The sequence below is a fragment of the Pigmentibacter sp. JX0631 genome (genome assembly GCF_029873255.1).
GTDB lineage: Bacteria > Bdellovibrionota_B > Oligoflexia > Silvanigrellales > Silvanigrellaceae > Silvanigrella.
Genome location: NZ_CP123622.1, coordinates 1,567,844 through 2,029,216 on the forward strand (window position 1 = coordinate 1,567,844; position 461,373 = coordinate 2,029,216).

The following is a 461,373-nucleotide window of genomic DNA, read 5'->3' on the forward strand; positions in this document are numbered from 1 at the left end:
CAACTTCTTTATTTTTTTGAGCGAAATTTATAATTTGAGAGAAAGGGGTTTCTGTTGATTTAGGATTTGAAATTTTTCTTAACAATTCTGATTCCACTTCTTCTTCGATTTCAAAAGCTTTACATATACTTTGAATTTTACGGTACAGCACACTCTTCATAAAAACATAAGCATTTTCAATACTAGTAGGCTCAGGAGCAACAACTAAAATTCCACCATGAGAAAATATAAAAAAATCTAATGTATGGATATGTGTGCCTGCTCCTAAATCCAAAAAAACAAAATCTGCTTCAAGTTCTTGCAATTTTGAAATCAATTTTATTTTTTGGGAACTTTGTGGTTTAATTTGTTGCCAGAATTCTTGTCCACCACCATATAAAGTCAAATTGGGCAGGCAACAAGAAATTCCAGTTTCTTCTAAGGAAGACACATTCCCATGGATAAAATCTGAAATTCCTTTTTGTGGAGTAGGAACTCCTAAGCAAGTATGAAGATTTGCAGCTCCGAGATCTAAGTCCACAACAGAAACTTTGTAGCCAAGAGCAGCTAAACGGACACAAATATTTGCAGATAAAAAACTTTTCCCAATTCCACCTTTTCCACCACCAATCGAAATAATTTGTGGTGTAGGAGAATTTTTTTGTCCTTGTTTTGTTACTTTGTCAGATGAAATTGAAGAGTTTAAATTAACACTGCCGTCATTCATGTTTAAATATTTTTTATCGTTATTATTTTTACTAGAAAAATGCTCGTTAGGAATTTGTTCTGAATTTTCATTATCCGTCGTTTTTTGTGTATTATAATAAGCTTTAATAATACGTTCCGTGAAATCAGAAGAGTCTTTGCTATTTGGTTTAAAAATCCCTTTTGTCACCGTCTTAAGCATATGTCTTTTACCCTGCTTAGATATAAAATTTATTTTATTATCGGATATTTAAGAAAACTTGAGGCGAAAAAATTTGCAGGGCTGAAATTGCATAGTCAAATAAATAAGACGATTTGGAAGAATTATTTTTTCTCGTGTTTTTGTTCTAACTTTGGACCACCTGGAGCAAAGTTTCCATTTTGATCTACTTCTCGCATAATCTTTATACCTTCATTCTTATGGAAAAAATCTCTTCCACTCAATTCTGTTAAAGTAATAGCAAAGAACAGAATCATAAAAAGAACTGCAGAACCAAAAACAAATGAATAGAATTTATCTTCATGAATGAGTTCCATAAAAAATACTGCAACAAGTACTGACTGAATTAAGGCCACTGATAAGATAACAACTAATTTCCAGATACTTGGAATTGGAAGAAAAGATATCCCCACGTTAACAAAGATCATTATAAATAGAACGGTAAAGATTGCCAAATATAGTTTTACTGGCAACAATCCATGTCCGCCGTTATTACTTCCTGAATTATTTTCTGAATTACTTTTTGAAGTAAAATGATTTTGGTTTTTAAACATTATCAACTCCTAATTTCTTACTTCGCAAGATAAAGTAATGGAAATAAAAATATCCAGACAATATCAACAAGGTGCCAAAATAAACTCGTATTTTCTAAAGAAACATAGTTCTCTGAATTAAATTCACCTCTAGCAGCCCGAATAAGCATCCAAGTCATTAAGCCTAAACCTACAACAATATGTAATCCGTGCATACCCGTCATAACGTAGTATAAGCCAAAAAAGATATGCGCTAGAGGATTTTGTATTTCAGCTTCAGCAATTGGATGAAAATATTTACCTGGGTAATAGCCTTCATGAAAGTGCATACCCCATTCTGTCATTTTAATAATTAAAAACATCAATCCACAAATCATAGTGGCCACTAAAAATTTAATAGTACCACTTCTATTATTAGAACGTGCAGATCTTACACATAAACTCATGGTTAAAGAACTTACTAAAAGAATAACACTATTTATAGTCCCTAATTTCCAATCCATTGAGGTTTGCGCTTCTGCAACCATTTCAGGATACATGTATCTAACAAAACCAAAAGCACAAAATAATCCTGAAAAGAATAGAAGCTCTTGCGCCATAAAAACCCACATGCCCAACTTACCAGCTGCAGTTTGTTGATCCATCGTTTTAAAATGATGGGCATGATATTTCGGATGATTTGTATTATGGTCAGTCATAAATTAGTGTCCCCCTGCCTTAGTTGGCTTCACAAGTTCATCAAATTCATACGGACCATTCTTTGAGATGGGTTGGTGTTCAAAGTTATGCTCTATTGGAACAACTGCAGTTTCAGTCCATTCCATAGATTTTCCTTTCCAAGGATTTGTTTTAGTTTCATTTTCACCATAAAAGATTGAATGAATCCAGTTAAACAGAACAATAAATAAACCTATGGATAAAACATAAGAACCTATTGTTGATAATACATGAAAAGTATAATATTCAGGCAAATAATCGTAATAACGCCGAGGCATACCACGAGTTCCCATAATAAATTGCGGGAAAAATGTTAGATTAAATCCAATGAAAACTACAACCGCACTAATATTTCCCCAAGTTTGGCTGAATTTTTTACCAGTAATTTTAGGCCACCAGTGATAAACACCACCAATCCATGCGATTATTGTTCCACCCATCATAACATAGTGAAAGTGAGCAACCACAAAATAAGTATTGTGCAAATGTACATCAGTGGAAAGTGAACCTAAGAAAATTCCAGTTAATCCACCTATTAAAAACAGGAACAAAAATACAAATGCATAACACATTGGAGTAGTAAAAGAGATTGAGCCTTTATATAAAGTAGCTACCCAACTAAAAACTTTAATAGCAGTTGGTACGGCAACACCATAAGTTAAGATAGAGAAAAACACTGTTGCTAAAGCTGATTGGCCGCTAGTAAACATATGGTGTCCCCAAACAAAGAAACCAATGACAGCAATACCAATACTTGAAATAGCAACAGCTTTATAACCAAAAATACTTTTTCTAGAATGAATTGTAATAAGTTCACTCATAATTCCGAAAGCCGGTAGAATCATAATGTACACAGCAGGGTGTGAATAAAACCAGAAAAAGTTTTGAAAAAGAATTGGATCTCCACCTAAATTTGAGTCAAAAATACCAATTCCTAATAATCTTTCTATTGCAACCAATATTAAAGTAACACCAACGACAGGAGTTGCTAAAACTTGAATAACGCTTGTTGCATAAATCGCCCAAACAAATAATGGCATTCTTACCCACGTCATACCGGGGGCTCGCATTTTATGAACTGTAACAATAAAATTAACACCGGTTAAAATAGAGGCCATACCTAAAATAAATGCACCAAATACTGCAGCAATTACAGATGTAGAAGTCTGTGTACTATAAGGTGTATAGAAGGTCCAGCCTGTGTCTAATCCACCGAACGCAATTGTATAAACTAAAAATAAAGCTCCAACTATATATAAGTGGTAGCTAATTAAATTCAATTTAGGGAAAGCAACGTCTTTAGCACCAATCATAAGTGGTAATAAAAAGTTACCTAGTGTTGCTGGTACAGAAGGAATAATAACGAGAAACACCATAATAGCGCCATGAAAAGTAAACGCTTCATTGTAGTGATCTGCTGTAATCATATAAGAATTTGCAGTTGCATTTGGAATACGTACTTGCATAAGTTCTGTACGCAGTAATAATGCAAATAAACCTGCAACTAAAAAGAAAATTGAGATTGAAATAAAATACATTACTCCAATTCTTTTATGATCAACTGTGAAAAGCCAAGACAAAAATCCTTTTTTTGCATTTAAATAATTCAAACCAGGATCATGATGAGAAGACAGCATATCCGAAAATAATACCGGTTTGAGTGACTCTCGATTTTGCATAGAACGAACTCCTAAATATCCAAATAATCTTTTAATTTCTTAGTCTTTTAATGATTTAATATATTCAGCTATGGCATTTAGATCTTTATCATTTAATTGACCTTGATAAGATGGCATCACAGAAGGATAACCAGGCACAACACGATAATTTGGATTTACAATTGATTCACGTATATAATTATCATCAAAAGTAACAGTTTCTTTTTTGCCATTTGACAAAATAATTTCATGTTGAGTTTTTCCATACAGACCATACAATGGCGGACCAACTGATCTTACTTTTGCTTTAGAAACATCATGACAAGAAGCACAAGCTCCTTTTCCTTCAAATATTTTTTTACCAAGTTGGGCAGGTGTTAAACCAGCACCTTGTGCTGCAATCATTGCTTTTTCATATTCAGCTTCAGGGAGTACTCTTACATAACGGACCATTTGAGAATGTTTTGTCCCACAGTACTGCGTACATAAAATAGGGTAGCTTCCAATTTGTTCTGCTTTAAACCATAAAACTGTATATTGATTAGGTAATACATCTCTATTAATACGAAATTGAGGGACATAAAAACCATGTATAACATCTGCTGAAGACATTGTTAATTTAACTGGTTTATTTATTGGTACGATAAGATCAGATGTTTCTGCTCCAGTCTTAACATCCATAAAAGACCAATCCCATTTTCTTCCTGTTACTCTTACTTCTAGTGAATCTTGTGGTGGAACATTTAATTTAACCCAATCACGAAAACCCCATACGAATATAATTAAAAACAAAACTCCGGGTATAACACTCCAAATAATTTCTAATTTGGTGTTTCCATGAATATCTAAAGTTTTTTCACCTTCTTTTTTCTTCCGGTATTTCCATGCGAAATATACCATGAAGCCCACAACCACAATAAAAAAGAAGATGGAAAGTGCATAGATAAAATAAAATAAATCATCCTGACCACCAGTCATTGGTGAAACATTTTCTGGTAACCAGAATGATCCTTGCCAAGTAGTTGTTTCTGGCCCTGGTGTTGTTGACACGTTATGTACTCCCTAAATTGCCTTCTTGCGTTTTTCACGCCAAAAAAAGATTCCTAAAATGATAAATAAGAAAAAGACTGTTATTAATGCAGCAATACGCATCATACCCATAGCAAATGCATCATATTTACCAGTTGTTGGGTTATAATGAAAACAAGTTAACAAAATTTGATCAGTAGGCGATCCAATTTTATCAAGTGAAGCATCCATTAATGAAAATTTAATATCCCTTGATTTATAAGAAATACCATATAAATAACTAGATATTTTAGCACCTGGTGTAATAAAAAATATAGCCGCTGCATGCGCAAATTCTTTACTTACAGGATCATAATTATAATAAAAACCAATTTGTTCTGTTAATGCTTTTATATTTTCTTGACTACCAACGTAAAAATTCCAATTTCCATTTTGTTGACCAGCAAGATTTAAATACTCTTGTTGTTTTTTAAGAGCATCTTCAGGTTTATCTGTAGGATCAAAACTTATAGTAACAACTTTAAAATCTTTCCCAATTCTCCAACCTAATTCTTTTAAACTTTTTGCAAAATTTATTAGTTGTATTGAGCATAAGGTTGAACATCTATAATAATTTAGAGTTAATAGAACCGGTTTACCATCTGCCAACATTTCAGAAATAGTTGTAACTTTATTATTTTGATCGGTAAAAGATATTTGTAAATCTATAGGTTTGCCAAGATTTTCTTTTATCGCAACGCCTTGCATTACCTTCGGAACTTCATTCACAGGCATAGAATTAGGTTTTAATTCTCTCTTTTGACTTGGCATACGCATTCTTTCATCAAAAGCTAGGCTGTTCCTTGTAAGAAAGATTCCTATTAAAGCTAATAATAAAAGTGTTATACGTAGTTTCAAAATTTACCTCAACTAAAATTTAGTGTTGTTCTTTAATCACTAACTCCATAGCTTTTTCAATAGGAATTTGATAATTTCCATTTTCTAATTTTTCATATGATGAAAGAATTTTTTCTTGCGCTTTATCATAGTTTAATTTTGTTTCGTTACCCATACCATTATTAACTTTATCGAATTCTGATTCTGTCATCTTCCATAAAAAAGTATAAGAAAATATTGCAACTACAACTAAAGTGGCAAAAGAAATAAGAACTATTACTGCTGTTGTAAGAACAGGTGGTTTATCGGGTTCATCTTCAATCACACTTTTATTGGAGTGATCATTAGAAAATAAATAGTTTTGCTTTAAGTTTTTTAACATAATTATGCCACCCTATACATTTTCATAAGTTAAAGATTCAGATAATCTTGGATCTTTAACCGCAACTAATGCTTTTCTTTTTGTAATAGCTGCAAAAAAAGCTACAAATAAACCACCAATTCCTAAAAAGCAAAAGATGTCAATCAATCCAAATTGAGGACCTTCTTCATACTTTGTAGGCATAATTAACCAATAAAGATCTAAGAAATGCATAATTAGCATCCATACCGAAACACCAACCAACATTTTTTTAGAACGTTTCGCTTTTCTTGCCATTAAAAAGAAAAATGGAACGAAAAAATGTCCTATACATAAAGCCATTAAAATATAAAACCAGCCGTGACTTTGTCTGATGCTATACCAAATAGTTTCTTCAGGAATATTTCCATACCAAATGAGAAGATATTGAACAAAAGCAGCGTAGGCCCAAAAACAAGTATGACCAAAAATAAGTTTTCCTAAATCATGATAATGTTCAACTGTTATAACATCTTTTAAATTTTTTACATTTTGTAACATTCTTGTTGCTATTATTAAAGTTGCAAAAAATACCATATAACAACTAGCAAAAAAATAGAGACCAAAGATAGTTGAATACCAATGTGGATCAAGAGACATAATCCAATCAAAAGCAGCAAAAGTAACACAAAAACCTAAGACAATTAAAAAAGGATAACTTGCATTTTGTAATTTATAAGTAATTGCATGATTTCCTGTTTCATCTTGTTTGGCAGAATATTTTGCAAAAAAATGCGCTGCCCAAGTAAACATAACCATGTAAAAGACAGCTCTTATATAAAAAAATGGTACGTTAAGATACCAAGCTTTAGACTGTATTACTTTATCTTGTAGTGCTTCATGCCCATGCCAGTGATGGTATAGAGTATTTGTTCCTAAAACCATAACTATTAAAAAGACAAAGAATAGAGGCATTGTAACTGATATATTTTCAGCAATACGACGAACAACTACACTCCATCCAGCCTTAGTTGCAAATTGAATAAGAACAAAAAATACTGCACCAATTGCAATACTTAAAAAAAACAACCACGAAACATGAAAAGAAAAGAAAAAATATTCTATATCTCCTCTACCCAACATGCATGCAATTAATAATGAAATTAAACCGACAGCAGTTCCAGAAAGAGGTAACTTAGCAAAGATATGATTCTGAGGCAGAGAAGCGCTCTCTTTTGAAACTGTTACATTATGATGATGGCTACTCATTTTTTGCTCCAACCATTTTTAACTTGAATATCTTCTGGAATATTTTCAATTTTTGCAGTTTTAGAAAGCTGTAATGCTCTTACATATGCTACAACAGCCCACCGATCTTCCACATTCATTTGTGCAGCAAATCCCGGCATATTCCAGTTATTAACTCCATTTCTAACAGCATCATAAATTTTACCTATTGGTAAATTGATTTTATCTTGATCATGAATGTTTGTTGGGCGAATTGACCCACCAGCTCTCTGAGTTACTAATCCGTCAGAATTACCAGCAGCTCCATGACAAGGTGTACAATAGATGTTGAAAAGTGACTGACCTTTTTTCAAAGTCTTCATATCAAGTTTAATAGGAATATTTTTAACCCACATAGGATTTTGTTCAGTAGAAGATTGTTCTTGTCCAAAATAAAGTGGTTTATTCGTTTTCTCTTCTCCTTGAGCAACTGTCCCAGCCAAAGGCGGGCGCATTGCCATTTTATCTTTGTAAAAATCGTTTTTTGATTGAGGACCGTAAGAAGTTTGTTCCACCATATTTTGAATAGGAAGAATAGGTTCTTTCTCGGATTTTTGTCCTCTACATCCAGTTGCAATTATTGTAATTAAAATAGAACTTGTAACTGGTAACAATATATTTTTTAAGTTATTAAAATTTATCATAATGTTACTGCTCCACAAATTCTACATTTGATGCACCCAATTCCTTTAAAAAATCCATGGTTTTTTCTGGATCAAATTTTGGATCGGAGGCCTCAATTGCAATAAAAAATTTATCATCTGTTACTCTTTTAAAATTCTCTGAACGAAATAAAGAATGGTACCATTGAGGCAATTTATTTAGAGCTAACATACCAATCAAACATGCAATAGCAGCAGACAAAACTGCACATTCAAAGCCAGGTAAAAAGTAACCAGCAAAACCTAGAAAAGGTTTTCCGGCTATAACATATTTATAATCAACGCCGTTCATCCACACCCAAGTAAGAAAACCACCAATTCCACAAATCGTTGAAGTTGCTCCAACAATCCAAGAAAGCTTACTCTGTGGTAGACCCATAGCCTTATCTAGACCATGGACAGGGAAGGGTGAGTATGCATCCCACTTTAAAAAGCCCCTATCTCTCACTTTTTCACAAGCTTGATATACTTCAGAAGCAGATTCAAATTGAGCTAATATTCCATAAATTTGTTTTTTACTTAATGTAGACATAATTCCTCCACCAACACAACGCTGTTCATAACCCCTTAACCCAATTCTGTATTAGCGTTGCGAAGTTTCGCTAAATAAGTAGTTCTTGGTTTTGTGTTAAGTTCACCAAGTACAGCATAGTTTCTGCTTTGTGCTTTTAATTTTGAAACCATGGTTAGAGGATCTGCCACATCACCAAAAGTAATTGCATTTGTTGGACATACATTTTGACATGCCGTAACAACTGCTCCATCTGGAATAATTCCATCTGATGACTTTTTAAATTTAGAGCGTGCTTTATTTATCTTTTGGACACAATAAGAACATTTTTCCATAACACCACGGAATCGGACTGTTACGTTAGGGTTTTTTTGCATTGCATAAAGAGGATTTCTTTCATCATCTGCTTTGCTATAATTAAAAAAGTTATAACGACGAACTTTATATGGACAGTTATTTGCACAGTAGCGCGTACCAACACATCTATTATAAGCCATATCGTTCAAGCCATCGGGGCTATGAACTGTTGCAGCGACAGGACAAACTGCCTCACAAGGCGCATTTTCGCAATGCTGACAATTAACTGGTTGAAAGACTGTTCTTATTTCAGGATCATCAACACTACCAGTAAAGTAACGGTCAACTCTAATCCAGTTCATTTCACGATTTTTAAATACTTCTTCTTTACCAACAACGGAGATATTATTTTCAGCTTGACAAGCAACTGTACAGGCATTGCAACCAATACAAGTATTTAAATCAATCGCCATTCCCCATTGTTGTCTTGCCCATTTCTTCTGTGCTGGGTCTTCTGGAAATTTAAATAAATTACTTTTGTGTTTTTCAACTGGCAAAAGTTCATGTTCAGCAACAAATTCAGGTTTTGCTTTAAAATAATCAAGTGTTGCTTCCCTAACTACAGGAGGCCTATCTTCTTTGACACCTGGAGTTCCACTCATAGATGAGTGCTCTTGAGTTGAAACTAAAGAATATTTCTTACCTGTTTTTTGAATTTTAACATCAGCGCCAAACCAAGATTCAGAGGTTCTAATTAAGTTTGCGTTAAAACCACAGCCAGAAGCAACTTTTCCAAACTTTCTACCATGCCCTAAATGTAAAACACAGGAAAAATCAGCCACGCCTGGTAGCTCCCAGACAGCAACTTCAATAGATTTATTTTGATATGTTACTTTAACAACATCAACATCAGAAGTTCCTGGTTTTGGTTTGCCCTTTAAACCTAGTGCTGCTGCTGTTTTGGGACTGATATACAAAGCATTATCCCAAACTAACTTCGATATAGGATCTGGTAATTCTTGCATCCAAGCATTATTTGAATAAGTACCATCATATAAAGTTTTATCTAAAGCAAAATCAATTTCTAACGCATCTTTGTTTGGTTCTGAAAGTTTCACTGCTTTTGCATATGAAGATGCAAATGTTGAATAACTATAATTTGGAGATAGTTTTGTTTCTTTATTAAAATCTAACAAAACTCCTTTGCTTAAAGATTCTCTCCAAATATTCTCAAAAGAACTAGAATTACCTAACTTTGTCTGCCAATAATTCTTAATATATTTATAATTAGAATCTAACTCATTTAATTTATTTAAAAAATACACTAAAGAATATTCATCAACAGCATCATCAAAAAGCGGAGCTATTAAGGGTTGTGTTATTGCAAATACGCCATTTGCAGAACGAGTGTCTCCCCACGTTTCAAGAAAATGTGTTTTTGGAATATAATAAGAACAAGTTTCAGCTGTTTCATCAAAAGTAAATCCTAGATAAAAACTGTTTTTTACTTTCCTAAAAAGATTAGCAAAATCATAATCAATAGGAGCTGTATAAACAGGATTTCCGCCAATAATTACTAAATTTTTAATACTATCTTTTTGTAGTGATTGAATTAATGTTTGATTGCTATCAAGACCTTTAGGTTTAGTAGAATCAGAAATAAGTGTTACAGTTTTTCCAACATTACTTAAAGAAACATTAATAGCATGGGTTAAAATATGAACCCAAACTGGTTGTCTATCACCTGCAATAATTAAACTAGATCCCCTGTTATTATATAAATCTTTTGCACAAACTCTGATCCATTTTTGCAAAGATTCAGAAAATACTCTTTTGTTACGTATTGCATCAGAAACTTCTGAAGGAAAAGCTATTCCTAAACGATTTAATTCAGCGGCAATTCCTAAAAGAAAATCACCCATTTTTCCGCTTCTTAAAGAATAATGGTGATCAGCAATTGAACCAGTAGTACTTATATTTGATTCTATTGCATACAAGCGATTCATAGTAGAACCTTTGTCTACAACTCTTCTTTTTTCAGCGAATTCTCTCGCATTTTTAACGGAATCACCTTCAATTCCCATAAAATCAGAATCAACTGATAAAATAGTATTTGCATTTAATAGATCGTAAACTAGGTCAACAGAATAACTATTTGTAATTTGTGATAAAGCAATTTTTTGATTGGAAGAATATTTCAAATCATTTTCTACAACAATCGCTTTTGGATATTTTTGTTTAAATTCCTCAATTAAATTCCCAAATGATAAAGAAGAATTTGATGAATATATTAAAGCCAAATCACTGCCATCTGATTTAATAGAATTTTCTAGACAACTTTTCAATGCAGAATAAATATCTTTTTTTGCAATTTTTTTATTTTGGAATAAACAGTTTTGGCCTCTATCAGGATCGTACATGTTTAAAATTTCAGCTTGCACAAACCCGTTTGAAGATCCAATTTTACTTGAAGGAATAGGATTGCTCATTGGATGGTTTGAATTGCCATCAATTTTTGTTGGTCTTCCATCTGTGCTTGTTACAAGCATCCCCAAAACGCCACCTGCAACTTGTACAGATGTTGCAAATTGTTTTGGAACTCCCGGTAAGGAATCTTCAGCTCTATTATTTTCTGGATAAATATGTCCTTTTGGTCTTCGAATGCAACCAGAAGTAACAACTCCTGCAAGAGCCATTGAAGCGCCTATCATTCCCAAAAATTTTCTTCTGTGGACTCCTGGCCGCATTTCTAATTCACTTGCTCCGTGAGGAAACTCACGTTTCAATTTGCTTAAAAACTCTGGCGAGTTTTCTAAGTCATCTACGCTGCGCCAATGTGTTTGTTTCTTTTGTTCATCATTGGAATTGAACTGTGTCATGGTGCAAACTTTCCAATCAAAATTTGTTACTTTACAATCAAGGTAACCCTTAACTGCTTTCATTTTTAATAGTGGCAAGCACCACATGCTTGCGGTGGTTGAATTAACTTATCTTTATAATCAGGATCATTACTTGGAAGATAATTAAAAGCATGTGGATCATATAGCATATTAGTCAATTGATTTTGTGGCCTGATATTTGGAACAGGATTTCTGTGACATTCTAAACACCAACCCATGCTTAAAGGACTTGCTAAACTTATAACTTCCATTTTGTCGACTCGACTGTGGCAGGTTACACAACCAACTCCAGCAGTTAAATGCGCACTGTGATCGAAATGTGAATATCTAGGAAGTGAATAGACGTGCACCCATGGAATAGGTGTTTTATTTTTATAACTTTCGTGTAAAACCTTTAATCTAGGACTATCTTTTTTAACTTTATTATGACAACCCATACAGGTTTCTGTTGGAGGTAATGGAGCGAATGAAGTTTTTTCAACTCCACTATGACAGTATCGACAGTCTATCCCCATTTGTCCAGCATGTAACTGGTGACTGAAAGCTATCGGTTGTTCGGGTTCATAACCTACCGCCAAGAATTTTGGCGAAAAATAGTACCAAATTCCAACAATTATTGACACTAATAGCACTGGAATTCCAACGCCTAGGAATAAAGGAATTCGGTTCGTCCATTTTGGAAATATCGGTTCCACGGCACCACCTAAATTAAGCAAAAGCTGAAAAATAAATAAAAAATACTAACACACGCATCTTTAACGTAACAACAAACAATCCTGATGCTTCCAACCATGAAATCAAACTCAGTGCAATGTTATGTTGCGGGAGTGTTCTAACGGATCATGACTTGACGAGCAAGACCCTTAATCCAAGATCATCAAAAACATTTTTCAAACTCATAATCTCTCAGCAAATTAAAATTTTCTCGATCACTTGATCGCTTGTCAAGCTCATATCCAAAAGAGTGGCGAAAGACAAATGAGAATAATTCTCATTAAAAAGTTTTTTATCTAAAAATATTTTATAACAAAAATTTCAAAAAAACGATCAGCAACCAATCCAATGACTAAAAGCGGTAAGTAAACAAGAGATGCTAGAAAAAATTTTCTTGGCCAATTTGCCAACATTTCTTTTTTTAAACCAAGAATACTTAGTCTTATAAACCATATTCCTAAAATAATTGCAGTTGCTAAATAAAATTTTCCGCCAACTTCTAACAAGTATAAAGATAAAGTAAACAGAACTAAAACCACAGACCAAACAAAAGCTTGGATTTTGGCAATTTTTTCACCTCTGATCAAAGATACAACTTTTATACCAGCTTTTGCATAATCTTCTTTATGATAGATAGCGATTGCAATAAAATGTGGCATCTGCCAAGCAAATAAAACTCCGAACAATGCCAACCCTGCAGCATCAACTTTATCTGCTACTGCAGTCCAACCAAGCAGCGGAGGAATGGCTCCTGGAAAAGCACCAATAACAAGAGCGAGTGGAGTTTTATATTTTAAAGGAGTATATATTAAGCTATAAGCTAAAATTGCTAGTAAAGATAATATCCCAGTAAGTAAATTAACGTAATAAATTAACAAAAAAATACTAGTGCAACAAAGAATCATTGCAAATATGAAAGCTTGCGTTACACTTATTTTCCCCATTGGTAATGGACGAAATTTGGTTCGACGCATTAATTTATCTGTATTTCTTTCATAAATCATATTAAAAGTATTTGCAGATGCCACAGATAGCGCGGTTCCTAGTAAGGCAAAAATAAAATTTTTTATTAAAATATTTCCAGGCGCAAGGACAATACCTCCTGCTGTCATTAATATACAAAAGAAAGCAATTCGAGGTTTTGCTAATTCAATATAATGGCGATAAATCGTGTTTTTATTTAACATTTTTTTTCATATTTCCAATAAACAATTATTTAACTGCTGTTTGTTTCGCAGCTGATTTACAATATTCAGCAATTACTTGCCATACATCTCCACAGGCTTTTTTATGTCTTTTCATCTTACTACCATGCATATATGATGTACATTGCTTTGCACCAAAATTATATCCGTAGATTTCATCACCATATTTTTTACAACCTAATGACTTATCTGAATTTGCTAAACAAACTTTTATCATTCTAGGTACAGTTGAATCACATAATTGTGTCATGGCATCGCATTTATTGAACCATTCCATAGTTTTATCCGCGCATCCTTCTAAAGAAAGTTGCGTAGATTCATTTTGTATTTTTGTTAAAGAATGGGTAATTTCTTTTACAGAATGTTCGTAGTTTTGAAAAACAATCCAGCCAATGATTGTTGAAAGCGCAAATAAAGCAAAAACAAAGGGAATGCCTAAATCTCCCTTGCGTCTAAAGCTACCTACTTCTTCATTTTGCATTCTAAATCATCCTAAATAATGTTAATAAAGCAATTACTTCAAAATGAGAATTAAATTGAAAATTTTCTCATCTTCAATCGATTTAGCTTATTCAATGAACAATATCCAGTTTCAAGCAGTGTAATATTTATTTTTTAGTTTTATTAATTTAAATGAACGATAAAAGGTCTTTGGGTTGTTGAGCGGTCAAGTGCGGAATTTCTTTCCCAGAAGTTTGATTATAACCCCAACCACACCAGATTGTTGTAGCACCAAAATTTTTGCCACATTTTATATCACCCTCACTGTCACCAATCATGAAAGCTTTGTCAGATTTAAAATTAAAATGATATTTTTCTGCAATAACTTTTAAAGGCAAGGAGCTTGGTTTCATTTCAGAACAACTATCTCCGCCCATGAGATCAGTAAAAAACTTATCAACACCAAGTTTTCTAATTAATTCTCTTGAATGTTTTTCTGGTTTATTTGTGATAATAAATATTTTATTTTCTTTATTTAACGATAAATATTTTAAAACATCAGTAATTCCATCATACAAACGAGTATTAATACAAATATTTTCAAAATAATATTTTTCATATAACTCTTTTACTTGATTAAATTGAGATGAATTTATGTCTCGATTTTCAATGTAATCATCAAAGCAATTAAGATAGAGTTCAGTCATACCTTTATTCACAAAAAGTCTTACATCACTCGATAATTTTTTTGGAAGATTTAAAAAATTTCTAACCCCATGGACAGAGTTTATCATATCTTCTGATGAGTCTTCTAAGGTTCCATCTAAATCAAAAAAAAAGAATTGCATTAATTATTTCCTTTTTTTGCCAAAATATCTTCAACACTACCCTTAGCATCTCCAAATTCAGTTACCTTTCTTTCTCCAGATCGACTTCCTTTAAAAGCAGTAAAAGGTTTAGAATTATGAATTATAACATGATGAGGAATGCTAGGAGGTATAACTAAAATATCTCCAGCTTCTATAGTAATTGGAAGACCATCAAAATGAAAAGTAATACAACCTGAAACAGCGGCTCTAATTTCTTCATAGTCATGTCCGTGCCTACTTCTTTCAAACCATGGATCACAAGTCTGTAAATCATAAGCTTTAAATCCGAGTTTTTCTAATTCAGTTTTCATCGTTTGTTCAGTCGGATCTACTTTATGAGGCCACTTATAAAGAGTAACTCCATTCGGTAAAATAAATTGATACATGTAAAAACTCCAATAATTAAAAAGGTTTTACTATTTTTGGTGGATTATCTCTAAACTTCCTGACAAAACAAAAAGTATCAAATGAATTACTAGTGCTCGTAATATTTTGTAACTTTAAATCATCCCAACGTAAAAAACTACTAACTTTTTTTTCTTCTGAAAGTAAAAATGGAACTGTATGTAAGCCGCTTTTTAAAGTATGAATTACTTTTTGAAGCTTCTCTTTAATTTCTATATTTTGTGGTTCCAATTTTTCAAGAATTAAATAATTTTCTAAAGTATATTCATGAGCTGTCCAAATCAAAGTATTGTCTGGTAGATTATTACGAAGAAAAAGTAATGAATTAAACATTTGTTCAAGACTTCCCTCAAATAATTTACCACAGCCCCCACCAAAGATAGTATCACCAATAAATAAATGATGTTCACCGTTTTTTAAAGAAAAAAAGTAACAAATATGGCCGAGAGTGTGCCCTGGGACAAAAAATACTTCAGCACTTTCATCTGCAAAATATATTTTATCATTATGATTTAAAAAATGAGTTTGAAATGGTATCCGATTTTTATCTTGAACACTCCCATAAATTTCAACATTAGGAAATAATTGTTTAAGTTCCTTATTTCCACCTACATGATCAAAGTGATGATGTGTATTAAAGATTTTTGTTAAAGTTAAATTATTTTTCTTTAAATATGAAATAACAGAATTTGCTTCAGCTGGATCTACTACTGCAGCTTCTTTCTTTATTTCATCAATTAAAATAAAAATAAAATTATCTTCAAAAACAGGTAACATTTCAATTTTCATATTATACTCTATTAGAATTAAATTTATTCAATAGATCAGACAGGCTTGCTTGTTTATCCTGTTCCTTTCCATCGCTATTTTTGTTGCTTCTTCCTGATGATTTTTTTGCATAATGATTAGAAGAATCACTAGAATTATTTCTAGTTTGTGATGATTCTGTATTATTTCTTCTAAACTTATTTGCTTGAGCACTCACGGCTCCAGAACGACTCATTGCTCCTTGAGTAGGTTGCGTATTTTGTGAAGTATTAGTTACTTCTTCACAGGCCTTTTTTGAAAGGGATATTCTTTTTCTTTCTTTATCAAGTCCAATAACTTTTACTTTTACTTGTTGGCCAACGCTTATTGCTTGGGAAAGATCTTTAATGAACTGATTTGATAATTCTGAAATATGAATAAGTCCATCTTGATGAACACCTATATCAACAAAAGCACCAAAATTAGTTACATTTGTCACTGTACCAGTAATAACTTGTCCTTCTTTTAAATGATTAAAATCACGAACTTCTCTATTATAAGTTTGTTTTGAGCCGTCTTCACGAGGGTCTCTACCAGGTTTCAAGAGTTCTTTTACAATATCTTGAAGTGTTGGCAAACCTACTTCTTCAGTAACATAATTTTCTAATTTAACTTTATGAACATTTTCTTTATGACCAATAAGTTCAGTGATTGATATAGTTAAATCAGTAGCAATTTTCTCAACAATCCCGTATGATTCTGGGTGAACAGAAGTGTTATCTAAAGGATTTACACTTTCAGGTATTCTTAAAAATCCTGCTGATTGTTCAAATATTTTTGCCCCAAAACCCATTACATCAAATAAATTTCTTCTGTCTTTGAATTCTCCAAAAGATTCTCTATGACGAACGATACCCTTTGCCAAACTTGGTCCAATTCCTGCTACGTATGAAAGTAAACTTGGACTTGCTGTGTTTAAGTTAACACCTACGTAGTTCACACAACTTTCTACAATCTCGCCAAGTTGTTTCTTTAATCGACTTTGATTTACATCGTGTTGATATTGTCCAACACCAATACTTTTCGGGTCAATTTTTACAAGTTCAGCAAGCGGATCTTGAAGTCTACGCGCAATACTTATTGCACCTCTGTAAGTAATATCTAAATCTGGAAATTCTTCTCTAGCAAGATCACTTGCAGAATATACACTTGCACCAGCTTCATTAACTATTACGATTCTTGGTTTACGACCTAAAGAACACGCAGCAAGAACTTTTTCAAAAAATTCTTCAGTTTCACGTCCTGCTGTTCCATTACCGATAGAAATTAATTCAACATTAAGTTTATTTATGAAATTTAAAATAATTTCAGATGCTGACTTATTTTTATGATAAGACATATCCTCGTCATGATGTGGATAAATAGTAGCAAAATCTAGCAATTTTCCTGTCTGATCAACAATTACTAATTTACTTCCTGTTCTCAAACCAGGATCAACACCCATTACTACTCTTTTAGGTATAGGAGGTAACAATAATAAATTTCTTAAGTTCTTACCAAAAACGCTAATTGCTTCTTCTTCAGCAACAGTTTTTGTTTCTAATCTCAATTCTGTTTCTATACTTGTAGAAATTAGCCTATTATAACTTTCATTAACACACTCTGTTAAGAATACTTTTACGACATCACTAGCAGTATTTTTTATTACATAACTGGAAATAATGGAAAGAGGAATTTGCTCGTCATAGTCTAAAGTAACTTTTAATATTTCTTCTTTTTCACCTCTTCTTAGCGCCATTAATCGATGTGGTGCTATAGTTTTTACAGGTTCATTAAATTCATAGTAATTATTATATTTTGTTTTCTTCTCTTTGAATTCATCACGAACTTCTGATTTAAATTTAGCATTTTCAAACATCCATAAACGAATTTCTTTTCTAATTTCAGCAATTTCAGAAATATTCTCGGCAATATAATCTTTTACACCTTGAATAACAGTTTCTAAATTTTTCAAGTCATCATGTTTGCCAATGTAATCAGTAAAAGCAGGCGTTAAATCAACTAAACTGGAATCTTGTTCCAAAATTTGCATAGCTAAAGGAGCCAATCCACGCTCTGCAGCTATTTGGCCTCTTGTTCTTTTCTTTGGTTTGAATGGTAAATATAAATCCTCTAATTCAGTTTTAATTTTGCATGCTATAATTTTAGCTTGCAAAACAGGAGTCATTTTATTTTGTTCTGTAATTGAACGAATTATTGCTTCTTTTCTTTCATTTAGAGAATAAATATATTCATACTTATCCATAATATTTCTAATTTGTACTTCATCTAAGCCTCCAGTTACTTCTTTACGGTAACGCGCAATAAATGGAATGGTACAATCATCAAGGATAAGATTGAGAGTATTTTCCACCTGATTTTTAGGAATATTTAAATCATTAGAAATATCAGTGATCATTTCTTGAGAGATGTTCATTTCTTTTTTAGCCATAATAGTTACTCGCAATAATTAAAGTCAGGAGAACAAAGGGACTTCCCAAAAGGAAAGTATAACGCGCAGGGCATACTATACACTTTTTTTTAACAAAAAAAACCGCTTATGCGGTTTTTTAATCAACAATTTACTTAAATATTTTAATTACTTAGCAATATTTACAAGCTCAGTTCCAGAAAAGAAGTAAGAAATTTCAATATTTGCATTTTCTAGAGAATCAGATCCATGTACAGTATTTTCACCAATACTTACACCAAATTCTGAACGAATTGTTCCTTTAGCAGCTTTTGCAGGATCAGTTGCTCCCATTAGTTCTCTATATGCTACAACGGCATTTTTACCTTCTAATACAGAAACCACAACTGGACCTGAAGTCATATACTCACACAATTCGCCGAAAAAGGGGCGAGCTGAATGAACTGAATAAAATTGTTCAGCTTCACGTCTAGACATATGTATCATTTTAGTAGCAACAATTTTTAAGTCTGCACTTTCCATTTTAGCCAATATTTTACCAATTAAATTTCTTTTTACGCCATCTGGTTTGACTATTGAAAATGTTCTTTCCATTTTTTATTCCCTTATTTTAGGAGGTTATATCTTTTAAAGCGAAAACGCTCTCGGAAGTTATTTAATAATAGGGTTCATTGTCAATAGAAAAATTTTAAAAAAATTTTACTCTTATGGAAGAAGCAGAACTTTAAGTTGACTCTTTCATGATAAAATCTTGCAATATATGGAACCAAATTCTGGGTCTTGGATTTCCATCATTAGAATCACGAATAATTTCTTTTAAAATTCGCATTAAAAAACAAAAATTAAATAATGACTTAGTTGTTTCTATATTTCTAGGTCTTAAATGCGATGAACCTATATTTTCCTCTAAACTATGATTATAAAACTTAAAAAATAAAGACTCAATTTCAGTTAACGATGGTTTATATTTTTCCGGCTGAATTGTCTCAGAAATTTTTTTTGATTGAATAGGAATTACTTTAACTTCTAAATTATCATTACCATCTGTTAGAGAAGAGTAATATTTTCTTTCCGTAAAGTACCAAGCAAATCTTAGGCTAACCACCAAAGATGCAATATCTTTTAAACAAGGTTGTTTAAATCTACGATAACTTGGATCATCAAAATTGTCAGATTCGTAATCTAAAAGCACTATCCCATCTTTTCCAATTAAAAATTGTCCTAAGTGAATATTTCCATGATTTCTTATTCGTAACCCTAGATCATCTGCAGCCTTAATTTTTTCCAGCATTTTATCTACAAACCCTGGAAGTAAATAAAAAACACCTGAATAAATTTGAAAATTATCTTTTAATTCTAATACTTTTTTTAATCTTTCTTGAATTTTTTCAGAGATAACACTGATCCATTTCAACTTATTTTCAGCTGAAGTTTGATCTGGAGATAAATCTGAACCTCTCGGCGCTAAAGTCATTGCTTTATGAAAATCTCCCATGATTCTACCCAGAGATTCTATTATTTCTAGTATATTAAACCATGCCTCTTCTGAAGAAGATTCATTTAATTTTTTTGGAAATCGTGCCTTATGCAATAAGGAAACAAAATGTGGGAATAACGTACCATTATTTTGAATATACTTAATACCAATAGCTGTATGAGATTTTTTAATATTTTTTGAAGAAAACTCATATACGCTAATAAGTCTAGCAAAGTTTGAAAAAATATTTTGACTACTTAGATAAGTAAGAAGCTCAACTTCAATTGATTGCGGATGCTCTTTTTCAATAGTTCTAAAAATTTTATAAGCAACTTGGAAATCAAGCCTTACACAAGTATTTTTAGTATCACTCCAAATTCCGATAGCAATTAAACTGGCTTCACCGCCACATTTTTTATGATAAAAGGTGCCCTTCATTGCAGTAGGAAGTGGATTTCTTTGTTTTTGAGCTATTCTCCAGGATTCATAAAAATGACTATCACTTGATGCATCTCGAATACTCCATGGTGAGATAGTAATAAGATCTCCATCTTCACTGTATCTAGCCAAACGAAATGGAAAGACAAATAAATCTGTAACATTAAAAAACTCGACCCAAACAAAACCAAGTGCGCCTTGAGCTGATGTTTCAAACAAACAAACATCAAAAACTTTCCCAATAGGACTTTGTAAATGTTTAAACGGGAAGTTACTCTGTTCTAGCCATGATTGACCTGAGACAGATTCAATAAGTTTCTCAATGATTTCAAGAAAAGCATTCATTTATTTTGCAATTATTCTTAATCAGTTACAATTACGTCTTCAAGTTCAGGAAACTCTTCTAGTAAATAATTTGAAATTGATTCTGAAGTATAAGCTTGGACGGAGCAACTACCACAAGATCCAGATAATTCTAAGGTCAAAATATTATTTTCAAGACTTAAGACGTTTACTTCCCCCCCATGCGCCATCACACCAGGAGAAATTTTTTCATCTATAAAAAGCTTAATTGCATTGTATTGCTCAACATTTTGCATTATTTAGACCCTAAGATTAAATACGAATTTAAATGGTAAAAAAAAGTAGTATTTCTAGTCATATATCAAATACCCTTAATAATTGTAGCATAGTTTAGTTCATGACGGAAGCCTTGCAAAGATTATGTTAACATGCTGCAATATATGATAAAGTTGAGGTATTATTTTTTCAATTCAAACCCAACTAAAGGAAAACTCATGGTAAATGCTCAAATCCTGAGCAGATTCAAGATTAACATACTGATATTATTAATTAATTTATTTCTAACCCAAATAAGTTTTTCTATAGAATTTACAGAAACTTCAAACAGCTCTACATTTGAGACGCAATTAACTCTTCCAATTTCTCTCGCTCAAATCAATGGAATCCCTTTAACTATTTTTCATGTATTAGGTGATGTTCATAAAGCAAGAACTCAACGCCAAATTAACGAATTGTGTAATAAAGTAGATTTAACATACAAAAAACTAAATTGGGGGAAAAGTCCATGCATTCATATTCCCTGGAAATTTGATTATGTCAGCGAAAATGGGCAACCTTTGGTTTATTGGGAATTTATTAATGTTACAAGCGATGAAGATTTCAAAAAAAATGTCACTCTAGTTCTTGGAGGAGTACATCCTGATGAACTCACTCCTATTCATTTAGCTTTTCAATTTGCTGAGACATTACTAGAAAATCCGCAATTATATAGCAATGCACATGTAATTGTAGCTCCTTTAGTAAATCCAGATGGTTTTTTTGCAAACCCACCAAAAAGAACAAATGCTAATGGGGTAGATTTAAATAGAAATTTTCCTACTGCAGCATGGAAAAAATATGCCTATCAGGTTTGGAAAAACTCAAAAGAAAAAGATAAAAGAAAATTCCCAGGATTTTTTGCTAATTCAGAACAAGGCACAAAATTTCAAGCTGATTTAATTGAAAAATATAATCCAGATAAAGTTATTTCTATTCATGCTCCATTAGCTTTTTTGGATTTAGATTACGAAATACCTAAATTGCTAAGTATTAATAAATTAACAGAGCAACAAAAAAAAGCCAGAAATTTAGCAGAAATTTTATCTAGAAGTGCTGGAAATTATAAAATAAAAGATATTGGAATTTATCCAGGAAGTCTAGGAAATTATGCAGGTAATGAAAGAATAATACCAACTATCACCTTAGAAATGAGCAGTAGTAATCCTAAGTTTGTAAAAAAATTTTGGAAAGAATTTTCTCCTGGGTTATTTAAAGCAATAAAATTTGAATTCAAAAAATACCAATTTGCCGACATTGTTACTGGGCATGTAACAAACGAATGAATAGATTTCCAATTCTATATTAATTTAAAATCTTTTCAATAATGATCCTATGTATTTTTAAAACAATTGAAGGAATATAAATAACTGCTTCTAAAATTTCTAAAAAAAATTCTTTTAGTAATGCTAAATTTTTTGCAAAGAAATAAATAATTAAAATTATAGAAAATAAAGAAAAATTGAACACTGGCGTGTTATTCAGCACAATATATGTAAAAATTAAAATCAAATAGTATTTAATATTTTCAATTTTAATATTCAATTTATGATCTATCATAATCTAAATCCAATTATATATTATCTTACGATTTATTTTTACCACATCAATAATTAATTAAATTTTTTTAATTACAATTAAACAACATATCAAAATCAAACATTACTATTATAATAAAATTTTTAAATTATCAACATTTTAATATTAAAGTTATGAACTATAATGGTAAGCTTATCATTTAAAATATATACAAAATAAGATTTAAGAAAACATTTTTGTTTTATCATAATTTTAAAATGATAATATGATACAATAAATAGAAGTATGCTAAAAATTTAAGCTTTGCAATATAGGATGGCATAATATTTACTAGAAAATTTGTTTTGTAAGAGTTGTTTTAGATACTTGAAACATTTCATCCTTGACATACTAGAACAATTTTATATTTATAAAGATCTTTCTTAATTTAATTTTTTGAGGGAAAAATGTTACAAAAATTATTTTCAGTTTCAACATATGGAGCAAAAATGGATTTTATGCTCCTGTTAATTCGTTTGTTTTTTGGTTATGCATTTATTATGCATGGATATGGAAAAATTTTATCGCCGTTTTCATGGATGGGGGAAGATTCTTCTGTTCCTGGAGTTTTGCAAGCGCTTGCTGCTATTTCTGAGTTTGGAGGAGGAATAGCAATAATATTAGGTCTTTTTAGTCGCTTGAGCTCTATTGGTATTGCATGCACTATGGCTGTAGCGATCTACAGCAGTAAATTTATCTTTGGATTAGAACTCATTGGTAAAAAAGGGGGGCCTTCTTATGAATTAGCCGCTATTTATTTTTTACTTTCCCTTCTATTTTTAGTTGCTGGTCCTGGAAAATTATCTCTAGATAAATTGTTTTTTTCTAAGAAATAATTGAAACTCAAATTAATAGTTTGCTATTTTTAATGCTTTAGGTAAACAATTTTTAACCAAAATTATTTGGTTTGTATATTCTCATTTGTTTTAGGCTTAAAAATGGCTCTTCAATTTAATCTCATTAAAAAAGATACACATTCTGAAGCTCGCAGGGCACAGATTATAACCTCGCATGGAACCATAGAAACTCCTGTTTTTATGTCTGTCGGTACTTTTGGTTCAGTAAAGACTTTAGATCATACTGAATTAGAAGATATTGGTGTTCAAATTATCTTAGGAAATACATATCATCTTTATTTAAGACCCGGGCCTGAAATTTTAAAGAAGGTGGATGGGTATCACAATTTAATAAGCTGGAAGAAGCCTATTTTAACAGATAGTGGTGGATTTCAAATATTTTCTTTACCACATCAAAGAGTTATAAGTGAAAAAGGCGTTACTTTTAAAAGTTATATTGATCAGAGTTATAAAAAACTTACTCCTGAATCAGATATTGCATTTCAAGAAACCATTGGCTCCGATATTATGATGGCATTAGATGTCTGTGTTCCTTCGACAAGTCCTTATGATGTCTGTGTTCAAGCAATGCATAGAACACACAGATGGGCGAAAAGATGCAAATTAGCAAAATCAAATAACGAAAATTCTCTTTTTGGAATCGTTCAAGGCGCTATCTATGAAGATTTAAGAAAGGAAAGCGCTCAAGCCATCGTAGATCTTAATTTTGATGGATATGCAGTTGGAGGATTAGCAGTTGGTGAATCTGATGAAGAACGTGATCATTTCACTCAATTCACAGCAAAATTACTTCCTGATAATAAACCTAGATATTTAATGGGTGTTGGCACTCCCCATGATCTTATTAGAAGCATTTTAGCAGGAATAGACATGTTTGATTGCATTATTCCTACTAATCATGCAAGACAGGGAGTTGCTTACACTTTTTCAGGAAAAATAAAATTAAGAAGGACATATTATGCAACAGATCTATCTCCTATTGATGAAAACTGTGAATGTTATGTCTGTAAAAGATTCTCAAAGGCTTACTTACATCAATTGACGAAATGTGAAGAACCTACTGGTTGGAAATTAATTTCTTATCATAATACCTGGTTTTATGAGCGTTTGATGGAAAAATCCCGGACTCATATCGAAAATGGCACTTTTAAAGAATTTGCTGCTGACTTTTTAAGAAATGTTGAGGATTAAAAAAGCCCCAGCATAATTGCTGAGGCTTTTTTAAGAAAAACTTCAAATTAAATGGCAAATAATATATGATTTAATTCATGTTCAATAACGCTTTTCTCTTCGCCACGCGCCACAGAAATTTCTGAAACAAGCATGTTACGAGCTCTTTCAAGCATTTTCTTTTCACCAAAAGAAAGTTCTTTATCTGAGCTTAATGAAGATAAATCTCTTAGAACTTCAGCTATTTCTACTAGATTACCAGTATTTAATTTATCATTCAGAGCTCTGAAACGACGATTCCAAGTAGCTGTAGATTTCTTAGAAGGAGATTGTAGAATTTGATAAACTTTTTCTACATCTGGTAAAGAAATTACGGAGCGTAAACCTACGGTTTTAGCTGCTCTTGTTGGAACCATAACTTTTGCACCAGTTGAATGGATTTTTAACACATAAAAATCTTGTTGAGCACCACCAATACTACATTCTTCAATATTCTCAATTGTTCCTACACCATGACACGGATAAACAGCTTTTTGACCAACAGTGAAATCATAGAACTTTTCAGCACTCATGCTGCAAAACCTCCGAAAAAAAGAAACCCCGTTGCAAACTTGTTATAAAAATCAAGAAAAACAACGAGAAATACTTAAGTTTTTAGTAAAAAAATAAAATAGTTATAATATCTACTTGTCTTAATCTTGAAAAATTGAAAGAGTTATAAGACAAGAATAACAAAAAAACCTCCAACGCATCTTATTGCTTTAAAGATGCTTTTTTATAAAATCTGCTTAAAACTCTTTCTAAAATTACTATAACATAGATTATAGAATTTTGGGACTCAATTACTAAGATTGTTTATGCAATCTTTAAAATTCAATTCAATCAGGCTATTGACTGTAGTTTCTGGGTTTTTGTTGCGCTAGATCAAGACGAGACTTGAACTTAATTATTCGCAATTTGACATAACTCAAAAAAAATAATAGAGAATTGTCTCAGTAAAGTCTTTTACTCTGATATCTATTCTTTGAGTAAAAGCACAAATTACTTAGACAAATCTTTTATTTTCTTCAGAAAACCGAAACTTATTCTGTTTAAAAACCGACCATTTTTAGCCTGTTTTTGTAAGTCAAAGCATCATGTAATTTACATAGACAAATGTTTTTTGTCAATTTATTTTGCATAGTAATTGCGCACCTATTTAACATTAATAACTTTTTTGTTAAATGGTAATGAAAAGGAGATCTAATGGTTCCCAACATAACAAGAAAACCTACCTCAATAAGTGACATAACAACATTAAAACTGAAATATACTGGAAAAATAAGAGATTCTTTGCATGATACAATACCTTTCACAGAAGCTGAAAAATATATCATAAATAAAGAAGAATTTCAAAGACTTAGAAGAATCACGCAAACCGCTTTTACTTCATATGCATTTCCAGGAGCATCTCACACTAGATTTGAACATTCTCTTGGAGTAATGCATGTCGCAGATTTAATGATTCACTCTATTTTTCAAAATCAAAAACGCTTACTAGAAGCTCTACATGAGAATCTAGCGCAAACACCTAATAATATTATTGAATTTATAAAAGAAAGTGAAAATCGAAATGGTTCTATTCGAGAAACAACTTCTGCAATTGAAAGCCTAGAAAAAAAACCTTACTTACTTCAATGTCTTAGATTTGCTGCTCTTTTACATGATATTGGACACGCTCCATTTAGTCACTCATGTGAAAAATTTATGGTGACTTGGGCTCATTTGAAAGAGAATTATAGTACTTTAAATATTCCTAAATGGTTAAAAGATGGAATAAAAATAAAAGCTGAAAAACTTGAAGCTAAAAATTATGACCTGCAAAAAATAAAAATTCGACATGAGATTTATACGCTACTGATCATAGCTAAAATTTTTGATGGAGAAGATGAGTTTTTAAACCAAAAAATGGCTCAAGATGTTTGCTCCATTTTAGATGTATCTATATCTCCTTTTTCTAATGGAGTATTAGCTAAAAGTAATTTACAAAATCTTTTTCACGAAATTGTTAGTGGAGAAATAGATGCCGATAGAATGGATTATCTTTTGCGAGATTCCAGGGAATGTGGAATTATTTATGGTTACTTTGATTTAGGAAGAATTTTAGATTCCTTAGCATTTTACTTTAACTCGAATTCTAAAACTTTTCATTTATGTATTAGAAGAAGTGGAATATCTGCATATGAAGATTATTTAAGAGCTCGTTGGAGTATGTACCAACAAGTATACTTTCATAAAACAGTTACTGCATGCGAAGCAATGCTTGAATATGTAAAAAACAATTCGAATAATTTCCATCTCCCATTAGAAATAAATGAATATCTAAAAATAGATGAACATAGTTTTTATTCATTTATTAGCAATAAATTATCTTTAAATAATTACATAAATAATATTTTAAAAGATTTAATTTTTAAAAGAAAATTATGGAAAAGAGTTTTTGAAGAAATTATCCCAAAAAATTCTATTCAAAAAGAATCGACTATTTGCCAAAAAATAATGAATTACTTAAATACAATTAACTGTCCCGCAGAAATAATAGAATCAAGTACAAACTTAACAAATTTCTCTCCTAAGGGAAAATATTTAACATCTAAAAATAATCTTAAAGTAATAATTAAAGATGTTCACTTATTAAGATACTTGGAACCAATCGAAAATCATAGTTCATTAATTAATAGAGAAGATGAAGAATTTTTAATTCGACGTATTTATATCTCAACTTACGACTTAAATTTAAAAAATATCTCTGAAAAAGAAGTTCAAAAAAATATCTCTGAAAAGATATTCAATTACAGCAAATAAAAATTTATGATAAAATATAAAGGATATTTTAATGAATTCTGGAAAAACTAATAAACTCAAATTTGAAAATAGTCCTTACTTGTTGCAACATAGAGATAATCCAGTAAATTGGTATCCATGGGGAAATGAAGCATTTCAACTAGCAAAAAATGAAAATAAGCCAATTTTTTTATCGATTGGATATTCTACTTGTCATTGGTGCCATGTTATGGCTCATGAAAGTTTTGAAGATAATGAAACAGCGCAGTTAATGAATGAGTTATTTATAAACATTAAAGTTGATCGTGAAGAACGCCCTGATATAGATGAAATATATTTAGAGGCCGTCATGCTAATAAGTCAACATGGAGGATGGCCTTTAAGTGTTTTTCTTACTCCGGACTTAATGCCATTTTATGGAGGAACATATTTTCCTCCAGAATCTAAAGGAAATACTCCTGCTTTTAAAGATGTTTTAAAAGCAATAGCAAAATACTATTCAGAAGATAAAAATGATGCTGATAATAAATCTAACAAAATAGTTAGCTATCTAAAAGAAAGTACAGCTCAAACAAGTTTAGTAAAACTAGAAGAGTTTCTAAAAGATAATTCTTTATCTATTAATAAACTAGAAAACTTTTGCATTCCATTTTATGATAAATTACTCCAAAATTTACAAATTGATTTTGATCATTCTCACGGTGGCTTTGGTTATGCCCCTAAGTTTCCTCAGCCTTCTAAACTAGAAGCATTACTTTATTCCAAGGAAATGCATTTAAAATCATTTGCTTTCTTTACTTTAAATTCGATACGATGCGGTGGTATAATAGACCAAATTGGTGGAGGAATTTCCAGATATAGCGTTGACAATAAATGGATCGTTCCTCACTTTGAAAAAATGTTATACGACAATGCGCAAATGTTAAAAATATTTTCTTTAGCAGGATTTCTTTTAAGTAATAACAATCAAATTTTATCATTAGAATTTCATAAAACTTCTGAAAATATTTTAGAATATCTTGAACGAGATTTAAAATGCAAAATTTCCGGATTATTTTTTAGCGCCGAAGATGCTGACAGTGAAGGAGAAGAGGGTACATTTTATACCTTTTATTGGGATGAGTTTTTAGATATTTTTAAAGAAAATTCAAATTTAAAAAATTTTGCATTAAAATACTTTAATGTAACTGAAAAAGGGAATTTTGAAGGTAAAAATATACTAACTATTTCAAATAATCTTCAAAATTTATGTGATGAATTTTCTTTGACAAATGTTGAGTGTGAAAGTTTTATTAAAAAATCAAAAGATATAATATTTGATTACCGTAAATCACGTGAAAGACCTTCTTTAGATAACAAATGTATTTTATCATGGAATTCTTTACTATGTACTGGATTAATAAAAGCATCTATTACCTCGAATAATTTTTCTTTTCTAGAAAAAGGTTTAAATTTACTAACAAATATTACAAATAAATTTAAGAATTCTGAAGGTTATTTTCATATATATATTAATGGAAATTTAAAAATAGACCCTTTTCTTGATGATTTAAGTTTTTTACTAGAAGCTTGTTGTGAAGCTCTTTTTATTACAGGATCTCTTTCATTGTTAAATGAAATTTTAGATTTAATTAAAAAAATTCACGCGAACTATGTAGATCCTTCTGAGGGAATACTTTTTTATAGTAAAAATAATGAAAATACTATATGTAGACCGTCAAAACCCGAAGATAATGTTATATATAGTGCTAATTCTGCTATATTTGGTTGTTTAACTAAATTAAATTTATGGATTTCAACAAATGATGTAAAAGAAATATCTTTAAGTCAACAAAAGATGATAGATTCCCTTGCATTAATTGCTTTATCAAATACTGTTCAACTTACAGAAAAAGTTCCAACAGCATCTGCTCAAATGCTACAAAAAATAAAATTTAGTGAACATAAAAGAACTCTCATCATAAAAAACGTTAATAATTCAATTCCTTTGGAAAGTATTCATAAATCCTATGAATTTGTAACAAGTAAAACTGATGATTATTGCTTTATTGCAGTTGAAAAGAATAATAAATATAACTTGTCAGAATTAAATTTATATGTTTTAGAAAAAAATTCTAGATTACAGGACCTTGAATATGCCTTATGTGATCTTCAAGGTTGCAAAATACCACGAAAAAATATTTTCGATCTATTCAATTAAAGGTAAAATATGAATAAAGATATTCAAACACCTAATATTTTTACTGTTTCTGATGGTACCGGAGAGACGGCTTTAAGCATTGTAAGAGCTGTAAAAGTGCAATTTGAACATGAAGAAATGCATATTCAAAGATTTAATAAAGTAAGAACTCGGGATTTACTTGAAGAAATGCTTATTCAAGCAAAAGAAAAAAATGCTATTGTAGTTGCTACTTTAGTTGATCCTACATTAAGAATTTATTTAATTTCTCGATCTATGCAATTGGGAGTTAAAGTAGTTGATGTATTGTTTCCACTACTCGAGTCCGTTTCAGAACTTATTGGAAAAAGACCAAGTGCTATTCCAGGTCTACTACGTCAATTAGACGAAGATTATTTCAAAAGAATTAGCGCTATTGAGTATACAGTTAGACACGATGATGGCGTTATTTCTAATGATTTATTTGAAGCAGATATTATTTTGATAGGTGTATCAAGAACTTCAAAAACTCCTCTTTCAATGTACTTAGGTCACAAAGGTTATAAAGTTGCTAACATTCCTTTGGTACCAGGAATTGATCCTCCAGCTGAGTTATTCAAAGTAGATCAAAATAAAATAATTGGACTTATAATTGATCCATCCAGATTAGCTGAAATAAGAATTGCAAGGGTAGAAGTTTTAGGTTCAAATGATATTGGGGATTATGCTGATCTTGAAAAGATATTTGAAGAACTTGAATGGAGTAGAGAAATATTTAAAAGAAATAAAAAATGGCCAGTTTTAGACGTTACTGGGAAGGCTCTTGAAGAGAACTCTGTAGAGATTGAAAAAATTATCTTAAGTAGATTTCCTGAATTAGAAGGTGAGTAGATTCATTTTCATTTGTATTCCTTATTTGATTATTTTAATCTATTAAATGAACTCAAACAGAGGTGAGGAGAAGTTTCGCTAATATGAACCCATCAGAAATAACTTTTAGTGTAGTAATACCTGCTTATAATGAATCTGAGATGGTTCAATACTGCTATAATAAAATAACGCCAATACTCGAAGCTAAATTTAAAAATTCTTACGAAATTGTTTTTGTCGACGACGGCAGTAAAGATCAGACTTATTTGGAATTAAAAAAAATAGCAAATAATGACACAAAAGTTAAATGCATCATTCTATCTAGAAATTTTGGTAAAGAAGCCGCTATGAGCGCAGGACTTTTCCATACCAAAGGAAAATTTATTTCTGTTATAGATTGTGATTTACAAGACCCACCAGAAATCATGATAAATATGTATGACTATTTGTTAGAACAAAACTGCGATGTGGTTTATGGAGTAAGAACTGAACGATTAGGGGAAACTTTCTTAAAAAAATTAACTGCAAATTTATTTTATCGCTTTATAGGAAAGCTGTCGATAGTTGAAATCCCAAGAAACACAGGTGATTTTCGAGTTATGAAAAAAGAAGTTGTTGTTGCAATAAATGAACTTGTTGAAACACAACGTTTTATGAAAGGAATCTTTGCTTGGGTCGGTTTCAACCAAGTAAAATTTGAATACAGACGAGAAGCTAGAGTATCCGGAACTTCAAAATTCAATTTCGTCAAACTTTGGAACTTTGCCCTTGAAGGAATAACCTCCTTTACTGATATTCCTTTAAAAGTTGCAACTTACCTAGGATTTTTTCTATCTATTAGTTCAATATTTATTATGTTTAGCTATATTATTAAATATTTAATAGTTGGAGATAAAATTCAAGGTTTTCTTACTTTACTAATATCAATTCTTTTTATTGGTGGAGTTCAGTTAATGTTTTTAGGAATCATAGGGGAGTATTTAGGAAGAACCTTTTTTGAATCTAAACGCAGACCTGTTTATATTGCTAAAGAAAAGATGAACATAAAATAGCACATTATTTTTAATACATTGTGCGCCATTACAACCTTATATTTATTTTATTTTTTAATTTTACTATCCATGTATTTTTGTTGATATTTAGCCGATTCTGCTACCATTTTTTCAAACACTTCTCCAACAATAGCTACAACTTCTTCAGAAGCTCCATCTTTTCTAGCAATTTCTTTTGCTTTTTGAACTACTTCGTTAGCTCTTTTCTCGTCAAGTGCTTTTCCAACGTCTTTTCCTAATTTTATATCAGCTACTTCTTCTTGTAACTTTGTACGTTCAATTATTAATGCAACAAGTTTAGGAGTAATTTGATCAAATTTTTCTCTAACACATGTTAATTCAGTACATTTTTCTATTTTTTTTGTTTCATTTTTAGCATGATCATGGCCTTCACATGCTAAGACGTTTATAGAAAGTAATGTAACAATTGAGCTTACGGCATATTTAAGCATATTTAATTCTCCATCTTTACAAAAGAACAGTCCATTTTGTACCTGAGGGAGTATCCTGAATTTGAACACCTTGTGCAAGTAATTCATCTCGAATTGCATCAGATTTTTTCCAATCTTTATCAAGGCGAGCAAGCTTTCTTTCTTCTAGTTTTATATTTATATCTTTTGCTGAAATTTCAGAAGCTAAACTAAATTTCTTTAAATCATCAAAAAATTCTTGCGGTTCTTTTGTTAGCAATCCTAAAACATTCTTGATCCAAACTTTAAATTTTGGCCAATCATTTCTTAAAATATCAAGATCTTCTTTAGAAAGAATTTTTCCAGTTTTTTCTAAATTACTGATTTTTGAATTTACAGTTCTTATAAAATCAAAAAATATCGCTAATGCAGCGCTGCTATTTAAATCATCTGCTAAAGCTTCTTTCATTCTTAATGAAAGGCGAGGTAATTCAAGAAAAATTGAATCAGAATATTGTTTAGTTAAATCTGCTGAATTTTGAAAAGAATACTCGTTCACTAAAGAAACAAAGCGATATATTTTACCTAATTTTTTTAGATTTTCTGTAGTCATTTCAAAAGTAAAATCTAATGGTTGACCATAAGATACTGAAAGAAAAACGAGCCTTAATACTTCAGCTGGATATTTTCCTAAAAAATCTTTAATCGCCACATAGTGATTAGTACTTTTGCTCATTTTTTCGCCGTATAGAGTAACCATTCCTGCATGCAACCAGTTTGTTGCAAAAGGCTTACCAGTTGCACCTTCGGACTGTGCAATTTCTGCTTCATGATGAGGAAATATGAGATCTCTACCACCCATATGTATATCGATGGAATCTCCAAATTTTGAATGAATCATGGCAGAACACTCAACATGCCAGCCAGGACGACCATCTCCCCAAGGAGATGACCAAAATATTTCACCAGGTTTGACAAATTTCCAAAGAGCAAAATCTAAGGCATCTTCTTTTGCTTCATCAACCTCAATTCTTGCACCTTTTTTAAGATCATTAATTTTATTTTTACTTAATTTGCCATACTCACTAAATTTTCTGACTCGATAATAAACACCTGATTTAGAAACATAAGCAAATTCTTTTTCAATTAATGTTTGAATAAGGGAAATTATTTGCGGAATTGACTCTGTTACTTTAGGCTCATACTGCGGCCGAAGCAAATTGAATAATTCTAACATTTCATCTTGCTCACCAACATAACGAGAAACTATATCACTGCAAGAAACACCTTCAGAATTAGCTTTATTGATAATTTTATCATCAACATCTGTAATATTTCTAGCCCATTCTATCTCATAACCCTGATCAGCAAGAGTCCTATAAAGTAAATCATAAGAAAAAAAAGTTCGACTATGACCTATATGAGTATTTCCGTATGGCGTTACTCCACAACAATACATTTTAACCTTACCTGCACTTAAAGGATTAAAAAGTTCTTTTTTGCCTGTAAGAGTATTAAAAAAATGTATTTTCATATGAATTACCCAAATATTTTGTCAAAAAACCCGTTATTGTTTTTTACGTTTTGCCCAACTTTTTGCGCAAATGCACGCAAATGCTCTTCTGCCTCTTTATTTACTTTCGTAGGAATCTCAACACTAACTTCAATTACAAGATCCCCTTTACCTCTACCATATTTTTCTAATTTAGGAATACCTGCTCCCTGAACTATGAGTCTTTGTCCTGGTTGTATCCCAGCAGGTATTTCAATTTTACGTGGCTCTTCTTCAAAACAATCAATACTTACGTCTGTACCTAAAATGGCTTGAGCTACACCTATTTTCAATGAATATACGAGATCAAACTCTTCGCGCTTAAAAAATGGGTTAGATTCGACTTCGATGAAAACATATAAGTCTCCAGCTGGCCCTCCATTCGCACCACCTTCTCCTTCTCCAGAAACACGAAGACGCATGCCTGTATCTATTCCCGCAGGAATTTTTACATTAATATTTGAAGATTTTGTTTGAAATCCCGAACCTTTACAATCGCTACAAGGAGTTGAAATACTTTTTCCGCTTCCATTACAATCAGGACATGTTGAAGCATAAGTAAAAAAACCTTGTTGTACTGCAACTTGACCTTGCCCACGACAAGTTGAACAAGTCACAGGTTTCGTCCCTTTAGCAGCACCAGATCCTTCACAAGATGAGCATGCTGATTTACGAGGGATTTGAATTTTCTTTTCTGTCCCAAGTACAGATTCTTTAAACGTTATTTTTAAATCGTAACGAAGATCACTACCCTTCCTAGCTCTGTTACCGCCGCCTCTTTTTCGTCCGCCGCCCATTCCAAAAAGATCTTCAAATATTGAACCAAAATGTTCAAAAACATCATCGACGTTCCCAAATCCACCGCCGCCAAAACCAGCGCCATTCACTCCTGCATGCCCAAATTGATCAAATCGTTGACGCTTTGCAGAATCGCTGAGAACTTCATATGCTTCAGCTGCTTCCTTAAATTTTTCTTCTGCTACCTTGTCTCCAGGATTACGATCAGGATGATACTGAACAGCAAGTTTACGGTAAGCTTTTTTTATTTCGTCTGCAGAAGCATTCTTTGATACCTGTAAAATGTCATAATAGTTACGTTTTGTACTCATCTAATAATACTCCAGGAAACTGTCGGGGGTTTTTGTGTACATTGCGACAGAAAAAAATAGTTGCGGTCAAAACTTAACCCCGATTTTGTAAGAGTCAACAAGGTCTAATCTATTTTTATAATATTTATAATTCAATATGAAAGTCTACAACTCTTGAAATATAAGAATAAAAAAAGATTTAAAAACCGCATTAGTAACATGAACACTAACACTAGTATTCGAAAATTTCTATTATTTTTTTAAACTTTAGGAGACAGTTAGCCTGTGGCAAGACCTACTAAATTTGTTTTTAATTCGCTTAATGATTTTGGATAAGTTAGGAGAGCTTTTAAACGATTTGTATCTTTTGCATTAGGCACAAATACTCTAGTAGCAGAAGTATTTGTCAATATTGCTCTAGCAAGTTTATTATGCAAATCATGACCAGCCTTGTTAGCTATTACATGTCCCAGTACTGGCATACCTATTAAATGCAAGTCACCAATGCAATCTAGTGCTTTATGCATAACAAATTCCTGAGCATTGCGCAGTCCTTTAGCATTCATAACACCAGTTGTTCTTGACACAACGATAGCGTTATCTAAAGATCCTCCTTTTGCTAAACCTTTTGAATGTAGAAAATCAATTTCTTCTTTCAATCCAAAAGTACGTGCAAAGGAAAAAAGTTCACAAAATGATTTTGCCGTGTAATCGAGGGAGATAGCTTGTCTGCCGATAGCTTCCACATTACCAAAATCAATTGCATACGAGATAATAGGTTTTTTTGATGGTTCAATGCGAACAAAACGAGTTGGATTTTTTTCATCGACCACTTCTATTGTGTTTTCAACAATTATAACTTTTTTGGGTTCAGACAATTCCTGGATTCCAGCTTCATCTAGTAGCACCAAAAAAGGTGCGGAAGATCCATCTAAGATAGGCATTTCACTATTATTAATTTCAATAATTGCATTATCGATACCAAATCCATAAAGTGCGGCCATCAAATGTTCAATAGTAGAAACATAAACCTGCTGATTTCCAATTCTTGTTGCTAGGCTCGTATCAAAGACAGCAAAAGGATCTGCTTTAATATAAGGTTTTCCTGGAAGATCAGTACGTTGAAAAAGAACTCCAGTATTTGCTACAGCCGGTCTTATTTCTACAGATATTAAGTTTCCTGAATGAACTCCAATACCTGAGAATGATACGCTACGTCTGAGAGTTCTTTGAAAGTTCGTCATTCTTTCCCCACGAAAACAGCAAGTATAAAAATTATGAGTGATATATGATAAATAACTATCTACCACATAAAATGAGCACTAACAATTAGCACTATAACAAATTGCTAGCAAGCCTCTTCAAATGGTTAAAACGGTCATCTAGCATCCCTACACCTTCATCGGAAAGTATACTTAATTTTACAAGAGAATTTTACGTCAATGAAAAATTTCCTTTAAAACTTTTTGACGACTACAATCGTTTAGCTTGACCAGGATCTGTTCTAGGTTGCGTAAAAAACCGTCGGCTGTAAAAACGCAATTGACGCAAAAGTATCCTGACTATAAGCCTAGGAAGGGAGCATTTTTTATTCCCATAAATCATTTGTTTTTATAAGTAAGGAGAATTGCTTATGTCCGGAGTTAATAAAGTCATTCTTGTCGGAAGGTTGGGACAAGAACCTGATATGCGCAGCACAACCAGCGGACAACAAGTCTGTACTTTAAGTATTGCTACAAGCGAAACTTGGACGAAAGATGGAAATAAAGAAGAGAGAACAGAATGGCACAGAGTTGTATTATGGGGTCGTCAAGCCGAACTAGCTCATAAGTATTTGAAAAAGGGCCGACTTGTTTACATAGAAGGAAAACTTCAAACTCGCTCTTGGCAAGATCAGCAGGGACAAAAAAGATATACAACAGAAATTGTAGCAAATAACATGCAATTTTTAGAAAGTATGAATTCTAATCAAGGCCGTGATATGAATGATATCCCACCAGCTAATGATATAAATGACTACTATTCTGGTCCTAGTAATTATGACTCAACTTCTCCTACCAGAAATAGTTCTTCATCTTCATTCAGTAGCAACTCTAGACCTATGGATGATGACATCCCTTTTTAAAAGGCACTAGAAGATTTAGATATTATTTTTTCTGACCAAAATGCCAAATCAAATTATAAGGAAATGCTTCTATTGAAGAATAAAAAGGAAAATAATTTCCATTCTGTGTAAAGATGTTGATTTGTTTTTCTCCTTGATATTCAGGGTAAGGATTAACATAATTTCCATACATAACTGTTCCGTTATTTGGACTACTTGCATATACCTCTGCTCCAACACTAAACGCATTTGGTAAAACATTAGTTGAAGGATATACACGATCTGGATAATAACCCATTGCTAAAGTTGTCATCTGAGCAGAGGAGTCTCCTGTAACTAGGGTTAGGTAATATCCGGATTGCGCGTTATTTTTATCAAGATGATTCACTTGAAATATAAAATCGTTATTCTTGTTTTTGAGTGGTGTTCCAAAAGCAGGAGTGCCTGGCATTTGAATAAAATTAGCACAATACATATTATAACAAGATTTAGAACCATAATTATCAACACTAGCAAAAATAAAAATACTTGTTGAAGGAGACGACGTAAAATATGAACTTGCAATCAAACCAAACTCAACAGAATAAGTCCCTTCTGAACCCCTATTAATAAGCCAAAATTGAGCTATTGAGTGATCCGCATGACTTGCTGGAGTAACTGACTGCAATTGAGGACCTCGAAAAAAAGCTTCTGATTTTTTTGTTTTAATTTGAATAAGTTGATTATTTTCGTTTACACCTTGCTCCCATGTATAGCCAGAACCTGAGCTATTAAATAAAATATTTGGATCGGAATTCAAAGAAAAAAAATCTTTTTTATTGGTATATTTAGAAGTCAATAACATTTTTGTTGGACGAATAATTGCTACACTGCCATAAGGACATTCAAGTGATGAATTGACTTCAAAATTACTCCCCACTCTTACCAATTCAGAAAAATTTTGAGAAAAACTTTCTTTAACTTCATCTATTAAACTCTCTGCTAATTTTGGAAAATCTATTAGAGCAGGTTGTTCCGCAAATGGAATACAATCAACGACATAGTTATTTTTTTGAATTGAATTTAAGATATGTACTTTCTTGTAGTAATCAACAATTTTTTGCAAAAAAACGGCCTTTTCTGGAGTTTCTGGTTCATACTGAGAAATTGTAGTAACAAACTCTTGAAGATTATTTGAGGTATAAATACTAGGCTCTTCATTAACAGCAGAGAAAAAGTCTGCATACGAAGAAAATTGTAAAAAAAATACTAAAGAAACTACAATAAATTTTATTTTGTACATAACTTCTCCTAGAAAGAAAAAAGCAAAACCTTTTTTCGGAGAATTAAAAATTTACTGAGAAAAATATTCCTCATTATGTCAAAAAATTGAAATAATAGACTTTCTGTTGTTAACATAAAACTCTTTAAAATTATATTGTGACATTACAATCTAGGTTATTGTTTTAATGGTAAATTTACTTAACATGTAGTGACTTCAATATTTAGAAAAATAGAAAATATATTAATATTTATGAATATTATTCCCTACTAAATCAAGGTATTAGTTTAAATTATATTACTTAGAAATTCCAAGTTCTTTCAATTTTAGATCATGCTTGGCTTCAACTTCTGCAACTTTTTCTGATAACTCATTCATTTTATTTTTATATATAAAACTATCTAGTTGGCTTAACCTATTATAAATCTCAACATAATCACGTCTCTCAGCTTCTGTTAAATTATTATTATTCAGTCTCTCAATTGCATTATCTCTTTTAATTTTCTCCAATAAAAATGCTTTTTCTTCCTCTGCTTGTTCAATATTAATAGGTTCATTTTTATTACTTGAATTTACGCTGCTGGCAGATGAAAGATATTCTTCTTTATTTTTTATACTATCTGTATTTTTTGTTGTAGAATTAGGTAAAGAGGCGTTAGTAGGAAAATTATATTTCTTAGTATCTGTACTTTGCTCTTCAATTTCTTTTTTTAGTTCTTTCTTATAAAAAAGAAAAATACTAAAAAAACATATTGAAGTCATCAATAGTGAAATAATACCAACTTTTTTATTCATACCAATAACCTTTAAATCTTTGTATACTACGGTTTGTAATCAAATGTTACATTTCCTAAATATGTATACGGTTTATTGTCTTGCACTTCCATTTTTTTATACAACGTTTGGTTATCAATATTTAGAATTACTTTTCCTGATTCTTGAGATACTATTTGTTCATAAATACTCAAAAATATTTTTTTGTCAAGATCAAATTTATTAATTTTATCCAAAGATTCTTTTAAATACATTCCTGACAAAACCAAATTTTTGTTTTTAGAGTTATAAGCACTCAAATCATAGTAATCATTACTATGCAAAAGCATATTTTGATATACTGCTTCTATTTCGCTTCTTTCAAGTAAATATGTTGTTGTTGTTTGTTTTCCATACTTACCAGAAAAAATCATTTTAATTTTTGCTTTCCCTGAATATAAGTCACAAATTAAATCGCTTGCAGAAATTTCCGTGCTAGTATAGCCATTATTAAAAAATAATTGATTTAAAAATTTATCTGTTTGAGGTTTTATTTCATCTTTACTATCAATAATATTTGTTATGGAATTTTTGTCATAATCAATTGTATAAGTTACTTTATCTATTTGAAAACTATTATCTAAATCAAACTTTGAAATATCAGTATGCATAACTTCAGCTGCTTTATCTAATACTTTCCTTCGAAAATTACTTAATGCAAAAGATACTCCTGAATTCAAATTTATCAATACAGTTCCATTTTTTCGAACCATATTTTTTTGTTCAATTCGCATTGATTCAGGAAACATCTGATTCACTGCATTTCTAGCTCGAGATTCTACGGTAGCACAATTACTTACATTTACTCCTCCAGGATAAAAATTTCCTAAACTTACATTAGAGAAATTCAAATTCCCATTTAAATATTTTGGGAAGGAAATAAACGATATAGTATTGTAACTATCAATAGTAAAAGTAACTGGTTCTCTACTTTCTAGTATATTTATTTGATACACATTTTGTGCATTTGCACAGCAAAATACTAAACTTAATTTGAATAAGACAAATTTATTTAATAATTTCATTATTTTTCTCTTATAAAAAAGGGCTCTAATTTTTAGAGCCACAATTATTTACTAAATGTTAATGATCCAGAACGATCTATGATTTGAAATTCAGTTACTTTATCTTCAACCCAAATATTTGTTTTGCCTTTAAAGGCCGCAACTGCGTTTGAACTACCAAATATTGAACCAACAGTTCCTAAAACAAAAGATCCAATTTGGCAGTAGTAATGATAACATTTACCTAAACTATTAGCTGCATACATTACACCAGATGTTGGAGGAGATACTAATCCTGGAGGTGTACTGCCAGCATTCATCATAGCAAATTGTCTTAAAGCTCTATCAATTAAAAGCGCACGTTCTTCACGTTTTATATCGTCTTGTTCTTCTTTAGTGTAAATATAATCTCCATCAAACTTTAAATCAAACCAATCGCTTGAATTTTTATCTTCAACAACTGAATGGACGCTTGATGTAGAAAACCACCCGCCAGAAGTAGATTTCTTTTCAATTCTAGTGAACATATTATAAAAATTATATTTAGCCGTAAATGAACGAGTTTGTTTTGCTTGATAAGTATAATTAACATTCAAACTTATATTTGCAGATATATTTTGAATGTCTGCACCAGGAGCTGGTACGTTAACATTTGTATAGTAAACACAAGCTCCATTTAAATTTAATCTAACTTTTCCAGATAAACTTCCAAAAGGAAATTGAGCAGCAACTTCCTTATCATGAAGAGTTGGAAGTGGAGAATTAACATCTATATTATTTATAGTTTGTGACTTAATTCCAGGTATAGAAGAATCAATTACAGTTGAAACACTTGCGTCTGCAGCACCTGAATCATTTTTCAGTGAAGCAATAAAATAAGCATCTTTAATAGGAAGTTGTTGCCAACTTAAATTTAAATTACGATTCATGTTGCTAAAATCGCTTACTAGGCTCGCTGAGTTTATATTAAAGACCATAGTAGCAGTTAGGCCTTCTAAAGGAACATATTTTTTGTAACTATTTAGAGCAGCTTCTTCAATATCATCTACCATTTTTTGCAAGTCAGATAATGGTTTTACGCTTTCTACATATTTAGAATCATAGTAAGCATATTCATCATTGTAACGTTGATATTCTTTTTTAGTAAAATTATAATTATTCTCAGCGCTGGTTAAATCTCCTGCAACAAAAATCTTATAAGAAGCAAGCGTTGATTCATATTTATCTTTAGCAGCTTTGATATCTTCAGGACTAGCACCTAATAAAACAAGACGATCATAAGTCTTCTTAGTTTCTGTTACTTGATCAATAAAGTCTTTTTCTTTAGTAGCTGCTTTATTATATATAAGTGTTGCTGAATCAAAATCAGCTTTCTTTTCTACTAAAGTTGAGTAAAGTTTATCTCTTTGAATCTGAATTGGTTCATAATCTTTTATCATCTTATTTATTTTCTGAATAATCACTAACTTTGTTTTAGCACTCTGCTTTATTGCTTCTTGATCTAAACGTAACGCAGGACAAAAACCTAAATTCTGATTTTGCTGAACTGCACTGACTGAAACTTTTCCAACACTTGGTGGCAAAACATAAGCGTTTTTACATTCCTCATCCATTAAAAATCCTGCTGAATTAGTTGGAGTATTCACAGTTCCTAGTTTACATTTATTTGTAATTGTAGGACCACCTGCAAATACTTGCGCTGGTAACAGAATTACTGAAAATAGACCAAAAGACACAAGTCGTAGTGACATTTATCTCTCCCTATAACGACGAAATTAAAATATTAATAACCCTATTAATATTTTTTGGAATGTTTTGTGTAATTATAAATTACTGAATTTTATAATCAATAATAAATAATTTTTTTTACACTATGTAGATTATTAAATGAAAAATAGTTTTACTTTTTCATAATATTATTGGATTAAGGATATAAATTTTTGATATAGATAAATCTTCTTATTAATATTATGCATAACATATTAAAAAAAGAAAACTTTTACGACCTATGTATATTTACTTAATTTAATTTTTTAAAATTTGACTTTATTGAAAATTTAAGTATTTTATATTTGTTATTTTTTATTAATAAAATAACAAATGCAAAAAATATTCAAATCTTTGAAGTATTAAATTATTAATAATAAAAGTCATCTAATTAATATTTTTTTGATATTTCTTATCTGATAAAATTAGTTACTTTTTTCACTATAATCATTTTGAGGAAAAAATGATCGATCAATTTAAAGAAATACCTATAGAATCAAATTACAATTTACCGACAGAAGAAAATATTCATTGGTTACAAGAACATTCAAAAGTTACTAACATCGAGGATAACTTTAGAATAAAAGCTTTACATTCATATAAAGAAATAAAATTAGCAGGCACTTTAAATACAATGTACGCAAGACAATCTGTTGTTTTGAAACTCAATCAAGCACTTGAATATTTACCAAATAATTTTTCTTTTGCTATATTTGATGCTTTTAGAACTATTAAAACACAACTCGCTTTATTTGAATTTATCTATAACCAGCAAAAAGAATTGTACCCCAATTTAACGCATGAAGATTTATATAATAAAACAAGAGAGTTTATTGTTAATCCCAGTGAAATATCTCGCTATGCTATTCCACCCCATAATAGTGGAGGAGCTATAGATATTTCAATATTATGTAATGGACAGTTACTAGACATGGGAACGGAATTTGATGCAGTTACTCCAATGTCATACACAAACTTTTTTGAACAAAGTTACCAAATAAACCCAGAAATTTCTGAAAAAAGATGGAATGAGATTAGAATAAATAGAAGGATTTTATTTAATACTTTAAAGCATGTAGGATTTACAAATTATGATGTTGAATGGTGGCATTATGATTTAGGAGATTGTATGTGGGCAGATATCTTAAATGAAAATTGGTATTATCCATCAATGGAAAATGAAATAATGTTATGAGAACTTTTAAGATATAATTTCTGCTAACTTAATTTTCTGAAAATCCGGCTAAAAAACTTTCAACATTTCTTCCTAACTCACTAACTAAATAACCACCTTCTTGTAAAATTATTGTTTTCTTATTTAACGATCGAAATTCTTTACCTAATCTAAAAAAATCATTCGGACTTATATTAAAATGCCCAATTGGATCACCAGCTTCAATATCAAAGCCAGCTGAAAGAATTAAATAATCAGGATTAATAACTTTAAAAGCTTTTTCCAAACCTTTTAATAAAGCTTTAAAATACTCACTTGGCGAAGATAAAGGCATTAATGGTACATTTAGATTATAATTTACACCATCATCTATTCCTATTTCAGTTTCAAACCCCGTAAAATATGGATATTCAACTAAAGGATGTGCATGAATGCTTAAATAAAACACTTCAGAAGAATCATAAAATATACTTTGCGTACCATTCCCATGGTGATAATCAAAATCCACTATCATCACAGAACCCGATTGCAATAAATATTTTGCAATTACTGCCGCATTATTAAGATAACAATATCCTCCAAACATATTCTTTGAAGCATGATGCCCTGGAGGACGGCATAATGCATAACTAGGCTCACCAGTTGTTTTTGTGTAAATCGCTGCTCCATAAGCAGCACTTGCTGAAGCGACAGCAGCATTCCAAGTATTATTCATTAATGAAGTACCAGCATCAAAACAGTAATATCCCGCTCTTTTTGGAATAAAAGGTTCATGCCGAGGAATTCTGTAATCACAAGGAAAAACATATGGACAAATGACTTCATCATTTTTTAGGTTTTGTGATGACTCTAAAAAAGTTAGGTAATCTTCATCATGAACGGAAGTTAATGCTTCAAAAGGAAGAATTTCAGGCACAATAATTTCATAGCGGCCTGCTTGCTTGAAAGCTTTTAATATAGAATCTATTCTACTTACTTTGTCATTATATGAATGAGCTTTTCCATTATAAACTTCTTTTCTAATAACATGCTTCTTTTGTAACGAACTATAAAATATTTTCATGAAATTTCTTTCTAGAATAAATCTTTAATACAGTAACATTTTATTTAACGTCTATAACCATGAAATTCAACGTTCCAAAAGAAAATAGTTAAAGCCAATAATCTTGTAAATTCTAAAAATCATTTTACTATAGGCAAGATTATATTTTCATGTCAAAGATATTTAAAGGAGTAAAAATGCTAACAACTACAAAAATTCCTAGAGTGATTGGACATCGAGGAGCAAAAGGATTTGCTCCAGAAAACACGATAACTTCATTTCGCAAAGCAAAAGAAATTGGAGCGAATTGGGTTGAATTCGATGTCAAAGAAACTGAAGATGGTGTTTTAATAATAATGCACGATGATGACTTAGACAGAACTACGAATGGAAGTGGAAAATTAATTTCAAAAAAATGGGAAGCAATTAAAAATCTTGATGCTGGAAGTTGGTTTAGTAGTGAATTCAAAAATGAGAAAATTCCTACTTTTGATCAAACAATTTCTGTACTAGGTCAACTCAATTTAGGTGCCAATGTAGAAATAAAACCTTGTCCAAGCAGAGAGACTAGAACAGCAATTGCAATTGCAAATGAAATTAAAAACAAATGGCCGAAAAATCTACCAAAACCAATTGTCTCAAGTTTTAGCATGGAATCTTTATTAGCCGCAAAAAAAATAGAGCCAAATTTGATTATTGGAGCTTTATTTGAGAAGCTTCCTCCTGATTGGAAAAAAATAGCAAAAGAGGTAAAAGCACAAACTATTCATTTAGATCATGAGATTGTAACAAAAGAATTAATAATGGAAATTCAAGGAGAAGGATATCCAATATTAACCTATACCGTAAATGATCAAACTAGAGCAAATTATTTATTTGAGTTAGGTGTTTCTGCTGTTTTTACTGATTATCCATGGAAGGAATAACATGTATTTTAAAAGATATTTAAAAATTTCAATTTCTTTAATATCTATCACTAGTGTAACGGCTTACAGTAAAACAGAACTTCAATTATGGCATGGATTTTCTGGTGTTACCGCTGATGAACTTAATGAATTAATTAAAAACTTTAATAACAATGAAAAAGATTTTAAAGTAACAGCAACTCGTAAAGGAACATATCAAGAAACAATGATGGCTGGCATTGCAGCATTTAGAGCCAAAAAACAGCCTGAAATGATTCAAATTTATGAAGTTGGAACTGCAACTATGCTTGCAGCAAAAGAAGCAACAATTCCAATCAGCAAAATTCTAAATGAAAATAATTTACAAATAAATTATAATGACTTTATCCCAGTAATTAAAGGGTACTATAGCCTAAATGATGTTATGTTATCATTTCCGCTCAATAGCTCTTCCCCTGTTATGTATTACAACAAAAGTATTTTCAAAAAAGCAGGTTTAGACCCTGCAAAACCTCCAAAAACATGGGAAGATCTTTTTATTTATGCCAAAAAAATTAAATCTACTAATTCTGCTGTGTGTGGTTTCACCACAACATGGCCATCTTGGATATTTCTAGAAAATTTTAGTTCATGGCACAACATTGCTTATGCATCAGACAATAATGGTATGAACAATACTAAACCTAAATTGCTATTTAATGGGGATTTACAAGTAAAACATTGGGATAATATTCAAAAAGCTAATAAAGAAGGATATTTTACTTATTTTGGGAGAACAACTGAAGCTGAAATGGCATTTACTACACAAAAATGTGGTATTATATTAGATTCTACCGGTTCATATGGCGAAGTTAAAGAATCAAAGATAGATTTTGCTGTTTCGTTTTTACCTTACTATCAGTCAGCAATAGGAGCGCCGCAAAACACAATAATTGGTGGAGCAAGTCTATGGGTTTTTAATGGAATTTCTAAAGAAAAACAAAAAGGAGTAGCTAAATTTTTAAAGTACTTAGCATCTCCTGAAGTAATGGCTGCATGGCATCAAAAAAGCGGATACCTTCCAGTCACCTTATCTTCCTATAACTTAACAAAATCAAAAGGATTTTATCTTACAAACCCTGGTTATGACGTTGCTATATTAGAATTAAATAACAAAACACCTACAAATAATTCTAAAGGACTAAGAGTTATTGGTCTTCCAAATATTAGAAATATTGTTGAAGCAAATTTTGAATCAATGTTGGCAAATAAAATAACAGCCAAACAAGCTCTTGATGATGCTGTGACAAAAGGGAATGCTATTATTTCAAAATCTGGTGACTAAATGGAAAAAAAAGTAATTTTCAACTCAAAAATATATCCATACATTTTTCTATTACCACAAATTATTATTTCATTTTTATTTTTCTTTTGGCCTGCATTAATTGCTATATGGCAGTCATTTATTAAAGAAGATGCATTTGGAATTAACTATAAATTTATTTGGTTTGAAAACTATATAGATATTTTTAAAGATAGTAATTATATCAATTCTATTACTACAACAATTATTCTCAGCTTTAGCATCACAATAATATGCCTATCTTTTTCTCTGATACTGGCATCTTTAGTAAATAGAATAAAATTAGGAAAATTTATTTATCAGACTTTAATTATTTGCCCATATGCTGTTGCACCAGCAATTGCAGGTGTTTTATGGTATTTTATTTTCAGCCCATCAGTAGGTTTTCTTGCTAATCTTTTAAATAATTATGGTTTTGGTTGGGATCCAAGTCTAAATGATAGTCATGCTTTAATATTGATAATTATTGCTGCAACTTGGAAGCAAATTAGCTACAATTTTATTTTCTATTTAGCAAGTCTTCAAGCTATACCTAAATCGTTACTGGAGGCTGCAGCTATTGATGGAGCGAATCCTATTAGAAGATTTTTTGATATAATTATTCCCTTAATATCTCCAACTACTTTTTTTCTCTTTATAATGAATATTATTTATACTTTTTTTGATACATTTGGAATAATTTTTACAACTACTCAAGGTGGGCCAGGATATTCAACAACTAATTTAGTTTATAAAGTATATGTTGATGGAATAGTAAATTTAAATTTAGGAAGTTCAGCAGCACAATCAGTTATTCTTATGCTTTTTGTTACATTTATAACTATATTTCATTTTAAATTCATCGAAAAAAAGGTGCACTACTGAATGAATTATAAACTTAAGATAAATAATTTACTTTCCCATTTAATCTTAATATTAGGTACTTTGATTATAATTTTTCCTATTTATTTTTGCTTTGTAACTTCAACAGAAACATTACAAAATATAATTCATGGAAATGTGGGATTACTACCTAAAAATAATATATTAAATAATTACATCGACGTTCTAATAACTAGTACAGAAATTATTCAAGGTATTACAATTTGGAAATTATTACTTAATAGCTTGATTGTTACTCTTTTAATTACTTTTGGGAAAATATTTATATCAATAATTTCAGCATATGCTATTGTTTACTTTAAATTTAAATTTCAAAAATTAGCATTTTCTTTAATATTTTTAACACTTATGCTTCCTGTTGAAGTAAGAATAGTTCCAACTTTTCAAATGGCTTCTAATCTAAACCTTTTAGATACTTATCAAGGACTATCTATACCATTAATAGCTTCTGCAACTGCAACATTTTTATTTAGACAACTTTTTTTATCAATTCCAAATGAATTATGCGAAGCTGCTAAAATTGATGGAGCTGGTCCGGTCAGATTTTTTCTAGATATTTTGTTACCATTGTCAAAGACTAGTATAGCAGCGTTGTTTGTAATTCTATTTATCTATGGTTGGAATCAATATCTATGGCCTTTACTAATTACAACAAAACAAAATATGAATACGATAATTATAGCATTAACTCAAATGATAACACACGACGGAACAACTCAATGGAATAAAGTAATGGCTGTAGCTATTATCTCAATGGCACCGCCACTATTAGTTGTTATTTTAATGCAAAAATGGTTTGTTAAAGGATTAATTGATTCTGAAAAATAAATGAAAAGGCTATATATGGCAAGTGTAAAATTGATTAATATTGCGAAGTATTTTAACAATAATAGAATATTAAATAATATCTCTGTTGATATTACTGATGGCGAATTTATTGTTATTTTAGGCCCTAGTGGATGTGGAAAATCAACACTATTAAGAATAATTGCTGGTCTAGAAAATTTATCAGAAGGATCTGTAGTAATAGGGGATGAAAACGTATCAACATTGGAACCTAAAGATAGAAAAATAGCTATGGTATTTCAAAATTATGCCCTATATCCACATATGACTGTCTATAATAATATTGCATATGGATTAAAGCTTCACAAAGTTCAAAAATCTACTATTGAAAAAAAAGTTCAACAAGCAGCAGAATTACTACAATTAAAAGATTTGTTGAATAGAAAACCAAATCAATTAAGCGGGGGACAAAGACAAAGAGTTGCTATGGGTAGGGCGATAGTTAGAGAACCAAATGTTTTTTTATTCGATGAACCTCTTAGTAATTTAGATGCTAAATTAAGAACTCAAATGAGATTCGAAATAAAAAATATTCACTCCAATGTCAAAACTACAAGTATATATGTTACTCACGATCAAATTGAAGCAATGACTTTAGCTGATAGAATTATATTACTAAATAAAGGAAAAATTGAACAAATAGGAACTCCATTAGATCTATACAATTCTCCATCATCAATTTTCGTTGCCGGATTTATTGGTAACCCACCCATGAATTTCATTTCATCTGAATTTGCGAAAATATTTTTAAAAAATAGTGACTTACCTATTGACAATTGTATTGTTGGAATCAGACCAGAAAATCTTAAAATTGTTAAAGAAGATGAACCAATGTCAAAAAAAGTTGCAATCAAAATGACAGAATGCATAGGACATGAAACTTTAATTTATGCTTTAGATGAAAAAAGCAATCAAAATATTATTATTAAAACAAGTAATTATCAGATAAAAAATGAAAAATATATCAATATAAAACCAGTAAATGAAAATAACTTGCATTTTTTTTCACACGAAACAGAACAAAGAATTACATTTTGATATTTGAAAAAAAAATGACTGTATTTAAAAGCTTGATCACTATCCTTTGGAAGTAAAGACAGTTCAGTCTTAAAATATTCATGAGAAGAAGGTAATGTTATATAAAACTCAATCATACCATCAGGATATTTAATATTAGAGATTGATTTACAATCTATCTTTCCCCCATGAGCCTCAATTATTTTTTTAACTAAACTAAGGTTAGGAATATTTTTTTCAAAATCTATTAAATTTTCTTTTTTATTTTCTATTAAAAGCAAATTTAAATTACATTTATTCACATAAAATCCATTTGTACCAACCATAAATTTAATATAAACTTTACCTTTATAAAGAATTTCTTTTGTATGAAACCATATACAGCATTCATTAGAAGAATTATCTATTAAATAAAATAATATTTTATTAAAAACTTTTAGCATTTTTTTAACATCAACGTAAAGAAGATTATTATGATTAAATTCATATAAAAAATTAATTGATTTATCATTATAATGTTGTGATATTTCAATCACTGAAATTGCAATAATATTCCTTGCACTAATAGATTTATTTTCTAGTAAATTTTTAATTTTTTTTTAGAAAGAATATTTGTAATAAATTCATAAACTATTTTCAAATTAAAACCCTTTCTTATTAAAATATTTAAAAATCAAAATAAACATAAGTAAGTTATTTAAAATTTAGAATTATAAAACTATATTTATATTCATTTTTTGTTTTTACTAGTAAAATTCTTATTTTAATATTAAAAAATATAAATTTTTTTATTCTATCAATACATAAAATTTTATGTTTATTATATTTAGTTAACCTAGGGAATAAGACTGAATTATTTATGTTCGTAATAAGATATTTTCTTTTGTATATAAAAAATTTTGCCTTATAGTAAATATAAAAAGCATGAACAAAAGTTTCAAAAGAAACTATTAAGTGAATGAATTTAGAAAAAGGTATTATTAAAGATAATACTATTAAAAATAGCGGAAAAATAAATATAAAAAATGAAGATTTTGAAATTTTTACAGACATATACTCCTCATAAAATTCATTACTTTGTATAAATAATTTAAAAACAAAGTAAATTTAACTTTATAATCATAGAATTGAATTTTTTATTTTCTGAAAACTTACCAAATTCATAGGCAGTTAAGTTATAAAATGTTGTCCGTTATCAAAATTTAACTGCTATAAAGAAAAGTAAAAATCCCGAATTATCTATAAATTACTTACAAATAAGGACTCTATGTTTATTTTACAATTAAGAATATTCAACTAACCAATCCACAATTAATTTAGGGAGCTTGTATCTATCCCATTATAATTGTATCAGATACAAAACAAAAGATATATACAAAGAAACCAATTTTTTCAAATATATACGCTTTTTTTGTAAATTTTATTCCTGCTCCAGATAAGCAGGATAATAAAAAAATCATCCAAAACCGTATATTACATTTTACATGGAGATTTTTTTAAATCAACTTTAAATCAATTTTATTTTTTTTTAATAATATTAAATATTTAATATTAATTAAACTTCATAAATATTTCTTTTCTTCCAAAACTTAATATTAGCATTAAAAAATATCTCCCTATTTTTTATTGTCATAAAAGGATTTTATTTAATTATTTTTTTTATTACTTCAATTCTTATAACAATTTTTCTTCTCTAAAATTTTTCATATTTTTGATAATTTATTCCAAAAATTCCCAATTAAATAAGATATAAAATTTACTGAAAAGAAGAAATAATTTTTTTTATTACTACAAATTAAGATAATGAAATTTAAAAAAATGAATTGATGAATAGTTAAAAATGAGTAATCTATTTTTTTTGGGTACGGTTTAGATGGATATTACAAACTGAGGCAAAATAATGGATGATAGAATTTTAGAAACTTTTGGAGGTCGCTTATTTGCTTGCAGAACACAAACGGGAAGATCAAAATTGTATTTCCAAAAAAAATATGAAATTGATCGCCAAATTTTCTCTCGTTATGAACAAGCAAATTCAAAGCCAAGTCGTAAAGATAAAATCCAAATTATATTTAATGCACTAGTTTCTGAAGGCGTTAGGAATTTAAACCTAGATTGGCTCCTTACCGGTAGCGGAGAAAGGCCATTACTAGAAGATATTCTTAAAGTAGAAGAAAATACAAAAGAAAAAGATCCTATTAATGCCATCAAAGATATTAATTTTTTTGAAAAACGTTACAACAATGCGATAAAACATTTAGTAAGTGATAATTCTTTATCACCATTTTTAAACTTAGGAGATTGGGTTTGTGGTGTGGCACATTCAGCCGAATCTATTTCATTTATGAAAAATCAACTAGCAATAATTGTTGAGAAAAGTATTCCCGTTAAAAAAATTGGAATTGTAGATTTACTTTACGATGGTAATTTTAAAGTAAATAAATCTAATAATAAAAGACATGAAAAAATACTTAAAACAGATGTTCTTTATATTGCACCAATTTTAGTGATTAGAAAAAGCAAAGAATATAGAAATATTAATAATTTAGAATACAAATTAAGATATTAATTTTTCAAAAATTCTTTACTCAATTTTTGAAACTCTTTTGATTCTCTTACATCTTGTATATTATCCCAAATTTTGTTTGATAATATTGGTTCTTCTTCTTTAAATTTTTTTGAAATAATTAAAAAATAAGATTTTTTTTCAAGTGGAGGTGTTAATTTTATAATACTGTTTTTAAATTTAGGATTAGAATTTATTATGTAGTCAGCTCTATTATCTTGCAAAGCTATAGCATTAAATCTTTTATTTAGTAATTTTTCCAAAATGCTTATTGGCAGTCTTGTTCCATCATCAACACGAATATTTTTTTTTATAAAAAATTCATTTATTGAATAACCTGTTAATGACCCTACAGTACTTAACCCTAAAATATTTTTTCCATCCCACTTAACTATATTTTCTCCCTTTAATACATATAAAGAATATTGATTTGTATGTAATCTTTTGGACTCATCAACTTTACCGTCAAGTTTACCATTTAAAGTAGGATAATATCCAAACTCAATTCTCTCTGCTTTATAACTTCCTGCAAAAGCAGCATCAACATCCCCCTTTCTTAATTCTTCAAGACATCTATTCCAAGGCATAGGCATAAAATGTATATTAATTTGTAATTTCTTTCCAACAAGTTTTAAATGCTCTATATTAAGTCCAGTTCCATTTTTTAATACCCAAGGATAAGAGTCTTGATCTTCATAGCAAAAACTTATGTTTGATTTGGGTAGTGCTGATAAGTTATATATACTCAATGATAAAGTAAGAAATTTAAAAAGCATAAATATCTTTTTCCTTTTACAAACTCAGAACTAGTTTTGATAATAAACTAATTTCTGTGAAGAAGAAAAAGGCATATTATTGACTATTTATGAATTCATAAATTGTAGAAAACTCTTTTAATGAATATTTATTTGAACCAACATCATACGTTTTCTTTTTTAAATTTAGATAGTTTGTTGTATTTAAAAATATACTAGCTGATTTTTCTAGTAATTTAGTCAATTCAACTTCATTTCCTGCTTTAAAATTAAACTCAGGAAAATCTCTAAAGACTTCACCTAAGGCTCCTGCGCTTGAATAAATCGTTGGCACAGAGCTTTGTAAAAACTCAACACCAACTCGACAAATTACTTCACTTTCTAAACTAGGGATAACACCAAAACTTGTTACAGCTAGTAAGTGACTTAAATCATTTATTTTATTTTCAACAATAAAAACTTGTTTATTGCATTCTCTGTTCTCTAAGAAATATAAATTTTCTATAAATTTCCCTTGACCGAATTTTTCTAAGTAATGACTGTATATTTTATTTATGTTTAAATTCGCTTTGTATCCAAGTAATATTAATTGTGAGTCAATTTTTAAGTCTGCATTTAAAAATGAATTTAAAATATTTTTATGGCCTTTTACTTCATCAAATCTTCCTATTAATAAAAAAACTAATTTATTTTTTGAAATAACTGGAAAATTTTCATTGAAGGAATATTTTTTAATTTCATCATTTGAAAATAAAGTATCTTTACAGTAATGCTGTATTATAGTTTTTTTGTTATTAAGCTCAAAACCAAATCTATTTTTAACACATTTTGCAGCTAATATAATTTTATCTGTTAATTTATTATAAACAAATTTAGAAAAAATGTTATTACTTACACGTTGAGCTTGTCCTCTGACACGAACTATTTTTATGTTTCTAAAAATAAATGGTAATATAATTTTTAATATACAGCATAATGTATGCTCACGACCTTCAAAAACCCATATAAATTTCAAAGTATTTCTATTTTTAATTAAAATTGAAATTATACTGAAAAAACTAATAAAAAAATTATATCCACTTTGATTATGAATAGGAATATGAGTAAATGGTATGTTTAATTCAGCACACTTTTTATCCATATGTGTACTACCAACTTCAGCACAATATAGAATTTTTTCCTTCTTCTGAAGAAATAAACAAAGCTGTAAACTGTAATCGCTAACGGCTGAAAACCAAGGATTAGAATTTAAAAATAAATGGCAATATGATGAATCTTGCTGCAATGAATTACACCTTACAAAAAATCAAGATAGGATTAGATAATAAATCTTGTTTCGCATCTGCTTCAACAATTTTTTTCCAAACTTCATCAGGATTATCAAATCCTAATAAATACCCCTCACTTTCAAGCTTTCCTTCACAATAAATGAGTTTCAGCCCGAGTGACGAAGCCATATCATAAATATCACCCAAAGGTATACCAGGATCACTTGGATGTAAAAAAGCATCTGCAACACATGCAGAACCAAATCCTAAGTAACGAAATCTATAGAACGTTGAAGAAAAAAGTCCAAAAAAATTCAATGTTTGCCAAAATCTTAATTTAAAAAAATGGGTAAATAATTTTGCTTTAAATATACGTCTTTGCAAAAATAAATCCCATATCCCTGCATAGCGCTTTTGTATTCTTCTTTCTAATTTTCTTCCATGATAGCTATATACCATAAGTCTAAGTAAAGCATTTTTATTTAATCTATCAACCATTGATTTAAGCAAGTAATAAGGTTCGGGTTGATGATGCAATACTCCAAAACACTGGATATAATCAAAATCACCGAGGGCTTTTTCCTTTAACACCATTTCTGCATTGCCCACTAATAGCTCTACTTTTTTCAACTTTTGGAGCGAAAATATTCTATGAATGTAAGAATGAAAGGATAACTTCGCCTTAGCTTTCCGAATAGCTTTTTTACTAAGATCTATTCCAATAATCTCATTTTCAAGATGCAATTTTCTGAATAATAGTGGCTCATCTGTACCGCAACCAACTAATAATATTCTTTTCTCTTCCGAGAATTTTGTTTTTAAAAATCGCATGTAATATTTCAGCATTTGATTTCTTTTAAACCAAGTAACTTCGCTATAATTCTCATATATACACTTAATTTCTTTAGAAAGAGGTATATTTTCTTCTAAAATTGCTTGCCCAAAACCTCCGTGAGCTATCAATTGCATTAAAAGAACTGGACTTTGAAAAATAGGCCGATTAGGGTAAGGAAAAGTATCATAAAATTTCCGCATTTTTTCTATTTTTAACTGCTCCATTCCATACTTTCCTCTCATTAGTTGCTTACTTGAGAAAAATTGTTCTATAATAACATAATGTTCTACCTAACTGAAGAGTTTGCTACTCTTTGCTTGACACATATATTTTTGTAAAGTATTCCTTTTCCACTTCATATGGTGACTGTAGTCAAGCGGTTAAGACAATGGATTGTGATTCCATCATTCGGGGGTTCGAGTCCCCTCAGTCACCCCAGTTTTTACTCCCAATATTAAAAGATAAGACATTTCTTCTAGTTAAGTATAATTAATGTGATTAATTTATAAAATAAAGACCAAACACTGATAAATAAATGTTATTTATATTCACATTTTAAAAAATAAATTACAAATATTATATAGAATATAAAAAATAAAACCGATAAAATATTAGTATTTTTAGGAGTTTTTATGAAAAGTAAGAACTTGAAAAACTTAGAACAATTTTTGCGTAGAAGAAAATTTGGAAACGTAAATAAAATATCTAACTTCCTAATAAATAAATTTTCTGGTAATAACTCAGTATTAATTTTAATATCAGAATTAATGAATGAAAAAGTTATAAAAAAAGAAGAAGAATTTAATAATTTAATTGAAAAACTTATTCACTATGAATTGATTAAAAACATTGATAATGAGACTTTTTCTGCTTCTACAAATTTAATGAAATATTTAGAAAGTAATGTTTTCGAAAGTAAAAAAAATACTAGTAATGTTTATTTAGAGAATTTAAAAAATGAAATTGAAATATTAAAGAATGAAATTGAGAATTTAAAAATTGATGTTCTAGAAAATAAAAGACGCTTAAATAAACCAAATGAGTTATGGAAGCTAAGATCAAATTTTATTATAAAAAAAGACAAAAATTCAGCGTAAACTAATTTTTTAGTATCACATTTAATATTTTATTTTCATCGCTTAATCCTTCAGAAAACTCAACTAATGAATAAGAAATTTTTCTGTTTCCTAAGCAACTCCTACAATAAAGATTAAATTTTCCAAATCCTTCTAGTATTGAACCGTTTTCATGTGATATTAAGTAAATATTATTATGCCAATCATCAGGATCAAATGCTTGGAGATAAATATATTCAGATCCAAACAAATTTTTACAAACATCTTTTAAATTTTTTATATCTATACTATTTTTTATTTTAAATACTTTAGTATAAAGTAAATAGTTCTCAGTAATTTTTCTTGAAATGTACTTCCAGTTTCCATAATTTCTTTCTGTTTGATTTGAAATATGCAAATATTGATACTGATTTTTTTTATTTACACAGACAAAATTTACTTCTTCAGCATGAGAAAAAAATGTTATTAATAAAAAACACAGTGAATAAATAACCCTTCTCAAAATAAGCCCCTATTCTACAATTTTTTAGAAAAATTTGTTTAAAATTAAATCCTCTACAAAATTTCTGTCAAATTTATGATATTTCAAATCTCCTGTCAATTTCAAAAAGCTACTCAGCAAAAATTGAAAAAAAATAAGAATTAAATTTTTTTCTCAAAGGAAATTTTTAAAGTATGATATAATTACCTTACCCTAAAAAAAGGAAATATATGATAATTATCAATACTAATCGTTTCAATTTGAGAACTCTTTATGAAAAAGATAGTAGTGATATTTATAGCTTTACTAAAGATTCTGAAATATCAAAATATTTAAATTGGGAATCTCATGTAAATATAAATGACACAATTGATTATTTAGCAAGAATATTACTGCTTAGTAAAAAATTTCCAATAAGTAATTTAGGAATAGAGATCTCAACTATTGAATATAAAAAAATAATAGGCACAGTTGGACTACTACCTAAACATATTACATCTCCATACACTTACGAATTAGGTTTTGTGTTGAATAAAGAATGGTGGGGAAAAGGCATTGCATTAGATGCAGTACAATGCTTAATTAATTATGCCTTTGAAAATTATGAGATACAAAGAATCGAAGCTTTTTGTGTTACAGAAAATTTAAAAAGTTGGACTTTACTTGAAAAAATTGGAATGCTTCGAGAAGGTATAAGAAGGAATTTTTTTTATAAAAATAAAATTTTTTATGATATATACATGTACTCAATTTTAAAAAATGAGTGGAAAAAATCTCCATTCTCTACTGATTAATAATTAAAACATCACAGTATGTTTTATTTGCGACATAATTTGCAGTTGAACCTAACATCCCAATAAATGAATGATGGTGTCCAGCTATCACTATTAAATCAATATTAAGTTCTTTCGCAAATGCAACTATACCTTCTTTAGGATCTGAAAAAAAGATATGAATATTTTCTTTATTTATAGGTTTATTTTCTAGAAGAGTATTCATTTTTTCTTCTGCTTCAGTCATAGCTTCTTTTTCTAAATCAATATTCATTGGATAGTAATACCCATGAACTGGAATTGAAGCCACTGGTGTAACAACATGACAAATATGAATTTCAGCATTAAAAAGTTTTGCAATAGGGAATGCTTTTTCAAAAGATTTTATGCTGGCATCAGAAAAATCTGTACAAATTAAAACTTTATTATAGTTAGCCATAAGTCTTCCTTTATCAAACAGGAAAAAACCCCATTTATAATAGTAACACAACTAAAATATTCTTAATTTTCAATATAATCAAGTTTAAATTACAGACATTTTCCCAACAAATATAACAATAAAGAAACATTTTATATCGATTTTTTTATACTAAATTTTGATTGATATTATTTTTTGAATAATCAGTTATTTTTACAAAAGGACCTTTAAAGATTTTATTGACTTTTGCAGGTTCTATGGAATCAGTATTATTTCTTTGAATTACATCAGTTTCTTTAATCAACAAAATCCTGTGGGAATTTGTATCTGTGATAATTAAATTCCCCGCATGCCAACTTATTCCTGCCGGTTCATTTAGATCTTCTGATAAGGGAACAGTTCCTAAATAATCTTTTCCTAAAGAATAAATGCGCATAGCATTATTAAATGAATCAATTACATAAATATTTTGAGTTATTGGACTCCAAGCACAACTTAAAGGATGCTGCATTTTTGCTTCAGCACCTAGTCCATCAGAAAATCCAAATTCAGATAAACCACCACCAACTAAACTAACTATCATTGTTTTACCTGTTTCATTCCAGTTTTTTATAATTAGCCTAATTGAATTAGTTTCACTATCGGTAAATGCCAATACACTTTCTGAAATAGCAGTAATTCCTGAGGGGCCTGCTAAAGCTGCATGGGTTGCTGGACCATCTTGAAGATCCTCTTTCCCTGAACCAGCAATATGAATTATGGAATCATCTTTAAAAATGTATTGAACTATCTGATGACTTCCTGAACAAGCAATAACCAAATGCTCGCCCCAAGCACAAACATCTGATGGAAAATTTAAAGGAGCTGATTTGGCGTCATATTCAGACCGTGTTTCAAAAATACCTTTCTCTCCTTTTCCCGCTAATACTTTGTATTTTCTTTGTGGTTTTCCTTCTAAATCAAAAGCAATCACACGATGATGTCCAGAGTCACAAACAATTAAATAATCCTTCCAAATGCAACACCCAAGTGGCGAATATAATATTCCTTCTCCAAAAGATGTTACAAACTGACCTTCTTCAGTCAATTGAACAATTCTATTATTGAAAGTATCAGATATAAAATAATACAATTTTTCTTGAATTATTGCTGCAACTGCTTTAGTAGGATATCGAAAATTAAATTTATCATCAAAAGCTGACCAGTTATATAGATCGAATGTTGGAAGATTTTTACCTAATATAAGTGAAGAAATTTTTTCTTTTAAATATTCATATTTATTTTCACATGATGTTGAAAGTAAAATGTTCCCTTCAAGATCAATTAGAACATACGAAGGTAAACTTCTAATAGCAAATTTTTTATAAATTTGCATTTCTTCATCTAAAATAACTGGGTGATTAATATTTAACCTGTGGCAAGCTTCTTTCACATTTTCATAATTTTTTTCATGAAAATATTTGGGATTTTGAATTCCAATTACGACTAAACCTTTTCTACTAAATTCATCCTCTAATTTTTTTATATCTGATAATACTTGAAATGCATGAATACTTCCAAAGGTCCAAAAATGCAGTAAAATGGGATGTCCTCTAAATTTTTCTAGTGTTAGGGAAGATTCGGAGTTAACCCACTTGAGTTCAGGAGGAAATTCAGGAGCATGTAGTGGCATTGTCGCACCTATTAAAATAATATTATTTAATTCATTTTACCCTGAAGTGACTAAATAGCCCTCTTAAAAAATTATAGTCCATTTTAAGCCCAGAAATTCCTTTTCTTCTAAAAAATTTATAAATTTTAGGCAAAAAAATGACAAATGCTATTAAGCCAAACAATACAAAAAAACAAAAAGTAATTAAAATGAATGGCAGTAATAAAATTAACTTAAAAAATGAAAATTTTTGTAATTTCATTTTATCATTCTTTTGAAATGAATAGAAAAAAGAATTAAAATTATTTTGATTTTGAGTTTTAAACCTTTCATCATTATTTATATTAAAATTATATTTTTCAACATCGCTGTTAAATTGTCTATTCTCATGATTATTATTACTTTTATTGCTAACTTCTTCAGATAAATTTACAAATTCAGCATCTATAATATCATGCTTTTCTTTGTCTTGATTATTCATTATCTTCATATCCTTGCTCTTAATTAATACAATTCATATAATTTTTCTACAGTTCTTGAATTCCAAAAATTTTCAGCCTCTGAATTCCAAATCCACAACCCATTTTTTATAGCACATACTTTATTAGCTATAATCTTTGCAAAATTAAGATCATGGGTAATCATAAATATTATTGCTCTATTTTTCTTTGCATATTCCAAGCAAAATTCTTTAAGCAAATATTTGTTTTTTACATCAAGATCAGAATCGGGCTCATCCATAAAAATAATTCGTGAATTAGTTCGCCAAATTCTAGTAAGTTGAACTTTTTTCCATTCCCCACCACTTAATTTATTTAAATCTGTATATAGTAAATGTGAAATATCTAAATTTTTTAAAAATTCAATTTTAGATTCTTCAACATTACTTTTATTTAAAGAGTAATCTAATGTTAAAAATTCATTTACTCTAAAATTTTCAGGCCTAGTTAAATTTTGAGGTAACCATTTTACATACTTTATCTTTTCGATATTCGTTTGCAAAACATTATTATCCTCTTTTATAACATATTCACCAAAAGTAGGTTTTAGAATATTTGAGCATACTTTAAATAAAGTACTTTTACCAGCTCCATTGTTACCAAGTAAGCAAATAATATCACCTTCTTGATAGTTAAAACTAACATTTCGAAATATTATATTACTAGAATTTACTGCGTAAGCAAGATCTTTTGCAAAAATGCTAATTTTTTTCATATATTATATCTTTTTAGTAAAATCATAGTGAGAAATGGGGCTCCAATTAAAGCTGTAAAAATACCAACCGGAAGCTGAGCAGGACTCAACAAGATCCTCGACAAAGTATCAGCATTTAATAACACAATAGCACCTAAAAAAATACAAATAATTAGCTCACTTTTTGAGTTAACTCTATGAATTTTTTTTACTAAATGAGGAATAATTAAACCAATAAAGCTGATAATACCCGCAATAGAAACAGTTATTGAAATTAAAATACAGACAAAAAATATGCACTCTTTCCTAATTTTCTCAGGATCAATCGCCATAGATTTGGAAAAATCATCACCAAATTGAATTACATTAAAAAACCTGCTTAATTGAAATAATTTAATAAATGGATATATTGAAAAAATAATGATAAATAATATTTCATAAAAACTTAAGGGCTGAATGGAACCTATCAAAAAATTATGAATTTCAGAAAGTTTTTCAGGTTTAATTATGGAAAAAATAAATAATATAATTGAAGATAAAAAAGTATTTATGATTATTCCAATTACTGGATAGATGTATTCATCGTTCACTGATTTTATTTTTCTTCGCAATATAAAAATAATATTAAATGACATCATACAGCCGATAAACGCCGCAATAGTTTGAAAAGAAAATGTAATATTAAAAGCAAAAGGTAATAAAAAAAGCGGAAGAGGAAAAAGCATTAAAAAAGCTACCAAACAAGTCCCACCCGAAGAGATACCTAATATAAATGGGTCAGCTAAAGGATTTTTTAAAATATTTTGCAATATATTACCACAGTAAGCTAAAGTTGCGCCAACAAAAGAAACTGTTAGAAAATTATTTATTCTTAGCTCAAAAATTTTAATGAAAATAGCAAAATTTTTTTCTATATTATCAGTACTAAAAAGTTCAGTTGATCCAAAAAATATGCTTAATAAAGCAGAGATAATATAAAGAGTAAAGTAGAACAAAAAAATTTTAAGTGATAATTTACTTTTCAACTTTTAATACTTTCTAAAAATTTTATGCCCTCTATTATTCTTGGCCCTGGTCTGACCAAAATATCTTTTGGTACAATTACAATATTGAATTTTTCTTTTAAATCTCCATATATTTTTCCAAGTTTTGTCTTATATATTTCGATAGATTCTTCTTTACTTTTACCTTCTATATTTCCAAGAAAAAAAATATCCGGTTTGTTTTTTAATAAAAATTCATCAGTTATTTTAGGATATTTAACAGGAGAATTTCCAATTATATTTATAAAACCACCCAATTTAAAAATATCTCCAATCCATGTTTCTTCACTAAACGTGTAGATTGGATCAAATTGCAAAATGAAAACAAATTTTCTTTTCTTATTTACATTATTTCTTATTAAATTTTTAATACTAATATCAATTTTGGATGCTAATTTATTTCCTTTTTCAGCTGCACCAATTTCCTTAGAAATTATTTTAATCATATCTGAAATTTCATTTACTTTTTGCGGCTGAAACTTCAAAACTTTTATATTATTTTTTTCTAAGAATTTTAATTTATCATCTGGATTGCCATCCGTTGCAAGAACTATATTTGTACCTTTACTGATTATTCTTTCTATACTTGGATTATTAAAATTTCCAATTTTATAAACATTTTTTGCTTGTAATGGATAATCGCACAGAATAGTATTTCCTACCAATTTATCTTCTTCACCTAGTGCATATATTATTTCAGTTAGATTAGGCGCTAACGTAACTATCCTAAAGTTCTTGTTTTCTATTGAGTATGAATAGTTAAAAGTTACTATGAATAAAATGAAAAAAAAAAAACTTTAATTTCATTTTAAGATACCTGCGGCTATTATTCTGTCTTTTATTTTTTTTATTACCCTTGCTTCTAATTGTCTCGCTCTTTCTCTCGTAATGCCATATTTATCTCCAACATCTTGTAACGTTATTGGATCATCCGACATAATTCTATTATGGAAAATAAAAGCATCTCTTTCATTTAATTCTTTTTCTATAAAGGCAACTTCTTTCCTTAAAATTTTTAATAATTGCTCTCTCTCATAAGAAATGTCTGCTTCTTCTGAATCAGAAAATAATAGATCTACCTGTCTAGTATCACTATCATCACCAACGGGTGAATCTAAAGAAACATCATTTTTTGTAAGTCGCTGTTGCATTTCAACTACATCTTGAGGTTGTACCCCAATTTTTTCAGCTAATAAATTAGCATCAAATTTTTGTGTTAAAGCATATAGTTTTTCTGCTTCTCCGCGCAATCGAAAAAATAATTTTCGTTGTGCATCGGTCGTTCCCATTCTAACTAAACTTTTATTATCCATTAAAAATTTCAAAATATAGGCTCTAATCCACCATGCACTATAGGTAGAAAGCTTTACACCCCGATAGGGGTTAAAACGATTCACAGCTTGAACAAGTCCTGCATTTCCTTCTTGGATAAGATCTAATATTTGTGAATAAGCACGTCTATATTCCATAGCTATCTTAACAACTAATCTTAAATTTGAGGTGACTAATTTATTTCTCGATTCTATATCGTGTTCTTCATATGCTTTGATAGCAACTTCACGTTCTTCTTCCCTAGTCATAAGAGAATATTTACGAAGCTCTGCAAGATATTTTTGCAGCGCATTTGTTGTTATTAAACCACTTTCTTGATTGGATATATCCAGACTATCATCTAGGTCCTCGTCATCCTCATCTTCTTCCTCATCTTGCAGGGCAGGCAAAATATCTGTGTCATCTAAAATAACTTCACTTTCAGAGTCTTTATAATTACCAATATCTATTATATCTTGTCTTTCTTTTGATAAATTATCTTTATCATCATTTTCATCATCAATCACTTCAGCATCGAGAAGAATTGAGGTTTTGCTTTTGGAGTTGGAATTTGCTTTTACATTTGATTTTTTTATCTTTTGACTATCAGACCCAGAAACCCGAACAAAAGATCTTTTGTTCGCTTTATTTGAATCATTTGTTTGCTTTTCATCATCAGCTGGAACAATCTCTTTCTTACGAGCCATAGGGCCTACTCCCTGATAAGGAATTCACAATGCTCAGAGTCGGAATTATTTCCAACCCTTTTGCAAAGATTATAAAACAAAATCCAGAGTACAATACTCGTCTTTGGTACACGCTTGCTCACTATGGTCAAATGGAAGTTACTCACTCTGTTGAGCAATTACGCCAAGTGTGCCTAGAGTTTCATGCTAGAAAGATCAATCTTGTTGGGATTGTTGGCGGAGACGGGAGCATAAGTTTAGTTCTATCAGCACTTTACAGCGCATACGGCTCAGATCCTCTACCAAAAATTCTGCTTCTAAAAGGCGGAACCATTAATTTTCTTGCTAAAAACTTAGGTATTAAAACCGAAGCCCTTACTTGCCTAGAAGATACATTAAAAATCATCCATAAAAAACAAGCTCTGAATGAAGCTATTCTTAGTACATTACATGTCAATGGGCGACTTGGATTTATCTTTGCAAATGGGATTGCAACTTCATTTTTAGAAGAGTTTTATAAAGATAAAACAAATTCTTTTGGTGCTGCAATAAAAATAACTAGTTATATTGTCGATGGTTTGTTAAAAGGAAAAATAAACGGAGAATTCAAGAAGATAGTCAGGCAACAGAAAATGTCTATCGAAACTTTTCCGGAGAAAATTTGGCAGCAGAAAGCTATATCCGCAAAAAGTCCTGATGAATTTAGCCTCATTTTTGCTTCGACAGTTAAAAAACTTCCTCTAACAAATCAATTTTTCAAAAAAGTTAAATTAGGCGATGAATATGCTGAAATGATAGCCATTTCAGAAAAAGGCAAAAAACTTATCAAGGGCGCTCTAAAGTCTTTGATGGGAGGTGATATCTATAATTTACCTCATGTCTATTCTGTTAAATTTAAACAAGCACATATCACTTCTTACGAAAATAGCCTTTATTCATTAGATGGAGATCTGCTAGATTCAAAAGATGGAAAAATTGAGATTGAAATGGGACCAAATTTTGTGTTTTGCTCCCCTTATGAAATAGCTAAATAAGATTATTTAGTTAAAAAGGGTATTTATGACTGCAAAAGAAAAAAAGGAAAGAGAAGAGGCAAAAGAAGAAAAGAAAAATGTTGATTCAAAACGCAGTTTCTCTATTCGAGAGATGGAAATTCAAGATCTAGCCGAAGCATATAACCTTGGGGAAACGTGTTTTAGAGCTGATTTATGGCCTATGCTCTACAGAGGATGGGATGAATATGAAGTTACAAGCATGTTCAATACAGACGGTGATTATTGCTTAGTAGCAGAAAATGATGACTTTCAAAAAGGAATAGATGCTGAAGACGAAAGAATTGTAGGATTTGTTCTTGGCACAGTCATGTCAAAGCCAGGAACGGCTTGGAGCTACGGCTATATTGTCTGGCTTTGTGCACACCCAAACTGGCAAAGGGAAGGCGTTGCAAGCAAGCTAATAGATAAAGTTGTTGAAGCCTTTGTTGAAAATGAAGGTGTTCGAATTATTATGGCTGATACAGATCCAAGCAATAATAGAGCTGTCCAATTCTTCAAAAAGAAAGGTTTTGATCAAGAACATCAGCATGTCTTTTTAACTTCTAATATTGAAAATAACCCTTTATATTCTGATTTGTTACATAAATCTCGGGCAGCGGCTCTTGAAGAACAGTATTTGAAAAAAATTAGAAGACTAGCTATAGGTTCATCAGGGCTAGCAGCCGTGAAAAATCTTAAAAGGAAAAATATAAATAGTAAAAATGAACCTAACAAAAATAAAACTGCAAAACGTAAAAAGAAAAAATCTAAAAAAAAGAAATGATATTTTTCTGTCAATATATATAGGAAACTTCAATGCTTAAAGAATTAACCTCACTTGATCTATCATTATTAAATAAAGCTCAATACCAAGCTTGTATTCATAAAGATGGGCCGGCTGTTGTTTATGCTGGAGCAGGAAGTGGTAAAACTAGAGTTATTTGTTCAAGAATAGGTTGGCTAATAACAATAGAAAAAGTTCCAGCTTCATCTATTTTAGCAGTCACTTTTACCAACAAAGCCGCTAAAGAAATGAAAGAAAGAATCAATGAATATATTGGAGAACGTAATACAAAGAATTTAATTATTTCAACCTTTCATTCATTTTGTGCGCGTTTTCTAAGAATATATTCCTCCCAAGCCGGATTTCAGCCAGGTTTTACAATATTTGATGATAATGATCAAAAAAGTTTGTTAAAAGATTTATTAAAACAATTAAATATTCCAGATAAATTGTTATCAGTAAGTACAGTAAAATCTAAAATTGATAAAATTAAAAATTTAGGATTAACTCCTGAAGAATATTTAAGAGAAATAAAAAATAATGCTGATATTATCACTAAAGAAAATCAATACCAATTAAAACAATTTGGCGAATACTACGACCCAGAACTCATTCAAAAGGTATATGATTTATATCAAAGAAATTTAAAAAAACAAAACGCTATGGATTTTAATGATTTATTATTAGAAATGTATAAATTATTAGAAAATAATAATTCCGTTTTACAATCAATGCAAAATCGTTTTAAGTATTTTTTAATTGATGAATTTCAAGATACAAACCCTATACAATTTAAATTAATAAAAATTTTATGTTCTCATACCAATAACTTATTTATAGTTGGAGATGATGACCAAAGTATTTATTCTTGGCGTGGAGCTGAGCCTTCTTTTATTCTTAATTTCGATAAAGAATATAAAAATGTTAAAGTATTCAAATTAGAAGAAAATTATCGAAGCTCTGATAAAATAATTGGAGCTGCAACAAGCGTTATAAAAAACAATTACAAAAGAGCCGATAAAACTATTTTTACTAATAAAATAAATGGCACAAAAATTAAGTTCAAATCATGTGAAGACCCCTATTCTGAAGCAAGATATATTGCTAATGAAATATATTCTGCAGTCCAAAATAATGAAGTTTTCTCTAATTTTTGTATTTTATATCGAACAAATGCGCAGAGCCGTTCTTTAGAAGATGAACTAAGAAGAAGAATGTTACCTTATATTATTTATGGCTCAGTTCGGTTTTATGAACGTGCAGAAATTAAAATATTATTGGCTTATTTAAAATTAATAATAAACTCTACTGACGAAGCATCTCTTCTAAAAATAATAAATACACCGCGTCGAGGTTTTGGAGAAAAAGCTGTTCAAAAATTAAAAGAACTATCACTTCAGAAAAATGAAAGTATGTTAAAAACGCTTACAGAAGTAGTTTATGGAACTTTAGAAAATGATTTATCTCGATCTTTATCTGGTGTAAAAGATTTCATAATGAATTATCAAAAATGGAAAAATAACATTTTAGAACATAACAAACCTTCAGTTACTTTAGCTCAAATTGTTTCTGATATTAATTTTGAAATTTATCTTAAATCTACTCATCCTGAAGATTTTGATGAACGCTGGCTAAACGTTATAGAATTAAAAAATGCTCTTATAGAATTTGAAAACACTGAAAATGAAGAACTGCTTGAAGAAAAAAATGGGTTAGAAAAATTAAGTCTTTTTATTGAACAAGCTATGCTTACTATTGAGCCAACAGTTTATAATGTGCAACAAGGCAGTGCAAATGCAATTACTCTAATGACAATTCATTCCGCTAAAGGACTTGAATACCAAAATATATTTTTAGCGGGTTTGGAAGAAGGAGTATTGCCACATCAAAATTCCTTGGATTCACCTGAAGCAATTGAAGAAGAGCGTCGTTTAATGTATGTAGCAGTCACTAGGGCTAAAAACAATTTAGTGATAACAAATTGCAAAAAAAATAGGTATAAAGATTTTTTACCTGCTCAAGAAAGCCGTTTTATTAGCGAAATACCAGAAAAATATATCGATATCCTAGATCATACTGGAAATATCAAAAAAGAATTTGGTAAAATATCAAGCACAAATAAATTTATTGATAAACCGAGAATATTTAAAGGTGATGAACTTTTAAATGAACAAAAAATTGAATCTGGAAATGAAGAACATATTTGGAGAAAAGGACAACGAGTCACTCATAAAGTATTTGGTGAGGGTATAATTAGAGAGATAGAAAAAAGTTCACAGGGATATAGATTGAAAATCAAATTTGAAAAAAATAATGTTGGTGAAAAAACCTTAATTCACACCTATGTTAATCCCATTTAATATAAAAGGTATTTAAATGAAATCAGAAATAAAAGTTTCACCCTCAATTGCTGCTGGAAATTTAATGCGTTTAGAAGAAGAAGTTAAACGACTTGAAGAAAGTGGTGCTGATAGCATCCATTTTGATGTTATGGATGGCCACTTTGTACCATTATTAACTATAGGTATACCATTTATTGAACAAATGCGTAAAATTACTAATATGAAATTAGACGTACATATTATGGTAACAAATCCAGATAGTGTTTTTCAAGATTATTTAAATGCTGGGGCTGATATTTTAACTTTTCACCAAGAATCTGCTATTCATCCTCACCGAATTTGTATGAAAATTAAGGAAACAGGTAAAAAAGCAGGCATCGCCTTAAATCCAGGAACAAATTGGAATACTATAGAATATCTCTTGCCTGTCTTAGATCAAATAACAATCATGTCTGTAAATCCAGGTTTTTCTAGACAAATGCATCTTCCATTGGTTCACAAAAAAATTTCTGCACTTGCAAAATATAAAAAAGATAACGATTTAAAGTATGATATTATGGTTGATGGAGGAGTTAATTCTGAAAATGTCTACCTTTTGAGACAACTAGGAACAGATATTGTTGTTGCTGGTGGGGCAGTTTTTAATTACGAGAATTATACTGAAGCAATTCTTAAAATTAAAAAAGCCTCAATAACAAAACTTTAAAGCAATTTAAATAGAGATGGAATTAAATAAAAAACATGTTACCTAAATTTTATGCTACAATTAAAAATGATTTAGAAATACTAGAATCTAAACTGATAGAATATCTTCTCACACCTAATAAACCTACCAATCAAGTCTTATCACACATTTTTTCTTCTGGTGGTAAAAGAATAAGACCAGCCATATTTTTATTGTGTTCTCAATTAATAGATTATGAAGGGGAATTTAAATTTCCAATAGCTTCAGTATGTGAATATATCCATACTGCAAGCCTTTTGCACGATGATGTCATTGATAATTCTTCCTTAAGAAGAAATAAACCGACAGTAAATTCCATTTGGGGCGATGAAACGGCTGTATTATCCGGAGATTTAATCTATTCTGCTGCATGTAGACTGATGGTCAAAACTAGATCTTTAGAATTAATTGATGATTTTGCTGAATGCATTCGTTTTATGAGTGAAAGCGAATTATTTCAATTAGAATTACTTTGGAAAAAAGATACTTCTTTATCTGATTATGAGCGAGTTGTTGCAGGAAAAACAGCTATATTATTTCAAGCGAGTGCAAAAACTCCTTGCTACTTAAAAAATACTTCCCAAGAGTTGGCAACACATTTTGCAAATTTTGGTAAATTTTTAGGATTTGCATTTCAAATTTTTGATGATTGTCTTGACTATGAAGGAAACGAAGAACTACTAGGTAAACCTGTAGTAACTGATTTATTAGAAGGAAAAGTTACTTTACCTTTAATATATTCTCTTCAATCTGAAAATAAAAATCTTGATATTATTGTTTCATCAGTTTTAGAAAATGGGAAAATATCTTCAGAAGAAAAATCAAAGTTACTTCTTCATGTAAAAGAATGTGGTGGTTTAGAAAAGTCTTTTAATTTAGCTGAACTCTATTCTCAAAAAGCAAGAGACGCTCTAAATGAAATAGCAAAATTATTAATACTTTCTGAAAAACAAAAATTAGCTTTAGATGCTTTAAATCAAATTACTTATTTTGTTTTAAATAGAAAGAATTAAAATGCTTACATATAAAATAAACAAAAAAACATTAAAAAACGGTCTGCAATTTTTTTATTGCCATACTCCAGACACTGTTAATTTTGAAATTTCAATGCATATTAATACTGGTGCTCGTGATGAAATAGAAGAAACAAATGGAGTTTCTCATTTTCTAGAACACATGATGTTTCGTGGCTCTAAAAAATATCCTAATTCACTTGAATTAGCTAAAGCAATGGAGTCTTTTGGTAGTGAAACAAATGCAATGACAGGCGTTGAACACACTTCTTATTGGATAAAGGGAGACTCAGAAAAAACTTTAGAAGCGATTGAATGTTTTTCTGACTTTTTCTTACACCCCAATTATGCTGATTTAGAAATAGAAAGATCAGTTATTTTACAAGAAATGGCTTCTGATTTTAATGAAGCCGGTGATAGTATTGATACAGAATCCTTATCAATGTCTACATTATTTGCAAATCATCCTTTAGGTAACCCTATTATTGGTAGTGAGCATATTGTTAAAAAAATCTCAGAAAAAGAGCTCTCAGCTAAAAGACGGGATTTTTACACCCCTGAAAGATGTGTTCTAACAATTTGTACCTCTAAATCTGAACAAGAAGTTACAAATTATGTTGAAAAATATTTCGGTCATATTTGGGAACATAATAATAATTCTAATCCAAATAGAATATTTGCAGATAACTTCATCCCTCAATTATCGCAATTAAAAAAACCGCAAAATGCTTTATGCTTACAAAATAATCCTGATAATCAATTTGCTATAAAAATTATTTTTCCAACATCTGGTGGATTAACAGAAGAAATTGTATTAATTACTTTTCTCCAAAGATTACTTGATGATGGTATTTGTACCAGGCTACCAGCAAATATAAGAGAAAAATATGGATTAGTTTATGATATTAGTTGTGATACACAATTTTTTAAAGAAATTGGAACTTTCAGTATTGATGCTACTGTTTCAGAAGATAAAATAAATGAACTACTTGAAAAGCTATCTGTTGAATTAAAAAACATAGTAACAGAAAAACCTTTAGAATCAGAAGTTAATCATATAAAGTTTCGTTATAATTTTGATTTAAAACAAATTAAAGAAACTCCTTTCCGTTTACTAAATAGAGAAGCTACCGCATATTTTATGGATTCAAACTTATCAGTTGATGATGAAATTAAAATAGTTCAATCTATAACTCCCGATTTAGTTTTAAAAATTGCGAAAAAAGTTTTTGGCTCTGCTAGAAGAGGTTTTGTTTTAATAGGTCCCAAAGCTAGAAAAAAACGAGATCAGGTAGAAAAACTATTAAGCGTATTTGATAATATTAAGGAAATTTAAATGAAACAGGTTCCTATTACTAGCATTGAAGAATATATTAAAGGTTCAGATAGAGATAAAAATAATTTCATAATAAATTTTGGAAAAGCAATACAAGAATTTGGCTTTGTTATTGTTGAAGACCATGAAATAGAAAATACTTTAATTGATAATTGTTACGAACAAGCTAAACAATTATTTGATTTATCATTACAAATAAAAAAGAATTATTCAGCTGCTGATGGACTTGGCCAAAGAGGTTATGTTTCTTTTGGCATAGAGCATGCAAAAAATAGCGATAAAGGTGATTTAAAAGAATTTTGGCATATAGGTAGGGAACATTTTGCAGATAGATCTCTTGAAAAAATATCTGCAAAAAATATATGGCCAACAAATGAGTTACCTCATTTTAAAAATTTATTTTTGGAACTTTATTCAAAACTTGATAATATGGCAATTATTCTACTATCAGCTATGTCCGAGTATCTTGGTCTTGAAAAAGACTCTTTACCAAAAATGGCAAAAGATGGAAATACTATTTTAAGAGCGTTACATTATCCACCTTTAAAAAGTAACGATTTTTTCTCTGGTGCTGTTAGGGCTGGTGAACATGAAGATATTAACTTAATGACTATTCTGTGCGAAGCTACAGAAGGTGGACTTGAAATATTAACTAGAGACGGAAAATGGTTAGAAATTCAAACTAAAAAAGGTCAAATGGTTGTTGATTCCGGTGACATGTTATCCCGTATAACAAATCAAATCATCCCATCTACGACTCATCGGGTTGTAAATCCCAAGTCAGCAAAAAATGTGTCTAGATATTCTATGCCATTTTTTATTCATCCTTCTGAAAATTGCGAGCTGAATGTCTTTAAAAATTGTTTATCTCCATCAAGAGCTGCCAAATTTCCTCCTATCTTAGCCAATGAATTTTTGTTACAAAGGTTAAAGGAAATTGGGTTAGGAAACAAAATTTAAAAAATAAAAGAGAGGTTGAACGTGAAAGAAGAGAACGTTCTAACTGTAGAAAATCTAGTAACTAGCTTTAACGTTTCCGGTCGTGAGGTTAATGCCGTTGATGATTGTTCTTTTCATGTCAAAAAAGGAAAAACATTAGGGATAGTTGGTGAATCTGGATGTGGAAAAAGCGTAACAAGTTTATCTATTATGCGTCTAATTCCTACTCCTCCAGGGAAAATAAAATCTGGTAAAATTCTTTTTGGCAATAAAAATATATTAGATTTACAAGAAAAAGAAATGCGCTCGATTCGTGGAAATAAAATATCTATGATATTTCAAGAACCCATGACAAGTCTAAACCCAGTATATACAATTGGAAATCAAATTGCAGAAGTCTTTCAAACTCATAAAAAAGTGAGCCAAAAAGAAGCGCAAAATTTATCGATTGAAATGCTGAAACAAGTTAGAATACCTTCACCCGAAAAAAGAATTCACGATTATCCTCATCAGTTATCAGGTGGTATGCGACAAAGAGTTATGATTGCAATAGCATTAGCTTGTAAACCAGCTTTATTAATAGCTGATGAACCAACAACAGCGTTAGACGTAACAATTCAAGCTCAAATTCTAGCTTTAATGAATAATTTACAGGAAGACAACGGAATGTCTACTATTTTAATAACGCATGATTTAGGAGTTGTCGCTGAAACCTGTGATGATGTTGTTGTAATGTATGCTGGAAAAATAGTTGAAAAGGCTTCTACAAAAGAAATATTTACAAATCCAAAGCACCCCTATACAATTGGATTATTAAATTCAATACCAAGGCTTGGAGAAAAAAAAGATCGCCTCAATACTATACCAGGTATTGTACCTTCACTAACAAAATTGCCAAAGGGTTGCAGATTTCAAGATAGATGTTCAATAGCTACAGAGGAATGTAAAATTTCGGAACCTTTGTTAAATGAAGTTGAAAAAAACAAGTTTGTTGCTTGTATTAAAGCATAAATTAAATTTAGCATTTAATGCCTATATAAAAAGGAAAGATTTATGACTGCAGACAATATTTTGCAGATAAAAAATTTAATTAAATATTTTCCTATTCATGGTGGATTATTTGGCAAAGAAATTGCAAAAGTTCATGCTGTCGATGATGTTTCCTTTTCATTAGGTAAAGGAAAAACATTAGGTTTAGTGGGAGAATCGGGATGTGGAAAAAGTACTTTAGGAAGAGCTATTTTAAGATTAATTGAACCCACATCTGGAACAATAATTTTTAATGGCAAAGATATTACACAACTCTCTCAAAAAGAACTTAGACATTTAAGAAAAGAATTTCAAATAGTTTTTCAAGATCCATTTGCAAGTTTAAATCCTAGAATGTCAATTCGTGAAATACTATCTGAACCGTTTGAAATACATAAATTATATACAAATAAAAATGAAAGAGAATTAAAAATAATTTCTCTTTTAAAAGAAGTAGGATTAAATCCTGAATTTATTGATAGATATCCGCATGAGTTTTCTGGTGGACAAAGACAAAGAATAGGAATTGCAAGAGCAATATCTTTGAATCCTAAAATTATAATTTGTGATGAACCCGTAAGTGCGCTTGATGTATCCATTCAAAGTCAAATATTAAATTTAATGATGGATCTTCGAGATAAATACCATCTTTCTTATATATTTATTGCACACGATTTGTCCGTTATTGAACATATTTCAGATGATGTTGCAGTAATGTATTTAGGTAAAATAGTTGAATATACATCTTCAGATAATTTATATAGTAAACCATTGCACCCATATACAAAAGCTTTAATATCTAGTATTCCAAAGCATGATATTGTTGAAAAAAGAAAACGCCAAGTCATTCAAGGTGACATACCAAGTCCAATTAATCCACCTTCAGGATGTCGTTTCCACACACGATGCCCATTTGCTAAAGAAATTTGTTCACAAAAAATACCAGAATTAAAAAATATGGGAACAGAAAATAGTCCCCATTTTGTATCTTGTCACTTTACAAAAGAATTATCTGATAAAACTATTTAATTTTTACATTTTCACAATAATTTTAAATTCAGGTTTTATATTATATTTTTTTGCAAAATTACCTTGATTAATAGCTATAGCAAAATTGCCCAAGCTATTTAAATAAGATACTTCTGATCCGACTTTAACATCACCAAAAGTATTGCCATAATGAATTTTTTTGCGATAGATAACCTTATCTTTTTTATCTAAAATTTCAACTTGAATTTGTTTTCCTACTTCTGCTCCAATTTGTTTTAAATTTTCAGGACTAATATTTGTCCATAAATTTCCGTAATCACCATCTAAAATAATAACAGTACCATGAATAGCATTATTTTTTACTTGTGAAGTTTGAATCGGAAATTTTATATATTCTTTCAAAATATGTGGTCCAACTTCTGCAAATGTTATTTTATCTGCAGCGAGTTTTCCACCAGTATAAGCAAATACATCTCGGCCATAAAAAGTGTGAGATTTTTCTGAGTTTTCTAATCTATTTTTGGTTTCATCAATTTCTCTAATTTCTTTAATTCCATAAGCAGCAGCTATATTTGTCAACGTTCCGTTGTCCGGAGTTACAATAAAGTAACCATTATTAGTTTCAGCTACAATAGATTTTCTAGAAGTACCTACCCCCGGATCTACTACAGATACAAAAACAGTCCCTTTAGGATAGTATTGCATTACTTGGTATAATCTGTACGAAGCTTCCTGAACATTAAATGCTTCAACATTATGCGATAAATCTGAAATAGTTAAACTGGGATCAACAGTATAAATTACGCCTTTCATAGTGCTCACAGCACCATCGGTTAAACCAAAATCAGTCATAAGAACGACTGGCGCTTTTGCCATAGCTACATTTCCAAAAACAAAAATTAAACAAGCAGAAAGTAATTTACTTCCTTTTAAAACTTGTTGTTTTAAATTACTAAACATGTTTACACCCTCCCAAAAGAAAACGATATAATTATAAAATATTTAAGGAAATTTTATGAAAATTAAAGTGCGATTTATTATTAAAAAACAATATTAACAGAACATAAATTTCAGCTAAATATATTTTACATAAATCTCTTTACACTTTATTTTTTTTATTCGTCAAGGTTAAATTTTCAAAAAATAAAACTATATAAAATCTTAGCTTTACAAGAATAACTTTCTGATCCAATATCATTAAAAATTGATCGGGAGGTGATTCTGTATGAAACATGAAAATCGTTCCTTGGGTTTAGTTAATTATCATTCTATCCAATACTTCAGTCGTGACTTAAAAAGCTGTGTTGAGTGGCACAAAAAAACATTTGGTTTTGAAGAAATAGCTCAATCAAGTGAAAATTGGGAAAAACGACATGGAATGCGTTCAGTTGTGCTTAGAGGAGCTGGAAGTATCGGCTGGATAATTACAGAACCTATTGAAAAAAATTCTACTGCAGGGAGATATCTTTCCACACACCCAGATGGTGTTGCCTTTCTAAATTTCAAAGTAAAAAATTTAAAAAAAACAGTTGAATTTTTAGCTGATAAAAAAGCGGCTTTCTTATATGAAATTGAAAATCATAAATCTTTAAATGATGGTTATTGGTATGAAACTGCCATCGCTACTGCGTTAGATGATGTAGGTTTTAGATTCATTGAAGAATCACAATACGATCAATTTGCTCCTGGATTTAAATGGATTAATCAAGAAAAAAATAAACATAATTCTTTTGGATTAGATTTAGGAATAGATCATGTTACTTGTAATGGACGTTCAATGCATGCAATTACTGAGTTTTATCGCCATTGTTTAGGCTTTGAACAGTATTGGGGCATAGAATTTCATACTAACCACCACAAGCCAGATTTAGGTACAGGCTCTGGTTTAGAAAGTATTGTTATGTGGGATAAAGAAAGTGGTATTAAATTTGCCACAAACCAGCCATTAGCACCATATTTTAATAATTCTCAAATTCAAATATATGTTGAAGATAATAGAGGTTCTGGAGTTCAACATATTGCATTTGGCACAAAAAATATCATAGATACGGTGAGCAAAATAAGAAATAAAGGTGCCGTTTTCCTAGAAGCTTCTGATAAATATTACGAACAACTTCCTGCAAGAATGTCTGCCATGAAACTCGATAAAATCAAGGAACCATTTAATATTATTAAAGAAAATAACATTTTACTCGATGGATCTAACAGTAAATATTTACTCCAAATTTTCATGAAGGAACAATCTGTTCAATTACAGAAAAAAGAAGCAGGGCCCTTCTTCTATGAAATTATTCAACGAGAAGGTGATGAAAGTTTTGGTGAAGGAAACTTTAAAGCTTTGTTTGATAGCATTGAAAAACAACAAGTATCTGAAAATAGACAAGAAATGAGGGAAAGAGTAGATTCTCTCTGCTAGCAGCAATTTTTTTAAAAAGCACTTGCGTAGGTTCTACACAAATGTTACAGGTCACCTTCTGTATTAGAGAAGTTTCATTCTTCTCAAACTAAATGAGGAGTTTAAAATGGGTAAGAAAGATAACCGTCGTACGTTTAAAATGAAAAGAAAAAAAGCTCAAGCTGCTAAAAAAGCACGTGTAAGAGCTAAAATAGTAGCTGGTAAAGCAACTTCTAAAAAGACTGGTATAAAGAAGTAATTTCTTTATTAAAAAACGGAGAGATGGCCGAGTGGCTTAAGGCGGCGGTCTTGAAAACCGTTGTAGGTGCGAGCCTACCGGGGGTTCGAATCCCTCTCTCTCCGCCATTCTTCTTTCCTAACAAAAATTCCCTCTTATAAATAAAGTAAATATCATTTGTAATGTTAAAAACATTTGAAATAATTATTACTACATACATTCAACTCGTTTTGTATTAATATAGGAATATTATAGTTTTTTACAAAGAATATTTTAGCCAGCAACTGACTATCAAAAAAAATAAAGAGCAAATTAGAATTAAACTTAGGTATGTATAAATTTCGAAGCATAGAAGTAACTAAGTAAGAAATTATCATCGTTTTTTAATTCTTAATACACCTGTTCTAATCAAAATAATTAAAATCCTTTTCAATTTCTCTTCCGTTTTAAAAGATGAATTATTTATTAAGGATTTCCTTACATAACTATAGCAACCTATATAAAAAATCCATTTTTTTAAGCAAAAATAGAAGAATACTCATTACTAAATGAAGATCTTCTGTTTATTTATTTTAGTTATTTTAGTTATTTTATAGATTTGAGAAATTTACAAACGATACTCTTATAAAAAAATAAAATTACTTATTTTAATTTTTTTTATAATTATAAATTATGATAAATTAATTTTATTTTTTAATTTTGGTGTGCTATTAAAAATCTGAGCTTATTTCTAGGCTCAAAAAAACCTTATTTTTATCCAATTTTTTTTAATTCAATAGTCTCCATTTTATTTTTTATGGTTTTTTCGTTTATTTATTTCTTAATTTTTTATAAAAGGTTGATACTATGTCAATTTTGAAACAAATTTCTAAGCGTAAAATAATATACACTTCAATAGCATTATTTATTACATCTACAGCCTCAGCTGCAATCCCTATAATTCCAATTCTTTTTTGGGGAATTGTTGCAGGGGCTGCGACTTCTACTGGTCTTGGTATTTATTGCGTAGCATCAGATGCTTGCTCAAGCAGCTCTAAGAAAAAAGATAAATTAAATTCTACAACTACTTCAAAAACACCTGCTACAACTACTTCAAAAACACCTGCTACAACTACTTCAAAAACACCTGCTACAACTACGACTCCACAATTTATTCAGCCGCAAATTCCAATAACTGCCGTAGGGTGTACCGTTCTAGTCAGACCACACGCAATCAGCGTTCTTATTTCACAAGCTGCTAACGAACAAATTGAGGTTAACATTCAAAATATTGAGGCAATGGATACAGATCATAGAGAAGAGGCTATTGTGCGTACGCTTAAAGAACTACGAACAAATGCTTGTTATTTACATTCGTTAGTCGGTCGGACGGTTCCACTTGCGAGTTTGGAAAATAATGCTCCAAATATTCCTGAATATTCTGAAACTATCTTTCGATCTACAGGAATCTTAAATAGAATGCTCATTGCTCAAAGAAGGCTATCCCAACTTTTTGGGGAAAGACAATGGACAACTTCAATAAATTCAGAGATGACTTCAATTTCTAATTACTTAACGAGATCCTATTCAGAAGTTACAAATTACCTACATCAAAGGTTTCCGCGTACTTTAAATTTTGAAATTACTCAAAGAGCTACACCTGCTTTAATAAATTTTAGAAATGATCTTCTAGCAAATAGACTTGATGCTTTAACTGATTTTTTTGCTCATAATGCACTTAGAATCGCTAGAACACGTTATCAGCAAGGATTGGCAACCGGGGAAATCATCTCCGATGAAGTTCAAGGCGGATTTACAGTTCGTATAAACACTATGTTGGATAATACAGATGCGGGACTGATAAATATTTTACGTAGCCATGCAAGACCTTTATTAGAAAACCAAACGCGTGCAAGATTAGCTGATTGGCAGAGCGTTCAGAATACCTTGGAAGAAGTGGTAACAGATACTTATGATCAAGTTTTCTCTCGTATTACTTGCATAAATACCGTTGCAACTGCTGCTTTGCATCAAACATGCCGCGAAAATAATGTACATAGATATTCTTCTGAATTAAATAAATAACATATAAATAAAGTGATGATCTTGAATTTTTATCCAAATCAAAAATATTTTGTCTTTTAATACAAATCTCAGTATATAACTATGCAAAGACACCAAACGTAAATTTTTTAATTTTTATATTTAATTCTCTTATTATTATTTTTTAATTCCCAAAATTTCAAGTCTTTCTAATTACCTACATTGATTCTTCCGAATTCAATATATTACTTATAAATTCTTATATGTGTATGTATTTTGAAATGGAATTTTTTAAAAATCTAAATTTTAATATACATTTATATTATCTCAATCTAATAATTTTCTTTAATAATTCTAAACTTTTCTAACAAAATTAAATTTCTAATAATATTTTTATTTCCTACAGATGTTATTAATCTCAAACATTCTATTTTATTGTTGTAAAAAAATAATAGTTCAAATACTTCTCAACTATAAAAGAAATTTATTTATTCGCTTCATTTAATCTTATACTTAAAATATCTTATTTTTTAAATGTAAAATTCTAATTTTATTTAAAAAAGTATTTAACTTATATGATAAATTGAAATAGATTTTTCTTTCTAAATCTGAAAATAATGAGCTTTCAAAAATTAATATATTTTCATCAGGTTTAAGAGTCGAATTCACTTTTTCTTTATATTAAGATAAATCTTTATTTTTCTTCCATAAAAAATATTTTTTAAGCAATCATAAAGAATTTTTTCTGTTTTTGTGTAAATAAAATTCTGTAATAATTAAATAAATTTTTAATATGCAATAATTTTAACAAAATTTTTAATAAAAACTTGTGTTTTAAGTTTTATATGGTACTCTCTAACATCGTTAGACACGGTTAGAGTGTTTAACAAAACAACAATAATTACTAATTAATATTAAGGAGTTACATGAAAAAAACGTTTTATTCAATTGTTGGTAGTATGGTTTTATTAACCTCTTTTTCAGCATATTCACTTGATGATCTTGCTATTCATAAAAAAACAGTAGCAGCTACTAAAAATATGGGTGATGAAAGATTTGTTTCTGTCACCGGTGTAATTGTAGAAAGAATTATGGGTGAATATTATAGATTTAGAGATAAAACTGGAGACATGTGTCTTGAAATTGATTCGGATAAATTAGTTCACTTTGGTACTAGAAGTCTTCCATTTGGAGCAGTCTTTCATTTGATTAGAGGTAAACAAGTAACAATAACAGGTGAAACTGACAGAGAATATTTCAAAGATGGTTGTGAAAAATTCAACGTCGATGTTAGTGAAATTACAGTTATTGATAAATCTTTAAATTTAAATAAAATACCTTCGGATGATTTACTAAATCAAGCAGCAGTAGAGCCTACTCTCTAATATCAAATTCATGGAAAAATTTTCCATGAATTTAAACAAATTAAAAAATACAACTTAATGGTATATAAATGAAATATATAAATAAATTTTCCTTTTTTCTAATTTCAATTGTTTTTATTTCTTGTGGTAAAAGTGAAAATAATTCTAAAAAAGATTCAATCAAATTAAATTATTCACATACTAAATTCCTTGCAAAAAGTAATTATTCTGTAAATCTTGAAGGAACATTTACAGATCAATGCAATTCTAACTTGAAAAATATTTCATGGAATTTAAATGGTATTAATGACCAAAATAAAAACATTGAATTAAATTTATCTAAAAATGATGATTGTAAATTAATAATTCATAAAGTAAATATAATAGATAATAAAAATAACAGAGTGATTTCAAGATTATTAGAAAATGTTGATATTGAAATAGATGATTCTATTTCTAATGATAATTCAACAATAAAAGGGATTTCAAATTTTGATTTAGACTTTAATATAAGCTTGAATTTTACAAATAGTAGTTGCAATATTAAGATATATGAAATTCCATTATTAAATAACGGAAATATCCCCACTGACACAGTTAATGATAATGGAATAAATCCTAATAATAATGGATTTGTTCCTGATAATGTAGATGAACATGATTTTTTTGATGAAGTTTAATTAGAACATATTAATTAAAACTATCATAAGTATAACCTAGGCTAAATATAAACTCATTCATCCATAAAGATTGTTCTGCTGTTCCTTTATAAACAGGTATATTATATAATTTAGAATAAGCTTCTTTGTTACTAAATTCAAAATAAAATGGTTTATAAAAAACATATCGTAAAGCAATTTCTATTCCAACAGTCCATCCGTTTAATTGCCACCAACCTTTATTGGTTCCAAAATAATTTGTCATTTCTTTGGAACCAACTCGATTATATTGTCCTAAAATTGTATTTTCAGAATGCGGAAGCATAATACCTCCACCCACTTTGACTAATAAAGCTATACTATGAGTTTCATTAATCTCAAATAATACTGGAAATCTTTTAACCAAATTAATCATGACGTGATTTGCACCATTGTGCAGATGATAACGAAAGTAACTTGTAGTTAACAATTGGATTGAATCTATGTAAGTTCCATTTATCATTCCTGACACTCTAGCATATTGTTCATTATAAGAAGAATACTTAGTGTGGTCGTAATTAAATTCAACTCCCCAAGATCTATCTGAATCAAAAAAATGGCCTATTCTTAAACTATACTGAGGTTCAGAAATATCCTTATTCCATACACCATCAGTCCACTCAGGAAAATCTTCGGCTCTTACATTATGAACAACAAAGTCGTTACCTAAAGCTGGTTGTGAAACATGAATGTCACTTGGATACCAATAATCTCTGTTGTACCCCCAAGAAAAATACCATTCTCCATCCCAAAAACTGACTTCTTCTGGATTTTTTTTTTCATTATTATCATTAATACAAAAAGCAATAGAAGAAGTTAATGTAATTATAATTATTATAAATTTCAACATAAATCATCCATTGCTAAAAATAATATTTTATTTAGTTTAGATGATTAAGGAGGTAAGATGCAATTTTTTGGGAAGAATTTTATTTTGATTTTTAAAATTTATTTTACTATTGTTAGCAGTCACCTTTAAGGGAACACATCATATTTTTCTTCCCTTTACTGGAATATTTTTGAGTTTCTGTCGATCTAAAACCCTCATCTTTATTGCTACTAGAAGCATAAACATTTAAAGAAAACAAAGTCATAAGTGCTATTAAAACAATTTTATTTTTCATAATTTTTTCCTTTTGATTGTATGCCAATTCAAATAATTAAAAGAAAAGTATGTTGTTTTATTTAATTTGAAAAGGTTACACATTTATATTTAAGTTTATCTTATAAGTCAATAAAATTTATTATTAATTTTTCAAAACAAACGCCGTGGTTATGGTATTATTTTACAGTCTCATTATTTCTCATTTTATTTAAGTAATCCATTGTATCGCCAGGTTTTCTTAATATAGTAACGGCTGTAGATACACCTCCAGCTCCCATCAAAAGCCAAAATATTTCTGAGGATATTTTGGAATAGTAATCAGCTTTTTCTTTATTACCTTCTTTAGAATAGTTTCGAGCTACCTCTCCAAAACCTTTCCCTCCAGCCCATGCTAAATCACTAATATATCCTGAAACTTTTTTCACTCCTGTTAAAACAGAGCTATTTACTATTGGTTTGAAAACATTATACATTTCAGGGAGATAATTGCTTGGCAATTTTGCTTTTGCTGTTAAGCTCACAACTCCATCTGTTGCAGCAGTTGGTCCAGCCCTTAAAGCAGCAATATCTAAGCCAACCCCCGTAAAAGAAGCTGCCATACCTAAAGCAAATCCAGTCCAGCCTAATATATGTGATATATTGCCATAGTGATCTGCATCTGCTTTATTCCCAGCTTCTGCAGCATTAGCTGACTTTCTTCCATAAATTTGTCCAGTCATCCCAATAGCACTTGATGCCAATCCAGCAACTGAAGCTGCCGATACAGCGATATCAGTTGCTGTTAAAGCAGCTGTTCCAGCAATAGCAGGTGCTAAAGTTGTACCTAAGGTAACTATTGAAAAAATAATTCCAAGTATTGAAAAGCCAATTCCTAATCCAAATACAATATTAGATGAACTTTCTCCTGTTGGATCAAATTTCATGATGGGATTATTTTCAGCAAATATGTAACCATTAAAGCCACCTTTTCCATAAGGTGAATTTGAATCATATTGCATAAATCTTCCCAAAGATGGGTTATATGCTCTATAACCTTTTCCTAAAAACTGATATCCAGAATTTTGATCAGTTGTCTCTCCATTAAAGCCAATGGTTTCAAGTTTTTTCTCACTAGAATTTGAAAGGTTAGATCTTTCTCCATAGGGTGTGTAAACATAATTATCACTAAGAAGTTTACCGTTATCATATATTTTAACTATACTTCTAGCCTGATCTAATAGGTAAAATTGAAATTTTGAATCTATATTTTTCCCGACTACATACCCATTTATTTGCAAGTAACTAGTTACTTCAGCATTTTTACTTTCATTAATTAATCTATTCCCATTAAAGTAGTAAAAACTTTTATTTCCAGAAGGATCTATTTGAGAATATAGCTCACCTAATCCGTTATAATTATATGAAGTAGAATTTCCAATTTTATCTGTGAAAGAAATTAAACGTTGAAATGGTGAATACTTCATAATATTTCCATCAGCATCTTTAATCATATTTCCATCAGCATCGTAGTCAAAGTTTCCAATATAATTTTTACTTCCACTAACTTTTAAAGAATCCAATCTTATTCCATCTTGTTTATTATATTCATATGATAAAAAATTATTTTCATTATTTTTGTATTTTATATTTACAGTTTTAATATTATTTAAAGAATCGAAAGTATAATCTTCTGAACTAATTTGATTTCCAGTTTGATCTTTTGGACATAAAGAGCCATCACAATTATAATTCGATAGATTATTCATAAAATCGTAACTATATTGCTCATTAGCATCATATTTATCTGAACTGCTACTTTTTCTTATTCTTGAAGAAATATTAAGGTTTACAGTATACTGATAATCATAACTTAAAATAATCTCATTTGAATTTGAATATTTCATATTGCTTAATAATGACATTGAATTATAAGTATAATCAACTTGTATATTATTAGCCATAATTTTAGTTTTTAGTCTTCCAAAATTGTCGTATAAAAATTCTTCAGTTTCAGAATTCCCATTACTACTAATAAATTCTGCTTTATTTAACTTATTTGAAAATGTATCATAATAGTAATTTGAAATTAAATTATTTATATCTTTTATACTTAAAAGCAAGCCTGTTTGACTATATTTGTAAGAAATGCTTTTATTATTAATATAACTGATTTGTTTTATTTTTCCATCTAAATAATATATGTAGTTTGTTTCTCCATTTGAATCTAACATTTTTGTCAAATTCTGGGTTAAACTATCGTAAATAAATGATGAAGAATACTTAGAATCTTCTCCTACTACTTCAGTTTTAACTACTTTATTAAAACCATTATAAGAATATTTTATTATTTTTCCTGATTTATTTGTTTTAGAAATTAAGTTACCATAAATGTCATATGAATATTTTATTTCTTTATTAAAAGCATCTTTTTCAGAGATTAGCATTCCAATCGAATCGAATTCTCTATTACCTAAATTAAATATTTTACCATCATTAGATATTACAGACATATTTGATAATTTATCAGTAAATAGTGGATCATAATTATATACTATTGAACGACCATCTTTAAATATTTCTTTAATTTTTTGATTAAAAGAATTGTAAACATATTGAATTGAATTTCCATTAACATCTATACTCTGAATCATATTACCAAAATCATCATACTTATTTATACTTTTACTAAATAAATTTCTTGACCCATCTAATATTTCAGTTTTTACAGGTTTGTAATTTAAATCCAAATATTCAATTTTTATTGGTGAATATTCTCCATTTCTAGCTATGACATAAGTTTCTCTTGTATTTAATCCATCATCAACCATTGAAACTTGGGTTTCTCCAGAAGGAAGAACAATATTTTTTTCCCTACCAAAAAAATCGTAGTATATTTGTTTTTTTAATGCAGAAATATTTCCATTTAAATCACTTTCAAAGATAGTTTCACTATCTTTGAATCCTTCATTTGAGTAACTATTCGTTTTAATCAGTGAATAATTTCCAGAAGAACCGGTTGAATTATACAATTGAATTTCTTTTCCTAACGAGTCATAAACTGTATAACCACTATATCCATTTGGATTTTTAAACATTACAACCGATGAGCCATAACCTAGACCATATGTACTGTCATTTAGAAAATAAGAAAAATAAGTTATTAAGGAATTTCCAGTTATATTTGGCTTAATTTCTTCTTTTACCATTCTTCCTAAATCATCATACTGATATTTTACATTAATCCCATTTAAATCTGTTTTTTCAGTTTCTTTTTTACTGAATATATTAACTTTAGATGATTCTTTTGCCAACAATTGCAGTGAATTATTATAATAATAATTTTCAGTTAAAGTATAATTATTTTGCACACTATAATTTGTGTTTTTTATATTGATTTTACATTTCCCATTGTTTCCTGCAAATGTTTTAACATATAGAGGAAGAGAAAAAGGCTTTACTATACTATTTACATTACCTATATTTTTTGAATAACTCATTAATTCGGTTTTAATTACTTTACCACATTCCGAGTCATTTGATTTACAAACAAAATCACTAGTTCTAGTTATTTTAGCTTTTAATCTTTGTTTATTTAAACCAATATTATTAGAAAAATCCTCATAGGAGTATTCTGTAACAATAGATCTTTTGTCATTATTGGAAGAAGTCACTTCTCTTTCAAGTAAAAATACAAAATCACTATTCGTTTTTTCTTTTGCAAAATATTTATAATTTTTTATAATTCCTGTTGGCTCAATGATTTGCAAAATATTTCCATACTCATCATATTGATATTTATAATTTTCGACTCGTTTGCCTAATGAACTTTTGTAAGTAGTTTTTATTTCTACTGGAAGATTATAACTTGCGCTCAAACTATCAAAATTTTTATTTTCCCAATCTTGATAAGAAAACTCTTTTATTTTTACTATTTCATCATTTTGTTTAACTGTTTCTGTCAAAATTTGATGATAGTGATTATAGTTTCTTATCGTTCTTATTTTCTCGTGATTAGGAGCATTTTTTATTTCTATTGTTGAATAAGTATAAGAATTAGGTGTTTGAAATAAGGCGTCTTCACCTTCTTTATAACCATTGAAACCTTTTCCTAAATAGTTTGAAACATCTTGGTTATATTCATAAGAAATAGAATCATTGAGAGTAGATATTCCTTCAACATTTTTTGTAATTGATAAAAATGTAGTATTTATTTTGGAAACAGCAGGGAATGATATTCCTTTTTTAGAAGAATTTAATCCGCCTTTCAAATAATTTATTAAAACAGAGGTACCTGTAGGATAATTTATTTTTGTTACTAAATAATCAGTAGAAAAATCATCTTCTTTTTCAGAATTATATTGAAAAGACATAGATTGCTTTAATGGATTAGTTAATGAAGTTAATAAGTTTTTATTAGCAGATTTTTCTACTTTTGTTACTATAGAATTATTGCCATTATTAACTTTAATTTCTACTAATGCATTACCTATATATGAAACTTCAAGAGAATTTATCTCAGAATTTGTTAAGCTACTTTTATAGTATATTTTTTCTAAGTAATTTGAATTTGTGTAAGAAAAATTAACTACTAGTCCTTCTAAATTAGTTATTGATTGAAGATTACCATAAACTTTGTCAATTATTTCTGTTTTTCCATCTTTATATTTTAAAACAATACTATTTTGATTCACATTAACTACTAAATCTTTTAATTTATAGTATTTTAAAACTGATTTTCCTAAATCTAATTTGTATGAACTTCCATTTGATAAATATAGCATACTTGTTTTTGAATCGAAGTAAGTTAAGTTCCAAAACCAGCCTTTTCCTAAGCCGAATCTATCACTATTGTTTGCTAGTGATGAATATACTATTTTTAAATCAATAGATGGAGATTCATATCCTGGGCCTGATATATTACCAATATTATAACTAATATTTAATGCGCCAGTCCTAGGATCTACATTTTTTGTTAAATCTTTAAAATTATTTGCATCACTTAAGTTATTTGTATTTAATGCGTTACTTGAAGAACTTCCAGTATTTTGACTTTGTGCTAAAGCCTTTGATCTAGATATTTTTGTATCATTTCCATAAATTACTTCCGTAACTTTAGAAATATTAATTGCATAAACATAAGATTGAAACTGTAGGAAAGAAGTTAAAATAATACAAAATATGGCTAAAATACGTTTTAATTTAGTATTCTTCATTTAGCACCAAATGAATTTGTTATATGATATTATATAACAAAGAATTACCATTTATTTTAAGTAAAACTTGATTACATAGTAATTAAAAATGTATTAATTTAATCTAATACTTTTATTAAATATCTAATAATATTAATATTTAGTATTAAATTTAGAAGAATGAATCCTTTAATTATAATTAAAAAATTCAATATTATTATATACTTATATAATACCTACTTTACTGTGCTTTCATTTTGATATTTTGTATAAATTTGAAATTCAAATTATTAACCGCATACTCAATAATCTCATGACAACTACTAAAATTCTTTCTTAATTCATCAATTGCAATCTTTTCTAAACCCAGAAAATCTAGTGCTTGTATTAAATTAGTTTGGGGAGTTGAAAAATTCAATGATTTTGCTTTATTTTGTTTTGATAATTTTTGTCCAAATTCATTTGTCACTAATGGTATATGAACATATTCTTTTCCTTTAAAATTAAGAACATTTTGAAGAAAAATTTGTCTAGGTGTTTGGAAAAATAAGTCATAGCCTCTAACTATTTCAGTAACATTTTGAAGCTCATCGTCAATAACAACTGCTAGTTGATATGAAGCAAAATTCTCTTTACGCCAAATAATAAAATCACCTATTTCTTTTGCTATATTCTGTTCATAAGAACCTTGTAAATGATCATAAAAAGAAATATTGATACTGTTTGTTTTTATTCGATATGATTGATTATTTGAAAATGGATTCTTTTTATCCAAACAGGTTCCTTGATAAATAAACTCACCTGTTTCGTTATTTTTTCTGTTCTTTTGAAGATCTTTTCTAGAACAATTACAAACATATGCTTGTTTATTAGCAAGTAGTTCATGCAAATATTCTCTATAAATGTGAGATCTTTTAGATTGATAAATTACTTCAGAATCCCATTCAAATCCATGGAGTGATAAAGAATTTAAAATAGAATTGACTGAACCTTTTTGAGCGCGATAGATGTCAACATCTTCTATCCTAAGTAACCATTTCCCTTTATAAAATTTTGCACGAATATAACTTGCTAATGCCGTAACAAGAGATCCAAAATGAAGATCTCCAGTAGGAGAGGGGGCAAATCTGCCAATGTAATTAGTTTCAATAGTCATAATAAAATGGTGAAGGGTCAGGGACTCGAACCCTGGACCAAGAGATTAAGAGTCTCTTGCTCTACCAACTGAGCTAACCCTCCATATGTTTTTCTGTTGTTATCTAAGATATATCTTTAAGTCAAGATTTGGAATAGAAAAAAGCTCAAATACCTACACAGAATTTGAGCTTTTATAGTAAACATAGGTAATAGTTTTATTTACCCAAAATTAAGAAAGCAATGATTAAACCCAAAATTGCTTGGAATTCTATTAAGGCCATTGCTAACAAGAATGGTGTAAAGATTTTATTATAAGCTTGTGGATTGCGACCAATACTCTCTAATGCACCTTTAGCAGCATGACCTTGGCCTTGACCAGCACCAACAACCGCTAAACCAATAGCTAATCCAGCGCCAATTAATTTTAGTCCTGTACCAATAGACATTCCATCAGCAGCGGCTGCAGCAGCTTCGTTTGCTAAAGCAGGCATACTAACAATAAGAGCGGTTGCAGCAGAAGCTGAAATTAAAGCTAATTTTCTTTTCATATCTTTCTCCTAAAACAAAAAAATTTTTTTCCCACTATTCTTTTGTTTACATGCAGAATTCTAGTTCCCATGTAAAGATTCAAAATAATTTGAATCACTCTTTGCAGAGTAAGGAAGTTATCATTTTATACTTAATTCCGAACAGTTAAGAACAAATTAAAACAATAATCCTTTGAATTTTCAAAAACCTTCAGAACAAAATGTTAGTGATGTTCTTTGGATTCAAGAGCTAATTTAATATAGACCGCACTGAGGGTCATAAAAATAAATGCTTGAAGGCAAGCAACAAAAGTTCCAAAACCAAGGAAAATTGCAGGTATTGGCATGAATGGAATATAAAGATCTTTCATAAGTCCAGAAAAAATTGCAAAGACAAAGTGATCGCCTGAAATATTTCCAAAAATACGAAGAGATAGAGATACAGGTCTTGAAAGTAAACTGATAAATTCAATTAGAAACATTAAAGGAGCCATCCATAAGACAGGACCTGCTAAATGTTTTATATATGAAAATCCAGCTTCTTTTAGACCGTAATAATTAAAGTAGACAAAAATAGCGATTGCAGCTGCAAAAGTAAAAGACATACTTGCTGTTGCAGGAGAAAAACCAGGCATTACACCTGATAAGTTGGAAATGATAAGCACAAAAAAAGTACCACCCAGAACTCCAACAAAACGAATCCAATTTTTTTCGCCAATAGTCGATTCTAATGTTGACGAAACTACAGACCAACACAATTCCAGAAATGCTTTTAGACCAAACTTTTTCGGAGGTAATAACTCCTCATCAGACATTTCCTCAGGTTTCATACTAGAAAAACCAGAAAAGACTGCTATTGCTGCAACCAAAAGTACGGCAAAGGCAGAAGCAAAAACTGGGGACCATTGTTCAGCTTTTAAACTTGCTATTGTAGCTGGCATATCTGGATTAAAAAACACAAAGAACTTTTCTAAAATTTCATGATACCAATTCACAACATGCACTCCTGAAGACTCTGCATAGGCTGCTTGTGCAACAACTATTGGAAACAACGTTAATATGTTTATGATTTTACGTTTCATAATGTAGATAGAGGATCCCTTCGTAAAATATCAAAGCAAACAAAAGCCAATTACCTTAAGGAAGCTTTTCTTGCAAGTAGGTAGAGCAAAAAGCTGACAAAATATGTTGCAATAAAAAAACACAAGTAAAAAATTATATTTTGGGCAGGGCATATATAGACTAAGTATGCTAAAAGAGTAAATCCTGTAAATTTTGTAAGCATTGCCCAAAAACTATTAAAAATTTTACTTGTTTTTCCGTTGGTTAAAAGCGTTGACTTCGTTTTTATGAACACCCCAGTCATAATGAGGATAGCGGCTAGACTAAAAAGGCTAATCATAATTAATTTACTCATTTTTATTAACCTCATCTGTCTTCTTCATTAAAAGTCGAATACTTCTATAAACGCTATAAAAACCAGATAACAAACAAACCACTGTCAAAGAAGATTTGATATATATAGTGGATATAGGAATATAGGCAAATAAACTTTTACCGGTTTCTGTATCTCCAAAAACCCATATAACAACGATAAAGGCAACTGTCGATGTAAATTGTCCAAGTAGTAACGCAATTAGTTTTAAATCTGAACTCATATATTTTTTACCAAAAATTAAGCAAAACACTTGACCTCACGTTTGTCGATCGTAAGAATCATGGGATGTGTTTGGGCCGAAAGTCTTCCAGGCTCTTAAACCCGCAAAGAGGTTTCCAACATGATAGATAAAGATTCAAATCAAGTTTTTATAGATAAATTGCGTTCAAGATTTGTTGAGCTTGGATTATCTAAACAAACTGCTGCAAAAATAACTAAATTAGTAACCCCTGTAAAGGTTGATGGAAAGACTATTATATCATATTGTTCTGAACCTTTTTACAAAGATCACATCATTTCCCCTAAACTTGATGAAATTGAAAAAATTGCCAGAGAATGTTGGGGGGCTGATTTTTCTTTTAAAATTGAAGATCACCCATTCCATGATTCAAAGATAGTAAAAAATAATTCTAAAAAAGAACAAAATGAAAATACTATAACTTTATTTCCTGATGATAACAATTATATAACTGATAAAAGAAAAAAACTTAAAAATAAGACAATTAATTTAGAAAAATCTATAAATACTTCTTCTAATTTAGAAATAGGTAATGAAAATCAAGTCACAGATGAAAAAGTTTTATCAATAGTTTCCTCAGAAAAACCAAGAACATTAGACGCTACTCAAAATTTTGGTACTTTTATTCGTTGTGAAAGTAACTTAGTGGCATATTCTGCTTGTGAAGCTGTGGCAAAAAATCCAGGAAATCTGTCAAATCCTTTATTTATTTATGGAGCTACTGGCCTTGGTAAAACGCATCTATTACATTCAGTAGGTAATGAAATACTTCAAAAAATACCTGATGCAAAAATCCTTTATATTACCAGCGAAGACTTTGTTAATGACGTAATTCATCGAGGAATTCGTGTTGGAAAAATGGACGAAGTTCGATCGAAATATAGTGCTTGTGATGTTTTACTTGTTGATGATATACAATTTTTAGAGAAAAAAGACGCTTGCCAAATAGAATTTTTCCATACTTTTAACGAACTTTACCAAAAACGGAAGCAAATAGTAATAACAAGTGATAAATTCCCTAAAGACATTCCAAATATTGAAGAACGACTAAAGAGCAGGTTCTTACAAGGCTTATTAGTTGATATTGAGCCGCCTGGATTTGAAGATAGAGTTGCTATAATCGAAACTAAAGCAAATTTATTAGGTTTAAAAATTAATCAAGAAATTTCATTTCTAATAGCAACGCACGCAAAAACAAATGTTAGAGAAATTCAAGGATTATTAAAAGACTTACTAATGAATCAACATATGACAGGAAGAAGTCCTACTATAGAATCAGTTACTATAATTTTGAAACGTAGATTTCCAACTGGATCAATGGAATCTACAATTGATACAACGGCTATACAAAAAGTTGTTGCAAATCATTTCCAAATAAAAATGTCTGATTTAATGGGACAAAGTCGTCAACAAAAATTTGTTGTTGCTAGACATATCGCTATGTTTTTAGCGAAAGAATTATTAGGTTTACAAATCGTTGCAATAGCTAATGCTTTTAGTAAAAAAGATCACACAACCGTATTGCATGCAATGTCAAAAGTTAAAGAACTATTGGATAAAGATGACGAATTTAGAGGTAATTTTTTGCAAATAAAAAGAAAAATAGAAGCTTTAATGCAATCTAACTAAATGTTACATATTTACCAGATGCTGCTCTGAAAATTCTATCATAAATAGCAATTAATTCTTCATCACTCGCTTCAGAAAAATCAGGTAATAAAATATATTCTGCATTATGAATTATTTCACTTTTCCGCAAGTAACTAAATAAATTTTTACTTGCTTCCAAATTATTTCCATTCATTGATAGATCATAATATTGTAAAACTTGTTCAGAATACTTTAAATTTTTCCCATTAAAGTCAATTAAGATAGTTTTTTTTAGATACTTTTTTAGAAATAATTCAGTTGTAACTTTATTTTTATTATTTTCATCTACTAAAATAAAAGATTCTATATTAGGTGAATAATGGGTCAATAATTGCCCTGGAGAGTCTAATTTTTCATTTTCAGAAGAATTCGAAACAACAGTTTTTTTAACTTTTTTTAGATTGAATGTTATCTTATTTTTCTTTAAAATCGAAGCAATTTGAATAGTACTGATAAAGCCTGGGCGTAATAAATGAATTTCATCATCTTCCATAATTTTAATAATTGTAGATTCTATTCCAATATTACAATCCTTATCTTGTTCTAAAATTATTAATTTTTCTTCATTTCCTAAATCATCCATTACATGTTGCGCTGTAGTGGGGCTCACATGCCCAAATTTATTCGCACTAGGAGCAGCAATCGGTAATTTAACTAATTTCAAAAGTTTTAAAGCAGTTTCTCCATTAGGAATTCTTAAGGCGATAGAATCACCTCCTGCAGTTACTATTTTTGGTACACTACCAGAAGCCTTCACAATCATGGTTAAAGGACCTGGCCAAAACTCGTTCCCCAAGATGTCAAAACATTGTCTTTGAAAAGCAGTCATTTCTGATAAGCTTTCTGCTTGAACCATTCCACTTAAGTGAACAATAAGAGGATCTGATTTTGGTCTACCCTTTGCAAGAAAAATCTTTTCAAGGGCTTTTTCATTTAGTGCATTTGCACCAAGCCCATAAACTGTTTCTGTTGGAAAGGCGACTAATTCCCCTGCTTGTAGAAGCTGGGAACATTCTGCAAGTGACTCAGGTTTTAAAGCAGTTACAATTTTTGCCACATTCATCTCCAAATTTTTATTCATTTCGAGTTCTTAAAAGACTTATCCACATGTTATCCACATAGATCATCCATCATTAGGATGTTCGCATTTTTTCCATATTTTAGAATGATTTTCAATGTTTTTCTAAAAAGTTATCCACATTAAAAACCAGAGTTATCCACATAACCCCAATCTAAAAAATATTATATAACATCACTTATGGGAATTTCTACGACCACTTTGGGTATGTGGATAACGTGTGGACAACATGTGGACAACGTGTGGATAAGTACAAATGCTTAAAAAGTAATCACTATGTTATCCACATGAATTTTGAGTTTTCCACATCCTATCCACAGGTTTTCCACACGTTATCCACACGATTTTCAAGCTCAAAATAATGCTTTAGCACTTGAATTAATAAAGAAAAAACTTCTTCATTAGTAAGTTATCCACATAAAATGGCTTCACCTACTACTACTTCTAATATTTTGTTTTTAAATTTCTATTTAAGTGTATAAGAAGAGTTCCCCAAACAATCAAGCTTGAACAGCTGTAGACAATGGGTTAAGCAAATCACGTACAGGTAAATTTTTTTAAAGGTGGACATATGTTTAAAAAGAGCAAACGTTTTTTTTCATCCGACGTCCAAAGCATAAGCCCTGAAATATCAGCTGAGTTTGACAGGGACAAATTGGCGAGTGCGTTATTGTCAGTTAGTGCTGCACAAATAGACCCTGATATCGGATGGGTACAATTATCTTTTTCTGGAGGAAAAAAAGTAATTATTTCCTCTATAAGCCATAATTTAGCAATTAAATGTGAAATTGAAGCTCCATATTCGGGACAAGGTGTAATTAAAGTATCAGGAAAGCAATTTTCTGATTATGTAAAACAATTACCTTCAACTAAAGTCTTTTTAAAAGCTGAATTACCTTCAAGAATTCAATTAAAATGCGGAAGAAGTTCTGCAAAAATTCAATTAGTGCACGATCAGTCGCAAAGCAAAATTGATATACCTGATGCTGGAACTTCAATTAAAATTAAAGGTAATTTTATAGAACGTTGGGTATCTAGTTTTAAAGACTTCGTTTCTGTCGATGATAATCGCTTTTATGCTAATGGTGCTTTAATTTGGGCAGAAAGAAATTCAGAAGGAGTTCTACATGCTGTTGCAAGTGATGCCCTACGGTTAGCAAAGGCATCACTCACAGAAGGTATTCAAATTTTAAATTTAGATAACAGTCAGGTTTTAGTACCAAAAAAAGCTTTAGATGAATTAAAAAGAGTTGCAAACATCATGCCTGATACTGATTTCATATTGAAGTGGCATGAAAAGGAATTATTTTTTTCTGTAGAGGCAGATGATTACACAATGTTTGCAAAGTGTATTGCGGGTCAATATCCACCCTATGAAGCAGCTATTCCTCAACAGATCAACACAGAAATTCAATTAGATCTTAAGTCTATCCAAGATAGTGTAAAAAGATCCTTATTATTTGCAGATAAAAATAAAGTTATGAAATTTCATTTTGAAAACTCATTACTCACTATGGCGAGTTCTACTCCTGGTCAAAAGGAAGGTGAAGAAGTTATTGAGATGAGTTCTTCTATAGCATCTCCATTTGAAGTAAACTATAACGGTCACTTGATTATAGGTATTTTAGGTGTTTTATCGGGATCAAGAGTTAATTTTGCTTGGGAAAATATGAACAGACCTGTTAAAATTACTGGCGAAAGTCAAAGGGGATTAGAAGTATTTTATCTTTTGGTTCCTGCACGTTTTTAAGTTTTCAATTTTTTTTAAAGAAATGAGCTATGTTTAATAAAAATAAAGCAATTGTTTATGATCCAAATAATAGTCAGAAGAATGATGATGGGTATGGTTCTTCAAACATTACGGTTTTAGAAGGTCTTGAAGCAGTAAGAAAAAGACCTGGTATGTATATTGGAAATACAGGATCAGTTGGTCTTCATCATTTAATTTATGAAGTTGTAGACAATTCAATCGATGAATATTTAGCCGGACATGGTTCACAGATAGACATTACTTTGCATTTAGATGGGAGCGTTACCATTGCAGATAATGCAAGAGGTATTCCTGTAGATAAACATCCATCAGGTAAAAGCGCATTAGAAGTTGTTATGACTATTTTACATGCTGGTGGAAAATTCGACAATGAAATTTATAAAACTTCAGGTGGTTTACATGGAGTTGGTGCTTCTGTTGTGAATGCATTATCAAGTTATTGTAGAGTTGAAGTAAAAAAGAATGGTGGTGTTTACGAACAAGAATATAAATGCGGTATTCCTCAATTTGAAGTTAGAAGAATTGGAGATACTAATGCGCATGGTACTTGTACAACTTTCAAACCAGACTCAACTATTTTCCAAGAAACTACTGAATTTAGTTTTGACTATTTATCTTCCAGATTAAGGGAACTTTCTTTTTTAAACAAAGGGATTTGTATAAAATTAGTTGATGAAATAAAGGATAAATCCCAAGAATTTAAATATGAAGGTGGGCTAGTAAGCTTTGTTGAATATTTAAATAGAAGCAAAGTAGTTATTCACTCAAAACCTATTTATATGCTGGTTGATAAAGATGAAACTATTGTAGAAATAGCGCTACAATGGAATGATGGATATTCAGAAAATGTTTATTCATATGCAAATAATATAAATACTATTGAAGGTGGAGCGCATTTAACTGGTTTAAGAGGTGCTCTTACAAGAGTAGTAAATCAATTGGCTTCTGCTGATAAAAATGCCCAAAACTTAAAAGAAGGTTTAGCTCCTGATGATATTCGAGAAGGCCTTACAGGAGTTGTTCATGTAAAATTAAGAGATCCTCAGTTTGAAGGACAAACTAAAAATAAACTTGCCAATTCCAGAATCAGAACCTTGGTTGAAAGCTCTTTAAATGAAAAATTAACAGATTATTTTCATGAAAACCCTGATATTGCAAAGAAAGTAGTATCAAAAATTGTAGATGCTGCCAGAGCTCGAATAGCTGCACGAAAAGCAAAAGAATTAACTAGAAGAAAAAGTGCTCTTGATTTAGGTGGATTGCCTGGGAAAATTGCTGATTGTCAAGACAGAGACCCTGCTAATTGTGAATTATTCATAGTGGAAGGTGATTCTGCGGGTGGTTCTGCAAAACAAGGAAGAGACAGAAAAACTCAAGCAGTATTGCCATTAAAAGGTAAAATTTTAAATGTTGAAAAAGCCACAACTGATAAAATGCTTTCTAACCAAGAAATCCGTTTATTAGTTCAAGCTTTAGGAACCGGTATTGGTCGTCACGATAATGATGTTGATATTTCTAAACTTCGTTACCATAAAATAGTGATCATGACAGATGCCGACGTCGATGGAGCGCATATTAGAACACTATTTTTAACGTTCTTTTATAGACAAATGCAAGAAGTAATAAAAAGAGGACATTTATATATTGCTCAACCCCCTTTATATCGATACAAAAAACAAAAAGTGGAACGTTATTTAAAAGATGATGTTGCTCTTGAAAAATTTCTCGTTGAAATTGCTATGCAAGACGCTTCTATTCTTGATGCAAAAGAACAAGCTATAGAAATATCGGTTGTGAAAAATATGTTAGCATGTGTTGAAAGAAGAAATAGAATATCAAGTATTCTTTCACGCCGAAGAAGTAGTGTTTTTGTTAATTTTTTAAGCAGTCATTCTTCTATATCACCAGAAACATTTTATAATAAAAATGGTTTTGAAAAATTTGTGGAAGAAATTAATCTTCATTGCTTAAAATATGGACATGTTCATACAAGAATTGATTTTGATAGTGAACATAACAGATATTTTGCAACTATTGATTTACAGTTATCTGGTAAATCATATCATTTTAAATTCGATTTTGACTTTATAAGTTCTTCTGAATTCGAGGAATTAAAAAGACTTTCTAAACAATTAGAGACAACCTTTCAATTACCTCTAAAATATTCTCATGATAAAAAAACGAAAACTGTTACTTCATGGATAGAATTAAGAGAATTTCTTCTTGCTGAAGGTAGAAGTGGTGCATATATACAACGCTATAAAGGTCTAGGTGAAATGAATGCTGAACAGTTGTGGGAAACTACTATGCAGCCTTCAACCAGACAATTTCTGCAGGTCACCATTGAAGATGCGATGGAAGCAGACAATATATTTTCTATGCTAATGGGTGACGATGTTCCCCCAAGAAAAGAATTTATTGAAGCTAATGCCTTAAATGTTAGAAATCTAGATACCTAAATTGAAAAAGTTGGAAAAAAAATATGTCACTAGAAAAAACAAGTGTGCTTTCTGCTAATATTAATGATGAAATGAAAAACGCTTACTTAGACTATGCCATGAGCGTAATAGTAAGTCGGGCTTTGCCAGATGTTCGTGATGGTATGAAACCGGTTCATAGAAGAGTTTTATATGCCATGTACGAACAAAATAATGTTTATAATAAGCCATTTAAAAAATCGGCACGTATTGTCGGTGATGTTCTGGGTAAGTATCATCCTCATGGTGATTCAGCTGTCTATGGTGCTTTGGTACGCTTAACTCAAGACTTTTCTATGCGCTATCCTTTAATTGATGGTCAAGGAAACTTTGGTTCTATCGACGGCGACTCGGCTGCGGCAATGCGTTATACAGAAATTCGTCTTGCAAAAATATCTGAAGCTTTAATGGCTGATATTGAAGAAGATACAGTAGATTTTGGTCCTAACTATGACAATAGTGAAGTTCAACCACTCGTTCTGCCCACCGTGTTACCTCAATTATTGATTAACGGACAAAGCGGGATAGCTGTGGGAATGGCTACCAATATTCCTCCTCATAATCTTGGTGAAGTTCTTGAAGCATTGCTACATTTGCTCGAAAAGCCTAAAGCTACTATTGAACAGCTTATGCATTATATTAAAGGACCAGATTTTCCGACTTATGGAATGATTTGTGGTTTAAAAGGTATTCAAGATGCCTATAGAACAGGGCGCGGTAGCATTGTAGTCCGTGGTAAAGCAGTTGTAGAAGCGACAAAAGGCGGTAAAGAGCAAATTATTGTAACTGAATTGCCTTATCAGGTGAATAAGCTTACATGGATTGAAAAAATTGCTGAATTAGTGAAAGAAGAAGAAATTCTAGGTATTTCAGATATCCGTGATGAAAGTAGCAAAGAAGGAATTCGGGTCGTCATTGAAATTAAAAAAGGTGAAAATGCTGAAGTTATCTTAAATCATTTATACAAAAGAACACGTTTACAAGACTCCTTTGGCGTAAATATGGTTTGCATAGTCAGAGGTGTGCCTAAGCTATTAAATATTAAAGACACTTTAGAATGCTTTTTAGAGCATCGACTTGAAGTGATTACGCGTAGAACTAATTATCGCTTACGCAAAGCCGAAGATCGTTTGCATATTTTAGAAGGTTTAAAAATAGCAGTTGATAATATTGATCGAGTTGTAGCTGTTATTCGTGGCGCTGAAAGCAGAGAAGATGCAAAAGAAAAATTAATTTCTTCATATTCTCTTTCAGAAAAGCAAGTAACTGCAATTCTAGACATGCGCTTAGTTCAATTAACAGGCTTAGAACGTTCAAAAATTATTGCAGAACATCAAGAAACTCTAGAAATCATTGCTGATTTAAAAGATATTTTGAGTAAGCCTGAAAGAGTAAGAGCTATTGTTAAAGAAGAGTTTTTAAATTTAAAGAGTTTGCATAGTGATAAACGGAGAACTGAAATTGTAACTGAAGCCGGAGACGTAGATATTGCAAGTCTTATCCCACCAGCTGATGTGTTTATTACTTTTTCCAGTTCTGGCTATATAAAAAGAGTAAATCAAGACGAATTTAGAACACAAAATAGAGCAGGAAAAGGAAAAACAGGAGCGGCATTAAAAGAAAATGATGCTGTGAAATTTACATTCCACGCACATACACATGACTATGTTTTAATGTTCTCAAATCTTGGTAAAGTTTATAGCTTTAAAGTTTATGAATTGCCTGAAGCTTCTGCTACTGCACGTGGGAAATCAATCAATCAAATATTGACTATGTCAAGCAACGAGCAAATTACTGCTATGTTGCCAGTAAAAGAATTTGTTGAAAATAATCATATTCTGATGGTTACAAAACAAGGAACAATTAAGAAAACTGAATTATCATCTTTTTCAAATATTCGTGCAGGCGGTTTAAGGGCTGTTACTTTAGAAGATGGTGATACACTTGTTTCAGTTAAAATTACTTCAGGAACAAATGAAATAATAATTGCCACTGCCAATGGTCAAGCCGTTCGCTTTGATGAAGATGACGTGCGTTCAATGGGTAGAACTGCGAAAGGTGTTAAAGGCATCACTCTTGATGAAGATGAAAAAGACTACGTTGTCGCTGCCGAGGTTGTACAACCTGAAAAATGCTTACTTGTTGTAACAGAAAATGGTTATGGGAAACGGAGTAAGCTCGACGAGTATCGCAAAACAAGTAGGGGCGCAAAAGGCGTTAAAACTATAAAAATAAGTGAACGCAATGGCAAAGTGATCAGTATGATGCCTGTTGCCGAAGACTCAGACATTGTGTTAACAACAAATACGGGTAGAGTTTTAAGAATTGCTGTGTCTTCTTTAAGAATTATGGGCAGAGTTACCCAAGGCGTATGCTTAATGCGTATTCTAGAAGGAGAAAAAATAGTTTCCGTTTCAACTCCAAGCGAATTTGATGAAACTCCTGTAACACATTTAGATTCTTCTGAAGAAGTCGAGTAAAATGAAAATTAAAAAAACATTAAGAAATTTTTTTTGTGTACTAAATATTTTTATAATTTTTTCTTTTTTAGCATGTAGTAAAAGACCTCTTCCACCTAAAATTGGAAACAATATTTCTTTTCCGGGGAAGTTGGTTGCTCTAGATTCTACTCACTTTTTATTGCTAAACACAGTAGCAAATAATGCATATAGGGATGGAAGTATACAATTGTATTCTGTCGATTCATCTACTGGTGCTTATACTTTAATGAATTCCTTGTCTATTCCAACGCATGCTTCAGATATTGCTGTAGCAAAAGATAAAAAATTAGTCGCAGTATCATTTGATGGTACTTATAAAACTACAAATATTCTATTTTATAATTATAGTAACTTGAATAATCCAACTGCAATAAGTAATTTAACTTTAACTTTAGATAATGCTGGTGGAAAACAAGCGGTAAAAAATTTAAATTTCTTTCAAAGAAATAGTGATACTAATCATTATGTTTATGGTACAATAAATTCATTTACCAATGATGATGGTACAAATGGAAATATTCCAGCAAGAACATTTTTAGCACAAGTAGATCAAAACTATACTAATACTAATTTATTAATGATGCTTTCTTATGGAGTAAATGATAAAAAATCATTGGCACCAAAATCAGATTCATTATTAACTAATAATGGAAATAATGGTGTACAATATACTTTTGGGTATTCTGCTCCTACTTATGTAGGAGGTTCTTTAGATTTATTTGTTGCTTTTCCAACAGGATCTATGGGCGGTTATAGTAGTGGTAGTAATACGTTTCCTTATCTGCCAGATGCTTTAACTTATTTTTCTGCGGCGGGAAATACAAGAGCAACTTGTAATGGTTCTCCTTGCACAACAACTTCCGATTTACGTACTGTATCTATGGCTGTTGTGAATATGCCTGAATTGTTAGCTGGTGTAGGTGTAAATAACTCTACATACTTTGTTCCTTTAGCATGGAACCAAAATGTTATGCCTTATAATTCATTAACAAATGGAAAAACCATAAAAGCGCCAAACAATACAAGTGATTCTGATTTAAATTCTTTTGCATTTCAAACTAATTTTTGGAGCTCCTATTGGGCAAATACAACAAATAATGGAAATGGAGTTTCAAGTTGTTACACTTCTACAGCAACTGCTGTTAATAACCAAAATAGTATTTTAGGTGATAACACCTTATTTGTAGTAAAAAATGGTACTAATGGAGCAAATGATCTTTCTGCAGATGGCGGAAAAGGTGGTTTGGGGAATGAAGTCATTGGTATAAGTGGATTAGATATTTTACAGTCTAATATAGTAACAGATATAAAACCTGCTAGAACTAGTGCTGCAATTACAACCGGCGAAACTGATTTTAAATCCATAGCTAATTATCAAGTAATTGATATAAACAATAAAGTTACTACTTTTACTGTTAAACCTTGGATTAATCAGCAAGGTTCAAATCTACAAAATAAAGGCCCCCTTTCTCCATTTATCTATTCACGGACGACAAACGCACAAAATGCCGCCGAAAATAACCTTTTTGATTCTACGCCTTCAGGTATTTTAAATTTGGGAGTTCTAAATTTTGGAGGAAATACTTGTCGACCATATTGGGCTAGATCGACGAATATGGTGGGAGCAATGGGACGCGAAACTTCTTGGTTAACAGCAAATCCTTACACATTTACATCGGCTAGTAGATATTACAACATTTTCCCGAACCTACTACAGTCAGCCGATCCTACAAAACTATCTGTTTATTCTTTTAAACCAGGTTCTGGATCTCAATCATGTGTTGATTTAAATCCAACAGCAAATAAACCAAAAGTTTTTTGTGCGAATTTTTTGACTTCTGATCTTTCTAAATTTAGTGTTAGCCAAAGTGATCCAGTATTTACTTCATATTAATTAAATTGGAAGATATTATGAAAATATTTATTGATTCTGCTGATATTAATGAAATTAAAGCTGTTGCTGAACTTGGTGTTTGTGATGGTGTAACAACAAACCCTACGTTAATTGCAAAATCAGGGCACGATTTTAAAAGTATTCTTTTAGAAATAATTAATATAATACCTGGCCCTGTATCAGCTGAAGTTATTTCAGCTGATGCCAAAGGAATGTTAAAAGAAGCCGAAGAACTTGCCAAAATTGCTAATAGTATTGTTATTAAATTACCTTTAACACAAGAAGGCTTAAAAGCCTGTAAAGCTTTGACTGGGAGAGGGATTAAAACAAATGTAACTTTATGTTTTAGTGTTGGCCAAGCGCTCTTAGCTGCAAAAGCAGGTGCAACTTATGTTTCTCCTTTTATAGGCAGATTAGATGATATTGGTGAAGAAGGAATTCGCTTGATATCAGAAATAAAAGAACTTTATTCTGCTCATAAAGTGGAGACAAAAATATTAGCTGCTAGCATTAGAAATCCACGGCATGTAACCGATGCTATTATTGCTGGAGCGGACATAGCTACAATTCCTTATAAAGTTCTTTTACAATTATATAAACATCCTTTAACTGAAAAAGGTTTATCCCAGTTTTTAGAAGATTGGGAAAAATCTGGTCAAAAAGACATTGTCTAAGTAAGATAAAAATTAATTATGAGCATTTTAATATTTACAGGTAATTCTGGAAAACTATCCGAATTTAAAAATATGATTTCATCGAAAGAAGAAATCATTGGATTATCAGAGTTAGCAAAAATTACCGAAAAGAATTTGCCAGAAGCAGATGAAGACTCTGATTTATTTAGTACAAATGCTTTTATTAAACTTTATAAAGCCTTAGAGTTTCTATATACAAATAAAGATTTAAAATCAGTCCGTGAAATAAAATCGATTATAGTTGATGATTCTGGACTATGTGTGCCTAAATTAGGCTTTCTGCCGGGAGTGCATTCAGCAACTTTTGGTGGATTACCACGCAGTGATACAAATAATAGAAGAAAACTTTCTAGTGAAATTAATAAAATTGTAAACTTAACAAATGATAATGAATATAGATTACAAGCTTTTTTTGTTTGCTTTTTATTTGAAATAAAAATTCATGATCTAGAAAAATTTTCTTTCATAAAAAATAATTCATTTATTCAAGCATCACAATTTATAAATTCTTCCTTAGAAAGTTTTGAAAGAAAACTATTAGAATCGGTAAATTTATCAAATATAGGTGATTATAGTACCTCTAAGTTATCTTTTAATGATTTTCATCCCTCTTTTCCAACAGAAAATTTAGTAGATATTTATTTTGGCTATTGTTGTGGGGAAGTCTCCAATCTTGAACAAAATCTTATTCCTGGTGCAGGTCATGGATATGACTCTCAATTTTATTCGAATGCATTTAAAAATCTTTCATTTGCAAGTATAACATTAGAAGATAAAAATAAAATTAGTCACAGAGCGTTTGCTATGGAGGCTTTAAATAAATCCTATGGGAAAAGTAAATAAGCCACAAATTTTTAGTAATGAATTTTGCCAAAAATTCGATATTCAGTTTCCTATTATTCAAGCTCCAATGGCAGGTGGAGGATCGTGTCCTAAACTTGTTTCAGCTGTTGGAAATAACGGTGCAATTGGTTTTTTAGCTGCGGGATATCTATCAGCAGATGATTTAGAAAAACAAATTATAGAAACAAAAAAGCTTACTAAAAAACCATTTGGTGTAAATTTATTTATTATTGACAGAGAAAAATTAATTAAAGCAAAAAAACCTGCAAATATAATTAATATTGAAAAAGAATTAGGGTTTCATAAAAATAGTTTGTACTCTGAAGTTATTTTAGACGAAGAAATAGAAAAAAAATTAGATATAATTATTAAGCATAATATTCAATTTGTAAGTTTTACTTTTGGATTACCTGATAAGAAATATTTAGATATGCTAAAACAAAGTTCTACATATTTAATTGGAACGGCAACAAATATAATTGAAGCAAAATTAATTGAAAATTCTAAACTAGATGCCATTGTTGCGCAAGGAGTAGAAGCTGGTGGGCATAGAGGCTCTTTTTTAAATCATAAAATTAATGATGAAATAGGTTTAATTTCCCTTTTAGAAGAATTAACTGGGAATTTAAACTTACCAATTATTGCTTCTGGTGGAATAGTTAGTGGTAAATCTATTCTGGCAGCAAAAATATTAGGAGCTAAAGCTTGTCAGATAGGCACTGCCTTTTTATTAACAGAAGAAAGTGGAATATCCCTTAAATATAAAGAAGCTTTATTAAATTGTCATGCGCATGAAACAATATTAACAGATAAAGTTTCAGGTAAAAAAGCAAGAGGCAAAATAAATACATTAATTAGTGAATTAGAAACAAAAAAAGGAACTAAATTTAAATTTCCTGTGCAGAATTTTTTTACAAAAGAATTACGTGGATTTGCAAATAAAAATAATTTAGATGAATATTTATCACTCTGGTGTGGACAAAGCGTTTGGAAAATTAAGAAGATAAAGTCTGTAGCAAACTTAATTGAAGACCTTAATAATGAATTTAATGAAGCTTTAGCATTAAACAAAAAAAATTAGAATTATTCAAATAAACTACATGAAATAGGACAGTTTTTATCGATATAAAAAATTTTCTTATTTTTGAGATAAAGTTTGCACTCTTTTTGGTTTTTTGAATATAAATAACTCATAATTGTATCACTACATTTTAATGAAAATTTTGGGTTTGCAAAGTTTTCAAGACACTTATTATTACTTAAAGAAACATCATTCCTTTCCATAGAATTAGGTTTTCCCATTAAAGCTAATGTTGTTTCTAATGTTTCTCCTATATCAACTTTTAAGCAATTTTTTAATTCTGTATTTAGTTCATGAATTGATCTATCATTTTGACTTAATTCAATCCGACTACTTGTAAATGAGTCGTTAGAAATTTTTGAAAAATCACACTGACCACCATAATTGTTTAATTTTCCATCTAAAAACTCAATAATACAAGAATCATATCGCCACTGACCTTGTGATGGCGAAGCTAAAGTAGGATTTCCCCATTTTTCTAAAACTCTATCTTTTGAATCGCCACATACTAATTTTTCCTTACTACCTGTAACGAGTGAAGCGCAGTTTGACGTAGTATTTTTACTTTTATTTAGGTAATTACTTTTATTGTTTGAATGAATATATCTTGAAACATTTGCTCTTGTTACTTGCGCCCAAGGACCTAAACCTGGAACAAAATACAATAAGAACCAACCAAATTGTTTTTCACAGACAGGAATGTCTGACATAAATATTCCGTCTTTATAAAACAAAACATTTGTAATGGTATCTCCGCCAGCATTTTTTGCTCTCATCTTTAAATCATTAATAATATCTTCAGCTAATATATTACAAGGTGTCCAAATAAAATCTCTTTGAACACTTTCAACTTTTAAATTGGTCTCTTGAATAGAATTATAATTTTGAGAGTAGGGCAAAGATTTATCAATAGAACCAACTGAGGAAATACAACTAGATAAAATTGGTAAAGACATTAATTGAAGAAATAGAAACGGTTTTACAAGATTCAAGAAAGTCTCCAAAAATATAATTTGTTAACATTTTTTTTTTATTTTGTTCATTAAGAAATATTTTAAGGTTTAAGAATGTAATTTTCGAAATGAACAAAATACTACTTGCATTTATTAATATTCTATAAAATTTTCAATATTTTTAGTTTTTTGCTAAATGAATAGAAGTATAAAAAGAAATTATTCTTCTTCAAATTCTGTTAAGGAGGGGCCCCAAGATGGTTGCTTTGCTTCTATTAAAGGAATATCTAATGCTTTTTGGAAAGCGCCGTCTTTATTCATAACATACAATTTTTTTGGTCCATTTCTTGCTCCTTTGGCAGTTCTATCGGATTGAAAAATAATAAATCTGCCATCAGGAGACCAAGTTGGTTTTTCATTGTCACCTTGATTTAACGTTAAGCGTTCTATTTTGTTGCCATCAGCATCAATTTTAAATAAATCCCAACGATCAATATCTCTATCATAACTTCCAAAAGCAATAGATTTACTATCTGGTGTCCAGCTGGCAGATGCATTATACCAACCTGCGTAAGTAATTCGTTTTGTTTCGTTAGACACTAAATCTTTAATAAAAATCATTGGTTTTCCAAATTTTGTACTTGTATAAGCTAATAGTTTACCATTAGGTGAAAATGCGGGCTCCACTTCAATTTGGCTAGTATCTAAAAGTAACTTTTTGTTACCTCCAAATTTATTCATCGTAAAAATGTGTGTTGCTCCTGCTGGTGTACTTGCAGAAAAAGCAATTGTATTTCCATCAGGAGACCATGAAGCACCAGAACTATTTTGTATGTTACTTACAAGTTTACTTTCTTGTTTTGATATAAGATCAAAATTGTATATTTCGGGTTTACCAGATTTATAAGAAGTGTATGTAATTTTTGAACCATCTTTTGCCCAAGTTGGACTAATATTTACCGCTCCATTATTAGTTATTTGTTTAAGATTTCCACCATCAAAGTCAGCAATAAATATTTGACCATATCCTGATGCTTGCCTTTTTCCAACAAAAACTATTTGCGACATAAAAGGGCCTGGGGTTCCAGTTAATGCTCCTACAAGAACATCTCCAAATCTTTTTAGTGCTATATCAGCTGTTTTCATATTTAAATTAGTATATAATTTACCTACTAATTGATTTTGTGATTTTACATCAAATAGCCTGAATTCAATATTAAATTTATTTGCACTAGTTGCAGGAGTAAATTTTCCAATAATTACATATTCAGCTTTTAAAAGTTTCCATTGGGCTGCTTGAAATGGTTGTAAAGCAATATTTGCTGTTTTTGGAAATGACTCTATTGGAATAAATTCAAACCAATTTGTAAATCCAAGGATTGAATTCATTCGTTTAGTAAAGTTATTTAAATCATTTTTTGAAATAGGTACTGCTTTGTCTGTACTTTGAAAAGAAGGAATTGCTATTCTTATTTTTTTTACACTGGGAGCCCCTACATCTATCGTATTATCTAACTTTCCTTCAGAAACAAGATCTTCACCTTCTAAATTTCTTTTGGTATTTTTTGTTGCGTTTTTATTTACAGGGTCTTTTTGATTTGTCTCAAAGGAACTGGTTTTTCCTTTAAGATTAAATGAAGAATCTGATTGAGAATAAACAGAAAATGACAAATTAAATGAAGTTAAAGCACAAATAAAATAAATAAATTTATTAGAAAATAAATTGGTCATAGTAAATCCTTTTAACGAACATCTTTAGGAGTATACATTGCTTCAAAGCTTTTTGGTGGATTTATGTCCTTAGGTGGAGGTTGAGACAATGGAAATGTACTTTCAACGGCACTTAATGCTAATTGGTCAAATTCTTTATTACCACTAGATTTTACAACTTTTGGTTTTCCAATAAGATGACCATAAGGGTTGACAGTAAATTCTATTCTTGCTTTTAAAGCGGGATTAAAGCTACTTCCTTCTGAAACGCTCCAGTTTTGCTTTAATTGCCTACCAATATAAGCTTTATAACTATTATAGCTGATGCTACTCACCTTTCCTTCTAAAACCCCAGATGGAGCTTCGGCAAAAGGACTATCCGGTATGTCGCTAGGGGAAGCGAAAGGGGATTTTGGAATAGCGTTTTTTTCAATTTTCGCACCTTCAGGCTTTGCCAAATTCTTTTCTCTAATACCATCTGCTTTTTTTGTACTTTCTTTTCTTGTATCAAGTTCTTTTCTTTTTAAAAAATCATCTAATTTTACTTTTTGTTTATCTTGATCGGGTAGGGGGCCAATAGGTTTATCTTTGTCCATTTTTTCTTTAGGATCTTTTTTTTCTGCGACTTTTTTTCGATCATTTTCTCTATAAACCAGATCACTATTTGGATTGTCAATAGCTTCATTTTTTTCTTCAGAATTAGGGGAGGTATCAGGAGCTATATTTTTTGTTAATTGTTGGAGTTCTCTAATAGTTTTTGTTGCTTCAGTTTCACCTTCATTTTTGTCAGTTGTATTTTGTACAGTTTGTGCTGCATTTTCATTTAAGCCAAAAGTTACTTCAACAATTTCAGGTTTTTCTTCGGTTATTTTTGAAACATAAGCAGAGATAAAAAAGGATGAAACAAAAAGAAAATGAACGACAAGAGCAATTAAAAAGTAAAATTGACCAGTTTTATAATATCCTTTTATTTCTAATGGGGATAAAAAAGGAATTTTAAAAGAGTTAGACTTTATATCAATTAATGGTTGTTTTATTCTTTTATTTAAAGGTAATTCATTAATCTTTATGTACCTTGGGCCTGAAAAAGAATGATCGATAAAAGGAGCTTTATCAGGATTAGAAAAGTAAATATTTGCTTTCGCAGAATAAGTCGATTTATTAAATTTGATCATGTTTTTTTCATCGACTTCAGGAAAACGATAAGATTTCAAATCTAAATGTATATTTTTATAATCATTCATTTTTTATCACGTTTGTTTTCGCCAACCATTCCTATTCTTTCTATACCAGCTTTTTGGGCTGCAGTCATAGCTGCCATAACTTTTCCATATGGAACACCATTATCAGCACGAATAAAAATTGAAGGATGTTCTTTATCTTTAGTTGAGTTCTTTAATACTGTAACAAGATTTATATCTTTAATAAACTCTTTTCCTATATAATAATCGCCGTTTTTATTTATAGATAAAACTAAGCTTTCACTAGACATTGATAAAGGTTTAGATTGAGACGTTTTAGGTAATTGAACATTAACTCCAGATATAGCAAAAGGAGCGGTTACCATAAAAATAATTAAAAGAACTAAACAGACATCAACAAAAGGTGTCATATTAATTTCAGCTATAAAATGACTTTTTCTTCTATTTTCTGATGAGCCTGTGTCATTATCAATTTGAAAAGACATATTATTTAGTCCTTTTTAAGCACTTTCGTTGTCTGATTTAATGGTATAATGTCTTTCTAAAATGTTAATAAAATCAGAAGAAAATCCATCTAATAAAACCAAATGTTTTCTTATTCTATTTAAAAGAATATTATAAAAAACAACCGCTGGTATAGCTACGAATAAACCGAGTGCTGTGGCAATTAAAGCCTCAGAAATACCAGGAGCAACTGATGCTAAACTAGAAGCGCCGCTAGCTCCAATATCGTGAAAAGCTCTTATAATACCAACAACTGTTCCAAATAATCCAATAAAAGGTCCTGCTGAAGAACAAACAGCAAGAATACTTAAATTAGTTGATAAATTTGCTTCTTCAAGCATTTTTTGTCTTGTAAGTGTTCTTTTAACTGTATCAAAAGAGATTGGTCCGCTGGCATTTCTTTTTTCACGAGTTTGTAGAACTCTTATCATTTCATTAAAACCAGAGCGAAATACTTCTCTTGCTGGACTGTAATCCATATCTTTAACTTTAAGATTTAGCTCAGATAGGCTTTTGGCTTCCCAAAAACTTGTTAAAAATCTTTCAGATAAACTGTGCATACTGCTTAACGATTTCATTTTGCCAATAATAACTGCCCAAGCCCAAATACTCATAATAGCTAATAAAAGCATTACAGCGAGTCCTACTGGGCCGCCATTCATTACTATTGATAGCCAATCTATTTTTGTTGAAGTTAATGCGTTATCCATTAAATTGCCTTCCGAATTTAATTAAAATTCACGAGAAATGATTAAATCTTTTTGAACAGCCAATTGCAATATTTTATTAGCAATATCTTCTTGTGAAAAACATGTTGAATCAAGAGAAAAAGCATCGTTTGCTGGTTTTAATGGAGAAAGTGTTCTATTTAAATCTCTTTCATCTCTTTCATGTATTTCTCTTAAAATTTCTTTAATGTCAGCATTTTGACCATTTTGCGAAAGTTCTTTTTTTCTTCGTTCAGCTCTTTCTTCTGCTGAAGCTGTCAAAAATATTTTTAAAGGAGCATCAGGAAAGACAACGGTTCCCATGTCTCTACCATCAACAACTGCTCCACTATTATTTAAAACAACCCTTCTTTGAATAGGAAGAAGTCTTTTCCTTATAAAGTCTTCTTGTGCAAGAATACTTGATAATTCTGAAACAAATGGTGACTTTATTTCATGAGAAATTTCTCTTTCACCAATAAATACTTTTCCAGTTGATGATTCTTGTCTATATCTTTCAGAAATAAAAGAAATAAAACGTTCAATATGCTCAACGTCAGTTATTTTCATATTTGATTCATGAAAAAGTAATGCTAATGTTCGATAAATTGCACCAGTTGTAACATAAATCCAACCTAGTTTATGAGCTACAATTTTTGCAACTGAGCTTTTTCCTGAACCCGCAGGGCCATCAATTGTTATTACTTTCAATTTATTCTCACTAAAATTATTTTCTAATTCTAACATGGTATCCTCATTTAAAGGCCAAGTGAGGATTCAACCTCTTCCCAAGATTCATCCCAGGATTTTGTTATTGGCTTTTCCGTACCTATTTTGGAAATAGGTGATGCGTTATCGAATGAACCAATCTGCATATATTTTCTGACTCTATCAAGCTTTAATTCTTCTTTTGACATTTTTTGTAATAAATTTAGGTTTTTTTCAAGAGTATCACCAATGGTTTCTATCGTTTCTTTTGCTTTCCAATGCGATCCCCCAAGAGGTTCTTTGATAATACCATCAATAATTTTGTTTTTTAAGGCTACATCTGCAGTTAAGCCAAGAAGATTTGCAGCTCTGTCAGCTTGACTGCCATCCTTCCACAAAATTGATGCACAACCTTCAGGAGAAATCACGCTATAAGTAGAATATTCCATCATGAAAACTTTGTTTGCCACACCTAATGCCAGAGCGCCTCCGCTTCCTCCTTCACCCAAAACAACTGAGACGATAGGCACAGATAACCTACTCATAACCATAATATTTTTAGCAATAGCCTCGCTCTGTCCTCTTTCTTCTGCATCCATTCCAGGATATGCACCAGGTGTATCAATAAAAGTAACTATTGGCAGATTAAATCTTTCTGCAAGATTCATGATGCGTAATGCTTTTCTGTATCCTTCAGGTTTGGGCATGCCAAAATTTCTTTTCATGTTTTCTTTGGTGCCACGTCCTTTTTGATGCCCAATGATCACGACTCTTTTATTTCTAAATAAGCCTATCCCGGCAACAATTGCTTGGTCATCAGCAAAGTTTCTATCTCCATGGAGTTCAATAAAATCAGTGCATAATTGATTCACAATATCCAAAGTATATGGTCTATTTGGATGTCTTGAGAGCTGGGTGATTTGATATGGAGTTAAGTTAGAATAAATTTCTTTTGCAAGAAGTTCAAATTTATTCTCAAGAATACAAATTTCTTCATTTAATTCTTTGGTATCATCTATTTTGTTAAGTAAAATTGAGGATTGTTGAGCTGCAATTCGAAGTTCAGATATTCTATTATAGAGTTCTTGGAGGGGTTTTTCAAGTTGCAAAATATCCATTTTGTTTTAATCCTCTTAAAGTGCTGTTATGTCACAACGAGTACAGCTCAAAACTAACTTCGAGCAATGTTAAAGTTGGTAGCAAAATTGAGTGAAATGGTCAAAAAAACTGAGGTAGTTTGCTATGAGTCATCAAGAGCCTACAAAGCAAAACGACGATTTAAAATATAATATGCGAGATATGGTGGCTGATTCAACTAGTGTTAGTTGGGTTGATGGTATTAACGGAAGATTATTTTATAGAGGTATTAATATAGCAGAATTAGCAGCGCATGCTACTTTTGAAGAAACTGCTTGGCTATTATTAACTGGAAAACTACCCACAAAGAGTAGATTAGATAGTTTTCAATGGGGACTAAGTAACATGTCCCATTCACAAGAAAAAGTAATAAGGATTATAGAAGAATTCCCTCAATATTCTAATCCCTTATTGGTTTTACAAACCTGTTTAGCATCATTAGCATGCATTGATAGGGAAGATGAATATTTAGAAGAAGAAAATTATATTGAAAAAGTAATGAGAATTATTTCTCAAACTCCAGTTATTTTATCTGCAGCGTATAGGCACTATTTAGGTGTTCCTTTATTAGAACCTCGATCGGATTTATCTTTTGTTGAAAATTTTATTTATATGTTATTTGGAAAAATTCCAACTAAAAATCAAACTAGATGTATGGAAATAGCTCTTATAATACAAATGGATCATGGGTTTAATCCGTCAACTTTTACTGCAAGAACAGTTGCTTCAACACTAGCAAATTTTTATTCAGCAACAAGTGCGGCAGTCGGCGCTTTAAGTGGTTCATTACATGGTGGGGCAAGTGTTTTGACTTTAGAAATGCTAGAAAAAGCTAAACAAAGTGAAAATGTTTCTTTATTTGTTCAAAATTTATTGCATTCTGGTGGGAAAATTATGGGTATGGGGCATAGAGTTTATAAAACAGTTGATCCTAGAGCAATTATTTTTAAAGATCTTTTAACCCAGCTAACAGCTAAAGAAGAAAAAACTAGTGATTTAAAAATTTTAAACCAAATAGAAGAAGAAGCAAGAAAGTATTTTAAAGAAAAAATGTTACCTATTTTTGTAAATGTAGATTTTTGGAGTGGTTCTGTTTATAAAAAACTTGGTATACATCCTGTATTATATTCGGCAATATTCGCTGCAGCTAGAATGGTTGGTTGGTGTTCGCATATTTTAGAATTACGACAAAATAATAGAGTTTATAGTCCGCTTTCTAATTATAATGGTGAAACTAATATTCCTTATATTCCTATTGAACAAAGATGAATTAATTTAAATTACTTGGAGTTAAAGTGTTTTTTATTTATGAAATGTGTCAAAAAATAATCTTATATATTTTAAAAATTTTTTATTTTTTTATAAAAGATAAAAAATTTAGAAGATTTGTTTATTTAAGAGATTCTGAAATTTTTCTTAAAAAAATTAAAGATTTAAAAGTTGAAAGTGGAAAAGAAATATACTGGTTCCATGTAGCAAGTGCTGGAGAAATGGAACAAGCTATACCTGTGGCAAGAAAATTATCTAAAGATTTAAATGTTCAATTTTTTGTTACTTACTATTCGCCTAGTGCAGAACCATTTTTGAAGAATTTTCCAAATATAATTGTGGCCCTCGGCTTACCAATTGATATTCGTAAAATTTACATATATGCAATAAAAAAAATGAACATAAAAAAAATATTTTTTGTTCGCTATGACATATGGCCATCTTTGTTTTATGTAAGTAAAATGAATTATCTTCAAATTAATTTATTATCTGCTTCTGAAAAGAAGACTAAAAATGGAATTTTTGGATATTTTAGTGCAAAATGGAATAAAAAATATTATAAAAATATAGATAATATTTTCGCGGTTTCAAAAGAAGATTTTAAATATTTTTCTAAAATAAATGCAAATAGTAATGTGTATTTAGCTGGTGATGCTAAATGGGCAAGGGCTTTTGAAAGGGCTAATTCATTATCAGAAAAAAAACTAGAGTATGATTTTTCTTGTTTTTTTTCTTTTTGTTTAGATCAAAAAAAGCTTATGCAAAAAAAATGTATTGTTTTTGGTTCTCCTCATAAAGAGGAGCATCATATATCAATCTTACTAACAAGCTTATTAAATGAATATTTTATAATTTATGTCCCGCATGATGTAAAAGAAGAAAGTTGTGGAAAAATAAAAAAAGAATTTGAAGAAAAAAATTGTAAAGTAATATTTTATTCAGAAATTGTTAAATTTCTAAAAAGTAATTTAATTGAAGAAAATAATACGAATTTTAATTTAAAATATGACTTAGAGATGGATAAAAATTATCAAATAAATAAAAATTATAATGTTTATAATTTAAAGTATAATGCGCATTATTTAGCTGATTTTCTTAGCCAATATGAAGTCATTATTTTTGATAAAATTGGCTATTTAGCAGAAATTTATGAAGTGGCTGATGTTGCCATTATTGGAGGTGGATTTGACGGGCAAATTCACAATGTTTTGGAAGCGGCAGCACATGCAGTGCCGGTATTACTAGGAAATTCTTTTCATAGAGCTAGAGAAGCTGCTGATTTGGTGAATTCTGAAGCAGCTATTTCTTTCCAAAACCCAAATGAGATGTTTCAATTTCTTGTTCAGTGGGTTAGTTTGAAAGAGAAGGGAAGTGACTCAACCCAACATCCTAGTATTCGTCTTAGTCAGGCTAGAACAAAGACGATAGAGTTATTTAAAAGTATTCCTGATACAAGTGAAATTATCTTGAATACCCTTTTACAGCAGGGGGTAAAAAAGAGAAATCTCTAGGTAATTCCACTTGTGTTTGGATTTTGAACCTTTTTGAAAAAAGAATATGAGTTATGGTCGCTAAGCAACTAGTTATAAATAGCACCTCCTACGAAACGCGCGTTGCGCTGATAGAAGGAGGTCAAGTATCGGAATATTACATAGAAAGAAGTCGAGATAGAGGTATCGTAGGAGGAATTTATAAAGGCAAAATAATTAGAGTTTTACCTGGAATGCAAAGTTGTTTTGTTGATATTGGCCTTGAAAGAGCTGCTTTTTTATATGGTGGCGATATAAAACCAGAAGGCTCTTATGAGCTTCCTGAGGGCTTTGATGAAGAAGGAAAAGGTCTTCATTCACAAAGTGAAGACGAAGAAAATTCTGAATCTAGTATTCAAAAAAGTATTGTGAAAAATTATAAAATTTCTGATTTAGTTAAAGAAGGTCAAGAAATACTTGTACAAGTTGCTAAAGATGCCATTAGTACTAAAGGGGCACGGGTTACTACCTACCTCAGTTTACCTGGTAGATATGTAGTATTAATGCCTAGTATTAATCATATTGGTGTAAGCAGAAGAATTCAAAGTGAAGACGAACGAACAAGATTACGAGCTATTGTACAAAAAATAAAACCTGAAGGTGCTGGAATCATAGTACGAACTGCGAGTGAAAATGTCCCTGATGAGAAAATTATTGCAGATATAGATTTTTTGGTAAAACTTTGGGATTCCTTAAAGACTAAAAGTTTAAAATCTAAATCCCCTTGTTTAGTTCATGAAGATCTTGATTTGGTATTTCGTGCAACAAGAGATTTAATATCTCGTGATTTAGATAGAATTGTTATTGATGATAAAAAAAGATATGAGGATCTTGTCAGATTTTTAAATAGATTTAGTGTGAAATTAGGCGCTCAAGTTCAATTATACCAAGGTGATACTCAAATATTTGATGCTTTCGGTATAGAACAAGAAGTTTCAAGAGCATTAGGTTCAAAAGTTTGGTTAAAATCTGGTGGATATTTAATCATTGAACAAACTGAAGCTCTAACTGCAATTGATGTGAATACAGGAAGATATGTAGGGAATAAATCTCTTGGTGATACTATTGTAAAAACTAATCTTGAAGCAGTAAAAGAAATTGTTCAACAATTGAGATTAAGAAATATTGGTGGAATTATAATACTTGATTTTATTGATATGGACAGAAGTGATGATAGAGATAAAGTTTTTTTGGCTTTAATTGAAGAATTAAAAAAAGATAAAGCTAAAACTACTGTACTTAGAATCTCGGAAATGGGATTAGTACAAATGACGAGAAAACGCACTGAGGAAAGCTTATTGCAAAAAATGACTGTTGATTGCCCATATTGTGATGGAAATGGACATGTTAAAAGTCCCGCAACAATTTCTTGTGAAGTTATTAGAGAATTATTAAGAGAATTTTCACGTTCAAATAATGAAGGTTTTGTTGTTAAAGCACACGCACAAGTAGCAGATAGATTATTAGAAGAAGACAAAATTTTTCTGGATGAATTAAAAATAAAATATAGTAAGAAAATAGTAGTGAAATCTTTCGTAGATTATCACTTAGAGCATTTTGAAATTGCCCCAATACGTTTTGAATAAAATCTTACATAATTTAATTTAAAAAGAAGTTTAATGCCCAACACAGTTTGGGGAATTTATTGTGCTGTTATTCTTTTTTTTCCATTCTTCTTCTGTAAAAGTATGTAAAGAACAAGCTTTGATTAAGGTAAACTCTTCTTTTAATATATCATTAATTAATCTATGCCGATTTAACAATGATTTATTTTCAAATTCGTTAGATACGACTTCAATTTTAAAATGAGTTTCTGATCCTTTTGGGACACTATGCTTGTAGCTTTCATTTATAACTTTTATTAATATACTAGGGAGGTTTTGCTTTAATTTTATTTCAATTTTTTCTTGAATATTCATATAATGCCAGTTAAGAGTTGAGAAAAATATTGTGAAGATTGAAGAAATAGCTCCAATTTGTTAGTTAATTGTTGCTTAAAACAAAGTAACAAAGGAGCTACCAATGGATTGGCAGAACCAACTCATTACCGTTTACCTTACTTCCTGCAAATTTTTTTCTCAACTTTCTCCCTACATTTTTTTAAAAATAAGTCCTAATTCAAATCCTTCGTTTACTGATGAAGAAACCATCACAATTTACATCTTTGGAATTTTGAATGAACTTAAAAATATAAAATCAATTTTTAAATTTACAAAAAATTTCCTTAGTGAATGGTTTCCAAATTTACCTTCTTATGAAGGATTTTTATTTAGACTTAACAATCTGAATCATCTTTTTCCTGAACTTTCTAAATTCCTTTTACAGAATAAAAAGTTCAAATTAAATTCAAATACTACTAAACCTTTCGTTCTAATTGACTCTTTACCAATTATCTTGGCAAAGGGTTTTAGAGCTCACAAATGTAATACAGCAAAAGAAATTTCTTCAATTGGTTTCTGCTCTTCCAAAAATCTTTTTTATGGATTGAAACTTCATCTTACTGCTTTATTTAAAAATAAACGCCTTGCTTCCCCGGTATCAATGAAAATAACACGTGCTGCAACACATGATTTAACAGCGGTTAAGAATGATCTTTTAAATTTAAATCACTCAGAACTATTTGCTGATCGAGCGTACTGCGATCAATTTACTAAACAAAAATTGGCTAAAAAAAATTCTAACTTGCATACTCCAATTAAACTTTCAAGAAGTAAAAAAACTCTCTCATACGATGAAAAAGTATATTCAAAATCTGTTAGTTCAATTAGACAATCAATTGAAATCCTATTCAACTGGCTAATTGAATCTAGTGGTATTCAAACGGCATCTAAAGTCCGTTCAACAAAGGGCTTGCTTGTACATGTTTTCGGAAGATTTTCTGCATGCCTTTTTAAGTACATGTTCTTTTTCTAAATACATATTCTCAACTCTTAACTGGCATATATAGATTATACCTAATGGTACTTTAAAATGGTGCGGACGGAGAGACTCGAACTCTCACGCCTAGGGCACTGGCTTCTAAGACCAGCGTGTCTACCAATTTCACCACATCCGCTTGAAACTCTTCTCTAGCTGAGTTTTTTCAAGAGTTCAACTGGTTTGATAAGAAATTTTAAAAAAAATTTTAAATGCTGAAAAACTGGAATGATCTTTGTTTTTTGGTGAAAGCTTTAGGACTGGTCGTTAAATTAAGAACTGCAATAACTTCAGTAGTTTTATTAGGTGAAACAGTAATAATTAATGAACTTAATCGTTCTAAAACCATAAACAAGCCAAGTCCTGCACCTGCGGCTTCTTGTTGTAGTCGAATCATAGCTTTTCTATCGCTAGCAAATAAGAATTTTAGGTACTTATAAACTGTTTGTTTACTAAAAGTTCCAAAAGAGTCTCTTACTCCGATGGCAAGATAAGTCCCATCAAAGCTCCATTCAATTTGAACTGTTTCCTGTGGAAGAAGAGCAATGGGTACTCTTCTATCTACATCTTGTAGTTTTGGATTAGCATCCCAAATTGCGTTCATTAAAAGCTCTTCTTGGACTTCAACCCCAAATTGAGCATAGGCATCAGTTGGTCTTCCAAGAACTTGTGAAAGACCTTTTATAAATTCAAAAAGAGCATCTCTAAACCATTGTCTTTGATCTGAATGAGAAAGAACATATCTATGAACATAAGCTCCGTATGAAACACATTTATCAACGCCAAAATACTTTTTTTCTCTTATTTTTCTAATAGTACTCATTAGTTGTAGATGAGGGACATGTTCTTGATTACATGATAAAACGTGGCCGAATAACATCAATCCATCGCTATCTATTACTTTATCCTTCGTTTCTTCATCAACTAGAAGTAAATTTTCGATGCGAATAGAGGGTATAAGTTCTTGTTCTTTCAGTTTTTTTTCATCTATATGATCAGTGATATACATAGTTTGTTTGCAACCACTTTCTGCTAGTTTTTTTATTTCTTGGACAGTATTATTTTGGGCAGCAATTATAGGAGTTATGGCACAACTTCTAAAAAGAGCAACCAACTCACTACGATAGAGCTCGCTTTCAACATCAACTATTGCATCTAGATTTATGTTATCACTGTCTATCATATAAGCCCTTGTTTATTTTGAATTTTCAATAAAATAGAAATATGATTCAAAATCTACATCAGATTCAATACTGCAACCTTCCTTGTCACATTTTGGCAATTCATATTCTAATTTTTTTCCAAGAGTAAAATCCTTGCCATTTTGCATTAAAAATACTTTTTGTTCACCACAATTTTCACAGTAAGCAGGTATTTGAAAACTTTCAATTTTAGCATTATTGGAAAGAAACTCTTTGACCATATTAAATTGCATAACTACGGCTTGGGGACAATTATAGTAAATGGGAGAAATTTTTAGCTTATTGATCCATACAATCCATTCGCGAACGCCACAACTGTTTATGGTGCGGATATTCCCTAAATCAAACTTGACTGATCCTGTAGGAAGCCCAAAATCTCCGAGATTACATGTTTCGGTGATGTCGCCAGACACATAGTATATGCCGTCTTTTAATTGAACATCCACGTGTAACCTCCCGAAACCTTCACAAACCTTACTTAATTAAGTCTACTGTTAGCCTGGCAATGTATCTTCTGTCATTAACTGTATCACCATTAACAGGTACATTTTCAGCATAAGTAGCAAACTCCAGTCTGACGAATAGGATGAAAATCGATAAACCGGCAGAAAAATTTTGATTTCCATAACCCAATCGAATCGAGAAGGGAGCATTTACAGCAGATTGATCTCCAAAACTCAATTCACAACCGCCATGTATTTTATCTCGGTCATTTACTCTTTGATCATTAATTCTTTCTTCTTCAACAGAAAATATGGCGCCCACAAATTTATTAATATTGGGATTTATACTGAAACCTGCTTTAACGTTCATTTTTTCAATTTCATCATGGGAAGATGAGTTACTTGCTTGATATGTAGTATCTCCCACGTCTAACACCGATAAACCAATTTTAGGAGACAACTGGGATTTGAAAGGCATAATAATCCCTAGGTCAATAGCATAACCATTTGTACTGTTTATATTTCTATCTGCCTGTAATTTAGCTTGGGAAATCAAACCATTTTGATTTGCTTCAATAGTGTTAGTTCTTGTTTCTCTTTGAACAATTCTAGATGAAGCTCCAAAAAGAAATGATTTAGACAAAGGGATGCTAAAGCCAGAAACAAATCCTTCTTGATCTCTTCTGAATTCAGAAAATGTTCTGTCATAGGTTACTCCACTTGAAAACACACTATTTTGAGGTGATGCTAAAAAAGTTGTATACCCACTTTCATAAGATTCAGCTAAAATTCCAAATTGAAAATAACCAATAATAATTGTTGGAAAAACACTAACTCTACTAAAAATTACGTTGTTTTTGCTTCCATCTTTAACTGAATTATCAATTAAACTGTAAGGATACTGGTAGTAATTGTAGTTTTGATTAATTAAACCATAAGTATATGAGTTAGTTGAATATGAAATATTTGGTAAAGAGGTTATTTTAACAACACTTTTCAGCATAGAATTAACAGTACCTATCCCAGCTGGATTGTCAAAAATTGAATTTTCATCGTCAGCCACTGCTACATTTGCTCCGCCCATTCCTAAAGAGCGGCTTGAAAGATAGTTAGATATAGGCGGAATGATTACAGGATAGGTACTATTGCTTGGAAAACCAATACTTGAATTAACTAGTACAAAAGAAAAGATAAAAAATTTTATTTTAGAGCTAATCTTAAGCAATATTTTCTCCACTTTTATAAAAATTTTTGCTATATGTGTTCGGTGTTTTTTTAACTCTATTTAGTTAACTTAGTTTTTGAGGCTTAACGTGGTTTTTGTTCCTGAATATTTTTCTTCTGTTCCAGAAGGACAAGCTTTTCATTATGTAGCAAAAAAAAGAGAAATACCTTGCCACGTTCTATTTTTAGCTGCGGCGGGTAAAGTAACGTCAAATAAACTACCTGCGGATGAAAGACTCTTGATGCTTAATTTTGCTAAAGCTGCATGTAATACGCAAAATCCAGATATTTTATGGCAAATAGCCCATGTAGAATCAGCATTTAAAATACGAATCGTAAATGTAGCTGGAAAAAAAACATTAATTGGGGATGAAGCAAAAAAATACTTATTAAAAGGTATATCAAAAGAATCCAATATTGACATTGGCCCTCTTCAGATCAATTGGCGGGCAAATGGCTCGAAATTTAAGTTTGAACCTATTAATTTTTTAAATGGTGATTTTTCAGTTAATTTTTTATCAAACAATATATTAAAAAATTATGTAAGTTCTTGCGGAACAAAATGGATAAACTGTTATCATTCTTATGACAAATCTAGAGGTTCTCAATACAGAGAAAAAATAGATATATCTGGTGAAAAATTAAGAAAAATACTGTTAACTTACTTATAAAATTTTTAAAATTTCTTCTTTATTTAAAGCAAAATTTTCGTTTTTAATTTGGTTTAGTTGAGAATTAGTGGTGTTATCTAATATCTGAGTAGCTGTTTGAATTTTATCAATTAAAGATTTTTTAATATACTCATCAACTGTCTCTTGTCCTATTAAGTGAATTACTAAACATTTTTCAGAGTTTTGACCAATTCTGTGGAAACGAGCCTGAGACTGCACATAACTTCCACCATCAAAATTTAAATCCATATATATCATTGTATCAGCCTTCATTTTCCCATCTTTTGGTAACAAGGTGAGACCTTCTTTAGCAGATTGAGGAGTTGCAATAAACAATCTGCAATCTGGATTATTTTGGAATTCTTCGACACTTTGGCCGCGCTCATGGACAGACATTTCACCAGTATGAGCGACTGCACCCCAAGTTTCTTTATAAGTTTCTGTTAGGAAATCAACGTTTCCAACAAAATGGCTCCATAAAATAATTTTTTTAGTATCGTCAGAAAATATATCCGACAACATCTCATTTAATTCATCAATTTTTGCATTAGAACCCGTGTATTTAGGATCTATTAACATGGGATTAGATGCTATTTGTGAAAGTCTTAGTAACCTTACGACAATATTATTTGCCTGCATAGCATATTCTTCAGGACTCATATTTTCAATTTCGTTTCTCACAGAATCACGCATTTTTGCATATATTGTTTTTTGTTCTGCTTTTAATTCAATGTTATAATCTTTATATATAATTGGAGGTAAATCTAGAACTTCATTTTTTAATCTTCTTAAACTTGTAGCTTGAATTCTTTTTCTTAGTTCCTCTCCATTTCTTACACCAACAAATTTTTCAATTTTAATTTTTCTTCTACCTTGATTTACTTCTAAGATATCAATGTAACAAAAAGTATTTTTAAAAGCAGGAAAACTTGAACCGAATGTTAGGCCGTTATCCATAACGTAATATTGGGCAAATAAATCTATTGGTCTATTTGCAATAGGAGTACCTGTAGCAATTACACAGCGTTTTGCAGCGTTTCTAATAAATTTTGCACTAATAGTTGTTTGAGCAGAAAGATTTTTTATTCTTTGACTTTCATCAAAAATTATCATTCCTTCGCCTGCTTGAATCCAATCAGTTAAAGCATCTTTTTCAAGTCTAATTCCTTCATAGTGAATAATAAATATAGGATTATTACTTTGAATTAATTTAGTTCGTTGTGCTGGTGAACCTTCTATTACAGTATATGGTATACTTGTCGCTAATTTTATTTCATCTTGCCAGGTTTTAACAAGTGACTTAGGGGCAACTATTAGGCATCTATCAATAGATTTATTTTGTAACATCATAGCTACTGAAGAAGCAATTTGAAAACTTTTTCCACATCCCATCTCATCAAGTAATGCGCATGCTGGATTTTGTAAAAGAAATTCAATACCTGTAATTTGATGTGAATAAGGTTTTCTTTTAAATGGAAATGATGAAATTTGCTGTTTTATTTTTTGCAGAACTTCAATTTGTTCAGGTGAAATATTTTTAGATCCAGTTGAACCAATCATTGCTTCACTGCCAAGGCTTGTATTTACTTCGCTTGTTAAATCAAATTCTTCAAACCAGCTTTCTCTTAAAATAAGTTTACCTAATTTGCTTGGTGCAATGTTGGCATAGTATTTAGTTTTAGTGAATTCTAGAATAGCATTAAAAGCATTATCAGTTAATTTAAATCCTTTTCCAAGAATATCAAATAAATCATCAAAAGTACCGATAAAAAGTCTCCATACTCTATTGTCAGGATCCCATTGCCTTTCATTTCTATCAAGTCCTTTAATTCTATCAATAGTATTTTGGTTATAATTAAATGTTATTTGAAGATGGCCTTGCTCATCTAAATCAACAATGGTATTTGAATTAATATATTTTCCTTCTTCATTTAATTTTGCTAAATTTTTATGAATTCTATCTAATAATTTTTCCTGAAGAGGAGCTGCTAAATTAATTTTAACTTTTTTCAATGTTAAAGTTCCAACTATTTCCTGTTTTTCAAATTTTGGTTGTTCGATTAAAACTGGTTTAGTATCATCTTTTTTTTCATTCATGATACCGAAAGCTAGACGAATTGGTCCTTTAGGGGGTTTTGGACGATAGGTATTCTTGTTATTGCTTTTATATGTCATACTTTTATTCTCCAAAACAAATTTTATAACAGGCATCACAAAACCAAGCTATTTATATGCTTTTTTTAAAAAGGGTAAAACTCTTTTTTTGCGCATATGGACATTGTGAAAAGCTTTCTTTACATTACAAAATAGCACACGGTCATAAAAATTTGATGTGCTTTTTGTAAAAGGGCTTCTTGTCCCTTGGAGATTTAGTTATGGATAAAATTGTTTGTGTTGGCAAGAATTACTTGGAACATGCGAAAGAATTGGGTGATGCTGTCCCTGATAAACCCGTCATTTTTATAAAACCAAAAAGTATCTTAAGAGCTGCAATTGATCATGAAGAATTGTCTTTGATAATTCCACAATCTTCTAGCTCTCTTCATTTTGAGGCGGAGCTTGTTTTGCGTCTTGATAAAGGCGGTTATCAGTTAGATCTCAAAGAAGCTGAAAAAGCTATAGGAGCTGTTTCTATTGGTTTGGATATGACTCTTCGAGATTTGCAAGCAAAACAAAAAAAAGATGGACATCCTTGGACAACAAGTAAAGTTTTTCCTGATAGCGCTATCGTAGGGCCTTGGTTAAGAATATCAGAGTTTCCAAATTATTTAGAAGAAAAGTTTACCTTTTCATTAGAAGATAAAGTTAAACAAGAAGGATATGGTAAGAACATGCTTCTTTCACCTATTGAGTGTGTTTCTTATATCAGCAAATTTTTTCCTCTTGTTGCTGGTGATTTAATTTTTACTGGAACTCCTGCTGGTGTTGGCCCTGTTGTCTCTGGCCAAAGAGGCGTTTTAAGTTTTGGAGCCATAAGATATTCAGTTCTTTGGACCTAAGAACATTCTATAAGATAACCAATTAAAGTAATTAAAAATTTATATTTAATTTGACTAAAAATACATATTTTATTAAAATACAATTACGTTTTTTTATTTTTCTAATAATTAATTTGAATTTTCTTATTAAGGATGAAAGATGATAAAAAACTTTATTTATATCATTTTTTTTAGTCTCAGTAACTTACCAATAAGTTATAATCTGAATAATTCAGGATTTCTTTTGTTGGAAAATTCTATTAATGTTAATAAAATACATTCTTTTTTATTTGAGTACCAAAACTGCTTAAGTACAAATGTTTGTTATGAAATAGATTTTATAAAACATTCAATTGCGAATAAAAAAATTGATGAAGAATATGAACATGAAATGTTAATTTTAGAATTATTATAGAAAATAATTAAAATTCAATAGTTCTAACTCCTGAATTTTTATTCCAAGTGACTTCATTACTTTTCGCCAATTTTTGAACCCACCGTGATAAAACAAAAAATAAATCTGAAAGCCTGTTAATATAAGGAAGAATATTTGGATTAATTTCTTTTTCCATAGATAAGGCAACTGTAAGACGTTCTGCTCTTCTACAAACTGTTCTTGCTAGATGGAAATAAGAATTTAATTTAGTCCCACCGGGTAAAACAAATTCCTGCAGCGGTTCCAATATATTTTGACAAAAATCAATCATTTTTTCTAATTGAATTGTATCAGTTTCATTTAGTACAATCATATTTTTCCATCGAGAAGACAAAGGCGTTGCTAAATCAGCTCCTAAATTAAATAAATCATTTTGAATAGAGTAGATCCAAGAATCCAAAATAGTTTTTTCTTTTTTAGGCATTTCTTCTAAATTTTGTCGGCAAATTCCAAGTATGCTATTTAATTCATCAATAGTTCCATAACATTCAATTCTGAGATCATCTTTTGGAACTCGGTTCCCGTCAGCTAATCCTGTTGTGCCTTTATCACCAGTTTTTGTGTAAACTTTAACTATCCGCATAATAAATCCTAAGAATATAAGTTAAAAAATTATTATAACTTTTAATTTTCCAGGGATAAACTAAATTTCTATTTAACGATTTCTTAAATACGGTTGTCCTAAAGATTTTGGTGGTTTACTTTTTCCTACAAAACCAGCAACAATTATTACAGTTAATAAATAAGGAACTATTTGAACAAATTGAGGTGAGATAATAAAATTCCAAATTGGATTTAAAAATTCAATTTCAAAGTCTGGTTTTGGTATTTTTACTCCTTGGAGCATAATACCTAAAGCATCAAAAAAACCAAAAGCTAAACAAGCTAATGTAGCAGCTATAGGTCTCCATCCGCCTACAATTAAGGCAGCTAATGCCATATAACCTCTACCAGCGGTCATATTTCTTGTATAACTGCTAGAAAGACAGATAGATAAAGTAGCGCCTCCAAGACCTGCTAAAAATCCAGATAACAAAACTCCGCTCCATCTGGTGCGAATAACATCAATTCCTGATGTTTGAAGAGCATCTGGATGTTCTCCGGCAAATTTATGCCACAAACCATAAGGAGAAAATTTAAACCAAAGCCAAACCAAAGCAACTATTACCCAAACGGCAATAATGGGTTCGTATATAAATCTATTGTGCATAGAGATTTCTGGTGTTGATCCAGTATTTTGAAAAAGTATTTGTGATGCGAAAGGAACTGTTCCGGCAGCTAATATTGTTATAGCAGTTCCTGTAACAATTTGATTTGATTTAAAATTAATAACAAAAAGACCATAAATTGCAGACATGACAAGTCCGGCTAATCCGCCACATAAAAATCCTAAAAAAGGGGAGTGAGTTAATGCCGTAACAGCAGCAGCGGTAAAGGCTCCTGCTAACATTTTTCCTTCTAAAGCAATATTAATAATACCGCTTCGTTCGCTAAACAATCCACCAAGTGCTGCAAATATTAAAGGAGCTGACATCCGAATGGTCGCGCCACTAATTGAAGATAAGAGGTTAATCCATTCCATATCAATTTGCCTTTTTTGAAAATTTAATTTTTTCCCAAAGCCCATCAGCTGAAACAGCTAAAATGATTAATGCTTGAAGCACTAAAGCAAGGTCAGAAGTAACATTGTGGGTGAAAATTTCTAAATCACTAGCTCCTTTTTGAAGGGCACCAAATAATAATCCAGAAAATATAATTGCTAGTGGGTTTCCTTTAGCTAGAAAAGCAACTGCAATACCTGTAAAACCATAACCAGGAGAAAAATCAAGTTTAAAACATTCTGAACGACCTAATATTTCTCCAACACCTACAAGACCAGCCAAGGCTCCCGCAATAAACATAGTTTTCATTTGAGTTTTAGAGATACTTATACCGGCAGTAGAAGAAGCAGCTTCATTTTCACCAACGCTTCTTATTTCATAACCAAAGGGGGTTCTATACAAAAATATCCAAAGAAAAATTGCGACTAAAATTGATAAAAATATTGCTGAAGAAACAGGGGCGCCATCAAAAAAAGAATAAGATTCTAATACATAATTTTTTGAGATTGGTATTGTTTGGGGATTTTGTGAATTCACGTCTTTTAAAACATAAACTGTAATATAACTAGCAATACCAGCTGCAATAAAATTCAACATAATAGTTGTAATAACTTCATGAGCGCCACGTTTTGCTTTTAAGTATCCTGCAATTCCACCCCAGAAACCACCTAACAAAGCAGCGGCAAAACCTGCAAAAATTACTGCAAAAAAAGGTGAAATATTTGGAAACACTGCACCAACAGTTGCTGCAGCTAATGCTCCCATTGTTAATTGACCTTCCGCTCCAATATTAAACATTTTTGCTTTAAAAGCCATTGCTACAGAAAGGCCAGTAAGTATTAGTGGCATGCTATATGTTAAGGTCATACCGAAGTCATATGCAGTTCCGAATCCTGATTTAGCAAATATATAAAAAACATTAATTGGATTTTCACCAGCAATACTAGTAACAAGAAGACCAATAATAAGCGCTATAACTGTTGCAATAATGGGGCGTAAAATATTCATCACTTTTTATCTCCATTCAATAATCCACCACACATTGCAAGTCCGATCATATGTTCATCAGCTTCATTTCTTCTGAATTCAGCGGCTATACTTCCGCCATACATTACAAGAATTCTATCAGCTAAAGTCATTATTTCATCTAATTCCGATGAAATAAGAAGGACGCCTACACCTTTATCTCTTTCAGCAACTAATTGGTTATGAATATACTCTATTGCACCAATGTCAACTCCTCTGGTAGGATTTGCAGCAACTATAAATTGAGGTTCTTTTCCAAATTCTCTTGCTATAATTATTTTTTGTTGGTTGCCACCTGAAAAACCTGACACATTTAGTTTAGGATTTCTTGGACGTACATCATATTTTTCCATTTCACTTTTAACTGTTTTTTGAATTTCAGATATTTTTTGGAAAATTCCAAAACAAAACTTCTTTTCCCAATGTCTTCCTAATATATAATTTTCTTCCGCTGTCATATTTAAAAGTAGCCCGTTTTTATGGCGATCTTCAGGTATAAATCCTACAATTAAATCCTGCATTTCCGAGCTTTTTTTATGTGTAATATCTGTGTTTAAAAGGGTTATTTTACCTGAAGCAGGGTGATGTGATGATATTTTTTTTCCAAAAAACTTTTGTGGATGAAAAATAATATCAATTAATTCTGATTGACCATTGCCTTCCACACCAGCTATACCAACAATTTCTCCTCCATTAATAGATAAATTAATATTATTTAATAGATTTTTCTTAGAGTCTTTGTTAGAAAAATTTCTTAAAGTAACATTTTTTAAATCTAATATATTATTGCTAGTTTTTTTTCCTGTTGGAATATTTGGTCTTAAATTTACGTTTCTGCCTACCATTAAAGATGCAATTTTTTCTTCAGTAGCTTCAGATGTTTTTAATGATCCTACAACGTTTCCTGCACGAAATACCACTATATTGTCTGTAAAATTTAAAACTTCTCTTAATTTATGAGTAACAATAATGATTGTTTTACCTTCATTCTTAAGTTTTTTTAAATTTTCAAATAATTCATCTACTTCTAAAGGTGTTAATACTGCAGTAGGTTCATCAAGAATTAAAATTTCAGCATTTCTATAAAGTAATTTTAAGATTTCTATTCTTTGTTGCATACCAACAGCTAATTTAGAAATTTTAGTATTTAAAGGAACAGTTAGCCCATATTTTTTAGCAATCTCTTCAATTTCAAGTCGAGCTTTTTTTCTATCTATTATATTGAATGGAGTTGGTAAAAAAGGAAATTTAAGGGTGTGTTCTTCATCTCCTAAAATGATATTATCAAGACCTGTAGCTGTTTCAGCAAGCATAAAATGTTGATGAACCATTCCAATTCCGTTTTTAATTGCATCTTTTGGTGATTGCCAGTGCTGAGGTTTGCCATTAACTAATATTTCACCACTATCTTCTTTATATAGGCCAAATAATATCTTCATTGCAGTTGATTTACCAGCGCCATTTTCACCAATTAAAGCTTGAATAGTGCCTTTTTCTACTGCAAAATTTATATTATTATTTGCAATTACTTTACCAAAAGATTTTGTTACATTTTTGAATTCTATAGCAATTTTTTTATCTTTAAAGTGTTCCATTTTTAGCATTCTAAATTTAAGGTGAAATTTAAATATAATTAATAAAATTATTTATTTATTTTATAATAATCTGGTACAATTATTTTCTTTTCAATAATTTCTTTTTTAATTTTATTTATTTCTTTAATTTCGTTATCTTTAAAAAGTTTTTTGTTATTATTATCAAAAGACCAATCAACACCGCCTTCAGAAAAACCGTATCTTATCACCCCAGTAGATAATTTGTTTTCTGTATAGTCTTTAATTGATTCGAATACTTTAGCATCTACTTTCTTTTCCATGCTAGTTAATACAAGACCTGGGGATAAATGATTTTGGTTAGAATCAATACCAATAATAAATTTATGAGAAGATTTTTTATTTGCCTCTTCAACTGCATCAAAGGCTCCTAATGAAGATGCTCCTGCTGCAACGAAAATAACATCTATACCTTTATTATACATAGCTAATGCTATTTCTTTAGCCTTAGTAGGATTATTCCAAGCTGAAGATGTTATACCAACAAAAGTTTCTGTAACTTTAATTTTTGGATTAATAAATTTTGCACCTGCTTCAAAACCATAATAAAATCTTTTTATGAGAGGAATTTCCATACCACCAATAAATCCAATTTGATTGGATTTTGATTTCATGGCGGCAATAGCTCCTACTAAAAAGCTACCTTCATGTTCTTGGAAAGAAATTGATCTAATATTTGGTTCATCTATAGAGGAATCTACCAAAACATATTTTTGTTTAGGATATTTCTTTGCAATTTTTCCAACATTTTCAGCATTATTAAAGCCAACAGCTATGATAAGTCCACATTCACCACTAGAAAATGAGCGTATGAAATTTATAGAATTTGCATCATCACGAACAGTGACATATTTACTTTCTTTGGATACGTTTAATTCTTTTTGAGCTCTGGCAAAACCTTCATAAGCTAATTGATTAAATGATTTGTCATCTTTACCGCCTTTATCTAATATAAGACAAATTTTTGGTAATTCTTTGGATTCCAAAGCAAAAATATTTGAACTAACGCAACTTAATAAGAAGACTGATTTTGAAAAAATAGAGAAAATAGATTTAATATTTCTTGAAATCATATTAGCTTCAAACCTTTAATTTATAGTTTCTTGTTTTATTTCAGTTATTTCTTTTTTTATTTGATTAATTTTTTGAATTTCTTCTTTACTAAATAAACTTTCGTTATGTTTATCATATGCCCAGTTTATTCCTTTATTTTCTATATTATATGTATATACACCAGTTGTGAAACTATTGTCTAAAATGCTCTGAATTGTGTCTATGACAGATTTATCAATTTCTTTAATTAAACTCGTTAAAATTAATCCTGGTTTAATCCAATTTTGATTAGAATCGCAGCCAATTGCATATTTTTTAGTCTTTTTAAAGCTCGCTTGTTCAGCGGCGTTAAAAACTCCTAAACCAGAACCTCCAGCGGCATGAAATATAATATCGACACCTTGAGCATATTGATTAAGAGCCAATTCTTGAGCTTTCGTTGGATTATTCCAAGCTTCAACTGATACGCCAACATATCCAGTCATTATTTCGATTTTAGGATTAATTTTTTTTGCGCCAGCAATATAAGCTTTTTCAAATTTTTGAATAAGCGGAATATTCATCCCACCAATCATTCCTATTTTTCCTGTTTTTGTTTTGATAGCAGCAATTGAACCCATTAAAAAAGCTCCTTGTTCATCTTGAAAAACAATGGAGCGGACATTTTCATGAGCTACTTTAGTGTCAATAACAGCAAACTTTTGTTTTGGAAAATTAGGGGCAAGGTTTTTAATAGCATCGGCATTATTAATTCCTACTGAAAAAATAATTGAGCATTTATTATTAACAAATGTTCTTATAATTTGTTTCAAATGTGATTCTTCTTTCGCTTCAATAACCTTACTGTCTTTTGAGATTGGAAGAGTTTTAAGAGCTTTTTGAAATCCATTGTAAGCTTCTTGATTAAAAGACTGATCATCTTTTCCTGCTTTATCAAGAATCATACATATTTTTGGATTTGTTTCTGCCAATGCAATTGGTGTTATGGAAGTAAGAGCACATGAAGCAAAAAATTTTTTCATTTTGCAGTCCTTAATTATTTAGAATTTTTTATTTTTTCCAATTCATAATAGTCTGGTACCTTTATTTTGCCACTAATTATTTTTTCTTTAATACTATTAATTTCTTTGATTTGCGAGCTGGTATAGAATTTTTTGTTATGTTCATCATATGCCCAATCTACCCCACCGTCTTTTAAACTAAACGCTGTATGTGTCGCAGTAAATTTATTATCTAGAACATCTTTTATAGTAGAATAAACCGCGTTGTCTACTCGTTTTACCATACTAGTTATCACTACATTTGGTTTGAGCCAATTTTGATTAGAATCTACGCCAATAGCATAGTGTTGTCTTTTGTTATTTGATTTTTTATTCATTAGTTCTGCTGAATCAAAAACGCCTAAACCAGAATTTGCTGCGACTTGATAAATAACATCAATACCTTCGTTGTATTGAGCTAGTGCGAGTTCTTTAGCTTTTGAAGGATTATTCCAAGCATCTGGAGTGATACCTACATAAGAAATAGTAATTTTAATATTAGGATTTATATATTTTGCTCCAGCAGTATAGCCTGTTTCAAAGCGATGAATAAGCGGAATATCCATACCGCCAATAAAGCCTACTTTTCCTGTGGTAGATTTCATAGCTGCAATAGCTCCTACTAAAAAGGAACCATCATGTTCTTGAAAAGTGACTGAACGAATATTTTTAGCTTTATTTTTATCTTCTATATTAACATCTATCGCAAGAAATTTTTTGGTTGGATTTTTCAATGCCAAGTCTGGTATAAATTCAGAAGGGTTAAATCCTATGCCTATAACAAGATCGCAGTTGCCTTGGGTTGTAAAATTTCTAAAAAATTGAACAATTTGAGTATCATTTCTTGGTTCAACAAATTTACTATCTTTGCTTATTTTTAATTCCTTAAGTGCTCTGTTGAAACCATTCACAGCAGATTCATTAAAGGAATGATCGTCTTTCCCACCTTTATCAAGAACCATACATATTTTAGGCGGTTTTGCAGCTTCTTCGGAAGCATATAGAGAAGAGATGACATTCAAACTTAGGACAGCAGGAATCACTTTTCCAGCTTTTTTGATCACGCGGTGAGAGAACACGGGGATTCCTTTCGGATTTTTAAGTTTCTTGATGAAATGAATTACTTAGCCATTTAGGCAAGAATCTGAAAAGGCATAGCACAAATGGATCAAATGTTTCTACGATTTTTTTGCATAAGAAGTAGCAAACAGAGAATAGGTAGTATGGAAATTTTTCTTATTAGAGAAAAAAGTTAGAATGTGTGTTGACTAATGGTACTTGATTTTGTACACCATCAAACACTCTGAGAATTATGAATTGCAATTGAGTGATTCATTTTACTAAGATATTAGCGCGGTTAGCTCAGCTGGATAGAGCACCAGACTACGAATCTGGCGGTCAGGCGTTCGAATCGCTTACCGCGCGCCATTATTACAATATGTTATCCCTTGGGAGCGATGGGTGAGTTGGCTTAAACCACGCCCTTGCTAAGGGCGCGAAGGGGAGACTCTTCCGAGGGTTCGAATCCCTCTCGCTCCGCCACCTTTCTAAGTAGGTGTGTATTTGTCTATTCAACAATCCAATTCAGATCAAAAAAATATCGATTCTTTTTACATGCTTAGGTGCTTAGAGCTAGCTCAGAAAGCTTTTCAGCAGCAAGAAGTTCCTGTAGGCGCTATCGTTGTTGATCATAGTAACAATAGCATTATAGCAGAAGCTTATAATTTGAGAGAAACTCACAATAATGCGACGGCTCATGCGGAATTAATAGCAATTTCTAATGCTTGTCAAAATTTAGCACGTTGGCGATTAACTGGTTGTACATTATATGTAACTTTAGAGCCATGTTTTATGTGTGCTGGAGCGATTATTTTAGCTCGACTTCCAAGAGTTGTTTTTGCAACATTCGATCCTAAAGCTGGAGCCGTAGGAAGTTTAACTAATCTCTTGAGTGATTCTCGATTGAACCATACTTGTGAAGTGACTACTGGAATTTTTGCAGAAGAGAGTTCTTTGCTTTTGAAATCATTTTTTAAGCTTCGTAGGAATAAATAATAAAATTTTAGTATATTGAATTTTAATCATGAGGAAGGTATTTTTTTATATCTTCTAGGATCTTTTTATTATTTGGAGAAATATATTGTGGTTGCTAATGAATTATTTAAAGCAGAAACAATAGGCGTAGTTTTAGCTGCTGGTATGGGAAAAAGAATGAATTCTTCTTTACCTAAAGTTGCGCATAAACTACTAGGAAAATCTTTAGTCATTTGGGCAATTGAGTCATTAGTCAATGCAGGAATTAATAAAATTATTGTAGTTATTTCACCAACTCAAAAAATAGTCGAAGAAATTATTTTAGAAAATGAATTTCCTAGTAATATTCAAATAAATTTTGCATATCAGAATACCCCGTTAGGTACTGGACACGCAGCTGAGTGTGGAGTTAAAGAAGTAGAAAATTATTATTTAAAAAATAGTAAATGTAACGAAATAAATATTTTAATAGCATATGGTGATACTCCTGCAGTAAAGCCTGAAACATTTAAAGAATTTATTAATACTCATAAAAATGAAAATAATATTTTTACTGTATTGGCATTTGAAACAGATAATCCAACAGGGTATGGTCGTATTCTCACAGATAAGAAAAATAATTTTTTAGGAATTTGTGAGGAAAAAGATTGTAATGAAGAACAAAAGAAAATAAAATTATGTAATTCGGGATTTCAATGTGCGAACTTTGCAGCTATGAAAGAATACTTTCCATTATTAAAAAATAATAATGCAGCAAAAGAATATTATTTGACTGATTTACCTTTAATTGCAAAACAAGCTGGAAAAAAAGTTGGCTATTTAATTGGAAAAGATGAAACAGAGTTTTTAGGTATTAATTCTCAACAGCAATTAGCTGAGATGGAAGAGAAATTTAAAGAAAATTAATTTTGAATATAATGAAGAGGTTTCTATGTGTGGAGTTATTGGTTATATCGGAACAGGAGTGACACCCGAATTTTTTTATAATGGTCTAAAAAGATTAGAATATCGAGGTTATGATTCGGCTGGAATTGCAATGCTTGAATCAAACAAAATTTATATAGAAAGAGCTGAAGGAAAACTAACAAACCTTCAAAAAAAATTGAGTAATTTACCGAAATCAGCATCTTTAGGAATAGGTCATACGCGTTGGGCAACCCATGGGAAACCTACAGAACAAAATGCTCATCCGCATAGGTCTGATAATATTGTTCTGTTACACAATGGAATAATTGAAAATTATAAAGAATTGAAAGAATTTCTATTAACAAAAAATTATGTATTTAAAAGCGAAACTGATACTGAAGTGGCAGCGCATCTTTTAAATTATGAGTTAAAAAAGTTGAATAATTCTTCTTCAGTTGAAGAAAATATGAAAAAAGCTATTTCTTCATTGGTTAAACAAATTCGTGGTGCATTTGCTTTTGGTATAATATGTACAGATGATCCAGAAACACTTTATGTAGTAAAATATGGTTCACCAATTGTATTGGGTATAGGCGAAAATGAAAATTATATGGCTTCAGGTATAACAGCCTTAGTAGACCATACTCGTGAAATAATAATTTTAGAAGATAATGAAATAGCTTATTTAAAAAAAGACTCTATAAAAATTGTTAGTTTTTCAGGAGATGAAATTAAACGAGATCCAATAATAGTAAATTGGTCTTCTAATATGCTTGACAAAAATGGTTATGATCATTTTATGTTGAAAGAAATACATGAACAACCACAGGCAGTAGCGCAAACTATTAATGGTCGAATAGATAGAAATTCAGGAATTGTAGATTTAAAAGCTTATGGAATTGATAAAATTAATTTAAAACAAATTGATAGAATTCAAATAATTGCTTGTGGAACAAGTTATTATGTAAGTTGTTTAGCTAAATATTATATAGAAGAATTTACTCAAATTCCAGTTGAAGTTGATCTTGCAAGTGAGTATCGCTACCGTACATCAACTGTGAATGAGCACACGCTTTGTATCGCTGTTTCTCAAAGCGGAGAAACCATTGATACTCTTCAAGCAATTAAATTTGCAAAAGAAAATAAAGCAAAAACATTAGCAATAGTAAATGCACCAGGAAGTAGTATTGCGCATGTCTGCGATGATGAAAGTTTAATATATGCAGGTCCTGAAATTGGAGTGGCAAGTACAAAAGCTTTATCAGCCCAATTATCTTCATTAATTTTATTAGCTTTAGGTATCTCTCAAGAGAAAAACAAAAAAAATAAAACCTTTATTGCTAATTGCTTAGAGGAATTATCAAAAGTTCCAAGTTTAATAGAAAAAACTCTTACTCTTTCTAAATCTATTAAAGAAATTACTTTAAAATACCAACATATGGATAATTTATTATTTATTGGTAGAGGACAACAATGGCCAGTTGCGTTGGAAGGGGCTTTAAAATTAAAAGAATTATCTTATATTCATGCAGAAGGTTATGCGGCTGGTGAACTAAAACACGGACCAATTGCATTAATAGATGAAAATATGAGTGTAGTTTGTTTAGCCCCCAAAGATCAGTATTATGAAAAAACGATTAGTAATATTGAAGAAATTAGAGCAAGAGGAGGTAAAATTCTCGCTATAGGTACAGAAGGCGATACTTCTTTACAAGCTATTTCGGATGATTTTATACCTGTGACAGAGTGCTCTAGTATTGCGTTACCTTTTTTAACCACAGTTCCAATGCATTTATTTGCTTACTGGATAGCTGTAAGAAGAGGTAACGATGTAGATCAACCTAGAAATTTAGCGAAAAGTGTTACTGTAGAATAATTCTATTTATAATTGAAAGTTATATATGAATAAAACAAAATATAAAGAAATTATTGTACCTGAAAAAAAAAGAATTGTCTTGATAGCTCATGATAATAAGAAAAAAGAATTATTAGATTGGGCAGTAGAACATAGTAATAAACTAGCTGATCATGAATTATTTGCAACTGGTACAACTGGGAAATTATTAGAACGAGAAACGGGATTTAAAGTAACATGCTTTGAAAGTGGTCCATTAGGTGGAGATATGCAGGCTGGTGCCCACATATCTGAAGGAAAATTAGACATGGTACTTTTTTTCTGGGATCCTTTAGCAGCTCAACCTCATGATCCTGATGTGCGTGCTTTACTAAGAGTAGCTGTTGTGTGGAATATACCTTTAGCTTGCAATAAAGCTTCAGCTGATTTTCTAATAAGCTCTCCCTTTTTTTCTAACTCTTACAAAAGACAAATTACAGACTTTTCTGGTTATAAAGGAAGAAGTATTTAGAAATTAAATCGATAGAATAAAAACTTTTTTTATCGATTTAAATAGAATTTTTTACTATTACTTGGATCGAGCATGTCGTCCATAATATTATTTAATATTCTTGAACTATTGTTTAAAGCATCTTCTTCTGTTGGTTTATAAACATAATCAGCTAGAACTCCTATACCTTCGATATATTGTTCGTATTTGCTGTTATTATAACGTTTTATTTTATTCCAAGCGAAACGAATTTCAGCTCCTTTTGGTAGCGGTTTTGCATTAGGAATCATAGTAGTTAAGCTGCCTCGCTCGTCAATTACTACGGGTGTTAAAAAGTCGTTCCACTCAATTACATTTGCGCCACCACCACCAGTATGAGCTGTTTCACCATAAATTTTAGCTATTTTAAAATCTTTAAAGATAGCAGTAAAAACATCACAAGCAGAATAACAATTACTATTTGTTAATACAGCAATAGGTTTTGTTGTTAATATTGGTTTCAAAATTTCAGTAGTTTCTTTGTTGTAATAAGAAGGTAGAGAATCATTTTCATCTCCATCATATCTATCATCTTCTTTTAATAGTAATTCTCTTTTTTTCACGGATTCTTTTGTAAATTTTCCTTTAATCAATTTTTCCATAGAATATACTGTATCAAGTATAGGATTTATAAGAGGGTCTGAGGTGTTTTTTCTTGAAATATATCTAGACATTTCTAAATTATAAAATGTTTCTTTGTTAACTTCGGATACTAAAGGTTTTACTAGCATATTTGAAACAAATTGATTAGTAAACATATTAGCTAATAATTGCGGATAACTACCATATCCTCCTCCATTTCCTCTGATATCAAAAATAACTCCTTCGATATTATCTTTATTATTTCTGATATAATTTCTAATAATATTTACTTCTTCATTTATTTTTTCTCGTGCTTCAAGATAGTTATAAAAATCATAATCAGCGCTTGGTATAAAATAATTTAAATGTATAAGCGCAAAACTTTTTCCACCCCTTTGAATTTGTGTAATAGATACATTATCTTTTCCATTGCTTCTGTTATTTACAAATTCATTACTTTCAACTGATTTGGAATATTTGATTAAATTTGTCGCATTAGTAGTACTTAATATATTCATATTTCTATTGTTACAAATTGCAGAGTTTGATTTTGTTTGTACCCAAGGAAAAGTAAATTCATAAATTTGATTATCTTTTTTATTTTTAACTTCTATAGTAAAATTTCCAACTGCAGGTTGCATATAAGAGCCATTTCTATTAAAAAAATTCTGAACAGCTCTTGTGATAAATGCATCTTCATTTGCTCCACGATAAAAAGCACCAATTTCTAGTAGTGCAGATTTAGTTGTATATTTTTTAAAAGAAGAACTTCCTTCTAAACCAATATTTTTAATAGATAATATTTCGTCTCCTAGGTTTAACTTATTATAGTTTTTGTTTAGTAAATCATTATTAAAATTAGGGTTATCCAACTTTTGTGTAATTATTAATTTTTCATTTTCTCCATTTTCATCATATATAAGTTTTGTGCTTAAAGGAAAAGAAGAACTATTACAGCGTGCAGGTATAGGATAAATAAATCCAGTATGTAAATCTCTTACATTTCTAAAAATTTTCATAGATTCAGAAAGTAAAATTTCTGAACTCATCTGGTTATTCAGTTTATTTGCCTCTTTTAATGCGTCGTATTTATAGTCAGTTATTTTTTGTAATCTATTTACGTAAAAATCATTAAATACTGTTTTGACTGCAAAAATTAAATTATCTTTTTCCTCATCGGATAAATTTGGTAGGCTCCAGCTGTTAGAGTTATTAGACGATTTAGATTGAATTTTTGCTTGTTCAAAACTTTCTTTACTTTCTTTCTTTGAACAAGAAAAAATAACTAATGAACTTAAAAAAAATAAACTTTTTTTGATTTTCATAATTTCTCCTATTATTTTAAAAAGATACTACATTTCATTTCTAAAACATGTCAATCTTAAAAAATAATTTTATGTTGAAATTATTATTTACTTTTTATACCCATATTTTTTTTGAATAGATTTTATTTTTTCGGTATTTTTTATTTTTTCAAAAGATTTTTCTAAAGAAGACACTAAATTTTTATCACTATTTTTGTTAAAAGCTAAATATAATCCAACTTCTTTTATTGTATAAGCTGGTACAAATGTTGTTTTATGTTCTTTAGCATGAAACAATCCTACTAATAGCCCAGTAGCCCAAATATCAATTCTATTTCTTTCTAATTTTGTAGGATTATATTTTTCTTCATTGACAAAATCTAAATTTTTATCTGGCTTAAAACCATTTTCTAGTAAATAGTTAGAAAGAGCACTTTGTTTGTAGACTCCTACTAAATGTTTTTTTGCATCATCCAATTTTTGTATTTTTATCTTAGAATTTTTTCTAGTAAAAAAAGTCCAATCATTTTTGATTAAAGGACCAATCCAATAGAATGAATTTTCTCTATCAGGTGTTCTGGCTAAAGAATATAAACCTATATCTTTGTTTTTTGTAACAGTATCTAGAGCTCTTGCCCAAGGAAGAATTTCAATAGAATAATTAATGTGAGCATTTTTAAATATTTCCTCTACTATTTCACTAGATATACCTGTAACTTTACCATTTTTATCCTCAAAATTATTTGGCGCCTTTTCTTCAGTATAAATTTTAATTTCATCAAAAGAAAAAGAATTAAATTGGATTAAATTTATTAATGCTATTATGAATAAATAATTTATTTTTCTAAACATATTTTGCTCTTTGCTATTTTTTAATATTATTTAAAAATATCAAGCTTTCCCAGGCATTTTTTCTTGTATAATAGTAGTGTTTTTCTAAGTTGTTAAAAGTGTTTTCACAAAGACTATAAATTTCTCTTGATAATTTATTATAATCCTCGCTACCATGCATCATCATCGAATTTTTTATTTTTTTAATATCATCTTCTTTACTTTCATAAATTCTTTTTGAAATTGTAGTTAATTCAGCTTCAAAAACTTTTGAAAAATTTAATTCATCATTTGGTCTTTCAACCCTCCATGATGCAAGTTTTGCTACTAACCTTTCTCTTATCTCTCTTTTATTACCTGTAGCTCCCATAAGAGATTCCATTTCTTCCATTATATTTTCATTTGCTTCCTCATTTCTTCCTGTTATATCATTCTGTATTTTTTCTTTTTTGATGAAAGCAGTGACGTTTCGCATATATTTTTGTAGAGCATTTATATACTGTTGTTCATCATAAAAATTTAATGCTGATAAAAATTCTTTGTGAAATTGTTGACAATATTGAATTTTTATATGCTTAATAAATTCTCGATAATCATGATATCCGCCGCGTGGCTCAAATTGTAGATAATCATAAATTGTTCTATCTCTAGTTAATTTTTCAATTTCATCAAAAAGCGCAATTGCTGAAAGTGAATCATGTCTTTCATTTTGTGCTGCAAAATAAAGTAACATTTTCATTTCTCTAGGACTTGCACCAAATCTACCTTCATATGCAACAGAACTTTGGCTTTCTTTCAGTATTTCTTCGACATTTTTCTTTAATAGACCTTTTTCTGTTTCTGTAAATGTATTTGATGGTTCATTTCCGTCATATAATGCTTGTTTATCATAAGGGTCTAGTCGGGCAATGATATTTCTAATTCCAGGTTCATAATAATCAGGATCTGGTTGGCGTAACCTAGTTAAAACAGCCCATTTTGCAAGTAATGATAAGGAGTGAGGTCCAATTTTTTTTGTTTTTTCAATGATTTTTATGTCTTCTTCGTATATTTTTTGTTCTAATTTTGCAGAAAGTAGATAAGGAACTCTCACCAATTCAAATCTACCTTTAAATGAAGGCCAATCTGGTGAGTTTTTAAAGGCATCAAGATGTTTTTCATTTGTACTTGCCATCATTATTAGATCTAAATCAGCTATTCCACTAGGGAGATTAATACTCATTTTTTCAATAGTTGTTAACAGATATTTAAAGGCTTCTAAAGGCCGTTTTAGAAGATCCGCGAATTCAATAAATCCTCTATTTGCATCAATTAATTCTCCTTGAGGTTCAAATATTCTTATATTTTGAAGGGCAGGGGGGATGTTTTGAATATTTCTTTCCATAGTAATTTGTCTATCTTGAGCATCTATTGCCATTTGTGGTTCGACTGAAGCAATTCCTACTCTATAACGACCACTATAAAAAAATCTTTCAACCTGCACGTGCCGGAGTACTTTGTCTAAATCTCCTTTGTAGGCAACAAGAAGAGAATCAAATATTTTTTTACTTTTTGCTCCTAATGCACCCTCTTCTAAATAAATTGGGGTATCTTCAGGATATATATTATTAATTGATATTTTTTTGAACAATTCAATACGTTCTTTTTTTGGTAAAACAAAGATAGGATTTTCTTTCATTTCACTAACTATTTTGCACATTATTTCGTCATCTTCTAAATGTGCAAAAGTTTTATTTCCATTTTTGGTAGGAGGCTCATCACCAAAGCCAATATGTTTATTAAAATTATCACCTAATCCATCATAACCAATTTTATCTGATGGAAAAATCCAATTAAATTTATAAACAACTCCGTGTTCTGTTTTTGAATACTCTTCTAAAGCGTTTGCTATTGCTTCAGCAGTAGAAGATTTGCTTGAGCCATTTGGCCCGTGAAGTAAAATAAGTTTATCGACTTTCCCTTGTCTTACAAATTGTTCTAATACTCTATAAATGCTTTCATGGGCTTCTTCTTGTCCTGTGATTGCAGGTTTATTTTTTCCACGAATTCTTTCAAACAATTTAAAATGTCTCTTATTTATATTATGCGCATATTTAACATCACTAACACCGAAGAACTTAAACATATCTAGCATGTATTCAGCTGAATTTCTAATTAATTTTCTAGGTTCTTTTATAAAAACCTCTAAAAATTCATCGTATGAAAGAATATATTTTTGCTCTTTAAATTCTCTTTTAACACTTTCTGAAACACTATTAAGCAGGTCTTTGGAGTGAGATGGTATCATTTCTTTTTTCTCCTACTTTGAACTAAAAAAAAATGCTTCTTTCTGTTAACCTCTAATCATTCTCATGGAATGATAGAGTAAGAATTGATTTCTTGTAAGAGCGCGATCCCTCTTTGGATCGAATTATTTGTCGAAAGGGGTAAAGGGTTGAAAAAGAAATTTGTAATAGACACAAATGTGTTGCTATCTAATCCAAGTGCCATTTTCTCTTTTGAAGATAATGATGTGTATATTCCCATTTCAGTTATTGAGGAACTAGACACTTTCAAAAAAGGATTGAGTGAAACTGGAAGGAATGCGCGTCATTTTTCAAGAATTCTTGATGATCTGCGTGAAAGAGGTTCTCTAAGCAATGGAATACCCTTATTTGGAGATAAAAAAGATAGTGGTAAAGTCTATGTCGTCTTGGAATCTGATATGGCTCTTTTGCCTACTCATTTTGAAAGAAAGCCTGATAATTTAATACTAAGCGTTGCATTGATATTAAAAAAACAAGTAGCAAATATGCCTGTAATTTTAATAACTAAGGACTCTAACCTGCGGATTAAAGCAGATGCGTTAGGAGTTAGTGTTTCAGATTTTGAAGCTGATAAAGTAAACATAGAGGAGCTTTACACAGGCATAGTAGAATTTGAAGTTGAATCAGAAGTACTTAAAAAATATTTATCATCAGGTTCAGTTTCGTTAGAAGAATATGAACTCATGCCTAATCAATATGTTATTTTAAGAGATGCGAAAGATCCTTTGCAGTTTGTATATGGTAAATATGATCATGTTACAGGTAATTTAAAAAATTTAAATTTAGGTGGAAAAGACTTTGTTTGGGGAATATATCCTAGAAATTTAGAACAAAGTTTTGCTTTAGATTTGCTATTAGATGATGATGTTAAGCTTGTTACTTTAGTGGGAACGGCAGGAACAGGGAAAACCTTACTTGCAATAGCGGCAGGATTAGAAAAAACAACTGACGAATCGAAATATCAAAAATTATTGGTAAGTAGACCTATTTTTCCATTAGGCAGAGATGTTGGATATTTACCTGGAACATTGGAAGAAAAATTAAATCCTTGGATGCAGCCCATTTTCGATAATTTAGAACTATTATTAGGAGGTGTTTCTCAAGGAAGACAAAAAAGACTTTCTCAGAGTTATCATGAATTAATAAATCAAGGAATATTAGAGGTTGAACCTCTAACTTATATTCGTGGGCGTTCAATTCCAAACCAATATTTCATTGTTGACGAAGCACAAAATTTAACTCCGCATGAAATTAAAACTATTTTAACTCGTGCTGGAGAAAACACCAAAATTATATTAACTGGAGATCCGTACCAAATTGATAATCCATATGTAGACGCAGCAAGCAATGGTTTAACTTATGTGGTTGAAAGAATGAAACAAGAAGCAATAGCTGGACATGTTACTTTAGTTAAAGGGGAAAGATCTGCTTTAGCGACAATAGCTGCAAATTTACTTTAATTAATTTTTATCCACATTAATATTAACTATTTTTGGGTGGGGGTATTATATTCCCAAGAATAAGCTCAGAAATTCTTTCTAAATCATCTAGAGTATAATAACTGATTTCAATTTTTCCTTTATTCGTATCTCCTGTAATTTTAACTTTTGTACCTAAATGACCCTTATATTGATCGCAGATATATCGAAGATCAGGAGAAATTGAATCTGTAAGAGTTTTGTGTGTTTTATCTAATTTTAAAGATTTTATTAATTCTTCAGCCTGTCGAACAGAAAGCTTCTTTTTAACTATAATTGAGTGGGCTTTCAGTTGGAGTTTTTGATTTTCAATTGCGCATAAGGCGCGTGCATGCCCAGGTGAAATGATTTTTAAATTTAAATCATCTAAAATTTTATCTGGTAAAGACAATAATCTAATTGTGTTTGAAATTGTCGCTCTATTTTTCCCTATTCTAGAAGCTAATGTTTCTTGTGTATAATTATGTTCTTCTAAAAGCTTTTTATAAGTTTGAGCTTCTTCGACAGCTGATAATGCTTCTCTTTGAATATTTTCTATCAGTGCTAGTTCTAGGGATGAATGGTCATTTAAATCTCTAACTAAACAGGGAATTTTTTCTAACCCTGCAATTTGAGCGGCTTTCCACCGTCTTTCTCCCGCAATAATTTTAATTTTTTCATTTTCATCTAAATAAACTATTACTGGCTGTAATATTCCGTAAGTTCTTATGCTTTGCGCTAATTCATCTAAACTTTCAGGATCAAAAAAAGTTCTTGGCTGCTCCTCAAGAGGCTCTATGTTTTTAATTGGTATATATTCAATCACCTGATTTTGATAATAATTTTTAGATGCTTCATGAAATTTATGATTGAAAGTGACATGTTTGTTTTTGTCTTGTTTCAATAAATCATTATTATTTAGAGGCATTTCATTCTCCTTCTGTGAATAGAGACCATAAATCTGAAAACTTTTTTTTCAAGAGAAAATGAGTTTTTTCTTTTTAATCAAATAAATTCATAGTATTGAACAAAAATGTTTCACGTGAAACATTTTTGAATAACTTTCAATTGTGTCTATTTTAAGTCTTAGTGAATAGGTTTAACAAGATTTGAAAAATGTCACTATTGTGGTTTGGCTTGATTGATTTCATTCATTTCGAGTTGTTTTTGCAAAATGTTTAATTCACCTGATTGTTCCATAGTGCTAAGAATTTTTTGCAATTCAGTAGCTTGTGATTGAAATTTATTAGAAAGAAAATGGTATAAAGGCGTTCTAAACTTTTCTGGAGAATATGAATATTTAATTTTTGATTCAGTTCCCATTCGTTTCATTGTTATTATTGCATTAATGCGAGAAGTAATAAATAAGTCAATTCTATCAAGTAATAGCATTTGAATAAGCTGTTCGATAGAATTTACGGATTCAAGATTTTTCACTTTACTTAAGTAATCTTCGAATCCTGGTAATCCTTTTATGATACCCACTCTATAATCTTTAAATGTATCTTTGCTGATATCTTTTAGTTTTAAATCTTTAGTAGAAAAAACAGTAGGTAAAATAAAATAAATAGGTGGCGTTATTTTTATTAGATTTGGATGCTCTTCAGCAAATTTAGTATATCTGCAAACTTCTCCATCAAGGTTACCTTTAAATGTTTCAAAAATTGATCTCCAACCAGGAAGAATATTTATATGATATGTAATTTTACCCTTTTCATATGCAGTACTGAGAATAGATGCACAGATTTTCTGGTGGGGTACATTAACAATTTGACCTAATTCAATAACTTTTTTTTCAATCCCAGAAGCATTTAATTTAGAACAAAAAGCAAAAGTTAAAATCATAATTAGTTTTAATATTAAATTCATATTTCCCTTTATCTCTTCTAAATACTACATTCACTTTTAATTTATCACTTATGAGGGTAAATATATATAATTACTATTAAAAGTAGCCAAATGTTTCACGTGAAACATTTTTACTTGGAAAGATCTCAATCTGAGTTTTAAAACAATGGAATGATAAAACTATTAAAAATTTCCTTTATCAGATTATAAAGAACTATTTTAAAGTAAATGAATTTATAAAAAAATTTTCACTTTCATAGTTCTGTCAAGAATGCTTTTTTAAAGATTCAAAAAAATTTTAAATAATTGCTTGTTGAATTTTGAAAGGATATTTTCATGCAAAAGTCAAAAGTTAAATTAATTAAAGAATTGGTCAATAAACGGCTAGAAGAAGATGTAAATCATATTCTTAATATTGTAAAAAGTGGTTTTGATGTTCATGTTAAAGTTGAGTCAAAAGAAATTCATGAAATCATTCTTGCAAGTTTAGAAACGGAACAAAAAAATCAATTTCTATGTTTTAATATAGTAACAGATCCTCTCCAATTAGATGAAAAATATGAAACTCTCATTAGTAAAAAATCAACTATAATTCCAACAGTATTGATTCATCCAGATACAATTAAATATGGTTTAGGTTTTATTCTCTATAAAGTTTCTTCTCCTGAACTTCTTATTTCGTCACCAGCAAATGCTATAGAAAAAATACTTGAACACTTTTCTCTTGATATTTACATAGATGTTTTTGATAGCGAAATTTTTAGAAAGCTTAAATTAGTAGCAAAATATTTAGGATTAAATTGTTTTATTGATGCTGTAGTTCAAACAGCCTATTTAGGTGGCTTTAAAGGTTCTTACTCAAGTGCATCAGAATATCTAGATCACATACTAATTAACTATGATGAATTATGTAGCAATATCGATATTTCGCTTGAAAAATGTGCAGAAAATTTATTTTCTTACACACTAATGCAGGGGCAAGATGCTCACGGTTTTATAAAAGCCGCATTGAGTTTTTATACAGTAAGAAAAAAAGGCTTTACTATGACGAAAGCAAGCCAGTTGCTTCAAATTTCGAGAACAACTTTGCAAGAACATCTTAAGTTGGCAGAAAAACTTGGGGTATCTAATTTTTTTGAGGGATATAGACAAAAAACACTTTAATTGAAAAATATTATTGCAAATTATGTGAGCGAGGGCTTGCAGAAACTCAAAGTTCACAGTAATAACAAGGCCAGATACAGGAACGAGCGGGTGCTGCTTGGGTTGCCGAACCTAAACAACACCGTTTTTGTTTTAGATATTTTTTATTTTCTTTTGATAATTCAGCCTAAAATGGCTGAACATGCCTTGAGGTGGAGTAAATGGCAGGCTCTCTAGATATTTATCCGTTTCATGATACAGAAGGTGCCTTAAGATTTGGTATTCAAGTAGGTATTTTCTTAGTAGGAGTGTATATAGCGCAAAAGCTTATAATTCAGCCTGCTGTAAAACTTCATAATGAGCGTAGACGGAGAACGGTAGGAGCGACTGAAGCTTCTCGATTAGAAAATGATCGGGCAAGAAAGTTAGAAATGCAGTACCTAGAAGAACTTAAAAAAGGTGCTGAAGAAGCTAAGCGCTTAAAAGCAGAACAAATTTTTGCTGCTCAAAAAATTGCTACTGAACTAATTACTGAAAATCAAACGAAAGCTGAGACTTACTTGGATGATGTTAAAGCTAAGTTGGAAGCTGAAAAAAACAAAGCTAAAAATGATCTTCCAAATCAAGTTAAAGAATTGGTGTCAACTATTTACAAAAAAATTGGGGTTGCATGTTTAAGTTTTATGCTTGGTTATCAATTATTAAACTCTAATGATGCATTTGCAACCGAGGGAAGCTCTGGAGGAGGCGCTTTCTGGTATGGTGTATTTTGGCCTTATTTTCAATTTGCTGTCTTTTTGGCTGCAATTATATTTTTTGCAAAAAAGCCAATATCAAACATGTTGGATAAAAACCGTACAGAATTACGCGCAAAACTTTCTGAAGCAAAAGAAGCTAGTTTATTAGCTGAAAGAAAAGTGAAAGAATATGAAGCTCAAATTGCTTCACTAGAAGAAGAAATTGCTAAATTAAAAGAGCAAAGTCTTTTTGATGCTAAAATTGAACGTGAAAAGATATTGAACGATGCGGCTAAACTATCTGAATCAATTTTGAAGGATGCTCAAAGAGCTGCAAATGAAATGATTACAAGGACAAAGGAAGAAATTAAACACGAGTTGTTTAATTTAGCTTTACATGAAGTTGAAAAATCATTAACTGCTGAGCAATTACATTCTTTAGATGCAAAGCTAAAGTCGGAAACAATTGAAGGCATTAGGTCTCTCAATTAATTCATTCTTTTTTAATTTCTACTTATGTGGAGTTTGTAATTTATGAATAAATTTTCAGGTCCTCTTGCCAGAAGGTATGGGACAGCTCTTTTTGAATGCGCATTAGATGCAGTTAAAAAGGGTATTTCTTTTAGCGAATTTGTAGACATAACAAGAATTTTGGCGTCATTTTTTACCCGAAAAATGACTGGTTTTTTTGTTAATCCAACTCTTTCTTTGGAAGAAAAATTAATTTTATTAGATACAGTATTAGAAAAAATTCTTGGCGGAAGAAATGTTCCTTTAGAATTAAAGGAATTTCTTAAGTTGATGTTAGAAAATCATAGATTTTCTGAAATTCAACCTGTTCTTAAAAACTTTCTTTTACGAGCTGATGAACACCTAGGTGTAGCAAGAGCCACAATTTCTTCTGCATCAAAGTTAAGTGAAAGTGGAGAAACTGAGTTTTCTTCTGTTTTAGAATCTGTTTTAAATAAAAAAATTATTCTTGAATCTAAGGTTGATGAATCCTTACGTTCGGGTTTTGTTATTAAAGTTGGAAATACAAATGTAGATGCAAGTCTGCGTTCTCGTCTTTTGAATCTTAAAGAGTCTTTGAGTTAGGAGTTATATTCATGGAGCATATCCGGGTTGATGAAATAAGCCAGTTATTAAAACAAAAAATTCAAGCTTTTGGACAAAAGGCGGAAGTATCTGAAACTGGTACGGTTGTATCAATTGCAGATGGAATGGCACGCATTTATGGTCTAGAAAAAGCTTTAATTAGTGAACTTATTCAATTTGAAAATGGTGTTAAAGGAATCGTCCTTAACTTAGAAGAGGACAATGTTGGTGTTGCGGTATTTTCTGGTTCTGAAACCATTCGTGAAGGAATGCAGGTTCGTAGAACTGGAAAAGTAAATAGTATACCAGTGGGATCACAACTTTTAGGAAGAGTTGTGAATGCTTTAGGTGAACCAATTGATGGATTAGGTGATCTTAATACAGAAGAACATTCTCCAGTTGAAATAAAAGCACCTGGTATTATGGCGCGTAAAAGTGTGCATGAACCTCTTCAAACTGGGATTAAGTCAATCGACTCTATGATTCCAATTGGACGTGGGCAACGCGAATTAATTATTGGAGACCGTCAAACAGGTAAAACTGCAATTGCAATTGATACTATTATCAACCAAAAAGGTAGTGGTGTGAAATGTATTTATGTTGCAATCGGTCAAAAGTACTCAACTATTGCTCAAGTTGTGGAAAAACTCCGCAGAGCTGGAGCGTTAGAATATACAACCATAGTTGTTGCAGGAGCATCTGAAGCGGCAACATTGCAATTTATGGCTCCATATACAGGTTGTACTATTGGTGAATATTTTAGAGATCGTGGTGAACATGCGGTCATTTTTTATGATGACTTGACTAAGCATGCACAAGCATATCGTGAATTATCTCTTTTATTAAGAAGACCACCAGGTCGCGAAGCATATCCTGGAGACGTTTTTTATTTGCATAGTCGTTTATTGGAAAGAGCTTGTAAATTAAGTGATGATCTTGGTGCTGGAAGTTTAACAGCATTCCCAATTATTGAAACACAAGCGAATGATATTTCCGCATACATTCCAACAAACGTTATTTCTATTACTGATGGACAAATATTTCTTGAAGCAGATCTATTCAATGCAGGTATGCGTCCAGCCGTAAATGCGGGACTTTCTGTGTCTCGTGTTGGTGGCGCTGCTCAAACTGGTTCTATGAAACAAGTGGCTGGGAACTTACGTCTTGAATTAGCGCAATATAGAGAACTCGCTGCCTTTGCTCAGTTTGGTTCTGATCTAGACGCCGCAACACGTAAACAGATTAATCGTGGACAACGTTTAACTGAACTTTTGAAACAGGCTCAGTACTCTCCATTAGCAATGGAAAAGCAAGTACTCACAATCTTCGCAGCTATTAATGGTTATTTAGATAATATAGAAGTTCGTTATGTTGGTACTTTTGAGCGCCAAATGCTGAACTATTTTGAAGCTACACATAAAAATATTTTAGATGAAATTGCTACTGGTAAGAAAATGAGTAGTGAATTGCAAACTGAAATTAAAAAAGCTCTTGATGATTTTGCAAAGAGGTTTGAACCAAATGCCAGCAAGTCTTAAGGATCTTCGCAGTAAAATAAAAAGTGTTAAGGGTACTCAACAAATTACTAAAGCTATGAAGTTGGTATCAGCCGCTAAATTTGGGAGAGCACAACATAATGTTGTAAACTCTAGACCCTATGCACATTCCTTGGCACAATTGACATCTAAATTAGCAGGTGTGGTTAGTGGTGGCTGTACTCATCCATTAATGAATGAGTCTGCTTCAAAAACAGCTGCTGTATTAGTTATTTCTTCAGAAAGAGGTTTATGCGGTGGCTATAATGCAAATGTAACTAAACAAGCTATTAAAACAATTTCTGAATTAGAAGCTGAAGGATATAAGGTTGTTACAACTTGTATTGGTAAAAAAGCGTTTCAAGCACTAAATAGAAGAAGGAAATTAATTCTAAAAATCAAAGAAGATGCTCTTTTTGCATCTGAAAATGATTATTGTGTAAATCCAGATGTTTTGATTGATAATAACGGATTAGTTTCAATCTCAGCGCATTTCGATAAACCTACAAATGCAAATGCAACTCGTTTATCTGATGCATTTGGCAAGCTTTATTCAGACGGTAAAATTGGAAAATTTGTGGTTGTTTATAATAAATTCCAATCTGCTATGTCGCAAACTCCCACCGCTGATGTTGTTTTGCCTCTTCATATTGGCGTTTCATCTATGCAAGCTGAACCTATATTTGAGCCAGAAGTGGATGAACTTCTTTCATTTGTTATACCTCGGTATATGGCATCAAGAATGTTCCAAACTTTACTTGAAGCTATAGCAAGTGAACATGGAGCTCGAATGACTGCAATGGATAACGCTACTCGGAATGCTAAGGAAATGGAACGCAGGTTACAAATTACTTATCAAAGAGCGCGTCAAGCAGCAATTACTAAAGAACTTATTGAAATTATAAGCGGTGCTGAGGCATTGTAATTTTAAAAATTTTGGAGTTTATATGTCTGGATCAGGAAAAATTATTCAAGTTATGGGACCGGTTGTTGATGTTCAATTTGAACATGGTAACCTACCAGAAATTTATCATGCTTTAAGAACAACAAACACATCTATAAACAGTGATAAAGAAAATCTTGTTTTAGAAGTTGCTCAACATTTAGGCGAAAATACAGTTAGAGCAATTGCAATGGATTCTACTGAAGGGTTAAGTCGTGGCGTTGCAGTTCGCAATACAGGCAAACAAATTTCAGTTCCTGTTGGCAATAATGTTTTAGGACGTATTTTAAACGTTATTGGAGATCCAATTGATGGAAAAGGAGCTGTTGAGTATTCAAAAGAATATCAAATTCATCGCAAAGCTCCTGATTTTACTCGTCAAAGTACAAAATTAGAAATGCTAGAAACAGGTATTAAAGTTGTTGACTTGTTAGCTCCTTACCAAAAAGGTGGAAAAATTGGCCTATTTGGTGGTGCTGGAGTTGGCAAAACTGTGTTAATTATGGAATTAATAAATAACATTGCTAAACAACATGGTGGCTACTCAGTATTTGCTGGTGTCGGTGAAAGAACGCGGGAAGGTAATGACCTTTATCATGAAATGAAGGACTCAGGAGTTCTTGATAAAGTGGCTCTGGTTTATGGCCAAATGAACGAACCACCGGGAGCTCGTGCTAGAGTTGCTCTTTCAGGATTATCAGTTGCTGAATATTTTAGAGATGAACAAAATCAAGACGTATTGTTTTTCGTAGATAATATATTCCGTTTTACTCAAGCTGGAGCTGAAATATCTGCTCTTTTAGGTCGTATACCTTCTGCCGTGGGTTATCAACCTAACCTAGCTACTGAAATGGGTGAATTACAGGAAAGAATTACTTCTACAAACACTGGTTCTATTACATCTGTACAAGCTATTTATGTACCTGCAGATGACTATACTGACCCTGCGCCTGCAACTACATTTGCTCACTTAGATGCGACAACAAATCTAGATCGTTCCTTAACTGAAAAAGGAATTTATCCAGCGGTACATCCTTTAAATTCTACTAGTAGAATTTTGGATCCACAAATCGTTGGAGATGAACACTATAATACAGCTCGTAAAGTTCAACAAATTTTACAAAGATATAAAGAATTACAAGATATTATTGCAATTTTAGGTATGGATGAACTATCTGAGGAAGATAAGTTAGTTGTTGCAAGAGCTCGTCGTATAGAACGCTTTTTATCACAACCGTTCCATGTTGCAGAAGTATTTACTGGAAATCCTGGACGTTATGTAAAAGTTGGAGATACAGTTCGCAGCTTTAAAGAAGTTTGTGAAGGCAAATGGGATCATCTTCCTGAATCTGCATTTTATATGGTTGGTAGTATTGAAGAAGCGGTTGAAAAGGCAAGAAAGATGGGTGTCACCGTTTAATTAAAAGACTGGGGATTGTGTATTTATGGTTGAAGCAAAAGGCAATATGCGAGTTGTTATCTTAACTCCTTATAAACGTCTCCTTGATCTTTCTGGTGTGACCGAGATCTATTTTCCAATCGATCATGGAACTATAGGTGTATTGCCTGGACATGCACCAATGGTTTCAGCTGTTGGCACAGGTGTTGTCGTTTATACGCAGAATGAAGTAGCAGGCTTTTATAAAGTTTCTGGGGGAGTTGCTGAAATATCAGGCTCTTCTGTTACTTTATTAGTTGATGTAGGTGAGGATGCATCTACAATAGATCTTTCTAGAGCAAAGAGTGCTTTAGAAAGAGCACAAAATCGTCTTGCAGCTAAGGCATCGGATTTAATAGATATGAAAAGAGCTGAAGCTGCACGTGCTCGCGCTTTAGCGAGAATTGAAGCTGTTGAACTTCATGCTGGGAAGTCCTCAACACAAACAAAATAATAGTAATTTGATTTGTTGACTCTCTTTTCAAGTTATTTTTTTGATTGTGTTTGAAGATTCAGGTATAATTTTCAATTCAAAATTATGCTACCATTATAAGGAAGGGTTTATTTGAGCTCTTCCTTTTTTATTCTTTGATTAATTTTACGGTGAACATACGATGACGAATTTGTCGACTTTGCAAAACGAAGCTAATTTAAAAGAAAATTCTGATATTGTATGGCTTGCTATTGATTCTAGATCTGCTCAATCGGGAATTGTCTCTGGGATATCAAGATTTGTCATTGGATTAACTAGAGCTTTAGCAATTGAGTTAAATAAAAGAAATTTACTTCTCCAAAAAAATAAAAAAAGATTAAAAATTCTTATAGTTTCAAAGTCTGAACCTTCTCAATGGATTATCGATTTAATTCATAGTTATCCTGATACCGTCTCGTTTTGGAGCGGCGGTCCTGGAGCTTTACAAAAATCTTATGATAAACCAATTTGGTTATGGCCAACTTTTGCTTTAAAAAGAATACAAAAATTAACATCAAATCATGTTATTTGGTTAGCTCCTGCTAATTTTGATAGGCCGCTTTTCATATCAAGAAACAATATGTCATCCAGAGTTATTCAAGTAGTTCATGATAGTATTCCATTTATGCCAGTGAAAGGTGTGGGATTCATATTCAAAAGACAATTTCGATTTTTAGTTAAAAGAGCTTTATCTCGTCTCCCTTATGTTTCTACCGTATCAAATCATTCAGCAAAAATTCTTCAAAGTTTAGTTAAAAAAAGAACATCACCTTTATATGTCATAGGCGATGCTGTGGATTTGCATTTTGGTAGTCAAGCAAAAATCACAGACACAGATCAATTAACAATATTAAGAAAAAAATTTTTTGAAGATGTTTCTCTTGAAAAGGATTCAGAAAAATTTAATTCATTTGTCGAAAAAATAATTCAAGGTCAATGGATACTTGGTGTTGGAAGAAATCAAAAATATAAATGCTGGGATGTTGCTTTACAGGCAGTATCAAAAGTTGCATCTGAAAATAATGCTTTAAATATTTGGTTTATTAGAATCGGTTCTGATCCTAAAGAAATTTCAAGTTTTTTAAAAAGATGCCCTATGAAAGAAATAGGTCGAATTAAATTTTTTGAAAATCTACGAACAATCGTTTTGCCTACTCTATCTGATTTTGAACTTGCTGATATTTATAGATTTTCTAATTTGTTGGTACATCCTTCTGTAGCTGAGGGTTTTGGTTTGCCCCCTTTAGAGTCAGCTTTAAGTGGAACTCCAGTTATTTATAGAACATCAACAGCGGTCGATCAGCACTTTGATTCAGGAGTTCTACCAACAAACTTTTGGTGTGGATTAGATAATGGATACTCAGCTATTTGGGCAAAACAAATAGAAAAAATATTACAAGATAAAAAAGATTCTGTATTTTATAAAGATCTTTACAAGGCAAAATCTACTCGACAATTTATTGTTGAAAAGGCTAATGGTAAAAGTTTTGAATGGAATGAATCAGCAGTATCACTTTTGGATTGGTTGTTAAGTGATATGGGAATGGTAAGTAAAATTAATAAAAAGACCATTAGTATAGCTTCAAATATTGAAACAAAAACAATTTAAATAGGATTGCTCAATCATGAAGATTGGTGTTTTATTTTGGGGATTTAATGATCTTGATTTTATTTCAAAATGTTCGAAAACTATTAAAGAAAAACATGATATAAAAGAATTTTATATACAAATCTCTCACTCTGAGAAAACGATTTCTTTAATTGATCTTTTTCCTGAAGAAATTATTAGATCTGAATCTGATGATCTTAGTATTCTATATAAATGGCTGGCTAAGAATCATAAAAAAAATATAATCGTTACAGTTAATATCTGGGGTTTATTAAGTAAAAAAAATTTTCAAGAAAAATTAACACAATTAAAAGAAATATTAAACGAACCTTTTCAATTTATATTGTCATGTCCTAGAAATATTCATGAGCCTATTTTTTTTGAAGATAATAAAAAGTTGACTGGTTTAATTGAAAAAAATTCTGATTTTTTTCGCAATACAGCAGACTTCTTTAATTTAACATTAAATTGTTCTAGTCCTATTATGATTTTAATGCATTCTCCACATATTAGTTTTTTAAATAGTATTTGTAGTGATGATATTTTTGCAATTAAAAAAGTAGGTTTCTTTAACGTTTTACCTTCAATTTTATATGATTTTTCGTCTATATTTGTTTCAACTAATAATTTAACTAATTGTATTGAAAATAAAATAGAATATATTTCTAAATTAATTCAGAATGCTAAAAACAAAAAAGACTTAGACTTGCTTTTTAATAATGAGATTGTTGCCGACTTTGGAAATCCTAATGATAAAAATGATTTAAATAAGAAAAAAATAAAAGGATTCTTAGTTAGTTCGTCTTTAGAGCATGTGTTTCATTTTAAAAATAAAGAAGAATCAAGGTTTTTATCTTGGTTGTTATTTTTAGGTATTTATGAAAAATACTATTATCAAGAAAGTAAACAAAACAATTCTATTGAAGAAAATTCTTCTTTAGAATTGTTTTCAAGTAGCTTTATGTGAATCTTCTTTTCTTCTCATGAATGCAGGTGTTTCAAAATCAGTATCATCAATTTCTATATCCGATAATTCTTTTGCAAGTTTTAGCGCTGTTTCAGCCGCATCTTCAGAATTCTGATCATCATGATTCTTTACAGCAGACGATGCTCCCATGACTTTTTGATCTTTTGATACATGTTGTTGGTTAGCCATATCAAAAGTCCACTTCGTAAGCTCTTCTAAGTCACTAGGAGAATTATCTGTTCTTGACGTTTGTTGATTAGACCATGCTGGCGGTTGTGTAGCGTGATTTTCATGAGATTTTGCTTGTACAGCTTGACTGTTATGATGTGAATTTAAATTAGAATTACGATGCTCAATATTGTTTACTGGTGAACGAAATATATTTGAATTTAAATTTGAATGAGTTGAATTATTTACTTCGTTATTCGCAGTATTACTCAATCTTGAAGCTTGTGAAGAAGTATTTAAGTTTTGATTATATGGATTTTGTTGAGACATATCTCTTCCATATTGATTGCGATTAAACGGGCTTGGTTGTTGAGCATTATTTATTTGTTGATTAAAAGAAGAATTTTGGTGAATTGGAGAATTCATTTGCCCAGAATTTCTTACTTCATAAGGATTTACGGCTGGAATATTTTGTCCAAATCCTTGTTGAGGACGTTGAGTATTCATATTTCCAAAATTTTGTTGTGCAGGCTGTTGATTAGGCACATTTTGTTGAATGTATGACTGTTGATTATTAGCTTGTAATGCATTAAAACCATGTGCATTTTCAGGAAATGAAACTCTTGCCTGATCAAACCCTGTAGCAATAACAGTGACTCTGATAGTATCTCCCATATTTTCATCAATAACTGCACCGAATATAATGTTAGCTTCTTCATGAGCGGCTTCTTGTATCAAAGTAGAAGCTTCGCTGATTTCGTGGAGCGTCATTGAACTTGTACCAGTGATATTAATTAAAATACCAGTAGCACCCTCAATATCGATATCTTCTAAAAGAGGAGAATTGATTGCTGCTCTTGCTGCTTCTGCGGCTCTATTTGGACCAGTTGCCGTACCAATTCCCATTAGTGCCATGCCCATTTCGGACATAATTGTTTTCACATCAGCAAAGTCAACATTCACTCTACCTGGAATATTAATGATGTCTGAAATACCCTTAACCGCATTTAATAAAACTTCGTCAGCGAGTTTAAACCCTTCCAGCATAGACATTTCTGGAGGAGCAATACTGAGTAGTCTTTGATTAGGAATAGTTATTAAAGTATCAACAGATTGGCGAAGAGATTGAATACCATGTTCTGATTGTTGTTTTCTTCTTTTGCCTTCAAAAGAAAAAGGTTTTGTAACAACACCAACAGTAAGAGCTCCGAGCTCCCTTGCCACTTGGGCAATAATTGGTGCAGCACCAGTACCGGTACCTCCACCCATACCGCCTGTTACAAAAACCATATCTGCTCCACTTAAAACTTCTTGCAAAATTGCTTTGTCTTCTAGAGCTGCATTTCTTCCAACCTCAGGGTTTGCGCCTGCACCTAATCCTTTTGTTAGTTCTCTTCCTAATTGGATTTTAATAGGAGCCAGATTTGATTGAAGTGCTTGTACATCAGTATTTGCAGCTATAAATTCTACTCCACTGAGTCCTGATTCAATCATTGTATTGAGAGCGTTACCTCCACCACCGCCAACACCAATAACTTTTATGATAGCGTTAGATGAGTATTTATTATTCTTCTCCGCTCTTTCACTCATTTTTAAAATCCTCCATTTTCTTTTATTTTAATTATTGTATATTATCTTGAAGCAAAAGGTTCCTTTAATTTATGCCATATTTTTGTTGCAAAGGATCCTATTTTTTTTGTCTCTTCAATTTGAAATGAATTTTGTTCTCCATGAATTGAAGCAAAAAGTGGTGATAAAGTACCAACTCCAGATGCCCAAATAGGAGACTTTAAACCTTCAATTACTCCTGTAATATTTACAGGTAAACCAACTCTAGCATGTAACGAAAAAACTTCCTCTGTAGCTAAAGCCATACCGCTTAGTAGTGCTCCGCCGCCTGATAAAACGATTCCCTTTGAAGTTTTAGTTATTAATTTCGATCTTTTTAAATCAAAATAAATTGTATTTAAAATTTCTCTAACTCTTGGTTCGATTATTTGATTTATTTCTTTTCTGGTCACAAAACGAGTATGATTACCATCAATACTACATATTTCAATTTTTTCATTTTTATCTTTAGCAGAAAACTCAATTGCTTTTCCTAATTCTTTTTTTACTCTTTCTGCTTCTGCCTGAGTAGTTCTTAAACCAATTGATAAATCTTTTGTGATATGATGCGATCCAATAGGATATTCTTTTGAATAAACAGGAATATTTCCAAGATAAACACAAGCATGAGTTAAATGAGCCCCAATTGAAAGTGAAATGCAACCAAATTCTTTTTCATCTTTTGTGAGAACACCTTCCGCAGCAGCTAAAGGCTCGAAAGCAAAACTTTGAACCCTTATACCTGCATTATTACAAGATCTGACAATATTATGCAGATCTGCCTGAGGATAAAATACTCTGTGATGCATTATTGAGAGTTGTGAACCTTGCATGCCAATTGGATTTTGAATTCCATGTTTCCCATCAACAGAATAAGAACTTGGTATCATGTGAATAAATTCATATCCCATGGGAGGTTTTTGATTTCTTACTGCTGCAGAGACTCTTTCTAGATCAGCGGCTTTAATTTCTTCGCCTTTAATATGGCAAGATTCAATATGATTATCAAACTGAGCTGCGCTTCCTGCAATACAGACACGGACAGATTCAATTTCAATTCCAGATTGTCTTTCCACTTCATCAATAGCTTCAAGAATGGAGGAAGTTAAAGCTTCAATACTTGAAACTACGCCTTTTTTTATAGCGCCATTATTATTTAATCTTGCAGCTCCTAAAATTTGTATGCGAGGTAGTTCTCTTTCACCTAGCATTAGAGCATCCGAATTTTGCGAATTGAATGCAATCTTACTTTCGTAACTAGCTGCAATGAGCCCAGTATGTGTAGAGCCTAGTGAAAGGGAAATACAAATATTTTTATTAAGAGATGTTTTCATGTCAATTTAACTTTGCATGCAAAATGTTTAAATAGCATTTTGTGAACGCGCTCTCTTTAAACTTACACAAACAAAAAATAAAAGTCATTAGCAAGTATTAAAAATCCCTACAAAGAAGATTTTGAGTTTAAGCCTTGAGTCTTAAAGCTTGCTTTGTCCGTAAAGTCAAGATCGATTTTATTTGGATAAATTTTTTTATTTCCTAATTCTTTTAGAAGAGTCCTAAGTCGATCTAGTTTTTCTTTTAAATTATTTTCTCCAATCAATGCCACTAAAAAGTCAGTGTCTTGTTGAGTTGTGTTTTGAGATAAAGTTTCTTCACTTTTTCTTTTCTCTTGGTTTTTATTGTTCAATAATTGATTATTTCTAATTATTTTTAAGGTAAAACCTAAATTTGAGTCCCATGATATTTTATTAAGTGTATAGCCAGTACCTAATTTCAAAATTTCAGAATTTATAAATTTAGTTTGAGACAGCAACCAAGTAAAATTAACGGGAGTATTAACATTTGTCTGTTTATTAGTTGAATCTTCGTTATTATTTTTTTTGTTTTTTCCTATGTAATTTTTGGGTTTCCAATTGATTTTTAATTCAGGCGCTTCAAGTTTTATTAATGAATTATATTGGTTTGGATTTGGGTTTTTTGCGATTATTTTCATATTATTACTAATTACATAACGATCGTTGTTTTTTGCTTCAATTAACATAATAGGAATTTGCATGATTGCACTTACTTGCAGTTTACCATCTAAACCTAATCTTATCCAATATTGATCAATTGTATCGATAGAATTCAAAATTTCGTTAACGTTGTTTAAAAAAACAGATCTTTTTTCTTTTTGAATTTTTGCTTTTTCAATTTCAATATAGATAAGTCGGTATAGTTCAAATGTAACTAATTTGTTGTCGGTGTCTACCTGTACCTTTGTGGGTAGAATTTTTTCGCTATAAATATCAACAAAATATAGACTTATTTTAAAACAAAATAATGATATAAATAAAACTGATAAAACATAAGTTAATTTAGGTCTACTTTTTATTGCTTTATACACCACTAAAATTAGATTTCTAATTACTTTTGTTATGGAGAAAAAAAATAAACTATACCAATTGCTTGAATTGCTTATTTTTTTATTTTTTTTTACTCCCTTACGACTTCTTAAGTCAATCTTTTGTGAAGCTAATAAATTAACTTTTTTCTGTTTCTTGTTATTCACATTCAAGATTTAATTTCTCCATTAGAGTATAACCAACTTGTCTAACATCACCTGCGCCTAACGTTAGAACTATTGCTCCTTTTTTAAGATCTACATATTTTAAAATAGATTGTACTTTGTGAACAGCGTCATTTAAATTTTCTGCGACAAATGTTGAATTAGGAGAATTATTGAAACTATTTAACTTTATTTGATGGCATAAACTTGTAGGAGTAATTCCTGGAATTTCATTTTCTCCTGCAGCATATATAGGAGTAACAACTAAATAATCTGCGTCTTTAAAACAATTTGCGAATTCTTCTAACTGATTCTTAACTCTAGAGTACCTATGTGGCTGAAAAATAGCTATGATATCTTTATCTGGAAAACTTTCTTTTGTTCCTTTTAGCACAGTTTCTATTTTTTTAGGATTATGGGCGTAATCATCTACAATTATAATATTACTTTTTTCTCCAATAACTGTATATCTATGTTGCACACCTTCAAACTTTGAAATTGATTCTGATATTTGATTAATATTTAAATCTAAAACTGCCGCCACAGCATAAGTTGCTAAAGAATTTGTTAAGTTATAATACCCAGGCATTTTTAAAGATACATTTGGATATTCTTTACCAAAAAGTTTTGGAATAAAAGTTGTATTTAAACCCGCTGTTTTTTTCTGAATTGCAGTGATATCTGCATCTTGTCTAAGTCCATAAGTTATCAACTTTCTTCTTATCTTAGGCAGTATTAATTGGACGATAGGATCATCAATGCAAGCACAAATTGCTCCATAAAAAGGAACTTTATCAATAAATTTTTCAAATGCTTTAACAATATCCTCAAGGTTTTCATAATGATCTAAGTGATCCCTATCAATATTGGTAATTATAGCAATAGTTGGTGTTAGGCGTAAAAAGCTACCATCACTCTCATCAGCTTCAGCAACAAATAAATCGCCTTTTCCTAATTTTGCATTGCTCTCAAAAGAATTAATTTTTCCACCTATTACTACAGTAGGATCTAAACCAATATCGTGGAGAGCAGAAGCTAATATACTGGTCGTTGTAGTTTTGCCATGTGTTCCAGCTACTATAATTCCATATTTCATTCGCATTAATTCGCTTAACATTTCACTTCTATGAATAATAGGAATCCTAGAATTTTGTGCTTCAATAATTTCAGGATTATGTTTATTTATTGCGCTACTAACAACAAGAACTTGAGCATTTTTAACGTTACTCGAATTGTGTCCAATATAAATTTTTGCTCCCATTTTTTCTAGTTTTTCAGTAATTGGAGTTTTTTTTATATCACTACCAGAAACTTCATAATTAGAATTTAGCAAAACTTCTGCTATACCAGACATTCCGCTTCCTCCAATACCGACAAAATGAACTCTTTTTATTGCATTGAACATAATATTATCTTCCATAAATTAATTATTATCAGTATAAATTCTTCTAGATATTTGGGATAAAAGTCCTATTATAAAAAAATTGGCGACTAGGGCAGTTCCGCCATTAGATATAAATGGTAAAGGTAATCCTTTATTTGGTAAGGCGCCAGCAACCACTCCCATATTTATTACTGTAGTAGTTACAAGCATAGCAAAAGCTCCAGTTGCTAGTAGACGGTCTCTGTGATTTTTTCCAAATATAACAAGTCTTAATATAGCATAATAAAGAACTGAATAAAGAATAGCTAAAACTAATATTCCAATAAATCCCATTTCTTCAGTGATAACAGCTAAAATAAAATCAGTATGAGCTTCGGGTAAAAAGAAAAGTTTTTGTTGACTTTCACCAATACCTCTTCCAAAAAGACCACCATTTGCTACAGCAACAAAACTTTGAATTACTTGAAATCCAGACCCAAGTGGATCTTTAAATGGATCTAGAAATGTCATAATCCGCGATATTCTATAAGGCTCAATTAGAATAGCAGTTGTTAATCCTGTAACTATAAATGCAAAAATACCTGCGAAATATCTTTTAGGTAAACCATTCATAAATAAAATGGCAACAATTCCAGAAATGACAACAACTGTTGAGCCGAAATCTTTTTGCGAAATAATAGCTATAGGAGCAATAAATAATAAAAAAAACTCAATTAAATTAGAATATCTTGTTGGTTCATTTTTTTGGTAGTTACCAGCTGAAGAAGTAAATATCCATGTAAGTAACATAATAGTAAATATTTTTAAAAATTCTGATGGTTGTATTGCTGGCAATGGCCCTAAAGCAATCCACCTAGAGGCACCGCTTACGGTTTTTCCAATAAATGGTAAATGCGTGGCAAAAGTTAAAAGTACAAAAGCAAAAAATAAATGTCTGATATATTTATAATACATCTCAAAAGGAACTTTAGCTCCTATAATTGCAGCAGCTACAGCAGGAATTAAATAAATAGCCTGCCTTTTAGCGTAGTAGAATTCAGTTCCAAAATGCTGCGATGAATATACTGATGAAGAACTATAAACAAATAAAATTCCAAAACCTGTTAGGGCAATAACCGGAACCCATAAAACATTTCCACCATAAGTGATCCAAGTGCTAATTTTTTGAGAATCTAAATTATTAGGATCAGATTCTTTCTCGCTATACTTATTTTCATTAATGTTATTCACAGTTTTTATCCTTTTAAATGTGATAACGCCCAACTCCGAAAGATATTTCCTCTATGCTCAAAATTTTTGAATTCATCAAAACTGCTACAAGCAGGAGATAATAATATTATTTCATTATCTTGAGCTTCTGTTAAAGCAAGATCAGCGGCTATTATCAATTTTTCAGAAGTATTTGCTATATAATTTTTAAAATCTTTTAATTCAGCTACTATTTGGGGAGCGGCTTGTCCAAATGGATATATTTTTACCACATTTCGTCCAAAAAAATCGGCTATCGGAAGGTAAGAATCTCCTTTAGCTTCGCCCCCTATTAAAAGTCTAATCGGGTTGTTAAAAGATTTTAATGCGACTAAAGTACTTTCCACATTTGTTGCTTTGGAATCATTAATTATTAATAAATTTTTTTGATATTTGTTTTCATCAATATATGTTTGATATTTTAAATTAATTTTTTCTAATCTATGCGGTAAATGTTGATAGTTTGTTGAAGTTTCTTCCCATTGATTTAGTATTTGTTCTTCCGACATACCTAAATACAATCCGCATAAACTAGCAGCAAGAATATTATACATGTTATGTTTACCTGGTAAACAAGGTTGTTTAATAATCCAAGTAGTTTTTCCTGTAACTGAATTAAACTGAATTTTTAAAGAATTATTACTAAAATATATTGCTTTAACTGCTAAGTATTGATTTGGTAATAATATTGAATAAATATCTAAGTTTTTTAAATTTTTATAGAGTGCATTAGGAAGAATTTTAGAATTGTAAAATCGTGAATAATTTATAATTGATTTTTTCATTTCAGAAAATTCTTTAGTATCATCATCGAGAATAATTATTTTGGCTTTTGGCATTGATAGACCATGTAAAATTGCTAGTTTTAAAACTTCTTTTTCAATTATTACATAACCATTGTCGTCAGTTAGTAAAACGAGTCTCCATTTTGCTTTTAAATATTCGGAAATATTTTCGTATCTTTGTAAGTGGTCATTTTGTATATTTAAAAAAATAGAACAGAATGGTTTTAAAGTCAAAGTTGATTCTAATTGATAGCTACTTAATTCAATTACATAAGTATTTCTGTCGTTTGAATTTAAAATAACTTCAGATAAAGATATTCCAATGTTCCCACAAGCAACTGCTTTATAATCTTTATTTAAAAGTTGTGATAAATAATTTGTAGTTGAACTTTTTCCATTCGTACCAGTTACAGCGATAATTTTATGTGTTTTTGGTATAAACCATGAGGCTGCTTCTATTTCGCTTATGACAGGAATATTATTACATTTACAAGCTAAAATTAAAGGATTATTTAATAATATACCAGGTGAAATAATTAAAATATGACAATTTTTAATTAATTTATCTGAATCTTGAAATGATTCTTCAAAAGAGATTCCTAATTCCTTAAGTTGTGTTTTAGCATTGTCTTGTATTGTTTTTTCTTCAATTAAAAATACATTAATACTATTTTTTTTTAATAATTTAGCAATAGCAATTCCGCTTACTCCAGCTCCTGCAACATAAAAATTTAAATCTTTTAAATCTTCAATAGACATTAATTTACCTTAATTTAAGAGTTAGAATACTAAGTAAGGCAAGAATAAAACTTATAATCCATATTCTTACAGTTATTTTTTGTTCTGGCCAACCTTTTTTCTGATAATGATGATGAACTGGTGCCATTCTAAAAACTCTCTTACCTCTTGTTTTAAAAGAAGCAACTTGGATAATAACGCTTAGTGCTTCTGCAACAAATATTCCTCCCATTAGAACTAGTAAAATTTCATGACCTGTAATAATTGCAACAGTTCCTAATATTCCACCTAAAGCTAATGCGCCTGAATCTCCCATGAAGATTTGAGCGGGAAATGTATTATACCAGAGAAACCCAATAGAAGCTCCAATTAGAGCTGATAAAAAGACACTAATTTCACCAGAACCAGGAATAGAATGATAAATTAGATATTTTGATATAACAATATTACCCGTTACATAGCTAAGAATTGTTAATGTTAAAGCACAAGTTATTACTGGTCCTATTGCAAGACCATCTAAGCCATCTGTTAAGTTAACAGCATTACTAGAACCTACTATTACTAATATTGCAAATGGAGCGTAAAAAATTCCTAAGTTTATTACTAAGTTTTTAAAAAATGGAATATTTACAGAAGTCGGATTAAGCACATAAGCAGAAGGGTTTGAAATTTGTAAAGCTGTCCACAAATGCCAAGTAACAGCAATAGTTCCAAAAAATAATAAGCCAATCATTTTCTTTTTACTAGACAATCCATCAGTATTTTTCTTTGAAATTTTAAGATAGTCATCTATAAAACCAATGAAACCATATCCAACAGTAACTATAAGTAGAGTTGTAAAATGCCGATTTGTAATATCCATCCACAGAAACGCACTGAATAAAGTTGCAAAAATAATAACAACTCCCCCCATAGTTGGAGTTCCTTTTTTTTGCATTTGTTCTTCCAATCCTAATTCACGAATAGGTTGGCCAGCCTTTAGTGATCGTAACAACCGTATTGCCTTGGGATATAGCAGCATTGATACTATTATACTTGTTATTAAAGCTAGAATAGTTCTGCTTGAAAGATAAGAGAATGCTTTTAATCCTGAAAGTTTAGGATTAATCATAATTAATTTTATTATAAGTAAGTAAAGCATTTCTTAAAACTTCTCCTTTTTTAAAATAGATAATGCAATTTGAGGATCAGAAAAAGGAAATTTCTTATCACCTATTATTTGATAATCCTCATGACCTTTACCTGCAACTAAAACAATATCAAATTCAGTGCTTGAGTTGATTGCTAACTCAATTGCTTTTTTGCGATCTTTTTCACGAATACAATTCTCAGAGTTTGTAGTAATTCCAGAAAAAATGTCATCAATTATAAGATCAGGATCTTCAGTACGTGGGTTATCAGATGTTACTATAACTCTATGTGATAAACTTGTAGCTATTTGTCCCATTAAAGGTCTTTTACTTTTATCACGATCTCCACCACAACCAAAGACGGTAACAAGATTTCCTTTTTCTTCAGTTTTTAAAATTTCTAAACAAACATGAATAGCTTTTTCTAATGCGTCAGGTGAATGTGCATAATCAATTATAACAGTTGGTTGGTTCATTATTTCTTTTTCAGAATCTTTTACTACTTCTAATCTTCCAGGTATATTTTTTAAATTAATTAGACTTTCACAAATAGATTCAATTTCAAATTCTTTATAAATCATAGCAGCAACTGAGCATAATATATTGTATAGCTGAAATTGACCTATAAGAGGAGTTTTAATTTCAAATTCTTTTATTACTTTTTCTTGGTCTTTAAAAATAATAGAAGCGAAGTTTCCCGATAAATTAGATTTTGAGTCTTTGATTTCAATATAAAAAATATTTTTAAATTGGTTTGAATATTTTTCAAAAAAAATTTTATTTTGCTGTGCTTCTCCAATTCCTATAGCTGTTCTGCTTGGCGATTTAGCTGCTTCACAAAAGAAATTCCATTCAGAATTATTTAAACAAAAAATAGCACATCCATTATGCTTTAAATGCGATTTGAATAGCCTTAATTTTGCATCTCTATATGATTCCATAGTTCCATGATAATCTAAATGATCTTGAGTTAAATTAGTAAATATTGCTATATCCACTAACCATTTTCCAATTCTATTTTCACTTAAACCATGAGATGTTGTTTCCATAATAATTTGATTAATATTAGAGGTGTTGCAGTAATTTAATATTTGAAGAAATGTAGGATAGTCTGGTGTTGTAACATGTGAAGATTCAATAAATTTGTCTTTTATTTGCAAACCTAAAGTACCAATTCTTAATGAACTTTTCTTTGTCACATTTTCGTAAATTTGTGAACAAATTTGTACTGTAGAGGTTTTACCATTTGTGCCAGTTACTGCAATCGTATTAAATTTCTGATTATCAATTTTGAAAATAATTTCTAAAATTTTATTAATACTTTCTTCCATATTTTCAACTACTAAAAAGAACTCATGTGATAATATATTACTTGTAACTTCATCACTAAGTCTGTTTTTCGAAGCAAATAGCATTAAATTTTTCTTAGTACTTACTATGTAATTATTTGAATTTAGTATTTCCTCAATTAAAGAATTTCCATCAAATTTATTTCCAACTCTTGCAAAATAAACAAAAGAGTTTTCTATATAAGTATTTGTATTTTTCTTGTATTTGTGAAGTTCTTTTGAGTTTATAACAATTTCAAATTTATCTTCTTTAGAATTTTTAACTTTTTTACTAGTTATTCTATTAAGCTCTTCTGCTGTGCAATGCGGTGTTTGTAAAATTATTGAATTTAGCATTTTAGTGTTCCTGACGAGAATTTCTTTCGGACTGAATTGGTGCTAAAGCTGACTTTTGTAATTTTAATTGAATTTCAGAATTTTGTTTATATTTGTTCTTTAAATAAGCATTTTCGTATGGAATAACATTAAATATTCCTCTTGAGTTGAGATAATTCACCGTTCTTTTTCCTATATCTGCAAACACTGGTCCAGCTAATGGACCCCCATATGCTGGTCTTACTCCAGCTTCATCAATGACTACAACAATAACTAATTTAGGATTATCTGAGGGTATAACTCCTTCAAAAACAGCTGTTCTTCCAGAATAAGCATGATCTTTTTGTGACCAAATTTGGGCTGTTCCGGTTTTACCAGAGACCAAAATCCCAGGAATACGAGCTGGAGAACCAGTCCCCCCCTCTTCTTCTACAACTGATTCCATCATTTTCGCTATTTTTTGGCTAGTTTCGTTTGAGATATATTTCAAAGGAGGGCCAATAAAATCTGAATTTTTATTTGTGTTAATAGAAATTAGATTAACTCCATGATCAGCTCCATCTCCTACAATGATTGATAATGCATGTGCTAGTTGTAGAGGTGAAATAGCAAATCCTTGTCCAAAAGCCATATTTGCAAAGTTCATTTCTCTCCATAAATTTAAGTTTTTAATTCTTCCATTCCATTCCCCTGGTAAGCCTGTTCCAGGGGCTCTGCCAAAGCCAATTTTCATTAAAGAATCATAGAAAGTTTCACGTCCTATTTTTTGAACTACTTTATAGGCTCCAATATTACTGCTTACCTTCAAAACTTCTTCAGGTGTAATCCAGCCATGTGGATGAGTGTCATGGATGATTCCTCCTGGGAGAGACATTTGACCATTTTCCGCATAAACTTTAGTTTCTTGATTGATAACTTTAATATCAAGAGCTTTTGCTATCCACATAGGTTTTACAACTGATCCTAATTCAATAGCATCCATAACTGGTCTAAATCTTCTTGCAGAAGGATCATTTTCGGGGGGATTATTTAAGTCGTAACTGGGATAACTAGCTATGGCTAAAAGCTCTCCTGTTTTTACATCCATAACAATTGCGCTACCACCTTTGGCTTTAGCTTTTAACACCCCTTCTTTTAATGCATTTTGAGTAAATTCTTGAATGGAAAGATCTATTGATAGCTTTAAGTTTGGAGCTTTTTGTTCTGGTTTAGAAGCATCATTTGGTACTGACATGACAAGTCTTCCACGCGCATCTTTCATTACTTCAGATTTTAAAGGTTTTAAATTTAGTCTTGAATTATATATTTTTTCAATTCCTTCTAAACCATTTCCTTCTGAGCCAACAAAACCAATAAGTTGTGCAGCAAGATCTTTTTCTGGATAAAATCTTTTTGATTCATCAATAATACCAATGAAATCTTGCCACTTTTTTAGTGAACCCATTTTATGAAATTCATTGAAACTAATTTGCCTTTTTAGCCAAATAAAATTTCTTTTTTCTGTTGAATATTTCAGTAAATCTTGCAGAGGAATATTTATTTGAGTTGCTACTTTAGTCAGTATTTGAACATCATTTGGCATTTTTTTTGTCAGTAAATAAATACTTGGTCTTGCAATACTTACTGCTAATATTCGCCCATTTCTGTCGGTAATTGACGCTCTTGGTGGAGCTATCATAAGATTTGTTTCAAATTGTTTGGAACCTGTTGAAATTAATTTATTTCTTAAGGGAGTAGGAAAGAATGTTATCCAAGCATATCGTGTTAAAATTATAATTAAAAAAGAACAATATATGAGACTCATCACATATGCTCTTACTTTATAGTTTACAATACGTTTATTATCTGTTTTTTGAAAGCCTAATAAAAATTTAGAAAGTCCTAATAATGTTTTTATTTTCATGTTTTATTACCTTCTAAAACAAAAAAATTATTCGGCTCGTAAAACACGTTTAGGATCTGGTAAAATATATCTAGATTTACCATTTATATCTTTTTGCGAAAGTAAATTATCTCTAACACTTTTTTCGGTAGCGGCAAGTTCAGATTGAAGCTCAACTTGTCGTTGCCTAAGCAATTTTTCTTTCGCTTTAAGACTTGCTATTTCGTATCCTACTGAATAAGTTTTTGATCTCATTGTTATAACTATTATACCTACAATAATGGTTAAAAAAATAATTGCAATAATGGCATCGAAACCTTTCAAAAATTTTAACACTTTCTATTCCTCTTTTATATTAGAAAATTCAAAACATCTTAATCTTGCTGATCGAGATCGTGAATTTTCATTACATTCTTTGTCTGAGGCTGTTATGCCTCCTCTAGGAATTTCTTTTCCAAAACCTTTTGTTTGATTTTCTTCTAAAAGGAGCTGCATATGCAAGGGGAGATGAAACTCTTTCTGCGTATTCATTTTTTCATTAGCATTTTTACCTTTTTGCCAATTTCTCATAGCATGTTTGACTAGTCGATCTTCAAGTGAATGGAATGAAATAAAAGCTACTTTCGCAAAAGAACTGACTATTTTGGGAATGTCTTCAAGAAGATTATGAATTGAGTCCAACTCTTGATTAACTTCGATTCTTAGAGCTTGAAATGTGCGGGTTGCGGGATGAATTCGGCTATTGGGGTAAGAAAGAACTCTTTTCACATAATCAGCAAATTGAGTGGTTCCTTCTACGGGAAGAGTTCCCTTTTTTCTATCAAAAATAATTGCTTTTGCTAATTTTCTAGCTTTGGGTTCTTCACCGTAATCAAAAAAAATTTTAGTGAGTTCTTCTTCTGAGTATTCTTCTAAAATAATTTTTGCTGTTAATTCTGAATTAATATCCATTCGCATATCTAAGGGACCAGAGTGCATTAAAGAAAAGCCTCTTTGACCAACGTCTAATTGAGGTGAGCTTACTCCAAAGTCAGCATATAAAGCATGGATTTTTTCACCTTTAAATTTGGTGTCGATAATTTCTTTAATATTTCGAAAATTTGTATTTTCATAAAAAATACTTAAATTATTGCTTTCTAGGGCGTATTTCTTCAATTTATTTCTTGAATATTCTATTGCATTTATATCTTGATCAAAAAAAATAAAGTTTTTTTTAAAATTTTTAAGTAATGGATTGCTTATAATATTATTTAAGAGTGCTTCCGCATGACCTCCTCCACCTAAGGTTGCGTCCACAAAATTTAATGTTTCTAATGAATTTTTTTCGATATGAGTCAAAAGTGACTGTGTAGGAAGGATGTTTAATATTGTCTCATTTTTTAGAACAGAAAAATGATTAAATGTAGAACTCATTGAAGCCTCTTTAATAGAATGCAAAAAAAACCGTACAATCTTTAACATTTAGTCAAAAGTGTGGCACAGTCATTCGTGCCTAAATCATTTAACTTCAAATTCTTAAGACCGATAATGATCGTGAAAAAGAGATCAACGGTTGTAGAAAGAAAATTGCCATGATTACAAGATTTATGCAAAAAATGGCTGAAAAAAATAAGAAATTAGTTTTTCTAATTTCTATAGTTATTTTATCACTATCTGTCTTTAGTTGTATGACAAGATCAGGTCAAATTGAAGATCAAAATGTAAATGAAGCCAAGTTGGATGTTTTAGACAATAAAGATAACCCAGATTTTGCTGAAGGCCTTTTACCTCCAACAAATCAGAATATTTTATTACCCTACTATGTACAAGCTGGAGACAATTTAGCTAAAATATCAAAGAAAATATATGGAAAAGCAAGTAATTGGAAAAAAATAGCTGAATTAAATAAGCTTTCAGATGCTAATAGAATATATGCGGGAGATGTTATTTATTATCAATTAAGTAGTGACTCGAAAATGTTTGCTGAGAAGTATGAAAGTGCCCCAAAAGCTAAAATTATAGTAAAAAGAGGAGATACGTTAACCAGCATTTCAAGAGCGGTTTTTGGAAAAGCAAAGGATTGGCGTGTTCTGTGGAAAGAAAATCCTCATATAGTAAATCCTGATAGAATTAAAGAAGGTGTTGCAGTATATTTTAGACCAAAAGCACTAACCGCAGACATCAAAGGTTATGGAATACCTGAACAAAAGGCAAAAGCTAGTGATCAAGTAGCATCCGAAGATAAAAAAGAAAATACTGTGTCTGTTAAAGAAACAGAAAATCCAAAAGATAAAGTTGAAGATAAAAATAAAGGAAATATAAATAATAGTAATTCATTAAGTGAAGAAGACTTAAAAGCTATTCAGTCAGGTACTTCAGAAAACTTTGTTCATCCTGAAGATAATCCTAAAGAAAGAAATGATGAGTAGATTTATATGCAATTTTCGAAGATATAATTTATTCATTCTCATCTTTTTTAGTCAATTGTAAATTGCGAAAATTCAAAACTCGTTTTGAAATAATTAAGTAATCAGCTAATTCTTTTAATTTATCATTTTCAAATTGTACTTCTTCTTTAGCATGAGGATTTATAACATGAAAATGTGTAATATGAGCGTCGCTAAAAAATCTTTTAATATAATCATATTCATCTACAAACCGGATATCATCAATTACGACAAAATCTAAATTACTATGAGATTTATGATAGTTAATTACATCTATAAGCTCTTTTGCCCAGTATGTAGAGTTTTTTATCTTTCTTTCTGTTCCTCTATCAATTAACATTTCATGAACAGATTTATTTGTTTCAGCGACAATAGTATATGTTTTATATCGTGGTTCTTTGTTATACCAGTCATATTTAGGATATTCTTTTTCTAGTTCTTGTCTTATCATATTTGCAACTGAAAATATTTGTGGCAAACCACTTGCAATTTTTTTTGCTAAGTAAGTTTTACCAGCACCATGTCCATCACCTGATATAAATATGATACGCATATTTAGTCCTTCCATCATCTATATAATAAAATAGAAGTAATTATCATCTAAGTTACTGCTCGAATTTTTAAAAGTGAATAAATTATTACTCGTAGCAGATTTAAATTTTAAGATTACTTTATTTTTTATATTTGTTTCTTTCAATGGAATTAAATTATTTTTTAAATCTTCTGGTATTGTTGAGTGAAAAAAATTTATCACTAAATTATCATTTAAATATTCAAAATTTCTATGGATTTTTGAGAAGAAATTTATACAATTTAAATAATCAATAGGCGTTCCGATATCAAACCAGTAATTGTTTTCAGGATAATTAAAATTCATTATTTTTAGTTTTTTTTCAAGAATTTTTCTATAAATAAGGTTTATACTAGAGGATTTTTCTATAGAAGTAATTTCTAATATTTTATGTGAAATTATTTGATGTGTTGTAAAAACAGAAGAAATGCATTCATTTTTATTTATATAGTTTTCTCCAAAACCAACGATATAATTCCCTGTTTTATCCAACCAAGTTGCATCTTTTCTAGTATAGTTTAGTTTTTTTGTGGCCATTAATGCTAATGATTCAGTTTTTTTTTGCTCCCACTGAAATATCATTTCTTTCAAAGGAAAATCTGCAGCAATATCTCCGGATACTACTATTGCATCTCTTTTTAATTTACTGTTTTCTGTTACTTCTTTATAAATTCTAGTGATCCCACCACCTGTATCAAGTAAATCGTTTTCATGCCAAAATTTAATACAGTTTGAATTATAGCCATGATATTCTGCTGCTTTAATTAATTCTTCTTTCACTTGTTCAGAAAGATAATGAGTATTACAATGAATTTCTTTAAATCCGGCTTTTAAAAATATTTCAATTGATAAGAAGGCGACTGGTTTATCGATTATTGGACAAGTTACTTTTGGGAGATAATTTGTCAATGGTTTTAGTCTAGTTCCAAATCCGGCACATAAGACTATGGGGATATATTTTTCATTTTCAATTTTATAATTCATACTTTACCAAAATAAACCTATTTAAAATTTTTTATTTTTTCATTTAATATTTCTTCTAGTGAACCATTATATAAATCATAAAGAAGTTTGAATAAATTTGGAAGCATTGCCTTTATATCAGTCTCTTCGTGAATTTGTGCCTCTTTTGAGCATAAAATACTCAGAGTTTGTCTTACATATCTCAAATAATTTGGTTTATTTTTTTTAGTAGCCAAATATCCAAAGCTTCCAATTGCTTTAATATTTCTTTGTAATCCCATTAGAAGTAATTCAAGGTTAAAACTTATGCTAGATATATTATTTAAATTATTTTTTTCTCGAATTTTATTAAGTTTTTCAATATAGTAATCATACAAATGCTTTCTGGTTTTCCAAGTAATTTGTACGTAACTATCCCGTACTAAGCTGACAACATCGTATGCATGTGGACCCATTCTCGCATCTTGGAAATCAATCCAGTACAAATCTTTATCTTTTAACATGATATTTCTGACATGATAATCTCTGTGACAAAGTACTCTTTCACATGAATCTAATTTTTTGCATAATAATTTTAGGTCTTGATAAAGGTTGATGTACTCAAGATTTTCTTCAGATACATTTAAATTTAAAAAACCATTAAGAAAATGGGTAATAAAAAAATTCATTTCGTAGTATAATTTTTCATAATCAAAAAATCGATTGATAGCAGGATGATCTATTTTTACTTGAGGATATTGAGCTTTTATTAAAAGATCTAATGCTTGTTTATAGTAATTTATAGCCTGGTTACATTTATGATCATCAATATCAAGAATTTCATCATTAATAATTGAAGTTAGAAATATATCGCCAAGATCTTCAGTCCAAATACATGAATTAGTTTCGTCGATTTCTATAATTTTAGGAACAGGAAGCTCCATTTTTGAAAGGGCGTTGTGCATTCCAATCCAGCTAATAGGGTCTCCTCCATATCCACCTTCCCATTTAGGAAATTGCATACAAATTGCGCTAATTTCTTTATTTATAAGACGAAAAAACTTTCTATCACTAGCATCACCAGCAATTAATATAAGAACTGGCTCTTGAATCGTATGTATTTGATCGGAATTTATAATTTTAAAGTCTTGAATTCTAAGCATAAGCTGTTCCGATTCTAATGGAAGTGTGAAAGTTCCTGACATTATTTTTCCTTAAATTTTAATTCTAAGAATTGAGATAACCTAATAATTAAAGAAAGTGATCTCATCTTTTAATTGTGTTATATAGGTGTGTATTTCGTCAACCCTTGTTCAAGATTTCCTGATGAAAGGATTTGTGGTGTCATTTATTTCAGTTCGAGGAGCACAAGAACATAATCTAAAAAATATAGATGTTGATATTCCTAAAAATTCTTTGATAGCATTTACAGGAGTTAGTGGTTCTGGGAAAAGTAGTTTAGTTTTTGACACTATTTATGCAGAAGCTTTTAGAAGATTTGTAGATTCAACTCAAGCACCTGTTTACATGCTAGGTGGAGCAAATTGGAGAAAATCAGCTCGTGCTAAATTTAGTTCGATAAAAGGTCTTCCTCCTGCTCTGGGTTTATCACAACGACAAGGGGTTGCTGGAAAATTATCTACAGTTGGCACCATTATTGGCGTAACTGATTTATTTAGAGTTTACTTTGCAGCTTTTGGAGATGTTTTTTGTCATAATTGTGATATTCCTTTAAAATCAATATCATTTCCTGAATTAATTAATAAAATATTTACTGATTTCTTGAATAAAAAAATTTATTTTATTGCACCAATATGTGAAAAAAGAAAAGGTTCTTTTACTAAAGAAATTGAAAATTTCAAAGATTTAGGATACTCTAAATTGAGAATTAATGGTGAAATGTATGATTTGCAAGAAGAGCAAAAAAAATTCAAAATAGATGCAAAAAAATTAAATACTATAGATGTTGTCATAGATTTTGTTAATATTTCAATAGAAAAAAAATTAAGAATAGAACGTAGTATTTATCAAGCATTAGAGCATGGAAAAGGAATTTTAAAAATAGAGTATCTAGAGGAACAATATAAATTTAATACTAAATCAAGCTGTCCTCAATGTGGTGAAAGTGCACCAAAACTAGATCCTCGTTACTTTAGCCACTCTTCATTGGGTAAATGCAAAAATTGTGAAGGGGAAGGATCTGAAAAAATTGGTTTGCCTTCTGATATATTTCCTTGCAAAGTTTGTCAAGGAAGTCGCTTAGATTCAAATATTCCTATTGTAAGAATTTGTAATACAACCTTTATGGAACTACATAGAAAATCTTTTCCTGAATTATTTTTATTTGTTTCTACTCAATTAAAAGAAAATGCTGGAAATGATAAAGCAAAATTAAAAGTATATTTAGAAATTCAGAGACTTTTAAAAAGTATGCATTTACTTACACTTGATCATTTAGTTTTAAATCGTTCAGGAAATTCTTTATCACCAGGAGATTTGCAAAGATTACGTCTTGCGTCAATGATTTCAAATCGATTAAAAGGAGTCCTTTATGCAATCGATGAACCCTGCCAAGGATTAACTGCGGAAGAAGTTAAGCGGCTAGTTTTTGTGCTGCAAGAACTTGTAAAAGATGGCGCAAGCATAATATCCGTGGAGCACCACCCTGTATTTTTATCTTTTTGTGAGAAAATTTTTTTAATGGGCCCGGGCGCAGGTGTGCATGGTGGACAAGTTGTATCCAAAGCCACTGCCCCTGAGGGTTTAGCTGATACATCTTTATCACATAATTATGAAAAAAATTTATCCAAATTTCTACTTCAAGAGCAAGGGACGGAGTTATTATTAAGGAAATCCAAGGGGAGAATTTTAAATCAAAATGTTGATAATTCATCTATAAATTCCTCTATTGAAAACTCTTCTATACATTTTTCGGAAATTGCTGTAAGAAATTTAAGTCTGAATAAAATCTTGATAAAACAAGGTATTATAAACATAATTCGTGGAAAATCAGGTTCTGGGAAGACATCGTTTACTCAACTTTGCCTCATTCCTTATTTATTATCTCTTGGAAAAATTAATTTAGAGGGGGATGATTTTTCAGATATTCCATACAAACTTTTCTGTAAAGTTAAGGATGAAGGAGATATTTTAGTAAACATCGTAAGTTATGTTAAGCCGGGGAGTATTACGAGAAGTTCAAAACGTTCAGTGGCTTCTGCATTAGATGTTATTAAACCGATAAGAGATCTTTTTACTAAAATTCCTGCGAGTCAAATAATGGGACTAACTGAAAGTCATTTTTCTTGGAATTCAAAACTTGGTAAATGTGAATACTGTGAAGGAAAAGGTTATAAAGAATTACCTCAAAGATACTCTGAACCGGTACGTATAGAATGTGAAAATTGTTTAGGTGCTAAATTAAATCCAAGAAGTTTATTACCAAGATTTAAGGGATTAAATTTAGCAGATATTATGAATTTAAGCCTAGATCAAGCATTAAATATATTTGAAAATCACAAATTAATTTCATCTAGAATTTTTAAAGCCTGTCAATTTGGATTGGGATATGTCAGATTAGGTCAAGGAATGGAAACTTTAAGTGGTGGAGAAGTCCAAAGATTAAATTTGACTCTTCATTTAAAAAGGTCAAATTTGCATGGGGCTTGGTTTATATTAACTCATCCGAGTACAGGATTACATGCTCCAGATATTGAAATCTTAGGAAATTTAATGAAAGTAATGACATCAAAAGGGGCATCTTTTGTATTAATAGAAAATAGAGAAGAATTTCTCCCATTTTCACAGCACATAGTGGAATTTTAAATATTTATCCTTGCATTTTTTTCTTAGAAAAAATTTTCCCAAAAAATATATAACATTACCTTAATAAATTTTTTTTTATATCAACCGAATTTGAAAAAGGAGCAAACTTTTGCTTTAGGAGTTAACATGCAAAAAGATATTCAGTCATTTGATGTAAAATATTTAGAAAGTGCATCGAATTCATTTTGGAGAGAAATTAATCCTTCAGCAAAATCTTGTATTTCACTAATTAAATTACTGGAAATATATGCATCCCATGAAGAGTGGGAAAAAATTATCAATCTATCCTCGAGAGCAGTACTACATTTAACAAAATTTTATGACAGAGCTGATTTTTATCATATCTGGATTTGTGCATTGAAAGAAACATTTGATCATGGAGCGTTAATTTCTCTTGGAAAACATTTACTAAAAATGAGAAATTATCATCCTGTTTTCTTATCACTGGCACTTATTGCCTTTCATTTTGCATCATGTAGTAAAGTAAGTTTAAAAATATTTAAGTATTTAAGAAATTCTAAAGGAGTTGAAAACAGATTTGCTTTTGAAGCTTGCGGATTACTATTAGCCTCTTCAAAAAATTCAGAAAATATAAATAAAGGTATTAATTTAATAGAAAAAGTTTGCCAGGACAAAAAAGCAAGTTACTTTACTTGGAGAAATTACTTAAGAAAACTTTCTGAGAATAATCTAATAGAAAAAATGAGTGAAACTTATAATCTAATTCATGAAAAATTTCCGTTTGCACAAGAACCCTATTTAGTAGCAGTATTAATATCAATGTATGAAAAAGATTGGAATGAATCAATAAGAATTTTAGGGCAAATTTTGCGGGATAATCCAAAAAATACGAATGCCATACTTGCGATGGCAGACTGTTACCTTGAAAATGGAGATTTCATAAAATCTTTGAGTCTGCTAACACTAAAAGAATACCTATTCTTAGATAATGATTTTGATTATCATCTTTTATTAGGTAAATCAATTAAGTACATTATAGAAGGTGAATATGATTCTAATCTTTATGAAACTGCTTTTAGGCATTTAAATAAAGCTATAGCTATTGCAAAATCCTTAAATTTAAATTCAAGTGAACCTGAAAAAGAAATTCATAGCCTTAAAATTTTAAATAGTATTAACACACAGAAAGAAGCAATTATTGAAGAGGACAACATTATTAAAATTCATGCTGAAAATAACGCTATTGATTTGGAAAAAATGTATATAGAAAGAAAAGTTAGTTAGTTTTAAAATTTATGATGAGGTAAATTGTGATTTTTGAGTTGATTAAATATTTGAAAAACATTAAAAAAAAATATCTTTTAATACCTTTTTTTGTTTTTTTTCTTTTACTAATAGTAACAATTTACACTTGGAATGAAACAAAAAAAAATAGCTACTATTATTCTTCACTGCAATTTGATGGAATTGCAGAAAAAGCAAATCTAGCTTTAATCAGTCAAATGTTAGCATATACTCAAGTTTTAATAGGAGCGAAAAGTTTTTTTTATACAAATAATAATAGTGTTACTAGAGAACAATGGAAAAAATTTATAGAAAATCTTGATTTACAAAAAAGTTACCCAGGAATTCAAGGGATTGGAATAAATAAATTTGTCAAAAAAAATGAAAAAGAAAACCATATTCGTGATATTAGAAGATCTGGTTTTCAAGAATACAATATAAAACCACCTGGAGAAAGGGAAGGATATTTTCCTGTTGTATATATTGAGCCATTTATAAATAGAAATATGCGAGCTTTTGGATTCGATGTGTTTTCTGAAACAATAAGAAAAGAAGCTATATTAAAGGCAATAGATACTGGACAAGCTTTTGCAACTGGAAAAATAACTTTAGTACAAGAAACTGGGAAAGATGTGCAAAATGGTTTTTTGGTATTCTTACCACTGTATAAAAATTATGAAATACCAAAATTAAAAGAATTAAGAATGGATTCAATTTATGGTCTAGTTTCAGCTGTTTTTAGAATGAATGATTTAATTCAAGGTATATATAGCGAAAAATTTGAAAATTTTAATTTAAAAATATATGATGGGAATTCAAAAGAAAAAGTAAATCTATTGTTTTCAAATTTAGCAGAGAACTTTAACTCAAAATCTGAATTTAAAAGAGTTTTTATAGAAGATATAAATAATCACCCTTGGACGGTTGAATTTAGTTCAACAGAAGCTTTCGAAGATTTAACAAAAAGTGGAGTATCACTGCTTTTACTAATTTCTGGAATAATTTTTTCATTTTTAATTTCAATAATTATTCTTTTTTTAATTAGCTTATTTGAACAAACTAAAACAGTACTCCAATCAAATAACGATTTAAAAAATACACAAATGCAGTTAATTCAATCAGCTAAATTTGCCGCTTTGGGTGAAATGGCAGGTGGAGTGGCTCATGAAATAAATAATCCTTTAACTGTAATTAGTGGTAAAGCGTATAAGTTAGTAAGAATGGCTAAAAAAAATCAGTTAGATATTAATATTGTCGAAGAAAATGCAGTAGCAATAGAAAATATAGTTAAGCATATTTCAAAAATAACGCTAGGGCTGTTAACATACTCTAGAGAGTCAGAAGAAGATCAATTAGAATTTGAAGATATTGATAAAATCATTGAACAAGCAACAATTCTTTGTAATGAAAAATTTAAAAATAACGGTGTTCAACTTATTATTGCAAAAAATTGCCAAAGTAGTAACATTTATTGCAGTGGTATCCAGATTTCCCAAGTATTACTAAATCTTCTTAATAATGCATTTGATGCAATAAAAAACTTAAGTAATAAATGGATTAAATTAGATGTTATTGACGATAGTAAAAATATTTTTTTCCGAGTATCAGATTGTGGCCCCCCTATTCCCGATGATGTAAAAGAAAAAATAATGCAGCCTTTTTTTACAACAAAAAAAATTGGTGAAGGAACAGGCTTAGGTTTATCAGTTAGTAGAGGAATTATTGAAAAGCATAAAGGGGAATTTTATTTAGATAAAAATGTTAAAGAAACAACATTTGTAATAAAGCTACCAAAAATTGCGGAAAAAAATATTAAAATTGAGGATGCTTCATGAAGCAAGTATTAATAGTAGACGATAATAAAGATATTGTTGATGTAATTAAAGAAGAATTATTTGAGAAAAATTTAGTAATAATTACATCAAATAATGGGAAAGATGCATTTGAAATAATAAAAAATAACAGTATTGATTTTGTAATTTCTGATATTAGAATGCCAGATGGAGATGGTGTAGAATTACTAAGAAATATAAATAGTCTAAAAGATAAAAAACCAAAAATTATATTAATGACAGGTTTTGCTGAGATATCAAAAGAAGAAGCTTTAAAAAATGGATGCTATGCATTTTTAAAAAAACCACTTGATTGGGAAGAACTTTCAAACCTTGCAGATAAATTGCTGAAAGAGTAGAATTATGAGTGATTTTAAAACAGTTGTTATAGCAGATGATGTACCTGATATTCGTGAATATCTGAAAGATATTGTCGAAGAAATGGGGTTAACTACTATTTGTTGTGCAACGGGAAAGGAGCTAGTAGATGTCATAAAAAATGAAAATCTTACAAAAGATCTTATATTTTTAGATCTTTCTATGCCTGAAATGAATGGGTTAGAAATTTTAAAAATAATTCCAGAATATAAACAAAAACAAAAATTTAAAGTATGTGTTTTAAGTGGTCATAAAGAACAAAAAATAATTGACAAAGCATTGGAATTAAAAATTGATGACTATATCTCTAAACCATTTGATAGAGATATTTTAATAAATAGAATTAGAAATTTACTGGGAATAGACAAATCTTCTATAGTAACCTTTGCCTTTGCTAAGGTAGAATTTAAATGCAAAACTTTAAATTTACCTGCTGTAATTGAATTTTCTTTAGTGGGTTTGTCTGAAGAAGGGACTATAATAGAAAGTCCAGTTAATTTTAAAGAACAATCTATTCTTTCTTTTTCTTGTAGTGAATTGCATAAAATTGCTAATATGCCAAAGGATGATTACAAAATAAAAGTTATGAAATCTGCATTAAAAAAAGACAATATTTATGAGGTCACAACGGTATTTGTAAGTATGCCAGAATTTGTTGCGCAAAGAATCAGGTCATTTGCAATAAAAAATGTAAAAGTATAGGATTATTTTGTGAGAAATGATAAATATATTTACATAATTGATGATAATGATGAGTATTCTCTATATTTAAAAAAACTTCTTGAAAATAATGGTTACAATTGTATTCTTTTTAAAGATCCTACAGAATTTTTTTATGAGCTAGAAATTAAAATAATTAAACCAGATGTTATTTTAATTGACTTATCAATGCCTGAAATAAATGGTTTAGATATAATAAAATATTTGAATTCTAGTAAAACCCTAAAAAAATTAAAAAAAGTAATTGTTAGCGCTAAAACAGATTTAATGACTAGAGATGAATTTAAAGACATAACTTTTCTCTCTAAACCAATTAACGAAGATAATTTTATAAATAAAATTGATAATATGACATTAATTAAAAGAGAAAATATAAAAATTATAGAAGAAAGTAGTAGAGAGTGCCAAATATTTTGTTTTTTAGAGAGTTCTTCATTTTACAGTAAAATTGTTATAACTAAAATGTTTCCTAGTAAAGTTGAATTTTTATCTGACATCAAATTTCACTTTGGAGCAGAATTAAAATTTCATTCAAGATCATTTTTTGATATAACAGGAGTTAGTTGTGATTTTAAAATAAAGATTAATCAAATAAAAAAAAGAGATGAAAAATATATTTGTGATGGAGAACTTATTTTTGAAAATAAAAATGATTATGAAAAAATCAGTAATTTTATAAATGCTAAAAATATTGGTGTTGCTTCATGAGTGATATTGAAAAACTCAGTATTCTTTTAATTGATGGAAATTCTGAAAATAGAAGTTACTTCTCCATGTTTTTTTCTAATTTAATAAACAAATATAATTTTATAACTGCAGAAAATATCCAAGAAACACAGATGGTGATTAATGCAAGTAAATTAGATGAGATTCATTTTGTCATTTTAAATAGTCAATCTAATGAATCTATTCTATGTACAGCATTGACTATTCTAAAAAATCACCCTTCTTCTTTACTTGCAACAATTATAGTAATTTCTGATAATTTAGATAAAGAAACAGAATTTTTATTAGGAGAGTTTTCAGTAGCAAAAATATTTGCACAAGACTTTGATGCGCAAGACGTTATTAATTTAATAGAAAAGGGTTTTGAAGAGAAAAACAAAAACTTATTATTCAAAGATGAGTTAGGAAAATTCTGTCAAGCTGTTTTAGCAAAAGATATTTCTACATGCTCAACACTTTTAGAGAGTAAGAATTTTTCAAAAATTGTAATGAACTCTATCGAAACAATTCATTACTATGGAGAATATTTAATTCTAATTGGAAAGTATGATCAATGCATAGAGGAAATGGAATTATCTTTAGCAACAATAAATGAAGGAGATATTAATAATTTTCAAATATCAAATATTTTAAATTGCAAAGCAAAAGCATTGTGTTTATGTAATCAATATGATGATGCTTTAAAAATTTATCAAGAAATGTCTGAAAAAAGTCCTAAAAATTTAAATCACAAAATTAACTTAGGTTCTGTTCATGTTGCCAAAGGAAATTGGAAATCAACTATAGAAATTATTGACAATGTATTAAAAATAGATCCTAAAAATAAAAATGCAAATTTATTAAATGCTCAAGCATATGCTGGTTTAGGTGAAATTGAAAATGCAAATTTATTTTTGGAAAAAGTTGCTGGAACTATAGAATTCCATTCAATAGCAAGTTTTTTTAACAATCGAGGGGTTGCTTTTGCACAAAAGAAAGATTTCAAAAAAGCTTTAGAATTTTACAATAATGCGTTATTTTTTACAAAAAACGATATACATAAAATTCAGTTTAACATTTCTCTTGCATTAAAAAAGCAAGGAAAATTAAAAGAAGCTGGAAAAATATTAAATAAAATTAAAAATACAAAATTTTATAAAGAAAAAATTAAAAGCAGTAAAATAGAAGTAGATAGTTTTGAAAATTTATAGTCTTGTAAATTTAATTGGCCTGATATTTGCCTTTAATTTAGTTCTTTCAGCTTTTAAATATTCGCTAAGTCTTTCATTGAACTTAATATCCTGCAATTTATTTTTCCAAGTATTAAAATTTTTCTGGAATTCATTATCAGCAGTTAATTCCACTCCTAAATATTGAAAGTAAAACACAGAGCTACCTAATACAATAGGACCAATTATATCATTAACGTTTATATTCATGAGTTTAGTTCTTACTTGCTCAGGTAGTTCATGAATAGGCTTTGGAGGTAATAAGCCCCCTGTTTTTTCAACATCTGATGCCATGGAATATTGTTTAACTAACGCAGAGAAATCTGATTTTTCAGATATTTTTTCATTAACAATTTTAACTAATTTTGAACTTAAAATATCATCTTTTTCATTGTCAGGTATTTTTATCATTAAACTTCTAAGTTTTATAGTACTTATTTGTTTAATACTTCCTGTTTGCTGTATATAAAAACTTTTTACTTCTTCTTCACTAACATTAACTAGAGGGGTAATTACTCTGGCAATTAAAGATTGTTTTAAAATTTCAGTTTTAAATTCTTTTCTGTAGTCTTCTACTGTTTTTCCTGATTTTTCTAGTTGTTCCTTTAAATCTTCTTCAGAAAATCCTCTTTGTTTTAAAAATTCATTAATTCTTTGGGATAATTCATCTTCTGGGATATCAATACCAAGTTCAAGTGTTTTTGCTCGCAGAACTGTTTGATTTATTAATGAATCCAATACCAGGTAAGCTTGTTGGGTAGACATATTACCACCCACTAAAAGACCATTTGGAAGAAGTTTTGTTTGTCCATTGGAAGCAATAAATATTGCCTGCTGCAAATCGCTAAGTAAAATAACTTGATCTGTTATTGTGGCTAGAATTCCATCGATTGTATTTGATTCAAATGGTTTATTTGGTGCAAGTGATGTAATAGTTTGTGATGGAGTAGAATTTAAAGGACGAGTATTAGTTGATGTACAGGCATAAAACATGAAAATAGACTGCAATGATAAGGCAATAAAATGTTTTTTATTAATGAATTTCATGAAAATCCCCAAAAGAAAAGGCGTGTTGGAAAAACACTCCCAAGTATTTAGTTTCTTAAACTATTACATTAGAAAAAGCAAAGAAGAAGTAATTTTTAATTAAATACTTATGTATTAGTATTATAAAGTCTTTTAATATCATGCTTGTTTTATGTTTTTAAATTAAAAATTCATTTTATCCGATATGTAATAGGAGGATGAAATGAGGGTAAATGTTTTTTCTCCATTGTCTTATACTTGGGAGAAGTTTGCTGAACTACAGCATCAATATGCAATGTTAAGAAGACGAAGAGATGTTAGGCATGCTGATATATTGTCTGAGCATAAGCTAAAAGAGATGTACGATGATAAAGCTACTTCTAAAGAAATAATAAGTAGAAATATTTTTAAAAATATTTACTTAAAAAAATTACTTCATAAAATAACAATAAAAAGAGAAATTATACGTGAGCTTAAAAGAATTAAATTTGAAAGAGAGTTTTTAGAAAATTTAAGAATTGTTGGAAATAAAATTAAGGAACATGTTAAAGATGTAAAATATATTCATAAAGTTTCTTTAGATAAATATATTCATCAAATGAGAATAGAACAGGAAATTCATGTGCAAAAGGATTTAGAAAAAACTGTAGGCAGAAAAAAGCACGAGAAATTTTAATTTTATTAAATTAATGAAGTATTATATAAACTTTCAAGCTCTAAAAAATCGATCCATTCACCTTCACCTTTTCGATTATGTAACCAGTATGAAAAAAGTTCCATATCAGAACAAACGTCATCTGTGAAAACAATAGGAGATAAAAGAGAATTTATTTCATCATAATAGTTTTCAAATAATCTAGTAAAATATCTAGAACTTTTTAGTCTTTCTGCTTGCTCAAAAGGTAAACGGGTTTTCTTTGCAACTCTTCCATTAACAATGATTGCTATATCAAATTCTTTAAAATCATTATTTGAAATTAAACACAATCCTGATTTCGGTTTTAAGCCGACAATATTTTGGTTTATTTTTTCTTTGATATATTTAATTTGTCTTAGTAAGTTTAAATTTCTAAGCCATTTTGAAAAGTTTTTTATAGCTTTCGTTTTTTTACTAGATTTTTCAATGCGATAAATTTCTTCATCTATATTTCCATTTAATAAGGAAATAATAACTCTTAAATGAGAAAATCTTTCATGCATTGTGTAAGTATTGTATTCAAAAGGAAAGAAACTTATTAGTTCTAGTAATTCTGCTAGTGCTACTTTAGGTTGAGGAAAAGGGCCAAAGCAGTATCCAATTCCTTCTTTTAAGTGTCCTATTCTAACATGTGATTCATTGTCAGCATTACGAAGTCTTGATAATTTAAATTTTTCAGATTTATAAATAGAGGAAATTTTCCTAGTTCTAGTAATAGGAATTACACTTTCATCTTGTTCTCCAAAAGTAACATAAAGGTTACTATTGGTTTTATTTTCATGGATATATGTTTCATTATCATCAAAATCTTGAATATGTAATTCCCCTTGCTGAGGAATTAAAAAAGGAATTTTTTCAGGAAATACTTTTGAATATTCAACCATGTCATCAGGGATAAATATTTGTAAAAAGTTTTCACTTCGGCTTTGGCTTTTTCTAGGATCAATGGATAATGAAATTCGTTTTAATTCCTTTTTCTCTTGAATTAATGCTTCTAATAAACTAGCGCATCTTTCAAACTTAAAGCCTGAAGCATCGACAACTATTTTATTCATTTCTTTATCTTGACCAATTTCAGTTAATAACTGTAATGATTTTTTTAAATTTTGGCTGGCTGTTAAATAAGAAATTTCATGATGAGAATTTAAAACAAAAAGAATACCAGGAGTTGTTGGTATATTTTCTACAATTGCAGGATTAATTCCCGGTCCTAATTTTCTTACAGTTTCTGCATCAGATTGTAACTTTAGAATATCATCACAAGATTTAAATCCATTTTTTTCACAAACTTCAATAATTTTCCAAAATACGTTTGCTGTCATTTCGGCGTCTGCTAGAGCAGTATGAGCATCTAAAACAGGTATATTAAAATATTCAGCAACTCCTGATAAAGTTTTAGATGGAATTTCGTTCAAAATGTTTGTTACTAATATATGCGTACAGAAATAAAAATTTTTGAAATCTTCATTTTTAAATTCTCGCATATGATACGCTAAATAAGCTATATCACCTTGAGCTCCATGTGCTACTATAATTGAATTTCCTACAAATTTGATGAAATCGTCAAATACATCTTTGATAGTAGGGGCTTTAGATACCATTTCATTATTTATTTTTGTAATTTTTTGTACAATGCTTGGAATGTGCCTTTTTGGATTAATTAGCGTTTCAAAACGAGCGACTTCGACACCTTGGCTGTATTTTATAGCTCCGATTTCAATGATAGAACTATTATATGGATTTCCGCCAGTAGTTTCTAAATCAAAAAAAACAATGTCCATTTGTGAGGGCAAAAGATTTAACCACTGAGGTCTATTTGGATTACTAATGATTTCAGAGGGTAGAGAGGATTGGTCTCTCCTTGGTGGTTTGTAATTGAATTTAAATGGGCGATTGTTCTTATTTTGAAATGTCATTTGATATCATTCCAGAGAATTTAATAATTATGTATATCGCTAAAAGCAAAATATAGCACTCAAGTGATATTATCTCCCATAATATCACTTGTCAGTCAATAACGTTTGTAATTGACTAATGTTCAGGGTTTGGTATTCAGCAGACAAAAAACTATTTTTGAAGATGGATTGAGCTTCAGTTAGGATTTTATTTTCGAGATATTCATCACTACTTGATGGATCGTGATGATAAATTGCATAATATTTTACATTAGAATTCTTAGCAATACTAGCACCAGCTTTGGCAGTAGAATGCCCCCAACCAACAAAATTTTTATAGTTACTATCAGAATATGTAGTATCATAAATTAACAAATCGGCATTCTTTATAAATTTCTCTAATTCAAAGTCTTTTATGCTACCATGTTCGTGGTCAGAAGCGTAAACAACACAGTTTTTCTTATGAAAATCCCATACTTTATAAGCTAGAGCTTCTTGAGGGTGGTTTAGAGCTTGAATTTCAATCGAAATATTATCAATTTCTATTGATTTTAAATTATTTAATTCATGAAAAAATATTTTATTTAAAGCTGGTAATTGATAGAATTCTACAGGAAAAAAAGGGGCTGAAAAAAATTTTTGAAATATTTCCTTTAAAGATAGACCAAATTTTGCCTGTCCGTAGATATTGATAACGCAATCATTGCGGAAAAAAGGAATGAATTTTGTGAGGCCTATCATATGATCATAATGCATATGGCTCAGAAATAAATGAAATATTCTATCCCCTCGTAATAGGGCGTTTTCAGCGCACTTTATAAGTCCAGTGCCAGCGTCTATAATGATGGCCTTAGAATCCTTATCATTAATAGATAAAACCTCAACGCAAGAGGTATTTCCTCCGTATTTCAGCATTTTATCGTTGGGGATAGGAATGGTTCCTCTAGTACCCCAAAAAGTGACATACTGCTCATAGGTAATAGGAGTTTCTTTTGTTGTATTTCTGCTGTTAATCTGATATTTGACCCTATTATGGACTTGGGCCACATTTTCTCCTTCCTAAATCAATTATTACATGCTACGGCACAGAATGTTTGAAGTTGATACCTAGGCTTTCTGTCCTATTCTAATAAAGATGTGATATCCACTTTATATTTAAATACTCTAAATATTAGACTGCCTGTTTCTCGGTATTTAGGTCAAGGAGTTGGAAAAAATGTTCATGGTTTACACGCCAAAAAATTTGTCTGAAGAGATGGAGTCTTTAAGGCTTTCTCAGAATTCAAGCTCTTTACAGAAGATAACACCTCAATCTGCTTGGAAATTATTGGAACCAGAAAATCCCTTGGCTCCAGCTGTATTAGATGTAAACTGGCTTATAACTCAACCATTGTTACCATTTTTAGTTCAAGTTGCCCCAGCACATCTTATTTTTAGAAGCATTATGGTTCAAGGGATGGAAGATTCTCTAGAAGTTATAGAATGGATAAGAGGTGAGCAATTACAGAAGGTTCTAGATTTTGATCTTTGGCAATCTCCTTTAGAGCACAGTTCTGGAGAAATTTCTTTTGCGAGAGCTGTCTCATGGATTAGAGCTTGGCTCGAAATAGGCTCAAATTTTGCTGCAAAACGGTTTTTTGAATTAGACGAAGAAACTATTGTACTAGTTTTATCAAAGCTTTTTCAAATTGTCCCTGAGGGTGTTGGTATTATTTCTGAGGACATCCGTGAAAACTGGCTTAAAACTATGGATAATAGGTTTTATTTACAGATCAACGACGAAGATTCTGAAACTTATGAGATATTAAAGCCTTTTATTGACGATTTATACTCCTATAATCCTAGAATAGCGGCTTCTACTTTTGCGCATGCAGCCATGCTAATTAGGCAAGAATCCTTGGCTGATGGTTTAAAATGGAAAGAAGCGAGATTATCCGATCAAGGATTTGTATCAAAAGAAGATGCGCTAGAAATATTAAAACCAAAAGATTTTCTTGAGTTAAAAAAATCATTAGCTTTTGAAATTGAGTTGGAAAAGAAAAAACAAGAAGTTTTAACAAAATATCCAAAGAAAACTTTAGATAGTGCAAATATAAACTATGACTCAGAAGTAACAGATCAAGTAGTTCATTTTTTAGGTACTTTAGAACCAGAAGATGGTATACGCTATATGCAATTGGCTTTGGGAATGGATGAATTAAAAAAGATTTCAGGCTCAAGCAATATAGATCCTAGTTACTTTTATGAAGATGAAGACTTTATTGCTGAAACTGCAGAAAAAATTGTAAACTTATGTAATAAAATTTTAACTAAAATTGAGTTTCATAAGGTTAACACAAAGCAGGCTTACGAAGCTTTACTTATAGAAGAAGTGTTTGCTTACATTGTAAAACAAAATATGCAACAAGCAATGCTATTAAAAGAAAGAATAGCTAGAACATCTAACGTAATTGTATCGGCTTTTATGCAAAATATTGATAATCAATCCATATCTTATGCTTTGCAAGTTGAAAGAGGAGCTTTGAACATTGGGCTACAATATATGCTACAAAATAAATCAGAATTTTCTGTTTTAGATGGGAAAATATTGCCAGATGTTGAATTAGCTGCTTACTTTATAAGCACAGTAGGCCCTGAGTTCGTATTTCATTTGGGCTGGAACATGATTCATTCTATACCGAAAGAATTGAGTAAAGAAATTCTTTTTCTTGATGCAGCTCATGAAAATTTGAGAAATAAGTTAAAAACTATTCAAACAATTAAAATGTCTGATGGAACAGAGTTCTCTATTGGTCTTGATAAATTAGTAGAAAAGCATAGATTTGCTGATGTAAAAAAGTGGTTATCTAGTATTGAGGGACTTTTACCTATTGAAATATATTTAGTTCTTGAAGGTTTTTTTGATAGAGTTCCAATGCTCTGTGAGTTAATTACTACAAAAACTAAATTTTCAAATAAACTATCACCTACAACAAAACCATTTGAAACTTTGCAAGAGATAAATATGGCTAAAGAATTTATTCAGAATATTGGTTATAATTTTGGGGTATGAAAAAAATATATGCAAAAACTATCTTATTTAGATGCATCAAAAACTAAACCAATTTGGGAAATAGAAGAAAAATCTAGAATTGAAATTCTCTTAAATAAAAAGCATTCATTGTATCTTGAGAATGAAATATTTACTTTAGAAGCCGAAAAAACAAAGGAACAAATTCAAATAAAAATGTCTTTAGATAAAAAAGATAATTCTTTTCATTATCCAATTGAATGTGTATATATAAAAGAATCATTTGATGAAAATGAGCAAGAAATTGCTTTAAATATAATAGATTATTTAGATCTTTATTGGGGTAATTACTTTAATGAAGAAAGAAATGTTTTTATTCCTATCGATTGGAGTAAGCATGAATTTGAAGGAAAGTTTTTTTATTTAAGAGGATTTGTAAGAAATTTATCTTTAGAAAATGAGGCTGATGCTTTCTTAAAAAAGTATGGCCTTGGCGAATACGACATACATTCAATAACTTCTGAGACGTAATATGAAAAAAAGAGTTCTTGTCGCAATGTCAGGTGGCGTTGATAGTTCAGTAGCAGCAGCTTTATTAGTTGAAAAAGGATATGATGTTATTGGGGTAACAATGCAATTATGGGATTATTCTCTGAATGAAACCAGTTGTGATCCGAATAGTAAATTTGATACATGCTGCAGCTTAGATGATGTTGCAGATGCAAGAATGGTAGCTCATAAATTGGGTATTCCTTTTTATGTTTTTGATTATCAAGATGACTTTAAAGAAAATGTAGTTGATTATTTTACCGATGAGTATCTTAAAGGTAGAACACCAAATCCATGTGTTGCATGTAATACTTTTCTTAAATTTGACCATTTATTGGATAGAGCACAACGCTTAGGATGTGATTACGTTGCAACAGGACATTATGCGAAAATTGTTTATGACGATGCATATGATCAATATAAATTATTAAAAGGCCTTGATTCTCATAAAGATCAAAGTTATTTTTTATACTCTATGACTCAAGAAAGACTAGCAAAAGTATTATTTCCATTAGGTGAATTAACAAAGCCAGAGGTTCGGGTCATTGCTGAAAAATATGGTTTGATAAATGCTTCAAAAAAAGAAAGCATGGAAATTTGTTTTATTCCAAATAATGATTATGCAAAGTTTATTGCAAATAGAGTCCAAGAATCTGATTTGATTAAAGGCTGTATTAAACATGAGGATGGTCAAATACTTAGCGATCATGATGGGATACATCAATTTACAGTAGGGCAAAGAAAAGGATTGAAAATTTCTTATCCTAGTCCTCTTTATGTTACCCGGATTGATTCTGAGACTGGGACAGTTTTTGTAGGTGAAGAAAAGTATCTTTATCGTACAGGTTTTTCATTCAAAAAATTTCATTCAATTCGAAATTTGCGAAACGAATCACAATATGAAGTAAAAATTCGCTATCGTTCTACGCCCTGTCCTGCTATAATAGATATGAGCTCTGATAAAGTTACTTTAAAATTTATATCTCCTCAAAAATCTGTAACACCGGGTCAAATTGCTGTTCTATACAAGGATGATGAAGTTCTTGGTGGTGGATTTATTGATAAGGTTTTTGAGTAATGTTAGAGAAGCGTCTCTCCTTATTAAAAATTCATTTGCGTGAGTTTAACTTTAATAAGTTAAGTAAAGTGTTTCCGCAAATTGAAGCAAATATTGACAAATTAGGTGAAATTCAAGGCCATCGTTATGTCGACAAGAAATTAGCTGCTATTTCTTTAGTTCATCGTTCATCGTTAGTTTATTGGCCTAATGATAAATCAGGAATTTTTTCAAATGAAAGACTTGAATTTCTAGGGGACGCTTTTTTAAGTTTCTTTATAGCTTCAGAAGCAATGATTCAGCACAAATCGCTACAAGAGGGCGATTTATCAAGATTAAGAGCAGCTATTGTTGGAACAGAAAATTTAGCTTCAAAAAGTCGAGACCTTGGTGTAGGTGATTGTCTCCTAGTAGGAAAAGCTGAAATGAACTCTAATCCTCAAAGAAGAGACAACGTTTTAGCTGATGCTTTTGAATCAATTACAGCTGCTCTTTTGTTGGATGCTGGTGAGGAAAAGGTTCATTCTTGGTTATTAAAAGTATTTGCAGAAGATATTGAGGAAGGTCCCAATATCCTGCTAAAATTCGATGCTAAAAGTAAATTACAGCAGTGGACTCAGGGGATTATCGGAGTACCTCCAGTTTATAAAACCATTGGTACTGAAGGAACGCCCCAAGAGACGTTTTTCATTGTAGCTGCCTTTATTGGGAATACTGAAATTGGTCGGGCTGTAGCGGCTAGCAAAAGGGAAGCAAGTAAAAAAGTGGCTGAAAATATCGTTAATAAAATTGAAACTGGAAAATTAACAAAAGAAATGGTTATAAGTTTTTTTGGAAGGGAAAAATGACAAAAAATTGCGGATATGTAGCATTATTGGGGCGTCCTAATGCAGGAAAAAGTACTCTTTTGAATGCCTTATTAGGAACAAAATTGGCTGTTGTAAGTAACAAACCTCAAACAACACGGAATAAGATTTTAGGAGTTTGCTCTGAAGGAAATAATCAAGCTCTACTCTTAGATACCCCTGGGATACACAAATCTGAGAATCTTCCAAAAATGAATCAAGTTATGAATAAAGTAGCATGGAGTGTTTTAAAAGATGCTGACTTGGTTTGTTACTTGATTGACGTAACAAATGGCTGGCATGAAGAAGATACCCTTTGGCTAGATGGAATTTTAAAAAAGTTTGAGAAAAAGCTTCTAGTCCTTGCAACTAAAACAGATAAGGTTAAGATAGAGGAAGTAGAGCACGGAAGGCAAAATATTGTAAATCGATTTCAAGACCTGATTGAGGGTGTCAAATCAGCATCTGAATTAAAATGCCAATTAATTGGAGAAGTCCCATTAATGGTTTCATCAAAGCGACCTCAAGAAGTTGCGTCGCTAAGAAATTATATTTTATCTCAGATGCCTGAAGGTGAATGGCTATTTGGTGAAGATGATCTCACTGATAGGTCACAAAGATTTGTCTGCGCTGAAATTATTCGTGAACAAATTTTTCGTCAATTAGGTCAAGAGCTTCCTTATAAAATTGCAGTCGTAATCGATCTATTTGAAAACAAAAATAATGTTACAAATATTTCTGCTACTATTGTGGTTGAACGTGATTCTCATAAGGGAATTGTGATAGGTAAAAAAGGTTCTAGACTAAAAAGTATTGGGACTGATGCAAGAATTTCTTTGGAAAGACATCTTGATAGAAAGGTGTTTTTAGAACTTTTTGTTAAAGTTAAATCTGGTTGGACCGAGAACTTAAATATGCTTTCAGAATATGCTGATTTGCAAGATCCTAATGATGTAAATTAATTAAAAGCTTACCATCTAGGAACTATTTTCCTTTTCAGTTGCTTTTAAGAACTTGTTTTAAGAGTTCAATTATGGGATTGTATATGAAGCGAGAAAATCTCTCCTTCTATATGTTCAAGTTTTTTAATTGCATAGGAATTTTTTTATTGAGATTCTGCCTGAATTTTTAAATTATTAAATAACTTTTTTGTTTCTTTATATTTGGAGTATCGTCGTGATTAATTTTCACTCTCGTAGGTATGTTTCTTTGTCCCTTTTTGAAGAAAGTTCAAAAGATACTATGTTAGAATCCGCACCTGTTAAACGTGGGAGAGGTCGTCCCCCCAAGTTAAAAGCAATAGGCAATGAAATTTCTGATAAAAATGAAAATGCCAATGAAAGTTTCATACCTGCATCTTTTTCGAGTGAAACTGAATTAAATCCTTTAAAAGAAATGGAGAATATTGTGGCACTAAGTCCCGCTGAAGATAATTTGGAAGAAGCAGCTTCTACAGAAGAAGTTAATTCAGAAAATAGTTGGGAAACAGAGCAAAATAATTCCTTTGATATAGAAGATGACGCACAAATTTTTGATGAAAATTATGATGAAACTTTTGGAGAAGAAGAAGCCACAGAGGTAAGAGATTTTTCTCAAAATTCTGTCAGTGTTTCATTTTCATGGTCCCTTATGAATCAATTAAGACAAATGTCTAAAATGGAAGGAATTTCTGTTGAGGATTTATTAGTTGAATTAGTGGCGGAAGGTGTAACAAAAAGAGTCTTTGAAGAACTATCTCGCCCAACTCCAAGCCATTTGATGACTAGAACTGGTTATGTTCATTCTGATGGAACGCAAACAAGTCCGCAGCCGCATTTAAGTCATCATATGATGAATAATTCTCGCCAACAGCAAAATAATGTTCAAAATCGTAATAGATTTGGCTTTCAGCAAAGAAATCAACAGCATGTTCCGCAAAATATGAATAATAGAAATAATGTAAATAGAAATTATCAACAAAATAATTCAAGACAACAAAATTTAGGTCAAAATGGTTTTAGAAACCAATACCAAAATAATAATACTCAACAACAAAGATTTAATAATACTAGATCAAATAACAATTACCAAAATTCACAACGTTTCTATGATGAACAATCATCAAATACTAACAATAATAATCAATACAATAGACAACAACGTGATAATAATAAACGTTAATTAAATATGGCAAAAAAAATAGTAATAACTGGTGGTATAGGATCAGGAAAATCATTGCTATCGAAAATGCTTTCAATGCGAGGATATTGTGTCTGGGATGCTGACATTATTTCTCGAGAAGTTTTATTTTATCCAGCAGTTCAGGCAAGAATAAAATCTGTATTTGGTGAAGAAGTTTTTGTAGGTAATGGTATTTTAAATAGAGAATATGTCAGAAAACTTATTTTTTCTGATCCTAAATTGAAAAAATTATTTGAAAAAATAATGCATCCTGCAATGTATGATCATTTTAATTTTAAATTTCAAACTTTAAATAAATTAGCCCCTACTGCTTGGATTTTTTATGAAGCTTCTTTAATTTTAGAGCTAAATAGAAAAGATGAGTTTGATTACTGCATTGTAGTTACAGCGCAGGAAGAAATAAAATTAAAACGCCTAAAAGAAAATAGAAATTTAGATGAGAATGATGCAAAAAAAATTATGGCATCGCAAATGCCTGATGCTGAAAAAATTTCCTATGCTGATTATGTAATTGACAACTCTTCATCTATTGAAAATCTTGAAAAAAATGTTGAAATACTAATTAATTTATTGTCCTTAAAATTATCTGTTTTATAAAATTGACATCTCTATTATTTTTTATTCTTTAATATTTTTTTTTAATCTTGTATTCTTTAATTAATTTAATGAAAATGAGGTTTTCTTTAAATGTTTGAAGTATCTTGTGCGTCTTGCCAAGCATCATTTGATTATAATCCAGATGATTACATTCATCTTTGCCCATTTTGTTCGGCGGGGTTTATTATTGATCCTGAAGAAGGGGCAAAAGACTTAATTGGTGATCACTATATCATTCCATCAACAATTCAAAAAGAGAATTTAGAAGGAATTTTTAATGATTGGATAACAAAAAGATATCATAATCCAGGAAAAATAAAGAGTGAGTTTAATATTTTAGGATCTTATGGAGTTTTGTTACCTTATTGGGTCATATCTGCTGAAGCTCACACTTTTTGGAGTGGGCATAGTGCAAAAAAGAATTTATACCCAGGAAGAGTTCGTGATCTAGCTTCAGGATTTTTAAAAGAAGAAGGTCGTTTTAGTAGACGTTACAGATGGGCAATATTAGCAAGAAAATCACCGAAAGAGCATTGGGGGTTAGAACGTCTGCATCATCCTAGAGAAAGCGTTAATGTGGATTGGGAAGGATTTCCATTAGATGAGACAATGGGAGTGCAAGACGAAGGATTAAAAGCAATTTATGAAGCAAAAGTACCATTTAAGTATGAACAAACGAATGAAATTGCAGTAGCAAGCATTCAAACAAGAGAAACCTCAGCAGTCGCTAGAGCGAAAGACCAAATCAATGAGTACCACAGGAGAATGGTAAAAACCAAAGTTGGTACTTTATATGAGCATAGAACTGAAATAGAAGTAGTTGGATTGCATATAGTTCACATACCATTTTGGTATATTCGTTATTCATTTTCACCAAACAGTTTATTTAAGTTTTTCACTACAGTGAGAGAAAGAAGAATTCTAATTCAAGGTTATACAAAAGCCGTTCTTGATGCTGAATTACCTCTTAATAATTCAGATAAAGTTATGACAAATATGGTTGTATGTGGAATTCTAGGTTTCATTTCTCTGACATTATCCGTTTTTATTCACCCTTTATTTTATATTTTATTTGTAATGTTTATTATAATAGTCGGTCTATCTACTTGGAAAATAATAAATAGAGAAAAAATAGACCCAGAGATTATAAAAGGCCACGAAAACACTGAACCTGCTTGAAGCTAGAACAAACTTCAAGAATAATTTTTAAGTAAATTTAATAATCTAACTGCATTTTTTTCAGAATTATTATAAAGATTTTTACTAAATTCTACATTACCACAACGATAAAAAAATGCTTTTTTCAGATCTTCATGGAGGAAATGACATAGCCATCCAATTTGACCATATTCAGCGTGCGTTTCAATTCCAGTTAAATAAAAATCTTTTTTAATTTTTGTCCGATAAATATTTATATTAGATAAAACAAAACAACTAATAATTTGTAAGAACCCTCTTTCTTTACAATAATGGATAATTTTATCTAAATAATCGTTATAAATTCCATATTTTCTATATTCTCTTTTAACAATAGCATGGCGCATGTAATAGATATCTATGGATTTTTGTTCTCCTCTGAACAATGCGATATTTAAATTGCCATCCATTACTTTAATATAGTTTTCAATTTTGTTGAATTGATAACGTTCTTCAAGTAATTGTCTTTTTACTTTTTGCTCATCTGTTAATAATGCTTCACGAATAAAAGTCATTTTATTTAGTTCTTCATTAGGAAATTCATCATAAAAAATTTCCCAATATTCTTTTGGAGTGATTCTTTCTACTTTGTATTTATCTAAAATTCCATTTTTGAAAATGTTATCAAAAACCAAATCCATTTGGTCTCCTTCTGGTTTAAAATTCAAATTTAATATAACGAGAATTACTATAGTTATAAATGGTGGAAATAATTTTTTTACATATTTTGTAAGATATTGAAATTTAAATAATTAAATTTTTTAGAGTGATCGTAAATCAATGCTGTTTTAAGTTACTATTTAACTTTTAAGATTAGGTTTGCTAGCTGTACCTGGAAGGATTTCAAAATTTGCTTCAAATTTATCTAACATTGAATCTATTTGGGCAAGTATTTCTTTATCGCCTGTAACTATTAACTTTCCTTCTTTAATTTTTGCTTCAAAAGTACTTTTACCAGTAATTACATCTTCTAAATCAGCTCTATTTATTGTCATTGCTAAATGAGGATTGTCAGCTAAAAAACCTTTAATATTTGTTAATGAAGAATTGCTTAATTCAAGGACAAATTTTTCATTATTATCGGGTGTCGTTAAATTAATAATATAATTTTTCCCTTCTGCTTTTGCACTATTTAACCTAATTGCCATATAGTCGAACCAAAGCTCAGTTGGCATAGCAGCTATCATATCTGTACTTGTAGATTTTCCTTTTCCACCTGAAGGAATTCCTGTTCTGAGTTCTAGGGAAGCTGCTAAAAAACTATTTCTCAGGCTTGTGCTTTCTTGTTGATACCCAATTTGTTCAAATACATCAGCTAATAAATATTTAGCCTCAATATTTTGAGGCTGTGCATAAATTAATTTATTTAAAATTTCAGCTGCATAAAAATATTTTCCTTCATTAAACAATTGATTTGCTTTTAGAATTATTTTTTCAGATCCACCCATCATTTCAACATAAAGAGGAGCGGAATCTTTTGGAGATAAAGGTAACAAAGTTGTAGGATTTGCATCCCAATATCCAAGGTAACGATTGATCACCGCACGACTATTGTGAGCCACAGATCCATGATAACTTCTAGCTGCCCATTGATTTTGAAGACTTTTTGGTGGTTTATATTCATTTTGAATTTGATTTATTGTTACACCTTTGTTTGCTAAATTTAAAACTCCATTATTTAAATTTGCATACACATCTCGTTGCGCACGCATAAATTCTTGGATACGTGCATTACCCCATTTCGGCCAATTGTGCGATGCAAACATCACTTCTGCCTGTTTTCCATATTTATATAAAGATTCATTAATATGTTTTGACCAACTAAGTGCGTCTCTAACTAGCGCTCCTCTTAAAGTGTAGATATTATGAACAGTGCTAGTTATATTTTCAGCTGCCCAAAAGGCTTTCCATTCTGGAAAATAAATATTCATTTCAGCCGGAGCTTCTGTTCCTGGTGTATTTTGAAATTCTAATTTAACTCCATCTATTGTCATTGTTTCAAAATCGTTTGTAACTATATAATTTGGAGCGATTAATCCAACTGTGCCAGCTGAGGTCATTTTTCCTATGGCCTGATCAACATGCCCCCGTTCATTTCTTGGCAAATACAATCCGTATTGGTAAAACAGTCTTCTATTCATAACCGTACCGGCATACACATTTTCAGAAACAGCGGCTTCCATAAAACCTTTGGGAGCAATAACTTTAACGCTTCCATTTTTAGCGTCATTTTCATTAATTACGCCATGAACTCCGCCAAAATGATCACTATGTGAGTGTGAGTAAATGACTGCTTTTATGGGAAGAACACCGAAATAATGATTTAATAAATTAATTGCTGCTTGAGCTGTTTCTTTTGAGGTCAAGACATCAATTAATATCCAGCCATTTTGCGTTCTAATTGCAGTTAAATTTGCTAAATCATACCCTCTTACTTGATAAATTTTATTTGGCATGACTTCGAATAATCCATATTCCATATTGAGTATAGCTTGTCTATACAATGAAGGATGGATACTTCCTGTATTTGCAGATGTTTTTAGAAAATCATAAAAATGAAAATCCCAAATAATATTTCCATTATCTCCTTTTATAAACCTCTCACTTGGTTTTATTAATAAACCTTTCATAGATTCTTCAAAATCTCTTTTGTCATTAAAAGGCAATATTAATTTTTGTTGTTCTTGATAATTGATAGTGAAGTTTGATGGTGGCTTTGTTTGGTTATTAAATTTCGGGGGTTGGGAAGTTTTTTTATTTGTGCTTTTATTTTTTTTAATATTCAAGGTTTCTGGATAAGCAAAGCTTGGTATTATTAAAAAAGAATTTATGATTAATGGGGCTAATATAAATGGACAAAACTTTTTTAGCATAATTTCATTCCTTTAAATATTAAGCAATTAGTAAACAGAATTTATTACTTAATATAAAAAGCAAAAAAAAAACAATTAAATTATTATGTTGAACTTATTTTTTGGATTAAAATATTAAGTTCTTCTTTATTTTCAAAAAAAACTCTCAATTCACCTTGCCCTTGTTTGTTAAAAGAAATCCTGCAATGTAAATTAATTTTACTTTTAATTAAATTTTCAAATTTTATTGCTTCATTTAATTCTAATCTAGGATCTGTTTTAATCACTTTTCTTTTTTTTAATACACTCTTTTTTTTCATAATATTTAAATTTGGTTTTGTGCCTTGCCCTAACTCAATCATTTTTTTAACTTCTATCCTTAACTTTTTAAAGTTGTCTTTTTCACATTGTTTTCTTTTAGCTGCAAAAGTATCTATTAATACTTTTCTTGAAAATAATTCAGGGTAAGCTAGTATTTCCTGTTTTACAGAGTCTGGTATTCTTGCTAGCCAAATTGCACGACTGATTGTTTGAGGATTTTGTTTTACTTCGATTGCAATTTCTGGGACAGACTTGCCGCTTAAAAAAGCAGTTCTCCAAGATTCTCCCAAAGCAAAAAATCGAACACCTGAAAGTCTCGTAGACATGAGTTCTCCTTTTTTTATTAAAACTCATCTTTTTTTAATCTTTAAATTAAAAAAATCTAATAAAATAAACATTAAATAAAAATTTTGAGTTTTGAAAGAGATTTTTATAGATTTTTTTTCAGAAAATAAACTAAGTCTAAAATTAGACTAAAATAATGTTACTTTAATTTAGAGTTTACAAAATTTTATTTTTCCCTAATTAAACACAATTATTTAAATACTTTTTTATGATAGATATCCAAAATAAAAATAAATAAAAAAATTAGAATTTTTAAAATTATGTGATAAATTTATTTTATATAAATTTTATTTTTTAATGAAGGATAATATGGATATTAAAGACAATAAATTAAAACCTGTTCTAGGAACGTTTCAACTTTGGGGAATTGCAGTAGGTCTTGTAATTTCCGGAGAATATTTTGGATGGAGTTATGGTTGGGGAAGTGCAGGAACTTTAGGATTTTTAGTTACTTTTTTTCTGATTTCAAGTTTGTACTTTACTTTTATTTTTAGTTTTACCGAATTATCAACAGCAATTCCTCATGCTGGAGGACCATTTGCTTATGCAAAAAGAGCTTTTGGACCAATAGGTGGATATATAGCGGGATTTGCAACTCTAGTAGAATTTTTATTTGCACCGCCAGCTATTGCGTTGGCTATTGGAGCCTATCTAAATGTTCAATTTCCATCATTAGATCCAAAATGGATTGCTTGTTTTTGTTACTTTATTTTTACAATTTTAAATATATTAGGTGTTAGCATTGCGGCAAGTTTTGAACTGGTTGTAACTATATTTGCTATAATAGAATTGCTTATCTTTATGGGAGTTGTTCTTCCAGGATTTAAATTAGAAAATTTTATCAGTCATGGCTGGGCTGGTAGTGATCATTTTTCAATAACTAGTATCTCGGGTATATTAGCGGCGATACCTTTTGCAATTTGGTTCTTTTTAGCTATAGAAGGAGCTGCTATGGCAGCAGAAGAAGTTAAAAATCCAAGAAAAACTATCCCAAGGGCATTTATTTCTGGAATTATGACATTAATAATTTTAGCGCTTGGAGTTATGATTTTTGCAGGTGGTGTTGGCGATTGGCGGAAATTTGCAAACATAAATGATCCTTTACCAGAAGCAATGAAGGTTATTGTTGGAAACTCTAGTGGTTGGTTGCACATGCTTGTTTGGTTAGGATTATTTGGATTAATAGCCTCATTCCATGGAATAATAATGGGATACTCTCGCCAAATATTTGCGCTTTCGCGTGAAGGATATTTACCAAGTTTTTTGGCAAAAATACATCCTACTTTTAAAACTCCATACATAGCTATATTCATAGGAAGTATATTTGGTATTTTAGTTATTTTTAGTGATAATATAATAAAAATTCAAGGACAAACTTTAAGTGCAAGTATCGTTACAATGTCGGTGTTTGGTGCAATAATAATGTATATTATATCAATGATGTCATTATTAAAATTAAGAAAAAAAGAACCTGAACTAGAGCGCCCTTTTCAAGCACCTTTTTATCCTTATTTTCCAATAATAGCACTTATTTTGTCAATTATTAGTTTAATTTCAATGTTATATTTTAATTTGTATTTAGGTGTAATATTTTTTATTTTATGTATTGTATGTGGTTTTTATTCTCTATTTTTTTACAAAAGAAGATTGAAATTTGAGAATAGTAAAGAAGTTCAACTTAATTAATTTGAATGATTATTAAGAATTTTTTGATAAATTTCATTGGTTTCTTTTTCGCTTAAAGCAGTTTTTTGCGCATATAAAAATACTACTAAACTTGTAATAGCAATTACAATAAAGTCTAACTGCATAGAAATAATTCCTAATCCACCTTTATAAGTTCCCAAGTAAGAAACAATACCAGATAACAAAAGATAAAGTATTAACCAGCTAAAAGATTTTAAGGAGAGTGTTTCTTTGCGAGCGGATTTGCTTAAATAATGAGACATTATAAAAATAAAAATTCCTAAACCAACAGCAACAAAAAGTTTCCAAACCGTTTCCCAGCCAGTCCATTGCAACATAAGATTACAAACATAAAAAGATAAAAATGAAAGAAATTTTGGAAAAGGTAGTTTAAATGGCCTTGCTAAATTTGGAAGATTTTTTCTAAAAATAGGAAGACAAATAGGCCCACAAGCAAGCGAGAGAACAATAGCAGCGGATAAAAAAGCTATCATTGATTGCCAACCAGAAAAAGGGAGAAAAAATAACATCCCAATTAAAAAGTTAACAAGTATTGCAACCCAAGGAATTGAAAAGCGATTTACTTTAGAAAAAGCTTTAGGAGCATCGCCCTGGATGCTCATTGAATATAAAATTCTAGAAGAAGAAGCTACAAAGCCTACTGCAGTTCCAAATGGCGAAATAATGGCGTCGAAATATAGAACTTTCACCATAAATGCAAAACCTAAAGCTATAAATATACCTGCAAAAGGACCAGCGTCACCAGTAAAACTAATTTTATCCCAACCATTCGTAATGGCACTTGGATCAACCGATAAAATAAACCCAATTTGCAAAATAACATATAAAGCCATACTCGCTAGAATGGAGCCAAATAGAGCGAATGGTATTGATTTTTGTGGGTTTTTAGCTTCACCAGCAAGAAAAATTGCAGTTTGAAATCCAAAAAATGAAAAGCTAACTCCTCCAACAGAAATAGAAGATAGTAGACCATTAAATCCAAAAGGGAAAAATTCATGCGACGTTAAATTTTCTGGATGAATGTTAGAAGATAAAAGCAAAATAGCAACGCCTACTGGAATTATAAGCTTCCAAATAACGACAATTTTATTTGTTTCTGCCATAAATTTTACGCCAACTATATTGATAAAAGAAAGGACTGCCATTAACAAAGTAGCAAAAATAAGACCTTTGTTTGTTAGAGTGTCTATTCCATTTATTTTTTCCATCAAGTTTGGAACGTAATTAGAAGCGTATTGAAGGACAGCTTGTACCTCAATAGGTGCTACAACCATTGTCCATAGCCAAGTGATCCAAGCAAAAATGGCACCGGTCATTTTGCCGTGGCTTAGTAAAGAATAGGCTGTAGAACCACCACTTAAAGGTAGCATAGTAGATAATTCAGCAAACGATAAAGCAATAATACCAACGCAAAATCCACCTAATATCCAAGCAAGTATAGCGGCAGGGCCAGCAGATTGAGCTGTGTAAAAGGATCCAAAGAGCCAACCAGATCCAACCATAGAGCCTATAGATAAAAATAAAAGACTTGTTTTGGAAATATTTCGTTTAAGTTGCATATTTTTACTTTACCTTTTGAAAAGTTTGTAGAGTCTTTGGCTCACCATGTAGTAAGACTAAAGAGACTTTGATAGGCATGTATGCAATAAAATTCTTGGCCTGTCATCCAGTTTTTTTAATTTTTTTGTAACATATTATTTTAAGGTATAAATATGCTAAAAACTCTTAGTGCTAAAGTCACCGAACTTCATATAGGAGAAAGATTTGATGTAGTAGCTACACATCTCTTTCCTAATATAAGTAGAAAAAAGATTAAAAATATTATTGATTCTGGAGGGGCATATTTAAATAAAAAGAGAATAAAAATTGCTAAAACAGAAGTGAAAATTGGGGATAAAATAGAACTTTTTTGGGAAGAAAATAGCATAGATAATACTCAAAAAGGATCTATAAAGCAATTAAATATAAAAAATAATATCGAAATCAAAATAGATACTGAAACATTAATATTTGAAAACGAATCATTTTCTATTATTAATAAACCAGCTGGAGTTGCATCTCAAGCGACTCTAACTTCAAGTACTGATACAATTTTTCATTTGTTAAATAAAGTTTATCCGGAGAAGTTTGATTTAAAAAAAATGTTTCTAGTTCACAGATTAGATAAAGATACTTCTGGATTAATGATTATAGCAAAAAATTTAGAAGTCCAAAAGAAATTCGAAAATTTATTTAGGGATAAATTAATAGAAAAAAATTATTTAGCATTATGCTTTTCCAAGCCAAAACAGAATGAGGGAGAGTTAAATTTTCCAATTGCAAAAGACAGTAATAGAAAAAATTGTTACTTTGCAATAACTAATCCAAATTCTAAAAACAAAAATGCAAAAGAAGCTTTTACTAAATATAAATTATTACAGTACTATAATGATGCAAATATTTCTTTAGTATCTTGTTTTCCAAAAACAGGAAGAACTCATCAGATAAGAGTGCATTTAAATGCTATTGGTTGTCCAATATTGGGCGATAAAACTTATTCACAAAATATTTATGGTCATAAATATTATCAAATAGCTTTAAGGCATATGTTACATGCTTGTTATTTGAAATTTCAATTTGAAGGTCAGAATTTTGAATTTAATTTAGATCTACCGAAAGATTTTAAAAGTATAATAGAAACTATAGAAGCTGTTAAATAATTTTATAGCAGTATTATGTCATATAAGCTTGAAAATATTTTGAGATAGTTTTATCAAAAAAGAATCTTGATTCATTGTTTTGTAAAAAGCAATCGCTCTGCCAAGAGATACACAACTCAAAGGAGGATAGGCATGTCTTATAAATTGATTACTGTTCCACAAGGTGGAGCTCACATAAAAGCTGACGCTAATGGTAAAATTGAAGTTCCTGATAATCCAGTGATTCCTTATATTGAAGGTGATGGAACTGGTCCTGATATTTGGTATGCTTCTCAAATGGTTTTTGATGCTGCAGTTCAAAAAGCGTATGGCGGGAAAAAGAAAATACATTGGATGGAAGTACCTGCGGGAGAAAAATCATTTAATAAACATGGAAATTGGTTGCCAGATGAAACTATTGACGCCATTAAAGAGTTCAGAGTGGCAATCAAAGGTCCTCTTACAACTCCAGTTGGTGGTGGAATTCGTAGTTTGAACGTTGCATTAAGACAAATATTAGATCTTTATCAATGTGTTCGTCCTGTTAAGTGGTATACAAATGTTCCTTCTCCAGTTCGCGAGCCGCAAAAAGTTAATATGTGTATTTTTCGCGAAAATACAGAAGATATTTATGCAGGAATTGAATTTAAAGCTGGAACAGAAGAGCAAAAAAAATTACGTGAGTTTTTAGCTAATACTTTAGGAAAAAAAGTTCGTGAAGACTCAGGTTTAGGAATTAAACCAGTAAGTGAATTTGGTTCAAAGCGTTTAGTTAGAGCAGCTATTAATTATGCAATTAAAAACAAATGTAAAAGCGTTACTTTAGTTCATAAAGGTAACATAATGAAGTTCACAGAAGGTGCCTTCCGTGATTGGGGTTATGAAGTTGCTAAAACAGAATTTAGGGAGCATTGCGTCACATGGGAAGAATGTAATGGGAACGCTCCTGCTGGGAAAATTCTTGTCAAAGATGCTATTGCTGACAATATGTTCCAACAAGCTCTTTTACGTCCAGATGAATATGAAGTACTAGCTTGTACAAATTTAAATGGTGACTATTTATCGGACGCTCTTGCAGCACAAGTTGGCGGCTTAGGTATTGCTCCTGGAGCTAACATCGGTGATGGTTTTGCTCTTTTTGAAGCTACACATGGTACAGCGCCAAAATATGCAGGGCAGGATAAAGTGAACCCTGGTTCTGTTATTTTAAGTGGTAATATGATGTTCGAGTATCTTGGCTGGAACGAAGTTGTTACTTTAATTGAGAAAGCTTTTGAAAAAACTCTAGCGCAAAAAGTTGTAACTTACGATTTTGCTCGTCAATTGAGTGGTGCAAGAGAAGTTAAATGTTCTGAGTTTGCAAAAGCTATTATTTCTAATATGTAAAGTTTTTGTATTGAGGTCATTTGAAGTATATAAGTACAGTAAAAAGTGTTTATAGCAAGTATTCTCGTCTTTTGCCCTGGGCGAGTTTAATTTGGGGTATTGCTTCAAGCTTTTGGCTTACAAGAGATTATTCCAAAGCTTATCGTTTAGGGCTTTTCACTATTGCATTTTTTATTTTAATAATTTTAATGTCAACTTGGTATAGTTACATTACTAGAATTTCACAAAAAAATCAAAGTAACCTAAAAAAAATTCATATTAATATTCACAAACAAAAAGATTTATTTGAATTTGTGGGTCTTACTGTTACACAATATTTTATTCAATATATCTTTATGTTTTGCATTCCTTTTTTGTATTTTAGACAAGAATGGATTTGGTTGTTTTTTTGTTCATTTTTTGTTGGAATGACTTTATGGGATCCCTTTTGGATTCGTCTTTTTAAAATTCAATTATTTCGTTTGTTTTTAAGATTAATAGCAACTTGCATGGTATTTGGATTTCTGTATGCAGTTTTTTTTCCGCAATTCATAGATTATTACTATGTATGGTTTACTATTATTTGTTTTACAGTAATTTTTCCATGGAATTCTCTTTTTTTGAGAAATGAAATTAATATTCCTGAAATTGCAGCTTCATTTATATTAACAATTTTTATTGCAATACATTCCTTTGTTCCTCCTGAATATCAATTTCCAGTTATTTCAATATGGGTTGAAAATAGTAATTATTCTATAGATAAACCAGGCAATAAATCTTATGAACTAATTAAAGGAAATATTAAATCCAGAAAAGATTTTATTAGTACTTTAAATTCTGGAAAACAAATTTGTGCAATTTCTCCAATTATTGCTCCTGCAGGTTTTTACTCAAAAATATATCATGAGTGGTATATTGATGATCGATTTGTTGATAAAATTACTTTACCTTCAATATCTGGTTCAGATATCAATGAACAACACAGTACTTATTCTTGTAAAAAGTTTTTTTTAAATTTAAAAACTGTGAAAAAAATTACCACAAAAATTTATCTTAAAAATGGAATTTATGTAGGAAGGCAATTTTTAATAATTTCGGACTGAGCTTCTTCAAGCGCAAGTATATCTTTTTCTGAAATTTGATATCCTAAACTTGCGAGTAATTCAATATAAAGAGAAAAATCGTTAACTGCTTCTGCATATTCATCTTTAATTTCTTCACTAGTTAAATGTTTTTCTGTTAAAAAACATTCTAAGCCCTCTTTTGTACAAAGAGCTGCTAAAAGAATAGGTAAATGACCGATTGTGCTTCTACCAAACAATTTTTTTTCATATTCACGAATTTCATCTTGGATATTTGAACCAATTTCGTTTGTAATTTCTAGGCTTCGATGTGTTTGTTTCAACTGGCACTTAGCTGGGGAGTCTAAACTATTAAAAAACTCACATATTAAAGGTCGCATTGTGAATATTCCACAATGTCCTGAAAATTGATTACCATCTTCTTTAACAAAAAAGGGGCAAGGAGTTTTTAGGTTTAAAAACTTTTTTTGATCTTGATCTTTGAATGGTAATGTTCCTAAGTCTTTCGCAAAATCAAAATATTTGCTTGAATATTCAAACAGTTTTGCAGCTAAAGCTTGTAAATCATATCCTTCAGCCAGTAACCTATTTAAAAGGACAAATGCCTCACCTAAAGTAATTGGCACCATTGGAAAGTGACAACAAGCTCCGCAGCCTTTCGTACAAGTGATTTGTTCTTTCGGAAATTTTTGCGAAAAATTAGTCACTGCTAATTGAGCTTCACTTTGATAAGAATCATATTTATTAAGTACGTACGGTATTAATTTTTCTACTGCTGATTTATAGTCCATGATTCTACCCTCTATTAAAACATTTCCAAGTTCCATGTATGCTTTTTTGGGAGTGGATACAAGAGTTAAAGTAGTTATAATGTCAGTTAAGAGTTGTGAAAAGAAATGCGAGGATCGAAGGAATAGCTACAATTTGTCAAATAATTTTTGAGAAAATAAAAGTAACAAAGTTGCAACCAAAGGTTTGGCAGAACCAATTCATCACGATTTATAATATTTCCTGCAAATTTTTTTCAGAATTTTTTCCTACATTTTTTAAAACGAAGTCCAAAATTTAAGTGAACTTAAAATATATTTTCCTGTGCCAAAGGCTGGAAAAGGATAAGTTTCACTTCACTTCATTATTTTAAGATATTTTTTTAAATAACTAAATAAATATTTGGTAATCTTTGATTCTTAAAATAAATCTTTTTTAATATAAATACAATTTAATCCTTTTTAAGTAATTTAAATTTTTACAAATTATTGCATTTGAAAATTAACAAAAATTCATTTACTACTTTATCGACTATCTATCAGGAGAGATGTATAATGGATAAATTTATCGAAGTGATATTAGAAAATAAAATATATCTGATTCTTACTATAGTAACTTTAGTTATTATAACTGTAAGTGTTTCTTTTAATTCTTTCAAAAAAACAAAAAATAAAAGTATAAAAATAGTTCAAAAAAATAATATTGTTAATGGTAATATGGCTGGAAGAGATATAAGGAAATAGAAAATGTTAGAAAGTATAAAGCAAAAAAATAATACTGCTGGTAGGAATATTGTAGCAGGAAATATGGTTGAAAATAATTTTTTGATTAATTTAAATATACCAAAAGAAATTGAGGAAACCTCGGATGTTGAAATCAAGAAAAGTATATATAAATTTATGAAATTCTTAAAAAAAAATGAAGAAGAAAATGAATTAATTGGACTTGAAAAAAAGCTTATTGATGCGCATATGAATAGTTCAGTAAAAAGGGCATTAAAGAAAAAAGAAGAGGCTTTTACAATGTGTCTAATGAATTCATTACATCCAGAATTTATTATAAAAACTGCGCACTGCCTTTCTTTTATTGAATATGAATTTAGTAATAAAATAGAAAGTTTTTTTGATGAAAATGAAAATATAACTAGAAATGAAGAGAAAAGAAAAGGTATTAAAAAAATTCAGGATGAAGTAATCACTGACTGTAATAAAATCTATAATTTTTTTGATTTTGGAGATATTGAGGGTTTACTCTTTATGCTTGCAGGACATTGTCATATTAAGTGGGTGCCATGATTATCTATCATAAAGCTTTAGATCCGTATCATTGTTACTATCGTTTTTTATTTTACAGCCATTCTTTAAAGGTTAATAGCGTAGACTTCGATAGATTGAGGCTAATGGATTTTTACTACTTATTTCCAAGTCTTCTCCACGATTTTGATAAAAAAAATTCAAAGAAAAAGAAAAAAAAATTTCCAGAACAATTTGAAAATTTAGAACTAAAAATTCAAATATTTTTTAATCTCTTGCCTATTCAAAAGCAAGCATTAGGATATTTATTTTCTGACGGTTATTATAATTTAAATAATTATTTAAATAGTAATGAAATTGTTCTAGAAAAAGAAATTGAACCAGAAATTTTGGATTTATTTTTAAAAGAAAAAATTGGAAAAGAAACTTGGATTGAGTTATTTTTCAAATATTTCAAAAATTATGAGTTAAAAAAGATAAAAAAACTATCAAAATTAATGGATACAAAAAATGTTATATAGTCCTTCCATATTTATAAAACAATTAAAGCTGTATGCAGGTGTGAAACCTGCATACGATCAAAAGTTTGATTATGGTCTTAATATTATAAGAAGTAAAGATAATTCTACAGGTAAGTCTAGTATTCTAAATTTTATATATTATATTTTAGGTGGAGACATTTACAGTTGGACAAATGCGGCACATGAGATTGATTATGGTCTTATGGAAGTAGAGTTAAATGGAGATATTTATACACTTTTGCGGAACAAGAATAAAGAAGAAGAAGCTGTGTCTATTTTTAACAGCCCTTTAATTGAGGTTGAAAAAAATATAGATATAAGATTTTATAGTACTAAAAGCATAGATAATTTTAATGAGCTTTATAGTAATTATATTTTTGAAAAATTAAATATTCCTAACGTTGCAATAAATGAAAACAGAAATTTAAAGTTTCAAGATCTTCTTGGTTTATTATATTCAGATCAAGATACATCTGTGTATTCTATCTTTAAGAATTCAGAAAAAAGCAATGAAGCAATAAGAAAAATAATTTCTGAAATTTTTATATTTTCAAAAGACACTGATTATTTAAAAAAACTAAATTTATTAGCAGAAGCTAAAAAAGAATATGCAAAATATAATAATAACATTAATGTTCAAAATGATAATTTGAGTGGATTAAAGTTAATGCATTTTAATGAAGAAAAATTAATAATTGCAAATAAAAAGGAAGAAATTAATAAAGAGATATTTGAATTAAGTAATATTACAAAGATTAAAAAAAATAAGAATTTGGACAATGAAATTCTAACTATTATGGAAATAGGTGAAATTGGAAGTAATGAAATAGATAAAATTCAAAATAAAATAATTTCTTTAAGAGAAGAACTACAATTAGTTAAACAACAAATTCGAGAAAAGGAAATATACTTGAAAGAGTCAACTGCCTTTTTGGAGGCTTTGAAAGATAGACAAAATGCAATTAATACTTCACTTATTGTGTCAAAAAAAATTGAAAATATTGAGTATAAATTTTGTCCTTCATGTTTCTCAAACAATATATCTAATAATTTTGAAAAAGATTGTTGTTACCTATGTAAAAATAAAATTGATAGAAATGTAAGAAAATACAGCAGAAATAAAGCTTTACAAGAAATTGAATTTCAAGAAAAAGAATCAAAAGAATTATTTTCAGACATGCAAAAAGCTAAGAAACATCTTGAAGAAAAAAAAATAAACATAAATAAAGAAATAAAAGAATTAGAAAAAAGATTTAAAAACATATATGAAATTTCTGATGTTAAAAGTGCTGAAAGAGATCAGAAATTAATTGAATTAGGAATAAGTCAATCAAAATTAAAAGAATTAGAATATATAGAGGGCTATGAAAAAGACATCCAAAAAATGATAATTATTAAAGAAGAATTAAAAGTAAAAATGCAACAAATTCAGAATGATATTAGACAGATAGAGGATAGTGGATTAAAAAATGAGTATTTAAGATTTATTGAAAATTCTATGAGAAAAATTCTGAAAGAAGATGCAAAGGTGGATGGTACTTTTAACTCTATTAGTGATATTAATGTTTACTTTGATAAAAATAGAATTAATATTAATAGCAGTAAAATTTCAGCTAGTTCACAAGTTATTCTAAAAAATGCTTTGCATTTGGCTATATTTGAATTGTCGCTAAAATATCCGAGTGTTTTATATCCGAGACTGTTATTACTCGATAATATTGATGACAAGGGCATGACCTCTAGTAGGAGTCAAAATTTTCAACGAATTATGAAAACATTAAGCCAGAAGTATGATGTCAAGCATCAAATCATTCTTACAACAACACAAATAGCTGAGGAGCTTGATAACACTAGCTGTTGCATTGGCGATGTTTATACTGCAAGTAATAAAACTTTAACTTTATAGTTAATAATAGCTAAGAATTGTCAAAAGATATGTGAGTATTGAAGAAATTGCTCCAAATATTTAAATAATTTATGCGAAAAAAAGTATTAAAGGAGGTAACAATTAATTGGCTGAACCAACTCATCACCATTGGCCTCACTTCTTATAAATAATTTTATCAACTTTTAACTGGCATTTATATTTACAAAATATTTTTAAAAAATGCTTTCAAAAAAATCTCCCATGACTTGGAATAGTCAATATAATAGGCTCATTTTCGGTAACAATAATAGAGTGCTCAAATTGTGCTGCTCTTTTATTTTTCTCGATAAATAAAGTCCAGCCATCTTTGTCCTCTTTTGCATATTTAGCACCGTTGGACAAAAAAGGTTCCACGGTTATTACTTGGCCATTTTGAAGTATTCTGCGATCATTTTTATCAAAATAAGGGGCAATAAATTTAGGCTCTTCATGTAAGGATAGACCAACTCCATGGCTGCCTAAGTTTTCAATGATGGTGAAATTTTTTTCTTTAGCTATTTTCTCAATGGCAGAACCAATATTTGAAATTTTTGCACCAGCTTTAATACTATTAATTCCTGCATACATGGCTGCAATTGTTGCTTGGCATAGTTTAATCATATTTAAATCATTATTTTCATCAATGATAAATGATCCGCCTGTATCAGCAAAAAAACCATCTAACTCTGCTGATACATCGATATTAATTAAATCACCGGATTTTATTATGTTACTTGATGGTATACCATGTGCAATATGATGATTAATAGAAATGCATGTTGCACCTGGAAAATTATACATCAATTGGGGAGCGGATTTTGCATTATTTTTTTTTAAAAACTCTGAACCTATTTCATCTAATTCTAAGGTAGTCATTCCCGCGCGAGCCATACTTTTCATATAAACAAGAGTATCAGCAACAATTGTACCGATTTTTTGCAATTTTTTTACTTCTTCATCCGTCTTAACGATCATAAAAAACCTTTAATATTAGTGTATTTATATTAATTGGAAACACTATATAATATGTTATACATTGAAAATTGAAGATTTCTAATAAATAAAATAAAATTTCAAAGGTTTTTAATAGCTGTCATAAAATGAGGCATATATTTATGAAAGTACGTTCTAGACTGTACATTTTGCTAGTATGGATTATTTTCGCAGTATTTATTGTTATTTCTGGCACATGGATTGAAACACATATTGTTAAAGATGGTGCTTTTTTTGGAAACAAATTTTTTGGAAGTTCATTTTTTTTGTTTTTTTCAGCTGTAAATATTAACGTTATTTTGCTGTTACTCTTTGTATTTTTAACTTTTAGAAGCGGTGTTAAGTTAATTGTCGATAATTCACATGGGGCATTTGGAAGTAAATTAAATACTAAATTAGTAACTGCATTTTTATTTTTTGCTTTGCTACCAACTGTGGTTTTACTATATGTATCAACAAAATTTGTTAATACGAATTTTGAAAAACTATTACCTTCAAACTTTGTTGAAGCTACAGAAGAAACATTGAATAGTGAAGCGACTTATCAAAATCAAATATTATCATTATTTTCTTCACAAAATCCAACTAAAGACAACTTAACAACTTTTGATTTTGTGCGTGAGTTAAAAAAGGAAAAGTATCTTTATCTATCTGAAAAAGACCAAAAAAATTCAAACAAGATTGAAAATATAATAGAAGAAAAAAAATATGACATTGGGGCTAAAGCAAGCTGGTTTGAATTTGATAAGGAAAGAATGATATTAATTAAAGCAAATTCTACATACATATTTGGGATTATTTCTCCTAAAATGTTGCATCCTCAATGGTTATTACTTAAATCTGAATATCCTGAGTCGCATAGTGCTGCAAAAATTTTGAAATTATCATACTATGTTATGCTTGGCGTAATTACTTTACTTATTATTTTTTCTGCGACTTGGTTAGGATTTACAATTGCAAGAGAAATAACAGTTCCTATGCAAATATTATCAAAAGCTACAGAAAGTCTTGCACATGGAAATTATTCAGTAAAAATTGATGATATAGTCTCTGATGATGAAATGGGAAAATTAGCTTTAAGTTTTCGTTCGATGGTTTCTGATTTAAAAATTGAAAAAGAAAGAGCTGATATATTTTCAGCAGAGTTAAAAAGAAAAGCAGATGAATTATTAATAAAGTCTGAATATAATGAAATATTATTGCGAAATATTAATGCTGCTGTTATTGCATTAGATGAAGAATTAAATATTGAAACTTGGAATAATAGAGCTGAAAATTTATTTAATTTTAAAGAATATGAAGTTTTAGGAAAAAAGATTTACGATATTGTTAATATCAATTTTTATGAAAAAGCTCTTTTAAATCCTTTGTCAGAACTATCTAATGCAGCTCATAAAAGGATTGCAATTGAATGGGCGGGAAAAATATTTGAAGTTGAATATCAGCTGCAAATTCTTTTAAGTGGATTAGTTTCATCAAGAGGGAAAATCTTTAAAATAATATTTATTAATGACATAACAGAATTAGCTAAAGTGCAAAGAATGGTGGCTTGGCGTGATGTTGCACGAAGAGTGGCTCACGAAATAAAAAATCCTTTAACACCTATTAAACTAGGAGCTCAAAGAATTGAAAAAAGGTTTTCACAACATTTTAAAGGAGATGAAAAAGATATATTTCAAGAAACAGTCAAGATTATTCTTCAAAGTTCAGAAAGTATCAGAATACTAGTAGATGAATTTATCAAGTTTTCTCGAATGCCGCATTCATATCTCGAAGAAGGTAACATCGTTGAAACAGTTTACATGGCTATGCGAGGATTTGTCGGCAATCAAGAAAATGTACCAATGGTATTTGAAGCGAATATAAATTCAAACCATATTTTGTTAAGAAATGAAGAAAGAATAGCTAATTTACCAATAATTCACAGTAAATTTGATCGTGATCAAATAGTTAGATTGTTCGTTAATTTAATTTCAAATGCAGTAACTGTATCATCAGAAGAAAAATCTCCTGTTGTTATCTCTATTACGAGCAAACCTCATCAAACTTTTGTCAAAATTCAAGTGAAGGACAATGGAGCTGGTTTATCCAATGAAGTACTATCAAAACTATTTGAACCATACTTCAGTACAAAAAAAACAGGTACTGGATTGGGTCTTGTAATAGCAAAACAAATTGTTGATGAACATAATGGCAAAATATATGTTGAAGAAAACCTACCAAAAGGTACAGTGTTTACCGTTGAAATCCCAAAACAAGGGAGTCAATTTGAATAAGGATAATCATTTTGAATACTAGTCAAATTTCAGGAAAAATACTTGTTATAGATGATGAAAAAGACATTTGTTCCACTTTGTCAGGTATTTTGAGTGATGAGGGATATAAAGTAATTAGTGCAAATACTGCAGAAAATGGGTTAAAACTTGCCAAAAGAGAGCTCCCTGATGTCTGTTTTCTTGATGTTTGGCTCCCTGATTCTGAAGGTACAGAAACTTTAGAGAAACTGAGAAATATAAATCCAGATTTATATATAATAATGATGAGTGGGCATGCGAATATTGAAACCGCTGTGAAATGTACACGTCTTGGCGCTACTGACTTCATTGAAAAGCCTTTAAGCCTTGAAAAGGTTCTTCTAAATGTACAAAATATCTTGCATTTAAAAGACTTAAAATTTGAAAATCAAAATCTAAAAAACAGAGTAGAAAGAAAGTATACTCTTTTAGGAACATCACAAGCTTTAAAAGATATAATATCAACTGTAGAAATGGTTGCTAATCGTAACACTACTATTTTAATTACTGGTGAAAATGGAACTGGAAAAGAAAATGTAGCCAGGTTAATTCATCAAAAATCAGCAAGGTCAGCAAAGCCTTTTATTGCAATAAATTGTGCTGCAATTCCAGATGAATTGATTGAAAGTGAATTATTTGGGCATGAAAAGGGAGCATTCACAGGCGCGCATACTGCAAAAAGAGGAAAGTTTGAGCTTGCGCATAATGGAACATTATTTTTAGATGAAATAGGTGACATGAGTTTAAAAACTCAAAGTAAACTTCTTCGAGCACTTCAAGAACAAAAAATTGAAAGAGTTGGCTCGGATGAAACAATCACTGTTGATACTAGAATTATTGCCGCAACCAATAAAAATTTAGAAGAAGAAATAAAAAAAGGAAATTTTCGAGAAGATTTATATTATCGAATAAATGTTATTCCAATAATATTGCCACCATTAAGACAAAGAAAAGAAGATATTGAATTAATTTCTTCACATTATTTATCTCTATTTTCTGCTGAAAATAGTATTAAAAATAAGAAACTTTCACCTGGTGCGGTTCAAATATTAAAATCCTATTCTTGGCCTGGAAATGTCCGTGAATTGAAAAATATAATGGAAAGACTTTCTATTATGGTTTCAGCTGATATCATTGAGCCGCAGCATTTACCTTATCCAATTAGTAATATAAAATATGAAAAAAATGAAGAGTTTGAAAATCTGTTTTTATCAAGCGATTATAAAGAAGCAAGAGCAAAATTCGAAAAAATATATATTCAAAGGAAATTAGAAGAATTTGACGGAAATGTTTCAAGAACAGCTGATGCAATGGGTATGGAAAGAAGTCATTTATATAGAAAAATGAAGCAATTAGAACTTATAAATGAGAGCGAAAAAAATACTGAGGAGGAAAAATTGAATGAAAACTGCAATTAAAGTAATCACTCTTTTTTTTATATCAGTATTAGCGATATATTTTTTATACAATAATAATATATTAGATCTAAATTCATTAAAGAATGCTTTTTATGAGCATAAAAAATTAATTTTATTAATTGCTATTCTACAAGTTATAAATTGTTTTTTAATGACTGCACGTTACTTCAGTATTTTAAAGATATTTAAAGTAAAGACGGATTTTCATAACGTAACAGCTGCTACTTTTGTAAGTAACGGTTTAGGACAATGGTTGCCTGGTTCAATGGCTTTTATTGAAGTTATTAGAATAGGATTAATGTTGGGAGCTGATAAGTATAATTTTTTAAATAAGAAAGAAAAAAAATTAGAAGGTGATAAAGAAATTAATTCGAATTCTTTTTTAGTAGAGAAGAATTTAAATGAACTTTCATTAAAGTCTAAACTTTTAGCAATTTCAATAATGGATAGAATTATTGGTATTCTTGTTATGTTAGGTTTTGGTATTATTTTTTTATTAAAAGAAATAATCTTTATGAAAAATACAATTCATTTAGAGTTAATTTTCTATTTTTCTTTTTCTATTTTTCTTTTTCTATTTTTAGTTGCCCTTCCTTTTATTTCAAGAATATTATTCATAAGGAAATTAATTACTAGAATTGAGAGAATTTTAATTACTCCTATAAAAGCTAAGTTGATAAAAAAAGTACTTAAAAAATGTTTTGAAGAGATTAATTCTCTTCTTGATGCAATCGCGCTAGGGAGTAAAAAAATTGCTTCATTTGGAGTACCAATTATTTTTAGCTGTTTTTCAGTCCTATCTTTAGTATTTTCTTTTTATTTCAGTGCCAAAGCAATTTCAGCTAATCTTCCTTTGCAAGTAATTTTTGCAGTATTACCAATGCTAAGTCTTGCTTCATTGATACCAATGGGGCTTGCTGGAATGGGTGGAATGCAAATAGTTAGTGTACTATTGTTTTCCATATTTGCTGTTTCCTCAAATACGGCCAGTTCGGCTCAGTTATTGCAGACTGCAGTCAATTTGTTGTCAATTTCTTGTGTAGGTCTCTTTTTTGCCCGTTTGAGTGCCAAACAAATTCATGCGATAATACAAGCAAAGAAAAATGCAAATTTACTCGCCAAAAGAAATATGTCTGACATAACAGACATTTAAATAGTAAAAAAATTTTATCTTTTTCAAGATTTTTGAATTATTTTGTGATATAATACTGAAGTCCTAGCTTGTTGCCCAATACTGCTGCTGAATTCTCTAACTATCGAATAATAGGTTAGTTTATTTCTAATAGCACTATCAAGCTAAGATTATGATATTAAAGACATTTATTTCTTTGAAAGGAGGTGGCAAATGCAAGGAAAAATCTATGATAATTCGTTTATCTCAACAATAGATTATCAAAAAGTTGAGGGGCTTCGAAAAGTATATGAGTGGATTCAGCTCCATACTGAGCTTTGCCATCTATATGCTAATATTAAAAGTAGTTCAGAAAAAGAAATTTTAAAGATAAAAGTAGATGAGTCTTTTCTTAAAGGAAAAGAGCTTATGGACGAAGTATTTCATGCAGAAGAAAGTCGGGATAGAAAAACTTATATACCTTTGTCTGGGATGAATCGTTTCGCTAGTAATAGTGAAGATAGTTTAACCTTATCCAGAAGAGATTTGTTAACTAATTTAGGTAAATCTGAAGTCCCAGCGTTAACTAATGTAAAAAAGGCTCCATTACCTAGTAGAACTTATTTAAAAAAGAAATAATAAAATTGAATGATCAATTATTAAAGGTTTGTGTATGGTTTTTATACAAGCCTTTTTTTTGATCATGAATTCAAATATATCTTTTAAGTCTTTTTTAGATTGGAAGATATATGATAAAAATAATTCAGTTTTCAGTACTTTTTCTTTTGTTTTTACTAATAATATTTCTTTTTTTTAAAATAAAACAAATTCCGAATTCTGTAAATAAAAAAAACCATTATTTAAGCCAAAGTATGTTAAAAAAATATAAATATGAATTGTATGTAAAAAACTCTTCCTGGAGTTTTTTGTCATCACTGGATAAGCTTCAAATTGGTGAATTTTATAATTTAATAGAATTTATAGATAACTCTGAAAAATGTTATTTAGGTATATTTTATTTAAGGAAATTTGATGATAGTGGAATTTATTTTCGCTCTGAAAAAAAAATTGGTGAATCAAAGTTACTAAAATTTTCTCAAGTTTATAATAAAACTTTGCAAACTAAAATTTTTTCAAGCAATTCAATATCTACAGAGAATTTGTTACTTTCAGATTGCACAAATTGGGTCAAATATTAAAATGAAAATCTTCTTAACTTTTATTTTAATAATTTTTGAACTTAATGTTTTATCAAAAGATAGTTTTGATAATTATATAACTTTAAAAATGGGCTCAAAATTTTGTATTTCAAACAAAAAAATATTAGAAATAAAAAATTTATCGGATGAAGTATTAAGCATTAAAAACAATATTCTAAATAATAAAATTTGTATTTATCCTGTAAAAATTGGGAATGGATATTTAGAATTACTACTCTCTGATGGAAGAAAAAGATTAAATCTTGTTATTCAAATTTTGCCAAATAAAAAAGAAAAAAATATTCCTCCTAAAAATAGAGGTGGAAATTCAAAAATAACTATATTTGATAAGAATTTAAAGAAAAAATATGTGATTGATGGATGGAAGTAATATTAATTAAATAATTAATATTACTAAACTTAATTTTATAAGCAACTTTTAAACTACATACTTGCGTTGTGCTCAAGCAATTGATACTTTTAAGAGTTCAGTATTTTGGCACATTTAACTCTGAGGTGCTTTGGTGTTTGGTTTTAGTAGTGGTGAATTGCTTCTTATAGCTTTAATTGCTTTATTATTGTTTGGTAATGATAAATTGCCAGAAAATATGAAAAAAATGATAAAAGGCTTAAATCAAGCAAAAAAAGTGGCAAAAGATGTTCAAGATTCTTGGCATGAAGTCAAAATTGATGTTCAAAGAAGCATTATGCTAGAAGAAGAATCAAATCAAATTAAGCAATTAATAAATGACTCCGCCGTTGAGGATACAAATCATATAGATATTCAAGGAAAACAAATAAATCATCTAGTTTCTCAGGAAGATCTAGATAGTCACTTCTCTAATTTTGAAAAAAATCAAGAAAATAATTTAGTAAATGCAAGCAACATTGAACTAAGCAATAATGAAGATGCTCATTTTCCTGAGCATTCTTATGTCTCAGCTAAAGAATATGCTAATTCTACTCATTTTGTTGGTCCAAGGTTATAATATTCTCCGCTCTTTTTATTATTTTCAATTCCAAAAAGTAATACGAATTCTTAGTTCAAAAAAATGACTCATAAGTACAATTATGGGCATATTTTTCCGATGCAAAAATGTTTATTTAACTTTTTTAGGAATTTTTATGCGGAGTATTCTATTTATTATTTCAGTAATTTTGATAATAGGATTAATTTTCTATTTTCTAATTTCTTTGAAAAAAAGTTATTATATGAAAAGAAAAAAATTAAGATTCTGGGTATTTAAAAGAAGAATAATGAGTATAAAAAATTTTGAAAATCTTTCTGAAATGATTTCTCGTGATATATTAGAAGCCCTTAGAGCTGGAAATCATATGCATATTCAAGCTAAAGCACTGTTGCCTTTATTACTTGATGTCAGAAAAACAGGTGAAAAATTGTTATCACAACAACATTTCTATCATATTATTTTATTTCCGTCAGGAGAAAGCCGAATAAGAAAGAAGGTAGAAAGATTGATTCAAATAGAAAAATTGTTAAAGTCCCTACCTAAACAAAGCATTTCATATGAAAATATTCATGAAAGGCTATAATTTGATAAGGATAATAATTATTTATGGAAAATGTAGTTAATTTTCCCACAAGAATGAAAAGAAAATCAGATGAAGTTTGGTATTGTCGTGAATATTGGAGTGGTGATTCTAGAGATGGCCAATTTATAAATGGAGATGGATATCACTATTTTGAAATGATTGGTGATGGTGTTGTCCAAAAAGCTTATGAATACTATGAAAATGATGAAGGCGAAGAGAAAGTAACACCCACTCCTGAACTAGTTGGAATTAATTGGTTTGAATTTTTTGGATTTGAAGACGAAGAACTCTTAGAAATTGTCAAAGAGCATGAATTTTATCATATAGAACAACTAGTTAAAAAGACTTCTTAGGAACCCTTGCCATCTAATAAATGAGCATTAGATTTCTACAAAACGAGGCTCTTTAGTTTTCGTTATAATTTGGAGAAACTAATGAAATATTATGAAATTCTTGGGGTTAGCAAGAATGCGAGCTCAGATGAAATAAAAAAAGCCTATCGAAAAATGGCTATGCAATATCACCCTGATAGAAATCCTGGAAATAAAGCTGCTGAGGACAAATTTAAAGAAATGTCTGAAGCCTATGCAGTTCTTTCTGATCCTGAAAAAAAGAAGCAATACGATATGTTAGGAGATGCTAGATTCTCTCAACAACAAGGTTCAGGTTTTCAAGAAGATATTTTTAGAAATATGGATTTCGATAGTATTTTTAGGGAAATGGGATTTTCTGGCTTTGGTGGTTTTGGTTCAAATGGAAAATTTGGAGGTTTTGGAGGATTTGGTAGAAATCAGCAGCAGAAAACCGGTGCGCGAAAAGCAAATTATCGCAATACAGAGCCAGAGGATTACTCACGCTTTGATCTTGAACACGATTTAGAAATCGGTTTTATGGATGCCTATAACGGCTCAGAAAGATATGTAAGCTTTGCTTTGAGCAATGGTGAAAATATTTCAACTAGAATTAAAGTTCCAGCTGGTATTGAAACTGGAAAAAAATTAAGAGTCAAAGGACATGGAAGAATGGCTCCCGATGGAAACAAAGGAGACTTGTATCTCAGCGTTAAAGTTATGCCACATCCCGATTTTACAAGACTAGAAAATGATATTGAAGTTGAAACAAAAACTCCATTTAGTTTGTTATGCCTAGGTGGAGTATTAGATGTTCAAACTCCTGTAGGAGTTAAACAAATTAAAATAAGACCAGGAATGCAAAACGGAATAAAGGTTAGATTGAAAGGTTTAGGATTTCCAGTTATGGGATCAGCGACTGAGCGTGGAGATTTATACGCAGTGATTTCTGTAAAAGTTCCTACTCAAGAAGAAGTAAATGATGAAAATAGAGAGCTTTTTGAAAAATTACAAAAAGCTGGTTTTTAAACACAGTTTTTGTTAGAGTTTTTTCTTAATTGATATTAATAGATATCATTATTTAAAAAATTATGAAAAGGATTTTAAATGAGCATAAAGTACGTCATAAATAGAGATTTGGATCAAGTAAAAAGCGAGCTTACAAAACTTATAGCGTCTGAAATAAAAAAAGATTATGTAAAAACTTCATGGGAAAATAATCAATTAATAATTAAAATTGAAAAAATGGGTTCTAGTGTTATTTGTATTGCACTTAAAAATGAAAATGGTAAAGTTCACATTTGTGAAGAAAGCAGGAAAATTGCTTTCACACATAAACCATTTGCTGGTGAAGTAGAAAAAATGGTAGCAGATATTCTTGGCAATAAGCTAGGAGCTCAGAGGGCTTAATTCGTTTGAGTCTTAATAAACTTAATTTTAAGTTGAATGTACTTAAATCAACTACAATAGGAATTATTGCAGTTGTAAGTGTTTCTTGCTCTACAGTAGCGATAAATAATCCCTCTAAAATTTTAAAAAATAAATTAGAAAAAATTTTAGAGTCAAATTTGTCTGAAGAAGATATAGAATTCCTTCAAGATTTTGATTCTGTTAATTTAGCATTTGCGAAAATTTCTGAAAGTAAATTTGATAGTGCAAATGAAATCGCTCAGAAAATATTATATAAACCCAATCTTTCAATTTCATTATATAAATATGCTTTCAAAGCTTATACAATTTCTAGTTTATTAAATGAATCAAAATATCCAAAAAAGGATAATATAATTAAAAATTTTGATTTTAATTCATTTCAAGATAAGCAATGTTCGCAATTGTGTGACAGTCCTGGTTGGAAAGTATTAGTTAAAAATGAAGTTATTATTTTTTCTTTAAATGGATATAATGATATTGTTTTATCAGATGATATATTTGCTTTAATAAAACAAGAAAAACCAATATTATCAATTGATCCTATTTTTTTAGGATTTAAACAAATAAATTTCCAGAATGTTTCGTTTCAAACAAGTCCAAATTTAATTTTGGGCAATGAATTACAAATTGATCTTGATGAAAAAATTGCGTTATCTTATTTCCTGCATGGTGAATTTACTAAATCGATTGAATTATTTACGAAATTACTAGCTAAAACAAGTGATATTTCTTTTAGATCTTTTTGTTACTATTGGATAGGAAGATCCTATTCAGCCTTAAGTAATTTTGCTGAGGCCAAAAAATATTACTATTTATCAGGAAATGAAAATCCATTGGGATTATATGATGCTTTATCGGGACAAATGCTAAATAATATTTCAGGTAGGGCTTCAACTATAGAATCATCTCCTTTTCTCCATAATTGGGAATTTGAGAAAAATAAGTGGATAAAATATCAATTTAATGAAAAAGATAATTCAGAGATAATTATTGGATTAAAATATGCAATATTAAGCCTTACTAAATTAAAATTAGATTATAATGTAAATGATATTGAAACAATGCAAAAGGTTTTTAAAAATGAAAAATCATTAGAAAAATTGATTTTAAACGATGAAATTAGTTGGCTTACTAAAACATGGGAAAATAAATTTAGTTTAAATTCAAGTAATGAAAATAAAAAGATTATTAGCAATAATATTACTTGGCTTAATTATGTAGTTGGAAATTATCTTCAAGCTATATTGTTAATATCAAAGATAAAAGACACCCTTGATCCATTAAGCGAACAAAACAATTTTTTGTATTTTCTTTTTTATCCTCAGTTTTATAAAGAGCAAATGCTAAAAGCAAATAATAGTTGCCATGTGGATCCTGATTTAATGTATGCAATATTCAGACAAGAAGGTTTTTTTCAAAGTGAAGTTATTTCTGATGATGTAGCTATTCAAAAAGTTTGTAATTTAAAATATATCATGGATAGATATAAAAATAATATTGTTAATACTTTAAGTGCTTATAGAGCTGGCACAGAGCTTACAGATATATGGCTAAATGAAAATGTTAAAATTAATGATGATCCTATTTTTATGGAATATATACCAGATTCAAAAATAAAAGAATTTGTCCAAGGAGTAATGAAAAACTATTATAATTTTAAATGGATTTATTATAACAGAAATTAATTTTTTGACAAATTTATGACGTTTATTTTTTAAAAATTATTTAAGTTATAATGAAATTAAATTTATTTTTTGGAAGTTCATAATGCATGTTTCTAAATTACTAATTGTTGATGATTCTAGATCTGTTCTTGCATTCATCTTGGATTTTTTTCTTGATGATGAAAATTATGAGGTTTTCACTGCTGAAAATGGAAAAGTTGCTTTAGAAGTATTTGAAGATGAAAAAGATATTGAATGCATAATTATGGACTGGGAAATGCCTGTAATGAGTGGATTGGAAACATTAGTAGAAATAAAAAAAATAAATCCCAAAATGTCTGTTATAGTTATGAGTGCAAAAAATGGTGTTTCCGATGTGCAAAAAATGCTTTCTTATGGAGCGAATGATTTCATTATTAAACCATTTACGAGAGAAATTTTTTTAGATAAAGTTAAAGCTGTTCTTGAAAAGAAGAAAAATTCTTAGTTTTTTAATCACAATAAATTAACTTAATATCTTAAATATGAAGGACTTTATGGCTTGGGTATATCTTTTTATTGCTGGAGTATTTGAAATCGTCTGGGCTTTATCTCTTAAAAATATTGATGGGTTAAACAAAGTTTCTCCAATTTTAATTACAATAGTAGGTATGGCAATAAGTTTTTTCTTTTTATCTCTTTCATTAAAATCACTTCCTGTTGGAACAGCTTATGCAATTTGGACAGGAATTGGAGCAGTCGGCGTTGCTTTGTTTGGTATTTTATTTTATTCAGAACCAATAAATTTTAGTAGAGTATTTTGTTTATTATTAATAGTTATAGGTATTCTTGGATTGAAACTATCTTCGCCTACTCACTAAATTAATAGTTTTATTTAAAATTATCTAATGAAAATGGATATTTTTCTTTTTGGATAATATGTTTTGCAATATTTCTAATACTATCATCATGGTTTGCTTTTAAATTATAAACACTTTGATTTATTCTTGCTTTTGCGTCTCGAATAATTAATTTTGCCATAGATAGTTCAACATCATTTTTTTCAGGTCCACCATGCTTTTCTAGTACAGAATTAATTCGACTAAGAACTGCTGATATTACATAAGTATCAATAGCGATATCAGCTAGACGAGCTAATTGAAGTTGTTCATCAATAAGTTTGTGCCCATAATTGCGGATAAGTTTTGAAGCTGAAGTTGCTAATGCATGAGTTGCCGAAGATAATCGTTCGCATTCTTTTTCAAGAGCTGGATGAAAGCCTTCTAGTTTTTCTGCCATTACACTCTTTTTTACTTCGCTAAAAGCAAATTCGGAAATAAACCCAATTTTTTCAATAGCAGAATTTAAAAAATCAAGATTCTTTGGACTCTGTAAAGATTGCAATTCTTTTCCTAATCTTTGATATTGATTTGCTGTTTCTTTTAATCCGGTCATTGCAATAAATAATCTTAAAATTTCATTTGTTCCTTCAAAGATAAGGCCAATTCTTCCATCTCGTAATTTTCTTTCAATTCCATATTCAACCATATAACCATTACCGCCATGAATTTGCATTGCAGTATTGATAGTCTTCCAGCCAACTTCAGTGACAAAAACTTTACAAATAGCAGCTTCTATACTGTAATCTGTATCACCAGCATCAACCAAACTTGTTGCAAAATAAGTAGTAGCTTCAGAAGCGTATATATGCATCGTCATTTCAGTAAGCATTTGTTGGATAAGACCGAAATCAGAAATTGAATGACCAAATGCTTTTCTATTTTTTGTATAAGTAATGCAATCATCCATTAACGATTTCATGGCTCCAAGAGCGCCGCCTGCTAAACCCATTCTTCCTTGATTTAAAATTCCCATAGCAATTTTAAATCCATCACCAGGTTTTCCTAAAATATTTTCTGCCGGTACTTTTACATCTTTAAAAAATACTTCAACTGTTGATGACGCTTTAATTCCAAGTTTTAATTCTTCTGAACCATGACTAACACCACCCATATCTCTTGTTACTATAAAAGCTGTTATTTTATCTTCACCATTAATTTCTTCTTTCGCAAATACCGTAAAAAAGTCTGCAAAGCCGCCATTAGTGATCCATAATTTTGAACCATTAATAATATAATGATCTCCATTTTTTACTGCTCTTGTTTTTATTCCAGCAGCATCTGAACCAGCTGTTGGTTCAGTTAATGCAAAAGATGCTATCATTTCTCCAGAAGCGAGTTTTGGCATGTATTTGGCTTTTTGCTTTTCGTTACCATAAAGATAAAGACCTTTTAATCCAATTGAACTGTGAGCTCCAGCTGTCAAAGTAACAGATGAATCATGTCTATTTAATAATTCTAAAGTTCTTGTATATAACGTTTGAGTTAATTCGCTACCACCAAATGCTTCAGGAATAATTAATCCAAATAAGCCCATTTCCTTCATGCCTTTGATTATTTCTGGAGGCAATTTTTTTTCTTGATCAAATTTTAAACTATCAACATTTTGTTTCATCCAATCGTTTATTGAACTTGCCATTAAAGTGTAATCGTTTTCTCGATGGGTATTAAAAAATGGATAGTGATGTAATGATTTTTCAGGTATATGTCCATTAAATATATTTTTCATAAAACTAAATTTAGAATTTTCTGACACAAATCCTCCTTATAGCAGATATTTTTCAATCTGAGTTTCCTTTTGAATTTAAATTATCTGATTCAATAAGTTTGAGCAAATACCAAAATTCATTTCTTGCCGTTTACGCCAAATTTGTTTGTATTTCTTTTTATCCATTGCAGCTTTTTCATTTTACACATAATTTGAAGGAAGAGAATGTGAACTTTTTGTTAATTTATATGGAGATTGATTATGGCTATGTTTGAGCTAAATGAGACACACAAGCAATTGTTTGATATGGCTAAAGATTTTTCAAATAAAGAGGTATGGCCAAAAGCAAAAGAATTAGATGAAACGGCTAAATTTCCTATTGAATTACTAAAAAAAGCACATGAATTAGGATTATTAAATGCTTTTGTGCCAGAAGAAGTGGGGGGATTAGGTTTAGGAACTTTTGAACATTGCTTAATTTCTGAAGCTCTTGCAATGGGATGCGCGGGTTTTTGTACTGCTGCATTAGCAAATGATCTTGCAGCTGTTCCTGTAATTCTATCCGAAAATAAAACTGTTTGGAAAGATTTATTAGCTCCTATGGTCGAAGAATGTCTCATGGCTTCTTATTGCGTGACGGAGCCTGGGGCAGGAAGTGATGTAGCAGGAATTAAAACAACAGCAAAAAAAGTAAAAGATAAATATGTTATAAATGGTTCAAAAATGTGGATTACTAATGCAAATTATGCAAACTGGTTTTTTGTGTTGGCAAAAACAGATCCCTCTGCAGGACATAAAGGAATGACTGGTTTTGCAGTTCCGGCGAAGACTCCAGGTATTACAATTGGGAGAAAAGAAGACAACATGGGTCAGCGTTGTAGTGATACTCGTGGTGTTACTTTTGATAATGTAGAAGTCCCAGAAGCTTATTTATTAGGTAAAGAGGGTGATGGTTTTAAATTAGCTATGGGCGCATTTGATAGAACTAGGCCAGCTGTGGCAGCGGAATGTGTTGGATTGTCACAAAGAGCAATGCAATGCGCAATAGATTACGCTAAACAAAGGACAGCTTTCGGGAAATCTATTGCTGACTATCAAGGTGTTAGTTTTTTGATTGCTGAAATGGCTAGAGATATAGAGGCTTCTCGTTTGCTTGTTTGGAAAGCTGCTTGTGAAGTGGATGAAGGGCGAAAAAATACTTATTTTGCTTCCATAGCAAAAATGTTTGCCGCAGATGCCTGCATGAAAATAACCACAGATGCCGTTCAGGTCTTTGGTGGATACGGCTATAATAAGGAATATCCTGTGGAAATGTTAATGCGGGACGCAAAAATTTTCCAAATTTATGAAGGAACATCCCAAATTCAAAGGATGATTGTAGGCAGAATGCTTCTGGGGCATTAATCTTTGCTTTGTTAATGGTTTTCATTGTGCTAAGCACTCAATGGATTTTGTGTAATCTATAAGGGAGTGTAATAAATGAAACCATCTGAGGTTAAAATAGGTATTGTTGTTGCTCGTTTTAATGAAATAATTACTTCAAAATTAGCTTCTGGTGCAAAAGGTTTATTACTAAGAAGAGGGCTTAAAGCTGAAAATATTATTGAATTAGAAGTACCTGGCAGTTTTGAAACTCCATTAGCTGCACAGCTACTGATTGAACAGAAAAAAGTTCATGGAATCATTGCTTTAGGTGCTGTTATTCGTGGTGCTACAGATCATTACAACTATGTCTGTTCATCAACTTCTTCGGGATTGATGAATGTTCAATTGGCGCATTCCGTTCCAGTAGCATTTGGGATTTTAACTTGTGACACAATGGAACAAGCTTTTGATAGGGCTGGCGGAAAATTAGGAAATAAAGGATCTGAAGTGGCGGATGCTGTTTTAGACATGGTAATGATAAAATCTTCATTAGTAGGAAATGTACTTTTATGATTGAGAATAGCAAAGGTTTAAAACCCGCTGATTTTAAACAAATTAGAAGATCTGCAGTTCAGTTTGTGTATCAACAAGATATTAATCAACAATTTGTAATGCAATATCAAACTCTACAACATTTTATGCATCAATCTGAAGTCATCGAAGCACAGAAAGACTTTTTGCGAAATTTTTTGACAGTACTTTTTGAGAATAGTAAAAAGATTGATGATTTAATAGAAGCATACGCAAAAAACTGGAAAATTTCTAGAATAGCTAAAGTTGATCTTGCAATTTTACGTGTCGCTATTTTAGAACTTTTGGAAAGAAATGACACAGATGTAGGCGTTATCATAGCTGAAGCAGCTTCGATTGCGCAGGAGTTTGGATCAGGAAATTCAGCTAGTTTTGTTAATGGCATACTTGATGCAATTGCTAAAGATGTGCGGAAAGCTTAAATAAAAAATTTTGTTTATTTAGGGTCAAAATTTCATGAGAGAAATATACTTACTTGAAACTAAAGACGCATGCCATAAATTTCTTTTAAACAGAACTGCTAATGGTTTTTTGCCAGATACTTTTTTAGGGATTGGCTCTTTTAGTAGTAAAATACCTTCTTCAGGAACAGGACTAGTTATTCAATCTAGCCCTAAATTTTTTATAAAAGAAATATCTGAAAGTATAATTCAAGGGCACTTTTCAGCATTTGAAAAAGAATCTTTGCTTATGCAAGTACCTTTGGGAGAAGTAGGGAATTTTCCGATTGCTAGATGGCTTTTAATAGGTAAACATTTAAGTATTTTTGATTCAGATAAGATTGATGCTACTCAATATTTACCAACAAAAGAGTTAATGCAAGTAAGAACAATTGAAGAATTTATGCAAGTATATTTGAGTTTTATATTTCCACATATTCATGAAATTAGAGCACAATCTGTATTGTTTTTATTTGATATCAATATTTATATTTCATATATAAAAAAATTCTTTAATTGGCTCGCAAAACAAACTTCGAACCCTTTGTTAATTAAAACTATTCTTGAAATTTCATCCATTGATTTTCAAAGAAAAATTACGGACGAATTTCTTTGGTTTATTTCAGAGTCTTCTTTACATCCATGTATAGCAATTTTTCCTTCTACTAAAAATAGTTTTACAAGTTTTATTCAGTCAGCAAGAAATATAAAAAGACAAAATGGTTATTCCGAAGAGTTATTCTTTAAATTATAACAAAAGGATTTCCTATGCCTGGAGAAAAGCAAGCTAAAAAAATTGAGAAAAGAAAAAATGTCAGACATGAAATCGATTTTATAGTTTCTTTATACAGAAATGGAACTTTAGTTGCTCCTAACAATCGCTTTAAAAATATTTCAACTGCAGGTGCATTAATTAGTATATCTAGAGAATTTGATTTTATTATAGGGGAAAGATATATTTTAATTCTTGAAGAAGATAGACTTTTGCAAGAATTTAATTTGACTCTTGACCCAATAGAAGCACTAGTTAAGCATAAAGATCAAAGTAATGAGTTTCTTGTGGGATTTTCTTTTTGTAACATTACCGACAGGAATAAAAGAATAATAAAAAAAATAATTGACAATAAATTCATGCTGAAAAATTTTCCTAAATCGTGGCAAATAACTAAATAATTTACTATAAATAAACAGATTCTATAACATGGTTTGCATTATTAGTTACAAAACCAGTGAAATATTCTTCCCATTTTTCAGGATTTTGTACTAATGGATATCGCCAGGTGAATTCTATAAAAGCACTTGGCACTATTACTTCACCATCAATTAACTGAGTTTTAATTAATTTACCTTTAGTCGAACATTGTTCTAATAGATCATTTTTAGACCCTTTTATAATGCTAGGTGAAATATTTAGTTCAATATTTAAGTTTTTCTGGAAATATTCAACAAAATTACTTAGGGAGTCAAATGCATTTAAAAGGCTTATATTAAAAGTATAGTGATTTGGAACTCTTCCAAATACCAATGCCCAAGATAGTAGCTCATTAAATTCATTGACAGTATTATATTCCTTTAGTGTTAATAAAGGCCAATCTTTATTCAGATAGTCACATGTTATTTTAACTAATTCTTGCGCAGCAGTTTCATCACCTAAAAAAGTTTTACCACACAATTTTTGAAATAGTTCAATATTCAACTCTGGAGTTAGTTCTGAATACTTTAAAACTATTTTTCTAATTTCATCAGGAAATTCAGATAGTACAAAATCAGAAATTACTACTTGTGGAGGAGCTTCAATGGCTTGTTTTCCTAAAGCAGTACATTCAGCAAGCCACATAAACCTGTTTTGTTTTTCAATTAATCTTTCTCTCCCTTGAGATAGATAACCTAAACAGGAATAAACTTGAAATAGATTGTCCATACCAGTATTTGGACCAGGAATGTCTATCAAAGCGTAATGGTCAAAAGTAATTTTTGAGTTTGAAATTATGCTCAAAAAATTATGTATTTTACAAGCATCTTCATTATTAGTTTTAAATTCTTCCCAAAGTTTGCAGTTAATCTTTGATCTTACATTTTCTAAAAGATTCATAAGTTGGTCCTTTTTTAAAACTTAATTATACCTTATAATATAGCGTAAATTTTTTTGAAAACGAAATAATACGCACCTAAAAATCTTGAAAATAATGTAAATATCTTTAGAAAAATTGTATTTTTTTTAATTGAAATAAATATTTTTATTAATTAATTTATATTTTTTACTTGGGGGTCATAAAATGAGAAAAATATTACTCATACTAATTATTTTTACTAACTCTTGTATGCATAAAACTGAGAATGGGAGTTTAGAAAAAGTAAATAATAAAATTAATTCATTAAATTTAAAAAATAATCCAATTTCTATAGCTATTAATTGTCCAAAAAAGTTTAAAGAAAATGTTGTTTATTTAAACTATGGAAGTACAAAAAAAGAGCAAGAAATTATGCCAAATGAAAATTCAATATATGAAATAGGAAGCCTTACAAAATTGTATTTAGCAGCACTCACTATCCAGCAAGTTGAAAAAGGAAATATTAGCCTAGAAGAAAGTATTGCAAAGTATCTTCCAAACATACCAAGCGATTGGCAAGACATAAAAATTAAAAATTTACTAAATATGACCAGTGGGATTCCAAGTCATTTTGGAAGTGCAAATTTATATAGTGTAGAAAATTTTCATTCATATATGCTGAATCCTTATCAATATTTTGATAAAAATTTAATTATCCAGAAAATTTTAACACAGAAAGCTTTATTTAAAAGTGGAATAGCCTGGGACTATTCAAATATAAATTATTTATTAATTGGCATTATTTTAGAAAAAATTACAGGAAAGAAATTAGATACATTATTCAAAGAAAACATTTCTGAAAAATTACATTTAAAGAATACTTACTTTGTAAATCATTTTATAAGAGACGAAATTCCAAATTCTAAAATAAATACTTTAGTAGAAGGGTATCCTTCCTTAGAAAACTATTTAGCTAAAAAGAATGCAAATACTTTTAGCGTATCAGCTGCATGGGGTTCAGGTAATGTAATATCCTCAACAAAGGATGTTCATATATTCATCACTTCATTTTTTAACAAAGATGGTAAATTATTTAACCAAAAAAATACTTATGAACTATTTAAAAACTACTTTTTTGAAATTGCAAGCTATAATCTTAGTAATTATTTTAATTCAAATAAATATTCCCTCGGGGTATTTGCAAAAACAAATGAAGTAACTGGTTTGACTGACTACTTACATACAGGAGGGATACCTGGTTATAATTCTTTGTTTTCTATTACTCCGTCTGAAAATGTTTCATATTGTTTGCTAACTGGTTCTTTAAATTTAGATGAGTTTACAAATTTAGTTAAAGGAATTAATGATTTTATTAATCATGAATGTTATTAATTAATATCTATTTGTTCAAAAACGAAGTTTGAATTTTTTAATAGTAAATTTTTTGATTCTACAATATAAAATGACTTATATTTTTCAGAGTTTTTCTCCTTTTGAAGCAAAATAATTTTATCCTTAAGTTTAACAGATTGATCAATAAAACTTAAGGTATTAGCTGGAATTTTTGTGAATTAGTTTTTCATGTAAAAAATCGCTATATTATTAAGATATTATAACAAAAACAGTTTAAATTGTGTGACAAAAAGTGTTACATTTAGTTTAAAAAAGAATTCATCCAATTTTGGTAATATTTTATAACAGTACCCATGCATATCTGATTCGTAGGATAAAACATTGCAGAACCAAAAGAGTTTAATGCATAAGCAAAATACTTATTATTTTTTTTAACAAGGATTGGACCACCAGAATCCCCATTTAAGCACGATCCTTTAGTTCTGTTTCCGTATGTAAAAGTTACAGTTTCAGAGGGTTTATATTGTATAAGTGATTTATCCAAATTACTTTGTGCAATTATGGCGTCAAGATTTCTATATAAATTAAATATTTTTTTAGCATATTCTTCTTGTCTTAAGTAGGGGAGTTTTAAATTACTATGATATGCATTATTTATATTGGTGTCGATTAAGTTTGCTAATGTCCAATTTAATTCTTTTTCTGATTTATATTCAGTGATTCCATATCCAATAATCACAACACTTTCATTTGCCTCAATGGGTTCAGAAAGAATTTCAATCTTTGTAGCATTTATTTCTTTTGCACTAAGTTTGGTTTTTACTAAAGCAATGTCACCTATATAAGTTAGGTATTTTTCTTTATTAAAAGGAAAATTAATACCAATACTATTAAATGCTAAAGGATGAGTTATTACATTAATAGTTTCAGATTCCTTCTTGTTGAAAGATTCTACAACATATTCTTTGTTAGAAAAAACACAGTGTGCTGCTGTTAGAACATAATAATCATGTACAAAAAAACCTGAACAAATTGTAGATCCTTGAGTCTTTATTTTAACAATTGAATTATTCTCTGGTGCATTTTCTATATCATATCTATCACAATTTTTAGATACTTTATTCGATGAGATAGTAAAATTGTCACATGTATTATTTACCTCATTATTTTTATTATTTATTTTGTTATAAATTATTTCGTTTTTTTTGGAACAGGAAAAAATAAAAATTGTAACTATGACATTTAATATGTATTTCATTTTTTAGTCTTTTATTGAACATGATTTTATATTTATAATTTTTGAAATAATATTTCTATTTTTTGCAAAAATTCTATAAAAGAATTTTTCTATAATTAATGGAAAATATAATTTTTCAATTATCACTATTATGAAGAATAATTTTTTTGATGAAATACTTAATAAAAAATTTATTCCTAACGCTCCATTAAAAAATATCATTTTATCTTTCTCAGAATTTATTTTAATTTCATTAATTGAATTATCAAATAAAGGTATAAAATTTATTTTAAAGTAGCTATTATTTATATTGACAAATTTTGATATAAATATTTTGCAAATCCCACAATTTCCATCATAATATACGTTATAATTGTCAGAGTATTTATTTTCCCATTTTTTATAGATTATATTGCTATAGTTTTTTAATACTCTATAATCTAAAGTATAAAGTATTAAAAAAGCACTTACATTTAAAAAAAATGCAGGTAATCCATGAATTATAGCAATACTAAAATGAAACAATATTCCAAGAAAGCAAAAAATTGATTTATATTGTATGGGCATAAAAATGCATACAGCTAAAAGTAATTCAAAAACTAAAACTCCATAAGTTAAAAATACGATAACATAATCATTATCTATGACTGTATTTATAAAATATTTTAAATATTTTGGTGAACCAAAAAATGAATCATTAAACCAGTAGTACAAAGCTTCACCATTAACCCAATCTGGTACAAAAAGCTTACCTACACTAGCATGAAAATAAAAAATAAAAGCTTGTATACTTATTAATATTAAAATTAGAAATGATATTTCGTTACTAAAAAAATTTCTAAAATTGCCTTCGTATTTTTGATTTTGTGTAAACCAGTGCCATTTTCTTTTGTCAATTAATACTAATGGACATAAAAATAAAGTTATCAAGTAATTAATCTGATCACCTCCTTCTATGAATTTACAAGCATTTACAAAACTAAAAGAAACCCATAGATGTAGAAAGTAAAAATATCTTGGCTTATATCCAATTATTACAAAAAATAGTATAATTAAAGATATTATCTTGCTATATGTGAATCCAAATATATAAAATAAATTAATATCTTTTATAATATTTTTTTGAATGAACTCGTTTGAATAAGAATCTTGAATAAATATTACATTTAAGTCATTAATATATAAAAGAATAAAAGTAGCAAGACCTAATAAAGACCTAGCAAAACCTTGTAAAGGATTTAGATAACTAAATTTTTCTTTTAATTGCATACAAATTTTACCTTTGTATATTTAACTTTTTGGGTATTTTCAAAATATCTCCAAGCTCTTATTTGTGGTTTATGTTTTATATATACATAATTTTTACTGCAGAAATTTTTAAAATATTTATGTTTCTTGTCAATACTTAATAAATTTTGATTGCCTTTAAAATATATAATTTTATTAAAATCTCCTTGTACCCAATTATTCTCAGGAATTAAACTACTCATATTGATTATCTCAGAAATATATTTTCTTACTTCTCTATCAAATCCAAAATATTCATTAAATCTAGTTCCAATAAAATCATATTCTTCAAATGGATTTTTATCCCAATACAAAGATATTCTTTCTTCCTTAGGATCTTTTGTAAAGAAAGCCCATCCTTGTGGTAATGTAGAAATTAAAATATTTTTTTGTTTCATATTTGAATTTATAGCAATATTTGGAACGTAAAAAATCAATACTAAAAAAAATATAGATATTAAAAACAAAAAAAGAAAAGTTCTGTAAACGACAAATACTATATTTCTTTTAAACATTTTAATTTTAATTTCCGTATGTTGTAATTATATCTGAGAGAATTTTTTTGTATCTTAAAGAATTATTATTTTCGTCTTGAGAATATCCTACCCAATTCCAACGTGCTACTGCGTGAGCTACACCTACAGTATGAACAGCTACAACAGCAACATAAACAGCAGCTCCTGCAACGCAAACTAATCCAGCAAAGGAACAGTTCTCTGCGCTACTTTGACTAAATGAATTTTCTTGTAATTCTTCATTTTCTTTAATATATTTTTTACTATTATATATTAAATCATCCAAAGAATAAATATTTTTTTCTTTTATTGAGTCTTCAATCTTGCTAAAAAATAAAGGGTCTTGCTTTTTTATGTATTCTATTTGTTTTTCGGTTTGCTTATATATTTTTTCTTTTTCATTATCAGATAAATTTAAATTATTAATATGATGATTCAAACGAATTTCATCAATTTGGTCAGCAACCTTTCCATGGCCATATACAATTGATTTATATACTTCTACTCCATCAATATTCTTTTTATTTTGAATGGTTACAGCATTTTTATTTCTCTCATTTGATGAATTTTTGCATGAATAAAAAGATTGGGAAATCAATGTAATTGATAATAGAGTACAAAAATATTTATTACTTAATTTCATATTATAACTCCTTTTTATTAAAAGTATTTTTTAGAGAATTAGATATTTTTATCTATTTTTAAAAATATCTATATATCAATTATATAAAAAATTGTTAAAGTAAATTAAAATAGCTTACCATAACAATTTTGTTCTTAACTCGCTGTTATCACTTTAAGGATACCAAAATAATTTAAGATAATAATGTTTTTTTAACTCATATAGTAAGAGGGTGGTACATTTATTTGCACATCAAAGCCTTCGAGACGCACTAAGTAAAAGCTTCACTAAGTACACGGGGGGTGGGTAATATTATTTTGTCATGTTTTTGGTATTAATTCCCTAAATATTGTATACTTCGTAACTATCATCATCTTGAATATCAATTTCACTATTATCAACAGGTGCTTTAAGAAGTTGTAAAAGATCTTCACGTGAAAGATTTTTAAATACTTCTTCGTCTTGCTCAATAAATCGTTCAAAAATAATTTTTTTCCTACTGATAATTTCATCTATTCTTTCTTCTAGAGTTCCTTTAGTAACCAATTTATAAACTTGTACATTTCTAATTTGACCAATTCTATGAATTCTATCTGTAGCTTGATTTTCTTTTGCTGCATTCCACCATCGATCAAAATGGATAACAACACTTGCTGAAGTTAGATCAATACCAGTACCGCCAGCGAGTAATGAGCCAATAAATACTTTAACATCATCATTTTCTTGAAACTCTTTGACTATATTTCCTCTGTTTACCGATTGTCCTGTAAGAGTGACATGTTTAACACCTTGCAAGGATAAGCGTTCAGATAATTTATGAACCATTTTTGCATATTGTGAGAATACAACGACTTTTTGATTACTTTCTAAGGCCTCTCCTAATAATTCATCAAAAACTTGTAATTTACCACTTCCGATATTGTTATATTGAGAATCAATGATACTAGGATCGTTACAAATTTGTTTTAGTAAACTTATTAAACTAAAAATATGGATATAAGGAATAGGATTTTTTTCATTTTGTAAGTCATCAATAATTTTCTTGCCTTTTAAATTTAAAGCTTCATTATATAGACGTTTTTGCTCTGAATTTAAATGGCAATAACGAATATCTTCAACTTTTTCTGGCAAATCAGTTAATACATCCATTTTATTTCTTCGCATTTTAAAAGGATGTATTAATCTATGTAATTCTACATCAGAAATAGGATCAACGTCTTCACTACTGATCATATATTTCTTTTTAAATTCTCCGTCGGTACCTAAATAATTAGGCGCTATATAATCAAATAAATTCTTTAATTCTAATAGATCGTTTTCTAAAGGAGTTCCTGTTAGACATAGGCGCATGTTACTATTGATTTTACATGCAGCCTTATATGTTCTTGTACTTTGATTTTTAACAAGATGAGCTTCATCTAAAATTACTAAATTCCATTTAAATTGCATTAAAATTTGGATATCTCTTAGTAAAATTCCATAACTTGTTACAAATGCGTAGTGATGGCTTTTATTTTTTTCAATTTTTAATAGGTGATTTTTTCTATTTGGCCCATGAAAACAGAGACTGTTAATATTTGGTATATACTTTGCCATTTTATCGAGCCAATGATCTATAACGCTAGTGGGACAAACAATTAAAGAGATTGAATTTTGTTCATTATGCGTAATGCTAGAAATTAATCCCATTGCCTGGTGAGTTTTTCCTAGACCCATTTCATCAGCAAGTAATCCACCTAATTGATTATTGTACAACCACCAAAGCCATCTTAAACCATCTTCTTGATAGGGGCGTAATTTTAAATTTGTTTCCTTAAGAGAAGGTAATGATAAAGTTTCTCTTGATATTAATCCAGCTCTTATTTTTTCAATTACAGCAGGTTTTCCTTTTACTTTACTTTCTGAACCAAATTGTTCGTGAAATTTAACAAATTCCAATGTAGATAATTTAAGTTGTCCATCTTCTTGAACTTTATTTTTTAACCAATCCAACTCGGATGTTATTTTAATAAATCCTTTTTCAGTTTCTAGATATTGTTTTCCTTCTGCTCTAGCTTTAAGAATTTGAATTAGAGAACCAGAATTATCAAAATTGTTTTTTTCATTTTCTAAATTAGAGCTAAATTTAGCATCTACTAGAATTGAACCATCTAAAGATTTTGAAAGAGTAAATTCTGGTATTGTAATTTTTTTAAAAACTTTTATCTTAGATAAACTTTCATTTAGGACAATGTCGGCAGTTTCTTTGAGTCTTGAAAAATCGTTTTCTAAAAGACTTGCAGCAGTATCGCCTGAAACGAGTCCCACTTTCGGATATTCATTCCATCTAGATATTTGAGTATTATTCATTTTATCTACATATGGTATATAACCAATTTTCTTTATAAACAATCCAGATTTACCAACAAAAGTTTGGTTTAAATCGGAAATAGATAGCTTTTTAATAATTTTGCCATCTTTTATAATAGCTATATATTTTTCAATGGTAAAACCTGTTTTACCGTTTCCTTTAACATTAAAATATCTTTTTGCAACAACATTATGTGTAATTAATTTTTTAACTTTAGCGGATGATTTTTCAATATATTTATCATTAAATAAAAGTTTACAAGTATCATCAATGCCAAATCGGTAATTTATTTTTTTTGTATTTTCAATTTGAACTATGGCATTTAACCAAGGCTCTTCTTTATCTAAATCTATAGATACTAACTCAGTTACGTTAGAAGAGAATACATTTTCTAAATTACTACTCTCGAGAATTTGTTTAGCATCGTTAATTATTTCCCATTTTTCTTCGTTACTGTATAGATTTTTCTTATTATCAGCTTTTTGTGGTGTAAAAGGATTTTGCTGAATTGAATTTAAATGAGAATCAGAATCTCCAGCGCTAAAATTTAACTTTTGGAGTAAAGATTTTTTTTCTTGATCAAGATATATACAAAAAGCAGCGATATGTTGGCATTTTTCAGCTCTTCTTCTATTTGCTTGGCAAGTACATTCCATCCATTGTACAAATCTTCCTTGAGCATGAATTTTGAGTCTTACTTCGTAATTTTCACCTATGCCAGCTTTAACTCTGCAACTTAATAATTCGCCAAATGATTGAAAATTATGAATACCACCAGAACGATATATGGAAATACCATTTTGCCAGTTGTTTCCTTGAAATTGAGAAAATACAAAATCTATAAATGAATTAGAAGCCATTTTTATTCTGTCTAAAAATTTTTTTAAAAAGAACGAATTCTTTTTAAAAATTAAATTAATGGGAAATATAATTAGTTATTTCTACTTGCGACTCTTCCATCACTTCTTTCAAGTTTAAGATAATCCGCAAGTGTAGTTTGTGCTACAGAGCTTGCACGTATAACCCAGTTTTGTGGGCTTGCGATTACTGTTCCGATAGCAATACTGTTGGGACTATTTAGAGGCGCAATACCGCTAAACCAAGTGTATAAAACATCTCTATTTTCTGGATCAAGAAGAGTACCTGTTTTACCACCAATTTCATCAGCATCTGCTCTAGTTCCAGCTTTGTGAAATGTCCTTCTACTTGTCCCAGTAGCAATTGTAGCTAACATAAGAGTTTCAACTTTTAAAGCAGTTTGTGGTGAAACTATTTTACCAATTTGAATTGGTTTTGCTCTGTAGACTTCTTTCCCTTCAGTATTAAAAGCAGCTTCTACAAGATATGGAGCCATCATGATTCCTTTGTTGTTAATAGCCGCAGACAGTAAAGCAGCATGCACAGGATTGAGTTTCGTAGCTCCAAATCCAGCTCCTGCTTCAGCAACTTCTTGAGGTGTTGCGGTGTCTGGATCTGGTAATAGAAACATACTAGTTTGAAGTTTTACATCACTGGGTATCGGTTTATTAAACATAAATCGTTCAGCATAATATTTTAAAGATGAAAGTCCAACATCATAAAGTGCTATTCTAGCAAAAGCAGTGTTACAGCTTGAGCCAAAAGCTTTTGCAAAAGTTAAGTGTTGGTTATCACGAGCTGGATCAGCGAGCCAATTTCCATTTCTTAGATTACCACAACCCCCGCGAAAAGATATTTCATCATAAGGATTTAGATTTCTTTTTTCAATAGCTGCTGAAGCTGTTACAATTTTCATTAGACTTGCCGCTGGTGCTCTTGAAGAAACTGAAATAATTGCATTTCTATTTCCTCCATTCTGCGACAAAGCTAAAATTTTTCCAGTTTTTGGATCAATAATGGCAGTAGATCCTGTTAAAATTTTTGTATGAGTTAAATATTTTTCAGCAGCGTCTTGCAATTGCTGGTCTATTGTTAATTCTAATTTATAGCCTTTAAAATAAGAATATGTTTTCCCATTTTTGAAAAATATTTTTGAGGCGACCTCAGGCCAATCAATTTGTCCAAATGGTGTGCTAAAAGCTACTCCATTATTATTTAATGCTTCTCTTGGATCAGTAAAGGCTTTTACTTTAATAGGTGCTTGATTAAACCGATTTTGATTAATTAATGAAGAACCATTATAGGCAGAAAAAAGAACAGGTTGAGCTGTAACATAAAGAGTTTTAGCATCAGTACGAGCGAAGTTTTCTTCTCTAACTCTTCTTTTTTTTCCTTTTCCAATTTTTCTATTTTTACTTTTTGCTTTGCCTTTAATTTTTTTACCATTCTGTGAGTATAAAATTGTTACATTTTTGTTTTGAGCAGAAGCCTCAATAGAAATTAAATCACAGAATATTATAGATATAGCAGTGATAAATAATAATTTTATATATTTTTTGATAACAAATTTCATTAGAATTTCCTCAGACTAATTCTTATTGAAAATTGTAACACACATTTACCTTTTTTCATCTATACCTAGCTGAGAATTCAAATCTTGCTTCGTAATCGTCCAACAATGCAAGGTGCTCGTTTCTAATTCACCTTTTCGAACTATAGGTACAACGCGTTTTGAGTGATAAATACCAAAGTTGTTGGAGTTATTCAGATTTGAAAGCCTTTCTTTAACATCTGTGACACTATTGCCATATAATATTTTCGGCATTTCTTCGAAGATCGAAAGATAGATTATAGCATTATTCTTACTATATTCTATAATTTTATTTAAAGCGAGGCATCTAATTATGCTTAGGATATTAAAATCAATAGGAAAAATATTTTTTTTTGCTTGAATAATAAGACTTTGGCCAGTAAAACTTAAACTTTTGTCAATAATCTCCTTTTCTTTTTCTTTAAATATCATACTAGTATATAATATTGGTATCTCTATAACTTCTATAATGGGAATCAGTTGTGAAGGATTGCTCCATGCTACATAAGTAACAGGAATTGAGGAGTAATACCCATGTCCCAGTTTTCCTGCTGTCGTAAAAATAGGATATATATTAGGTATTTTTACAATTTCTGATAAATCTTCATCACAAGAGCATGTATTTTTTCTTTTAGAAAAAGTATTGTGTCTGAGAATAGTGTTTTTCCGTTCCTTTGGAATAATATAGGTTAAAGGTAACGAATCGAATAGTTTTTTAGCTGCAATAAATGCTTTAGTTGTCATATCCTTGTCCTACTACAATTAGTATCTAACAATCATTTATTAATTTTTATACTTTTATAATACGAACTATTTTAGTGTTTAAAAAGTTTAAAAAATAATTTTTTGGAGAAAATAAGGTGTTTGCTAAAGCTAAGGAATTAAAAGTTATGTCATCCACACAAAGTATTGAAAATGTATCTAAAAAATTTAAAGGCGTCCCTTTTTCTCTCCTTGGAAGCCAGACATTTTTTCAAGGTAAGGTAATCTTAAAAGGTGAAGCGAGACTAGCTGGACATATTGAAGGGACTATCATTTCTGAAGATGTCTTAATAATTGAAGAATCTGCACTGATTAAAGGTGAAATACAAGGAGTGGTCATTGAGGTAAGCGGCGTTTTTGAAGGGACAATTAAAGCTGCCGAGCTTCTAAGATTAACACCGACAGCGCGTGTGCAAGGAGAGATTGCTTCATATAAATTAATAGTAGAAGAAGGTGCAAAATTATTAGGTAAATTGTCTTGTTTAGATCCTCCAAGACATGTTAAAGATGATGTTACTTTAGCAGTAGTAAGTTAATTGATAAGATATTTATCCCATCTTAAGGAGAATATTTTTGAATTCTGAGAAACAAGAAACTAAAGACTCAATAAAAGACATTTATAGTGAATCAAAACATAGAATTCGATTAATATTGGCTATGCTAGGGAAATATGAACCTGAAAAAATAAATCCGTTACCTGATGAAAAATCTTTTGCAACTATTTCTAATTTAATAAATAGTATTATGAGTGCAGCGCAATTTGAATCAGAAAATCAATATAGAAATGCAATTGTTGAAATTTCAAATTGGATGAATTGCGCATTTAATCAAGAATATCTTACTAAAAATGAAAAATTATATCCAAATCCATTATTTGCTGTAAGAAAAGGTGGAGAAATTTTGCACTCCTTTTTACATAGAGACTTAAGAAGAAAACAATTTTCATCTGAAGAAGATGAAATATATAGAAATTTTTTAAAATTAATTTCTTCCTTGCCTGATCCAAGAAATAAAAAATTAGATCAAGGTGATGTTGATGGTATGATAGATGATTTATTAAAAACTAGTTAATAATTATGAACAACCCGCCTCTTTCATTGCTTTTTAGTATTATCTTAAATAATATATTTAAGGTTTTTATTTTTTAATTTTTGGATGTTAAAATGCAGAATATTAAGTATTTTTCAAGATTTGCATGGTTTTTCTTGTGGTATAATTTTTACGCCGTATTAGGTGGAGCGTATGTACGCGCAACAGGGTCTGGTGCTGGTTGTGGTGAGCATTGGCCTTTGTGTAATGGTCAAGTTGTTCCGAATCTATCAACAATTCATACGGTAATAGAATATACCCACAGGGTATCTAGTGGAGTTTTAGGAATTGGCTCTATAGTACTTTTGTTTTGGGCTTTTAGAGTTTCTAAAAAAGGCGATCCTATTAGAAAATCTGCTTCTGTTGCCTTTTGTTTTGTTGTTTTTGAAGCACTATTAGGTGCTGGGCTCGTAATATTTGGTTTAGTAGCAGCTAATTCCTCCATTTTACGGACGGTTGTTATGTCTTTGCATTTGGTTGCTACTTTTATATTAATAGCATCAATAGCATTAACGGCTGCATGGTCATCTGGATTTGTAAATGTTTGGAAATTTAGAATTAGTGATAGAAGAATTTTTCCAGCATCATTAATAATAATTGGAATGTTTTTTATTGGTATGACAGGAGCAATTACTGCTTTAGGTGATACATTGTTTAAACCAAATTATGTAGGAGAAGGTTTGGTTAGTGATTTTTATCAAGCAGAGCATTTTTTGAAATCTTTGCGTGTTGTACATCCTATTTTAGCAATTTTAATTTCAATATTTACTGTATTTACAGCTTGGTTTTTAACAAATAAAAATTCATCTAAAACGCAAAAGAAAATGTTATACTATATTGTAACTATTTTTATTGTTCAAATATTATCTGGTTTTGTAAATATCTTTCTATTAGCTCCTGTTTGGATGCAAATGGTACATCTATTTCTCGCTGATTTAACTTGGATAGCTTGTGTTTTATTTTACAGTGAGGTTTTATCAAAAGAATGTGTTCAAAATGAGGGTGAATTAGGTTTAATTAAAAATTGAAAGATTGGTTAGCCTTATTTCCTAACTCCATATTTTTTATAAATATTATCAATACTTATTATTGTCTCCTTTTTAATAAATTCATCTGTAATTTTTTGGATAATTTGTGAGTCAGTATTTTTATTACATGCTAAATATTGTATAGAAGATCCAAATTGTAAAATTTCTTTAATTTTAATGTTTAAACTAGCAGCAGTTTTTAAAGCTTCAGATCTGTTCATTGCTATTAAATCTAGCCTATTCGAAGCGAGCATTTTGAACATTCTAGAATTTTCTGTGACCTCTTTTAAGTTACTAAAATTTTCATTTTTTAGTTTTTCAGAAATTATAGAATCAATATTTACTCCAATTTCATATTTTTTTGCTTCATGTAATGTTTTTAAATAAATTTTACTATTTTGTAAAGAAAATATTGATAAAGCATTACTGCCAACTATACCTGTCCAATAAAAAGAATTTTCTCTTTTACTATTTCTTCCTGTTGGGAAAATACAAGTATTATGATTTATTAACGCTAAGTGAATTGCTCTAGGCCACGGGAAAAAATCCAGATTATAATTTATTTTAGTCTTTTTTAGGATAAGTTTTACAATTTCATAAGAAATACCTTCAGTTAGATTTTCTTTATTTTTAAAGATCCAAGGATATTGAGAGTTGTCAGAAAGGATATTTAATCCATAACAGTTCAAGTTGAAGTTAAATATAATTGTTAAATTTAGGAAGTGAAGTATTTTTATAAACATGACCTAATTCTTTTTGTTTTTATAATAATAGCAGAAAATACTCAGTCATAAAAAGATTAAAATTTGACATACTAAATATTTTTTCTTTTTATTTCCTTCACCTTGAATACGAATATTACTAGAATTTGTAAAATATACAAATGATGCCAGTAAAGAGTTGAGAAAAGTAATGCGAGGATTGAAGAAATAGTTCCAATTTGCTAAACAATTTTTGGAAAAAAGGTAACAAAGGAGCTACCAATGGATTGGCAGAACCAACTCATCAACATTTACTTAAAAATAGTTAATTCTTTATAACTATTACGAATTTAGATTTACCTTGAGAAACTTGAACTTGTCCAGTGGTTTTTGTTTCTTGATAATATTTAATTTCTTTAGCTGTATTATTCCATAACTCAATAGATGAATTGTTATCGAATGGTAAAGTAAAAAAATTATATCTGTTTTGGAATATAAAATTTAAGAAAAGAATAAATATTATCGCATAAGCATATTTACTTTGTAATTTTTTATTTAAGAATCTAAATAATATAGTATAAATGGATATAATAGAAACTGGTATTAAAAGAAATAAATATCGTGAATTAAATAAAGAAGGTTCATTGATAAGGCCGAACCATCCCGTATTCCAAGTTCCCTTGCGAACTAAACAAGTCATTAAGATAAGAATAATATAAGTAAAAATACCTGAAAATATAATTAAATATTGGTTTTTTGACCAAGTTTTATATACAAAATAAGAGAATAATACAGTAAATGCAAAACCTAACCATAAAACCGTTTGCCAAACTTGATTTAAATAGAAAGTATATTGGTCGCCAAAAATAGGAATTAAAAACATTCTGTTAAATATGGAATATAGAAATCGATTTGGGAAAAATTGTCTTACAAATTCTATTTTTGCTTCTAAACCTGCTTCGCCTTGAGTCCAAACATCATGAGAATTTGTAATATATGCATAAGAATTTATTAGAGTACTAAATATCACGATATTCAATAAAATTAAATGCTGTTTAATTTTATTTTTAAAGTCAATCAAATGTTGCTTTTTAATAAGATAAATTCTTATCATTAAAAGAGGTAGTATAGTACATAATTCACCAGCACTAAGGCCTGCAAATAAAAAAAATAAGAAATGTCTTAGTGAATATTTTTTGTTTAAATCATAAAACAGCAGAAGAACACAACATAAGAAAAGTACAGAATGCAAGTTTGCAAAATTTCCTAAAAAATCAGTTTGTCCTGGAAGAAAAAGAAAGGAAATTGAAATAATCAAGCTAATAATTTTGTTTTGTGTGATCCAAAGGAATTCATTTTTCATTATTATATGCAAGGCAAAAGAAAATAATGCTGAACACTCTATCAAAGTTATATAAGGATAATACTCTATAGTTATTTTGTATGAAAAATAAGATAAAATTTGTGGTAAAACCTGAAAATAACCAGAATATGGTAAAATAATGGATGAGAAACCATGCTCAATAGAGTTTTTAAGGAACATGTAACCATCTTCTCCCCAAAAACCAGGTTGGGAAAATCTTATGTGCTGCTTGAAAATAATTATAAGAAAAAAGAAAATAAAAAATTTATATTTATCAAAAAGTGTTGTTATACTTTTAACCATATGTTATTTCTCACAAAAAAATAAATCAAAATGCCAATAAAAGCTACCTTAGGGGATTCTTTTTTTCAAGTAGTTTATGAATATGAAAGTTATGTGAGATTTTAAATTATAAAAAAAATAATACAATTTTTAAAAATAAAATTACAATTAAATAATTTTTTTAATTTCGTATTTGATAATATCGGACTTCAGATTTATAGGCATTTTCTTCTAAAACTTTGAAAACAAATAAATTACTTTTTACTTGATAATATCCTTCTATAAAATAAGTAGAGTTTAATGCCTCATTATTATTTTTTGTAGCAACAGTACAGTAACTCAAGTCAGGGCAAAATATATTTGTTTCAACAACATTTTTTTCTTGTGTATTATGAATGTAATTAAGATAGAAGTTTTGAATTATAGAATCATCAATTGATTCTACAGAGGAATTCATAGTTTGATAAAACTCCTCTTTTTTAATTTGGTTTACCTGATTTAAAGCATATGAAACAGTGTTAGATAGTCCTAAAAAGGCAACTAGAAAAAATTTTTTCATATTTACATAACTTCATTCTTAATGGTTGATAAAAATAACAGTACAAAAAAACTTTACAATCAACCAAAATAAATTTCAAACAAGAAATATTTTAAAAGAAAGGTTCGATATCTATAAATTATTCAGTTGTTTCAATTTTTTCACCAGGACTTAAGTTTGCTTTGATCCAATCTAAATATGGATAAATATAAGTAGTTACAGCATCTTGAACCATGCATCCATCATTTTTATCAGGAACAGCTTGGAGTCCAGAGACGTTAGTATTTATTCCTTGAGTGACAGTTAAAACTTCACCTTTCTTATTAAAATGTCCGCCTCCGGAATCACCGTTACAAGTTTGTCCTAATAAGCGCTTTGTTGTGATAAATGTATCACCTACATCATTTATTATAGAACGATTAATTTCGTATTTATAAGCAGGTTTATTATAATGATTAAGTTGTTCGACATTTAATTCAACTTTTTTGTTAGGTTTAAATATTTCAGTTACAGTCCAACGCTTGATATTGCCACTATTTTCGTTGTTTTCATTACTTCGACCAAAGCCAATGGTAATTATCCGTTCTCCTATTTGATATTTGGTAGCAATCTTTGCGGGTAAGATATTTATTTTTGTAAGAGAATCAGTTGTTTTGATTATTGCAATATCACCAATTGGTACGTAACTTGAATATTGATCGTCTTTATTAAATGGGTTTTTGGTAAATAATTTGTTGGCTATAAATTTTCCAGATATTCTTTGAGAGCTATTTTTTGGATTACTAATCTCAATTCTATCTGGAATAGTTTCAAAACAATGTGCTGCTGTAAGAATTGTTTTATCAGAAATTGCTACTCCAGTACAAAATCCTGGGTCGTTACCGAAATATTCTAGCGAGATATAAACAGAGGATTTTGACCCTGCTACATCCTCAATATTATTTTCACATCCATTATGGATTTTATTAGAAGCAGATTGATCAAAATCAGCGTATAAATCACTACAAGTATAAACTACTTTTTTCTCCTCTTTTTGCTCTTTGCAAGAAGAAAAAAGAAAAAATGAACAACAGGAGAGAAGCAAAAGACGTTTCATAGAATTGTCATCCTGAGCAAACAAAAGTATTAGTTACCAATATTCAGCTTGAAGAGTGATATCTTGGAAAACTCTAGTTAAACAAGCTAGACGCTCGTTTTGCGCCTTATTATTTTTTTGTAAAGTTTCTTTTTCAAAATTATTTTGAATAGACAATGATTCTGACTTCATTTGAATGATTTTAACATTACAGGCTCCACAAACGCCAACTCCTGAACAAGCTGCACCTATTGGTACTCCTCGTTTCCGAAGAAAAACCCATAAATTTGAACCAGATCGGATGTTAAATTCATCAAAAATTTCACCAGACTTATTCATCAAAGAAATTTTTACTATTTTAGCTAAGTCGTTTGTTGAAGAGTTTTCCATCATAAAACTTTCAGCATTAAAAATTTGGGGCTCTTTTCTCAATAAAAGCTGCCAATCCTTCTTTTGCTTCAGGAGTATTAAAAAGTAAACCGAATTCTACAGATTCTAAAAGACAACCTTCTTTAAAGCTACTTACACTCCCAAACTTAACAACTTTTTTTGCAATTTTTAAGGCTGTTGGAGCATTTTTTAAAATTTTGTCAGTTATATCATTTGTGAATATTGAAAGTTCTTCATGTTTTGTCACGTGATTTAAAAGCCCAGCTTGAAATGCTTCTTGTGCAGAATATTTATGCGCAGTAGATATCCATTCAATCGTTTTTGCTACTCCAATTCTTTTCGCTAGTCTTTGGGTTCCAGAAAACCCGGGTATTAGGCCCAGAGTAACTTCAGGTAATCCAAATTTTGCTTTTTCTGAAGCTACAATTAAATCACAAGCAAGAGCTAATTCTAAACCTCCTCCTAAAGCAAATCCTTGAACTTGCGCAATGGTAATTTGTGGAAGATTTTCAAGAGTGCCGAAGATATTTGCCGCATATTGTGAAAACTCGCTTGCTTCTTTTGCAGATGTAAATTCTAACATTTCTTTAATATCAGCACCTGCAACAAAAGCTTTATCGCCAGCACCACAAACTACTAAAACTTTGACTTCATTGTTTTCCTTAAGTAACAAACAGTGATCGTATATTTCTTTAATGACTTGTTTATTTAAAGCATTTAATTGATTTGGGCGGTTTATTTTTAAAGTGGCTTTTTTTCCATTAATTTCTAGTTCTGTTAATTTATCGTACATAAAATTATCTCCTAAAAAAAGCTACAGGTCTTACCTGTAGACTATTTACTCTAGATAAATAATTTCAGCAAACTTTTATTTAATTCTTCTCAGATAATTCGTTATTAATTACCTTTTCAAATTCTGATTTAGGCAAGGATCCCATTAGTTGAATTCCATTAATATAGAATGCAGGAGTAGCATTGATTCCTAAACTTTGTCCATATTCAATGTCCGCATTAATTTTATCATGGATTGCTTGATCTTTTCTGCAGTTATTAAAATCATCAATTTTAAGACCTATTTTTTGTGCTAATGATAAGTAAGTTTCCTCATTTAATTTTTTATGGTTTTCAAACAATCCATCATGCATTTGCCAATACTTTCCTTGTTTATTTGCGCATTCTGCTGCGATAGCAGCAGGAATAGCTTCAGGATGAATTTGAACTAATGGATAATTTTTAAAGACAAATTTTATTTTATCTTTGTATTGTTTTAGAACTTCTTCAACTACTGGCTGTGCTGAAGCGCAATAAGGGCATTGAAAATCTGCAAATTCAACGATAGTGATTGGAGCATTTGCTGAACCCTTAAATGGAGCATTACTTATATCAACATTAATTTTAGGAGTAGCTGGTTTACTTGCGCCTGTAACTTCAATTTCACCTTTACTAATTGCTTGTGAAATTAAACCGCGAAAGTAACTTCCTGCAGCTTGATTTTGTAAGTAAGGCTTAACCAAAGCCTCTTGTTGCTCGGGAGTTTTTCCTTTTAATTGTGGATTTTCAGAGTTTTCTTTAATAAATTGCTTGATTTGTTCTGGAGAAATATTTGATTTTTCTTGAATAAACATTTGTTCAGCTGCATTAGTATTTGAAACGCCTTTATTTTTCATATAATCTTTAATAATTTTATCAAAATATCTTTTAGCTAATATATTTTCTATAGCTTTATATGATTGACTTTCAGCATCAAACAATGACTGCATTTCTTGAGTTGTTAAATCTGAGCGCTTTAAAGTGACTCCATTATATTTACCAAGAACATCAGATGCTGATGAAACCTTTGAAACATTGTTGCTTATTGTAGATGTAAACGAGGTTTGCCCAGTTAAGCTGTTCGACATCTTTTTATAATCATGAAAAAATAAAGGTATTGAGCCAACAACTGCTGCAGCAATAAAAATACCACCTATAATAAACTTTCCTGAAGACATATAAACTCCTTTAAAGCAAAATTCATACTTAACCCTTAATTAAGCATCATTCACATATTTTGCACACTTTTAATATTTTCAGCAAGTTCTTTAGAATATCGCTTTTCTTCATTTTTACCGTCTACTTCTGGTAAGGTTTGAGCTTTTTTAAACAATTCTAAAGCAATTGTTTTATCTCCAGATTTTTTCTTCAAAATTCCAAGATACATTGTATTTAAGCGAAACTCCGGACAAGTTTGAATTGCCTGATTAAAATAATCTTCAGCAATTTTTTTGTCTCCAAAAGAAATTAATCCTCCGGGAACTTCCTGATAATATCTGCCAAGAATCCTTAATGGACCACACCATTGGTATTTTGGGTCAATCTTTGCTGCTTCAAGCAAAGCATCTCTTCCTGGTTTTGCGTTACTTAAAGCAGAGAAAATTCCTTTCGATAGACCATAAGACCCTAAATTAATTGCATACCAGTAGTATCCTTCAACCTTCTTAGGTTCCAATTCTTTTGCTATTTTTCCTGCTTCGTATCCATATTTAAATAATTTTATTTTATCTAATTTTGGAGTAGCTTCAGAAAGAGTAAAATTTCCATAAAAATAAACTAATCTAGCTACTTTCCATGCTATGTTAAATTCTTTTGGGATTGGAGTTTCTTTACTGAGGAAAAGATAAATTTGATTTTCACCGTCAGTGTTTTCTCTATTATTCCAAAGAGAGTCTAAAAATTTTTCAGAAATTAAATCTTGAGCTTCATTATTTACTATTTCTTTATTAGTAGATTTTTCATCACTATGTGAAGGAAAAACAATAAATAAAGATACGAATAATAAAAAAAATCTTTTAATGAATTTATTTTTTAACATATGTTCTCCTAAAAACTTCTAATCATATGCGGTTAAGACTATATTTTTTTAGGAGAGCTGTAAATAAAAGAAAGGATTAAAATAATTATCTAATTGAATAAATTAAGCTAAACAAATTTTTTTCAAATCCGTTGCTTTATCTATTTTTTCCCAAGGAAAGTTATTTCTACCAAAGTGCCCATAAGAAGCAGTTTCATGATAAGTGTAACCATTTTCTTGAGGGTTCAATAGATTAAATGTTTTAACAATTCCTGCGGGAGTCATATTAAATACTTTTTGGATGGCTTCTTCAATTTTAATTCGTGCAACTTTTTCTGTGCCGAATGTATTCACATTTACACTTACAGGTTGAGCAACGCCGATTGCGTACGCTATTTGAACAAGAGCTCTATCAGCTAAACCAGCTGCAACAATATTTTTTGCTATATAGCGCCCCATGTATGCTGCGGAACGATCTACTTTTGAAGGGTCTTTTCCAGAAAAAGCACCTCCTCCATGAGCACCATGACCACCATAGGTATCAACAATAATTTTTCTTCCAGTTAATCCACAGTCACCTTGTGGACCACCAATAACAAATTTTCCAGTTGGATTAATATGGTATTTAGTGTTGGAATCTAATAGATTTTGAGGAATAGTATTTTTAATAATTTTCTCAATTACATACTCTTTAATTTCTTGTTGAGTTACATTTTCGGAATGCATTGTACTGACAACAACAGTGTCAATTCTTTTCATTTTACCGTCATGATATTCAACAGTAACTTGAGATTTTGCATCTGGTCGTAACCAATTTACATTTCCTTCTTTTCGAGCTTTTGATAAGTTTCTTAATATAGAATGTGCGTATTGAAGAGTAGCAGGCATATATTCCGGAGTTTCATTTGTTGCGTAGCCGAACATCATACCTTGATCTCCTGCTCCTTGTTCTTTATGAAGACCTTCGCCTTCATTTACACCTTGAGCGATATCCGGAGATTGTTGATCTACAGCAACAATTACACCACAGCTTCGATATTCAAAGCCGTTATCAGGATCATTATAACCAATTTCTTTTATAACATTTCTTGCTATATCAGAATAACTTTTCATTTTTCTTTTAAGTTTAAGTTCATTTGTATGAACAGTCTCAGGATTCACTGTTATTTCACCAGCAATTACCACAAGACCTGTTTTGCAAAGAGCTTCACATGCAACTCTTGCTCTTGGATCAAAAGTTAAAAGTTCGTCTAAAATACCATCAGAAATTTGATCAGCCACTTTATCAGGATGGCCTTCACTAACACTTTCTGATGTGAAATAGGTAACTTCTGGAGAAAATGTCTTGTTAAGAAGCGAGCGTTGAAACATATTGTATTTCCTTTCATATCAACCGCTGCAGAAGGGTTAACTTTAATTTATTAAAGGTAACAAAAAAAATCGGGTAATACATAAGCCGGATTCTGTTTTAAACTACAATTTCTCTTGATGCTATGTTGCCATAACATTCTTTGCAGCCAACCCGAGTGTCATTGAATCGAGCAAATTCTCCACCCCTATTTGGCCTTGCTTCGAATGGGGTTTGCCAGACTGATTGTTGCCAACCAATATCCGTGAGCTCTTACCTCACGATTTCACCATTGCCAGTCTTGCGACTTCGGCTGTTTATTTTCTGTTGCACTTTCCGTCGAGTTGCCCCGCCTGGTCGTTAACCAGCATTCTGCTCTATGAAGTCCGGACTTTCCTCACTCCTAACAAGTTAGGACGCGTTGTAGTTGAATTACCCGAATTCTCACCATTAATATCTGGAACCCAGCAAAGCAAGGAAGATTTAAAATATTTTAGCCTTTTTTTTATCTAATTGAGATTTCTATTGGCGACAAGTAGATTTTAAAACTCCACTCAGTCATTAGTTTAATGGTCTTCTCAAGACATGCAAAAAAGATATTTTAAATTGCGAATTGAAAGATATAATTCTAAATTCATTTCTAAAGAGATAAACTTGATTTTTTTATTTTTTAGTAATATTTTCTATTGGTTTATAAATTTCTCAGGATCGAAAAAAAACATGTTTGAATTTAGAAAATTTTTTTAAAAAATTTATAAGAAAGAAAAACATAAAAAGTAACAAAGTGAAATTTTTTTTAAAATAAAATTCTTTAATAATATTTTTAACCAAATAATTATTTAAAAAGTTTCTAAAGAATAATTATGATTCCTAGAGATAAGTAATACCGTATTAAAATTTATTTTGTAAATATTTCGATTGTTTATTGAGGTTAGTATGACTTATATAACAGAAAAGCTTTATTACTCTCATCCGTATCATTTTCAAGCTAAAAGCTTTTTTGAAAAAAGATCAGACGATTCTTTAGCATTAAAGCGTTCAATAGCCTATCCAGAAGGTGGGGGACAAGTTGGTGATATTGGTTCATTTCTTTTCAACGATAAATTATTTTCTTTTATTGATACAAGAAAAGTGATTGGCAAAGGTAGGACGATTATTCGAAAAGATTTTCCCTTAATCAATGTCGAAAGTGAAATTCAAATTAAAATTTCTTCTGATGATTATGATTGCTTACCAGATAGTGGAGAAATTTTAGTAAAAATTAACAAAGATTATCGGGCTTCAGTATCAATCAGTCATACTATTTCTCATTTAGTTTATCTTGCAATGAGTGAATTACGCCCTGATGTTTCTGAGAACACGAAAGGTTGTTTGATTACTCAAGATGGAGGTCGATTTGATGTATTTGTAGAAAAATTTTTAATAGAAGATATTTCTTTTATAGAAAATTTTGTCTCCAATCTATTAACTTCTAATAAAGAAATTCTAATTACAGAAATAGAAGGAGAACCTGAATGTCGAATTTGGAATTTAAGTTCTTTTAAAAAATTATTATCTTTGTTAATAATAAGAAATATCATAGCTAAAAAGCGGAGTAATGCCTACTATTTAGGCGAGGTAGGTTCTTTTGTACGTTACGAAGCGAGAATGGTATTGTCTAAGCTAAAAAAATTCGGTTGATAAAACTTAACTTTCTTTTCTAATTCGAGTTAATAGTGTAAACGATCAAGCGTGGAATTTTTTTTGATTTTTGTGTGAAAGGTGTGCCCTGTGGAAATTAAGAATTTTCAAGAATTTATTATATCTCTTTGCAATTATTGGGTTAATCATGGCTGCATTTGGAGTCAACCTTATGATGCAAATATGGGAGCAGGGACGTTTCATCCTCACACATTTTTAAAAGGAATTGGGCCGGAGCCATGGCGTTCTGTCTATGTACAGCCGTGTAGAAGACCTGTTGATGGGAGATACGGAAAAAGTCCGTATCGCTTTCAACATTACTATCAGTTGCAGGTTTTATTAAAACCTTCACCGGCAAATATTGTGGATATTTTTCTTAAATCGCTGGAACATGTTGGAATTAATTTAAAAGAAAATGATATAGGTTTGTTGGAAGATGATTGGAAAGGTCCTACCCTTGGAGCTTGGGGGCTCGGTTGGGAGATAAGAGCAAATGGCCAAGAAGTAACTCAATTTACTTACTTTCAACAACTTGGAGGTTTAGATATTGATGTTGTATGTGGTGAAATAACCTATGGTTTAGAACGTCTGTATATGTATTCAAAAGGTTATAAAAATGCTCTAGAAATACCTTTTAATGAGCATTTCACCTATGGAGATATTTTTTATCAGAATGAATTTGAATTTTCTCATTTTAATTTTAAAGAAGCAGATATTAAAGAATTGCTTGATCATTTTGAAAAATGTGAAGAAAAAGTCTCTCAATTATGTGAGAAAAATCTTGTCTTACCTGCTTACGATTATGTTCTACAAGCTTCTCATGCATTTAATCTACTAGATGCAAGAGGTGCTATTTCAGTTAGTGAGAGACAAAGATATATAGGTCGAGTAAGGGATTGTGCAAAAAAATGTGCAATACAATATAGAAGTGCAAGAGAAAAATTAAACTTTCCTATGCTAGATAGACTTGATACCGATGCTCGACAACCATTGTTTCCTTTAGGAAGTCAAAATATCTTAACCGTTCCAAAAGAAACTAAAATATACAAAAATCTTGAGCAACTAGGAAATAATGACAGAATAAATGTAGTTTTTGAACTTGGTGTTGAAGAAATGCCTCCAGCATTTCAACTTTCTGCAAAAGCAGAAATAGAAGAAAAAATTATTAATTTTATTAATACAAATAATTTAAATTGGCAAAATAATTTTTCGCAAAATTCGTCAGATTTTCCTAATTATAAAGTGGAAATTTCTGCGCGAAGACTAAGTATACAATATTTAAATATTCCTAAGCAAGAAAAATCAAGAATAGAGGAAATATGGGGCCCTGCAGAGAGAATTGCTAGAAATTCTGATGGTACTTTAACTCAAGCTGGTATAGGTTTTTGCAAAAAAAATAATATAGATTCTTCTTTAATTGAATTTAAAAAGAAAAATGATGGTACTTTTTTGTTTGCTTCAAAAGAAGTTATTGGAAGAGATTTTCCTTTACTTTTAGCTGAAAAATTTAAAGAATGGTGTTATGAATTAAAAGCACCTTTAAAAATGAAATGGTTACCGCAAAATATTAGCCCTCAATTCATAAGGCCAGTACGTTGGGTACTTGCATTAGTAAATGATCTTGTAATTGAATTTGAAATGTTTGGTATTAAGTCAGCGCGTTTAACTTGTGGACAAAGAATATTATTCCCAGAATTAACAGCTATAGATAATGCAAAAAATTATGAGAAAATATTACTTGAATTGTCAGTTGTACCTGCATTTAAAAGTAGGAAAGAAAAATTTGAAAATGATGCTATTAAATTAGCTAGGCAAGTTAACGGACAAATTAAACCTGATGATATGCTATTGAAAAAATGCTTAGGTTTATTTGAAAATCCAGATTTGTTTATTGCTGATTTTGATCCCAAATATTTACGATTACCAAAGCCTTTAATAACAAGTGTTCTTCGTGAACATATGAATTATTTTTCAGTGGTTAAAGAAAACACTAATGACTTGTTACCTTATTATATAGGCGCAGCTAATTACGCTTGTACAAAAAAAGCTGAAATGATAGAGGGAACTAAAACTGTTGTCATTGGACGTTTAGAAGATGGTGCATTTTATTATGATACTGATTTAAAAACGCCATTATTTGATTTGCGTTCTAAGCTAAAAGATCAACTATTTAATGCTAATATGGGAACATTATTTGATAAATCTGAAAGGTTGATTAAAATTTCAGCTAATATTTGCCAAGAACTAAAAGCTGATCTTGACTTTGTAGTGTTAGAAAAAGCAGCCGAATATTGTAAAGCTGATTTAAAAACAGGTTGTGTTCAAGAATTCCCAGATGAAATGCAAGGTATAATGGGTGGTATTTTAATAAAAGAACAAAATATTTTGAATAATCAATTAAAATCAGAAAAGGCTGCGAAAGCAGTTGAAGAACATTACTTACCTGTAGGAGCTTCTAGTGAACTACCAAATTCACTAGAAGGTGCTATTTTATCTTTAGCCGATAAAATTGATTCTTTATGTATGATGATCTGTCATGGTGCTGAGGTCAAAGGTAACAAAGACCCGTTTGGGTTAAGAAGACTTGCCCTTTCAATATCAAGGCTACTTGGTGTAAAGGGAGAATTAAATCATTTAAATATTTCTTTAAAATCAATAGTTGAAATATGCTTAAATGTGATTGAAGAAAGTTACGTTATAAAAAATGAAAGTCGTCAAAAAATTTATTCATTTATTATTGAACGAATGAAAGCTTCCTTAATTGAAGATTTTGATACACGTATTATTGATGCCCTATCAAAACCTTTAATAGAAGAGCATTTAATTAATGTAAGAAATTTTGCTGAAAAAATTACCCATGCTTTGAAACAAAATGGAAAAGGGTCTCTTCTTGAAGCATTAATTCCATATAAAAGAGCAAAAAATTTAACTCAAAATTGGCAAAATAAAGAAGAATTAAATATTTCACTTTTTAAAGCAAATGAAGAATTATCTTTATATGAAAATTTAAAAAGTGTAGAAAATAAAGTACGTGAATTTAAGCAAAATTCAGATTATGAAAATTTGTTACTTTCGTTAGCTAGTTTAGCAGATCCTATGTCGAAATTTTTTGAAAATGTGATGGTCAATGATCCTGACGAAAAATTAAAGAATAATCGCTTAACTCTTCTATCTAGACTTTGTTTCATGTATGAGGAAGTAGCGGATTTTTCTCTTATTCAGGTTCAATAAAATGGAATTATTAAATTCTTTTAAAGTTATTGGTAAAGAAGATATTCTTCAAAAGAAAAATAAAATTGCTATTACCTTTGGGAATTTTGATGGAGTTCATCTAGGACATATTCATCTATTAAATGAATTAAAAAAAATTTCAAAAAATAGCCCAATTGTGGTTGTCACTTTTGATCCGCATCCTGCGGTTTATTTTTCTGGTGTAAGTAAGCCGTTACTTAATACTATCGGAGATAAAGTTAAATTATTACTAGAATCAGGTGCGAGTGCAGTAGTAATTCAACCATTTAATCAAAGTTTTGCAAATCTATCTGCAGATGATTTTTGCAATTGGTTAAAGGAAAATTTTAATATTTGTGCAGTCATTTTAGGTTATGACTTTTGCTATGGTAAACAGCGTTTAGGGAATTTTGAGCATATGAAAGCATTTGCTGAAAAAGAACAGTGGGAAATTAGAAAAGCTGAAGCATTTAAGTTATACACTAGTAAAGTTGTGTCTTCGTCTTCTATTCGAGAACTTATTTCGCAGGGGCAGGTTGAAGAAGCAGAACAATTGTTAAGTCGTCCCTATTTCTTACCTGGTACTGTTGTACGAGGTGATCAACGTGGGAGATTAATAGGCTTTCCAACTGCAAATATTGATCTTCATGAAGAGTTAGTTGTTCCTAAGTATGGTGTTTATGCTTGTTTTGTTGAAATTGAATCATCAAAAGAGTTATTGCCTGCGGTTATGAATTGTGGAGTTCGTCCTACAATTGCCAAAGGTTTAAAGTTACAGATTGAAGCACATATTTTAAATTTTTCTCAAGATATTTACGGAAAAGAAGTAAAGTTTTTTCTGAAAAAATTTATCCGTGGTGAAATGAAGTTTGAAAGTATCGATCAACTTAAAGAACAAATAACAAAAGATGTTGAACAGGCGAAGAATTTATTTATGGATATTTAAATGAATAATAAGTCAATTAACACAGAAAAAAGTACTCAAAAAAATCTTCCAGTAATTGATGTTTCGAATTTTCAAAAAGATGTCCAAGTACATAAAAATATTCATCTTGATGATCCTGATTTATATATTAATCGTGAAATTTCATGGTTAACATTTAATGAAAGAGTGTTATCAGAAGCAGAGAATAAGTTAGTCCCTTTAATTGAGAGATTAAAATTTTGTATTATCTTTGCTTCTAATTTAGATGAATTTTTTATGGTAAGAATATCTGGTCTTTTGCGACTAGTTTCAAAACCAAGCAATTCTTTATACTATGATGAAGAAGATTCTGAAGAAATGCTTGATGAAGTAGCAATAAAAGTAAGGGGATTATTAAAACGTCTTTCTAAATGCTTACAGAATGAAATTCTACCTGAACTTGGTTTGAACAATATAACAATTCCAAGATTTGGAGAATTAACAAGATCTGAAGAAGAAAAATTAGATATTCATTTTGAAAGTCAAGTTTTTCCTGTTTTAACTCCGCTAGCAATAGATCCTGCTCACCCCTTTCCTTATTTATCAAATCTTTCTTTGTATCTAGCTGTTACTTTTGAGGGTGTTTCGGATAATGGCGAGCCATTACTTGCACTTGTTGAAGTTCCTCAAAAAATTATGCGTTTAATTCCAATTTCACAAAAAGTAAGTAAACAAAGATTTTTTTTACTTGATGAACTTATCAAAAATTATATGCCAACTCTTTTTCCATGGACTCAGGTAACAGGAGCATATGCGTTTAGAGTAACAAGAAATTTAGATTATCAATTACTTGATCATGAAGTAAAAGATTTAATGAAGTCTATTGAATATGAATTAAAAGATAGAGAGCAAAAAACTGTTGTAAGGCTAGAATATGAAAAAAATATGCCTGATTGGTTGCGAAATAAATTAGCCGCTGTTTTAGATTTAGATTCTTCTGATCTGTATGAAATTGAAGGAATGATTAATATCCGAGATTTAGCTCCGTTACTAAAAATTGAAAGATTAGATCCATATTTAAAAGATGAAGCTTTTAATCCAAGATTGAATATCAATTTAGTAGATGCCAGTAGAGATATTTTTGATATTATAAAAGAACGCGATATATTATTACATCACCCTTATGATTCATTTGCAAGTGTTTTAGATTTTCTTCGTAGTGCAGCGAAAGATGAGAAAGTTTTAGCTATAAAACAAACATTATATCGATCTGGCGGAGATTCTCCAATTATTGAGGCGTTAGCTAATGCCGCAGAAAGAGGAAAACAAGTAACAGTTGTGGTAGAATTGAAAGCACGTTTTGATGAAGCGAATAATATTGAATGGGCAAAAAGACTTGAAAGAGCAGGAGCGCATGTCGTTTTCGGTTTTATTGACTTAAAAACCCATGCAAAATGTACATTAGTTGTAAGAAAAGAAAAAAATAATTACTTACAAAAATATGTCCATTTATCAACTGGAAATTATAACAGTTCAACTGCAAAACTTTATACTGATATCGGTCATTTAACAACTGATCCAATATTGTGTGATGATGTAGCGAATGTTTTTAATTTTATCACTGGTTTTAACATACTTCGTGATCAAGATTTAACTCAAATGAAAATTCCACATTTTGAAAAAATTAAAGTAGCTCCTTTTCGTTTAAGAGAGCAAATTATTCAAATGATAGAAAATGAAAAAAAGAAAAACTGTTCTGAAAATCAATCACATATTATATTTAAAATGAATTCTTTAGTTGATGTAAAATTATGTCAGGCATTATATCGGGCTAGTCAAAAAGGAGTGAAAATTGATTTAATTATTAGAGGTATTTGTATCTTAAGGCCTGATGTTCCCGGAGTATCCGAAAATATTCGTGTAATAAGCGTGATTGATAGATTTCTAGAGCATTCAAGAATATTTTGGTTTAAAAATGGCGGAGACCCTCTAATTTTCTGTGGTAGTGCTGATTTAATGGAACGAAATATGGATCGGCGAATTGAAATTGTTTGGCCCATAGAAAGTCCCGAGTTAAAGTCTAAATTAACAGGAATTTTAACTACATTTTTATTAGATAACTGCAAAAGTCATGAAATGCAAAGTGATGGTACTTATATAAGAAAATTACCTATTTTGAATGAAAAAGTATATCGAAGTCAAGATAAATTTATTGAATATGCAAGACGTTATGGTATAAAATCTATAGCCTACGATCAGGCAATTAAGCCTTTATTTGAAAAAAAGGATTTTGATCGCATTCCTGAAAGATTTATTCCTTCATTAGTTGTTGAAGAATTAAGCGCAAAAAGTTCTAAGAAAAAGAAGAAAAAGTAATGTTGAATTTGCCGGATAGAAAAGTATTTGAAAAAAAAAGAATAGCTGCAATTGATGTTGGATCAAATAGTATACATATGCTTATTGTAGATATGGAATCTATAAATTCTTTTACTATAATTGCTTCAGAAAAAGACCAAGTAAGATTAGCTGCTTCTATTGATGATGATGGTAATTTAACATCTGATGCCTTAAATAAAACAATAGTTGTGTTAAGAAAAATGAAAGAAGTAGCGGATAGCCTTAAAGCTCAAATCAGAGCGGTGGGGACTAGTGCATTGCGTGAGGCTAAAAATTCATCTGATTTTGTTGCAAAACTATACAAAAAAACAGGAATCGATGTTGAAGTGATTTCTGGACACGAAGAAGCCCGCTTAGTTTACTTAGGAGTGCAACAAGGTTTACCTATTCATGGGAAATCTACACTTATAATTGATATTGGTGGAGGATCAACTGAAATTGTTGTTGGACAATGGGGTGAAGAGCGTTTTGCAACTTCCCTAAAATTAGGTTGTGTACGTTTGACGCAAATGTTTCTTGCAAGTGATCCTTTAAGTGATGAGCATTTAAGATCTTTAGAATTATATATCAATACTAGACTAGAGCCCGTTCTTTCAGAGGTTGAAAGAATTGGATTTGATATAGCCGTAGGTTCTTCAGGAACAATAAAAGCAATAAAATCTTTAGTGCTTGGGATTTTGAATACCCCTCCCCTTCAAACTATGCATGGTTCAGTTTTAACTGCAAAAGAAATTTGGCTAGCAAAAGAAGCCTTGTTAAAGGCGAGATCATTAAAAGAAAGAAAACAACTTCCAGGCTTAGACACTAAAAGAGCGGAAATTGTTGTTGCTGGACTGTTTGTTTTAAGTTCCATAACCAAAATATTGGGAATAAGGGAATGGACTATTTCATTAACAGCTCTTCGAGAAGGAATTCTTTTTGATACTATTTTGCGGGATGGGGTGTGGTTACAAGGTGATACAACTGATGTCCGTTGGAGATCCGTCCGTTCATTTGGCCAAAAGTTTCATATTGATGAAGCACATGCTTTTCATATTACTTCCTTTGCTATTAGTCTATTTGATCAACTTTTATTTAAGCACAATTTATCTAGTGCTTGGCGTGAGTTCCTAAGATCAGCGGCTTATTTACACGAATGTGGTTTATTTATTGGTCATACTGGACACCACAAACATACTTTTTATTTTATCAGAAATGCTTCTCTCCCTGGGTTTACTACAAGGGAAATGCAAATAATTGCAACAATTGTACGTTATCATAGGAAAAGAATGCCCAGAGAAAGTGATGAAGTATACTGTGATTTTGACAAAGAAATTCAAAAGGCAGTTAATATTTGCGCGGCAATTTTACGACTTTCTGTTTCTCTAGATAGAGGTCGGCAAGGTAAAATACAAGAGATTATTGTAAGAGAAAATTCTAATAGTAAAATGAGTTTGGTTGTTTATTTAAGAGCAACTCATGATATCGAACTTGAAATGTATGAGGCAGCAATTGAGAAAAAAGCATTTGAAAATGTTTTTTCATGTTCCCTTGAATTAATGTTAGAGCAATAAATTTTATAATAAGTAAAGGGAAGATAACATTGAATCGTAAACAGTACTTTAAAATTTATATCTTAGTATTTATTGCCTTATATTCAGAGTTTAATTTGGCAAATCAAGAAATGTTTGTTAATATTCCTTTAGATAAAAAATATGATGAAGAATCTAGTAACGTTGTTATTGGGCAGAATCAATGTAAAACTATTGAAAACGGAATTTCAGGAAGAATTGTTCTTGAAAATTCCAACATCAATAAAAATGATCAATATAAAAATATTGTTATTCGCATTTTAGGAGTAGATTATACTAAACCTGATGGTATTTTCTACGAATATTATCCGAGTGATAATGGGTGTTTTAATTTAACAAATATACCTATTGGTAGTTCTATTATTTTAAAAATTTGGGATACTAATAACGTTTACTACTCAAAAACTGTCAATGTTTATGCAAATGCGAATTCTAGTTTTTATGAAATTCCTTTAAGTTTAGAAAGTAAAATATCCTCAGAATCAAGAACTGCTTTAGTATCTTCCCAATTTTATAATAAAGCAGGAATTTGTGGACAAGCTATTGGCTTACCGCCTGGGGACTTATTGGGAACTAGCATTTATGTAGAAAATGCGAATAAGAAAATATTTCAAGCAAATTATTCTAATGATTTTTATATTAGTTCAGCAAATTTAAAAACTCTTTCTATGAATGGCTACTTTTGTGTATTTAATTTAGACTCTTGTAGTAAAAATGAAGAAAATTGTTCGGATAATCCAAATTATAATTTGTATTTTACTTTAAAAAATGGTGAGAAAAAAAGATTCAATTTAATAATACCAGCTACTTCTTTTTCAGATGGAAATTTCTTTGATCTAACTGCAGGAGTTCTTAGACCAACAGAGCTTTATTCATTAAACGATGTTAACTCTTATTCTTGGATAAATGAGAAAGACAATGCAAAACCCTTCTTATTTAATAAATTGGTTTTAGACAACTCTGAGCTAAATAAGCTAAGTTATTTTGCTACTGGAGATAACTTTATTAGAATTAACTACTCTTTGTTAGATCAAAATAATTTCAATCAGTTTTTCATAATAAAACCTAAAGAAGAAATATATACCCAAGATATGTATAATAGAATTAAAAATTATGATAATTATATTGAAGGGGAAGTTTTTGTCGACGAAAAAAATCCTTTAAAATTAAAAATATTTGATCCTAAATATGTGCATATTAGTAAAAATACACTAGATCTTATGGGGAATAAAAAATTTGGTTCGATATTTTTTAGTTTAGATTTAAAAAAATATAATATTGATAATAGTTTTGTAAAGATAGAAGTTAGAAATATGAATGGGCTCCTTGTTGCAGAAAGTTCTGTTTCATCTGATAAAAATAATAACTTAGAAATAGTTAAATCTAATACTTTAGAATTAAATGGTGTTGTGCATAGTTTAGAACCTGGCTTATATCAATTTTTCTTAAAATCAAAAGATAGCAATAATAAGGAAATTCTTTTTACAACTTTTATTCAGTCTTTTTCAGGAAGAACTCAGGTTGTAACTGAACCATTTGATCAATTAAGCATTGCTGAAAGTTTGCAAGAAAAAAGAACTTATGTTTTAAACTCTTCCACATTTAAATTGGAAGAAAATATCATACCTTGGAATAATGAGATTTATAAAGTTTTTTTAGACTCTGATTTGTTAATAGAAGGTATTATACCTAGTAATAATGCAGATATAAATGAAAATATAGTTTTGAAAAATGAAATACGAAATAATATTTTTGCGTTGTATTCGGCAGAAGAGCTTTGTTTATTACCTAAAGATTTAGACTCAAAGAATGAAGTTACTCAATATAGTAATCAACTAAGTGATAATTTAGTTGAAATTGATATGATGAAATACTATAAATCATAGTTACTTTGGAGGCTTATTCCAGAAGCCAAAAAAACCTCCGCATATTCCTGGAGGTTTAGTAAAATTACTTAATGCTAACCACTCAATAGAATTAGTATAGGTAACTTTCTTATTACCTACTTTACCTGAGTATAAAGTTAATATTATTTTTTTTTCAAGTTTACTTAATTTTTCTGAGGAATTTTTCGTTATTCTAGTGTCATAAATTTTTATTATTTCAACTCCAAAATTGGACTCTGTTTCTGCTAAAGAGTAGTAAAATGTCTTAATTAAATCTTTGTCTAAAGGAAAATCAGTAAGTTTAAGCGCAACTTTTCCAAAAGTATCTATGTATTTTTCTTCAAATTTATTTTTTTTTGCCATTGATTGAAAAGGTAATAATAGCATACTAAAAAGTATTTTTTTTCCGATTTCTCTTCTTTGAATTAGCATACCATTTCCTATATAAGATTTTTCTTTATAAAATCTGCGCATCTTAATGATAAAGCAGCAATAGTTAATGTAGGATTCGCTGAACCAGTAGTAGGCATGACTCCGGATCCAACAAGGATTAAATTTTTATGGTCATGGGTGACTAAGTTTTTATCTACCACAGAATCTTTTGCATTATCTCCCATTCGATAAGTACCCATGACGTGACCTGCTCCATACCAATTATTCGAGATTTTTATATTTGTGCAATTACTTTTTTCAAGTATTTCTATACACTTTTTAGTTGCATCTGAAAAACTTTTCTTTGTATATTCATCCAATGAAAAATGTATTTCTGGATGAGGAATGCCAATTGTATCAAATTTTTCTTTAGAAGGAACTATTCTGTTTTCGGGATTAGGTAACATTTCAGTTAGAACTGATAAAGAAACTTGTTTAGAGGCAATTTTATTAAATTCTTCTTTTAATTGTTTTCCATAGAAACCCTGATCAAGCAAACTAGTTAATAAAGGTTGAAATCCTCCTTCTGGAAAATTCCATCCATCATTTAGTAATTCTATTCTATACGAGGCAAAATGTTTTCGAAACTCCCCTATTCTAAATTTATCAATACCCGCTGTGGATAAGGGTGATCGAAATGGATAAATAGGTTTGGGAGTTGAACCATAGATTAAAATAATGGGATGATCTGCTAAATTGCGTCCAACTTGATCACTAGTGTTTGCAATTCCATTTTTAAAATTTTCTGTTTTTGACATCAGTAATAATTTAGCAGTTTCAATGCTGTTGGCAGCTAGAATAAATATTTTACCCTGGATGCTTTCAATTTTTTTATCTGGTTTTTTATAATTTATGGCAGTTATTTTTCCTGTAGTATCACTTACAACTTCATAAGCTACTGCATTAGTTATCAGTTTAGCTCCATGCTTAATTGCTTTATTTAAATGAATAGTTGCATCATATTTAGCTTGTACAGGGCAGCAAGGAATACAGCTAGCACTACCACAGCAAGCTGGACGTGAATCGAATTCAACAGAATTTCTAGCTTGAGGACTATGGCAAATTTTATAATCGGTATCTTTTAAACATTCAGTAAAATATTTATCGCTTAGTGTAAATGGAATTTCTGGCAAGGGGTAAGGATTTTTTCTTGGAGATCCTAAATCTTCATTATTATTTCCAGAAACACCGAGTTCCTGCTCTGCTTTAAAATACCATTCTTCTAGATCTGAATATGAAATAGGCCAATCTATTCCAAGATTAAAATTTGTTTTCATTTTAAAATCTTCTGGAACAAGGCGTAAGCATGTACCCAACCAGTGCCATGTAGTACCACCAGCAACCCTTAAATATGTACTTTTAAAATTTTCTTTTCCTTTATTAATAAAATAATTACTATTTATTGTTGTGGGATAAGGTGCATGTGGTTGAATTTGATAAGCAGATTCAGGTATTTTGATAGCTGTTTCATAATATTTTTTCATTGCGTGCGATCTATCTGGAAATGTACCGGCTTCCAGAATTGTTACTTTTATTCCATGTTTACTTAATTTATAAGCAATAAGTGAACCGGCTACACCTGAACCGACAATGACGACATCACTATAGTTATTAGACATAAGCACCTTTTGTTTTTAAAAATTTGTACTTAATCTAATTATTTAAGTCAACAAATAATTATTTTTAACAAAAGAATACTAATTTTAATTTTAGAAAAATAAATACAAAAAAGGTTTTTAAAATTTTTCATCAATTCCATTTTTTTTAATTATCGCATTTCGAGCGAGCTCATCGCACATATCATTATATTCATTGCCTGAATGACCTTTTACCCATTGCCAACTCAAGTGATGTTTTCTTTGCAGAAGAGAAAGTTGCATCCAAAGTTCAATATTTTTCACTGGCTTACCTGATTTTGTTTTCCAACCATTTTTTTGCCAATTTTCGAGCCATTTTTCAGTAAAACCATTTTTGACATACTGACTATCGGTGATAATAAGAACAGGCATAGGGCGAGTAAGGCTTTCAAGTCCTTTTATCACCCCAGTCAGTTCCATTTTATTATTCGTTGTATACTGCTCATAACCTGAAATGCGTCTACGTAACTCATTATATAAAAGTACGCAGGCCCAACCACCTGGACCAGGATTCCCAGAGCAAGCACCGTCTGTATAAAGCGTAACTTGTGAAGTCATTGTATAATGTGCTTTCATCGAGAACTGCAAAGAATTTTGCAGTTAAATTTTAGTAAAAATTGAAAGAGAAATTGAATGCAAGCAGATTTACCACCACAAACTGAGAAAATCCACATAGAAAAAACTTATCCCATGGTGGATGATGTCTCAGCAAAATTAGTTCCCATAAAGAGTGAAAATCTAACTTTTCCTCGAACAATTTTTACACTCGGTATTTATAATGAAGTTTTAACTGGTGCAACCAAAACAAATTATGATGCTACCGGCTATGGATTTTCAATGGGAATGTCGCATAAGATTAGAGGGATGTGGAAAGGAGGGTTAGATTTTCGATGGTCAGATTGGGCTTCGAAACGTTCTGATAACCCTGATTTAAGTCCTTTATCGATCTATTCAAAAATTGAAGGTGCTCCATCATTTAATTTTTTATGGGGTGATAGTGTTGAAAAATATTTTCAGCCTTTTTTCACAGGAGGATTGGGATATACTTTGTTTTTTAGTAGTCGATCATGGTCAGCAATTCAATCAAGATCCTCTTTAGGTCAATTTTCTCTTACGTATGGTATAGGATTTCGTGTAAAGTTAAGTAATTCGTTTGCAATTAATACCATTTTTGAAAATTGGCGTGGTATTCAAACGTCAGACTTTACTGCTCAAATCTACAGAATGGAGCTGGTTTTTGGTGATGTTGAGAATTATTAAATCTGTTATTTTTTTAGTTACTTTAAGTTTTTCTGCATTGTATTCTCAAAAACTTCTTCTTACAAATCCTGTTGGCAAACCATTGCCAGAAGGATCTGTAGTTTTTAAAAATCGCTCTATAATGAGCTGTGGACAAAAAACTGGATTATCAGTTTATACATCTCTTGATATTCAAGCTATTTTAAGTATATCTAATTTACTATCCCAAGATAAAATTTCATTGACAACAAATTGGGATACTTTTACTCCAAGTTTTGCTTCAACGTCATCATCACTAAATGAAAAAGATTTTTTAACATATCCAGCAGATGTTCAACGAATAATTTTTTTATGCTTAACTTGGGATGAAAGTTATCGATTAAAATTATTTAATATTCCAATTGAAGCATTGGATGATATCTCTAGTGAAGTTATTAAAAAGAAACCATGGCAAAATTTACAGAATGAAGTTGCCGAAAGAATAGACGCTTTTTCTAAATTTACAATTCGAGATTTTGTTCATCTTGTATTGAGAGCAAATACTTTTTACTACGTTAGAGGAGGATTAAATAAAAATCCAACTTTATGGTCGACTTCTTTTGTTTGGAAGGTTCCATCAACTGTGATAAATAAAAATTCTGAAAGTATTAAAGATGAATAAAAAAAATACCCATTTAATTATTTATAAATGGAAGAACTCTTTTCATAAAGTAACGTTGGAAAATGATTTTTCTTTTCAAAACTTTAAAGATGAAAATATTACCAAAGAAGAGTTTAATTCTTTTCTTCCTTCACCCGAATTAGCTGAGTTAATGTTTAACTTGGCTGAAAATGATCCTTATATTTGTTCATTAAGTAATCTAACAAAATTTGTTGAAAAATTTTATCAGAATAAAAATGAAGAATATTATAATTCAATTTTTCTGTATATTGAAGATGGAAAATTAATTTCATTTTTAAATGTAGTAATAAATTATGATGTAGCTGAAATTGATTATATTTTTTCTGGTAGACAGTATAGAGGAAAGGGAGTGGCAAATTTTTTACTCAATATATTGTTAAATGTTATGACAAAACAAGAAAATTATAAGAAGAATAGAGTACTCCTTGAAGTTGGGATAAATAATATAGCGGCTTTAACTTTCTATAAAAAATTCGATTTTAAACAGATTGCAACAAGAAAAAATTATTATAAAAATAAAGAAGATGCAGTTATTATGGAGAAAAGTTTGTGAAAGTAGGAATATTTCATACAGCTTTTTTAGGTGATTTAGTGCTTGCTAGTTTATTAATTGAAGGTTTATTTTTAGAAGGACATGAAGTATATTTAATTACAAAAAAATTGGCAGCTCAATTTTATCAAGAAGATAAAAGATTAAAAAAAATTATCACGGTTAATAAAAAAAGTGGTTTAAAAAAAATAAATTCAATATTTGAAATAGCACAAGATATTTCAGATTTAAATTTAGATATGTTACTTGTTCCACATAAATCGATAACAACATCTTTGATTGTCTATTTTGCAAAAGTAAAAGAAAAAGTTGGCTATAATGATACAGCCCTTTCTATGGTCTATTCGCAATTAAGAAGTTTTGTGAAAGAAAAACATGAATGTTTGCGTTGTTTAGATATTGCACCTGAAAGCTTAATCAGTAATAAAATTAAAGAAAATTTACTTAAATTATCCCGTCCAGTTTTAAAAGAATCTAATAATTTAGTCGTTTTTATCGAAAAAAATCCAAAATTTTTACACAACAAACAGGAATTCTTTATTGTTTCTCCAGGATCAGTTTGGGCAACGAAAAAATATCCTGCAAAACATTTTGCTAAATTAATTGAAGAAATATTGAACTTAAATAAAAATTTATTTTGTATTTTAGCAGGAGGAAAGCAGGACTACGATGATGTACAAAATGTTTTAAGCAATATTGAAAATAAATTATTGTTAACTAGAGTTTTAGAAACTGCGTCCTATTTGCCTTTACAGGAATTTACAAATTTAGTAGCAAAGTCAGCATTTGTAATTGCTAATGATTCAAGTCCTGTGCATATTGCATCTGGTTTTAATATTCCTATCTTAAGTATTTATGGGCCTACGTCTTGGACGTTTGGTTTTTATCCAACTTCAGAAAAAAGTATATATTTAAATTATAAAGACTCAAACAATAATTTGTTACCCTGCCATCCTTGCTCGCCACATGGAACAAAACAATGTCCGAAAAAACATTTTAAATGCATGGAAGAGCTTTCTCCGTATATTTTGCTACAATCAGTTAAAAAGTTGGTGCCACAGTTTTTCTAAAGGTGGGTTTATGCAATTCATATTATCTGATTTTCGCATTCTACGCCCCAAATATGAAGTTCCACAAGCAGAAGGCTTGAATTGGATTTCTTTGGCGCATTCATATGCCAAATTTATTGAAGGAAATATCAATAAATCTAATAGTAAATCAATGGATGAAATATATAAGCAAGTAGCAAATATTTGTAATCGATTTGCATGTAAACCTGAAAAAATTTCTAATAGAGGAACTGCAATTCAAGATTATTCTCATCAAGATTGGGAAAATATGTTGTTATTTGATTTTAAGAAATCTTTTTCTGGGGTGGGTATAAATGAGCGAATGAAACTTTTTTCAGCTGTTGTTGATGAAGTTTTTCAAATGTTTTATTGTGAAAACATGTTACCACCTAAACATATTATTCATGTAAGTTGTACAGGCTACGTTTCTCCTTCAGCGGCACAGAAAATTGTTGCAATTAAAAATTGGGGGGAGAAAACTAAAGTAACTCATGCGTATCATATGGGCTGTTATGCTTCACTGCCAGCATTGCGAATAGCTAATGGATTTTTGTCTGCAGATCATGATAAAAATAGTGATTTTTATTTAAAAAAAGATCCTTATTTAGATAGAATAGATATTGTCCATACAGAACTTTGTACTCTTCATTTTAACCCAAGCAATCATGATCCAAGTCAATTTGTTATTCAAAGTTTATTTGCCGATGGTTTTATTACGTACTCAATTTTTAATAGTGAAAATTATTTAAAAACGAGGAATGAAAAAGCCTTTGAATTTTTAATTGACCATGAAGAAATTATTCCACAAACAGAAGATGCAATGGCTTGGGAGGTCTCTGAATTTGGTTTTTTGATGACTTTATCTGGGAAAGTTCCTGCTATTATTTCAGAAAATATAGAAAAATTTTTAAATAAAATGTGTGCAAAAATTGGATTAAATTTTATTGAAATAAAAAATTCAACAATTTTTGCAATTCATCCTGGGGGGCCTAAAATTATTCAATACATTCAAGAAATATTGCAATTGCCTAAAGAAGCTGTTTTATATAGCGAAAATATATTATTTCAATATGGAAATATGTCATCAGCTACTTTACCCCATATTTGGCAAAATATATTACAAGATTTTCCAGAACAAAATAAGTTAGTCATTAGTCTAGCCTTTGGCCCGGGTTTAACGGTTTCAGGGTCTATAATGAGAGTGGTATGAGTTTTATCGATAAAATTTCAATTCTTTTAATGGTTTTGCAAGGTGTTGTCATGTTTTTTGATGAATTTTATTTTCATCAGAAAAGAAAGCTACCAAGGTGGGAAAGAATAGGACACCCAATTGACACATTTTTTTTCTTGTTATGTTATTTAGTTATTCTTTTTATGCCAATGACAAAAACAACTATAATGTTGTATTTACTTTTTGCCACTTTTTCCTGTTTAATTATAATTAAAGATGAAGTTGTTCATTTAAATAAGTGTACAGCACTTGAGCAATATTTGCATGCCGTATTATTTATTTTACATCCAATAATATTAATTATTTTATTTTTTACATGGGGTTCAATTTCAGAGAACAAAATAGAAATTTTTTCGTCTAATAATTTAATTAATATAAACAATTTTGTAAAGTTTCAGTTTTATTTAGTTATACTATTTTTTTTGTATCAAATAGTATATTGGAATTTTATATACAAGGATAAGAATATTAATGGAAAAATATCTTATAAATAATGAAATTTATAAAGACTTGAACGAACAATGGTATACAGGGAAAAATTATGTTGCGTTACTAAGAAGTGAAGCAAAGCTAAGAAATCCTTGGATTAAGTTACAAATTGAACAAAATTTTGCAGACCTAAAAAATTGTAAAATTCTTGATATAGGATGTGGAGGCGGTTTATTAGCTAATGATTTAGCTGAATTAAGTAACAATGTAACTGGGGTAGATATATTTGAAGAGTCTTTGGTAGTAGCAAGAAAATATAATAAGTATAAAAATGTTAACTATATTAAAGCAAATGCATTAGAATTGCCTTTTGCAAATGAAACATTTGATGTGGTCTGTATTTTAGATGTCCTTGAGCATGTTGATGATTACCAAAAAGCAATTGCAGAAGCCGTTAGAGTTGTAAAAAAAAATGGGTTCATCTTTTTTCATACATTTAACAGAAATTTATTTACAAAATATTTTGTTATTAAAGCAATGGAATGGTTTGTCAAAGAAACGCCTAAAAATTTACATGTCCATCACTTATTTATTAAGCCATGTGAGTTAACTTTCGAATTTAATAAATTAAGCTGTAAATTATTAGAAATAAAAGGCTTAAATCCCTCTTTTAATTTTAAAAATATTGTGAAATTAATTTTTAAAAAAGAAGTGGATGAAAATTTTAATTTTAAATTTTCTAAATTTCTTCATGCAGGATATATAGGTTATTGTCAAAAATTAGGCAATTAAGCTTGACCCATAATAAAACCTTGAATTTCTTTTGTAGTTTGTAACAACATTTCCCCTTGTTCAACCATTTTATTTGCAGTATTTGATGTTTCTGTTGCTGATGTTTGATTTCTTTGCGTTGTTCTATCTATCTCTGTCATTGCGGTAGTAATTTGTCTGACACCAATTTCTTGTTCCTTTGTAGCAGAAGAAATTTGTTCTATAACAGTAACCATATTCACAATATCTTCAGAAATTTTTACGAAAGATTCTTGTACCTCTGTTGTAACTTGTTTGCCATCTGAAATTCTACCTGTAGTAACACTTAGTATTTTATTTACTTCTTCCTGGCTTTTTACAATCAAATCTTGTATTTCTTTCGCGGATTTTCCACTTACCTTTGCCAAGTTTCCAACTTCTTCGGCTACCACAGCAAAACCTTTTCCATATTCCCCTGCTCGGGCTGATTCAATTGAAGCATTTAATGATAGTAATTCTGTTTTTGAAACAATATCATTGATAACAGAAGTTTTTGCATGAATTTGATTGATAATTTGGGCAATATTTTGCAATTGATTATTTGATTCTTGTATTGTATCCATACTTGTCATAAGTTTTTTCATAGTGGACATATTATTTTCTGCTTTTTTCGATGCTTCTTTAGCTACTTCTGCTGACTGTTGCGCATTTTCGGAGGTTTTATTTACCATGCTAGTAATTTGATTGATTGCAGCTGTTGTTTGGTGGACTGAAGCCGCTTGGGCAGAAACAGATTCAGTTAGCACTTTTGAATTATTCATCAAGGTATTTGCTATTTCCATGGTACCATTTCCTTGATTTTTTAAACTTACTAAAGACTTTTGAATATCCTTAGATAACTTAGTAATTGAAATTATAATTGCAATTGAAATTAATACAGATACAATTAAAACAACAGACATAGTAATAATAGTAATACTTGTTAAATTTTCACCTTTTGTTGTGGAATCTTTTCCACCTTTAATATTAAATTTTTCTTCTTTGCCAAGGGTCTCTAAAAAGTTAAATAAAGCTGGTCTGCCCACTTTATAGTAATGATTTAAGGCTTCAAGCCCTCTTCTTTCTTTTACCAACTCTAACTCTTGATTTAAAGAAGTTAAATAATCTTTATAAGTAGCCAAAGTATCTGCGTAAAGTTTTTCTTCCCCTGGTGATATTAGGGGTTTATAGTCAACAAATGATTTTTCGATTGCCGCTTTAAATTTATTAATATCTTCTATATTTGCCATATATTTGTCTCTTTGACCAGCAATGCTATCTGCAATAACAAGGACAACCCGTCTTGATAAATTACCAATAGTCACATTTAAATCAGAAAATGAAGCGATACTTGGCATCCAACTTAAACCTGTTTCGCTAGCATATTCTTGTGTTTTTTTGATCATAAACATACAGTATAAACAAGCAAATAAAATTACAAAAATCAGCATTGAAACAGACGTAATAATTTTAAAAGCTAAACTTTTTTTCCGCATTTATGGCACTCCATGCTATTCATTTTTCTATTGTAAACGTTTTATTTTTTAGGGAGAATTTTATAGCATTAGTGCCAAAGAAATGACTTAATTACCAGATGAATAAAAGATTAAGCGGCTTTTTTCCCCATAATGAGACCTTCAATAATTTGGGTAGTTAATTGAAGTTTCTCGCCTTGTTCTACAAGTTCATTAGAAGATTGTGCGGTTTCATTCACCGATGCTTGGTTTCTTTGGGTTGCTTTATCAATTTCAGACATGGCAGTAGTAATTTGTCTGACACCAATATCTTGCTCTTTTGTTGCAGCTGAAATTTGTTCTATGACAGATACCATGTTGATAATATCTTCAGAAATATGCAAGAAAGATTCCTGCGCTTCTGTTGTTACTCCTTTTCCTTCAGACACGCGTTCCTTTGTAATTCCTAATATTTTATTAACTTCTTCTTGGCTTTTCACAATCAGTTCTTGAATTTCATGCGCTGATTTTCCACTAATTTTTGCTAAATTTCCAACTTCTTCAGCCACTACCGCAAAGCCTTTGCCATATTCCCCTGCGCGCGCAGATTCTATGGAGGCATTTAAAGAAAGAAGTTCTGTTTTTGACACAATATCATTAATGACAGATGTTTTTGCATGAATTTGATTGATAATTTCTGCAATATTTTGCAATTGATTGTTTGATTCTTGAATGGTTTCCATACTATTGACAAGTTTTTTCATTGTTTCTTGGCTATTTTCCGCTTTTTGCGAAGCGCCTTTTGCTACTTGGGTAGATTGTTCCGCATTTTCAGAGGTTTTATTTACCATACTCGTAATTTCATTAATGGCTGCTGTAGTTTCATGCACCGAAGCAGCTTGTTCTGTCACAGATTCTGATAAGGACTGGGAGTTTTGCATTAAAACCTTGGAAATTTTCATTGTTACTTCGCCTTGTTTCTTCAGGCTTTCAATAGAATCTTTTATAGATTTTGTGATTCCTAAAATAACTACTGCAATGGCAGCGCTAATGAGCAAGGCTAAAATAATCACAATTGTCATAGTCCAATTAGTAACAGAAGTTAATCCTGATCCTTGTTTTCCTGCCGTATCAGCACCCTTCATGTTAAATTCAATTTCTTTCGTAAGTTTTTCATTAAATTTAAATAATAATGGGCGTCCAGTTGTATTGTAGTGTTTTAAAGCTTCAAGGCCTTTATTTTCTTTTATTAAATTAAATTCATGTTCAAAAGATTGAATATATTCTTTATAAGCATCCATTGTTTCTTTATAAAAATTTTCTTCTCCTGGAGCAAGAAGGCCATTTTTTTGATAATTAGTTAATTCATTATCCAATTGATCTTTAAATTTTTTTAGGTCTTCAGTGTTTTTTGCTAAATCTTCTGTTTGGTTAGCTACGCTATCTGCGATCACAAGCACTGCTCGACGCGATAAGTTGCCAACATATAGATTCATTCTTCCGAATGAATCTATACTAGGAAGCCAGCTAGTTGTAACGTCATTAGCGTAAACTTGGGTTTTGTTGATCATCAATATTGAGTAAATACAGGAAAACAAAAGCAGGGAAATTAAAATACCTATTGAAAAGAAAATTTTAAAGGCTAAACTTTTATTTGCCATAGAGATCTCCATAAACCAAAGTCATAATCTCAATCTATTTTTCTATCGGCAAAAATACTGCTACTTTAATGAGTATTTTGTTAACTGGCTTTTTTTCCAATAATCAGGGTTTCAATTGCAATTGTGGTGGTTTGTAGCTTTTGCCCTTGTTCCACTAATTCGTTGGCAGACTGAGCTGTTTCGCTAACAGAGGCTTGATTGCGTTGAGTAGCCCGGTCAATTTCAGACATAGCAGAGGTAATTTGTCTTACACCTATGTCTTGTTCCTTTGTTGCTGCAGATATTTGTTCAATCACAGAAACCATATTGATGATGTCTTCAGAAATTTGTAAGAAAGATTGTTGTGCTTCGCCTGTGACCGATTTTCCTTCGGAAACTCGGTCTTTTGTAATTCCTAATATTTTGTTTACTTCTTCTTGGCTTTTGATAATCAGTTCTTGAATTTCTTGCGCCGATTTGCCACTTACTTTTGCTAAGTTCCCAACTTCTTCAGCAACTACGGCAAAGCCTTTTCCTACTTCACCTGCGCGCGCAGATTCTATGGAGGCATTTAAAGAAAGAAGTTCTGTTTTTGACACAATATCATTAATGACAGATGTTTTTGCATGAATTTGATTGATAATTTCTGCAATATTTTGCAATTGATTGTTTGATTCTTGAATGGTTTCCATACTATTTACTAATTTTTTCATAGTTTCTTGGCTATTTTCTGCTTTTTGTGATGCGCCTTTGGCAACATGGGTTGACTGTTCTGCATTTTCAGAAGTTTTATTTACCATACTGGTAATTTCATTAATGGCTGCTGTGGTTTCATGCACAGCAGCAGCTTGTTCTGAAACAGATTCGGAAAGAGCCTTCGAATTTTGTTTTAAAGCTTCAGAAATTTTCATTGTGACTTCTGATTGTTTCTTTAAGCTTTCTAAGGATTGTTTTATAGAAGAGGTTATTGAATTAATTAAAAGAATAATACCAATACTAACTATAACCGCGGCTATAATAACGATTGTCATAGTAATATTAGTAATTGCGGTTAAAGAACTTCCCTGTTTCGTGGAGTCTCCAGCACCTTTTATGTTAAAGTCTGTTTCCTTATCCATTAGCGCAATAAATTGATGCAATGACTCTCTGCCTGTAGTATTATAGTGATCTAATGCTTCAATATTTTTTCCTTCTTTCAGCAACTTAAATTCATGCTCAAATGTTAATGAATAATTTTTATAAGCATTCATTGTTTCTTTATAAAAGCCTTCTTCCCCAGGAGCAAGTAATCCATTTTTTCCGTAATTTGTAAGAGCTGTTTCTAATTGAGTTTTATATTTATTTAAACTTTCTTCATTTTTGCTTAAATTTTCAGGTTTATTTGCTAAGGAATCTGATATGCTAGAAGCCATTCTGCGAGATAGATTTCCTGTAATTTTTCCTAACTCATTAAAAGCACTAATGCTTGGTAACCAGTTCTTTGCTGTTTCTTGCGCATAAACTTGGGTTTTATTGATCATTGAGATTGCATAAAAACAAGAAAAAAGAATTAATATAATTAATAAACTAATTGAAGTATAAATTTTAAAGGCAAGACTTTTGTTAGTCATGTCAAACTCACTGTGAAAAAAGGTAACAAGCAAACTAACTTATTCCATATCGGTAAGGTTTGAAGCTAATTTATATAATTTTAAAATTTAGATACTAATTCAATGATTTTAATTGATTGAATTAGTTGAATTAGTTGAAAGGCGTAATAACTAAGTGGGTAAAATACTATTCATCACTTAGTTATTAGTTACTTTGTCATAAATGGAATTCTTTTAGGGAATTTAAATTTAATAAGTAAGCTATAAACACATGGAACAACAACTAAAGTTAACAGTGTTGAAGAAATAAGCCCTCCCGTGACAGTAACTCCTAAGATGGAATTTGCTTCATGCCCTGCTCCTGTTCCAAAAATCAGCGGAAGCATGCCAGCAATCATGGTGAGTGTCGTCATTAAAATAGGACGCAAACGCACAACAGCAGATTCAAGCAAAGCTTTGTCGACATCCATTCCTTCAGCAATTTTTTGTTGCGCAAATTCAATAAGCAAAATAGCATTTTTTGTCACGAGACCTAAAAGCAAAATAATACCAATCATTGCATCAATTGTTAAAGATTTACCAGTAATTAAAATTGCTAAAAATGCACCAGAAAAAGAAAGGGGAATACTAAATAATATTGCTAGGGGAGCTTTAAAATTTTCAAACTGTGCACTTAAGACAATAAAAATAAAAGCTAAGGCTAACAATAATGCTTTACTTACCATCCCACTTGATTGATCTAGTAGTTCTGCTTGTCCACCATAAGAAGTGTCTACTGATTTTGGTTTTGTCTCTGCAATATATTTGTTGATTTGGGTCATTATATTTCCTAAATCTTTTCCAAAATAATCTGCTGAAATTGTCACATTAGTAATACCATTAATATGATTTATAATAGGTTCTATCTGGACTTTTTCTATACTTGCAATTGAGCTTAGTAATACGGGATCTCCTTTTTCTGAAAATATAAAAATTCCCGCTAGGCTATTAAGTGTTTGTTCTTTTTTGATTGGAATTAATATTTTAATGTTAAAATATCTACCCTCTGCATAAAATTCCCCAACTTTTTCACCTTTATATAAAAGCTGTAAAGTTTCGGCAATATTGCTAGGTGAAACTCCGAGTGAAGCTGCTTTAATAAAATCTGGTGTAACTTTATATTCATATGCTGCATCGCTGACAGAGCTTTCAGGAATACCAATATCTTTAATTTTTGTTATATGCTGCAAAACTTTTTTTGAATATTCATACAGTGCTTGAGAATCAGTTGAATATAAATCAAGATATATGGCGCTATTGTAACCTTTTCCGCCAATTTTTTCATTTGGATTGCGAATAAATTTTTTAGCAGATTCATTTAATCTTTGGGTAAATTCAGTCGTTGAATAAGTTCTGTTTTTAGGATTTACTAACTTTATTGTAAAACTAATTGAGGAAGCTGAGTCATTATTGCTGCCTACATTCATAATGATGTCTTTTGTACCTGAATAACTACGTATGTGATCGCGTATTTCTTTCCCACGTTTGATGGCTTCTTCTAAGGGGGTTCCTTGCGCTAATTGAAAGGTAAAATAACTCACACTTTCATCTTCGGTTGATTGAAAGTTTTTAGGGACAAATTTTAATAAAAATATACTTAAGATAAAAATTAAAATTCCAACTAGTAAAGTTAATTTTTTCTTTTGCAATGAATATTTTAATATTTTTTGGTAATTACTTTGGAAAATATGAAAATAATGGTTAAATTTAATTTGCCATTGCATTTCTTTTGCAAGTAAAGATTGCTTAGTTCCAAGCTTACTACTTAGCATGGGCACTACTGTAAAGGCCACAAATAATGAAATAAGAACGGCAACAGAGACCGTCATTCCAAATTCATAAAAATAGCGACCTATAATTCCTTCCATGTAAGCAACTGGAACAAAAACTGCCGCAATTGCTAAAGTAACAGCTATGGCGGCTAATCCAATTTCTTGGGAACCATCTATTGCAGCTGCTACTGCAGATTTCCCCATTACTTTATGTCGATGGATATTTTCAATTACCACAATAGCATCATCAACTAAAATTCCTATTGCAAGAGTTAAGGCAAGAAGAGTCATTGAGTTTAAAGTAAAGCCCAAATAGTTAATAACAGCTAAAGTTCCAATAATTGATGTTGGAATTGCTAAAGAACAAATGAAAGTATTGCGCCAGTCGTGTAAAAATAGATAAACTACCAAAATGGCTAATATCGAACCTAAAAAGATGTCAAAACGGACATTTTTATATGTCTCATTGATATAAATTGAGTCATCTAAATTTATTGAAATGTGCAATTGATCTTTGTTTGTTTTATTTAAATTTTCTATTAATTTTTTTAATTGTTTTGCTGTTTCAACAATATTTCCTTTTGATTCTTTAATAATATCAATCACAATGCTTTTTTTACCATTTACTTCACTGTAATTTGTTACTTCAGCATGGGTATCTTGAATAGTTGCAAAATCTTCAACCCTAATTAAGGGTTTATCTTTTTGCCCAATGGGAATTTTTGCAATGGTGTCTAGTGAACTTGGGATAGTGTTAGTAATAATACTAAATTGTGAATCTGAATTTCGCAGAACTCCGCTAGGTTTATTAACAATTTGAGAATTAATTTCTTTTTTTATTTGATTGGGATTTAAATGCAAGGCATTTAATATCGAAGGATTTAAGTTAATATGAATTTCTCTATCAATTGTCCCTGAAATATTAACTTGCCCTACCCCACTAATTCTTTGCAGTAAAGGTTTTAATTCTTTATTAACATAAGTTGATAAATCTTTTTCTGACATTTTATCACTTGAAATATTAATAATCATAAAAGGTCTGGCATTGTTTTTTAACTTAAAGACAGAGGGTTTTTCAGCATCCTTTGGTAAATCAATAGCTCCTATTGCGTTCCTTACATCGGCTGTGGCTTTATCTATATCTACATTTAAATGAAATTCTAAAAATACACGGGCATAGTCTTGGCCAGCGGTACCTTCTATTCTTTTTAAGCCTGGTAAACTTTTAAACGCTTCTTCCATGGGGTTTAGTAGCAATTGTTCAGCAGTTTTGGGATTCATGCCTTTGTAAGTTACGCTAGCAGAAACATAAGGAATAGCAACATCTGGGTCTCTATCAACACCTATATTTGCAAATGCAAGCAAACCAAAAATAATGATGACTATATTCAACATTGAGGAAAAATAGGGACGTTTCACCGATACAGTTGAAAGAAACATTTTTAATCTCTTTTTTTAGGGGTTAAGTTTTATTTCTAAATAAACACCGGGGATCAATTTTTCACTGACACTAAGAATTTCAGCATACACATCAAAAGTTTTTGAAGAGGAATCAATGACCGAGACAACTCTTTTAATTTCAGCTTCACCAGAAGCTTTTGAAATAGGCTCTTGAAATTTAAACTTCATTCCTGTCTTAAATTTACTAAAGTAAGTAACAGGAATTTGCGCATAAATTTTGTAATTTTTTGCTTCAGTTATTTGAAATATAGCTGTTCCTGAAGTAACATAGTCACCCACTGATTTTTCAACTTTAGTTATTATTCCTTCAAAAGGGGAAGCAATTTTAGCTGATTTTAATATATATTCTTTTCCTTCTAAACTAGCTTTTGCTGATTGATATTCAAGATCTTTTGTTTTTAAGGTGTTTTTTTCTTTCTCTAAAGTAGCTGTGTTTATGATACCGCTACTAAATTGTTTTTCTAATCTTTCAACGGTTTTTTGTTGCTGTTCAAGAGCTAATTTTTTTAAATCAACATCAATTTTTGCAGTTTTTACATCTATCAAAGCATTATTATCTTCAAGTGAAGCTAGAATTTGGCCTTGTTTAACTAAATCTCCAGCTCGATAGTAAATATTCGTAATCCTACCATTGGTTAAAAAACTTAGCGCACTTTGATTTTCAGCTTTAAATATTGCTGGAATAATAGGAACGATATTATTATCACCAGTAGTATTATTTATGTCAGTAGTTTTTTGATTTTGAGCTTCAGATTTTTCATTTTTTTGTAGCGTTAAGTTAGTTTTGGGTGCTTCTGAACTATTGTCATTTTTATTTTCAACAGAGTTATTTTTAGGTTCTTCTTTTTTATTATCTGGTTCTAAATTTTTTGTTTCTTCAGGAGGTAACGATGCTTTATCTATTTTTTTTGTACAGAAGATAAATAAATTTGCAAAAACAGCAATAAATATTGAAATACTTATTTTTTTTAATTTCATTTTATTAACCTTGTATTAGAGTAAGATGGTATTGTTCCTATTGCCGATTGTAATTTTAGCCAATTGTAATCTATATCTCCTCTCATTTTTGCTAAAGATATTTTTGCGTTTAAAAGATCATTTTGGCTTTTTATAAGTTCTGAAGCAGTTAAGTTTCCTGTTTTATATTTCACTAAAGAAAGTTTGTAGGAATCAGCGTAAATTTCAGATAGTTTTATCAATTGTGGTAAAATTTGCAAACTGTTTTTTAAAGTATTATAATTGTTTTTTACTTCTTCGCTAATAGCATAAATTTTTTCCTCGTAATTTATTTTGTTTTTTGTTTCTTTATTTTTTAAAGAACTTCTTTCGGCTAAACTTAAACCACCGTCCCAAATACTCCAAGACATGGATACGCCAAATGATAATCCATTAGTTGAGGTATTTGAATTATTTAGATTAGAACTGTTATTTAAACCGTCTTCATTATTAAATGTTTCTTTGTTTGAATAACTTGAAAATGCAGATATTTCAGGGAAAAATTTAAAAGTATTTTTTGCAATTTCTTCTTTACTAGCTAGTAAGGTTTTTTCAAGGCTTTTAAGATCAGGTCTATTATTTTTACTATCTTGAATTAAAACATTCAGTTCCTTTAATATTATTTTTTGTTTTTCAAAAAATGAATAATCTAAAGGTTTTAAGGATAATTCTGTTTGTTCAGCTAACTTTAATACTTTTTTTAGATTTTCTATTTTACTTGAATATTCTATTTTAGCCTTACTTACTTCAATTTCTATAGAGTCTTTATTTGCTTGTGATAAAAGCAAGTCTACCTTATCTTTGCTGGAGTCACCTGTTTCAAATAGAACGCTTGTTTCTTTATATTGAATAGCGGCATTTTCAAAAGTAGTTTTTTTTATTTCAAAATCATTTAATGCTTGTTGCGCTTCTAAAAAAGCTTGAGCCGCAGTTATTCTAGAATTGATTTTTTGAAAATTATAGTCATATGCGGCAGCATCTTTTTTTGCCTCGAGTTCTTTCATATTATAATAGTTTTTCCAAATATTTGATATTGGCTGAGTTATTTTTAAGGTAACTGAAGAGCTTCTGTCATTATTTTGATCCGAATTTAAATTCATAGTATCGCGTTTGGGATACCAAGTTGTATCCGCAGAGGCGTCAAGCGTAGGGCCATATTGAAAATAGGATAGAGTATGTTGAAAATTGGTAGAATTAAATTCGTTTAAAGAACTTTTTAATTGCAAAGAATTTTTTTCAGCAATTTCCATAGCTGAATTTAAATCAATTTGCAGAGTCGGTGATACACTTATTTTTTCTAAGGCGAAAATTTGATAATTATATGATAATACTACGATTAAATACATTAGTACATTGTTGGTATTAAATTTCATGTGCGTTATGAATCCTAAAAAAAATGTATAGTATCTTAAAATTATTAATAAATAGATTAATATTAATCTATTAACTCTGAAAATTTAACTGAATAGTTACTCTAGTGCAATATAATTAGAATAAAAATTTAATTTATGTATTAATTTGACTTTTTTTTAATTTTAATAATATTCTAACCTTTGTTGAGCCTGTTATATTTGTTAAGTAAATATTTAAATATTTGCTAGTAAGTGTAGGGTAATAAACGATGTGTTTTTGAAAGGATTTTATGTTTTCAATAAAAAAAATTAGTCTAATTTTATTATATCTAAGTAGTTTCTCTGCTTTCGCTATGGAAAAAACCTTTAATAAAATAGAGTTCTTGGGCAACAATAGAACTGAAGAGTCTGTGTTAAATTTAATAGTAGAGATAAATTCTGGGGATAAATTTCAAACAGAAAAACTTGAAAAAGCTGTGCAACAATTAAAAAATACTCATCTATTTTCTAAAGTAGAAGTATCAATTACTGGTGATAAGGACGACTCTAATAAAATCGATGTGAAATTTAATTTAGAGGAAAAATGGGCCATTATACCCGTACCAATAGCATATTCAGCTGGTGGAGTTTCAAGATACGGTGTGGCTTTAATGGATTATAATTTTTTAGGTAGATTCTATCAATTGACTAATTATTTTTATCTGCAAAATTCCAAGCCCAATTTTGGTAGTACTTTTGTCAATAATTTTACTTTTAACTTACCTTTAATAAGTGTTCTTAGCTTTAATTATGTTGATAATAAAAATACAATTTACAATAAAAACAAAGAAGTGGGATACTATTCGGTTAATTTAATACAACTAGAAGGCGATATGATCTGGAAGTTTAATGATTATATTAATCTTGGTGCGGGATTAAAATATGAAAATGCAGGAAATGTAAATAATGAACTTTCAAATGATGAAAAAATAAAAAATACTCAAAATGGAATTGAAAAACCAAAATCTTTTGACAATTTGGCTTTTGTTGGAAAAGGTGGACTTGGAAAGATTGATCATGACAGTTATTTAGCACAAGGCGCTCAATTAAGTTCAACGGTTACTTCTACTGCAGGGATGTACCAGGGCAATGATAATGAAGATTACACAAAATTTGAAAATACTTTTCTAGCCTATTACAAAATGAAATTATATAATCACACAAATTTTGCATTAAGAATTCAACATGGGCAATCTAATTCGAAAAATCTAATTAGAAAAATGTATCTTGGCGCAGATCAGATCCGTGGTTTTCAAAGTATGCAATATTCCGGAAACGAAGCTATTTACTCGAACGTAGAAGTTAGACAAACCGTATATGAAGGTAACTATGTTTCTTTACAAGTAGTTCCTTTCTTTGATGTTGGATATATTGGCTCAGATTTTGGAAATGCAATAAATAATCAATCTTTAATGTCTTATGGTGTTGGATTACGTCTTCCATTAATGCAGCTAGCTGGTTTAATAGTACGTATGGACTATGGATTTGCAGTAACACCAGAAAACCAAAGTGGATTTTCTTTTGGGTTAAGTCAATTTTTCTAAGAAAAATTCTTGTTATACTGTTTAATTTTTTCCTCTAAAGCGTTAATAAGAATTTTTTGATCTAAAAGTTGAGTTTTTAAGTTTTTTATTTCCTCTTCCTTATCGAGCAAGCATTTTTCAATATTATTAATTTCTTGCTTTTTTTCTTTGTAAATTAATTCGTTTAAATAAACAAAATATTTTCCGTCTCTTAACTCTGATATTATTTTTCCTGCTTTAATTTTTCTGCGCAAAGTAATTTCTGACACAGATAATAATTCTGCTGCGTCATGTAATTTAAACCATTTGCCATTTTGATCTTGGAATTGATTACTTTGTTTTAATTTTATTGCCATTTTACTGCTCTATATATTTTATGACATCATCTATAGAATAAGGCTTTTGAAAACAAGTAAATAATTTGTATTCACCTTTTAATTTTTCTATTCTGGGATCTGCAGTGTCATCTCCAGTTGCTAAAATAAATTTTCCTTTAAATTGATTTTTAATTTCCTTTTCAAAAAAATCTAAACCATTTTCACCATCAAGTAAAAAGAGATCACAGATAATAGATTGAATGGAAGAGTCATTTTTTAAGAAATTGCGTGCAGTCGCTAAATTTTGAGCGGAATCAATTTCAAACCCCTTCTTTTTAAATCTTCTTACTGACATTTCCAAAAGGTCAGCATCATCATCTATTAATAAAACCTTCATGGGTAAAACCCTTTCATAATTTTAATTTTTATTTGCAAAGGTTAGATAAAGTTTATCACATTGCAAGAGTTATTCTAAAAGGATACCCTAGACGGAGGTTGTTCCCATGACATCATCGGAAGATGATAAAGGAGGATGCATACATGGGTTTAAGAGAAGACGCTTTGCACTATCATAGCAAAGGGCGTAAAGGCAAAATTGAGACAGGAATTACAAAAGAATGTAAAACACAACGTGACATTACTTTAGCGTATTCGCCTGGGGTAGCAGAGCCTTGTAAAGAAATCGCAAAAGATCCTTCTTTAGTTTATGAATATACTGCAAAAGGGAATCTTGTTGCAGTTGTAACAAACGGAACAGCAATACTAGGGCTGGGTGCAATTGGGCCTTTAGCAGGAAAGCCTGTGATGGAAGGAAAGGCTGTTCTTTTTAAAATGTTTGCAGATATTGATTGTTACGATATTGAGTTAAATGCTAAAACTCCAGAAGAAATAATTTCAGCTTGTCGAATGTTAGAGCCGACATTCGGAGGGATTAATTTAGAGGATATAAAAGCTCCAGAATGTTTTGAAGTTGAAGAAAAACTTAGAGAAGAATTGGATATTCCTGTGTTTCATGATGATCAACATGGAACAGCAATTGTGAGTGGAGCAGCATTATTAAATGCTTGTGAAATAACTGGAAGAAAAATATCTGAAATAAAATGCGTTGTTAATGGAGCAGGTGCTGCTGCTATTTCTTGTGCACAAATGTATTTAAATTTAGGTTTAAAACGAGAAAATTTAATTTTATGTGATTCTAAAGGAGTTGTTTATAAAGGCCGGATTGAAGGCATGAATAAATATAAACAACGCTTTGAAAATGATACTACAAAAAGAACACTTGCTGAAGCTTTGGAAGGAGCAGACTTTTTTTGTGGATTAAGTGTTGCAGGAGCTGTTACTCAAGAAATGGTAAAAACTATGGCAGCAAACCCCATTATTTTTGCTATGGCAAATCCTGATCCAGAAATTTCTCCTAAAGATATAAAGGAAATTAGAAACGATGCAATAATTGCTACTGGGCGCTCTGATTATCCAAATCAGGTAAATAATGTGCTTGGTTATCCATATATTTTTCGTGGTGCGATGGATGTCCTATCAAGAAGAATAAATGAAGAAATGAAGATGGCGGCAGTGCATGCAATAGCAGCCCTTGCGAAAGAAGATATTCCAGAAAGTGTAACAAAATCTTATCAAAATTCAGGAAATATGGAATTTGGGAGAGAATATTTAATTCCCAAACCATTTGATCCAAGATTGTTATTAAAAGTTGCTCCTGCTGTAGCCAAAGCAGCAATGGAAACTAAAGTAGCTAGAAAAAATATTGATTTAGAACACTATGTGGATCAATTAGAATCACGTTTAGGAGTTCTTCAATCAGTAACAAGAAAAATTAAAAGAAGTGTTGTAGTAAAAAATAGAAATTCTGGAAAAAAAATGCGAGTTGTTTTGCCAGAAGGATCGAGTCCAAAAATTCTAAAGGCAGCAGAAATTGTTAAATCTGAAGGAATTTGTGAACCAATTCTATTAGGTAACGTTGATAAAATTAAAAAGTTAATCGTAGAAGCAAAATTAGATAAACAACTTGCTAATGTTGAAATCATTGACCCTATAGAAAGTGAGCAATCACAAAAATATGCTTCTTTGTTACTTGAAAAAAGAGCGAGAAAAGGCGTAACAAGAATGGGTGCTTATGAATTGATTGCCGGAGATCATCATTATTTTGCTTCCATGATGGTTGAAGCTGGAGATGCCGATGCTTTTTGTTCAGGAGTTCATCATAATTATGGAGACACTCTTCGCCCTGCATTGCAAATTATTGGCACAAAAGCAGATAAAATATTAGCTGGTATCTATCTGTTACTTTGGAAAGATAGAAGCATTTTTGTTGCGGATACAACTGTAAACATAACTTCAACTGCAGAACAGCTTGCGCAAATTGCTATTCAAACTTATGATTTAGCAAAAATACATTTAACAGAACAACCAAGAGTAGCTATGCTAAGTTTCAGTAATTTTGGAAGTACAAAACATCCAGAAGCCGAAAAAGTTTGTAAAGCTACCGGAATTGTAAAGAAATTAAGACCAGATATTGAAATTGATGGTGAAATGCAAGCTGACTTTGCTTTGTCTTCTGAATTATTAGAGCGTTCCTATGGTTTTTCTACTTTAAAAGGACCCGCAAATGTGCTTATTTTTCCTGATTTAACATCCGGAAACATAGCTTATAAATTACTTGGTAATTTAGGTGGTGCAACTTCAATCGGACCAATATTAACAGGTATGAAAAAACCAGTAAATGTTTTGGCTAGGAACTCTGATATTGAAGAAATTGTTAATTTAATTACTTTTACTGTACACAGTGCACAAAATGGAATTTAGCTTTTTTCTCTAATTATTTTTTGATTAAAATATTTTTTAAATTTCTTATCATTAAATTCTTTTATTCATTAGAAAATTTTATTTGTGCATTATTTCGGATTCTTTTCTTCGTGAAAAAGTGATGGAAAAAATAAATTACTAATATATAATTTAAATACTTTCATATAATGGGGTATTTATATGTGTAATTACTGTGTTCTAACTCCAAATACAATAAATAATTTAAACTTAAGACAACAAAATCATCTACTAATAAGCACTAATCAAAGTGCTCAAAGTCAACAATCAAGTTTAATAAATTCAGCACAAAGTAATCAAAGTAATCAAAGTAATCAGATTTTGTTAGGAAATAGCAAAGTTCCACCGCCAATTCTTTCAGCTACCCAGCCAACCGCTTCTAAGTTATGGTCAAAAATTGTTGCTGGAAATAATAACGTTTCTTTATCAAACAATAACTCAACAAATAGTAATTTAAGTACTTCATCAAGTGGAAGTAGTTTAAATAGCTTAAGTACTTCATCAAGTGGAAGCAGTTTAAATAGCTTAAGTACTTCGTCAAGTATAAGTAATTTAAATAGTTTAAGTACTTCATCAAGTATAAGTAATTTAAATAGTTTAAGTACTTCATCAAGTGGAAGTAGTTTAAATTCTAGAAGATCTAGTAATTATGATAATTTAAATCGGCAAATTGCAGATAGAAATAATTCTTTAAGCACAATGCATAATGGTATTAAGTGTAACTGTAATGAGGATCTTTGTGCGCAATATGATGGAACCTTAAACAGTATTGATCGAATGAATATTCAATATAAACTTACTAGAAATCCTGATCGAGGGTCTATTATATGTGGGAAATGTGGTTGTGAGCTTCGCTCTAAATTATATGCAACAGCAAAAAGAAATCCAAGTAACGTAAGTTCTCCCGAAAGAAGGAGATCTTTAACTCCTCCAAAATCTACTGGACACGAATTAACAAGTTGGACAGGTGCAGCACAATTATTTTTTAAAGACAATTTAAATAATTTTCAATATTTTGAAATTCAAGAAAGTGATATACAATGCAATAAAGATGATATTTTACTTGGAAATGTTTCTAACAGATATCTACCATATCTAACTGATTATGTTTTTCAAGATATAACCAGTTTAAAAAGCTCCATTTCACCCCAAAAGCAAAAAAATTTATATTACAATACTGTTTTTGTTCATGGTGGTGCGCAAGCTCTAGCAAGAGCGGTTATTCATGCAAGAAATAATCGGATTAATTATCCTGATTATTCATCTTTAGTGTTGTTTGAATCATCCGTTTGTTACGATATAACAAAGACTGCTAATATTTATTCATGTTTACAATGCTTAAGATTTTGGGGGTTACTCGCTTTACCGTATTTACCTGGCCAGGTTTCTATTAAATATACAGCTAACGGTAATTTATCAACTCAAGCAAGAAAAACTCAGAGAGATAATGGGCAGAGAAGTAATCATAATATTTCCTCATCAGGTAAAGCAGGTTGGGTAATAACTGATGAAATGATAACTGCTATTCAAATAGTTCATAATATTTCAAGAGAAGAGGCTCTAAACATTTTATCTTGCATTAATTTAAATGAAGCTCAATTAAGAAGCCTTGATTATATGTAAAATATTTTGCTTATATATGAGAGAATTTTTTTAAGGTAAAAATTCTCTTGTTAAATTTCTTTGCGAATTTTCTAAAGGAACAACATCATCTTCAATTCTAATTCCGCCATAAGGTATTAATTTTTCAACAAGCGCCCAATTTATATTTTCTGAATATTTATTTTTTTCTTTATATTGATTAAGCAAAGTTTGAATAAAATAAATTCCAGGTTCGATGGTAACGACGACATTGTTTTCTAAAGTACCAACAAAGCGTAAAGATCTATAAAGTACATTAGGTGGATTTATTGGTGCAGGATTACCCTGTTCATCTAATTGCTTTCCTCCAATATCATGTACTTGAATTCCCAACTTATGACCAAGACCGTGCGGTAAAAATACTTTTGTCAGTCCTTCATTTAATGCGGTATCATAGTCTCCTTTGATTGAAATAAGACCTATGTTTTCTAAAATTTTTGCCACTTCCTTATGACATGTTTCATGGAGAGAGGGGAAATATAAACCTTTTTTAACTTTTTTACATAAATCTTGTTGCAAGTCTTCTGTTTGTTTCAAAAGTTCTGTAAATGCAGGATGGCAATTTTTATTTGCATATGTTCTAGTAATATCTGATCCATAATTATTAAAAGAGGCACCTGAATCAATTAATAAAACGTTTCCATTTCTTCTTTTTTCCCTGCCATGATAGTGAAGGATGGCCGAATTTTTATCAAGTGCAACAATGCCTGTATATGGTAAATCGGTATCGACACATTCAATAGCCTGTAAGTATTTATTATGAATTTGATATTCTGAATCACCATTAAAAAAAGCTTCTTTTGCTGCAAAATGGGCTTTCGCTCCAAGTCTATTTGCTTGTGATAAACATTCTATTTCATAGTCTGACTTAAATCTACGATACCAATTTAAGCGAGCCTCTAATAGCTCACAATTTATTTTTATATTTTTTACAATTGCATACTTAGTTTCATTTCCTAAGAAAACCGAAAAGGAAGTGTCCCCTAATAACTCCCATATTTTTTCTTTGTTTCCAACTTCTATAATCTCAAAGCATGAAGCCCAAAATGGATTTCCTAAAGGGGCGTGATAGTGCCAAAAATCATCTGGAGAATAGTAAATAAGTAAAGGTTTTTTGCCAGGTTCATATTTGATTACATGGTGAGGGCCAACTGCTGGACACCAATGCGCAAAATGTGGATTGGTTTTAAATGGTGCATAGGTGTCATCGGCAAAATAACCGAATGGCTCACCTGCTCCAAGAATTAAACTTTTGTAGTTAAGTGCAGCTAATGCTTTATCTGTTGTAGCCATTCTAATTTTTAAATGTTCTTTAAATAAAGATTCTAAATCCAGCATTTATAGCTCCTCTATTTAGGAAAATAGTTATTTACAGAGAGATACTAGTTTAATAAGCGAAAAAGTTAAGTTATACAGCTCACTTGCATTAATACATAGCTTAAATTTTATTATATTTAAAGTTCAAATTATTTTTTTTTAAGTATATTAAATTAAATAATTTTTAATTAGAAATAAAAAGATAATATTAATGTATTCTGATTGAAAATTATCTTTTATTTTGCTAAATATAAAATTTATGTCTTTTATTTGAAGTAGAATTTTATTTTTTACTTTAACAATGAATTTTAAAAATAAATAGGTAAATGTATGTTTCAATCAGAAAGATTTAGAGCAGAAATTGCTCTAGTGTTATTGACAATAATTTGGGGATTAACATTTCCGGTAACTCGTATTGTTGTAGCAGAAATGGATTCTTTTGCATTGGTATTTTTTCGTTCTTTATTAGCTTCATTAGTTTTATTACCGTTTGTATTTTTAAAAAAAGAAGATAGAAAAGCCTGTTTAAAATTTCTTCCTCTTGGAGCAATTTTAGGTTTTTTAGTTTATTTATCTTATTTATTTCAATCTTTTGGACTGGAAACAATTACTTCAGCAAGAAGTGCTTTTTTAACAAATTTAACAATTATTTTTGTCCCTTTAATGTCCCCTATTTTTCAAAGACAGTATCCTAATTTCAAAGATTATATTTCTATGACATTTGCATTTGTAGGAATGATATTACTGACTAGTCCTTTTGATGGTAGTGGCATAGGTACTGGAGATATTTGGACTATTTTGTGCGCTGTAACCTTTTCTATGCATATTCATACGTTACAAAAAATTGTGAAAAAAAATGGTAAAGGCAAAATATTTGCGTTTCTTGAAATTATGATTATGTGTATTTTTGCAGCTACTTTCATTCCAATTAATTATCATAAAAACATGCATATTCTTCCTTCAAGTATGGAAGCTTTTGCTGCATTATTTTATTTAGGTGCTATTTCTATGGTTGGTACAACTTTGCTACAAGCAAACTATCAATGCAAAACAACTCCAGAAAGAGCATCGCTAATTTATATTTTGGAACCTTTATTTGCAATTTTATTTGGTTATATGCTACTGAAAGAAAGTATGACGACAAAAGCTTTGTTTGGTGGCTTTTTAATTATCTTTGCAGTAATATGGGTTTACTTTTTACAAATAGGGAAAAAATTAATTAAAAATAATTAATTTAGGTATTTTGCTATGTTTTTAAATGATTTTTGTACAGATAGAACTTTCATAATTGGCTCATTGCAAAATTACAAAAGCAATATTTTGGAAAAACGGTTTTTTCAATTATCTGATCATTATCGAGAAAAAGAAACAACGATAGATGAGATCATTTCTTTTGTGAAAGATAATGAAAATTGTTTTTATCGAAATTGTCTGAAAGGACATATTACCTCTTCAGCTTTAGTTGTTAACCAAAATTTTACCAAAATTTTATTAACGTATCACGCTAAATTAAATAAGTGGTTACAATTAGGTGGACATTGTGATGGAGAAAGCATTGTATATCAATCTGCATTAAGAGAAGCGAAAGAAGAATCTGGTTTAAAATCGATTGATTTTATCGATATTGAAAATTTTCCAAATATTTTAAGTGATGCCAAAATACCACAGCCTTTTGATATAGATATTCATTATATTCCTGAGAGGAAAAATGAACCAGGACATTTTCATTATGATATACGTTATTTATTGTTTTCTAAGGATGAAAATATAACAATTTCTGAAGAGTCGCTTGATCTAAAATGGATCCAAATTAATGAGATAAATTTTTATTCCAATGAAGTAAGCTGTCTTCGTCAAGTAGAAAAATTAAAATATTTAATAGCTAAGTTAAAGAGGTAATTTGAATTGAACGTGAAAGCTGTTGCGATAGATTTAGATGGAACACTTTTAAATAAAAAACACGAAGTTAGTGAGTTTTCAAAAAATATTTTGCAACAGTTAAGTAATTCTGGAATAAGAATCATATTAGCCAGTGCCAGGCCTATAAAATCAGTTTTAAAAATTGCCGCTGAAATTGGGTTAGCGAATTACCCAATGATAGCTGGAAATGGCGCAATTATAGCAAGTGCAACTGATAATATTTTATTTCGTGCATCTATAGATGCAGATGAACTTATTAAATTGTTTCAAACATTAAAATGTCATGATCAATTTAATACTCTTACTTTGCATATATATTCGGATTTTGATTGGTATATCCCATTTTTAACAAATAAAGCTCAAGAAGAAATTGATATTATAGGATTTAACCCCACAGAAATAAATAAACAAGTATTAGAATTAAAAAATCCAGTACAAAAAATTATGCTGGTAGGGAATCCAGTAGTTCTTGTAGAAATAAAAAAATATATAGAAACAAATTTGCAGAAAGTAAATTGTGTATTTTCTAAATCCGATTCTTTAGAAATAAATGCATTAGGTGTTTCTAAGTTTTTAGGAGTTTCGACTTATGCACAGTTATATCAATTTTCGTTATCAGAATTTATTGCCTTTGGAGATGGCGATAATGATGAATTAATGCTTAAAAATTGTGGCATTGGTGTGGCAATGGCAAATGCTACGGAATTAGCAAAAAAGGGAGCAAAGTTCATTACTGAAACAAATGATGAAGACGGAGTAGCTGTTTTTTTAAAGAACTATTTTAAATTATCCCAATACTGACATAATAAAGAAAAAGTATAATCTTCTTCTTTTTTGGCCTTTTTCTCATCAAGTAAAATATTTTTTATATATTCTTTGTCCTCATTTTTACAAAATGTTTCGCTTTTTTCTACTACATAAGAATAATTAATGGGGACTTTTGTAGCTGATAAACAGCCGAAAAGTATAGTTGAAAAATAAAAACTAGGGATTATAAAAATAAAATAATTATTTAATTTACTCACATAAAATGCATTTAGTTTAGGAATTAAATTTTTTGGTAAAAGAAACTCATTTTTATTTTGTGTAGTTTTATTTTGCTTCATTTTATTAATCATAAAAAATAATGGATAAAAACTAAAAGGAAATAGACTCCAAATTTTATGTGTAGATGGTGGTGTTATTGAAAAAACAAAAAGAATAGTTGTTATTATAGGAATAGTAATTAATACAAAATTAAATTTATCTTCTATTTTAAATTTAGTAGTATTTAAAATTAAACTTTTCCAAGCATTTTTATATAAGTAAAACAGTGCTGAAAATACTATTATAAAAACCGTAATGATAATTGAAAAAATAAAAAATGGTAAAAGAAGAGGTGAATTAAATAAATATTCTTTGTTAATATTTCTAGTTACTTCAGAGGCAGAAAAAGAAATGAGTCTTATTAAAATATGAAAGTAGGAAAAAATGTTTTCAAAATTAAAGTTTATACTATCTAAAAAATTTCCATTTAAATTCCAATTATTAACAGGTTTGCTTTTGTTTGAAAATTTATCAATCAGATAGGGTAAGAGAAAAATAAATCCTGGTAAAACTGCAAGTGAGAAAATAGAAAATTTTGGTATTTTAATCATTTTTTTGAAAAATAGTATTGAAATAAGAACTGGATATATTAAGAACTGTAAATTTAATTGTAGCATAAATAATATGGGGAAGTACAAAAGATAATTTCCTAAATTACTATCTTTATTTTCAATTACTTTATAAATTCCAAGAAAAAATAAAGTTGTAAATAAAATTAGAAATGAAGGATTCCAAGCATATGAATATATTATGTTCATAGGATTAAGAACTATAAAGAAAAATATAAATAGTTTGTTTAATTTATTAAATATTCTTGAATAAATTAATGCAAGAATAATGCATGAAATTAAATTAATAATTTGAGCAAAACAAATAATTCCATAAGGATTACCAGCTGAAAAAAATAGAGGAAAAGCAGCTAAAATTCCTTGCAAACTTCCAGGAAGAACAGAATCTACATAAACAACAGGTGACCCATGAATAGGAAGAATATTTTCATTAAATAATTTAAAACCTAAATCAAAAATTCTTGCTTGATCTCTTATATACCATGAATAGTAGCCATACCAGCACCTTATAATTAGTGACAACAAAACTATGAAAGTGTAAAGAAAAAGAGTTTTTGAATAGCTATTTTTTAAAAATTTAAGCATTTATTATATTTACCTTTTTAAATCTTTCTAGTTAAGAAAAGTATTAAAATTCATTTCAATACTTTTCATCAGATTGTTAGTATTATTTATAATTCAATAAGTAACCAAAGCTAAGTTCAGTAATTAACATATTAAGAATAACTATAGGCATTTTTTTGACTATAGAAGTTCTTCGAAAAATTAAATACACAAATGAAAGGAAAATACTAGGAGAATTTTATGTCAATTGCAATAAATATCATTGCCGGAGTTAATGCAGCTCTTTCAAGCATAATAACGTCAGGAAATGAAGCACATGTAATAACCAAAAATGAAGAAAAAAGTTTTCATATTGGAGACAAAGACATTTTAAAAAAAATGGTTGAACTAGAATTAGGTAAAAAACCTTTTGCTGCATATTTACATGGACCGACATCTTTTGGAAATTTGTACACAAAAAATGCATGGCAAGAAGTAGAAACTCACCTAACAGTAAGAAATGCGTCTATAACAAAATTTGAAAGCAGACCTTTTCTTGTAGAAACTAAATATTTCGCAAATCTAAGTAAAATAAAGGCTCAATTTAATGCAAGTATTTCAGCAAATGTTACTAACACAATTGAGTCTAATTGGAGCCATACAAATACTATTTCTTTTGATCAAGCATTTAATTATGGCATCCAATTTAATGGTGCAGGCTTAGGTGGAAACACAAATTTGCATTATGAGCATTCATGGGGAAAGGGAGGTTCTAAAACGGAATCATTTACAATAGGATCTTCATCAGGTTTATTAGTCGATTTAGAACCAGGACAAAATGTAATTGCCGAATTGCTTGCAAGTAAAGGAACGATTTATGCCAAAATTGAATATGAAACACACTTAGAAGGTGATATTGCAACCAATTACTTTTTGAAATTAAATGGAAGTCACTACTGGGCCGTTCCAATTATGCGCGCTATGAAAAACTATGGTCTTGAAAATTCAAAAAAAACAGAAGAAATAATTACGGTTGATTTTTATTCAAATTCAAGCGTAATTTTAAAAGATACTTCTGGTACTTTATTAAAGCAATTTTTCTTAGATAAGCAAGGGAATGTTTTATCTACTATTGATTTCTTAAAAAATAAAACTTTCTAAAATAAAAAACTATTTAAACGACAACAAAATTTAAAATTCTGTTAGCTACATAAATCGTTTTTTTAATTGTTTTTCCTTCTAAAGTTGCTTTAACATTAGCGTTGTTCATGGCAGCTTGTACTGCTTCATCTTGTGAAGCATTTAAGTTAATTAAAATTTCACCCCTATGTTTTCCATTGATTTGAACTCCAATTTTTACTTCATTATCAATAGTTAGAGCTTCATCATAAGCTGGCCATGTTGATAAAGAAAGAAATGGATATTCTTCATTATTTGGGGATATCTTTTCATCAAGGATACATTTATACCAAAGATCTTCTGCTAAATGAGGAGCAAAAGGGCAAAGTATTTTTAAAAATTGACCTAGTAGTTCTTTGTTTTTGCATTGAGAATCAGCTACATTATTCAAGAAGATCATCATTTGTGCTATTGAAGTATTAAAACTTAAATTTTGAATGTCTTCTGTTACTTTTTTAATAGTTTTATGTAGAATTTTTTTATCTTCTAAACTAGCAGGTTCCTCGTTTAATAAACTTTTTCCTTCATCGTTTAAGTAGAATCTTTCTATTCTACTTAAGAAACGATGAATTCCTGCTAAATTACTATCATCCCAATCTTTAGTTTGAGTCAAAGGTCCCATAAACATTTCATAAACTCGAAGAGTGTCTGCTCCATATTGCTCGACAACTTCGTCAGGGTTAATACCATTTCCTTTTGATTTTGACATTTTAGCGCCATCACGACAAATCATCCCTTGATGGACTAATTTTTGAAAAGGTTCATCGACTGGACAGACTCCGGCATCGTATAAAACTTTTGTCCAGAATCTTGAATATAATAAATGTCCGACGGCATGTTCTTGACCTCCTATATAAAGATCAACTGGCATCCAGTATTTTAATTTATTAAAATCTCCAATTGAATTAGAATTAAAAGGATCAATGTATCTTAAAAAATACCAACTACTACCAGCACTACCGGGCATAGTATCTGTTTCAATAAACTCAGTTTCACCTTTTTCATTACTTCTTTGTACCCAACTTGTTATTGCAGATAAAGGGCTTTTCCCATCTCCTGTGGGCTCATAACTGCTGACTTCAGGAAGGGTTAAAGGAAGTTCATTATCATTCAATGTTCTAATGATATTTCCTTTTGAGTCTTTTAGAATTGGTATTGGTTCACCCCAGTATCTTTGTCTACTGAATATCCAATCTCTTAATTTGTAAGTAATACTTTTTTCGCCAATGTTGTGTTTAGTTAAATGGGAAATTATTTTTTCTTTAGCTTCATCAACAGACAAGTTATTTAGAAAATCTGAATGAATAAGAAACCCATCTCCTGTATATGCTTCATTATTTATGTCAATTTTTAAGTTATCTGCTGAAATTACTTGGCGTATTTTTAAATTGAATTTTTTAGCAAATTCATGATCCCTAACGTCGTGCGCAGGAACAGCCATAATTGCACCACTACCATATCCCATTAAGACATAGTCACTGATCCAAATTTCGATTGGCTCATTTGTCACAGGGTTTATTGCAAAAGAACCAGTGAATACTCCAGTTTTTTCTTTATTTAATTCTGTTCTATCAAGGTCGCTTTTTCTAGAAGATGCTTCGCAGTATTCTGTAACTTTAGATTTTTGGGTTGCTGTAGTAAGTTTTTTTACTAATGGATGTTCAGGAGCAATTACCATGTAGGTTGCACCAAACAGAGTGTCAGGTCTTGTAGTAAAAACTTCAATTTTATCTTCAGGAAAGTCTTTAATTGTGAAGTATACTTTTGCTCCAACAGATTTTTTGATCCAATTGCGTTGAATTTCTTTAGTGGATTCTGGCCAGTCTAATTTATCGAGATCTGCTAAAAGCCTTTCTGCATAGGAAGTTATTTTTAACATCCATTGTTTCATCGGGATGCGAAATACAGGATGATTGCCTCTTTCACTTTTTCCATCAATCACTTCTTCATTTGCAAGAACCGTTTTTAATGCTGGGCACCAATTAACAAAAACTTCAGCTTGATAAGCCAAACCCTTTTTATGCAGTAATGTAAAGATCCATTGCGTCCAATGATAAAAATTTGGATCACAAGTAGCAATTTCTTTATCCCAATCATAAGAAAAACCAAGACTTTGCAATTGTTTTTTGAAGTTTTCTATTGAACGATATGTTACTTTAGAAGGATGTTCCCCAGTATCAATGGCATGTTGTTCAGCGGGTAAGCCGAAAGCATCCCAACCCATAGGGTGTAAAACGTTATAACCTTGCATACGATAGTATCTGGAGACAATGTCTGTAGCGGTGTAACCCATTGGATGCCCAACATGCAGACCTGATGAACTAGGATAGGGAAACATGTCCAGTGCATAGAACTTAGGTTTGTTAAGATTTTCAGAAGTTTTAAATATTTTCTTATTTTTCCAATGCTGTTGCCAGAATGGTTCTAACTGCTTGTGTTGATAAGACATGAAATTCCTCAAATACAAAAGAAAAAGAGAATGCACCAAGAGACAGATTTCGGGGCAATAGAAACAGTTATATTACTAACAAAGAACAAATAAATGCGGAAGTATCATTTGCAAGTTGAGTAGCTTTTTAAGCATCTTGAAGGGAAATTTGTGACGACCAAACATTTTGTCACATGTTTGTCACAAAATGTTTACAATAACTTGTCGAAGAGCTAAAATCAGAAATGCTTTCTAACACTGACATTTAAATTTTTTAGGAATTAGCATGCGGCTATCAAAAGATAAACTAGATTCTCTTTGTAAAATAAGGGACAAGTCTGGTTCTCGCTTTTATGAATTTTCTACTTCTTGGTGGGCTTTGTTTTTTTTCTTTATTTTGGTATCTGGTTGCGTTTTATGGAATCAACTCATACCATTTGAAAATCTAAAATTCGACCCCTATCCTTTCAATGGGTTACGAACTGTATTGGCATTAATGGGAGCTATTCAAACCCCTCTATTACTTCTTTACAGTAGAAAATCTACAGATTATAGAAAGCATTTGCTTGAACAAGATTTTGAACTTGAAAAAAAAATATTCAAGAAAATAGAAATTATGGAACGTGAAATGCGGAACAATCATAATGAATATTTACATGAATTAAAATATTTTTCAAAGATGAATAAAAAAATGAATAGAAAAAGAAATGCAATAAAATTAGAGCAAGTAACAGACAAGAAAGATTTTATTTCGCTAGAACAAACGCAAAGGGATTCTTTACAGGCAAAGAAGACTGAAAAGAATGAAAATATGACTGCTTAAATGCTTAATATTAATTCACCACATTTGCTACTTTAGGATGGCTTTTTTTCACATCTTTTACCGCAAAATATTTTACTAAACAAATTAATAACAAACTAAAAACAAATTGGCTAATAAGATCAAAGTAAATAGATTCATTTTGGCTTTTGAAATAGGCAAAAATTCCAATAGCGCTTAAATGAAATGGTAAAAAGATATGATATATAAAATTAAATTTGAATGATTTTTTTACTATATCAATTATTAAAGTACCAATAAAAAATACATAGAAAATAATTATAGTATATTTCAATGCTAAAGTGCCGCACCATAGAAGCATAATATTAGAAAAGTAGAAACTAAAAAAAGAAATTAAATTGAAATGTTTTACTTTAAAATTACTTGAAAAATTACTAGCTGATCTTGAAAAAATTACATAGATAGGAACATATGCCATTGTGAGAATAATAAGTGCGCAAAGAATGGCAATCATATTTTGCCAACCAGAAACTAAAGAAATAAAAACAAGTCCGATTAATAAATTTATTATATTAGCAATATAAGGGGAGCCAAACCGGTTTTTTGCAGAGATAAAAAAAGGAAGAAATCTGTTTTCAGCGATATTACCAAGGACTCGTGAAGCGGAAATTTTATAGCTCAAACCTGTTCCAAATGGTGAAACTATTGCATCTGCATAAAGTAGTACGCTAATAGAAGCAAAACCAAAAATAGCAAGCAAACCAGCTATAGGGCCAGCATCGCCTGCAAATTTAATATTAGCCCATCCATTTGCAATATATTCATTTGGTAAGGAGAGATTAAAAGAAATTTGAATTAAAACATAAACAAAACATGCTATTAAAATAGAACCAAAAACAGCAAATGGAACATTTTTTTGTGGATTATCTGTTTCATTTGCAAGAAATATTGCAGTTTGAAATCCGATAAATGAAAATGCGATTCCACAACCCGAAATTGCACTTAACATACCTGATATTCCGCTGCTGAATAAGTCAGTAGATAGATTTCTAATTGCATTAGTTGGATTATTAAATATAACAAAAATAAAAATACAGGCAACAAAAATTGGAATAAAAACTTTAAAAACAGTAATAATTTTATTAAATTTACCCACAGTATTTATTGCAAAAATGTTTATGAAAAAAAGAAGGATCATTAAAAAAAATGACAATGCATAGCCTTGTGGTGTTAATGCAAAAGTGCTTTCATTCGTTTTTATCCAGGAAAAATAATTTGAGGCATATTGAACAGTGGCTTGAACTTCAATTGGGGGAATTAATGCGGTCCAAATCCAAGTGATTAAACTTACTAAAACTTTCCCACTTTTTCCAAATGAAAGTTCAGAAGCATCAGACAATGAATTAAAATTCTTATTAAGAATAACTTCAGCATAACTTAGTGCAATAATGCCACACATGATGCCACCAAGAATCCATGAAAGAATGCCAGAATTTCCTGCAGCTTTTGCAGTATAAAATGCTCCATATAACCAGCCCGAACCAATAATAGATCCAAGTGATAAGAATAATAAATTCATTCTCGTAACTTTATTCATATTTTATTCCTATTGCAAAATATATAATGGGAATGTTGTAGAAAAATTGTATTTAATTTAGGTTATAAAAAATAAATTTATAAAATATACTCTCCTTTCTCAGAAAATCATTTTGAACAATTAAGATAAGTTATAAAAATAATAAAATCAACAATTTTTCAATTGGTAAAAATTTAGTTGATTTACTGTTACTTAAATGTTTCTTAAAAAAGATGACCAAAAATTTATGAATTAATGTAACAGTATGAAATTATGTTAATTTATTATTTCTAATGACACTTGAAAATATTTCCTAGTTATTTTTTTTCATAAAAATCGATAATTAAATCAGAGTAGAGGCAAATTTAGCTGAAGGGTATTAAAAATTATTAACAAACTGCGATTGCTAATAAAAAATTTTTCCAAGAAGAAAGACTCTCGTATTAAAGGGTTATGGGAGCAGTTTGATAGTAATCCCGAATTTCAATTGTTGTTTAATTCAATGAGTGAGGGAATTGTTGTTCAAAATGAAAATGGAGTTATAATCCAAAATAATCCTGCTGCATTAGAAATTTTAGGTCTTACTGCAGACCAACTTTATGGGCGAACCTCTTTTGATCCGAATTGGAAAGCTATCAAAGAAGATGGAACTCCTTTTCCAGGAGAAGAGCATCCGGCAATAGTTTCATTGCGAACTGGAAAACCAGTTCTAAATGTTATTATGGGACTTAAATTGCCAACAGGAACAATGCGTTGGATAAAAATTAATGCTATAACAATTAAAAATATTGAAAGAAAAAGAGTTCTATCAGCATTTACGGATATTACAAATCAATTCAAAATGAATAAAGAACTTGATTTCATTTCGCAGAACTTAAAAAATCTTTTTTTTATAATAGGATCAAATGACATTATTGATAAAACTGAAGTTATATTTCAGAATAAAGAAATATTTAATTTTCTTAATGATAGTTTTATTCTTTACGTCACTGATAAAAAAGGAAATATAGTTAATGTAAATGAAAATTTTGTGAAAATATCAGGTTTTTCAAAAGAAGAACTGCTTGGCAATAATTTTAGTATTTTAAATTCAAATATGCATGAGAAAGAGTTTTTTAAACAATTGTGGTCTACAATTTTAGAAGGTAAAACTTGGAAAGGGCAAATTAATAATGCGAAGAAAGATAAAACAATTTTCGTTTTAGAGGTTATTATTTTTCCTTTAAAAAACCTAAAGGGAGAAATTATAAATTTTTTAGCTTTTAGCAATGATGTTACTTATCAAGCCCTCAATACAATTCGATTAATTGAAGCGCAAAAAACTGCAAAAATAGGATCTTGGGAGTTTAATTTAGAAAATTTTTTACAAATCTGGTCTGATGAGCACTACAGAATTTTTGAAATATCTCCAAATCAAAGTCCCGAAAAATTATATCAAATGTATAGAAGTAAAATTCATCCAGAAGACTTAAATCAACTTGACTTACACATAAACAAAGCTATTAAAGAAGGAACAGGATTTGTTTTTAATCACAGAGTTTTACTTGATGGTGGCAAAAGAATAAAATATGTCCAAGGGATTGCAAAAGTAATTAAAGATCAAAATAATCATGCAAAATTTTTGATCGGCACTTGTCAAGATAGAAGTGAGTTTATCAAACTTCAAGAAGAAAATAAGCTATTACTAAAAATGTTGAAAATTGGTATTTGGAAGTATAGTATCAAAGAAAGTAAGTTTTTTTGGGATAATTTAATGTATGAACTATATGAAATTTCGGCAGATGATTTTGATGGTAATTTTCAAACATGGCTAAATTTTATTAAATACGATAAAGACATAATTGCAGAAAATTTTAAAAAAAACTTATCAAGTGATTTAGAATACTATTCAAATTTTGAAATTAAAATGAAGTTTTCAAACAGAAAATTTATTGGAAATCGAGCCATAAAAATAAAGGAAGAATTTTCAGAAGAAACTTATTTATATGGCATTAGTTGGGATGATACTGGAGGGTCACTGAAAGAAATTGAGCTTTTAAAACAAAAAGATTTTATCGAAAAAATTTTATATAATATACCTTGCATGATTTTTGTGAAAGATTATCAAGATAATTTAAAATTTAAAGTTTTTAATAAAGCTGGAGAAAATTTTTTAGGGGTATCAAGCTCTGACTTTATTGGAAAAACAGATTATGATTTTTTTCCTAAAGATCAAGCAGATTTTTTTATAAGCAAAGATAAACAAGTATTTATTGATAAAAATGTAATTGAAATACCAAAAGAAGAGATTAGTACAAAATTTGGTAAAAAATGGCTTAGAACATTTAAGGTTCCAACTTTCGACAATTATGGGAATCCTAATTTGTTAATAGGACTTTCCTTCGACATAACTAATGAACTTATACAACAAGAAAATTTGAAAAAATTGATAGATGAAAATGCAGCAATTTTAAGGAGTACAAAGCTTGCTATTATAACTACAGATTTATGCGGAGTTATTTTAAGATACAATGAGGAAGCAAAACGAATTTTACAATATGAAAATCATGAAGTTCTGAATAAATTCAATGTTACTAAATTTTTTGTAACTAGTGAAATAAGTAATTTGGCTATTGAACATTCAGATACAAATAAAGATTGTTTAGAAAATAATTTTTCTATAATTATTTGTGAAGCAAAAAAAGAAATATTTGAAGAAAGAAAATGGAATTTTATTAAAAAAGATGGAAGTAGAGTCTTAGTTAGTATAAATTTTTCTCCGCTAAAAAATAGTGAAAATGTTATTTATGGATATATGTTAATTGCAAAAGATCTAACTGATGAATTGTTAATGCAACGTAAATTAGATGAAGAAAGGACAAAGGCTATACACAACTCAAAACTTATGTCTTTAGGGGAGTTATCAGCCGGTATTATGCATGAAATAAATAATCCATTATCAATTATTTCATCTAGCATACAGCTTTTGAAAAAAAGTAAAGATAATCAAGAGCAATTTGAACAACGATGTATGCAAATTGATAAATCTGTACAAAGAATTTTAAAAATAGTTGCCGGTTTAAAAAGATTTTCTCGTTCTAATTCTAATGATTTGCGAGAGTTAATTTATCTTTCAGATGTAATTAATGAAGTAGTAATAATCATGAATGCAAAAATAAAGGATAATTCAGTTGATCTTAGAATAAATGTTGTTTCAGAAGGAAAAATAGAAGGTGACTTTGTTGAATTAGAACAAGTTTTAATAAATTTAATAAGCAATGCAGCTGATGCAATAAAGAAACTGCCAGATAAATGGATTACAATTAATTTATTTAATGATGATTTTGAAAAAGAAGTAGTATTACAAATTATTGATTCAGGTGCAGGTATTTCTGAAGAAATTAAAGAAAAAATATTTAATCCTTTTTTTACAACTAAAGAAAAAGGAGAAGGAACAGGTCTTGGTTTATCAATATCAAAATCAATTATTGAGAGGCATAAAGGTATCCTTTTGGTTAATACAAAATTTAAAAATACTTGCTTTGAAATTCGCTTACCTAAAGCTGTTTATAATGAATAATTAAATATCATTTTCAAAATGCGCATAAATTATTGCGCCTGAAGCGGCAAAACTAAATGCCATTAATGTACCAAAAATTGGGATGTAGCACCAAACTCCTAAACCTACGCAAAGACCCCAATGTTTTATTCCAAATAAAATTCTTTTCTTCAAAGGTAAATTTAGTAAAAGTAATGTTCTATCAATATTATTCCAACCTAAATACCAAATTGCAAAGAAAAAAACCACTGGTGCAAAAAATTGGACAAAGAAAGAAAGGATAAAAAGCGAAAAGATAATAACCGCTTTTGTAATTTCTGAGATGATACTATCTATAAAATCCATGAAAGTTTGTTTAGGTACTTTTTTTCGAGAAAATTTTTCATAAGCATTTTGTGCTATTAAGTCATAAACAGGACTTGCAACAGCATTTACAAAGGAAGTTCCAAATATCCCATAGAGTAAAACTCCCAAAATCCAAACAAACAGTTCTAAAAAAGTTGTATTAAATAGTGGACTAAAAAAACTTCCTTCCCACTTTTGTGCAAGCGAATGGAATAAAGGAATAAGCCATTTTGCTAAAATAATATTTCTAACAATCCAAAAGTAGATTACTACATTGATCAAATGAGGAGCGATGCCTAAAAAAAGCATTGCTTTATTATGTTTAAAAAATTTGACAGAATAAATAGGGGACTTGAATCCCAAAAGTAGTTGTTTAAATACTGCGATAGACATTCTACCCTCCTTACTGCGGTAGAATAATGTTATAAACGGAGACTCTCAATGGCCTCTTCAACTGAGTTAAAAAATAAAGCTTCAATCCATAAAATTACGCCTAAAAATGTAACAGAAGATAGAGAATATTTAAAAGAGTATGTCCATGTCTTACTTTTAGGAATTACGTTTTGTGCTTTTATTTCAATTATAACTTACAACCCATCCGATCCAAGTTCATTTAATATTAGCTCGCATTCATACCAAAATTCCCACACAGCGTCGAATACATTTGGTCTTCTTGGTGCTTCAATTGCAGATTGGAGTTTTCAAGTTTTTGGTCTTGGTTCCATGGTCTTTTCAATGGTGTTTATTATACAATTACTAAATACTTTTCGCAGACCAAGGCAAAAGAGTAGATTTGCTTTAAGAGTTCTTGGTTATCCTCAATTAATCCTTTGTTATTTAAGTATCATGTCAATTATTCTACCATCATTACATTTCAGAGGAGTTGAAATTTATTCAGGTGGTATATTAGGCCATTTAATATCAAGCTTTTTTCTTACTTATATTGGGAAATCGGGAAGCATTATTGCCTTAACTTTTTTAGGAACAGCAAGTTTAACTTTAGCATTAGGGATTCGACCTTTAACTACTCTTTCTTATTTGTTTTCTCTATTTCCCTCAAAAGCAACTAAAAATATCAGTAAAGCTTTTGCAGAAGGTCAAATTGATTCAGGATATTCTTCTGATAACGAAACTGCGCAAAATCAAACAAAAGTAACAGTATTAAAAACAAAGCCGCAAGAACATCAACCTACAATTGGGGAAGAACAACAAAATACCTTCTTTCAATCTGATATTACATTTGCAAATATTTCTCCAAATACTTCTTTTTTAATTAATAAAAAAGATTTTGATCATTTACTTTCAAAATTAGACTATCACAAATCATCAAGTCAAAAGAAACAACCTGAAGTTGAAGCGCAAAAATTAAGGGCTGAAGCAAGACTTATTGAAGAAAAATTAGCTACTTTTGGCGTAAAAGGTTCTGTTCTTAAAAGTCAAAACGGTCCTGTAATAAATTTACATGAATTTGAACCTGCGTCTGGAATTAAAGTGAATAAAGTTCTTGCATTACAAGATGATTTAACTTTAGCACTTAAGGCTCAAAGTGTTTTGATTGGATTACAGCCTGGTAAAAGTTCTTTAGGTATAGAACTTCCTGCATCAATCAGAGAAACAGTCTCTTTAAAGGAGATAATGGAATCCCCCTTGTTTCAAAATCCAAATATTCCTTTGCCTGTTGCTTTAGGAAAAAATGTGGATGGCTCGCTCCTTATTTCAGATTTATCTTCAATGCCTCATCTTTTGGTCGCAGGTTCCACCGGTTCAGGAAAGAGTGTTTGCATTAATGTTATGCTTCTTAGTTTAATGATCAGTAAAACTCCTAGACAACTTCGGTTATTATTAGTTGATCCAAAAATGCTAGAATTATCCATTTATGATGGAATTGGGCATTTACTTATGCCTGTGGTAACAGAACCAGATAAAGCTGCAGGAGCATTAAAATGGGCTATTGAAGAAATGGACAGGCGTTATAGGTTGATGAAAAATTATCAAGTAAGAAATATTTTGGCCTACAATAATGCTGTTACTAATGGTGAAATTAAGCAAACGGACCCAAAACAGCCGAAATTAGATTTACTACCATATATTGTTGTCGTAGTAGATGAATTGAGTGATCTTATGATGACATCTCCAAAAGATGTGGAAGACAGCATTCAGCGCTTAGCGCAAAAAGCTAGAGCCGCAGGAATTCATTTAATTTTAGCAACGCAAAGACCTAGTGTAGATGTCTTAACAGGTGTCATAAAAGCAAATTTACCATGTCGCTTAAGTTTTCAGGTGGCTTCAAGACACGATAGTCGCACAATTATTGAAAATATTGGAGCAGAACGTCTTTTAGGAAAAGGTGACATGCTTTTCTTACCGCCTGGAATAAGTAAAGTAGTTCGTGCGCAATGTGCGTTTGTTGCTGATAAAGAAATAAATACTCTATCTAACGAATTAAAGAAATTATACCCACCTATTTATGAAGCAAATGTAATTCAAGATATTGAAAGAGTTTCTAAGGATCTTGTAAGACAAAAATCTGACAAACTAAGCGAAATTGGTACACTCACAAGTTTTAATGAAAATGAGACTATGGACGAGAATACATTGTATGAAAAGGCTGTAGAATTTGCACGTGAAGCTGGAAATGTGAGTACATCAAGTATTCAGAGAGAATTCCGAATAGGTTATAATCGAGCAGCACGTATAATGGATAGAATGATATTAGAAGGTATTGTTGGTCAGGCTGAAGCGACAGGAAAACCTCGACCGGTAATTAAGCGTTTTTGATCTTTGCAGCATAAGGAATGTGGAACATGAGCATAAACCAAGCCGCATACCCTAACGATAAAAATGCACTTGGTGTTTCTTATGAAACGGCGGCTTTGATCGGCAAACGTCTCCGTCAAGCGAGAGAAGTTAAAAGATTATCCCCATCTCAAGTTTCAGCACGCGTGAAAATTAGAGATCGCTATATTGAAGCGATAGAAATTGGCGATTGGGATGTTCTTCCTCCCGGATTAAACGGGCGAGGTTTGATACGTTTGTATGCTAGAGAACTCAATGTTGCTATTCCTGAATTTGAAACTTTTCACCACTTACAAACTGTTATGGTTGAACGTCAATCTGAAAGCTTAATGCAGGCATCATCAAAAAAATCTAAATATCATCCTGCCGCAGAAGAATCTGCAGAAATTATTCGTTCTATTTCACGGAGTGATTTTCAAAAAGGAATTAACTTAGATCCAGATAACTCAAATCATTCTCCGCAAAATTCAGCTGAGGAAAGTAATTCTGCTGCTAAAGTATACTCAAGAAATACAGGAAATTTTGGGGCAAATAGATCTGCACATGGAAGTCATACAAATATCGTAACACCTAATATTTATGATGTTCTCGGCATTCAAGTAGAAAATAAAGCTGTTTCTGCAAAAAGTGCTGAGAAAACCCATATTTCTAAGGCACAACCAGAAATAAAAATGAATGTAAATTATCAGACACTACCGACGGCTGAACCTGTGAAAATTGAACAGATTATTCCAAAAAATGTGCAGAAAGTTGAAGAAGTCGCTGAAGAATCAATGGTTAGTGAATCTGCTTATCAAGAAAGTCAAAAAGAAAATACGTTTATAGAAAAAGAACCTATATATGGAAATAATAAGACTAAGCAACAAGAGGAAGTATTAAGAAAAAAATTAATTGATTTTAACCCGCTGCAAATTTTGGTTCTTTTATCATTTGTTATAATTTTTATTTTTCTTAGTCTGTTTCTATATTCTCGCAATAATAGTCAAGTTAAAGTTACTAATTTATCTGCAAAACAAATTGAAAATGAAGTTGGAGATTCTGAACCATTGCCAAATTCTTTAGTTGAATCAAATATTCCCGTTTTAAAAGAAACTGATAAAGTAACAAAAGCGCAGCCTCAGACTAAAACTTCAACTGAAGAAGATGCAAGTAAATCAACCCCTAACTTAACACCTCAATCAATAAATAGTGCTGAAAAAAATAAAGTAGCTTTAGATATTGAAAGAATAGCAAAATTGAATATTGCTGGAAAAGTGAATTTAGTTGTAGAGGCTGATGGACAACAAATTTTTTCTGGAGTCCATTCAGCCGGTGTCTTAGATATTCCTTTTAAAACAAAAGCTGAAATTGTTATCTCAGACTCCTCGAAAGTCAGTTTGATTTATGAAGGTATTAATCATGGGGTCATGGGATATGCTGGTAGAAAAAGAAAAATCTTATTAAATGCCAAGCCCTATGTTGAATAGTTTAATCCTTGCCTTAATCAAGCTGGAATTGTTATAACCCCCTCCTATGCTAAGGGAGAGGGCAATGGTTAAAAATTCAAGTAAAAATAGATATGTTGAAGAATTAGCTTCAAAAATTTTACAACATAAAAAGTTATATTATTTAGGAAAAAGTTCAATATCTGATATTGAGTATGATGCCTTAGAAAATGAATTAAAAAAACTTGCTCCAAATCATCCCATTTTATCATTTGTTGGGTATCAATTTGATGAAATATCTAATAAAGTTTCCCATGAAGTTCCTATGCTTTCTCTAGCAAAAACTTATTCTGTAGATGATTTATATGATTTTATACAAAAAAGTTTTTGTGTGGCGATGGATAAAATAGATGGTATGGCATTGTCGCTTGAATATGATTTTTCTGGAAAATTATTTCGGGCTTCAACAAGAGGAAATGGTAAGGCTGGGGAAAATGTAACAGAGCATATTTGTCACATAACTAATATTCCAAAAATATTAAATATTTCTAGTAAAGATACGAATTATAAATTTGAGATTAGGGGTGAAGTGTATTTTCCTCTCTCAGATTTTAATGGATTTAGTGATAGGTTTGATAGTTTTCGCAATGCAGTGCCAGGGACACTTGGTAGAAAAGAAGTTGAAGAAGCTCTTGATGTTTTAAGAGTGCTGCGTTTTTGTGTTTATGATGTATTAATTTTTAAAAATAATAATCCTTTAAGTGCAAAAGAATTTTTTACTTATATAAATAAAAATAATAACTATTTAGATAAAATAAAATATAGTCAAGAATTAGGATTTACAGATAATACAAATATCCTTGAAAAAATTGATCAAATAAATAACGTAAATGAATTACAAGAATATATAACTACATGGTACAAAAAGGATAGAAATTATCAGATTGATGGTATTGTTTTTCGATATGGTGATGAAATTTTATGGGAAAACTTTGGTAACACTGCGCATCATCCAAGAGGGAGTATTGCTTTTAAACAGGCAGGCGAAACCGCTGAAACAGAAATTCTAGCTATTGAAGAAAATGTTGGGCGAAGTGGGAAAATTACATTCAGAGCAAAACTAAAAACTGTTGAATTGTCTGGAGCGAAAATTTCATATGCAACACTTCATAATGCTGAATTTATTGAAGAAGGGAATTATGCAGTAGGTGCAAAAGTAGAAATTATTCGTAGCGGAGAAGTTATACCTGCTATAATTCGGTTGATAGAGCCAGCTTCGAGAGCTTTTAATTTACCAGAATTTTGTAAATGTGGTTCTAAATTAACTAGACAAGGCCCTGATCTAATGTGCCTCGATAATCCTGTCTGTAATTTTAAAGATCAAGAAAGTCTAGTTTATTTTGTATCTGCGTTAGATATCATGGGAGTTTCAGATAAAATAGTTTTAAAAATCAGAGATGCTGGTTTAGTTCAAGAACCTGCAGATTTTTATAAATTAACAGAAGAAGATCTTCTTCAAATTGAAGGATTTGCAAAAAAATCTTCTGAAAATGTTGTTAAGGCAATACAAAATGCTAGAAAAATTCCTTTAGCTAAATTTCTTACCTCTTTAGGTTTAAAACGTGGTGGAGCTGTTAAATGTCAAGAAGTAGCTAGAAAATTTGAATCTTTAGAAAATGTCTTAAAAATTGACGCAGAAGATTTAAAAGTTGAAAAAGGCTGGGCAGATAAATCTGCGGAAGATTTTATAGAATCTTTAAAAAATAAACGGAAAATCATTATTAACTTACTAAAATATGTTGAAGTATTGAATGATGAGTCGAATAAAAAAATAAGTAATCAAAATTCTCACCCATTTTTTGGGAAAAACATTTGCATTACAGGGAGTTTATCAAGACCAAGAGATGAATATAAATTTATGCTTGAAAATGTTGGAGCAAAATTAGTTTCATCAGTTAGTTCCAAAACAGATCTTTTAGTTTGTAATGAAAGTTCAAGTTCAAATAAATATAAAGACGCTATAAAATTTGGAATTAAAATTATAACAGAAGAAGAATTTTTAAGGAATTTTAATTGATATAAATTTACCTCTTGTTTGAAAAATATTGTTATTTTTAATAATATCGTTGGTTGAAATAAGTAAAATTAGTATTGAGTTTAAATAAAATAGTCCTTGCAAAGAAAATATACTTTCTTTGCTTTTATTTATATGTAGTAAATTATTATCAGAAAAAATTAATGCTATATTTTTAAAAATTCCTAATGAAATATCATAAAAATAAATTAAATATGAAGAAAAAATATTGCCCTCAGGAAAAATTAAAACTAAAAATGTTAAAGGTGTAATTATAAAGCAAACAAGAGGAGTTGCAATTAAATTCGATAAGCATGAAGAAAAAATATTACAGTTTGAAAAAGGAAACAAAATAACTCCAATAAAAAAAGAAGTTAAAATTGTACTAATTATATGGTTAAAAAAAATTTTACAATTTATAATATTATTTATTCTTCCAATTAGTTTTAGTGATAGAACTCCTATTAGTGAGAGAATAAAAGAAAAATTAAGAAGTAAATTTCCAAAAATAAATGAAAAAAATATCAATAAAATACAGTTTTTAAAAGTCGGCAAAAGGATTTTTGGAAAAATAGAAAAGACAATTGAAAATAAATATGAAGAAAAATTTATTTTGCTTACATAGCTAATAGAAAGGACTCTAATTAGAGCTCCTGACCAGCCAAAAAGAGATGAAATAGTAAAAGAAATTATTATAGATAAGATGATATTAATTTGATAAAGAGAATTCATCAATTTTAAAGGGTTACTATTTTTACGTCTTATTAAGTATAAAATATATTTTATTTCTGACACCAAAAAATTTGTAATAGGAGATACTTGACTACCTGATATAGCTAGTAAATGAATTAAACCTGAATATTCAAAAGCGAGTTTATCATGATATGTAAGTTTTCTTATATTTGCTAAAAAATTTAAAGCAAGATCTTTTTCTTGCATATTTGCTACTATAGAAATTGATTTGTTTTTTAAAATATCTGAAAAATCTAGAATATTCTTAAAATAACTCTCATAATGAATAATCTCTTGAAAGAAAAAAATAAGACAAAATGTAAACAAGTAACAAATTATGGTATAAATAAACGATTGTATTAATAATGAAAAATTAAGCATAAAAGCCCTTCTAAAACAAATCCGTCAATATTATATCTTGATTTATAAATTAAGGGTTTATTAAGTAAAAAAAGAACAAGAACCTATGATAATCTGTTCAGTAAATTTAATACTTGACATTTGTTAAAATCATCAAAAAAGGAAGCTTAAAGCTCAAATTTGCAAAGCCTTTCAGTTTGACACAGTTTTTCTTGACGTTTTGCTCTTTTTTTGTAAAAAATATTTGGTAAGTCGCCATAGCTCAGTTGTATAGAGCACTTCTTTCCTAAAGAAGGGGTCGCAGGTTAGAGTCCTGCTGGTGACGCCATTTTTTGTTCGATTATTTTTTTGATAAAGATAAATATTTATTTATTAATGTAAAATAGGAGCCATCTGTTTTCATCTTCTTAAGACCATCGTTAAAAATTTTAACTATTTTTTGACTTTCTTTTCCTTTTTTAGGTGCTATCAAGTACATATCTATCCTGTCGAGTTCCCAGACGGAAATTTTAAACTCTTTAGGAACATCAAAAGTAGATTTGATTATTTCTGCAGACGATTCTTCTGTGTCAATTAAGAAGTCAATATGCCCAATATCTAGCATTTTATAGCAATTACTCATTTTTAAAGGTCTATCAATTGTAATTAATTTTTCGTTTAAAGCTTCTTTAATTATAGGAAGAATTGAATAACCATTTGGTAAGCATCCATGTAGTCCTTTTAAACTTTGTTTATTTGTCAAATTTAATTTTGAATCTTTTCTTACGAAAATTTTAATAACAATGGAATATCCAGAATCGGAACGTATAAAATTTTGTTCTCTCTCTGAATTCCAATAGTAAGGGTAAGTGGCTTGGAATATTAATTTCTCGGTTTCGTAATGACCCCTTGCCCAGGGTAGAATTTCGACACTAATTTCATGTCCCGCATCTGTAAAAATTTTATTTACAAGATCAGTATAAATGCCTCCTTTTTTATCTGAAAACGGAGGCCAGTCATTTCCTGTAGTAAATTTAAATAATTCTGCAAAGGCTGTTTGATGTAATTTTAAAGAAATTAAGACTAATATCAGAATATAGTACTTGCCCACGATGCACCTTAATTATTTGAATTTATTTTGAAGTTAATTGTTTTAAAGCACCATCCCAGTCTTCAACATGACAATCTGAAAGAAATTTTCTATCCCCTATAGTATGAATATCTATAATCATAATACAAAAAGATTTTCCTGTTTTTGGAACCTCAAACAAATTACCTACAGGGGTTACTTTAGCTTCACTTCTTACAACTATTTTATTGCCGTCAAATAATATCTTAAGAACTTTCCACTCAAGTTCAGTAATTAACTTAGCAAACCCTGTAACTTGCCCTAAAAATTCTTCTTTGCCTTTGCTTGCATTTTCCCCTGAAAAAGAGCGCCATTTCTCAGAAAGATTTGACCTTAATGTTCTCAAATCTTTTGTTTGAGGTTTATTGAGCATATCATAGTAATTGTGAATTAAAGCCTTAGCTTCCTTATGATTCATTACTTGAGGCTCCTATTTGTTTTTTGATTAAATTTCTAACTGATTTCTTACAAATTCACACAATCAGTTAAGCTATTACAGCAAGAAATGATCCTATATTAAAAGATTATAAGATATTAATATTATAGCTTAAATTATAGTAAGGTAATTAATTTCGAACAATCCAAGTGATAAAGAAAATTTGACATTATAAAATTTATTTTTAAAAGACAGATCTTTATTCAAAGATATAATTTTTCAGATTTATTAAATGAAGTATTAATGTGTTTTAATTATTCTTAGAGAAATCCATCTTTGTGTTCTTTTTTTGATTTATAGTTTGCGTAAAGTTCTGTTTGGAATTTCTTCTGGTTGAAGTTCCATATAAATTAAGGCGATTTTTGCTCAAGTCTATGATAGTTTTCTATTTGTCTATTTAGATATTAATTCATAAATAAATTAAACAATATAAAGTGCTTCTGTAATTTAACAAACATTAAATAAAATTTTATTGAAATTAAAAAATGAAAATAAAATAGAACCTATTTATAACAGATATAATATTCCATTTAACTAAGTTGGTTTTAAGTATTCTTCTCTATATCTTCGGTTTCAGTACTTTCATCAAATATTTCATTGCATTTTCGGCAATAATACTTAATTTTTTTGGGTTTAGCTGTAATTCCAAAAGTGACTAGAAACCAGCCAAAGCCGGAATATTCTGCTTTTGGAGTGATCATATGATGATAACGATCGAAACCATCAGAGCATGTTTTTAATTGCTTTTGAATTGGATTTAAATTTGGTTTTGTGTCTGACATAAAAAGCACCTCGCAAACTTTATCACTTAACAGAGAAGCAATACTCTTTAATTTTATTTTCTTCCAGAGTTTTGAAAAGATATCTTTCAGAAGTGAATTTTGTTGAATTTAGAAATACTTCATAATTTATTTAAAAATAGATCATTTTAAAGTAAAATGGAAAAAAAAGAAAATTATCAACAAAAATTTGACACTTTATTGTTATCTTTAGCTTCTGTAGACTCCAATAGCCTTTTCATTTTTTAAAAAATAGGAGTATTTATGTTTGATCTACCTCCGCAAGTCCATGTTGTTGCTCCAAATGCTACTGAAATGGTTGAAATTAGTAGAAATAAATATGTCGTACCATATTCAGATGTTTTTAGAACTGTATTGCAAGTAAATAATCAAACAGGCTATAAGGTTTTTATAAGCACAACTATTGAAGATCCAAGTCATTGGAATGGTGGGGCTAGACCTGACATTAATTTTGGTGGTGTTGCTATTGGTGGTTCTAACTACTTAAAACGTATTGAAGATATGAATGCAATGGTTTCAAGCGCTAAATTCACTATGAATTTTAAATTTACGGCGGCTAGCGGTGATGAAGAGTTTGGAATAAAAGTAGATCAGTCAGATGTATTTAAAATGGATTATGTTGACAGATATTATCCGACATATCCTTTAGGCACAATGGATATCACAGGTTACTATCAAGTTGAACAAAAAGTGTTAGGTAACGCAAATATTTTTACAATCACACATAATCAATAATTATCACACCGCTTTGTTTTGTTGAACATTATTAACTTTAATTATATTATCAGACTCAAGAGAGCGGTTTTTCACACTTTCAATTTGGCAATCTATAGATTGAACTGGTAACTTAATATTTTTCACTAATTTAAATTTATTTAAAAGTGAAATCATGATCCAAGTTTGATCAAATTGCCACCACTTCCAACCATGTCTTGCAGCTCTTGGTTGTGCATGGTGATTGTTGTGCCAACCTTCACCAAAAGCTAAAATTCCAACCCACCAGTTGTTTCTAGAAGCATCATTTGTATTATTTGGTCGAGAACCCCATTTATGTGTTGCAGAATTAACAAACCAAGTAACATGGTAACCAGCTACAAGACGAACAAAGATACCCCATACAATGAACGATACAGCGTTAAACCAATCAAACGTAGCAGATGAATAAGTACTTATAAATCCACCTAAAATAAATAGCAAGATACCTACTGCAAACTGAATTGGGATCATATAATTTTCAAGAAATTGATAATATTTATTTCGTGCGACATCAGGACAGTAATGAGAAACTTCTTTTATATCGTTTAAATCGGCTCTTCTATTGAAAATAAATCCAATATGAGAGTGCCAGAAACCTTTATTCATATCATGTGGATCTTCAGCTTTATCTGAGTAGGCATGATGCACTCTATGCTGACCAACCCAAGAAATAGGCCCACCTTGACAGGAAAGGGTGCCACAGAAAGCAGCAAAATATTCCAAAGGTTTAGAAGCTTGGAAACCTTTATGAGCTATAAGTCTGTGGAATCCGAAAGTTATTCCTACCATTCCCGTTAAGTAGTGGAATACAACAAACACTACAAATGCCTGCCAAGTAAAAAAATACCAACACAAGCTTAGAGCAATGCCATGTACTGCAGAAATCCAAATAAAATTCCGCCAGTTAAACTTCACAACTTTTGACGATTCTCTTAATTTCATAATAACCCCAAGGTTCTAAGTAAAATTCAAAGCTTTTATACTTACGATCTTATCGTAATGTGAATAGAGATAACGTAAAAGAAGTGTAAAGAATGTAAATATATGAAATTACTATATTTTTTTAAATTACGAGGTTTCTTCGAGTTTGTAAAAAAACAAGCATTTCATGTACTTCTAGATTCTTTACTTTTTTAGTTTCAAAAGTAATATCAATCTATAATTATTAGTAAAAAATTTTAGGTAGGCTTAAGAAATTTGAGGTAAGTATGATTTTCATAGGAAAAACCATATTCGACATTTTATTCATGGAATTTTGTGGACTACTATATCTAATTAATAAGAAAATTTATTCAAAGTTTATTCACGCCTATCAAAAAAGGAAATTTAATAACATTGTAAAATATGCATACAATAATTCAACTTTTTATCAAAAAAAATTTTTAGAAAAAGGAATAAATTTAGAAAAGATAGAAAAATTAAATATTGAAGATTTTCCAGTTACTAGTAAAAGAGATTTTATAAAAAATATTTCTAATATCTATACAGATAAATATGTTTCAAATGAAGAAGTCATGAAATTTATTCATGATGAAAATAATTCTAAATTACGGTTTAAAGAAAACTACATTTGTTTTACTACTTCAGGAAGTTTAGGAGAAAAACTACCTATTATAATACATTTCAAAGATTTTCTAACATTTATTTTGACTATGTTCTACTACAATAGTAAACCTTTAAAGTTTATTTTAGGATTAAAAACAAAAGTAGCAATTCTAGGAATGACTCAGGGCAGAAGTGCTGCTGTAACTTTAATTAAAAATTTATCAAAAAAAATATATACTACAAAAGAAATTTCTATAATCTTACCTTTAAATGAAATTATTAATGAATTAAATAATTTTATGCCAGATCAAGTTGTTTCATATCCCGGAGTTTTTCTTTCACTTATTGAAGAAAAAAAATTAGGTAGGCTAAAAATAAAACCGAAAAAAATTATTCTTTCTGGGGAAGTCTTGACGGATGAAAATTATCAAAAAATACAATTAGTTTTTGATTGTGAAGTTGTTAATTCATATGGTGCATCTGAATGTTTTGCTATTGCAATAAAAAACTCTTCTTATAAAGATTATAGAACTTTCATGAATATGTGCTTAATAGAAATCTTAGATATAAATGACAAACCTGTAAAAAATGGTGAATTAGGAAAAGTTGTAATAACTAATTTATATAATTTTGGTCAACCCTTCATAAGATACGATATAGGAGATTCTGCAATTAAATATGAAGACAAATATGGAAATCTGCAATTTAAAGGTGTTTCTGGAAGAAATTATAAACCAATTATATTTACAAATAATGACGGAAAAAAGGAACAAATATTCCATTGGTCATTTTATTCATTAGTAATTTATTCTGAGGGGTTAATTAAAACACAATTATTAGTAGGAGAAGATTGTTTTAAGTTAAAATTAGTAGGAAATGATACATCTATTATAGAATGCAAACAAAAATTTGAAAAAATTTTAGCGGACTTAAATTTTGAAAAATCAGTGAAGATGATAGTTGAAAAAGTTGAAGATATTCTCCCTGAAAAAAATGGAAAAATACCTTTTATAAAGTTTGAACAAAATTTACTTATTTAATTTTTCAACTTCAACTATATTATATATAGCTTCATGAGACTTTCTGAGATAAATATTTCCATTTATAGTTGCAGGTATTATTCTTCTGTCATCATCATGAATTACAAATAATTTATTTTTACTGACAAAAGTTATACCTTCTGCCTTATGCAAAAACTTTAATGGTTTATTATCCTTTGAAAGTAAAAGAATGGGGTCAATATACTTTTTAATGTTATCAAGAGGCAAACTCCATAAATAGGCTCCAACTTTTTCTTGCTCTTCATAACTTGTTAGAACTAATATTGAGTTATTATCAGCATCCCAAGTTAACGAAGATATTCCTACATCTTCGTCTACATATTTTTTACTATTGCGAAAAGAATACATTAAGGTAAAATCATCTTTTATATATAATTTAGAATTTTTTTCTTCTTCAATAGTTACTGAAATTAAATTAAAAACATAATCAAATTTTTTATATGAATCACCTTCTTCTCTTACTCCAAAAATTAACTTATTATTAGGTAAAATGGTGAGACCTTCAATTTTAAAGTAAGGTTTTTTGATGATTTTTTCTAAATAATTTCTTATTTTTCTAGAATATTTATTTTCACTTTTAACCTGCAAAAATTCAACAATACTTGGATCTTTCGCATTCCAATAAAGTATTGAATTGTGTTCAAGACTCTCATCGTCGCGATCAAAGCTTGTGGTTGCTAAGATATATTTACTATCAATTGTTTGAGTAAAGTCTTCAAATTTTTTTACAAGAAAAATATTTGGATGGGTATAAAAGTGAATATTATTTTTATCTATAAAGTTACTATTTTTATAATCTAAAGAAAATATTGATGATATTTGTTTCCCATTAATACTTTTATCATTGGCAAAATAAAGAATATCATTATTGAAAGTAACAGCCGATGGTTCGCACGATGCATTAACTATTTCTATTTTATTTTTTTCGTAAATTTTAGTTTTTGTATTCGATGGAAAACAACTTATTACTCCAGTTTCAGATATTGAATATCTAAGATAAAGTTCTGCTGCAAAAAGGTTTAAATTGTAGAAAATAAAAAAAATTGAGAAAATATGTAATTTCACTTTAATACCTGCAAGATTTGATTTTATATACGTACATTAATATTATAAAATATCTGTACAAAATGTCAAGAAAATATCATAATTTTAAGGCTTTATTATAAATATCTTTGCTGTTAATAGAATATTTTAATGCAATATCTTTGCATGCTTGTTTCAAGGATAAATTTTTGTTTTTAGAATAATGTATTGCTTCTAGCGCAATGGTTTCAATATCAGGAATTTCTTTTTCAATAGCATTTATATTTATACAGATAACAAATTCGCCTTGAACTTCATTTAAATTTGAATAGTAATCAAGAATTTCCTTACATGTTCCTATTTTATGTTCCTCAAATTTTTTTGAAATTTCTTTAGAAACGCTTAAATAAATGTCATCATTTATAAAATAATCATTCAAATTTTTTAGTGTGTTTAAAATTCTTTTTGGACTTTCAAAAATAACAGCTATACAAGGTGCTGAATTTTTCCATAATTCATATTCAAGAGATTGATTTTTCGCTGTACGGTCTAAAAAACCTGAAAAAATAGTTCTTGGTTGGATAAATCCACACGCAGCAAGTGCTGAAGTCAAACTGCTAGGACCAGGAATTGATTGAATAGTTATGTTGTTTCTATGCGCCTCAGCAATTAATAAAGAACCTGGATCTGAAATGCATGGTGTACCAGCATCTGTCACTATTGCAGCCATTTTATTTTCTGAATTTAGAAGTTTATTAATTATAAAATTAATTTTGTTTTTTTCGTTATTGATATGTAAACTTTCTAATGGTGTTTTAATGCTGAAATAATGTAATAATTTACCAGTATGTCTTGTGTCCTCACATGCAATAAAATCAACCTGTGAAAGGACTTCTTTTGCTCGAGGAGAAAAATCACTTAATGTACCAATCGGTGTCGCGACAATATAAAGTATTCCTGATTTCATTCTTGTCCTTTTGGATATTCGTAAGGTTCCGCATAAAATTTTCCTTTACTATCTTTTAATACTTTCCCTATAGAATGCTGTATATCATGAGTAAAAAATATTTTTGCATTTAAAGGTAAAATTTCTTCTAGTAAAGCTCTTTTTTCATCAATTACTAATTCAGGATATCTATCATAGCCCATTGAAATTGGAATATGCATCCATGCAAATCCTGGTATTAAATCGCTGGCAAAAATTAAAGGACCATCATTTAAGTTTACCTGTGTAAGCATTAATCCCGGCGTGTGTCCATATGAAAAACGAAAAGAAATGAAAGGATAGAGCTCTGTATTAGTATTTTTATCTATAATTTTTAGTCTACCAGAGTTTTGCAGTAATTGATTTAAATGCGGGATATAAGACGCTCTATCTCTAGAATGAGGATTTTGTGCACGTTCCCACTGCTCTTTGCCAACATAAAAAATTGCATTTGGAAAAAGAAGTTTAGGATCACCATCGTCAAAAGCACTTAGTACACCACCAGCATGATCAAAATGGAGGTGAGATAAAATGACATAATGAATATCTTCGTGAGTCAGATTTTCTTTTTTCAAACTTTCCAATAATACATGATTTTTTTCAACTACTCCATATCTTTCCTTTAATTTAGAATCAAAAAAAGCACCAACCCCAGTTTCAAGTAGTATATTTTTATTATTCCAGTTTTTTATTAATAAAGAATTACAAGCTAAGGGAATTCTATTTAATTCGTCAGGTTTTATCCATTGTTCCCACATTTGTTTTGGAGCATTACCAAACATTGCGCCACCATCAAGCATTTGTGAGTTTCCAATTAGAGTGCAAATTTTCATAGCTTCTCCGAGTTATTTATTTACAGTTTTGTAGAATCTTCTGAGCTATCGACATAAGGATCAATACTTTCTAAATATGGTGCAATTGATTTCACAGGTATTTCTGATTGAATAATTACCCATTTACCATTTCTGCTGAGATATGGCCCTGGTAAAGGAACTAATCCTCGAGGTAATAAAAAATTCCCAAATGAAATTGTTTTAGTGATAAATATTTTTATTGTATTTAAAACTTCTGGATTTAATTCTTTTCCTTGTTTAGTAAATAAATCACCAACTGGGGAATATAGTCTAATTTTTGGAATAAGTTTATCACCATCTGTGTCTAAAGTTAATGAAGCACTTTCTGAGTAAGATGTTATATTATTAATTGTTTTTTCAATTGATCTAAAATTGATTTCTCCATTTGGAGATGAAAAATAGTCTGATAAAACACTCGATTTTTTTCTTACTCTTTCTATTAAATCTAATAATTTATTTTGAGATTGAATCATATCTGAAAGAAAAGAAATGCTAGAATATTTTTTCGAACTGTCTGTGGGTAAAAGGAAATCTGCACCTGAAGAAGATACAGAAGTCAATATATTTTTACTTTCTATTTTCTTGTTAGGATTTAAACTATCAATTATAAATTGTTTTTGATTTGAATAAATTATGGAGTGCCCAGTTATAGTCCAATAAATATCCAATTTAATTTTAAAGTCGTCACTAAGTAGTGCTAAAAAACTTTCCAAATTTTTTCTAAAACCATTTCTTTGAAAATTAAAACGCCCACAAAAATCCCAGGGATTATTTTTTTGTGAACAAATCGAATTTAAAAATTCTAATGGGTCGCTTATTGAAAATATAAGTTGAGAATGATTTATTTTTGTAGATTCATCAAAATCTAATGATTCGGAAGATAATTCAATTGCATGGTTACTTAAAAAATTTTGAATTGAAATTGGAATATTATTTATCACAATATTTTTCAAAGAATCTGAGGAAAGATTTACTACTTTTTTGATAAGAGGATCTAATGAAATAAGAAATGAATCTTTTAACGATAAATGTAATTGAGTTACGCCTCCTATCAATAAAGTATTTCCATTCCATAATTCTTCTATTAAATGAGTTAATGGTTTTGAAAACGGATTGTCTTCAATTTCTGTTACTAACTCTTCATTATTTGCTATTATGTTACTATCTTGGGAAAGATATGTATCTTTTATTTCATTTCCCATTGGCTCAGGATCAAAAAATTCATTATCATCAATAGTTTCAGAAGATGTTAAAAAATCTTTTAAAATATTATCTAAAGCAATAATTGCTTTGTCACTATTTGCTGGAAACATGTTGAAAACAAAAAAACCTTTTGCTCCTAGTTCTCCAGTTGGTGGAGAATTTTGCTGGGTTCTAGGATTATTTTCTAAACCAATATTTTTTGAAAATAAATAAAGTTGTTTGTCAGTTTCAGTTGTATAGTTAAATGCAAATGCAAAAGTTGGTTGACCTATTTTTTGAGCAATTTCTGATAAAGCAGGAGTTTCTGCTTTCATATTTAAGAAAAAGTAACTACAAATGCCAAAAATAGAAATTATTAGTACGGTTATAAAATATAATAAATATTTTAAATAATTATTTTTTTGCTTCATAAAATATTAATTTTCATTGTAAAGATTATCGAAAAAGTTCAAATAACTTTCTTGCAGCATCCATCCTTTTTGATTCCTCTGAGTTTGGATCGGTTTTTTCTTTAATAACCAATTCTTTAGGAATTGCTGACAAGAAACGAGAAGGTTTAGGTTCAACGTCTTTACCCGCTGCTTTACCTTTTTTGCGAAACCCACAATGAGAGATAAAAAGTCTAAATTTAGCTCTTGTAATAGCAACATAAAAAAGACGCCTTTCTTCTTGAATACCTGATTCAAGGTTAATACTTTTTTCATGAGGCAAGATACCATCTTCAACACCAATTAGAAATACATTTGGAAATTCTAATCCTTTTGATGAATGAATGGTCATTATTTGTACCTTATTTTTATTTTCCTTCGCAACATCATACCTTGCTTTATCTAAATGCAAAGCATCAACTACTGCGGAAATACTTTCTTTTTCTAATTCTAGTTTTTCAATAACTTGAAAAACCCTTTCTACAACATTTATTCTAAATTGGGCGGTTTGCATATTATTTGATGTTAATAATATTTCGTTTTTTAAACCCATATATTCAAAACAATCTTTTAAGGTCTGGGAAATTTCTATTTTATTAGTTGCAGAATTTAATTTAAAGCCATAATTTTCCCATTTCCCAAGAAAGTCTTTAATACCTTTATGTTCATGCGCCAACTTTTGTAAAATATCTGTTAAATCACGGCTATTTTTTAGACTTTTTTCTTGAAGAAAAGAGGCTTTTATTTTTTCTAATGTACTTATACCGATACCTCTAGAAGGAAGATTTATAATTCTAAATAAACTATTTAAATCATTATTATTATAAGCTAATTTAAGGTAGGAAAGAACATCTTTTACTTCTTTTCTATCAAAAAATTGGGCACCCCCATGGACAACATACGGGATACTTTTTTCAATAAAAACTTGTTCTAAAGATAAAGTTTGACTATTTGATCGGACAAGTACAGCTATATTATCATAATTAAAATTTAAAATATTTTTCTTCAGTTCAAAAATTGAATCTGAAACAAAAATAGCTTCGTCTCTTTCATTTTCGCAAGCATGAAGAATAATTGGATGTAAATTAGGTTGTTCACTCCATAATTCTTTACCTAATCGTTCAGTATTTTCTCGGATAACGCTATTAGCTGCGTTCAGAATATTAGGTGAGCAACGATAATTTTGTTCCAAAGTTATTTTTCTAGCAGTTGGATATTGTTTTAGGAAGTCAGAAATAATTGAAGGTCTAGCACCTCTCCAAGAGTATATACTTTGGTCATCATCACCAACTACACAAATATTCTGATTTTTTTCCGATAACATACATATGAGTTGAAATTGCGAATAGCTAGTGTCTTGATACTCATCAACCATTAGATAAGTAAAATTTTCTTGTATACTGGTGAGTAAATTAGGATTATTTTTCAGGCCAATTACTGTTAAATAAACAATATCATCAAAGTCTATTAAATTATAAAGTCTTAATCTTCTATTATATGAGTTAAAAAGCTTACAAAATATTTTACTATCAAAAACATTATTTTGTTTTTTAAATTCTTCATCACGAAATAATTTATCTTTATATTCAGAAATTTTTTGAGCAGCATTTTCAAAAGAAATTATTTCTTCTAAATTAAACTCTTTAATTGATTCTTTTATTAAATTTATGCTTTCATTTTCATCGCAAATTGAAAAATTTTTTTGCAAATTAAATTCAGAATAGAATTGCCTTAAAATTTTTAAAGCAAATGAATGAAATGTAGACAATTCAACTTTTTTCGCACATTTTTCACCAACTAACAATCCAAGTCTATCACGCATTTCTTTTGCAGCTTTATTAGTAAAACTAACAGCAACAATTTTTTCAGGTTTTATACCTGAATGAATCATCCAAGCTATTCTTGAAGTTATAACTTTAGTTTTTCCTGTTCCAGCACCGGCAAGAACTAAACAAGCTCCCTCGATATTGGTTACGGCTTCTTTTTGTTCTTTGTTTAATGAATTTATAATATTTTGCATGATTAAAATTTAAAAATAATTGAAAGAATTTCATCGCCATAAGTACTTATTGCTAAAGCTGCTGTAGCTAAAAAAGGTCCAAATGGTATTGCAGTTGATAAACCTTTTCGCGATGAAATACCCCAGATAATACCTACAATGGCTCCTAAAATGCTTGCATAAAATAAAGTAAAAATAACCCCTTTCCACCCCAAAACTGCACCAATAAAACCTAAATATTTTACATCACCCATTCCGATACCTTGTCTCTTTCTTAACAGTTCATAAGTTTTTGCTATGAAAAATAGTCCTCCTGCTCCAGTAAAAATTCCAATTAAACTTCCAGACCATCCTAAGTTGTGATTTAAACAGCTTATAATAAAACCTATAATGATACCTGGATAAATTATTTTATTTGGTAATATTCTATATTTTAAATCAATTATTGATAAAGGAATTCCTGTATATAGTAACCATAACGAAACAAAAAAAGGAACAAAATTGTTATAATGAAATTTTCCAAATTGAAATGTTTCATTAGTAATAAAAGAAGGTAAGGCTTCTAAAACATTAGTTGGTGTTAAAAATCTAAAAAAAATAATAAGAGTCAATATTCCTGTTAAAAGCTCGACAAGTGGATAAGTAATAGGAATTTTATAATTGCATTTATTGCATTTAGAATGAGTTAGTATATATCCAAGTACTGGTATTAAAGCAAAATTTGGTACGGTATTTTTGCAATTTGGACAAAAACTTCTTGGACTAACTATAGAAATATTTAAAGGTAATCGATAGGCTACAACATTTAAAAAACTGCCAATCGATATTCCAAACAAGAATACAAAAATCCCAAAAATTATATTTAGTGTACTTAAATCTATAGGCATGTATTTTTCCTTGACAAAATTATAAATATCTATCAACTATTCTTATTCGATAGTTTAGAAACTCAATTTTATTTGATGTAAACTATCTTAATGAATTGAACACGAGAAGAACATGAAATCAATCTCCAAAAATCGAAAAGCTTGGCATGACTATTATATAGAAGAAAAATATGAAGCTGGTCTTAGTCTAAAAGGAAGTGAAGTAAAAGTCTTAAGAGGAGGGCATGGCAGTGTTGTTGAGGGATATGCTTTGGTTCGTGAAGGACAAGCGTGGCTCGTCAATACTTATATTCCGACTCTTAAAAATGCGAGCTATCTAAATCATGCTGAACGGCGTGACAGACGCCTCCTATTAAAAAGAAAAGAAATAGAAAAACTCGATACTGCTACTCGCCAAAAAGGGTACACTTTAATTCCTTTAGAATTATATTTTGATGATAATAATAGAGTTAAAGTGGAAATCGGTCTTGCGAAGGGCAAGGCGAATCACGATAAACGTGATTCCGAAAAAGATAAAGATGCGAAACGAGAAGCGCAAAGGGCTCTGCGGCGTTAATCTACTTCCAAGTTAATAGAAAATTCTTTATCATCATCAAAGCTATTAGCAGTAATTAGTTTGCCTTTGTGTCTGGCTATTATTTTAATTACCGTTTTTCCTTTGCCTATAAATGAAAACTTATATACTAAATTTCCACTTGCCCCCATAGTAATGCTTGTCGGTTTGCAGCAGTTGCTTTTTCCTTCAAACTTTACCATTGAATTCATATAACGCGGATCTAAATAGTTATACGAAGTGGTGCTAATGTCTCTGATAACAACTGCTATTTTATCATCTTGATCAACTTTTAATGAAACTGTATCTTTATCAACAGCATCGATAATCTCGTAACCTTGGTAGTCTTCTTCATTTGGTAAAACGTAGGTTTTAGATGTAGATGAACAACTTGAGAATAAAAGTGCGGTAGAAAAACATAAACCAGTGAGAGTAAATAATTTTTTCATAGCTATGCCTTTATAATTAGCAAAATTTTGAATCTTAATACTCGAAGACAAATAGACCTTTATCATTGAGAATAAAGGTCTATTTACATTCATTTTAATGATTAACTAACACTACAAGTTAATTTAGAAAGGGATTCCTTTCCGGTAGACATAACAGAGTCCCAAGAGCGACGAGCTTCGTCACCTTGAAATTCTTCATCATATGTTTCAAGTAAATCTTGAATGCCATCAGCATCTTCAAGTAGACTTAGAGCGTTTACAGCAGAGCGAAAGTATCTAGCAGCTTCATTTGGATGACGTTTGACTTTTAAACACAAACGACCCATTTCTTCATACCATTGTGCTTTTTCTTCAGGCAAAGCATATTCGCCACTTTCACCTAATAAATAAATATAAGAGTTTAAAGCTCTTACATGATCCCTTGCTGCGATCATTTCAGCAATTTTTGGTGAAAGTGTTTGGATAGTCTTTCTGGCTCTAACTTGTTCTCTTCTTTTGTCTTCTAAACTCTCTTGAGAGTTTCTCTCTATGATTCTTTCACAATAAGCTTTCAAGAGGCGCAGATCTTCTGGAAGAACTTGATCGCGTTCTGTTTCCAAAGTTGGGTTTATTTGACGAAATAAACTCAGTAATTCAGGTGGTTGTACATGTAGATAACTAGCAAGCACTTGAATCGCCCAAGGCCTTTCATCTGGCCACACTCTTTCAGCTCGTTCCATTTGCCTTATCAGTTCGTGCATATCCATAGCTTCTCCTTGATGGCTTTTCATCTTAGTAATTACAATACAGCAAACAACAAGCTCAAAAAACTTTCAGCAACAAATACATGCGACTTTAGCTCGCAATGGTCAAGACAATTTTTTGGCTTCCTGAAATTTTTGTTTAGAAGGTTGACTTTAAAACGTTCTTGAATTGAAATTTCACTTTATTCTAGAAGATCTTTTTTATGGACATCTATCGACAACAATTTTTTGGCTAACCTAAAAATAATGATGAGTTAACCCTTAACAGTGCGGGAGTCTCTCATTTGCGACATTTTTGCAAAGAGTGGGTCATAAATGACACAGTCTTAGAAAATTTGTTCCTTATTGAATGAAGTAATGTCGCGAATCTCAAATAGTAAGTTGATTGGCATGATTTTTGCTTAAGGGAAAATGTTTCTATTATTTCTTTTCATCTGAACAAAAAAGTGAAAAGAAGTATATTTAAATCTTTTTTGGAGTGATCTAAATGCACACACTTTTGAATACCATTAAAAATATAAGCCAATCACCAAATTATAATTCGTCAGCTAATATGACAAAGGTAATTGCGGAAAATATTTTTAAGGATTTACGAGCATATGGTCTTGCTGATAAAGACATAGTAGCTATTTCATCTGAGATATTGAATAAATTAACTGACGATTTAAAAAGTCGGAATGAAAGAAGTCAAGCTGAGACCTAAGATTATATAAAAAAGAAGGAGCCTGATTTTGGCAGGCTCCCGTTTTGGTAGGACAGACTAAATCTGTTAATTCGAGGAGCAGGATAAACTTTTTGGTTATCCTGCTTTTTTGAGATGCTTATCTGCGCTCTTTTTTGCAACAACTTTTCTAGCTGTTCTTTTTGCAGATTTTTTAGTGCGTTTTCTACGAGTTTTAGTTGTAGAAGAAGCTTTGGTTTTACGTCTTTTTGTAGACGTTTTCTTTGCAGACGTTTTACGTCTAGTCTTTCTTTTTTTAGTGCCTGTAGCTTTTTTAGTTGAGCGTTTAGCTCTTGTTTTTCTACCAGCAGTTTTAGTAACTTTCTTCCGTTTTTTTCTAGTTACTTTTGATTTCGTAGTTTTTCTACGTTTTTTGCCAGCAGATACTTTTTTTGCTGTACTGGCTTTTTTTCTTCTGCGTACCACCATAAGTATTCCTCTCTCATCATTGGTGATGATGTAATTACATGCCACATGGCGTCATCTCGACGCGGACTAACGCAAAAGGCATCTTCACGACGCGTATACATTGCGCTTCACTTTTATATCGACATCTGTAAAAATACCTTGAGTTTATTTTAGAAGACTCATTGCGCACCTAACATAAATTTGGCATTTGTGCTTAAAAATTTAGTTAAACTAGTATATAATATAACAGTAATTATAAAGGCTTATATGAAAAAAATGATTTTTGAGCAACATTCTTTTATCCCAAACGGAGAAACAAAGTTTTGTTTTTTATTTGGCTCAAATATTAAGCATTCACTCTCTCCCGAAATGCATTCTACTTGGTTTAGAAAACAACATCAAAATTCTATATATTTGCCATTAGAAGTAATTGAAGGAAAAACATTTCTTTCATTAGTAAAAAATTTAATAAACTCCCGAAATTTTATAGGGGCAAATTTTACCTTACCTTTTAAAAATTTAATTTTAGAAGATAAAGATTTGATTAGATCAGAAATTGTTGAATGTGTTTCTTCGGCAAATACTCTTTATTTAAATCCTCATGGCAAATGGGCATTAGAAAATACAGATATTTTGGGGATTAGAGAATCGATTAAGTATTTAAATAAAGAAAATAAACCTTTTAGTGTAATTTTACTAGGGGGTGGAGGAGCTGCAATAAGTGTAATTTATGAAAGTGTAACAAATAATTTATGTAATCATATTCATGTATTTACAAGAACACCTGATAAGACTTTAAGTAATTTTCCTTTCATTGAAAAACAAAAAAAACTAGCATTATACAATATTGAAGATTTAAATCATGCAAAAATAAAAGAAATGTTAAAAAGAGATGATAAAATAATTTTAATTAATACTCTCCCTTTAGGTGGAGAAAAAAAAGAAAGCTTACATGGAAGTTACTTGGAAGAAAATACATATGCTAATGATGTTTTATTGCTAGCAAAAAAGACAGAAATTAGTTACTTTGATTTAATTTACTCTGATACAAAACCAATAAATCTAGCGAAAAAAATTGGAATTAATTCTATCAATGGTGAATTGATGTTAAGGACACAGGCAAAAGAAAGTTTTTATTTGTGGACGGGAATCAAAGTTAAGGATTAAGGAATAAATCGGCAACCGCTCGTAATGTTTCTTCTTTTTTACAAAATGCGAATCTTATCCAAGGTAAACTTTTTGGAGGTTGTTTGTAAAAAGAAGATAAAGGAATTGTTGCGATTCGATTTGTTTCCATCAATTGTTTTGCATAAGTTAAATCAGATATATCACCAGCTAAATTTTCATAATTTGCAGTTATAAAAAAAGTACCTTGTGTGTTACCTACAATATACCCAGCTCTTTCTAAAATTGATTTTAAAAAATTTCTTTTAATAAAATATTGCTCTTTTTGTTCTTTCAAATAACCATATAACCATTTATGATCAGACATAGCTTCTGCAATACCTAATTGGATGAAAGCACTGCTGCAAAAAACTGTTGCTTGATGGACGATTCTTATTGCTTCTGTTAAATTATGTGGTGCACAAACCCATCCAATTTTTAAACTTGTAAATCCAAAAGTCTTTGCTGCAGAACTAATTCTGACAACTAAATGCTGTATTTTAGGTATTGAGCACATGGAAATATGATTAGAAGGTTCATACACTAGGTTTTCATAAACTTCATCACACAGAATAATAGCATTTTTCTTTAAAAGTTTAGTTGCTATTCTATCTAGTTCTTCTTCTGAAAAGACTTTTCCAGTAGGATTGTGAGGGGAATTAAAAATAGCTAATTGAATGCCACCAGCACATGCAGCATCAAATTCAGACCAATCTATAGTCCAACCCCCTCCTCGAACTCCTATTGGAGTGTCTGGTGCATGTAATTTAACAGGTACTACTTGCCCGCCAGCATTGGCAATTGCTTGATAATATGAGTCAAAAGCGGGTTCAAAAACTAAGACTTTGTCGCCAGGGTTTACAAAAGCATTTATAGCAGAAAAAATAGCTTCTGTTGCTCCATTAGTAATGGTAATTTCGTTTTCAGGATCGTATATAACTCCTGTAGTTTTTTCTACGAAGAATGAAACCTCTGTTCTAAGTTGAGCTTCTCCGTGAGAAGGAGAATATTGGTTATGACAGGTTAGAACTTGTTTCGAGATAGATTCTATTACTTTTGAAGGACCATAAAAGTCGGGAAAACCTTGGCCTAAATTAATTGCATTATGCAATTTAGCTAAGGAGGTCATTTCTGAAAAAATACTTTTACCTATAGAATTCCATCTTTGAGCAATTTTATTTGAGATTTGCATTGCAATACCTTTAGAAAAGATTTCTGTTACTGAAAATGAAGGTGGAATCATTTTCTATATAAGTTTTATGGTAACAACACTTTAAATAGCTAAATATATATGGCTATTGTAAGTTTTAAAAATACTAAGTAAATAACCAGAAGCTTATTAAAAGCTAGTAAAATAAAAAAATCAACATTGAGAGTTGAAATTCTTAGTGTTTGTTTTTTATAAGAGGACAAAATGACTTTTTCTGTTAAATCCTTAAATAGTTTTGAATACCATTTACTAGAAAAAATGCATATTATAGATAAAAGATTTGGATTAAATGAGAAAATTAATATTCTATTAAACGTTCAAGTTTCTGGTGGAATGGATAGCATGTGTTTATTAAGCGCATTAAATAAAATCATCTATTCAAAACATTTTAAAAATAAAAATAATTTTATAATTATTGTACAACATTTTAATCATCAAATGAGAGGGGTTGAATCTGATTTAGATTCACAGTTTGTTGTTAACTTTTGTATAAAAAATGGTATAGCTGTTTACATTGAAAAATTTAATAATGATGAAAAAAATTTAGTTGGAAAAAACTTTCAACAGACTGCTAGAAACTGGCGGAAGAGTAAAGCAATCAAATTGTGTATTGAATTAAGTAAACAATTAAAATGCGAGAAATATTTTATATTAACAGCGCATCATGCGAGAGATCATGTTGAAACTATTCTTCAGCATGTAATCAGAGGCTGTTCACTTGAAGGTTTAATTGGAATTAATGAATTCGATGAGAATGATGTTTACTTCAGACCTTTTTCCGAAATAAGTTTTTCTTTATTACAAAAATATTGCAATGAACAAAAAATAGAATATAGATTAGATAGTTCTAATGAATCGGATAAATATGCCAGAAATTATATTAGGCATAATATATTACCTCATTTGAGTCATTTAAATCTTTCTTATGAAAAAGCTTTTGTTTCTTTGTCGCAAGATGTTGCTTGTCTGTTAACCAAGTTTAAAGATAAAAAATTCAACTATTCTCTAGATAGTAATTGGAATATTGAAAGCTTTTCTGTTAATGAAATATATAGCTACTTAATTGAAAAAAATAAGGAACTTAAAAGAGTGTTAACCCGAAATGCTGTATTGAATATCTTGCATGAAATACAAATTTTTAAAAAAAGTAATTTTTTACAAAAGGATATTAACTTGGCACAGGGCTGGATTGTCCAGTTAAATAAGGTTAATAATAACATTGACATAGAAGTAATTCAAAAAAAATTCATGAAATGAATTATGAATGTGCCTTGACTTACCGATGTAACGTTGCAAAGTGTATTATAGGGTGTAGAGTTCGCCTGTTTAGAAGCATAAATAATTTATGAACCTCTAACTCATTAGGTGAGGCTAAATAAAGTGATAGTTAAGGAGCTCGAATGGGTAAAGATTCCTGGGTGAAGGCTGCCTTAGTGTGGGCAGCTATTATAGTATTATTTGTACTGACTTTTAAATTTTTGTACAAACCTCACGAGGAAGTTCAGAAAACATATCCTCAATTTCTTAGTTACATTGAGAAACCAGCAGGAGATCCTCAAAGTATTTTGAGTATCAGTATTCGTTCCGATAATTTACGTGGCGATGAAATAACAGCTAAATTAAAAGACAACTCTGTTGTGACAACCTACGCTCCAGCTGATGATGGCGTAAGAGCTCAGTTGCGCAAAGATATGGATTCAAAAAAGATTCCAATAAATTATGAAAAACCTGATGAAGGAAGTGCTTGGTTAAACTTTGTTTCCATGTGGCTGCCGCTTATCATAATTGTTATCTTCATGCTTCTCTTTTTACGGAATATGCAAGGTGCTGGCGGAAAAGCAATGTCATTTGGGAAAAGTAGAGCAAAACTACAAACCGATGGCGCTAACAAAGTTACCTTCAAAGATGTTGCTGGTATTGAAGAAGTAAAGCAAGAGTGTACGGAAATAGTTGCATTCTTAAAAGATCATAAAAAATTTCAAGAAATCGGAGCAAGAATTCCAAAGGGAGTTCTTATGATGGGCGCTCCAGGTACTGGAAAGACTCTTTTGGCTAGAGCAATTGCTGGAGAAGCTGGAGTTCCATTTTTTACCATCTCAGGCTCAGATTTTGTAGAAATGTTTGTTGGTGTTGGTGCATCTAGAGTTCGTGATTTATTTGAAAATGCGAAAAAGAATTCTCCTTGCATTATTTTCATTGATGAAATTGATGCTGTTGGTAGACATCGTGGCGCTGGAGTTGGTGGCGGGCATGATGAACGTGAACAAACACTAAACCAGCTTCTTGTAGAGATGGATGGGTTTGAGGCTAACGATGCAGTGATAGTCATTGCTGCAACTAACCGTCCAGATGTTCTCGATCCTGCTTTACTACGTCCAGGTCGTTTTGATCGTCGAGTAATGGTCGGATTACCTGATGTTAGAGGTCGGAAAGAAATTCTTGGTGTGCATATGAAAAAGATTAAGCATACCGAGGATATCAACGTCGAGCGTATAGCCCTAGGTACTCCTGGTTTTTCTGGCGCTGATTTAGAAAATTTATGTAATGAAGCTGCTTTGATGGCTGCTCGAAATGGTATGAAGAGAGTGACTGAAAAAGATTTTGAATCAGCAAAAGATAAAATTTTAATGGGGCCTGAAAGAAGAAGTGCGGTTCTTCCTAAAGAAACTATTAAAGTAACTGCATATCATGAAGCTGGCCATGCTTTAGTTGCTTACTTTTTAAAGTCCAGAGAAAATGTCCATAAAATAACGGTTATTCCGCGTGGACAAGCCCTTGGAGTAACTGCTTATTTACCAAAAGAAGATATTTACGGCTATTCTAAAGAAGATTTACTGACTAAAATTGCATTCGCAATGGGGGGTAGAGCGGCTGAAGAAATTAAGTTTTCTCAATTTACTACCGGGGCATCAAATGACATTCAGCAAGCAACTGATTTAGCGAGACGTATGGTCTGTCAATTTGGTATGAGTCGTTTGGGGCCAATAAATTTTGGGCAAAAAAGCGAGAATCCATTTTTAGGGCGTGATTGGGGTGAATCTAGAAATTACTCAGAAACTCTTGCGCACGAAATAGATATGGAAGTGTCTAAAATAATCAATACTCAATATGAGCTTGCGAAACAAATATTAGTAGATCATATGGATGTATTTGAGCGAGTTTCTAATATATTGCTTGAAGTTGAAACTTTAGATGGAGAAGAATTCATTGCTGTAGTTGGTAACTCAGCTACTGCAGAAGAAATTAAAGAAATGCAAGCGAAAAAATCTTTAAGTGGCAGTCTTGAAGGTGAAAATTCTAAGCAAGATAATGCTGCTGGAATTAATTCTTTAAATACCACTCCAACTCCTGCATAGTTTTATTTCATTTTTCTTTTGACCTCACTATTTTTTCTCGTTAAAAAATAGTGAGGTTTTTTTATTTAACAATTCTGTATGAGTAAATAAAAAATGAATAAAAGTGATGAAAAATTAAAAAATCTATGTATTCAAAACCAGCATATATGGATGGGGATTATAAATATTACGCCAGATAGTTTTAGTGATGGGGGAATTTATTTCAATGTGGAAGCTGCTATAAAAAGAGCAATGCAGCTTGTTGAGCATGGCGCTAAAATTTTAGATATTGGCGGAGTGTCTACAAGACCATATGCAGAAACAATATCTACTAATGAAGAATTGGATAGACTTTATCCTATTGTATCAAAATTGAAAAAGAATATTCCAGATGATGTATTAATAAGTCTTGATAGTTTTAATCCTAATGTTACCTATACTCTGGCCCAGGAAAATTTAATTGATATTATTAATGATCAATTTTCAGGAAGAATTACAGGACTTATTTCAAGTAATAATGAAACAAGAAATATAAGTAATGCAGAAATTGCGGCTTCTTTTAATTTAGGGTATGTTATTATGCATATGCAAGGGAAACCTACTAATATGCAAAATGCACCAAAATATCAAGATTGTTCTGAAGAAGTCATTTTATTTTTGCAAGAAAGAATGATTTATGCTGAAAGATGTGGAGTTAAAGAAATTATTTTAGATCCAGGAATAGGTTTTGGCAAAACAGTTGAGCATAATTTAGAATTATTATCACCAACTTTTATAAATAAATTATTAGATTTAAACAAAAATATTCTTGTTGGCTTATCAAGGAAATGGTTTATTGGTCAATTGCATAAAGAATTAGATATTCCTAATAAAAGAGATTACATTTCTAAAGATTATGAATTTAAATGTATTGCTAATGGTGTCAAAATAATCCGATCTCATGTTATGCCGTCAGAGCTAACTTATAAATAAGGTAACAAATATGGATGCAAACGAATTATGGCACATTATTAGTAATGAAATAGAAGTTATCAAAAAGGAAACTGATGCTTCACATCATCCAATCCTAGAAAGGGCTTGTACTTCAATTAAAGAAGCTATCGATAAATTTTTTAGTGAGCAAGTTTCAATTGGATTACCTCATCCGCATCCTAGAAGTAGAATATATCGCTCTGAACCAAAAACATGGGATATTAGAGATATTTCTTCTGATGAATTATCGAGTCTAATTATTAAAAAAGCTAAGAAAGCGAAGAAAAAACCGATATGTGTTTTTGATTTAGATGGAACGCTATTTGATGTCGGTTATCGGACAATAGGAATTATTAAAGAATGGTTAGCATCAGATGCTGCTCTGCATTTTGATAAAAGTCTTTTGCAAAAAATTAGTAAAATTAATTATGATCATATTGGATATAGTTTATCTCACCTTTTTGAAAACTCAGGATTTGACTTGAGAAATCAACAAATAATGGCTTTATTTTCTTCAATTGAAAGAGTTTGGAAAAAGAAATTTTTTGATGGTGTTACTTTAGTAAAATACGATAAAATTATGATTGATTCGTGTGAATTTGTTAAAAATTTAAATAATAATGGATTAGAGATATTTTATTTAACCGGTAGATATTGGCATTCTATGAGACATGGAACCATAGAACAATTGAAAAAATTTAATTTCCCTTTATTAGATGAAAATTTAATATTAAAATTAAATCCATTTGAAGATGATCAATTATTTAAATCTGAACAAATTAGAATATTAGGAAAAGAATTTGAAATATGTGGAAATTTTGAAAACGAATATTTAAATTTAGCTTACATGGCATTAGAAGCTAGAAATGCAATCAATGTAATTGTAGATTCACAACATTCTGGGAGACCTACTCCTATCTTAGAAATCCCAATATATCGTATTTCTAATTTTGAAAAGAGTAAGCAAAATGAATAACTATAATTTTGATGAAGAGTTTAATAGAATTGGAAGTAATAGTTATAAATGGGATGGGAGAAAAAGATTTTTAGGATATGAAAATTTAATTCCTATGCATGTTGCAGATATGGATTTTCAATGTGCTCCTGAAATATTACAAGAAATAGAAAAAAGAGCAAGACATCCATTTTTTGGTTATACTATTTATTCAGGTTCACATTTTGAATGGATGGGTGATTGGTTATATAAAAAACACAACTGGAAAGTTACAAGTAATAATTGTTTATATTCGCCTTCAGTAGTAACTTCTTTAAGTATAATTGTTTTTTCTTTGACTAATGAAAATGATGGAGTCATTGTCCAAACTCCAATATACCCTCCTTTTATGGAAGTTGTGAGAAATAATAATAGAAAATTACTAATAAATGAATTAAAATTAAATGAACAAGGGAAATATACTTTTGATCTCGATAATTTTGAAGAATTGTGTAAAAAAAATTCACCTAAAATTCTTTTATTCTGCAACCCTCATAATCCAGTTGGTAAAGTGTGGGCAAAAGATGAGCTACTAAAACTAGCTGAATTATGTAAAAAATATAGTATAATTGTAATTTCAGATGAAATTCATAGTGACATTGTTTATAAACCAAATAAACATATTCCATTCGCGAGTTTAGGAAAAGATATTGCACAATTTACTTTAACTTGTTTATCTCCGGCAAAAACTTTTAATTTACCAAGCGTTTCAAGTTCAGTAATAATTGTAGAAAACAACAATTATAAGAAAATTTTAGACAAAGCATTAGATAGATTTCATTTATTCTTACCTTCAGCTTTTTCTGTGCTATCATTTGAAACAGCATATAAATATGGTGAAAAATGGTATAATAGTCTTATGGATTATTTATTAATAAATAGAGAAGTGGTTTTTAATTGGGCAAACAGAAATAGTAATATGATTCAGTATGTTTCTCCTGAAGGAACCTATTTATCTTGGATATCTTTTAGAAATATGAATTTATCTGATGCTAATTTAAAAAAATTCATATATGAAAATGCTAACGTTGCTTTAGACCCTGGGATTCGTTTTGGCAAAGGTGGTGAAGGATTTATGCGGTTAAATTTTGCATGCCCAATAAATCAATTAACTAGAGCATTAGATAATATAGAAAAAATATTAATATAGAATTTGTAAATTTTATTTATTGTTAAAATACTCATAAAAAAAATTATAAGGCATTATTAGTAAAGAATAATATTAATAAATATGACTATTTCTCAATAGAATACCCTTGCTCTATTTTTATATTTATGTTAAAAAATTTATCTATAATGTCTATATTATAGATTTTATTATAAAAAAATAAGCTTTGGCTTAAATAATTTTAATTTATTGGTTGTTTTTTTATTTTCTAAATTGTTATATAAATTATATAACAATTCATTTTTCTTATAGAATTATAAATAATAAGAGATTTTTATGTCAAAACAAAATAAAATACTTGCATTTCTTTTTGTTACTTTTTTACTAGTTTATGAGTTCAGCGTTTATATAGCGAATGATATGATCATGCCTGCAATGATTAATATTGTGAATGAATTTAATGTATCAGACTCATTTATAGCCTCTTCATTGAGTATTTTTATTCTAGGAGGTGCAACATTACAGCTATTATTAGGCCCTCTTTCCGACAAATATGGTAGTCGTAAAATTATGCTTGGCGGGGTCATGTTATTTTTTGCTGCAACAATATTTAATGGACTGTCTAGAAATATTGAAGAATTTTTAATTTCTCGTTTCTTACAAGGAATGGGTATTTGCTATATAGGTGTGATAGGTTATGCAAAAATACAGCAAATGTTTGAAGAAAAACTTGCGGTAAGAATTATTTCTATAATGACAACTGTATCTATAATTGCACCATTAATAGGTCCGTTGTCAGGAAGTTTATTTTTACAATACTACAATTGGCGTGGCATAAATTTAGTTATTGCTTTTTTTGCTTTTATCGCTTTAATAGGGCTCTATTTCTTTTTTCCGATTGATTCGAAAGTTAAAGTTATTGCTAAACAGAAAAATGAAAATTTTTTCAAGGAAACTGCTTCTCAATATAAATCTTTATTTAAGAATAAAAAATTTATTCTTGGTGTTTTAGCATTTTCATTTGCCGAATTGCCAATAATAATTTGGATCGCTTTATCACCTGTAATGCTAATGAGGAAAGCTGAGTTACCTAGGTTTGAATATGGATTATTTCAAATACCTGTTTTTGGCTCATTTATTCTTGGGGTTATCTTTTTACAATTTTTGATAAAAAAGGCTGATCTTGAAATCCTTATTAAAATAGGGACTGTTCTAATTGGTATAGGATTAATATCAAGTTTTATTTTTTCTATACTTTTAAATCAACATCACTTTGTAATGGTTTTTGCTTTTTCTTTGTATTCACTAGGATTAGGTTTAGTTAGTTCTCCTATTACCAGATTATTACTTTTTTCATCAGAGCTTCCTAAAGGAATTGTAAGTGCTTTATTTAGTGTAATGTTGGTAATAATTCTTGCACTAGGAACAGAAATGGCAAACATTTTATATTCTAATTTTAGCAATATAAAGTTAGCAGGTTATTTATCTGTTTTATATTTAGTCTATGCTTCAAGTTTATACTTTTTTATGAATGCAAAACAAAGCGATAAAAAACAAGAGATAAAAGAAAGCAAAATTATTGGATAGAACAATTTTTATCTTCTTGTGCAAAATAAAATGTAAAACTTATTCAGGTATTTTAATATGCACCTGTTTTTATTCTAAATTTAATTCTTAAATTCATTGGGTGCTGCTCTTTCCATAAAAAGTATTATATTTATTAAATATTTTTTTAATATTTTCTTTGTCACTCACTACTTTATTCAATTTTTTCCAAATAAAAGTTATATTCTTAGGATCTATTTTTGAGTTTTTAGAAAAAGCTAAATAGTAAGATTTTAATTTATATGGTATTTTGTGGATTTTAATTTTATCTTTTAAATCAATATCAATAAAATTTGTATAGGCGCTATATACAACAGCGCAGCCTGTATTATCCCTAATCATTTTCTTGATATTTAAAGAATCGCTTTTTCCTGATTCAAGTTGTAAGTTTTTGGTAGCTAGTAATTCTTTTTCTGCAGAGTTTCCTCGGGCGACACGTATAGGAAAAGGTAATTTTGATACTTCACCTGTATAATCATAATTTGTGTTCTTTAAAGTTAACACATAGTACCCATAACAGCCCAATTTATATATAGAACTGCAGTATGCTTCTTCATTTGGGCCAGAATCACTTGGATAATTTAAATATTCAGCTCTTTTTTCGTCATATGAGGCATTAAGAACAATATCGTATTCCCCTGCTTTAGCTCTGTCTAAACATCGAATCCACGGGATCAGTTCTAACGAATATGTTAGATTTGTATTAGTAAAAACCTCATTCAATATATCAACATGCACGCCTATAGGTTTTCGATCTTTCAAAATCATAATAAAAGGAATTTGAATATTATCATCAGCACAAATTTTCACCTTCTCTTTTGCATTAATTTGCAAAAAAAACGCTATAGTTAGTACAAATAAAAATATTTTGCATGTTCTGGATAGCATAATTTCCTCTGTAACTTTGTTCATTGATTAAATAATAGAATGAAATTTATAAAATTAAAAGACTAATTTCAAAATTATGACTTAAAAAATATTACTATTTTTTATTTTCTTTCCTTTTAAATATTTTGTGTTATTTGGATGAAAGAAAAATATAAATTAATATTATTTTTCTTTTTGGAGTTTTTATGATGTTTTTAAAGAATAAAATCTTAGTTTTGAGTATTATTTCTATGAATCCTGTTTTTGCGGGAAATTTATTTAGTTCATCAAGTAAAGTAAAATATGAAAAATTAAGGAATGAATACAGTAATCCGCACAGCAATAAACATGATTCGAAAAAAGAAAAAGAAATCTATAATCCTTCTCTAGGAGAAATATTAATAATTAATCAAAATATTCAGAAAATTAATGTTTATTTAGAAATTGCAAAAAAAGCTTTAAACTATGTTTATGAACTACATTTAGAGAATCCTTGGTATGATTTAGATGATTCAACGGCTGAATTTTATACTTACTCATATTCTTATGCAAAAATTAATTTTGATAAACTTTTAAAAGATAAAAAAAATGCAGAAGATTCATTATATTTATTAAATGGTATCAATATTTCAGAAAAAGCATTGGAAAATGCTTTTGAAAATACAAAAAATGTGATTAGGAATGCAAACTATGATTGTGAGCTTGAAAAATATTAAGTCAGAAAAATAAGGTATTGCATAAAATGTACCTTAGTTTTTTAATTTATTTTATGCAATGTCAGTTCTTGAAAAATAAAAATGATCTTTAATTATTAATGGATACGGTGCGCTAACTATACATTTTCAATATTTGATTTTATGAAAATTTTAAAAAAATTTTTGCAAATGAAATCTGAAAAATCTGAGGAAAGGCAAAAAGGAAGAGCAACTTTTAGTAACTCTTCCTTTTTAAATACTATTTTTTTGCAGTAGCAGCTATTAAATTTAAGGCGCTTCCTGCTTTAAACCAGCCTATTTGTTGTTCATTAAAGGTGTGATTTAACAGAATAGTATCTGTTTGTCCATCTGCATGTTTTACAGTTAAAGTAAGCTGTTTACCTGGTGCTAAATCTTTTGCATTTAGTGAGAAAGTATCATCTTCTTTAATTTTTTCATAGTCAGCAGGGGTTGCAAAAGTTAAAGGTAACATTCCCTGTTTCTTTAAATTTGTTTCATGAATACGTGCAAAGCTTTTTACGATAATAGCTTTCCCGCCCAAATGACGAGGTTCAAGTGCTGCGTGTTCACGAGAGCTTCCTTCCCCGTAGTTTTCTTCTCCAATTACAATCCAGCCAATTCCACCAGCTTTATAGTCTCTGGCAGTAGCAGGAACTGCTCCAGTATTTCCATTTAATTGGTTTTTTACCTTGTTTGCTTCACTATTAAAAGCATTGATGGCACCAATAAGTAGGTTATTTGAGATATTATCCAAATGTCCGCGGTACTTTAACCAGCTACCAGCCATTGAAATATGATCTGTAGTACATTTGCCTTTTGCTTTGATAAGAAGTTTTAAATTATTAAAATCATTCTCTACATGTGGAGCTTTGAAAGGGCTCAGTGCCTGTAAACGATCACTTTGTGGATTGATATTCACGGAAATACTCGAACCGTCAGTAGCAGGTGCTACATATCCGTGTTCATCCTTCACAAAGCCTTTATCAGGTAAATCTAATCCTTTTGGAGTTTGCAGCATGACTTTTTCGCCCTTGTCGTTCATGACAGGCTCTTTTGTGAAGTCGATAGAAAGATCTCCAGCTAAGGCAAAACCAATGACTGTTTCTGGTGAAGCAACAAAGGCATGTGTCTTCGGGTTGCCGTCGTTTCTAGCTGTGAAATTACGATTGAAGCTTGTTACAATAGAGTTTTTCTCTTGAGCACCATGACGCTTCCATTGTCCAATACATGGGCCACAAGCATTCGCCATGACATTTGCGCCAAGCTTTTCTAAAATACCTAATTGACCATCTCTTTCAATTGTAGCTCTAACTTGCTCGCTTCCAGGAGTGATTAGAAATTCGCATTTAGATTTTATACCTTGCGCTGCAGCTTGTTTCGCTACTGAGGCAACTCTATCAATGTCTTCATAGGACGAATTTGTACAAGAACCAATTAAGGCTGCACTTAATTGCGCTGGCCAGTTGTTGTCTTTTACTGCTTTTGCAAATTGGGAGATAGGAGTTGCTAAGTCAGGTGTGAAAGGACCATTTACATGTGGTTCAAGAGTATCTAGGTCAATGGTGACCACTTGGTCGTAAAATTTCTCTGGATTTTTTTCTACTTCTATATCTGTTTTTAAATATTCGCTTAAACCGTCGGCAAGTTTAGCGATCTCTGCGCGTTCAGTTTTTTTAAGGTAATCGCCCATGCGAGAATCGTAAGGGAACAATGAAGTAGTAGCACCAATTTCAGCGCCCATGTTACAAATTGTACCTTTGCCAGTACAGGAAAGAGTAGTTGTACCTGGGCCGAAATATTCAACAATAGCCCCAGTTCCGCCTTTTACTGTTAAAATGCCGGCTAGTTTTAAAATAACATCTTTAGGTGAAGCCCAGCCTTTTAAAGAACCTGTAAGCTTAACTCCAATCAGTTTAGGAAATTTAAGTTCCCAAGGTATACCAGCCATAACATCAACGGCGTCGGCTCCGCCAACACCAATAGCAATCATCCCAAGACCGCCTGCATTTGGAGTATGAGAGTCGGTACCAATCATCATTCCGCCAGGAAAAGCATAGTTTTCAAGAACCACTTGGTGAATAATGCCGGCTCCTGGCTTCCAAAATCCGATTCCATATTTTTTTGATACATTCGCCAGAAACTCATAGACTTCGGCATTGTCTTTGTTTGCTGTGGCTAAATCTGTTTTAGCGTTAATTTCAGCTTGAATAAGGTGGTCACAATGAACTGTTGAAGGAACTGCAACTTTAGGAATTCCTGCAGACATAAATTGTAAAAGAGCCATTTGGGCGGTGGCGTCTTGCATAGCAACTCTATCGGGAAAGAAGTCGACGTAGTCTTTTCCGCGCGCAAAATTATTTAATTCAGTTCCTTTTGAACCATTTGCTGGTTTTAGGTGTGCGTAAAGTATTTTTTCGGTGTAAGTCATCGGTCGGCCAAGAAGTTTGCGGGCAGCATCTACATTAGATTTAAAATTTGCATAAACTTTTTTAACCATATCAAGATCTTGAACCATAAAAACCTCCAAAAAAACAAAACAAGCTCATGTATTTAAGACATGTGCGCTATAAAATGTCATAACGTCTTGTCGGTAGATATAAAACAAAGTGTGACATAATAATTTCTTCTGAGCTATAAAAAAAATGTATATCTGGACGTTCTAAGCTCCTCGGAAAAAAAAATTTCAAAAACGCTTGACTCTTTTCTTCCGAAAGAATACTAACCCGTTCACGGAAGTAATGGCCCTATCGTCTAGAGGCCTAGGACACCGCCCTTTCACGGCGGTAACACCGGTTCGAATCCGGTTAGGGTCACCATTCATTCCTTGTAAGTAAAAAAAACCAACCTAATTAGGTTGGTTTTTTTTTGTCTTTAAATCTACTCTGTTAATAAATGTTTATCTTGTTGCATTGTATGAAAAATATCTTTTTGCTACAGATTAAAACTTAATAGTCGTTTTTTCTGACCCTTTCGTCTAGCAGGTCAAGGACATCATCCTTTCACGATGGGAACATGGGTTCAAATCCCGTAAGGGTCACCAAAAATTTTTTTCAAAATATACAAATGAATGTAAATAAGGTTTTCTATTATGGAAAAAAAGCATATTATTTTTGATTTTAATGGTGTGATTGTAGACGATGAAAAAATTCATTTTTTGTCATCACAGCTTGCATTAAAAGAAATCTTTAATCATGATTTATCACAAGAGTTATATTTTAAATTTTTCATTGGTAGAACCAATGAAAAGGCTTTTGAAGACTATTTTAAAATGCTAGATATTGATTCTAGTATTGCAGAAATTATAAAAATTAAAAACAAAATTTATATGCAACTTGTCGAAACTGAAAATGTAGCTATACCATCTACTATAAGCTTTATTCGGAAATATAAAAATGATTTTAGTTACTCTGTTGTATCAGGTGCAAGTAAAAATGAAATATGGTTTCATCTAAAAAAATTGGGGATAGAAAATCTATTCTTAAATATTTTATCTTGTGAAGATATTACTGAAAGTAAACCATCACCACAAGGTTTTTTAAAAGCAATAAATTTATCGCACATTCCAGCCAATCAAACAGTGATTATTGAAGACTCAATTAGTGGTGTAAGAGCGGCAAAAGCAGCAAATACTTTTTGTATAGCGTTAACAACATCTCATACAAAAGAGGAACTTCATCAGGCAGATATTGTTGTCTCTGAATTAAATATTTCTTGTTTTAACTTTGATTAATATTGAAAAATAAGTTTTTCACAGGATTAAAATATTAAATCAATTCCAACTAAATACTATGAGAAAAGACTATTACTAAGAAATTTTTTAAAGGAAACTAAAATAATTTATCTTTATTTTGTTTTTTAACTGCATCAAAAGAATTACTTATAATTTTCCCTACAGCAACTTCATAAGGTACTGGAACAAAATTAGAATTAAAAACATCTTTAGTAATCCACTTCCAAGACATAGAATTTGTATCATATAGGCCTATGTTTTTGTGTACTGTATTGGTAGAAATATATTCACTTTCATCTTCAAAAACAACGGAAAAAGCTAGAACACTATTTTTTCCATACTTTTTTGTGATATTGTGAACAAATTTTTCTACTACAGAATTATTTTCATTCTTTTTTATTTCTTCCGAATTATCCATCATTGAAGTAAGAATATCTAAACTTTCCCAAGCTGCTGGTATTTCATTTAAAATTTGGCGAGGGATAGGAATTAATTTTGCTTTATTAAGGTTACTTGCCCAACTAGCTGCAATTTTCGCATCGATTAAGGTACCTTTAAAATTTTTATTTTCTTGAATAAAATTATGTCGTGTTAAGTACATAGTTGGAAAAAGTATTATTTTGTCTGTTTTGATTGCAATATCACTCCTGAAGTACACAGCAGTATTTTGTTCACTTTTACTTGTTGTAGTACAAGCTGTAATAGATGCAAAAGCAATTGATATTAAAGTAATTTTGTTAACTATTTTTTTAAGCATAATGAACTCTCCATGGATAAAGAAAAAATAATTGTTAAATGACAAAATTAATGATTGCAAATTCCTAAAAAAATAAAATATTGAGATTATTATCTTAAAAAATATTGTAAAATGAAAAAAAGTGATAATCTAATTTTCTAAGCATATTATGTAGATAAACTATTGTAATATGTGAATAAGTTTAAGAATTCTATTTGGAGAAATTTTGTGTTAACTAAAATAATTTTACTATATAGCTTTTCCCAGGCAGGAGATACAGCGCATATTAAGTCCTTAGAAAAGGTGTTGTCTGGTCAATTTGAAAATAAAGAAATATATTCAATCAATGCAAATGAAGATAAAAGTAATATATTAAAAGAGTTTAAAGAAATTAAAGATAAAAAAAATAATAGCTTACAAGTACAAAATGAAACAAAGCATTTAGTCTTAACGGTTGGTGAAAAAGGAGGTGAAGCTCTTGAAGCGATTACTGATGGGAAGTTAGTAGACAATAATTACTATATCTACTGGGGAATGCATCAGTACTCAGCTAAAATTAAAGACTATAAAAAGCTAAAACTAGATCATCTACAAATACCAGAAACAAGTTTGAATAGTATTGAAAAAATTGAAAGTGTTAAAGATATTCCTAATGTTTCAAAAACTTTAACAGTCCCAAATATTAATCCTACTATAGAGGAATTAAAAAATACTTTTGCTAAATGGGAAATTAATAAACAATTTGATCTGGAAAAAAATTACATCACAGTATTACTACCTGGAGATGCTCCTGACAGCAAAAATAAAATTTATTACTTTTCAAAAGATTCTGCTTATAGCTTGTTTAAAAATGTGCAAAATATTTGGTTAAAATCCAATTCTAAAAAAACAGTAATTGTTCAAAATGGTCCTAGGACGGGTAAATATGATCCTAAAACTGGAGATGTTATTTGTTCGCATGAATATAAAACAGGCGAGTCCAATGCAACAGCGGTTGATAATATAAGTGAATATTTTATTAATTTATTGCAAGAAAATAAAATTCCTTTTGTTTTTTCAAATTTTTCTTTTGAAATAAAGGATAAACATAGAATTAAACATTCTTCTTTTGATCCTATATTATTTTTAGCATATAAAACTAAGAGTATTTTTATTTTTCCAGGCGAGTCTGTTTCTTTAATTGGACAATTACCTTTTTATTTAGACCCAGAAAATGTTATCGCTTTTTATTCTAGTTCTATGAATGAAGAGCATAAAACTACTTTAGAAGCAGCTTTTAAAAATGGTTATTTATCTAAATTCAATGCCAAAGGTGAAATTGAATATCCAGAGAAGCCGACTAAACTTTTAATGGATGATAATACAAAAGTAGCAAATGATATTTTAAAAGGTTACAATAGAAAATTTAAAAATTGAAAGTAAAAGACAACAATATTTAATATTTCAATAAGTCAAAATTTAGTCATTTTAAACTATACTAAAATCTCAAAACTACATTATAGTTGTTTTATTTATATTAAGCAAAAGGGGTTTTTGTGAAAAAAAATATATTTAAATATTTAGTATGTTTTATTTTGCTTTTAGACAGCAAGAGTTTTGCTTCTACTACTGTAAAAGTTGGAGGATACACCTTCCCCCCTTATGTAGATCAGCATAATCCAAGTGCTAAACAAACCGGCATAACGATTGAACTGATAAATGAAATGAATAAAATTCAAAATGACTACAAATTTGAGTTTGTACCAACTTCATCAGGTCGAAGATATATTGATTATAAAAGTAAACAATTTGATATGGTCTTTTTTGAAGATTTTGCTTGGGGTTGGAAAGATTATGATGTAATTTCTTCAGAATTACTTGCCAAAGATGAAGAAGTTTATATAGCTAAAAAGAAAGAAGGACGAGATCAAAACTATTTTAGTGATAAGAAAAATAAAAAATTTGTTGGTATCAAAGGATATCACTATGCATTTGCAAATTATAATAATGATATAGATTTTTTGAAGAAAAATTTTGGAGCTGAATTAACCTCAGATCATGATGGAAGTATTCAAATGATTTTAGTTGATAGAGGCGATATTGGTATAGTAACTCATTCATATTTAGATTTTTATTTAAATAAAAATCCTGATGTTAAAGATAAAATTATTATTTCAAATAAACCCGATCAAATTTATAATTTAGGAATAATTGCAAGAAAAAATATGGAGCCTAAAATTGAAGTTGTAAATAAATTAATTCAGAAATTAAAAAGTAATGGTACACTTAAAAAGTTGTTCAAACTATATAATTTAAAAGAAATATAATTAAGCTACTGAAGTTTGTTTGTTATTACTTTTGGCATCTATTTCATTTTGGTCGAGAGTCATTTCTCCAATTTTTGCTTCAACGAAAATTTTAAATAACTCTGAATCAAGTTTTCCTGCTTTGGCTTCATTTTCAAGAATACTAAGTGCTCTTTCATAGGGGACTGCTTTTTTATAAGGGCGATCCCTTGCTACTAAAGCGTCATAAATATCAGTTATTGCCATCATTTTAGCTTGAACAGGAATATTTTTTCCTTTTAAGTTTCTTGGATAACCAGAACCATCTAAGCGCTCATGATGTCCGTAAACTATTTCGGGAATGTCTTTTAAATCGCTGGACCATGGAATTTGAACTAAGAAATTGTAAGAATGTGTTACATGGCTTTCAATTTCTAATCTCTCGGCTTGGCTTAAAGAACCTCTTTTAATACTTAGAACTTCTATTTCTCTTTGAGTTAGCAAAGGAAATGACAAATTACCTACAATTATTTTCGTAGCAGCAATTTCTGAAATTTTATCAAAAAATTCTTGAGATAGTATTGCAGGTTCATTAACATCTTGAATTATTTTATAAAATTTTTGTAATTTGTCAGTTGTTTTTTCAATTTCAGTTCTTATTTTTTCTAATTCTATATTATTTGGAGCTTGATTTTTAAGAAGTAAATTGTTTATATAATTCTCTAATATATTAATTTTTAGTTTATCTTGTAAATTAATAAATCTTGCCTCTATATTTTCTAACTCATGTGGAAATAATTTTTTTTCTTTATTTAAAATATGCTCTCGAACACCAATTTTGCCAAAATCATGTAACAATGAAGCATAGCGTATTTCTTCTATTTGAATTTTAGAAAATTCTAAACCGTTATATATTCCAGTACTGGTCTTATTAACCGCTTCAGCAAGACCTACAGTTAAAGTCGCTACTCTTTCACTATGTCCTTTTGTCGTTGGATCTCTTGATTCAATGGCAGTTATGCTGGCTGCAGTAAAAGACTCAAAAACTTTTTTTAAATCATAAATTAATTTTGAGTGATCTAAAGCAATACCGGCTTGATTTGTAAATGACTCTAGCAAATCTAAATCGTGTGAGCTAAATTTGGTAACATAATTTTCAATATCATACTGTTTAGTTAATATGTGATCTTCTGAAACTCTTTTATTTATTAAAAGTATAAAACCTTCCATTTCTCCTGAAGGTAAAAGAATGGGAAATGCGCAGTAAGAGCGAATTTTATATGTTTTATGATCAAAATCTACTTCATTAAGAGGCGATATTTTTTTAAGAGCTACTATTTTATCTTTAGCATTTAAATTATTTTTGTTATCAAACCAAGAAATTCCAATTTTATTCTCAACTAAATGTCTAGTAACTTTGGAATGACTAGGATCTAAATAATTTTTTCTTAGAAAAATTTTCTGGCTGTTTAAAATTTTTCCCTTTTGATAAAATTTTAATTGGCGATTTAAATTTTGCATTTTATTTGATAAATTTGTTTTGCTTTCTGAATGAAAACTTTCTTCATTTATAAAAATAAAACCTGCATCCGCCATGGTTATTTCCATACTTTTTTTCAAAACTAAATCAATAAAGTCTTTTGCTAAAAATGATTTATTTGTCATAGCTTTACTGAGATCTTTAATTGCTTTACTTTCTACATCTCTTAAAAATGAGAATGCCTCAAGGTATTCATAACTGCATTTTAAAAACAAAGTTTGTATAGCGTTACGTACTTCATAAAAGAACTGATTTTTTGCTAAAGGAGATTTTAGGAAATTTATAATGTTATTTTTTTTGCAATATTTTTCGATTTTTTTTCTTAACAAAATAGTGCACTTTTCTTGAGGATCTTCAATGATTAAAAAGCCAATGTGTTTTGAGTTATTTCCAGTATTTAAATATTTTTGAATTTTTTCAAAATTTTCATTATATTGCTGGGGCTTTAAAATAAATAATTTTAATTTGTCATGTTCAATTATTTTTTGATTAATTTCTTCCTCTAAGTCATTCTCAATTATGTTAAGTTTTACATCTGTTATATCACTTATTGATAAATAAAAATGAAAAGGTTTGTATATTAGAACAATGTCGATGTTATGAAACGGTGAAATTGTCACTAAATATGCTCTCCAAGACATAAAATTTAATTACTACATATCTGATTGATCGGAAGCTTCTTCATTGATGGATGGGCATTTATTTCTTCAAATAAAAAAATTTAGAGTGCAAGATTTGTTAATTATCAAATCTTGCTAAATTATGGAAAGATGTAAAACTGCTTTGAAATGCTAATTTTACTGTATCAATTGATCCGTGTCTGTTTTTACCAATAATTACTTCTGCAATACCTTTATCAGGAGTTTCTTTATTATAAACTTCATCTCTATAAACAAACATAATCTGATCGGCATCTTGCTCAATAGAACCTGATTCTCGCAAATCTGAGGGGCGAGGACGTTTATCGGGGCGTTGTTCTAATCCACGATTTAACTGTGATAGTGCAATAACAGGACAATTTAACTCTTTTGCTAATGATTTTAAACCCATGCTTATAATTGAAATTTCTCTTTCACGACTTTGTGATCCCTTACCAGTACCATGTGCGGACATCAATTGTAAATAGTCAACAATAATAAGGTCTAAAGCTCCTTTTTCACGCTTAACTTTACGACAACGGCTGGCTAAGTCTATGATGCTTATACCTGGTGAATCATCTAAAAGAAGTTTATCGGTTTGAAATGAAGCTGCTTCTGGATAAAGGCGACCAAGTTCATCACTGGTCATTTTCCCATCCCGAAATTTATGAGATTCAATTTTAGCTGCAGTTGCGAGCATTCTTTGCATAAGTTGTGAATTGCTCATTTCAAGGCTGAAAAAAGCTACGGTCTTTTGATGATAAAATACTGCATTAGCAGCAAAATTTAAGGCTAGAGAGGTTTTTCCCATTGCTGGTCGAGCCGCTAGTATAATTAAGTCAGAAGGTTGGAATCCGGCGGTAATTTTATCAAGATCAGAAAAACCGCTAGGAATTCCTGTAATTTTTCCTGGATTTTGAAAAATCTTTTCTAAATCAAGAATGGTTTGGCGTACTACCTGAGAAGAAGGAATTAGTCCTGTTGTTATTCTTGATTCAGCTAATTGAGTAAATTTTGCTTCAGCAAAACTAAGAAATTCTTCTACATTTGCCCCTGCTACTTTTTTTCCCTTGACCACTATTTCAGCACAAGCCTCAATTATGAGCCTAAGTTCCCAATATTTCTTTACTTCATCTAGCCAGTACCCAAGAAGTTCAGGCCGAGCATTAAACTCTAAAAGTCTTCTGACTCCTTCAAGATCTCCAACTTTTAAATTATCTCCTTTTTCTCTAAGTTTTCCATAAACTAAAGTAACATCGGCGGGCTTATTTTCAGCAACAAGTTCACGCATCGCTGTTACAATAAATTTGTGTTGAGGATCAAAAAAGTATTCAGGAATTAGTTTATCAGTGTAACCAAATATACTTGAAGGAGTAGTTAGTATGGTTCCAAGCACTGCTTGTTCAGCTTCTCTAGAATGTGGAAGCCCTGTAATTGAATGTGTAAATTGCGGAGTTGTTGTCATGAATTAACCTATAAAAACGCTTAGTTTATAAATTTGAGCATCAACTCCATTTGAATTATAATGAAATTTCTTCTGATTTGGCAGTAAAAGTATTCCGTTGAGTGGAGTGATCTGAACTTCTAAGCGCTCTTCGTAAATCTCTCGGTTCAATAGAAAATTCTTTTAATTTTCTATGTAAAGTATTTCTATTACAGCCAAGAACATCTGCGGCTTTACTTTGATTTCCTTTGGTTTTTTTCAAAACTAAAGCAAACAGAGGACGTTCAACATGAGCTAACACAGTTTTTAAAATGTCATTTGGAGAATCTTCATCAAATTTTTCAAATAGATTAAAGAGTTTCCAGTAGACTAATTTCTCTAAACTTGTTTCCTCAATAAACATCTTGTATTCATCTGGACAGGTAGAAAAACTAAGAAGTTTTTCATTTGCCATTGGTGAGTTATCGTTATCATCCGCAGGTCCTTGAACAGTTGCTCCCTCTATAGTTCTATTTAGGTTTTCAGAATTCATGTAATATTCCTTTAATACAAATATAAATTCCCAGTTGCAGCAGGACAGTGTTAACGCAGTGAGACGATGCCTCAACTAAAGTCAACTCAAATCATAGGCTCACGATTGGTTTAACACGAGTTACAGAACTGTCAACCAAAGTGGCACAACCTTCGTATTTGAACTTGCCTTAGGAGAAAAATCATCTTAGTGTAGCCCGCTGCCGTTTTACATGGCAATAGATTATTGAAAAAAGAGGTTTTTATGGGATTTAATTGCGGAATTGTTGGACTTCCTAATGTAGGAAAATCAACCTTATTTAATGCTGTTACAAGAACTGCAAATGCTCAAGCAGCAAATTATCCTTTTTGTACGATAGAGCCAAATGTGGGTCGTGTCGCTGTCCCAGATGAAAGACTCGATAATATCAATAAAATAGTAAATGCGAAGCGTGTTGTACCAACTTTCATGGAGTTCGTTGACATTGCAGGTCTAGTAAAAGGTGCAAGTCGTGGTGAAGGCTTGGGAAATCAGTTTTTGGGACACATTAAACAAGTAGATGCTATTGTGCATGTCGTAAGATGTTTTGAAGACTCGAATGTTACCCATGTTGATGGAAGTACCGATCCTGTCAGAGATGTTGACACCATAAATACAGAACTTGTTTATAGTGACTTCGAAACTGTAAATAAAAGTATAGACAAAATGTCTAGATTGCTAAAAAATAATGACAAAAAAATTCTCACTTCACATGAATGCGCTGTGAGATTAAAAAATCATTTGGAAGGTCTTAAAGCTGCGAGATCTTTTGTAACTTTAAATGAAGATGAAGATGATTACATTAAAAGTTTACACTTAATAACTCGCAAACAGGTACTATATGCTGCAAATGTGAATGAAAATGAGCTTGCAGATAATGCCATTCATTCAAAACATGTAAATGCTTTAAGAAATTTAGCTGAAAAAGAAGGCTCTAAAGTCGTTGTTGTGTCTGCAAAATTAGAAGAAGAACTTGGGCAATTAGATTCTGAAGAAGCTAAAATTTATATGGATGATTTAAAAATTACTGAACCAGGTTTAGATCGTCTCATAAAAGCAGGATATTCTCTCCTCGGATTAATGACTTATTTTACTGCAGGAGTTCAAGAAGTTCGTGCATGGACTATTCCAAAAGCATGTAAAGCTCCACAAGCTGCTGGAGTAATTCACTCTGATTTTGAAAAAGGTTTCATCTGTGCTGAAGTTTATGCCTATGATGATTTAATTCGTCTTGGCAGCGAAGCAAAAGTGAAAGAAGCGGGTTTATATCGCAAAGAAGGTCGTGATTATGTTTGTAAAGACGGCGATATCATGAACTTTTTATTTAATGTTTAATATTTTTTAAGCATAAATTTTCGATAGGACATGTATTACATTTAGGATTTTTTGCTGTGCAATGATATCGGCCTTGAAAAATAAGCAAATGATGTGCTTGTAAAGCAAATTTTTTAGGTACAATTTTTAATAATTCTTCTTCAATTTTTAATCTATCGTTTGTTTGTTCAACTAACCCAATTCTTTGTGAAACTCTATCGACATGTGTATCGACTGCCATTGTTGGTTGTTGGTAAACTACATTCATAACAACATTCGCAGTTTTTCTACCAACTCCCGGTAAGGTTTCTAACTCTTCTCTACTTTCAGGTATTTTTCCAAGGTATTTAGAAACAATAATTCCAGACAAATTATAACAATTTTTTGCTTTGGTTTTTGCTAGACCAATGCTTTTTATGATTTTAAGAAAATTTTCTTCCCCCATTTCCAGTAAATCATAAGCTGAAAACTGGGGCTGAGAAGTGAAAAGAGGCTCTAGTGCTTTATTAACAGATTTATCTGTTGCTTGGGCGCTTAAAACAACAGCAATAAGAAGTTGAAAGGCATTATTATGATTTAACTCACATTTTGCATCGGGCCAATTTTGCTGCAGCGTAGAAAAAATATTATAAATTATTTTTTTATCATAAATAATTTTCGCAGATTTTTTCATTTAGCATAACCCCAATCTCTTAATGCATTTTGTAAAGCTGCACCAGCCCCCGCTCCTTCTATTTGTTGTACCTGTTCATTTGCTAAAGTTTTTTTAATAACAATAACATTATCTGTATTTTTATAATTTAGATCCATTAATCCATTTGGTGGAGAATAAAAAGAACAAATATTATCATTTATAACTTTCGTTACAAATTTTTTATCTACTAAGTTTCCATTTGAACAAACAACTAATTTATTTTCACTTTTAAAATCAAGATTAACCAAATTTGATTTTCCTAAATTAATCCAAATTTCTTCTTCAGGAGCAATTTTTCCATTAAAAGTAAATATATAGTCACTATTTTTTCTAATTGATTCAAACTTGATTTTTTCTGGAAGTAACGAAACCTGAGGTGGATGATTAAAATCTAAATTATCAATTTCTAAATCAAATTTTAGAATGCCATTATACTTAGATGTTAATCTTAACATTTTATCAGAAGGTGAAATTTTAAAATATTCTTGGCGCAATTTTTTTAATTCTAAATAAGAAACATTAGGTACAATTTTTTCTGAATGGTCATTAAAATTTACGGAAGAAAACATTTCTGGTTGATACCAACTAATTTTTTCGCTCCAAGGATTATGAGTTAAATACAATTTAACACTATCTGGTGTTAGTTGTCGGATATATTTTACAGGTTTTTTAGCAAAAATATCATCCCAATAAAGCATACCTGCATATTTATGTGCATCAAAATAAATATGATTTCTATTTTTTAGTAAGTCAGAAAAAGTATATTGCGAATCATTTTTTAAAGCATTAGAAAAATCTATTCCTTTCCAATTGTGCGATATTATTTTATCTCCAGCAATATTTGAAATAGTAGGAAATAAATCAACATGCGTTGTTGGAATTGAAATAGTACGCCCAAAATGTTGCTTTTCTTCTGCAATTTTTATTATTAATGGTACTCTAAGTTCTTCATCAAATAATGAATTTCCTTTGTCAGCATATCCTCCATCAATATTTTGGGGGACTCCTAAAAAATAATACCAAGGAAGAACGTTTAATTGTGCTCCATGATCAGCCGTAATTACAATGTCAACATTTTCATAAATTCCTAAGTCTTTTAATTTTTGTAGAATATTTGGCAATTCACTATCCCAATATCTAGCGACACCATTATATAATTGTCTTTTTTGATTTAAGCCAAAAGGTTTAGAAAAAAATTTGGTTAGATCAATTTTATCAACGGGTGGTTTATAAGGTCCGTGAGAAGTATTATAATGTAAATAAAGAAAAAAAGGTGCCTCACCATAATTTTCTAACCAATTCCCCATTTGTTCAGTTATGATTCTTGCTTCATATTCAGGATTTTCAGTAATAATGGCGTTATGGAAACCTAAATCTAGTCCACCTTCTAAGGCTTCAGTAAATAAAGAAAGCCAACCAATTCCTCCTACTCTGTATCCTAAATTTTGCATAGTTGTCGCTATAGTAGGTATTTCTCGATGATAAAAATTCTTTTTTGATTTATAGTCGGCAGCATAAGCAAAAGCGACTGTTCCTACTTCCCTTGGATAATTAGATGTCATAAGTGAAACAATGCTAGGAACAGTCATGTTACTTTGCGCTCTATGTTCTAAAAATTTCACTGCTGTTTCTTTAGCGAAAAAATTTAAATTTGGCATAAGATCTTCATCATATGCAGTTTCTGCTTTTAAAGTATCAATAACAATGAATATTATTCCTCTTCTTTTTGGAGGATTTACAACTCTTCTTTCAAAGCTAAAATCACCTAATGCAAAAATACAGTTTTCATCTGTGATGTCTGTCCCCTTAGAATTAGGGAAAGTTTGTTTAAAAATTTCTGAATAATCTTTATCGTTTGCATTTAGAAAGATGTTTTTACCTGCTTCTTTATTAATGTCCACTTCTGTTACTTTAGCGATAATTTTTTTCGGAGGAATTTTTAGATTGATAATAAATTCTCCTAAATTTCCAAAATTTGCGCTTGAATTCGGAATAAATCTTTCATTCCAAGCTGTTTTTAGAGAAGTCGCAGAACGTGCGGGTATTTTTTGTGGGGTATGCTCAATTAAATTTGTTAAAATATTCCCATTTTCATCAAATAATTCTATTTTACATTGATGAATATTTCTGTCTTTAGTTGGAAATAGATAATATTGAATTCTAAGCTTGTTACCATCTTCAACTTCAATAGGAACATTTTTGATTTTATTAATTTCAATACTTGAATTTTCACTAACTAAAAATCCTCTAACTAAATTAAATTTAATTGGATAGTAACCAATTCCAAAATGTAGCAGACCATTAGGGACATTATTTTCTAATACAGGGGAAATTGAAACTCCTCTAGAATCATTTGGGTTTATGAAATTGTATTTCTTATTTGCATATAAGAGATTTTCTTGATTACTTGGAATTTTTTCAGTGTATAGCCAATCAACTTTTATGTTAGAATTTGAAGTTAATTTATTATTTATATTTTTATATGGAACTCTTTCAGGAACAGGTAAAATGCCTCTAATTAAAATAAAAAATAGGATTGGTATTGCAATAATAACAATTGCTGAAGTAGCTTTTACCACAATAAGAAACCAAAACTTGTTTTTTGCAAATAAAAAAGAAATTTGATCAATTATTTTTCTAATCCATAGAGGTCCAATTCGGAAAAAATATCTTTCACTTTTAATTTCATAAATTAATACTTGACGTTCAAAAGCTCCTAAAGCAGTAGTCGGCATCCTTTTTTTAATTGCATTTAAACCAGGTAACTTGATTCCTCGAATTGCTAAAGCAAGTGCAAATCGCCCATAAAAGTACACTAATGAAAGTCTTAACACTTTAAGAGGTCGAAGAATTAAACGGATAAATTGTCTTTTAATTTTATACATTTTCATTGAACAATATTCTCCGCATAGAAAAAAGATTTATCTCCATTTTGTATTATTTCAACACCTCTGGTATATAAATATGAATTTAATTCTTTTAACATATTTTCTGCAATATTTTTATAATAATCAGTATTATTACTTGATATTAAAAGATTATTCTCTGCATTTTTATCTGTTCTTAAATACAGTGATAAAATTACTCCTTTCGAATCTGTTCTTGTGATAAGTCGGTATTTATCGTTTACCCAAGCCCGTTCTTTTACTCCTGGAATGGTTTGAGAATAAGCTGGCCTCAAGAAAAATTCAAAATTCATTCCCGCATCTATATCTAATAAAGCAGTAACACTTGGATAACTAATTCTTGGAAAACGTTCAGGAGTACTTAAACCAGAAGTAAACCAAATTCCTGTTTCCATATATGCAGCATTAGAAGGAAAATCGGATATTTTTTCATTTAAATCTAGTAATGGTTCTCCATCAATATAAGTACTATCTAAATTAACATTTATTCTTTTAGCTATAGTTGGAGCAATATCAATTGTTCTTACAATATTTTTTATCGGTAGATCAGAAATATTTGTTTGTGCATAACCATTTAAAAAAATCACCAATGGTGTTACGTTAGAGTGCTCTCCTGCAACTCCATCACCATGTCCCATACCTAAATTCCCGTCGTATAAATTTTCTCCATGATCACCAAAAATTAAAACAATAGAATGATTTAGCCATCCTTTTTCTTGTAATTGGTGGAACAATATTTTCAAAGAATGATCAATTGCATTTAAGCTTCCATCATATAAAGAAATTATTTGTTTTTTCTGCGGTTCTGATATTGAATTCACGGCTGTTAAACTTTTATTAATGCTTTGATCCGGCGTTTTTCTAAACAATAATTTCCCAAATTGATCTTTTTCTTGAAATTTAGCATACCAAGGCCCAGGAGCTGCATAGGGAAAATGCGCAGTAGAAAAAAAGGTAGTGAGAAATACAGGTCTAGAAATTGAAGAAAATATACTTAGACTTTTTGCCATAGCATTTCCAATAAGTCTTGGATCCGATATTTCTGGAGTTTCTAAAAGCGCTGGTAATAAACGATGTAAATTAGGTAAAGAAAGTGTTGCCTGAATTGGGCTAAAAGCAGAAATAATCCCATTTTCGACTAATGACTCTAAATTTGATGTAGGAGCGTTTGTTTCTAACGAACCAAAAGGATATCTTGGAAAAATATCTCCAGCAAAATCAGAAACAAAAATAGTTGAATAACCGCTATTTTTTGCAACTTCAAAAATAGTTTCCTTTTTATTTATTTTTACATTCCTTGGAGGAAACATTGAACGCACACCAGTTTTTGATGAATATGTTCCTGTAGCAATTTCTACCCAACTAGGAAATGTTCTAGGAATTCCAACTAACATAGGTTTAAAAAGTGCTGCTTCATCAATTTTACTTTTTAAAAATGGCATTACAGAAGAAAATTTGGGATCATTAAGTCTATCAAAACGTAAACTATCTATCGCAAAAATAAAAACATTTGGTCTAACTTGTTTAGTTTCATTTTTGGGCAGATTTATAGCGAAAGAAGAAGTTAAATTATATAAAAAAATGCTTCCAAAAATAAAAAATAAAATAAATGACATGCCTTGTATAGAAAAAACTTTGGATTCTAAATCTAATTCATTAACATAAATACTTGAACGAGCTTTTTTTACTTTTCTACTTTGTGATATTAAATATTTCATATGAATAATTAAATTAAAGAGAAAAGAAATACTTACAACATAAAAAGGCAACCATTCAACCAAGATTCTTCTTCTGGCATCATCTTTTAATGAAGAGATAAATTGAAAAAAACTTCTGACAAAATCAAAATTTTGAGTCACAAGCCAATTTTCAGTAACACCCGGATATAACGCACCCAAACGAATGATTACAGAAAAAAAGAAAATAAAACCAATAATTAATTTGAAAGTTTTATTAAAGGATGAGGTAACAAATTGAAGTCCAACGCATAATAATAATGATATAAGAAATATTTTTCCGAGGGAAACAAAAACTAAATTTGGTTGACTTTTAAAAATCATCAAAAATATGGATGAAGTATCTTCTCCTAAGTAAACAAAACCGGATGAAAATATTAAAGCAACAATAAAAAATGGGATGTAAAACATTAAACTTTCTAAAAAGTAACGAAGCCAAAAAGTTCTCCAAATTTTTACCGTCAACATCTTAACACCTTTTTCTTTTAAAATTGCCTAGCGTGATAAACTCCCAAAAGTATCCTTTAAATGGTACTTGCTAAATTAGGGTACACATTTGGAGAAATGCATGAAGTTACCTAAAATCTATGAGCATTTCAGGCAAGGTCAAATCTTTACAATTGAAGAAGCTCGCGAGAAGTTAAAAACTACTGGCAACACCCTACGTAAACGTCTCAGTGAATTGGCCGCAAGAGGGTATATTTTCTCAATTCGCCAAGGATTATATAGAGTCAGCAAGATAGGTGAAAGGCCTGGCATTGAAAAAAGCTCTCCATTTGCTGTAGCTGGAAAAATAACCCCTTATTCTTATGTAGGCTTTCACTCAGCCTTGCAACTTCATGCAAAAGAAATTCCTAAAGAGAATGATACTGTTTTTATTGTTAGCCCGACAAAGTTTAACTCTTTTCGATTTGAAGGGATTCACTATTTTTGGTGTCAGAGTCCTGAGCCCCATGGACTTGAAACTTATTTACTTAGAGAATGTGATGTAGAATATGCTGTTTTAGTCACTAATTTTGAAAAATCATTAGTAGATTGTTTGAAAAGACCGGCTCATTGCCCACCTTTTTCTGAACTTGTTAGATTGTGTAAAAAAATTGATGATTTACCTGATTTAGAGAAAATTCTTAAGTACGCAACTGATTGCAATGTGCAAGCGCTCTTTAATAGGTTGGGCTTTTTATTTGAGAAAAACTTTAGTCACTGGAGCATTCAAGAACCCTTTTTTAATTATATAAGAGATAGAATGAGTCGTAAACAAACAGAATGGCCAATACTGTACGACAGTAATGAGGGTTTAGGGCAAAAACAAAAAAATATCATCCCTAGCGATACTCATTTTCATGAGAGCAAAAATAAGTGGAAAGTTCAATTTAATCAGCAAAATTGAATAGTTATATATTTTATTTTTCTTTTAGCCATTTTTCTAACGGAAACAACTTGACTCTGTTTATCACTTTCAGTAGATACAATTTTACTCTCAGGTGCGGGAGTAGCTCAGTTGGCTAGAGCATCGCCTTGCCATGGCGAGGGTCGAGGGTTCGAGTCCCTTTTCCCGCTCCAAAAAAAAACAGTCCTAAAAATTTAGGGCTGTTTTTTTTTGCTTTAATTTTAATTTATTGCAAAATCTAATCGGATCTATTTATTTATTTTAATTTAGTTCCTTAAAAGAAACTTTTGGACATTCCTTACTTCTTTTTCCTTCAGCAGAATCAAAGTAAATATACTTTTCTTTATTTTTAAATTCTAATATTTTTGTATTCAATTCTGTATGAAAACTATTTATTTCTGGATCGATAAATTTATTTTTAGCATCAGAATTAAAGTTTATTGGGTGAGTTGTAGGTTCGTATATTTCAAGATTACATTTAGGATTAGAAGTTATTTGTACATTACTTAATTTATAATCTTGAAATGTAATATTCGAATCTTTTAATACTTCGAACATGACTCTACCATCTGTATTTGGTAGTGGTAAATTTAATATTTTAGCTATAGTTGGAGCAACATCTACATTTCCTGTTGGTAAATAATTTTTCATACCCAAATTAAAATTAGGTCCCATAGCAAGTAATATATTGTTTACATCAGTTCTGCCAAATGAGCCGTGATCACCTCTTTGACCATATCCATCTGTAGAATCAAACTCGGTTCCTGTTAATCCATTTACAACAACATTTGGATTATGAGTAAGACTGATAACCATATCAGGGTTTTTTCCATATTTATTTTCTAGTTTAATATAAGATAAAGGCAATGTTCCTGCTAAGTTTTTATCAATTCCTAAGTATCTTTTATCATCAATAAAAATTGCTGAATATTCTTGTCTTCTTTGGAAAAAATTAATTAAAGCCTCAACTACTTGTTGATTATGATTTGGAATATAGACGTAGTCTGTACCTCCATTTGCTGCTATAATTACTTTTTCAATTCCATCAGAATTTGTAAGATTTTTGGGTACAAAATAAGCTGGTGATGTGTAAGGTGAATTTTTATTATTTTTATCTACACAACTCCCATCTGCATTATTGTATCCCTCTGAAGCTGTGTTTACAGAGCCATCTTCATTTAAAACTCCAGCCATCGGCATATTAAAGGAACAACCAGCACCATCAAAGGCTGCTATTTTATTTCCAAGAGAAGTTTTTAAATTTGCTTTTGTTATTAAATCGGCTGTTCTGACTATTCCAGACGTGGAATATCCATTAGTAATTAATAATTTTTTATTTTTCTCATGGTTAAATATTCTCTCAGTAGTTGTTTTGCTTAATATTTTACCATTTTTAATTTCATGTAATGGGTATACTAATTGAGGATATCCTTCTGAATCTTCCCTTTTTGTAGCTAAAATATTGCTGTGTGCATGATCTGATACAATTATTATATTTGTCTTTTCGAATAATTCTAATTCTTTTAATTTCGTAAATATTTTTCCTAAGACGATATCGTTAGATTTTAACGCATCGTAGTAAGGTTCACTACCTGGGCCATATTCATGCTGAGTAGAATCGGGATTTCTGAGCCATACAACACTTAAATTTGGGAGTTTTTTAGGGAGTATATAATTTAAAAAGATATCTGCCATATACTCATTTTTTTTGTTAAAAGGAGATGTTTTCGCTCTGCTAGGATCAGTAACATCTTCACTATTTTCTAGTAAAATTAATGGCTCACTTGCAGTAGGATCGCCATTGTTTGCTGTTAATTTAAATTGGTTTCCCGGATAGGCAATACTTGTTAATTTAGGAAGTTTAAAATTATTGTCTTGTAGTTCAAGAGCAAGGCTAAGTGGCCAAACATGTTTTTCGTCTAAAATATATCCTTTCGCTTTATAATCTTGAAAAAAAGCTGGTCCAGATTTTCCAACAACAGCTGTAACAAGACCTGAAGAGTGTGCTGATTCTAAAAGAGTTGAAACTTGCACAAGTGGTTCATTCAGTTTTTCAAAACCAGTATAAGGTTTATCTAGTGCTTGTAATATTTTGTAATCTTCTGTAAAAATTGGGGATAAAAAAGTACTTGTTATATTTGTTCCGTTTGCATTTGACGCTTCACCATAAATTTTTTGCGCACGCCATGGTTCATAAATATAATTGCCATAAAAACCACTTTTTCCTGCATAATTTCCTGTTGCAAATGCTTGAGCATTATTCATTGTAAATGTTGGATATGCAGAATGATTATCTTTAAATTCAACACCTTTTTCAGCAATTAATTTTAGGTTTTTTATTAAATGGCTTGCTTTTGGATCGCTTAAAACATCAGGTCTTAAACCATCCCAAACAAATAAAATAACGTTATTTTTTTGATCTTTAACTTCACTATTTTTTTTTTCATTTCGTTGCATGCTTTGGCAAGAAATAATAATATTGGAAATTATAAATATTTTAGAAATATTGCTAAAAATTTTTCCTATCAAGATAGCCTCCTTTTTTTAAGGAAACATAACATTTGATTTTTTATTTATCAAATTAAGGCGTGTTTTTTTTTATATAGTTTTTATCTTTTAATATAAAAATAAGAAAAAATTACTGTTTATTCTTTTTAAGTAAAATTTTTTCACGATTGATTGAATTTTTTTTTAACAATATATTTAACAAATATTTATACTTATTTTTTTTATTAATTTCAACAAGTCTGAATATTTCAGGAGAGAGTTGTTTTTTTTTATCGTTAAGATAAAAGTTATGATTTGATTCATTCATAGCTTCTCCTCAAACAATATATTGTGAATCCATTTGGCTGGGGAATTAGGAGTCGAACCTAAACATACGGAATCAGAATCCGGTGTCCTGCCATTAGACGATTCCCCACTAGTCCACAACAAGTTATCTCTTTCATTCTAAAAAAACAAGAAATTGTTTGGAAGCATTAAATTACAATTTTTTAAGCAGGTGTTTCAATCTTGATTTAGCTTCGTTCAATGAACTTTTATAGTTGTCTGAATTTAAAATACCATTTATAAAATTTCCATTTTGACTAATCCATTTACCACCGATTAGCATATTATATATAGCGCTAGTTGTATCTCCCATTGCAAGATTTTTTGGGAAATTATCGCAAGGCCAAAGCGCAGGATGATCTGTATCCCAAATAATAAGATTAGCTAAAGCGCCTTTTTGAATAATTCCTGCTTTAAAAAAATTGTGAAATGTTCCAGGACCTTCAAAAACTTTATGGAGTAAAAAACTTGGGTCTGAAAATTTTTTATATGTTTTATTTATTTTTGCAGTATCTTTTAAAAATTGTTTTTTTGTTTTATCAGAAAATTTTGCAATAAGTTTTGAATTTAAATTGTATGTTGTTTGAAATTTTGGAAAACCAGCCACTAATTTTAATTCCTTTTGTAGATTCATTGAGTCATTACTTGCTACACAGTCTGTTGCAATAAACCATTTGATTTTATGTTTATCCCATTCAATAATATTAGCTGGAGATTGAAAAATTAATTGTGAAAAAGGACAAAAAACTAGAGAGTTATTTTTCCCTTGCAAAATTTTTAAATCTGAATTGTTCAAATAAATACAATGTACAAATAAATTAGAAGCAGAGTTTTTTGTGATTCCAAGAGAATCTAAATATTGAATAGGAGTTTTTTTATATTTTTTGTTTATTCTAGAAACTTCTTCGATAGATTGGGACACATGAGAATGGATAGGGATTTTGTACTCTTCAGATAAATTTAATATTTTTAACCACATTTCTTTGCTAACAGTGTCAGTAGCATGGGGTCCGAATGCAGAATAAATACCAGCTTTTTCAAACATAGAATTTGAAAAAATTTCAAGAGTTTCATTAAGCATATCGCCATGAAAGTTTACACCAGGACCACTAAGGTCTTGAATTGTTGAAGCAATTACAGCTGTTACACCTACATCATGACAAGCTTTAGCAACTTCTTTTCCGTAGTAGTAGTGATCCCAAATTAACCCATTACCATTTAATATGTTTTCATATGCACCAATTCTAGCAAAAGCTCTTATATCACTTGGTGTCAAAGCTGATTCTGCTTTATAGAAAAATTCTTCAATTATATTCTTATTTTTAGAATTTTGTTGGAAGAATGTGCGGAAAAAATTCATTGCAATATGTGTATGACAATTTATAAAAGCAGGGGTTACTATACGATCGCCAAAATCATGAATATTTCTATTTTTTAATTCCGTTCCCTTTTGTATTGAAGCTTGATAAGCTTCTAATGAGAGTTTTGTGACATTGCTGATTTGATTTCCTGATATTTCAATTGAAGCAGGAAAAATTTTGTACAAAGCCCCTTCTTTAAGGAGTACTTTTTTGGAAAAAACAATATCATTACAATTCACACAGTTCTCCGAAAATAATGCTTTCATAAAAGAAAAATCATCGTTAGAGATATTATGAAGAAATTTATATGTTATGCAATATTTATATTAAATTTTATTTTCCAGCTGCAATTGCATGCAAAAGAATCTGGCTATTTGTGGACTCCTATAGCATGGACACTGACACTAAATCCAAATATTCCAGACGATTTTAATTTAGAAATAAAATCTGTCAGTCTAAATTTCTATGATAAAAGTAATGATAAAGTTATATTAAAAGACTTATCATTTATAGGAAAAAAAAATTCAATTTTATATTTGAATAAGAAAAAAAGAAGTCAAATTTTTTTCGCGAAAAAGTTTAATGAAATTGAAGAAGGGAAATATGAATTTAAGGGGCTCTTGTTAAAATATCGAATAAATAAAGGAGAGTTATCTCAGTTTGAAGTTCTTGCAACTAATCTTTATAAAAAAGATAAGGACAAATATTTGCAGGTTCAAATTCAAAATAATTACATTTCTCCAATGCCTGAAGTATCTTTTGAGACAAAATTTGACATAAAAAACAATCAATTAGCTGATTTTACTAATTATTATGACATTATTGAAGATGATTATATAGAAATCAATGAAATTTATACAGAGATTAAATCTTTGAAAAATAAAATATTTTCAAATAAAGTAAAATTTATGTACGCAAACAAAATATTTCCACCTTTACAATTAAACGGGAGTAAAATAAGACATCCAAACTCTAATAATTTAGGTATGTTAGTAGATGTTAGTTGTGAAATTAAGGGAATTCTTAAAACTGTTTGGGTCAATAAAACAGATTTGCTTCAATATGTTTTTTATAGAAAAGTAAATTATGAAAAAAATACTTGTAATATTCATAATACATTTATTCAAAAATTCTATCTGCCGAATGGAGTCTGGAACATGCAATCTATGACGATTGCTTCTAAGGATTTATCTGAAAAAAAATTTCAAACCCTTCCTTTAATTACAAAAGCAAAAGAACTAAAAAAGTATTTTAAAATGAGTGATGATTATTTTAAAACTCAAAACATCAAAGAAAGAACTCTTTTAAAAATAATAGAGCTCAATTTGACAGGTAATAAAGATAAAAATGGGATTTATTTTTTAGGAAGTTCTGAAATAAAGAAAGAAGATACTGAAAATAATGGTGGTGGTATAGTTTTTTATTTTAAAAGAAATTATGAAATTGTGAGTTTAAAAAAAATGTTTGAAGTCAAGAAAATTTATAATGCTTATTCTGGAGAGTTAATGAAAAAAGACAGAATTATAGGAGATATACAATTAAAAATAATTTTGATAGGAAATAAAAAAAATAATAAAAGATTAGAAGCTCAATTATCTGAATTAAAAGATTTTGTCTCAACTGAGGTTATAGATTGTGTATCAGAACAGGAAGTTATAGATCCCTTGCTTGTTTTAAATGGAAACGTACAATTAAAGAATTTAAAAGAGAATTCTCGAATACTGAATGTGTCATTAAATGATTTTAATTTTATAAATAGTGGCGTTTCTCAAGATAGAATTAAACAATGTATTATGGAAAAATTAAAAAAATTTACTTTTAAAAAAACATTTACTACACCATTTAAAGCGCAAATTGTGTTTGAAAGTTATTAACATAAGCATGAAATATAAACTTTTAAATGTTAGAATTCAAAAATCAAGTGAACAAAAACCATTAAATTATCCAATTGTTTTACTTAGAGGACTCGGTCGCTCAATGAGTTTTTGGCTAGATTTTGAAGCTGAACTTTTAAAATATTTTGATATTGTTTTTGTTGATTTACTAGGTACCGGTGGTAGTAAAAGTTTTTTTGGTAGGAAAAGTATTGATAAATTTGCACAAGATGTTATTTTTACTTTAAACTACTATAATATTAAAAATTTTCATCTAGCTGGCATGAGCTTAGGAGGAATGGTTGCTTTAGAAATGACCCATATTTTAGGGAAAAATAATTGGTATAATTTATCATGCAAATCTATAATTGTTTTAAGTTCTTCTGCTATTGGTTCAGGATTAAAAAGAATATATATTTTGCCGCTAATTAGTATTTTATTTTCACTAATTCTTTCTTTTTTTTTAGGAAAGTTATCCCATAAGTATTTTGCAAAATATCTAATTGCTAATAGAAATATTCCTTTAGATTTTTGGATTACTAAATGGGACAATATTTGGGAAAATGAATATTTTTCTAGAATGGCTTTACTACGCCAATTAATTTCTGCTAGTTTTTATAGAATAAAATTAAACAGCAAGCAATTAAAATACAATTATCTTTTTCTTGTTTCTAAAGACGATGCTTTAGTGCCATGGCAAAATACTGTTTATTTATGGCAAAAAACATCTTTAGCTTCTTTAGTTGTGTTAGATGGTTTAGGCCATGATTTAACTACTGATTCACCAGAAAAAATTGCAACTATATTTTATGAATTTTCATTGAAATTTGATGCTTAATTATTTTTTCCATATGGCTTTAACTTATCTGGAGTCTCATGAAAATGAATTGTTTTATTACTACCCCAATAGAAATCAGCACCTAATGCTAATTTTTGAAATACTTCGATAGCTTCTTTTTTTGATACAAAATCAACATAAGCTTCTCTATATTCCCCAATATTTAAATTTGTGTATTTTATTATAACTCGATACTTTCCATTATGCAGAATCATAATATCTACCCAATTTGCGCTAAAACCACCTGAATATGAATATGGATAGTATATTAAATTAAATAATATTATAATTGATAAATAAACATATTTTCTAAGCATAAAAAAACACCCGAAAGAAATATTTATTATTTCGGGTGTATTATCTAGAATTTGATAGAAATTAAATTCCTAAGGAAAGTTTAAACTATCCAAGGTTTAGTGCCTTCTACAGAAGGGGTTTTTCCAATCGCATCTTTTCTACTTAACTTAATTCTACCTGTACGATCAAGCTCAATTACTTTGACCATAACTTCATCGCCTTCTTTAACGACTTCTTCAGTTTTATTAATTCTAGTTGCGGCAAGTTGAGAGATATGAACCAAGCCTTCGACACCAGGTTTAATTTCTACAAAAGCTCCAAAATCAGCAGTTTTCTTGACAATTCCAAGATAAATTTCACCAATTTCAGGATCGGTAGTTAGATAATTCACCATGCGTTTTGCTTTTGCTGCCGAATTGCCGTCAGTTGAAGCAATGCTTACAATTCCTTCATCATTTACTTCGAGCTTACAGCCTGTATCTGAAACTATTTTCTTAATATTTTTTCCACCAGGACCAATTAAATCACGAACTCTTTCTGGTTTAATTTTAATTTGTTCAATTCTTGGAGCAAGTTGGCTAAGATCGTTTGGTCTGGATATTACACGCAACATGTTATCTAAAATTAAAGTTCTACCTTCTTTAGCTTGTGCAAGTGCTTGTGCAAGAATTTCCATAGAAATTCCAGAAATTTTGATATCCATTTGCATAGCGGTAATTCCATTTTTACCACCTGCGACTTTAAAATCCATATCACCTAAATGATCTTCGTCACCTAAGATATCAGAAAGAATTGCAAATTCTTTATCTTCTAGAATAAGTCCCATAGCAATACCGGCTATCGGTTCTTTTAAAGGAACACCAGCATCAAGCATAGCTAAAGTACCAGAACAAACGGAGGCCATCGAACTTGAACCGTTACTTTCAGTAATTTCGGAAACAATTCTAATGGAATATGGAAAACGATTTTTTGTTGGAAAAGTTGCTTTTAAAGCTCTTTCAGCCAAATTTCCGTGTCCAACTTCCCTGCGTCCTGGAGATCCCAGACGTTTCACTTCACCAACGGAGTAGCCAGGCATATTATAATGTAACATGAATGTTTTTTCTTCTAAGACATTCATAATAGATTCCGCTCTTTGTGCGTCATCATGGGTTCCTAGAGTGATAACACCAAGAGATTGAGTTTCACCACGTGTAAATAGTGCTGAGCCATGAGTTCTTTTTAAAACTCCTACTTGGCAATCAATATTTCTAATATCTTTTGAACTTCTTCCGTCAACTCTGCGATTATCTTTTATAATGCTTGAGCGAAGAATTTTATATTCCTGCATTTCAAACAAATATTGAAATGCTTTTTCTGATTCTTTGTCGTTTTCTATTACGAGCTCTAATTTAGCTTCTTGTTTTACTTTATCAATAGCTTTTTTTCGATCTGTTTTCGAAGCTAAAGAATATGCTTCTTTTAAAGGTTTGGCATATTTTTTAGAAATAATAGCTTTCATATCATTATTTTGTGGTGCTTCTGGAACAGTTCTTTTTTCTTTGCCACAAATTTTACGGATTTGTTCTTGGATATCACATAATTTTTTTATTTCTTTGTGACCAATTTCAATAGCTTCCAATATTTGAGCTTCTGTCAAAAAGTTTGCAGCCGCTTCTACCATTAAAATTGCGTCTTTAGTTCCCGCTACTACTAAATCTAAGTCACTTGTAGGGAGATCTGATTCAGCTGGGTTGATTAAAAATTTACCATCTTTGAAACCTATTCTTACTCCAGCTACTGGTCCTGCAAATGGAATGTCTGAAATATGAAGAGCGCAACTAGCTCCTAAGATAGCAAGTTGTGCAGGAGATACTTTAGACTCTAGAGATATTACTTGAGCAATTACTTGAGTTTCAACCAAATACGTTTCTGGAAAGAGAGGGCGAATTGGCCTGTCTATCAAGCGGCTAGTTAGTATTTCTCTGTCTGAAGGTCTTGTTTCTCTTTTTATGTACCCACCAGGTATTCTTCCAGCAGAGTAAAACTTCTCAATATAATCTACCGATAAAGGAAAAAAGGAAGCTGTTGCTTGAGCTTCTTTTGCTGCTGTGGCGGTGACAAGAACTTGAGTTCCGCCACAAGTTACAAGAACAGAACCGCCTGCTTGTCTTGCTATACGTCCTGTTTCAATAGTGATTTCATCTTCACCAATTTTTATGGACTTTTCTGTGATATTAAACATGAAAAAACCTTAATAAATCCTAAATAGCCAAACAAAAATCGGGAGAAATTGTATGGCTATTTGATTGCTGTTTATCCTCCCGGCCAATCCGAGAGTCCCAACGCACCATGCGCCGGCTTCTTTGTTTCCCGTTTGTCGAAAGTTCATGCTAGCAGATAATTTTCTTAAGAAAAAGCATTTAGTTTAGATTTAGTTGAATCTAATTGCGTTTGGTGATTTAACCATCAAGGCGTTTTAACGTTTAATTAATTTTTTGCTAAAATAGTTGGAGAGTTTTTTTAATGACACTTTATAAAGTATTACATTATCCTCACGTTCTTTTACGAAAAAAAGCAACGTCTGTGGAGAAATTTACAGACGAATTAAGAGATTTTTTAAAACACTTCATTAATACAATGTATGAATTTGATGGTGGTGGTTTGGCGGCTCCTCAAATTGGTGTTTCAAAACGAATTTTTGTAGTGGATTTTAAGCCCGCCTTTGAAAGTGATAAATTCGATTTTAAAAAAGAATCTTTCAGGGTTTTTGATAGTGACAATAAAGAGATTGAACCTAAGTTCCCAATGGTTTTTATTAATCCAACTTTAGTTGAAATGTCTGAGCCTATTAAGGTTAATTGGGAAGGCTGTTTGTCCTTTCCAAATGCAGAATCTTATAATACTGATAGGTTTTTAAATGTAGAAATACACGCTCAAAATGAATTTGGTGAAAAGTTTTCTGTGAAGTCTTCGCATTTATATGCAAGCGTTTGCTTTCAGCATGAATATGATCATTTAGATGGAATTATGTTAGTGGATAGATGGAATAAAAATTCTTTTTCTGATGCAGATGTTATTGCTGATATTAAAGATTTTGAAAATGATCCTGCCGAAAGAAAGAGAATGAAAAAATTAAAAGTTACTGAAGCCAGTAAACTAAAATTTGATTTTCTTTAATTATAATTTTTATATTTATTCAGATAGATAAGAAATTCTGTTAAATTTTCTTTCACTTCCACTGGTAAATAATGGAAAGAAGGCATTTCACTTTCTGGTATTCCGTTGTTTATAGTTTTCAAAAGCCCATCTTTTTCAAAATTATTAAAATATTTTGTATTAGGATCTAGAAAATTAGGAAGCTTTTTTCTAAGTGTTATTGAAGAAGGACCATCTCCTTTTCCTTTTGGGCCATGACAATTAGCACAATATTCTAAGTAATGTTGCTTTCCTTTGTTTTGTGCTTCTGTTAGCTGCATAATCTTACCTTGATTATCTGAAATAGCCCAAGGAGCTGGTTCATTTGTTAGCAGTGTACCAAACGGATTTTTATCAAAATAAGCCGGTAAAATCATAAATCCTATTACTAAAATGATAAATAAAATAAATATAAATGTACTAATCATTTTTATTGGTAGTTTTTTTCCATTATTCTCATCATTTGTCTTATTTGGCATGGTGCAATCCTTCTTTCCGATTTTTTCAGAACTTGGACTTTTCTTTTAACTATAAAAAACTGCAATTTCAAATTTATCATGTTATGGTTTGCCGCTGATGGATCGACTTTAGTTACAAGGTTCGTTTTGGAGTTTTGAATGAAATTTATACTTCCTAAGTTAAAAAATAAAAAATCAACACTATTGAATTTCTGTTATACTTCTTCTTTAGTTTTGCTAGGGAATACTGGTTATGCTTCTACATCATTGATGGTGAGTGGCCACGCTGGAGTTGTAGGTCAAGCGACTTATGGCTCACCTCCAGTTGGTTCGGACTTTTCAGCTATTCGTGTTCCAATTGGACTTGTACTAGAAGCAAGGCCTACAGACAATTTTTCATTATATCTAGGAATAGATTACGCTTATAATAACTATCCAGGACCTTCTACATATTTAGGGCAAAATTCGTCTACCGCGAAAAGTAATTCATCGGGAACCTCATCCCCTCTTCCTTTTGCAAATACCACTAATAGTTCTGCTTATTCGCAGCAAGTAGATAATGTTTATATTACTCAAGCATATTTTACTTATCAAACTGCAATAGGCTTGTTGAAAGCGGGACGAATGCCTAGACATTGGGGTTTAGGAATTTATAGGAATGCTGAGTGGACTCCTTTTTCTGGTTTGCCTTCAACTTCTGATGCTGTTGCATTAGTTACAGATTTTAATGCATTTGATATTGGTTTGTATTATGAAAAATATGCTGAGGGTGTTGGTGGAACATCTTTGGATGCAGAAGCTAATGCATTTACTATTGAAGCTCGATTAAAATCAGATCCTGCTGATGTTGTAAGTTCAGGAGTTGGTCAAGAATTGGGAATAATGTATTCAAAATTTTCGCATGGAAAATCAAGTACCTCATTGAGTATTCTTGATTTATATGCAAAATTTTATATCTCTAGTTTTTATTTAGGTTCTGAAATATTATATCCAACAGGCTCAACACAAAGTCCTAATTATCAGTCTTTAGGTGGGGCGGCAGCATGTCCTTCTACACCAGATGGTACTCCAACTGGATCTAAGACTTGTACCTCGCAAAATATTTCAGCATTTGCAGCTTTGTTAAAGTTAAAATATCAAATTGCGGCAGGCGAAAATACTTCATTAGCTTCAACGGAAAATTCACAAGTTAGACTAGGCACAGAAGAAAGAAAAATTTCACATGTTGTTGGGCTTTTAGGTGGATATGTTTCTGGTAATTCCAACCAATTCAATTCTCCTGGAACGACTAATAGTACAAATTCAATAACTGCTTTAATGTTACATTCAAATATTCAACCTGCTTTTTTAATGTTTAATAATACTTTACCTGCTATAAATGGTATGCCAGGTGGAGCTTTAACAAATACCACCTTTTTAAGGTTAGATTATACATATGAAAACCCAAGTTTTGGATCGGTTGGACCTGCTTTTATTTGGGGAATTATAAATGAAGTTAACCAAAATTATAATGCGCAAAATTCAATTTGTAGTAATAACTCTCCAACAGTAGATCCAAATAATCCTATTAATGTTCTTTGTGTTGGTGGAAATAATAGTCTAGGTTATGAGGCAGATATTTCATACAGATATACTACTTTAGATCGAGTTACTTTCGGATTAGATGCTGGATATTGGTTTGTTGGAAATGCTTGGCAAATTTATAATCAAAGCCTGAATAAAGGTGTTTATGGTATGAGAGCATCTGTTGGAATGCAATTTTAATTTCTTAAGTTTTCCTAATGGTAATGAAAATTACCAGATTACTATAAAAGTTTGCGGATCATGTCTTTTTCCGCTGACTTCTATTTCATAATGAACATGTGGGCCTGTGCTATGCCCGGTGTTACCTACTGCAGCAATGATATCTCCTTTTTTTATTTTCGCGCCTTCTTTTACATAAATATTGCTGGTATGGGCATATCTGGTAATCATTTTTCTTTCATGAATAAGTTCAATAAATTTACCGTAATCATCGGAATGACCTACCTTGTGTACAGTTCCATTTGCTGTTGCAAAAATAGGAGATCCTTTTGGAGCTGCGATGTCAATTCCAAAATGAATTCTACTTTGACCTGTAAAAGGGCTTACTCTCCAGCCATAAGCAGATGTAAATCGGCCTCTAACAGGAGCAATGTCGGGAATACTTTGCAGTTTCAATGCATGTTTTTGCGCTTCTACTAAGAAGATTTTTAAATCTTCTAGTTGTTTATTTGTTTTATATTCTGATTCATTAGCAACATCAAAAAGTGATTTTAATTCTAAACTATCATATTTTAGGCCAGTCATTTTATTTGATAACTCAAATTCTTCTTTAGTTAATGGCCCAATTTCATTTCCTTTCGGAGTGTGTTCTATTGGTGGTTTTGAATTCTCAATATTTTGTGTTGTACTTTTTGTGCTATTTGATTTTTTACGGTCATCAGTTCTTGTTGTTACTTTTTTAATTTTATCTGAATAATAGTTCACTTGTTCAACTTGATTTTGGATATTTCTAATTTTTGAATTTAATGCTTCAACTTCGCTTTGCAATCCTAAACTCTGATCTCTTAGTTTTTCTAATTCTAGAGCATCCTTTTTTGTTACGACATAATTCCATGTCATTGTAACAGCTATTGTAACTATTACTATTGAAACCAATAGTAGAGCAGGTGGTAAAAAGGTAGGTAATTGAAAAATATGGGTTTTTCCTGTTTTTTTTGAGACATAAATCACTGTATGGCTATCAAAAAATTTTTTTTTCGTTGTGTTTTTGTATTTATAATTAGTTTTTTTAAGAGAATTAGGGACTTCTGACACCAACACCTCACAAGAATATAATTTTCTCTATTTCTTATCGGTGTTTTGTGGAAAATAATGGAGTAATAATTTCCTATTAATATTAATAGGATAGTAGGAATTTTTGTGTGGCCTGGCCGGCGCGATTCGAACACGCGACCATCGGATTAGAAATCCGATGCTCTATCCAGCTGAGCTACGGCCAGAACACACGGTTATTTGGTTAGCATAAGTTGAATTACTTTGTAAAGTTTTTCAAAAATAATTTAATCTTTTAATCTACGATCTAAATAATCGCCGAGTTGTTTAGCAGTATAGGAATAGCCAAAAAATCTAAAAGTTAATGATAACACATATGTAGACATGTTTTCTGAGATACCTGCAGGTTTATTCCGGGCAAACATGAGATCAAGACAATTTTGCAAATTCATGAAAGTTATACTTTGAGATGATCCGTATCCTTTTCCATCGCTGGTATCAGTATTAGCTGTAGGATCTGTACTTTTAGACCATTGGTAACTAAATTTAAGCCAGTTTAAAGGTGTGTAATCAACACCTAAAGTTTGTTGAGTTTTTCTAATGAAATCATTTTGGATATTAGAGTTTGGATTAATAACAAACTGTTGATTGTTGGTATAATTAAAACCAAGTCCATAAGGGAGTTCTGCTGAAATACTAGATGTAAAAGAACTTATTCTTTGATAATATTGGTTATAGCTAACTCCTACATTTGCACTTAAAGGTAAGACTGGGTTCATATTTAAATTCGCCGAAGCTACTATGTCGGTATATTTTTGTGAACTGACGGGAGAAACATTTGGCCCCGCTAGCGAATTTGTTTCGTTGGCAGTTGTATCTGCCATAAGATTATAGCCTGAAGAAACACTTAGAGAAAGAGGAGTAAATGAAAGTAAAGATTTTTTTGCATAATAGTTTCCAGCAGGCCAAATATAATTCTGATTTAATTCAGTGGATGTAATTTTATCGTAGTAATTTTCTAATTCAGTTTTTGCCCAAGAATCAAAAATTTTATTTGAATTAGTTTGTGATGATAAAGAGTAAATTTCATCAGATTTATCTGAAATTTTTATTTTTTGCTGTTCTATAATTTTATGGAAAAAATCAAGATTCGCAACTCCTGGTTCAGAAATTAAAGGAAGTCTTGAAATATTATCTTTTGTTTCTATAAATTGTTCTTTATCGATGGTCCAAGAAAGAGTTGCGCCAAAATTAATTATAGCAGAACTTACTGTTTTATCTTGATCATACCAAAGTTGATAAGTATTTGGAAAATTATTACTTCGACTTACTGAAGGAATGTAATTAAAATCAATAAAGGGAGTTAAGTTTTGTGTTATATTCGTTTTAACTTCATTATTTTGGGTCATAAAATTTGTACTCGAATATAATGGAACATCTAAATGCAATTTATAAAACATATAGCCCATGTAAGGCTGGACATTTTGATAAGGATATGAGTCAGGAAAATAGTATTGCGTACCAACGGCAGTAGCTGAAATATTTGAATTAAAGTAATCATTAGCTGGAAATGGCAAAGTTAAAGTTGAAGAAGTAAATGCTCTTTTTCCTTGAGCGTAGGGGTCGTTGGGATTTCTTTGATAATTTGAATCATAATTCCCCGTCAAAGAATTTGCTGGGGTAGTTGTAAATAAAGTTTGTGGGACAGGTATATAATTTTGATTATTTTGTCTCACTATATTTTCAAAAGTAGTATTATTACTGAAAATAAATGGAGTATTAAAATATTTTGCTGGTAATAAATCAAATTCTACTTTTGGTGATTTATAAGGTGTACTACTAGTATTTGCAGAAAATAAATCTTTATTTGCTTGTATTTTTAAAGATAATATAAAATTATCTCCGTAATATTCAGCCGAAGCGTCTTGGTTTAAAAATCTTCTTGAAGCTGAAGAGGTGTCCCCAAATACTGCCGCAGTAGGATTAATATTAGAGTTATTATTAGAATAATCAGAAAGGTAAAGGTTGTCACTTACATCTTCATAATTTGATTTTAATGAACCAGAAGAAGTTATAGGTAAGTTAACAGATGAATCGGTATACCATCTATTTTGACTATTTGTTCCTCTGTAACTATTGTATGTATTTATATCGTTTTGAGAAGTTGATTGTGCAATAGCAGCATCTATTTTTTGAGCGTTAGAGTTATAATCATTAAGATATGTTTTATCCTTAATAAATTTTCCTTCAGTTTTAAATTGACTTTCACGATCTATTTGAAAGCGAAACTCGCCTGAAAATTGTGAGCCTCTCCCTGAAAAATATTCATAAGTAACAGTACTATCTGCATAAGGTCCTAATACAATAAAATAAGGAATTATGGTTGCGGAGCCAGCGTTAGTACTTGTGTAAGAGCTAGGAGTTAAGAATCCTGACTCTCTCTTATTTTTAATTGGAAATTTAAGCCAAGGTGAATAAAAAACAGGTACAGTAAAAAAATCAATAGTTACATCACGCATTGTAATGTAATTATCCATTTCAATTTTAGCATTTTCAGAACTAAATCCATAAATAGGAGGTTCATTTAAAGGACTGCAATTACAAGGAGTGATAATTGAATTATTTAAAATTAATGTATCATTATCTTTTTGAATTATTTGTGATGCTGCAACTTTTATATATCCATTAATCGATGAAAAATTAGCAATTTTTTGGACTACTTCTGGATTTTCTGCTTTAAATTTTTCTACAGCAGAACGTCTATCTAATAATTTTTCTTTGTCTTTTTGTGGTAATTTTTCAAGAAAAGCATTAGGTTGAAATTGTGTCCGAGTTAAGCGTGCTAAAAGACGAGCATATTTTGCATTAATTTCTTTTAATCTGTTTGTATAATTTTCATTATTATTTTTTTTGAATTTTTTTAAATTTTGAATTCTAGCATATTCTTCTCTAAGTTCTTTTAATTCATTTTCAATTTCTTTTGTCCTATTATCTTTTGATACTTCATAAGCAATTTCAGCTTTAGAAATTCCTAAAGTTAATTCTGAAAATTTTTCATCTGTTTCTTTAGGGTCTGATATAATTTTGGCATCATCCATTCGCATTTGTTTGGTAAACAAATCAATTACAATTCTTGAGGCAATTGCTTTTTGTTTGTTACTAATTAAATTAACATTTCCTTCTGCTGTAACAATCCCTACTTTTTTTTGTAAGATAATATTGTTGGCGGAAATATATATGTTCCCTACCAGAATAATTGCATTACCATTTAATTCAAATGCTTCATTGTTTTTATTTAAATTGATTGAATTTGCATCATAAAAAACCAAATTAGGAATAAGGCTATTATTAAAAAATTCTTGCGCAAAAGATTTTTCAACTTGTAAAGTTATAAAAAAGAAGCAGGGTAATAGAAATTTTCTCAGACATGTATAAAATTTTTTAATCACTCAATTCCCCGTTAAGAAGGAAAGGCCAAATCGTTCCATTGCTAAACCAATAAAAGCTATTGAACCAGTAATAACAATGGGATCATTTATATTTTGATTCATTGCAGCTTCTAAAGCAATTTCGTATTTATCATAACAGAAAATATTAAAATGTTGAGATTGATTCTCTATTTTTAATTTATGGAAATACTCTAGAATATTTTTGGATAATTCTGATCTAGGTGAATCCATTTCGGTAACATAAATGGTGTGAGCTATTTCTGGTATTTTTCTTAAAGTTTTTTTCCAATCTTTATCACTTAAGCTGGCAAAAACTAATGTACAACGTCTTTCAGAAAATTCAGATCGCTTATATTCTTGTAAAAAGAATTCAAAACCATCAGGATTATGTGAAGCATCAAAAATGATTGTTCTATTTTCTATCTGCCTAATATCAAATCTACCAGGCCATTGTGTTTTTTTGATTCCTTCAATAGTTTTTTCATAATTAAAAAGAAATTTTTTATTTAAGTGATATTGTATTTCTAATTCAATTTCTTGAATAGCAAGAAGAGCTGTTTTTAAATTTGCAATATTTAGGTTCGCAAAAGTTAAATCTGAATGATTGCTTAATTTAATTTGAGAAAAAACGGTATTGAATTTTTCATTGAATGCAGTCGAAAATAATTTAGGTATTGCACCAATTAGTTGAATTGTTTTGATTGCACCAGAAAGTGCTGATGGACTTAAATCCCCTAAAATTACTGGTCTATTTCTTCTAGAAACATATGATTTGTCTGCAGCAATTTTTTCTTCACTATCACCTAAAACTTCAGTATGTTCCAAGGTTATAGAAGTTACCACGCTAACCAAAGGTGAAATACAGTTTGTGCTATCTAACAATCCCCCCAAACCAACTTCGCAGACTAAAAAATCGATGTCTTCTTTTTTAAAAGTAAATAAAGAAGTTGCGGTTAATATTTCAAATAAACTTGCATCAGGTAAGGTATTTTGCGCTTCAGCAATGATGGTTAAGAGATTTTTTTCAAAAACATCCTCTGACAACGGAATACCATTTATTCTAATTCTTTCATTTGGATGTATTAAATGCGGCGAGGTATAAAGACCTGTCTTAAAACCATGAGATCTTAAAATGCTTTCAATAAATGCACAGGTGGTACCTTTTCCGTTGCTTCCAGCGACAATCACGGATGGAATATTCAACACTCCATCTTTCAAATAATTTTTCAAAAGCAAATGTAAACGATGAGAACCAGGAATCATTTTACCCCTTACTTTATTATAATAAGGTTTAAGCAAGGGAGAGATTATTTGAGGGGTAAACTTTGGTAAAGTGTATTTCATATAAATGAAACCATTTTAATTTTTTTGTTTATTTTTTGGTAATGGTTCACACAATATATTTAAAGTTCTGGAGAGTATTTCTTTCATTTCCTGTCTTTTGACTATTTTATCTAAAACACCGTGCTCAAAACAAAATTCAGCTGTTTGAAAATTTTCTGGTAATTTTTGTCTAATAATATTTTCAATTACTCTTCTACCTGCAAAACCTATAGTAGATTTAGGTTCTGCATAATTAATATCGCCCAGCATTGCAAAACTAGCCGCAACGCCTCCAGTTGTAGGATCACACATAACACTGATGAAAGGTAGAGAGGCTTCTCGATGTAGAGCTATGGCTGTCGAAGTTTTTGCCATTTGCATGAGGGATAAAAGACCTTCTTGCATTCTTGCTCCTCCACTACTACTGACAAGAATAACTGGCATATTATTTCTTCTGGCTCTGGCAAACATTCTATTAATTCGTTCTCCCACAACGGAGCCCATGCTTCCACCCATCCAGAAAAAATCAAGTACGCCTAAAGCAACTGGTCTGTTATTTAAAAGACCTGCACCGGTAATTACCGCATCATATTTAGAAGTTTTTTTGATCATATTTTTAAGACGGTCTTTATAAGGCCGACCATCATCAGACAGCAGGGGGTCATTACTACAAAGAGTGTGATCCCATTCAAAAAAAGTATTATTGTCAATAAGAAGTTCAATACGCTGTTCACCTGGGAATCGATGATGATAGTTGCAAGTTGGGCAAACAAGATGGTTTTCTTCAAGATCTGATATAAGAACAATTTCTGAGCAGGAAGGGCATTTTTCCCAAACCCCACTTGGTAGTGATTTTTTTTCTGACACATCTTGAAGTTTTGCTGGTTCGCGCGATAGCCATCCCATGTTAAGTAACCTCCTCGACAGAATATGGTGGGTAGTCCATAACAAAGAGTAAGCATTTGGTCAAAACTCAATGGCACTTTTTGTGACTGAATGTTAACATAAAAAAGGAAATTTGCTTCCAATATAGGAATGAATTGAGTGATTAAGTTTTTAAAAAGATTACTGTTGTTTGTTATTGTGACGTTTATAGCAATGAATGCACTTGTTTTTTTTATTCTAAATAGTCAAACTATTCAACATGCAATTGTGGAATATATCAATGTAAATTATTTAGAAAAAAGTAAATTAAAATTAAGTTTAGGTTCATTAAGTTTAAATTTTTTTACGGGTTCACTTAATTTAAATGAAGTGTATATTAAAGAAATTAAGAACAAAGTTGATGCTTCTAAACAATTAGGAAATTTCAATTTTGGACTTAATCAGCTAACTATTTCATTTGATATTTTAGCTTCATATTTTCGAAGAACACCTGTTATTAAAAAAATTACTTTGCGAGGAGGTGGAATACAATTAGGTTATGATGATAAAAATAAATTAATTTTACCTGATTTTTTACAAATGGAAGACGATAATGAACCTATAAATATTCCGAAAATATTACAAGATAATATTACTAAAATACCATTTTCTATCGAAGGTATTAATATAAGTTTTATTTTAGGAAAAGAAATAAATAAAAATTATCAAAAAATTACTTTATCACACATTGAAATTGAAAAAGAATTAAATAAGAGCGGTATTCCAATATTAAAAAATTCATTGTTGGTAACTGATACAACACTGGTATTTCCATTTTTATTGGATAAAGTCTATATAAATCATCTAGAAAGTACTATTTTATTAGGAATTGATGGGAGTGTTTATTCTGATAAATTTGAACTTAAAAGTAATTTAGCAGAATTAAATACGGATATAAGAGGCCATATTTCTTCAAATCTAATAGAGTCAACTTATATTGCAAATATTGGTTCACTAAAATTAAATGCAAAAGATATTTTTCATTTATTAGAAATGGATGCAAAAGGTATCGCTGTACTGTCTGGAGCAGTTGTTTCTGGAAAAAATTTGTTTGATGAACCTATTTTTGATGGTCGAGTAGTATGGAAAGATTTTAAATTAATGCAATTTGATATCTATAATGGAAATGCTGATTTACATTTCAAAGATAGATCTATAGTTTATTCGAAAGCTAAAATAAAAACACACAAAAATGGGAATATTTATTCTCAAGGTAAATTTGAATTATTTGATTCATTTAATTTTGAAAATGAAGCTCAAATTGATAACTTAAGTTTTGCTGAATTACTTAATGGTTTAGGAGCTTCTTTTACTCCTGTAGATTTCGGAATATTTTCTGATAAAATGTTAGTCACAGGGAAAATTATGAGCCCCAACGAAAAAAAAGTTTTTGAACTAACAGCAATAGGTTCTGGTTCTGCAAAAAATATGTTAGTTACAACTTTTAAAGATAATAAAGAAAGACCTCCGCTTCCAACGATTAATTTTAATCTCAATCTATCAGCTTCTGTATTAGGTTTAGTTCTAGATAATACAAATGGATTTATAGCAAAGAAAATAAATGAAAATTCAGGAAATCTTAATATAAATTCTGCTTACATAGATTTTACTCCAGCAAAAGGTATTTCTGCAAATGCTTCTTTAACGGGTAAGGATTTAAATTTAAATATATTAGAATATTTTTTAAAATTTAAAACCCTAGGAATCGGTGATTTTTCCGGAAATATCAAAGTAGACCCAGGGTCAACAAATGTGGTATTTAAAGGACTAGCAAATGCTTCAAATGGAGAAATGTTTGGTGTTGAATTTAGTAATTATTCTGGTGAAGTTGGTTTAGATAATTATGGGATATGGACAAAAAATGCATTTATTAATTTTAAAAATAAAAATACTACAGAAGATTCAATTTTAAAATTAAACTCTGTTGATGTAGAATACGATAATCTTAATTCAAAAATAGAAGCTTCTGGAGAGAATCTAGATTTAAATTCAATAATTGAAGCAAATAAATTTTGGATTAAACCTGCATTTTATTCTACTAAAGGGAAAGTAAAGAAGTTTTCCACATCTCTTTCTGGTTTAATAATGCATCCTTCGACTTGGACATTGAAAATGAATTCTAGTATTGAGAATTTAGAATTTTTAAATGGAAAAGTTCAAGATTCAAAGATAATTTTAAACTGCAAAATTGGAATATGTGCAAATTCTGTAATTTTATTTAATAATATCCAAGATAAAATTCCTGACAAAAATGTTTCAGGAAAAGGAGCTTCTTTTGCATTTTTTGAATTAAATAATTTTTCTTTTGATAATTCAGGATTTAAAGGGAAGGTAAATAATTTTCCAATTTCAGCCCTATCTACTCCTGAGAATACTTTAACTGGAAAATTAAATGCAAATCTTGAAATGGCAGGAAAATGGCATGAATTAGAGGGTAATTTTAAATTACTAGCAGCTGATTTCTCAGTTAATAATTCTTGGTTTGGTGATATTAGTTTGGTAGGTAAACAAAAAGCAGATAAAAATTTTTCAATAGATTTTTCCTTATATAATAACCAGATCGTTGGAAATTACTTAATGCCAAGGGATTTGGAACAAAATTCTATACTTAATATAAAATTAATAAATTTCGATGCAACAAATCTACTAAATGATAATGTAAGGGTTAATTATAATTTATTTTCTCAATTTAACGGAGCATTTAATTTTCAAGGACCTTTAGGTTTTGATCAATTTAAAAATGAAAAATGGTATCAAAAATGGGTAGGAAATGGATCATTGAATTCTGGACATATTCAAGTCGGAAGAATGTTAATGGATATTAATACCACGAGTCTTATTAACTTTAATGGGAAAAGTATTAATTTAAATACTTTTCAAATGAATGGGCAAATTGGAAAAGTTGAGATTGGAAAATCAAATTTTAATATAGAAAATAAATATTTAAATACATCTTTGAATATTGATGCTAATCTTAATAAAATTGATCAATTGCATGAAGACTTCGGTTCGTCTGAAGGAAATTTAAAAGGACAATTTATTTTAGATGGATACTTATCTGATTTAACAACATCAGGATCAATAATTCTTGATGCGAAAACTTTATTTTTGAAAAATTATCAGCCGGCGTTTACAAATTTATATGGAAAGTTCGAGTTTAATGGAAATAAATTAGAATTGAATTCCTTTTATGCAGAAAAAGGAACAGGTTATATTAATGGTGCAGGGAGTATAGATTTTTCAAAATTATTTAGTGAAAATCCTGAATCACCTGATCTTTTTTTCAAATTGTCAGCACAGAATGTAGATTTAAGAGTACCTGTTCCAATTATTCAAGTAATTGATACTACCTTTGATGCTGGAATTTCAATTTCTGGGAACTCAATGCCATATAATATTTCTGGAGATGTTACTATTAGTAAATTCCGAATTTTTAAAGATATTGGATGTGATGAAATAACTAGACAATTAAATTTACAAAATTCAAGTTTAAATACGACACAAGGATCTTCTGTACCTATTGCAAACCTTAATATTAATTTTCAAGCTTTGAATTCTCTAGTCATTCAAACTCAGTGTGTAAGAGGAAAATTTTCAACATCACCAACTTTACATATTGCTGGTGATACAACAAATCCAGTTATAGTAGGTAACTTAACAACTGATAGAGCTAACTTGTTTTTATTGAAAAGCAGATTCGATGTTAAACGAGCTGATTTCAATTTTATTGAATTGCAAAAATATGATCCAAATATTGATATTCAAATGGAATCTAGAGTTGCCTCATATACAATTCTTGCCAATTTAAATGGAAGATTTAGTAGACCAAAAATAGATCTTAGTATTATTCCCCCAAATTTACCAAATGGAGATAGAATGACGGAGTTCGATATTATTTCTATTATTTCAACAGGACAAATTCCAGCACAAAGCTCAAGCGCAAACTTGCTTTCAGCTTCTACAAATGTCTTTTTCTCATTTGGTGATAGCACTCCTGGTTTAGGAGTTTTAAATTCTACAGTAAATACAGTAACAGCAGGTCTTTTCGATAATGTAAATGTAGTACCTACTTCTCAAAATGGGCAATACAGTTGGAGAGTAACTGCCAGTCGCTCCGTTGCAGAAAGATTTAATTTAGGTGTAAGCTACCAAGGACAATCTGGAGATGCAGGTGCTTCACCTTCACCATCATTTACAGCAGATTACTTTTTAAATGATGTTATTAGTTTGTTTAGTTCTTATTCTATGACAAACTCATCTACGTCCTCCACACAACAACAATCATTAAGTGATTACACTGGTGGGCTGAGGTTTAGATTTGGAAGTCAATAAGTTTTTTAAAATAATTTGTGTTTTTTTATTTTCTTTCGTTCCATTTGTAGCTTTTGGTCAAATAAATAAATACAGGCTGCTTGATCCATCTATCGCTCCTAAGTCGGTTGAGCTTCATTTGTTTGTAGATGGAAAAGAAGTAAGTTTTTATCCTGATATACTTGCAACTTTATCATCTGTTCCATTAAGTGAGTTAGATGATGCTATTATTTCAGAGTTAGTAGAAACTAAATTATATCAAAATGTAGAAGTTGAAAAATATATTTCTAAAACAAATGAAACTATATTTATAACAAAAGCTACAACAATTAAAAGAGTTCAAGAAATAATAATAAACGGATTAAACTCATCTGAATTGTCTGAATATTTACGAATTATTTCTAGCCAAAGAGGACAGCCATTCAACGAGTCAATTTTAAATTCAGATGCTGAAAAAATTCGCAGAAATTTATTTGAGCATGGTTTTTTAAATGCAAAAGTTGTTTCAACAAAAGTAAATGAATTATCTAGTGATTATGTTCAGGTAGTTTTTGAGGTTGAGAAAAATAATCCATGCCGCATTGATCAAGTTGTGATTGAAGATTCATATTCAAACTTATTAAATTTTATAACAGCTCCAATAGAGACCGGTACAATATGTGATTTAAAGATAATAAACGAAACATTAGATCTTACAAAAGAAAACTATTTAGAACAAGGTTATTTACAGGCTAAAGTTGAAATGAAAAATATTTCTTATTCCGCTAGTAAAGAAAGTGCAAAATTATCTTTGGAAATAGAGAAAGGTCCAAGAACAACTTTTCAAATTTATGATCAAGAAACCGGTGTGCTTTTACAAGATTTTCTTCAATCTAAGCAAAGTTTAACTTATTCTGATATAATTTTAATGACAGATAGTGATTTAGTAACAATTTTAACTAATTTTTATCAAAAAGAAGGTTATGCATTTCCTGTTGTATCTGAACCAGAAAGAGTTATAGATAGTAAAGGAAATACTGTTTTAAAATTCTTAGTTAAAAAAGGACCACTAGTTAAAATTGGAAAAGTAACATTTATTGGTCAATTGCCTCAAAGTGAAGATGATGTTCTAGAATATATTGGACTAAAAAAATCTTTCTTTTCAACAGGAATACCTTTTTCTAAAGATAATATAGGAACATATCGAGACAAGCTGAAAAATCTTTATTTAGAAGAAGGTTATGCAGATGTTCAAGTAGCAGCGCCTGACTTTATTCCATCACAAGATAAGTCTGAAATGGATATTATATTTCGAATTGATAAAGGTGCAAAGTATGTTCTTAATGAATTAATTTTAGAAGGGTTACCTCTTGAATTTAAAATAGATCAGGCAAAAATTAATTCGATAATAGAATTAAATTCTCCAATCAGTACATTAAAGAGAAAATCTTTGGTCGAAGAATATAGAAGACAATTATTGGTTAAAGGGTATCTTTATAATCAAATTTCGATTAATCAAGAAATTATTTCCAATCAAGTAGATATTAAAAAAGTTAATTTAAAATTAACTATTTATCCAGGACAAATAGTTAGAATAAGAAAGATATTTGTTGATAGTGATATTGTAGGAAAAGATAGTGCGATTATCTCTGCTTCAAATTTAGAATCAGGAGATGTCTTCTCCCAAGAAAGCTTTGATACCGCTAGAGTTCGTTTACTTAAACACGATTTGTTTTCTTCTATTTATGTAGAAGCATTAGATATATCTGCACTTGAAAGAAAAGAAACAAGAGTTGATATTATTATTCATGCCAGATTAAAAACAGGTTTTTCTTTGGGGCTTTCCCCTCAATATTCTACTTTCCGCGGTTATATTTTTGCGCTTGATTTTACTTTAAATAAACTAAATGATGATGGTTTACGGTTTTTTTCTAATGCCTCTGTTTCTCAAGAAAAACAGCAGCAAACTTTTGCTTCAACTGAAACACAACAAATATTAGGTCGAAATATCAGTCTAGGACTTTCAGAATCTTTATTTAAATTAGGGCCTTTAGTCACTCCTATTGATATGAGTACTACTTTTGGTTATCAAGTTGCAGCTGAAACATTAACTAATAGAGAGTATTACACGGCAACCGTAGCTGGTGATTGGAAGCCCTCATTTTTTGATTTGAATTGGAATTTTAGACAATCTTTAGTTTATGAAAAATCTCAATCAACAAGCTCAGAAAGTGCCATTGTTCAAACTTTAGATAGCCCATCTGTTACTGTAAAAGAACTTGTCTCAAGTCTTACTTTGGATACGCGTAATAATGAAGCATGGCCAACTTCAGGTTCTTTACTAAATTTTCAATATGGCTTTGCACGATTTGGTTTTGGTTCGCAAGTCCAATTTAATCGATTTGGTTTTTCCTATGATACATTTTTTCCAATTTATAAAAGATTAAGTGCAGGTATTTCTTTGGGTGGTAAGTTTATCATTGATACAGTTAACGAAGATGGACAAACCGTAACACCTCCCGCTTCCCGGCGTGCTACTTTAACTGAATCAGCCTTGGTTAGGGGGTTTCCTGAAACTTATGGAAATACAGCTCCTGGGCCTTTATTGTGGATTCATTATCAAAATAATGGTGTAGCTAACTGTAATACACAGCTCGCTTCCCTTGGTGCGACAAATCTTATGTATTTAAAAGCTGAATCAAGATATCGTTTTAATGACTTTTTTGGAATGGTTTTATTTGTTGATTCAGCAACAAATTATTTTACCCAACAGGAAACAAATCAAATAAATTCAATTATAAATTCAAAAGTGGCAAACTCTTTACCTTCGAGTAATCAATGTGTTCCTGATAATGCAGCATTGATTGCGCCTAATCCTGTTCGTTTGCAAGATAGTAATTTTTTAGAACAATATTGGCAACAAGCCTATATTTCTACTGGAATTGGGCTAAGAATGATCGTTGGCAATTATGTTACGATAAGATTAGATTATGGATATCCTTTAAAAGATCCTTCTTCTGATCCTGAATGCGTAACTCCAGCTCAGGCTTTGTCATCAAGCACGCCGCCAAAATGTGTTAGCAGAATTCAAGATTCGTTTTTTACTGGGTATTTAAAATTTAGAGGTGCAATCCATTTTAATGTAGGCGCACAATTTTAATAAATTGCTTTTATTTCCTATAAATTCTCGATATGAAAAGGCTCTTATATTTGTTTGGAGAGCCTATGACCGATGTGCAAAAAAGTACATATTTTAATCATTCTAGAATGTTGAGTTTGGGTATTGATTTCCCGTTTCTAATAGCACCAATGGTTGGGTTGTCTCATTTAGCATTTAGAGAACTCATTAAATTCTATACTCCAAAGAATATAAATGTTCTAAGGTTTACAGAAATGCTTTCAACAAGAAGAATCCCAAATGAAAAGCTGGACTCTACTAATGAGCTTCGCACAAGTAGCAATGAAAGTTTTTATATCCCACAAATTTTAGGTAACGAAGAAAAGTTTATTAAACCTAGTATTGAAAAATTATCTTCAAAAAATCCCTGGGGATTTGATATCAATATGGGTTGTCCTGTTTCACATACTCTAAAACATAATTGGGGTGTGAGACTTATGGGTGATAAAAAATATGCTTCAGACATTGTGAAAATAGTTAAAAATTCTACGGACAAACCCGTTAGTGTTAAACTACGTGGCGGTATTTCAGATGAAGAAAATTTTGATTATTTATTAGACTTTACTTCTGAACTACAGAATGCTGGAGCTAATTTTATTACTATTCATGCACGAACCAGAGCGCAAAAGCATAGCGGATCAGCTAATTGGGATTTGGTTGCAAAAATAAGAAATAATTTAACCATTCCAGTTATAGCAAATGGTGATATTCAAACTGCTGAAGATGCTTTGTACTTATTAAATACATTAAAAATTGATGGAGCAATGATTGCCCGCGCTGCTGTAGCAAGACCTTGGATTATTTGGCAAATATCTGAATTACTAGGAAACAATATTACTCCTGAAGCTCTTGCAGGCCGGCAAGCGCCAAAAACACCGACGGAAGAAGGAAAAGAGTATATCAATGCATGCCTGTTACTTTTAAAGATTTTTAAAGAGCATTTTCAAGATGAAGAATATATTTTAGAAAAATTTCGTTTTTTTGTTGCTACAGGTGCGCGCTGGTTTCAATTTGGACATCACTTTTGGCGGCTTTCTATGCGGAGCAAGTCAGTCGAAGAATTGACAACTCAAATACATGAATTTTCTCAAAATAGTGATAATCCAATGAGTTACAGAATTAAAATGTTATAAATAGTCAAATTTAAAACACAATAAGTAAAATTTATCAAACTTCATGAATTATTTAATGGCAAAATTAAGTTACTGAGGTTTGTATGTGCAAAACAATTCAATATATTATTCCAATAATTATTTTTTTTGTTCTTATTCATAGTAATAAAGGATTAGCAGAAACTAATTACTTACCACCAGATCCATTTTTGATCATTGGTGATAACAATGATTTATCTAATGCAGATGAAATAGCAACAAAAATTGCTCAATTACAAGAGCAAAATAAAAAAATGCGTTCTAAAGTTTTATCTCTGCAAGATTTACTAATTTCAAAGTTTAAAGATAGAATGGAACTTAAAGTTGAAGTAATATCAAAAAATAGTGAAAGAGAATTACCGCAATTTGGTGTAATTGAACTCTCAGCTATTATTAATAATATTTCTTTGATACATTATAATAAACCAATTTTTTTTGATAGAAAAATATATCTTCCAATATTTAATGGTCCGCTTCCATTAGGTACTTATAAAATAAAAATTAATGGTATAGTTGGCCAATTTAATAATAATTGGCCTTATGTGTTACCTCAAGGAAAATGGAAAATTGAAAAAGAAATTGATGTAATAGGAACTCTTAGTTCACCTATCCATGATATAAAGATAGTCCTAAGACAAAATAGTATGACAAAATTACCAGAGTTAATTACTGAGGATGAAGAGCAAAAAGGAAATTAATAATGAAAAAATTACAAATTATATTCATTATTTTTTTTCTTTTTAAAATTAATGCTTATTCTTTTGAACTAACAAATTCAGAAAAAAATATTTTCCAAGATAATGAAACAATAAGAGTAAAACAATGGAATCTTCTTCAATCAGTAAATACAAAATTGGAAATTCTTCGCAGTAGTATTTTTAGCATATCATATCTCTCAAATGTTGCTGATCCAAATTCAAAATATTATTTAAAAGAAAAAACACCACTAGGTCTTAATAATGATCCTATTCGTGTTAAAATAAATTTAATAAAAGCTCAAGACCATATGTACTTAGGTGATGACTTAGCTGCAATTGAAATTGTTGAAAATGAATTAAAAAATATTGACCCAAGAAATAGAAGTTATATTTCTTGGGCAAATAAAATATTATTTCAAGCAAATAGAATGTTAAAAAATCATGAAAAATCAACAAATATATGTATTAAAATGCTTTATATAGGAGGAGCTGAGGAAAATTTATTTCCTGATAAATTTAAATTAGCATGTTCTAATGAATTTATTAATGAAGCAATGATCTTGAATAAAGAAAAAAATTATGAAAGTTTCAAGCAAAAACTCGTAATATGGTCGAATTCACCCATAATAAAAAATGACTCTAAATTGATGGTTTTAAGTTCTGCTTATATCGCTTTAAGCTATAGAAAAATTTATTCAGATAACTCTTTTGCAATAAAATATTTACAAGAAGCAATTAGCCATACAAAACTTGGGAATAATTTAATTGGTCGTGCATACCTAGTATTGGCTTTATTATTGTATGAAAATGAGAAAAAAGAAGAAGCATTATCCCTTATTCGCTTTTTATCAGGAGATTTTAAAGGTTATGGAGATAATTTGAAATATTTTGAGGAAGATGAATCGACTAAAGTCCTAGCAAGACTTTGTTTAGCCAGATTTCATGCTTCAATGTTTAATTTACTTGCCTCAGAAAATTGGTATCGAGATGTTTTAGAAGAGGAAAATGTAACAGGATTTAAATTAAATGCAAAAGAAAAAATAAAAGTTCAACTTGAGTTTTCTCACATTTTATACTTGCAAAAAAAATTTAAAGAAAGTGCAATAGAGTACAAAAAATCAATCGATAAAATATCAGGTGAATTAAATTACATTTTCGAAGAAAACCCGCAAAATCGCTCAAATAAAGTTAGGATATCGAAATTTATATTAGCAAAAATACTTTCAAAAACTGAAGTAAAAAATAATGATTCGAAACTACTACTATTAGAGTTATATGGAGATGTTTTAGCTGATTTAGAATTTCTTGAAAAAATAAAGAAAAGTAATTCAGTAGATAGTAGTGAGCAAATTGAAAATGTTCTTGCTTTGTCTAGTTTATCTGAAGAATATGGTATTGATTCAAAACTTGTTACCACCGCTTCTTCTTTTAGAAAAGCATATTATAATTTAGAAAATGAATTAAGATTTATTCGCTCCGATCTTGCAAATGCAATTAATGTAAATGATTTGGCATATAGCGGAATTCTTGAAGCAAGAGCTGTATCATCTTTAACAAAAGTAGATTCTATATTAGATTCTTTTAAAGATTTGGTTTTAAATTTAGATTTACTTGAATTTCAATTATGGGATTCAGAAAAATCTGGTAGTAAATTTGCTATAAATAATAGATATGAATTATTAAAAAGATTATCTTCAATTAATGATGAAATTAGTAAATATAAATTAAAAAGCGAAATAGAAGATCGAATTTTTTCACCTAAATTCCCTAATTCTTTAAAAATGTTAAACAATAATATTAATAATTTAAATGCAGAATTATCGGGATTGAAGTTTTTATTTGCTCTTAACAACAATAAAGTTCCAGAAAAAGCTCAACTTGAAGATATTGAAATATTAGAGAAATCTTTTGCAAATTATTCAATAGATATAATGGAAGAAGAATTAGTAAAAAATACTATTGAAGAAAGAATATTTCAAATTTCAAGAAGTTTGAAACCGACTGCAAATTTACTATTTGAAAAAAAATATGTTATCTTGGATGAAACTTTTAAATCTATATTTTCATTACATCAAAAAAATAAAGAAAAATCATATTCAATTGGAGAAATTGAAATTGATGAAACTATGAAAAATACTTGGTTGAATTTATTTTCAACTTTGAAGCAATTAGAATTAACTCTAAATCAAGTGAAAGATAGAATTATTGCTGAAAGAAAAGAAGTTATGGAAAAAATAAATGAAATAAATAATCATTTACTTTTTGCAGAAAAAATTAATATAGAGTTAAATAAAAAAATTATTAAAGAGTATAATTCAATATCGAATGAGCTAGCAGACCTACTTTTTCCAAGGATAAAACAATTTAAAGATTACATTAATATCTCATTAGCAAATTACTCAGAAGAAAATATCTCATTGTCGAAAGAGAAGAATGATAAAATTAAAGAAGCAGCTGAACAAAGAGAAAATTGGATAAATTCTTTAAAAAAATCTGTACAAATGGATTTGATGCGATGAAATATATTAAAATATTTGTTATTATAAATTTATTTCTATTTACAAAAATTAATGCAGAAGAATATTTCATTCCAAAATTAAATTCTGAACCTTTCTTTTATACATTACAAGATGAAACAAACTTGAAAAATGATAAACAATTAAATTTTATTTATCGAGATTTATTTGACTTGCATTTTAATACTTGGAAGACTGAATTTCAGAGACATACTGAAGAAATTAAGGAAAAATACAATAATTTGGATAATGATATTAAAAATGAAAATGATAAAATAATTGAAGAAGAAATAAAAAATGAAATTATTAAACTGAATGAAGTTATTAATGAAAAAAATAATTCTCAAACATATGCTGAAGCATGTTTTAAATTAGCATTGTATTCCTACATGAATAAACAAATAGATGCAGAGAAAGCAAGATATTTAATAGATGATGGCTTGAAAGAATTAAAAAGCTATAAAGAAAATACTAAACTTTATATTCGAATGAACTTACTAGCCGGTGATCTCTCAATTTTAAAAGAAAACTTCTCTGAGGCAAAAAATTACTTCATAAATATTGTAACAAAAGATATTGATAAAAATGAATTTAGAGAAGATATAATAAGAGCATATATTGGTTTAGGTGATAGTGAATTTGAAACATTTCATTTCCAAGAAGCGAAAGCAGCATATTCTAAAGGATTAGAATTTAGTCAAAACTTTATTTCATATTCAGAAGATAAATATTCACTACTTCTAGCTGAAATAAAATTGCGACTCATTTGGTCAAGCTATAGGAACGCAGAATATGATTTAGCTTTTAACTATGTTCAGGAGTTTTCAAGAGAAAAAGGAAGGTATGAAAATTTGATATCTAAAAAAGTTATGGATGATGTCGTGAGAGTTGGAGCATTATCTTTATTTGAATCAAAGAAAAAAGAGAATTATCTTAAAATATCTAAAGATAGATCTGCGGGTGACTTTGGAAAAAAAATAATAATTTCTTCATTTTATTACTTTACTGCTGCTGGATATCCTAATGAAGTTGAAAATATGGCAAAAGAAATTGAAAGAGAATTTTATGCATCTAGACTTTTGCCCGAATTTATTAAAAGTAGATTAGTTGCTTTAGCAAAAGCTGAAAATATAAATCGATATAATGAACTCGCTTATTTCGGTACAGCATTTATTGCAAAAGATTCATTATGGAAAAGTAGATTTGAATTATCTGAAGCAGAAGAATTAAATAGAAGAGAAATGGTTGAAAATTTATCACTTCAAGCAGGACAATATTATTATAATCTTGGGATATCTACAAAGTCTAGAAATGAATTTTTAAAAAGCGCACAAATTTATCATTCAAGAATTATCGAACATTTTCCTGAAGATTTAAGAGGAGTTTTATTTCAGTCTTATGGTAATGCTTTGTTTATGTCAAAAGACTACCCAGCTGCTTGGTTAGCTACAGAAGAAAGTTTGAAACATCCTTTAGATGAATTCAGCCTAAAACTTTCTTGGTTTCAATTAGTTAATATTGCAAAAGAACAAAGCTCTGAAGTAACAGATACCAAAACAATTGAATTTGAAAAATATGAAAAAGCTGTTGACGGTTTTATTGCACATTTTCCTCTCTATTCAATAGCAAGAAATTTTTTATTTGAATATGCAAAGCGGTGCGAGATTCTCGGTGATTATGAAAATTCAAAATTAAAATATGAAAAAATTTTATCTTTACCGAGCTTAGAAAATATTGAGCAAGCGCAGGAAGAAAAAGATAGAGTAAGTTTAAATTTAGCAAATTTATTAAAAAAAATGAGTGCAGAAAATTCAAATATAATTGCAGGTGCAGGTTCATTAGAAAAAATTGCAAAAGAATATTCGGTTTCTTCAGAAGTTATGTCCGTTGTCAAAATCACCAATTATTCTTTAGCTATTGAATATGCAAAAAATTTAAAAGAAAAAGGTGAGCTTTATAATTCAGCAAAATTTTTAGAATTATGGGGAAAGAATTATCAAACTAATGAGCAAGCTGGAGAAGCATTGGAACTTTCAATTAAGGAATATGCTAGCTTACAGAAATGGGAGCAAGTAAATTATGTTTCTAGTTACTTTATATTAAATAGAAAAGATGATTTGCGAATCCATGAAGTTATGTTTTGGAAAGCGCGGGCAATTGATGCTTTACTGCAATTTTCAAGTGCAGCAAAATTTTATATATTATGTTCGAATAGCAATAGTAATATACCTGATTTAAATACTAAAAAGTATGCATTAAATAGAGCGGTTGAAATCCTTCAAATGGTTAAAGAAGATGACCTAGTTCCTGAATTACTAGAGAAGCTTGCTAATTTTGAAAAACTTAGCAATGAAAAAAATAAAAACTATGAAGTAACAGAAATGGAGTCTGCTTATAATTATTTAAAAGAAAAAAAATATGTAGTGGCTAATAAAATATTCAAAAATATTATTGCAAGAAAAAAGATAAATAATTTAATGCAAGTAGATGCAAATATAGGTTTGTTAACATCAAATTTATTTATTAGTAATTCAAGAATATCTTCAGAAAATGCATTTGATAAATATATAAAAGATACTGTTTTAAAAATAGATGATTCTTACTCAAGGAATTTTTATCTAAAAAAATCTATTTTATTTTTAAATGATTTTGATTATACAAATTTTCTTAAAGAAAATGAGAAAAATTTTGACAAGTATAATTATCAAACGATTTTAGCTATGGGGAAAAATAAGCAGTTTGTAGAAAATAGAATTAAGTACATTGAAAAAGTAAATAATGTTGATGATATTTTAACAAAAACATATATTACATATGGTAAAATGAATTTAAAATTAAGTGATTCATATGCTCTTCTGTATAAATTTTATGACAAAAAGGATTTATATTTAACTGAAAATGATAAATTAAGAACAGAAGGAAAAAAATATTTATATCTATCTCTCTCTTATATAAAAGAAAAAGTTAGTAATGAAGATAATTTAGAATTATCTGCGTTAATATCGAGGTTTGATAAACGAAGGTTTACTGTGAATGTTCCTGCATCTATAGCAGATAAACAAGATTTTTTTGATATTTTAGAATATTTACCAAGTGCTATGAGTTTAAATAGTAAAATAGAAATTGGAAGGTTGTAATGAGAGTAAAAACTTTCTTTTTGGCAAGTATTTTTTTTCTAATAACAGCTTGTGAAACTCCAAAAAATAATGAAATTATCGTTGATTCAAAATTATTGAATTTACCAAATTATCAAACTTTTTTTTACTACCCAGAATCTACTACAAAGGAACAACGATTATCAGCTAGCAAGAAATATATTCCCAATGAAGTTATTGATTACTTAAAGAGTAATAAAGAATCTAGTTTCCTTGATATAGTTTCTAGTAATCCTATTTTAAATAAAACAATACCTAGCACATTAGATGTTATTGCAAGTTCTATAGCAGACATAAAAAGGGGTGACTATCAAAAAGCAATTGAAAAAAATAAAAATATTTTAAATATTTTAGAACGACAAAGGACAAAAACTTTAGATGAAGATTATGCAGTTTCTCCATTTAGGGAAGCAATGTTAATACTAGCTTTAGCTTATATGCAGGCAGGTGAGGAAAAGCAGACTTTACAAATTTTAGAAAAATTAATTATTTCATCAAACCATTGGACACCAGCTTATTTAGCTTTAGGTGAATTTTATTTTAGTAAAAAAGCTAATAAACTTGCTCTAGATGTAGCTGTAAAAGGAATCGATAAATGTTCAAATGATTTACTTTATCTTTATATTCTGCAATTAAAATCAGAAAGAGAAATGGGAAATTTAATATCAGCAAAACAAATTGTGAATCGTTTAAATACTCTGTATCCAAAAGACAGTAATGTCTTACTTTGGCAAGGGATTTTATATCAAGATGATAAAGATTATTTAGCTGCTTGTAATTCCTTTAGAAAAGCTTTTGAAGAAAATAGAACCAATCCTTATATTTCTCATAATCATGCATATTGTTTAATTCAAAGCGGACAGTATGATGAAGCTAATGAAATTTTAATGCTTGCTATGACCAATCATCCTTCTGTTCCATTTTTGTATTATTTAAATGGTTTTCTAGAAAATAAAAGAAAAAATTATTTATCTGCCTATAAGTCTTGGGAGGCATATTTAAGTATGATTAGTGAAAATGATCCAAATTATCGAATTGTAAATTTTAAACTTACCCAAATGGAAAATGAGAATTTACTCGATTCGTATCCAGAATTTTCTGGATTACCAGTTACATCTAATTGAAACTGATTGACTTTTTTAAATTAGATTTGTAATATTTTCCCACCAGCAAGCTCAATTCATAATTGCAGTTTTGAAATCAGAAGTAAAACTGAAATTAAGTTGCTTGCAAGGTGATTATTGATTTATGTGTCGATTCTCTCGTATTAGAGAACGCTCCTTGGAGGCATGTCTCATGGCTAAGAAGTTATATGTAGGAAATCTTCCTTTTAGTTGTACTGATAATGAGCTATCTCAAGCTTTTATTCAGTATGGTGTTGTAACTAGTGCTCGAGTTGTTACAGATCGTGAAACTGGAAGCAGTAAAGGGTTTGGTTTCGTTGAAATGGAAGAAGAAGGCGATGCTTTAAAGGCTGTTGAAAGCCTTAATGGTAAACCTTTTATGGGACGACCTTTAACCGTTAATGAAGCTAGACCTAGAATGGATAATAAACGTGAGGGAGGCTATCAACAACGTCGAGGATATAACGACAGAAATCAATAACTCAGTTTAAATCGGAAATTATTTAAATTAGGTGCTCCGAAGCACCTTTTTTTATTATACAAAATATTTTTCTAAAAATAAAAAATTTATTGCAGATTAATTTTTTTATTTTGAAAAATTTTAGGAAAAAATGCTTAAGAAAAACTTAAAAATCAAAACAATGGTAGTTCCTATTACAGTGGCAAGTTTGGATTTATTTTGGCTAGTAATTTCTCAAATACTTTCGTATTTGATTTATTTTAATAAAATTCTCAGTTTTTATCACATCATTATAAATACTTTTTTTATATTCACAGTTCTAATCCCTGTTTTAAAAATTTATCGATTATATAGTTACTTTATAAAGAAAAATTTACTTAGTTTAATTGAGAAATCTTTATTAGCATATGGAGCATTTTTTGTTATTTTTAGTACAATTATATATTTTATGAATCAAAATGAATTTAAGCTAAAATTTATTTGGCTTTTAACTCTTACTGTATTTTTAATGTTTATGTCTATGATATCGAGAGTAATAATATTTTTATTCGTTAAGTTTAAAAATAAAAAATATCTCAAAAATACTAAAAATATTATTTTATAATTTGGAAAAATTTCCTTTAAAAGCTCTTTCCCATGCAATTATTCCACAGACAGTTGATGAAATAACCCCCTGTCCTGGGAAGTAGTTGTCTCCAATTAAAAAGAGTTTGGTTTTATTATTAGGATGAGTGTATACATTAGGTATTGGATTTAATAAAGTATTGAGAGAATTCACAATTAAGCCCCCTACCCTTCCTTCGGATCTTTGGGTATAATATGCAAAAGAATGATGCATAGAAAATTCAGGAGATTTAATTTTAATATTTAAATTTTTTTCAATTCGCTCTATTAAATTTACTTTATATGTTTCTTTTAATTCATTTTGTACATATTTAGATTTTACATGAATCGTAGCAGTAAAAGATCTAATACTATTTTTTTGTTCATAAATTGATAAATACAGCGAACTTTTAAGCTCAAGAATTTCTTCATCAGGTGGAAATATTTGTATATATCTTGGTTCCTCTGAAGGTGAAATAAAATCTTCAAAATAACCATACAAAGAAAAGGCTTGCCAAGTTTCGAAAGTTTGAGCTAGATTTGTTAATTTCTTCTTATATTTATTATTTACTTGAAAGATTTCTAGAAAATCCCAGAGGGTTATATTAAGAAACAAATTATCTGTAACAGTTAGATAATGATAAATATTTTTTTTAAGATCATGAACTTTTATTTTAAAACCAGTTGTTTCTTCGTAAATTTCTATAACTTTAAACTGATAAAATATTCCTAATTCATTTTTTTTTATTTGCAAACTTAAATTATAAAAATAACTTCGCATTCCTTCTTGATATCTATAAATTCCATTATTTATAATATTTAAGCCTAGACTACCAAATAGCCAAGGAATTTTTTCCATGGTATTTTGCACTGTGTCAAGTAACAAAGAATTAAAAATTTTATTACTGATAATATATTTTTTTTTGTTTCCAAATATCAAACAAATATTTTTAGTAGATAAAAGTGTTGTAAGTATAATTTCAAGTTTAAATTTTAATTCCAGAAATAATTTTGCGTTATGAAGCACTTCTGAAAATCTAAAAACTGGAAACTTAGGTATTTTTTTTAGCAAATTCCAAAAGTTTTCACCAATTTTTTTTGAATAATTTAATACTTTTTTAATGTATTTTAGTTCTTTATCGCTTATTATACCTTGAATAATATTTATACTATTATCATCATTTATTGTTAAATGAATGCATTTTTCAGGGAATAAAAATTCTATTCTTTTAATTTTAACATATTTTGGGTATTGCATATCACTTTTAAGAGTAAATAATTTATGATGTATATCATTTTCTGTGATAGCAACCATTTGAGTAGCACCCACATCATAAACTCTTTTAGGAACTCCTCTTGCAAAAAAACTAGAACATCCACCTGGTGAATAATGTTGCTCTAATAGAATAGTATTTTTAGAGTGTGAAGTTACCGAGATCAATTTTGCGACAGTGATTCCTGCTGCACCTGAACCTACAATTAAATTTTCATATATTGGTTTCAATTCAGAATTCATACATTAACTTTAATCGATGTTTTTATTAAATGCCTATTGAATAAAAACATAACAAATTTATGAATATTTGCTTGAAAAATTCTGTAAATTGGCCAAGGTAATGAAGGATAGTAATCATGAATGGCTGCAATTGCCGTTTGTTCATGAGGGCTTATACGAAACTCAAACCTAGCATGTGGAAAATTTTTTTTGATAACTAATAAACCGCCTTTTATATAAAATAATTGCCTGTCTTTTGAACTTCTTTCTTGTGAAAACTCAAGTGTTAGTAAATTAATATTGAAAAAAGAAAATCTGACAACATTATTTTTTACTTTTGAACGGATAATAGTAAAGAAAATTTTAGGTAACCAATTTATGTATTCCCTGCCAAGTTTCATTGCATCCCAGCCAATAGGTAAATAAAGTCTTTGCACCGTTCTTACTTTGCTTTCTTCATGCGCTTTATTTTTATCTTTAATTTTTTCATATTTTTTAGTTTGAGAAATGGCTCTTTGTAGTGAATCATTTAAACAAACTGGGTTTGGAATGTATTTATTAAAAAGCACAGAATTGGATGCAATTAAATTATATTTTAAACTATCTACTAAAGGAGAAATGGTAAAGTAATCAATTCCTGTAATTAAGTGCAACCAGAACTTGGAAAGTCCTAGACTAAAAAAAGGGACTGTGATTGCAATTCTTCTAAGATTTAATATATTTGATATTTTTGTCATTAATTCATTGTAAGATAACAATTCAGATCCGTGTACATCAATCGTTTTATTAAATGTTTCTTCATTCCCAATACAATGGAAAATAAATTCAGTAACATCCTGAACGTCAATTGGTTGTGACAATGACTTAGTCCATTTTGGGGTAATCATCACTCTAAGTCTTTTTATAAGGCGATATAAAATCTGAAATGAACTGCTTTCTGCTCCAATTATTATTGCGGCTCTAATTGTTGTTAATGGGATACCTGAGCAAGATAAAACTATTTCTACTTCATTTCTACTCTTTAAGTGCTTTGATATATTTAAATTTACTTCGGGTAAAATACCTCCAACATAAATAATTTGTTTTATTTTATTTATTTTTGCAGAACGCATTACATTGTCGGCAATAATCAAATCTAAATCATCAAAACTGCTTTGAGTTAATCTGTTGCCTTTTTTCATTGAATGGATTAAATAGAGAATGTAATCACAATCTTTAAATGCATTCTCAGCCTCTTTTAAATTGTAGAGATCACAAGAATGCCAATGTACATTATCTTTATATGAATTTTTATTTGCGGGTACTTTTCTACTTAATGCCTTAATATTAAAATCATCAGCTAATCGGTTTATAGCCGCTTTTCCAATAAAACCACTTGCTCCAGCTATTGCTAATTTAGGTTTTTTCATACTTATTCTTTATATTTTTGGAGGTGTTCTTATTCTTGTAAGACCACCATCAACATTTAAAACATGACCTGTTATAAAAGAGCTATTATCACTTAATAAAAAAGAAATAGCATGCGCAATATCTTCCGGAATGCCAATTCTTTTTATAGCATTAAGAGATATAGTTGATTTTACTGCAATTTCATTTTGTGTTAAAAATTTAGCCATTTTTGTGTCTGTTAAGGAAGGTGAAACGCAGTTCACTCGTATTCCATAATTTGAATAAGTGATGGCTAACGAGCGGGTTAACGATTCGACCCCTCCTTTGGCTGCTGATATACTTTCGTGGTTCATGAGACCTATTTGCGCAGCGACTGAAGATACTAAAACTATCTGTCCTTTTTTTTGCTTTATCATAATAGGTAGTACATATTTTAAGGCATAAAAAATACTATTTAAATTTAGATCAATTGTTTGTAGCCACTCTTCTTTAGTTTGGCTGTGTAAGGGCTTTAAGGTAATAGAACCTACTAAATGTACATATTGATCTATTGTCTGATATTTTTTTTGAATATTTAATATAGTTTCTTTAATTTCATCATGATCAATTGCATTAGATAAAAATAAATTATTTTTATCTTCATTTAAATCAGTATTACTTCGAATTATTTTAATTACAGTTGAATTTTTTTCTTCTAGTTCAGCAAGTTTTTTACCAATGGAGGAATTTCCACCATTTATGATTAAATTTTTTGAATGACTCATTTTACTCCATAAGTTATTTTTAATTGATCAACATAAAAGAATAAAGCGAACCTATTTTATAAATATAATTTATTTATTTAAAATAATCAAGAGATAAAGTAAATTTTGTTATTTATTAGAAATTAATAAAATTATAAAATGTATAACTTGTCATTTTTGAATATATCAAAATGTAAAATCTTGATATATTCAGGAGATTATGATATTTAATTATTGTTGCTTACTAAACATATAACTTATTAGGAGATAACTATTAAAATTGCAGTTATTGGTGCTGGAGTATCAGGTTTAACAGTTGCAAATTTATTAGTTAAACAAGGGTTTAATGTTGAAATATTTGAGTCTGCCGAAAGATGTGGAGGAAAAATGTTTCAATATAAAAATGCAGATGGTATTTGTTGGGATACAGGACCAACATTAATTTCCTTGCCACAAGAATTAAATAATCTTTTTTTGGATCTAAATATCTCTGATATTGAGTTACTTAAGCTTCAAACTGGAAGCCAATTGAATTTTTCTGATGGTACTAATTGGGAATTACCAGTTGGATTAGACAGCATAAAAAATTACTTTGCAAAATATAGTAATAAATTGCGACAAGAAATATCTGATGCATTAGAAATTTCTAGTGCAATTTTTGATTTTGCTGAAAAAAATATATTTTATAAAGATCCTCCAAATGTAATTTCATTAGGTTTTAAATCATTTGCTTCAGGTTTAATATTAAAGCATCCAAAACTTACCTTAACTCCATATCGGAAAGTTGTTGATACTCTGATTAGTGATCTAAATATGCGCGAGTTTTTTTATCATTTTTCAAGCTATGTTGGAATGAATCCGGATGAAGCACAGGGAGGTATTTTAAGCATAGCACATGTAGAATTAGTTTCTCCAGTTGTTTTTCCAAAAGGGGGGGTTTACCAAATTGCCTCCATTTTGGAACAGGAAGCGCTAAAAAATAAAGTAAAAATACATTTAAATTCGTTAATTTTATCTGCGCAATTAAAAAACATAAATAATCCATTAGAAGGTTGGAATATAGAGATTAAAAAAGATGATAAAACTCATTTAGCACATTATGACATTGTAATTTCAAATTCAGATCCATTTACAGCAGCATTTACATGGTTGAATAAAACTGATATTGCAAAAAATTATCTAGATAAAATTTCTAAAAATATGTATCGCCCATCCGAAAGTCAATTTGTTATATTATTTGACCTTTATGACGACATTGAATTGCATCATCATGTTAAAATATTTCCTGAGAGTTGGCGTGAAAGTTTTATTCAGGTTTGTGAATATAACCAACTACCAAGTGATCCTTGCATATATTTAGTTTGGCCACATGCTACAGATAAAAGTATTTCACCAAGAGTATTATTTATTTCAGCAATGGCACCAAATAATCTTTCAGGAATAAATTGGTCAAATGATTTTAGCTTGAAGTATGCAGAACAAATATTAGAAATATGCAGAAAACGATTGAAATATGCATTTAAAGGAAAAATCTTTAAAATGGTATCACCCCAAGAATTGGAAGATAGAGCAAACAGTTTCAAAGGTGGAATATATAGTGCTTGTTTGAAAAAGTTTAATCCTTTGGCTTTTCATGAATCAGGCTCAACAAAGTATAAAAATTTATATTTTGTTGGAGCTGGTATTCATCCAGGCGCTGGTGTTACTATGGTTATAAAATCTGCTAAAAGAATTGCTCAGCACATTTCTAAAAATTTTAAATAAAGGTTAGAGTAATATGGATTTAAAAACATTATCTTGCCTATTTTTATTAATTTATTTAGTGATAGCTGTCATTGATGGATTTTATTTTCATATTTACAAGTACAAATTATACGCCAGAGAAGATTCAAAAAAAGAGCATTTCCTTCATACTTTAAATGCAATTTTATTTCCTTGGTCAATATTTTTTGTTTTCTGTGATAAATTTAAAGGTCTATTTTTGTATTTTGGAATTTTCTTATTAATATTATCTTTAATTATTGAATTTTTTGATCTTTATGAAGAATTAAAAAGTCGAAAATCATTGGGAGGATTAACAAGTAATGAATATGCTATGCATTTTTCATTATCCGCATTAAGGGCAACATATTCTACATTAATTCTTGTTAGTAGACCAACATCTGATTGGATTATTTCTAATTCACACATAAACTATAATTATAATGAATCGCTGCTGGTAACTTATTTTATATATCCTGTAATTACGGTAGGAATTTTTACTGCTATTTTTCATGTAATTCTTTTTTTCATTAAAACTGATAACGTTAAAGAGATAGAAAATTTATGAATATAAAAGAAATCAATTACTATGCATTAGACTATAATTACTTTCTAAAAGAATTAAGTAATTTTTTAGAAAAGGATATATATAAAAATTTTCCAAATGAATTTATAGATTTTAAACCATTTTTAGATAAAAATTTGCTAACAATTGCAAAAGATTCAATGCTTGCTGAAGGAAAAAGAATTAGACCTCTTTTGTGTTATTGGTTGTTTAGAAATTTTTCATTAGAAAATAATTCATTAGTTTCCTTAGATATTATTGAAAAAAATAACAAAAAATTGTTAGATACAGTAACTCAAGTAGCAATTGGAATTGAAATTTTGCATTGCGCAAGTTTGGTAATTGATGATATTGAAGATGGCAGTAGTGAGAGAAGAGGGAAAGTTTCATTACATTTATTGCACGGCATGCCGAAAGCTTTGAATGCTGGAAATTGGATGTACTTTTTAGCTTTAAAACAGTTTCCTGCTGTATCAAAATCAATTGCAATAGAGACTTTATTTGATTGTCACATAGGTCAGGCATTTGATTTATCTAGTAATGATGATTTTATTAATAAAAAATATTTTTATGCAGATGAAAATACCCGTTGGTCTTTTTACGAAAAATGTGTTTCTTTAAAAACTGGTAAATTAATTCAACTTCCTTTAGCATCTTTAAAAAAGATTTTAAATATTTCAGACACTGATATGAATTTAATAAATAAAATATTCAATTCATATGGCATTATTTATCAAATATTTGATGACCTAAAAAACTTTATTCCAGAATTAAATAAAAATAAATTGTATGAAGATCTTAATTGTGGATTAAGAAGTGCTGTTGTGCATTCTTTTATTGATATATTAAATGAAGAAGAAAAAGAACTAGCTTATTTAGAAATTACAAAAAATAATTTTAAAAATTTTTTTTTACAGCACTATAAGAAAATTCAGTCACTTGAAAAATGTTACTATAAAGCTTCATATTTGCTGCATATAAATTCTGTTCAATTAGAAACAATCCAAATTAATAGAGAATTAAAGGAATATTTGTCTGACATTATTGAAAAACCTTTTGATATGATCAGAAAAAATATTTTTTCTATTATTCAAGTGAATTACAAATTAAAAATGGAAGAAACGCTTTCGTTATGAAAATATTAAAAATTGATAATTGTGATATTTCTTTACTATGTTCAAATAATCCAATTATTTTTTCAAAAATAGATCCAAAAGTAAGTTACGAATGGTTTTACATTGAAATAATGAAAGATGATCTTCACTTAGTGTGCATATTATCATATAAAGATTGTTTTAACTTGGATAAAAATAGTGTTGAGCAGCAATCTATTTATTTTACCTTGTATAAAGGAAAAAAAATTGTAGCTTATAGTTATGTTTATTTTGATGATGAAAGTAATAAAAATTATAAAGAAGAACTTGATCAATGGCTAAGTGGAAAAAATAGTGTTTTCAGTTTCTGGATACCGGATCATTCTTTGAAAAAATTTATAAACATAAATATTAAATATGAATTTAAACAAAATTCAGAAATGAGCAAACTAAGTGAAAATAATGAGGGACACTTTTGGCAGTTTATTGATTCAGGAAATAATTTATCTGCTGTTGTTAATATATATAATGTTTCAGAAGAGTTTTCATTTTCGCATCTATGTAAAAGAAATTCATTCTTTTTTGACTATCCATTAAAATTAAAGCTCCAGAATCAAAATTATGGGGTCTTTGATTTTAAAAAAGCATCTTTCTATTTTGATCACAATTATGGCTATTCACCTTTATATTCTATAAAAGAACCTTGGTACTGGTGGCATGAAATTATACAAAATGGTACACAAGTTAATTACTATTTTCCACATTTAGAAAGTATGTATCAAGTTAAAAAAACTAATGATCAATCTAAATATTCTTATACATATGAAATATCAAATGCGAAAGAAATTAATATCATTAAAAAATTTAAATTTAATATTTTTGGTATAAAGTATCCTAAAATACTAAATTTAAATAAAGAAATAGTTTATGATTTCACCTTAGAATCAGCACCATTTTATCATAGAGTAAAGTCTTTTGAATTACGGAGTACATTAGAAGTTTTATACCCTAAAAAAATAGAAAATTTATTTAATCAAACTTTAATAAAATCTAGAAAAATTAAAATAATCAAAAATATCAGTTCTAAAAATGAAATAAGATCTTATTTAAATTTTTCTCAAATATGTAAAAAAATTACATACAATCATGGAAAATCATTTTATATTTCTTCTTTAGTTTTAGGAGAAAAGCAAAGAAATAGTTCTTACTTTATTTATGTTCTTTGTAGACTTATAGATGATGCAACCGATGAAAGAAACTGCTTTATTGACAGCAGTAAAATAGGTTCCACATTTTCGAATGAAATATTAGAATACCTTTGGTCAGAGTGTGATTTACTATCAGATGATTTTATTGAAACATTTATCCAACATTTAAGTAATAAAGTTTTTTCATTAGTAAACTATGATTCGGCAATAGATTTTATATTAAGTGCAAGGATTTTAATTAAAGAGTTAGAATTAGAAAAATCCTATTTTATTGATTTAATAAACGGCCAAAAAATGGATGAAAATTTTGTTCAACCATTGAATATTAGCGATTTGTATTTATATTGTTTTAGAGTTGCGGGTGTAGTTGGAATTATGATGGCTAAAATATTTCATGCTAAAAATAATTTAATAGCAATGAATGCAGCTGAAAAGTTAGGCTGCGCAATGCAAATAACAAATATTCTTAGAGATATAAAAGAAGATTATGAAAATAACCGTATTTATATACCTGCTGAATTATTTTCTAAATATAAGATTGAAAATTTTTCATTACTATTTTCTAATAACTATGAATCTATAAAGAAAAACAATTTAATTAATGAGCTTGTTAATTTAGCTATTTTATATTACTGTGAAGCTATTGAAGGATTAAAATATATCCCATCTTTTAGGGCTAGGCTGTGTGTTAAATTGATGATTGGAGTTTATGGCTCAATTTTGGGGAAAATTGTATTTGATAAATCAATTGTTTTTAAACAAAGAATTGTCATTTCACATTTCAAAAAGTTAATTATTTTTTTTAAAATTTTATTTGGATTTCATCCTTTAAAAGTTGCAAATCTGATTAACGAAAAGGAATTGTTATGAGTATTTTTGATGTTATAGTAATTGGTAGTGGATTTGGCGGTTTGGCTAGTGCATTGACTTTGAAAAGCATGGGATTAAATGTTGCTATTATTGAAGCTCTAGATAAAATAGGTGGACGAGCATATGCCGAAGAAAAATCTGGATATAAATTTGATAGAGGTCCTTCGATAATTACCGCACCCTTTTTAATAGATGATATATTTCAGATGTCAGGAGTAAATAGAGAAGATTATTGTAAGTTTGTTCCTGTTGATCCTTTTTATACCGTTAGATACCATGATGGAAGTCAAGTAAGTCATTATAATTCTCAAGATAAATTTCTTGCTGAAATTGCAAATATAGCTCCAACAGAAATAGAAAATGTGAAAGAATTTTTTTTGTATGCAGACAAAATTTTTCAAAAAGGATTTATTGAATTGGGGGATAAAAATTTTGCTAATCCATTTTCTATGCTAGGGGTTGCACCCCAATTATTAAAACTGAATGCAGTACGACCAGTGTATTCAATGGTTTCTAAATTCGTTAAGGATGAAAAAATTCGCCAGTTTTTAAGCTTCCATCCATTGCTTATTGGTGGAAACCCTTTTCGTGCAGCTGCTGTGTATAGTTTAATTAATCGACTTGAAAGAGCCTATGGAGTTTATCATCCAATTGGTGGAATGCATGTTTTAGCTGAAGCATTTAAAAAACGTTTTACTGAATTAGGTGGTTTAACGTTTTTATCAACTCCTGTAGAAGTTGTTGATAAAAATGTTTTAGGGCATTTTGAAATTACAACACCAAATGGAATGTTTACTGCAAAAAATATTGTTGTAAATGCAGATATGCATCGTTTCGTTAAATCCGTTTTAAAAAATGATGCATATCCTAGAAAACTATCTAGAAAGTTGGAAAAGGCAGACTTAAGCATGTCAGCTTTTTTACTGTATTTAGGAACGAATAAAACTTGGCCTGAATTATCTCAACATACAATAGCTTTAGGTCCAAGATATAAAGAATTACTTGATGATATATTTATTAAGAAAATAGAATTTGAAGATTTTAGTGTTTATATCCATATTCCTACAAGAACAGATGCTTCTCTAGCGCCGAAAGGTGGAGAAGTTATTTATGCTTTGGTACCTGTGCCAAATTTACTAAGTCAAACAAATTGGGATAACTATAAATCTGTAATGGTTGAGAGAGTAAAGAAATTCTTGGCAGAAAAGTTTATGCCTGGATTAGAAGAATCAATTATCTGTGAAAGTATTTTTACTCCTAGCGATTTTGAATCGACTTTAAAAAGCCATTTGGGAAATGCATTTGGTTTAGAACCTTGGATTTTGCAAAGTGCAGGCTTTAGACCTTCAAACAGTTCACCTGAAATTGATGGATTATATTTTGTTGGAGCAAATACTCAACCAGGAGCTGGATTACCAGGAGTTATATTAAGTTCGAGGATTACTTGCAGATTATTAGCAAAAGATATTGGAGCTACTAAAATGCCTTCTCTGCTGGCAAAATTACCTTCAACTTATTCGTATATTAATTCAATTTGAAAGTAATTTGGGATGAATTTTAACGAAAAAGATTGTATTATTTTAGGCTGTGGATATGTTGGTAAACACTTTTTATCTATTCATCCATCTTGTTTATTTACTCAAAGAACTAAAGAAGGAAATAGTAACAAAGGCTTGAAATTCGATCTGGCCAATAAAGAAACTTGGGAAAATTTAAAAAATTGTAAGTTTGTACTTTGGACTTTTTCGCTGACTGATCCTATTTTAAATTTTGATTTAATTAATGAATTTTACAACTATTTCTGCAAAGATAAAAAAGTTATTATTTTATCATCAACATCTGCATTTCAATTTAATACAGAAAATATTCAAATTGATGAAAGCTTTCCATTGCAGACTGAAGATCAACGTTACTATAAAGAAGAATATCTAAGAAAAATGGGAGCTGTTATTTTACATCTTTCAGGAATAATAGGTCCAAATCGTTATCCAAAAAAATGGTACCTTGAGAAGAGAGTTAAAAATGGAAGTAATATCTTAAATTATATTCATGTTATCGATATTATTTATTTTATTGAAAAACTCTTTAGCTTATTTATTCCCTCAGAACGTTTTATTTTATCTTCTGGAGATACAAAAACACATTTTGAAATTGCTAGTAAATTAGGTTTAGAAAATTCTTTTGATAATTATGATCTTTCAAAAGGAAGTAAAATTCTTAAAAATAAAAAAATTATCAAATATTTGCAGGAAGAAAATTACAAATTTTTAAAGTATCCAGAGGACTGTGAAGTGATCCTATGAAATGCCCATTATGTGGATCAATAGAGTCTGTTTTTGTGATGAATTCAAAAACACAATTGCAAAAAGATAATAAAATATTTCAATTTGATAGTTGCTTACATTGTAATTCCATTTATTTAAAAAATCCTCCAATTGAAGATGAATTAAAAAAATATTACACAGATAATTATTTACCTTATTCTACTTCAAAACCTTGGGGAAGATATACATTTATTGTAAATATATGGCAAAGTATTGTTGATAGTAAAAAATGTAAATTATTAACAAAACATACTAAAAATAAAAAAATAGTTCGTGTTTTAGATTTTGGCTGTGGTAAACCTACATTTCTAAAAAAATTAAGCAATTACTATCAGGGAGATTTTGTTGGCTTTGACTTTAGCGACCTTGGATGGAAGGATTGTCAGCAACAGTTTTTAAAATTAAAACTTTTTTCTAATGAATTTGAAAAAATTCAAGAAAAATTTGATGTCATTACTTTATGGCATAGTCTTGAACATCATTTTCGGCCAGTTGAATTGCTTACACAATTAAAAAGTAAATTAAATTCTAAAGGGATAATTATTATTGAGTTGCCTAATTACAAATCTTTCTTTGCAAATAGACAAAAAGGAGATTGGGGTGGTCTGCATACACCTCGGCATAGTGTTATTTATTCGCCAGAATCATTAATTTTTTTAATGCAGGAAAATGGATTTCAAATCAAAAAAATATTAAAATACGGTTCACTCGATGCTTTTACCCTCTGGTGGCTAGGTAGAGCTTCTAATTATAACATATATAATAGCCTATATCCCTTCGAAAATTTATTTATAAAATTTTGTTTATTGAAAGTTTTGACTTTTCCTTTTTTTGTATTTGAAAAATATTTAAATTTAGGAGTAATGACTTTTGTTTGTGAAAAAAAAGAATGATCTGTTTTCTCTAAACATGTTAAATTATTAATTTCTAAGATAATTAATAATTTTTAAATTTAAAGTAGATTTTCTTCAATGGCTTTAAATTAAGATAATGATTTATTTTTATAATAAATATATTTTATTTTATAATGTAAATATATTTATGTATTTTGTTTTTTATTTTTTATTACAATATCTTATTTTTAAGAAAATATTTTATTTTAAATTTAACAATGCCATTAAAAATAGATTAATTTAGTATTGATAAAAAATAGAATTTTGGTAAGCTGTATTTAGTTCATAATACTCTTAAAAAGTAAATGAATTATTTAAAATAAACTAGCATATTTCCCCTTTTTAAAGGGGAAATTTTTTTATATCAAATTTGGATTTCAACAGAGGAATTTGTCATGTCTAGATCAAAACCTAAAATTGAGCGGGTCGTTATTTTTGGTGATAGTCTAAGTGATACAGGTAGAATGCATAATTCAAAAACAGCAATTATTGCGAGAAATATTCTGAATCACATTACGCCTTCACCTTATGGTAGATTCACCAATGGGTATAATTGGACTGATTGGTTAAAATCTTACATTTTTAGGAATGATTTAGAAAGAATGTTTGCCGATCAAATTATGAATGAAGCATATAAATATAATTATAACATAGAATATACAGAGAAACACATTCCAGAAATTTTTAGAGATTTTCCAATTCTAAATTACTCAATTGGGGGTGCTACCGCTGTAAATTTTAAAGAAATCGATGTTGATGATTATGAAAAGGAAAATTACTTTGAAAAGGTCAATAAAAATGGATTTAATGATAAAATAACTCGGAGATTTATTTTAAAAAATTTAGATGATCAATTTAATGATTTTTTAGAATACAGCTGGGAAAAAGTAAAGAAATATTATGCCAGTAAAATTCGACGTAAAATGAGTAATGAATTTATGAAGGAATTCTGGAAAAGCATAGAAAAGGATAAAGACAATTTACTAGGATACTTCTTAGGAAAAGATCTTTATATTATTTGGATTGGGGCAAACGATCTTATTACTGTTGGGTGGGATACCTCCATTGCTGTTAATGAAATTACGTTACAAATTCAAAATTTGATACAGAAATAAATTAAAAAAGGTGCAAAAAACTTCATGGTATTCAATTTACCTTTTTTAACTTCTTCTCCTAAATTTATAAAGGCAGATGTAACTAAAAAGCAAAAATTAGATGCATTAATTTCTGAATACAACGATATGTTAATGGAAAGAATTAAAGTACTAAAAAAACATTTTCCAGAAGTTGATTTTATAACTCAAGATATTAATTCAATTATGGTTGATCTCAGTGCTTCTAATTATGAATATTTAGATGTTAGACACAATTCTATTTTTTCTAACGAGAATATTTCAAATATTGTGTCTTATGGGAAAATATTTGATGAACGATTTTATACTCGGATAACTAAATTTGAGGAAGGTATGAATGCATCACCAGAATTAACGGGAAGTTCATTGGGTTCAAGATTATTTCGCAAAAGATCAAACGTACAAGTTCTTTCTGAAGTAAATATTAATACTAAAAGATCAAGACTTTCTCAATTAGAAGAGAACGGCGATGTATATCCGCATATTAATCCTTATATTTATGATCCAAATATTTCAGATGAGTTCAGAAAAAAGATAAAAGAAATTGAAAAATTAAAAAAGAAAGAAGAAAAAAAGAAAACAGATTCGCTAAAAATTTCTGCTTCACAAAATACTGAAACTAAAAATGGTAGTATATCTAAAAAAAATGAAGTTTATGCCTTTCATGATGATGTCCACCCTGGGAAAGAAATTCATCACTTACTTGGTCTCATTATTTCTAAAAAAATACGACTACTATATAATATTAACTCTTTAATGGATAAATTTGAGGATTTTACTACAGAGAAAAAAATGCCAAATCCAAGAATCTTGAAAAGAAGTAATTCAGTTTAAATTTAAAAAATTAATTTTAATCAAAATTAGTTATTACTTAAATATTTTTTAAATATTTTTTCAATTTTATTATCTTTATTATTTATTAAAATTTCTTTTTCAATTCTATCTCTAATTTTTTTATCTAATTTTTTTGAATATCCTGCAAAAACACTTTGCTCTTGTCCGGGGATTTTAACAACTTTTATTTGATCAAAAATATTTTCTTTTTTTATTACATACAATAAAGGTAAAATATTTAAAGCATAAATGGCATCAATTCTTTTGCTAATAAGTCTTTTTGTTACATATTCAACTGAATTTTTACCTGGAGAATACTCAACTTTGAATTTATGAAGATTTTTTGCCATAAAAGGGCATAGAGCAGAATCTTGCCTTATCCATATAACATAATTTCTCAACTGACTCGCTGCAGTAATTTCTTTGTAAGGAAAATCATTTCGAGTTATAATAAAATTTTTATTTTTATGAAGAACCGATTTTCCAGTAATAAAATTCATTTTTATTTTATCACTTGAAGTTACAGCAATCATGTCAATTTCCCCGCTTTCAATTTCTTTTAACATTCTTGAATATGGATATCCGAGAAATTTTACTTCATAAGGAAGATTTTTAAAAACATAGTCAGTATAGAATTCAATTAAAGCACCCTTGGGCTGTTTGTTTTCATCTTCAAAAGTTATTCCTGGTAGAATGAAAAAGCCAATTTTAATAACTTGTTTTGTTTCGCTTGAAAAGGATGATATTTGAATTAAAAGTAAACCTATAAATGTAAGTATGAATTTTGAACCCAAGTATATACCCCGAAATACTGATCTTTAAAAGAATGTCACTTTATTTTTCAAATAAAACTATAGTAATATTCTTTTTCGGCTATTTTTTAAGAAAACTAATCTTTATCATCTTCCTTTTTATTACTTTCTTTTATCTTTTTCTCAAGAACTGTAAATGTTTCTTTATATGCATAATGTATAATTTCTGATTTTGCTTTGTTAATAGCAAAATTTTGAATGTTTTTATAAGTAATATCTGATATTTTGTTAACTACGAATGCCTTCACTATAGCATTGATATTTGTAGAATTAATTTTAGTGATAACAGAATCTTTAAATTCTACTAAATTTTTTGTTATTCCTGAATCTGGCTTTTCTTGTAAGGTATATCGAGTTTTAAATTCAATTCCTTTTTTTGAGATATTTAAGCTTCTTTTTACTGAAAATGATGGGTCTTTTGGTACTTTTATATTTTCTTCTAATCCGTTACTTTCAATTGGTGATTTGCTTAAATCAGTTACTTCTTGTCCAATTTTTGAAAACTTAGTTAAAACAACGTTATTATCTGCAGAAGCAGCTCTGACTATTCCGCTTTCTATTTCTTCTCCTGCAACAAATGAAGCTAAACCGCTTATGGCGCTACTCGCAAAAGAACCAACAGCTCCACCTAACCCACTTTCTAATGCACTTAAAGCAACATCCATCCCAGGTTTTTTTCCATCAACCACATCACTTATTGTTTGGCTAGTTGCTCCAATTGCAGCTCCCGAAACAGATGCAACACCAATATTTACAGCAGCAGAAGTTATTGTTGCAGCTGCTGTTCCTGATTCAATTTCTAGTGCAACAGCTGCAGCGGCTCCAGGAGAGGCGGCACCTGCTGTTACAACTGAGACAACAACTGCAAGAGCAATGCTTGCAACAATTCCAAAAATCATCCCAATCCAACCGCCAACACTCATGTGTCCGCTAGGATCACTAAACATAATAGGATTGTTTTTCGCAAACGAATATCCATTTATACCACCTTTATCAAATGGCGATAAATTATCATAGCTCATAAAGTGTCTTAAAGATGGGTTGTATGCTCTGTAACCTTCGCCCAAAAATTGAAGATGAATTTGCGAATCGGTAAGTTGGCCATCAAATCCTACATTATTTATTTCAATCGAATTTTTACTTTGCTGCGTTGGTAAAAATGCAGTTTCAATTCCATAAGGCGAGTAAGCTTTTTCTTGTAGCAAAGATAAATTATTTAAGTTACTTAATTGACCACTTATTTCATTTACTATTGATCCTGATTGATCAAAGCCAAAATAAGTAATGGCAGAATTTCCAAATGAATTGTCTGAAACAATTCTTGCAACTTTACCACTTAATCCATTTAAATAATTAGTCACGGTTTTATCTTGTCTTTCATTGATTAATGTATTTGTATCATAGATTTTTTCAATAGGAGATTGGTTTGGAATCAATTGTAATACTTGTCTGCCAGTAAAATCATAAACATAATTAGATAAATTAGTATTGTTAGAAGTTTTAATACTGATTGTTTGTCCTAATTCATTGTAATAATATTTATTACCTTTGTCATCTTGAGTGATATTTCCATTGCAATTATATTCAATAGTTAAGCTATCAGAAAAAATATTTTTTGCTGAGTTACTGTATTTTATTAACCGCATTGGATCAGTTTCATCATAGAAGTAATTTGTAGTATTTTGTATATTATCTCCAGAATCTTTTAAAATTAAAGAAGATGTAACTGAGATAATATTATTAAATACATCAAACGTATAATTTTCTTCTTGTATTTTGTTACCTAGAGAATCTTTGGGGCAAAGTTCTCCTTTGCAGTGATAGTTTGCTAAATTATTCATATTGTCATAGTTGTAGTTTTCTTCAGCAAATTTGTCTTGACCATTAGTTCTTAACCTTTTCTTTAAATTTCCATTATTGAAATAATCTGTAAATTTAAACTCTGTTACTATATTTCCATTTAATTTATTGCTTAACTGAGCAATTCTAGACAAATCATCATAAGCATAATCTCGACTTACTTTTGAGTTTTGAAAGTACTCCGATTTTAATCTGTTGAGTTCATCATACTCATATTTTGCAGTTTCAAACTGAAACTTATCATTCCAATATTGAATTTCTTGAATTTTTCCAAATTTATCAAAGCTAAAAATAGTCGTTTTAGAATTTGCATCAGTTGATGAAAGAAGATTCCCTATTCTATCGTATAAACCATATAATATTTTATAGTTGGATACTTTTTTACCTTCTATTCCTCCTTCTGAAGTATGTTCAATTGATTTTAATGCGCCATTTGTATAGTAATTGAAAAATTTCGCACCCGTTTTATCATTTACTTGTTTTAGAAGTAATGTAGATGAATCATAGATGTAATTCACATTTTCTGTAGAATTATTTTCAATTGATTGGGACAACTTTTGATGTGTAATTGGGTCATATGAATAATGAATTATGTTATAATTACTTCCATTATCTTTCGGAATTTGAATTGATTGAAGATCATTTGTGACATCATTATAATTAAATATTGTAGAAAATCCATAACTATTAGTTTCTGAGATAAGTCTTCCTAGTTCATCGTATTCTCTAGTACCTAATGTTTTTATTATTTTTCCATCAGTGCTTGATGTACTAATATTTTTTACATGGCCTAGCAAATTATAGGTATAATAAATGTTTCCATTATTTGTAGAAGTAATTTGAGCTAGAAATCCATTTGGATTGTATTTATACATTGTTTTTTTGTTATCAATATCAGTAACTGACAATAAACGTCCAAAACCATCATAACTATACGCTTTAAAATATGTTTCATTTCCATTGGGGTCTAAAATGCTTTCTTTGACTAGTTTATCAGAGTTACTTAGTTGTTTTAAAGTAACAGGTGTTTTTGATTTTTTGTCACTTGAAATTTTAAAAGTTTGTGAAATATTTTTATCATTATCATATTCAGTAATTTGCGTAATTCCATCAGGGAATAATATCTCTGTTACTCTTCCCAATAAATCGTACTTTAATTCTGTTGCTGCAGATACTTCTTGCAATTTATCATTAAAATAAATTGTATTATAGACAGTCGCTTTGCTTTTTCTACCAAACTCATCATAAAATGTTTCAGACAACGGCAAGAAATTATTTCCATCTAGAATACTTCTATCTGCGTCAGTTGGTGTTCTGTATAATTTTGTATCTCGCCCTAGCCCATCAAGAGCAGTTTTTCTTTTTTGCCCAATAGGTGATGTCTCTATAACATAATTTATATTTCCAAATTCATCAGCTTTATTTAAAACATAATCATAGCTAAAAGTTTTAGCTTGAACTGTATCTGCAAATTTAGTTTTTGTGAGAATTCTGCCCCAAAGGTCGTAAGTATGTGTTGTTTTTATTCCTTGCGAATCAATTTCAAACATAGATTTATTTGTATATCTATTTATTGCAGAAATTTCAGAGAGAGAAACTTTTTTTTCACCATAAGTTTTTTTTATAATTATATTTGATTTATCTATGCTGTAATAATAGTTATTGCTGAACGATTCATTTTGATTGCTTATTTTTGAATTTTTTGGATAACCATAAAATGGGGCATTTTTATCAGAATAAAAATCAGTTTCTGCCGTCGAAAATATATTTTCGTTAAAGTACTGCTCAGATTTTATTGGCAAAGAAAAATTTAATCCTGATTCTTTGCTATCGTATTTGCCATAGTAGAAAAGCGTTGTGTATTTATCAGGAGAGCTGGATGAACTTACTTCAATTTTTTTAAGTTGCTTTTCAAAACCTGACGAGTCTGGTTTACATTGGCTATTATCTTCAGTTATTTTACAGTATGTATAAGCTTTTACGGTGCCATCTGCATCTGTAAATTTAACCAAGTTTCCATTCTCATTATATTCAGACAGTGTTGTTATTTGTCTACTGCCAATCCTTATTTCTTTTTTTATAGGGAAGGCATAATTACTTGGAAGATTTTCAAATGATTCACTTAAATCAATTGGATAAGTATAAATTACGGTATTTATCGGAGCTGAGGATGTAAACATTCTTTCAGAATTTGATTTCTTTTTTCCTAAAGAATTTGTGAATATAGAAATAAACCAATTAATAATAGTGTTCCAAATACTATCATTTACGGCATGAAATTTTTCATTTTTTGTTTCACTAAATCTTTTTCTTTTAGAATCTTGTGCTGGATATGTTTCTTGTTTTTCTACTAAATGATATTTATTATAAGTAGTTAAAACGTAAGTAAGTCCATTATTCACCCCTACCTGATATTGATAACCTTTGTCAGTTCCATATAGTGGATCTTCACCCATAGTGAATGCAGCTGTTCCTCCATTATGTCCTAAGAAATTATGACCATCTGCGTTTCCATAAGAATAACTTGTGACAATCTGAGGTTGATTTTCTCCTGGATCAAGAACATGTTTTGCTACCGCTTTTACTGAAGAATTATTTTGAGATAATAGTTCGGTATATTCTAAGTTTATTTTGGCTCCAGTTGGAAATTCTACTGAATTTATTAAAAATGGATTGAATGTATAACCGGGACTATTTGACTGGGTACTATCTTTTTGTTGCGGTAAAAATATTTTACTAACATAATTAAAACCATTTTCGCTTCCAATTGAAACCATGGTTTCTTGCCAATTACCATCTGCAGATAATGAGTAAATAAATTTATTGTCGCCACTAAAATCAATTTTCAGTTTAATATTTTTTCCATCTGTATCATCTGAAATTGATTGAAATGAACCATTACTGTCATAATTAAAATAAATGCTGTTTCCTAAATTATCAGTAATTCTTTCAAGTTCACCTACTGAGTTTAAATATTCTCTTCGTCCATCTTTCGACACAATAATTAAGTTTCCACTATCACTAACTTCTAATCGAATATTTAAGCCTTTATCATATTGTAAGGTAGGATTATCACCTATAAATAGGACTTTAAACACCTGCCCACCATCTAGATAGAGCATTTTTGAATTTGCATCGTAGTGAGTTAAATTTAGATCCCAATTTCTTCCAAAACCAAAACGATCTATGGGTGAAGAGTTTTGCTGATAATTTAACACCAGTGCAAAAGGATTGCTTAATTCTTTTCCAAAGAGTTGCCCAACCTGCATTGAAAATTGATAAACTCCTGTCCGAGAATCGACACCTTGTTTTACAAGGGAAGAAAAATTATATGCATTAGAAAATACTTGATTTCCATTTGATGAATCACTTGAATAATTTATTTTTTTTTCTGTTTTTGAATTTTTTTCGGGTTTGAATTTTTCATCAGCAGTCTGATATTTACTAGGCGCTAACTTGTTACTTAAGTGAGTTTGATTGTTTTTTAAGGATTCTGCTTTAACAACAGAAGGCAGTAATATTGATATTATATAGATAGTCGTCATGAAACACGAAGTAGCAATCGATAAAATAGATTTTTCTTTTTCCTTAAATTTATTATATTTTATGTTTTTCATATTATTTACCTTAGTAATTATTATTGAAGATTGGAAAATAAAATTCTAAAAACTTGGAAAACCTCTATTACAATATAAAAGAGGTAAAAAGTATGCTTTAAATTTTTAAAGGTTATGCTTAATACTAATTAATAGGTGTTAATTATCTATTGTTAAATCAATATTATTGTATGAGTAGGTATTTCCATATTCATCAATTATTTTAAAATTAACATTTATGGAGTCGTAATCAGATGAATACATGTTTGCATAATTAATGGATTCCATGAAAACGATTCCTTTTTTCCCATTTTTTACGGGTTTTAAGCCGTCACTGGAATAATCAAATGTTCCATAACATGCGTCAGTACTAAAATGCCTTAACGAAACTTTCCCTGGATCACGCATGTCTCCTGCATACACAGAATACATATCTCCATGTGCCCCAATTCGCCAAGCATGATCATCATTACAGCTTGAGCCATCTGTTTCTGTACCATAGGGATATTGATCTATTCCGTTTACTGAGGCATCGAGAAGTTGATCAATGCTTCTATAGTCTCTTAAAAATACTGATTGATGTGAAACTTTTAAAACAGGATCCCAATTTGACCAATATTTATTTCCATCTCTTTTATGTACTGAGAGATCTAAAGATGGTTGTGGAGCAGGAGCAATTGCTTCTATAAAAAAAGACTGCGGATTAATTCCTTTGCAAAAATCAGTCTCAGGTAAGTGATATGTTTTTCCATTGATAGATTGTGTTTTTTCTGGGATAAATAAACAGATTTCTGTCGGACCAGTTTTGTTTGTGACTAAAAGATAGTCTAGGTTTATTTTAGTTTCACCTGAATTAAACATTAGATTTGACATAGATCTATTATTTTTTACTTTATTTTTTTTCTTATTTTTATTGGTTTTGTTGAAAGGTGCTTTTCTGACAGAACTTAATCTTTGCACATTTGGAATCATTCCAACCTTATAATGTAACATTTTTTCATTGTATATGAAATCTGGAAATGATTCGTAACTTAATTCAGTAGCAGCATTTAAATCAGGATGTGGATTTGATCCGCCTGTCATCCATTGTAAATTTTTTCCAGCATCACGATCGCGAAAATAAAGACCTTGAAAAAAAGTTCTTGATTCACTGCTACTGAAAAAGTTTGCACAATCTATATCTTCTTCTCCTGCTTCATCTTTTTTGCATTGCGGTGTGATATGGACTGATACATCCATGCGTTGTAAGCCATTTGCATATATCTTCCAAGCGTCAATAGCTGCACTACCTTTATTGTAAGGAGCTATATCATTATTGGTAGAAGTAAACGTAATATTTGTAACATTAATTGTTACTGCATTAGCGGTAATTGGAATTACTGTTATATAAATTACTGGCAGAGAAAAAATGCAATACCTATTTAAAAATCTAAAATTATTCATACAATAATCCTTATTTTAAGGGAAAAAGATGACTTTTAAAAATTTACACAGGGAACAGTACAAGGAATGAGATTGGACGAGAAACGTATACCACGTTTCATAGCTAAAACAAAATTAAAACATTAAATTTTGCTTTATAAATGATTTTATTTTGTTTTTTAAATTGTTTTTCCTTGAAAGTGGAAATGAATAAACTGTTAAAAATATTTAGATAACCAAAAATAGTGAAACTAAGTAAAAATAATTTTACTTAGTTTTATTTATAAATTGAATTTTTTTCATTTTATTTTTTTTGAAGGATAATTTAGTTCATTTCTAATTTTTAGAATTTAATTAAGAATCAAATTTGGGCAAATTTGATTATAATTTTGAATACAATTTCCTTCTGAAGAGCATATTTCATAACTTGTATTTATCGGAGTCAGGACATTTATTTCATCTACTGAAAATTGAAATCCTTGTGGAATATAATTTTTATGGCTTCGATATTCATATTTATCATCTAAATATTTATAAAATCTTTTAAATTTATTATTTAAAATTGTTAATTTTCTAACTCTATTATTTTCATTATTGTATTTATTACAATTTGGTGTGTAAATATTTTTTATGTAATCATCAAGTTCTGTTTTGAAATCAAAAGTAAGTTCATCTTGTTCTTTTTTTAATAATTGCAAATCTAGACTTGGCGGTTCTAATGAATATTCCTCAAATGAAAATTCAGCATACCAAAGTTTACTGTCATTCCAAGAACCACTTTGAGTATAAACTAAAGAGTAAGATTTATTTAGTTGTAAATTTTTACTTAAACATCCTTCTAATTTGCTTAAATCAGATCTTTCAAAATTTGAAAAATTTGCATGGTCACTAATTTTGCAATTAAAATCAGTTACTTTATATTTTTCGTCAAATATTTTTTTAATATTTGTAGTTTTATCATTATATTTAAATAAACTTGAACCTTTTAATCTATCAAAATAACTATTTATTTTTAATGTTACAAAATCAGTTGGTATTGAATCAGAAGAATAATGAAATTTGATATTGTCAAGTAATGAAATTTTATTACCTTTGTTAATTAAAATATCATTTTTATCAATGACAATTTGAGATATTTTTGGTTCAGAAGTATAGAATACTATGTTTTCTTTATTCATTCTAATATTCAAGTAGATTTCATATTTTTCATCATGAGATCGAAATAAAATAGGACTTATTTTGTTTTTAAACAATCCATCTTCACCTGCTTTAAATACAAAAATTTCATTGGGAGAGACTTTTGTAAAATCAATTTTTTCACCATTGAAATTCTTAGATTCAAGAATAATTTTATCAATGTTAACAACACAATTTTTGTCGGTAGAAAAGTTTAAATTTTTAACATTGTTAAAATATTCTTTTGAAGAATCAAGCTCACATTTTTTATAACCACTAGCATAATAATTAAAATCATCACCATATGAGGCTGCAAAATTTGAAGAAACCGCTTTCGTATTTTGCTGATCATTGCTTTGTGTATCATTATTAGAATTTTTGCACCCTAAAAAAGCTGCTAACGTTAAACTAATGCAAGTAGACAAAAATATTTTTTTTTGCATAAAAATTCCAATATTATTAGAAAAATTAAAAATATTCATGAATTTAATAAGCATGAATACTGTATCTTTGTAGTATGACATTTTAATTTTCGTCAAATGAATTTGTTTTAACTAAACTGCAGGTTAAAATTTTATTTTTATAATACGCTTACCAAGTGGTAATAAAATTTGGAATAGATAACCATTAAAGTAAAAAAATATATTGCCTAAAAATTATTTTTATTTTGTAACATTTCTAAAAAATATTGTAAATAGAAAGCTAGATTTTTATTATAAAAAATCTAGCTAAGTGTGGTTGTAGAATGGAGAAATTTATTTTCTAGGAATTTGCTTCATCTTCCTTAGTAGTGGATTCTTCAGCGTTATTGTCTAATTCATCAGCATCTTTTGGAAGATTTGTATTCTCATCACTATCAACATTATTCTCTTCTTGCGTATTTTCTTCAATTATAGTTTCTTCAGTACTTGGATTATTATTTTGATCTGGTACTTTAGGTAAATCTATATTGTTTAAATCTGAATCTGAACTTCCATCAGCTACTGTATTGCTATTAGGTTGTTGAGGCTGCTGTGGTTGTTCTACAGTTTTATCTTCTACTTGTTCTATTTCGTTGTTTTTTAACTCAAATCCTTGTGGAACATAATCTTTATCAGAACGATCTTTATAAATTTCATTTAATTTTTTGTAGTAAGCTTTTAATTGAGCTTTTAAACTTGCAATCTTATCTTGATCATTCTCCTTATTTAGAAGACTTAGTTTGCTAATATACTTATTGGTATACGCATCAAGTACATCTTTGAATTTATTATTTAAACGATTTAATTCCTCTCTTACTGTCTCTGGAAGAACTTTTGGAAAATCTTCAGCTAATATTTCATTGCTAACTGGTAATATGTAACCAATTTTAACTTTGTTTAAATCCCATGTTCCTTCTTCAGAATATAAAATGGTATATTTTTTATTAAATTCTAAAGTAGAATTGCATGATGGAAGAGATGATATGGAATCATTTGTCAAACTACTAATATCTTCAGTTGTTATTTTGCATTTTGTTGCATCTGCTTGTTCATTTAAAATTATTTTTAGTTCTAATGAGTTTTCAAGAAGCTCATATTTATCTAAAGCAAATTTTCTATTAAACTTTGCTTTTTTCTCTAAGTTTATTAAATTCTCTGGGAGTGTTCCTTTAACAAAAGAAAATGAAATATCTAATTTTCTTTCTTCAGATGGAGCATCAGGTATGCTTGTAAGTAATTCAACTTTTTCAGCTATAAGTTTTGCTTCAATATATGTAAGAGAATTTAAAATAAGATTCAAATTATCATTACTTAAATTGGCTCCAAGATAGTGTTCCGGTATATTTGGATCATTTGCTTTAAATACTACTGGATAAATTGAGGTTAATTTTCCTTCTTTATTAATGCTTATAACCAAATTCTTATTTGCTTCTTTTGGAGTGAATATTACTATTTTATTATCTTCTTTTCCTTTTGCAGAAAGAGATTTTACTATAATTTCGCAATTTTCTCCTTCATTAATATTAACATCATTTACATCTGTAAATGATGTACTGTTGAAATCTGTCTCACATTTTTTTTCACCACTTAAGGCATATGAATATTTGTTTCCTATAAAAGTATCAAAACTTAAAGAAAGATTTTTTGCAATTTTTTTCTTACTAGCCGTTGTACTAGTCGGAGCTGATTTATTGTCGGAGTTTTTACAGCTGTATAAAGCAATTGAGGAAAGGCTTAAACAAGAAACTAATAAATATCTGCGAAGCATAAATTCTCCTTATAGAAAATTATGAATGTTAGAATTGTTGTATTTAAACATAAAATACAACAAATATTTAATTCGTTTATTTTTATAAACGAAAGTTTAAATAAAAATCAAATTAATTTAATTTATTACAATTTAAATTATGGGAGACATGTTTTATAATTTTATTATTTTAGTATGTTAACTTAATGAAAATAATTTCATTTGATTTTAATAATTACTTTTTTTGCTAAAAAAATTTAGAAGTTAATAATATTTTATAAACATAAAGATCATAATAAGTAAGAAATAAAAATTTTCTAATTAATTTTAGCAAGTTGATAAAATATTCAGACGATAAATTCGGATTGTTTAATATTTTATTTTTTACTAGTAATATTAAATTACTACGTAATTATGATTAATTATATAGCGGTCTGTTTTTTAAAGCTAATAGATTTTTTTAATTTTTATCGTACTGTAAGCTAGTGAGAAGATTTTTTTCTTGGATAGGAAATAAATAAGATATGAATAAAATAAAACTTTTTTCCCAGAATTTTAATCAAGCAAGGGATTCATTCCTTCGGTTTCCTAGCACATTGTTACTCTGCTTTGTTGCAACAGCTTTGGCTATTCTGCTTTCTAGTAAAGAAGAGCAAGTCTTAGAATTGTTAAAATTTTTCTTTTCATGTTCTGTTATGATACCTTTAAGCATAGCATTAACTTTATGTTTTGAAAGTTTTCGTGTAAAATGGGGGCAACTTTATACCTTAGCAATTACATTCGGTTGTATAATTCTTCATTACTTATTTACAGTTAGTGATGTTTCTTTAAGTTATTCGTATAAAGTAATCCATTTGTTTCTTTTGTTTCATTTAATGGTATCTTTTTCTCCATTTTTGAAAAAAACTAATGACAAGTCTTTTTGGCAATTTAATCAAATTTTATTATTGAAATTGGTTGAAGCTATTTTTTATGCTGCTGCTAGTTTTATTGCTCTTTTCATCATGTGCTCTCTAGCTAGTTACTTATTTGATCTAAACTTAAGGTCTGAATTTTATTTGAAAATATTTGTTGTCTGTTTGTTTATAATACAGACTTGGATCTTTCTTTTAGGGATTCCAAATAAATTTAATTTAGGAGACGAACCTTATCCAAAACGGTTAAAATTATTTTTACAATTTATCCTTATCCCCTTAATTTTAATTTATATTGGAATTATATATGTTTATCTTGGGAAAGTTGTTGTTGGTTGGAATATTCCTAAAGGACTAACCAGCTGGTTTGTATCTGGCCTTGGTATTGTCGGAGTTTTTGGTTATTTAATTTTAAATAATAAAATTGCGCAAATAAAAGTAAAATGGATTACATTTTTTGAGCGATACTTTTTTTACTTATTAATTCCATTAATTGGGCTTCTGGTTGTTGCTTTAAATACTCGAATTCAAGATTATGGAATAACAATTAATAGATACATTTTATTTGTTTTAGCATTATGGCTTTTTTCTTTGTCGCTCTTTTTTATCTTGAAAAAAAATGCAAGCTTAAAAGTTATTCCAATGTCCTTAGGCGTTACTATGGCGTTGGCTTATTTAGGGCCCTGGGGTGTGTATCAATTTTCTTTTTTTAGTCAAAAACAAATCGCGCAAAAATTTTTAAAAGAGAAAAATTTTCTAAATGTAAAATTAGAACCCCAAAAAAGTGAAGTTAAGTTATCCTTAGAAGAAAGAAAAGAAATTACTGCTTTATTTACTTATTTAACAGATTATTTTGGTGATAATGCCGTGCAGCAAATTCTGGGTTCTGCATTTCTGCAAAATACAGAATTAAGCAAAAATAGAAAATTCTATTTTTTAAGTAGTTCTTATAATTATGAAACTGTAAATGCTATTTTAGATAAGTTAGGAATTAAGCATGCATCTACTTGGGAAAGAGAATTAAATAAGGATAATTTTAATTTACAATTTAATTATACTGATTCAGTTAAAATTGTTGCTGGATATGATGAATATTTTGAGTTTGATACTTTTCATAAATATGTAAAAGAAGTGGAAGATTATAAAATAAAATTTGCAGAAAAAGGTTATGATTTATTACTTTCAAAGAATAATGAACTTTTAGTAACAATACCATTGAACGAAAAAATAATTTCTTTAATTAAACAAATTGAAAACAACGAAATTGTATGGAGTGAAGATACAATACTTGACACTGAAGAAGAAAGTATTTTGGTTGAAAATAAAAAGGTTAAGTTAAAAATGCTTCTTTCATCGTTTAGTTATTCAAAGGAAAGAAATAATGAAAACGATGATGAAAGATATGATGTTAGAGGGGCTATTTTAATTAGGTATAAAAAGTAATATTTTTAAATATAAAAGAATTAATGTGTCATTTTTAAATTGGAGGTTCTTCAATTCCAGAAAAATCTGCAGGATTACTTAATTTCAATTTTAGCCATTGTTTTAAAGGTTCGAAAGCTTTTCCTCTTTTAATTAAATTTTCATGATTATATAATTTATGAGCTATTCTTAAAGCATTGATATAGTTTTTTTCATCAGTTTTGTGAATATCAAATCTTTCAAATTGAAAACTTTTTGAATGAATTCCCATTAGAATTAAAAACATTCTTCCTGTTCGTCCATTACCATCAGGAAATGGATGGATTCTGAAAAAACTTTCTAAAAAAATAGAACATAATCTTAAAAATCGTTCCTCATTATTCCAAATTTCTTCACTCAGGTTCAAAAAATAATTATGATACAAATCTGTTAATTCAGAAGCTATATTTTCAGGTTTTGATCCTTCTCTTTGATGCTGATCTTTATCAAAGAATATTTTACTTGTTCTAAAATTACCGAAATAAGATATTTTTGTCATATGAAATATTTCGTAATTGAACTCTTTTAAAATTTTAATAAATTTTTCTGCTGAAGTAGGAAAGGAATAGTAGTTTGACTCAATTTTTATTTTAAGTTTCAAATAAGAAGATTGAATTTCTTGTGAAAACTGAATCATTTTTTCTTCTGTCATTTTTTCATTAAAAAATTCAAAATAGTTTTTTACAAGAAGATGATCATATTTTTCAAACAGACACATTTTATTAAAAATACAATCGTATTTAAAGGACGTAATAGTATTCTTTTCTTTACATTCAGGACAATTTCTCATGAGTTTTTAAAATAAAGTTTTTTTGCAGTTTCTACAAGTTCGTCAAATGAATTATAACCAACAGTTGGTATTCCATCTATTTTAAAACTGCTTAAGTCAAAAACATATTCAGGTCCAATTATTTTGGAACCGGATTTAAAATATTTTTCAAAAAAGCATTTTTTAATTTCAAGATTATCAATTTCTGAAATTCCTTTATTAAAAGCTTTTATCCAAGGCTGTTCTAAATGAGATTGTTGTCTTATTTTCCATGGAGTTAGGCTTCCATACAAGAGAAGCACTTTTGTAAGCGCAGAATGTAGTTTTTGATGAATATCAAAATTTGGTTGTGAAACATTTTCTTTTTGAATTTCAGAACTACCATAAGACTTAAATTCATTATAAATAGATCTGCAAACAGGACCATGTTTCCAAGCTTCAAAAATAAAATCTCTAAAAAACTCATCAAATCCCTGTGCAATTGATATCCCATAACAGTAATAAGAAAGTTTTTGCAATTTTAAATGTGTCAACTCACTTTTGTCTGAATATATATTTGGAAAATTATAGACTATCCAGTGAGCTAGTTGTACAGGGGTAATTTTTTTCATAAAAACTCCAGCCATTATTTATGGCTCTTATATTTTGGTATTTTAGCTTAAATTTTTTTTGTTTCATAGATATTTTTAAAAAAAATGAAAGCTAATATTTCTCAAAAAATTCATACTCTTAAGTTTATTTGAACGTAAATATTAAAAAAAAGTATAAAAGGTAATTTAATATTGGTTTATAAGGCCCCCTCTTTTTTTAGAGTTTTTTTTAATTTCACTAGATAAAATTTTCACTCCGTCAAAAGTATGACGAAAATATTTGACTTAGAATAATTTTTGTTAAGTTATGTATTTTTGAGTGATGTGGCGTCACATCACTCTATTTTGGTTGTCCAAGGTTTAAAACCTTTTTAAATTCATCATATGTGGGTGTTTTTTCAAAAGTGTCACGATTTTTAAGGTCAATACCTTCTAAATAATGCTTTAAAAGGTCTCCTGCTAACCACATACCAAAGATTGGCGGGATGTAGCTATTTGTTCCCAACATAACCCGTTTGTGTTGGCAAGCACCAAATTCTTTTTCAATGGTTGGACAAATACAATGCCATTCTGTTCCTGGGACTGCTTGTTCGGGATCAATCGCTTCTTCCGTAGAATAAACAACTCTTACACCTTCAGTAATTCCTTGTTCCCTTAATTTGAGACGAATTTGTTTTGCAAATTTATCTACTTTTGTTTCAGAAATATCAGCACATTTAATTTGTGCAGGATCTAGCCTACTAGCAGAACCCATCGAGCTCCAAATTGGAATATTTTTTTCTTTGCATCGAACTATCAAATCTACCTTTGGAATCAAGGTATCAATACAATCTATTACTGCGTCCACAGGTTTACCCGCTAAGCGTTCTGCTTCTGCAAAAATAAAGTCATTTTTATCTGGATGATGATGTTCTGCAATAGCATGATAATTTGCTAAAGGATTAATTTTTTGCAGGCGTTCAACCAAAAGCTGGACTTTTTTCTTACCTACAGTATCTGTAAAAGCGTGTAATTGTCTGTTTACATTAGTAACACAAACTTCATCATGATCTACCAAGGTTACAGAACCGACTGCTGCGCGTGCAATCGCTTCAGCAGCAAAGCTCCCTACTCCGCCAGCGCCCACTATCATGACATGTAAATTTCTATAACGGCTTAAACCTTCTTTCCCTATTAAAAGTTCTAAGCGACTAAAACGATGATTCCGAAATGCCATAAGTTTTCCTTATTAGTTACCAAAAGATGAGACATTTGACTTTTTTTACATAGATATTTTTCAGACAAAGTTCTAGGGGATTTTAATCATAAAGGAAGGCTTTTTAAAATATTATTATTCTATGGTTTGACTTTTAAGAAACGTCAAGCAAAAATTAATCTAAAAAAACCTGTGGTGATTTTTGAATACTAAGCCGTTTCCAACCTCTTATTGATCTTACAGCAATGACAGAAGCCCCAAATAAAAATAGGAAGAAAGATAAAATCCAACCTAAAAAAGGAATAATGGCAAAAAGCCAGCCCAAAATAAAAAAAGGGGTGGAAAACCAAAAGGTTTGAATTTGCCACCTAAAATGATTGTCAATCCAAAGCCCCTGTGACTTTGTCCTAGATAAGATACTGATAGTAAGAGGGATTAGAGAAAAAAGCCCCCCAGTAAATATAGAGATTAGTTGCAAAATATAAACTGCAATTGAAATATTCTGAAGGGATTCATTTGAAGGTAAATTGCTTTTTTTTGGAGAACGAAAAAAACCGCTACGAGACATAATCTTCCTCATGAACTACGGACGTGGCACCAATGTGCTTGTGCGCAGTATACCTACTTTCTTGTGACTTTGAAAGAATTTCTGAAATTTTTGTCATTTCTGTAGTTAAATTTTGGAAAGCTCCTAAAAGACTCCATTTTTCAGATTGTTCTAACTCATTGAGATTGAGATGATCTAATTGTAATTTTATTTTTTCTAAGTTTTCAGTAATTTGCTTAATAGTCGATTTACTATTTGGCTGGGCAAGTTTTTCACCACTGCTTTCCAATGTTTTAGAAATAATATTTCTCAGTGTCTTGACGCTCACACTTGATGGGACTGTTTCTAAAATTCCTTTTCGTTTTTCGCTAGGAACAGGTAACAAGGCTTTAAAATGTTCAAACCCAAAATCCGCTCGAAGTGATGTAACAGCATCAAACTCTTCCGAAACTCTAATATACTGGTTAGCAGTAGTATAATTCATATTTAAATGTTCTTCACAAAAATATTTCCAGCCATTTTTATTTCCCTCATAAAAACGTTGTTTCATTTCTCCAATCAGTTTTCCTTTTAAAAAAAAGGCTTCTGTTTGTGCATTATCAATTCGATGGATGAAATTTATGTATTCTGATTTATCCCATTTGTTTCTTTCTAATTTTAAGTGTTCAAAATTATATTGAATTTTTGTTATGGAATAATCACCTTGTTTACTTTCGGTATTTACTTGATCCATTTCTTTTTTTGTAACAACTGCTGTTTTATTTATATCTTGAGTAGAATCTTGAATAATAGAATCATCGCTTATTTTTGAGTGCTCAACTTCGGAATTTTGTATTTTTGGGACTGGTTTTTCTTCTGTTTGAATTGGCTTTGTTTCAATTTGTTGGGTTTCGCTCTCTGATGTAGGTTCGGTTCTGGTAAAAAGTCCCCTAAGTGCTTTTTTGGGTTTTGTTAATTCCATTTTAATTATTCCTCCAACAAGTTTTTGTTAAAATTTTAAGAGTGATGTGACGTCACATCAAACTAAGGAGCTGAGTCAGCAGCTACTTCACTATTAGCACTCAAAGGAACTATTTTAGAGATATTTTTGTTTTGTTCACAAATTTCTTTACTGAGAGCCAAATAATCTTCAGCTCCTGTACAAGATTGATCATAATTAAGAACTGATTTTCTTGCTTTCACCGCTTCTGCAAGTTTTACATTTTGGCGAATGCAAGTTTTAAAAATGCAAGTTTTTAATAATTCTATATTTGTTACTTTGTCTACTATTTCTCTTGATAGCTTTGTGCGTGAATCAAACATTGTTACTACTAGACCAGATATTTTTAACTTAGGATTTAGCTCTTCTTTAATTAAAGTAATTGTTTCAAGTAACAAATTTAGTCCATCAAAAGCAAATGGATGAGCTTGTAAAGCAATTTGTACTTCAGTTGCAGCATTTAAAGCATTAACACTAAGTAATCCCAAACTAGGTGGAGTATCTAATATAATAAAATCATATAAGCTGTGTAGAGGTAACAAAGCTTTTTTTAATCGATTTTCTCTCCCTATTTCACCTGCCATTCTACTTTCAAACTCAGATAATTCAATTGAAGCTGGCGCGATATGTAAATTATCATATTGTGTTTCTAAGATAACATCTTCAAGATTTGTTTTTTTAGGCTCAACAAGTAATTCAAACATACTTTTTTCAATATCTTTAGTATCAATTCCAAGCCCAGTGGTTGCATTACACTGAGAATCTAAGTCAACAACCAACACCCGTTGACCTAATTTTGCTAATCCTGCAGCTACATTTATAACTGTAGTGGTTTTTCCACATCCACCTTTTTGATTACAGATAGAAATAATGCGAACAGTGGAAGGTCGATCATATACAGAAATTTTTTTCTCAGAAATATTTGATTTTGTTGCACCAATTCTTTTTACCTTTTTTTCAGACATGAAATCACCTCGAATGTTTATAAAATAAGAGCAGTCGCACCTTGTTTGAAAAATCGATTTTACATTATGCTTACTTTTAACTGATTTTAATTTTTTAGGAAAAAACAAAATCAGTTTTATTATACAATGCAGTTGGAAACTTTTGTTTTTCTTTAGATGCATTGCGCGAAAATGAAAAATCGTCAATATTTTGACAGATGATATCTAAACTATAATAAGGAATTGAGCATGTTTTATCAAAAATTATTTTCATTTTTTGGCTTTCTTGGGGTTTCTCTGGGAGCTTTTGGAGCGCATGGTTTGAAAAATAAGGTTTCCTTAGAAAGTTTGGAAATTTGGAAAACAGCAACACTTTATTTGCTTGTGCATGTAATTATTGGTTTGCTTTCATTATTTTTTGCAAAATCAAAAAAATCAGCGTTTTGTTTTGCATTAGGCTCATTTCTTTTTGCTGGATCTTTATACTTATTAGTTATTCTGAATATGCCGATTTTAGGAATTGTGACTCCATTTGGTGGAACTGCATTATTAATAGGGTGGATATTTCTCTTTTTTGATTTTAAAAAAGAGATCTTTCAAAAATAATGCATTGATTGAGGAAATATGAACGACAATAAAAAACAAACAAAAGATACTAAAGATTACAAAAATAAAACACAAAAAGTGATTTCAGGTGTTTCTTTTTTTCTTACTAAATTATTTTATTTTAAAGTAAAAACAGGCCCTGCAGTTCAAGAAAAAACCCACCACTGGTTTAGTGTTCTGTGCTTAACGGGCGTGGATTATTTTTCAACACTGGCTTATCAACCCGGTATTGCCTTAATGGCTGTGGGCGCATTAGCTCCTTTTTCTTCGTTTCTATTGGTTCTTGTTACTTTATTTGGCGCAGTTCCCACCTATCGGGAAGTGGCAAAAAGATCCTATACAGGGCAAGGATCTATTGCCATGTTGGAAAGTTACTTAAAAGGTTGGCTCGGAAAATTCTGCGTTTTAGGTTTAATTTCTTTTGCAATGACCGACTTTTTTATTACGATAACTCTTTCAGCATCAGATGCTGCCGCACATATGGTAGAAAACCCTTATTTTAGTCAAATTGTTGGGCATTCTAATTTAGGCATCTCTATCATAATGGTTTTAATTTTAGGTTTCATATTTTATATGGGATTTAAAGAAGCCATTTTATTTGCAATGCTTTGCACTTTACCCTTTTTATTTTTAACTTTAATTGTTATCGGCGTTTCAGGTTATGAAATAGTTAAAGACATTTCATTATTTTACCAATGGATCAATGAACCAATATTTAAAGTTGATTTATTTGGTTTATTTATTATTTCGGCATTAGCATTCCCGAAACTTGCACTTGGACTCAGTGGTTTTGAAACTGGTGTGTCAGTTATGCCTCTTATTAGTAATGGCAAAAATAACGATCAGCATCCTCATAACAAATTAATTAGTTATGTACCTTTAGAAAGAATAAAAGGAACGAAAAATTTATTACTTTGTTCAGCAGTAATTATGTCGGCCTATTTATTAACTTCAAGTGTTGTTACCTCAATTCTTTTAAAACAAGCGCAAGTAGTCGACGGGGGAGAAGCTGCAGGTAGAGCCTTATCGTTTCTAGCGCACAAATACGTAGGAAATATTTTTGGTACAATCTATGATATATCCACAATCGTTATTTTAGGTTTTGCTGGTGCATCTGCTTTAGCAGGATTGCTTAATATCATTCCAAGATATCTTCCTAGATTTGGAATGGCTCCCCAATGGGCATCATTTCGCAGACCATTAGTCATTCTAATTACATTAATCAGTATATTAATTTTAGTAGTATTTAAAGCAAATGTTAATGCTCAGACAGGAGCATATGCGACAGGAATTTTAGCATTAATTTTATCGGCTTCTATAGCTGTTATGATAGCGTTAAAAAGAGAAGCAAAACTAAATCATTCTAAAAAAATTAAGTTCAAAATATTTTACTTCGCTTTAGTTTCTTGTGTATTTACTTATACTTTAATAGATAATATTAAAATAAGACCTGATGGTTTAGTTATTGCCTTTTTATTCTTTATCGCAATTTTACTAGCGAGTGCTATTAGCCGTTGGCGTAGAGCATTTGAATTACGTGTTGAATCTCACACATTTTTAGGAAAAGAATCTGAAAATATGTGGGAAGAAATGAAAAATAAAAAAGTAAATTTAGTCCCAATATCTTTTGGAGATAAAAATTGGTTTAAGCGCAAAGAAGAAAAGATTAAAGAATACTATAAATGTGAATCGCCATTAGCTTTTTTGACAATTTCGTTGCGTGATGATCGTAGTGAATTTGAAACACCTCTTGTCATTAAAATTTCTAAGATGGATAATAATCTAAGTAATTATTTGATTGAGGTTTCAGGAGCTGTTGCTTTACCAAATACTATTGCTTATATCAGTGAACAAATTGATCCTATAGCAATTTATTTAGGTCTCGCAAGACAAAATGCAATGGAGCAAGCCATCTTTTACGTTTTGTTTGGTGAAGGCGAAATTGGAATCTTAACTTATAAGGTTTTAGTTCAATATTGGGAGTCGACTGATGAAGATGATGTAAGGCCAGTGATTTTTCTTATGTCAGAGTAATTTATTCTTTTTCTTAAATAGGCTGAGGTGTAATGAGCGTCATAAATAACGAAAAAGAAGCTCTATTATTTTTTGCCGACATCAGTGGATATACTGAATTTGTTAAAAAACATACCTCAACATGGGCTCACGGACAATTTATTATTTCTGAATTGCTTAAAATTATTTTACAGGAAATTGATGAACCTTTGAAGATTGCAAAAATAGAAGGGGATGCTATCTTTTTTTATATGCCTGTTGAACTTACCTTTGATCAAAAATTGATTAGTAACAAACTTCTAAAATTTTTTAGTGAATTTGATAACAAAAAATTATCACTAAATTCTGTAAGAAGTTGCGAGTGTCAATGCTGTTCTAATGTTGAAAAATTAAAACTAAAAATTATTGTCCATTTTGGGAAAGTTTTAATATATCAAATAAATCAATTTCAAGAATTATCAGGATTGGATGTGATTATTTTACATAGATTATCGAAAAATTCTGTGCAAAAAAATGAATATTTAATGCTAACTGAATCCGCTTTTAATAAAATTGCATATTTTAAAGATATTTCTTTTACTGCAAAAAAAGAGCATTATGAAGATATTGGAAATGTAAACACATTAGTATATTTTCCTAGCGCAGAACAAAGTCAAGGTAAAGAAGTTATTTCTAGTAATTTCGAAAAATTTTTATTTAAATATAAATTACTATTTATGACCTTTTATTTAATTATGAGGTCTGTTGTGCAATTAAAATTCTTGAATGTTCGGAATTAAATCTAGTATAATAATAGCTACTAAAAAATAGATTTTAAAGTCCATTATGTTTTATCAAAATGGTAATTAAAAACTCATTTTCCTGTTTGGGTGAATTTCTTTCTCGCAGGCCAACAATTGTGCTTATAAAAAAAATGCATGAAAAGAAAAACATTATGTTTTGTCAACTCTAATTATTAAACCAAAAAAAATAAACAGTTACATTGTAAATTTAGAAAATTTGTTCGAGATATTTATAAGTATTTGATCGAAAAAAATTTCATAATTTTCAAAAAATGTAAATTTTAAATAAAAAATAAATAATTTCATATTAATAAATTAATTAAAGTAATAATTTCTGTTAAAATTTATTTTTAAATTTCCTTGATATTAAATAAAAAAAAACTAAATAAATAGTGATAAATATTTTATAAAAAAAATATGCTAATTTTATATAAAAAATCAGTATGTTTTTTTAAAAACAAGAAAACAACTTTAATACTTGAAATTTAAATGGTATTTTATAATTTTTATAAGGAGTTTGCATGATAAATATAAATAGAATAGTTATTTTTGGAGATAGTTTAAGTGATTTTAATAGAATGCAAGATAGCATTTTAGGAAAAGTAAGTAAAACTATTGGAAAAATTCCTCGTTCACCTTATCAAAGATTTACAAATGGATATGCTTGGGGTGACTGGTTAAGAACATATCTATTTAGAAGTAAAGTAAAAAGAATGAGTGGAATAGAATTAGTAAACGAAGCTTATTCGGTAAATTATATTCCAAAATACTTGCCACCTGATACAGAATTTATTAAATTTAAAATTGAAAATTATGCTGTAGGTGGAGCGACAGCTATAAATTTTAAAAAGGTAAAAAAAGGAAATTTAGTTTCAAATTTTCTTGACAATTTATCGTCTGAATGTGATTTATTTCTTAAAGAAAATAGAATAAATTCTTCAAACGAAAATCAAAATCTATTAAATAATGATCTTTATATCATATGGGCTGGAGCTAATGATTTTATTACGGCTGGATGGGATGATTTTGAATGCGCAAATCATGCAACAGAAGCTATTCTTGATTTAATAAAACGCTTAATGAATTATGGTGGGCAAAATTTCGTAATATTTAATTTACCATTTTTTACAGCTGCACCTAGATTTAGATTGAGTGAAGAGGAAAATAATGAGGTCAATAAAATACGTAATGTTCATTTAGATGACTTAGTAAGATACTTTAATTTTTTGTTAAACGAAAAAGTTAACAGTTTTTTAAATCAAAATTTAAATAGCTCAAGAGATAATATAAATCTTGTAAGAAAATCAAGAGAAGCTCTAACTAGGGTTGCCAATGATCTTCCAGCTACTGTATCAAAATCTGTATATGCTGATCTTGCAAAACCATTAAATAATTTTAATTTAAATATTGAAATAAAAGATTTAAATTCAGTAATGATCAATTTAGATGAAAATAAATTTCAAAAACTTGAATTTGAAAATGAAGTTTATCCTACAAAAATTACAGAATATAAAAAAGGAATGACTCAAATAGATAAATCTAGAATAAAAAATCGTGAGGAACAAAGGCTTTCAACTATGAATAGTAATACAATTTTAACGAGAACTTCGCAGATAATTTCCTCAAATAACTCGAACCCTTATATTGATGATCCTAAAAATTACAAAGAAAAATTTATAAGGAAAAACTCTTTGGGAGATAAAAATCCAAATGAAAAAAACTCTTTACTTAAAGTTTATGCTTATCATGATGATGTTCACCCAGGAAAAGAGATTCATAATTTACTAGGAATTATAATTTCTAAGATGTTAAATAAATCTTTTAATTTCTTTGCTCCTACAAGTAGATCATTTGAAATTTAATTTAGAACTATTTACTAATAATGTGCACTGTATATTTATATTAGATGAATTAATTTTAAAGTAGATTATTTTAGATTAAAAATTAAGAATTTCTAATAAAATAAATTTGCTTTAAATTTTGATAATTGAAATTATTACATTGCTGTTGAATCATTTCTATAACCCATTCGCGTGATATTTCTTCAGATAATGGAATTGCAAGATCTTTAATATTCTGTTTTTTACAATGTTGGAGAAGGGATTCAAATACAGGTTCTAAATTACTTATTTTTATTTTTTCTTGCCAATTATTTTTTACTGTCATTGTTAAAATGTGTTTCGTGCCAAATAATGCGGATATACTATAATGATATGTATGATAAGGTTTTAATTGCTTTCTGATACAAGCCCTAGCATATTCACGGTAATAGTCAGGCCATACACGTTTCATTTTTTTGGTTAAAGGATCATGACTTAACCCAATACAGTTAATGGGGTGAATAACCGCTTCAGGATAGATATCAAATACATTTTCAATTGTTGTAAATATCATAACCCACCAACACTATTTATTAAGCATCCTTATAGACAGGTAGTTAAAGATTGTTGCAACCAATGCTGCGCTACTGCCTACCCATAAACCATAGCCTATTTTTATTTGATTTGTCGCTAAAGCAACAACACCAAACATTTCAACTGGCAATGTTTTAGCAATCGTAGTTTGATATGCTATACGGGCTAGTTGGTAGTAATAAATGAAAGTAATGCATAAAGAAAGTAAAAGTAAAAAATATAAGATAAATTTCTTTGCTTTTGCAGTCCTTCCTAAAATAAAAGACAATATAAGCATTACTAGAGAAAGTAGTAAGATGAGTAAGACGGAATTTCCTCCTACGTCTAATCCCGTCTTTGAGCCAACACCATAGGACATCCAGGGCAATAGAGGGCAAGTGAGCATCAATAAACAAAGGATATTCAAGGTATAGTATTTTAACTTTTCTGCTTGATTCATAATCATTCCTTTAGTTAGTAAAAATGAGAATCATGATTTTTATTATAGTATAATTTTAATATACTTAAAAATTTTTAATAATATCATTTTCTTTTTTACCAAGATTTTCTTAAGATGAAAATCTAAATAAAATTAAAATGCAATCTTATTAGAATTTTATTGAAAGTATTTTAATTTTTTATTTTAAAAAATATTTTTAATATTTTCTTTTTTTAAATGATTTAGTTTTATTTTAAAGTAATTATCTATATAAAAATTATTTTCATTCAATTAATTTAAAATTTAGATAGTTTAATTTATTGAAATAACTGAAAATTAATTTAATGAAAACTAAATTGACAACAAAATAATAAAAATATATTTTCCTAATTAATAACCCTTTTATTAGTTAGGAAAATATATGGGAATTATGTTAAAAAAAAATGCGTTTGATTTTTCAACCTCTAGTTTACTAGAACAATATAAATCAGATAATGATTGGTTTGCAAACGGTTGGAATATTTTATCTAATGAAAAACATATATCAACAGCATATAACTTATATTCTTCATCTTATTCAACAAAGCATGAATTTTTGCTTTTAGGTGATAGTGATATTCGAACAAATCCTGAACTTGTGAATGACTTTGGAAAAACAACAGGAGCAAGAGCCAGTATAAATATGGCTGGTACTAATGGCGCTATTTTAGATGATATTTACTGGTCACCATTACTAAATGATTGTTTTATTTTAGGAGGTATTCATAGAAATTTAGACTTTTGTTATGCTGAGGTAAACTCAAATCGTATAAATTATCTTTCTAATCCAACATCATTTGACTATCTAAATACATGGATCGAGTTTTTTAATAAGAATCCTGATATTTTATTTATAAAGAGTAATAGATTAAAAAAATTTAATCCTAGAGTATTTGCAAGAGAACTTCTTGGTTTAAAACTTTTTGGTTATGAAACGGTTTTAGATAATCTTCAATTATCTTTCAAATGTATGGATAAAGATAAAGCTAATAGCGCAAGTTTTTCAGAATATATAAATTATTTAAATAAGTTTCCTTTTAATGTTAATTTAGAAGGTGTTAAAAAAGAAATATCTAAATTTTTGTTTGGTAATGAACAAGCGCTCCAAATGGATTTAAAATACAAATAAAATCATTCATATAAGAAAAAGTAGAAGTTTTTATGCTGAATTAATAAACAGAGCTTTGAATGCAATTTATTTAAGCTTTATTTTATTGAAATAATTAAAAATAATAAATTTACATTTTCCCTTAAAAAAATTAAAATTCTTTTGCAAACAATTTTGTTTCTTTATTTTTTGCATCCAATTTTCAAATTAATTTCTAAGGGTCTAAAATAAAATGAAAAAATTTAATTATTTAATTCCTGTTTTTTCTCTTTTAGCTATAAGCTGCGGAAAATCGAATAATGATTCTGATAAAAATAAGAGTGAATATACAGTTAATAATAAATATGAATTTAAAGATACTCCATCAAAAGGCTTTAATGATAGAATTAGTGCATTAGTATTTCATTATACTGCACTTGATCAAGATAAATCTTTGGAAACTCTTATTAAAGGTAACGTTAGCGCGCATTGGTTAATTCCTGAATCAGGAAATACTGTGTATAAATTGGTGAGCGAAGACAAACGATCATACCATGCCGGGATCAGTTCTTGGAAACGAAGATCTGATCTCAATGATACTTCCGTTGGAATAGAAATAGTTAATTTGGGTTATACTTGTATTAATAACCCAAAGAGTGATCAATGCCCAAAGAATGAAAAAAAATGGTACAAATATACCGATGATCAAATATCTATGATTCTTAATTTAGCAAAGGATATTCAAAATCGATATAAAATTGATCCTTTATGCGTCGTTGGTCACTCAGATATAGCTGTAGGTAGAAAAGTTGATCCAGGTCCCTATTTCCCATGGCAACAATTAGCAAATGCTGGAGTTGGTGCTTGGGTTACTGAAGATGAAATTCAACAACAGCTTAAGTTAATTCAAAATAGTATTAGTGATGATATAACTACTTTTACTCTACAAACAAGATTATATGAATTTGGTTACGATATTCGGAATTCTAACTACACAGACAAATTTATAGATAATGAATTAACAAAAAAAATATTTCCTGAATTTTCAGATACTGACAGTAAAATAAAGAATTGGAAAAGTATACCTTTTGATAATCTAGTTTTATTAAATAAATTAAATACATATTCTTCAAAAAATACTACTGATGCAATTAATATAAAAGATATTTTTGATATTAATCTAACTATGAGTGCTATTGATGCTTTTGCAATGCACTTTTTACCAGAAGAATTTTTATCTAATGAGGTTGCTGATAATAAAAAACTTCTTGCGACTATACAAGCTTTACTAATTAAATATCCTAATAGAGCCAAATCGGGGTGTGGGTACTAAAATCTCTTATAAATTTACTTAATTAATATTTTTTAGTGAAAAAATCTTTGATGTACATAGGTAATGGGGTTTTATTTCTACTGTCAGCTAAGGCATCCGAATAAGATATCTCGCATGGAATGATTCCAGACCAAGTATCGAATTCTTGATCCATTTCTTTATCAACAGGAAATCCAGTTCTTGTTTTTGCAGACGCTTCGTCAAGATTAAACGCAATAACTTCTGTTATTTTTGTTTCATGCTCGGTTGGTTGTCTTACATTTTCCCATCGTTTTGGTAGTATTTTATTTGTTAAAGCTGCAAATATTTTGTATTTTTCATCGCTTTTAGTTACCTTTTGTCCATTTGAAAATATAACAACGGAACGGTAGTTTAATGAATGGGAAAATGCGGACTTTGCTAAAACCAAGCCGTCAACTATACTTACAGTTATACAAGTTTTTTTTTCATTGCTTAATGCTTTCATCATTCTGCTACCAATGGAACCATGGATATAAATTTTATTTTCGATTCTTACATACATAGTAGGCATAACAAAGACGTTTGCATTTTCATCTACAAAACCAATATTACATAAGTAACAGGAATCTAAAATATTATAAATAATTTCCTTGTCATATGAACCTCTGTCTGGATAGCGATTTAGCGTCGTAATTGTTTTTGTTTTAGTATCTGACATCTACATTCTCCTCTCTTCTGTTACTTTTCACTCTGTTATTTTAAGTTAAACTGGTCTAATGTTAAGGACCAGTTTTAAAGAAAGGCTTAGACCAGTGAAAGAATTTTCTCTTCAACTAGCAAATACAAATCGTTGCTGTTATCTGAATTTTGCTGAAAGCATAAAAAATGCAATAAGAATTGGAGTTTTAAAAGCAGGTGAAAAATTACCTGCAAGTAGAACATTTTCAAAAATGCTTGGAATTCATAAAAATACAATCTTAGCTGGATTTGAAGAGTTACAAGTAGAAGGGTGGATACATTCGAAACAAAGAAAAGGGTATTGGGTTTCTGAAACATTACCTAATTGTTTCTTTAAATCTAAAAAATTAAAAGACGAGATTAAATTCTCACAAAATAATTATTCGGAATTAAATTGGGATTTAAATAAAGTCCCTTCTGTTAATTTAAATTTAGTTACAAAAAATAAAATTAGATATCATTTTAAAGGAGCAGGCCCTGATATTAGAGAGTTTCCTTTAGATGATTTTCGTTCTTATTTAAATGAAAGCATAAAAAGGGCTGGAACAAAATTATTTAGTTATGATTCGCCAAGAGGGTATGATCCTTTTCTCGATCAAGTTAGTATTTATTTACGTAGAGTAAGAGGTTTTATTCCACAAGAATTAGTAGTTACTCATGGAGCGCAAGAGGCTCTTTTTATTATAGCGCAAATATTAATAAAGACTGGTGATTATGTAGCTGTAGAAGAATTAGGGTATCAATCTGCCTTTGCGGTATTTAAAAATTTTGGCGCAAATTTAATTCCTATTCAATTAGATGAAAATGGTATTATTCCTGAGCATTTGGAAGAGCAAGTAAAAAAACAAAAAATAAAATTACTCTACCTAACTCCTTTACATCAGTATCCAACAACTGTTACTTTAACAATTGAAAGAAGATTGAAGATTTATGAAATTGCTGTAAAAAATAATATTAAAATTATTGAAGATGACTATGATCATGAGTTTCATTATAAAACACAGCCATTACCTCCAATGGCTGCTAACGATCCAGCGGGCATTATTCTATATGTCACTACCTTTTCTAAAATTTTTTCACCTTCTGCGAGAATAGGAATTTTAGCCATTCCATCATTTCTTCTTGCGCATGTTTTAAAAGTAAAAAAAATCATTAGCTATCAAAACGATCTTTTGCTGCAAGATGCATTGTGGCGATGGATGCGTGCTGGGGGATTTGAAAAGCATTTACGGCGTATGCGCAAAATTTATCAGGAACGAAGAGATGTTCTAAACTCTAGTTTGTTACTTTTGCAAAAGCAGCTGTCTTCTTTATCTTGGAGAAACCCAAATGGAGGAATGGCTATTTGGGTGGACTTAGGATTTTCTAGTTTTGAATTCTCAAAAAAGGCTTTACGCAAAGGGGTTTTAATAGGGCACGAAAGTGAGTACACAAGTCGGGAGAGTAATAATAAAAATAATTCTAGTAATGGAAATCACATTCGGTTATTTTTTGCTAATTTAAAATCAGCCGAAATAAAAGAAGGAATGCAAATATTGGGTGAGCTTTTTTAATTCACTCCACTATTATTATTTAAAACTAATTTTTAAGTTGTAAGTAGAGAAAGTTAAGAGATTTATGGTGACAAGGAGTGGACTTGAACCACCGACCTGAGGATTATGAGACCTCCGCTCTAACCAGCTGAGCTACCCTGCCACAATCGTGAATGAAGCAAATATTATGTTATCGTTTAAAAGTCAAGCAAGGGCTTTGAGGATTTACAACTTTTGCCCTTTGAATGAAGTACTGAAACAAGTAGGTTATTCAGTTGCTTCTTCAGCACTTTTCTTAGTCTTTTTAACTACTTTTGCTTTATTACTAGCCTTTTTAGGAGCCTTCTTCGGAGCCGTAGAAGTATCTTCTCCCAGTAAAGCTTTTCTAGAAACAAACTTAAATTCAAAATTTCCATTCTCTTTTAAGTGCAATGCGGCAGCAAATGGACGACCTTTTTTCGACTTAAAGTCTACAATAGGAGGAGTTGAGCCTGTGATTAGAAATGACTTATAATCATCCAAAGTCATTTCTTTTCCACATAAAATTCGCGGCATTCTTGAAATCAGCTTTTTAACTTTTTTAGGTTTTGCTGGTTTTTTAGGAGCAGCCTTTTTTCGAGTTTTCTTTGGTGGATTATCAGATTCCTGAGCATTATCTGTAGATTCTGGCTTTAACGTTTGATCAACTGCGCCAAATTCACACATGTATGCCGTTTCTGTTACTTTTATTGTGCCCGGTTTTTTTAAGAAAGTTTCTGGTAGATATTCTTCATGCAAGACAACTATATCATAACCAGTTAAGGACTCTTTCGGGGTCCCATCTTGTTCACAAAAAATAATCCCTTTTACTGGGGAAATTGTTAAATATTCTTCATGAAAAGAGGTGCCTGTTGAGTTGCTAAACTCAAATGGTCCGGCAATTTTACTTGTTAAAACTTCTTCAACCAAACTTCTATCTATATAACGATGGTTTTTTTCTTTCCAAATAATAAAGTTACATTCATTCTCTTCTTTTTCTTTTGTATTGACAGCTAAGTTACATTTGTAACCCCAAAAGCCTTCAAAAACTTTACCATTTTTGCAAACCGGACATCTACCTAGGGTTGGATCATTTTTATAAATAGCGTCGTATTCAAATGTTCTTGTTTTTTCTACAACTGATGAGGTAAAATCAAACATTTCTTGCATAAATTCAGATCTTTTTTTCAAACCTTTTTCCATTTTGCGAAGATCATATTCAATTTCACCGGTTAACTCTACCTTTGAGAGCATATCTATTGGAATACGGCTAAGAACATCAACAAGTCGAATTCCTTTGGAAGTTGCTCTTAATGATTTTCCTGTTCTATTTACGTATTCTTTAACAATTAAATTCTCGATAACTTCTGCGCGAGTAGCAGGTGTTCCAATCCCTTTATCTTTTAATACTTCAGCAATTTCTTCATCTGCAATAGATTTACCACAATGCTCCATCAAGGAAAGAAGCTTTGCTTCAGTCAAGCGGGCTGGAGGTTTAGTTGCATTTTGAAGTGGAGATATTTCTTCTGTTTGAACTGGTGTAACGGCCTCTGGATTTTTTTCATTTAATTTAGGCAATTTACTTTCTTCTTCAGTATCCAAACCATAAACTTCTCTCCAACCTGGTTCTTGTAAATCTTGAACTCGAGTCCGAAAATGTTGTTCTCCAACTTTAGTAATTCTTTCAACTTTTGCCCAAATAGCATGGGTCATAAAGGCTGCAAGAAAACGTTTTAAAACTAAATTGTAGATACGTGCGTCATCACCGTCTAATTTTTCAGTTGGTAATTGTCCTGTTGGGATAATTGCAAAGTGATCGGAAACAAATTTATTATTAAATATTCTATCTTTATTTAATAATCCTGTTTTCATAATTGTTTTACAGGCTTTTGTAAATTCTGTCGGGACAGCAGAAAACTCTTTGATCACATTTGTTACGTTTTCTACATAATCTTCAGGAAGGTAACGCGAATCAGTTCTAGGATAAGTTAACAATTTGTGTTTTTCATACAATCTTTGCGCTGCTTGTAACGTTCTTGATGCCGACATGCCTAATTTTCGATTGGCTTCACGTTGCAATAAAGTGAGATCAAACAGTTGTGGAGCAATTTCTTTGGATTCTTTCCGCACTTCAGAAGCAGTAGCTTGTTTTCTATGTTTTTCAAAATCTTTTAAGATATCATCTAATTTATCTTGCGAAAATATTCTGTCTTCTTTTTCAACGTAATGAATAAGATCGTCTTCATCCAAGTTTGGCTTTTTAAAGTTTGGGTCAAACCAAGCACCAGAATATTCATGTGTGACAGTAGAAAAACGTCCTTCCAATGTAAAATAAGGTTGTGGACGATGTTTCAGATGATCTAATTCTCTTTTCGCAATTAGAGCTAAAGTTGGAGTTTGTACTCTACCAACGGACCAAACACCTTTTGTATTTCTAGATTTTAATCGTTTCGTTACGGCTCTAGTCGCATTCATTCCTATAAGCCAATCACTTTCAGCTCTACAACGGGCAGCGTCACCAAGGTTATCGTATTCGCTGCCACGTTTCATAACTTTAAAGCCGTTTCGAATAGCTTCGGGAGTCATACTTTGAAGCCATAATCTTTTTGAAGGCTTATTTTGCTCACAAAAATCATAAATTTCACGGAATATAAGTTCACCTTCTCTGCCGGCATCACATGCATTTATAAGACCCATAACATCATTTTTTTTCGCTAAACTTTTTATATGTTGCAGACGTTCTGTTTGGCCTTTTTTGGGTTTGTACTGAAATTCATTTGGTAAGATAGGTAAATCTTGTAACAACCAACGTTTGTACTTTGGATCTAGTTCTTCTGGTTCGAGCAATTCTAGTAAATGCCCGACTGCCCAGGTGATATAGTATTGTTGCGATTCATAATGGTCGCTTTTTTTCTCAAATCCACCTAATGCTTTAGCGAGATCTCCAGCTACTGATGGTTTTTCAGTAATAACGAGCCATTTGGAAGCTTTATCCATAATTCACCTTAATTCGTAGATTACAAAGTTGCGTTTACCTTGGACTGATTTGTTGTAAAATGTTCTGTCCAAGATCAACTATATCTTTTTGTTCCGATTTTATTAAATTACGCGCTGTGTTAAGTAAAGCAGATTCGTAATCAAGTTTCGGAATCGTTAGCAAAACCCATACTATATAAAATCTTTCTGGTCCGTTGTCAGTATCCCGTTGACGATATTCCCAATAGATTTCTTTAGGATTGGCTGGCTGAGAACGGATTGTTAATCTATTCTCTTTAATTTTTTGCGATAATTCAGATAAAATAGATTCATTTTTTATAGAATTTTTCTTTGTAAATTCATTTAATTTATTTAATAAATCTGTTTGTATCTTCTGCATTATTAAATAAGACGTTTGTAAAGTAGCAGCAGCCTGGGCTTGTTTTAATCCTAAGTAAAGATTATAAATATCACTTTTTTTATAAACTAAAAAGATATTTTCATTTGTATTAAAGTTTTTATCTTCACTGTAAGTCCAAAGAGGTGTATCTTTGTTACTTTTTTCTAATATTATATCTTGGTTTTGAAAACTAACACAACCGCAAAATAATAAGATGAGGCTAAGATTCATTGCTTTAAAATAAAGTATTTTTATTTTTTTCATAAACAAGAGCTCCTAGCATAACGACTTATTCAGATTATTAAAATAAAAGTAGATTATAAATAATATTCTAAGCAAATCTTTTTGCGAGTTCAACTATATTTGAACAATTAATAGGCAAATTTTGCGTATCAATAGGATAAGCTATACTGTTTCCTTTTTGTAAAATAGCATTCCCTTCCCAATTGTGGATGGCAAAACCAGCTTCTGGCAGTATGACATGAAAAGGCGCTACATCCCAAATTTCAACTTTAGGATCAATAAAAGCTTTAATAGAACCATTCAATAAGAGATAATAACCTAATGCATCTGGATATGTTCTAGTTTTATAATTATCACTGTATAACTCTTGAATAAATTCACCTTTATTTTCTAAGTAAAACCTATAAGGATCAGCTGTAGCTATTAATTCTATCAATGGGTTACCTACTAATTTATTACGCGAATAGGGCTCATCATTGATAAAGACCCCAGAACCTTTCATCGCACTCATCGTAATATTTAATGCGGGTAAAGCAGCAAATCCTATAATAGGTTTTCCTTCTTTTAATACCGCAATCAAGGAAGAGTAAAAGGGAATATTATGGACGAAACTAAAAGTTCCATCAATAGGATCGAGTATCCAAGTATAAGCGTCTTTTTCACAATTTACAGAACCGCCTTGCTCTTCACCAAGAATAGAATGGTCAGGATGATTTTCAAAAATTATTTTTCGCAATTCAGCTTCAATGTTTTTATCTGCTTCGGTTACCCAAGTTTTATCTTTTTTCAAAGTTTGAGAGTCAACACCATGCTTAAACTCAAGACACATTTTTGATGCAAGTTGAGAACATTTCTTGGCGGTTGCAAAAATTTTGTTGTCAGAGTTCATCATTTAAATCCTCAAGATTGTTATTGCCGAACAACTTTTACAGTATTAGTGTATCTGTATTAAAAACGCAAAAGGGTGTTTTTTTCTTTGGAGCTTTTTATGTCTTCTGAAACCATTTACGATGAGTTAAGATTCTTACAAACAAACCGCTCCTTTTTAGGAAGAGAGTTTTTAACTTGGCTTTGGTTTAAAACAGAAACTCAAAATCATAAATTAAATATTGGTAATTTTGGTTCTTTTCATTTGTATATTGATGATAAAATTGTATTAAGTAGTTCAAATGGTTCTGTGCGAGAAAATAGTTTAAAAGGAGGAACTCCTGCTTATGCATTTGAAGCAGGAAGTGCGCTAGGTACAGGAAAATTGGTACATGAAGCAAAATTTATTTTACAGGACTCACAACGTCAGTGGAGTTTTTCATTGGTAGGGGAAGATTTATCGCTGCGAAATGTTCGCTTACCAGTAATTTCCGAAGCTGATTCACAAGCCCATATTACCCAAAGAGTTTTATCCATTCAATTGTTAGCGAATATAATTGATGAACTCTTTAAACAATTTATGGAAATTAGAATTTCTCAAAAACTGGAAGCTGAATTAACTGAAATAAGAAATTGGGTGGAAAATAAAGTTACTATTTAATTTAAAAAAAAGCTGGTTTTGAAAACCAGCTTTTTTTTATTAATATTGCTAAATTACTTAGCAGGAGCTTCAGCAGGAGCCGCAGGAGCTTCAGCAGGAGCTGCAGGAGCTTCAGCAGGAGCCGCAGGTGCTTGAGCAGTTGCATCGGCCGCAGGAGCTGCAGGTGCATTTGCATCAGCAGGAGCTGCAGGTGCGTTTGCATCAGCTGGTGCAGCTGCAGGTGCGCTAGCGTCAGCCGCAGGTGCTGCTTCTTTTGATCCACAAGTGCTTGTACAACCAGAAAGCAAAACAGCTGAAATTGCAAAAAGAGGGAGGGACTTAAGTGCCATGATAATTCTCCAATTAATTTATAGGAAAAAAGTTAAAACTAAAAAAAAGCTGCCACCAACTCCAGTTTAAATAAAGAACCTAATAAGAGTTTTGGCCAACCTGGTAACTATAACGAATTATATTGTGATATGTAAATAGTCAAGTCCATTTTTTAAATTCATAAGGGTATGAAACTATGTCGATCAATATAAAAACAGAAAAGATACTTCAAATTCTTTCGCAAAATAAGCAAAAATGGCTTCATCTTTCTCTTCAACATAAAATTAATTATTTAGAACAAATTCAAGATAATTTACTGCTAAATGCTAAGCAATGGGCTGAAAACTGTTGTAAAGCTAAAGAAGGAAATTTAGATTCAAACACGATAGGTCAAGAATTATTAGCAGGACCTGTTATTGTGATGCGGCAAATAAAGTTTTATTTAACTGCACTAAAATATAATGGAAAACCACCCTTATTAAAAGTAAAAACAAACGATAATGAACAAATATCTGTCAAAGTTATGCCAGAAAATTTCCAAGAAAAAATTCTTTGGAAAGGATTTTCAGCTGATGTTTGGCTAGAAAAGAATAAACCTTTATTACAAGGTGAATCTTTTAAAAAAGGTAATAAATTAGGAGAATTAAGTTTAATATTAGGAGCAGGGAATGTATCAAGTATAGCTCCATTAGATATTTTATATAAATTATTTTTCGAAGGAAATATTTGTATCGTAAAACTAAACCCAGTAAATGATTATTTATATGAAATCTTTAATAAAGTTTTTTCAAGTCTTATCAGAGATGAATTTTTAGCTTTTACAAAGGGTGGAGAAGAATTAGGAGAATTTCTTTGTAATCATTCACTTGTTGATAATATTCATATTACTGGTTCACATATCACTCATGATAAAATTGTTTGGGGAAATGGATCTTTTGAGGAAATTCAAAAAAAGAAACTATCTCAGCAATTTAAGTGTAACAAAAAAATAACTTCAGAATTGGGATGCGTGACTCCATTCATCATAGTACCTGGGGTTTGGAGTGATGAAGAATTAATTTATCATGCAAAGCAAATTGCAAGTGCAGTAACAAATAATGCAAGTTTTAATTGTAATGCAGCTAAGTTGTTAGTCACTTGCCAAGGTTGGCAACAAAGAGATCTTTTTCTAAAATATTTAAAAAATGAACTCACTATTGCAAGAGCAAGGAAGGCTTATTATCCAGGCGCTTGGCAGAGATATTCAAGCTTTTTAAAACATTATCCTCAGGCAGAAATAATAGGAGAGAATAAACCCAACTGTATTCCTTGGACATTTATTCCTAATATTTCAAATCATGACTTTGCCTTAAATCATGAAGCTTTTTGCGGAGTTTTGTGCGAGACTTTTATTTCTGCAAAGAATATTCCTGAATTTCTGCAAAAATCTGTTGATTTTTGTAACGAAAAAGTTTGGGGTACTTTAAGTTGTTCGCTTGTAATCGATCCTCTGACAGAAAAAATATTTAAAACTGAATTTAGTCTTGCTCTGCAAAATTTACAATATGGAGCAATTGCAGTTAATTGTTGGTCTGCTTTAGTTTACGCACTTTGTTCGACTACATGGGGAGCATTTCCAAACAGTTCATTGGAAAATATAAAATCAGGTATTGGAGTTGTTCATAATGGATATTTTCTAGAAAATGTAGAAAAATCTGTAATAAAAGCTCCCTTTAAAATAACTCCAACTCCTCCCTGGTTTCATGACAATAAAAATACAGAAAAAATAGGTTATGCTTTACTTGATTACGAATATAGTGAAAATTTTTGGAACTTTTCAAAACTGATCTTAGCAGCTTTTAAAGGATAAACATGATCTTGCTTAAAGGTGTAAAATAGCATAATGCTATGTTCTTCAAGAGCATGTCAGGTTCTTTTTGGGGGTGAACTGGTTTCGACGGAAAGAGTTGAGTGAAAGGAGCATGCAGGGGTTGGTTACAGCGCCTCTTCAAAACGTTGTGGCAGCCAGAAGTGGCAAAAATACTAACTTAGCTCTCGCTGCCTAATTAAGCACAGAGCCAGTGACTAGGGTGTGGCAGCACGTGCATCTTTGTTCGCTGTTAATTTACGTGCGGGTTATTTCTAGCTTCTGTTCGTAGTTAGTTTAACCTATTAATCGAGCTGGCTTATGCAGTAGGGTGTCTTTCCTCGGCTGTTAAGTAAGATTCAAAGAAAGAAGAAGCATGTGGCCGCCAATTGCGATGCCTGTCCGGACCCGGGTTCGATCCCCGGCACCTCCACCATTAAATCCCGCTAAAAAGCGGGATTTTTTATTTCACTAATTTATCTATTTCCTTGTTTATTTTTTCTATGATTTCATTTCCGACAATTTTAGAACACATCATGTAACGCTTTTCCCCATTGGGTACATCTATTAAATCTTTAATTTTCAGCTTTTTATTAAATTCAGAATTTACATTTAATAGATATTCAGCCTCATTCCTTCCGATAAACATGTAATCAGCTTTCCTGGTTAAAATATCTTCCAACATTAAATTATTATCACTAGAAGTAAAAGTAACATTTTCTGCTTCTTGTGATTTTGTTTCTGCCAAAGATATTTTTTTAAATTTCAAAACTTTTTCATCAATAAATGTGCCGTAACTAAATCCAATTTTTACTAGCAACTTTAAATCATTTTGTTTTAAAAAATCATCAGTTTTATTAAATTTACTGATAATATCATTATCAAATCTATAAATAATTACGGTCTTTTTATCTTGAAAAATAGATTTTGAAAAAATGGCAAATTCTTCTCTCTCTTTAGTTTTGAAGGAAGAAGGTGAACAAACTTTAATTTTATTTTCCTTAATAGTTTGATAAGTTCTGATAAAGGGAACTTTTTTAAATTCAAAAGGAATATTCGTATTTTTGAATATTTTTGTTACAATGCGATATATTTCTCCGTCTGATAATTCTCCATCATTATTTGCGGAAATAAAATATGGAGGCCTTATTATATAATCAATATTTATTGTTTCTAACTCATTAGAATAAGTTGACGGAAAATAAATAAATAATGTAACAAAAAATAAAAATAGTTTTTTCTCCATTAGGAATTTCCTTTTTTCTTTACATTTTAGAATATAATAAAAATTTTCCATTAATTCTTTAAATTATTAACAAACGTCAAATTCTTCTAGGAAAAAATTTCATAGTAAAAGAATTATCAAATTTCTAAGAAAATTTTAGTACAGTAACAGTCAATAATAAACTTGATTTAGGAGAAACCCTTTAAGATATAAATATATTTTATATCTTCGTGATTAGTTCTGAAAAAAATTGATAAATTTAGCCGAGGCATTGACTTCATATCATAATGATTCTTATTATCAATTAGGATTTTTGTTTTAAAATTTTATATTTCTTTTATTAGAAAAGTGAGAACCTATGAGTATTATGCCTGTTGTTGAGTTAAGTACTGAATTAGAAAAACCAACTCCTTTTTTCTTTGGCTATCAAATTGAAGAAATGCTCATAAGTAAACTAGCTAATTGTCAGTTTGATAAATTGTTTTTCCTTACTGAAGAATCAGTTTTTAAACTTTATGGAGAAAAGTTATTCGAAAAGCTTAAACTCAATTTTCCAAATATATCATTGAAGTTACTTTTAGCTGGCGAGCAAAACAAATACTTCAAAAATTTAGAAGAACTCTGCGAAAATTTAATTGAGCAGAATGTATCGAAAAAATCTATTCTTCTAGCATTTGGCGGAGGGGGAGTGGGTAATTTGGTGGGCCTCACTGCTGGTTTGTTATTTAGAGGTATTCGTTTTATAGAAATTCCAACAACTTTTACTGGGCAAACAGACAGCACTCTAAGTAACAAGCAAGCAGTAAATGGAAAAACTGGAAAAAACCATTTTGGATTATATCATGCTCCATTATATATTTTTGCAGACACTCAATACTTAATCACTGAACCAAAAGCTGCTAGAAGATCTGGAATTGTAGAAGGAATAAAAAATGGCTTTATTTCTGACAAAGATTTTTTTACATATTTGCACAATTATTTGAGTTATGATGATCCAAAAAATGTTATTAATACTTACGATTTAGCTCTTAAGATAATAAAATCTAAATTAAAAATAATAAGAGATGATCCTTCTGAAAAAAATTATGGAATTATTTTAGAATATGGACATACTTTTGGTCATGGCATTGAATGGTTATTGCAAGGAAAAATGATTCATGGTGATGCAGTGTCTTTTGGAATGAGAATAGCAGCAGAACTTTCATTTGAAATTGGGTTATTAAAAAGAGAAGAGGTTGAATTACATTATGACATAATTGAAAATAAATTAGGCCATAAAGAAAAACTTCCAAATGAAATTACTACAGAACGATTAATTGATGCAATGATTAAAGATAATAAAAAAACTGGTAGAGAATTACGCTTTGTATTACTAGAAAAGATTGGAAAGTGTTATAATCCAGAAGGAGATTATTTAGTTACTGTAAATATAAATACTGTTAAAAAGGTTTTAGATAAATTTTTACTAAATAATAAATATTAAAAAAAATATTAGGTGAAATTTTTGAAAAGGAAAGTTATGTATACAGTATTAAATATTACAAAAGATCATGATGCTAACAATAGTAAAATGAGTTCAAATTTAGGGCATGAGGAATTAGATTTTTATCAATCTTGCAAATTAGCAAAAAAACATGGTTTTAAAGGGATAAATATTGATCTCGAATATCCAAAATATTCAGCAACTGAGATGAAATTTTTCTTGAATGAATTTGAATTAAAACCTGTATCATTTCATTTAACAGTAAAATTAGAAGGAACTGAATTAGAATATACAGAATCATTAAAAAGATTTAAACAGCAAGCAAAAATGGCTGAAAAAATTGGTTGTTTTTTAGCACTAAAATATATACCACCTTTTTCTGAAAAACTAAATTTTGATAAAAATTTTCGTTTATATATGCAGAGATTAAATACATTAAAGAATATTTTAGTTGATCATAATATTAAAATTGCGTTCGAATTTATTGGACCTGCAGAAACAAGAATAAATTCAAAATTCGATTTTATTCATACAATTGATGGAGTTAGAAGTTTAATAAGCGCTTCTGATATTTATGATTATGCAGGATTTAAACTGGATATTCATCACTGGCAGCATAGTGGTGCTGCACTACTAGATTTGCAGCATTTGGATATACAAAGTATTTTATATCTTGAATTGAATGATGGATTAATTGGTTATAGTAGTTTTAATATGCCTGAGTTTAAAAGAAAATTACCTTTACAAACAGGGGTAAATGATGTGAAAGGATTTTTGACTATTTTAAAACAAAAAGGATATTTAGGGCCTGTTGCTGTTGAACCTTGGGATATAGAAATTTCTGAACTTCCATTAGAAGAAGCTATTTTTCTAGCTAAGAAATCTCTGGATGATTCTTTTGCAGTAATTTCAAATTGAAAAAAGATCTACTTTTTTTCAACCATCCCTTTTAGTTTTTTTAACCCCTTTTCAAATTCATTTCCAACATATTTATCCATATTTATAATGCCAAGAGTGCAAATTAATCTTCCTAAAAATGTATTTTTTCCCTCTACAGACCATTCCATAATGGATTGGTTTTCATTCTTTTTTGTCAATTTAAAAATTGAAATTTGTTCAAAATTCATAGGTTTTGTATAAGTAATTTTAGTTTTAACTTTTTCATTTAGAATTTCTTCAACCACTTCAGCTTTTCCTTGTCCCATATTTCCGCTACTTTCCCAAATAGAAGTTGCCCCTACTCCCCGTTCTGGACCTTGATATGTCATTTTTAAGTTTGGATCTTGTTCTTTCCAGGGCATCCATTCATCAGCTAATTTTACACTTGCTATATATGGAAAAATTTTTTCTGTCGATTGATTTATTTCAATTTCTCTTTTAATCAAATAATCTCCAGGAATAATTGCCACATAAATCAAAAATAAACTTATTAAAATTAAAATAACTAATATACTTTTTTTAAGCATAATACCCATTTCCTTTGCTTTTGAAATATGACTAGAGTTTAACCTTTCTTAGTAAGAGGAAGAAAATTTTAGAGTCAAAAAAATTTTTTTGTTACGTAAATACCCAAAAAAGTTACAATTAGCCCTAAAACGGGACTTACAGTAAAATACAAAAATGCTTGGAGAATTTTACCTGCAGAAATTAATTTGAAAGTATCTAAACAGTAAGAGGAAAATGTAGTGAACCCCCCTAAAAAACCAATCATAATGCCTGTTTTAAGTTCTGAACTTAATTGGTACTTTTCAAGGGGAAGAGTGTATATAATACCTATTAAAAAAGCACCTAAAACATTAATTGTAAGAATATCAAAAGGAAAAGTATAGTTAAAATATTTTTGAAAAATTTTTCCAATGTAAAATCTACTAAATACTCCTAAAAGCCCAAAAAGACCTAAGTAAACAGACAGCATAGTCACCTCTTTTTAGTTTTAAAAATTTAACAATAAATAAATAAACAATAATATCATATATTTAAAAATCATTGCAAATACTAGAAACATTTGTATAATGATTGTTCTATTTTTTTGATAGTTCCTACTTCTAGTAAGAAATTAAGAGCTTCTCGGTTTCTCAGGAACATTCTACACATTATTATTTTTTATACATGAGTTCTTTATGAAGATTAAGTATTTTTTTGTCCTGTTTTGTGTCTCGATTTTTTTCTTACTAGCATGTAAAACTACTGAAATTAAAAAAGAAGAAAAAAACTATAGTTTTGTTAAAATTAATTGGGATAATGTAACCTTACTAGAAGAAAGAAGTAAATATGAAAACTTTCTTTTAGCGATAGATTCAAATTTAAAATGGCTTAGTAGGAAAAAAAATGATAGCAACTTTAACTATGGAAATATAGCATTTAAAACTAGCGACTATATTTGTACAATCAATTATTTTCAAGAAGAACTAAAAGAAAAAAATAGTCTTGAAGTAAGTTTAGTAAAAAAATATTTTGACATTTATAAAGTTAAAAATAAAGATAATTATAATGTTCTTTATACTGGATATTATATCCCTTATGCTAATGCAAGTGAAGTAAAAACAAATAAATTTAATGTACCAGTTTATAAAACTCCTGCAGATCTTGTAAGTGTGCATTTAGAAGATTTTTATCCTGATTTAAAGGGGAAAATAATACGTGGTAGAATTAATAAAAATAGATTATTCCCTTATTGGTCTAGAGAGGAAATAATGGAGAAAAAGAAACTGCAAAATAAAGAACTTGAAATTGCTTGGGTAAATAATAAAACAGATTTATTTTTTATTGAAATACAAGGATCTGGTTTATTAACATTTTCTGATGGCTCAAAAAAATATATTCATTATGCACAACAAAATGGAAGAGAATATAAACCGATTGGTTCCTTACTTGTTAAAGAAGGAGCTTTGACCAAAGAAAATGTTTCAATGCAAGCTATCAAAAAGTGGTTAAAAGATAATCCTAAAGAAGAACAAAGAATATTAAATTTTAATAAGTCTTATGTTTTTTTTAATTTGGAAAATGAAGGACCATATGGGAACATTAGTGTTAAATTGGTTTCTGAAAGAAGTATTGCTGCAGACCAAAGATATTTTCCCGCGGGTTCTTTGATGCTATTAGATTTTCCATATCCAAGTACAAATTCAAAGAAAGAAACTAATGAGAAATTTTCTCAACTTGCATTTGTGCATGATACTGGTGGAGCCATTAAAGGCCCTGGTAGAATAGATGTTTTTTGGGGAGAAGGAGAAGATGCGGGTGAAATTGCAGGAAAAACAAAACAAAACGGTGAAATTTATTTGCTGGTTCCTAAATTTAAATGCAATACTTACTATACCGCAGGTGATATTAATTAATAACTGGTTTTATTCCTTGTTTTACAAGTCTTTCTTTCCAGCGAATTCTGTTTGTTAATAATAAACTTTTTAATTCATCAAGTGAATAGCTATTGTCTTTAGCTAAAGATAAATCGTAGTAGTGAGAATTTTCAAGGTCTATAAAATTTTGCTTATAATTAGAGTATAGTATAATATCTTTTGTGTATTTGTGTTTTCTTAAAATTTTAGAGAAATTAATTTTTAATATATTTCTACTACCGTACATTACATCTGCAATAATGAAATCGAAAAAATTTAAATTATCTAAGTATTTTTCGAGAAATTCATCTGGGTCATTGAAGTAATATGAGCTACAGCTATTTTCTAAGCTTGATTTCCATATATTTATATAAAATTCTTCATCATCTATTACTGCAACATTAACCATTTTTCTTTCCTTCTATTGCTAAGAATTTGGTAAAAAAATATTGAAATCTATTCTTTCATCATTTAAACTTATAATTAACTGGCAATTATTTTTTTGAAATAGTGATTGAATTATTTGAAATTCAAAATCTTGCATATAACTATTTTTGAAATATTCAGTGACAGACATAGACTCTTTTCCTACTAATGGGAGCGTAATATTGATAAAAGAGTTTATATTTTTTCCTGAATTAGTTGATAAATAAAAATGATACTGTACAGTTTGAGCCTTTAAAAATGATAGTAATGATTTAATAGCTCTTCCTAAATAAACAGAATTAATTTTTACTTTTATATTTTCAAGTTCATTTTTTTTAAAAACAATGCTTTTTTCTTCTTTTAAGTTTTCTTTTAAAAAATTATCTAAATCTTGCAGAAAGATATCGGAAGATTGAATGTCTATAGAGTTGCAGTAAACCAGATAGCTGTCACAAAAATCTTCGATTTTTTTTATACTTTTTTCTACTTCATTACTTACATTTTCAATGAATAGTTTTGGTTTATCTTCTTTTATGGCAGAAATAAGCATTTTTGATAAGTTAAATGGTTTACGTATGTCATGGGACAGAAATTTCTTAAACAACTTGATAATACTGCTTTTTTCGTCTAAATAAGTAAGATTTTCTTGCTTATTCTTTGTTAATTCTAAATTTTTTGCTATATATAATAAAATGAAAATATTAATTAAAAATAGAAATATGATAGTGTATGTATTTATTAAGTAATATTCTAGTACTGAAATATAGTTACTGCTAGAAATGCTTAAATTTTTGTCGGCATATTCATTATTTTTAATTTTATGCTCTGAAAGTAAAAAATTTATTTTTTCTTCTTTGCTTTTTATTGCTAAGCCATAATAAGTAAGGAGAAGTATGTTGCCAGAAAGTATTACAGATAAAAATAGAATAACTTTTTTTCGCATAATTGTGACTTTAACTAATTCAAAATTTTTAGGCAAAACGAGCTAATATCTTGTAGCAATATCCTATGCGTAAACGCTAAGAATTGATAGACATTACATATATTTTTTAGATTGTGAAGTCAATTTCTAATAAAATAGTTAATTGATGATCAAATATAATAAATCTATTAAAAAACTATTATATCAAATATTTCAACAAATTTTATATTTTTTTGGTAATCTTTTTAGAATTTTTTATCTTTTATGCTAGCTAGAAAAAGATTTTTTGAACATTTTTTTATAAAATAACTTGCTTTTGTGAATTTTTAGTTTATTTTCCAACTTACTTTGTTAACTTATACCTAGAGGAGGATAACTTGGCAAAAAAAAAATATAACGATTCAGATCTGTTAAACCAAGAAGTATCTGATTTTGATGCGGATAAAGAGTTTTTTGAGCATCAACGTGAAGAAATAAAAAAGCAGCTTTCTCATTTTCTTATTAATTTTAGAGCAACTAATAGGCTTACTCAAGCGCAGATGGGAATAAAACTAGGTTGTTCTCAACAACAATATAAACGGGTTGAAGATGGTGAAGAAGATAGAATAGCAAATGCTATCTCATACATTAAAAAATTTGCTGATTTAAATGGTAGTAAAAAAATTTCTGATTTTGTTGGATACTTAGTGAATGAGCCACCTCAGGTTAGAGCAAGTAATCTTTCAAGCAATGAACAAGTATTGGTATCAGCATTTGCCCATGTTGATAGAGAAGATAGAAGGCTTTTTATAGAAGGCTATTGTCGCGATAATAATGGATTAAAATTTTCAAAAATTGTAAAAATTCTTAGTCTGATACCAAATATCAGTAATGAATTTCTAGATATTTTTACTCTTTCTTTAATGGAAAATAAAACATGTCCTGATTTCATTGATTTAGAAGAAAAAAAACAAATGTTTGAAAAGCTTAAGCAAAGACAAAAGCGGAGTTATAAAAGGAAAAATTCAGATCTTGTTAAAAACTAAAATCTTCAATAGTTTTCTGTAATTATAATATTCATTAAAAAACTAAAAAAAGTAATAATAATATAAGAAAAAGAGCCGAATAAATTTTGCTTAAGAATGAAGAAACATTCTTAATTTATTTAGGAGGCAAATGTGCTTAAATCAAAGTTAGGTACCTATTTTGTTACTTTATGTGTTCTAAGTGTTTTATATGGATGTGCACAAGGAGGAGGTTCTGGTGGTAGTGGATCAAGCGGTGGTGCTTCTGGTGATATCACTGTTAAACAATCCTCAGATGCTAGTGAAAATATTAAAAAACTTGCAGGCGCAATGGATCCATATTTAGGCAAAGGTTACAATTCTTTACTTGCGATGAATACAAAAGGATTTTGTTTAGGTAATGTAGCTGCAAAATTCACACCTAAAAGACAAAATGTAACAAAATTTGATAAAGTAGATTCATTGGAAACATTATTTAATAATAACAATTTTAGCTTTTCTAGATCAGTTGGATTAAGTTTTGGTGGTGGTGGTGGTGGAAAAGGCGAAAGTGGAGGCGGAGGGGGAATCTCCGGTTTTTTAGGAGGGTTATTAGATAGTTTGCCTGGAGTAAACACAAGTCTTGGATTTGGAATATCAAGTGCATTCAATTTTAGTAGCTATACAACAAATATGTTGATGGTAATTAAAAATATTGCAGGTACAAGACAAATGGATATCGCTGATAAGAGTACAGCTAACTATGTTATTAATCCTGATTATTTAAAATTAACTACAAATCAGTTTGCAGTTCTTTGTGGTGACGGAGTGATAACTGAGCAATCAGCAGAATCTAATTTATATTTTGCATTAAAGTTTGCTTTTGCAAATACAGCTACGAAAAACTCTTTTGACTTAAGCTTTGGGCTTGGTGGAAAAATTCCAATTCCAGATGTCCCAGGTTTGACAGCATCTTTTGATTTCAAAGCGATGTTTGGCAATGTGAACCAAACAACAAGAGCAAATACAAATTTAACTATTTATGCAATGCAAGTGGGCGGAGATAGTACTAAGTTACCGAATGCTTTAAAAAATGGACTTTCATGCAACTTAGCAAATGAAAAAGGGTGTTCAGATCTATTTTCGACTATCAATGATTATATTGCAGTTAAGTACCCTGCCCAATTTAGCGAAGATGATTTAAAAGCTTTAGAAAAAAAGCCTGAAGATTCTAAGTATGTTTTATCAACTAGCCAAATTTCATCTTATGCAGAACTACCAATTTTTGATAAAGAAAAATTTGTTTCTCAAGATATTGCTAATAAATTAAATGCAAATGTTGATCTTAAAAATGAAATTAGAACAAAAACAAGCTTACAAATGAGTAACTATTTTTATGTTCTTAATTTGGCTAATAGTGATAATTACAAAGCAAATTTATTAGCTAAAGGTGAAAAAGATATGATATTGAGTAATTTAGTAAATATGAATAATACATTTACTAAATTAATTTCAATTATTGATGTTTGCTATGATAATATTGATAAATGTTTAAATGATGTATCCAATATATTTACCCCAGGTTCTATTTATAAACCTATGGATGAAGATGTAAGAAAAATAGTAGTAGATTCAAAAATCATAGCTCGAACAATAAAATCAGATCAATCTGCAAGTTCTGAAGGGTTTTTAACTCCAACTCAATTACAAGCTTATGATACTATTTTAGTTAAAATTGTAACGAATGATGGGTTGGTTGTGAACTTAAATCAAATACCAACAGTTAAAATAGATCCTAATCAAGCACTTGCAATACTAACATGTAGTGCAGAAGGTAAAAGTCAGAGTACGGGAAATATGACAATTTATACTAAGAACTTTATTAATATCAAAGCAACAGATTTCGTTTGGAAATCAGGGAAAAGCGCAAAAGATTATTCAACTAGTAAAATTTGTCGGGTTGATAGTCAGGTTTTAACTAAGTTTACAAATCCTGTTGCTGTAGAAGTTTGGGGAATGAATACTTTTGCTGGTATCCCATAATTTAAAGCAAAATAGCGGCAATGATAAAAATTTAGCTCAAGAAAACTTCATGTTTCCAAGAGCTAAATCTCTTTTTTGGGTAATTTTAAGTGCCTTATTATTTTCAACTAGTTTCTATCCTTTAGAAATCTTTCCAGACATTATTAGAGTTTTAAATTACTTTTGTCTTTCTCCATTATTTTTAGAGTTGTTCAGGCTTGAAAAAATAAAAGAAATTAAAAGAAGAATTTTTCATTTTTGTATTTTAGTTATGATTTTTTCTTTTACATTAGAGATAATTGCTTTTTCTTGGGTTTTCACAAGTATTAAATATTTTTTTCATACAAATATTTTAACAACATTTTTTGTTTACTTCATAATTACATTATTTTCTTTGCCTTATTATTTACTTTTAGTTTCTCCAACTTTACTATTTACTAAAAATTTGCGAGATGAAAGATTTTATTTTCTTTATGTACTATGTTTAATTTTTGTAATTGTTACTATAGAATTCTTTTATCCCAAACTTGCTCCTTGGTTTTTTGGCTATTCATTTTTTTATGACAGTACTTTAAGAAAACTAGCAGCTTTCATTGGTCCTATTGGGTTATCTTTTGTCTTTTTTTATAGTAATATATTGCTGGCAATAGTATTGGAAAGAAAATTTTATAATAAAAATAAAATATTAAATTTATTAAGCAACAAGTTTTTATACCACTACATAATTTTTCTTGCATTAATATTTTTTTTCAAATTGTCAGATTCAATAGAAAGTAATAATAATCTTGAAAAGATTAATATTGGATATATTCAACCTAATTTTTCAATAATTCATGGGAAAGATGTTGGGGGGAATTTTTTAAATGGAAAAAGTTTGCGAGAGTTGATTAAAGAGATTGAAACAGAAAAAATTGATCTCATAATTATTCCAGAAAGTGCTATATATTATCAGTTTGGAGCATTTCCAGAGAAAATGTCGGATATTTTTTCACTCGCAAAATTATCAAGCAAACCAATTTTAATTCAATCAGTGATTGAAAAAAACGAAAATATAAGACATGGAATTAAAGTGGCAGAATCAAGATCCTTTATTGTTTTTCCAGATGGGAAAATTTCAAATTATTTTGTTAAATTGAATTTAATGCCAATTGGAGAGGAATTTCCTTTCAGCAATTATTTCCCTTTTTTAGAAGAATTATATTTAAAATTAACTAAGCAAGATGTAATTGTAGAACATGGAAATGAAGCTAAACCGCTTTCTTTCAAGGAGATTAAAATTGGAGTATTTATTTGCTATGATTCAATTGATAAAGATTTAGTGCATAATTTAAGCAAAAATGGAGCCCAGTTCTTAGTTAATCAAGCTAATTTTATTTGGATGTCAAATAGTAATGCTATTTTTGTTTATTCTATTATCAATCAATTTAAAGCAATTGAATCACAAAAAAGCTTATTATTTTTAACTAACAATGGCCCTACAAAGCTTTATGATAAAAATGGTAATCTAGTTTTTGATAATAAAAAAATAGATAAACAAGATTTTTCAGTTTTAAGTATACCATTAAATAATGAAATAAGCATTTTTACTAAGTTTAATTTGGAAGCTAAAATAGCAATTTTTGTAATATCAATACTATCATTAATTATTCTTTTTCGTAAGAAAACATAAATTTTTTAGAAATATAATTTGTTCCTTTAGTTTACTATTTTGAAAAATATGTATTATAAGAAAGTGTATTTTGTTGTGAAGTTAATAAAGGAGGTTTCTATGATAAATCAAGAATTAGCGAAGTATGACGTCAAAAATCCTTTTAGAAGTAAATACGACAATTTTATTGGTGGAAAATGGGTTGCTCCATTAAAGGGGGATTATTTTGGTAATATTTGTCCTATTTATGGAGAAATAATTAATGAAATAGCAAGATCAACAGCTGAAGATGTAGAATTAGCTATTGATGCAGCTAACAATGCAAAAGAAAATTGGGCAAAAACATCTTCAACAGAAAGAGCTAATATACTACTTAGAATTGCAGATAGAATGGAAGCTAATTTAAATTTATTAGCAACTGCCGAAACTCTTGATAATGGAAAACCTATTAGAGAAACAAAACTGGCCGACATTCCATTAGCAATTGATCACTTTCGCTATTTTGCAAGTTGCATTAGAGCGCAAGAAGGTAGTGTCGGACAACTAGATCATGAGACCTTTGCCTATCATATTTATGAGCCACTAGGTGTTGTTGGTCAAATAATTCCATGGAATTTCCCTTTATTAATGGCAACATGGAAAGTTGCGCCAGCTTTAGCTGCTGGAAATTGTGTTATTTTAAAACCTGCCGAGCAAACTCCTGCTTCTGTTTTTGTTTGGTTAGAACTCATTCAGGACTTACTTCCTCCAGGTGTTTTAAACATTATCAATGGTTTTGGTTTAGAAGCAGGAAAACCTTTAGCTGAAAGTTCAAGAATTAATAAAATTGCTTTTACAGGTGAAACCTCTACTGGAAAATTAATTCTTCAATATGCTTCAAAAAATTTAATACCTGCTACTTTAGAATTAGGAGGCAAATCTCCAAATATTTTCTTTGCAGATGTTATGGAAAAACAAGATGATTTTCTTGATAAGGCTGTTGAAGGTTTCATCATGTTTGCTTTTAATCAGGGTGAGGTTTGTACTTGCCCATCCAGAGCCTTTATTCAAGAATCAATATATGAGCCTTTTATGGATAAAGTTATAGAGAGAATAAAAAATATAAAACAAGGAAATCCTTTAGATCCTTCAACAATGCTGGGGGCTCAAGTTTCTAAAGATCAAATGGAAAGAATACTGAGTTATATTGATATTGGAAAAAATGAAGGAGCAAAATTGCTATATGGAGGCCAAAGACAAAGATTTCAAAATGCTTTAGATAATGGATACTATATAGAACCTACAGTATTTAAAGGCGAAAATAGTATGCGAATATTTCAAGAAGAAATATTTGGCCCTGTTGTTTCTGTGGCAACATTTAAAAATATTGATGAAGCCCTGCATTTAGCTAATGAAACAAACTATGGACTTGGAGCTGGTGTTTGGACTCGAAATTTAAATCACGCCTTTTCCTTAGGGCGTGATATAAAAGCAGGAAGAGTTTGGACAAACTGTTATCATTTATACCCAGCCCATGCAGCATTTGGGGGGTATAAGCAATCGGGAATTGGGCGTGAAAATCATAAAATGATGCTGGAACATTATCAACATACAAAAAATATTCTTGTGAGCTATAATCCAAAACCACTAGGTTTGTATTAAAGATAAATAAAAATATTATAAGAAATTTTATATTATTTAGCATTAAGAAATAACTTCTTAATGCATTTCTATTTTTTACTTAAAAAACTTCCTTTCAAAATAAAATTGCATAAATTTAAAAAAAATGTATTTAAAAATTAATGTTATTTTATTTAAAATTTATTAAAAAAAATATTTAATTTATTAGATTTATTGTTGTTTATTATGAATAATTTCATATAAAATTTAAGATAAAAAATTTGACATTTATAAAATTTTAAATTAATTAACTAGTAAACAGTAATAAAGTAAATATTAATTTGAAAGGTTAAAGCATGAAAAAAATATTGACAATTGTCTCTTTACTTGGACTTTCTTCAGTCGCTATGGGGCAAACTTTAATTCCGCCTGGGGGCGGAGTTCCTGGTGGTATTTCTGCTCAACTAGTTAAATGCGTTCCTACAAATCACATGGTTGGAGTTGATTACGGTTTGATTATTTTAACTCAAGCATTGGCTCCTGAATATAATGTTCGAGGCGGATATTTTACGAAACAAGGTGTTTATCCTGGAGCGGTAATTACAGAGTTTACTTTGGAAGTTTCCAAGCAAAGTGCTTATAAAGCTGAATTAACTTCAGAACAATTAGGATTAAAAATTGTTTTAAACAAAGCTAATTACACTGCTGAGGTTTATTCAAAAGATAGATCATTACCAATTTATACTTGTGGTTATTAATAAATAATATCGATATACCCAAATAATGAATTGATTTTTATCTGGGTATATTTTTTAATATTAAACCTGAAAATTTATAACCTATTTTTAGAAATAAATGAACATCTAAAAAAAACTAATCTACAAAAATTTATCTCTTTAAAATTAAGAATGACAAATAAAATATAGAGGAAATGTTATGAAAAAAATATTCTTAGTATTTAGCGCAATTTTTATTACCCAATATGCTCAAGCAAAGGATTTTAATGTTTACTGTTCTAATAACCAAGGAGATTGGAAATGGTTGCATGAACCGGGAAATATTTTGAAAATAGAAAAAATATCAGGTGAAATTAGCGAAAAAAGAATTACCAAGGAAATCGTCCATTTTTATGCAAGCTATTTAAAAATAGATCAAGATATTGAATATGTGAAAGTTCTACAACAGAAATGTATGAATCAACACGGTAGTGATTATCGTTATCCACAAGCATCTAAAAGTCTTACTTCACAAGGATATCTTTTAGGTTTATCTGATCAAGAAATATTTCCTGGATTATATACAATTTATACAGATATTGCAGGACTGTATGACTCAGTCGATTCTTATAAAGTATTTAATCCTACAATGAGTAATATTGATCAATTATTTAGAAAATAACAAAATATAATTTGTGACTTTATTTTGTTACGTATTTTGGAAATGGTTGATTTTGAAATCCATCAATATTTGCTTCTATAATAGTTTGCAGAGCAATCATTGTTGCATTATCTGAGCATAGTGCAGGAGAAGCAAAAACTACTTCTTGTTGAAAATTGCTAAATAACTCACGGAATTTTTTATTTTGCGCCACACCGCCAGCAATAAAAATGCTTTTAACATCTGGATAGTTTTTTAAAGTATTTGCAACTCTGTCATGCAGTTGTTTTAGGGCTGCAATTTGAAATGAATACGCAATTTGTTGTTTAGTTTCAAACGGCAAATCTTTTCCGGTAATTTTTCCTTTTTTAATTCCAGTTTCTTTTCTTATTATCTCCATCACTGCTGTTTTTATACCGCTATAAGAAAATTGATAAATATTTTCTTTATCAGAAAGTTTAAATGGAAATTGATAATTATCAGAAAAGCCATTTTGTTCTGCAACTAAGGCTAATTTTTCTATTTCTGGGCCACCAGGATATTCTAATCCTAAAAGTTTTGCTACTTTATCAAAAGCCTCTCCGCAAGCATCGTCCAAAGTAGTGCCTAATATTTTTTTTGTTTTGATATCTGATAAATAACTTAAATGGCAATGTCCACCACTAACGGTAAGCGCAATGGCGGGAAATGTAGGGGTTCGAAGATTTAGTAATTTCTTTAAATCTGTTTTGGGAGAAAAATTTGGAAGCAGCAAAGCCGGTGCTAAATGAGCGTCAACATGATTTACTGCTATTAAAGGGATATTTAAGGCTGTGGCTAAACCCCTGGCAAATAGAACTCCAACCATTAAAGCTCCGATAAGCCCAGGTCCCATTGTCACAGCAATTTTAGTTAATTGATCAGATTTTAAATCTGCTTTTTTTAATGCAGTATTTGCTATATCATAAATTTTAGCTAGATGATCTCTAGCTGCAATTTCAGGAACAACTCCACCAAAAGGCCCATGGCTAGCATGCTGTGATTCCACTTCATGTGCGAGGATACGAACAGCTTCTGATTTTTTTTCGCTATTGATGATTTCTATTATAGAGATAGCAGTTTCATCACACGAACTTTCAACAGCAAGTATTATTTCATTCATAAAATATTATTGGCCTGCATTATTTGTTGTGGATGCGGATGGAAGGCTAGCTAGCCTTCCTGCAGCTGCTTTTCCTTCAGGTGTATTAGAAAAACTTTTAGCACATTCTTGATAATAAGATTTAGCGATATAATTGTTTTTTAAGTAAACAAAACTATCACCGGCAAGTAATAAAGCTCTTTGATATTTTGCGGACATAGGAAACATTTCGACATAATTGCTAAAATCTATTGCGGCACCTTTAAAATCTTGTGACTTAAATTTTGCTTCAGCGCGATACTCTAAGGCTACTTGAATCATACCATCATTCGCATCTGCTGCAGATAAAACTGAGTTGCTAGTTTCTATAGTTTGCTTAAAATTTCCTTGTTCAAAAGTGGATTTTAAACTTTTTGTTAGATCTGCTTGCGATTTAATTTTTGTTGGTAGTTTCCCTTTTCTATTAACAGCAACTTTCGAGCTGGCAGCGATTTCTAATCGCGCAATTTGGCGTTGAATAGTTGTTAAGTTATCTGGGGAGTTATTTAAAGAAACAACTCCGCCTTCTGAAGGTAAAGAACCAGCATTTTCTTCAATTCTTTTAATTTTGATTTTTAATTCATCAACTATCCCTTGAGTGAGTTGTAACTGAGTTTGAAGACTTTCCACTTCACTTTTTGAAGAAAGCGCTGTTTGAGTTGTGTTGGTAATTTGTTGGTCACGTTTGTTTACTTGTTCTTGTAATTGAAAGACTTGTCCCTGCAATTGAGTGACTGACGCTTGTATTTGATCTTGTCGTGAAGAAGTCATGCAGCCCTGAAAAAGAAATAAAGAACTTACAATTGTAAACACTGTTTTCGTTTGTATATTTATGTTTTTATTAAATAAAATCCCACAGCTCAGAGTAGTCTGGTATTCTTTCATTGATATCTCCATAAAAAATTGAAATAACTTGAATCATTAATACAAGGAGCCGCATTAGCATTTAAGTGGATTGTATTAACAAAAATACACTTTCCTTGATTGATAATTATATAACTTACTTTTTAAGTTATTCAAATATTATTCTTTTTCAGCTTTTTCATCATTACCAAGCTGTTCATCGGGAGGGATATAATCATCAGGTTTGTCATACAATATTTTTAAATCAACTCGCCTATTTAAGGCTCTGTTTTCAGGAGTATCGTTGATAGCGATAGGTCTAGTGTCGCCAAATCCTGCGGGATAGACGCTACCCTTAGCAAAGTATCCAGTATCAATAAAAAATTTGGTCACCGATGTCGCGCGTAAACAACTCAGCTCCCAATTTGTCATTCCATTTCGTTCAAAAGGGATATTGTCGGTATGCCCTTCAACTCTAATCAAACGATTCAATCCTTTCAAGATATCAGCAACTCCTTTTAACATTTCCTTAGTGTCTGATTTTAAAACATACTCTCCAGGATTAAATAAGACTCTAGAAAGCAAAGTAATTCTTATACCATCAGGGTCTCTAGCTACATAAATAACCCTATCTTGAGGTTTTTTCTCACTATCAGGGAATTGCTTTGAACCATACAATCTTTCAGCAAGTTTCTGTTCAACTTGCCTTGCTTGAGCAGCTATAATGGCAGCCCTTTCTCTCAATAATCGCTGTAATATTTGTTCTCTACTGGTATTTCCTTTAATGTAGCGAAAAATACTTTCGACAGATTGAGGACCTTTCGGAATATTCCCCTCTTCTTTTGGAACTTCTTCTTTTATCCCAAAGGCTACTTGCATTGATTCTGTGACTTGTTTCACTTTTGAAGTATTTACCACTGCTATTGCATACAAAACCACAAATAGCGCAAATAACAAGGTCATCATATCCGCAAAGGCAACCAGCCAACGTTCATGGTTTTCAAATTCGGGGCATTTCTTTTTTTTCGGCATTAATGAGCCATCCCATGTAGACGTTCAACTAAAACTTTTGGAGCTGTACCTTGAGCAATTCCTACAATGCCAATAGCAATCATTTCGCGATAAACCTTTTTATGATGACACATTCTTTTTATTTTTTTTCCGGCTGGTAATGCAAAGAGGTTAGCTAGTCCCACACCATACAGCGTGGCGATAAAGGCAGTTTTAATACCTGGTCCAATCTCAGGTGGGTTGTCTAAGTTTAACATCACCACCATCAGACCTAAAACGGCGCCCATGATTCCGATTGTAGGGGCAAATGCACCCATATCTTCCCAAAATTTTGCGGCAATTTCTTCTTCTTCATATATCATGTCGATTTCAGCAAGTAGGTTATTTTCAATGACAATGGCATCTGTATTCATCGATACCATTTCTATGCCCTTTTTCATGAAATGATCGTCTAATTTATCGATTTCTTTTTCTAAAGCTAAAACCCCATCTTTTCTAGCTAATTGAGCAAGTCTTTCAATAGTCGAAATAGTTCCTTCTGTATCCATTTTGGGTCCACTTAAAAATAAGCCAAGTGATTTGAACGAGAAAATCACATCTTTTAAAGGATAGGCCGTCATCACTGCTGCAAGAGATCCCATGCCCACGATCATGGCAGCAGATCCCCCCCAGAGCATTGGGACTTGTAAGCCTTTTATGATTGCAGTTCCTATAACAGCTATTAATCCTAGAATTGGGCCAATAATGCTTGATAATTCCATTTAAGACCTCAATTTTGTTCAATCTTAAAAAAAGACTTCAGTATTCATGTTGAGAATTCTTCTTTATTTTAAAGTTATCGCTTTTTTAATGAAATAATTACTTTTGACAGAAGGAGAAGTTTTTGCAGTCAAAAATAATATCGATGGGTGCTAACAAAAGCATTTTTCATTCCGAAAAAAGTGGGTAACCAGAATTACTTTGGAGCCTTAACATATGACGGAGTCTTCTGCTGAAAATAGAAGCAGTCCTAGATTTATCAGCAAAGCCATCGTGGAAATTTATTCAGAAGATGACTCTAATCCGGTCATGGGAACAATTAACAATATTTCTGCTGGTGGAGTTAGCTTAAATTTAGAGGTTGATAATATTAAAAGAGGATTTAAAGTTGGTTGCTCTGTTACGTTTGAAATGCCTGTAAGAATGTTTGGAATAGACAAAGACGATAAATTAAAATTGAGAGCAGAAATAAAAAGAGCTACAAATTTAGGAAAAACAATATCTTGCCAATTTCAAAATTTAAAAGACTCGGAAATAGCAGTGCTTAATAAAGGATTGCGCATTATAGAAATTGTAAATAAAATATCTAGTAAAAATGCTTCTTGAACTTTAGGAGAAATTCAATGAAAGAAAAGGAAAATATTAATTCAAGTATATTAATGCATAGTAAGCTTAATTTAAAGGGAAATTTCGGTGAAATAGACCGATAAAAATTCATGAAGAATTGCTGGTAAGAACTTGGTTGAATAATTCAAGTCTCAGATTGCAAAGCCCAATCATATATAATAAGAATCTCATATTTTTCTAAATTTGAAAAAAAGAGTTTAATACTTTCATCATTTGTAGAACGGAAAAGAAGTTAAGATAAAAAAGATTTAGTTCTGTATTGTCTTTACTTAAAATTATTTCTGCAAGCTTATTTGGCTAGACTAGTTCAGAAGAAATTCTTTCAACTTGCAATTGATCCAACTAATATTACATCTTTTTTATCCACGACCACTTGGTAGAATGAAATTTTTTTCATAAATTCGAATCAATTCCTTGTAGAGGATCTTATCTTTACTGATTACCGAGTAGACG

General features: G+C 29.8%; 387 protein-coding genes, 13 tRNA genes, 2 other RNA genes and 1 pseudogene (1 of these 403 running past the window's edge). 200 read left to right on the forward strand and 203 right to left on the reverse strand.

Features of this window, described 5'->3' with window-relative positions; translation table 11 throughout:
* The 21 genes from QEJ31_RS06820 to QEJ31_RS06920 form a co-directional block, all read right to left on the reverse strand.
* Window positions 1-886 carry the 5' portion of a P-loop NTPase gene (locus QEJ31_RS06820; RefSeq protein ID WP_280593035.1) on the reverse strand. The gene continues 302 nt to the left of window position 1, outside the view, so only the first 886 of its 1,188 coding nucleotides appear in the window; its start codon is at window positions 884-886; its stop codon lies beyond the left edge, outside the window.
* Window positions 887-1,008: 122 nt separating this feature from the next.
* Window positions 1,009-1,458 (reverse strand): hypothetical protein, encoded by a 450-nt coding sequence (locus QEJ31_RS06825; RefSeq protein WP_280593036.1) that lies wholly within the window; start codon window positions 1,456-1,458, stop codon window positions 1,009-1,011.
* A 17-nt stretch (window positions 1,459-1,475) separates the two neighbouring features.
* Window positions 1,476-2,135: a cytochrome c oxidase subunit 3 family protein gene (locus QEJ31_RS06830; protein ID WP_280593037.1), complete on the reverse strand. Its 660-nt coding sequence runs from the start codon at window positions 2,133-2,135 to the stop codon at window positions 1,476-1,478.
* Window positions 2,136-2,138: 3 nt separating this feature from the next.
* A complete protein-coding gene (locus tag QEJ31_RS06835; protein WP_348524553.1) occupies window positions 2,139-3,791 on the reverse strand; it encodes a cbb3-type cytochrome c oxidase subunit I in 1,653 nt (550 codons plus the stop codon).
* A gap of 81 nt (window positions 3,792-3,872) precedes the next feature.
* Window positions 3,873-4,862, reverse strand: coding sequence for a cytochrome c oxidase subunit II (gene coxB / locus QEJ31_RS06840; RefSeq protein WP_280593039.1), 990 nt, complete (start codon window positions 4,860-4,862; stop codon window positions 3,873-3,875).
* A 12-nt stretch (window positions 4,863-4,874) separates the two neighbouring features.
* Window positions 4,875-5,651, reverse strand: a complete 777-nt coding sequence (locus tag QEJ31_RS06845) for an SCO family protein (protein WP_280593040.1) — start codon at window positions 5,649-5,651, stop codon at window positions 4,875-4,877.
* A gap of 106 nt (window positions 5,652-5,757) precedes the next feature.
* Window positions 5,758-6,099: a hypothetical protein gene (locus tag QEJ31_RS06850; RefSeq protein ID WP_280593041.1), complete on the reverse strand. Its 342-nt coding sequence runs from the start codon at window positions 6,097-6,099 to the stop codon at window positions 5,758-5,760.
* A 12-nt stretch (window positions 6,100-6,111) separates the two neighbouring features.
* Window positions 6,112-7,326: a hypothetical protein gene (locus tag QEJ31_RS06855; protein WP_280593042.1), complete on the reverse strand. Its 1,215-nt coding sequence runs from the start codon at window positions 7,324-7,326 to the stop codon at window positions 6,112-6,114.
* On the reverse strand, window positions 7,323-7,988 hold the full coding sequence (locus tag QEJ31_RS06860; protein WP_280593043.1) for a c-type cytochrome: 666 nt from the start codon (window positions 7,986-7,988) through the stop codon (window positions 7,323-7,325). Before QEJ31_RS06860 ends, QEJ31_RS06855 begins: the two co-directional genes overlap by 4 nt.
* Before the next feature lie 4 nt (window positions 7,989-7,992).
* Window positions 7,993-8,538, reverse strand: coding sequence for a DUF3341 domain-containing protein (locus tag QEJ31_RS06865; protein ID WP_280593044.1), 546 nt, complete (start codon window positions 8,536-8,538; stop codon window positions 7,993-7,995).
* 35 nt (window positions 8,539-8,573) lie between these two features.
* A complete protein-coding gene (locus QEJ31_RS06870) occupies window positions 8,574-11,693 on the reverse strand; it encodes a TAT-variant-translocated molybdopterin oxidoreductase (RefSeq protein ID WP_280593045.1) in 3,120 nt (1,039 codons plus the stop codon).
* Window positions 11,694-11,758: 65 nt separating this feature from the next.
* Window positions 11,759-12,409: a cytochrome c3 family protein gene (locus QEJ31_RS06875; protein ID WP_280593046.1), complete on the reverse strand. Its 651-nt coding sequence runs from the start codon at window positions 12,407-12,409 to the stop codon at window positions 11,759-11,761.
* 315 nt (window positions 12,410-12,724) lie between these two features.
* A complete protein-coding gene (cyoE, locus tag QEJ31_RS06880; protein WP_280593047.1) occupies window positions 12,725-13,615 on the reverse strand; it encodes a heme o synthase in 891 nt (296 codons plus the stop codon).
* A gap of 25 nt (window positions 13,616-13,640) precedes the next feature.
* Window positions 13,641-14,114, reverse strand: coding sequence for a hypothetical protein (locus QEJ31_RS06885; protein WP_280593048.1), 474 nt, complete (start codon window positions 14,112-14,114; stop codon window positions 13,641-13,643).
* Between the two features lie 148 nt (window positions 14,115-14,262).
* Complete coding sequence (locus QEJ31_RS06890; protein ID WP_280593049.1) at window positions 14,263-14,922, reverse strand: HAD family hydrolase; 660 nt, start codon at window positions 14,920-14,922, stop codon at window positions 14,263-14,265.
* Window positions 14,922-15,329, reverse strand: a complete 408-nt coding sequence (locus QEJ31_RS06895) for a cupin domain-containing protein (RefSeq protein WP_280593050.1) — start codon at window positions 15,327-15,329, stop codon at window positions 14,922-14,924. The genes QEJ31_RS06890 and QEJ31_RS06895 overlap by 1 nt, the downstream gene beginning before the upstream one ends.
* A gap of 16 nt (window positions 15,330-15,345) precedes the next feature.
* Complete coding sequence (gene gloB, locus QEJ31_RS06900) at window positions 15,346-16,137, reverse strand: hydroxyacylglutathione hydrolase (RefSeq protein WP_280593051.1); 792 nt, start codon at window positions 16,135-16,137, stop codon at window positions 15,346-15,348.
* Between the two features lies 1 nt (window position 16,138).
* Window positions 16,139-18,586 (reverse strand): Tex family protein, encoded by a 2,448-nt coding sequence (locus QEJ31_RS06905; RefSeq protein WP_280593052.1) that lies wholly within the window; start codon window positions 18,584-18,586, stop codon window positions 16,139-16,141.
* 147 nt (window positions 18,587-18,733) lie between these two features.
* On the reverse strand, window positions 18,734-19,159 hold the full coding sequence (gene ndk / locus QEJ31_RS06910; protein WP_280593053.1) for a nucleoside-diphosphate kinase: 426 nt from the start codon (window positions 19,157-19,159) through the stop codon (window positions 18,734-18,736).
* Between the two features lie 130 nt (window positions 19,160-19,289).
* Window positions 19,290-20,825 carry a hypothetical protein gene (locus QEJ31_RS06915; RefSeq protein WP_280593054.1) on the reverse strand — a complete coding sequence of 512 codons (1,536 nt, stop codon included), beginning with the start codon at window positions 20,823-20,825 and terminating at the stop codon, window positions 19,290-19,292.
* A 17-nt stretch (window positions 20,826-20,842) separates the two neighbouring features.
* Window positions 20,843-21,079: a NifU family protein gene (locus QEJ31_RS06920; protein WP_280593055.1), complete on the reverse strand. Its 237-nt coding sequence runs from the start codon at window positions 21,077-21,079 to the stop codon at window positions 20,843-20,845.
* A 198-nt stretch (window positions 21,080-21,277) separates the two neighbouring features.
* On the opposite strand from QEJ31_RS06920, the gene QEJ31_RS06925 reads away from it, so the two are divergent.
* The 3 genes from QEJ31_RS06925 (at window position 21,278) to tgt (ending at window position 24,724) form a co-directional block, all read left to right on the forward strand.
* Window positions 21,278-22,384 (forward strand): M14 family zinc carboxypeptidase, encoded by a 1,107-nt coding sequence (locus QEJ31_RS06925; RefSeq protein ID WP_280593056.1) that lies wholly within the window; start codon window positions 21,278-21,280, stop codon window positions 22,382-22,384.
* Between the two features lie 699 nt (window positions 22,385-23,083).
* On the forward strand, window positions 23,084-23,512 hold the full coding sequence (locus tag QEJ31_RS06930) for a DoxX family protein (protein ID WP_280593057.1): 429 nt from the start codon (window positions 23,084-23,086) through the stop codon (window positions 23,510-23,512).
* 102 nt (window positions 23,513-23,614) lie between these two features.
* On the forward strand, window positions 23,615-24,724 hold the full coding sequence (gene tgt / locus QEJ31_RS06935) for a tRNA guanosine(34) transglycosylase Tgt (protein WP_280593058.1): 1,110 nt from the start codon (window positions 23,615-23,617) through the stop codon (window positions 24,722-24,724).
* A gap of 47 nt (window positions 24,725-24,771) precedes the next feature.
* Here the strand turns inward: tgt and QEJ31_RS06940 are convergent, their stop codons facing one another.
* Entirely contained in the window at window positions 24,772-25,275 is a 504-nt protein-coding gene (locus QEJ31_RS06940; RefSeq protein WP_158998697.1) for a CarD family transcriptional regulator, read from the reverse strand.
* Between the two features lie 673 nt (window positions 25,276-25,948).
* Here QEJ31_RS06940 and QEJ31_RS06945 point away from each other — a divergent pair.
* The 4 genes from QEJ31_RS06945 (at window position 25,949) to QEJ31_RS06960 (ending at window position 31,606) form a co-directional block, all read left to right on the forward strand.
* Window positions 25,949-27,547, forward strand: coding sequence for an HD domain-containing protein (locus QEJ31_RS06945; protein WP_280593059.1), 1,599 nt, complete (start codon window positions 25,949-25,951; stop codon window positions 27,545-27,547).
* A 31-nt stretch (window positions 27,548-27,578) separates the two neighbouring features.
* The gene (locus QEJ31_RS06950) at window positions 27,579-29,726 is read left to right on the forward strand and encodes a thioredoxin domain-containing protein (protein WP_280593060.1); all 2,148 of its coding nucleotides are present in this window, start codon (window positions 27,579-27,581) and stop codon (window positions 29,724-29,726) included.
* Between the two features lie 9 nt (window positions 29,727-29,735).
* Window positions 29,736-30,575 carry a pyruvate, water dikinase regulatory protein gene (locus QEJ31_RS06955; protein WP_280593061.1) on the forward strand — a complete coding sequence of 280 codons (840 nt, stop codon included), beginning with the start codon at window positions 29,736-29,738 and terminating at the stop codon, window positions 30,573-30,575.
* Between the two features lie 83 nt (window positions 30,576-30,658).
* Window positions 30,659-31,606 carry a glycosyltransferase family 2 protein gene (locus QEJ31_RS06960; RefSeq protein ID WP_280593062.1) on the forward strand — a complete coding sequence of 316 codons (948 nt, stop codon included), beginning with the start codon at window positions 30,659-30,661 and terminating at the stop codon, window positions 31,604-31,606.
* Window positions 31,607-31,653: 47 nt separating this feature from the next.
* Here the strand turns inward: QEJ31_RS06960 and QEJ31_RS06965 are convergent, their stop codons facing one another.
* From QEJ31_RS06965 to lpxC, 4 genes are all read right to left on the reverse strand, one after another.
* Window positions 31,654-32,058, reverse strand: coding sequence for a chorismate mutase (locus QEJ31_RS06965; protein ID WP_280593063.1), 405 nt, complete (start codon window positions 32,056-32,058; stop codon window positions 31,654-31,656).
* Between the two features lie 16 nt (window positions 32,059-32,074).
* A complete protein-coding gene (cysS, locus tag QEJ31_RS06970) occupies window positions 32,075-33,550 on the reverse strand; it encodes a cysteine--tRNA ligase (RefSeq protein ID WP_280593064.1) in 1,476 nt (491 codons plus the stop codon).
* 5 nt (window positions 33,551-33,555) lie between these two features.
* Window positions 33,556-34,677, reverse strand: coding sequence for a molecular chaperone DnaJ (gene dnaJ, locus QEJ31_RS06975; RefSeq protein ID WP_280593065.1), 1,122 nt, complete (start codon window positions 34,675-34,677; stop codon window positions 33,556-33,558).
* A gap of 257 nt (window positions 34,678-34,934) precedes the next feature.
* Entirely contained in the window at window positions 34,935-35,900 is a 966-nt protein-coding gene (gene lpxC, locus QEJ31_RS06980; protein WP_280593066.1) for a UDP-3-O-acyl-N-acetylglucosamine deacetylase, read from the reverse strand.
* Between the two features lie 389 nt (window positions 35,901-36,289).
* On the opposite strand from lpxC, the gene QEJ31_RS06985 reads away from it, so the two are divergent.
* The gene (locus tag QEJ31_RS06985; RefSeq protein WP_280593067.1) at window positions 36,290-36,781 is read left to right on the forward strand and encodes a single-stranded DNA-binding protein; all 492 of its coding nucleotides are present in this window, start codon (window positions 36,290-36,292) and stop codon (window positions 36,779-36,781) included.
* Between the two features lie 22 nt (window positions 36,782-36,803).
* Here QEJ31_RS06985 and QEJ31_RS06990 read toward each other — a convergent pair whose 3' ends face one another.
* The 4 genes from QEJ31_RS06990 to QEJ31_RS07005 form a co-directional block, all read right to left on the reverse strand.
* Window positions 36,804-38,042 (reverse strand): neprosin family prolyl endopeptidase, encoded by a 1,239-nt coding sequence (locus tag QEJ31_RS06990; protein ID WP_280593068.1) that lies wholly within the window; start codon window positions 38,040-38,042, stop codon window positions 36,804-36,806.
* 276 nt (window positions 38,043-38,318) lie between these two features.
* Entirely contained in the window at window positions 38,319-38,816 is a 498-nt protein-coding gene (locus tag QEJ31_RS06995; protein ID WP_280593069.1) for a hypothetical protein, read from the reverse strand.
* Window positions 38,817-38,842: 26 nt separating this feature from the next.
* Window positions 38,843-39,859 carry a hypothetical protein gene (locus QEJ31_RS07000; RefSeq protein ID WP_280593070.1) on the reverse strand — a complete coding sequence of 339 codons (1,017 nt, stop codon included), beginning with the start codon at window positions 39,857-39,859 and terminating at the stop codon, window positions 38,843-38,845.
* Between the two features lie 44 nt (window positions 39,860-39,903).
* Window positions 39,904-41,589, reverse strand: a complete 1,686-nt coding sequence (locus QEJ31_RS07005; RefSeq protein ID WP_280593071.1) for a hypothetical protein — start codon at window positions 41,587-41,589, stop codon at window positions 39,904-39,906.
* Window positions 41,590-42,068: 479 nt separating this feature from the next.
* Here QEJ31_RS07005 and QEJ31_RS07010 point away from each other — a divergent pair, with 479 nt between their 5' ends.
* A complete protein-coding gene (locus QEJ31_RS07010) occupies window positions 42,069-42,800 on the forward strand; it encodes a M15 family metallopeptidase (RefSeq protein WP_280593072.1) in 732 nt (243 codons plus the stop codon).
* Between the two features lie 28 nt (window positions 42,801-42,828).
* On the opposite strand, the gene QEJ31_RS07015 is transcribed toward QEJ31_RS07010, so the two are convergent.
* Complete coding sequence (locus QEJ31_RS07015; RefSeq protein ID WP_280593073.1) at window positions 42,829-43,842, reverse strand: histone deacetylase family protein; 1,014 nt, start codon at window positions 43,840-43,842, stop codon at window positions 42,829-42,831.
* Between the two features lie 176 nt (window positions 43,843-44,018).
* Between QEJ31_RS07015 and QEJ31_RS07020 the strand changes: the two genes are divergently transcribed.
* Genes QEJ31_RS07020 through ugpC form a run of 5 tightly spaced genes read left to right on the forward strand, consistent with a single transcriptional unit; the run spans window position 44,019 to window position 48,834 of the window.
* Entirely contained in the window at window positions 44,019-44,747 is a 729-nt protein-coding gene (locus QEJ31_RS07020; protein ID WP_280593074.1) for a glycerophosphoryl diester phosphodiesterase, read from the forward strand.
* Window position 44,748: 1 nt separating this feature from the next.
* Window positions 44,749-46,050 (forward strand): sn-glycerol-3-phosphate ABC transporter substrate-binding protein UgpB, encoded by a 1,302-nt coding sequence (gene ugpB, locus QEJ31_RS07025; RefSeq protein ID WP_280593075.1) that lies wholly within the window; start codon window positions 44,749-44,751, stop codon window positions 46,048-46,050.
* On the forward strand, window positions 46,051-46,932 hold the full coding sequence (gene ugpA, locus QEJ31_RS07030) for a sn-glycerol-3-phosphate ABC transporter permease UgpA (RefSeq protein WP_280593076.1): 882 nt from the start codon (window positions 46,051-46,053) through the stop codon (window positions 46,930-46,932).
* Entirely contained in the window at window positions 46,933-47,778 is an 846-nt protein-coding gene (ugpE, locus tag QEJ31_RS07035) for a sn-glycerol-3-phosphate ABC transporter permease UgpE (protein ID WP_280593077.1), read from the forward strand.
* On the forward strand, window positions 47,779-48,834 hold the full coding sequence (ugpC, locus tag QEJ31_RS07040; RefSeq protein ID WP_280593078.1) for a sn-glycerol-3-phosphate ABC transporter ATP-binding protein UgpC: 1,056 nt from the start codon (window positions 47,779-47,781) through the stop codon (window positions 48,832-48,834).
* Here the strand turns inward: ugpC and QEJ31_RS07045 are convergent.
* Window positions 48,738-49,349 (reverse strand): hypothetical protein, encoded by a 612-nt coding sequence (locus tag QEJ31_RS07045; protein WP_280593079.1) that lies wholly within the window; start codon window positions 49,347-49,349, stop codon window positions 48,738-48,740. The two genes, ugpC and QEJ31_RS07045, sit on opposite strands and share 97 nt — an antisense overlap.
* A gap of 1,364 nt (window positions 49,350-50,713) precedes the next feature.
* On the opposite strand from QEJ31_RS07045, the gene QEJ31_RS07050 reads away from it, so the two are divergent.
* Window positions 50,714-51,382 carry a hypothetical protein gene (locus tag QEJ31_RS07050; RefSeq protein WP_280593080.1) on the forward strand — a complete coding sequence of 223 codons (669 nt, stop codon included), beginning with the start codon at window positions 50,714-50,716 and terminating at the stop codon, window positions 51,380-51,382.
* On the opposite strand, the gene QEJ31_RS07055 is transcribed toward QEJ31_RS07050, so the two are convergent.
* The 3 genes from QEJ31_RS07055 to QEJ31_RS07065 all read right to left on the reverse strand — a co-directional run bounded on the left by QEJ31_RS07055 (window position 51,379) and on the right by QEJ31_RS07065 (window position 54,461).
* Window positions 51,379-52,155: a transporter substrate-binding domain-containing protein gene (locus tag QEJ31_RS07055; protein ID WP_280593081.1), complete on the reverse strand. Its 777-nt coding sequence runs from the start codon at window positions 52,153-52,155 to the stop codon at window positions 51,379-51,381. The two genes, QEJ31_RS07050 and QEJ31_RS07055, sit on opposite strands and share 4 nt — an antisense overlap.
* A gap of 76 nt (window positions 52,156-52,231) precedes the next feature.
* Window positions 52,232-53,419 (reverse strand): glycosyltransferase, encoded by a 1,188-nt coding sequence (locus QEJ31_RS07060; RefSeq protein ID WP_280593082.1) that lies wholly within the window; start codon window positions 53,417-53,419, stop codon window positions 52,232-52,234.
* Window positions 53,420-53,423: 4 nt separating this feature from the next.
* Window positions 53,424-54,461 (reverse strand): class I SAM-dependent methyltransferase, encoded by a 1,038-nt coding sequence (locus tag QEJ31_RS07065; RefSeq protein ID WP_280593083.1) that lies wholly within the window; start codon window positions 54,459-54,461, stop codon window positions 53,424-53,426.
* Between the two features lie 138 nt (window positions 54,462-54,599).
* On the opposite strand from QEJ31_RS07065, the gene QEJ31_RS07070 reads away from it, so the two are divergent.
* Both QEJ31_RS07070 and QEJ31_RS07075 read left to right on the forward strand, forming a co-directional pair.
* Window positions 54,600-54,675 (forward strand) — tRNA-His (locus tag QEJ31_RS07070).
* A gap of 194 nt (window positions 54,676-54,869) precedes the next feature.
* Window positions 54,870-55,334, forward strand: coding sequence for a hypothetical protein (locus QEJ31_RS07075; RefSeq protein WP_280593084.1), 465 nt, complete (start codon window positions 54,870-54,872; stop codon window positions 55,332-55,334).
* A 1-nt stretch (window position 55,335) separates the two neighbouring features.
* On the opposite strand, the gene QEJ31_RS07080 is transcribed toward QEJ31_RS07075, so the two are convergent.
* A complete protein-coding gene (locus tag QEJ31_RS07080) occupies window positions 55,336-55,815 on the reverse strand; it encodes a hypothetical protein (RefSeq protein ID WP_280593085.1) in 480 nt (159 codons plus the stop codon).
* A 209-nt stretch (window positions 55,816-56,024) separates the two neighbouring features.
* On the opposite strand from QEJ31_RS07080, the gene QEJ31_RS07085 reads away from it, so the two are divergent.
* Window positions 56,025-56,588 carry a GNAT family protein gene (locus QEJ31_RS07085; RefSeq protein ID WP_280593086.1) on the forward strand — a complete coding sequence of 188 codons (564 nt, stop codon included), beginning with the start codon at window positions 56,025-56,027 and terminating at the stop codon, window positions 56,586-56,588.
* Here the strand turns inward: QEJ31_RS07085 and QEJ31_RS07090 are convergent.
* From QEJ31_RS07090 to QEJ31_RS07120, 7 genes are all read right to left on the reverse strand, one after another.
* Window positions 56,578-57,006, reverse strand: a complete 429-nt coding sequence (locus QEJ31_RS07090; protein WP_280593087.1) for a universal stress protein — start codon at window positions 57,004-57,006, stop codon at window positions 56,578-56,580. The genes QEJ31_RS07085 and QEJ31_RS07090 overlap by 11 nt on opposite strands.
* A 145-nt stretch (window positions 57,007-57,151) precedes the next feature.
* Complete coding sequence (locus QEJ31_RS07095) at window positions 57,152-58,657, reverse strand: redoxin domain-containing protein (RefSeq protein WP_280593088.1); 1,506 nt, start codon at window positions 58,655-58,657, stop codon at window positions 57,152-57,154.
* 31 nt (window positions 58,658-58,688) lie between these two features.
* Window positions 58,689-59,117 (reverse strand): hypothetical protein, encoded by a 429-nt coding sequence (locus QEJ31_RS07100; protein ID WP_280593089.1) that lies wholly within the window; start codon window positions 59,115-59,117, stop codon window positions 58,689-58,691.
* Window positions 59,118-59,140: 23 nt separating this feature from the next.
* The gene (locus tag QEJ31_RS07105; protein WP_280593090.1) at window positions 59,141-59,851 is read right to left on the reverse strand and encodes an ABC transporter ATP-binding protein; all 711 of its coding nucleotides are present in this window, start codon (window positions 59,849-59,851) and stop codon (window positions 59,141-59,143) included.
* Window positions 59,848-60,855: an iron ABC transporter permease gene (locus QEJ31_RS07110; protein ID WP_280593091.1), complete on the reverse strand. Its 1,008-nt coding sequence runs from the start codon at window positions 60,853-60,855 to the stop codon at window positions 59,848-59,850. The genes QEJ31_RS07105 and QEJ31_RS07110 overlap by 4 nt, the downstream gene beginning before the upstream one ends.
* Window positions 60,852-61,655: a helical backbone metal receptor gene (locus tag QEJ31_RS07115; protein WP_348524554.1), complete on the reverse strand. Its 804-nt coding sequence runs from the start codon at window positions 61,653-61,655 to the stop codon at window positions 60,852-60,854. The genes QEJ31_RS07110 and QEJ31_RS07115 overlap by 4 nt, the downstream gene beginning before the upstream one ends.
* 21 nt (window positions 61,656-61,676) lie before the next feature.
* Window positions 61,677-62,891, reverse strand: coding sequence for an RNA polymerase factor sigma-32 (locus QEJ31_RS07120; protein ID WP_280593092.1), 1,215 nt, complete (start codon window positions 62,889-62,891; stop codon window positions 61,677-61,679).
* 29 nt (window positions 62,892-62,920) lie between these two features.
* Between QEJ31_RS07120 and QEJ31_RS07125 the strand changes: the two genes are divergently transcribed.
* Genes QEJ31_RS07125 through QEJ31_RS07165 form a run of 9 tightly spaced genes read left to right on the forward strand, consistent with a single transcriptional unit; the run spans window position 62,921 to window position 73,100 of the window.
* Window positions 62,921-63,904 (forward strand): diacylglycerol kinase family protein, encoded by a 984-nt coding sequence (locus QEJ31_RS07125; RefSeq protein ID WP_280593093.1) that lies wholly within the window; start codon window positions 62,921-62,923, stop codon window positions 63,902-63,904.
* A gap of 25 nt (window positions 63,905-63,929) precedes the next feature.
* The gene (locus QEJ31_RS07130) at window positions 63,930-64,688 is read left to right on the forward strand and encodes an N-acetyltransferase (protein WP_280593094.1); all 759 of its coding nucleotides are present in this window, start codon (window positions 63,930-63,932) and stop codon (window positions 64,686-64,688) included.
* A gap of 32 nt (window positions 64,689-64,720) precedes the next feature.
* Window positions 64,721-67,048 carry a UvrD-helicase domain-containing protein gene (locus QEJ31_RS07135; RefSeq protein ID WP_280593095.1) on the forward strand — a complete coding sequence of 776 codons (2,328 nt, stop codon included), beginning with the start codon at window positions 64,721-64,723 and terminating at the stop codon, window positions 67,046-67,048.
* Window positions 67,049-67,064: 16 nt separating this feature from the next.
* Complete coding sequence (gene rpe / locus QEJ31_RS07140; protein WP_280593096.1) at window positions 67,065-67,736, forward strand: ribulose-phosphate 3-epimerase; 672 nt, start codon at window positions 67,065-67,067, stop codon at window positions 67,734-67,736.
* Between the two features lie 35 nt (window positions 67,737-67,771).
* The gene (locus QEJ31_RS07145) at window positions 67,772-68,767 is read left to right on the forward strand and encodes a polyprenyl synthetase family protein (RefSeq protein ID WP_280593097.1); all 996 of its coding nucleotides are present in this window, start codon (window positions 67,772-67,774) and stop codon (window positions 68,765-68,767) included.
* Window position 68,768: 1 nt separating this feature from the next.
* The gene (locus tag QEJ31_RS07150; protein WP_280593098.1) at window positions 68,769-70,103 is read left to right on the forward strand and encodes a pitrilysin family protein; all 1,335 of its coding nucleotides are present in this window, start codon (window positions 68,769-68,771) and stop codon (window positions 70,101-70,103) included.
* Complete coding sequence (locus QEJ31_RS07155) at window positions 70,104-71,063, forward strand: 2-oxoglutarate and iron-dependent oxygenase domain-containing protein (protein ID WP_280593099.1); 960 nt, start codon at window positions 70,104-70,106, stop codon at window positions 71,061-71,063.
* Window positions 71,064-71,084: 21 nt separating this feature from the next.
* The gene (locus QEJ31_RS07160) at window positions 71,085-72,053 is read left to right on the forward strand and encodes an ABC transporter ATP-binding protein (RefSeq protein WP_280593100.1); all 969 of its coding nucleotides are present in this window, start codon (window positions 71,085-71,087) and stop codon (window positions 72,051-72,053) included.
* A 42-nt stretch (window positions 72,054-72,095) separates the two neighbouring features.
* On the forward strand, window positions 72,096-73,100 hold the full coding sequence (locus tag QEJ31_RS07165; protein WP_280593101.1) for a dipeptide ABC transporter ATP-binding protein: 1,005 nt from the start codon (window positions 72,096-72,098) through the stop codon (window positions 73,098-73,100).
* A gap of 3 nt (window positions 73,101-73,103) precedes the next feature.
* Here QEJ31_RS07165 and QEJ31_RS07170 read toward each other — a convergent pair whose 3' ends face one another.
* Window positions 73,104-74,021, reverse strand: a complete 918-nt coding sequence (locus tag QEJ31_RS07170) for an S-adenosyl-l-methionine hydroxide adenosyltransferase family protein (protein ID WP_280593102.1) — start codon at window positions 74,019-74,021, stop codon at window positions 73,104-73,106.
* Between the two features lie 265 nt (window positions 74,022-74,286).
* Here QEJ31_RS07170 and QEJ31_RS07175 point away from each other — a divergent pair, with 265 nt between their 5' ends.
* The 6 genes from QEJ31_RS07175 to QEJ31_RS07200 all read left to right on the forward strand — a co-directional run bounded on the left by QEJ31_RS07175 (window position 74,287) and on the right by QEJ31_RS07200 (window position 79,760).
* Window positions 74,287-75,477 (forward strand): VOC family protein, encoded by a 1,191-nt coding sequence (locus QEJ31_RS07175; protein ID WP_280593103.1) that lies wholly within the window; start codon window positions 74,287-74,289, stop codon window positions 75,475-75,477.
* Window positions 75,478-75,583: 106 nt separating this feature from the next.
* Entirely contained in the window at window positions 75,584-75,715 is a 132-nt protein-coding gene (locus QEJ31_RS07180) for a hypothetical protein (protein ID WP_280593104.1), read from the forward strand.
* Between the two features lie 17 nt (window positions 75,716-75,732).
* Window positions 75,733-75,822: transfer RNA gene (locus QEJ31_RS07185), tRNA-Ser, on the forward strand.
* A 718-nt stretch (window positions 75,823-76,540) separates the two neighbouring features.
* A complete protein-coding gene (locus tag QEJ31_RS07190; RefSeq protein WP_280593105.1) occupies window positions 76,541-77,758 on the forward strand; it encodes a hypothetical protein in 1,218 nt (405 codons plus the stop codon).
* An 884-nt stretch (window positions 77,759-78,642) separates the two neighbouring features.
* Window positions 78,643-79,101 (forward strand): NirD/YgiW/YdeI family stress tolerance protein, encoded by a 459-nt coding sequence (locus tag QEJ31_RS07195; RefSeq protein ID WP_280593106.1) that lies wholly within the window; start codon window positions 78,643-78,645, stop codon window positions 79,099-79,101.
* Between the two features lie 68 nt (window positions 79,102-79,169).
* Window positions 79,170-79,760, forward strand: coding sequence for a hypothetical protein (locus QEJ31_RS07200; protein ID WP_280593107.1), 591 nt, complete (start codon window positions 79,170-79,172; stop codon window positions 79,758-79,760).
* 10 nt (window positions 79,761-79,770) lie between these two features.
* Here the strand turns inward: QEJ31_RS07200 and QEJ31_RS07205 are convergent, their stop codons facing one another.
* From QEJ31_RS07205 to QEJ31_RS07240, 8 genes are all read right to left on the reverse strand, one after another.
* Window positions 79,771-80,628 carry a hypothetical protein gene (locus tag QEJ31_RS07205; RefSeq protein WP_280593108.1) on the reverse strand — a complete coding sequence of 286 codons (858 nt, stop codon included), beginning with the start codon at window positions 80,626-80,628 and terminating at the stop codon, window positions 79,771-79,773.
* Between the two features lie 112 nt (window positions 80,629-80,740).
* On the reverse strand, window positions 80,741-80,902 hold the full coding sequence (locus QEJ31_RS07210; RefSeq protein ID WP_280593109.1) for a hypothetical protein: 162 nt from the start codon (window positions 80,900-80,902) through the stop codon (window positions 80,741-80,743).
* 157 nt (window positions 80,903-81,059) lie between these two features.
* Window positions 81,060-86,075: an RHS repeat-associated core domain-containing protein gene (locus QEJ31_RS07215; protein ID WP_280593110.1), complete on the reverse strand. Its 5,016-nt coding sequence runs from the start codon at window positions 86,073-86,075 to the stop codon at window positions 81,060-81,062.
* A gap of 220 nt (window positions 86,076-86,295) precedes the next feature.
* Window positions 86,296-87,210, reverse strand: coding sequence for a tRNA glutamyl-Q(34) synthetase GluQRS (gene gluQRS, locus QEJ31_RS07220; RefSeq protein ID WP_280593111.1), 915 nt, complete (start codon window positions 87,208-87,210; stop codon window positions 86,296-86,298).
* Window positions 87,211-87,217: 7 nt separating this feature from the next.
* Window positions 87,218-87,293, reverse strand: a tRNA-Lys gene (locus QEJ31_RS07225).
* Between the two features lie 113 nt (window positions 87,294-87,406).
* Entirely contained in the window at window positions 87,407-87,739 is a 333-nt protein-coding gene (locus QEJ31_RS07230) for an ATP synthase F0 subunit C (RefSeq protein ID WP_280593112.1), read from the reverse strand.
* 203 nt (window positions 87,740-87,942) lie between these two features.
* Window positions 87,943-88,800: a F0F1 ATP synthase subunit A gene (gene atpB, locus QEJ31_RS07235; RefSeq protein WP_280593113.1), complete on the reverse strand. Its 858-nt coding sequence runs from the start codon at window positions 88,798-88,800 to the stop codon at window positions 87,943-87,945.
* Between the two features lie 327 nt (window positions 88,801-89,127).
* Window positions 89,128-89,376, reverse strand: coding sequence for a hypothetical protein (locus tag QEJ31_RS07240; protein WP_280593114.1), 249 nt, complete (start codon window positions 89,374-89,376; stop codon window positions 89,128-89,130).
* A gap of 120 nt (window positions 89,377-89,496) precedes the next feature.
* On the opposite strand from QEJ31_RS07240, the gene dnaA reads away from it, so the two are divergent.
* Window positions 89,497-91,023, forward strand: a complete 1,527-nt coding sequence (gene dnaA, locus QEJ31_RS07245) for a chromosomal replication initiator protein DnaA (protein WP_280593115.1) — start codon at window positions 89,497-89,499, stop codon at window positions 91,021-91,023.
* On the opposite strand, the gene QEJ31_RS07250 is transcribed toward dnaA, so the two are convergent.
* Complete coding sequence (locus tag QEJ31_RS07250) at window positions 91,016-92,101, reverse strand: L-threonylcarbamoyladenylate synthase (RefSeq protein WP_280593116.1); 1,086 nt, start codon at window positions 92,099-92,101, stop codon at window positions 91,016-91,018. The genes dnaA and QEJ31_RS07250 overlap by 8 nt on opposite strands.
* Before the next feature lie 592 nt (window positions 92,102-92,693).
* Between QEJ31_RS07250 and QEJ31_RS07255 the strand changes: the two genes are divergently transcribed.
* From QEJ31_RS07255 to QEJ31_RS07285, 7 genes are read left to right on the forward strand one after another with little or no spacing between them, the layout of a single operon-like run.
* Window positions 92,694-93,872 (forward strand): DNA polymerase III subunit beta, encoded by a 1,179-nt coding sequence (locus QEJ31_RS07255; RefSeq protein ID WP_280593117.1) that lies wholly within the window; start codon window positions 92,694-92,696, stop codon window positions 93,870-93,872.
* Between the two features lie 29 nt (window positions 93,873-93,901).
* The gene (gene gyrB, locus QEJ31_RS07260) at window positions 93,902-96,352 is read left to right on the forward strand and encodes a DNA topoisomerase (ATP-hydrolyzing) subunit B (RefSeq protein WP_280593118.1); all 2,451 of its coding nucleotides are present in this window, start codon (window positions 93,902-93,904) and stop codon (window positions 96,350-96,352) included.
* Window positions 96,353-96,375: 23 nt separating this feature from the next.
* The gene (gyrA, locus tag QEJ31_RS07265) at window positions 96,376-98,850 is read left to right on the forward strand and encodes a DNA gyrase subunit A (protein WP_280593119.1); all 2,475 of its coding nucleotides are present in this window, start codon (window positions 96,376-96,378) and stop codon (window positions 98,848-98,850) included.
* A gap of 1 nt (window position 98,851) precedes the next feature.
* Window positions 98,852-100,765, forward strand: a complete 1,914-nt coding sequence (locus QEJ31_RS07270) for a hypothetical protein (protein ID WP_280593120.1) — start codon at window positions 98,852-98,854, stop codon at window positions 100,763-100,765.
* 17 nt (window positions 100,766-100,782) lie between these two features.
* The gene (fsa, locus tag QEJ31_RS07275) at window positions 100,783-101,439 is read left to right on the forward strand and encodes a fructose-6-phosphate aldolase (RefSeq protein ID WP_280593121.1); all 657 of its coding nucleotides are present in this window, start codon (window positions 100,783-100,785) and stop codon (window positions 101,437-101,439) included.
* A gap of 18 nt (window positions 101,440-101,457) precedes the next feature.
* Window positions 101,458-102,303: a non-canonical purine NTP pyrophosphatase gene (locus QEJ31_RS07280; RefSeq protein WP_280593122.1), complete on the forward strand. Its 846-nt coding sequence runs from the start codon at window positions 101,458-101,460 to the stop codon at window positions 102,301-102,303.
* On the forward strand, window positions 102,287-103,384 hold the full coding sequence (locus QEJ31_RS07285; protein ID WP_280593123.1) for a nitronate monooxygenase: 1,098 nt from the start codon (window positions 102,287-102,289) through the stop codon (window positions 103,382-103,384). Before QEJ31_RS07280 ends, QEJ31_RS07285 begins: the two co-directional genes overlap by 17 nt.
* 2 nt (window positions 103,385-103,386) lie before the next feature.
* On the opposite strand, the gene QEJ31_RS07290 is transcribed toward QEJ31_RS07285, so the two are convergent.
* From QEJ31_RS07290 to QEJ31_RS07320, 7 genes are all read right to left on the reverse strand, one after another.
* The gene (locus tag QEJ31_RS07290) at window positions 103,387-104,376 is read right to left on the reverse strand and encodes a hypothetical protein (RefSeq protein ID WP_280593124.1); all 990 of its coding nucleotides are present in this window, start codon (window positions 104,374-104,376) and stop codon (window positions 103,387-103,389) included.
* A 180-nt stretch (window positions 104,377-104,556) separates the two neighbouring features.
* A complete protein-coding gene (locus tag QEJ31_RS07295; protein ID WP_280593125.1) occupies window positions 104,557-106,068 on the reverse strand; it encodes a hypothetical protein in 1,512 nt (503 codons plus the stop codon).
* Window positions 106,069-106,079: 11 nt separating this feature from the next.
* Window positions 106,080-107,291 (reverse strand): cell envelope integrity protein TolA, encoded by a 1,212-nt coding sequence (locus tag QEJ31_RS07300; RefSeq protein ID WP_280593126.1) that lies wholly within the window; start codon window positions 107,289-107,291, stop codon window positions 106,080-106,082.
* Complete coding sequence (locus QEJ31_RS07305) at window positions 107,288-107,734, reverse strand: biopolymer transporter ExbD (RefSeq protein ID WP_280593127.1); 447 nt, start codon at window positions 107,732-107,734, stop codon at window positions 107,288-107,290. Before QEJ31_RS07305 ends, QEJ31_RS07300 begins: the two co-directional genes overlap by 4 nt.
* A gap of 15 nt (window positions 107,735-107,749) precedes the next feature.
* A complete protein-coding gene (locus tag QEJ31_RS07310; protein WP_280593128.1) occupies window positions 107,750-108,463 on the reverse strand; it encodes a MotA/TolQ/ExbB proton channel family protein in 714 nt (237 codons plus the stop codon).
* Between the two features lie 21 nt (window positions 108,464-108,484).
* Entirely contained in the window at window positions 108,485-109,207 is a 723-nt protein-coding gene (gene cmk, locus QEJ31_RS07315) for a (d)CMP kinase (RefSeq protein ID WP_280593129.1), read from the reverse strand.
* An 11-nt stretch (window positions 109,208-109,218) separates the two neighbouring features.
* Window positions 109,219-110,286 carry an acetyl-CoA carboxylase carboxyltransferase subunit alpha gene (locus tag QEJ31_RS07320; protein WP_280593130.1) on the reverse strand — a complete coding sequence of 356 codons (1,068 nt, stop codon included), beginning with the start codon at window positions 110,284-110,286 and terminating at the stop codon, window positions 109,219-109,221.
* 124 nt (window positions 110,287-110,410) lie between these two features.
* On the opposite strand from QEJ31_RS07320, the gene QEJ31_RS07325 reads away from it, so the two are divergent.
* Genes QEJ31_RS07325 through QEJ31_RS07335 form a run of 3 tightly spaced genes read left to right on the forward strand, consistent with a single transcriptional unit; the run spans window position 110,411 to window position 114,689 of the window.
* Window positions 110,411-111,574, forward strand: a complete 1,164-nt coding sequence (locus QEJ31_RS07325) for a citrate/2-methylcitrate synthase (protein ID WP_280593131.1) — start codon at window positions 110,411-110,413, stop codon at window positions 111,572-111,574.
* Between the two features lie 26 nt (window positions 111,575-111,600).
* Window positions 111,601-113,085, forward strand: a complete 1,485-nt coding sequence (locus QEJ31_RS07330) for a glycosyltransferase N-terminal domain-containing protein (protein WP_280593132.1) — start codon at window positions 111,601-111,603, stop codon at window positions 113,083-113,085.
* A 53-nt stretch (window positions 113,086-113,138) separates the two neighbouring features.
* The gene (locus tag QEJ31_RS07335; RefSeq protein WP_280593133.1) at window positions 113,139-114,689 is read left to right on the forward strand and encodes an Rne/Rng family ribonuclease; all 1,551 of its coding nucleotides are present in this window, start codon (window positions 113,139-113,141) and stop codon (window positions 114,687-114,689) included.
* Between the two features lie 30 nt (window positions 114,690-114,719).
* On the opposite strand, the gene QEJ31_RS07340 is transcribed toward QEJ31_RS07335, so the two are convergent.
* Window positions 114,720-115,022 carry a BolA/IbaG family iron-sulfur metabolism protein gene (locus QEJ31_RS07340; RefSeq protein WP_280593134.1) on the reverse strand — a complete coding sequence of 101 codons (303 nt, stop codon included), beginning with the start codon at window positions 115,020-115,022 and terminating at the stop codon, window positions 114,720-114,722.
* Window positions 115,023-115,125: 103 nt separating this feature from the next.
* Between QEJ31_RS07340 and QEJ31_RS07345 the strand changes: the two genes are divergently transcribed.
* Window positions 115,126-116,016, forward strand: coding sequence for an IS982 family transposase (locus QEJ31_RS07345; protein ID WP_280593135.1), 891 nt, complete (start codon window positions 115,126-115,128; stop codon window positions 116,014-116,016).
* Between the two features lie 58 nt (window positions 116,017-116,074).
* On the opposite strand, the gene QEJ31_RS07350 is transcribed toward QEJ31_RS07345, so the two are convergent.
* The 4 genes from QEJ31_RS07350 to QEJ31_RS07365 form a co-directional block, all read right to left on the reverse strand.
* A tRNA-Leu gene (locus tag QEJ31_RS07350) sits at window positions 116,075-116,158 on the reverse strand.
* A 69-nt stretch (window positions 116,159-116,227) separates the two neighbouring features.
* Entirely contained in the window at window positions 116,228-117,202 is a 975-nt protein-coding gene (locus QEJ31_RS07355; protein WP_280593136.1) for a hypothetical protein, read from the reverse strand.
* A 12-nt stretch (window positions 117,203-117,214) separates the two neighbouring features.
* The gene (locus tag QEJ31_RS07360) at window positions 117,215-117,667 is read right to left on the reverse strand and encodes a hypothetical protein (RefSeq protein ID WP_280593137.1); all 453 of its coding nucleotides are present in this window, start codon (window positions 117,665-117,667) and stop codon (window positions 117,215-117,217) included.
* 28 nt (window positions 117,668-117,695) lie between these two features.
* On the reverse strand, window positions 117,696-118,889 hold the full coding sequence (locus QEJ31_RS07365; RefSeq protein WP_280593138.1) for a hypothetical protein: 1,194 nt from the start codon (window positions 118,887-118,889) through the stop codon (window positions 117,696-117,698).
* A gap of 88 nt (window positions 118,890-118,977) precedes the next feature.
* Between QEJ31_RS07365 and QEJ31_RS07370 the strand changes: the two genes are divergently transcribed.
* Window positions 118,978-119,559, forward strand: coding sequence for a transglycosylase SLT domain-containing protein (locus tag QEJ31_RS07370; protein ID WP_280593139.1), 582 nt, complete (start codon window positions 118,978-118,980; stop codon window positions 119,557-119,559).
* On the opposite strand, the gene QEJ31_RS07375 is transcribed toward QEJ31_RS07370, so the two are convergent.
* Window positions 119,554-121,734 (reverse strand): DEAD/DEAH box helicase, encoded by a 2,181-nt coding sequence (locus tag QEJ31_RS07375; RefSeq protein ID WP_280593140.1) that lies wholly within the window; start codon window positions 121,732-121,734, stop codon window positions 119,554-119,556. The genes QEJ31_RS07370 and QEJ31_RS07375 overlap by 6 nt on opposite strands.
* A gap of 200 nt (window positions 121,735-121,934) precedes the next feature.
* On the opposite strand from QEJ31_RS07375, the gene QEJ31_RS07380 reads away from it, so the two are divergent.
* Window positions 121,935-122,558 carry a fumarylacetoacetate hydrolase family protein gene (locus QEJ31_RS07380; protein WP_280593141.1) on the forward strand — a complete coding sequence of 208 codons (624 nt, stop codon included), beginning with the start codon at window positions 121,935-121,937 and terminating at the stop codon, window positions 122,556-122,558.
* A gap of 139 nt (window positions 122,559-122,697) precedes the next feature.
* Window positions 122,698-122,952, forward strand: a complete 255-nt coding sequence (locus tag QEJ31_RS07385) for a hypothetical protein (protein WP_280593142.1) — start codon at window positions 122,698-122,700, stop codon at window positions 122,950-122,952.
* Between the two features lie 7 nt (window positions 122,953-122,959).
* Here QEJ31_RS07385 and QEJ31_RS07390 read toward each other — a convergent pair whose 3' ends face one another.
* From QEJ31_RS07390 to QEJ31_RS07420, 7 genes are all read right to left on the reverse strand, one after another.
* A complete protein-coding gene (locus QEJ31_RS07390) occupies window positions 122,960-123,556 on the reverse strand; it encodes a cob(I)yrinic acid a,c-diamide adenosyltransferase (RefSeq protein ID WP_280593143.1) in 597 nt (198 codons plus the stop codon).
* A gap of 72 nt (window positions 123,557-123,628) precedes the next feature.
* Window positions 123,629-124,555: an ABC transporter permease gene (locus tag QEJ31_RS07395; RefSeq protein WP_280593144.1), complete on the reverse strand. Its 927-nt coding sequence runs from the start codon at window positions 124,553-124,555 to the stop codon at window positions 123,629-123,631.
* 1 nt (window position 124,556) lies between these two features.
* Window positions 124,557-125,582, reverse strand: a complete 1,026-nt coding sequence (locus tag QEJ31_RS07400) for an ABC transporter permease (RefSeq protein ID WP_280593273.1) — start codon at window positions 125,580-125,582, stop codon at window positions 124,557-124,559.
* On the reverse strand, window positions 125,582-127,195 hold the full coding sequence (locus QEJ31_RS07405) for an ABC transporter ATP-binding protein (protein ID WP_280593145.1): 1,614 nt from the start codon (window positions 127,193-127,195) through the stop codon (window positions 125,582-125,584). The genes QEJ31_RS07400 and QEJ31_RS07405 overlap by 1 nt, the downstream gene beginning before the upstream one ends.
* Before the next feature lie 47 nt (window positions 127,196-127,242).
* Entirely contained in the window at window positions 127,243-128,286 is a 1,044-nt protein-coding gene (locus tag QEJ31_RS07410; protein WP_280593146.1) for a BMP family ABC transporter substrate-binding protein, read from the reverse strand.
* Between the two features lie 15 nt (window positions 128,287-128,301).
* Complete coding sequence (locus QEJ31_RS07415; protein WP_280593147.1) at window positions 128,302-129,288, reverse strand: BMP family ABC transporter substrate-binding protein; 987 nt, start codon at window positions 129,286-129,288, stop codon at window positions 128,302-128,304.
* A 14-nt stretch (window positions 129,289-129,302) separates the two neighbouring features.
* On the reverse strand, window positions 129,303-130,385 hold the full coding sequence (locus QEJ31_RS07420) for a BMP family ABC transporter substrate-binding protein (protein ID WP_280593148.1): 1,083 nt from the start codon (window positions 130,383-130,385) through the stop codon (window positions 129,303-129,305).
* Window positions 130,386-130,657: 272 nt separating this feature from the next.
* Here QEJ31_RS07420 and QEJ31_RS07425 point away from each other — a divergent pair.
* The 6 genes from QEJ31_RS07425 (at window position 130,658) to QEJ31_RS07450 (ending at window position 134,612) form a co-directional block, all read left to right on the forward strand.
* Window positions 130,658-130,734: transfer RNA gene (locus QEJ31_RS07425), tRNA-Arg, on the forward strand.
* A 23-nt stretch (window positions 130,735-130,757) separates the two neighbouring features.
* Window positions 130,758-130,848 (forward strand) — tRNA-Ser (locus QEJ31_RS07430).
* Between the two features lie 21 nt (window positions 130,849-130,869).
* The gene (gene tadA, locus QEJ31_RS07435) at window positions 130,870-131,361 is read left to right on the forward strand and encodes a tRNA adenosine(34) deaminase TadA (RefSeq protein WP_280593149.1); all 492 of its coding nucleotides are present in this window, start codon (window positions 130,870-130,872) and stop codon (window positions 131,359-131,361) included.
* A gap of 87 nt (window positions 131,362-131,448) precedes the next feature.
* A complete protein-coding gene (locus QEJ31_RS07440) occupies window positions 131,449-132,246 on the forward strand; it encodes a sugar phosphate nucleotidyltransferase (RefSeq protein WP_280593150.1) in 798 nt (265 codons plus the stop codon).
* A gap of 25 nt (window positions 132,247-132,271) precedes the next feature.
* On the forward strand, window positions 132,272-134,122 hold the full coding sequence (gene glmS, locus QEJ31_RS07445; RefSeq protein WP_280593151.1) for a glutamine--fructose-6-phosphate transaminase (isomerizing): 1,851 nt from the start codon (window positions 132,272-132,274) through the stop codon (window positions 134,120-134,122).
* 25 nt (window positions 134,123-134,147) lie between these two features.
* Complete coding sequence (locus QEJ31_RS07450; protein WP_280593152.1) at window positions 134,148-134,612, forward strand: methylglyoxal synthase; 465 nt, start codon at window positions 134,148-134,150, stop codon at window positions 134,610-134,612.
* A 29-nt stretch (window positions 134,613-134,641) separates the two neighbouring features.
* Here the strand turns inward: QEJ31_RS07450 and QEJ31_RS07455 are convergent, their stop codons facing one another.
* The 3 genes from QEJ31_RS07455 to QEJ31_RS07465 form a co-directional block, all read right to left on the reverse strand.
* Window positions 134,642-136,537: a S41 family peptidase gene (locus tag QEJ31_RS07455; RefSeq protein WP_280593153.1), complete on the reverse strand. Its 1,896-nt coding sequence runs from the start codon at window positions 136,535-136,537 to the stop codon at window positions 134,642-134,644.
* Between the two features lie 87 nt (window positions 136,538-136,624).
* Window positions 136,625-137,368 carry an ABC transporter substrate-binding protein gene (locus tag QEJ31_RS07460; RefSeq protein ID WP_280593154.1) on the reverse strand — a complete coding sequence of 248 codons (744 nt, stop codon included), beginning with the start codon at window positions 137,366-137,368 and terminating at the stop codon, window positions 136,625-136,627.
* 13 nt (window positions 137,369-137,381) lie between these two features.
* Window positions 137,382-139,634 carry a hypothetical protein gene (locus QEJ31_RS07465; protein WP_280593155.1) on the reverse strand — a complete coding sequence of 751 codons (2,253 nt, stop codon included), beginning with the start codon at window positions 139,632-139,634 and terminating at the stop codon, window positions 137,382-137,384.
* A 147-nt stretch (window positions 139,635-139,781) separates the two neighbouring features.
* Here QEJ31_RS07465 and QEJ31_RS07470 point away from each other — a divergent pair, with 147 nt between their 5' ends.
* Window positions 139,782-141,113 carry a PhoH family protein gene (locus QEJ31_RS07470; RefSeq protein WP_280593156.1) on the forward strand — a complete coding sequence of 444 codons (1,332 nt, stop codon included), beginning with the start codon at window positions 139,782-139,784 and terminating at the stop codon, window positions 141,111-141,113.
* A gap of 22 nt (window positions 141,114-141,135) precedes the next feature.
* Here the strand turns inward: QEJ31_RS07470 and QEJ31_RS07475 are convergent, their stop codons facing one another.
* Complete coding sequence (locus QEJ31_RS07475; protein WP_280593157.1) at window positions 141,136-142,038, reverse strand: ParB/RepB/Spo0J family partition protein; 903 nt, start codon at window positions 142,036-142,038, stop codon at window positions 141,136-141,138.
* A gap of 194 nt (window positions 142,039-142,232) precedes the next feature.
* On the reverse strand, window positions 142,233-142,979 hold the full coding sequence (locus QEJ31_RS07480) for a transporter substrate-binding domain-containing protein (protein ID WP_280593158.1): 747 nt from the start codon (window positions 142,977-142,979) through the stop codon (window positions 142,233-142,235).
* A 315-nt stretch (window positions 142,980-143,294) separates the two neighbouring features.
* On the opposite strand from QEJ31_RS07480, the gene QEJ31_RS07485 reads away from it, so the two are divergent.
* The 9 genes from QEJ31_RS07485 to QEJ31_RS07525 all read left to right on the forward strand — a co-directional run bounded on the left by QEJ31_RS07485 (window position 143,295) and on the right by QEJ31_RS07525 (window position 152,897).
* Window positions 143,295-144,122, forward strand: a complete 828-nt coding sequence (locus QEJ31_RS07485; RefSeq protein ID WP_280593159.1) for a hypothetical protein — start codon at window positions 143,295-143,297, stop codon at window positions 144,120-144,122.
* Window positions 144,123-144,322: 200 nt separating this feature from the next.
* Complete coding sequence (locus QEJ31_RS07490) at window positions 144,323-145,330, forward strand: ATP synthase F0 subunit B (RefSeq protein WP_280593160.1); 1,008 nt, start codon at window positions 144,323-144,325, stop codon at window positions 145,328-145,330.
* Window positions 145,331-145,372: 42 nt separating this feature from the next.
* On the forward strand, window positions 145,373-145,933 hold the full coding sequence (gene atpH, locus QEJ31_RS07495) for an ATP synthase F1 subunit delta (protein WP_280593161.1): 561 nt from the start codon (window positions 145,373-145,375) through the stop codon (window positions 145,931-145,933).
* Between the two features lie 11 nt (window positions 145,934-145,944).
* Entirely contained in the window at window positions 145,945-147,471 is a 1,527-nt protein-coding gene (atpA, locus tag QEJ31_RS07500) for a F0F1 ATP synthase subunit alpha (protein ID WP_280593162.1), read from the forward strand.
* Window positions 147,455-148,393: a FoF1 ATP synthase subunit gamma gene (locus QEJ31_RS07505; protein WP_280593163.1), complete on the forward strand. Its 939-nt coding sequence runs from the start codon at window positions 147,455-147,457 to the stop codon at window positions 148,391-148,393. Before atpA ends, QEJ31_RS07505 begins: the two co-directional genes overlap by 17 nt.
* Before the next feature lie 22 nt (window positions 148,394-148,415).
* Window positions 148,416-149,831 (forward strand): F0F1 ATP synthase subunit beta, encoded by a 1,416-nt coding sequence (gene atpD, locus QEJ31_RS07510; protein ID WP_280593164.1) that lies wholly within the window; start codon window positions 148,416-148,418, stop codon window positions 149,829-149,831.
* A gap of 25 nt (window positions 149,832-149,856) precedes the next feature.
* Window positions 149,857-150,303, forward strand: coding sequence for an ATP synthase F1 subunit epsilon (gene atpC, locus QEJ31_RS07515; protein ID WP_280593165.1), 447 nt, complete (start codon window positions 149,857-149,859; stop codon window positions 150,301-150,303).
* 160 nt (window positions 150,304-150,463) lie between these two features.
* Window positions 150,464-151,930 (forward strand): glycosyltransferase, encoded by a 1,467-nt coding sequence (locus tag QEJ31_RS07520; RefSeq protein ID WP_280593166.1) that lies wholly within the window; start codon window positions 150,464-150,466, stop codon window positions 151,928-151,930.
* A 16-nt stretch (window positions 151,931-151,946) separates the two neighbouring features.
* Window positions 151,947-152,897 carry a hypothetical protein gene (locus QEJ31_RS07525; protein WP_280593167.1) on the forward strand — a complete coding sequence of 317 codons (951 nt, stop codon included), beginning with the start codon at window positions 151,947-151,949 and terminating at the stop codon, window positions 152,895-152,897.
* A 690-nt stretch (window positions 152,898-153,587) separates the two neighbouring features.
* On the opposite strand, the pseudogene ftsZ reads toward QEJ31_RS07525, so the two are convergent.
* From ftsZ to rsmH, 11 genes and pseudogenes are all read right to left on the reverse strand, one after another.
* Window positions 153,588-154,655 (reverse strand): annotated as a pseudogene (gene ftsZ / locus QEJ31_RS15745) (cell division protein FtsZ); the annotation flags it as partial.
* 41 nt (window positions 154,656-154,696) lie between these two features.
* The gene (ftsA, locus tag QEJ31_RS07535) at window positions 154,697-156,007 is read right to left on the reverse strand and encodes a cell division protein FtsA (protein WP_280593169.1); all 1,311 of its coding nucleotides are present in this window, start codon (window positions 156,005-156,007) and stop codon (window positions 154,697-154,699) included.
* Window positions 156,008-156,114: 107 nt separating this feature from the next.
* Window positions 156,115-157,230, reverse strand: coding sequence for a hypothetical protein (locus tag QEJ31_RS07540; RefSeq protein ID WP_280593170.1), 1,116 nt, complete (start codon window positions 157,228-157,230; stop codon window positions 156,115-156,117).
* Entirely contained in the window at window positions 157,217-158,626 is a 1,410-nt protein-coding gene (murC, locus tag QEJ31_RS07545; protein WP_280593171.1) for a UDP-N-acetylmuramate--L-alanine ligase, read from the reverse strand. The genes QEJ31_RS07540 and murC overlap by 14 nt, the downstream gene beginning before the upstream one ends.
* Window positions 158,627-158,644: 18 nt before the next feature.
* Complete coding sequence (gene ftsW, locus QEJ31_RS07550) at window positions 158,645-159,835, reverse strand: putative lipid II flippase FtsW (RefSeq protein WP_280593172.1); 1,191 nt, start codon at window positions 159,833-159,835, stop codon at window positions 158,645-158,647.
* 5 nt (window positions 159,836-159,840) lie between these two features.
* Entirely contained in the window at window positions 159,841-161,397 is a 1,557-nt protein-coding gene (murD, locus tag QEJ31_RS07555) for a UDP-N-acetylmuramoyl-L-alanine--D-glutamate ligase (RefSeq protein ID WP_280593173.1), read from the reverse strand.
* A 4-nt stretch (window positions 161,398-161,401) separates the two neighbouring features.
* Window positions 161,402-162,517 (reverse strand): phospho-N-acetylmuramoyl-pentapeptide-transferase, encoded by a 1,116-nt coding sequence (gene mraY / locus QEJ31_RS07560; RefSeq protein ID WP_280593174.1) that lies wholly within the window; start codon window positions 162,515-162,517, stop codon window positions 161,402-161,404.
* Window positions 162,518-162,520: 3 nt separating this feature from the next.
* Window positions 162,521-164,191 carry a UDP-N-acetylmuramoyl-L-alanyl-D-glutamate--2,6-diaminopimelate ligase gene (locus QEJ31_RS07565; RefSeq protein WP_280593175.1) on the reverse strand — a complete coding sequence of 557 codons (1,671 nt, stop codon included), beginning with the start codon at window positions 164,189-164,191 and terminating at the stop codon, window positions 162,521-162,523.
* A 1-nt stretch (window position 164,192) separates the two neighbouring features.
* Entirely contained in the window at window positions 164,193-166,073 is a 1,881-nt protein-coding gene (locus QEJ31_RS07570; RefSeq protein ID WP_280593176.1) for a penicillin-binding protein 2, read from the reverse strand.
* A 27-nt stretch (window positions 166,074-166,100) separates the two neighbouring features.
* Window positions 166,101-166,388 (reverse strand): hypothetical protein, encoded by a 288-nt coding sequence (locus tag QEJ31_RS07575; protein WP_280593177.1) that lies wholly within the window; start codon window positions 166,386-166,388, stop codon window positions 166,101-166,103.
* A 3-nt stretch (window positions 166,389-166,391) separates the two neighbouring features.
* A complete protein-coding gene (gene rsmH / locus QEJ31_RS07580) occupies window positions 166,392-167,465 on the reverse strand; it encodes a 16S rRNA (cytosine(1402)-N(4))-methyltransferase RsmH (protein WP_280593178.1) in 1,074 nt (357 codons plus the stop codon).
* A 158-nt stretch (window positions 167,466-167,623) separates the two neighbouring features.
* On the opposite strand from rsmH, the gene QEJ31_RS07585 reads away from it, so the two are divergent.
* Complete coding sequence (locus QEJ31_RS07585) at window positions 167,624-168,460, forward strand: LysM peptidoglycan-binding domain-containing protein (RefSeq protein ID WP_280593179.1); 837 nt, start codon at window positions 167,624-167,626, stop codon at window positions 168,458-168,460.
* A 28-nt stretch (window positions 168,461-168,488) separates the two neighbouring features.
* On the opposite strand, the gene QEJ31_RS07590 is transcribed toward QEJ31_RS07585, so the two are convergent.
* Genes QEJ31_RS07590 through QEJ31_RS07600 form a run of 3 tightly spaced genes read right to left on the reverse strand, consistent with a single transcriptional unit; the run spans window position 168,489 to window position 171,196 of the window.
* Window positions 168,489-169,031 (reverse strand): hypothetical protein, encoded by a 543-nt coding sequence (locus QEJ31_RS07590; RefSeq protein WP_280593180.1) that lies wholly within the window; start codon window positions 169,029-169,031, stop codon window positions 168,489-168,491.
* A gap of 18 nt (window positions 169,032-169,049) precedes the next feature.
* A complete protein-coding gene (locus tag QEJ31_RS07595; RefSeq protein ID WP_280593181.1) occupies window positions 169,050-170,033 on the reverse strand; it encodes a sugar phosphate nucleotidyltransferase in 984 nt (327 codons plus the stop codon).
* Window positions 170,034-170,050: 17 nt separating this feature from the next.
* Window positions 170,051-171,196 (reverse strand): phosphotransferase, encoded by a 1,146-nt coding sequence (locus QEJ31_RS07600; protein WP_280593182.1) that lies wholly within the window; start codon window positions 171,194-171,196, stop codon window positions 170,051-170,053.
* Between the two features lie 136 nt (window positions 171,197-171,332).
* On the opposite strand from QEJ31_RS07600, the gene QEJ31_RS07605 reads away from it, so the two are divergent.
* From QEJ31_RS07605 to QEJ31_RS07635, 7 genes are all read left to right on the forward strand, one after another.
* The gene (locus QEJ31_RS07605) at window positions 171,333-173,816 is read left to right on the forward strand and encodes a hypothetical protein (RefSeq protein WP_280593183.1); all 2,484 of its coding nucleotides are present in this window, start codon (window positions 171,333-171,335) and stop codon (window positions 173,814-173,816) included.
* A 126-nt stretch (window positions 173,817-173,942) separates the two neighbouring features.
* A complete protein-coding gene (locus tag QEJ31_RS07610) occupies window positions 173,943-175,061 on the forward strand; it encodes a tetratricopeptide repeat protein (RefSeq protein WP_280593184.1) in 1,119 nt (372 codons plus the stop codon).
* A 26-nt stretch (window positions 175,062-175,087) separates the two neighbouring features.
* On the forward strand, window positions 175,088-176,896 hold the full coding sequence (locus tag QEJ31_RS07615) for a CHASE domain-containing protein (protein ID WP_280593185.1): 1,809 nt from the start codon (window positions 175,088-175,090) through the stop codon (window positions 176,894-176,896).
* Window positions 176,893-177,252, forward strand: a complete 360-nt coding sequence (locus QEJ31_RS07620; RefSeq protein ID WP_280593186.1) for a response regulator — start codon at window positions 176,893-176,895, stop codon at window positions 177,250-177,252. The genes QEJ31_RS07615 and QEJ31_RS07620 overlap by 4 nt, the downstream gene beginning before the upstream one ends.
* A gap of 4 nt (window positions 177,253-177,256) precedes the next feature.
* On the forward strand, window positions 177,257-177,973 hold the full coding sequence (locus QEJ31_RS07625; RefSeq protein ID WP_280593187.1) for a response regulator: 717 nt from the start codon (window positions 177,257-177,259) through the stop codon (window positions 177,971-177,973).
* Window positions 177,974-177,982: 9 nt separating this feature from the next.
* Window positions 177,983-178,699: a response regulator gene (locus tag QEJ31_RS07630; protein WP_280593188.1), complete on the forward strand. Its 717-nt coding sequence runs from the start codon at window positions 177,983-177,985 to the stop codon at window positions 178,697-178,699.
* On the forward strand, window positions 178,696-179,907 hold the full coding sequence (locus QEJ31_RS07635; protein ID WP_280593189.1) for a CDC27 family protein: 1,212 nt from the start codon (window positions 178,696-178,698) through the stop codon (window positions 179,905-179,907). Before QEJ31_RS07630 ends, QEJ31_RS07635 begins: the two co-directional genes overlap by 4 nt.
* On the opposite strand, the gene QEJ31_RS07640 is transcribed toward QEJ31_RS07635, so the two are convergent.
* The gene (locus QEJ31_RS07640) at window positions 179,902-180,972 is read right to left on the reverse strand and encodes a SurA N-terminal domain-containing protein (protein ID WP_280593190.1); all 1,071 of its coding nucleotides are present in this window, start codon (window positions 180,970-180,972) and stop codon (window positions 179,902-179,904) included. The two genes, QEJ31_RS07635 and QEJ31_RS07640, sit on opposite strands and share 6 nt — an antisense overlap.
* 202 nt (window positions 180,973-181,174) lie before the next feature.
* Here QEJ31_RS07640 and QEJ31_RS07645 point away from each other — a divergent pair, with 202 nt between their 5' ends.
* Window positions 181,175-181,627 carry a hypothetical protein gene (locus QEJ31_RS07645; protein ID WP_280593191.1) on the forward strand — a complete coding sequence of 151 codons (453 nt, stop codon included), beginning with the start codon at window positions 181,175-181,177 and terminating at the stop codon, window positions 181,625-181,627.
* 5 nt (window positions 181,628-181,632) lie between these two features.
* On the opposite strand, the gene QEJ31_RS07650 is transcribed toward QEJ31_RS07645, so the two are convergent.
* Window positions 181,633-183,564: an exonuclease domain-containing protein gene (locus QEJ31_RS07650; protein WP_280593192.1), complete on the reverse strand. Its 1,932-nt coding sequence runs from the start codon at window positions 183,562-183,564 to the stop codon at window positions 181,633-181,635.
* An 84-nt stretch (window positions 183,565-183,648) separates the two neighbouring features.
* Window positions 183,649-184,590, reverse strand: coding sequence for an MBL fold metallo-hydrolase (locus QEJ31_RS07655; RefSeq protein ID WP_280593193.1), 942 nt, complete (start codon window positions 184,588-184,590; stop codon window positions 183,649-183,651).
* Window positions 184,591-184,759: 169 nt separating this feature from the next.
* Here QEJ31_RS07655 and QEJ31_RS07660 point away from each other — a divergent pair, with 169 nt between their 5' ends.
* From QEJ31_RS07660 to QEJ31_RS07695, 8 genes are all read left to right on the forward strand, one after another.
* Entirely contained in the window at window positions 184,760-186,595 is a 1,836-nt protein-coding gene (locus QEJ31_RS07660) for a DUF6178 family protein (protein ID WP_280593194.1), read from the forward strand.
* A 9-nt stretch (window positions 186,596-186,604) separates the two neighbouring features.
* On the forward strand, window positions 186,605-187,084 hold the full coding sequence (locus QEJ31_RS07665) for a hypothetical protein (RefSeq protein WP_280593195.1): 480 nt from the start codon (window positions 186,605-186,607) through the stop codon (window positions 187,082-187,084).
* A gap of 1 nt (window position 187,085) precedes the next feature.
* Entirely contained in the window at window positions 187,086-188,180 is a 1,095-nt protein-coding gene (gene mnmA / locus QEJ31_RS07670; RefSeq protein ID WP_280593196.1) for a tRNA 2-thiouridine(34) synthase MnmA, read from the forward strand.
* Window positions 188,180-189,007 (forward strand): ribonuclease III family protein, encoded by an 828-nt coding sequence (locus QEJ31_RS07675; protein ID WP_280593197.1) that lies wholly within the window; start codon window positions 188,180-188,182, stop codon window positions 189,005-189,007. Before mnmA ends, QEJ31_RS07675 begins: the two co-directional genes overlap by 1 nt.
* A complete protein-coding gene (gene era, locus QEJ31_RS07680; protein ID WP_280593198.1) occupies window positions 189,004-189,966 on the forward strand; it encodes a GTPase Era in 963 nt (320 codons plus the stop codon). The genes QEJ31_RS07675 and era overlap by 4 nt, the downstream gene beginning before the upstream one ends.
* Before the next feature lie 214 nt (window positions 189,967-190,180).
* Window positions 190,181-191,164 (forward strand): hypothetical protein, encoded by a 984-nt coding sequence (locus tag QEJ31_RS07685; protein WP_280593199.1) that lies wholly within the window; start codon window positions 190,181-190,183, stop codon window positions 191,162-191,164.
* 6 nt (window positions 191,165-191,170) lie between these two features.
* Window positions 191,171-191,782 (forward strand): dephospho-CoA kinase, encoded by a 612-nt coding sequence (coaE, locus tag QEJ31_RS07690; protein WP_280593200.1) that lies wholly within the window; start codon window positions 191,171-191,173, stop codon window positions 191,780-191,782.
* Window positions 191,783-191,872: 90 nt separating this feature from the next.
* Window positions 191,873-192,961: a hypothetical protein gene (locus tag QEJ31_RS07695; protein ID WP_280593201.1), complete on the forward strand. Its 1,089-nt coding sequence runs from the start codon at window positions 191,873-191,875 to the stop codon at window positions 192,959-192,961.
* A gap of 14 nt (window positions 192,962-192,975) precedes the next feature.
* On the opposite strand, the gene QEJ31_RS07700 is transcribed toward QEJ31_RS07695, so the two are convergent.
* From QEJ31_RS07700 to QEJ31_RS07710, 3 genes are all read right to left on the reverse strand, one after another.
* On the reverse strand, window positions 192,976-193,620 hold the full coding sequence (locus QEJ31_RS07700; protein ID WP_280593202.1) for a hypothetical protein: 645 nt from the start codon (window positions 193,618-193,620) through the stop codon (window positions 192,976-192,978).
* A gap of 159 nt (window positions 193,621-193,779) precedes the next feature.
* A complete protein-coding gene (locus tag QEJ31_RS07705) occupies window positions 193,780-195,852 on the reverse strand; it encodes an alkyl sulfatase dimerization domain-containing protein (RefSeq protein WP_280593203.1) in 2,073 nt (690 codons plus the stop codon).
* A gap of 83 nt (window positions 195,853-195,935) precedes the next feature.
* Window positions 195,936-196,478 carry a hypothetical protein gene (locus QEJ31_RS07710; RefSeq protein WP_280593204.1) on the reverse strand — a complete coding sequence of 181 codons (543 nt, stop codon included), beginning with the start codon at window positions 196,476-196,478 and terminating at the stop codon, window positions 195,936-195,938.
* Window positions 196,479-196,806: 328 nt separating this feature from the next.
* Between QEJ31_RS07710 and eat the strand changes: the two genes are divergently transcribed.
* Window positions 196,807-198,183, forward strand: a complete 1,377-nt coding sequence (eat, locus tag QEJ31_RS07715; RefSeq protein ID WP_280593205.1) for an ethanolamine permease — start codon at window positions 196,807-196,809, stop codon at window positions 198,181-198,183.
* Here the strand turns inward: eat and QEJ31_RS07720 are convergent.
* A complete protein-coding gene (locus tag QEJ31_RS07720) occupies window positions 198,180-199,763 on the reverse strand; it encodes an APC family permease (RefSeq protein ID WP_280593206.1) in 1,584 nt (527 codons plus the stop codon). The genes eat and QEJ31_RS07720 overlap by 4 nt on opposite strands.
* Window positions 199,764-199,916: 153 nt before the next feature.
* Between QEJ31_RS07720 and QEJ31_RS07725 the strand changes: the two genes are divergently transcribed.
* From QEJ31_RS07725 to QEJ31_RS07735, 3 genes are all read left to right on the forward strand, one after another.
* The gene (locus QEJ31_RS07725; protein WP_280593207.1) at window positions 199,917-200,903 is read left to right on the forward strand and encodes an RluA family pseudouridine synthase; all 987 of its coding nucleotides are present in this window, start codon (window positions 199,917-199,919) and stop codon (window positions 200,901-200,903) included.
* Window positions 200,904-201,035: 132 nt separating this feature from the next.
* On the forward strand, window positions 201,036-202,268 hold the full coding sequence (icd, locus tag QEJ31_RS07730) for an isocitrate dehydrogenase (NADP(+)) (RefSeq protein WP_280593208.1): 1,233 nt from the start codon (window positions 201,036-201,038) through the stop codon (window positions 202,266-202,268).
* Window positions 202,269-202,288: 20 nt separating this feature from the next.
* Window positions 202,289-203,350 (forward strand): hypothetical protein, encoded by a 1,062-nt coding sequence (locus QEJ31_RS07735; protein ID WP_280593209.1) that lies wholly within the window; start codon window positions 202,289-202,291, stop codon window positions 203,348-203,350.
* Here the strand turns inward: QEJ31_RS07735 and QEJ31_RS07740 are convergent.
* Window positions 203,314-204,120 carry a YkgJ family cysteine cluster protein gene (locus tag QEJ31_RS07740; RefSeq protein ID WP_280593210.1) on the reverse strand — a complete coding sequence of 269 codons (807 nt, stop codon included), beginning with the start codon at window positions 204,118-204,120 and terminating at the stop codon, window positions 203,314-203,316. The two genes, QEJ31_RS07735 and QEJ31_RS07740, sit on opposite strands and share 37 nt — an antisense overlap.
* Window positions 204,121-204,651: 531 nt before the next feature.
* Here QEJ31_RS07740 and QEJ31_RS07745 point away from each other — a divergent pair.
* From QEJ31_RS07745 to QEJ31_RS07760, 4 genes are read left to right on the forward strand one after another with little or no spacing between them, the layout of a single operon-like run.
* Complete coding sequence (locus tag QEJ31_RS07745; protein ID WP_280593211.1) at window positions 204,652-204,840, forward strand: hypothetical protein; 189 nt, start codon at window positions 204,652-204,654, stop codon at window positions 204,838-204,840.
* A 3-nt stretch (window positions 204,841-204,843) separates the two neighbouring features.
* On the forward strand, window positions 204,844-205,392 hold the full coding sequence (locus QEJ31_RS07750; RefSeq protein WP_280593212.1) for an ABC-three component system protein: 549 nt from the start codon (window positions 204,844-204,846) through the stop codon (window positions 205,390-205,392).
* Complete coding sequence (locus QEJ31_RS07755; RefSeq protein WP_280593213.1) at window positions 205,389-205,871, forward strand: ABC-three component system middle component 5; 483 nt, start codon at window positions 205,389-205,391, stop codon at window positions 205,869-205,871. The genes QEJ31_RS07750 and QEJ31_RS07755 overlap by 4 nt, the downstream gene beginning before the upstream one ends.
* Window positions 205,861-207,777, forward strand: coding sequence for a hypothetical protein (locus QEJ31_RS07760; RefSeq protein ID WP_280593214.1), 1,917 nt, complete (start codon window positions 205,861-205,863; stop codon window positions 207,775-207,777). The genes QEJ31_RS07755 and QEJ31_RS07760 overlap by 11 nt, the downstream gene beginning before the upstream one ends.
* 207 nt (window positions 207,778-207,984) lie before the next feature.
* On the opposite strand, the gene map is transcribed toward QEJ31_RS07760, so the two are convergent.
* Window positions 207,985-208,752, reverse strand: a complete 768-nt coding sequence (gene map, locus QEJ31_RS07765) for a type I methionyl aminopeptidase (RefSeq protein ID WP_280593215.1) — start codon at window positions 208,750-208,752, stop codon at window positions 207,985-207,987.
* A 140-nt stretch (window positions 208,753-208,892) separates the two neighbouring features.
* Here map and QEJ31_RS07770 point away from each other — a divergent pair, with 140 nt between their 5' ends.
* From QEJ31_RS07770 to QEJ31_RS07835, 14 genes are all read left to right on the forward strand, one after another.
* Window positions 208,893-211,046: an ATP-binding protein gene (locus tag QEJ31_RS07770; protein ID WP_280593216.1), complete on the forward strand. Its 2,154-nt coding sequence runs from the start codon at window positions 208,893-208,895 to the stop codon at window positions 211,044-211,046.
* 11 nt (window positions 211,047-211,057) lie between these two features.
* Entirely contained in the window at window positions 211,058-212,482 is a 1,425-nt protein-coding gene (locus QEJ31_RS07775) for a sigma-54 dependent transcriptional regulator (RefSeq protein ID WP_280593217.1), read from the forward strand.
* The gene (locus tag QEJ31_RS07780) at window positions 212,466-213,635 is read left to right on the forward strand and encodes a lysylphosphatidylglycerol synthase transmembrane domain-containing protein (protein ID WP_280593218.1); all 1,170 of its coding nucleotides are present in this window, start codon (window positions 212,466-212,468) and stop codon (window positions 213,633-213,635) included. Before QEJ31_RS07775 ends, QEJ31_RS07780 begins: the two co-directional genes overlap by 17 nt.
* Before the next feature lie 192 nt (window positions 213,636-213,827).
* Entirely contained in the window at window positions 213,828-214,232 is a 405-nt protein-coding gene (locus QEJ31_RS07785; protein ID WP_280593219.1) for a hypothetical protein, read from the forward strand.
* Window positions 214,233-214,342: 110 nt separating this feature from the next.
* On the forward strand, window positions 214,343-214,792 hold the full coding sequence (locus tag QEJ31_RS07790) for a hypothetical protein (RefSeq protein WP_280593220.1): 450 nt from the start codon (window positions 214,343-214,345) through the stop codon (window positions 214,790-214,792).
* Between the two features lies 1 nt (window position 214,793).
* Entirely contained in the window at window positions 214,794-215,183 is a 390-nt protein-coding gene (locus tag QEJ31_RS07795; RefSeq protein ID WP_280593221.1) for a hypothetical protein, read from the forward strand.
* Between the two features lie 133 nt (window positions 215,184-215,316).
* Entirely contained in the window at window positions 215,317-215,781 is a 465-nt protein-coding gene (locus tag QEJ31_RS07800; protein WP_280593222.1) for a twin-arginine translocase TatA/TatE family subunit, read from the forward strand.
* 268 nt (window positions 215,782-216,049) lie between these two features.
* Window positions 216,050-216,346 (forward strand): hypothetical protein, encoded by a 297-nt coding sequence (locus QEJ31_RS07805; protein WP_158998853.1) that lies wholly within the window; start codon window positions 216,050-216,052, stop codon window positions 216,344-216,346.
* A gap of 23 nt (window positions 216,347-216,369) precedes the next feature.
* Window positions 216,370-216,699 (forward strand): hypothetical protein, encoded by a 330-nt coding sequence (locus QEJ31_RS07810; protein ID WP_280593223.1) that lies wholly within the window; start codon window positions 216,370-216,372, stop codon window positions 216,697-216,699.
* A gap of 81 nt (window positions 216,700-216,780) precedes the next feature.
* Window positions 216,781-217,725 carry a DnaJ C-terminal domain-containing protein gene (locus QEJ31_RS07815; protein WP_280593224.1) on the forward strand — a complete coding sequence of 315 codons (945 nt, stop codon included), beginning with the start codon at window positions 216,781-216,783 and terminating at the stop codon, window positions 217,723-217,725.
* Between the two features lie 78 nt (window positions 217,726-217,803).
* Window positions 217,804-218,106, forward strand: coding sequence for a hypothetical protein (locus QEJ31_RS07820; protein WP_280593225.1), 303 nt, complete (start codon window positions 217,804-217,806; stop codon window positions 218,104-218,106).
* 5 nt (window positions 218,107-218,111) lie between these two features.
* Window positions 218,112-219,812: a hypothetical protein gene (locus QEJ31_RS07825; RefSeq protein WP_280593226.1), complete on the forward strand. Its 1,701-nt coding sequence runs from the start codon at window positions 218,112-218,114 to the stop codon at window positions 219,810-219,812.
* A gap of 82 nt (window positions 219,813-219,894) precedes the next feature.
* Window positions 219,895-220,278, forward strand: a complete 384-nt coding sequence (locus tag QEJ31_RS07830; RefSeq protein ID WP_280593227.1) for a response regulator — start codon at window positions 219,895-219,897, stop codon at window positions 220,276-220,278.
* 49 nt (window positions 220,279-220,327) lie between these two features.
* Entirely contained in the window at window positions 220,328-220,651 is a 324-nt protein-coding gene (locus QEJ31_RS07835; RefSeq protein WP_280593228.1) for a multidrug efflux SMR transporter, read from the forward strand.
* Window positions 220,652-220,661: 10 nt separating this feature from the next.
* Here the strand turns inward: QEJ31_RS07835 and QEJ31_RS07840 are convergent, their stop codons facing one another.
* Window positions 220,662-222,425: an acyl-CoA dehydrogenase family protein gene (locus QEJ31_RS07840; RefSeq protein WP_280593229.1), complete on the reverse strand. Its 1,764-nt coding sequence runs from the start codon at window positions 222,423-222,425 to the stop codon at window positions 220,662-220,664.
* 213 nt (window positions 222,426-222,638) lie between these two features.
* Here QEJ31_RS07840 and QEJ31_RS07845 point away from each other — a divergent pair, with 213 nt between their 5' ends.
* The 5 genes from QEJ31_RS07845 (at window position 222,639) to QEJ31_RS07865 (ending at window position 225,946) form a co-directional block, all read left to right on the forward strand.
* On the forward strand, window positions 222,639-223,781 hold the full coding sequence (locus tag QEJ31_RS07845; RefSeq protein WP_280593230.1) for an acyl-CoA dehydrogenase family protein: 1,143 nt from the start codon (window positions 222,639-222,641) through the stop codon (window positions 223,779-223,781).
* A gap of 75 nt (window positions 223,782-223,856) precedes the next feature.
* Entirely contained in the window at window positions 223,857-224,315 is a 459-nt protein-coding gene (ribH, locus tag QEJ31_RS07850) for a 6,7-dimethyl-8-ribityllumazine synthase (protein ID WP_280593231.1), read from the forward strand.
* Complete coding sequence (gene nusB, locus QEJ31_RS07855) at window positions 224,312-224,755, forward strand: transcription antitermination factor NusB (protein WP_280593232.1); 444 nt, start codon at window positions 224,312-224,314, stop codon at window positions 224,753-224,755. Before ribH ends, nusB begins: the two co-directional genes overlap by 4 nt.
* Window positions 224,756-224,789: 34 nt before the next feature.
* A complete protein-coding gene (locus QEJ31_RS07860; protein WP_280593233.1) occupies window positions 224,790-225,527 on the forward strand; it encodes a hypothetical protein in 738 nt (245 codons plus the stop codon).
* A gap of 14 nt (window positions 225,528-225,541) precedes the next feature.
* Complete coding sequence (locus QEJ31_RS07865) at window positions 225,542-225,946, forward strand: PilZ domain-containing protein (RefSeq protein ID WP_280593234.1); 405 nt, start codon at window positions 225,542-225,544, stop codon at window positions 225,944-225,946.
* 4 nt (window positions 225,947-225,950) lie between these two features.
* Here QEJ31_RS07865 and QEJ31_RS07870 read toward each other — a convergent pair whose 3' ends face one another.
* The gene (locus QEJ31_RS07870) at window positions 225,951-226,865 is read right to left on the reverse strand and encodes a DUF1338 family protein (protein WP_280593235.1); all 915 of its coding nucleotides are present in this window, start codon (window positions 226,863-226,865) and stop codon (window positions 225,951-225,953) included.
* Window positions 226,866-227,049: 184 nt separating this feature from the next.
* On the opposite strand from QEJ31_RS07870, the gene QEJ31_RS07875 reads away from it, so the two are divergent.
* The gene (locus QEJ31_RS07875) at window positions 227,050-228,216 is read left to right on the forward strand and encodes a serine hydrolase domain-containing protein (protein ID WP_280593236.1); all 1,167 of its coding nucleotides are present in this window, start codon (window positions 227,050-227,052) and stop codon (window positions 228,214-228,216) included.
* Window positions 228,217-228,478: 262 nt separating this feature from the next.
* On the opposite strand, the gene QEJ31_RS07880 is transcribed toward QEJ31_RS07875, so the two are convergent.
* From QEJ31_RS07880 to QEJ31_RS07910, 7 genes are all read right to left on the reverse strand, one after another.
* A complete protein-coding gene (locus tag QEJ31_RS07880) occupies window positions 228,479-229,435 on the reverse strand; it encodes a trypsin-like serine protease (protein ID WP_280593237.1) in 957 nt (318 codons plus the stop codon).
* A gap of 3 nt (window positions 229,436-229,438) precedes the next feature.
* Complete coding sequence (locus QEJ31_RS07885) at window positions 229,439-230,683, reverse strand: sporulation-delaying protein SdpB family protein (RefSeq protein ID WP_280593238.1); 1,245 nt, start codon at window positions 230,681-230,683, stop codon at window positions 229,439-229,441.
* Complete coding sequence (locus tag QEJ31_RS07890) at window positions 230,674-231,216, reverse strand: SdpA family antimicrobial peptide system protein (RefSeq protein WP_280593239.1); 543 nt, start codon at window positions 231,214-231,216, stop codon at window positions 230,674-230,676. Before QEJ31_RS07890 ends, QEJ31_RS07885 begins: the two co-directional genes overlap by 10 nt.
* Before the next feature lie 7 nt (window positions 231,217-231,223).
* Entirely contained in the window at window positions 231,224-231,859 is a 636-nt protein-coding gene (locus QEJ31_RS07895) for a hypothetical protein (RefSeq protein ID WP_280593240.1), read from the reverse strand.
* A gap of 321 nt (window positions 231,860-232,180) precedes the next feature.
* Window positions 232,181-235,048, reverse strand: coding sequence for a DEAD/DEAH box helicase (locus tag QEJ31_RS07900; protein ID WP_280593241.1), 2,868 nt, complete (start codon window positions 235,046-235,048; stop codon window positions 232,181-232,183).
* Between the two features lie 71 nt (window positions 235,049-235,119).
* Entirely contained in the window at window positions 235,120-236,619 is a 1,500-nt protein-coding gene (locus QEJ31_RS07905) for a penicillin-binding transpeptidase domain-containing protein (protein WP_280593242.1), read from the reverse strand.
* Between the two features lie 45 nt (window positions 236,620-236,664).
* The gene (locus QEJ31_RS07910; RefSeq protein WP_280593243.1) at window positions 236,665-237,381 is read right to left on the reverse strand and encodes a hypothetical protein; all 717 of its coding nucleotides are present in this window, start codon (window positions 237,379-237,381) and stop codon (window positions 236,665-236,667) included.
* A gap of 116 nt (window positions 237,382-237,497) precedes the next feature.
* On the opposite strand from QEJ31_RS07910, the gene QEJ31_RS07915 reads away from it, so the two are divergent.
* The 3 genes from QEJ31_RS07915 to QEJ31_RS07925 all read left to right on the forward strand — a co-directional run bounded on the left by QEJ31_RS07915 (window position 237,498) and on the right by QEJ31_RS07925 (window position 239,516).
* Window positions 237,498-237,935: a polymer-forming cytoskeletal protein gene (locus tag QEJ31_RS07915; protein WP_280593244.1), complete on the forward strand. Its 438-nt coding sequence runs from the start codon at window positions 237,498-237,500 to the stop codon at window positions 237,933-237,935.
* Between the two features lie 37 nt (window positions 237,936-237,972).
* The gene (locus QEJ31_RS07920; RefSeq protein ID WP_280593245.1) at window positions 237,973-238,470 is read left to right on the forward strand and encodes a hypothetical protein; all 498 of its coding nucleotides are present in this window, start codon (window positions 237,973-237,975) and stop codon (window positions 238,468-238,470) included.
* Between the two features lie 92 nt (window positions 238,471-238,562).
* Window positions 238,563-239,516: a COX15/CtaA family protein gene (locus QEJ31_RS07925; RefSeq protein WP_280593246.1), complete on the forward strand. Its 954-nt coding sequence runs from the start codon at window positions 238,563-238,565 to the stop codon at window positions 239,514-239,516.
* Between the two features lie 14 nt (window positions 239,517-239,530).
* On the opposite strand, the gene QEJ31_RS07930 is transcribed toward QEJ31_RS07925, so the two are convergent.
* From QEJ31_RS07930 to rnpB, 10 genes are all read right to left on the reverse strand, one after another.
* A complete protein-coding gene (locus QEJ31_RS07930) occupies window positions 239,531-240,259 on the reverse strand; it encodes a transporter substrate-binding domain-containing protein (RefSeq protein WP_280593247.1) in 729 nt (242 codons plus the stop codon).
* A gap of 283 nt (window positions 240,260-240,542) precedes the next feature.
* The gene (locus tag QEJ31_RS07935) at window positions 240,543-241,760 is read right to left on the reverse strand and encodes a hypothetical protein (RefSeq protein WP_280593248.1); all 1,218 of its coding nucleotides are present in this window, start codon (window positions 241,758-241,760) and stop codon (window positions 240,543-240,545) included.
* Window positions 241,761-242,043: 283 nt separating this feature from the next.
* Complete coding sequence (locus tag QEJ31_RS07940) at window positions 242,044-242,421, reverse strand: hypothetical protein (protein WP_280593249.1); 378 nt, start codon at window positions 242,419-242,421, stop codon at window positions 242,044-242,046.
* Window positions 242,422-242,539: 118 nt separating this feature from the next.
* On the reverse strand, window positions 242,540-243,496 hold the full coding sequence (locus QEJ31_RS07945) for a S1 family peptidase (protein WP_280593250.1): 957 nt from the start codon (window positions 243,494-243,496) through the stop codon (window positions 242,540-242,542).
* Window positions 243,497-243,529: 33 nt separating this feature from the next.
* Window positions 243,530-243,868, reverse strand: coding sequence for a 2Fe-2S iron-sulfur cluster-binding protein (locus tag QEJ31_RS07950; RefSeq protein ID WP_280593251.1), 339 nt, complete (start codon window positions 243,866-243,868; stop codon window positions 243,530-243,532).
* Between the two features lie 13 nt (window positions 243,869-243,881).
* Window positions 243,882-244,658, reverse strand: coding sequence for an enoyl-CoA hydratase-related protein (locus tag QEJ31_RS07955; RefSeq protein ID WP_280593252.1), 777 nt, complete (start codon window positions 244,656-244,658; stop codon window positions 243,882-243,884).
* Window positions 244,659-244,737: 79 nt separating this feature from the next.
* On the reverse strand, window positions 244,738-245,853 hold the full coding sequence (locus QEJ31_RS07960) for a thioredoxin domain-containing protein (RefSeq protein WP_280593253.1): 1,116 nt from the start codon (window positions 245,851-245,853) through the stop codon (window positions 244,738-244,740).
* Window positions 245,854-245,903: 50 nt separating this feature from the next.
* Window positions 245,904-246,713: a hypothetical protein gene (locus tag QEJ31_RS07965; protein WP_280593254.1), complete on the reverse strand. Its 810-nt coding sequence runs from the start codon at window positions 246,711-246,713 to the stop codon at window positions 245,904-245,906.
* Window positions 246,714-246,815: 102 nt separating this feature from the next.
* Window positions 246,816-248,063: a methionine adenosyltransferase gene (gene metK, locus QEJ31_RS07970; protein WP_280593255.1), complete on the reverse strand. Its 1,248-nt coding sequence runs from the start codon at window positions 248,061-248,063 to the stop codon at window positions 246,816-246,818.
* 65 nt (window positions 248,064-248,128) lie between these two features.
* Window positions 248,129-248,480, reverse strand: an RNA gene (gene rnpB / locus QEJ31_RS07975) — RNase P RNA component class A.
* Window positions 248,481-248,976: 496 nt separating this feature from the next.
* Between rnpB and QEJ31_RS07980 the strand changes: the two genes are divergently transcribed.
* The 6 genes from QEJ31_RS07980 to QEJ31_RS08005 all read left to right on the forward strand — a co-directional run bounded on the left by QEJ31_RS07980 (window position 248,977) and on the right by QEJ31_RS08005 (window position 259,709).
* Window positions 248,977-249,720, forward strand: a complete 744-nt coding sequence (locus QEJ31_RS07980; RefSeq protein ID WP_280593256.1) for a hypothetical protein — start codon at window positions 248,977-248,979, stop codon at window positions 249,718-249,720.
* Between the two features lie 90 nt (window positions 249,721-249,810).
* A complete protein-coding gene (gene glyS / locus QEJ31_RS07985) occupies window positions 249,811-252,951 on the forward strand; it encodes a glycine--tRNA ligase subunit beta (protein ID WP_280593257.1) in 3,141 nt (1,046 codons plus the stop codon).
* A gap of 1 nt (window position 252,952) precedes the next feature.
* Window positions 252,953-253,897, forward strand: coding sequence for a bifunctional riboflavin kinase/FAD synthetase (locus QEJ31_RS07990; RefSeq protein ID WP_280593258.1), 945 nt, complete (start codon window positions 252,953-252,955; stop codon window positions 253,895-253,897).
* Complete coding sequence (gene ppk1, locus QEJ31_RS07995; RefSeq protein ID WP_280593259.1) at window positions 253,898-256,231, forward strand: polyphosphate kinase 1; 2,334 nt, start codon at window positions 253,898-253,900, stop codon at window positions 256,229-256,231. It abuts the gene before it with no gap.
* On the forward strand, window positions 256,231-257,805 hold the full coding sequence (locus tag QEJ31_RS08000) for a Ppx/GppA phosphatase family protein (protein WP_280593260.1): 1,575 nt from the start codon (window positions 256,231-256,233) through the stop codon (window positions 257,803-257,805). The genes ppk1 and QEJ31_RS08000 overlap by 1 nt, the downstream gene beginning before the upstream one ends.
* A gap of 29 nt (window positions 257,806-257,834) precedes the next feature.
* On the forward strand, window positions 257,835-259,709 hold the full coding sequence (locus QEJ31_RS08005; RefSeq protein ID WP_280593261.1) for a hypothetical protein: 1,875 nt from the start codon (window positions 257,835-257,837) through the stop codon (window positions 259,707-259,709).
* On the opposite strand, the gene QEJ31_RS08010 is transcribed toward QEJ31_RS08005, so the two are convergent.
* From QEJ31_RS08010 to rnhA, 3 genes are all read right to left on the reverse strand, one after another.
* Entirely contained in the window at window positions 259,710-260,141 is a 432-nt protein-coding gene (locus QEJ31_RS08010) for a sugar dehydrogenase complex small subunit (RefSeq protein ID WP_280589197.1), read from the reverse strand.
* Window positions 260,142-260,149: 8 nt separating this feature from the next.
* Complete coding sequence (locus QEJ31_RS08015) at window positions 260,150-261,760, reverse strand: GMC family oxidoreductase (RefSeq protein ID WP_280589198.1); 1,611 nt, start codon at window positions 261,758-261,760, stop codon at window positions 260,150-260,152.
* Window positions 261,761-261,877: 117 nt separating this feature from the next.
* On the reverse strand, window positions 261,878-262,354 hold the full coding sequence (gene rnhA / locus QEJ31_RS08020; RefSeq protein ID WP_280589200.1) for a ribonuclease HI: 477 nt from the start codon (window positions 262,352-262,354) through the stop codon (window positions 261,878-261,880).
* Between the two features lie 57 nt (window positions 262,355-262,411).
* Here rnhA and QEJ31_RS08025 point away from each other — a divergent pair, with 57 nt between their 5' ends.
* From QEJ31_RS08025 to ubiG, 7 genes are read left to right on the forward strand one after another with little or no spacing between them, the layout of a single operon-like run.
* Complete coding sequence (locus QEJ31_RS08025; protein ID WP_280589201.1) at window positions 262,412-263,038, forward strand: hypothetical protein; 627 nt, start codon at window positions 262,412-262,414, stop codon at window positions 263,036-263,038.
* Window positions 263,022-263,678: a hypothetical protein gene (locus tag QEJ31_RS08030; protein WP_280589202.1), complete on the forward strand. Its 657-nt coding sequence runs from the start codon at window positions 263,022-263,024 to the stop codon at window positions 263,676-263,678. Before QEJ31_RS08025 ends, QEJ31_RS08030 begins: the two co-directional genes overlap by 17 nt.
* Window positions 263,671-264,252 (forward strand): GNAT family N-acetyltransferase, encoded by a 582-nt coding sequence (locus QEJ31_RS08035; protein WP_280589204.1) that lies wholly within the window; start codon window positions 263,671-263,673, stop codon window positions 264,250-264,252. The genes QEJ31_RS08030 and QEJ31_RS08035 overlap by 8 nt, the downstream gene beginning before the upstream one ends.
* Window positions 264,249-265,319 (forward strand): glycosyltransferase family 9 protein, encoded by a 1,071-nt coding sequence (locus QEJ31_RS08040; protein ID WP_280589206.1) that lies wholly within the window; start codon window positions 264,249-264,251, stop codon window positions 265,317-265,319. The genes QEJ31_RS08035 and QEJ31_RS08040 overlap by 4 nt, the downstream gene beginning before the upstream one ends.
* A gap of 10 nt (window positions 265,320-265,329) precedes the next feature.
* The gene (locus tag QEJ31_RS08045; RefSeq protein ID WP_280589207.1) at window positions 265,330-266,529 is read left to right on the forward strand and encodes a 3-oxoacyl-[acyl-carrier-protein] synthase III C-terminal domain-containing protein; all 1,200 of its coding nucleotides are present in this window, start codon (window positions 265,330-265,332) and stop codon (window positions 266,527-266,529) included.
* A complete protein-coding gene (locus QEJ31_RS08050) occupies window positions 266,526-267,044 on the forward strand; it encodes a hypothetical protein (protein ID WP_280589209.1) in 519 nt (172 codons plus the stop codon). Before QEJ31_RS08045 ends, QEJ31_RS08050 begins: the two co-directional genes overlap by 4 nt.
* Window positions 267,022-267,771 carry a bifunctional 2-polyprenyl-6-hydroxyphenol methylase/3-demethylubiquinol 3-O-methyltransferase UbiG gene (gene ubiG / locus QEJ31_RS08055; RefSeq protein WP_280589212.1) on the forward strand — a complete coding sequence of 250 codons (750 nt, stop codon included), beginning with the start codon at window positions 267,022-267,024 and terminating at the stop codon, window positions 267,769-267,771. The genes QEJ31_RS08050 and ubiG overlap by 23 nt, the downstream gene beginning before the upstream one ends.
* Here the strand turns inward: ubiG and QEJ31_RS08060 are convergent.
* The 6 genes from QEJ31_RS08060 to QEJ31_RS08085 all read right to left on the reverse strand — a co-directional run bounded on the left by QEJ31_RS08060 (window position 267,768) and on the right by QEJ31_RS08085 (window position 278,092).
* Window positions 267,768-269,264, reverse strand: a complete 1,497-nt coding sequence (locus QEJ31_RS08060; RefSeq protein ID WP_280589214.1) for a methyl-accepting chemotaxis protein — start codon at window positions 269,262-269,264, stop codon at window positions 267,768-267,770. The two genes, ubiG and QEJ31_RS08060, sit on opposite strands and share 4 nt — an antisense overlap.
* 110 nt (window positions 269,265-269,374) lie before the next feature.
* Window positions 269,375-270,883: a methyl-accepting chemotaxis protein gene (locus QEJ31_RS08065; RefSeq protein WP_280589216.1), complete on the reverse strand. Its 1,509-nt coding sequence runs from the start codon at window positions 270,881-270,883 to the stop codon at window positions 269,375-269,377.
* 80 nt (window positions 270,884-270,963) lie between these two features.
* Window positions 270,964-272,472 (reverse strand): methyl-accepting chemotaxis protein, encoded by a 1,509-nt coding sequence (locus QEJ31_RS08070; RefSeq protein ID WP_280589217.1) that lies wholly within the window; start codon window positions 272,470-272,472, stop codon window positions 270,964-270,966.
* A 188-nt stretch (window positions 272,473-272,660) separates the two neighbouring features.
* Entirely contained in the window at window positions 272,661-275,702 is a 3,042-nt protein-coding gene (locus tag QEJ31_RS08075; RefSeq protein WP_280589219.1) for an efflux RND transporter permease subunit, read from the reverse strand.
* Between the two features lie 15 nt (window positions 275,703-275,717).
* Complete coding sequence (locus tag QEJ31_RS08080) at window positions 275,718-276,701, reverse strand: efflux RND transporter periplasmic adaptor subunit (protein WP_280589221.1); 984 nt, start codon at window positions 276,699-276,701, stop codon at window positions 275,718-275,720.
* A complete protein-coding gene (locus QEJ31_RS08085; RefSeq protein ID WP_280589222.1) occupies window positions 276,698-278,092 on the reverse strand; it encodes a TolC family protein in 1,395 nt (464 codons plus the stop codon). The genes QEJ31_RS08080 and QEJ31_RS08085 overlap by 4 nt, the downstream gene beginning before the upstream one ends.
* A 269-nt stretch (window positions 278,093-278,361) precedes the next feature.
* On the opposite strand from QEJ31_RS08085, the gene QEJ31_RS08090 reads away from it, so the two are divergent.
* The gene (locus tag QEJ31_RS08090; protein ID WP_280589224.1) at window positions 278,362-279,654 is read left to right on the forward strand and encodes a POTRA domain-containing protein; all 1,293 of its coding nucleotides are present in this window, start codon (window positions 278,362-278,364) and stop codon (window positions 279,652-279,654) included.
* Here QEJ31_RS08090 and QEJ31_RS08095 read toward each other — a convergent pair.
* On the reverse strand, window positions 279,651-279,989 hold the full coding sequence (locus QEJ31_RS08095; protein ID WP_280589226.1) for a hypothetical protein: 339 nt from the start codon (window positions 279,987-279,989) through the stop codon (window positions 279,651-279,653). The genes QEJ31_RS08090 and QEJ31_RS08095 overlap by 4 nt on opposite strands.
* A gap of 1 nt (window position 279,990) precedes the next feature.
* Complete coding sequence (locus tag QEJ31_RS08100) at window positions 279,991-280,347, reverse strand: response regulator (RefSeq protein WP_280589228.1); 357 nt, start codon at window positions 280,345-280,347, stop codon at window positions 279,991-279,993.
* A 143-nt stretch (window positions 280,348-280,490) separates the two neighbouring features.
* On the opposite strand from QEJ31_RS08100, the gene QEJ31_RS08105 reads away from it, so the two are divergent.
* Together QEJ31_RS08105 and QEJ31_RS08110 are read left to right on the forward strand one after the other, a co-directional pair.
* A complete protein-coding gene (locus tag QEJ31_RS08105) occupies window positions 280,491-282,770 on the forward strand; it encodes an NADP-dependent malic enzyme (RefSeq protein WP_280589230.1) in 2,280 nt (759 codons plus the stop codon).
* A 180-nt stretch (window positions 282,771-282,950) separates the two neighbouring features.
* Window positions 282,951-284,411 (forward strand): hypothetical protein, encoded by a 1,461-nt coding sequence (locus QEJ31_RS08110; protein WP_280589231.1) that lies wholly within the window; start codon window positions 282,951-282,953, stop codon window positions 284,409-284,411.
* Between the two features lie 30 nt (window positions 284,412-284,441).
* On the opposite strand, the gene pepQ is transcribed toward QEJ31_RS08110, so the two are convergent.
* Window positions 284,442-285,767, reverse strand: coding sequence for a Xaa-Pro dipeptidase (pepQ, locus tag QEJ31_RS08115; protein WP_280589233.1), 1,326 nt, complete (start codon window positions 285,765-285,767; stop codon window positions 284,442-284,444).
* Between the two features lie 309 nt (window positions 285,768-286,076).
* Between pepQ and QEJ31_RS08120 the strand changes: the two genes are divergently transcribed.
* Genes QEJ31_RS08120 through QEJ31_RS08130 form a run of 3 tightly spaced genes read left to right on the forward strand, consistent with a single transcriptional unit; the run spans window position 286,077 to window position 288,467 of the window.
* The gene (locus tag QEJ31_RS08120) at window positions 286,077-286,979 is read left to right on the forward strand and encodes a DMT family transporter (RefSeq protein ID WP_280589235.1); all 903 of its coding nucleotides are present in this window, start codon (window positions 286,077-286,079) and stop codon (window positions 286,977-286,979) included.
* Window positions 286,980-286,994: 15 nt separating this feature from the next.
* The gene (locus tag QEJ31_RS08125; protein WP_280589237.1) at window positions 286,995-287,645 is read left to right on the forward strand and encodes an NUDIX hydrolase; all 651 of its coding nucleotides are present in this window, start codon (window positions 286,995-286,997) and stop codon (window positions 287,643-287,645) included.
* A 12-nt stretch (window positions 287,646-287,657) separates the two neighbouring features.
* Window positions 287,658-288,467 (forward strand): Cof-type HAD-IIB family hydrolase, encoded by an 810-nt coding sequence (locus tag QEJ31_RS08130; RefSeq protein WP_280593274.1) that lies wholly within the window; start codon window positions 287,658-287,660, stop codon window positions 288,465-288,467.
* Here the strand turns inward: QEJ31_RS08130 and QEJ31_RS08135 are convergent.
* The gene (locus tag QEJ31_RS08135) at window positions 288,443-289,906 is read right to left on the reverse strand and encodes a hypothetical protein (RefSeq protein ID WP_280589239.1); all 1,464 of its coding nucleotides are present in this window, start codon (window positions 289,904-289,906) and stop codon (window positions 288,443-288,445) included. The genes QEJ31_RS08130 and QEJ31_RS08135 overlap by 25 nt on opposite strands.
* Before the next feature lie 219 nt (window positions 289,907-290,125).
* On the opposite strand from QEJ31_RS08135, the gene QEJ31_RS08140 reads away from it, so the two are divergent.
* On the forward strand, window positions 290,126-291,025 hold the full coding sequence (locus QEJ31_RS08140) for a hypothetical protein (RefSeq protein WP_280589241.1): 900 nt from the start codon (window positions 290,126-290,128) through the stop codon (window positions 291,023-291,025).
* Window positions 291,026-291,038: 13 nt separating this feature from the next.
* Here the strand turns inward: QEJ31_RS08140 and leuS are convergent, their stop codons facing one another.
* The gene (leuS, locus tag QEJ31_RS08145) at window positions 291,039-293,492 is read right to left on the reverse strand and encodes a leucine--tRNA ligase (protein ID WP_280589243.1); all 2,454 of its coding nucleotides are present in this window, start codon (window positions 293,490-293,492) and stop codon (window positions 291,039-291,041) included.
* A gap of 265 nt (window positions 293,493-293,757) precedes the next feature.
* On the opposite strand from leuS, the gene QEJ31_RS08150 reads away from it, so the two are divergent.
* A complete protein-coding gene (locus tag QEJ31_RS08150; RefSeq protein WP_280589245.1) occupies window positions 293,758-294,294 on the forward strand; it encodes a DUF1003 domain-containing protein in 537 nt (178 codons plus the stop codon).
* 10 nt (window positions 294,295-294,304) lie between these two features.
* Here QEJ31_RS08150 and QEJ31_RS08155 read toward each other — a convergent pair whose 3' ends face one another.
* The gene (locus tag QEJ31_RS08155; RefSeq protein WP_280589247.1) at window positions 294,305-295,849 is read right to left on the reverse strand and encodes an APC family permease; all 1,545 of its coding nucleotides are present in this window, start codon (window positions 295,847-295,849) and stop codon (window positions 294,305-294,307) included.
* Window positions 295,850-296,231: 382 nt separating this feature from the next.
* Between QEJ31_RS08155 and QEJ31_RS08160 the strand changes: the two genes are divergently transcribed.
* Window positions 296,232-299,387, forward strand: a complete 3,156-nt coding sequence (locus QEJ31_RS08160; RefSeq protein ID WP_280589248.1) for a PAS domain S-box protein — start codon at window positions 296,232-296,234, stop codon at window positions 299,385-299,387.
* Here the strand turns inward: QEJ31_RS08160 and QEJ31_RS08165 are convergent, their stop codons facing one another.
* Window positions 299,388-300,104, reverse strand: coding sequence for an EI24 domain-containing protein (locus QEJ31_RS08165; protein WP_280589250.1), 717 nt, complete (start codon window positions 300,102-300,104; stop codon window positions 299,388-299,390).
* A 48-nt stretch (window positions 300,105-300,152) separates the two neighbouring features.
* Here QEJ31_RS08165 and QEJ31_RS08170 point away from each other — a divergent pair, with 48 nt between their 5' ends.
* From QEJ31_RS08170 to ligA, 3 genes are all read left to right on the forward strand, one after another.
* The gene (locus tag QEJ31_RS08170; protein WP_280589251.1) at window positions 300,153-302,489 is read left to right on the forward strand and encodes a DNA translocase FtsK; all 2,337 of its coding nucleotides are present in this window, start codon (window positions 300,153-300,155) and stop codon (window positions 302,487-302,489) included.
* A gap of 26 nt (window positions 302,490-302,515) precedes the next feature.
* On the forward strand, window positions 302,516-303,973 hold the full coding sequence (locus tag QEJ31_RS08175; protein WP_280589252.1) for a helix-turn-helix transcriptional regulator: 1,458 nt from the start codon (window positions 302,516-302,518) through the stop codon (window positions 303,971-303,973).
* A gap of 64 nt (window positions 303,974-304,037) precedes the next feature.
* The gene (ligA, locus tag QEJ31_RS08180) at window positions 304,038-306,008 is read left to right on the forward strand and encodes an NAD-dependent DNA ligase LigA (protein WP_280589254.1); all 1,971 of its coding nucleotides are present in this window, start codon (window positions 304,038-304,040) and stop codon (window positions 306,006-306,008) included.
* Here the strand turns inward: ligA and QEJ31_RS08185 are convergent.
* Window positions 305,991-307,118: a ComEC/Rec2 family competence protein gene (locus QEJ31_RS08185; RefSeq protein ID WP_280589256.1), complete on the reverse strand. Its 1,128-nt coding sequence runs from the start codon at window positions 307,116-307,118 to the stop codon at window positions 305,991-305,993. The two genes, ligA and QEJ31_RS08185, sit on opposite strands and share 18 nt — an antisense overlap.
* A 230-nt stretch (window positions 307,119-307,348) precedes the next feature.
* Between QEJ31_RS08185 and QEJ31_RS08190 the strand changes: the two genes are divergently transcribed.
* Window positions 307,349-307,425: transfer RNA gene (locus QEJ31_RS08190), tRNA-Arg, on the forward strand.
* A gap of 12 nt (window positions 307,426-307,437) precedes the next feature.
* Here QEJ31_RS08190 and QEJ31_RS08195 read toward each other — a convergent pair.
* The 3 genes from QEJ31_RS08195 to QEJ31_RS08205 all read right to left on the reverse strand — a co-directional run bounded on the left by QEJ31_RS08195 (window position 307,438) and on the right by QEJ31_RS08205 (window position 309,423).
* Window positions 307,438-308,187 (reverse strand): transporter substrate-binding domain-containing protein, encoded by a 750-nt coding sequence (locus QEJ31_RS08195; RefSeq protein ID WP_280589257.1) that lies wholly within the window; start codon window positions 308,185-308,187, stop codon window positions 307,438-307,440.
* Between the two features lie 22 nt (window positions 308,188-308,209).
* Window positions 308,210-308,623 carry an ester cyclase gene (locus QEJ31_RS08200; RefSeq protein ID WP_280589259.1) on the reverse strand — a complete coding sequence of 138 codons (414 nt, stop codon included), beginning with the start codon at window positions 308,621-308,623 and terminating at the stop codon, window positions 308,210-308,212.
* A gap of 563 nt (window positions 308,624-309,186) precedes the next feature.
* Complete coding sequence (locus tag QEJ31_RS08205; protein WP_280589261.1) at window positions 309,187-309,423, reverse strand: hypothetical protein; 237 nt, start codon at window positions 309,421-309,423, stop codon at window positions 309,187-309,189.
* A 261-nt stretch (window positions 309,424-309,684) separates the two neighbouring features.
* On the opposite strand from QEJ31_RS08205, the gene QEJ31_RS08210 reads away from it, so the two are divergent.
* Window positions 309,685-310,176, forward strand: coding sequence for a hypothetical protein (locus tag QEJ31_RS08210; protein ID WP_280589262.1), 492 nt, complete (start codon window positions 309,685-309,687; stop codon window positions 310,174-310,176).
* 3 nt (window positions 310,177-310,179) lie between these two features.
* Here the strand turns inward: QEJ31_RS08210 and QEJ31_RS08215 are convergent, their stop codons facing one another.
* Window positions 310,180-311,139, reverse strand: a complete 960-nt coding sequence (locus QEJ31_RS08215; RefSeq protein ID WP_280589263.1) for a fatty acid desaturase — start codon at window positions 311,137-311,139, stop codon at window positions 310,180-310,182.
* Window positions 311,140-311,405: 266 nt separating this feature from the next.
* Here QEJ31_RS08215 and QEJ31_RS08220 point away from each other — a divergent pair, with 266 nt between their 5' ends.
* The gene (locus tag QEJ31_RS08220) at window positions 311,406-312,782 is read left to right on the forward strand and encodes a hypothetical protein (RefSeq protein ID WP_280589264.1); all 1,377 of its coding nucleotides are present in this window, start codon (window positions 311,406-311,408) and stop codon (window positions 312,780-312,782) included.
* Here QEJ31_RS08220 and QEJ31_RS08225 read toward each other — a convergent pair.
* The 6 genes from QEJ31_RS08225 to QEJ31_RS08250 all read right to left on the reverse strand — a co-directional run bounded on the left by QEJ31_RS08225 (window position 312,771) and on the right by QEJ31_RS08250 (window position 320,182).
* Window positions 312,771-313,868, reverse strand: coding sequence for a hypothetical protein (locus tag QEJ31_RS08225; RefSeq protein ID WP_280589265.1), 1,098 nt, complete (start codon window positions 313,866-313,868; stop codon window positions 312,771-312,773). The two genes, QEJ31_RS08220 and QEJ31_RS08225, sit on opposite strands and share 12 nt — an antisense overlap.
* 76 nt (window positions 313,869-313,944) lie before the next feature.
* Entirely contained in the window at window positions 313,945-314,793 is an 849-nt protein-coding gene (gene rsmI, locus QEJ31_RS08230) for a 16S rRNA (cytidine(1402)-2'-O)-methyltransferase (RefSeq protein ID WP_280589269.1), read from the reverse strand.
* The gene (locus QEJ31_RS08235; RefSeq protein WP_280589270.1) at window positions 314,790-315,644 is read right to left on the reverse strand and encodes an MBL fold metallo-hydrolase; all 855 of its coding nucleotides are present in this window, start codon (window positions 315,642-315,644) and stop codon (window positions 314,790-314,792) included. Before QEJ31_RS08235 ends, rsmI begins: the two co-directional genes overlap by 4 nt.
* A gap of 20 nt (window positions 315,645-315,664) precedes the next feature.
* Entirely contained in the window at window positions 315,665-317,278 is a 1,614-nt protein-coding gene (locus QEJ31_RS08240; protein ID WP_280589271.1) for a hypothetical protein, read from the reverse strand.
* Window positions 317,279-317,303: 25 nt separating this feature from the next.
* Complete coding sequence (locus tag QEJ31_RS08245; RefSeq protein ID WP_280589273.1) at window positions 317,304-319,316, reverse strand: UvrD-helicase domain-containing protein; 2,013 nt, start codon at window positions 319,314-319,316, stop codon at window positions 317,304-317,306.
* A gap of 2 nt (window positions 319,317-319,318) precedes the next feature.
* Window positions 319,319-320,182 carry a prepilin peptidase gene (locus tag QEJ31_RS08250; protein WP_280589275.1) on the reverse strand — a complete coding sequence of 288 codons (864 nt, stop codon included), beginning with the start codon at window positions 320,180-320,182 and terminating at the stop codon, window positions 319,319-319,321.
* A gap of 112 nt (window positions 320,183-320,294) precedes the next feature.
* Here QEJ31_RS08250 and smpB point away from each other — a divergent pair, with 112 nt between their 5' ends.
* Window positions 320,295-320,738, forward strand: coding sequence for an SsrA-binding protein SmpB (gene smpB / locus QEJ31_RS08255; protein WP_280589276.1), 444 nt, complete (start codon window positions 320,295-320,297; stop codon window positions 320,736-320,738).
* Here smpB and QEJ31_RS08260 read toward each other — a convergent pair.
* Window positions 320,735-321,235 carry a hypothetical protein gene (locus tag QEJ31_RS08260; protein ID WP_280589277.1) on the reverse strand — a complete coding sequence of 167 codons (501 nt, stop codon included), beginning with the start codon at window positions 321,233-321,235 and terminating at the stop codon, window positions 320,735-320,737. The genes smpB and QEJ31_RS08260 overlap by 4 nt on opposite strands.
* Window positions 321,236-321,285: 50 nt before the next feature.
* Window positions 321,286-321,930, reverse strand: coding sequence for a hypothetical protein (locus QEJ31_RS08265; protein ID WP_280589278.1), 645 nt, complete (start codon window positions 321,928-321,930; stop codon window positions 321,286-321,288).
* A 484-nt stretch (window positions 321,931-322,414) separates the two neighbouring features.
* Here QEJ31_RS08265 and QEJ31_RS08270 point away from each other — a divergent pair, with 484 nt between their 5' ends.
* The gene (locus QEJ31_RS08270; RefSeq protein ID WP_158998939.1) at window positions 322,415-322,630 is read left to right on the forward strand and encodes a hypothetical protein; all 216 of its coding nucleotides are present in this window, start codon (window positions 322,415-322,417) and stop codon (window positions 322,628-322,630) included.
* 96 nt (window positions 322,631-322,726) lie between these two features.
* Here QEJ31_RS08270 and QEJ31_RS08275 read toward each other — a convergent pair whose 3' ends face one another.
* Complete coding sequence (locus tag QEJ31_RS08275; protein ID WP_280589281.1) at window positions 322,727-323,077, reverse strand: hypothetical protein; 351 nt, start codon at window positions 323,075-323,077, stop codon at window positions 322,727-322,729.
* A 246-nt stretch (window positions 323,078-323,323) separates the two neighbouring features.
* Between QEJ31_RS08275 and QEJ31_RS08280 the strand changes: the two genes are divergently transcribed.
* Window positions 323,324-324,223, forward strand: coding sequence for a hypothetical protein (locus tag QEJ31_RS08280; RefSeq protein ID WP_280589283.1), 900 nt, complete (start codon window positions 323,324-323,326; stop codon window positions 324,221-324,223).
* On the opposite strand, the gene QEJ31_RS08285 is transcribed toward QEJ31_RS08280, so the two are convergent.
* The gene (locus QEJ31_RS08285) at window positions 324,213-325,412 is read right to left on the reverse strand and encodes an aminotransferase class I/II-fold pyridoxal phosphate-dependent enzyme (RefSeq protein ID WP_280589284.1); all 1,200 of its coding nucleotides are present in this window, start codon (window positions 325,410-325,412) and stop codon (window positions 324,213-324,215) included. The genes QEJ31_RS08280 and QEJ31_RS08285 overlap by 11 nt on opposite strands.
* Window positions 325,413-325,634: 222 nt before the next feature.
* Between QEJ31_RS08285 and tilS the strand changes: the two genes are divergently transcribed.
* The 6 genes from tilS (at window position 325,635) to QEJ31_RS08315 (ending at window position 333,426) form a co-directional block, all read left to right on the forward strand.
* Entirely contained in the window at window positions 325,635-326,687 is a 1,053-nt protein-coding gene (gene tilS / locus QEJ31_RS08290) for a tRNA lysidine(34) synthetase TilS (RefSeq protein WP_280589286.1), read from the forward strand.
* 143 nt (window positions 326,688-326,830) lie between these two features.
* A complete protein-coding gene (gene ftsH, locus QEJ31_RS08295; protein ID WP_280589288.1) occupies window positions 326,831-328,786 on the forward strand; it encodes an ATP-dependent zinc metalloprotease FtsH in 1,956 nt (651 codons plus the stop codon).
* A 93-nt stretch (window positions 328,787-328,879) separates the two neighbouring features.
* On the forward strand, window positions 328,880-329,737 hold the full coding sequence (folP, locus tag QEJ31_RS08300) for a dihydropteroate synthase (RefSeq protein ID WP_280589289.1): 858 nt from the start codon (window positions 328,880-328,882) through the stop codon (window positions 329,735-329,737).
* A gap of 10 nt (window positions 329,738-329,747) precedes the next feature.
* Window positions 329,748-330,713, forward strand: a complete 966-nt coding sequence (locus tag QEJ31_RS08305) for an HAD family acid phosphatase (RefSeq protein ID WP_280589290.1) — start codon at window positions 329,748-329,750, stop codon at window positions 330,711-330,713.
* Window positions 330,706-331,881: a PatB family C-S lyase gene (locus QEJ31_RS08310; RefSeq protein WP_280589291.1), complete on the forward strand. Its 1,176-nt coding sequence runs from the start codon at window positions 330,706-330,708 to the stop codon at window positions 331,879-331,881. Before QEJ31_RS08305 ends, QEJ31_RS08310 begins: the two co-directional genes overlap by 8 nt.
* A 294-nt stretch (window positions 331,882-332,175) precedes the next feature.
* Window positions 332,176-333,426: an MFS transporter gene (locus QEJ31_RS08315; RefSeq protein WP_280589293.1), complete on the forward strand. Its 1,251-nt coding sequence runs from the start codon at window positions 332,176-332,178 to the stop codon at window positions 333,424-333,426.
* A gap of 93 nt (window positions 333,427-333,519) precedes the next feature.
* Here QEJ31_RS08315 and QEJ31_RS08320 read toward each other — a convergent pair whose 3' ends face one another.
* Window positions 333,520-334,332, reverse strand: a complete 813-nt coding sequence (locus QEJ31_RS08320) for a transporter substrate-binding domain-containing protein (RefSeq protein ID WP_280589294.1) — start codon at window positions 334,330-334,332, stop codon at window positions 333,520-333,522.
* Between the two features lie 185 nt (window positions 334,333-334,517).
* On the opposite strand from QEJ31_RS08320, the gene QEJ31_RS08325 reads away from it, so the two are divergent.
* The gene (locus QEJ31_RS08325; RefSeq protein ID WP_280589296.1) at window positions 334,518-335,027 is read left to right on the forward strand and encodes a hypothetical protein; all 510 of its coding nucleotides are present in this window, start codon (window positions 334,518-334,520) and stop codon (window positions 335,025-335,027) included.
* Window positions 335,028-335,265: 238 nt separating this feature from the next.
* Here QEJ31_RS08325 and QEJ31_RS08330 read toward each other — a convergent pair whose 3' ends face one another.
* Complete coding sequence (locus tag QEJ31_RS08330; RefSeq protein ID WP_280589297.1) at window positions 335,266-337,542, reverse strand: aconitate hydratase; 2,277 nt, start codon at window positions 337,540-337,542, stop codon at window positions 335,266-335,268.
* 225 nt (window positions 337,543-337,767) lie between these two features.
* On the opposite strand from QEJ31_RS08330, the gene QEJ31_RS08335 reads away from it, so the two are divergent.
* The 3 genes from QEJ31_RS08335 (at window position 337,768) to QEJ31_RS08345 (ending at window position 338,757) form a co-directional block, all read left to right on the forward strand.
* A tRNA-Glu gene (locus tag QEJ31_RS08335) sits at window positions 337,768-337,843 on the forward strand.
* Between the two features lie 147 nt (window positions 337,844-337,990).
* Window positions 337,991-338,067: transfer RNA gene (locus QEJ31_RS08340), tRNA-Glu, on the forward strand.
* A gap of 48 nt (window positions 338,068-338,115) precedes the next feature.
* Complete coding sequence (locus tag QEJ31_RS08345; RefSeq protein ID WP_280589299.1) at window positions 338,116-338,757, forward strand: HAD family phosphatase; 642 nt, start codon at window positions 338,116-338,118, stop codon at window positions 338,755-338,757.
* Window positions 338,758-338,854: 97 nt separating this feature from the next.
* Here the strand turns inward: QEJ31_RS08345 and QEJ31_RS08350 are convergent, their stop codons facing one another.
* Window positions 338,855-339,514 carry a hypothetical protein gene (locus tag QEJ31_RS08350; RefSeq protein ID WP_280589300.1) on the reverse strand — a complete coding sequence of 220 codons (660 nt, stop codon included), beginning with the start codon at window positions 339,512-339,514 and terminating at the stop codon, window positions 338,855-338,857.
* A 207-nt stretch (window positions 339,515-339,721) separates the two neighbouring features.
* Here QEJ31_RS08350 and QEJ31_RS08355 point away from each other — a divergent pair, with 207 nt between their 5' ends.
* Window positions 339,722-340,909: a hypothetical protein gene (locus QEJ31_RS08355; RefSeq protein WP_280589302.1), complete on the forward strand. Its 1,188-nt coding sequence runs from the start codon at window positions 339,722-339,724 to the stop codon at window positions 340,907-340,909.
* Between the two features lie 119 nt (window positions 340,910-341,028).
* Window positions 341,029-341,799 (forward strand): ABC transporter substrate-binding protein, encoded by a 771-nt coding sequence (locus tag QEJ31_RS08360; RefSeq protein ID WP_280589304.1) that lies wholly within the window; start codon window positions 341,029-341,031, stop codon window positions 341,797-341,799.
* Here the strand turns inward: QEJ31_RS08360 and QEJ31_RS08365 are convergent, their stop codons facing one another.
* From QEJ31_RS08365 to QEJ31_RS08375, 3 genes are all read right to left on the reverse strand, one after another.
* Window positions 341,800-343,917 (reverse strand): HD domain-containing phosphohydrolase, encoded by a 2,118-nt coding sequence (locus tag QEJ31_RS08365; protein WP_280589306.1) that lies wholly within the window; start codon window positions 343,915-343,917, stop codon window positions 341,800-341,802.
* 118 nt (window positions 343,918-344,035) lie between these two features.
* Complete coding sequence (dnaB, locus tag QEJ31_RS08370; RefSeq protein ID WP_280589307.1) at window positions 344,036-345,400, reverse strand: replicative DNA helicase; 1,365 nt, start codon at window positions 345,398-345,400, stop codon at window positions 344,036-344,038.
* Window positions 345,401-345,455: 55 nt separating this feature from the next.
* Window positions 345,456-345,911 carry a helix-turn-helix domain-containing protein gene (locus QEJ31_RS08375; protein WP_280589309.1) on the reverse strand — a complete coding sequence of 152 codons (456 nt, stop codon included), beginning with the start codon at window positions 345,909-345,911 and terminating at the stop codon, window positions 345,456-345,458.
* A gap of 243 nt (window positions 345,912-346,154) precedes the next feature.
* Here QEJ31_RS08375 and ychF point away from each other — a divergent pair, with 243 nt between their 5' ends.
* The gene (gene ychF, locus QEJ31_RS08380) at window positions 346,155-347,264 is read left to right on the forward strand and encodes a redox-regulated ATPase YchF (protein WP_280589311.1); all 1,110 of its coding nucleotides are present in this window, start codon (window positions 346,155-346,157) and stop codon (window positions 347,262-347,264) included.
* Here the strand turns inward: ychF and nth are convergent.
* Genes nth through QEJ31_RS08395 form a run of 3 tightly spaced genes read right to left on the reverse strand, consistent with a single transcriptional unit; the run spans window position 347,254 to window position 353,047 of the window.
* Window positions 347,254-347,916 (reverse strand): endonuclease III, encoded by a 663-nt coding sequence (gene nth, locus QEJ31_RS08385; protein WP_280589312.1) that lies wholly within the window; start codon window positions 347,914-347,916, stop codon window positions 347,254-347,256. The two genes, ychF and nth, sit on opposite strands and share 11 nt — an antisense overlap.
* Window positions 347,913-350,828: a sulfatase gene (locus QEJ31_RS08390; protein ID WP_280589313.1), complete on the reverse strand. Its 2,916-nt coding sequence runs from the start codon at window positions 350,826-350,828 to the stop codon at window positions 347,913-347,915. Before QEJ31_RS08390 ends, nth begins: the two co-directional genes overlap by 4 nt.
* Complete coding sequence (locus QEJ31_RS08395) at window positions 350,825-353,047, reverse strand: sulfatase-like hydrolase/transferase (RefSeq protein WP_280589314.1); 2,223 nt, start codon at window positions 353,045-353,047, stop codon at window positions 350,825-350,827. The genes QEJ31_RS08390 and QEJ31_RS08395 overlap by 4 nt, the downstream gene beginning before the upstream one ends.
* Window positions 353,048-353,147: 100 nt before the next feature.
* On the opposite strand from QEJ31_RS08395, the gene QEJ31_RS08400 reads away from it, so the two are divergent.
* Window positions 353,148-353,969, forward strand: a complete 822-nt coding sequence (locus QEJ31_RS08400; RefSeq protein ID WP_280589316.1) for a hypothetical protein — start codon at window positions 353,148-353,150, stop codon at window positions 353,967-353,969.
* Window positions 353,970-354,065: 96 nt separating this feature from the next.
* A tRNA-Gly gene (locus QEJ31_RS08405) sits at window positions 354,066-354,142 on the forward strand.
* Window positions 354,143-354,230: 88 nt separating this feature from the next.
* Here the strand turns inward: QEJ31_RS08405 and QEJ31_RS08410 are convergent.
* From QEJ31_RS08410 to QEJ31_RS08425, 4 genes are all read right to left on the reverse strand, one after another.
* Complete coding sequence (locus tag QEJ31_RS08410; protein WP_280589318.1) at window positions 354,231-356,498, reverse strand: alkaline phosphatase family protein; 2,268 nt, start codon at window positions 356,496-356,498, stop codon at window positions 354,231-354,233.
* A 109-nt stretch (window positions 356,499-356,607) separates the two neighbouring features.
* Entirely contained in the window at window positions 356,608-356,784 is a 177-nt protein-coding gene (locus QEJ31_RS08415; protein WP_280589319.1) for a hypothetical protein, read from the reverse strand.
* Window positions 356,785-356,818: 34 nt separating this feature from the next.
* Window positions 356,819-356,892 (reverse strand) — tRNA-Gln (locus tag QEJ31_RS08420).
* 63 nt (window positions 356,893-356,955) lie between these two features.
* Window positions 356,956-358,401: an amidohydrolase family protein gene (locus tag QEJ31_RS08425; RefSeq protein ID WP_280589320.1), complete on the reverse strand. Its 1,446-nt coding sequence runs from the start codon at window positions 358,399-358,401 to the stop codon at window positions 356,956-356,958.
* Between the two features lie 54 nt (window positions 358,402-358,455).
* Here QEJ31_RS08425 and QEJ31_RS08430 point away from each other — a divergent pair, with 54 nt between their 5' ends.
* Both QEJ31_RS08430 and QEJ31_RS08435 read left to right on the forward strand, forming a co-directional pair.
* Window positions 358,456-360,036, forward strand: coding sequence for a hypothetical protein (locus tag QEJ31_RS08430; RefSeq protein WP_280589322.1), 1,581 nt, complete (start codon window positions 358,456-358,458; stop codon window positions 360,034-360,036).
* A gap of 7 nt (window positions 360,037-360,043) precedes the next feature.
* Window positions 360,044-360,874 (forward strand): alpha/beta hydrolase, encoded by an 831-nt coding sequence (locus QEJ31_RS08435; RefSeq protein WP_280589323.1) that lies wholly within the window; start codon window positions 360,044-360,046, stop codon window positions 360,872-360,874.
* On the opposite strand, the gene QEJ31_RS08440 is transcribed toward QEJ31_RS08435, so the two are convergent.
* Window positions 360,871-361,191, reverse strand: coding sequence for a hypothetical protein (locus QEJ31_RS08440; RefSeq protein ID WP_280589324.1), 321 nt, complete (start codon window positions 361,189-361,191; stop codon window positions 360,871-360,873). The two genes, QEJ31_RS08435 and QEJ31_RS08440, sit on opposite strands and share 4 nt — an antisense overlap.
* Window positions 361,192-361,271: 80 nt before the next feature.
* Window positions 361,272-363,395, reverse strand: a complete 2,124-nt coding sequence (gene pnp, locus QEJ31_RS08445) for a polyribonucleotide nucleotidyltransferase (protein ID WP_280589325.1) — start codon at window positions 363,393-363,395, stop codon at window positions 361,272-361,274.
* Window positions 363,396-363,676: 281 nt separating this feature from the next.
* Between pnp and QEJ31_RS08450 the strand changes: the two genes are divergently transcribed.
* A complete protein-coding gene (locus tag QEJ31_RS08450; RefSeq protein ID WP_280589326.1) occupies window positions 363,677-364,330 on the forward strand; it encodes a peptide deformylase in 654 nt (217 codons plus the stop codon).
* Here the strand turns inward: QEJ31_RS08450 and QEJ31_RS08455 are convergent.
* Window positions 364,327-364,827, reverse strand: a complete 501-nt coding sequence (locus QEJ31_RS08455; RefSeq protein ID WP_280589327.1) for a cytochrome c — start codon at window positions 364,825-364,827, stop codon at window positions 364,327-364,329. The genes QEJ31_RS08450 and QEJ31_RS08455 overlap by 4 nt on opposite strands.
* A 138-nt stretch (window positions 364,828-364,965) precedes the next feature.
* On the opposite strand from QEJ31_RS08455, the gene QEJ31_RS08460 reads away from it, so the two are divergent.
* Window positions 364,966-366,570, forward strand: coding sequence for a hypothetical protein (locus QEJ31_RS08460; RefSeq protein ID WP_280589328.1), 1,605 nt, complete (start codon window positions 364,966-364,968; stop codon window positions 366,568-366,570).
* A 30-nt stretch (window positions 366,571-366,600) separates the two neighbouring features.
* On the opposite strand, the gene QEJ31_RS08465 is transcribed toward QEJ31_RS08460, so the two are convergent.
* The 5 genes from QEJ31_RS08465 to accD all read right to left on the reverse strand — a co-directional run bounded on the left by QEJ31_RS08465 (window position 366,601) and on the right by accD (window position 373,280).
* Window positions 366,601-367,644 (reverse strand): M23 family metallopeptidase, encoded by a 1,044-nt coding sequence (locus tag QEJ31_RS08465; protein WP_280589329.1) that lies wholly within the window; start codon window positions 367,642-367,644, stop codon window positions 366,601-366,603.
* 108 nt (window positions 367,645-367,752) lie between these two features.
* Window positions 367,753-367,829: transfer RNA gene (locus tag QEJ31_RS08470), tRNA-Arg, on the reverse strand.
* Between the two features lie 60 nt (window positions 367,830-367,889).
* Window positions 367,890-371,051 (reverse strand): hypothetical protein, encoded by a 3,162-nt coding sequence (locus QEJ31_RS08475; protein ID WP_280589330.1) that lies wholly within the window; start codon window positions 371,049-371,051, stop codon window positions 367,890-367,892.
* Complete coding sequence (locus tag QEJ31_RS08480; RefSeq protein WP_280589331.1) at window positions 371,052-372,314, reverse strand: Mur ligase family protein; 1,263 nt, start codon at window positions 372,312-372,314, stop codon at window positions 371,052-371,054.
* Between the two features lie 96 nt (window positions 372,315-372,410).
* Window positions 372,411-373,280 carry an acetyl-CoA carboxylase, carboxyltransferase subunit beta gene (gene accD, locus QEJ31_RS08485; protein ID WP_280589333.1) on the reverse strand — a complete coding sequence of 290 codons (870 nt, stop codon included), beginning with the start codon at window positions 373,278-373,280 and terminating at the stop codon, window positions 372,411-372,413.
* Between the two features lie 138 nt (window positions 373,281-373,418).
* On the opposite strand from accD, the gene QEJ31_RS08490 reads away from it, so the two are divergent.
* The 8 genes from QEJ31_RS08490 to QEJ31_RS08525 all read left to right on the forward strand — a co-directional run bounded on the left by QEJ31_RS08490 (window position 373,419) and on the right by QEJ31_RS08525 (window position 389,891).
* The gene (locus tag QEJ31_RS08490; RefSeq protein ID WP_280589335.1) at window positions 373,419-377,630 is read left to right on the forward strand and encodes a hypothetical protein; all 4,212 of its coding nucleotides are present in this window, start codon (window positions 373,419-373,421) and stop codon (window positions 377,628-377,630) included.
* Entirely contained in the window at window positions 377,617-380,748 is a 3,132-nt protein-coding gene (locus QEJ31_RS08495; protein ID WP_280589337.1) for an outer membrane protein assembly factor, read from the forward strand. Before QEJ31_RS08490 ends, QEJ31_RS08495 begins: the two co-directional genes overlap by 14 nt.
* A gap of 65 nt (window positions 380,749-380,813) precedes the next feature.
* Window positions 380,814-381,899 (forward strand): tRNA-dihydrouridine synthase family protein, encoded by a 1,086-nt coding sequence (locus QEJ31_RS08500; RefSeq protein ID WP_280589338.1) that lies wholly within the window; start codon window positions 380,814-380,816, stop codon window positions 381,897-381,899.
* A gap of 83 nt (window positions 381,900-381,982) precedes the next feature.
* Window positions 381,983-382,615: a hypothetical protein gene (locus QEJ31_RS08505; RefSeq protein WP_280589340.1), complete on the forward strand. Its 633-nt coding sequence runs from the start codon at window positions 381,983-381,985 to the stop codon at window positions 382,613-382,615.
* Between the two features lie 2 nt (window positions 382,616-382,617).
* On the forward strand, window positions 382,618-385,134 hold the full coding sequence (locus QEJ31_RS08510; RefSeq protein WP_280589342.1) for a hypothetical protein: 2,517 nt from the start codon (window positions 382,618-382,620) through the stop codon (window positions 385,132-385,134).
* Entirely contained in the window at window positions 385,131-388,268 is a 3,138-nt protein-coding gene (locus tag QEJ31_RS08515; protein ID WP_280589344.1) for a hypothetical protein, read from the forward strand. Before QEJ31_RS08510 ends, QEJ31_RS08515 begins: the two co-directional genes overlap by 4 nt.
* A complete protein-coding gene (locus QEJ31_RS08520; protein ID WP_280589345.1) occupies window positions 388,268-389,410 on the forward strand; it encodes a tetratricopeptide repeat protein in 1,143 nt (380 codons plus the stop codon). The genes QEJ31_RS08515 and QEJ31_RS08520 overlap by 1 nt, the downstream gene beginning before the upstream one ends.
* A 172-nt stretch (window positions 389,411-389,582) precedes the next feature.
* Window positions 389,583-389,891 (forward strand): RNA-binding protein, encoded by a 309-nt coding sequence (locus QEJ31_RS08525; protein WP_280589346.1) that lies wholly within the window; start codon window positions 389,583-389,585, stop codon window positions 389,889-389,891.
* A gap of 577 nt (window positions 389,892-390,468) precedes the next feature.
* Here QEJ31_RS08525 and QEJ31_RS08530 read toward each other — a convergent pair.
* Genes QEJ31_RS08530 through QEJ31_RS08540 form a run of 3 tightly spaced genes read right to left on the reverse strand, consistent with a single transcriptional unit; the run spans window position 390,469 to window position 394,121 of the window.
* A complete protein-coding gene (locus QEJ31_RS08530; RefSeq protein WP_280589348.1) occupies window positions 390,469-391,989 on the reverse strand; it encodes an NAD(P)-binding protein in 1,521 nt (506 codons plus the stop codon).
* Window positions 391,986-393,377, reverse strand: coding sequence for an NAD(P)H-binding protein (locus tag QEJ31_RS08535; RefSeq protein WP_280589349.1), 1,392 nt, complete (start codon window positions 393,375-393,377; stop codon window positions 391,986-391,988). Before QEJ31_RS08535 ends, QEJ31_RS08530 begins: the two co-directional genes overlap by 4 nt.
* 9 nt (window positions 393,378-393,386) lie before the next feature.
* A complete protein-coding gene (locus tag QEJ31_RS08540; protein WP_280589350.1) occupies window positions 393,387-394,121 on the reverse strand; it encodes an SDR family oxidoreductase in 735 nt (244 codons plus the stop codon).
* 267 nt (window positions 394,122-394,388) lie between these two features.
* Between QEJ31_RS08540 and QEJ31_RS08545 the strand changes: the two genes are divergently transcribed.
* The 9 genes from QEJ31_RS08545 (at window position 394,389) to QEJ31_RS08585 (ending at window position 404,782) form a co-directional block, all read left to right on the forward strand.
* Complete coding sequence (locus QEJ31_RS08545; RefSeq protein ID WP_280593275.1) at window positions 394,389-395,864, forward strand: FAD-dependent oxidoreductase; 1,476 nt, start codon at window positions 394,389-394,391, stop codon at window positions 395,862-395,864.
* A gap of 13 nt (window positions 395,865-395,877) precedes the next feature.
* Window positions 395,878-396,429, forward strand: coding sequence for a hypothetical protein (locus QEJ31_RS08550; protein ID WP_280589351.1), 552 nt, complete (start codon window positions 395,878-395,880; stop codon window positions 396,427-396,429).
* Window positions 396,426-397,562, forward strand: a complete 1,137-nt coding sequence (locus QEJ31_RS08555; RefSeq protein ID WP_280589352.1) for a polyprenyl synthetase family protein — start codon at window positions 396,426-396,428, stop codon at window positions 397,560-397,562. The genes QEJ31_RS08550 and QEJ31_RS08555 overlap by 4 nt, the downstream gene beginning before the upstream one ends.
* Entirely contained in the window at window positions 397,559-399,598 is a 2,040-nt protein-coding gene (locus tag QEJ31_RS08560; protein WP_280589353.1) for a phytoene/squalene synthase family protein, read from the forward strand. Before QEJ31_RS08555 ends, QEJ31_RS08560 begins: the two co-directional genes overlap by 4 nt.
* A complete protein-coding gene (gene crtI, locus QEJ31_RS08565; protein ID WP_280589354.1) occupies window positions 399,595-401,136 on the forward strand; it encodes a phytoene desaturase family protein in 1,542 nt (513 codons plus the stop codon). Before QEJ31_RS08560 ends, crtI begins: the two co-directional genes overlap by 4 nt.
* Window positions 401,137-401,148: 12 nt before the next feature.
* Window positions 401,149-401,901: a hypothetical protein gene (locus QEJ31_RS08570; RefSeq protein ID WP_280589355.1), complete on the forward strand. Its 753-nt coding sequence runs from the start codon at window positions 401,149-401,151 to the stop codon at window positions 401,899-401,901.
* Window positions 401,898-402,815 carry a class I SAM-dependent methyltransferase gene (locus tag QEJ31_RS08575; protein ID WP_280589356.1) on the forward strand — a complete coding sequence of 306 codons (918 nt, stop codon included), beginning with the start codon at window positions 401,898-401,900 and terminating at the stop codon, window positions 402,813-402,815. Before QEJ31_RS08570 ends, QEJ31_RS08575 begins: the two co-directional genes overlap by 4 nt.
* Before the next feature lie 395 nt (window positions 402,816-403,210).
* The gene (locus QEJ31_RS08580) at window positions 403,211-403,930 is read left to right on the forward strand and encodes an SGNH/GDSL hydrolase family protein (protein ID WP_280589357.1); all 720 of its coding nucleotides are present in this window, start codon (window positions 403,211-403,213) and stop codon (window positions 403,928-403,930) included.
* A 24-nt stretch (window positions 403,931-403,954) separates the two neighbouring features.
* The gene (locus tag QEJ31_RS08585) at window positions 403,955-404,782 is read left to right on the forward strand and encodes a hypothetical protein (RefSeq protein ID WP_280589358.1); all 828 of its coding nucleotides are present in this window, start codon (window positions 403,955-403,957) and stop codon (window positions 404,780-404,782) included.
* A gap of 26 nt (window positions 404,783-404,808) precedes the next feature.
* On the opposite strand, the gene QEJ31_RS08590 is transcribed toward QEJ31_RS08585, so the two are convergent.
* From QEJ31_RS08590 to QEJ31_RS08610, 5 genes are all read right to left on the reverse strand, one after another.
* Window positions 404,809-405,576 (reverse strand): transporter substrate-binding domain-containing protein, encoded by a 768-nt coding sequence (locus QEJ31_RS08590; RefSeq protein WP_280589360.1) that lies wholly within the window; start codon window positions 405,574-405,576, stop codon window positions 404,809-404,811.
* Window positions 405,577-405,671: 95 nt separating this feature from the next.
* Complete coding sequence (locus QEJ31_RS08595) at window positions 405,672-411,071, reverse strand: RHS repeat-associated core domain-containing protein (protein ID WP_280589362.1); 5,400 nt, start codon at window positions 411,069-411,071, stop codon at window positions 405,672-405,674.
* A gap of 138 nt (window positions 411,072-411,209) precedes the next feature.
* The gene (locus QEJ31_RS08600; protein WP_280589364.1) at window positions 411,210-412,493 is read right to left on the reverse strand and encodes a hypothetical protein; all 1,284 of its coding nucleotides are present in this window, start codon (window positions 412,491-412,493) and stop codon (window positions 411,210-411,212) included.
* 329 nt (window positions 412,494-412,822) lie between these two features.
* Complete coding sequence (locus tag QEJ31_RS08605) at window positions 412,823-414,091, reverse strand: hypothetical protein (RefSeq protein ID WP_280589366.1); 1,269 nt, start codon at window positions 414,089-414,091, stop codon at window positions 412,823-412,825.
* 319 nt (window positions 414,092-414,410) lie between these two features.
* A complete protein-coding gene (locus QEJ31_RS08610) occupies window positions 414,411-415,877 on the reverse strand; it encodes a hypothetical protein (protein ID WP_280589367.1) in 1,467 nt (488 codons plus the stop codon).
* 503 nt (window positions 415,878-416,380) lie between these two features.
* On the opposite strand from QEJ31_RS08610, the gene QEJ31_RS08615 reads away from it, so the two are divergent.
* Complete coding sequence (locus QEJ31_RS08615) at window positions 416,381-418,213, forward strand: DUF4153 domain-containing protein (protein WP_280589369.1); 1,833 nt, start codon at window positions 416,381-416,383, stop codon at window positions 418,211-418,213.
* A 34-nt stretch (window positions 418,214-418,247) separates the two neighbouring features.
* Here the strand turns inward: QEJ31_RS08615 and QEJ31_RS08620 are convergent, their stop codons facing one another.
* The 6 genes from QEJ31_RS08620 to QEJ31_RS08645 form a co-directional block, all read right to left on the reverse strand.
* The gene (locus QEJ31_RS08620) at window positions 418,248-418,868 is read right to left on the reverse strand and encodes a Fic family protein (RefSeq protein WP_280589371.1); all 621 of its coding nucleotides are present in this window, start codon (window positions 418,866-418,868) and stop codon (window positions 418,248-418,250) included.
* A gap of 149 nt (window positions 418,869-419,017) precedes the next feature.
* On the reverse strand, window positions 419,018-419,611 hold the full coding sequence (locus QEJ31_RS08625) for a type II toxin-antitoxin system antitoxin SocA domain-containing protein (protein ID WP_280589372.1): 594 nt from the start codon (window positions 419,609-419,611) through the stop codon (window positions 419,018-419,020).
* A 319-nt stretch (window positions 419,612-419,930) separates the two neighbouring features.
* Window positions 419,931-420,806 (reverse strand): tRNA threonylcarbamoyladenosine dehydratase, encoded by an 876-nt coding sequence (locus tag QEJ31_RS08630; RefSeq protein ID WP_280589373.1) that lies wholly within the window; start codon window positions 420,804-420,806, stop codon window positions 419,931-419,933.
* Window positions 420,807-420,960: 154 nt separating this feature from the next.
* Window positions 420,961-421,353, reverse strand: coding sequence for a hypothetical protein (locus QEJ31_RS08635; RefSeq protein WP_280589374.1), 393 nt, complete (start codon window positions 421,351-421,353; stop codon window positions 420,961-420,963).
* Window positions 421,343-422,293 carry a hypothetical protein gene (locus tag QEJ31_RS08640; protein WP_280589376.1) on the reverse strand — a complete coding sequence of 317 codons (951 nt, stop codon included), beginning with the start codon at window positions 422,291-422,293 and terminating at the stop codon, window positions 421,343-421,345. The genes QEJ31_RS08635 and QEJ31_RS08640 overlap by 11 nt, the downstream gene beginning before the upstream one ends.
* A 62-nt stretch (window positions 422,294-422,355) precedes the next feature.
* The gene (locus QEJ31_RS08645) at window positions 422,356-423,276 is read right to left on the reverse strand and encodes an AAA family ATPase (RefSeq protein WP_280589377.1); all 921 of its coding nucleotides are present in this window, start codon (window positions 423,274-423,276) and stop codon (window positions 422,356-422,358) included.
* Window positions 423,277-423,504: 228 nt separating this feature from the next.
* Here QEJ31_RS08645 and QEJ31_RS08650 point away from each other — a divergent pair, with 228 nt between their 5' ends.
* The 4 genes from QEJ31_RS08650 to QEJ31_RS08665 all read left to right on the forward strand — a co-directional run bounded on the left by QEJ31_RS08650 (window position 423,505) and on the right by QEJ31_RS08665 (window position 428,518).
* Window positions 423,505-423,861, forward strand: a complete 357-nt coding sequence (locus tag QEJ31_RS08650; protein WP_280589379.1) for a DUF423 domain-containing protein — start codon at window positions 423,505-423,507, stop codon at window positions 423,859-423,861.
* 18 nt (window positions 423,862-423,879) lie between these two features.
* Window positions 423,880-425,895 carry a hypothetical protein gene (locus tag QEJ31_RS08655; RefSeq protein WP_280589381.1) on the forward strand — a complete coding sequence of 672 codons (2,016 nt, stop codon included), beginning with the start codon at window positions 423,880-423,882 and terminating at the stop codon, window positions 425,893-425,895.
* A gap of 32 nt (window positions 425,896-425,927) precedes the next feature.
* Window positions 425,928-426,653, forward strand: coding sequence for a DUF2652 domain-containing protein (locus QEJ31_RS08660; RefSeq protein ID WP_280589383.1), 726 nt, complete (start codon window positions 425,928-425,930; stop codon window positions 426,651-426,653).
* Window positions 426,654-427,177: 524 nt separating this feature from the next.
* A complete protein-coding gene (locus tag QEJ31_RS08665) occupies window positions 427,178-428,518 on the forward strand; it encodes an SGNH/GDSL hydrolase family protein (protein WP_280589385.1) in 1,341 nt (446 codons plus the stop codon).
* An 82-nt stretch (window positions 428,519-428,600) separates the two neighbouring features.
* Here the strand turns inward: QEJ31_RS08665 and QEJ31_RS08670 are convergent, their stop codons facing one another.
* Complete coding sequence (locus tag QEJ31_RS08670) at window positions 428,601-429,050, reverse strand: macro domain-containing protein (protein WP_280589387.1); 450 nt, start codon at window positions 429,048-429,050, stop codon at window positions 428,601-428,603.
* Window positions 429,051-429,062: 12 nt separating this feature from the next.
* The gene (locus tag QEJ31_RS08675; RefSeq protein ID WP_280589388.1) at window positions 429,063-429,509 is read right to left on the reverse strand and encodes a hypothetical protein; all 447 of its coding nucleotides are present in this window, start codon (window positions 429,507-429,509) and stop codon (window positions 429,063-429,065) included.
* A gap of 400 nt (window positions 429,510-429,909) precedes the next feature.
* On the opposite strand from QEJ31_RS08675, the gene QEJ31_RS08680 reads away from it, so the two are divergent.
* Both QEJ31_RS08680 and QEJ31_RS08685 read left to right on the forward strand, forming a co-directional pair.
* Window positions 429,910-430,656 (forward strand): hypothetical protein, encoded by a 747-nt coding sequence (locus tag QEJ31_RS08680; RefSeq protein WP_280589390.1) that lies wholly within the window; start codon window positions 429,910-429,912, stop codon window positions 430,654-430,656.
* Between the two features lie 211 nt (window positions 430,657-430,867).
* Window positions 430,868-431,947, forward strand: a complete 1,080-nt coding sequence (locus QEJ31_RS08685; RefSeq protein WP_280589391.1) for an N-acetylmuramoyl-L-alanine amidase — start codon at window positions 430,868-430,870, stop codon at window positions 431,945-431,947.
* 22 nt (window positions 431,948-431,969) lie between these two features.
* Here the strand turns inward: QEJ31_RS08685 and QEJ31_RS08690 are convergent, their stop codons facing one another.
* Window positions 431,970-432,626, reverse strand: coding sequence for a pyridoxamine 5'-phosphate oxidase family protein (locus tag QEJ31_RS08690; RefSeq protein ID WP_280589392.1), 657 nt, complete (start codon window positions 432,624-432,626; stop codon window positions 431,970-431,972).
* Between the two features lie 94 nt (window positions 432,627-432,720).
* On the opposite strand from QEJ31_RS08690, the gene QEJ31_RS08695 reads away from it, so the two are divergent.
* Window positions 432,721-434,199, forward strand: coding sequence for a PLP-dependent aminotransferase family protein (locus QEJ31_RS08695; RefSeq protein ID WP_280589393.1), 1,479 nt, complete (start codon window positions 432,721-432,723; stop codon window positions 434,197-434,199).
* 65 nt (window positions 434,200-434,264) lie between these two features.
* Here QEJ31_RS08695 and QEJ31_RS08700 read toward each other — a convergent pair.
* The 4 genes from QEJ31_RS08700 to QEJ31_RS08715 form a co-directional block, all read right to left on the reverse strand.
* A tRNA-Met gene (locus QEJ31_RS08700) sits at window positions 434,265-434,341 on the reverse strand.
* A gap of 104 nt (window positions 434,342-434,445) precedes the next feature.
* Complete coding sequence (locus QEJ31_RS08705; protein WP_280589395.1) at window positions 434,446-437,193, reverse strand: DNA topoisomerase 3; 2,748 nt, start codon at window positions 437,191-437,193, stop codon at window positions 434,446-434,448.
* 34 nt (window positions 437,194-437,227) lie between these two features.
* Window positions 437,228-437,836, reverse strand: a complete 609-nt coding sequence (locus tag QEJ31_RS08710) for a hypothetical protein (protein ID WP_280589396.1) — start codon at window positions 437,834-437,836, stop codon at window positions 437,228-437,230.
* Window positions 437,837-437,903: 67 nt separating this feature from the next.
* A complete protein-coding gene (locus tag QEJ31_RS08715; protein ID WP_280589397.1) occupies window positions 437,904-438,704 on the reverse strand; it encodes an inositol monophosphatase in 801 nt (266 codons plus the stop codon).
* Between the two features lie 99 nt (window positions 438,705-438,803).
* Between QEJ31_RS08715 and QEJ31_RS08720 the strand changes: the two genes are divergently transcribed.
* A complete protein-coding gene (locus QEJ31_RS08720; protein ID WP_280589398.1) occupies window positions 438,804-439,343 on the forward strand; it encodes a hypothetical protein in 540 nt (179 codons plus the stop codon).
* 53 nt (window positions 439,344-439,396) lie between these two features.
* On the opposite strand, the gene QEJ31_RS08725 is transcribed toward QEJ31_RS08720, so the two are convergent.
* Window positions 439,397-439,672 (reverse strand): hypothetical protein, encoded by a 276-nt coding sequence (locus tag QEJ31_RS08725; protein ID WP_280589399.1) that lies wholly within the window; start codon window positions 439,670-439,672, stop codon window positions 439,397-439,399.
* Between the two features lie 176 nt (window positions 439,673-439,848).
* Here QEJ31_RS08725 and QEJ31_RS08730 point away from each other — a divergent pair, with 176 nt between their 5' ends.
* Both QEJ31_RS08730 and ssrA read left to right on the forward strand, forming a co-directional pair.
* Complete coding sequence (locus QEJ31_RS08730; protein ID WP_280589400.1) at window positions 439,849-441,501, forward strand: hypothetical protein; 1,653 nt, start codon at window positions 439,849-439,851, stop codon at window positions 441,499-441,501.
* 69 nt (window positions 441,502-441,570) lie between these two features.
* Window positions 441,571-441,934, forward strand: a transfer-messenger RNA (tmRNA) gene (ssrA, locus tag QEJ31_RS08735).
* A gap of 27 nt (window positions 441,935-441,961) precedes the next feature.
* On the opposite strand, the gene QEJ31_RS08740 is transcribed toward ssrA, so the two are convergent.
* Complete coding sequence (locus QEJ31_RS08740; RefSeq protein WP_280589402.1) at window positions 441,962-442,744, reverse strand: transporter substrate-binding domain-containing protein; 783 nt, start codon at window positions 442,742-442,744, stop codon at window positions 441,962-441,964.
* Between the two features lie 337 nt (window positions 442,745-443,081).
* On the opposite strand from QEJ31_RS08740, the gene QEJ31_RS08745 reads away from it, so the two are divergent.
* The gene (locus tag QEJ31_RS08745) at window positions 443,082-444,206 is read left to right on the forward strand and encodes a hypothetical protein (protein WP_280589404.1); all 1,125 of its coding nucleotides are present in this window, start codon (window positions 443,082-443,084) and stop codon (window positions 444,204-444,206) included.
* A gap of 36 nt (window positions 444,207-444,242) precedes the next feature.
* The gene (locus QEJ31_RS08750; RefSeq protein WP_280589405.1) at window positions 444,243-445,124 is read left to right on the forward strand and encodes a TIM barrel protein; all 882 of its coding nucleotides are present in this window, start codon (window positions 444,243-444,245) and stop codon (window positions 445,122-445,124) included.
* Window positions 445,125-445,132: 8 nt separating this feature from the next.
* Here the strand turns inward: QEJ31_RS08750 and QEJ31_RS08755 are convergent, their stop codons facing one another.
* Both QEJ31_RS08755 and QEJ31_RS08760 read right to left on the reverse strand, forming a co-directional pair.
* Window positions 445,133-445,672: an SRPBCC family protein gene (locus tag QEJ31_RS08755; RefSeq protein ID WP_280589407.1), complete on the reverse strand. Its 540-nt coding sequence runs from the start codon at window positions 445,670-445,672 to the stop codon at window positions 445,133-445,135.
* Window positions 445,673-445,746: 74 nt separating this feature from the next.
* Complete coding sequence (locus QEJ31_RS08760) at window positions 445,747-446,121, reverse strand: CrcB family protein (protein WP_280589409.1); 375 nt, start codon at window positions 446,119-446,121, stop codon at window positions 445,747-445,749.
* Window positions 446,122-446,326: 205 nt separating this feature from the next.
* Here QEJ31_RS08760 and QEJ31_RS08765 point away from each other — a divergent pair, with 205 nt between their 5' ends.
* Window positions 446,327-447,544 carry an MltA domain-containing protein gene (locus QEJ31_RS08765; protein ID WP_280589411.1) on the forward strand — a complete coding sequence of 406 codons (1,218 nt, stop codon included), beginning with the start codon at window positions 446,327-446,329 and terminating at the stop codon, window positions 447,542-447,544.
* Here QEJ31_RS08765 and QEJ31_RS08770 read toward each other — a convergent pair.
* A complete protein-coding gene (locus QEJ31_RS08770; RefSeq protein ID WP_280589413.1) occupies window positions 447,537-447,953 on the reverse strand; it encodes a hypothetical protein in 417 nt (138 codons plus the stop codon). The two genes, QEJ31_RS08765 and QEJ31_RS08770, sit on opposite strands and share 8 nt — an antisense overlap.
* Before the next feature lie 18 nt (window positions 447,954-447,971).
* Complete coding sequence (locus tag QEJ31_RS08775) at window positions 447,972-448,913, reverse strand: hypothetical protein (protein ID WP_280589414.1); 942 nt, start codon at window positions 448,911-448,913, stop codon at window positions 447,972-447,974.
* A 356-nt stretch (window positions 448,914-449,269) separates the two neighbouring features.
* Here QEJ31_RS08775 and QEJ31_RS08780 point away from each other — a divergent pair, with 356 nt between their 5' ends.
* The 6 genes from QEJ31_RS08780 to QEJ31_RS08805 all read left to right on the forward strand — a co-directional run bounded on the left by QEJ31_RS08780 (window position 449,270) and on the right by QEJ31_RS08805 (window position 456,542).
* Window positions 449,270-449,917, forward strand: a complete 648-nt coding sequence (locus QEJ31_RS08780; RefSeq protein ID WP_280589416.1) for a helix-turn-helix transcriptional regulator — start codon at window positions 449,270-449,272, stop codon at window positions 449,915-449,917.
* 132 nt (window positions 449,918-450,049) lie between these two features.
* Window positions 450,050-451,918, forward strand: coding sequence for a hypothetical protein (locus QEJ31_RS08785; protein WP_280589417.1), 1,869 nt, complete (start codon window positions 450,050-450,052; stop codon window positions 451,916-451,918).
* The gene (gene lnt, locus QEJ31_RS08790) at window positions 451,902-453,566 is read left to right on the forward strand and encodes an apolipoprotein N-acyltransferase (RefSeq protein WP_280589418.1); all 1,665 of its coding nucleotides are present in this window, start codon (window positions 451,902-451,904) and stop codon (window positions 453,564-453,566) included. The genes QEJ31_RS08785 and lnt overlap by 17 nt, the downstream gene beginning before the upstream one ends.
* Before the next feature lie 99 nt (window positions 453,567-453,665).
* Window positions 453,666-455,186, forward strand: a complete 1,521-nt coding sequence (locus QEJ31_RS08795; protein ID WP_280589419.1) for an aldehyde dehydrogenase family protein — start codon at window positions 453,666-453,668, stop codon at window positions 455,184-455,186.
* 314 nt (window positions 455,187-455,500) lie between these two features.
* Window positions 455,501-455,902 (forward strand): hypothetical protein, encoded by a 402-nt coding sequence (locus QEJ31_RS08800; protein WP_280589420.1) that lies wholly within the window; start codon window positions 455,501-455,503, stop codon window positions 455,900-455,902.
* A gap of 178 nt (window positions 455,903-456,080) precedes the next feature.
* Entirely contained in the window at window positions 456,081-456,542 is a 462-nt protein-coding gene (locus QEJ31_RS08805) for a hypothetical protein (RefSeq protein ID WP_280589422.1), read from the forward strand.
* Window positions 456,543-456,561: 19 nt separating this feature from the next.
* Here QEJ31_RS08805 and tsaD read toward each other — a convergent pair whose 3' ends face one another.
* The 4 genes from tsaD to QEJ31_RS08825 form a co-directional block, all read right to left on the reverse strand.
* On the reverse strand, window positions 456,562-457,662 hold the full coding sequence (gene tsaD, locus QEJ31_RS08810) for a tRNA (adenosine(37)-N6)-threonylcarbamoyltransferase complex transferase subunit TsaD (RefSeq protein ID WP_280589423.1): 1,101 nt from the start codon (window positions 457,660-457,662) through the stop codon (window positions 456,562-456,564).
* A gap of 6 nt (window positions 457,663-457,668) precedes the next feature.
* On the reverse strand, window positions 457,669-458,565 hold the full coding sequence (locus QEJ31_RS08815; RefSeq protein ID WP_280589424.1) for a hypothetical protein: 897 nt from the start codon (window positions 458,563-458,565) through the stop codon (window positions 457,669-457,671).
* A gap of 138 nt (window positions 458,566-458,703) precedes the next feature.
* Complete coding sequence (locus tag QEJ31_RS08820; protein ID WP_280589425.1) at window positions 458,704-459,555, reverse strand: flagellar motor protein MotB; 852 nt, start codon at window positions 459,553-459,555, stop codon at window positions 458,704-458,706.
* The gene (locus tag QEJ31_RS08825; RefSeq protein ID WP_280589426.1) at window positions 459,555-460,295 is read right to left on the reverse strand and encodes a MotA/TolQ/ExbB proton channel family protein; all 741 of its coding nucleotides are present in this window, start codon (window positions 460,293-460,295) and stop codon (window positions 459,555-459,557) included. Before QEJ31_RS08825 ends, QEJ31_RS08820 begins: the two co-directional genes overlap by 1 nt.
* Window positions 460,296-460,509: 214 nt before the next feature.
* Between QEJ31_RS08825 and QEJ31_RS08830 the strand changes: the two genes are divergently transcribed.
* Complete coding sequence (locus QEJ31_RS08830; RefSeq protein WP_280589428.1) at window positions 460,510-460,899, forward strand: PilZ domain-containing protein; 390 nt, start codon at window positions 460,510-460,512, stop codon at window positions 460,897-460,899.
* The last annotated feature ends 474 nt before the right edge of the window (window positions 460,900-461,373 follow it).

Coding starts and splice junctions, on each gene's coding strand:
- QEJ31_RS06825 (WP_280593036.1), bottom strand. CDS start 1,458: ATGTTTAAAAACCAAAATCATTTTACTTCAAAAAGTAATTCAGAAAAT.
- QEJ31_RS06830 (WP_280593037.1), bottom strand. CDS start 2,135: ATGACTGACCATAATACAAATCATCCGAAATATCATGCCCATCATTTT.
- QEJ31_RS06835 (WP_348524553.1), bottom strand. CDS start 3,791: ATGCTGTCTTCTCATCATGATCCTGGTTTGAATTATTTAAATGCAAAA.
- QEJ31_RS06845 (WP_280593040.1), bottom strand. CDS start 5,651: ATGCCAAGTCAAAAGAGAGAATTAAAACCTAATTCTATGCCTGTGAAT.
- QEJ31_RS06850 (WP_280593041.1), bottom strand. CDS start 6,099: ATGTTAAAAAACTTAAAGCAAAACTATTTATTTTCTAATGATCACTCC.
- QEJ31_RS06855 (WP_280593042.1), bottom strand. CDS start 7,326: ATGAGTAGCCATCATCATAATGTAACAGTTTCAAAAGAGAGCGCTTCT.
- QEJ31_RS06860 (WP_280593043.1), bottom strand. CDS start 7,988: ATGATAAATTTTAATAACTTAAAAAATATATTGTTACCAGTTACAAGT.
- QEJ31_RS06865 (WP_280593044.1), bottom strand. CDS start 8,538: ATGTCTACATTAAGTAAAAAACAAATTTATGGAATATTAGCTCAATTT.
- QEJ31_RS06870 (WP_280593045.1), bottom strand. CDS start 11,693: ATGACACAGTTCAATTCCAATGATGAACAAAAGAAACAAACACATTGG.
- cyoE (WP_280593047.1), bottom strand. CDS start 13,615: ATGTTAAATAAAAACACGATTTATCGCCATTATATTGAATTAGCAAAA.
- QEJ31_RS06885 (WP_280593048.1), bottom strand. CDS start 14,114: ATGCAAAATGAAGAAGTAGGTAGCTTTAGACGCAAGGGAGATTTAGGC.
- QEJ31_RS06890 (WP_280593049.1), bottom strand. CDS start 14,922: ATGCAATTCTTTTTTTTTGATTTAGATGGAACCTTAGAAGACTCATCA.
- QEJ31_RS06895 (WP_280593050.1), bottom strand. CDS start 15,329: ATGTATCAATTTATTTTACCGAATGGAGTTACTCTTTATAAGTGGCCT.
- gloB (WP_280593051.1), bottom strand. CDS start 16,137: ATGAAAATTGAAATGTTACCTGTTTTTGAAGATAATTTTATTTTTATT.
- QEJ31_RS06905 (WP_280593052.1), bottom strand. CDS start 18,586: ATGGCTAAAAAAGAAATGAACATCTCTCAAGAAATGATCACTGATATT.
- ndk (WP_280593053.1), bottom strand. CDS start 19,159: ATGGAAAGAACATTTTCAATAGTCAAACCAGATGGCGTAAAAAGAAAT.
- QEJ31_RS06915 (WP_280593054.1), bottom strand. CDS start 20,825: ATGAATGCTTTTCTTGAAATCATTGAGAAACTTATTGAATCTGTCTCA.
- QEJ31_RS06920 (WP_280593055.1), bottom strand. CDS start 21,079: ATGCAAAATGTTGAGCAATACAATGCAATTAAGCTTTTTATAGATGAA.
- QEJ31_RS06925 (WP_280593056.1), top strand. CDS start 21,278: ATGGTAAATGCTCAAATCCTGAGCAGATTCAAGATTAACATACTGATA.
- QEJ31_RS06930 (WP_280593057.1), top strand. CDS start 23,084: ATGTTACAAAAATTATTTTCAGTTTCAACATATGGAGCAAAAATGGAT.
- tgt (WP_280593058.1), top strand. CDS start 23,615: ATGGCTCTTCAATTTAATCTCATTAAAAAAGATACACATTCTGAAGCT.
- QEJ31_RS06940 (WP_158998697.1), bottom strand. CDS start 25,275: ATGAGTGCTGAAAAGTTCTATGATTTCACTGTTGGTCAAAAAGCTGTT.
- QEJ31_RS06945 (WP_280593059.1), top strand. CDS start 25,949: ATGGTTCCCAACATAACAAGAAAACCTACCTCAATAAGTGACATAACA.
- QEJ31_RS06950 (WP_280593060.1), top strand. CDS start 27,579: ATGAATTCTGGAAAAACTAATAAACTCAAATTTGAAAATAGTCCTTAC.
- QEJ31_RS06955 (WP_280593061.1), top strand. CDS start 29,736: ATGAATAAAGATATTCAAACACCTAATATTTTTACTGTTTCTGATGGT.
- QEJ31_RS06960 (WP_280593062.1), top strand. CDS start 30,659: ATGAACCCATCAGAAATAACTTTTAGTGTAGTAATACCTGCTTATAAT.
- QEJ31_RS06965 (WP_280593063.1), bottom strand. CDS start 32,058: ATGCTTAAATATGCCGTAAGCTCAATTGTTACATTACTTTCTATAAAC.
- cysS (WP_280593064.1), bottom strand. CDS start 33,550: ATGAAAATACATTTTTTTAATACTCTTACAGGCAAAAAAGAACTTTTT.
- dnaJ (WP_280593065.1), bottom strand. CDS start 34,677: ATGAGTACAAAACGTAACTATTATGACATTTTACAGGTATCAAAGAAT.
- lpxC (WP_280593066.1), bottom strand. CDS start 35,900: ATGACGAACTTTCAAAGAACTCTCAGACGTAGCGTATCATTCTCAGGT.
- QEJ31_RS06985 (WP_280593067.1), top strand. CDS start 36,290: ATGTCCGGAGTTAATAAAGTCATTCTTGTCGGAAGGTTGGGACAAGAA.
- QEJ31_RS06990 (WP_280593068.1), bottom strand. CDS start 38,042: ATGTACAAAATAAAATTTATTGTAGTTTCTTTAGTATTTTTTTTACAA.
- QEJ31_RS06995 (WP_280593069.1), bottom strand. CDS start 38,816: ATGAATAAAAAAGTTGGTATTATTTCACTATTGATGACTTCAATATGT.
- QEJ31_RS07000 (WP_280593070.1), bottom strand. CDS start 39,859: ATGAAATTATTAAATAAATTTGTCTTATTCAAATTAAGTTTAGTATTT.
- QEJ31_RS07005 (WP_280593071.1), bottom strand. CDS start 41,589: ATGTCACTACGACTTGTGTCTTTTGGTCTATTTTCAGTAATTCTGTTA.
- QEJ31_RS07010 (WP_280593072.1), top strand. CDS start 42,069: ATGATCGATCAATTTAAAGAAATACCTATAGAATCAAATTACAATTTA.
- QEJ31_RS07015 (WP_280593073.1), bottom strand. CDS start 43,842: ATGAAAATATTTTATAGTTCGTTACAAAAGAAGCATGTTATTAGAAAA.
- QEJ31_RS07020 (WP_280593074.1), top strand. CDS start 44,019: ATGCTAACAACTACAAAAATTCCTAGAGTGATTGGACATCGAGGAGCA.
- ugpB (WP_280593075.1), top strand. CDS start 44,749: ATGTATTTTAAAAGATATTTAAAAATTTCAATTTCTTTAATATCTATC.
- ugpA (WP_280593076.1), top strand. CDS start 46,051: ATGGAAAAAAAAGTAATTTTCAACTCAAAAATATATCCATACATTTTT.
- ugpE (WP_280593077.1), top strand. CDS start 46,933: ATGAATTATAAACTTAAGATAAATAATTTACTTTCCCATTTAATCTTA.
- ugpC (WP_280593078.1), top strand. CDS start 47,779: ATGAAAAGGCTATATATGGCAAGTGTAAAATTGATTAATATTGCGAAG.
- QEJ31_RS07050 (WP_280593080.1), top strand. CDS start 50,714: ATGGATGATAGAATTTTAGAAACTTTTGGAGGTCGCTTATTTGCTTGC.
- QEJ31_RS07055 (WP_280593081.1), bottom strand. CDS start 52,155: ATGCTTTTTAAATTTCTTACTTTATCATTGAGTATATATAACTTATCA.
- QEJ31_RS07065 (WP_280593083.1), bottom strand. CDS start 54,461: ATGGAGCAGTTAAAAATAGAAAAAATGCGGAAATTTTATGATACTTTT.
- QEJ31_RS07075 (WP_280593084.1), top strand. CDS start 54,870: ATGAAAAGTAAGAACTTGAAAAACTTAGAACAATTTTTGCGTAGAAGA.
- QEJ31_RS07085 (WP_280593086.1), top strand. CDS start 56,025: ATGATAATTATCAATACTAATCGTTTCAATTTGAGAACTCTTTATGAA.
- QEJ31_RS07090 (WP_280593087.1), bottom strand. CDS start 57,006: ATGGCTAACTATAATAAAGTTTTAATTTGTACAGATTTTTCTGATGCC.
- QEJ31_RS07095 (WP_280593088.1), bottom strand. CDS start 58,657: ATGCCACTACATGCTCCTGAATTTCCTCCTGAACTCAAGTGGGTTAAC.
- QEJ31_RS07100 (WP_280593089.1), bottom strand. CDS start 59,117: ATGAATAATCAAGACAAAGAAAAGCATGATATTATAGATGCTGAATTT.
- QEJ31_RS07105 (WP_280593090.1), bottom strand. CDS start 59,851: ATGAAAAAAATTAGCATTTTTGCAAAAGATCTTGCTTACGCAGTAAAT.
- QEJ31_RS07120 (WP_280593092.1), bottom strand. CDS start 62,891: ATGGCTCGTAAGAAAGAGATTGTTCCAGCTGATGATGAAAAGCAAACA.
- QEJ31_RS07125 (WP_280593093.1), top strand. CDS start 62,921: ATGCTCAGAGTCGGAATTATTTCCAACCCTTTTGCAAAGATTATAAAA.
- QEJ31_RS07130 (WP_280593094.1), top strand. CDS start 63,930: ATGACTGCAAAAGAAAAAAAGGAAAGAGAAGAGGCAAAAGAAGAAAAG.
- QEJ31_RS07135 (WP_280593095.1), top strand. CDS start 64,721: ATGCTTAAAGAATTAACCTCACTTGATCTATCATTATTAAATAAAGCT.
- rpe (WP_280593096.1), top strand. CDS start 67,065: ATGAAATCAGAAATAAAAGTTTCACCCTCAATTGCTGCTGGAAATTTA.
- QEJ31_RS07145 (WP_280593097.1), top strand. CDS start 67,772: ATGTTACCTAAATTTTATGCTACAATTAAAAATGATTTAGAAATACTA.
- QEJ31_RS07150 (WP_280593098.1), top strand. CDS start 68,769: ATGCTTACATATAAAATAAACAAAAAAACATTAAAAAACGGTCTGCAA.
- QEJ31_RS07155 (WP_280593099.1), top strand. CDS start 70,104: ATGAAACAGGTTCCTATTACTAGCATTGAAGAATATATTAAAGGTTCA.
- QEJ31_RS07165 (WP_280593101.1), top strand. CDS start 72,096: ATGACTGCAGACAATATTTTGCAGATAAAAAATTTAATTAAATATTTT.
- QEJ31_RS07170 (WP_280593102.1), bottom strand. CDS start 74,021: ATGTTTAGTAATTTAAAACAACAAGTTTTAAAAGGAAGTAAATTACTT.
- QEJ31_RS07175 (WP_280593103.1), top strand. CDS start 74,287: ATGAAACATGAAAATCGTTCCTTGGGTTTAGTTAATTATCATTCTATC.
- QEJ31_RS07180 (WP_280593104.1), top strand. CDS start 75,584: ATGGGTAAGAAAGATAACCGTCGTACGTTTAAAATGAAAAGAAAAAAA.
- QEJ31_RS07190 (WP_280593105.1), top strand. CDS start 76,541: ATGTCAATTTTGAAACAAATTTCTAAGCGTAAAATAATATACACTTCA.
- QEJ31_RS07195 (WP_280593106.1), top strand. CDS start 78,643: ATGAAAAAAACGTTTTATTCAATTGTTGGTAGTATGGTTTTATTAACC.
- QEJ31_RS07200 (WP_280593107.1), top strand. CDS start 79,170: ATGAAATATATAAATAAATTTTCCTTTTTTCTAATTTCAATTGTTTTT.
- QEJ31_RS07205 (WP_280593108.1), bottom strand. CDS start 80,628: ATGTTGAAATTTATAATAATTATAATTACATTAACTTCTTCTATTGCT.
- QEJ31_RS07210 (WP_280593109.1), bottom strand. CDS start 80,902: ATGAAAAATAAAATTGTTTTAATAGCACTTATGACTTTGTTTTCTTTA.
- QEJ31_RS07215 (WP_280593110.1), bottom strand. CDS start 86,075: ATGAAGAATACTAAATTAAAACGTATTTTAGCCATATTTTGTATTATT.
- gluQRS (WP_280593111.1), bottom strand. CDS start 87,210: ATGACTATTGAAACTAATTACATTGGCAGATTTGCCCCCTCTCCTACT.
- QEJ31_RS07230 (WP_280593112.1), bottom strand. CDS start 87,739: ATGAAAAGAAAATTAGCTTTAATTTCAGCTTCTGCTGCAACCGCTCTT.
- atpB (WP_280593113.1), bottom strand. CDS start 88,800: ATGAAACGTAAAATCATAAACATATTAACGTTGTTTCCAATAGTTGTT.
- QEJ31_RS07240 (WP_280593114.1), bottom strand. CDS start 89,376: ATGAGTTCAGATTTAAAACTAATTGCGTTACTACTTGGACAATTTACA.
- dnaA (WP_280593115.1), top strand. CDS start 89,497: ATGATAGATAAAGATTCAAATCAAGTTTTTATAGATAAATTGCGTTCA.
- QEJ31_RS07255 (WP_280593117.1), top strand. CDS start 92,694: ATGTTTAAAAAGAGCAAACGTTTTTTTTCATCCGACGTCCAAAGCATA.
- gyrB (WP_280593118.1), top strand. CDS start 93,902: ATGTTTAATAAAAATAAAGCAATTGTTTATGATCCAAATAATAGTCAG.
- gyrA (WP_280593119.1), top strand. CDS start 96,376: ATGTCACTAGAAAAAACAAGTGTGCTTTCTGCTAATATTAATGATGAA.
- QEJ31_RS07270 (WP_280593120.1), top strand. CDS start 98,852: ATGAAAATTAAAAAAACATTAAGAAATTTTTTTTGTGTACTAAATATT.
- fsa (WP_280593121.1), top strand. CDS start 100,783: ATGAAAATATTTATTGATTCTGCTGATATTAATGAAATTAAAGCTGTT.
- QEJ31_RS07280 (WP_280593122.1), top strand. CDS start 101,458: ATGAGCATTTTAATATTTACAGGTAATTCTGGAAAACTATCCGAATTT.
- QEJ31_RS07285 (WP_280593123.1), top strand. CDS start 102,287: ATGGGAAAAGTAAATAAGCCACAAATTTTTAGTAATGAATTTTGCCAA.
- QEJ31_RS07295 (WP_280593125.1), bottom strand. CDS start 106,068: ATGACCAATTTATTTTCTAATAAATTTATTTATTTTATTTGTGCTTTA.
- QEJ31_RS07300 (WP_280593126.1), bottom strand. CDS start 107,291: ATGAATGATTATAAAAATATACATTTAGATTTGAAATCTTATCGTTTT.
- QEJ31_RS07305 (WP_280593127.1), bottom strand. CDS start 107,734: ATGTCTTTTCAAATTGATAATGACACAGGCTCATCAGAAAATAGAAGA.
- QEJ31_RS07310 (WP_280593128.1), bottom strand. CDS start 108,463: ATGGATAACGCATTAACTTCAACAAAAATAGATTGGCTATCAATAGTA.
- cmk (WP_280593129.1), bottom strand. CDS start 109,207: ATGTTAGAATTAGAAAATAATTTTAGTGAGAATAAATTGAAAGTAATA.
- QEJ31_RS07320 (WP_280593130.1), bottom strand. CDS start 110,286: ATGGATATTTTGCAACTTGAAAAACCCCTCCAAGAACTCTATAATAGA.
- QEJ31_RS07325 (WP_280593131.1), top strand. CDS start 110,411: ATGAGTCATCAAGAGCCTACAAAGCAAAACGACGATTTAAAATATAAT.
- QEJ31_RS07335 (WP_280593133.1), top strand. CDS start 113,139: ATGGTCGCTAAGCAACTAGTTATAAATAGCACCTCCTACGAAACGCGC.
- QEJ31_RS07340 (WP_280593134.1), bottom strand. CDS start 115,022: ATGAATATTCAAGAAAAAATTGAAATAAAATTAAAGCAAAACCTCCCT.
- QEJ31_RS07345 (WP_280593135.1), top strand. CDS start 115,126: ATGGATTGGCAGAACCAACTCATTACCGTTTACCTTACTTCCTGCAAA.
- QEJ31_RS07355 (WP_280593136.1), bottom strand. CDS start 117,202: ATGATAGACAGTGATAACATAAATCTAGATGCAATAGTTGATGTTGAA.
- QEJ31_RS07375 (WP_280593140.1), bottom strand. CDS start 121,734: ATGACATATAAAAGCAATAACAAGAATACCTATCGTCCAAAACCCCCT.
- QEJ31_RS07380 (WP_280593141.1), top strand. CDS start 121,935: ATGGATAAAATTGTTTGTGTTGGCAAGAATTACTTGGAACATGCGAAA.
- QEJ31_RS07385 (WP_280593142.1), top strand. CDS start 122,698: ATGATAAAAAACTTTATTTATATCATTTTTTTTAGTCTCAGTAACTTA.
- QEJ31_RS07390 (WP_280593143.1), bottom strand. CDS start 123,556: ATGCGGATAGTTAAAGTTTACACAAAAACTGGTGATAAAGGCACAACA.
- QEJ31_RS07395 (WP_280593144.1), bottom strand. CDS start 124,555: ATGGAATGGATTAACCTCTTATCTTCAATTAGTGGCGCGACCATTCGG.
- QEJ31_RS07400 (WP_280593273.1), bottom strand. CDS start 125,582: ATGAATATTTTACGCCCCATTATTGCAACAGTTATAGCGCTTATTATT.
- QEJ31_RS07405 (WP_280593145.1), bottom strand. CDS start 127,195: ATGGAACACTTTAAAGATAAAAAAATTGCTATAGAATTCAAAAATGTA.
- QEJ31_RS07410 (WP_280593146.1), bottom strand. CDS start 128,286: ATGATTTCAAGAAATATTAAATCTATTTTCTCTATTTTTTCAAAATCA.
- QEJ31_RS07415 (WP_280593147.1), bottom strand. CDS start 129,288: ATGAAAAAATTTTTTGCTTCATGTGCTCTTACTTCCATAACACCAATT.
- glmS (WP_280593151.1), top strand. CDS start 132,272: ATGTGTGGAGTTATTGGTTATATCGGAACAGGAGTGACACCCGAATTT.
- QEJ31_RS07450 (WP_280593152.1), top strand. CDS start 134,148: ATGAATAAAACAAAATATAAAGAAATTATTGTACCTGAAAAAAAAAGA.
- QEJ31_RS07455 (WP_280593153.1), bottom strand. CDS start 136,537: ATGAAAATCAAAAAAAGTTTATTTTTTTTAAGTTCATTAGTTATTTTT.
- QEJ31_RS07460 (WP_280593154.1), bottom strand. CDS start 137,368: ATGTTTAGAAAAATAAATTATTTATTCATAATAGCATTAATAAATTTA.
- QEJ31_RS07465 (WP_280593155.1), bottom strand. CDS start 139,634: ATGATACCATCTCACTCCAAAGACCTGCTTAATAGTGTTTCAGAAAGT.
- QEJ31_RS07475 (WP_280593157.1), bottom strand. CDS start 142,038: ATGCCTCTAAATAATAATGATTTATTGAAACAAGACAAAAACAAACAT.
- QEJ31_RS07480 (WP_280593158.1), bottom strand. CDS start 142,979: ATGAATTTAATATTAAAACTAATTATGATTTTAACTTTTGCTTTTTGT.
- QEJ31_RS07485 (WP_280593159.1), top strand. CDS start 143,295: ATGCAAAAGTCAAAAGTTAAATTAATTAAAGAATTGGTCAATAAACGG.
- QEJ31_RS07490 (WP_280593160.1), top strand. CDS start 144,323: ATGGCAGGCTCTCTAGATATTTATCCGTTTCATGATACAGAAGGTGCC.
- atpH (WP_280593161.1), top strand. CDS start 145,373: ATGAATAAATTTTCAGGTCCTCTTGCCAGAAGGTATGGGACAGCTCTT.
- atpA (WP_280593162.1), top strand. CDS start 145,945: ATGGAGCATATCCGGGTTGATGAAATAAGCCAGTTATTAAAACAAAAA.
- QEJ31_RS07505 (WP_280593163.1), top strand. CDS start 147,455: ATGCCAGCAAGTCTTAAGGATCTTCGCAGTAAAATAAAAAGTGTTAAG.
- atpD (WP_280593164.1), top strand. CDS start 148,416: ATGTCTGGATCAGGAAAAATTATTCAAGTTATGGGACCGGTTGTTGAT.
- atpC (WP_280593165.1), top strand. CDS start 149,857: ATGGTTGAAGCAAAAGGCAATATGCGAGTTGTTATCTTAACTCCTTAT.
- QEJ31_RS07520 (WP_280593166.1), top strand. CDS start 150,464: ATGACGAATTTGTCGACTTTGCAAAACGAAGCTAATTTAAAAGAAAAT.
- QEJ31_RS07525 (WP_280593167.1), top strand. CDS start 151,947: ATGAAGATTGGTGTTTTATTTTGGGGATTTAATGATCTTGATTTTATT.
- ftsA (WP_280593169.1), bottom strand. CDS start 156,007: ATGAAAACATCTCTTAATAAAAATATTTGTATTTCCCTTTCACTAGGC.
- murC (WP_280593171.1), bottom strand. CDS start 158,626: ATGTTCAATGCAATAAAAAGAGTTCATTTTGTCGGTATTGGAGGAAGC.
- murD (WP_280593173.1), bottom strand. CDS start 161,397: ATGTCTATTGAAGATTTAAAAGATTTAAATTTTTATGTTGCAGGAGCT.
- mraY (WP_280593174.1), bottom strand. CDS start 162,517: ATGCTTTACTTACTTATAATAAAATTAATTATGATTAATCCTAAACTT.
- QEJ31_RS07565 (WP_280593175.1), bottom strand. CDS start 164,191: ATGCTAAATTCAATAATTTTACAAACACCGCATTGCACAGCAGAAGAG.
- QEJ31_RS07570 (WP_280593176.1), bottom strand. CDS start 166,073: ATGAAAATAAAAACATTATTAGGACTTTCTAAATTTTTATTAGGCTTT.
- rsmH (WP_280593178.1), bottom strand. CDS start 167,465: ATGAGTTCTACATTTAATCATTTTTCTGTTCTAAAAAATGAGACAATA.
- QEJ31_RS07585 (WP_280593179.1), top strand. CDS start 167,624: ATGATTACAAGATTTATGCAAAAAATGGCTGAAAAAAATAAGAAATTA.
- QEJ31_RS07590 (WP_280593180.1), bottom strand. CDS start 169,031: ATGCGTATCATATTTATATCAGGTGATGGACATGGTGCTGGTAAAACT.
- QEJ31_RS07595 (WP_280593181.1), bottom strand. CDS start 170,033: ATGAATTATAAAATTGAAAATGAAAAATATATCCCCATAGTCTTATGT.
- QEJ31_RS07600 (WP_280593182.1), bottom strand. CDS start 171,196: ATGTCAGGAACTTTCACACTTCCATTAGAATCGGAACAGCTTATGCTT.
- QEJ31_RS07610 (WP_280593184.1), top strand. CDS start 173,943: ATGCAAAAAGATATTCAGTCATTTGATGTAAAATATTTAGAAAGTGCA.
- QEJ31_RS07620 (WP_280593186.1), top strand. CDS start 176,893: ATGAAGCAAGTATTAATAGTAGACGATAATAAAGATATTGTTGATGTA.
- QEJ31_RS07625 (WP_280593187.1), top strand. CDS start 177,257: ATGAGTGATTTTAAAACAGTTGTTATAGCAGATGATGTACCTGATATT.
- QEJ31_RS07635 (WP_280593189.1), top strand. CDS start 178,696: ATGAGTGATATTGAAAAACTCAGTATTCTTTTAATTGATGGAAATTCT.
- QEJ31_RS07640 (WP_280593190.1), bottom strand. CDS start 180,972: ATGAAATTCATTAATAAAAAACATTTTATTGCCTTATCATTGCAGTCT.
- QEJ31_RS07645 (WP_280593191.1), top strand. CDS start 181,175: ATGAGGGTAAATGTTTTTTCTCCATTGTCTTATACTTGGGAGAAGTTT.
- QEJ31_RS07650 (WP_280593192.1), bottom strand. CDS start 183,564: ATGACATTTCAAAATAAGAACAATCGCCCATTTAAATTCAATTACAAA.
- QEJ31_RS07660 (WP_280593194.1), top strand. CDS start 184,760: ATGTTCATGGTTTACACGCCAAAAAATTTGTCTGAAGAGATGGAGTCT.
- QEJ31_RS07665 (WP_280593195.1), top strand. CDS start 186,605: ATGCAAAAACTATCTTATTTAGATGCATCAAAAACTAAACCAATTTGG.
- mnmA (WP_280593196.1), top strand. CDS start 187,086: ATGAAAAAAAGAGTTCTTGTCGCAATGTCAGGTGGCGTTGATAGTTCA.
- QEJ31_RS07675 (WP_280593197.1), top strand. CDS start 188,180: ATGTTAGAGAAGCGTCTCTCCTTATTAAAAATTCATTTGCGTGAGTTT.
- era (WP_280593198.1), top strand. CDS start 189,004: ATGACAAAAAATTGCGGATATGTAGCATTATTGGGGCGTCCTAATGCA.
- coaE (WP_280593200.1), top strand. CDS start 191,171: ATGGCAAAAAAAATAGTAATAACTGGTGGTATAGGATCAGGAAAATCA.
- QEJ31_RS07695 (WP_280593201.1), top strand. CDS start 191,873: ATGTTTGAAGTATCTTGTGCGTCTTGCCAAGCATCATTTGATTATAAT.
- QEJ31_RS07700 (WP_280593202.1), bottom strand. CDS start 193,620: ATGGATTTGGTTTTTGATAACATTTTCAAAAATGGAATTTTAGATAAA.
- QEJ31_RS07705 (WP_280593203.1), bottom strand. CDS start 195,852: ATGCTAAAAAAGTTTTGTCCATTTATATTAGCCCCATTAATCATAAAT.
- QEJ31_RS07710 (WP_280593204.1), bottom strand. CDS start 196,478: ATGTCTACGAGACTTTCAGGTGTTCGATTTTTTGCTTTGGGAGAATCT.
- eat (WP_280593205.1), top strand. CDS start 196,807: ATGGATATTAAAGACAATAAATTAAAACCTGTTCTAGGAACGTTTCAA.
- QEJ31_RS07720 (WP_280593206.1), bottom strand. CDS start 199,763: ATGCAACTTAAACGAAATATTTCCAAAACAAGTCTTTTATTTTTATCT.
- QEJ31_RS07725 (WP_280593207.1), top strand. CDS start 199,917: ATGCTAAAAACTCTTAGTGCTAAAGTCACCGAACTTCATATAGGAGAA.
- icd (WP_280593208.1), top strand. CDS start 201,036: ATGTCTTATAAATTGATTACTGTTCCACAAGGTGGAGCTCACATAAAA.
- QEJ31_RS07740 (WP_280593210.1), bottom strand. CDS start 204,120: ATGGACTATAAATCAGCAGTAGAAAAATTAATACCGTACGTACTTAAT.
- QEJ31_RS07745 (WP_280593211.1), top strand. CDS start 204,652: ATGGATAAATTTATCGAAGTGATATTAGAAAATAAAATATATCTGATT.
- QEJ31_RS07750 (WP_280593212.1), top strand. CDS start 204,844: ATGTTAGAAAGTATAAAGCAAAAAAATAATACTGCTGGTAGGAATATT.
- QEJ31_RS07755 (WP_280593213.1), top strand. CDS start 205,389: ATGATTATCTATCATAAAGCTTTAGATCCGTATCATTGTTACTATCGT.
- QEJ31_RS07760 (WP_280593214.1), top strand. CDS start 205,861: ATGTTATATAGTCCTTCCATATTTATAAAACAATTAAAGCTGTATGCA.
- map (WP_280593215.1), bottom strand. CDS start 208,752: ATGATCGTTAAGACGGATGAAGAAGTAAAAAAATTGCAAAAAATCGGT.
- QEJ31_RS07770 (WP_280593216.1), top strand. CDS start 208,893: ATGAAAGTACGTTCTAGACTGTACATTTTGCTAGTATGGATTATTTTC.
- QEJ31_RS07780 (WP_280593218.1), top strand. CDS start 212,466: ATGAAAACTGCAATTAAAGTAATCACTCTTTTTTTTATATCAGTATTA.
- QEJ31_RS07785 (WP_280593219.1), top strand. CDS start 213,828: ATGCAAGGAAAAATCTATGATAATTCGTTTATCTCAACAATAGATTAT.
- QEJ31_RS07790 (WP_280593220.1), top strand. CDS start 214,343: ATGATAAAAATAATTCAGTTTTCAGTACTTTTTCTTTTGTTTTTACTA.
- QEJ31_RS07795 (WP_280593221.1), top strand. CDS start 214,794: ATGAAAATCTTCTTAACTTTTATTTTAATAATTTTTGAACTTAATGTT.
- QEJ31_RS07805 (WP_158998853.1), top strand. CDS start 216,050: ATGAGTATAAAAAATTTTGAAAATCTTTCTGAAATGATTTCTCGTGAT.
- QEJ31_RS07810 (WP_280593223.1), top strand. CDS start 216,370: ATGGAAAATGTAGTTAATTTTCCCACAAGAATGAAAAGAAAATCAGAT.
- QEJ31_RS07815 (WP_280593224.1), top strand. CDS start 216,781: ATGAAATATTATGAAATTCTTGGGGTTAGCAAGAATGCGAGCTCAGAT.
- QEJ31_RS07820 (WP_280593225.1), top strand. CDS start 217,804: ATGAGCATAAAGTACGTCATAAATAGAGATTTGGATCAAGTAAAAAGC.
- QEJ31_RS07830 (WP_280593227.1), top strand. CDS start 219,895: ATGCATGTTTCTAAATTACTAATTGTTGATGATTCTAGATCTGTTCTT.
- QEJ31_RS07835 (WP_280593228.1), top strand. CDS start 220,328: ATGGCTTGGGTATATCTTTTTATTGCTGGAGTATTTGAAATCGTCTGG.
- QEJ31_RS07845 (WP_280593230.1), top strand. CDS start 222,639: ATGGCTATGTTTGAGCTAAATGAGACACACAAGCAATTGTTTGATATG.
- ribH (WP_280593231.1), top strand. CDS start 223,857: ATGAAACCATCTGAGGTTAAAATAGGTATTGTTGTTGCTCGTTTTAAT.
- nusB (WP_280593232.1), top strand. CDS start 224,312: ATGATTGAGAATAGCAAAGGTTTAAAACCCGCTGATTTTAAACAAATT.
- QEJ31_RS07860 (WP_280593233.1), top strand. CDS start 224,790: ATGAGAGAAATATACTTACTTGAAACTAAAGACGCATGCCATAAATTT.
- QEJ31_RS07865 (WP_280593234.1), top strand. CDS start 225,542: ATGCCTGGAGAAAAGCAAGCTAAAAAAATTGAGAAAAGAAAAAATGTC.
- QEJ31_RS07870 (WP_280593235.1), bottom strand. CDS start 226,865: ATGAATCTTTTAGAAAATGTAAGATCAAAGATTAACTGCAAACTTTGG.
- QEJ31_RS07875 (WP_280593236.1), top strand. CDS start 227,050: ATGAGAAAAATATTACTCATACTAATTATTTTTACTAACTCTTGTATG.
- QEJ31_RS07880 (WP_280593237.1), bottom strand. CDS start 229,435: ATGAAATACATATTAAATGTCATAGTTACAATTTTTATTTTTTCCTGT.
- QEJ31_RS07885 (WP_280593238.1), bottom strand. CDS start 230,683: ATGCAATTAAAAGAAAAATTTAGTTATCTAAATCCTTTACAAGGTTTT.
- QEJ31_RS07890 (WP_280593239.1), bottom strand. CDS start 231,216: ATGTTTAAAAGAAATATAGTATTTGTCGTTTACAGAACTTTTCTTTTT.
- QEJ31_RS07895 (WP_280593240.1), bottom strand. CDS start 231,859: ATGAAATTAAGTAATAAATATTTTTGTACTCTATTATCAATTACATTG.
- QEJ31_RS07900 (WP_280593241.1), bottom strand. CDS start 235,048: ATGGCTTCTAATTCATTTATAGATTTTGTATTTTCTCAATTTCAAGGA.
- QEJ31_RS07905 (WP_280593242.1), bottom strand. CDS start 236,619: ATGAAATTTGTTATCAAAAAATATATAAAATTATTATTTATCACTGCT.
- QEJ31_RS07910 (WP_280593243.1), bottom strand. CDS start 237,381: ATGACAACTAAAGCATTTATTGCAGCTAAAAAACTATTCGATTCGTTA.
- QEJ31_RS07925 (WP_280593246.1), top strand. CDS start 238,563: ATGCAGAATATTAAGTATTTTTCAAGATTTGCATGGTTTTTCTTGTGG.
- QEJ31_RS07930 (WP_280593247.1), bottom strand. CDS start 240,259: ATGTTTATAAAAATACTTCACTTCCTAAATTTAACAATTATATTTAAC.
- QEJ31_RS07935 (WP_280593248.1), bottom strand. CDS start 241,760: ATGTTCCTTAAAAACTCTATTGAGCATGGTTTCTCATCCATTATTTTA.
- QEJ31_RS07940 (WP_280593249.1), bottom strand. CDS start 242,421: ATGAAAAAATTTTTTCTAGTTGCCTTTTTAGGACTATCTAACACTGTT.
- QEJ31_RS07945 (WP_280593250.1), bottom strand. CDS start 243,496: ATGAAACGTCTTTTGCTTCTCTCCTGTTGTTCATTTTTTCTTTTTTCT.
- QEJ31_RS07950 (WP_280593251.1), bottom strand. CDS start 243,868: ATGATGGAAAACTCTTCAACAAACGACTTAGCTAAAATAGTAAAAATT.
- QEJ31_RS07955 (WP_280593252.1), bottom strand. CDS start 244,658: ATGTACGATAAATTAACAGAACTAGAAATTAATGGAAAAAAAGCCACT.
- QEJ31_RS07960 (WP_280593253.1), bottom strand. CDS start 245,853: ATGTCTTCAGGAAAGTTTATTATAGGTGGTATTTTTATTGCTGCAGCA.
- QEJ31_RS07965 (WP_280593254.1), bottom strand. CDS start 246,713: ATGTTAAAAAATAAATTCATTAAAAGATTTTTTTTATTATTCGTATCT.
- metK (WP_280593255.1), bottom strand. CDS start 248,063: ATGTTTCAACGCTCGCTTCTTAACAAGACATTTTCTCCAGAAGTTACC.
- QEJ31_RS07980 (WP_280593256.1), top strand. CDS start 248,977: ATGACTTATATAACAGAAAAGCTTTATTACTCTCATCCGTATCATTTT.
- QEJ31_RS07990 (WP_280593258.1), top strand. CDS start 252,953: ATGGAATTATTAAATTCTTTTAAAGTTATTGGTAAAGAAGATATTCTT.
- ppk1 (WP_280593259.1), top strand. CDS start 253,898: ATGAATAATAAGTCAATTAACACAGAAAAAAGTACTCAAAAAAATCTT.
- QEJ31_RS08000 (WP_280593260.1), top strand. CDS start 256,231: ATGTTGAATTTGCCGGATAGAAAAGTATTTGAAAAAAAAAGAATAGCT.
- QEJ31_RS08010 (WP_280589197.1), bottom strand. CDS start 260,141: ATGCTAATTCAAAGAAGAGAAATCGGAAAAAAAATACTTTTTAGTATG.
- QEJ31_RS08015 (WP_280589198.1), bottom strand. CDS start 261,760: ATGTCTAATAACTATAGTGATGTCGTCATTGTCGGTTCAGGTGTAGCC.
- rnhA (WP_280589200.1), bottom strand. CDS start 262,354: ATGAAAGCACATTATACAATGACTTCACAAGTTACGCTTTATACAGAC.
- QEJ31_RS08025 (WP_280589201.1), top strand. CDS start 262,412: ATGCAAGCAGATTTACCACCACAAACTGAGAAAATCCACATAGAAAAA.
- QEJ31_RS08030 (WP_280589202.1), top strand. CDS start 263,022: ATGTTGAGAATTATTAAATCTGTTATTTTTTTAGTTACTTTAAGTTTT.
- QEJ31_RS08035 (WP_280589204.1), top strand. CDS start 263,671: ATGAATAAAAAAAATACCCATTTAATTATTTATAAATGGAAGAACTCT.
- QEJ31_RS08045 (WP_280589207.1), top strand. CDS start 265,330: ATGCAATTCATATTATCTGATTTTCGCATTCTACGCCCCAAATATGAA.
- QEJ31_RS08050 (WP_280589209.1), top strand. CDS start 266,526: ATGAGTTTTATCGATAAAATTTCAATTCTTTTAATGGTTTTGCAAGGT.
- ubiG (WP_280589212.1), top strand. CDS start 267,022: ATGGAAAAATATCTTATAAATAATGAAATTTATAAAGACTTGAACGAA.
- QEJ31_RS08060 (WP_280589214.1), bottom strand. CDS start 269,264: ATGCGGAAAAAAAGTTTAGCTTTTAAAATTATTACGTCTGTTTCAATG.
- QEJ31_RS08065 (WP_280589216.1), bottom strand. CDS start 270,883: ATGGCAAATAAAAGTTTAGCCTTTAAAATTTTCTTTTCAATAGGTATT.
- QEJ31_RS08070 (WP_280589217.1), bottom strand. CDS start 272,472: ATGACTAACAAAAGTCTTGCCTTTAAAATTTATACTTCAATTAGTTTA.
- QEJ31_RS08075 (WP_280589219.1), bottom strand. CDS start 275,702: ATGTTTCTTTCAACTGTATCGGTGAAACGTCCCTATTTTTCCTCAATG.
- QEJ31_RS08080 (WP_280589221.1), bottom strand. CDS start 276,701: ATGAAATTAAAAAAAATAAGTATTTCAATATTTATTGCTGTTTTTGCA.
- QEJ31_RS08085 (WP_280589222.1), bottom strand. CDS start 278,092: ATGAAATTTAATACCAACAATGTACTAATGTATTTAATCGTAGTATTA.
- QEJ31_RS08090 (WP_280589224.1), top strand. CDS start 278,362: ATGTTTTCAATAAAAAAAATTAGTCTAATTTTATTATATCTAAGTAGT.
- QEJ31_RS08095 (WP_280589226.1), bottom strand. CDS start 279,989: ATGGCAATAAAATTAAAACAAAGTAATCAATTCCAAGATCAAAATGGC.
- QEJ31_RS08100 (WP_280589228.1), bottom strand. CDS start 280,347: ATGAAGGTTTTATTAATAGATGATGATGCTGACCTTTTGGAAATGTCA.
- QEJ31_RS08105 (WP_280589230.1), top strand. CDS start 280,491: ATGGGTTTAAGAGAAGACGCTTTGCACTATCATAGCAAAGGGCGTAAA.
- QEJ31_RS08110 (WP_280589231.1), top strand. CDS start 282,951: ATGTGTAATTACTGTGTTCTAACTCCAAATACAATAAATAATTTAAAC.
- pepQ (WP_280589233.1), bottom strand. CDS start 285,767: ATGCTGGATTTAGAATCTTTATTTAAAGAACATTTAAAAATTAGAATG.
- QEJ31_RS08120 (WP_280589235.1), top strand. CDS start 286,077: ATGTTTCAATCAGAAAGATTTAGAGCAGAAATTGCTCTAGTGTTATTG.
- QEJ31_RS08125 (WP_280589237.1), top strand. CDS start 286,995: ATGTTTTTAAATGATTTTTGTACAGATAGAACTTTCATAATTGGCTCA.
- QEJ31_RS08135 (WP_280589239.1), bottom strand. CDS start 289,906: ATGCTTAAATTTTTAAAAAATAGCTATTCAAAAACTCTTTTTCTTTAC.
- QEJ31_RS08140 (WP_280589241.1), top strand. CDS start 290,126: ATGTCAATTGCAATAAATATCATTGCCGGAGTTAATGCAGCTCTTTCA.
- leuS (WP_280589243.1), bottom strand. CDS start 293,492: ATGTCTTATCAACACAAGCAGTTAGAACCATTCTGGCAACAGCATTGG.
- QEJ31_RS08150 (WP_280589245.1), top strand. CDS start 293,758: ATGCGGCTATCAAAAGATAAACTAGATTCTCTTTGTAAAATAAGGGAC.
- QEJ31_RS08155 (WP_280589247.1), bottom strand. CDS start 295,849: ATGAATAAAGTTACGAGAATGAATTTATTATTCTTATCACTTGGATCT.
- QEJ31_RS08165 (WP_280589250.1), bottom strand. CDS start 300,104: ATGTCTATCGCAGTATTTAAACAACTACTTTTGGGATTCAAGTCCCCT.
- QEJ31_RS08170 (WP_280589251.1), top strand. CDS start 300,153: ATGGCCTCTTCAACTGAGTTAAAAAATAAAGCTTCAATCCATAAAATT.
- QEJ31_RS08175 (WP_280589252.1), top strand. CDS start 302,516: ATGAGCATAAACCAAGCCGCATACCCTAACGATAAAAATGCACTTGGT.
- ligA (WP_280589254.1), top strand. CDS start 304,038: ATGGTTAAAAATTCAAGTAAAAATAGATATGTTGAAGAATTAGCTTCA.
- QEJ31_RS08185 (WP_280589256.1), bottom strand. CDS start 307,118: ATGCTTAATTTTTCATTATTAATACAATCGTTTATTTATACCATAATT.
- QEJ31_RS08200 (WP_280589259.1), bottom strand. CDS start 308,623: ATGAATCATAAGGAAGCTAAGGCTTTAATTCACAATTACTATGATATG.
- QEJ31_RS08205 (WP_280589261.1), bottom strand. CDS start 309,423: ATGTCAGACACAAAACCAAATTTAAATCCAATTCAAAAGCAATTAAAA.
- QEJ31_RS08210 (WP_280589262.1), top strand. CDS start 309,685: ATGTTTGATCTACCTCCGCAAGTCCATGTTGTTGCTCCAAATGCTACT.
- QEJ31_RS08215 (WP_280589263.1), bottom strand. CDS start 311,139: ATGAAATTAAGAGAATCGTCAAAAGTTGTGAAGTTTAACTGGCGGAAT.
- QEJ31_RS08220 (WP_280589264.1), top strand. CDS start 311,406: ATGATTTTCATAGGAAAAACCATATTCGACATTTTATTCATGGAATTT.
- rsmI (WP_280589269.1), bottom strand. CDS start 314,793: ATGAAATCAGGAATACTTTATATTGTCGCGACACCGATTGGTACATTA.
- QEJ31_RS08235 (WP_280589270.1), bottom strand. CDS start 315,644: ATGAAAATTTGCACTCTAATTGGAAACTCACAAATGCTTGATGGTGGC.
- QEJ31_RS08240 (WP_280589271.1), bottom strand. CDS start 317,278: ATGAAGCAAAAAAATAATTATTTAAAATATTTATTATATTTTATAACC.
- QEJ31_RS08245 (WP_280589273.1), bottom strand. CDS start 319,316: ATGCAAAATATTATAAATTCATTAAACAAAGAACAAAAAGAAGCCGTA.
- QEJ31_RS08250 (WP_280589275.1), bottom strand. CDS start 320,182: ATGCCTATAGATTTAAGTACACTAAATATAATTTTTGGGATTTTTGTA.
- smpB (WP_280589276.1), top strand. CDS start 320,295: ATGAAATCAATCTCCAAAAATCGAAAAGCTTGGCATGACTATTATATA.
- QEJ31_RS08265 (WP_280589278.1), bottom strand. CDS start 321,930: ATGGATATGCACGAACTGATAAGGCAAATGGAACGAGCTGAAAGAGTG.
- QEJ31_RS08270 (WP_158998939.1), top strand. CDS start 322,415: ATGCACACACTTTTGAATACCATTAAAAATATAAGCCAATCACCAAAT.
- QEJ31_RS08275 (WP_280589281.1), bottom strand. CDS start 323,077: ATGGTGGTACGCAGAAGAAAAAAAGCCAGTACAGCAAAAAAAGTATCT.
- QEJ31_RS08280 (WP_280589283.1), top strand. CDS start 323,324: ATGAAAAAAATGATTTTTGAGCAACATTCTTTTATCCCAAACGGAGAA.
- QEJ31_RS08285 (WP_280589284.1), bottom strand. CDS start 325,412: ATGCAAATCTCAAATAAAATTGCTCAAAGATGGAATTCTATAGGTAAA.
- tilS (WP_280589286.1), top strand. CDS start 325,635: ATGACTTTTTCTGTTAAATCCTTAAATAGTTTTGAATACCATTTACTA.
- ftsH (WP_280589288.1), top strand. CDS start 326,831: ATGGGTAAAGATTCCTGGGTGAAGGCTGCCTTAGTGTGGGCAGCTATT.
- folP (WP_280589289.1), top strand. CDS start 328,880: ATGAATAAAAGTGATGAAAAATTAAAAAATCTATGTATTCAAAACCAG.
- QEJ31_RS08305 (WP_280589290.1), top strand. CDS start 329,748: ATGGATGCAAACGAATTATGGCACATTATTAGTAATGAAATAGAAGTT.
- QEJ31_RS08310 (WP_280589291.1), top strand. CDS start 330,706: ATGAATAACTATAATTTTGATGAAGAGTTTAATAGAATTGGAAGTAAT.
- QEJ31_RS08315 (WP_280589293.1), top strand. CDS start 332,176: ATGTCAAAACAAAATAAAATACTTGCATTTCTTTTTGTTACTTTTTTA.
- QEJ31_RS08320 (WP_280589294.1), bottom strand. CDS start 334,332: ATGCTATCCAGAACATGCAAAATATTTTTATTTGTACTAACTATAGCG.
- QEJ31_RS08325 (WP_280589296.1), top strand. CDS start 334,518: ATGATGTTTTTAAAGAATAAAATCTTAGTTTTGAGTATTATTTCTATG.
- QEJ31_RS08330 (WP_280589297.1), bottom strand. CDS start 337,542: ATGGTTCAAGATCTTGATATGGTTAAAAAAGTTTATGCAAATTTTAAA.
- QEJ31_RS08345 (WP_280589299.1), top strand. CDS start 338,116: ATGGAAAAAAAGCATATTATTTTTGATTTTAATGGTGTGATTGTAGAC.
- QEJ31_RS08350 (WP_280589300.1), bottom strand. CDS start 339,514: ATGCTTAAAAAAATAGTTAACAAAATTACTTTAATATCAATTGCTTTT.
- dnaB (WP_280589307.1), bottom strand. CDS start 345,400: ATGACAACAACTCCGCAATTTACACATTCAATTACAGGGCTTCCACAT.
- QEJ31_RS08375 (WP_280589309.1), bottom strand. CDS start 345,911: ATGAATTCTGAAAACCTAAATAGAACTATAGAGGGAGCAACTGTTCAA.
- ychF (WP_280589311.1), top strand. CDS start 346,155: ATGGGATTTAATTGCGGAATTGTTGGACTTCCTAATGTAGGAAAATCA.
- nth (WP_280589312.1), bottom strand. CDS start 347,916: ATGAAAAAATCTGCGAAAATTATTTATGATAAAAAAATAATTTATAAT.
- QEJ31_RS08390 (WP_280589313.1), bottom strand. CDS start 350,828: ATGAAAATGTATAAAATTAAAAGACAATTTATCCGTTTAATTCTTCGA.
- QEJ31_RS08395 (WP_280589314.1), bottom strand. CDS start 353,047: ATGTTGACGGTAAAAATTTGGAGAACTTTTTGGCTTCGTTACTTTTTA.
- QEJ31_RS08400 (WP_280589316.1), top strand. CDS start 353,148: ATGAAGTTACCTAAAATCTATGAGCATTTCAGGCAAGGTCAAATCTTT.
- QEJ31_RS08415 (WP_280589319.1), bottom strand. CDS start 356,784: ATGAATGAATCAAATCATAACTTTTATCTTAACGATAAAAAAAAACAA.
- QEJ31_RS08430 (WP_280589322.1), top strand. CDS start 358,456: ATGAAGAAATTTATATGTTATGCAATATTTATATTAAATTTTATTTTC.
- QEJ31_RS08435 (WP_280589323.1), top strand. CDS start 360,044: ATGAAATATAAACTTTTAAATGTTAGAATTCAAAAATCAAGTGAACAA.
- QEJ31_RS08440 (WP_280589324.1), bottom strand. CDS start 361,191: ATGCTTAGAAAATATGTTTATTTATCAATTATAATATTATTTAATTTA.
- pnp (WP_280589325.1), bottom strand. CDS start 363,395: ATGTTTAATATCACAGAAAAGTCCATAAAAATTGGTGAAGATGAAATC.
- QEJ31_RS08450 (WP_280589326.1), top strand. CDS start 363,677: ATGACACTTTATAAAGTATTACATTATCCTCACGTTCTTTTACGAAAA.
- QEJ31_RS08455 (WP_280589327.1), bottom strand. CDS start 364,827: ATGCCAAATAAGACAAATGATGAGAATAATGGAAAAAAACTACCAATA.
- QEJ31_RS08460 (WP_280589328.1), top strand. CDS start 364,966: ATGAAATTTATACTTCCTAAGTTAAAAAATAAAAAATCAACACTATTG.
- QEJ31_RS08480 (WP_280589331.1), bottom strand. CDS start 372,314: ATGATTCCTGGTTCTCATCGTTTACATTTGCTTTTGAAAAATTATTTG.
- accD (WP_280589333.1), bottom strand. CDS start 373,280: ATGGGATGGCTATCGCGCGAACCAGCAAAACTTCAAGATGTGTCAGAA.
- QEJ31_RS08500 (WP_280589338.1), top strand. CDS start 380,814: ATGACCGATGTGCAAAAAAGTACATATTTTAATCATTCTAGAATGTTG.
- QEJ31_RS08505 (WP_280589340.1), top strand. CDS start 381,983: ATGTGCAAAACAATTCAATATATTATTCCAATAATTATTTTTTTTGTT.
- QEJ31_RS08510 (WP_280589342.1), top strand. CDS start 382,618: ATGAAAAAATTACAAATTATATTCATTATTTTTTTTCTTTTTAAAATT.
- QEJ31_RS08515 (WP_280589344.1), top strand. CDS start 385,131: ATGAAATATATTAAAATATTTGTTATTATAAATTTATTTCTATTTACA.
- QEJ31_RS08520 (WP_280589345.1), top strand. CDS start 388,268: ATGAGAGTAAAAACTTTCTTTTTGGCAAGTATTTTTTTTCTAATAACA.
- QEJ31_RS08525 (WP_280589346.1), top strand. CDS start 389,583: ATGGCTAAGAAGTTATATGTAGGAAATCTTCCTTTTAGTTGTACTGAT.
- QEJ31_RS08530 (WP_280589348.1), bottom strand. CDS start 391,989: ATGAATTCTGAATTGAAACCAATATATGAAAATTTAATTGTAGGTTCA.
- QEJ31_RS08535 (WP_280589349.1), bottom strand. CDS start 393,377: ATGAAAAAACCTAAATTAGCAATAGCTGGAGCAAGTGGTTTTATTGGA.
- QEJ31_RS08540 (WP_280589350.1), bottom strand. CDS start 394,121: ATGAGTCATTCAAAAAATTTAATCATAAATGGTGGAAATTCCTCCATT.
- QEJ31_RS08550 (WP_280589351.1), top strand. CDS start 395,878: ATGGATTTAAAAACATTATCTTGCCTATTTTTATTAATTTATTTAGTG.
- QEJ31_RS08555 (WP_280589352.1), top strand. CDS start 396,426: ATGAATATAAAAGAAATCAATTACTATGCATTAGACTATAATTACTTT.
- QEJ31_RS08560 (WP_280589353.1), top strand. CDS start 397,559: ATGAAAATATTAAAAATTGATAATTGTGATATTTCTTTACTATGTTCA.
- crtI (WP_280589354.1), top strand. CDS start 399,595: ATGAGTATTTTTGATGTTATAGTAATTGGTAGTGGATTTGGCGGTTTG.
- QEJ31_RS08570 (WP_280589355.1), top strand. CDS start 401,149: ATGAATTTTAACGAAAAAGATTGTATTATTTTAGGCTGTGGATATGTT.
- QEJ31_RS08575 (WP_280589356.1), top strand. CDS start 401,898: ATGAAATGCCCATTATGTGGATCAATAGAGTCTGTTTTTGTGATGAAT.
- QEJ31_RS08580 (WP_280589357.1), top strand. CDS start 403,211: ATGTCTAGATCAAAACCTAAAATTGAGCGGGTCGTTATTTTTGGTGAT.
- QEJ31_RS08585 (WP_280589358.1), top strand. CDS start 403,955: ATGGTATTCAATTTACCTTTTTTAACTTCTTCTCCTAAATTTATAAAG.
- QEJ31_RS08595 (WP_280589362.1), bottom strand. CDS start 411,071: ATGAAAAACATAAAATATAATAAATTTAAGGAAAAAGAAAAATCTATT.
- QEJ31_RS08600 (WP_280589364.1), bottom strand. CDS start 412,493: ATGAATAATTTTAGATTTTTAAATAGGTATTGCATTTTTTCTCTGCCA.
- QEJ31_RS08605 (WP_280589366.1), bottom strand. CDS start 414,091: ATGCAAAAAAAAATATTTTTGTCTACTTGCATTAGTTTAACGTTAGCA.
- QEJ31_RS08610 (WP_280589367.1), bottom strand. CDS start 415,877: ATGCTTCGCAGATATTTATTAGTTTCTTGTTTAAGCCTTTCCTCAATT.
- QEJ31_RS08615 (WP_280589369.1), top strand. CDS start 416,381: ATGAATAAAATAAAACTTTTTTCCCAGAATTTTAATCAAGCAAGGGAT.
- QEJ31_RS08620 (WP_280589371.1), bottom strand. CDS start 418,868: ATGATTCAGTTTTCACAAGAAATTCAATCTTCTTATTTGAAACTTAAA.
- QEJ31_RS08625 (WP_280589372.1), bottom strand. CDS start 419,611: ATGAAAAAAATTACCCCTGTACAACTAGCTCACTGGATAGTCTATAAT.
- QEJ31_RS08630 (WP_280589373.1), bottom strand. CDS start 420,806: ATGGCATTTCGGAATCATCGTTTTAGTCGCTTAGAACTTTTAATAGGG.
- QEJ31_RS08635 (WP_280589374.1), bottom strand. CDS start 421,353: ATGTCTCGTAGCGGTTTTTTTCGTTCTCCAAAAAAAAGCAATTTACCT.
- QEJ31_RS08640 (WP_280589376.1), bottom strand. CDS start 422,293: ATGGAATTAACAAAACCCAAAAAAGCACTTAGGGGACTTTTTACCAGA.
- QEJ31_RS08645 (WP_280589377.1), bottom strand. CDS start 423,276: ATGTCTGAAAAAAAGGTAAAAAGAATTGGTGCAACAAAATCAAATATT.
- QEJ31_RS08650 (WP_280589379.1), top strand. CDS start 423,505: ATGTTTTATCAAAAATTATTTTCATTTTTTGGCTTTCTTGGGGTTTCT.
- QEJ31_RS08655 (WP_280589381.1), top strand. CDS start 423,880: ATGAACGACAATAAAAAACAAACAAAAGATACTAAAGATTACAAAAAT.
- QEJ31_RS08660 (WP_280589383.1), top strand. CDS start 425,928: ATGAGCGTCATAAATAACGAAAAAGAAGCTCTATTATTTTTTGCCGAC.
- QEJ31_RS08665 (WP_280589385.1), top strand. CDS start 427,178: ATGATAAATATAAATAGAATAGTTATTTTTGGAGATAGTTTAAGTGAT.
- QEJ31_RS08670 (WP_280589387.1), bottom strand. CDS start 429,050: ATGATATTTACAACAATTGAAAATGTATTTGATATCTATCCTGAAGCG.
- QEJ31_RS08675 (WP_280589388.1), bottom strand. CDS start 429,509: ATGAATCAAGCAGAAAAGTTAAAATACTATACCTTGAATATCCTTTGT.
- QEJ31_RS08680 (WP_280589390.1), top strand. CDS start 429,910: ATGGGAATTATGTTAAAAAAAAATGCGTTTGATTTTTCAACCTCTAGT.
- QEJ31_RS08685 (WP_280589391.1), top strand. CDS start 430,868: ATGAAAAAATTTAATTATTTAATTCCTGTTTTTTCTCTTTTAGCTATA.
- QEJ31_RS08690 (WP_280589392.1), bottom strand. CDS start 432,626: ATGTCAGATACTAAAACAAAAACAATTACGACGCTAAATCGCTATCCA.
- QEJ31_RS08705 (WP_280589395.1), bottom strand. CDS start 437,193: ATGGATAAAGCTTCCAAATGGCTCGTTATTACTGAAAAACCATCAGTA.
- QEJ31_RS08710 (WP_280589396.1), bottom strand. CDS start 437,836: ATGAAAAAAATAAAAATACTTTATTTTAAAGCAATGAATCTTAGCCTC.
- QEJ31_RS08715 (WP_280589397.1), bottom strand. CDS start 438,704: ATGAACTCTGACAACAAAATTTTTGCAACCGCCAAGAAATGTTCTCAA.
- QEJ31_RS08720 (WP_280589398.1), top strand. CDS start 438,804: ATGTCTTCTGAAACCATTTACGATGAGTTAAGATTCTTACAAACAAAC.
- QEJ31_RS08725 (WP_280589399.1), bottom strand. CDS start 439,672: ATGGCACTTAAGTCCCTCCCTCTTTTTGCAATTTCAGCTGTTTTGCTT.
- QEJ31_RS08730 (WP_280589400.1), top strand. CDS start 439,849: ATGTCGATCAATATAAAAACAGAAAAGATACTTCAAATTCTTTCGCAA.
- QEJ31_RS08740 (WP_280589402.1), bottom strand. CDS start 442,744: ATGGAGAAAAAACTATTTTTATTTTTTGTTACATTATTTATTTATTTT.
- QEJ31_RS08745 (WP_280589404.1), top strand. CDS start 443,082: ATGAGTATTATGCCTGTTGTTGAGTTAAGTACTGAATTAGAAAAACCA.
- QEJ31_RS08750 (WP_280589405.1), top strand. CDS start 444,243: ATGTATACAGTATTAAATATTACAAAAGATCATGATGCTAACAATAGT.
- QEJ31_RS08755 (WP_280589407.1), bottom strand. CDS start 445,672: ATGCTTAAAAAAAGTATATTAGTTATTTTAATTTTAATAAGTTTATTT.
- QEJ31_RS08760 (WP_280589409.1), bottom strand. CDS start 446,121: ATGCTGTCTGTTTACTTAGGTCTTTTTGGGCTTTTAGGAGTATTTAGT.
- QEJ31_RS08765 (WP_280589411.1), top strand. CDS start 446,327: ATGAAGATTAAGTATTTTTTTGTCCTGTTTTGTGTCTCGATTTTTTTC.
- QEJ31_RS08770 (WP_280589413.1), bottom strand. CDS start 447,953: ATGGTTAATGTTGCAGTAATAGATGATGAAGAATTTTATATAAATATA.
- QEJ31_RS08775 (WP_280589414.1), bottom strand. CDS start 448,913: ATGCGAAAAAAAGTTATTCTATTTTTATCTGTAATACTTTCTGGCAAC.
- QEJ31_RS08795 (WP_280589419.1), top strand. CDS start 453,666: ATGATAAATCAAGAATTAGCGAAGTATGACGTCAAAAATCCTTTTAGA.
- QEJ31_RS08800 (WP_280589420.1), top strand. CDS start 455,501: ATGAAAAAAATATTGACAATTGTCTCTTTACTTGGACTTTCTTCAGTC.
- QEJ31_RS08805 (WP_280589422.1), top strand. CDS start 456,081: ATGAAAAAAATATTCTTAGTATTTAGCGCAATTTTTATTACCCAATAT.
- tsaD (WP_280589423.1), bottom strand. CDS start 457,662: ATGAATGAAATAATACTTGCTGTTGAAAGTTCGTGTGATGAAACTGCT.
- QEJ31_RS08815 (WP_280589424.1), bottom strand. CDS start 458,565: ATGAAAGAATACCAGACTACTCTGAGCTGTGGGATTTTATTTAATAAA.
- QEJ31_RS08820 (WP_280589425.1), bottom strand. CDS start 459,555: ATGCCGAAAAAAAAGAAATGCCCCGAATTTGAAAACCATGAACGTTGG.
- QEJ31_RS08825 (WP_280589426.1), bottom strand. CDS start 460,295: ATGGAATTATCAAGCATTATTGGCCCAATTCTAGGATTAATAGCTGTT.
- QEJ31_RS08830 (WP_280589428.1), top strand. CDS start 460,510: ATGACGGAGTCTTCTGCTGAAAATAGAAGCAGTCCTAGATTTATCAGC.